The 461,373-nt window shown below is 40.6% G+C and carries 433 protein-coding genes, 2 tRNA genes and 5 pseudogenes (2 of these 440 only partly in view); 156 read left to right on the forward strand and 284 right to left on the reverse strand.

Annotated elements, in window-relative coordinates:
* From AACH28_RS04285 to AACH28_RS04295, 3 genes are all read right to left on the reverse strand, one after another.
* On the reverse strand, positions 1–1,182 hold the 5' portion of the coding sequence (locus AACH28_RS04285; RefSeq protein ID WP_341832327.1) for a Gfo/Idh/MocA family oxidoreductase. It extends 165 nt beyond the left edge of the window; 1,182 of the gene's 1,347 nt are visible here — the first part of the coding sequence; its start codon is at positions 1,180–1,182; its stop codon lies off the left edge, out of view.
* A gap of 228 nt (positions 1,183–1,410) precedes the next feature.
* Complete coding sequence (locus AACH28_RS04290) at positions 1,411–1,998, reverse strand: hypothetical protein (RefSeq protein WP_070560823.1); 588 nt, start codon at positions 1,996–1,998, stop codon at positions 1,411–1,413.
* 950 nt (positions 1,999–2,948) lie between these two features.
* Positions 2,949–3,461, reverse strand: a complete 513-nt coding sequence (locus tag AACH28_RS04295; protein ID WP_341832328.1) for a VOC family protein — start codon at positions 3,459–3,461, stop codon at positions 2,949–2,951.
* A 143-nt stretch (positions 3,462–3,604) separates the two neighbouring features.
* Here AACH28_RS04295 and AACH28_RS04300 point away from each other — a divergent pair, with 143 nt between their 5' ends.
* Positions 3,605–4,801, forward strand: a complete 1,197-nt coding sequence (locus tag AACH28_RS04300; RefSeq protein ID WP_341831097.1) for an IS110 family transposase — start codon at positions 3,605–3,607, stop codon at positions 4,799–4,801.
* Positions 4,802–5,106: 305 nt separating this feature from the next.
* Positions 5,107–6,303, forward strand: a complete 1,197-nt coding sequence (locus AACH28_RS04305; RefSeq protein ID WP_341832231.1) for an IS110 family transposase — start codon at positions 5,107–5,109, stop codon at positions 6,301–6,303.
* 240 nt (positions 6,304–6,543) lie between these two features.
* On the opposite strand, the gene AACH28_RS04310 is transcribed toward AACH28_RS04305, so the two are convergent.
* From AACH28_RS04310 to AACH28_RS04320, 3 genes are all read right to left on the reverse strand, one after another.
* A complete protein-coding gene (locus AACH28_RS04310) occupies positions 6,544–8,778 on the reverse strand; it encodes a TonB-dependent receptor plug domain-containing protein (protein WP_341832329.1) in 2,235 nt (744 codons plus the stop codon).
* Between the two features lie 15 nt (positions 8,779–8,793).
* Entirely contained in the window at positions 8,794–9,504 is a 711-nt protein-coding gene (locus AACH28_RS04315; protein WP_046676263.1) for a membrane protein, read from the reverse strand.
* A 920-nt stretch (positions 9,505–10,424) separates the two neighbouring features.
* Positions 10,425–10,796 (reverse strand): DoxX family protein, encoded by a 372-nt coding sequence (locus AACH28_RS04320; protein WP_341832330.1) that lies wholly within the window; start codon positions 10,794–10,796, stop codon positions 10,425–10,427.
* A 91-nt stretch (positions 10,797–10,887) separates the two neighbouring features.
* Between AACH28_RS04320 and AACH28_RS04325 the strand changes: the two genes are divergently transcribed.
* On the forward strand, positions 10,888–11,253 hold the full coding sequence (locus tag AACH28_RS04325; protein WP_112374699.1) for a helix-turn-helix domain-containing protein: 366 nt from the start codon (positions 10,888–10,890) through the stop codon (positions 11,251–11,253).
* Here AACH28_RS04325 and AACH28_RS04330 read toward each other — a convergent pair.
* From AACH28_RS04330 to AACH28_RS04345, 4 genes are all read right to left on the reverse strand, one after another.
* Positions 11,242–12,339 carry a DUF2891 domain-containing protein gene (locus AACH28_RS04330; protein ID WP_070560832.1) on the reverse strand — a complete coding sequence of 366 codons (1,098 nt, stop codon included), beginning with the start codon at positions 12,337–12,339 and terminating at the stop codon, positions 11,242–11,244. The two genes, AACH28_RS04325 and AACH28_RS04330, sit on opposite strands and share 12 nt — an antisense overlap.
* 32 nt (positions 12,340–12,371) lie before the next feature.
* Complete coding sequence (locus tag AACH28_RS04335; protein WP_115048537.1) at positions 12,372–13,061, reverse strand: Sir2 family NAD-dependent protein deacetylase; 690 nt, start codon at positions 13,059–13,061, stop codon at positions 12,372–12,374.
* 82 nt (positions 13,062–13,143) lie between these two features.
* Positions 13,144–13,599 carry a hypothetical protein gene (locus tag AACH28_RS04340; RefSeq protein WP_070560836.1) on the reverse strand — a complete coding sequence of 152 codons (456 nt, stop codon included), beginning with the start codon at positions 13,597–13,599 and terminating at the stop codon, positions 13,144–13,146.
* Positions 13,600–13,773: 174 nt separating this feature from the next.
* Positions 13,774–15,612 (reverse strand): alpha-L-fucosidase, encoded by a 1,839-nt coding sequence (locus AACH28_RS04345; protein WP_070560838.1) that lies wholly within the window; start codon positions 15,610–15,612, stop codon positions 13,774–13,776.
* Positions 15,613–16,040: 428 nt separating this feature from the next.
* Between AACH28_RS04345 and rnhA the strand changes: the two genes are divergently transcribed.
* Complete coding sequence (rnhA, locus tag AACH28_RS04350) at positions 16,041–16,535, forward strand: ribonuclease HI (protein ID WP_115049557.1); 495 nt, start codon at positions 16,041–16,043, stop codon at positions 16,533–16,535.
* Between the two features lie 45 nt (positions 16,536–16,580).
* On the opposite strand, the gene trxB is transcribed toward rnhA, so the two are convergent.
* The 7 genes from trxB to AACH28_RS04385 form a co-directional block, all read right to left on the reverse strand.
* Positions 16,581–17,537 (reverse strand): thioredoxin-disulfide reductase, encoded by a 957-nt coding sequence (gene trxB / locus AACH28_RS04355; RefSeq protein WP_070560840.1) that lies wholly within the window; start codon positions 17,535–17,537, stop codon positions 16,581–16,583.
* Positions 17,538–17,565: 28 nt separating this feature from the next.
* Positions 17,566–18,522: an exonuclease domain-containing protein gene (locus tag AACH28_RS04360; RefSeq protein WP_341832331.1), complete on the reverse strand. Its 957-nt coding sequence runs from the start codon at positions 18,520–18,522 to the stop codon at positions 17,566–17,568.
* A 71-nt stretch (positions 18,523–18,593) separates the two neighbouring features.
* Positions 18,594–19,916 (reverse strand): pitrilysin family protein, encoded by a 1,323-nt coding sequence (locus AACH28_RS04365; protein WP_115048531.1) that lies wholly within the window; start codon positions 19,914–19,916, stop codon positions 18,594–18,596.
* Positions 19,906–21,165, reverse strand: a complete 1,260-nt coding sequence (locus AACH28_RS04370; protein WP_115048529.1) for a pitrilysin family protein — start codon at positions 21,163–21,165, stop codon at positions 19,906–19,908. The genes AACH28_RS04365 and AACH28_RS04370 overlap by 11 nt, the downstream gene beginning before the upstream one ends.
* Before the next feature lie 20 nt (positions 21,166–21,185).
* On the reverse strand, positions 21,186–22,082 hold the full coding sequence (gene hemF, locus AACH28_RS04375; RefSeq protein WP_070560847.1) for an oxygen-dependent coproporphyrinogen oxidase: 897 nt from the start codon (positions 22,080–22,082) through the stop codon (positions 21,186–21,188).
* A gap of 19 nt (positions 22,083–22,101) precedes the next feature.
* Complete coding sequence (locus AACH28_RS04380; RefSeq protein WP_341832332.1) at positions 22,102–23,106, reverse strand: NAD(P)H-dependent glycerol-3-phosphate dehydrogenase; 1,005 nt, start codon at positions 23,104–23,106, stop codon at positions 22,102–22,104.
* An 88-nt stretch (positions 23,107–23,194) separates the two neighbouring features.
* The gene (locus AACH28_RS04385; RefSeq protein WP_341832333.1) at positions 23,195–23,530 is read right to left on the reverse strand and encodes a Rieske (2Fe-2S) protein; all 336 of its coding nucleotides are present in this window, start codon (positions 23,528–23,530) and stop codon (positions 23,195–23,197) included.
* A gap of 68 nt (positions 23,531–23,598) precedes the next feature.
* Here AACH28_RS04385 and ychF point away from each other — a divergent pair, with 68 nt between their 5' ends.
* On the forward strand, positions 23,599–24,699 hold the full coding sequence (gene ychF, locus AACH28_RS04390; RefSeq protein ID WP_070560853.1) for a redox-regulated ATPase YchF: 1,101 nt from the start codon (positions 23,599–23,601) through the stop codon (positions 24,697–24,699).
* A 76-nt stretch (positions 24,700–24,775) separates the two neighbouring features.
* On the opposite strand, the gene AACH28_RS04395 is transcribed toward ychF, so the two are convergent.
* Positions 24,776–25,072: a DUF2892 domain-containing protein gene (locus AACH28_RS04395; RefSeq protein WP_046676248.1), complete on the reverse strand. Its 297-nt coding sequence runs from the start codon at positions 25,070–25,072 to the stop codon at positions 24,776–24,778.
* Positions 25,073–25,207: 135 nt separating this feature from the next.
* Between AACH28_RS04395 and AACH28_RS04400 the strand changes: the two genes are divergently transcribed.
* A complete protein-coding gene (locus tag AACH28_RS04400) occupies positions 25,208–26,053 on the forward strand; it encodes an ATP cone domain-containing protein (protein ID WP_341832334.1) in 846 nt (281 codons plus the stop codon).
* Positions 26,054–26,127: 74 nt separating this feature from the next.
* Here AACH28_RS04400 and ispE read toward each other — a convergent pair whose 3' ends face one another.
* From ispE to AACH28_RS04425, 5 genes are all read right to left on the reverse strand, one after another.
* A complete protein-coding gene (ispE, locus tag AACH28_RS04405; protein ID WP_341832335.1) occupies positions 26,128–26,943 on the reverse strand; it encodes a 4-(cytidine 5'-diphospho)-2-C-methyl-D-erythritol kinase in 816 nt (271 codons plus the stop codon).
* 30 nt (positions 26,944–26,973) lie between these two features.
* Positions 26,974–27,501: an adenine phosphoribosyltransferase gene (locus tag AACH28_RS04410; RefSeq protein ID WP_046676245.1), complete on the reverse strand. Its 528-nt coding sequence runs from the start codon at positions 27,499–27,501 to the stop codon at positions 26,974–26,976.
* Positions 27,488–28,450 carry a helix-hairpin-helix domain-containing protein gene (locus AACH28_RS04415; protein ID WP_341832336.1) on the reverse strand — a complete coding sequence of 321 codons (963 nt, stop codon included), beginning with the start codon at positions 28,448–28,450 and terminating at the stop codon, positions 27,488–27,490. Before AACH28_RS04415 ends, AACH28_RS04410 begins: the two co-directional genes overlap by 14 nt.
* Before the next feature lie 106 nt (positions 28,451–28,556).
* Entirely contained in the window at positions 28,557–29,861 is a 1,305-nt protein-coding gene (locus AACH28_RS04420; protein WP_341832337.1) for an efflux RND transporter periplasmic adaptor subunit, read from the reverse strand.
* Between the two features lie 22 nt (positions 29,862–29,883).
* A complete protein-coding gene (locus AACH28_RS04425; protein WP_341832338.1) occupies positions 29,884–31,263 on the reverse strand; it encodes a TolC family protein in 1,380 nt (459 codons plus the stop codon).
* Positions 31,264–31,377: 114 nt separating this feature from the next.
* Here AACH28_RS04425 and AACH28_RS04430 point away from each other — a divergent pair, with 114 nt between their 5' ends.
* Positions 31,378–31,929, forward strand: coding sequence for a polysaccharide deacetylase family protein (locus AACH28_RS04430; protein WP_407073633.1), 552 nt, complete (start codon positions 31,378–31,380; stop codon positions 31,927–31,929).
* On the opposite strand, the gene AACH28_RS04435 is transcribed toward AACH28_RS04430, so the two are convergent.
* The 4 genes from AACH28_RS04435 to AACH28_RS04450 all read right to left on the reverse strand — a co-directional run bounded on the left by AACH28_RS04435 (position 31,926) and on the right by AACH28_RS04450 (position 37,003).
* The gene (locus AACH28_RS04435) at positions 31,926–32,723 is read right to left on the reverse strand and encodes a DUF4249 family protein (RefSeq protein ID WP_070560865.1); all 798 of its coding nucleotides are present in this window, start codon (positions 32,721–32,723) and stop codon (positions 31,926–31,928) included. The genes AACH28_RS04430 and AACH28_RS04435 overlap by 4 nt on opposite strands.
* Before the next feature lie 6 nt (positions 32,724–32,729).
* Entirely contained in the window at positions 32,730–35,054 is a 2,325-nt protein-coding gene (locus AACH28_RS04440; RefSeq protein ID WP_070560867.1) for a TonB-dependent receptor domain-containing protein, read from the reverse strand.
* A gap of 136 nt (positions 35,055–35,190) precedes the next feature.
* Positions 35,191–36,117, reverse strand: a complete 927-nt coding sequence (locus tag AACH28_RS04445; protein WP_312194605.1) for an alpha/beta hydrolase family protein — start codon at positions 36,115–36,117, stop codon at positions 35,191–35,193.
* On the reverse strand, positions 36,104–37,003 hold the full coding sequence (locus AACH28_RS04450; RefSeq protein ID WP_341832340.1) for a hypothetical protein: 900 nt from the start codon (positions 37,001–37,003) through the stop codon (positions 36,104–36,106). Before AACH28_RS04450 ends, AACH28_RS04445 begins: the two co-directional genes overlap by 14 nt.
* Before the next feature lie 95 nt (positions 37,004–37,098).
* Here AACH28_RS04450 and AACH28_RS04455 point away from each other — a divergent pair, with 95 nt between their 5' ends.
* Both AACH28_RS04455 and AACH28_RS04460 read left to right on the forward strand, forming a co-directional pair.
* Positions 37,099–37,935 carry a DUF4377 domain-containing protein gene (locus AACH28_RS04455; protein WP_341832341.1) on the forward strand — a complete coding sequence of 279 codons (837 nt, stop codon included), beginning with the start codon at positions 37,099–37,101 and terminating at the stop codon, positions 37,933–37,935.
* Positions 37,936–38,188: 253 nt separating this feature from the next.
* On the forward strand, positions 38,189–39,142 hold the full coding sequence (locus AACH28_RS04460; RefSeq protein ID WP_341832342.1) for a glycoside hydrolase family 43 protein: 954 nt from the start codon (positions 38,189–38,191) through the stop codon (positions 39,140–39,142).
* An 80-nt stretch (positions 39,143–39,222) separates the two neighbouring features.
* Here the strand turns inward: AACH28_RS04460 and AACH28_RS04465 are convergent, their stop codons facing one another.
* Positions 39,223–41,442 (reverse strand): NADP-dependent isocitrate dehydrogenase, encoded by a 2,220-nt coding sequence (locus tag AACH28_RS04465; RefSeq protein ID WP_341832343.1) that lies wholly within the window; start codon positions 41,440–41,442, stop codon positions 39,223–39,225.
* Between the two features lie 273 nt (positions 41,443–41,715).
* Here AACH28_RS04465 and AACH28_RS04470 point away from each other — a divergent pair, with 273 nt between their 5' ends.
* From AACH28_RS04470 to AACH28_RS04485, 4 genes are all read left to right on the forward strand, one after another.
* Positions 41,716–42,555: an aldo/keto reductase gene (locus AACH28_RS04470; RefSeq protein ID WP_312352701.1), complete on the forward strand. Its 840-nt coding sequence runs from the start codon at positions 41,716–41,718 to the stop codon at positions 42,553–42,555.
* A gap of 192 nt (positions 42,556–42,747) precedes the next feature.
* A complete protein-coding gene (locus AACH28_RS04475; RefSeq protein WP_312352702.1) occupies positions 42,748–43,596 on the forward strand; it encodes an AraC family transcriptional regulator in 849 nt (282 codons plus the stop codon).
* 84 nt (positions 43,597–43,680) lie between these two features.
* Positions 43,681–45,021: a TolC family protein gene (locus tag AACH28_RS04480; protein ID WP_088161432.1), complete on the forward strand. Its 1,341-nt coding sequence runs from the start codon at positions 43,681–43,683 to the stop codon at positions 45,019–45,021.
* A gap of 99 nt (positions 45,022–45,120) precedes the next feature.
* Entirely contained in the window at positions 45,121–45,756 is a 636-nt protein-coding gene (locus tag AACH28_RS04485) for an HdeD family acid-resistance protein (protein WP_075992464.1), read from the forward strand.
* Between the two features lie 52 nt (positions 45,757–45,808).
* Here AACH28_RS04485 and AACH28_RS04490 read toward each other — a convergent pair whose 3' ends face one another.
* Positions 45,809–46,450 carry a peptidylprolyl isomerase gene (locus AACH28_RS04490; RefSeq protein WP_341832344.1) on the reverse strand — a complete coding sequence of 214 codons (642 nt, stop codon included), beginning with the start codon at positions 46,448–46,450 and terminating at the stop codon, positions 45,809–45,811.
* A gap of 219 nt (positions 46,451–46,669) precedes the next feature.
* Between AACH28_RS04490 and mgrA the strand changes: the two genes are divergently transcribed.
* On the forward strand, positions 46,670–47,701 hold the full coding sequence (gene mgrA / locus AACH28_RS04495) for an L-glyceraldehyde 3-phosphate reductase (protein ID WP_341832345.1): 1,032 nt from the start codon (positions 46,670–46,672) through the stop codon (positions 47,699–47,701).
* A 101-nt stretch (positions 47,702–47,802) separates the two neighbouring features.
* On the opposite strand, the gene AACH28_RS04500 is transcribed toward mgrA, so the two are convergent.
* The 6 genes from AACH28_RS04500 to AACH28_RS04525 form a co-directional block, all read right to left on the reverse strand.
* The gene (locus AACH28_RS04500; protein WP_286851394.1) at positions 47,803–48,330 is read right to left on the reverse strand and encodes a DUF1697 domain-containing protein; all 528 of its coding nucleotides are present in this window, start codon (positions 48,328–48,330) and stop codon (positions 47,803–47,805) included.
* 9 nt (positions 48,331–48,339) lie between these two features.
* Complete coding sequence (locus AACH28_RS04505; RefSeq protein ID WP_088161428.1) at positions 48,340–48,642, reverse strand: MGMT family protein; 303 nt, start codon at positions 48,640–48,642, stop codon at positions 48,340–48,342.
* 134 nt (positions 48,643–48,776) lie between these two features.
* Positions 48,777–49,322, reverse strand: coding sequence for a hypothetical protein (locus AACH28_RS04510; protein WP_341832346.1), 546 nt, complete (start codon positions 49,320–49,322; stop codon positions 48,777–48,779).
* Positions 49,323–50,083: 761 nt separating this feature from the next.
* Positions 50,084–50,335, reverse strand: a complete 252-nt coding sequence (locus AACH28_RS04515) for an Arm DNA-binding domain-containing protein (protein ID WP_341832347.1) — start codon at positions 50,333–50,335, stop codon at positions 50,084–50,086.
* A gap of 267 nt (positions 50,336–50,602) precedes the next feature.
* A tRNA-Ser gene (locus AACH28_RS04520) sits at positions 50,603–50,690 on the reverse strand.
* Between the two features lie 55 nt (positions 50,691–50,745).
* Positions 50,746–51,264 (reverse strand): YceI family protein, encoded by a 519-nt coding sequence (locus tag AACH28_RS04525; protein ID WP_341832348.1) that lies wholly within the window; start codon positions 51,262–51,264, stop codon positions 50,746–50,748.
* 185 nt (positions 51,265–51,449) lie between these two features.
* On the opposite strand from AACH28_RS04525, the gene AACH28_RS04530 reads away from it, so the two are divergent.
* Both AACH28_RS04530 and AACH28_RS04535 read left to right on the forward strand, forming a co-directional pair.
* Positions 51,450–51,526: transfer RNA gene (locus tag AACH28_RS04530), tRNA-Arg, on the forward strand.
* 144 nt (positions 51,527–51,670) lie between these two features.
* Complete coding sequence (locus tag AACH28_RS04535; RefSeq protein WP_313236157.1) at positions 51,671–52,870, forward strand: tyrosine-type recombinase/integrase; 1,200 nt, start codon at positions 51,671–51,673, stop codon at positions 52,868–52,870.
* A 98-nt stretch (positions 52,871–52,968) separates the two neighbouring features.
* Here the strand turns inward: AACH28_RS04535 and AACH28_RS04540 are convergent, their stop codons facing one another.
* The 44 genes from AACH28_RS04540 to AACH28_RS04755 all read right to left on the reverse strand — a co-directional run bounded on the left by AACH28_RS04540 (position 52,969) and on the right by AACH28_RS04755 (position 91,704).
* Positions 52,969–53,385, reverse strand: coding sequence for a hypothetical protein (locus tag AACH28_RS04540; RefSeq protein ID WP_313236154.1), 417 nt, complete (start codon positions 53,383–53,385; stop codon positions 52,969–52,971).
* Between the two features lie 2 nt (positions 53,386–53,387).
* On the reverse strand, positions 53,388–56,843 hold the full coding sequence (locus AACH28_RS04545) for a phage tail tape measure protein (protein WP_313236152.1): 3,456 nt from the start codon (positions 56,841–56,843) through the stop codon (positions 53,388–53,390).
* An 82-nt stretch (positions 56,844–56,925) separates the two neighbouring features.
* A complete protein-coding gene (locus tag AACH28_RS04550; protein ID WP_341832349.1) occupies positions 56,926–58,998 on the reverse strand; it encodes a hypothetical protein in 2,073 nt (690 codons plus the stop codon).
* Position 58,999: 1 nt separating this feature from the next.
* The gene (locus AACH28_RS04555) at positions 59,000–59,488 is read right to left on the reverse strand and encodes an N-acetylmuramoyl-L-alanine amidase (RefSeq protein ID WP_341832350.1); all 489 of its coding nucleotides are present in this window, start codon (positions 59,486–59,488) and stop codon (positions 59,000–59,002) included.
* Between the two features lie 153 nt (positions 59,489–59,641).
* Positions 59,642–62,965, reverse strand: coding sequence for a hypothetical protein (locus tag AACH28_RS04560; protein WP_313236147.1), 3,324 nt, complete (start codon positions 62,963–62,965; stop codon positions 59,642–59,644).
* 2 nt (positions 62,966–62,967) lie between these two features.
* The gene (locus tag AACH28_RS04565) at positions 62,968–63,336 is read right to left on the reverse strand and encodes a hypothetical protein (RefSeq protein WP_286801856.1); all 369 of its coding nucleotides are present in this window, start codon (positions 63,334–63,336) and stop codon (positions 62,968–62,970) included.
* A gap of 8 nt (positions 63,337–63,344) precedes the next feature.
* Positions 63,345–64,931: a hypothetical protein gene (locus tag AACH28_RS04570; RefSeq protein ID WP_286801858.1), complete on the reverse strand. Its 1,587-nt coding sequence runs from the start codon at positions 64,929–64,931 to the stop codon at positions 63,345–63,347.
* Between the two features lie 137 nt (positions 64,932–65,068).
* Positions 65,069–65,539 (reverse strand): hypothetical protein, encoded by a 471-nt coding sequence (locus AACH28_RS04575; protein ID WP_313236143.1) that lies wholly within the window; start codon positions 65,537–65,539, stop codon positions 65,069–65,071.
* The gene (locus tag AACH28_RS04580) at positions 65,536–66,366 is read right to left on the reverse strand and encodes a hypothetical protein (protein ID WP_313236140.1); all 831 of its coding nucleotides are present in this window, start codon (positions 66,364–66,366) and stop codon (positions 65,536–65,538) included. Before AACH28_RS04580 ends, AACH28_RS04575 begins: the two co-directional genes overlap by 4 nt.
* Positions 66,338–66,871: a hypothetical protein gene (locus AACH28_RS04585; protein WP_313236138.1), complete on the reverse strand. Its 534-nt coding sequence runs from the start codon at positions 66,869–66,871 to the stop codon at positions 66,338–66,340. Before AACH28_RS04585 ends, AACH28_RS04580 begins: the two co-directional genes overlap by 29 nt.
* Complete coding sequence (locus AACH28_RS04590) at positions 66,861–67,580, reverse strand: hypothetical protein (RefSeq protein WP_313236136.1); 720 nt, start codon at positions 67,578–67,580, stop codon at positions 66,861–66,863. The genes AACH28_RS04585 and AACH28_RS04590 overlap by 11 nt, the downstream gene beginning before the upstream one ends.
* A 132-nt stretch (positions 67,581–67,712) precedes the next feature.
* Entirely contained in the window at positions 67,713–68,234 is a 522-nt protein-coding gene (locus tag AACH28_RS04595; protein ID WP_313236134.1) for a hypothetical protein, read from the reverse strand.
* 148 nt (positions 68,235–68,382) lie between these two features.
* Positions 68,383–68,844 carry a lysozyme gene (locus AACH28_RS04600; RefSeq protein WP_288637214.1) on the reverse strand — a complete coding sequence of 154 codons (462 nt, stop codon included), beginning with the start codon at positions 68,842–68,844 and terminating at the stop codon, positions 68,383–68,385.
* The gene (locus tag AACH28_RS04605) at positions 68,801–69,211 is read right to left on the reverse strand and encodes a hypothetical protein (protein WP_288637216.1); all 411 of its coding nucleotides are present in this window, start codon (positions 69,209–69,211) and stop codon (positions 68,801–68,803) included. Before AACH28_RS04605 ends, AACH28_RS04600 begins: the two co-directional genes overlap by 44 nt.
* Before the next feature lies 1 nt (position 69,212).
* The gene (locus AACH28_RS04610; RefSeq protein WP_313236131.1) at positions 69,213–70,256 is read right to left on the reverse strand and encodes a DUF6712 family protein; all 1,044 of its coding nucleotides are present in this window, start codon (positions 70,254–70,256) and stop codon (positions 69,213–69,215) included.
* An 11-nt stretch (positions 70,257–70,267) separates the two neighbouring features.
* Positions 70,268–71,632, reverse strand: a complete 1,365-nt coding sequence (locus tag AACH28_RS04615) for a hypothetical protein (protein WP_313236129.1) — start codon at positions 71,630–71,632, stop codon at positions 70,268–70,270.
* Positions 71,629–71,904: a hypothetical protein gene (locus AACH28_RS04620; protein ID WP_286801870.1), complete on the reverse strand. Its 276-nt coding sequence runs from the start codon at positions 71,902–71,904 to the stop codon at positions 71,629–71,631. Before AACH28_RS04620 ends, AACH28_RS04615 begins: the two co-directional genes overlap by 4 nt.
* 282 nt (positions 71,905–72,186) lie before the next feature.
* Positions 72,187–73,020: a DNA adenine methylase gene (locus AACH28_RS04625; protein WP_286709569.1), complete on the reverse strand. Its 834-nt coding sequence runs from the start codon at positions 73,018–73,020 to the stop codon at positions 72,187–72,189.
* Between the two features lie 151 nt (positions 73,021–73,171).
* Positions 73,172–74,686 (reverse strand): hypothetical protein, encoded by a 1,515-nt coding sequence (locus AACH28_RS04630; RefSeq protein WP_341832351.1) that lies wholly within the window; start codon positions 74,684–74,686, stop codon positions 73,172–73,174.
* A complete protein-coding gene (locus AACH28_RS04635; protein ID WP_313236124.1) occupies positions 74,679–75,263 on the reverse strand; it encodes a hypothetical protein in 585 nt (194 codons plus the stop codon). The genes AACH28_RS04630 and AACH28_RS04635 overlap by 8 nt, the downstream gene beginning before the upstream one ends.
* Positions 75,256–75,963: a hypothetical protein gene (locus AACH28_RS04640; protein WP_313236122.1), complete on the reverse strand. Its 708-nt coding sequence runs from the start codon at positions 75,961–75,963 to the stop codon at positions 75,256–75,258. The genes AACH28_RS04635 and AACH28_RS04640 overlap by 8 nt, the downstream gene beginning before the upstream one ends.
* 28 nt (positions 75,964–75,991) lie before the next feature.
* Positions 75,992–76,240 carry a hypothetical protein gene (locus AACH28_RS04645; RefSeq protein ID WP_313236120.1) on the reverse strand — a complete coding sequence of 83 codons (249 nt, stop codon included), beginning with the start codon at positions 76,238–76,240 and terminating at the stop codon, positions 75,992–75,994.
* Positions 76,241–76,308: 68 nt separating this feature from the next.
* Positions 76,309–77,016, reverse strand: a complete 708-nt coding sequence (locus tag AACH28_RS04650; protein ID WP_313236118.1) for a hypothetical protein — start codon at positions 77,014–77,016, stop codon at positions 76,309–76,311.
* A 33-nt stretch (positions 77,017–77,049) separates the two neighbouring features.
* On the reverse strand, positions 77,050–77,538 hold the full coding sequence (locus AACH28_RS04655) for a hypothetical protein (RefSeq protein WP_313236116.1): 489 nt from the start codon (positions 77,536–77,538) through the stop codon (positions 77,050–77,052).
* Between the two features lie 84 nt (positions 77,539–77,622).
* A complete protein-coding gene (locus tag AACH28_RS04660; RefSeq protein WP_313236113.1) occupies positions 77,623–78,591 on the reverse strand; it encodes a hypothetical protein in 969 nt (322 codons plus the stop codon).
* Positions 78,592–78,624: 33 nt separating this feature from the next.
* Positions 78,625–79,908, reverse strand: a complete 1,284-nt coding sequence (locus tag AACH28_RS04665) for a S49 family peptidase (protein WP_313236111.1) — start codon at positions 79,906–79,908, stop codon at positions 78,625–78,627.
* Positions 79,909–79,968: 60 nt separating this feature from the next.
* Positions 79,969–80,445, reverse strand: coding sequence for a hypothetical protein (locus AACH28_RS04670; RefSeq protein WP_286709560.1), 477 nt, complete (start codon positions 80,443–80,445; stop codon positions 79,969–79,971).
* 107 nt (positions 80,446–80,552) lie between these two features.
* Positions 80,553–81,041, reverse strand: coding sequence for a hypothetical protein (locus tag AACH28_RS04675; protein ID WP_153848611.1), 489 nt, complete (start codon positions 81,039–81,041; stop codon positions 80,553–80,555).
* A gap of 433 nt (positions 81,042–81,474) precedes the next feature.
* Positions 81,475–82,050, reverse strand: coding sequence for a hypothetical protein (locus tag AACH28_RS04680; RefSeq protein ID WP_286709559.1), 576 nt, complete (start codon positions 82,048–82,050; stop codon positions 81,475–81,477).
* A gap of 6 nt (positions 82,051–82,056) precedes the next feature.
* Positions 82,057–82,515 (reverse strand): RNA polymerase sigma factor, encoded by a 459-nt coding sequence (locus AACH28_RS04685; protein ID WP_288637237.1) that lies wholly within the window; start codon positions 82,513–82,515, stop codon positions 82,057–82,059.
* Positions 82,516–82,698: 183 nt separating this feature from the next.
* Positions 82,699–82,914 carry a hypothetical protein gene (locus AACH28_RS04690; protein WP_286709557.1) on the reverse strand — a complete coding sequence of 72 codons (216 nt, stop codon included), beginning with the start codon at positions 82,912–82,914 and terminating at the stop codon, positions 82,699–82,701.
* 97 nt (positions 82,915–83,011) lie between these two features.
* Complete coding sequence (locus AACH28_RS04695; RefSeq protein ID WP_313236107.1) at positions 83,012–83,317, reverse strand: hypothetical protein; 306 nt, start codon at positions 83,315–83,317, stop codon at positions 83,012–83,014.
* Between the two features lie 11 nt (positions 83,318–83,328).
* Positions 83,329–86,895 (reverse strand): DNA primase, encoded by a 3,567-nt coding sequence (gene dnaG, locus AACH28_RS04700; RefSeq protein WP_313236105.1) that lies wholly within the window; start codon positions 86,893–86,895, stop codon positions 83,329–83,331.
* A gap of 53 nt (positions 86,896–86,948) precedes the next feature.
* Positions 86,949–87,266 (reverse strand): hypothetical protein, encoded by a 318-nt coding sequence (locus AACH28_RS04705; RefSeq protein ID WP_153847528.1) that lies wholly within the window; start codon positions 87,264–87,266, stop codon positions 86,949–86,951.
* 8 nt (positions 87,267–87,274) lie between these two features.
* Positions 87,275–87,529 (reverse strand): hypothetical protein, encoded by a 255-nt coding sequence (locus AACH28_RS04710; protein ID WP_313236101.1) that lies wholly within the window; start codon positions 87,527–87,529, stop codon positions 87,275–87,277.
* Positions 87,530–87,558: 29 nt separating this feature from the next.
* Positions 87,559–88,437 (reverse strand): hypothetical protein, encoded by an 879-nt coding sequence (locus AACH28_RS04715; RefSeq protein WP_313236098.1) that lies wholly within the window; start codon positions 88,435–88,437, stop codon positions 87,559–87,561.
* 15 nt (positions 88,438–88,452) lie between these two features.
* On the reverse strand, positions 88,453–88,881 hold the full coding sequence (locus AACH28_RS04720) for a hypothetical protein (protein WP_313236097.1): 429 nt from the start codon (positions 88,879–88,881) through the stop codon (positions 88,453–88,455).
* Between the two features lie 92 nt (positions 88,882–88,973).
* Positions 88,974–89,321 carry a hypothetical protein gene (locus AACH28_RS04725; RefSeq protein WP_313236095.1) on the reverse strand — a complete coding sequence of 116 codons (348 nt, stop codon included), beginning with the start codon at positions 89,319–89,321 and terminating at the stop codon, positions 88,974–88,976.
* Positions 89,322–89,323: 2 nt separating this feature from the next.
* Complete coding sequence (locus AACH28_RS04730; protein ID WP_286709551.1) at positions 89,324–89,665, reverse strand: hypothetical protein; 342 nt, start codon at positions 89,663–89,665, stop codon at positions 89,324–89,326.
* Positions 89,662–89,994 carry a hypothetical protein gene (locus tag AACH28_RS04735; protein WP_286709550.1) on the reverse strand — a complete coding sequence of 111 codons (333 nt, stop codon included), beginning with the start codon at positions 89,992–89,994 and terminating at the stop codon, positions 89,662–89,664. The genes AACH28_RS04730 and AACH28_RS04735 overlap by 4 nt, the downstream gene beginning before the upstream one ends.
* 107 nt (positions 89,995–90,101) lie before the next feature.
* Entirely contained in the window at positions 90,102–90,518 is a 417-nt protein-coding gene (locus tag AACH28_RS04740) for a hypothetical protein (RefSeq protein ID WP_313236093.1), read from the reverse strand.
* A gap of 18 nt (positions 90,519–90,536) precedes the next feature.
* Positions 90,537–90,863, reverse strand: coding sequence for a hypothetical protein (locus tag AACH28_RS04745; RefSeq protein WP_313236090.1), 327 nt, complete (start codon positions 90,861–90,863; stop codon positions 90,537–90,539).
* A gap of 5 nt (positions 90,864–90,868) precedes the next feature.
* A complete protein-coding gene (locus AACH28_RS04750) occupies positions 90,869–91,450 on the reverse strand; it encodes a helix-turn-helix transcriptional regulator (RefSeq protein ID WP_313236088.1) in 582 nt (193 codons plus the stop codon).
* An 11-nt stretch (positions 91,451–91,461) separates the two neighbouring features.
* Positions 91,462–91,704 (reverse strand): hypothetical protein, encoded by a 243-nt coding sequence (locus tag AACH28_RS04755; protein WP_313236086.1) that lies wholly within the window; start codon positions 91,702–91,704, stop codon positions 91,462–91,464.
* A 104-nt stretch (positions 91,705–91,808) separates the two neighbouring features.
* On the opposite strand from AACH28_RS04755, the gene AACH28_RS04760 reads away from it, so the two are divergent.
* Genes AACH28_RS04760 through AACH28_RS04770 form a run of 3 tightly spaced genes read left to right on the forward strand, consistent with a single transcriptional unit; the run spans position 91,809 to position 93,410 of the window.
* Positions 91,809–92,165, forward strand: a complete 357-nt coding sequence (locus AACH28_RS04760) for a hypothetical protein (protein ID WP_313236084.1) — start codon at positions 91,809–91,811, stop codon at positions 92,163–92,165.
* 8 nt (positions 92,166–92,173) lie between these two features.
* Positions 92,174–92,587 (forward strand): hypothetical protein, encoded by a 414-nt coding sequence (locus AACH28_RS04765; RefSeq protein ID WP_313236081.1) that lies wholly within the window; start codon positions 92,174–92,176, stop codon positions 92,585–92,587.
* Positions 92,588–92,591: 4 nt separating this feature from the next.
* A complete protein-coding gene (locus AACH28_RS04770) occupies positions 92,592–93,410 on the forward strand; it encodes an exonuclease domain-containing protein (RefSeq protein WP_313236079.1) in 819 nt (272 codons plus the stop codon).
* A gap of 22 nt (positions 93,411–93,432) precedes the next feature.
* Here the strand turns inward: AACH28_RS04770 and AACH28_RS04775 are convergent, their stop codons facing one another.
* Positions 93,433–93,789, reverse strand: coding sequence for a hypothetical protein (locus AACH28_RS04775; protein ID WP_313236078.1), 357 nt, complete (start codon positions 93,787–93,789; stop codon positions 93,433–93,435).
* 52 nt (positions 93,790–93,841) lie between these two features.
* On the opposite strand from AACH28_RS04775, the gene AACH28_RS04780 reads away from it, so the two are divergent.
* The 3 genes from AACH28_RS04780 to AACH28_RS04790 all read left to right on the forward strand — a co-directional run bounded on the left by AACH28_RS04780 (position 93,842) and on the right by AACH28_RS04790 (position 95,535).
* Positions 93,842–94,015, forward strand: a complete 174-nt coding sequence (locus AACH28_RS04780; protein ID WP_313236076.1) for a hypothetical protein — start codon at positions 93,842–93,844, stop codon at positions 94,013–94,015.
* Positions 94,016–94,205: 190 nt separating this feature from the next.
* On the forward strand, positions 94,206–94,559 hold the full coding sequence (locus AACH28_RS04785) for a transposase (protein ID WP_286767917.1): 354 nt from the start codon (positions 94,206–94,208) through the stop codon (positions 94,557–94,559).
* Complete coding sequence (locus AACH28_RS04790) at positions 94,552–95,535, forward strand: transposase (RefSeq protein WP_286767918.1); 984 nt, start codon at positions 94,552–94,554, stop codon at positions 95,533–95,535. The genes AACH28_RS04785 and AACH28_RS04790 overlap by 8 nt, the downstream gene beginning before the upstream one ends.
* A gap of 338 nt (positions 95,536–95,873) precedes the next feature.
* On the opposite strand, the gene AACH28_RS04795 is transcribed toward AACH28_RS04790, so the two are convergent.
* Positions 95,874–98,186: a glycoside hydrolase family 3 N-terminal domain-containing protein gene (locus tag AACH28_RS04795; protein WP_341832352.1), complete on the reverse strand. Its 2,313-nt coding sequence runs from the start codon at positions 98,184–98,186 to the stop codon at positions 95,874–95,876.
* 312 nt (positions 98,187–98,498) lie between these two features.
* Between AACH28_RS04795 and AACH28_RS04800 the strand changes: the two genes are divergently transcribed.
* Positions 98,499–99,248, forward strand: a complete 750-nt coding sequence (locus AACH28_RS04800; protein WP_248933716.1) for an NrtR DNA-binding winged helix domain-containing protein — start codon at positions 98,499–98,501, stop codon at positions 99,246–99,248.
* Positions 99,249–99,391: 143 nt separating this feature from the next.
* Here the strand turns inward: AACH28_RS04800 and AACH28_RS04805 are convergent, their stop codons facing one another.
* From AACH28_RS04805 to AACH28_RS04825, 5 genes are all read right to left on the reverse strand, one after another.
* The gene (locus tag AACH28_RS04805; RefSeq protein WP_153847546.1) at positions 99,392–99,757 is read right to left on the reverse strand and encodes a response regulator; all 366 of its coding nucleotides are present in this window, start codon (positions 99,755–99,757) and stop codon (positions 99,392–99,394) included.
* Positions 99,758–99,829: 72 nt separating this feature from the next.
* The gene (locus AACH28_RS04810) at positions 99,830–100,660 is read right to left on the reverse strand and encodes a protein-glutamate O-methyltransferase CheR (protein ID WP_075992440.1); all 831 of its coding nucleotides are present in this window, start codon (positions 100,658–100,660) and stop codon (positions 99,830–99,832) included.
* The gene (locus AACH28_RS04815) at positions 100,661–101,032 is read right to left on the reverse strand and encodes a response regulator (RefSeq protein WP_341832353.1); all 372 of its coding nucleotides are present in this window, start codon (positions 101,030–101,032) and stop codon (positions 100,661–100,663) included.
* Between the two features lie 13 nt (positions 101,033–101,045).
* Positions 101,046–104,648: a response regulator gene (locus AACH28_RS04820; protein WP_341832354.1), complete on the reverse strand. Its 3,603-nt coding sequence runs from the start codon at positions 104,646–104,648 to the stop codon at positions 101,046–101,048.
* On the reverse strand, positions 104,638–106,122 hold the full coding sequence (locus AACH28_RS04825) for an ATP-binding protein (RefSeq protein WP_341832355.1): 1,485 nt from the start codon (positions 106,120–106,122) through the stop codon (positions 104,638–104,640). The genes AACH28_RS04820 and AACH28_RS04825 overlap by 11 nt, the downstream gene beginning before the upstream one ends.
* 142 nt (positions 106,123–106,264) lie before the next feature.
* On the opposite strand from AACH28_RS04825, the gene AACH28_RS04830 reads away from it, so the two are divergent.
* The 4 genes from AACH28_RS04830 to pdeM are packed head-to-tail and all read left to right on the forward strand — an operon-like array spanning position 106,265 to position 112,002.
* Complete coding sequence (locus AACH28_RS04830) at positions 106,265–107,263, forward strand: ligase-associated DNA damage response exonuclease (protein ID WP_336835105.1); 999 nt, start codon at positions 106,265–106,267, stop codon at positions 107,261–107,263.
* An 8-nt stretch (positions 107,264–107,271) separates the two neighbouring features.
* A complete protein-coding gene (locus AACH28_RS04835) occupies positions 107,272–108,852 on the forward strand; it encodes an ATP-dependent DNA ligase (RefSeq protein WP_341832356.1) in 1,581 nt (526 codons plus the stop codon).
* Between the two features lie 22 nt (positions 108,853–108,874).
* Positions 108,875–111,337, forward strand: a complete 2,463-nt coding sequence (locus AACH28_RS04840; RefSeq protein WP_341832357.1) for a ligase-associated DNA damage response DEXH box helicase — start codon at positions 108,875–108,877, stop codon at positions 111,335–111,337.
* Positions 111,334–112,002: a ligase-associated DNA damage response endonuclease PdeM gene (pdeM, locus tag AACH28_RS04845; RefSeq protein ID WP_075992434.1), complete on the forward strand. Its 669-nt coding sequence runs from the start codon at positions 111,334–111,336 to the stop codon at positions 112,000–112,002. The genes AACH28_RS04840 and pdeM overlap by 4 nt, the downstream gene beginning before the upstream one ends.
* A 29-nt stretch (positions 112,003–112,031) precedes the next feature.
* On the opposite strand, the gene AACH28_RS04850 is transcribed toward pdeM, so the two are convergent.
* From AACH28_RS04850 to AACH28_RS04865, 4 genes are all read right to left on the reverse strand, one after another.
* Complete coding sequence (locus AACH28_RS04850; RefSeq protein ID WP_075992433.1) at positions 112,032–112,994, reverse strand: AraC family transcriptional regulator; 963 nt, start codon at positions 112,992–112,994, stop codon at positions 112,032–112,034.
* Between the two features lie 91 nt (positions 112,995–113,085).
* Positions 113,086–113,877 carry a heme ABC transporter ATP-binding protein gene (locus tag AACH28_RS04855; protein WP_088161410.1) on the reverse strand — a complete coding sequence of 264 codons (792 nt, stop codon included), beginning with the start codon at positions 113,875–113,877 and terminating at the stop codon, positions 113,086–113,088.
* Positions 113,878–113,910: 33 nt separating this feature from the next.
* Positions 113,911–114,942 (reverse strand): iron ABC transporter permease, encoded by a 1,032-nt coding sequence (locus tag AACH28_RS04860; protein ID WP_341832358.1) that lies wholly within the window; start codon positions 114,940–114,942, stop codon positions 113,911–113,913.
* A gap of 5 nt (positions 114,943–114,947) precedes the next feature.
* Positions 114,948–115,805, reverse strand: coding sequence for a hemin ABC transporter substrate-binding protein (locus tag AACH28_RS04865; RefSeq protein ID WP_075992430.1), 858 nt, complete (start codon positions 115,803–115,805; stop codon positions 114,948–114,950).
* Positions 115,806–116,117: 312 nt separating this feature from the next.
* On the opposite strand from AACH28_RS04865, the gene AACH28_RS04870 reads away from it, so the two are divergent.
* From AACH28_RS04870 to AACH28_RS04920, 11 genes are all read left to right on the forward strand, one after another.
* On the forward strand, positions 116,118–118,496 hold the full coding sequence (locus AACH28_RS04870) for a TonB-dependent receptor (RefSeq protein ID WP_341832359.1): 2,379 nt from the start codon (positions 116,118–116,120) through the stop codon (positions 118,494–118,496).
* A 47-nt stretch (positions 118,497–118,543) separates the two neighbouring features.
* Positions 118,544–119,299 carry an HmuY family protein gene (locus AACH28_RS04875; RefSeq protein WP_341832360.1) on the forward strand — a complete coding sequence of 252 codons (756 nt, stop codon included), beginning with the start codon at positions 118,544–118,546 and terminating at the stop codon, positions 119,297–119,299.
* A 29-nt stretch (positions 119,300–119,328) separates the two neighbouring features.
* Positions 119,329–119,952 carry a hypothetical protein gene (locus AACH28_RS04880; RefSeq protein WP_075992429.1) on the forward strand — a complete coding sequence of 208 codons (624 nt, stop codon included), beginning with the start codon at positions 119,329–119,331 and terminating at the stop codon, positions 119,950–119,952.
* A gap of 273 nt (positions 119,953–120,225) precedes the next feature.
* Complete coding sequence (locus tag AACH28_RS04885) at positions 120,226–120,966, forward strand: HmuY family protein (RefSeq protein WP_088161409.1); 741 nt, start codon at positions 120,226–120,228, stop codon at positions 120,964–120,966.
* A 39-nt stretch (positions 120,967–121,005) separates the two neighbouring features.
* On the forward strand, positions 121,006–121,992 hold the full coding sequence (locus AACH28_RS04890; protein ID WP_075992427.1) for a hypothetical protein: 987 nt from the start codon (positions 121,006–121,008) through the stop codon (positions 121,990–121,992).
* Positions 121,993–122,059: 67 nt separating this feature from the next.
* Entirely contained in the window at positions 122,060–122,629 is a 570-nt protein-coding gene (locus tag AACH28_RS04895) for a hypothetical protein (RefSeq protein WP_075992426.1), read from the forward strand.
* Between the two features lie 162 nt (positions 122,630–122,791).
* Positions 122,792–123,706 (forward strand): hypothetical protein, encoded by a 915-nt coding sequence (locus AACH28_RS04900; RefSeq protein WP_341832361.1) that lies wholly within the window; start codon positions 122,792–122,794, stop codon positions 123,704–123,706.
* A gap of 8 nt (positions 123,707–123,714) precedes the next feature.
* Positions 123,715–124,857, forward strand: a complete 1,143-nt coding sequence (locus AACH28_RS04905; RefSeq protein WP_341832362.1) for a cytochrome c peroxidase — start codon at positions 123,715–123,717, stop codon at positions 124,855–124,857.
* A gap of 326 nt (positions 124,858–125,183) precedes the next feature.
* Positions 125,184–126,302 carry a S41 family peptidase gene (locus AACH28_RS04910; RefSeq protein ID WP_341832363.1) on the forward strand — a complete coding sequence of 373 codons (1,119 nt, stop codon included), beginning with the start codon at positions 125,184–125,186 and terminating at the stop codon, positions 126,300–126,302.
* Positions 126,303–126,443: 141 nt separating this feature from the next.
* The gene (locus tag AACH28_RS04915; protein WP_088161405.1) at positions 126,444–127,007 is read left to right on the forward strand and encodes a biliverdin-producing heme oxygenase; all 564 of its coding nucleotides are present in this window, start codon (positions 126,444–126,446) and stop codon (positions 127,005–127,007) included.
* 29 nt (positions 127,008–127,036) lie between these two features.
* Positions 127,037–127,171 carry a hypothetical protein gene (locus AACH28_RS04920; RefSeq protein WP_257786987.1) on the forward strand — a complete coding sequence of 45 codons (135 nt, stop codon included), beginning with the start codon at positions 127,037–127,039 and terminating at the stop codon, positions 127,169–127,171.
* A gap of 332 nt (positions 127,172–127,503) precedes the next feature.
* On the opposite strand, the gene AACH28_RS04925 is transcribed toward AACH28_RS04920, so the two are convergent.
* From AACH28_RS04925 to AACH28_RS04945, 5 genes are all read right to left on the reverse strand, one after another.
* Positions 127,504–128,508 carry a metallophosphoesterase gene (locus tag AACH28_RS04925; protein WP_341832364.1) on the reverse strand — a complete coding sequence of 335 codons (1,005 nt, stop codon included), beginning with the start codon at positions 128,506–128,508 and terminating at the stop codon, positions 127,504–127,506.
* A 9-nt stretch (positions 128,509–128,517) separates the two neighbouring features.
* Positions 128,518–130,167, reverse strand: a complete 1,650-nt coding sequence (locus AACH28_RS04930) for a RagB/SusD family nutrient uptake outer membrane protein (protein ID WP_341832365.1) — start codon at positions 130,165–130,167, stop codon at positions 128,518–128,520.
* A gap of 94 nt (positions 130,168–130,261) precedes the next feature.
* On the reverse strand, positions 130,262–133,300 hold the full coding sequence (locus AACH28_RS04935; RefSeq protein ID WP_341832366.1) for a SusC/RagA family TonB-linked outer membrane protein: 3,039 nt from the start codon (positions 133,298–133,300) through the stop codon (positions 130,262–130,264).
* 5 nt (positions 133,301–133,305) lie between these two features.
* Positions 133,306–134,364, reverse strand: coding sequence for a FecR domain-containing protein (locus AACH28_RS04940; protein WP_341832367.1), 1,059 nt, complete (start codon positions 134,362–134,364; stop codon positions 133,306–133,308).
* Between the two features lie 83 nt (positions 134,365–134,447).
* Positions 134,448–134,972: a sigma-70 family RNA polymerase sigma factor gene (locus AACH28_RS04945; protein WP_341832368.1), complete on the reverse strand. Its 525-nt coding sequence runs from the start codon at positions 134,970–134,972 to the stop codon at positions 134,448–134,450.
* A gap of 271 nt (positions 134,973–135,243) precedes the next feature.
* On the opposite strand from AACH28_RS04945, the gene AACH28_RS04950 reads away from it, so the two are divergent.
* The 3 genes from AACH28_RS04950 (at position 135,244) to AACH28_RS04960 (ending at position 138,134) form a co-directional block, all read left to right on the forward strand.
* Positions 135,244–136,386, forward strand: a complete 1,143-nt coding sequence (locus tag AACH28_RS04950) for a DUF4932 domain-containing protein (RefSeq protein WP_341832369.1) — start codon at positions 135,244–135,246, stop codon at positions 136,384–136,386.
* 147 nt (positions 136,387–136,533) lie between these two features.
* Positions 136,534–137,589 carry a ketoacyl-ACP synthase III gene (locus AACH28_RS04955; protein WP_341832370.1) on the forward strand — a complete coding sequence of 352 codons (1,056 nt, stop codon included), beginning with the start codon at positions 136,534–136,536 and terminating at the stop codon, positions 137,587–137,589.
* Between the two features lie 353 nt (positions 137,590–137,942).
* Entirely contained in the window at positions 137,943–138,134 is a 192-nt protein-coding gene (locus tag AACH28_RS04960) for a cold-shock protein (protein WP_070566486.1), read from the forward strand.
* 141 nt (positions 138,135–138,275) lie between these two features.
* Here the strand turns inward: AACH28_RS04960 and AACH28_RS04965 are convergent, their stop codons facing one another.
* The 14 genes from AACH28_RS04965 to AACH28_RS05030 all read right to left on the reverse strand — a co-directional run bounded on the left by AACH28_RS04965 (position 138,276) and on the right by AACH28_RS05030 (position 155,721).
* Entirely contained in the window at positions 138,276–138,869 is a 594-nt protein-coding gene (locus tag AACH28_RS04965; RefSeq protein WP_075992416.1) for a TlpA disulfide reductase family protein, read from the reverse strand.
* A 603-nt stretch (positions 138,870–139,472) separates the two neighbouring features.
* Positions 139,473–139,631, reverse strand: a complete 159-nt coding sequence (locus tag AACH28_RS04970; protein ID WP_175442002.1) for a hypothetical protein — start codon at positions 139,629–139,631, stop codon at positions 139,473–139,475.
* Between the two features lie 500 nt (positions 139,632–140,131).
* Complete coding sequence (locus AACH28_RS04975) at positions 140,132–141,559, reverse strand: NAD(P)/FAD-dependent oxidoreductase (protein WP_341832371.1); 1,428 nt, start codon at positions 141,557–141,559, stop codon at positions 140,132–140,134.
* Positions 141,560–141,934: 375 nt separating this feature from the next.
* A complete protein-coding gene (locus AACH28_RS04980; protein ID WP_341832372.1) occupies positions 141,935–142,606 on the reverse strand; it encodes a hypothetical protein in 672 nt (223 codons plus the stop codon).
* 32 nt (positions 142,607–142,638) lie between these two features.
* Complete coding sequence (locus AACH28_RS04985) at positions 142,639–144,090, reverse strand: MBL fold metallo-hydrolase (protein WP_341832373.1); 1,452 nt, start codon at positions 144,088–144,090, stop codon at positions 142,639–142,641.
* Between the two features lie 21 nt (positions 144,091–144,111).
* A complete protein-coding gene (locus AACH28_RS04990; protein ID WP_341832374.1) occupies positions 144,112–145,581 on the reverse strand; it encodes a hypothetical protein in 1,470 nt (489 codons plus the stop codon).
* 23 nt (positions 145,582–145,604) lie between these two features.
* Complete coding sequence (locus AACH28_RS04995) at positions 145,605–146,954, reverse strand: beta-carotene 15,15'-monooxygenase (RefSeq protein ID WP_341832375.1); 1,350 nt, start codon at positions 146,952–146,954, stop codon at positions 145,605–145,607.
* Between the two features lie 38 nt (positions 146,955–146,992).
* Complete coding sequence (locus AACH28_RS05000; RefSeq protein WP_341832376.1) at positions 146,993–147,421, reverse strand: RagB/SusD family nutrient uptake outer membrane protein; 429 nt, start codon at positions 147,419–147,421, stop codon at positions 146,993–146,995.
* Between the two features lie 32 nt (positions 147,422–147,453).
* Positions 147,454–148,359 (reverse strand): RagB/SusD family nutrient uptake outer membrane protein, encoded by a 906-nt coding sequence (locus AACH28_RS05005; protein WP_341832377.1) that lies wholly within the window; start codon positions 148,357–148,359, stop codon positions 147,454–147,456.
* Positions 148,360–148,384: 25 nt separating this feature from the next.
* Positions 148,385–150,259, reverse strand: a complete 1,875-nt coding sequence (locus AACH28_RS05010; RefSeq protein WP_341832378.1) for a SusC/RagA family TonB-linked outer membrane protein — start codon at positions 150,257–150,259, stop codon at positions 148,385–148,387.
* Entirely contained in the window at positions 150,256–151,428 is a 1,173-nt protein-coding gene (locus AACH28_RS05015) for a TonB-dependent receptor plug domain-containing protein (RefSeq protein WP_341832379.1), read from the reverse strand. Before AACH28_RS05015 ends, AACH28_RS05010 begins: the two co-directional genes overlap by 4 nt.
* A 645-nt stretch (positions 151,429–152,073) precedes the next feature.
* Entirely contained in the window at positions 152,074–152,922 is an 849-nt protein-coding gene (locus AACH28_RS05020; protein WP_341832380.1) for a mechanosensitive ion channel family protein, read from the reverse strand.
* A 215-nt stretch (positions 152,923–153,137) separates the two neighbouring features.
* On the reverse strand, positions 153,138–154,331 hold the full coding sequence (locus AACH28_RS05025; RefSeq protein WP_115048434.1) for a DUF1501 domain-containing protein: 1,194 nt from the start codon (positions 154,329–154,331) through the stop codon (positions 153,138–153,140).
* 16 nt (positions 154,332–154,347) lie between these two features.
* On the reverse strand, positions 154,348–155,721 hold the full coding sequence (locus AACH28_RS05030; protein ID WP_341832381.1) for a DUF1800 domain-containing protein: 1,374 nt from the start codon (positions 155,719–155,721) through the stop codon (positions 154,348–154,350).
* 274 nt (positions 155,722–155,995) lie between these two features.
* Here AACH28_RS05030 and AACH28_RS05035 point away from each other — a divergent pair, with 274 nt between their 5' ends.
* Complete coding sequence (locus tag AACH28_RS05035) at positions 155,996–156,427, forward strand: hypothetical protein (RefSeq protein ID WP_115049542.1); 432 nt, start codon at positions 155,996–155,998, stop codon at positions 156,425–156,427.
* Positions 156,428–156,519: 92 nt separating this feature from the next.
* Here AACH28_RS05035 and AACH28_RS25485 read toward each other — a convergent pair whose 3' ends face one another.
* Genes AACH28_RS25485 through AACH28_RS05045 form a run of 3 tightly spaced genes read right to left on the reverse strand, consistent with a single transcriptional unit; the run spans position 156,520 to position 157,596 of the window.
* Entirely contained in the window at positions 156,520–156,726 is a 207-nt protein-coding gene (locus AACH28_RS25485) for a LytTR family transcriptional regulator DNA-binding domain-containing protein (protein ID WP_407073641.1), read from the reverse strand.
* Positions 156,638–157,126, reverse strand: a complete 489-nt coding sequence (locus AACH28_RS05040; protein ID WP_341832382.1) for a hypothetical protein — start codon at positions 157,124–157,126, stop codon at positions 156,638–156,640. Before AACH28_RS05040 ends, AACH28_RS25485 begins: the two co-directional genes overlap by 89 nt.
* Positions 157,123–157,596 (reverse strand): DinB family protein, encoded by a 474-nt coding sequence (locus AACH28_RS05045; protein ID WP_341832383.1) that lies wholly within the window; start codon positions 157,594–157,596, stop codon positions 157,123–157,125. The genes AACH28_RS05040 and AACH28_RS05045 overlap by 4 nt, the downstream gene beginning before the upstream one ends.
* Positions 157,597–157,796: 200 nt before the next feature.
* On the opposite strand from AACH28_RS05045, the gene AACH28_RS05050 reads away from it, so the two are divergent.
* The 4 genes from AACH28_RS05050 (at position 157,797) to AACH28_RS05065 (ending at position 160,308) form a co-directional block, all read left to right on the forward strand.
* Positions 157,797–158,093, forward strand: coding sequence for a hypothetical protein (locus tag AACH28_RS05050; protein ID WP_341832384.1), 297 nt, complete (start codon positions 157,797–157,799; stop codon positions 158,091–158,093).
* Positions 158,094–158,387: 294 nt separating this feature from the next.
* Positions 158,388–159,695: a PAS domain S-box protein gene (locus tag AACH28_RS05055; RefSeq protein ID WP_341832385.1), complete on the forward strand. Its 1,308-nt coding sequence runs from the start codon at positions 158,388–158,390 to the stop codon at positions 159,693–159,695.
* Between the two features lie 35 nt (positions 159,696–159,730).
* Positions 159,731–159,937: an ATP-binding protein gene (locus tag AACH28_RS05060; RefSeq protein ID WP_341832386.1), complete on the forward strand. Its 207-nt coding sequence runs from the start codon at positions 159,731–159,733 to the stop codon at positions 159,935–159,937.
* A 5-nt stretch (positions 159,938–159,942) separates the two neighbouring features.
* Positions 159,943–160,308: a response regulator gene (locus AACH28_RS05065; RefSeq protein ID WP_341832387.1), complete on the forward strand. Its 366-nt coding sequence runs from the start codon at positions 159,943–159,945 to the stop codon at positions 160,306–160,308.
* A gap of 93 nt (positions 160,309–160,401) precedes the next feature.
* Here the strand turns inward: AACH28_RS05065 and AACH28_RS05070 are convergent, their stop codons facing one another.
* From AACH28_RS05070 to AACH28_RS05085, 4 genes are all read right to left on the reverse strand, one after another.
* Positions 160,402–160,764 (reverse strand): response regulator, encoded by a 363-nt coding sequence (locus AACH28_RS05070; protein WP_341832388.1) that lies wholly within the window; start codon positions 160,762–160,764, stop codon positions 160,402–160,404.
* Positions 160,765–160,934: 170 nt separating this feature from the next.
* Positions 160,935–163,136 carry an ATP-binding protein gene (locus AACH28_RS05075; protein ID WP_341832389.1) on the reverse strand — a complete coding sequence of 734 codons (2,202 nt, stop codon included), beginning with the start codon at positions 163,134–163,136 and terminating at the stop codon, positions 160,935–160,937.
* A 399-nt stretch (positions 163,137–163,535) separates the two neighbouring features.
* The gene (locus AACH28_RS05080) at positions 163,536–165,542 is read right to left on the reverse strand and encodes a BCCT family transporter (protein WP_341832390.1); all 2,007 of its coding nucleotides are present in this window, start codon (positions 165,540–165,542) and stop codon (positions 163,536–163,538) included.
* Positions 165,543–165,616: 74 nt separating this feature from the next.
* Complete coding sequence (locus AACH28_RS05085; RefSeq protein WP_070566538.1) at positions 165,617–166,465, reverse strand: mechanosensitive ion channel family protein; 849 nt, start codon at positions 166,463–166,465, stop codon at positions 165,617–165,619.
* 259 nt (positions 166,466–166,724) lie between these two features.
* Between AACH28_RS05085 and AACH28_RS05090 the strand changes: the two genes are divergently transcribed.
* Positions 166,725–168,017, forward strand: coding sequence for a TIGR00341 family protein (locus tag AACH28_RS05090; protein ID WP_341832391.1), 1,293 nt, complete (start codon positions 166,725–166,727; stop codon positions 168,015–168,017).
* Positions 168,018–168,019: 2 nt separating this feature from the next.
* Here AACH28_RS05090 and AACH28_RS05095 read toward each other — a convergent pair whose 3' ends face one another.
* Both AACH28_RS05095 and AACH28_RS05100 read right to left on the reverse strand, forming a co-directional pair.
* Positions 168,020–168,697, reverse strand: coding sequence for a TrkA family potassium uptake protein (locus tag AACH28_RS05095; protein ID WP_286769406.1), 678 nt, complete (start codon positions 168,695–168,697; stop codon positions 168,020–168,022).
* 72 nt (positions 168,698–168,769) lie between these two features.
* Positions 168,770–170,152 (reverse strand): potassium transporter TrkG, encoded by a 1,383-nt coding sequence (locus AACH28_RS05100; RefSeq protein ID WP_341832392.1) that lies wholly within the window; start codon positions 170,150–170,152, stop codon positions 168,770–168,772.
* Positions 170,153–170,383: 231 nt separating this feature from the next.
* On the opposite strand from AACH28_RS05100, the gene AACH28_RS05105 reads away from it, so the two are divergent.
* From AACH28_RS05105 to AACH28_RS05125, 5 genes are all read left to right on the forward strand, one after another.
* On the forward strand, positions 170,384–171,841 hold the full coding sequence (locus AACH28_RS05105; protein WP_313239819.1) for an alanine/glycine:cation symporter family protein: 1,458 nt from the start codon (positions 170,384–170,386) through the stop codon (positions 171,839–171,841).
* Complete coding sequence (gene nhaA / locus AACH28_RS05110; protein ID WP_341832393.1) at positions 171,825–173,000, forward strand: Na+/H+ antiporter NhaA; 1,176 nt, start codon at positions 171,825–171,827, stop codon at positions 172,998–173,000. The genes AACH28_RS05105 and nhaA overlap by 17 nt, the downstream gene beginning before the upstream one ends.
* 132 nt (positions 173,001–173,132) lie before the next feature.
* The gene (locus AACH28_RS05115; protein WP_145328370.1) at positions 173,133–174,932 is read left to right on the forward strand and encodes a chloride channel protein; all 1,800 of its coding nucleotides are present in this window, start codon (positions 173,133–173,135) and stop codon (positions 174,930–174,932) included.
* Between the two features lie 378 nt (positions 174,933–175,310).
* Positions 175,311–175,808, forward strand: coding sequence for a peptide-methionine (R)-S-oxide reductase MsrB (gene msrB, locus AACH28_RS05120; RefSeq protein WP_407073642.1), 498 nt, complete (start codon positions 175,311–175,313; stop codon positions 175,806–175,808).
* A 179-nt stretch (positions 175,809–175,987) separates the two neighbouring features.
* Positions 175,988–176,455, forward strand: coding sequence for a DUF6265 family protein (locus AACH28_RS05125; protein WP_341832395.1), 468 nt, complete (start codon positions 175,988–175,990; stop codon positions 176,453–176,455).
* Between the two features lie 29 nt (positions 176,456–176,484).
* On the opposite strand, the gene AACH28_RS05130 is transcribed toward AACH28_RS05125, so the two are convergent.
* From AACH28_RS05130 to AACH28_RS05140, 3 genes are all read right to left on the reverse strand, one after another.
* A complete protein-coding gene (locus AACH28_RS05130; RefSeq protein ID WP_145328372.1) occupies positions 176,485–177,594 on the reverse strand; it encodes a glycoside hydrolase family 105 protein in 1,110 nt (369 codons plus the stop codon).
* A 114-nt stretch (positions 177,595–177,708) separates the two neighbouring features.
* Entirely contained in the window at positions 177,709–179,466 is a 1,758-nt protein-coding gene (locus AACH28_RS05135) for a RagB/SusD family nutrient uptake outer membrane protein (protein ID WP_341832396.1), read from the reverse strand.
* Between the two features lie 281 nt (positions 179,467–179,747).
* On the reverse strand, positions 179,748–183,104 hold the full coding sequence (locus AACH28_RS05140) for a SusC/RagA family TonB-linked outer membrane protein (RefSeq protein ID WP_341832397.1): 3,357 nt from the start codon (positions 183,102–183,104) through the stop codon (positions 179,748–179,750).
* A gap of 621 nt (positions 183,105–183,725) precedes the next feature.
* Here AACH28_RS05140 and AACH28_RS05145 point away from each other — a divergent pair.
* Together AACH28_RS05145 and AACH28_RS05150 are read left to right on the forward strand one after the other, a co-directional pair.
* The gene (locus AACH28_RS05145) at positions 183,726–183,905 is read left to right on the forward strand and encodes a hypothetical protein (protein ID WP_145328375.1); all 180 of its coding nucleotides are present in this window, start codon (positions 183,726–183,728) and stop codon (positions 183,903–183,905) included.
* A gap of 158 nt (positions 183,906–184,063) precedes the next feature.
* Positions 184,064–184,360, forward strand: a complete 297-nt coding sequence (locus AACH28_RS05150; protein ID WP_112374623.1) for a hypothetical protein — start codon at positions 184,064–184,066, stop codon at positions 184,358–184,360.
* A 386-nt stretch (positions 184,361–184,746) separates the two neighbouring features.
* Here AACH28_RS05150 and AACH28_RS05155 read toward each other — a convergent pair whose 3' ends face one another.
* Complete coding sequence (locus tag AACH28_RS05155) at positions 184,747–185,166, reverse strand: DinB family protein (RefSeq protein ID WP_341832398.1); 420 nt, start codon at positions 185,164–185,166, stop codon at positions 184,747–184,749.
* Between the two features lie 314 nt (positions 185,167–185,480).
* Between AACH28_RS05155 and AACH28_RS05160 the strand changes: the two genes are divergently transcribed.
* From AACH28_RS05160 to AACH28_RS05180, 5 genes are all read left to right on the forward strand, one after another.
* Positions 185,481–186,581 (forward strand): S41 family peptidase, encoded by a 1,101-nt coding sequence (locus AACH28_RS05160; RefSeq protein WP_341832399.1) that lies wholly within the window; start codon positions 185,481–185,483, stop codon positions 186,579–186,581.
* 201 nt (positions 186,582–186,782) lie between these two features.
* Positions 186,783–187,034 (forward strand): hypothetical protein, encoded by a 252-nt coding sequence (locus AACH28_RS05165; RefSeq protein ID WP_075992363.1) that lies wholly within the window; start codon positions 186,783–186,785, stop codon positions 187,032–187,034.
* 663 nt (positions 187,035–187,697) lie between these two features.
* A complete protein-coding gene (locus AACH28_RS05170; RefSeq protein WP_070566563.1) occupies positions 187,698–187,889 on the forward strand; it encodes a cold-shock protein in 192 nt (63 codons plus the stop codon).
* 239 nt (positions 187,890–188,128) lie between these two features.
* Positions 188,129–188,488, forward strand: a complete 360-nt coding sequence (locus tag AACH28_RS05175) for a response regulator (protein ID WP_341832400.1) — start codon at positions 188,129–188,131, stop codon at positions 188,486–188,488.
* A 168-nt stretch (positions 188,489–188,656) separates the two neighbouring features.
* Positions 188,657–190,798 (forward strand): excinuclease ABC subunit UvrA, encoded by a 2,142-nt coding sequence (locus AACH28_RS05180; RefSeq protein WP_341832401.1) that lies wholly within the window; start codon positions 188,657–188,659, stop codon positions 190,796–190,798.
* A 123-nt stretch (positions 190,799–190,921) separates the two neighbouring features.
* Here the strand turns inward: AACH28_RS05180 and AACH28_RS05185 are convergent, their stop codons facing one another.
* The 13 genes from AACH28_RS05185 to AACH28_RS05245 form a co-directional block, all read right to left on the reverse strand.
* On the reverse strand, positions 190,922–192,463 hold the full coding sequence (locus AACH28_RS05185) for a carbohydrate-binding domain-containing protein (protein ID WP_341832402.1): 1,542 nt from the start codon (positions 192,461–192,463) through the stop codon (positions 190,922–190,924).
* Between the two features lie 131 nt (positions 192,464–192,594).
* Positions 192,595–193,710 (reverse strand): glycosyl hydrolase, encoded by a 1,116-nt coding sequence (locus AACH28_RS05190; protein WP_341832403.1) that lies wholly within the window; start codon positions 193,708–193,710, stop codon positions 192,595–192,597.
* Positions 193,707–194,843: a glycosyl hydrolase gene (locus AACH28_RS05195; protein WP_341832404.1), complete on the reverse strand. Its 1,137-nt coding sequence runs from the start codon at positions 194,841–194,843 to the stop codon at positions 193,707–193,709. The genes AACH28_RS05190 and AACH28_RS05195 overlap by 4 nt, the downstream gene beginning before the upstream one ends.
* Positions 194,840–196,006, reverse strand: coding sequence for an AGE family epimerase/isomerase (locus AACH28_RS05200; protein WP_341832405.1), 1,167 nt, complete (start codon positions 196,004–196,006; stop codon positions 194,840–194,842). The genes AACH28_RS05195 and AACH28_RS05200 overlap by 4 nt, the downstream gene beginning before the upstream one ends.
* A 24-nt stretch (positions 196,007–196,030) precedes the next feature.
* Positions 196,031–197,428: an MFS transporter gene (locus tag AACH28_RS05205; protein ID WP_341832406.1), complete on the reverse strand. Its 1,398-nt coding sequence runs from the start codon at positions 197,426–197,428 to the stop codon at positions 196,031–196,033.
* A gap of 27 nt (positions 197,429–197,455) precedes the next feature.
* Positions 197,456–198,625 (reverse strand): glycosidase, encoded by a 1,170-nt coding sequence (locus AACH28_RS05210; protein WP_341832407.1) that lies wholly within the window; start codon positions 198,623–198,625, stop codon positions 197,456–197,458.
* Positions 198,626–198,667: 42 nt separating this feature from the next.
* Entirely contained in the window at positions 198,668–200,452 is a 1,785-nt protein-coding gene (locus AACH28_RS05215) for an acetylxylan esterase (protein ID WP_341832408.1), read from the reverse strand.
* Complete coding sequence (locus tag AACH28_RS05220; protein ID WP_341832409.1) at positions 200,449–201,435, reverse strand: glycoside hydrolase family 5 protein; 987 nt, start codon at positions 201,433–201,435, stop codon at positions 200,449–200,451. Before AACH28_RS05220 ends, AACH28_RS05215 begins: the two co-directional genes overlap by 4 nt.
* Before the next feature lie 8 nt (positions 201,436–201,443).
* On the reverse strand, positions 201,444–202,598 hold the full coding sequence (locus AACH28_RS05225; protein WP_341832410.1) for a glycan-binding surface protein: 1,155 nt from the start codon (positions 202,596–202,598) through the stop codon (positions 201,444–201,446).
* A gap of 23 nt (positions 202,599–202,621) precedes the next feature.
* Positions 202,622–204,394 (reverse strand): RagB/SusD family nutrient uptake outer membrane protein, encoded by a 1,773-nt coding sequence (locus tag AACH28_RS05230; RefSeq protein WP_341832411.1) that lies wholly within the window; start codon positions 204,392–204,394, stop codon positions 202,622–202,624.
* Between the two features lie 16 nt (positions 204,395–204,410).
* Complete coding sequence (locus tag AACH28_RS05235; RefSeq protein WP_341832412.1) at positions 204,411–207,608, reverse strand: TonB-dependent receptor; 3,198 nt, start codon at positions 207,606–207,608, stop codon at positions 204,411–204,413.
* Positions 207,609–207,793: 185 nt separating this feature from the next.
* Complete coding sequence (locus AACH28_RS05240; protein WP_341832413.1) at positions 207,794–208,666, reverse strand: AraC family transcriptional regulator; 873 nt, start codon at positions 208,664–208,666, stop codon at positions 207,794–207,796.
* A 255-nt stretch (positions 208,667–208,921) separates the two neighbouring features.
* A complete protein-coding gene (locus tag AACH28_RS05245; protein ID WP_341832414.1) occupies positions 208,922–211,270 on the reverse strand; it encodes a TonB-dependent receptor in 2,349 nt (782 codons plus the stop codon).
* Positions 211,271–211,418: 148 nt separating this feature from the next.
* On the opposite strand from AACH28_RS05245, the gene AACH28_RS05250 reads away from it, so the two are divergent.
* The 3 genes from AACH28_RS05250 to AACH28_RS05260 all read left to right on the forward strand — a co-directional run bounded on the left by AACH28_RS05250 (position 211,419) and on the right by AACH28_RS05260 (position 213,928).
* Positions 211,419–212,513 (forward strand): hypothetical protein, encoded by a 1,095-nt coding sequence (locus AACH28_RS05250; RefSeq protein ID WP_341832415.1) that lies wholly within the window; start codon positions 211,419–211,421, stop codon positions 212,511–212,513.
* A gap of 398 nt (positions 212,514–212,911) precedes the next feature.
* A complete protein-coding gene (locus AACH28_RS05255) occupies positions 212,912–213,472 on the forward strand; it encodes a Crp/Fnr family transcriptional regulator (protein WP_153847791.1) in 561 nt (186 codons plus the stop codon).
* A gap of 66 nt (positions 213,473–213,538) precedes the next feature.
* Positions 213,539–213,928 carry a RidA family protein gene (locus tag AACH28_RS05260; protein WP_341832416.1) on the forward strand — a complete coding sequence of 130 codons (390 nt, stop codon included), beginning with the start codon at positions 213,539–213,541 and terminating at the stop codon, positions 213,926–213,928.
* Positions 213,929–214,331: 403 nt separating this feature from the next.
* Here the strand turns inward: AACH28_RS05260 and AACH28_RS05265 are convergent, their stop codons facing one another.
* The 5 genes from AACH28_RS05265 to AACH28_RS05285 form a co-directional block, all read right to left on the reverse strand.
* A complete protein-coding gene (locus tag AACH28_RS05265; RefSeq protein ID WP_341832417.1) occupies positions 214,332–214,547 on the reverse strand; it encodes a hypothetical protein in 216 nt (71 codons plus the stop codon).
* Positions 214,548–214,952: a DUF5675 family protein gene (locus AACH28_RS05270; protein WP_341832418.1), complete on the reverse strand. Its 405-nt coding sequence runs from the start codon at positions 214,950–214,952 to the stop codon at positions 214,548–214,550.
* 2 nt (positions 214,953–214,954) lie between these two features.
* The gene (locus tag AACH28_RS05275) at positions 214,955–215,599 is read right to left on the reverse strand and encodes a DUF6266 family protein (protein WP_088161345.1); all 645 of its coding nucleotides are present in this window, start codon (positions 215,597–215,599) and stop codon (positions 214,955–214,957) included.
* A gap of 490 nt (positions 215,600–216,089) precedes the next feature.
* Positions 216,090–216,497 (reverse strand): helix-turn-helix domain-containing protein, encoded by a 408-nt coding sequence (locus AACH28_RS05280; protein ID WP_341832419.1) that lies wholly within the window; start codon positions 216,495–216,497, stop codon positions 216,090–216,092.
* A gap of 1 nt (position 216,498) precedes the next feature.
* Positions 216,499–217,563: a hypothetical protein gene (locus AACH28_RS05285; protein ID WP_232475763.1), complete on the reverse strand. Its 1,065-nt coding sequence runs from the start codon at positions 217,561–217,563 to the stop codon at positions 216,499–216,501.
* 318 nt (positions 217,564–217,881) lie between these two features.
* Between AACH28_RS05285 and AACH28_RS05290 the strand changes: the two genes are divergently transcribed.
* From AACH28_RS05290 to AACH28_RS05300, 3 genes are all read left to right on the forward strand, one after another.
* Positions 217,882–218,283 carry a hypothetical protein gene (locus AACH28_RS05290; RefSeq protein ID WP_088161342.1) on the forward strand — a complete coding sequence of 134 codons (402 nt, stop codon included), beginning with the start codon at positions 217,882–217,884 and terminating at the stop codon, positions 218,281–218,283.
* A gap of 51 nt (positions 218,284–218,334) precedes the next feature.
* Entirely contained in the window at positions 218,335–219,345 is a 1,011-nt protein-coding gene (locus AACH28_RS05295) for a helix-turn-helix domain-containing protein (protein WP_341832420.1), read from the forward strand.
* A 496-nt stretch (positions 219,346–219,841) separates the two neighbouring features.
* Positions 219,842–220,054, forward strand: a complete 213-nt coding sequence (locus AACH28_RS05300; RefSeq protein ID WP_341832421.1) for a hypothetical protein — start codon at positions 219,842–219,844, stop codon at positions 220,052–220,054.
* 48 nt (positions 220,055–220,102) lie between these two features.
* On the opposite strand, the gene AACH28_RS05305 is transcribed toward AACH28_RS05300, so the two are convergent.
* From AACH28_RS05305 to AACH28_RS05320, 4 genes are read right to left on the reverse strand one after another with little or no spacing between them, the layout of a single operon-like run.
* On the reverse strand, positions 220,103–221,323 hold the full coding sequence (locus AACH28_RS05305; protein ID WP_341832422.1) for a thioredoxin family protein: 1,221 nt from the start codon (positions 221,321–221,323) through the stop codon (positions 220,103–220,105).
* 1 nt (position 221,324) lies between these two features.
* Positions 221,325–222,674: a RagB/SusD family nutrient uptake outer membrane protein gene (locus AACH28_RS05310; RefSeq protein ID WP_341832423.1), complete on the reverse strand. Its 1,350-nt coding sequence runs from the start codon at positions 222,672–222,674 to the stop codon at positions 221,325–221,327.
* Positions 222,675–222,703: 29 nt separating this feature from the next.
* Positions 222,704–226,213, reverse strand: coding sequence for a SusC/RagA family TonB-linked outer membrane protein (locus AACH28_RS05315; RefSeq protein ID WP_341832424.1), 3,510 nt, complete (start codon positions 226,211–226,213; stop codon positions 222,704–222,706).
* 16 nt (positions 226,214–226,229) lie between these two features.
* Entirely contained in the window at positions 226,230–226,604 is a 375-nt protein-coding gene (locus AACH28_RS05320; protein ID WP_341832425.1) for a hypothetical protein, read from the reverse strand.
* A 965-nt stretch (positions 226,605–227,569) separates the two neighbouring features.
* On the opposite strand from AACH28_RS05320, the gene AACH28_RS05325 reads away from it, so the two are divergent.
* From AACH28_RS05325 to AACH28_RS05340, 4 genes are all read left to right on the forward strand, one after another.
* On the forward strand, positions 227,570–228,199 hold the full coding sequence (locus AACH28_RS05325; RefSeq protein ID WP_341832426.1) for a helix-turn-helix transcriptional regulator: 630 nt from the start codon (positions 227,570–227,572) through the stop codon (positions 228,197–228,199).
* A 95-nt stretch (positions 228,200–228,294) separates the two neighbouring features.
* A complete protein-coding gene (locus AACH28_RS05330; RefSeq protein ID WP_341832427.1) occupies positions 228,295–228,714 on the forward strand; it encodes a nuclear transport factor 2 family protein in 420 nt (139 codons plus the stop codon).
* A gap of 32 nt (positions 228,715–228,746) precedes the next feature.
* On the forward strand, positions 228,747–229,940 hold the full coding sequence (locus tag AACH28_RS05335; RefSeq protein ID WP_341832428.1) for a PDDEXK nuclease domain-containing protein: 1,194 nt from the start codon (positions 228,747–228,749) through the stop codon (positions 229,938–229,940).
* Positions 229,941–230,068: 128 nt separating this feature from the next.
* On the forward strand, positions 230,069–230,428 hold the full coding sequence (locus AACH28_RS05340; protein WP_341832429.1) for a n-acetylglutamate synthase: 360 nt from the start codon (positions 230,069–230,071) through the stop codon (positions 230,426–230,428).
* A gap of 196 nt (positions 230,429–230,624) precedes the next feature.
* Here the strand turns inward: AACH28_RS05340 and AACH28_RS05345 are convergent, their stop codons facing one another.
* The 8 genes from AACH28_RS05345 to AACH28_RS05380 form a co-directional block, all read right to left on the reverse strand.
* The gene (locus AACH28_RS05345) at positions 230,625–232,397 is read right to left on the reverse strand and encodes an AIPR family protein (protein WP_341832430.1); all 1,773 of its coding nucleotides are present in this window, start codon (positions 232,395–232,397) and stop codon (positions 230,625–230,627) included.
* 3 nt (positions 232,398–232,400) lie between these two features.
* Complete coding sequence (locus tag AACH28_RS05350; protein ID WP_341832431.1) at positions 232,401–234,290, reverse strand: AAA family ATPase; 1,890 nt, start codon at positions 234,288–234,290, stop codon at positions 232,401–232,403.
* Positions 234,265–237,933: a Z1 domain-containing protein gene (locus AACH28_RS05355; protein ID WP_341832432.1), complete on the reverse strand. Its 3,669-nt coding sequence runs from the start codon at positions 237,931–237,933 to the stop codon at positions 234,265–234,267. The genes AACH28_RS05350 and AACH28_RS05355 overlap by 26 nt, the downstream gene beginning before the upstream one ends.
* Positions 237,930–239,387 (reverse strand): ATP-binding protein, encoded by a 1,458-nt coding sequence (locus tag AACH28_RS05360; protein WP_341832433.1) that lies wholly within the window; start codon positions 239,385–239,387, stop codon positions 237,930–237,932. The genes AACH28_RS05355 and AACH28_RS05360 overlap by 4 nt, the downstream gene beginning before the upstream one ends.
* A 189-nt stretch (positions 239,388–239,576) precedes the next feature.
* A complete protein-coding gene (locus AACH28_RS05365; protein WP_341832434.1) occupies positions 239,577–241,037 on the reverse strand; it encodes a hypothetical protein in 1,461 nt (486 codons plus the stop codon).
* Positions 241,012–242,658, reverse strand: coding sequence for a DNA cytosine methyltransferase (locus tag AACH28_RS05370; RefSeq protein WP_341832435.1), 1,647 nt, complete (start codon positions 242,656–242,658; stop codon positions 241,012–241,014). Before AACH28_RS05370 ends, AACH28_RS05365 begins: the two co-directional genes overlap by 26 nt.
* Positions 242,658–242,876: a helix-turn-helix transcriptional regulator gene (locus AACH28_RS05375; RefSeq protein ID WP_341832436.1), complete on the reverse strand. Its 219-nt coding sequence runs from the start codon at positions 242,874–242,876 to the stop codon at positions 242,658–242,660. The genes AACH28_RS05370 and AACH28_RS05375 overlap by 1 nt, the downstream gene beginning before the upstream one ends.
* Before the next feature lie 205 nt (positions 242,877–243,081).
* Entirely contained in the window at positions 243,082–244,257 is a 1,176-nt protein-coding gene (locus tag AACH28_RS05380) for an IS4 family transposase (protein ID WP_341832226.1), read from the reverse strand.
* Positions 244,258–244,569: 312 nt separating this feature from the next.
* Here AACH28_RS05380 and AACH28_RS05385 point away from each other — a divergent pair, with 312 nt between their 5' ends.
* Positions 244,570–245,052: a very short patch repair endonuclease gene (locus AACH28_RS05385; protein ID WP_341832437.1), complete on the forward strand. Its 483-nt coding sequence runs from the start codon at positions 244,570–244,572 to the stop codon at positions 245,050–245,052.
* A gap of 5 nt (positions 245,053–245,057) precedes the next feature.
* Here the strand turns inward: AACH28_RS05385 and AACH28_RS05390 are convergent, their stop codons facing one another.
* Positions 245,058–246,017 carry an HNH endonuclease gene (locus AACH28_RS05390; RefSeq protein WP_341832438.1) on the reverse strand — a complete coding sequence of 320 codons (960 nt, stop codon included), beginning with the start codon at positions 246,015–246,017 and terminating at the stop codon, positions 245,058–245,060.
* A gap of 366 nt (positions 246,018–246,383) precedes the next feature.
* On the opposite strand from AACH28_RS05390, the gene AACH28_RS05395 reads away from it, so the two are divergent.
* Positions 246,384–246,713, forward strand: a complete 330-nt coding sequence (locus tag AACH28_RS05395) for an NUDIX domain-containing protein (RefSeq protein WP_341832439.1) — start codon at positions 246,384–246,386, stop codon at positions 246,711–246,713.
* Here the strand turns inward: AACH28_RS05395 and AACH28_RS05400 are convergent.
* Both AACH28_RS05400 and AACH28_RS05405 read right to left on the reverse strand, forming a co-directional pair.
* Positions 246,647–247,135 carry a helix-turn-helix domain-containing protein gene (locus tag AACH28_RS05400; protein WP_341832440.1) on the reverse strand — a complete coding sequence of 163 codons (489 nt, stop codon included), beginning with the start codon at positions 247,133–247,135 and terminating at the stop codon, positions 246,647–246,649. The genes AACH28_RS05395 and AACH28_RS05400 overlap by 67 nt on opposite strands.
* A gap of 329 nt (positions 247,136–247,464) precedes the next feature.
* Positions 247,465–247,662, reverse strand: a complete 198-nt coding sequence (locus tag AACH28_RS05405) for a hypothetical protein (protein ID WP_341832441.1) — start codon at positions 247,660–247,662, stop codon at positions 247,465–247,467.
* Positions 247,663–247,836: 174 nt separating this feature from the next.
* Here AACH28_RS05405 and AACH28_RS05410 point away from each other — a divergent pair, with 174 nt between their 5' ends.
* Both AACH28_RS05410 and AACH28_RS05415 read left to right on the forward strand, forming a co-directional pair.
* Positions 247,837–248,241: a hypothetical protein gene (locus tag AACH28_RS05410; protein ID WP_341832442.1), complete on the forward strand. Its 405-nt coding sequence runs from the start codon at positions 247,837–247,839 to the stop codon at positions 248,239–248,241.
* A 2-nt stretch (positions 248,242–248,243) separates the two neighbouring features.
* Positions 248,244–248,429, forward strand: a complete 186-nt coding sequence (locus AACH28_RS05415) for an NUDIX domain-containing protein (RefSeq protein WP_341832443.1) — start codon at positions 248,244–248,246, stop codon at positions 248,427–248,429.
* A 31-nt stretch (positions 248,430–248,460) separates the two neighbouring features.
* Here AACH28_RS05415 and AACH28_RS05420 read toward each other — a convergent pair whose 3' ends face one another.
* The 7 genes and pseudogenes from AACH28_RS05420 to AACH28_RS05450 all read right to left on the reverse strand — a co-directional run bounded on the left by AACH28_RS05420 (position 248,461) and on the right by AACH28_RS05450 (position 254,317).
* On the reverse strand, positions 248,461–249,366 hold the full coding sequence (locus AACH28_RS05420) for a hypothetical protein (protein WP_341832444.1): 906 nt from the start codon (positions 249,364–249,366) through the stop codon (positions 248,461–248,463).
* Positions 249,367–249,399: 33 nt separating this feature from the next.
* Positions 249,400–249,912 (reverse strand): hypothetical protein, encoded by a 513-nt coding sequence (locus AACH28_RS05425; protein WP_341832445.1) that lies wholly within the window; start codon positions 249,910–249,912, stop codon positions 249,400–249,402.
* 315 nt (positions 249,913–250,227) lie between these two features.
* Positions 250,228–250,968 (reverse strand): annotated as a pseudogene (locus AACH28_RS05430) (IS4 family transposase); the annotation flags it as partial.
* A gap of 35 nt (positions 250,969–251,003) precedes the next feature.
* On the reverse strand, positions 251,004–251,852 hold the full coding sequence (locus AACH28_RS05435) for a transposase (protein WP_341831486.1): 849 nt from the start codon (positions 251,850–251,852) through the stop codon (positions 251,004–251,006).
* A 115-nt stretch (positions 251,853–251,967) separates the two neighbouring features.
* A complete protein-coding gene (locus AACH28_RS05440; protein WP_149525777.1) occupies positions 251,968–252,333 on the reverse strand; it encodes a transposase in 366 nt (121 codons plus the stop codon).
* Between the two features lie 37 nt (positions 252,334–252,370).
* Positions 252,371–252,832, reverse strand: a complete 462-nt coding sequence (locus AACH28_RS05445) for a DUF4372 domain-containing protein (protein WP_341832446.1) — start codon at positions 252,830–252,832, stop codon at positions 252,371–252,373.
* A gap of 309 nt (positions 252,833–253,141) precedes the next feature.
* Positions 253,142–254,317 (reverse strand): IS4 family transposase, encoded by a 1,176-nt coding sequence (locus AACH28_RS05450; protein WP_341832213.1) that lies wholly within the window; start codon positions 254,315–254,317, stop codon positions 253,142–253,144.
* Between the two features lie 94 nt (positions 254,318–254,411).
* Between AACH28_RS05450 and AACH28_RS05455 the strand changes: the two genes are divergently transcribed.
* Positions 254,412–255,284, forward strand: coding sequence for a M57 family metalloprotease (locus AACH28_RS05455; RefSeq protein ID WP_341832447.1), 873 nt, complete (start codon positions 254,412–254,414; stop codon positions 255,282–255,284).
* A gap of 352 nt (positions 255,285–255,636) precedes the next feature.
* Here AACH28_RS05455 and AACH28_RS05460 read toward each other — a convergent pair whose 3' ends face one another.
* From AACH28_RS05460 to dinB, 6 genes are all read right to left on the reverse strand, one after another.
* On the reverse strand, positions 255,637–256,374 hold the full coding sequence (locus AACH28_RS05460) for an SOS response-associated peptidase family protein (RefSeq protein ID WP_341832448.1): 738 nt from the start codon (positions 256,372–256,374) through the stop codon (positions 255,637–255,639).
* A 168-nt stretch (positions 256,375–256,542) separates the two neighbouring features.
* Positions 256,543–257,016 carry a hypothetical protein gene (locus AACH28_RS05465; RefSeq protein ID WP_341832449.1) on the reverse strand — a complete coding sequence of 158 codons (474 nt, stop codon included), beginning with the start codon at positions 257,014–257,016 and terminating at the stop codon, positions 256,543–256,545.
* Between the two features lie 352 nt (positions 257,017–257,368).
* Entirely contained in the window at positions 257,369–257,782 is a 414-nt protein-coding gene (locus tag AACH28_RS05470) for a PD-(D/E)XK nuclease family transposase (protein ID WP_341832450.1), read from the reverse strand.
* Between the two features lie 7 nt (positions 257,783–257,789).
* Complete coding sequence (locus AACH28_RS05475) at positions 257,790–258,332, reverse strand: Rpn family recombination-promoting nuclease/putative transposase (protein ID WP_286779492.1); 543 nt, start codon at positions 258,330–258,332, stop codon at positions 257,790–257,792.
* A gap of 132 nt (positions 258,333–258,464) precedes the next feature.
* A complete protein-coding gene (locus tag AACH28_RS05480) occupies positions 258,465–261,401 on the reverse strand; it encodes a DNA polymerase III subunit alpha (RefSeq protein WP_341832451.1) in 2,937 nt (978 codons plus the stop codon).
* Positions 261,382–262,563 carry a DNA polymerase IV gene (gene dinB / locus AACH28_RS05485; RefSeq protein WP_341832452.1) on the reverse strand — a complete coding sequence of 394 codons (1,182 nt, stop codon included), beginning with the start codon at positions 262,561–262,563 and terminating at the stop codon, positions 261,382–261,384. Before dinB ends, AACH28_RS05480 begins: the two co-directional genes overlap by 20 nt.
* 212 nt (positions 262,564–262,775) lie before the next feature.
* Between dinB and AACH28_RS05490 the strand changes: the two genes are divergently transcribed.
* The 9 genes from AACH28_RS05490 to AACH28_RS05530 all read left to right on the forward strand — a co-directional run bounded on the left by AACH28_RS05490 (position 262,776) and on the right by AACH28_RS05530 (position 273,313).
* The gene (locus tag AACH28_RS05490; RefSeq protein WP_341832453.1) at positions 262,776–262,931 is read left to right on the forward strand and encodes a hypothetical protein; all 156 of its coding nucleotides are present in this window, start codon (positions 262,776–262,778) and stop codon (positions 262,929–262,931) included.
* Positions 262,932–263,428: 497 nt separating this feature from the next.
* Positions 263,429–264,586 carry a zinc-dependent alcohol dehydrogenase gene (locus tag AACH28_RS05495; protein ID WP_088161295.1) on the forward strand — a complete coding sequence of 386 codons (1,158 nt, stop codon included), beginning with the start codon at positions 263,429–263,431 and terminating at the stop codon, positions 264,584–264,586.
* Positions 264,587–265,276: 690 nt separating this feature from the next.
* Positions 265,277–266,746 carry an ATP-binding protein gene (locus tag AACH28_RS05500; protein WP_286774936.1) on the forward strand — a complete coding sequence of 490 codons (1,470 nt, stop codon included), beginning with the start codon at positions 265,277–265,279 and terminating at the stop codon, positions 266,744–266,746.
* An 8-nt stretch (positions 266,747–266,754) separates the two neighbouring features.
* The gene (locus AACH28_RS05505) at positions 266,755–270,339 is read left to right on the forward strand and encodes a response regulator (protein WP_341832454.1); all 3,585 of its coding nucleotides are present in this window, start codon (positions 266,755–266,757) and stop codon (positions 270,337–270,339) included.
* Between the two features lie 7 nt (positions 270,340–270,346).
* Positions 270,347–270,718 (forward strand): response regulator, encoded by a 372-nt coding sequence (locus tag AACH28_RS05510; protein ID WP_341832455.1) that lies wholly within the window; start codon positions 270,347–270,349, stop codon positions 270,716–270,718.
* A gap of 2 nt (positions 270,719–270,720) precedes the next feature.
* A complete protein-coding gene (locus tag AACH28_RS05515) occupies positions 270,721–271,092 on the forward strand; it encodes a PleD family two-component system response regulator (protein WP_070568401.1) in 372 nt (123 codons plus the stop codon).
* 210 nt (positions 271,093–271,302) lie between these two features.
* Complete coding sequence (locus tag AACH28_RS05520) at positions 271,303–271,632, forward strand: hypothetical protein (protein ID WP_286734976.1); 330 nt, start codon at positions 271,303–271,305, stop codon at positions 271,630–271,632.
* 433 nt (positions 271,633–272,065) lie between these two features.
* Positions 272,066–272,947 (forward strand): DJ-1/PfpI family protein, encoded by an 882-nt coding sequence (locus AACH28_RS05525; RefSeq protein WP_313240582.1) that lies wholly within the window; start codon positions 272,066–272,068, stop codon positions 272,945–272,947.
* Positions 272,948–273,055: 108 nt separating this feature from the next.
* On the forward strand, positions 273,056–273,313 hold the full coding sequence (locus tag AACH28_RS05530; RefSeq protein ID WP_341832456.1) for a hypothetical protein: 258 nt from the start codon (positions 273,056–273,058) through the stop codon (positions 273,311–273,313).
* Positions 273,314–273,911: 598 nt separating this feature from the next.
* Here AACH28_RS05530 and AACH28_RS05535 read toward each other — a convergent pair.
* From AACH28_RS05535 to dnaE, 3 genes are all read right to left on the reverse strand, one after another.
* A complete protein-coding gene (locus AACH28_RS05535; RefSeq protein WP_341832457.1) occupies positions 273,912–274,397 on the reverse strand; it encodes a PD-(D/E)XK nuclease family transposase in 486 nt (161 codons plus the stop codon).
* A gap of 7 nt (positions 274,398–274,404) precedes the next feature.
* Positions 274,405–274,947: an Rpn family recombination-promoting nuclease/putative transposase gene (locus tag AACH28_RS05540; protein WP_286779492.1), complete on the reverse strand. Its 543-nt coding sequence runs from the start codon at positions 274,945–274,947 to the stop codon at positions 274,405–274,407.
* Between the two features lie 263 nt (positions 274,948–275,210).
* The gene (gene dnaE / locus AACH28_RS05545; RefSeq protein ID WP_341832458.1) at positions 275,211–277,685 is read right to left on the reverse strand and encodes a DNA polymerase III subunit alpha; all 2,475 of its coding nucleotides are present in this window, start codon (positions 277,683–277,685) and stop codon (positions 275,211–275,213) included.
* A gap of 550 nt (positions 277,686–278,235) precedes the next feature.
* Here dnaE and istA point away from each other — a divergent pair.
* Positions 278,236–279,780, forward strand: a complete 1,545-nt coding sequence (gene istA / locus AACH28_RS05550; protein ID WP_034737327.1) for an IS21 family transposase — start codon at positions 278,236–278,238, stop codon at positions 279,778–279,780.
* 23 nt (positions 279,781–279,803) lie between these two features.
* A complete protein-coding gene (gene istB / locus AACH28_RS05555) occupies positions 279,804–280,541 on the forward strand; it encodes an IS21-like element helper ATPase IstB (protein WP_034737329.1) in 738 nt (245 codons plus the stop codon).
* Positions 280,542–280,654: 113 nt separating this feature from the next.
* Here istB and AACH28_RS05560 read toward each other — a convergent pair whose 3' ends face one another.
* On the reverse strand, positions 280,655–282,277 hold the full coding sequence (locus AACH28_RS05560) for an ISL3 family transposase (RefSeq protein WP_341831313.1): 1,623 nt from the start codon (positions 282,275–282,277) through the stop codon (positions 280,655–280,657).
* Positions 282,278–282,346: 69 nt separating this feature from the next.
* Here AACH28_RS05560 and AACH28_RS05565 point away from each other — a divergent pair, with 69 nt between their 5' ends.
* Positions 282,347–282,814: a helix-turn-helix domain-containing protein gene (locus AACH28_RS05565; RefSeq protein WP_341831312.1), complete on the forward strand. Its 468-nt coding sequence runs from the start codon at positions 282,347–282,349 to the stop codon at positions 282,812–282,814.
* A gap of 234 nt (positions 282,815–283,048) precedes the next feature.
* Here AACH28_RS05565 and AACH28_RS05570 read toward each other — a convergent pair whose 3' ends face one another.
* The 5 genes from AACH28_RS05570 to AACH28_RS05590 form a co-directional block, all read right to left on the reverse strand.
* Complete coding sequence (locus AACH28_RS05570) at positions 283,049–284,167, reverse strand: TlpA disulfide reductase family protein (protein ID WP_341832459.1); 1,119 nt, start codon at positions 284,165–284,167, stop codon at positions 283,049–283,051.
* 132 nt (positions 284,168–284,299) lie between these two features.
* Positions 284,300–285,010 carry a 6-phosphogluconolactonase gene (gene pgl, locus AACH28_RS05575; RefSeq protein WP_341832460.1) on the reverse strand — a complete coding sequence of 237 codons (711 nt, stop codon included), beginning with the start codon at positions 285,008–285,010 and terminating at the stop codon, positions 284,300–284,302.
* A gap of 17 nt (positions 285,011–285,027) precedes the next feature.
* Positions 285,028–286,509, reverse strand: coding sequence for a glucose-6-phosphate dehydrogenase (gene zwf / locus AACH28_RS05580; RefSeq protein WP_088161221.1), 1,482 nt, complete (start codon positions 286,507–286,509; stop codon positions 285,028–285,030).
* Between the two features lie 8 nt (positions 286,510–286,517).
* The gene (gndA, locus tag AACH28_RS05585; RefSeq protein ID WP_341832461.1) at positions 286,518–287,936 is read right to left on the reverse strand and encodes an NADP-dependent phosphogluconate dehydrogenase; all 1,419 of its coding nucleotides are present in this window, start codon (positions 287,934–287,936) and stop codon (positions 286,518–286,520) included.
* Positions 287,937–288,433: 497 nt separating this feature from the next.
* Entirely contained in the window at positions 288,434–288,817 is a 384-nt protein-coding gene (locus AACH28_RS05590) for a hypothetical protein (protein WP_341832462.1), read from the reverse strand.
* Positions 288,818–289,027: 210 nt separating this feature from the next.
* On the opposite strand from AACH28_RS05590, the gene AACH28_RS05595 reads away from it, so the two are divergent.
* Positions 289,028–289,957: a hypothetical protein gene (locus AACH28_RS05595; protein ID WP_341832463.1), complete on the forward strand. Its 930-nt coding sequence runs from the start codon at positions 289,028–289,030 to the stop codon at positions 289,955–289,957.
* A gap of 259 nt (positions 289,958–290,216) precedes the next feature.
* On the opposite strand, the gene AACH28_RS05600 is transcribed toward AACH28_RS05595, so the two are convergent.
* From AACH28_RS05600 to AACH28_RS05615, 4 genes are all read right to left on the reverse strand, one after another.
* Positions 290,217–290,603: a hypothetical protein gene (locus AACH28_RS05600; RefSeq protein ID WP_341832464.1), complete on the reverse strand. Its 387-nt coding sequence runs from the start codon at positions 290,601–290,603 to the stop codon at positions 290,217–290,219.
* A 482-nt stretch (positions 290,604–291,085) separates the two neighbouring features.
* Positions 291,086–291,463: a PD-(D/E)XK nuclease family transposase gene (locus AACH28_RS05605; protein WP_333889064.1), complete on the reverse strand. Its 378-nt coding sequence runs from the start codon at positions 291,461–291,463 to the stop codon at positions 291,086–291,088.
* Positions 291,464–291,856: 393 nt separating this feature from the next.
* Entirely contained in the window at positions 291,857–292,924 is a 1,068-nt protein-coding gene (locus AACH28_RS05610; RefSeq protein WP_341832465.1) for a DNA polymerase beta superfamily protein, read from the reverse strand.
* On the reverse strand, positions 292,921–293,667 hold the full coding sequence (locus AACH28_RS05615; protein ID WP_341832466.1) for a DNA polymerase beta superfamily protein: 747 nt from the start codon (positions 293,665–293,667) through the stop codon (positions 292,921–292,923). The genes AACH28_RS05610 and AACH28_RS05615 overlap by 4 nt, the downstream gene beginning before the upstream one ends.
* Before the next feature lie 273 nt (positions 293,668–293,940).
* Here AACH28_RS05615 and AACH28_RS05620 point away from each other — a divergent pair, with 273 nt between their 5' ends.
* Complete coding sequence (locus AACH28_RS05620; RefSeq protein ID WP_341832467.1) at positions 293,941–294,420, forward strand: hypothetical protein; 480 nt, start codon at positions 293,941–293,943, stop codon at positions 294,418–294,420.
* A gap of 9 nt (positions 294,421–294,429) precedes the next feature.
* A complete protein-coding gene (locus tag AACH28_RS05625) occupies positions 294,430–295,371 on the forward strand; it encodes a hypothetical protein (RefSeq protein ID WP_341832468.1) in 942 nt (313 codons plus the stop codon).
* 187 nt (positions 295,372–295,558) lie between these two features.
* On the opposite strand, the gene AACH28_RS05630 is transcribed toward AACH28_RS05625, so the two are convergent.
* On the reverse strand, positions 295,559–297,199 hold the full coding sequence (locus AACH28_RS05630; protein WP_341832469.1) for a hypothetical protein: 1,641 nt from the start codon (positions 297,197–297,199) through the stop codon (positions 295,559–295,561).
* Between the two features lie 124 nt (positions 297,200–297,323).
* Between AACH28_RS05630 and AACH28_RS05635 the strand changes: the two genes are divergently transcribed.
* Positions 297,324–297,794 carry a DinB family protein gene (locus AACH28_RS05635; protein WP_341832470.1) on the forward strand — a complete coding sequence of 157 codons (471 nt, stop codon included), beginning with the start codon at positions 297,324–297,326 and terminating at the stop codon, positions 297,792–297,794.
* A 90-nt stretch (positions 297,795–297,884) separates the two neighbouring features.
* Here the strand turns inward: AACH28_RS05635 and AACH28_RS05640 are convergent, their stop codons facing one another.
* Genes AACH28_RS05640 through AACH28_RS05650 form a run of 3 tightly spaced genes read right to left on the reverse strand, consistent with a single transcriptional unit; the run spans position 297,885 to position 299,221 of the window.
* Entirely contained in the window at positions 297,885–298,322 is a 438-nt protein-coding gene (locus AACH28_RS05640) for an MBL fold metallo-hydrolase (protein ID WP_341832471.1), read from the reverse strand.
* The gene (locus tag AACH28_RS05645; protein WP_341832472.1) at positions 298,316–298,591 is read right to left on the reverse strand and encodes an MBL fold metallo-hydrolase; all 276 of its coding nucleotides are present in this window, start codon (positions 298,589–298,591) and stop codon (positions 298,316–298,318) included. Before AACH28_RS05645 ends, AACH28_RS05640 begins: the two co-directional genes overlap by 7 nt.
* A 54-nt stretch (positions 298,592–298,645) precedes the next feature.
* Entirely contained in the window at positions 298,646–299,221 is a 576-nt protein-coding gene (locus AACH28_RS05650) for a Crp/Fnr family transcriptional regulator (protein ID WP_341832473.1), read from the reverse strand.
* An 84-nt stretch (positions 299,222–299,305) separates the two neighbouring features.
* On the opposite strand from AACH28_RS05650, the gene AACH28_RS05655 reads away from it, so the two are divergent.
* Positions 299,306–300,481: an IS4 family transposase gene (locus AACH28_RS05655; RefSeq protein WP_341832474.1), complete on the forward strand. Its 1,176-nt coding sequence runs from the start codon at positions 299,306–299,308 to the stop codon at positions 300,479–300,481.
* 384 nt (positions 300,482–300,865) lie between these two features.
* Here AACH28_RS05655 and AACH28_RS05660 read toward each other — a convergent pair whose 3' ends face one another.
* From AACH28_RS05660 to AACH28_RS05675, 4 genes are read right to left on the reverse strand one after another with little or no spacing between them, the layout of a single operon-like run.
* Positions 300,866–302,455, reverse strand: coding sequence for an MFS transporter (locus AACH28_RS05660; RefSeq protein WP_341832475.1), 1,590 nt, complete (start codon positions 302,453–302,455; stop codon positions 300,866–300,868).
* A gap of 2 nt (positions 302,456–302,457) precedes the next feature.
* Positions 302,458–303,504, reverse strand: coding sequence for an HlyD family secretion protein (locus tag AACH28_RS05665; protein ID WP_075992146.1), 1,047 nt, complete (start codon positions 303,502–303,504; stop codon positions 302,458–302,460).
* 10 nt (positions 303,505–303,514) lie between these two features.
* On the reverse strand, positions 303,515–304,849 hold the full coding sequence (locus tag AACH28_RS05670) for a TolC family protein (RefSeq protein WP_088161192.1): 1,335 nt from the start codon (positions 304,847–304,849) through the stop codon (positions 303,515–303,517).
* Positions 304,836–305,087 carry a hypothetical protein gene (locus AACH28_RS05675; protein ID WP_075992144.1) on the reverse strand — a complete coding sequence of 84 codons (252 nt, stop codon included), beginning with the start codon at positions 305,085–305,087 and terminating at the stop codon, positions 304,836–304,838. The genes AACH28_RS05670 and AACH28_RS05675 overlap by 14 nt, the downstream gene beginning before the upstream one ends.
* A 92-nt stretch (positions 305,088–305,179) precedes the next feature.
* Here AACH28_RS05675 and AACH28_RS05680 point away from each other — a divergent pair, with 92 nt between their 5' ends.
* Together AACH28_RS05680 and AACH28_RS05685 are read left to right on the forward strand one after the other, a co-directional pair.
* Positions 305,180–305,959 carry an AraC family transcriptional regulator gene (locus AACH28_RS05680; protein WP_341832476.1) on the forward strand — a complete coding sequence of 260 codons (780 nt, stop codon included), beginning with the start codon at positions 305,180–305,182 and terminating at the stop codon, positions 305,957–305,959.
* A 69-nt stretch (positions 305,960–306,028) separates the two neighbouring features.
* Positions 306,029–306,601: a hypothetical protein gene (locus AACH28_RS05685; RefSeq protein WP_341832477.1), complete on the forward strand. Its 573-nt coding sequence runs from the start codon at positions 306,029–306,031 to the stop codon at positions 306,599–306,601.
* A 437-nt stretch (positions 306,602–307,038) separates the two neighbouring features.
* Here the strand turns inward: AACH28_RS05685 and AACH28_RS05690 are convergent, their stop codons facing one another.
* Positions 307,039–308,190: an iron-containing alcohol dehydrogenase gene (locus tag AACH28_RS05690; RefSeq protein ID WP_341832478.1), complete on the reverse strand. Its 1,152-nt coding sequence runs from the start codon at positions 308,188–308,190 to the stop codon at positions 307,039–307,041.
* Between the two features lie 132 nt (positions 308,191–308,322).
* Complete coding sequence (locus tag AACH28_RS05695) at positions 308,323–309,207, reverse strand: helix-turn-helix transcriptional regulator (protein WP_341832479.1); 885 nt, start codon at positions 309,205–309,207, stop codon at positions 308,323–308,325.
* A 476-nt stretch (positions 309,208–309,683) separates the two neighbouring features.
* On the opposite strand from AACH28_RS05695, the gene AACH28_RS05700 reads away from it, so the two are divergent.
* The 5 genes and pseudogenes from AACH28_RS05700 to AACH28_RS25490 all read left to right on the forward strand — a co-directional run.
* Positions 309,684–310,562, forward strand: coding sequence for a helix-turn-helix transcriptional regulator (locus AACH28_RS05700; protein WP_341832480.1), 879 nt, complete (start codon positions 309,684–309,686; stop codon positions 310,560–310,562).
* Between the two features lie 88 nt (positions 310,563–310,650).
* On the forward strand, positions 310,651–311,706 hold the full coding sequence (locus tag AACH28_RS05705) for an alpha/beta hydrolase (protein ID WP_341832481.1): 1,056 nt from the start codon (positions 310,651–310,653) through the stop codon (positions 311,704–311,706).
* Positions 311,707–311,752: 46 nt separating this feature from the next.
* A complete protein-coding gene (locus tag AACH28_RS05710) occupies positions 311,753–312,331 on the forward strand; it encodes a sugar O-acetyltransferase (RefSeq protein WP_201664570.1) in 579 nt (192 codons plus the stop codon).
* A 132-nt stretch (positions 312,332–312,463) separates the two neighbouring features.
* The gene (locus AACH28_RS05715; RefSeq protein WP_120334554.1) at positions 312,464–312,865 is read left to right on the forward strand and encodes a cupin domain-containing protein; all 402 of its coding nucleotides are present in this window, start codon (positions 312,464–312,466) and stop codon (positions 312,863–312,865) included.
* 36 nt (positions 312,866–312,901) lie between these two features.
* Positions 312,902–313,048, forward strand: a pseudogene (locus tag AACH28_RS25490) (helix-turn-helix domain-containing protein); the annotation flags it as partial.
* 9 nt (positions 313,049–313,057) lie between these two features.
* Here the strand turns inward: AACH28_RS25490 and AACH28_RS05720 are convergent.
* The 12 genes from AACH28_RS05720 to AACH28_RS05775 all read right to left on the reverse strand — a co-directional run bounded on the left by AACH28_RS05720 (position 313,058) and on the right by AACH28_RS05775 (position 328,461).
* Positions 313,058–314,584 (reverse strand): glycosyltransferase family 39 protein, encoded by a 1,527-nt coding sequence (locus AACH28_RS05720; protein WP_341832482.1) that lies wholly within the window; start codon positions 314,582–314,584, stop codon positions 313,058–313,060.
* A 124-nt stretch (positions 314,585–314,708) separates the two neighbouring features.
* Positions 314,709–315,461 carry a LytTR family DNA-binding domain-containing protein gene (locus AACH28_RS05725; RefSeq protein WP_232475755.1) on the reverse strand — a complete coding sequence of 251 codons (753 nt, stop codon included), beginning with the start codon at positions 315,459–315,461 and terminating at the stop codon, positions 314,709–314,711.
* A complete protein-coding gene (locus AACH28_RS05730) occupies positions 315,458–317,062 on the reverse strand; it encodes a histidine kinase (protein WP_341832483.1) in 1,605 nt (534 codons plus the stop codon). The genes AACH28_RS05725 and AACH28_RS05730 overlap by 4 nt, the downstream gene beginning before the upstream one ends.
* 253 nt (positions 317,063–317,315) lie before the next feature.
* A complete protein-coding gene (locus AACH28_RS05735; protein WP_341832484.1) occupies positions 317,316–318,077 on the reverse strand; it encodes a DUF6882 domain-containing protein in 762 nt (253 codons plus the stop codon).
* A gap of 221 nt (positions 318,078–318,298) precedes the next feature.
* Positions 318,299–319,474, reverse strand: coding sequence for an IS4 family transposase (locus AACH28_RS05740; RefSeq protein WP_341832485.1), 1,176 nt, complete (start codon positions 319,472–319,474; stop codon positions 318,299–318,301).
* 73 nt (positions 319,475–319,547) lie between these two features.
* Positions 319,548–320,393 carry an endonuclease/exonuclease/phosphatase family protein gene (locus AACH28_RS05745; protein WP_341832486.1) on the reverse strand — a complete coding sequence of 282 codons (846 nt, stop codon included), beginning with the start codon at positions 320,391–320,393 and terminating at the stop codon, positions 319,548–319,550.
* Between the two features lie 185 nt (positions 320,394–320,578).
* On the reverse strand, positions 320,579–323,074 hold the full coding sequence (locus AACH28_RS05750) for a TonB-dependent receptor (RefSeq protein WP_341832487.1): 2,496 nt from the start codon (positions 323,072–323,074) through the stop codon (positions 320,579–320,581).
* 75 nt (positions 323,075–323,149) lie between these two features.
* Positions 323,150–324,703 (reverse strand): serine hydrolase, encoded by a 1,554-nt coding sequence (locus AACH28_RS05755; RefSeq protein ID WP_341832488.1) that lies wholly within the window; start codon positions 324,701–324,703, stop codon positions 323,150–323,152.
* A 457-nt stretch (positions 324,704–325,160) separates the two neighbouring features.
* Positions 325,161–325,883 carry a DUF2625 domain-containing protein gene (locus AACH28_RS05760; protein WP_341832489.1) on the reverse strand — a complete coding sequence of 241 codons (723 nt, stop codon included), beginning with the start codon at positions 325,881–325,883 and terminating at the stop codon, positions 325,161–325,163.
* 34 nt (positions 325,884–325,917) lie between these two features.
* Entirely contained in the window at positions 325,918–326,517 is a 600-nt protein-coding gene (locus AACH28_RS05765; protein WP_341832490.1) for a hypothetical protein, read from the reverse strand.
* Between the two features lie 89 nt (positions 326,518–326,606).
* Positions 326,607–327,266: an ElyC/SanA/YdcF family protein gene (locus AACH28_RS05770; RefSeq protein WP_341832491.1), complete on the reverse strand. Its 660-nt coding sequence runs from the start codon at positions 327,264–327,266 to the stop codon at positions 326,607–326,609.
* 154 nt (positions 327,267–327,420) lie between these two features.
* The gene (locus AACH28_RS05775; RefSeq protein WP_088161178.1) at positions 327,421–328,461 is read right to left on the reverse strand and encodes an endonuclease/exonuclease/phosphatase family protein; all 1,041 of its coding nucleotides are present in this window, start codon (positions 328,459–328,461) and stop codon (positions 327,421–327,423) included.
* A 583-nt stretch (positions 328,462–329,044) separates the two neighbouring features.
* On the opposite strand from AACH28_RS05775, the gene AACH28_RS05780 reads away from it, so the two are divergent.
* The 4 genes from AACH28_RS05780 to AACH28_RS05795 all read left to right on the forward strand — a co-directional run bounded on the left by AACH28_RS05780 (position 329,045) and on the right by AACH28_RS05795 (position 332,126).
* Entirely contained in the window at positions 329,045–329,971 is a 927-nt protein-coding gene (locus AACH28_RS05780) for a hypothetical protein (protein ID WP_341832492.1), read from the forward strand.
* Positions 329,972–329,986: 15 nt separating this feature from the next.
* On the forward strand, positions 329,987–330,412 hold the full coding sequence (locus AACH28_RS05785; protein WP_341832493.1) for a luciferase family protein: 426 nt from the start codon (positions 329,987–329,989) through the stop codon (positions 330,410–330,412).
* A gap of 170 nt (positions 330,413–330,582) precedes the next feature.
* A complete protein-coding gene (locus AACH28_RS05790) occupies positions 330,583–331,338 on the forward strand; it encodes a protein adenylyltransferase SelO family protein (protein ID WP_341832494.1) in 756 nt (251 codons plus the stop codon).
* Complete coding sequence (locus AACH28_RS05795; RefSeq protein WP_341833105.1) at positions 331,269–332,126, forward strand: protein adenylyltransferase SelO family protein; 858 nt, start codon at positions 331,269–331,271, stop codon at positions 332,124–332,126. The genes AACH28_RS05790 and AACH28_RS05795 overlap by 70 nt, the downstream gene beginning before the upstream one ends.
* Positions 332,127–332,703: 577 nt before the next feature.
* On the opposite strand, the gene AACH28_RS05800 is transcribed toward AACH28_RS05795, so the two are convergent.
* Complete coding sequence (locus tag AACH28_RS05800; RefSeq protein WP_075992126.1) at positions 332,704–333,072, reverse strand: MerR family DNA-binding protein; 369 nt, start codon at positions 333,070–333,072, stop codon at positions 332,704–332,706.
* A gap of 123 nt (positions 333,073–333,195) precedes the next feature.
* On the opposite strand from AACH28_RS05800, the gene AACH28_RS05805 reads away from it, so the two are divergent.
* The gene (locus tag AACH28_RS05805) at positions 333,196–334,083 is read left to right on the forward strand and encodes an alpha/beta hydrolase (protein ID WP_341832495.1); all 888 of its coding nucleotides are present in this window, start codon (positions 333,196–333,198) and stop codon (positions 334,081–334,083) included.
* Between the two features lie 105 nt (positions 334,084–334,188).
* On the opposite strand, the gene AACH28_RS05810 is transcribed toward AACH28_RS05805, so the two are convergent.
* The 4 genes from AACH28_RS05810 to AACH28_RS05825 all read right to left on the reverse strand — a co-directional run bounded on the left by AACH28_RS05810 (position 334,189) and on the right by AACH28_RS05825 (position 340,039).
* Entirely contained in the window at positions 334,189–336,879 is a 2,691-nt protein-coding gene (locus tag AACH28_RS05810) for a hypothetical protein (protein ID WP_341832496.1), read from the reverse strand.
* On the reverse strand, positions 336,860–337,636 hold the full coding sequence (locus tag AACH28_RS05815) for a GLPGLI family protein (protein ID WP_341832497.1): 777 nt from the start codon (positions 337,634–337,636) through the stop codon (positions 336,860–336,862). The genes AACH28_RS05810 and AACH28_RS05815 overlap by 20 nt, the downstream gene beginning before the upstream one ends.
* Positions 337,637–337,703: 67 nt before the next feature.
* Positions 337,704–338,018: a hypothetical protein gene (locus tag AACH28_RS05820; RefSeq protein WP_147420919.1), complete on the reverse strand. Its 315-nt coding sequence runs from the start codon at positions 338,016–338,018 to the stop codon at positions 337,704–337,706.
* Positions 338,019–339,106: 1,088 nt separating this feature from the next.
* Positions 339,107–340,039: an SPFH domain-containing protein gene (locus tag AACH28_RS05825; protein WP_341832498.1), complete on the reverse strand. Its 933-nt coding sequence runs from the start codon at positions 340,037–340,039 to the stop codon at positions 339,107–339,109.
* 285 nt (positions 340,040–340,324) lie between these two features.
* Between AACH28_RS05825 and AACH28_RS05830 the strand changes: the two genes are divergently transcribed.
* Both AACH28_RS05830 and AACH28_RS05835 read left to right on the forward strand, forming a co-directional pair.
* Entirely contained in the window at positions 340,325–341,476 is a 1,152-nt protein-coding gene (locus AACH28_RS05830; protein WP_341832499.1) for a PAS domain-containing sensor histidine kinase, read from the forward strand.
* Between the two features lie 69 nt (positions 341,477–341,545).
* Positions 341,546–342,439 (forward strand): IS1595 family transposase, encoded by an 894-nt coding sequence (locus tag AACH28_RS05835; protein ID WP_286736520.1) that lies wholly within the window; start codon positions 341,546–341,548, stop codon positions 342,437–342,439.
* Positions 342,440–342,510: 71 nt separating this feature from the next.
* Here AACH28_RS05835 and AACH28_RS05840 read toward each other — a convergent pair whose 3' ends face one another.
* Both AACH28_RS05840 and AACH28_RS05845 read right to left on the reverse strand, forming a co-directional pair.
* On the reverse strand, positions 342,511–343,311 hold the full coding sequence (locus tag AACH28_RS05840) for an inorganic diphosphatase (RefSeq protein ID WP_341832500.1): 801 nt from the start codon (positions 343,309–343,311) through the stop codon (positions 342,511–342,513).
* Positions 343,312–343,425: 114 nt separating this feature from the next.
* A complete protein-coding gene (locus tag AACH28_RS05845; RefSeq protein ID WP_341832501.1) occupies positions 343,426–343,881 on the reverse strand; it encodes a hypothetical protein in 456 nt (151 codons plus the stop codon).
* 269 nt (positions 343,882–344,150) lie between these two features.
* On the opposite strand from AACH28_RS05845, the gene AACH28_RS05850 reads away from it, so the two are divergent.
* From AACH28_RS05850 to AACH28_RS05865, 4 genes are all read left to right on the forward strand, one after another.
* On the forward strand, positions 344,151–344,648 hold the full coding sequence (locus tag AACH28_RS05850) for a DinB family protein (RefSeq protein WP_341832502.1): 498 nt from the start codon (positions 344,151–344,153) through the stop codon (positions 344,646–344,648).
* A gap of 88 nt (positions 344,649–344,736) precedes the next feature.
* Positions 344,737–345,333 carry a DUF4142 domain-containing protein gene (locus AACH28_RS05855; RefSeq protein WP_046675942.1) on the forward strand — a complete coding sequence of 199 codons (597 nt, stop codon included), beginning with the start codon at positions 344,737–344,739 and terminating at the stop codon, positions 345,331–345,333.
* A gap of 233 nt (positions 345,334–345,566) precedes the next feature.
* Positions 345,567–346,436 carry an alpha/beta hydrolase gene (locus AACH28_RS05860; RefSeq protein WP_341832503.1) on the forward strand — a complete coding sequence of 290 codons (870 nt, stop codon included), beginning with the start codon at positions 345,567–345,569 and terminating at the stop codon, positions 346,434–346,436.
* A 225-nt stretch (positions 346,437–346,661) separates the two neighbouring features.
* Positions 346,662–347,261 (forward strand): DNA-3-methyladenine glycosylase, encoded by a 600-nt coding sequence (locus AACH28_RS05865; protein WP_341832504.1) that lies wholly within the window; start codon positions 346,662–346,664, stop codon positions 347,259–347,261.
* Positions 347,262–347,278: 17 nt separating this feature from the next.
* Here the strand turns inward: AACH28_RS05865 and AACH28_RS05870 are convergent, their stop codons facing one another.
* Positions 347,279–347,734 (reverse strand): hypothetical protein, encoded by a 456-nt coding sequence (locus AACH28_RS05870; RefSeq protein WP_115048137.1) that lies wholly within the window; start codon positions 347,732–347,734, stop codon positions 347,279–347,281.
* Between the two features lie 495 nt (positions 347,735–348,229).
* Between AACH28_RS05870 and AACH28_RS05875 the strand changes: the two genes are divergently transcribed.
* Positions 348,230–350,902 (forward strand): DEAD/DEAH box helicase family protein, encoded by a 2,673-nt coding sequence (locus AACH28_RS05875; RefSeq protein WP_341832505.1) that lies wholly within the window; start codon positions 348,230–348,232, stop codon positions 350,900–350,902.
* A 94-nt stretch (positions 350,903–350,996) separates the two neighbouring features.
* Here AACH28_RS05875 and AACH28_RS05880 read toward each other — a convergent pair whose 3' ends face one another.
* Positions 350,997–351,569 (reverse strand): glutathione peroxidase, encoded by a 573-nt coding sequence (locus tag AACH28_RS05880; RefSeq protein WP_286754494.1) that lies wholly within the window; start codon positions 351,567–351,569, stop codon positions 350,997–350,999.
* A gap of 342 nt (positions 351,570–351,911) precedes the next feature.
* Positions 351,912–353,201 (reverse strand): glycoside hydrolase family 71/99-like protein, encoded by a 1,290-nt coding sequence (locus AACH28_RS05885; protein ID WP_341832506.1) that lies wholly within the window; start codon positions 353,199–353,201, stop codon positions 351,912–351,914.
* Between the two features lie 483 nt (positions 353,202–353,684).
* Here AACH28_RS05885 and AACH28_RS05890 point away from each other — a divergent pair, with 483 nt between their 5' ends.
* From AACH28_RS05890 to AACH28_RS05915, 6 genes and pseudogenes are all read left to right on the forward strand, one after another.
* Positions 353,685–354,506, forward strand: coding sequence for an ATP-binding protein (locus AACH28_RS05890; protein WP_341832507.1), 822 nt, complete (start codon positions 353,685–353,687; stop codon positions 354,504–354,506).
* 24 nt (positions 354,507–354,530) lie between these two features.
* A complete protein-coding gene (locus tag AACH28_RS05895; RefSeq protein WP_341832508.1) occupies positions 354,531–356,273 on the forward strand; it encodes an ABC transporter ATP-binding protein in 1,743 nt (580 codons plus the stop codon).
* Positions 356,274–356,407: 134 nt separating this feature from the next.
* A pseudogene (locus tag AACH28_RS05900) lies at positions 356,408–357,165 on the forward strand (ABC transporter ATP-binding protein); the annotation flags it as partial.
* A gap of 171 nt (positions 357,166–357,336) precedes the next feature.
* On the forward strand, positions 357,337–358,077 hold the full coding sequence (locus AACH28_RS05905; protein ID WP_333621557.1) for an ATP-binding cassette domain-containing protein: 741 nt from the start codon (positions 357,337–357,339) through the stop codon (positions 358,075–358,077).
* Between the two features lie 196 nt (positions 358,078–358,273).
* Positions 358,274–359,170: an SDR family oxidoreductase gene (locus AACH28_RS05910; RefSeq protein WP_341832509.1), complete on the forward strand. Its 897-nt coding sequence runs from the start codon at positions 358,274–358,276 to the stop codon at positions 359,168–359,170.
* A gap of 9 nt (positions 359,171–359,179) precedes the next feature.
* Entirely contained in the window at positions 359,180–360,103 is a 924-nt protein-coding gene (locus AACH28_RS05915; protein WP_341832510.1) for a helix-turn-helix transcriptional regulator, read from the forward strand.
* 145 nt (positions 360,104–360,248) lie between these two features.
* On the opposite strand, the gene AACH28_RS05920 is transcribed toward AACH28_RS05915, so the two are convergent.
* The 9 genes from AACH28_RS05920 to AACH28_RS05960 form a co-directional block, all read right to left on the reverse strand.
* Complete coding sequence (locus AACH28_RS05920) at positions 360,249–360,602, reverse strand: YtxH domain-containing protein (protein ID WP_286769662.1); 354 nt, start codon at positions 360,600–360,602, stop codon at positions 360,249–360,251.
* Between the two features lie 201 nt (positions 360,603–360,803).
* Positions 360,804–361,316: a hypothetical protein gene (locus tag AACH28_RS05925; protein ID WP_341832511.1), complete on the reverse strand. Its 513-nt coding sequence runs from the start codon at positions 361,314–361,316 to the stop codon at positions 360,804–360,806.
* A 258-nt stretch (positions 361,317–361,574) separates the two neighbouring features.
* Positions 361,575–362,441, reverse strand: coding sequence for an AraC family transcriptional regulator (locus AACH28_RS05930; RefSeq protein ID WP_341832512.1), 867 nt, complete (start codon positions 362,439–362,441; stop codon positions 361,575–361,577).
* 132 nt (positions 362,442–362,573) lie between these two features.
* Positions 362,574–362,753, reverse strand: a complete 180-nt coding sequence (locus tag AACH28_RS05935) for a hypothetical protein (RefSeq protein ID WP_341832513.1) — start codon at positions 362,751–362,753, stop codon at positions 362,574–362,576.
* 52 nt (positions 362,754–362,805) lie between these two features.
* Positions 362,806–364,455, reverse strand: coding sequence for an MGH1-like glycoside hydrolase domain-containing protein (locus AACH28_RS05940; protein WP_341832514.1), 1,650 nt, complete (start codon positions 364,453–364,455; stop codon positions 362,806–362,808).
* Positions 364,456–364,897: 442 nt separating this feature from the next.
* Entirely contained in the window at positions 364,898–366,838 is a 1,941-nt protein-coding gene (locus AACH28_RS05945; RefSeq protein WP_341832515.1) for a family 43 glycosylhydrolase, read from the reverse strand.
* A gap of 252 nt (positions 366,839–367,090) precedes the next feature.
* Positions 367,091–367,516 (reverse strand): DUF1330 domain-containing protein, encoded by a 426-nt coding sequence (locus tag AACH28_RS05950; RefSeq protein WP_070568634.1) that lies wholly within the window; start codon positions 367,514–367,516, stop codon positions 367,091–367,093.
* A 1-nt stretch (position 367,517) separates the two neighbouring features.
* A complete protein-coding gene (locus tag AACH28_RS05955; protein ID WP_115048116.1) occupies positions 367,518–367,862 on the reverse strand; it encodes a GIY-YIG nuclease family protein in 345 nt (114 codons plus the stop codon).
* Positions 367,863–367,879: 17 nt separating this feature from the next.
* Positions 367,880–368,296: a MarR family winged helix-turn-helix transcriptional regulator gene (locus AACH28_RS05960; protein WP_115048114.1), complete on the reverse strand. Its 417-nt coding sequence runs from the start codon at positions 368,294–368,296 to the stop codon at positions 367,880–367,882.
* A 319-nt stretch (positions 368,297–368,615) separates the two neighbouring features.
* Between AACH28_RS05960 and AACH28_RS05965 the strand changes: the two genes are divergently transcribed.
* Positions 368,616–369,338, forward strand: coding sequence for a DUF3667 domain-containing protein (locus tag AACH28_RS05965; RefSeq protein WP_115048112.1), 723 nt, complete (start codon positions 368,616–368,618; stop codon positions 369,336–369,338).
* Between the two features lie 95 nt (positions 369,339–369,433).
* Here AACH28_RS05965 and AACH28_RS05970 read toward each other — a convergent pair whose 3' ends face one another.
* The 3 genes from AACH28_RS05970 to AACH28_RS05980 all read right to left on the reverse strand — a co-directional run bounded on the left by AACH28_RS05970 (position 369,434) and on the right by AACH28_RS05980 (position 374,426).
* Entirely contained in the window at positions 369,434–370,900 is a 1,467-nt protein-coding gene (locus tag AACH28_RS05970) for a sigma 54-interacting transcriptional regulator (protein WP_070568647.1), read from the reverse strand.
* Between the two features lie 6 nt (positions 370,901–370,906).
* Entirely contained in the window at positions 370,907–372,028 is a 1,122-nt protein-coding gene (locus AACH28_RS05975) for a VWA domain-containing protein (protein WP_286709500.1), read from the reverse strand.
* Positions 372,029–372,338: 310 nt separating this feature from the next.
* Complete coding sequence (locus tag AACH28_RS05980; protein WP_341832516.1) at positions 372,339–374,426, reverse strand: DNRLRE domain-containing protein; 2,088 nt, start codon at positions 374,424–374,426, stop codon at positions 372,339–372,341.
* A 276-nt stretch (positions 374,427–374,702) separates the two neighbouring features.
* Here AACH28_RS05980 and AACH28_RS05985 point away from each other — a divergent pair, with 276 nt between their 5' ends.
* The gene (locus AACH28_RS05985) at positions 374,703–375,101 is read left to right on the forward strand and encodes a DUF1801 domain-containing protein (protein WP_046675924.1); all 399 of its coding nucleotides are present in this window, start codon (positions 374,703–374,705) and stop codon (positions 375,099–375,101) included.
* A 27-nt stretch (positions 375,102–375,128) separates the two neighbouring features.
* On the opposite strand, the gene AACH28_RS05990 is transcribed toward AACH28_RS05985, so the two are convergent.
* Positions 375,129–375,314 (reverse strand): hypothetical protein, encoded by a 186-nt coding sequence (locus AACH28_RS05990; protein ID WP_341832517.1) that lies wholly within the window; start codon positions 375,312–375,314, stop codon positions 375,129–375,131.
* A gap of 292 nt (positions 375,315–375,606) precedes the next feature.
* Between AACH28_RS05990 and AACH28_RS05995 the strand changes: the two genes are divergently transcribed.
* Positions 375,607–376,782 carry an IS4 family transposase gene (locus AACH28_RS05995; RefSeq protein WP_341832518.1) on the forward strand — a complete coding sequence of 392 codons (1,176 nt, stop codon included), beginning with the start codon at positions 375,607–375,609 and terminating at the stop codon, positions 376,780–376,782.
* Positions 376,783–376,843: 61 nt separating this feature from the next.
* Here the strand turns inward: AACH28_RS05995 and AACH28_RS06000 are convergent, their stop codons facing one another.
* Entirely contained in the window at positions 376,844–377,299 is a 456-nt protein-coding gene (locus AACH28_RS06000; RefSeq protein ID WP_341832519.1) for a class I SAM-dependent methyltransferase, read from the reverse strand.
* A gap of 213 nt (positions 377,300–377,512) precedes the next feature.
* Between AACH28_RS06000 and AACH28_RS06005 the strand changes: the two genes are divergently transcribed.
* Together AACH28_RS06005 and AACH28_RS06010 are read left to right on the forward strand one after the other, a co-directional pair.
* Positions 377,513–378,337, forward strand: coding sequence for an AraC family transcriptional regulator (locus tag AACH28_RS06005; protein WP_341832520.1), 825 nt, complete (start codon positions 377,513–377,515; stop codon positions 378,335–378,337).
* Positions 378,338–378,453: 116 nt separating this feature from the next.
* Positions 378,454–379,716 carry a serine hydrolase domain-containing protein gene (locus AACH28_RS06010; RefSeq protein WP_341832521.1) on the forward strand — a complete coding sequence of 421 codons (1,263 nt, stop codon included), beginning with the start codon at positions 378,454–378,456 and terminating at the stop codon, positions 379,714–379,716.
* Between the two features lie 354 nt (positions 379,717–380,070).
* On the opposite strand, the gene AACH28_RS06015 is transcribed toward AACH28_RS06010, so the two are convergent.
* Together AACH28_RS06015 and AACH28_RS06020 are read right to left on the reverse strand one after the other, a co-directional pair.
* Positions 380,071–381,246: an IS4 family transposase gene (locus tag AACH28_RS06015; protein WP_115046003.1), complete on the reverse strand. Its 1,176-nt coding sequence runs from the start codon at positions 381,244–381,246 to the stop codon at positions 380,071–380,073.
* 351 nt (positions 381,247–381,597) lie between these two features.
* Positions 381,598–382,773 (reverse strand): IS4 family transposase, encoded by a 1,176-nt coding sequence (locus AACH28_RS06020; RefSeq protein WP_341832474.1) that lies wholly within the window; start codon positions 382,771–382,773, stop codon positions 381,598–381,600.
* 176 nt (positions 382,774–382,949) lie between these two features.
* Between AACH28_RS06020 and AACH28_RS06025 the strand changes: the two genes are divergently transcribed.
* On the forward strand, positions 382,950–384,038 hold the full coding sequence (locus tag AACH28_RS06025; protein WP_341832522.1) for a hypothetical protein: 1,089 nt from the start codon (positions 382,950–382,952) through the stop codon (positions 384,036–384,038).
* Between the two features lie 173 nt (positions 384,039–384,211).
* On the forward strand, positions 384,212–385,270 hold the full coding sequence (locus AACH28_RS06030) for an alpha/beta hydrolase (RefSeq protein ID WP_070568666.1): 1,059 nt from the start codon (positions 384,212–384,214) through the stop codon (positions 385,268–385,270).
* A gap of 17 nt (positions 385,271–385,287) precedes the next feature.
* On the opposite strand, the gene AACH28_RS06035 is transcribed toward AACH28_RS06030, so the two are convergent.
* The 9 genes from AACH28_RS06035 to AACH28_RS06075 all read right to left on the reverse strand — a co-directional run bounded on the left by AACH28_RS06035 (position 385,288) and on the right by AACH28_RS06075 (position 393,345).
* Positions 385,288–385,800 (reverse strand): 4'-phosphopantetheinyl transferase superfamily protein, encoded by a 513-nt coding sequence (locus tag AACH28_RS06035; protein ID WP_112374522.1) that lies wholly within the window; start codon positions 385,798–385,800, stop codon positions 385,288–385,290.
* Entirely contained in the window at positions 385,797–386,051 is a 255-nt protein-coding gene (locus AACH28_RS06040; RefSeq protein WP_112374521.1) for an acyl carrier protein, read from the reverse strand. Before AACH28_RS06040 ends, AACH28_RS06035 begins: the two co-directional genes overlap by 4 nt.
* 4 nt (positions 386,052–386,055) lie before the next feature.
* A complete protein-coding gene (locus AACH28_RS06045) occupies positions 386,056–387,327 on the reverse strand; it encodes a beta-ketoacyl-[acyl-carrier-protein] synthase family protein (protein ID WP_341832523.1) in 1,272 nt (423 codons plus the stop codon).
* Positions 387,324–387,761: a 3-hydroxyacyl-ACP dehydratase FabZ family protein gene (locus AACH28_RS06050; RefSeq protein ID WP_070568678.1), complete on the reverse strand. Its 438-nt coding sequence runs from the start codon at positions 387,759–387,761 to the stop codon at positions 387,324–387,326. The genes AACH28_RS06045 and AACH28_RS06050 overlap by 4 nt, the downstream gene beginning before the upstream one ends.
* 17 nt (positions 387,762–387,778) lie before the next feature.
* Complete coding sequence (locus AACH28_RS06055) at positions 387,779–388,867, reverse strand: 3-oxoacyl-[acyl-carrier-protein] synthase III C-terminal domain-containing protein (protein ID WP_341832524.1); 1,089 nt, start codon at positions 388,865–388,867, stop codon at positions 387,779–387,781.
* Positions 388,828–389,541 (reverse strand): methyltransferase domain-containing protein, encoded by a 714-nt coding sequence (locus tag AACH28_RS06060; protein WP_341832525.1) that lies wholly within the window; start codon positions 389,539–389,541, stop codon positions 388,828–388,830. Before AACH28_RS06060 ends, AACH28_RS06055 begins: the two co-directional genes overlap by 40 nt.
* Positions 389,538–390,665, reverse strand: a complete 1,128-nt coding sequence (locus tag AACH28_RS06065) for an NAD(P)/FAD-dependent oxidoreductase (RefSeq protein WP_341832526.1) — start codon at positions 390,663–390,665, stop codon at positions 389,538–389,540. The genes AACH28_RS06060 and AACH28_RS06065 overlap by 4 nt, the downstream gene beginning before the upstream one ends.
* Positions 390,666–390,901: 236 nt before the next feature.
* The gene (locus AACH28_RS06070; RefSeq protein ID WP_341832527.1) at positions 390,902–392,548 is read right to left on the reverse strand and encodes a carboxylesterase family protein; all 1,647 of its coding nucleotides are present in this window, start codon (positions 392,546–392,548) and stop codon (positions 390,902–390,904) included.
* Positions 392,549–392,712: 164 nt separating this feature from the next.
* A complete protein-coding gene (locus tag AACH28_RS06075) occupies positions 392,713–393,345 on the reverse strand; it encodes a hypothetical protein (RefSeq protein ID WP_341832528.1) in 633 nt (210 codons plus the stop codon).
* A 208-nt stretch (positions 393,346–393,553) separates the two neighbouring features.
* On the opposite strand from AACH28_RS06075, the gene AACH28_RS06080 reads away from it, so the two are divergent.
* The 5 genes from AACH28_RS06080 (at position 393,554) to AACH28_RS06100 (ending at position 396,900) form a co-directional block, all read left to right on the forward strand.
* Positions 393,554–393,874: a helix-turn-helix transcriptional regulator gene (locus tag AACH28_RS06080; RefSeq protein ID WP_112374516.1), complete on the forward strand. Its 321-nt coding sequence runs from the start codon at positions 393,554–393,556 to the stop codon at positions 393,872–393,874.
* Between the two features lies 1 nt (position 393,875).
* Entirely contained in the window at positions 393,876–394,340 is a 465-nt protein-coding gene (locus tag AACH28_RS06085; protein ID WP_341832529.1) for an SRPBCC domain-containing protein, read from the forward strand.
* An 8-nt stretch (positions 394,341–394,348) separates the two neighbouring features.
* The gene (locus AACH28_RS06090; RefSeq protein WP_341832530.1) at positions 394,349–394,933 is read left to right on the forward strand and encodes a DUF1801 domain-containing protein; all 585 of its coding nucleotides are present in this window, start codon (positions 394,349–394,351) and stop codon (positions 394,931–394,933) included.
* 151 nt (positions 394,934–395,084) lie between these two features.
* Positions 395,085–396,644 carry a sulfatase gene (locus AACH28_RS06095; protein WP_341832531.1) on the forward strand — a complete coding sequence of 520 codons (1,560 nt, stop codon included), beginning with the start codon at positions 395,085–395,087 and terminating at the stop codon, positions 396,642–396,644.
* Positions 396,645–396,657: 13 nt separating this feature from the next.
* Positions 396,658–396,900: a hypothetical protein gene (locus AACH28_RS06100; RefSeq protein ID WP_341832532.1), complete on the forward strand. Its 243-nt coding sequence runs from the start codon at positions 396,658–396,660 to the stop codon at positions 396,898–396,900.
* Here the strand turns inward: AACH28_RS06100 and AACH28_RS06105 are convergent.
* The 4 genes from AACH28_RS06105 to AACH28_RS06120 all read right to left on the reverse strand — a co-directional run bounded on the left by AACH28_RS06105 (position 396,871) and on the right by AACH28_RS06120 (position 399,348).
* A complete protein-coding gene (locus AACH28_RS06105) occupies positions 396,871–397,620 on the reverse strand; it encodes an SDR family NAD(P)-dependent oxidoreductase (RefSeq protein ID WP_075992070.1) in 750 nt (249 codons plus the stop codon). The genes AACH28_RS06100 and AACH28_RS06105 overlap by 30 nt on opposite strands.
* A 109-nt stretch (positions 397,621–397,729) precedes the next feature.
* On the reverse strand, positions 397,730–398,413 hold the full coding sequence (locus tag AACH28_RS06110; protein ID WP_341832533.1) for a hypothetical protein: 684 nt from the start codon (positions 398,411–398,413) through the stop codon (positions 397,730–397,732).
* Positions 398,414–398,519: 106 nt separating this feature from the next.
* Positions 398,520–399,029, reverse strand: coding sequence for a hypothetical protein (locus AACH28_RS06115; protein ID WP_341832534.1), 510 nt, complete (start codon positions 399,027–399,029; stop codon positions 398,520–398,522).
* A 19-nt stretch (positions 399,030–399,048) separates the two neighbouring features.
* Positions 399,049–399,348, reverse strand: coding sequence for a hypothetical protein (locus AACH28_RS06120; protein ID WP_201664696.1), 300 nt, complete (start codon positions 399,346–399,348; stop codon positions 399,049–399,051).
* Positions 399,349–399,484: 136 nt separating this feature from the next.
* Here AACH28_RS06120 and mazG point away from each other — a divergent pair, with 136 nt between their 5' ends.
* The 4 genes from mazG (at position 399,485) to kdsB (ending at position 402,833) form a co-directional block, all read left to right on the forward strand.
* The gene (mazG, locus tag AACH28_RS06125) at positions 399,485–400,297 is read left to right on the forward strand and encodes a nucleoside triphosphate pyrophosphohydrolase (RefSeq protein WP_341832535.1); all 813 of its coding nucleotides are present in this window, start codon (positions 399,485–399,487) and stop codon (positions 400,295–400,297) included.
* A gap of 75 nt (positions 400,298–400,372) precedes the next feature.
* Entirely contained in the window at positions 400,373–401,371 is a 999-nt protein-coding gene (gene trpS, locus AACH28_RS06130) for a tryptophan--tRNA ligase (RefSeq protein ID WP_145327417.1), read from the forward strand.
* A gap of 12 nt (positions 401,372–401,383) precedes the next feature.
* On the forward strand, positions 401,384–402,001 hold the full coding sequence (locus tag AACH28_RS06135; protein ID WP_145327418.1) for a deoxynucleoside kinase: 618 nt from the start codon (positions 401,384–401,386) through the stop codon (positions 401,999–402,001).
* Positions 402,002–402,089: 88 nt separating this feature from the next.
* Positions 402,090–402,833, forward strand: coding sequence for a 3-deoxy-manno-octulosonate cytidylyltransferase (gene kdsB, locus AACH28_RS06140; RefSeq protein WP_341832536.1), 744 nt, complete (start codon positions 402,090–402,092; stop codon positions 402,831–402,833).
* 6 nt (positions 402,834–402,839) lie between these two features.
* Here kdsB and AACH28_RS06145 read toward each other — a convergent pair whose 3' ends face one another.
* Genes AACH28_RS06145 through AACH28_RS06155 form a run of 3 tightly spaced genes read right to left on the reverse strand, consistent with a single transcriptional unit; the run spans position 402,840 to position 405,456 of the window.
* Positions 402,840–403,745, reverse strand: coding sequence for an aldo/keto reductase (locus AACH28_RS06145; protein WP_145327420.1), 906 nt, complete (start codon positions 403,743–403,745; stop codon positions 402,840–402,842).
* Positions 403,732–404,463 carry an FKBP-type peptidyl-prolyl cis-trans isomerase gene (locus AACH28_RS06150; RefSeq protein WP_341832537.1) on the reverse strand — a complete coding sequence of 244 codons (732 nt, stop codon included), beginning with the start codon at positions 404,461–404,463 and terminating at the stop codon, positions 403,732–403,734. Before AACH28_RS06150 ends, AACH28_RS06145 begins: the two co-directional genes overlap by 14 nt.
* 6 nt (positions 404,464–404,469) lie before the next feature.
* Positions 404,470–405,456 carry a glycosyltransferase family protein gene (locus AACH28_RS06155; protein WP_120334628.1) on the reverse strand — a complete coding sequence of 329 codons (987 nt, stop codon included), beginning with the start codon at positions 405,454–405,456 and terminating at the stop codon, positions 404,470–404,472.
* Between the two features lie 219 nt (positions 405,457–405,675).
* Between AACH28_RS06155 and AACH28_RS06160 the strand changes: the two genes are divergently transcribed.
* Together AACH28_RS06160 and AACH28_RS06165 are read left to right on the forward strand one after the other, a co-directional pair.
* Entirely contained in the window at positions 405,676–406,587 is a 912-nt protein-coding gene (locus AACH28_RS06160) for a zinc dependent phospholipase C family protein (protein WP_286768066.1), read from the forward strand.
* A gap of 101 nt (positions 406,588–406,688) precedes the next feature.
* Positions 406,689–408,575, forward strand: a complete 1,887-nt coding sequence (locus AACH28_RS06165) for a TonB-dependent receptor domain-containing protein (protein ID WP_341832538.1) — start codon at positions 406,689–406,691, stop codon at positions 408,573–408,575.
* A 155-nt stretch (positions 408,576–408,730) separates the two neighbouring features.
* Here AACH28_RS06165 and AACH28_RS06170 read toward each other — a convergent pair whose 3' ends face one another.
* From AACH28_RS06170 to AACH28_RS06180, 3 genes are all read right to left on the reverse strand, one after another.
* Complete coding sequence (locus AACH28_RS06170) at positions 408,731–409,447, reverse strand: ThuA domain-containing protein (protein WP_313154236.1); 717 nt, start codon at positions 409,445–409,447, stop codon at positions 408,731–408,733.
* 121 nt (positions 409,448–409,568) lie between these two features.
* A complete protein-coding gene (gene aroB, locus AACH28_RS06175) occupies positions 409,569–410,636 on the reverse strand; it encodes a 3-dehydroquinate synthase (protein WP_341832539.1) in 1,068 nt (355 codons plus the stop codon).
* 50 nt (positions 410,637–410,686) lie between these two features.
* Entirely contained in the window at positions 410,687–410,893 is a 207-nt protein-coding gene (locus AACH28_RS06180; RefSeq protein WP_286831971.1) for an RNA-binding S4 domain-containing protein, read from the reverse strand.
* 95 nt (positions 410,894–410,988) lie between these two features.
* On the opposite strand from AACH28_RS06180, the gene AACH28_RS06185 reads away from it, so the two are divergent.
* From AACH28_RS06185 to xpt, 3 genes are all read left to right on the forward strand, one after another.
* Positions 410,989–412,182 (forward strand): proline dehydrogenase family protein, encoded by a 1,194-nt coding sequence (locus AACH28_RS06185; protein WP_182332650.1) that lies wholly within the window; start codon positions 410,989–410,991, stop codon positions 412,180–412,182.
* A gap of 265 nt (positions 412,183–412,447) precedes the next feature.
* Complete coding sequence (locus AACH28_RS06190) at positions 412,448–414,226, forward strand: AMP-dependent synthetase/ligase (protein ID WP_341832540.1); 1,779 nt, start codon at positions 412,448–412,450, stop codon at positions 414,224–414,226.
* A 53-nt stretch (positions 414,227–414,279) separates the two neighbouring features.
* Positions 414,280–414,855 carry a xanthine phosphoribosyltransferase gene (xpt, locus tag AACH28_RS06195; RefSeq protein WP_317667231.1) on the forward strand — a complete coding sequence of 192 codons (576 nt, stop codon included), beginning with the start codon at positions 414,280–414,282 and terminating at the stop codon, positions 414,853–414,855.
* A gap of 67 nt (positions 414,856–414,922) precedes the next feature.
* Here xpt and AACH28_RS06200 read toward each other — a convergent pair whose 3' ends face one another.
* Positions 414,923–415,408 (reverse strand): hypothetical protein, encoded by a 486-nt coding sequence (locus AACH28_RS06200; RefSeq protein ID WP_341832541.1) that lies wholly within the window; start codon positions 415,406–415,408, stop codon positions 414,923–414,925.
* Between the two features lie 177 nt (positions 415,409–415,585).
* Between AACH28_RS06200 and mnmE the strand changes: the two genes are divergently transcribed.
* Positions 415,586–416,965, forward strand: a complete 1,380-nt coding sequence (mnmE, locus tag AACH28_RS06205; protein ID WP_120334635.1) for a tRNA uridine-5-carboxymethylaminomethyl(34) synthesis GTPase MnmE — start codon at positions 415,586–415,588, stop codon at positions 416,963–416,965.
* A 285-nt stretch (positions 416,966–417,250) separates the two neighbouring features.
* Positions 417,251–417,739, forward strand: coding sequence for a type II CAAX prenyl endopeptidase Rce1 family protein (locus tag AACH28_RS25495; protein WP_407073643.1), 489 nt, complete (start codon positions 417,251–417,253; stop codon positions 417,737–417,739).
* Here the strand turns inward: AACH28_RS25495 and AACH28_RS06210 are convergent.
* The 6 genes from AACH28_RS06210 to AACH28_RS06235 all read right to left on the reverse strand — a co-directional run bounded on the left by AACH28_RS06210 (position 417,651) and on the right by AACH28_RS06235 (position 423,774).
* Entirely contained in the window at positions 417,651–418,406 is a 756-nt protein-coding gene (locus tag AACH28_RS06210) for a hypothetical protein (RefSeq protein WP_341832542.1), read from the reverse strand. The genes AACH28_RS25495 and AACH28_RS06210 overlap by 89 nt on opposite strands.
* A 556-nt stretch (positions 418,407–418,962) precedes the next feature.
* Positions 418,963–419,229 carry a hypothetical protein gene (locus AACH28_RS06215; protein WP_286766862.1) on the reverse strand — a complete coding sequence of 89 codons (267 nt, stop codon included), beginning with the start codon at positions 419,227–419,229 and terminating at the stop codon, positions 418,963–418,965.
* Positions 419,186–420,316: a RagB/SusD family nutrient uptake outer membrane protein gene (locus tag AACH28_RS06220; protein WP_341832543.1), complete on the reverse strand. Its 1,131-nt coding sequence runs from the start codon at positions 420,314–420,316 to the stop codon at positions 419,186–419,188. The genes AACH28_RS06215 and AACH28_RS06220 overlap by 44 nt, the downstream gene beginning before the upstream one ends.
* A gap of 12 nt (positions 420,317–420,328) precedes the next feature.
* A complete protein-coding gene (locus AACH28_RS06225; protein ID WP_286766860.1) occupies positions 420,329–420,880 on the reverse strand; it encodes a hypothetical protein in 552 nt (183 codons plus the stop codon).
* Positions 420,858–422,822 (reverse strand): two-component regulator propeller domain-containing protein, encoded by a 1,965-nt coding sequence (locus AACH28_RS06230; RefSeq protein WP_341832544.1) that lies wholly within the window; start codon positions 422,820–422,822, stop codon positions 420,858–420,860. Before AACH28_RS06230 ends, AACH28_RS06225 begins: the two co-directional genes overlap by 23 nt.
* A 541-nt stretch (positions 422,823–423,363) precedes the next feature.
* Positions 423,364–423,774: a YdeI/OmpD-associated family protein gene (locus AACH28_RS06235; RefSeq protein WP_341832545.1), complete on the reverse strand. Its 411-nt coding sequence runs from the start codon at positions 423,772–423,774 to the stop codon at positions 423,364–423,366.
* A gap of 820 nt (positions 423,775–424,594) precedes the next feature.
* Between AACH28_RS06235 and AACH28_RS06240 the strand changes: the two genes are divergently transcribed.
* Positions 424,595–425,524: a metallophosphoesterase gene (locus AACH28_RS06240; protein ID WP_286766855.1), complete on the forward strand. Its 930-nt coding sequence runs from the start codon at positions 424,595–424,597 to the stop codon at positions 425,522–425,524.
* Between the two features lie 110 nt (positions 425,525–425,634).
* Here AACH28_RS06240 and AACH28_RS06245 read toward each other — a convergent pair whose 3' ends face one another.
* From AACH28_RS06245 to AACH28_RS06265, 5 genes are all read right to left on the reverse strand, one after another.
* Positions 425,635–427,404 carry a RagB/SusD family nutrient uptake outer membrane protein gene (locus tag AACH28_RS06245; RefSeq protein WP_341832546.1) on the reverse strand — a complete coding sequence of 590 codons (1,770 nt, stop codon included), beginning with the start codon at positions 427,402–427,404 and terminating at the stop codon, positions 425,635–425,637.
* Positions 427,405–427,416: 12 nt separating this feature from the next.
* On the reverse strand, positions 427,417–430,662 hold the full coding sequence (locus tag AACH28_RS06250) for a TonB-dependent receptor (protein ID WP_341832547.1): 3,246 nt from the start codon (positions 430,660–430,662) through the stop codon (positions 427,417–427,419).
* A 377-nt stretch (positions 430,663–431,039) separates the two neighbouring features.
* Positions 431,040–431,405, reverse strand: coding sequence for a phosphatase PAP2 family protein (locus tag AACH28_RS06255; RefSeq protein WP_341832548.1), 366 nt, complete (start codon positions 431,403–431,405; stop codon positions 431,040–431,042).
* A 114-nt stretch (positions 431,406–431,519) separates the two neighbouring features.
* Positions 431,520–431,846 carry a hypothetical protein gene (locus AACH28_RS06260; RefSeq protein WP_341832549.1) on the reverse strand — a complete coding sequence of 109 codons (327 nt, stop codon included), beginning with the start codon at positions 431,844–431,846 and terminating at the stop codon, positions 431,520–431,522.
* Positions 431,847–432,009: 163 nt separating this feature from the next.
* Complete coding sequence (locus AACH28_RS06265) at positions 432,010–433,281, reverse strand: glucose-1-phosphate adenylyltransferase (protein WP_341832550.1); 1,272 nt, start codon at positions 433,279–433,281, stop codon at positions 432,010–432,012.
* A 424-nt stretch (positions 433,282–433,705) separates the two neighbouring features.
* On the opposite strand from AACH28_RS06265, the gene AACH28_RS06270 reads away from it, so the two are divergent.
* From AACH28_RS06270 to AACH28_RS06320, 11 genes are all read left to right on the forward strand, one after another.
* A complete protein-coding gene (locus tag AACH28_RS06270) occupies positions 433,706–434,956 on the forward strand; it encodes a site-specific integrase (RefSeq protein WP_113660668.1) in 1,251 nt (416 codons plus the stop codon).
* A gap of 654 nt (positions 434,957–435,610) precedes the next feature.
* Entirely contained in the window at positions 435,611–436,003 is a 393-nt protein-coding gene (locus AACH28_RS06275; protein WP_113660667.1) for a single-stranded DNA-binding protein, read from the forward strand.
* 43 nt (positions 436,004–436,046) lie between these two features.
* Positions 436,047–437,120, forward strand: coding sequence for a DUF932 domain-containing protein (locus AACH28_RS06280; RefSeq protein ID WP_113660666.1), 1,074 nt, complete (start codon positions 436,047–436,049; stop codon positions 437,118–437,120).
* A gap of 51 nt (positions 437,121–437,171) precedes the next feature.
* Positions 437,172–437,378 carry a DNA-binding protein gene (locus AACH28_RS06285; RefSeq protein ID WP_113660665.1) on the forward strand — a complete coding sequence of 69 codons (207 nt, stop codon included), beginning with the start codon at positions 437,172–437,174 and terminating at the stop codon, positions 437,376–437,378.
* 4 nt (positions 437,379–437,382) lie between these two features.
* Positions 437,383–437,583, forward strand: a complete 201-nt coding sequence (locus tag AACH28_RS06290) for a hypothetical protein (RefSeq protein WP_113661070.1) — start codon at positions 437,383–437,385, stop codon at positions 437,581–437,583.
* A gap of 4 nt (positions 437,584–437,587) precedes the next feature.
* The gene (locus AACH28_RS06295; protein ID WP_113660664.1) at positions 437,588–438,196 is read left to right on the forward strand and encodes a PRTRC system protein E; all 609 of its coding nucleotides are present in this window, start codon (positions 437,588–437,590) and stop codon (positions 438,194–438,196) included.
* 18 nt (positions 438,197–438,214) lie between these two features.
* Entirely contained in the window at positions 438,215–438,433 is a 219-nt protein-coding gene (locus AACH28_RS06300) for a PRTRC system protein C (protein ID WP_055133022.1), read from the forward strand.
* A 17-nt stretch (positions 438,434–438,450) separates the two neighbouring features.
* Positions 438,451–439,617: a hypothetical protein gene (locus tag AACH28_RS06305; RefSeq protein WP_113660663.1), complete on the forward strand. Its 1,167-nt coding sequence runs from the start codon at positions 438,451–438,453 to the stop codon at positions 439,615–439,617.
* Positions 439,614–440,366 (forward strand): PRTRC system protein B, encoded by a 753-nt coding sequence (locus tag AACH28_RS06310; protein WP_341832551.1) that lies wholly within the window; start codon positions 439,614–439,616, stop codon positions 440,364–440,366. The genes AACH28_RS06305 and AACH28_RS06310 overlap by 4 nt, the downstream gene beginning before the upstream one ends.
* Complete coding sequence (locus AACH28_RS06315; RefSeq protein ID WP_157698597.1) at positions 440,327–441,349, forward strand: IS5 family transposase; 1,023 nt, start codon at positions 440,327–440,329, stop codon at positions 441,347–441,349. Before AACH28_RS06310 ends, AACH28_RS06315 begins: the two co-directional genes overlap by 40 nt.
* Before the next feature lie 286 nt (positions 441,350–441,635).
* Positions 441,636–442,442: a PRTRC system ThiF family protein gene (locus tag AACH28_RS06320; RefSeq protein WP_113660661.1), complete on the forward strand. Its 807-nt coding sequence runs from the start codon at positions 441,636–441,638 to the stop codon at positions 442,440–442,442.
* A gap of 283 nt (positions 442,443–442,725) precedes the next feature.
* Here AACH28_RS06320 and AACH28_RS06325 read toward each other — a convergent pair whose 3' ends face one another.
* From AACH28_RS06325 to AACH28_RS06335, 3 genes are all read right to left on the reverse strand, one after another.
* A complete protein-coding gene (locus AACH28_RS06325; protein WP_113660659.1) occupies positions 442,726–443,175 on the reverse strand; it encodes a response regulator transcription factor in 450 nt (149 codons plus the stop codon).
* A 268-nt stretch (positions 443,176–443,443) separates the two neighbouring features.
* Positions 443,444–443,743 carry a helix-turn-helix domain-containing protein gene (locus AACH28_RS06330; protein WP_113660658.1) on the reverse strand — a complete coding sequence of 100 codons (300 nt, stop codon included), beginning with the start codon at positions 443,741–443,743 and terminating at the stop codon, positions 443,444–443,446.
* The gene (locus AACH28_RS06335; protein ID WP_249090923.1) at positions 443,724–444,035 is read right to left on the reverse strand and encodes a helix-turn-helix domain-containing protein; all 312 of its coding nucleotides are present in this window, start codon (positions 444,033–444,035) and stop codon (positions 443,724–443,726) included. Before AACH28_RS06335 ends, AACH28_RS06330 begins: the two co-directional genes overlap by 20 nt.
* 227 nt (positions 444,036–444,262) lie before the next feature.
* Between AACH28_RS06335 and AACH28_RS06340 the strand changes: the two genes are divergently transcribed.
* The gene (locus AACH28_RS06340; RefSeq protein ID WP_249090922.1) at positions 444,263–444,997 is read left to right on the forward strand and encodes a helix-turn-helix transcriptional regulator; all 735 of its coding nucleotides are present in this window, start codon (positions 444,263–444,265) and stop codon (positions 444,995–444,997) included.
* A 72-nt stretch (positions 444,998–445,069) separates the two neighbouring features.
* A complete protein-coding gene (locus AACH28_RS06345) occupies positions 445,070–445,603 on the forward strand; it encodes a dihydrofolate reductase family protein (RefSeq protein ID WP_249090921.1) in 534 nt (177 codons plus the stop codon).
* Between the two features lie 100 nt (positions 445,604–445,703).
* Here AACH28_RS06345 and AACH28_RS06350 read toward each other — a convergent pair whose 3' ends face one another.
* The 21 genes and pseudogenes from AACH28_RS06350 to AACH28_RS06450 form a co-directional block, all read right to left on the reverse strand.
* Entirely contained in the window at positions 445,704–445,985 is a 282-nt protein-coding gene (locus AACH28_RS06350) for a hypothetical protein (RefSeq protein ID WP_050378381.1), read from the reverse strand.
* 139 nt (positions 445,986–446,124) lie between these two features.
* Positions 446,125–446,574: a DUF3872 domain-containing protein gene (locus AACH28_RS06355; protein ID WP_249090920.1), complete on the reverse strand. Its 450-nt coding sequence runs from the start codon at positions 446,572–446,574 to the stop codon at positions 446,125–446,127.
* A gap of 12 nt (positions 446,575–446,586) precedes the next feature.
* The gene (locus tag AACH28_RS06360) at positions 446,587–447,147 is read right to left on the reverse strand and encodes a conjugal transfer protein TraO (RefSeq protein WP_034867755.1); all 561 of its coding nucleotides are present in this window, start codon (positions 447,145–447,147) and stop codon (positions 446,587–446,589) included.
* 21 nt (positions 447,148–447,168) lie between these two features.
* Positions 447,169–448,068 carry a conjugative transposon protein TraN gene (gene traN / locus AACH28_RS06365; RefSeq protein WP_249090919.1) on the reverse strand — a complete coding sequence of 300 codons (900 nt, stop codon included), beginning with the start codon at positions 448,066–448,068 and terminating at the stop codon, positions 447,169–447,171.
* 24 nt (positions 448,069–448,092) lie between these two features.
* Positions 448,093–449,442: a conjugative transposon protein TraM gene (traM, locus tag AACH28_RS06370; RefSeq protein WP_078781150.1), complete on the reverse strand. Its 1,350-nt coding sequence runs from the start codon at positions 449,440–449,442 to the stop codon at positions 448,093–448,095.
* Positions 449,429–449,716 carry a hypothetical protein gene (locus AACH28_RS06375; RefSeq protein WP_034867760.1) on the reverse strand — a complete coding sequence of 96 codons (288 nt, stop codon included), beginning with the start codon at positions 449,714–449,716 and terminating at the stop codon, positions 449,429–449,431. The genes traM and AACH28_RS06375 overlap by 14 nt, the downstream gene beginning before the upstream one ends.
* 19 nt (positions 449,717–449,735) lie before the next feature.
* Positions 449,736–450,164 carry a hypothetical protein gene (locus AACH28_RS06380; protein WP_034867762.1) on the reverse strand — a complete coding sequence of 143 codons (429 nt, stop codon included), beginning with the start codon at positions 450,162–450,164 and terminating at the stop codon, positions 449,736–449,738.
* A gap of 12 nt (positions 450,165–450,176) precedes the next feature.
* Complete coding sequence (gene traK, locus AACH28_RS06385) at positions 450,177–450,800, reverse strand: conjugative transposon protein TraK (RefSeq protein WP_034867764.1); 624 nt, start codon at positions 450,798–450,800, stop codon at positions 450,177–450,179.
* A gap of 20 nt (positions 450,801–450,820) precedes the next feature.
* The gene (gene traJ, locus AACH28_RS06390) at positions 450,821–451,816 is read right to left on the reverse strand and encodes a conjugative transposon protein TraJ (protein WP_078764753.1); all 996 of its coding nucleotides are present in this window, start codon (positions 451,814–451,816) and stop codon (positions 450,821–450,823) included.
* Between the two features lie 2 nt (positions 451,817–451,818).
* A complete protein-coding gene (locus tag AACH28_RS06395) occupies positions 451,819–452,451 on the reverse strand; it encodes a DUF4141 domain-containing protein (RefSeq protein ID WP_078764754.1) in 633 nt (210 codons plus the stop codon).
* A 27-nt stretch (positions 452,452–452,478) separates the two neighbouring features.
* Positions 452,479–453,621 (reverse strand): annotated as a pseudogene (locus AACH28_RS06400) (TraG family conjugative transposon ATPase); the annotation flags it as partial.
* A 133-nt stretch (positions 453,622–453,754) separates the two neighbouring features.
* Positions 453,755–454,777, reverse strand: coding sequence for an IS5 family transposase (locus tag AACH28_RS06405; protein ID WP_112374319.1), 1,023 nt, complete (start codon positions 454,775–454,777; stop codon positions 453,755–453,757).
* 142 nt (positions 454,778–454,919) lie between these two features.
* Positions 454,920–456,287 (reverse strand): annotated as a pseudogene (locus AACH28_RS06410) (TraG family conjugative transposon ATPase); the annotation flags it as partial.
* Complete coding sequence (locus AACH28_RS06415; protein ID WP_249090917.1) at positions 456,284–456,616, reverse strand: DUF4133 domain-containing protein; 333 nt, start codon at positions 456,614–456,616, stop codon at positions 456,284–456,286. The gene AACH28_RS06415 and the pseudogene AACH28_RS06410, both read right to left, overlap by 4 nt.
* Positions 456,617–456,627: 11 nt before the next feature.
* Entirely contained in the window at positions 456,628–456,933 is a 306-nt protein-coding gene (locus AACH28_RS06420; protein ID WP_034867769.1) for a DUF4134 domain-containing protein, read from the reverse strand.
* Between the two features lie 199 nt (positions 456,934–457,132).
* Positions 457,133–457,663, reverse strand: a complete 531-nt coding sequence (locus AACH28_RS06425; protein ID WP_052114626.1) for a hypothetical protein — start codon at positions 457,661–457,663, stop codon at positions 457,133–457,135.
* A 34-nt stretch (positions 457,664–457,697) separates the two neighbouring features.
* Positions 457,698–458,333, reverse strand: a complete 636-nt coding sequence (locus tag AACH28_RS06430; RefSeq protein WP_249090916.1) for a conjugal transfer protein TraD — start codon at positions 458,331–458,333, stop codon at positions 457,698–457,700.
* A 2-nt stretch (positions 458,334–458,335) separates the two neighbouring features.
* Positions 458,336–458,608, reverse strand: coding sequence for a DUF3408 domain-containing protein (locus AACH28_RS06435; protein WP_113660644.1), 273 nt, complete (start codon positions 458,606–458,608; stop codon positions 458,336–458,338).
* A gap of 11 nt (positions 458,609–458,619) precedes the next feature.
* Positions 458,620–458,892, reverse strand: coding sequence for a DUF3408 domain-containing protein (locus AACH28_RS06440; RefSeq protein ID WP_052114627.1), 273 nt, complete (start codon positions 458,890–458,892; stop codon positions 458,620–458,622).
* An 11-nt stretch (positions 458,893–458,903) separates the two neighbouring features.
* A complete protein-coding gene (locus tag AACH28_RS06445) occupies positions 458,904–459,347 on the reverse strand; it encodes a DUF3408 domain-containing protein (RefSeq protein ID WP_341832552.1) in 444 nt (147 codons plus the stop codon).
* Positions 459,348–459,352: 5 nt separating this feature from the next.
* A complete protein-coding gene (locus AACH28_RS06450) occupies positions 459,353–460,120 on the reverse strand; it encodes a ParA family protein (protein ID WP_034867773.1) in 768 nt (255 codons plus the stop codon).
* A 507-nt stretch (positions 460,121–460,627) separates the two neighbouring features.
* On the opposite strand from AACH28_RS06450, the gene AACH28_RS06455 reads away from it, so the two are divergent.
* The 3 genes in view from AACH28_RS06455 to mobB are tightly spaced (at most 8 nt apart) and all read left to right on the forward strand, a layout consistent with a single transcriptional unit that may run on beyond the window.
* Positions 460,628–460,867 carry a hypothetical protein gene (locus tag AACH28_RS06455; RefSeq protein ID WP_281046991.1) on the forward strand — a complete coding sequence of 80 codons (240 nt, stop codon included), beginning with the start codon at positions 460,628–460,630 and terminating at the stop codon, positions 460,865–460,867.
* Between the two features lie 2 nt (positions 460,868–460,869).
* Entirely contained in the window at positions 460,870–461,301 is a 432-nt protein-coding gene (gene mobA / locus AACH28_RS06460) for a conjugal transfer protein MobA (protein WP_002978215.1), read from the forward strand.
* An 8-nt stretch (positions 461,302–461,309) separates the two neighbouring features.
* Positions 461,310–461,373, forward strand: partial view of a conjugal transfer protein MobB gene (gene mobB / locus AACH28_RS06465; protein ID WP_281046992.1) — the start only. The gene runs 1,223 nt beyond the window's last position; only the first 64 of its 1,287 coding nucleotides appear in the window; its start codon is at positions 461,310–461,312; the stop codon falls past the right edge of the window.

Here is a 461,373-nt window from a genome sequence, read left to right on the forward strand (position 1 = left end):
ATCGGTTACAGGTAGGTGATTATTTTCAATTGCTGATAAAAGATCGAGCATGTGTCGTCGCGTTGCCGGAGCTGTATGCAGTTCTATTCGATGCTCTTCCAGATCTTTAGGAAACGTCTCTTTTTCTAAGATAACATCCTTTCGGATAGTCTCACCTTCTCCGATGGGAATGAACTCATATTTCATCACACTTCCCTTTAAAGTACCTTTGTCACCGTATATAACAAATGCCCAAGGATATTCAGGGTCTGTTGCTGCTCCCCATGTCCTATGCTGCCAGACACAGTTAAGATCTTCGTATTCAAATAGAGCGGTCTGCGTATCTGCAATCGTCGATTTGCCTTCTTTTTGGACATAAATACCACCTTTGGCACTCACGCTTTTGGGCCATTTAAGTTGCAAAAGCCAACGTACCGTATCAAACATATGCATTCCCATATCGCCGGTTATCCCATTTCCATAAGCCATAAAGGTTCGCCACCAGCTGCCATGCGGTAAACCATCATAAGCTCGTAAAGGTGCCGGTCCTGTCCATAACTCATAATCTAAGAACTCTGGAACTTGTTGTGTAGGCGGGTTACCATTTTTCCGCATATGATAGTAGCAGCACATCTCCACATGCGAAACCTTACCAAGCAGGCCGCTATCGACCACCCGCTTCTTAGCGTCGATGAGATGCGCCGTACTCCGCCGTTGGGTCCCTACCTGCACTTTCCGGTTATATTTTCTAGCCGCGCGCCATATGGCATCGCCCTCAAGTACATCCACACTGATGGGTTTCTGCAAATAAAGGTGAGCCCCCGCACGCATCGCGTCTATAGCCTGTCTTGCATGCCAGTGATCCGGTGTGCCAATAAGGATAAGATCGAATTTATGGTTAGCGAGCATCTCCCTATAATCTCTATAAAGCTTTGGAACCTTTTTTGAAACCTGGCGCTCAGCAGTTAATCGCCCCGCCTCCTGCAAATGGTTGTCGTCAACATCACATATGGCGATAACATCAACATCCCGAACCTGCATTAAACGGAACAAATCACTCTTCCCATACCAACCCGCACCGATCAATCCGACCCGAAAATTTTTAATCGCATCTTTAAACGACAGACCTTTAACTTGCAAAGCGGATAAAGTTAAGACTGCTCCCGCTCCTTGAATAAATTTTCTCCGATTTAGATTGAACATAGACACAATTTGCTGGTTTATTACCTAATATAAGAAAAATAAGCAATAAACAATAAAATATTGCATCAACAAGCGCAGCTATAGAGCGGATAATCTGGGAAATTACGGAAAGAAAGGCTCGGAAGATATAGATATTTAACGACTATTAGCAGTCGGGGAATGGATTAAATCGGTTTGATGGACTGAGTCCCGGCTTTGATTAAAGGTTCCGGGACTTTGCCAATTTTCTTATAGACTAAAACTATTCAAAAAACTCTCTAATTCTTCAATTGCTACATTATTTGCTGAAGAGACAGTTGCAAATCGATTTGATTCGAGATATTGAATGCTAGTCAAACCATCGTTTTCAAACATGCTCCAGTCAAAAGACGCCAGCCAACCTTTGTAAGGCTTAACCTGCATTTTGGTTCCTAGGTCTTCAATTGATTTTAGGTCGATATAGTTCATCAAATTTAACTTTACCTGATCCGAACCTGGACCGGCTCCGTCGGTAACCATCAAATAAATATTTTGCTCTCCCTTCACATAGTTTGCCGTTGCGTAAGATCCTGACTCCGCATCCTCGAAAGCCGTCACCTCTGTGAGCTTAAATCCGTTGATTTCCGGTTTGAACTTTGCCTTAAAATCTGCCGAACTGATAGGCTTCATCTTTCTCAGCGCTGTTGCTAATTGTTCAACCTTCAATGAGTCTGAATTTACCTGCACATATTCAATGTGTTGAACAGCTAATTGCTCTCCGGCAAATACAGCCTTTGAATTGGCCATGCTCGCTAGGGCCGCACATACCATACTAATTCCTAAATAAGGATACTTCATATTATTATTTCTCTAATCTTTCTCCCCTATAAACAAAAAGCACACCACTCTTTCAGATAACCTTCACTATTTCTTCAAAAATAGTGTAAATTCACGTTTACCAAACAGTTAGAAAATGAAAAGAGAGACCATATACCTAAAAGTAATATTATTTTACGTGGCTTCGCTGGTGTTGTTTGCTTTCGCTGCCGCTGTGACCAAACAGACAGCGTTGTGTTGCAAAGGGTAGCGAACATCAGTCTGAAAACATCGCGTTTATTGCCTATACGATTGTAATGCTTTTGGGTATTCTCATCGTCTATAGACTATCAAAAAAAACATCGTTTCAAACGAACAATAGGAACCAGATCCATTAATTCCACAATCGATGCACAAGACATCGGCAAAAGCCTTTTCAAACATATCATTTCCTTATTCATATCGACGCCTTGTAGACACGAAGCTACAACAACCAGACTTACTGCAAGTTCTAAAAATAAAGGCACGGCTTTTGTAAACTACTAAGTAAAAAAAAGTATTATGAGAAGAACGCCTTACACCACATCTGTTATTATATTACTCGTCTTATGTGTGATTATACTAATGACCACATGTTCAAAAATTGCCTAATTTATATCCAGTTTGGGCAAAATTGCAAAACCAGTGATAACGACGAGTTCATCGCTGAAAACAGCATCTAAAAAATAGATTCTTAGGCCCTCCTCATGGCTTTCATCAAGTAGCTAAATTTCGCTTTATTGATCAGGAAAGAACGCGATCCAGACAGATTGTACAAAATTTCGTTTTTCCCGGACGTATAATTACAAAAAAGCCCTAGAGCGGGGAACTCTAGGGTCTTAGCCATATATTAACCTATTTTATGAAAAGTATTTGTATCAATAACGTCTTAGTTTCCTATTTATTTTGTAAAACATAGAAATTTCTTAAATTTTCTTTTTTCGTACAAAGATTCAATTCCTATCACTTGCCTTGTAATTATTCCTATAGCTGTCTTTTACCGCTTCATATCGATTACCGTACAGCGGTTGTGCTAAACCAATCAATAATCCCTCTACTCCCCTTAGATAACAGAGACGATACGCATTTTCATATTGTACCACCTCCCCGACCAGCACAGCTCCATGATTGTCAGTTAGCCGCCGCAGCACATCATCGATATCTTCAACGGTAAACATTGCCCGCAAATACCCCAAGGCATTGACCGGAGCGTTTCTATGATCTGCAATTATCGCTGGATCAATAAATCTTGAAAGCTCCAATCGGCTATGCCCATCTGGTGTCACCATCATGGCGATCTCCACATGCTGAGCACCGAGACCTGTTATTCGACCTGCCCATTCCCCTTTAATCTGTGCCCTTCCCTCCAAATGTAAACCAAGTTCTGAAAAAAACGAAATCGCGTTGTCCAACGACTCCACCACGATACCCATATTATCCATTCGAAGTAACTTACTCTTTTCCATAATACATCATTTATAAGGACTTATAATTCCTATTAAATTTACATTTAATTTTCCGATTACACACAAGCGGATAAAAATTGGCGAGAGCTATCGCAATCAAAGCAAGTCCCGCTGCTTATCTTTATGTTGAAAAAAAAAGTTATATGAAAACAGCAGGACTTGACGTGCATAAAGATAGTATTTTTTGTGCGGTATTTAATGGGAAGCATTATTCGGATGTGGAGGTTTTCGAAACCTTCAGTACGGGCATTCGACAGTTGGGAGCCTACTTGAAGGCTGCGGGTGTTCTCCGAGTAGCGATGGAGAGTACCAGTATTTACTGGATCCCGGTCTGGAATATTCTCTCTGAAATGGGCTTTGATCTGATGCTGGTGAATCCCTTTTTAATCAAACAGCTGCCCGGCCGCAAAAGCGATGTAAAGGATGCACAGTGGATTGCCCAGCTACTTCACAAAGATATGCTTCGCGGGAGTTTTGTGCCCGGTGAGCGAATACAGGAACTCAGGAGCTACACCCGTTCCTATAGCAAGTTGCAGCAGCGGATAGTCCGTATGCTTACCAAAATGGACAATATCCTCGTACAGGCCGGAATCCGTTTGGGTAGTCTTGTGACCGATATCGGAGGGAAAAGTATGCTGAGTGTCATTGATGCCCTGATAGCCGGGGAGCGTGATGCCGTACGTTTAAGCAAACTGGTCTATGCCAGTAAGAAGAACAAAGAAAACGGAAAGCTGGCAGCAGCACTAACCGGCTGCATGAAGGAGCACCACCGCTTCAACCTGCAGATGGCAAAAGCTGAATACGACCTGTTGATCAAGCAGTCTGCTGAGTATATAGAAAAGATTGAAGCTATCTGCCTGCGTGATTTTCCACGGCAGAGTGCCTTGCTAAAGACGATTCCCGGCGTTAGCCGTATCAGTTCCGCTGTGATCATCGCCGAGACCGGCGCAGACATGAAAGTTTTTGAAAACAGCGGTAAACTGAGCGGATGGGTCGGATTACGACCAAAGAATGATGAAAGCGCAGGGAAATATAAAAGTACAGCGATCACTAAAGGAAACAGATATCTCAAGCCAATACTGGTACAGGTTGCCTGGGCAGCAAGCCGCTGTAAAGGCTCCTATTTTAAAGACAAATTCAACCGTCTAAGTATAAGAAAATCCTCGAAAAAGGCCCTGATCGCTATCGCACGAAAAATATCCGTTGTTGTATGGAATATCCTAAAAGACTTAACCCCTTATAATCCGGCACTACAGGTGATCTACGAACCAGCCAAACTAGATGCCAGAATACGGTATCACCAAAAAGAAATGGAACGCATAGCGAAACTTAAACCATAACAATTTTTTGCGTAAAGGCCGGGTATCTTTATGGTGGCTAAAAGACCCCGTTTTTAAATTGGCCAATGCAAATGCCTGAAAAGGCTATAAGTACACAAGCATGAGTTAATGCCAGCCTTACGGCTGACCAAACTCGAAGAGGAAAATCGCAAAACCCAATGCGCAAGGGGACTGTATTATAGTTAATTTATAGAGGAAATTTACATTTAATTTTCCGATTACACACAAGCGGATAAAAATTGGCGAGAGCTATCGCAATCAAATCAAGTCCCGCTGCTTATCTTTATGTTGAAAAAAAAAGTTATATGAAAACAGCAGGACTTGACGTGCATAAAGATAGTATTTTTTGTGCGGTATTTAATGGGAAGCATTATTCGGATGTGGAGGTTTTCGAAACCTTCAGTACGGGCATTCGACAGTTGGGAGCCTACTTGAAGGCTGCGGGTGTTCTCCGAGTAGCGATGGAGAGTACCAGTATTTACTGGATCCCGGTCTGGAATATTCTCTCTGAAATGGGCTTTGATCTGATGCTGGTGAATCCCTTTTTAATCAAACAGCTGCCCGGCCGCAAAAGCGATGTAAAGGATGCACAGTGGATTGCCCAGCTACTTCACAAAGATATGCTTCGCGGGAGTTTTGTGCCCGGTGAGCGAATACAGGAACTCAGGAGCTACACCCGTTCCTATAGCAAGTTGCAGCAGCGGATAGTCCGTATGCTTACCAAAATGGACAATATCCTCGTACAGGCCGGAATCCGTTTGGGTAGTCTTGTGAGTGATATCGGAGGGAAAAGTATGCTGAGTGTCATTGATGCCCTGATAGCCGGGGAGCGTGATGCCGTACGTTTAAGCAAACTGGTCTATGCCAGTAAGAAGAACAAAGAAAACGGAAAGCTGGCAGCAGCACTAACCGGCTGCATGAAGGAGCACCACCGCTTCAACCTGCAGATGGCAAAAGCTGAATACGACCTGTTGATCAAGCAGTCTGCTGAGTATATAGAAAAGATTGAAGCTATCTGCCTGCGTGATTTTCCACGGCAGAGTGCCTTGCTAAAGACGATTCCCGGCGTTAGCCGTATCAGTTCCGCTGTGATCATCGCCGAGACCGGCGCAGACATGAAAGTTTTTGAAAACAGCGGTAAACTGAGCGGATGGGTCGGATTACGACCAAAGAATGATGAAAGCGCAGGGAAATATAAAAGTACAGCGATCACTAAAGGAAACAGATATCTCAAGCCAATACTGGTACAGGTTGCCTGGGCGGCAAGCCGCTGTAAAGGCTCCTATTTTAAAGACAAATTCAACCGTCTAAGTATAAGAAAATCCTCGAAAAAGGCCCTGATCGCTATCGCACGAAAAATATCCGTTGTTGTATGGAATATCCTAAAAGACTTAACCCCTTATAATCCGGCACTACAGGTGATCTACGAACCAGCCAAACTAGATGCCAGGATACGGTATCACCAAAAAGAAATGGAACGCATAGCGAAACTTAAACCATAACAATTTTTTGCGTAAAGGCCGGGTATCTTTATGGTGGCTAAAAGACCCCGTTTTTAAATTGGCCAATGCAAATGCCTGAAAAGGCTATAAGTACACAAGCATGAGTTAATGCCAGCCTTACGGCTGACCAAACTCGAAGAGGAAAATCGCAAAACCCAATGCGCAAGGGGACTGTATTATAGTTAATTTATAGAGGAAAGATACAAAGGAAAATTTTAAGGCGACCACTTTACCCAGTCTTTAGAATTTATAGGACAGGCCAGCTTTTACCATAAAAGGTGTTCCAGGGGTGAAATGCAATTCAGAAACGGGCTGTTGTTCATTTCTTAATCGAGTCTCGGTCTCAAACTGTGCTTCATTCCATTTGGTGTCAAATACGTTTTGGGCCTGCAACAAAAAATTCCATTTTCCCACGCCATAGTTAAGCAGGAGATCGTTGACCAAATAACCTTTAGCACGTACCGAATTATCTTCTTTCGCTGGTTTTGTATTCATATAACGATAGCGCAAATTGGCCGAAATGCCGAGCGGTAGCTTCACAGATACTCCCCCTGTACTTGTTAAAGAAGGTACCAGCGGGATATAGTTTTCGCCTTTAGGTTGGTCAATTGCCCGCGCGTACGCATAATTGATGTCGCCATCAAAATATAACCATGGAGTAGCTTGATAGCGTAGACTCAAATCAGCCCCCAGACGTTTCGTTTTGCCTGAAGGCTCTACAACAGCTTCATCCCCGACGTACACAAATTCTTGCTGCAGGTATAACCCCCATAAAGCAGGCTGAATAAAAAGGTTATCAGTTGGCTTCCAGATCAAGCCAAGATCTGCACCAAAGGAAATGGGCATAATATCTTTTCCCTGTTGTTCCATCACCACCCTGATATCGTTGGAATGAAATCCCATACCCGTTTTCAAATAGATTTGGGCGCTATGATTGAACGTATATCCAAAGTTCAGCTTTGGGCTGATTCTTGTTGCAGAAGCCTCTTGCCCTGCAGGATCACTTTTCAGCTTATCATGCAAGTTGAAAATCAAGTGATCGACACGTAATGCAGGATTAATCGTCCATTTTCCAATACGCCAATCCAGATTGCTATAGGCATGAAGATTCATTTCTACACCCGAAATATGCGAAAGCCGATCCAATAATTCGTCGCGCTGATAGACATGGTTCAGTTGAAGATCTTTGATATCATCCACTCGGAGCCCAAACCCCGATGTCCAAGAAAGCTGACTATGATCAAAATGAAATTGGCGATTGTATTTGTTTTCGATACCGTACAAGTATCGATTATCAACCTGCTCTATTTCATCGCCATGAATGGGGTCTTTCAGAAAGAAAGTAAAATCCGAAAACAACTGAAATTTATAGCGCGAGAAGTAAACATTGCTTTCCCAGCTTTCTTGATCACTGATCAGCGCACGGTACTGCATCGCCAAATTCATGCGGGATGTATTCCCGCCTTCTGTAGAATCAATCGAACCCCAACGGCTAATCAGTCCCTGACGAACAGCCCGCTCCGGAATCTGACCCGATGCATTCCAACCCGAACTGAATATGGACCCCTGGAGATTGATATAATGTTTCTCATCGATCCACTGATTATATTTCGCAAATAGATTGACACGACTAAAATTTTGCTTGATGTCAAAAGGACCATTCGAATAATTGAACTCTCCTGCGGCATAGGCATATTTATTCTGCTCATGGTTATTCAGCAGATTAAGCATGGCCTCGGTACGCCAGGAATCAAAAGAACCGCCTTCAACCTTAAAAAGATTATGATCCAAATGATCCAAGGTCGTAAAATTAACATAACCCGATGTGTTCAAATCGCCTTTGTCTGCATAATAAGCACCCTTGCCAAAATCAATGTCTTTTACCGTTTCTGGAATAATAAAATGGAGATCTGCGTATCCTTGACCGTGCGCATGAGAGACCATATTAACGGGAATGCCATCTGCAGTAATGGCAATATCTGTACCGTGATCATTATCAAATCCACGCAAAAATATTTGCTCAGCCTTTCCACCACCGCCATGCTGTGCTATAAAGAGCCCAGGAACTTTTCGTAACAGATCTTGCGCCGAATTAACCGGAATCTTACTTAAATCAACTTTGCTCAATGTTTTACTGCTATTGAATGCATCCACCTGAATTTGACTCAACTGCACTTCATTTTTTTGCATCTCGATTTCAATCGGAAACTTCGCTTCTTTTAGGATGTATACCTGATCGAGATAGCCAATCCGGCTCAACAATAAAGTATCCGGAAATATTCCCGGCTGTACGGAAAAAGTACCATTCGATGCTGTATGACTATGTTTTATTCCACGTTGGTAACGTATATTGACTTCTTCTAATCTCTGTTTACTATCCTTATCTTTCACAGTTCCCTGAATTACATGTTGCTGGGCATAACTGTGTGTAGTAGCCATTAGGCTTATAAAAAAGGTGATTTGATGTTTGTTCATATCCTATTTAAAAAATTACCATCCCAGAAATAACATCCCCGCACCGCAAATTGAGAGGACAGCACCACTAATAGCGTGTACATATCGATCAAGTTTTTCGGTGTTGAGCAAATTATAACCATAAATTCCCAACAAGACCATCCCAACCATGGTTGCCACTGTTGTGATGGTAAAGGTGCTAATCAGTGTAATCACCTCTGGCATTGAGCGGTGAGCACCTGAAAAAAATAAAAGTGGAATCAATGGTTCCGATGGTCCCATGACGAAAATTGCAAATAATACCAAAGGCGTTACCTTCGTTTTTTGATGATGGTGATGATGCCCTGATGTGCTTTTCCCATGCGTGTGTTCATGCACATACACCTCATCACCCATCACATCAAAATGCTTATGAGAATGCTTCTTTGACATTTTCCAGATCCCGTAAATCAAATATCCAAGTCCAAAAATAAATAGTGCCCAACTCGAAACATTGCCGCGCACGTCCTGCAACCAGCTGATCTTATTGAGCTGCCATCCAAGATAAACGCCAATAATCCCCAGTATGACCGAACTGAAAACATGCCCAAGCCCACATATAATGGTCCATAATATGGTTTTCCCCAACGACCATTTTTTCGATTTGGACAATACAATAAATGGCAGATAATGATCTGGGCCCGATGCAGTATGAAAAAAACTGATCGTAATAGCTGTAATAGCTAATGCGTAAAGTGTTGTGTTCATATAAATGATTTAATAGCAAAGCAGCTGATTAAGCCGCTTTCTTCAAGCAATGATTTATTAAATCGGTTTTATAGCCGTCTGTCGACCCAACCGATGATATTCACGAAAAGGAAAAGGGATTTAACCGAAAATTTTAAAGGAATGGTATAGGATACACCTGTCTGGCAGCCTGTTCGATAGATATTTATTTTGGAGTTCATAAAAACTATGCCATGACTTCTTATCCGCAAATAGCAAGAAAATTGGTAGAATCAGTCCCAAGGTACAGAGCCGAACGGCATATGCTAAATGTTGATCATAATGCCATTCGAACGAGCATTCTTCGATCGATCCGACATAAAAATCGAAATGGGATTGTGAAGAAGTTATTGCCGTTTTTGAGGTGTTTTTATAGGCAGTATGTGAAAAGACATCCTTGTTTATTTTACCTGTAAAAAACAGACAGAAAAAAACAATGGACAAAACCATTAAAAGTTGTCTTAAATACCTATACATAGCATGTAACATCCCTATGGGATTGATAGATCAAATGTATTATAAGTTTGATCGTGTAGAGTAGCACAAATCTTGAATTTTATAGTCTTTTTCTAACTTGCTAAAAAATGTATATCTAAAAAAAACAGCGCGAAAACTTTACTTATACCAATAACAACGCAATAAAACGGTAGAAAAACAAAATATCCCAGCATAAATCAACAGAGTTAAATTAGCACAAATCACGATTTACAACCGATCAAGTCGCTCCTATATTTTCGGCTATCGACCGGCTTGCCATACCGCTTATAATTGTAGTCTATCACATTATTTTCCCTCTTGCATCTCCAGCACCACTTGCTTCCGGATAAACATAGGATCATTAGAAAATTAAGCTATAAAATAATCCTAATTTTCTAATGATCATGCTAAAGCTGACGCAGGATTTAAAGTATAATTTTAAAGGTTTTGTCTGTGGCCAACAGCACAATACTAAGTACACACATCAGCAAGGAGTTGTAGAAATGATGATACTCTTGATGCGCCATATGTGCCGTAAACGCAGCAACCGCAAATGGAAACAACAGCAGCACTGCAGCATTCTTAAATTGCGGGTTATACAAACCTATTAAGAGCAATACTACCCCCATTAGTTCCCCTATTCCGATAATGATCGTCCAAGTCTTATTAAAACCCAGGGACTGCATGCTTTGCATCATGGCGCTCTTTTGAAAAACTTTGAATAATGATGCATATCCAAATACATAAAGGTAGTACGCATTGCTCAACCAATGAGCGACTGATTTAATCGTTTCCATGTTATACTTTTTGTTTTCCTACAAATTTCTTTATTAATTTGCAGGAATAACAGTACATACAAGATTGTATGATACCAACAAAAAAGTTTGTATGAACCCGCGAAAAGAGAATTCAACCAATCACATTAATGAGCTATACTGGAAAGACCGTTGTGGTATTGCATTTACCTTGGCCACCATAGGTGGCAGATGGAAAATCAATATCCTTTCCTATTTGCTAAATGAAGGTAAACTCCGCTATAGTGAGTTGCGGAAAAGACTCGTGGGAATATCTGAACGTATGCTGATCGCCAAATTAAAGGAACTGGAGCATGACAAGCTGATTAATAGAATTGTATACCAGCAAGTTCCCCCAAAGGTAGAATATGAATTAACCGAGCTCGGCCGTTCGCTCGAGGAAATATTAAACCTAATGGATAAATGGGGAGAAGATAATCTCCCCGAATCAATGCTTTGATAGTGCATAGAGTGCAAAAGTACCTAACCAATGTGACCCCATGTAATCATCCTTGGTTGTAATATTGGGCAAAGAATACTTTAAATGTTTATTCGCCAACCTATGCAAATAACTTAATTCAGGCAGCGCTTTGGCGATACCGTTTAAACAGTTGGCGCGACTAAAATTAAGTCCATCCAGATGGACCAAATGTCCGTCGGTTCGATCTTTCACGATTCCTGGTTCTAAATTGAAATCGGGATTAAACAGATCTGGCATAAAATCCTTTAACCATTTACGGTAATCCTCCTGTTGCAGCACCATACTCATACAAAGGGCTTCTTCAAGACAAGGAGAAAGAAAATCGCTTCCACTTGGCTCAAAAGAAATGTTGCAGCTCTTATCCTGACTGTATAAACGAGAAGCATTCGTCATTAATGATTTTTCAAACGTCACATTTCCCGTGCTTCTTGCATAGTCCAGGGACAGCGAAAGGCCAAAGGCCGAATTATCATGATAGCCTGTCCTGATCGGATAGACCAATTTGGGCAAATATTCCTGATACGATTTTACCACATGTTTCACCAACGGTTCAAGATTCGATGCCCAGCGTTTTGCATCGGCATCTTCCCAAGTTAATAATTCCTTCTGCAGCTGCAACAACCAAGCCCAGCCATACGTACGCTCAAAGTTCTTATTGTTCTTATCTTGAAAGAAATCTAATTCAACAGCCACATTTTCTGCTGTAATATTTCGGTTCAATTGGCGTCGAATTTCACCTGAGCTATCCAAATTTGGAAATTCCTTCAAAATATGCACAATTGACCAATACCCGTGTACAGAAGAATGCCAGTCAAAACAACCGTAAAAAATTGGATGCAATGTACGCGGTGCTTTTAGATCACCATCACTACCGAGTACCTGTCCCAGCTTATTGGGATATTCCACTTCGATGCAATGCAGTGGCAAACTGAGCAGATGCTTGGCCTGAACGCTATCCAAGGTTAAAGGCTGATCATTTGAACTCGTATTTACTTTGATCGCTGAATTATTTTGACATGCAACAAAAGCAACGGACATGCAAAGAAGCCCTATTATTTTCTTCATAAACCCTTATTTTATAAACGACTATATAACATTTAATTAAGTAATTGTTCTACCAGTTCAGGAACAGCTATGGTCGCCGATTCTCCAATACACTGTATATTACGTAAAGCGTTGTCATGAGGAATCTTTTTGTCAATTAAAAACGATTTACAGTGACTAGGCGCAAATTCTTTAAGTCCCGCAGCGGGATAAACCTGTAGGGAGGTCCCCACAATAATCAAAATATCGGCCTTCGAAACCAGGCTTATCGCTTCCTCAATGGCCGGCACAGCCTCTCCAAACCAGACTATATTTGGCCTCAGCTGACTACCCTTCTCACAAAGATCACCCATTTTGATCTCATCACCAACAATGGGATACACCAAACGGTCATCGACAGATGACTTCGACTGATCCAGGCGTCCGTGCAAATGAACGATATGGGATGAACCTGCCTGTTCATGTAGTAGATCTACATTCTGCGTCACAATACTCACCCGGTATGCTGATTCCAATTTTACCAGCGCATGATGAGCCGCATTTGCCTGTGCGACCAAAGCGGCTTTCCGTCTCAGATTATAAAACTCCTGCACCAAGGCTGGATTTTTATGCCAACCTTCAATGGAAGCAACTTCCATGACGTCATGTCCTTCCCACAATCCATTGGCATCCCTAAAGGTAGGTATACCGCTTTCAGCCGAAATACCGGCCCCCGTCAATACAACGATATTTTTCTTTTCCATCTTAAATCTATTTGTTGCACCATTGTATAGTTAAGATTGACTTTTGATATGACCTTCATCATGTCTGTAGGCCTGATCTAGATCATTCATTTATCAACAAAGATGCATAATTATCCGGCAGCTCGAGTCGGATCGAATCTTTACTCAAGGCTGCCTTACGGTTCATATCATCAAAAGAACGTTGGTAATACACAAAAGCGCTATTTGGTATATGCAGTTCACTGGCTTTCTGCACGTTGAACACATAGCGATTATTTTTTAATTTGACATGCTGATAAATCCGATAAGTAACAACTTGAATCTGTACCTTATCAAATTTCGGAATGACCTTTAAATCCGCCGGTTCATGAAAGTATTTATCATTGAAATACATAAATTCATTTGACTCTGCTAATGTTGCTAGAGCTAACCTTCCATTGACCACTTCATTCACTAACGAATCTGCCCGCAATCGCTCGGATTTACTTCCGTCACCGGAAGAACAACAAACACAAAGAAGAACAAAAATTGGGATCAAAACAGCTTTGATTGGATTCATAGGCCTAAGTTATAATAAAAAATGCTTTTGCGCCACAATTCAGGAGAAAATGCACCGAATACCGAAAGAAAATGGATCAGAATTAATAAATCAGCATAGTTTATATCTCGCAAAAAAGCCCAGGATATTTTGTTATCCCAGGCTTTTTTTCAACGCTAATTGCTATTCGACCTCTTAAAGGTTATTTTCGATAGCGCCCACTTTCTCGCGATATAGTTGTATTGGCGCATCCAACAAAACAGCAATAACTGTCATATTTTTATCCAAGCGCTCTGCTGGTGCCTGAATGTAGATAATACCCGGGATGCTACTCCAATAAAGCTTATTGAAAATCTCATGATTTATCATGGAGCCCTCACCGACCACGCGGATCCTGGCGACTCCATTTTTAACACCTTTTAGTGCAATAGGACCCGTAGGTTTTCCCTCGACAAACAGATACAATGTCTGGCGATCTTTAGAGAGCGCGCTTAGTCCTTCATAATGTCCTTCAGGTAAGCCTTTTCCAGTCTCATAAAGTGCTTCGGCATGATCCTTAATCCACTTTAATACCGTTGGATTAGTCGCATTACTACTCGGCAATTTGGTCTCTAAGCCATCCACGGTCAATCCGGAATTATCAAAGATATTTTTTCCGGCATGCAGTGTTGAAGCGATCTGACCTAAAGCACGACCTGTCAACTTATTATCCAGTACAGATTTCAACGTAACTTCAGTATCTTGCGGTGCAGTCCAACGAAGCACCTCCGCAAAGGTTAGTGCAATCACAGTCACATCCTGATCAAAGTTTACTTTCGTCAAATCGACTTGAACGGTTCCGTTTTCAGACTTAACGTTCACTTTCGCGGATGCATCACCAACAACTGAGACTTCTTTAATGGCTGTATGATTGACCAAACCTCTGAGCTGCAATTCGGGTTTCTGTTCGTATACATACAGGTAAAGTGTCTTTCCGTCCTTTGATAAAGCAGATTTCCCGCCGTAGTTCACAAATGGAATACCGGCTCTTGTACCGTAGATCGCAGCTGCATGCTTATGTGTCCATCGCCCCAGCTGTTTCAAAATATTTAATTGTTCCTCAGGGATCGTTCCATCTGCCTTTGGACCGATATCCAACAATAGGTTTCCACCCATGGAAATACAATCTACCAACGTTCGAATGATCATATTCGGTGATTTGTACTTTTTATCAAAGGGTTGATAGCCCCAAGAATCATTCATGGTATAACAGAGTTCCCAAAATTTAGCATCAGGACGGGTTACTGGAATCCCTTGCTCAGGTGTATCGTAATCTCCATGATGATTCAATCGCGAGTTTATAATAATATTCGGATTATACTTCCGCAAAAGATTCAAGGTCTCTTTAGCTTTCCACTCCTCGGCACTATGCTCCCAATCCCCGTCAAACCAAAGTAATTCGGGCTTATACTGTTCGGATAGCTCAGTCAATTGCTTCTGGTAATATTTTACATAATTATCCCAACGAGAAGGCTCACTTTTCAATTCATAACGTTTTCGATTGCGCGTAAAAACATCGTAATAGGGATGGCTCCAATCGGGCAAAGAATAATACAGTCCAGTATGCAAGCCTTCTTCTTGTATGGCTTTCACAAATGGTGTGATTACATCCTGTTTGGCAGCTGCGTCTTGTAATGTCGTGATCGCTTTATCAGCCTTCGTATTCCACATCGAGATCCCGTCATGGTGTTTGGTCGTAATCACCGTGTATTTCGCACCGGCTTCTTTGATCAATTTGGCCCATTCCTTCGGTCTATAATCCTTTGCTGTAAAACCATTCAGTTGCTTGATATAATTGTCATGGTTGATGTAATTATTGAAGAATGACCAAGATTCTGATATTCCATCGACAGAATAAATCCCCCAGTGAATAAAAATACCCAGTTTGGCATCCTCAAACCAATCCATTTTTTGCGGTGATACATTGTTCTGCGCTGAAACGTTTAAGCACGCGGACGCCAAAAGAACAAAAAGAGAAATCTTTCGAAACTTCATAAGCTATTTTATCGATTACATAACGAGTTTAAGCCGGCAAAATACACATAAATCAGCACAATCCAACTATGTAAGGGATAAATTACGTTGGAGAGCAATTGAAATCTAACATTGTATTTTCTCTCGCTCAAACTAAAAACACGCAGGGAATATTCCTATTATTTAAACGGACCTCATAGGGACTTTATAGGGACCTCATTCGGACCTCATTCGGATAAAGCCGTGTAAAGTCCCTTTTAAACACCTATAAAGTCAGTCTTAAATACCTATGAATTTTGATGCTTGTCGCACTATGCCCTATCGTTGAATTGATTGAACATGTCGCAGTGTTAAAATTCTTCTACTTCGAGCATCAAAATATGGACTAGTCTTGATCATTTTTACCTGTTTGTATGTGCTTACAAAAACTTCATGTATATTTGGCCGGTATGATCGAATTATATACAGATGGGGCTTCAAGTGGAAATCCGGGCCCTGGAGGTTACGGAACCATCTTAAGAACTATTTATACAGGCGATAATGAAGCCTTTAAAGGTAAACTGATCGAAAAAGAGTTTTCGGGCGGTTACCGCAAAACGACTAACAACAGGATGGAATTGATGGCTGTGATCGTCGGCCTCGAGGCACTGAAAAATCTACAACAACATGTTACCGTGTATTCTGACTCCAAATACGTCATTGACGCCATTGATAAGAAATGGGTATATGGTTGGATACAAAAAGGTTTTGCGGGAAAAAAGAACAAAGATCTTTGGTTGCGCTTAATGAGCGCCTATAAGCTCCATACCGTACGCCTTGTATGGGTAAAAGGCCATGCTGGGCATCCGTTAAATGAGCGCTGTGATCGTTTAGCTGTCGCAGCATCCAAAGATAAGGCAAATTGGAAAATCGATAGTGTTTTTGAAATGGAAGAAGGTAAATAAAAACGGGGCATTGTACAATGCCCCGTTTTTATTATTTCCATGCGATTATTCGCCGCTTTCCTTAGCTGCTAAGTATCTTTCAGCTTCCAAAGCTGCCATACAACCTGTACCTGCAGCAGTGATTGCCTGACGGAAGATGTTATCCTGAACATCACCACAAGCAAAAACACCCGGGATATTTGTTGCAGTACTATCTGGTTTTGTAATTAAATAACCTGTTTCATCCATATCCAATACACCTGTGAAAAGCTCGGTATTAGGCTTATGCCCAATAGCAACGAAGAAACCTGTTACTTCGATATCATTTTCAGACTGGTCTTTATTGTTTACAACACGTATTCCGGTCACCACCTGACCATCTCCTAGGACTTCTTTTGCCTCAGAATTGTAGTGAACTTCGATATTTGGTGTATTCATAACGCGATGTACCATTGCTTTAGAAGCACGAAACTCGTCACGGCGAACCAACATATGTACTTTTGAGCATAATTTTGCAAGATACGTTGCTTCTTCTGCCGCTGTATCCCCAGCACCTACAATAGCAACCTCTTGGTTTTTAAAGAAGAACCCATCACATACAGCACATGCTGAAACACCAAAACCATTGTATTTTTGTTCAGATTCCAAGCCTAACCATTTTGCTGTGGCTCCTGTCGCAATAATCACAGTATCTGCGGTAACTTGTACCGTTCCATCGATCTCAACACGGTGTACCTCACCTGTAAAATCCACTTTAGTCACATATCCAAAACGCACTGAAGTTCCGAAACGTTCAGCTTGCTCACGCAAATCTTCCATCATCACTGGTCCAGTGATACCTTTTGGATAACCAGGGAAATTGTCCACCTCAGTTGTTTGAGTCAACTGTCCCCCTGGCACAATACCGGTATAAACGACTGGTTTCATATCCGCACGGGCTGCATAAATCGCGGCAGTATAACCTGCTGGTCCCGAACCAATAATCAAACACTGTACATGTTCCACTTCTTGTTTGAATTCCATAATCCTTTTTCTAAGCTATTAATTAACGTTATTTTTTAAATTTATCTTGCAATCCTTTCAACATATCCAAAGAAATGTTCTGCGGCGCTTCTTCTTTTTGTTGATTGAATTCCTTTTTCGCAAGTTTTTTATCTTGTACAGAATGGGTGGCTGCAGCTGCTTTTGCCTTTTGCTCACTCTTTTCCTTTTTATACCGATTCCAGATATTCTCCAAGACCTTCTTGGTATACAATGGAAAATCACCATTCTGCATCCAAGCGTAGTAACTGGGCTCTTGCTCAAATACTTCTATAACAGGTCTTCCTTTATGTTTACCAAAATTGATCGTTTCCAATCCCTCCGCATTATAGACGAGCCGTCCGGCAAAATCTACAGGTTTACTTAGGTTGGTAAACGTATGTAGCGCCTCAACATCGTTTACGACAGGATAAGATACTGTCCCATGTTTATCTTCGAATGCAGCGCCTTCATATTTTGTCAGCTGCGCTTTCAAGACCTCATATGTGGCACGAACATCCGCTTCCGCTGTATGCGCATTTTCAAGATCTTCGTTGCAATAAAACTTGTATGCAGCTTTCAGCGTACGTTGTTCCATCTGATGGAAGATATTTTGAACATCCACAAATGCTCTACCCTCCAATGAAAAATCAACACCTGCCCGTAAAAACTCTTCCATAAGCATTGGGACATCGAATTTATTGGAATTATAGCCCGCGAGATCTCCATCGGCAATAAAAGCCGCAAGTTCCACTGCGATTGCTTTAAAATTAGGAGCATCCTTCACATCTTCATCATAAATGCCGTGAAAAAAAGAGGATTCCGCAGGGATAGGCACTTCTGGATTGATCTTCTTTGTATAGACTGTTTCTTCACCACTGGGCATCACTTTCAGAAATGATACTTCCACAATACGATCGGTCGCTACATTAACACCTGTAGTTTCCAAATCGAAAAATACCAATGGTCTTTTTAATTTTAATTCCATGCTGGATAATACACTTTTTTATCAAAAACCAAAAATACAAAGTAGTATTCGATTTTTGTAGTCTAAGAAATTTAATTTACAACCGCTTGATGAACTGGTTCTACTTGACTGATTTTCCCAACAACAACCTTCACCATGGCATCGTAGTCCAAGTATTTATTGGCAAGATGCTGCACCTTCTCGGGCGACATATTTCTGATCTGTTCCATATAATAAGAATAATAGTTCAATGTCATCCCATTTAACAAAACACTTTTGAACTTGTCGGCATGCGAAAAGATACTTTCCAACGAACCCAACATAGAACCTTCCATATAGGTCTTCACAAGATTGACCTCATCCTCGGAGGCCAAAGTTGTTTTCAACAAATTGATCTCCTTTTCTATTTCAGTCAACGTGGCCTGTGTTACATCTACCCCAACTTCAGTTACAATGGTCATAAAACCAGTATGTTTCAAGGTAGCAACAGCCGAACCAATGCTATAGGTATACCCTTTTTCTTCTCGGATATTGCGCATTAGGCGGGAACCGAAAAAACCACCTAATAATGTGTTGACAAATTGTAATGCCGGATAATCGGGATGTTCCCTTCCGATTGTCTGACAGCCTAACCGAATGGCAGACTGCAAGGCATTATCTTTTTCCTCATAAGCCAGGTTATTTGAACCTTGCACCAAAACTGGGACTTCCGAAGGAGATACAGCAGCTGCTCCTTGCCAATCGACACCGAAGATTTGCTCCAACTCCTGCAAAAGCTCTTCAGAAACATTACCTGAAACAATTAATGTACAATTGGTAGGAACAATTTCCCTACGGTACAATTCGATCAGCTGCGCACGCGTAATTGCATCGTAATCTGTTAGTTTTGGTGTACGCCCATAACGATTGTTCTCACCAAAGATCAAATTGTAAAATTTGCGTCTCGCCAGATAATCATTTTTCTGAATAGAAACTTGAAACTTTTGCTTGTTATTACGCAAATAGGTATCTAACTCCTGTTGCGGAATCGATGCTTCCGTCAGAATATCTTTTACAAGCGGCAAGAGTACTTGACTATGTCTATTCAATGTATAAAGCGACAGAGACGTTACGTCAAAAGAATATTCAGGAACAAGAAATGCTCCGTAGAAATCCACTTTATCTGCAATCTCTGCACTCGACATGGTCTTTGTCCCCTCCTTAAGCAATGCACTTAAAGTACTATTTAACAACGGATTTTCAGCCGCACCGTCAAGATAGGTATTCTCAAAGATCCATTCTATCCGTACCAGCTCCTGCTCGGGCGACTGGAATACATAGACAGGCAATCCGTTTGCAAACTGCTTCTTGATTGGTTCTTTCAAACTTATATTTCCAATTTCACGGAACTCGGGTGCTTTTGTTCTATCCAACATGTACAGCCTCCTCTTGTTTTGATTTATACATTAATATAGAAGCATTCTCCGGTCTAAAAATAACCTGAGCTTGCTGTTGAACTTCCTCAGCACTCACCGACAAATATTTTGAGACCTCTGTGTTGATGCCGTTTGCATCACCCAGCAACTCATGGAAAGCCAAGTTCATGGCTTTATCCAAAATAGATAGTTCTGCAAAAACATTGGTCGATTCGATCTTATTCTTTACTTTTTCCAATTCAGCTGCAGGTACTAACTCGGATTTTATGACCTCCAATTCTGCCCACACCGCACGTTCAGCTTCCTCTAGCGAGATGCCTTCCGATGGTTTTCCTTCAATAACAAAGAGGTTATTGTCGATACTTCCCATCACATAAGCATTTATTTCACTAAATAACTGCCCCTCTTTTACCAATCGACGATACAAACGTGAAGAAGAGCCCCTCGATAAAATGTCCGACAGAAGATCCATTGCAAAATACCCCTCTTCCAATCGAGCAGGGCCATGAAATGCCATATAAAGCGCATCCAAAGGCACCTCTGCCCAAGTCGTTTCACGCCTAATCTTATCTTGCGCGGGTTCTTTAGGCAATTGGCGATTGTATTTTTCGCCCGCCTCGATATCGCCAAACCATTTTTCAGTCAAAGCTTTTACTTCCTCAAAATGAACATCTCCAGAAACAACCATAATTGCACTCTGCGGATTATAATGTAATTTGAAAAATGCTTTAACATCTTCCATTGTAGCCTCTTCAATATGGCTCAGTTCTTTTCCGATGGTTGCCCAACGATACGGATGTACCTGATAGGCTAATGGACGTAATTTTAGCCAAGCGTCACCATAAGGCTGATTCAAATAACGCTGTTTGAATTCTTCACTCACGACATTCCGCTGCACTTCGAGGCTTTGTTCGGAAAAAGCCAAACTTAACATCCGGTCCGACTCCAACCACAATGCCGTTTCTAGATTTGAAGAGGGTAAAGTGATGTAATAATTTGTAATATCGTTGCTGGTGAATGCATTATTCTCGCCACCCACTTTTTGTAATTCGGTATCGAAATTAGGAATATTGATACTTCCACCAAACATCAGGTGTTCAAATAAGTGCGCAAATCCGGTCTGTTCCGGCGATTCATCCCTTGCTCCCACATCGTACAAGATATTGACGCAGGCCATGGCTGTATTATGATCCTCGTGTACCAATACACGTAGGCCGTTTTCCAACGTAAATTTTTGATAAGAAACCATCTATTTTTTCTTCGATGTTTTTAAATCCAGTTAATACCTTTTCGCAATAAAGATAAGGTTTTGGCTTCTTCGGAGCCTTCTTCAGGACGATAGTCATATACCCAATTGGCTTGGGCTGGTAGACTCATCAATATGGACTCAATCCGACCATTCGTTTCAAGTCCAAATTTAGTCCCCGAATCCCATACGAGGTTAAATTCGACATAGCGTCCGCGACGGATCAATTGCCAATTTTTCTGTTGATCTGTAAAGGTTTTATGTCGATTTTTCTCCACCAATGCAGTGTAGGTTGGTGCAAACGTGCGTCCAAGGTCACAGGAAAAAGCAAAAATATCTTCCATGCTCACCCCCGTTTTTTCAGTATTCAACTTATCGTAAAATACACCTCCTATGCCACGTGTTTCCTGGCGATGTCTGATATAAAAATAATCATCCGCCCAATTTTTAAACTTTTCATAGTAGGTAGAATCATGTCTATCACAGACATCTTTCAGCTGCTGATGAAAATAACGCGCATCCTCTTCATCGATATAATGCGGAGTTAAATCAATACCGCCGCCAAACCAACGAATCTGATCGTTCAGTTCAAAATAGCGGATATTCATGTGTATAATAGGTACGAAGGGATTGTTTGGATGGATTACAATGGAAACTCCTGTCGCAAAAAAATCATCTTCTTCCACCGCAAATGACTTTTTGATCGCTTCAGGTAATTTGCCATATACAGACGAAAAGTTAACGCCTCCTTTTTCAAAAATTTGACCATTTTGAATGATCCTGGTGCGACCGCCACCGCCGCCTTCACGCTCCCACAATTCTTCTTCAAAGCGTGCCGATCCGTCTAATTTCTCCAGCGCCTGACATATTTCGTCCTGAATTTCTTTATAAGCTAAAGCAATCGCTTCTTTTGTTATCATCTACTCTATTGCTACTTTATTATGTTAATTTTTCGCTCAATGCTTGAATAATTTTAGATGCAGGGAGGTGTTCATACAAAATTTGATGCACGGCATCGCATATTGGCAATTCCACCGCATATTTTTTCGCATACTCTTGAATACATGCCGATGCGTAATACCCTTCAGCCACCATATTCATTTCCAACTGCGCAGATTGTACACTGTAGCCCTTTCCGATCATATTACCAAAGGTTCTATTTCGGCTAAATTGGGAATAGGCTGTTACCAAAAGATCCCCTAAATAAGCCGAAGTATTCACATCCCTTGACGTATCACCATCTACTTTACCTACAAAACGACGCATTTCGCGAATTGCATTGGAGACCAGCACAGCCTGAAAATTATCACCGTAACCTAAGCCGTGACAGATACCTCCAGATAACGCATAGATGTTTTTCAATACTGCACCAAATTCTATTCCGAGTACATCTTCCGAAAGAATCGTCTTGATAACCCTTGACGACAGAAAGGAAGCAACCAATGCTGCACTATCCAGGTTCTTACAGCCGAAAGTTAAATACGACAATTTGCCTAAGGCAACTTCCTCCGCATGGCAGGGACCACCAACCACACAAATCTGTTCAATATCGACCTCATAGCGTTGCTCCAAAAACTCACCGATAATCAAATTATCTTTGGGAATAATCCCCTTGATGGCTGAAACAACAATTTTATTTCTAAAATCTTCCTTCGTCACATTGGCCAGTGCATCCTTCAAATAGGCCGCAGGCGTATTTAAAATGACAATATCTGAATTAGTAATTACATTTTTAGCATCGGTATCAATCGTCGTAATACTAAGATCAACCGAAACACTGCTCAGGTAAGTCGGGTTATGTTTGAATTTTTGAATATATTCTGCATCCTCTTCCTTTCTTACCCACCAAAAAATATGCTTGTCTTGGTCATTTTCACATAGCATCTTGATCATAGCAGTAGCCCAACTTCCGCTACCAATTATACCAATCTTTTTCCCCTGCATGTCTTTAATTTGTTTTCGACAGCAAATATACTTATTTACTAACGAGATATACGATTCACGCGGTGAGATATGATACTTTCGTTACTTTTTAAGCAAATAAACGCTCCCAGAAGCCTAATTCCAAGCCAACATAATAATCGTTGTTTTCGAATTTTATGGGGTAAACGCGAATAAAATCATGCTGTTCGGGATTACCTCTTCCCGACAACAGATCGAATTCATGGCGATGAAAAGGACAGATTACTTTGCCACGTTCACACCAGCCATTTTTCAATGGTGCCCCAGCATGTGGACATTTAGGCGAGAAAGCATAGAGTTGGTCTTCGTACCAGGTAATACAAATAATTTTTCCACCGAATTTATGTTCGCTGATGCCCTGATTTTTAAGAAAATCGGCATGTTCAATTTTGTACCAATGAACCATTCGACAAGATAGCTAAAAATTACAGTGAATTTTCTATCTTTGTGCAATTTCAAAAATTTGCACTATATATGGCTTTACAATGCGGTATCGTAGGTTTACCAAACGTCGGTAAATCAACATTATTTAACTGTTTGTCGAACGCGAAAGCGCAAGCGGCTAACTTTCCATTTTGTACAATTGAACCAAATGTTGGGGTAATTACCGTACCGGATGCCCGTCTCAATAAATTAGCTGAATTAGTCAACCCGCAACGAATTGTTCCAAACACCATCGAGATTGTCGACATCGCCGGTCTTGTGAAAGGAGCTTCAAAAGGTGAAGGCTTAGGCAATCAATTCTTAGGAAATATTCGTACGACAAATGCTATTATTCACGTTTTAAGATGTTTTGACGATGGGAACGTGATCCACGTAGATGGTTCGGTAGACCCAATCAGAGATAAAGAAATCATTGACACCGAATTGCAGCTTAAAGATTTGGACACTGTAGTAAAACGTATCCAGAAGGTAGAAAAAATGGCTAAAACAGGCGGCGATAAAGATGCAAAAAGAACGTTTGACATCCTATCAATCGTCAAAGATCATCTTGAAGCTGGAAAATCCGCCCGTACAGCAGCGATTGAAGCTGAAGATTTTGAGTTTATCCAGGATTTAGCCTTGTTAACAGCTAAACCTGTACTTTATGTATGTAATGTAGATGAAGGTTCTGTTAACACAGGCAACGCCTACGTAGAGCGTGTTAAGGAAGCCGTGAAGGATGAAAAAGCGGAAGTATTGATTATCTCAGCACAGATCGAATCTGAAATTGCCCAACTGGAAAGCTACGAAGAACGCAAGATGTTTTTAGACGACTTGGGTCTTGAAGAATCTGGCGTACATAAGCTCATCCGCGCTGCATATTCGCTTTTAAATTTGGCGACTTATTTTACCGCTGGTGTACAGGAAGTTCGCGCTTGGACGATTGAGAACGGATTTACAGCCCCTCAGGCTGCAGGTGTAATCCACACAGATTTCGAAAAAGGGTTTATCCGCGCTGAAGTAATCAAGTATGACGATTTTGTCTCACTTGGCTCCGAAAATGCAGTAAAAGAAGCTGGAAAATTATCAGTGGAAGGAAAAACATACATTGTCCAAGATGGCGATATCATGCACTTCCGTTTTAATGTATAATCATTCCCACCTGTTCAAACAGATAAATACAAAAAAGAGGCCAGTACATTTCATGTACTGGTCTCTTTTTTTTGTGTTATTTAACAAAATAGCGGTGTTCAATCACCTCTACTTTTTTGATATCCTTATCTTCCAGCACTTTCTTAACATCACAATGACCAGTTACGCCGCGATAGATCAGCGCTCCGCCAAGGGTCAATCCTGATAATCCAGTCAGTGGTGATTTAAAAAGTTTTTTAACACCCAAGCCCAATATGAATCCGCCGGCAATCACCGACAGAACACGCTCAGAGGTGCCAATATTTTCTTCGATACAATCGTCTTCGATCTTTGTTTTTATCTTATCAAATGCAAAGTTTAGTAGGTTACTCATAATTATCTCCATTTTATTTATCGTACATGTTATAAACAAATGGTGTCCTAAAAAAGTTTAGGAATAGAATAATAGTTTTTTATGTTGTTTCTCCGACGACATCTCTTATATTCGTATTTAACAAATTAGAAATACATGCAAATCAAAAAATATTCTGGTGAATTGGTACCCTTTAATGGTGAATCGCTACGTCATTCGCTTTCTCGTTCCGGTGCCAATGCTGACCAGGTCAATCAGGTCTACGATAAGGTACTCAACGAAATATATGATGGGATTTCAACAAGAGAACTCTATCAGCTGGCCTTTGATACGTTAAAAACTGTGCGAAATTCTTACGCCGCTCGCTACAGCCTTAAGAAAGCCCTGCGTGAACTTGGCCCCGAAGGTTTCTACTTCGAAAAATACATTGCCCACCTTCTGCGATCCATCGGATATGAAAGCACCACCGGACAGACCGTACAGGGACATGCCGTTTCCCATGAATTGGATGTTGTAGCCTATAAGGACGGTAAACTGATCACCGCCGAATGCAAATTTCGAAACGATATTGACGAAAAAATATCCGTAACGACGCCCATGTATTATCTTTCAAGATTCAAAGATATCAGCAATATCAATTATCAGTTTTTTGGAAAACAGCTGCAGTTTCAAGAAGGCTGGCTGATTACCAATGCATACTTCACCTCCGACTCGATTGATTTTGCCAAATACTATCATATCAACTTGCTTTCTTGGGATTATCCAAAAGAAAATAGCATCAAAAAGAGAGTAGACAAAGCTGTTTTCTATCCGGTCACTTGTCTCACAACTCTTTCCGACCTTGAGGAACAGCAACTGCTCAAAAATCAACTTATTTTGGTAAAAGATATCGTCAGTAATCCCGAAAAATTGGATCTCCTAAACTTAACAAAAGAACGGAAAGAAAAGGTCTTAAACGAGGCTCGCGAACTCATCAACTATCAGGTGGAAGAAGAGTATTAATTATAAAAAAAGGTGTTATGTATACCTGTTTGGACAGCTATACATAACACCTTTTTCAGTAGTTGATATTACTTCTAAAGCTTGGTCGGATAATAGATCTTGCCATATTTCGCAAGTTCGCTTAAATCTGTCTTTTTCCAAAATATACCATAAATGGCTGCTCCGGATCCTGACATAGAAGCGTAAATTGCTCCTTTTTGATATAAAGTTTCTTTGATTTCTTTCAACAAGGGGTAACTTTCGAAAATACCATCCTCAAAATCATTTCGAATATGAAACTTCCACTCTTGGATGGGCAAACGAATCGCTTCTTCCAAATTAACTTCGGGTGCCTTAGGTTGCACAGCAGCAAAAGCCTCAGCCGTAGAAATATGAATATTAGGCATAATTACCACAAGATGGTAGCCATCCAGATTTAGATTTAAGTCTTTAAAATCTGTCCCAATACCTGTTGCAAAAACAGGATTATTTGCGATAAAAAAAGGACAATCGGCACCTAGCTTTGCGGCGTATCCCGCCAGCTGCTCTTCAGTAAGATTCAATTGAAAGAGCGTATTGAGTCCCTTCAAAACAAAAGACGCGTCCGCAGAACCGCCGCCTAATCCTGCTCCAATCGGAATTTGTTTGATCAAATCAATGGAAACGGGTGGAATGCCATAATCTTTTTTCAACAATTCAAAAGCTCTTATACAAAGGTTATCATGGAGATTCCCTGGGATACGTTCCCCTTGAATGTTTAGTGTTGTCTCCGCAGCAGTCGTTTCCAATAATTCGATAATATCGTAAATCGGAAGTGGATAGAAAACGCTATTCAGTTCATGATAACCATCCGTACGCTTGGCAATGACTTGCAGCCCAATATTTAGTTTAGCGTTTGCAAAAAGTATCATGTGAATTGATCTAAATCGTATATTTCAAAATTAATAACTTACCAATGAAAAGATATTATCACTGAACCTAGATAACCGTCCTTTCGCTTTAAGGAAATCCAAAGAGATAATAAAACTGTAGGCGACAATCTCCCCACCAAGTCGTTCAATAAGTTTACTGGCGGCAACGACGGTACCCCCTGTCGCTAAAAGGTCGTCGTGAACCAATATACGGCTTCCTTTTTCAAAAGCATCTTCATGGATTTCAATGGTTGCCTGGCCGTATTCCAGTGCATAGGATTCAGATACGGTTTTAAAAGGCAATTTACCTTGTTTTCGGATTGGAATAAAAGGCAAGCCCAGCCTATTGGCAAGTAAAAATCCAAATAGAAAACCCCGACTCTCAATTCCAGCAATAGCATCTATCTCTATGCCTTGCAATTGATCAATAATCGCATCAACCATTTCGCTACACAATGCCGCATCTTTCAACAAAGGAGTAATATCTTTAAAGACAATACCAGGTTTAGGAAAATCCACAATATCCCGGATTTCCAGTTTCAATTTATCTTGAATCATTCTCAAATATTAAATAAGGCGCAATCTTCGCAATCGCAAGATCTGAAAGTGTTCCTATTTTTGTCAAGTCCTCAATATTGACATAACTTCCATGCTGATCCCTATAATTGACGATTAGTTTCGCATCTTTAGGGCTAAGATACGGATGTTTGGCCAATGAATTTGCATCAAGCTTATTAATATTGATTTTTTTGATTCCATCTAAATTGGCTACAACAATATAGTCTTTAATCTGGTCATAGGTCTCGGCTGTAACTCCATAAACCTCCTTTAATTGTTCTATGCGGTAGAACCCACCAAGAACCTCCTTATATTTCAAAATGCGTTTGGATAGAACCGAACCTATCCCTTTAAGACTGATTAATGCTGTCGTATCACAGGTATTAATATCGATAAGCTCGGCTTTATTTCTTTCAAACTTATCGTAAAGCAAAGGCGCTTTATTTTGTTGTTTTGTTCGCGCTGAATCAGGCATTGTTTTGATTTGAATGTAGGGCTCTAATCTGTTGTAAAGTCGGCCATTGATCGAGTAAATTTTCTTCAGATCGGTTTTTACTCTAAACCTTCCACCTTTTTTTTCATAGTTTTTCACGACCGCAATCTGTTTATCAGAAAGCCCCAACTTATGCCAATCAGCGTGTGGTAAATTGTTTGGATCAAAATAGAATAGTTTGGTCTCTTCCAAAACCGAATGTTCAGATATTGCCCCCGCGCTTTTGTCTTTAGTCGAATAGGTTGCCTCGACCTCCTGTTTGTTTACTGGACGAGAGACCTCAAGAGAGTCATGAAAGGATTCTTCAAATAATTTGGCCTGATTGGGAATTGGATCGCGCGTATTGCTTTTAATCAAAGCATAGATCGTCACAAACAGCACAATGATTACCAAAATAATGAAAAACCCATTTTGTTCTGTTTTATTAAATTTAAAATAAGCCAATAGCCTCTTCATAAGCCGCTAAAAATTGGGATATCTAAATTTAATAAATTATAAGGAAAATAAAAAGGGAATTATTAAAAACAATTCCCTTTTTATTAATTATTATCTACAAAGAGATTTATAACTTTGACTTATCCACTTTTTCAACTTGGCTACCATCCTTTAAAGTTTTTGAAATAGCATCAAATGGCCGAGAGACCACTTCATCCCCTTTTTTCAGCCCTGAGGTAACGATGATATTTTTATCATCCTGAATACCGGTCTTTACCAACACCTGCTTAACAGTTTTATCTTTTAGGACAAATACATACTCCTCCACTTTCATATTTGTATTGGTAGAATCTTTATCATCAGAACGCACAGTTACCGATTGAATCGGAACAACCAGCCCTTTATCATGTTTTGTAAATATCTGAACGGTTGCTGAAAGCCCTGGCTTAAATGGCGATGCAACGTTCTCTTTCATCAAGTCCTGATACGATTCTGCACTGATGCGCACTTTTACATTAAAATTTGTTACCTGATCTGTCGATGATGTCGTCGTCGTTGTTGTTGCTATATTTTTAGACGAGCTAGCAATTTCCGTCACAACACCTTTAAACTTCCTATCCTTAAAAGCATCGACTTCGATCTCAGCTTGATTCCCTACTCTTACATTATTAATATCATTTTCATTTACATCGACATTAACCTCCATCGAGCTCATATTGGCTATACGCATAATTTCTGTACCTGCCATCTGCGCCGTTCCAACAACACGCTCTCCTTTTTCGATAGACAAGAGCGAGATGATACCATCTGAGGGTGCGTAGATTGTCGTCCGATTCAAATTATCCTGTGCTTCTTTTACTGACGCTTGTGATTGGTCAATGCCATATTTTGCCGAACGTACCGTTTCCCTTTGTGCTTGGATAGAAGCCTGTGCAGCAAAATATTCGGCAGAACTTTTATCCATTTCTGAAGCAGAAATAACACGTTTTTCGAAAAGCTCCTGATTCCGTTTATAGGTAGCGGCAACATTTTTGAAGTTTTCTTCTTGTTGTTTTAATTGCTGTTGTGCAGCTGCGAGATTGGCCCGCTGTGAATTCATTGCCGCAACCGAACGATCATAACCAGACTGCAAAATATCAGGTTTGATGCGACAGAGCACCTGTCCTTTTTTAACAAAATCACCTTCTTTAATGTTAAGCTCAACAACCTCTCCAGATACCTCCGAACTCAACTTAACCTCCACCTCAGGCTGAATCTTCCCACTCGCAGAAACTAATTCATCGACATCGGCCTCCTTTACGACATCCACAGCGACTTTAGTAATCTCTCCCTTTCCAAACCAGCCAGCTTTAAAACCTATGAAGCCAAGGACCACCAAGAGCACTACGATGATCAGTATAATTTTTCCAATGCTACGTTTTTTCTTTGCCATTTCTTTTGTTAGTTCAAATAGATTAATTGTTATCGAATTGAATTGGATTTCCAAGGTAATAATCGATGATCTTCGATCTGAATATTACGTTATATTTTGCTTGAATAAGGTCAAATTCGGCCTTATTTCGTTCTGTTTGAGCTGTAAACAATTCCAGTGAATTCGCCATACCAATATCATAACGCTCCTTTGTTGCCTTGAATGCTGTTTCAGCACTTTCAAATGCTACAGTAGCCGAGCTATAGCGTTGTTTGGCCGCATTCACATCCAATACAGCCTGATTAACGGCCTTGTTTAAGTTATTTTTTGCCAACTGCTCGGATGCTTCCGCCTGTTTCAACCCAATCTTTGCCTTGGCCACATTCACTTTATTCTGATTTCTCGAAAAAATAGGAATAGCAAGAGATAAACCTGTGAAAAATGACTTATTATCCGATACTTGCTGGCCAAAGGGCACTCTAAAAAGAGTTGCAGGATCTAAGGGATCGGTTTGTCTTGTCGTTGCAGAGGAGTAATTCGTTCCATAACTCACATTCAGATTGAGTGTAGGATAATAGCCTCCCTTCGCGATATCGATTTGTTTCAATGCCACCTCTTTATCCAATGCAGATTTGTGAATATCGGGCTGTAAGGTGAGCGCTTTTTGGTAAACATCCACGGCATTCTTATCCACTGCATGAACCAATATGGCTTCCAGACTCGGGCGTTCCAAAGAAATAACGGTTTCAGGAGGCATTTCCATCAACTGCTTCAAGGTCAACAAAGACATTTCGTATGAATTTTTTAGATTAACTTTGTTCAGTTCATTTGTGGCAACCTGATTTTTTGACTTAGCAAGATCGGCAATTGTTTTATTACCAACTGCAAATTGGATGGAGTCCAAAGAAAATTGTTGCTTTGATAAAGCAATCTGATCTTCACTGGCAACCATCATCTCATGATTGGTTATTGCTTCCAAATAATTCACCAACACATTGAGCACGAGATCATTCTTGATCTTATCTACCTGAGTCGCTGTAGACTCCAGTTGCAATTTATTCGCTTTGATCTGATTGACCTGCTGAAAACCCTGAAATAAGTTGACACTAGATCCCACGGAGCCACTGGTTCCTTTTGTCCAAGTGTTATTAACGATTCGTCCAGAAGTTAAATCGAAACCAAAACCATAACGGAAACTTTGATCCACAGTAGCACTCAGGTTTGGCAACAAATTACTTTTTGCCTGAAACAGGTCCTGCTCAGCAAGATCTTTGTTCAGGGCCGCTTGCTTTATCTGTACGTTCCGTTCCAATGTCATACGAATGGCCTCGGCCACCCCCACAATCTGTTGGGCTTGAACCAAAACATTAGTTCCAAGAAATAACCCAGTAAATACTACTGCAGAATAATAAAATCTTTTCATGTCCATATGTAGAACCATACATTTTTTTTTAGATTTGAACTTCATTTATCGGTTATGTATTTTGTCAAATCTCCATTTTTCCTTAGATGGCTATATCCCAAATCAATATGGAACATGCCACGTCATGAAAAAAAAGTCTATCTTACTTTTGACGATGGTCCAATTCCTGAAATTACACCTTTTATACTCGATATCCTAAAAAAATATCAGGTGAAGGCAACATTTTTTTGTGTTGGTGAAAATATTAAAAAAAATCCACATTTGTTTCAACGAATTTTAGCGGAAGGACATCAGATGGGCAACCATACTTACAATCACCTCAAAGGCTGGGAGACAAATGATGAGCAGTATTTGGCAAATGTTGCAAAATGCCAGGAACTGACCCAAACCGATCTTTTTCGCCCGCCTTATGCCCGAGCAACAAAATCCCAACTCCGTCAACTCTATAAAAAATACCGTGTGATCATGTGGGATATTATGTCGGGTGATTTTGATCCGAATTTAAGTCCCCAGAAATGCCTCGAAAACGTTTTGCCCAACATTAAAAATGGCTCTGTTATTATTTTTCATGATAATATCAAAGCCATTCCCCGTGTCGAATATGTTCTCCCTAAAACAATAGAATTTCTATTAAAAAATAACTATCAGCTTTCGAGAATAGATTAAGGTTTACTTCTAGCAAACGTCACCTCAGATTCATAATATTTACCTACACTGACACTGAAATACCCCAATGCATTGTTGCTTAAATTTGAAATCGGATTAGATGGCGAAGCCGAACCAGGATTAATCATTTGAAAACTATTCCAGTAATTGTAGGCGCCTACATCGATACATTGACGTAGGATACGCACACGATCACCAACTTTCAAATCTCTATCGCGGTCGACAATATCATGCTGCACCTCTAAGCCATTGTTATACTTATCGTTAAAGACATCAATAAAACGTAGTTTACCTCCATTCACCGACATCTTATACTTATAATAATTCCCTTTTTCCGGGGGGTCAACAAATACGAGAGTTGGATAATAAATGGTATCAGTAAAAATAATGCGCTGTGAAAGCCCTATAGAATCCACATCCACATAGCTGGGAACCTTTGATACCCCTTGGATCTCCCTTCCATCAGCGGTCTTTACCTGCAACTGGTAAGTGACCTTCTCCTGTAACCGTAATGTCTTATTGGTATACAGCCCGTCAGCCCCCGCTTGAAACGTATAAGTGCGATTATTTTGCATATTCTTAACGATCACTTCTGCATCTGTTATCGGAGAAAACAGCGAGTCTTTAATACTTACAACCTGCTGTATACTAATCTCATGCTGTTGATCCGAAACCATCAAATCTGCGGTGATAACCAATTGACCTGTATTTTCGGGCAGTTCCAATTCTATTTTGTCTTCGCAGCTCCCTAAAGTAAATAATGCAACAGCTATAACTCCTAATATCTTCTTCATACTTTGCTAAAATTTAAAATTCCACGTAATCGATGGTATCGCTCCAAATAATGCTATCCGATAAATCTCGGTGACATTGGATTGTCCTTCTTTTTCTCTAAAGTCGATCAAATAGGCATTTTTTCGGTTATAGGCATTGTAGAGACCAAACGACAAGCTCGAGTAGCTATTCTTTGTTCGCTTAATATCATAAGTTGCTGCCAAATCCAGGCGGTGATAAGCTGGCATCCGCTGCCCATTTCTTTTATCGTAATAGAAGATCGTACGATCGTCAACAAAATATTTCCCCGCGGGCATCGTTACGGCGTCACCTGTATAGTAGACAAAATTGGCGCTCAAATTCCACTTCGGATTTAACTGATACTGCGCCACAATGGCTATATTATGGGTTTTATCCTGCCGCGCACTAAACCACGCACCATCATTGATCTGTTCAAATTGGCGCTCACTTTTGGATAAAGTATAACTCAGCCAGCCGCTAAATCGCCCCAGTCTCTTTTTCAGAAACCATTCAATGCCGTACGCTCTACCTTTTCCAAACAGCAATTCCCCTTCCAGCAATTCATTTGCCTGTAGATCGGCGCCATTCCTATAGTCAATCTGGTTCTTTAAATCTCGATAATAACCTTCAACAGAGAATTCATATCTGTTGGATGCAAAATTCCGAAAGTAACCCAGCGAATACTGATTGGATAACTGCGGCTTAATTGTATTATTGCTCAGTACATATTGATCGGTAGGAAGGCTGCTGGTCGTATTACTCAGTTGATGCAAATACTGAACATTGGTATTAAACGAAGCCTTTACCGTTGTCAAATCATTGATCGCGTAGTTTAAGGAAATGCGAGGCTCCAGATAGACGTACTTTTTACCCAACTTGCCATTTCCTACATAGGTAGAATCCACGGCCTCGCCAGCAGGATCGAAAGTATAAAATGTTCCCGGTCCCAATGCTGCGTAAGCGGATGCTCTCAGTCCAAAGTTTAATTTTAAACGGTCGGTAACTGACCAGTCATCGGTTAGATATGCAGCAACATCAACACCCTTACGATGTTGAATTTGCAATGAATTCACCTTCGAATCTTCCCCCGCTTCGATACTTGCCGGTCGGATTTCCTGCAGGGCTGCCTGCAATCCAAATTTTAGATTGTGACGGTCCGAAAGATTGTACTGAAAATCTTGCTTAAAATTGTAATTAAAGATATCTGAGCGGATCTTAAAGTTATTATCATCCTCAATCTTAACCTGATAATTGAATTTACTAAAAATTAACGTTGTATTGCTAAACAACCTATTGCTCCAGACATGGTTCCAACGCATGGTTCCAGTCGCATTTCCCCAATTGAAATCAAACAAATCATGATAAGCCATTGCATCCTTACCGAAATATCCAGACAAGTAAAGTGTATTCTTATCATTGATGCGATAATTAAACTTTGCATTGAGGTCATAAAAAAAGAGCGCACTCTTCTTAATATTCTCATCACTTGAAAGTTTTAAGAAAAGATCCGCATAAGTACGTCTGCCGGAGATCATAAATGAGCTCTTGCCTTTTTGAATAGGTCCTTCCAATTTAAGACGCGAGGCGATAAGTCCCAAGCCACCTTCTACGTTGAAGTGCTGATTGTTTCCATCCAAGGTGGTTATTTCCATAACCGACGAAATTTTACCCCCATATTGAGCCGGAACCCCACCCTTGTAGAAATTAACGTCTTTGATCGCATCGGAATTAAAGGTCGAGAAAAAACCGAACAGATGGGAACTGTTATAGACAGGAGCCTCATCCAGCAAAATCAGGTTTTGGTCGCCACCACCACCACGCACATAAAAATTGCTGCTTCCTTCCCCACCACTGGTTACTCCTGGAAATAGCTGTATGGTCTTGAGAATATCTTTTTCTCCAAATAGTACAGGGACTTTTTCGATTTCTTTAGGGCTAAACTGCGTAAGCCCAGGCGTTAGATCCTTTATTGATTTGCGCCTATTTCCGGTCACGGTAACCTCGGCGAGCTGATTTTCCTCAGGTACCAACTGAATAATATAAGTGGAGTCCTTATCCAGATAAACAGAAAATCCTTTTGTTCGATAGCCTACCGACGATACTTCTATCCCTTTGCTGCCATCACGGACAGACAAGCTAAAAAAACCATATTTATTTGACGCAGTGGATTTTTCCTCCGCATCGTTTCGTATCACGGCACCAATAATATTCTCACCGCTGATACTGTCCCTAACAAACCCCGAAATAGATTTAGACTGTTGACTATACGCTTGCTGCGCGCAGAACAAAATGGAAGAAAGACAAAAAACAACCTTTATAGGTTTAAACATAATCAAGTGAAGTCAAAATTTTGCTGAAAATAATAAAAAAGCCTTACAATTTGTAAGGCTTAATAATAAGTTTATAATTTGTTAGTTAAGGTCTCTGTTTAACAAAAATAGCATTTTATTCATTTATGCCAAATATTTATCCATTTTTCTTTTCACTTTTCTTCGCTTGATCAAAATATCCCTTAAAAAAAGCCATTTGATAAACAATTGACCGAGACCAGTACTCCCAATTGTGTCCACCTTCACTTGTAACAAAGGTATGATTTATATTATGGTACATCAATTTATCATGCAGCGCAACATTCACCGTGTAGAAAAAATCTTCCTTACCGCAATCGATGATTAAGCGAAGTTTATTATTGATTAATTTGGGAACCATATTCATAACAACACGATTATCCCATTCTTGCGATACATCAGCATAATTCCCTATGCGATCTTTAATTTCCCAATTTAGGGGGAAAGGTCTAAAATCTACCCCACCGGCCGTACTTCCTGCAGCGCCATAACTATCCTGATGTTTTATGGCCAGCGAGAGCGCGCCATGCCCGCCCATACTTAAACCCGTAATAGCCCTTCCGCTCCGATCTTTGATCGTTGAATAATGCTGATCTACATAATCGATCAGCTCTTTGGACACAAAGGTTTCATATTGGTAGTTTTTATCGTTAGCGATGTCCCAATACCAGCTTCCAAAACCGCCATCGGGACAAACCACCATATAACCATACTGATCTGCCAATGCGCTTACACTTGAATTTTTAACCCAATTGCTATAATTACCGGAATAACCATGCAATAGGTAAAGGACGGGATAATTGATTTTGCTCGAGTAATTTTGCGGAAGAATTACAACTGTCTTAATTGCTTTACCCATAGACGGGCTCTGAATGGACAGGGTATCAACTTTGGCAGCATAGGAGTTCGTGAGTGTGCATAAAAATAAAGTGAATGCAATTAACAGCTGTCTAATACCGGCCAGACAAAATAGGCCGCTTTTGATAGGATCGGTTTGATGAAAATTATGCATCGAATAACTGAAAATAGGTCTAGTGTTTATCATAAATGTATTGATTTCTTTCAAAGAAATAAAGATAGGATTTTAAACCAAATGGACGCTCGCTAATTGTATAAAATCCAGTTCCATTGCTATCGAAAGCTATTGCTTCCCCCTGCGGCTCTACCTGATAAGGCAGAATAGCTGGCTTTCGTTGCAATACCTGCTTCCAGGATTCACTTCGGTTTCTCTGCCAATAGAAAATATGGGTAATATTCTTTACAAGCAGTTGTGTACCTGTCTGATCTATAGCAGAAGCCGTAGCAAAAGTAAATGGCAGCTCTGCTATCCTATTTAAGGTAAAATATTGCTGTTTAACATTTGTAAATACTTCGGCGCTATAAACAGTCGATCGAAATTCACGTTTAGATATAACATACAACATGTTGTCAATTGGATCAATCATAATCGATTCGGCATCTAACCGTCGCTGGCCGGGAAATTTAAGAAAGATAGCCCGAATGGACTTCTTCGGAATAAGCCCAGGATCATCGGCCTGAGGCTCAGGAAATACATACAGGCATGTCCAGGTTCTTTTCCCGGCGTTGTTTCCGATGTCCGCGAGGACGAGAAAATAGGTATCTCCAATTTTCATCCGATCGATATCCTCACAGTCGACGACAGAGACTCCTTCAAGTGAAAATTTTTTCAGTAGTTTGGCCTGACGATCAATTAAATAAATAGTTGCACCGTCACCACTATCATTGTGTACCCAAAAATTACCCTCCCGATATGCCGGTGTAATACCCGACACTTCCTTCAATTGTGGATCAGTCAGTTCCCCAAGAGCAATTTGCGTTTTAAAATAATCCTTCCTATTTTGGCTGTACACCTGCAAACTTAACAGCGAAAATGTAAACAGCAGGCACAGATTCAATCGTGCAATATTCATGTTTAAAGATACGTTTTTATTGATATTTACATTCCAATTATGAAGAAGCTTTCCACATACAGTTCATTACTCCTTCTTTTAACACTCTTATTTCCTTGTCACAGCCTACTCGCGCAGAATTCTTCATTTCGTGTAAAAGTAAAATCAGGTCTTCGACACACCCCCCCTATCTTGTCAAGTACTACAACAGTAAAGATTGGGAGAAATTCAATACCGAGATACGCCAATTTGATTATGATCCCAAATTTGAATATGACATCAAGATCCTCAAACGTCAAAACGGTTCACGTCCAACATACAGCTTAGCCAAAACGATCACAAAATCATTATCGGAAGAAACGGCTGTGGACACATGGGAAGTTGGAGAAAACTACGTAAATGCTCAGAACCTTGGTAAATTGAAGTGTCTGCAGATAAAATCTGATAAAAAAAATAAATGGGAATACCTCGCTGCAACCATTCAAGGTTTCGATTACCAAGAGGGCTACCGTTACCGCATTCGGGTAAAACAAACGAAACAAAAAGATACAGACACCATCAGATACAGCTTAATTGAAGTTGTCTCAAAAGAACGTACAAATGAACTGCCCAGTGTGGCCGCATTTCTGGCTCGTTTTAAATGGAATTTACTTCAGTTAAATGGAAAGGATGTCACCGACAGCAAAGCAAGCATCGGGTTCGATGCCCGAAATGGCACGATTACCGGAACAACGGGATGCAACAATTTTTGGGGAAATTTCACTATTAAAAGGGACAAAATCAGCTTTATACACCTAGCAAGCACCATGCGTGCCTGCAATGGCCAAAATATCGAAAATGACTTTTTCCAAATTTTTGAACAAAAACAAATTCAATTTGACATAGCCGAACAAACCTTAAATTTATACAACGACAGAAAACTAGTAATGATTTTTGGGTTGCAGCGAGAATAAAAAAACACCCAAAGTCTGGGAGACTTTGGGTATCTTAGCCATATTATTAACCTATTTTATGAAAAGTATTTATGCCATTTGGAAATGACATAAACAAATATGTGAAATAAATCGGAAACAATCGAAAGCATAATAAGATTTTAACAAAATTTTAACATTTCAAAAAACAATGAGACAAATGGTCATATAAATGATTCATTTAGTCATATCCAAATCAAATCTATCCCGTACCTTACAAGTTTAAACCGACATAATGATTAAAACATTTTTAACATCAACAACTTTACTTTTAACCGCGACACTTTTTGCCCAGAAGAATCCTGTTATCACGGGAAACTACGCTGATCCTGAAGGCATTATCTATGGCAATAAATATTGGATATTCCCAACATATTCGGCGCCTTATGAAGAGCAGATATTCTTTGACGCGTTTTCATCTTCCGATTTGGCCACCTGGACAAAACATAGCCGTATCTTGGAGAACAGCAACGTTAAATGGGCGAAAAAAGCGATGTGGGCACCTGCAGTATTGGAAAATAAGGGCAAATATTATCTGTTTTTCGGAGCCAATGATGTGCATCAGGGAGAGATCGGAGGCATTGGGGTCGCTGTCGCTGACAAGCCAGAAGGCCCTTATACTGACCTATTGGGCAAACCCTTAATCAACGATATTATCAATGGCGCTCAGCCGATAGATCAGTTTGTTTTCAAAGATAAAGACGACACTTTCTACATGTATTACGGTGGTTGGAAGCACTGCAATATGGTCAAACTCAAACCAGATTTCACAGGCTTGCTCCCTTTTGATGATGGTACCTTTTACAAGGAAATCACCCCCAAGGATTACGTCGAAGGACCATTTATGTTTATAAAAGATGGAAAATATTATTTCATGTGGTCGGAAGGTGGCTGGACAGGCCCCGACTACAAAGTCGCTTATGCCATCGCCGACTCGCCCTTTGGCCCTTTTGAGCGCATCGGGACAATATTGGAACGGGATCCTGAAGTCGCTGTTGGCGCCGGACATCATTCAGTCATCAAGGTACCCAACGAGGACAAATATTTTATTGTCTATCACCGTAGACCGCTTGGCAAAGATGGAGCCAATGAGCGGGTAACCTGCATCGAAGAAATGAAATTTGACAAAAATGGACATATCATACCTGTTAAGATGACCTTTACAGGTGTCAAACATCCATTAAAATAGCAGAATTACTTCTTTTTGCAAACAACAAAGAAGCCCAGATCAATCGAACTGGGCTTCTTTGTTATGAAAGCAATTACCGCTTAAATGCTGGAAATTGCATTATTCAATGTTTCAGATGGGCGCATTGCCTTAGCTGCCAATTCATCATTCGGGAAATAATAACCACCGATGTTTTGTGCATGGCCCTGAGCCGCGATCAATTCTGCATTGATTTTCGCTTCATTTTCTGTTAACACATTTGCAACGGTCGCAAATTTCTCAGCTAATTCAGCATCTTTTGTTTGCGCTGCCAAAGCCTGAGCCCAGTATAATGTCAAGTAGAAATGCGACCCACGGTTATCGATCTGACCAACTCTACGTGCCGGAGATTTGTCATTAGCCAAGAATTTCTCCGTTGCTTCATCCAATGTCTCCGCCAATACCAGCGCTTTTGGATTATTTTGTGTTTGAGACAAGTGTTCCAAAGAAGCACCAAGTGCCAAGAATTCACCTAATGAATCCCAACGCAAGTAACCTTCTTGAAGGAATTGTTCTACGTGTTTCGGAGCCGAACCACCAGCACCTGTTTCAAATAAACCACCACCATTCATCAATGGAACGATCGACAACATCTTAGCTGATGTACCCACTTCTAAGATCGGGAATAAATCCGTCAAATAATCACGTAATACGTTACCAGTCACGGAAATAGTATCTTCGCCTTTACGAATACGTTCCAAAGAGAATTTCGTCGCATCAATCGGAGATAAAATACGAATATCCAGACCAGTTGTATCAAAGTTTGGCAAGTATTTTTCTACTTTTTTGATGATTTCTCTATCATGTGCGCGGTTTTCATCCAACCAGAATACAGCTGGTGTCTCAGATAGACGGGCACGATTTACAGCCAATTTCACCCAGTCTTGAATCGGAGCATCTTTCGTTTGACACATACGGAAGATATCTCCTGTCTCTACTTTTTGCTCCATGAAAACATTTCCTTCCGCATCAACCACACGAATAACTCCGTTTCCTGCAGCTTGAAAAGTTTTATCATGGGATCCGTATTCCTCAGCTTTTTGCGCCATCAAACCTACGTTTGGCACAGAACCCATTGTTTTTGGATCTAAAGCACCATGCTCCTTACAGTCTTCAATTGTCGCTTCGTAAACACCAGCATAACAACGATCAGGAACCATAGCAATCGTATCTTCTTCTTGACCGTCTTTATTCCACATCTTACCACCGATACGGATCATTGCTGGCATAGAAGCGTCAATAATTACATCAGAAGGTACGTGGAAATTTGTAATACCTTTATCCGAATTTACCATCGCTAAAGCAGGACCATTTGCGATAGCAGCGTCGATAGCAGCTTTCACTTCAGCCTCTTTTGCATGACCTGCGATTTTAGCATAAACCTCGCCTAAACCGTTATTTTTATTGATACCCAACTCTTTGAACAAATCGCCATATTGCGCAAAAACATCTGCAAAATAAGTTTCAACAACAGCACCAAATATAATCGGATCAGAAACTTTCATCATTGTTGCCTTTAAATGTGCAGACAACAATACTCCTGCGGCTTTCGCTTCAGCGATAGCATCAGCTACAAAAGCTTTCAATGCAGTTAAGCTCAACGTTGAAGAATCAATAACTTCACCCGCTTTCAATGCAGAAAGTCCTTTTAATTCTGTCACTGCACCTTGCTCATCAACAAACTCAATTTTGAATTGGCCTTCATTTTCAACGGTTACCGACTGTTCTGAACCGTAGAAATCACCTGAAGTCATGGATGACACCTTTGTTTTGGAATCTTTCGCCCAAGCACCCATTTTATGTGGATTTGCTTTTGCATAATTCTTAACCGCTTTAGGTGCACGGCGATCTGAGTTTCCTTCACGCAATACAGGATTTACAGCAGAACCCAATACCTTTGCATACTTAGCTTTGGCTGATTTTTCTTCATCTGTGGTCGCTTCATCAGGATAGTTCGGAACAGCGTATCCTGCTTGCTGTAATTCAGCGATAGCACCTTTTAACTGCGGAATTGACGCGGAGATATTCGGTAATTTAATGATGTTTGCTTCAGGAGTTGTCGCCAACTGTCCCAACTCAGCCAATGCATCAGCAATTTTTTGATCTTCTTTTAAAAATTCTGGAAAGCTAGCAAGAATACGGCCTGCTAAAGAGATATCTCTCAATTCAACATCGATACCAGCTGTAGCTGTAATCGCTTGAACGATAGGCAAAAACGAATAAGTCGCTAATAAAGGAGCTTCATCTGTTTTTGTCCAAACAATTTTTGATTTGTTTGACATAGTAATCTATTAGAAATATGTTTAATTTTTAATGCTATGTGAAATCATTGAAAAATCTGAATTTCTCAAAAATTCGCTTAAAGATAAGAATTAATGCCATAATTAACGAGGAATTGCACCCCTTTTGACAATAAAATTGTGAAAATAAATATATTTTGGCAATACAGAATAAGTCGCTTCAGCTCCGCCCAAAAGTATCCCTCTTGACATTTCAGTGACCGGATACTACAGGCGAAATCCTATTTTAGCTCAAATTAAAAAACGCAACTGACAATGAAAACATTCAAATTGAACAATGGAGTTGAAATTCCGGCAATTGGATTTGGAACTTGGCAAATTCCCGAGGGAGAAGAAGCTTATCAGGCAGTTAAAGAAGCTCTTGCCGCTGGATACACACATATTGACACTGCAGCTATATATGGAAACGAAAAGAGTGTTGGAAAGGCTATAAAAGACAGTGGTATAGATCGTAATTCACTGTTTATTACAACAAAACTCTGGAATACCGAACGTGGATACGATAAGACAATTGCTGCATTTGAAAAATCACTCAGCGATCTACAATTGGACTATCTCGATCTTTACCTGATTCACTGGCCAGCCAATGAAACACAATTTGCAAACTGGGCAGACATCAATGCGGACACCTGGCGAGCTTTTGAGCATCTGTATCAACAGGGAAAAATAAAAGCGATCGGTGTGAGTAATTTCCCAAAAGACTACCTCGCCAAATTATTGGAGTCAGCGACAATCGTACCTGCCGTGAACCAAATTGAATTTCATCCGGGTTATCTTCAGAAAGATACCGTGGCGCTCTCCCAATCCAATGACATCCTTGTTCAGGCTTGGTCACCCCTGGGTTCGGGCAGAATATTAAAGGATGAAACACTCGTTGCACTGGCTGAGGAAAAGAATACAAGTGTTGGACAAATCTGTATCAAATTTGCCTTATCTCAGGGCATCTTGCCGCTGCCAAAATCAACCAATCCCGATAATATAAAACGAAATTTAGCTATCGACGATTTTGAGCTGACAGCAAGCGATATCAAAACTATCCTCGATTTACCTGAAATGGGGTTTTCCGGATCGGACCCTAAAAAAGTCGCTTTTTAAGAGCGGTAATACAAAATTTATGGAGTCGCTCTAAGGCTGCTCCATAAATTCTATATTGCAGCAAATTCTATATTGCAGCGCTTCCAGCGCAAAAGAAACTGATTGTCCCTTTTTCTTAAACAGTATATAACAATTTTTTGCTATTATAGCGGTAAAGTTGCCTACGCTATTCCTAACTTTTTTATTGAAAAGATGAATGAAATAGAACTTATAGATCAATCGGAACTTCCTGCGCAGGGAGAAGACTACTACTATCACCTCTTATGGACGACTTGTATCCTGCTGTATAGAGGCTCTATTCAGGTCAATAGCAATGGTACCGCCACCGATCTTCAAGCTGGCAATATCCTCTTTATCGGATACAATAAGTACTACAGCTTTACAGCAATTAGTAACGATGCTGTTTTTAAAATACTCCATTATGACCGGAATTTTTCCAACCGAATACGATTGTCGATCAGTCGATACGATGCGTATCGGTTAATCAATGCCAATCGCTCAACACCCTTTACTCCTGCCGCCAACGATTTTGAAGCGATCTGGACATTGTTATGCACTTTACATAACAACCGTAAAAAACCGATCGATCCGAAGAAGGATTTTCTCCAAAAAGCCAATATCAATATTTTTATGGCGATTATTTACCTTTTGGCCGATGTGATCTATACTGCCGGCGAAAGCTCCGGAAAGACACACAACAAAAGAAAGGAAGAAATTACCGTGCATTTTTTACAGCTTATAGCCGATCACTACAAAGAACAGCGCGATCTAGCATTCTACGCCGACCGCCTCAATATTTCCATCAAGTACCTGTCGATCAGCGTCAAGGAGATTACAAAAGAATCGCCCTCTGAAATTATTAGCAACTGGCTAGTCACAGAAGCTAGAGCGCAGCTCACCATTTCTACCAAAACAATCAATCAGATCTCACAAGAATTTAATTTTTCAGATCAATATGCTTTTAGCAAGTTTTTCAAAAAACATGTCGGCATAACACCCAAGCTATTTCGTGAACAGCAAGCCAATCTTGTTACCAATTGAACATCATAAAGCAGGTATCAAACATTTCTTGTCCCCCCAAGGCATCGTAACTTTGTATCACATATATAAACAAAGTTAAATACCATGAATACGAAGTCAAGAGCCCGAAAAATAGGTTTTTACTTGACGTTATGCTTCTTTACATTCTTTTGCAATCAAACATACGGTCAAGACAGCATAAACAGCCGGAAAATAACAATTGAAAAACTGTTCGAACTTGCTATCCATAACCACCCAAATCTTATCGTTTCGGCATCAGCTGTTAGTATCGCCCAACAAAAAACTGAAGTTGCAAAATTAAGAAGGCTTCCCGAAATCAGCGCTTCGGCATCTGCCTTTTACCTCGGCAATGCTGAGTTGATCGACAAAGACCTCTCGGGGTCGGAAAAGGTACCTCTACCCCATTTCGGCAATAATTATGCTTTGGAGGCGAAAGAACTTATCTGGAAAGGAGGTGTGGTAAAAAATAGCATCAAAGCCTCTACCTTGGGTGAGGAGCTGGCTGAATTAGATCATAAGAATGAAGAACAGAACATTAAAATTTTGGTTTTAGGCTATTACCTTGATCTATTCAAACTGAAAAATCAAGAAGCTGTCTATAATCAAAATATTGAGCTTGCCCACAAAAGGCTAGACCTGACGGAAAAATTATATAAACAGGGCATGATCACCAAAAATGATGTCATCCGAAACCAATTGCAAATATCTGAATTGGAACTAGCGAAAGAGGTCATTCAAAACAATCGGAAAATCCTGAATGACGAGCTTATCGTCGCTTTAGGACTACAGGAGGGCACAGTAATTGAGCCGGATGATAAACTATTAGATAGCAGGTTTCAGCTGGCAGACCTCGCGAGCTTGAAACAAGATGCTTATGTGTCCAGCCCGGGCCTTCAACTTGCGGCCAAAGAGACCGAGCTTCTACAGACAGAAAAGGCGATTACAAAATCAGAACGATCCCCTGCCCTTAGCGTATTCGCGGGAAACAGTCTTGTGAAACCTATCACCAATGTGATGCCGGTGATCGACAAATACATGAATACCTGGAATACGGGTATCTCGTTAAGCTATACGATTTCATCAGTCTACACCACTGGAAAAAAGCTTAAGCTAAATGATCTACAAATTGAAAAAAACGAGAAATACGCAAGCGCCCTGAAACAAAAAACCAGCGTAGCTGTTAATACTGCATACATTAAATACAATGAGGCCTACTCACAACGCAAGACTTTGGAGTACAATAAAGCGCTTGCAGATGAGAACTATCGTATTATTGAGAAAAAGTATTTGAACCAATTGGCGTTGATCGTCGATATCATGGATGCATCAAACTCAAAACTTGAAGCGGAATTGAAATACACAAATGCTGAAATCAATATCGTGTATGCATATTACAAACTTTTAAAAGAGACTGGAAAGATCTAGTACATTTTCCTTTTGCCTAATTTAATCAGTTTTATATATGTAAGGCCTCGTTAAGAAATTAATGGGGCTTTTTTATCTGCAATATTTTAACTCATTATTATGGCAAATTCATTTTTTAAAACGATCCGGACATCCATCAAGCACTGGTATATCCCATTGATTATCGGTATTCTATTAATTCTTTTGGGTTTCTATACCATTTCCACACCTGTTGCTGCATTTCTCACATTAGCAATTCTATTTTCATGGTCATTTATTATTTCCGGTATTTTGGAAATCATTTTTGCCGTGCAGAATAAAGATGAAGTGGATGGTTGGGGCTGGTACCTCACCGGGGGCATCCTCTATACCCTATTCGGCATATTGCTGATTGCCAATCCGCTGTTATCAGCGAGCACCTTGGCATTTATCGTAGGTTTTTATGCACTTTTTAAATCCTTCCAACTGCTGTCCTTTTCTTTTGATCTCAAAAATTACGGTAGTAAATCTTGGGGATGGAATTTGTTATTCGCCATTTTAGGCATTATTTTCAGCTTTATCTTGCTTTGGAATCCACTATTTGCAGGTTTCTCACTGGTGATCTGGACAGGAATGGCTATTAGTACGGTTGGTTTCGCAGCCTGTGTATTTGCATTTCAGCTGAAAAGTCTCAAAGATATCCCGAAAAAGCTACCAGACGAGTGGAAAGAGCGTTATCAGAAGCTTAAAGAAGAATTTGATCAACATCGTAAATAGAAAAAGGGCAATTAAGCCCTTTTTTTTATCAATATTAATTTGGTGGTCAAGGTTATTTATTTATTTCAACAATCTTAAAAGGCACTTTATGAAGTGGATAATCTTGTTTATCCGTTTTTACACGACTTATTTTCATGATCACATCAAAGCCTTCATAAATTTCACCAAAAACGGTAAAATCGTGATCGAGTCTTGGCTGTCCTCCGCGAGCTAAGTACTCCTTACGTTGTGCTGCAGTATATTTTATGCCTTTCTTTAATTCCAGACTATCAAGTTCAGCTGCCGTGATTTTCTTTCCAACCACGAAATAGATCTGATTCAAGAAAGATGCTTTCGCGGGATTTCCGTCCCGTCCTGCGCCCAGAGCACCCATTTTATGAAAAGCCCGGTCATCGAACTCTGCTGCCAATCGTGGCTTTTTATGATGGGGATCTGCCGCCTCACGTTTTTCAATATCAATATCATGCTCTCCACCCTGCACGACAAAATTTTCAATAATGCGATTAAACAATGCACCCTGATAGACAGTATCCCGAATAGATCGCAACATCAAATCGCGATGATTGGGCGTATAGTCATAAAGTACAACTTTAAAATCGCCAAAATCAGTCTTGAAAAGCAAATGTTTTGATTGTGCATAACAATTCCCCAATACAATAAAAACAAAGCATAGGATGGTCAGAATTTTCCTCATAGTACGAATTAATCAGTTTCTTAGATTTCATATAAAAATACATTAAATTTCGATTTATAAAAGACAGTACCCTGCAGTTTTCCAAATGCGCTTGAAGGACAACTGCATAAGATCCTTTCGAAAGTTGCCCTGCAGTAAAAGATTACATATAAAGTGTCTAGTTAAAACTTGCAAATAAGCATAAATTTATCTTAGTTTGGATTAAAACTATTCAAGACTATGCAGTATACAGCAAATCCAGACCGATATCAAGATATGATCTATAATCGTTGTGGTCAATCCGGTCTTCTATTGCCTGCCATCTCATTGGGAATGTGGCATAATTTCGGTGACGACACGCCCCATCAAACCAAAGTTGATATTTGCACAACCGCGTTTGACTTGGGAATTACCCATTTTGACCTCGCAAACAATTACGGCCCTCCTGCTGGGAGCGCCGAAAAGGCCTTCGGACAAATATTAAAAGAACAATTTTACGGTTTACGCGATGAAATGATTATTTCATCGAAAGCAGGATATCACATGTGGAATGGGCCTTATGGAGAATGGGGAAGCCGTAAATATCTGATATCAAGCTGCGAGCAATCACTCAAGCGCCTGGGTATCGATTACGTCGATATTTTCTATTCACACCGCTTCGACCCCAATACCCCCTTGGAGGAAACCATGTTGGCGCTGGATCAGCTAGTCCGCAGCGGAAAAGCACTTTATGTCGGTATTTCATCCTATAACTCGCAACGCACAAAAGAGGCCTATGCGATCCTGAAATCATTGGGTACACCTTTTATTATTCACCAGCCCAGCTATTCCATGTTAAACAGATGGATAGAAACCGATGGCTTGCTTGACACCTTGGATGAGATAGGCATTGGCTCTATCGTGTTCTCTCCCCTGGCACAGGGCATGCTCACCGATAAATATTTACAGCATATCCCGGAGAATAGTCGTGCTTCGCAATCCAAATCACTTCAGACGAAATTTCTGAACGAAGAAAATCAAAAGAACATCCAGGCGTTACATGCAATTGCACAGCTTAGAGGACAGTCGCTCGCACAGATGGCGATTGCCTGGGTATTACGTAAGAAGCAGGTTACATCGGCGCTCATTGGTGCCTCAAGACCACAACAGGTTGTTGATTGCGTTGGCGCACTGAAAAATCTGTCGTTTAGTCCGGAAGAAATTCACGAAATTGATCTTTATGCAAAAGATGGGCATATTAATATTTGGGCTAAATCGGCTGAAATCGATTAAGATCAATGCCACAGAAGTTTTCATACGGGGAACCACTGCGCGCCCGGTTGAAATCCATAAAACAAAAAAGAGCCCGGCAGTATCCGGGCTTTTTTCGTTGATTAACCCATTTTTTTCAATATCCTTTCAAAGGTGTTGATATTACGGCTTGTCATCTTATCTTTAAGATTCTTTTTTCCTAATACCTTTCCAAAACTGGAATCTAAAGTATTTCCCTTGGGCACACGCCAATAAAAGACCGTATTGACAATTTCAGCCTTCTCCCCTGGCACCTGCGTCGAATTACTGAATTCATCCATCAGTATTGTTTCGACACCTTCTGCCCCTACAAAAGCATATACATGGAAGTCCGTATGCATTTCAAACGGAATGTTTGCCTGCATCAATTCCACTTCTTCCTGCGACCGGATGAATAAAAAAGCTTCATAAGAAAAATATGCCGACATGGACTCCTCCAATAGCCGCTTGAGCGGGTCGGCCGCTTTGTCCGACGAAAAAACAATATTTCCAGAAGCCAGTACCGAAGTAACGTCAGTTACACCGGCGTCCTTAAAAACTTGACAGACATCTACCATCTTCATATTGGTTCCCTTCACATTGACACCGCGTAGAAAAGCACAGTATTTCATGTTATTAAATTAATCGATTAATTCGTCCATCGGATTCCAAAACAACTTCCTAAAATCCTTGATCCGTAAATTATTCACAACAAGCCCCTCAGCTTCAAGCCGTTCTTGAAATCCAGGCACCGCAAGTGTACCGCTACTTGATATAACACGATGAGCAGGAACATCTTTCGGGCATCCTCCCATCGCTTTCCCTACGTGCCTTGAGTGGTTAGGAAAACCTAAAGCTTTTGCTATGGCTCCATAAGTCGTTACTCGACCTTTGGGAATCAGCTTTGCAACCTCATATACTTGTTGTTTGAATTGCTCATCCATGTTAATTTATATTTTATTTGCGCTGTTTAGCATGTCAAAAAATCTTCTTTCCTATTTCCGCGGCGAAAAATGAAGAGCAACCTAAGTTACGAAAAGCTCTTGTAAGCAATACAGTCTTTAATTGATTCACTTGTCTAATTTTCGTTTCCATATGATTTTGGGGGAAACGATTCCTCCAATTGTCTATATACACGATTCCAGCTAGGGCTATCGTAAGCATTCATTTTTACATATTGCCCCTTTTTTGTTGCAATGCTTATTTTTATATCTATTCCGTCGTATGGCTGACGCGACTCCTCCTCTTTAGCGGCAATAAATTTCTCCAAATCAATTTTATCCAATAGGAAGTTCCATTTGTCTTCCGTATTGCCATATGATTTTAGGGTACTCTGGGCTGTATCAATTGCAGAAAACAGACAATAAACACTATCTCTTGTTATCTTAATCGTATAACCTTTTGAAGGTGTTGCTGTAAATCCGCCAACCGTAGAAAATGACACTGCTGTAATCTCATTTTTAGTATTATCCGTTGTTGTCTGCTGTGATTTGTACAAACAGCCCTGTACTAGAAGCGTCTGTGCAACCAGAAGCGAGAGATTTATAATCAATTTTCCGCCCATATCTTGTTCCTTTAGAAGCTGGTAAATAATCAAACAAAAAAAAGCGTTGTCTGTTGTCAACAGACAACGCTTTTTACTACTTTCCTAATTTACAAAAGTTATTCAGATTTCGTGACCCCAATCTCTGTATTCGTTACATATCAAACCGATCAGTTGCCTTGGATCAGCTCGAAAGCTGTTCCTCGTAGTACCATACTCACTCGTGACTGGAAATTTTATTCCCTAACAAAAAGTTGTTCATTCCGTTTCCTATCAAAACACATTGATACAGGGCAAAAAAACAAGTGTTTTTCTATAACTATAGGTTAATATTCACTTTCCTTTTAGTGCCTTTTCGAAGGAAAAAAACGGAATCTTCACAGCCCCAGTAGGGATAAAGCACATGCTAAGCACAGATAAAGCACTGTTCATGTATAAAGCAAAATGCGCTTTAAAAGTACTTCAAGCATGCGTGAAGGCTTCACAAAGCGACCAAAAATGAGGGCAAGTAGAGCTAGATTTAGTTAATTAATAACTATTTAAATTCATTCGATGAATATACGTAAATGCTCGTTGTTTTATCATTTAATCACTTGAAAATAAAATAGAAATAGGTGTTAATATAAATAATAGGAGTCCACGATTTTGTTTATAATGGTTGTTTTTCATGAATAGATTAAATAAAAAAAGAACTAGTAAGGTGCTTGCTATTCTTTCTGATTTTTCAGAAAAAATTTGAGCGGAGCTAACATGCTATAGCTCTGCCCGCTTTTCATATTTTACAATTATGTATATTAAAAAGAACATTTCCTACCCATTACAGCATTAAGAAAGGAAAACCATTATTCTGTCCTATGGCTATTAATCTTTGTCTTAAAAGAATCTAAAAAGAAATTTAGTTCCTTGGCGTCTTCTTTGGTACCAATAGCCTTTTCTTCCTTTTGGTTCCATCTATTAACATCCCACTTTCTTTTGGTGGAGGTTTCTTTTGGAACTCCATCAACTGTAATCCGTACATAAATAAAGCGGATTGATTTGTCTTTCACATTTGAGCTCTTTAAAAAGAAAGAAAGTCCATAGCTTTGCTCTAACATAATAAAACTTTTTAATTGTTATAAATGTCGAACCTAGACTTAAAGTAATCAAGACGTTAAAGTACTTTAAAAGTTGAAAATCAATCACTTAAACTACATTCTGTGGCACCTTTTTCAAAATGCAAAAAGTGCTACATATGTGCCACAGACTTTTAGGGTGTTTTTGAAGATTTTGCGAATCGCCATAAACAAAAAAATCCTGCAAATCATTGATTATGCAGGATTTATCTATTTTTTAGCGCTTTTTAAAAACTTTAAATTTGCACCTGGCGGAGAGTGAGGGATTCGAACCCCCGAACCTGTGACAGTTAACGGTTTTCAAGACCGCCGCATTCGACCACTCTGCCAACTCTCCGCGACAAAAGTACGAATTTCCACTCTCCTACCAAATTTTATTTTATATATTGTGCTTATTGAGCTTTTATAAACTGAATATCAGCACTAAATTTTACATCGTCGCTCACCATTACCCCTCCTGTTTCCAATGCCGCATTCCAATTAAGGCCAAATTCTGAACGTTTGATTTTGCCCTCTACAATAAAACCAGCTTTGGTATTTCCCCAAGGATCTTTTTGGATACCTGCAAATTCCAAATCGAATACGACCGGTCTAGTGACATCACGAATAGTCAGATTTCCCTTAATTTGTTCATTTTCTAAACTCGTTGCCTCAAAAGTAATGGTGGGATATTTTTCCACATCAAAAAAGTCTGGACTTTTTAGATGTCCATCCCGTTGTTCATTACGCGTATTGATGGACGCAGTGTCAATAACAACTTTCGCTAGGGCATTTTTAAAATCTTCGCCTTCGGCATCAACATCTATTTTAAAACCGTCAAAGTTTCCTTTAACGTTCGTAATCATCATGTGTTTTACTTTGAATTCTATCTCGCTATGTGCAGCGTCTAGTTGCCATTTTCCTTGTGCCATAATTTTATGTTTTTTCTATTTGTTTAATAACACAAAGGTAACAGCAGTTTTATTCATTTTGTTTGACCTAGATCAATAAAATAATCTTGTTGAAAAGCAATCAGTTATTGAAAAACCACAAAAAAAAGTTGGCGATATTTTGGAAATATAACACAAATGTCTACTTTTGCATTACCGAAAGCGACGCGCCAATAGCTCAGCTGGATAGAGCATCGGTTTTCTAAACCGACGGTCTCAGGTTCGAATCCTGATTGGCGTACCAAAAGTGTTAAAAATCGGCCTTAATGATACCATTAGGGCCGATTTTTCATTTTACTAGTTTTGTAACTAGTCAGATCGGGGCCCGTGTTAACGATTTAAAGGCATTTTCTGCCACACCCAAAAACAAATTTAAAACGCGTTTAACATGAGAACCACCAACCAAAAAGTAAAAGTTTCAATAAGACAGCGGACACAAGGAAAAAATCCTGCAAGAGGTTCTGTCCACATACACGTATCTATCGACGGCGTTGCCGATATGATCCCACTCAAGATTTCATGGCCAGTTGACAAGTTCGACAATGGAGTACTCCTCCCACGTGACGGATTTGATGATGACACCCTTTGCACCCAAAACAATTTCCGGATACAAAATGAGCGATCACGCGTCGATGCACTTGTCTTTAGATATTATGCCCTTGATCGAGCCATTACCCATGAGCTGATCAGGCGCGAGGTATCGCTTAAAATATCAAAAGATGATATCGTCGCATTTATAAAAGGCGAAGGCAGGCAATTGCTCCGCGAGCATTTGATCGAGCACGGAACCTACAAACATTACGTGACTGTGATCGCCCGGATAGAAAAATACTTTAAAGAGACCGGATCTTACTGGAAATTTAATACGATCGATGATCACGAACTCCGAATTCATCAGCGCTGGCTTCTGGACAATTTTACACACAATACAACAGCCGGCCATATGCGCGTGATCAAGAAGTTTCTGACTATGGGTGTATCAAAAGGACTCATCCCGGAAAGTCCTGCAGATAAATTGAAGACTTTAAAATATCAGGATGGAATCCGCGAAGTTCTGACAAAAGATGAAATCAACAAACTGTACAATTTCTATATCGAAGATGGCACGGAACTTCTGACCGAACTGGAGCATACCGCATTGCGTCGATATCTGGTGGCCTGCTTTACCGGACTAAGAAAATCAGATATCGAGCAGCTAGACCCACGGCTCCATATCCGCAACAACAATATTCTTCGGTTAAGTATGTTCAAAACACGGAAATATGGTAAAGTCATTGAATTCACCCTCCCAAAAATTGCTGTGGAGCTGATCGGCAAAAAGAGAGGAATTATATTTCCAACGATTGAATCCTATTCGCTGGGTAAAGCATTACGTAGAGCACTGACGAAAGCTGGTATAGACAAATACATGAAATTTCACTCCAGCAGGGATACATTTGCGACCACGTTCATCTTATTAGGTGGTAATCCTGTCGATCTCATGGAAATTTTAGGACACTCCGATCTAAAAACAACCATGATTTACGTTAAGATGGCCAGCGACTCAAAAAGTAAAACAATGCAGTTCTTCGACGACCTCGTAAAATAACTGCAAAAACGTTCCAATTGTTCCAATCGCCTTTTTCGCCAACGAAAAGGGCTTTTTTATGGCAATTTCCTTTTTGGAACACTTGGAACGGTCATAGATTATTGAAGCTGCAGCGCTTTCATTGCCCCATCCCATTTCTCCTCGAGCAGTTGATCGGCTAGTTTGGGAACCGCACGATCCAGTTGAGGATTTAACCACTCTTTGGCTTTTCGTTTCCCAGTCCCCAGCTTGCCTAATGATTTTGGATTGGTACTTTTCTTTTGTCCGGACTTTGTTGTCCAGGTCGAACCTTTTGAACCGGCCACACCTTTTCCTGCCCCCTTGTGCAGGAAAGCTAGGTATCGATGAAATTTAAATGTTATCGTTTCAATCTGACCATAATTCTGCTTATATCTAATTTTGATCGAGTTCTCACCCTCTCCTGTTTGCTGAGTACTGGTGACCATAGCTGCATAGCTGCCTTTAATGGAGGTGATAGTTTCTCCTCCCCAGGCTTTTATTCGATTATTCCACATTTTTAAGAATTTACAGTGTTTTCAATTTTAACTTTCGTATCCTGGGCATTTTCAAATTCAGAAAACAACATGATGACCTTTTTATCACCCATGGCGATCATAGCCTGATAAAGTAGATCCATCTTACTCTCCAGGACTGAAGTATCAGAATTGTTCTGAACAATCACTGGTGACTGAGCTGTCAGACTCCCAATTTGATTAATTCTCCCGGCCTCCATCATATCGACGAAATTGGCAATTCGAGGATCACGCAATTGTTCTGAGGAAACCACATATTCCGGCATATGGTTTTCACCTGCAGTAAATTGATTGCCCATCGAATTTGTAAACAAAGTCGGCTCGTTGACTTTCCCCTGAGCTTTCTTTCCAGGAGTAAAACCACCATGGAAAAATTGTGGTGGTTTTGTAGCTGCAATTACCGCGATCTGTGCAGCTCCGGCAGCAGCAGCTGCAGCCGCAAGAAATATATTTGGCAATGCCTTTGTTACCGCCAAAGCTGTGTTGATACCAGCCTGAAGCAATGACGCATTTTTATCAGCCTTCCACGCTTTCAGCTTTTCAGCACGTGCCTGCTTATCATATTTATCATTGATAGCCTTTTTTTGAGCTTCAGACAGATTCTTATTTGAAAGCTCCTTTTCTCGTTGCTTTTCAATATTGGAAAGCGCTGCATCGAGTTCAGCCTGCCGATTGTTGGCCCCAATTTGAAACAAAGCACCTGATAGATCCTCTGCAGCTTGGATGGCAGTGTCCTTTATTTTCTTTGCACGATCCTTATCGGCCTTACCATTCTCCTCATCCTTTTTCTGCTGGTACTTGGCATCAATGGCATCCATAGCTTGCTTGAATAGCTCAGTGTCCTTTAATTGTTCACCATACTTTTCTCGGAGCTTATCTATCTCGAGCTGATGTTGAGCTTCGATTTCAGCAATCCTTCTCGCATGCTCATTTGCAACAAATCCTGTGGTACCTGTTTCTAAGACTTTGATCTCTTTCTCTAGCCGTTCACGCTCCCGAATTTTGGCCTGCGCAAGTTCTCTTTCCCAGGCCTCCTGAATTTGTGCTTTTTGGGCTTCATTGGTACCTGCATCTTTCAGCAACTTCTTATAATGCTCATCGATCCGAATCTGTTCCCGATCCAGCTCCGTAAGCATCTTTTGCCCCATGTCGGAGCGGATTTTGGTGATTGCTTCAGAGATTTCCTTCTCTTGTTTTTCCCGTAAATGAGCAATTGCTGATTCTTTATCAGCCTGAAGGAAAAGAACCCGGCCCTCGGCTTCCAAACGTTCCTGTTCACTCGCTCCTTTCTTGTCCCGGAAACCTTCCCAGGCTTCGATCAGCTTATCGTATTTAGCTTCCTCAAGGGCAATTTCCTTGTCATTTTCCGCAAGCTGCTCCTGGTAGCGTTGCGCATTAAAAAGTTTTTCCTCGTCTACAAGTTTTTCATAGAGCTTTTGCGCAGCTTCCCGGTCTTTTTCCGCTTGAGACTTCTTCTCTTTTTTTGGATCAGGCGCATTAATAATAGCATCATCTTTCTTCGGGAGACTTACATCCAATACGGGTGTGTTTTTTGCTTTAAGATATTCCGCCAAAGCTTCAGGAGAAAGTGCGTTATCTGTACCATTTACTAAATCCAAAGCTCGTTGATCAACATCGATCTTCATGCTCTGCAGCATTTTCGTGTTATCGTAGATAGTAGCTTTCCATTTTTTCGCAAATTCTTCTTTAGATTTTTTATCGTATTCCCATATGGAATTTTTGTCCAAGCCAAACCAAGAAAGAAATCCTCCCTTTTTTCCGATATTATCAGTTTGCCGTTTTTGAATATTATTGATTTCTTTTGTACTTCGATCAACAACATCTAAACCGGTTGCGATATCTGATTTTAGCTTATCTATATAATCTTTGTTCTTCGCCTCAAAAAGCTCTTTTTGTGCTTTATTGAATAAATTTATTTTTCCCCGATTTATATCAAGTGCCTGACCATATTTATCCCATTCCGTTACCGCTTCTGGAATAACCAGGGCTAGTTGCTGAACAGTTTCCTTAAGCTTTATTTGCTCATCTTTATTAAGCGTACCTTTACTTTTAAGTTGATCATAGGTTGATAATAAAGGATGCAGTTGTTTATCGAGATTTTCATTCCTGGCACCAAGCTGTTCAAGTTCATCTTTAAGTTTTTGCGATTCTGATCGATTATCAACTAAAGCAGCCGTTATACTTGTTAGTACAGCCCGTGTCCCACTGTTCTCCCACATTGTGGCGAACTTGTTAGCCAATTTATCAATATTGGCAGCGAGGTTGGTATTTGCTGTATTGAATTCATTGGTGATCGATGTTCCATCTTTGAAACTTTGCGCAACCTCTTCTTGCTTCTTTCTAAGCATATCGATATTGTTGGCCAATGCCCCGATAGCAGCACGCCCCTCCGAGCCTGTAACATCGAGCTCTTTCATATTTTTTGCGAGCTCTGCGATACCTCCTCCAGTATTTTTGGAAGCGTCTAAAACCAGTTTCATTGCGCTATTCGCATCATCCCGCAAAAGATTAGCAAAATCTTGAACTTCCATTCCGGCGATTTTCGCATACTTTGGCACGTCATTTCCCATACCGACTATAAACTGTCCGATAGCAGTTGATGAAGTTTGCATAGATTGACCGAGCTCATCCATGACTGCCGCCATGCCTAGCACATTTGGAAGAGATATTTTTGCAGCCGGGGCGATTCCTGCTAATCGTGTAGAAAAATCAATTAGATTTTTTTCATTGGCGGTACCGCTTGCTCCTAAATCATTAATGGCTGATCCAACTTTCAAGAGCGCATCCTCAATTCCAAACTGTTGTTTTACTTTAAAAATGTCAAGAAGTTTACCCAGTTCATTTACGGCTTGTTCCGTTCCGCCCAAATCTTCGCCGAGAGCCACACCAATTTTATCTGCAGATCGGACAAAGCCCTCTACATCTTCAACTGATGACAATCCCAGTTTTCCGGCGACTTGAGCTAATCCTAACAATTCGCTTTTGGCCGTTCTGGTGTCAATTTTTTGGAGAGATTTGTTGACTGCTTCAACCTGTACTTCTGTTAGGCCGGTAGTTTTCATTACTCCAGCGTAGCTATCACTGAGTTCTTTATTTTGAGAAATAATATTTTTTGCAACATCAAGAAGAGAACCTCCGATAGTTGCACCGATAGCTAGCTTCGCTAAATCCTTAATTTCTTCTTTGAGATTGAAAAAACTTTCACGTGTACCCTCGGCCTCATCACGCAGGCTCTTCAGGCGTTCCTTGACCTGATCAAGGATCTTACTCTTTTCAGCAAATTCCTCTGATCCCCTTGGAAGCAATGCCAATTCATTCCGCAACCTCGTGGCCGAGGCTTTGAGCTGCTTTAACGTGTCATCAGCTGCATTTGCATTTAGGTAAATATTTACCCCTCTATTTTCATTATTCGAAGCCATGCAACGAAATTCCTTCCGGAATTTTTGCATGAAACGACAACGGCCCCTAGAAGGAGCCGTCAATCAAAACTATAAAACATGGTTAGTAAGAAACATACTGTCCATCGAGTTGAAGAACCCAGTGGCCAATGATTTCAAATTTATCATGCAACAAAGAAGGATCGCTCACCATATAATACATCAGCGCATCCCTTCCGTTATATCTCCACCAATATCGATCGACATTTGAAGCCAGGACAACTACATTCTCAGATACCACATAATCATTATACGGCCCCTCTTCCCGGATGGACTGATCATCAACGTTGACAATCCTTCTGTCAACATGTACGTTTAGGTTATTCACTGAGATTGCACGTATGGACATCTGACTATCCTGATAAAATTCTAAAACAAGATCTGCATATGTTCGATAACTATTGCCGTTAGGCTTATTTTTCAACAATACCCTGGCATAAAGTTTCCCTTCCGGCGTAACAGTCTCAGGAGAGTTGACAACCACCCTAAATCCGGATGCAATTGCATTCAGATCATAATGCGGATAACAGATCACTTTCGCATCGATGCGCTCTGAATTATTCGCCGGTTCGAATGTAACCTTATCGATCAGTGCCTCCACTTTCGCTTTATTTACATCTGCAACCAGCAATTTTTGCAGCGGATTAATCGCCATAAATTGAATTACATCAAACTTCGCTGAGATTTCCACCTGCTCAGAGATGCAGTAATAAGCATACCATGCCAAAGAAAAGCGATTGATCACCCCCTTTTCACCGCCCAGAGTTAGCGAATTATTAAATGTTCTGTTCAGATTGCCGATATCATCCGCTGTAGCTTCAGCGATCCATACTGGACCGCCAAATCCGACCGAACCCTTATAGGAAAGCAGCCGGAAAGCGAAAGAATTTTTGCCATAAGTATTATCGGCATTGTATGCCGGCATCTCATTTAGGGCGACACCATAGCAATTGCCCATCTGTGTCTTCCGGGGCAACCGAACATTTTCAATATTCCAAAGTTTCTCAGCCCACATAAACGGCTGGCCGATGGCCATCTCCACCTCTTTAAATGAATCCGTATATCCCACAATAACCGATCCTTCATATGGCAGCGCCTTGTACATTTCATCTGCGTCATCTACTTTAGCAAGCAATTTATAGGCACTAATTGACTGCCTTTTAATCGACACAGAGTCTTTGATCTGCATACCTGATATATCCAACCGGTTAGGTTCGGACAATATCTTGGTCGCTTTCTCAAAGTAGGCCTTTTTGGTCTGTGAGTCAAAATAGATCATCACACGATGATCATTCCGGATCGCTTTGAAAAAATCTGCAATTGACAATTTGGGCAAGTGCTGCGCAGGGTTTATCATACCATTTGCCAAAATATCATCGCCAGTCCTGGTGCCGGTATTGTCTATGATCAGTGATTTTATAAAACTGTCATCCAAATAAGATCCTTCAGCCTGAAAACCCAGAAAACCACAAACTTCTTTGATCACCCAGGTCAAGTAGAAAAATGCACCATACAACCTAGTTCCCCCTTTTATAGTATACCCCTCCGAAAAATCATTAATTACAGACTGTTCGAAATCAATATTGTTCGACCCATCATTTTTAATCTTGAGTTTGCCATCGGCCATAGGATTAAAATAGGTCGGCATACAAAATGGATAGATGCCTATCGAGCTGTTTATAGCGACAATTTTATCATTGATCCCTGCCCCTGGCCCATCGATCCGGATCGATTTATGCGAAACAAACTTTGAATTTACCGTCGTGGTGAATACTTCAGCAATTGTCTTATCCCTCATCAGGTCAGCTACGATTGAATTGTCAATCGTCAAATAACCCTCGTACTTGCTTCGCGCAGAAATATCGTACTCCAGTTTCGCTCGCTTCCAGGACATACCCAGCAGCGAAATATTCACGTCGATGGACTTTCGGCCTAGTCGGTTCTCAAGGAACCGGCCATAGCCCAAAGCCATATCATTTTTCTCGGTCGGCGGAAAAGTCACCGGATAAGTGTATGAGCCCTTCAGAACAGTCTCCTCATTAAATGTCGTCGCAACGAATTCCACGGTCAATTTACTGTCCGGCGAAACATCCAGCACGACGCCATCATCCGTAATAATTGCAAAAGGTAGAGTCATTCTATTTAATTAGCGGTTTGAACTTTGCCCAAGGGAATTGTGGCCCTGGATCAGGCTTTCTTCCTGGAGCGATATCCGAGTGGCCAATGATTTCCTTGATTGGATAATTGGCAATAATCGCCTTGCATGCTTCGATGGCAGCATTGATCTGCACATCCGTGTATTGTTGAGAACCGGTGTTCTGCAGCTCGATTCCGATACTATAGGAATTTAACCCGGTTAAACCTCTCCACTTACTCACTCCAGCATGCCAGGCTTTTAAATTGAACGGCACCAGTTGGGTAACTACCCCCTCCCGGCTAATGTGCAGGTGTGCCGACACCTGGCTCTTCGGATCTGTCATCCAGTTGATCGCACTGGTTGAATTAGGTGCTGCATCGTAATGCATCACGATGTAAATTGGAGTGATTACGCTCCCTTTGTTTAGAGTCGGACGGAACCCAACTGGAGTTCCGTCGTTATTGTATAGTAGATTGCTTTTTACTTGCATAAATTTATATTTTTAATTACAAAGTATCCAATGAGCATCTCTCCCCGACTCTTTGGATATATTGTATTGATTCTTTCCCGGTCTTCATCCCTCTTTTGTTTTTATGCCCCCGAAGGGGCTTTTATTATTGTTTACTTAAGGATTTAATCCATATCATTGTAAAGTCCAATAAATCCATGCTTGCAACTGATAAGCAATCGAGCGCATTGCTGTCGCAGAAAAATGGGTAATATCTATTCCTGCTATCGCTTTTTTTGTGCCACTTATCGTATCGTCTAAGTCGTACGCATAGCGCTCGTCTTTTGTTGATAATGGAGATTGAGTGAAGAATGTTGGTATATAATTAATCCGCCTTGATAAATTCAAATCTCCTAAGTACTCTTTAAAAAAATTATCTTTTGCGAATTTACCTGTCGGGAATCTATCATTCATAAATCCGTAATCGGCCCATTCACCTGGAGAGTAAACTCCTGAATGTCGGCTATAACTAAATCCAATTTGAATTGTGTTATTATGTGATTTTATTATATTCAATAAATTAACACCTATTTGATTAGTATATGTATAACCTTCACTATCGTTAGTACCTAGAGCATCTACAACGTGTGTAGGAGTCGCTACATCAAACTCATTAACGTTACTAACCTTGCTGCCAATCTTGTAGGATTTACCATCAGAACCTACAACAGTTTGGTTAGCATTACCTGTCAACCTCACTCCAAGATCATCCATAGTTCTATATCTATCCAGCCAAGCCTGTAAGCTAAAAGCTGTTGGATATTTCCAAATATGAGCGCCCGAATAAGCCTGTGCAGCCTTGATGTCAAAAAAAGGATTGTCTGGGTTCAAACTTACTCCTCCTGTTGGATTTTGAATATTACCATTAAGACCAAAAAGAAACTCGTTTATCTCATTGTAAATTGCAGATTGATTGCCTTCGTAGCTCGTGTAATTAGATTTATACCCCCATCTTAATTTCAAAACTTTCCAAAGATGTTCGTCAATATCAGGCTTAAATCGACCAAAAGGAGTACTTAATATCTCATTGTTATTTTCAAAAGTGTTTTCCCACTCTCTATTTATAGTAGAACTTTCACTATCAAAAGGAGTTTTAGTTTTTAAACCCAGAAGTGAAAATAGTGCCTGTGATGTAAGAATATTATGTTCTGAGACTAAATCATCTATCATCAGATTACCAAGTTTTGGCAGCATAGCATAAGTGAATGCCGCCCATGCTCCACGTCCTTCGGATTTGGTTTTAACTCGTATATCTTCGCCTTTATAATTAATAGTTCTATCGGATGGAGATTTTGTGCCTAATGATTTAAAAGTAATATTACCGACATCTTTATTGTCCATCTCAAAAAATTGACCAACAAAATTTGAAATTGTCCCTCCTCCTGATTTATCAAAAAAATCAACATCTTGGTCAGTTATAGAATCTCCTAGCATTAGCATCAAAATAGGTTTGTTTTGTGCGTTTTTTCGATTTGCTCGAATATAATCTAACTTGATAAATTGCTCAATTGCCTTATCATTTGAACTTGTTATTTCGATTTGTGTAGGAATCGTTTCAATAGGCACATCATTACGAACATGAGTTTGAAGAGATGCTTTTAGCCCGCCATTCAATTTTACAGACAATTTCTTTCTGACGATTGACTCGGCATAGATGTTAGTGAAATATTCACGAGGTTCTCCACTACCAGAATTAACACCAAAAACATAATTAGGCACATACAAATCATAATTGTAAGGTCTTGATTTCTCAAAGATGTCTTCTGAGGTGGATATATTGACAAAAGTTCTTTCTAAGTCTTGGTTTGTAGATGTCTGACAAACCAACCATGAGTCTTTAGCGACATATACTTTACCTCTATAGAGTTCATTATCGGCGGAAGCTCCATGACTCTCATAAGAAGTTTCAGCGGTTTCAGAATCGTAAAGATGGACAGTCCTTTGTCCCCAAGTATCCGTACCGATTTGAAAATCAATTATTGAGCCTTTAGGAACAAAAAACCGATCTGTTATCCGTCTGTTGGTGTTGTACATCTCATAGAATTGTCCATAGGAATTTAGATTTCCGTTTTTATCTTTGAAGTCTATTGAAGTTAAATTCTTAACAACTGACGTTGAGTTGTGTAAAAGATCCTCATTCAATTTATGCACCTCAGACAAATCATCAGGAGTTGCATAAATTGGCTCAACATCATCTCTATGAACAAAAGCATCGTTTAAAAATTCTTTTTCACATTGGAAAATTACCCATGAGTCCTGCCATGTAGTGTACTCTATAACTTCTAATTGATTAACTTTTTGTGGTTTAGCAACATGATAAGAATCAATTCCTTCAATGTTTTCTCGATTAAAAAAGTGTGCAACTCCTTGTGATATGTTGTCAACTGCTAAGTATATTGTAAGTTTTGTATCTCTCGGTACAAAGATCAAGTCTGATATACACCTAGTAGAATTAACATTCGTGTAACCTTCGCCATAGTAGTTGTATATAAATTTTCTTTCAAAAAAATCCGCTCCAGTTAAGTTTTTAACAGATAGATTTCTACTGTTTTTCAAAAGTTTCTCAATATCTCTTTTATAATCTAAGGCAGGTATAAGGACTTCAACAAATGGTTGTTGAGCTTCGGTTTCAGTATAATAGTGATATGAAACATTGATATATCCATCTTCTTCTACATTAATATAGAATGTTTTTAAACCTGATAAACCCGTATTATTTTCCCCCCTTAAAAAGACTTTGTTTTTATTAAATAAGGCGTACAACAACGCTCCTGTTGAATTTCCAAAAGTTGTCACAACGACTAAATCTCCTTTCTTAACAGGCTGATTTAAAAGGCTTCTGAAATTTACATTTTCAGATAGACTTCCATCGGAATTTGTTAGTCCATGAAATAAAAACTTGTCTTTTTTTATCGATGTGTAAAAAACATCAACAAATTTATCAAAACCTAAAGTCCCATGCACTTTATTTAAGTGCAAAATATTAACCCAGTCTTCACTTTCATCACTTGGCTCTTGATCAGTCTGTTTGTTTGCAAACCAACCATTATTGTTGTGCCAAACAAAAGAATTTTTTTCAACTGGTTTTTCTAATTCTGACCAAAGGTTTATTTTGTTTCCATCAGCTCCCTTTGGCAAAGGCACACTGCTTCCTAAGCTCCAGGTAGTACCGTCCCACCAGTTAGTATTTTTCTTTCCTGCAGGTGCTTCCCATGCCGTACCCGTAGAAACAGGGGGTTCAGCAGATGTTCCATTTACAAACCATCCTTCCACATCTTCCATTTTTCGGTTTGCTCCAGCAGGGCCAGGAGGCAAAATTGTAGCTGTGGCAGAGGTCGCTCCCCCTTTAATTGTTTTGACCTGAATCGATGCCTCAATCGTTGCATTCTTTACCTGCTGAGCCATATCCGCGACAACTTTTGTTCCTGCGAATACGGAAACTTTATATGATTTTGCCATTATTATTTAGTTACAATTCCGGTTAATATTAATTTTCCCTTGACAAATGTTGTCCGCTCGGTACCGTCGATTACAAGGATATCATAGAAATACACATCCTTTTTAAGTTCGATCGTATTTAATCCAAAATTCATAGTCAATTTTGTCGGCTCGATCGTTAGGCCTCCATTTGCTTTAGTAAGTTCAAGAGCTATTTCCGAAGCGTTTAAATCGTCTTTGAACTGTACACGAATTTCTTTTCCGGCCAAGCTAAAAGGCACGATTTCACCAGTGTCTTTCTCGATCACTTCCCATCCCCAAAATTGATATTCTTCAGTAGTCCCCCGGACGAGAGTAATATCAAACTCATTTAGATCTATATTATAATCCATATCAATATTTAGTTATCAAAAAATTGCTCTTGAGAATGTTGGCTACTAATTTCAAATGACACAGCAAATAGACCGTTTCCATCTTGAGACTCATCGATGGATGATGATGAAATATTCACTGGCCACCATTCCTTCTTGAACAGCTCCAGTTTCCAACGACTTAAAATAAAATCACGAAAGCCAACGATTTCAGAATATGATTTATATCCAGAACTGATTTTCTCCTTATTCTCAAGAACAATATCCAGGTCAATATTCTCGCCTTTCTTCAGATCAAACGTTCCGGCTTGAGATATAATAGCATTACTCTTTTCAATTTCGTAGGAAATAGCTTTTTTCCCTGAAGTGAAAAGCGTCTCAGGGGATCCAAGAGAATTTTGAAAAAGAAAGACACGCTGATATTGATGTAATGTATCATCAACAAAAAATCGAATTATATTTGAAATCTTTTTACCCTCCGCATGCAGCCAAACCTTATATGAGACGATATCCAATTCTGGATAATAGGTATTTGCATTTATTTGAACGAGTCCAACCGGAATAATTACCTTCTCAAATTGTTTAATTTCAACAATTGAATAAGCTGTAAATGAGAACGGCATCCCATCACTGTAAACCACTTCAACCTCCACTTTGACTTCCGTATATGTTTCATTTAGATTGAACCAGGACAACCAATTCGGTTGGTCAGGAATTACTTTTTTGTCTTGAGTTGTACAGAGAAAACGAACTGATTCATTTACTGAAATTGATTCTCCAAAACTTAAATTTTGCAAGTTTTTTGGAAGCCCTCCATAAACGGCGAAAAACAGATCCGTAACGACTGAAGTCCTGGGACCTTGGGGCTCTCCGGATAATTCTGTTGCTCTCAAATAGAATTGCTTGATACATTTGCTTTTTACAATACCCACATCCTCTACCGATAAGATATCTGGTCCGTCACTTAGACACAACGAGGATAGAGGTTTTGAGAAATCCCAAGAGGCATTGCCATTGATATCAGGAACTAAAGCCGCAGAAACAACAGAGCGTTCAGCCAACGAAAGATCGATCGCAATAAGCTCTACAAAAATTTTAAGATTAGGTGTATAATTTTTTGACACTGGCGTTTGAGGTGTCTCAATAGCCACAGCAAGATCATTAGTAACATCTTGAATTTGCACATCTAAAGAAACATCATTCTCAATTGAGCTAAACTTGATTTTCTGACCGTCGACCTCTCCAACAAATAAAGATGACAGGTTAAATGCATTCAGTATTGCATTCTTAACTTTTACCAACCAATCTTGCTTTGTCTCAGTTGGACCAATTCGATGAGGAATTTTAAACTTGTTAATAGGACTCGCATATTCACATGAGAACAGAAATTTCGTTTGTTTTACAATTAAAGTGAACGACCAATCAAGATAATAATAATAAGTTTTTTCAGGAGTATGGAGTTCACTATCTACGACATTATCAACCTGGCTAAAGTCCAAAGTAAATATCAAAGGACGACCAGCCTCTAAAATTACTTGATCAGTATGGAATTCAAATACTATTGGATTTCTCGACCAGGAGACTTTATTGGGTTGCTTAACGATTGAAATTGCCATATCACAAAGATGGCTCTCAAAATAAATTTTGAAACGACAATTAATTGGTAAACTGGGATACAACAATATGAGAAATACGGTAAATAAAAAAGCCGGTGATATCTCATCAGCGGCCTAACTAAACAAATTAAAAAAAATTACAACTTGATACTATCCCTAATTCCCAACTCAGCATAATAACCGAAATGATTTTCACCGATCGGGCCGATCGAATCTCCATTCCAAATTTGCGGATCGAACATAAATGGTTCCTGTCCTGGTACCGGAGGAGCAGATCTTAATCGATTAAGGTAAAAATATAGCCGATCCAAAACGCGCTCCGCTTTATCAGTAATCTCTGTTTTGCGTTCACGATTATCCACTGGAACAAATTGTACACATACAACAAGGCCCTCCTTCAGCCAAATATTACCATTGGCATTATTCTTTTTCGGACTTTTTGCATAAGGAGGAACCAGTAAAACCATACGGTCACTAATATCCTGTAAAATTGCTGCAGCTTCATCTGCACTACAATCAAAAATAGCTGGAGCTTCTTCAGTGTGCAGAAGATCAGGATCCGCTATTGCGAATGCTGTAATGAGCTCCATGTACCGTGTTAAAGTCATTTTCTATTCTTCTTGATTTCTTTAAATTTAATCTGACCCCGTTCTAAACTCATTAGTGTCGTATGTACAAACTCATTTTCCAAAGTTTCTGCTGTACGCCCTTTTTCACCTACGAGGTCATCAAAAGTTCCTAACCAACCGTAACGAGGCGCTTTCTGTTTTGGCGTGTCAATTTTCTGATTCTTCTTTTTTGGGAAAATATGAGGATAACTGTCAAAAGCTTTCCACCTGGAAGCTAAATAGTACAAATAAATACCGTCTTTAATAGACAGATCAAGATCCTTAAGTTCTTCAGCCCGGAATTCAGTTAAATTAGAATTGAACTTTTCACGCAGATCACCGCAATATTCTACATTTCCAATCTCATGCGCTGCGCCCTTACCCTCTGGTCTATACAAAACCGAAATCAACTTATTCAATGTTTCCGGATTTTTATGTTCCCAGTACTGGATAAAATATGTTTCGGCCATAACAAATTCGCCAAAACGCATATTACCCAATAGCGGATCAGGCCCCAAATAACGGATGCCATTATGTGTAAATTCCGGAAGTATGTTGATTTTGATCTCTACTTTACTAAATACCCATTCAACCAATTTAAAAGCTTGCTGAAGGTGTGGCAGATCAAACCGGTCAATTCCATCTTTTGCACTCCAGGCTAACAAATACAATACTCTTACCAACTTATCACTGATCGTCATTCGAGGCAGTTCTTTGAGATATAATTGAGCAAGATTCGGATATAGATTCAACGGGACTTCATCCCAGCTCTGAGGTACATCGGCCACCCATTCCTGATCAGCGCCGGTTATTGTTAGTTTTTCCATTTTTATCATTTAATGTTTCAGGTTCTTCAGGCAGAGGACTAGATAAATACTCTCTCTCAAATTCTTTTTGACTTTTAAGTGAAGTCTCAGCAAACGTTGATTCAAGGTTTGGATGATCATTCAGAAAAAGCCGACGCTTAAATTTTGGCACTTCTTCAGCAAATTCCAACCATCTGAGTGTTCTGAAAGATTCCGCACTAAGAGCGTCAGATAAATGTGGTTGAATAAAATCCCCCATAGATGGCTTCTCACTCATGTCGATTCCAGGGATAACAAGAACTCTATGATCGAAGTCAGGGAAAAAGACTCCTGCTTTCAGCCGATCATTTATAATCAACCTCCCAAAAATTAAGGTTATTCCCGGATTCGCCGGATCAAATGAGACTATGATCCTCATTTCATAACAACGAAGCTCCCTGGCTTTTTCAACATATTTCAAAAGGTCCTGCAAACGTACCGCTATAGGAACATTTTCCCTAAATACTTCGACAAACCTATGCGCCATTATCAACTCCTTTCACGGCTAATATAGCCATCTCTTTAACCCAAAAGGTTGTCATAAATTCACAATACTTTACTCCCTTCTCCTTCAACCAATCTGAATAAGTTTTACCAACACCTCGTTCCAGGGTTAATTCAGCAATCATCTTGTCGACATCATATTGCGTTTTACCTTCGTATCCTATTTTCTCAATAAAAAAATCAGTGAAAGATCTACTTGCAATTTCTTCGGATTGTAGCCACGCATCCAACACTTTTCCACACGCTATGGTATCGGCCAGTACTGGACCACACATGGCCATTGCCTTAGAAAATTTCATCATAGATTCTCCAGCCAATGAAGCTGATCCTCCTAGTAATGAAATTGCCCGGACACTTTTTTCGGAAGATTCAGCCATTCTTTCTTTAAGAAGCCCCATATGTTCCCAGAGATAAAATGGTGTTGCTTCCAATTCTGCTAAACTCAAGGAATTAACCAAAGAATTATGGTGCTTCGCACGCTCATAAGCTTTTTGATCTTTTTCTGAAAAGAAGCAATAGCCCTCTTCCCAACCTGTAGACCTCCAGGAAAAAAATTCCTCGAGGGAACACTTTACACCATCTTCCAAGAGAATTTCCCCATCCTGAATCGTCATCCATTCGTGAGGCTGAAAGTATTCATGGCTGATTTTAGAGCCATCTTTCATAAACTGCAAAGCTTCCTCCTTATTCATAACCAAGGTTAAATCCTTTACCTAAATAATACTCTTTTGATAAATGAGCCGGCACAACGTTAATTTTGGAAATCTCCAATTCAATGAATTTTTCGTAGACCGGACAAAAACTAAAAAACAAGAAATAATATCTCATGCTTTTGCTTTAAACATTCCCCTTATTCTGTTCCAAATGGCTGGCCAACCTACATTTGAAAAAACTAAAATCAAAACTATGGCCACGATAATTCCCCCAACCACGAACCACCACGAAAACCATTTATCGACTTTAGCTCCAGCATCCACATGTACCTGCTCATTGAGATTAATAGAATCCTGGATATGTCCTGAATTACTGGAGGTGTTATTTATATAACTTGCTCCAGTGGCCGAGGAATCTTTTGTGGTTCCGGTGTAAATCAATACACCGTTTTTGCCTTTAGCATCAATATTCCCATCTTTATTGATATTGAACTCATCAAAGCCTCTAGCTTCAAGCGCTACTGATCCGGAGCTATTTTTAACAGTGTAATTTCCCTGCAGTGTTGAAACACTAGTGATACGCCAAGAGCTATCCCTGCCAGCAGAAAAAAGGGTGCTCTCCGTTTTCTTACGAAACAGATTGCACCCAGTCAGGGATAGTAATAGAAGAATGAAAGAATATAGCCTTACCATAACTTGATCAAAAGAGGGTGGCCAACCAAAAACCGCCCTCACGCATATATACCAGGAACCATTATTTAACATTGAGAACCAGGAGCAAAATTTGTCCTTAATTTCACTCCCGGATCAGATTTGCAATAAATCACCAACAATAACAAACCTATATTGTTAGAAACAACTCACGCTCCCTCAAGCGTCTACGTTTCAAATGTCCTAATTCCCTATTAAATCTCATGCGACACTTTTCGGCTGGAATTTCGAGAATTGCATCAGCTGCTTTGAAATACTCTTCATTGTTTAAAAGTCCTAGCAATTTCGACCGGTTGAAAGCTAAACCACGTATACTATAAACAATTGATACTAAAGTATCAAACTGATTTTGGGTTAACCTTACATCCACATGAGAGTTTACTATTCTGGACGGAGAAATAAGCGAATATCTAAGGAGATCGCTCGCCTCAGCCTCATCCTTGATACGATCCCCCTGGCGTACCTTTTGGCCGTCTGGCCATCTTACTGTACCATAGCCCAAAGTCCAAACACCGAAGTTATCTAAATAGGCGTTAAGCCTAAGCTCCTCAAACCCCTTGACGAGTCTCAGCGCGTTTTGCGATATCTTCATAAGAGGCTAATTTTTGTTCGTACTTCAATTTTGTTGCTTCCAAATTTTTAATAGACAACTGACAAGCCGCAAGTTCTGCAGAGAGCGAATTTGTTAGACTATTAGCTTTATTTAAAAGCGCGATATACTCCTGCTCCCTTTTGAGAGCCGTTTCTATCTGATCCTGAAGAAACCCGATCTGCGTGCGTTGATCTTTGATCATTTCTCCATAAGTTGTCCGCACCTGTTCATCAACAGTGGCATTCGTCTGCTCAATCACAGCATTTGTCTGCTTTTTGCTCGTCCAATAGGTTACGATTGTTGATAAAACTCCAGAGCTAATTACAGCCATGACAAGCTGCATAAGTGAGAATTGCTCGTTTTCCATATTACATTCCAAAAATTCCGCTTTCAGGTTTATTAATTACTCTATAACTCATTTCCGTTTCAACATCCCTCGCATCCGGAAAATCCGCCTCATTCGCGTCGATGTAATTTCTTGCTTCATCTAAATATTTATTACCATCATTCGTGAGCTGCTCAATCATTTTTTCGCGCTCACTGTCTCCGCCTTTTTTACGGGCATCCTTCAAGGTCACATAATAGGTATACAGATTGATCTGAACGCCAAGATCAGTGACTTCTATTGCGCGCTCGACAATACCTTTCGCTACGGTCAGCAATACAATTCCTGGTATAAGAAAGCGCTCCAGCAGAATCTTTTCTTTGGTGGTGTATCCGGATAATTGTTTCTCCTTCAGTTTCAAAAAAAGCGGTTCGCTGATTTTTGTCCGGACATCATTCCATTCAACACGCTTCATAATGTATCGAAGTGTCAAATAGGTCATCCGGTTAGCATTGATCTGATAGTTTTCAGAAAAAATCTCAGCAGTTTCAACAAAGAATTTCTTTTGTTCAAAGTACGCCTCACTAGCTGCCCATACCGGAAAATCAGTCAAGTTTGCTTCCAGATAAAGTAGCAGCTCATTGAGCGCATTAAAACCGTCACTGGCAAATTGGTACTTCAGATTATCAATCTGCCACTGGAAAGCAGTCTTTTTCGTATCATTGACAGAAATGGAGACTCCGGTGGCTCCGATACTCACCTGAACCTGATCAATCGCATTCATGAAAGTTATGTTAGCGATCGCATCTTGCACGATTTCCATTACAGGCCAATACTTTTCGGTCATCAACAAGTACTGGGTACCGGAATCTTTAATTTTCTTTTTTTCAGCTTCAGGCTTTGTCTCCAAAATCGCTAAAGCTGCTGCGTAAGCTTCAGCCAATTCATTATAGAACTCATTGCCGAGTAAAGGCTGTATCTGGGAGCGTTCGGTCCTGCTTATCTGAGGACGAATTTCTTGTAGCTTTATAGTATCATTTAAGGTTACTTTTTGCTTGATCTCATTGATATCTGAAAATAGTCTCATAAATCACCTCCTTAACTAACAATTTTACTTCCCTTACCTGTATCCGTAGTAGTCAACACTTTATCCAAAGTTAAAAGCGTCATGTCAGGATTCCAACCGTTGTAATCCCGGACAAATTCAAACATTTGATAAATGATTGCACGATCAGCAGCATTAATGGCATTCATCACTAACCAGGACTCCCGGATATCGGACCCTCCCTGGTTGGCTCCACCATACGATCCGCCCGGCATACCTAGACCAAATATTGCCGGATTAACCAACATTGAAAAAAGAATCTCGGCATTGGCAGCTGCGCCATCAGGCAGATAAGCGTCAGACTTCAACTTATCATCAATCGCAACGATTTCGATACCAGGAATGCTTGTACCATTCAGTTTGTTAATATCGAAGAATGAAACAAATGTTTTCATCGCATTTTCGGTACCGGTTAAATACTTGTCCATTTCATCGTACTGATCATTTACGGCCTTTGTCCTTTCAGCTTCACCCATTGATGCCCATTTAGGATATTTGGTTAGCCAGTAAGACATGGAAATCTTTACGTGATACTTAATAGCTGCTTGATTTCTAAAGATTGCTCGTTTATAAGATGGAATAGAATTGGATATCTCCAGCCAGCCATTAGAGCGAACGCCATCCCAATGAGCCAAGGAATAGTAATCAAACTCCGGATCAGGATAATACGTAGGGAAAACATAATTATGACCTTTCTCAACATATTTGATGCGATCAACTTCCGAAAACCAGTCTCGCGAATCAATCACATCAAACTCGTCATAGTCATCTGCAGGTGAAGGAAAGTTTGCCGATCGCATAGCTTTTTCAATTCGTCCACTTTTTTCATTGTAGGGACGATATCGGAATTTTCTAGCCTTATCATGCCCGATCCGGACAATCTTTGAGCGGTCCTCATTCAGCATCAACAATGGAAATGAGTTTGCCAATGCATTATAATCCTGGATAATTGCCAGCCGTGTAACATCGAAATTGGAGCGCTTAAAGAAATCGCGCACATCCTGATCCTTTACAAGGTCATATTTCATCTGATTGTTATCGTCTAATTCTCTAGGAATAGCCGGAACAACCATTTGACCGAACAATTTTAGATTCAAAAGCCTTAGCGCGCTCATGGCTACGCCACTTTTGCGCACCATAGCCCACATTTCATCAGGAAACTTATCACTTTTCCCCCATGGTACCCAATCACGTCCCCCGGAAAACTCATTTTTATTTGGAAGGACAGTAGAAAAATTTGCTATGCCTGATTCCCCGGATTTACCAGCTGAAGCATTTGTTAGAACTACAGAACTTCCTTCTCTGAAAGAATATAGCGGAAAACCATCACTGGAAAATTGTGTATGCCTAGTACTCATTTGAAAACGCGTTTGCCATTTATTTCGAAAACTAACTGGATATGAAAAGCTGACTTGATACCTGATTCCAGGTTAACAATACCACGCATTTCATTTTCTCTAACTGAATATGGCAGGCCGCAAATCTGCGCCTTTTCAATCGTTTGCCATTGCCCTCCAGTTCCACGCTTGCGATCGCATTTCAAAAAAGTTATTGATAGCGTTTCGTCTGAAGACTGATATCGGCAGCGATCCAGTATCTTGAGCATTTCCGTGTAAGAAATTTTATCCATGCTCAAAAATCTATTTAATAAGTCCATTAGAAACGACAAGAACATATTTCAACTGATTTTCAACCTGTTAGTATTAATGTTTCAAAAAACTTCATTAAAAACATATCAAAACACTATAAATCAATTATTTAAACAATTTATTTTTTCCAAAAACCATTAAAAGTATCTACTTGAAGCCCGCCGTGCCCTGTCCTAAAAGGGCAATTGCCATTTACACCCCCACGGAATATGATTTCGATCCAGGAGAATCACTAAACAAAAGAGCCGCATAAAGCGGCTCTTTTATCGTTTAACAAGCATTATGTCGGTGAACTTTGAATTATAGCTAGGATTATTTGCATGGGAAATAGCTATAGCATGTTCGAAAGGGTTAGCCCCAGGAACCTTCTTAGATATCCATTCACATAGCTCTACAACATTAGACTTATTGGATGTAAAATAAAAGTATTGCTCAACGTCAAGCACATCCAATACATCTAAGTAATCAGATAACTTCCAATGTGATGATTTGTAGCTTGAAACATCTGTAGATAAGTAAGGCGGATCAACGAGAAATATAACATTAGCCTGATCGCGATAAAGTTCAAATAACTCTTTGTAATCCATGGAGACCCTTTGAACACCATCTAAATAACCAATCGCATTATAAGGTGTTTCTCTGAGCGTATTGTAAAATACCTGTCTTGTTAATTCATCATAGCTCAGGGCGTAATTCATTGCAAAGAGTAAATTAGATGATAAGGTGATATAATCAACGTATCCTAAACGCTTTTCTTCTGAATATACTCTATCTAATATGGACTGCCTTCTTTCAAAGGGTATTGCTTTATCTTTAGGAAGGTCACAGATTAGATTGCGTATATCCTGTATGAGTTTATTAGTATTAGTAATCCACTCAATCCTTTTTGCGAAATTATCATAATCATTGTATATGACTTGCGCATCCGGACAATGCTGTTTAACTGTATGGCTCAACAAACCACTTCCCCCAAACAAATCCACATAAGTGGCATTAGGATCACAGCTCTCGAGCTCAATTTTAAATTTTGTAAGGAATCTTCTTTTTTGTCCCATAAACGGCAACGGCGACGAATTGTAATTTTTACTTGCTTTCATATATATTTTATTAAATTTGTGCTCTCACAATCAAAAACTTTATTGCATAACTCTAACATCGCGTCAGGTTATACCCCTCGACACGTCGGTGTGTTATGCACTGTATGGTTTTTGATTGTGAGAATTTCGAAGGCAAGTCGAGGGGCTTCTTTTAACTTGAAGACCTAGATGGCAGCCATAATCCCTGGCTACTCTCTATAAGATGTGAATATTTAAAGTACCCTATCATATCCATTGCATCCCCTTGATGTGTTGTATACCGTTGATCGACGTGCGTCTTACGTTCATCTGTCTTGACTTTCTCCGGACCAAACTTACCCTCCTTAGCTGCTGAGTTATTGATCGACTCAATGAGATACTTACATTTTGTCCGGTTCCATTTGAATATAGGTAGCAATGGATGATCATTTCGCATGGCAATAGACCAGAACTTATACTTATCCGAGTGCTCAGGTGCTGCACCATAATATTGCTGATCCACATCCCACCCATTCTTGATGAGCACCTCAACTACGATATCGGCATAAGTCTTAGGCGAACGGCCGTCTTTACCGATCGCTGTCTGATCATACCAATACGAAACGCGCTTAGTGGGATGAGGCTGATAGTAATCGCACCAGCGCTGGACAAGTATCTCCAGCATTTCCCCAGCTTCTTCAGGCGTAATCGAGGAAAGGAAATTGCATTCGTTCAGGAATGTCTCCTGAGCCGTGACTATACAACAGAACTTTCCATAGTCCAGGGCTATATCCAGTGGTGTGCTGCGTATGATATCAGTTACCTCACGGCAATCCAGTTTCTCAAACTTAGTGCGATCATAACCAACACCCTCATCTACTAACCCCCTCAGATAATCATTGTCAAAAGAATCATAACAAAGATTCCTTTCATTGAATGCCGGATAGAATCCCCCACCAACAGCCCTGGGCCGAATATTCTCTATCTCGATATCGTATTCATATTTGGACATGATACGACGCTGCATCTTAAAATAATTATCAGGAAGATTCTCAGCATTGATCCGGGTGGGAGCTCGTAAATAAAATACCTCGTCCGGATTTGTTAAAGCGGCCTGCTCATAGGTATAGATATGTTTACCCTCCTGAGTTCTGGGAATAGAACTTACATATACCTGAGACAACCATCTCTTCTTATGCTCAAAATGAGATTTACCACCGCGCAGAGTTGCATAGGTCTCAGCCTGGAATTTAACTGGATCAAGCTCACAGTATTCATCGGCCAAACCAGAACACGTATTGATACCACGAGATGAAACATCTTGGCTTAACATCACCCATACAGCTCCGGTCCACCAAGCAATAGTTTTCCCCCAATCCAACGGTGGCTCATAAGGAAGATTGTACTTCTTCCAGATAGGCTTTTGCCCGATCGTGAAATGTATACCATTCTTATAACCCAAAGTCTCCAGAGAAAGAATGGTGGACGGCAATGTCCTGGTTAAAATCTGTTGATATGTTCTACCTTGGAGGAAATTGGTAGACCGGGGCATATCACAAGCTGTTTCGGACATTTCATCCGCTAAAACCGTCGACTTACCTACTGCTCTAGCCCCTTCTAATACCTTAATTTTTTGCGGCGCAGTCCGAATCAGGATCTGCGCTAGATTGCGATTTACCTGGAGTTTAGGCTTCGAGATCTCAACCATTATTACTTTCCTCCCCAATCACCTGAGCTTCTTCAGACATACTATTTAAGATATCACCGAGATCAATCACTCCACCGGCGTGTATTTTTTGCAATGCACGTTGAGCTGTCTGATCAAGTGAAATGATAACTTGATGTTGCTCGATCTGATCAGCTATCAAAGCGCCTGCTTCATCGTTGACTCCAGCAGCTCTCAGCTCTTTGGCAATTTCCTTTAAGGCCATCGCATTGTTTTGCTTTTTGGCCATGATCCGGGCATCGAGAAGAGTCTCAATCACAATGTGGTTGATGACATCGGCCTTCATACGGCCAACCGATCCAAAAATCTCCAGGGCATCATTGATATATCGCCGAGCTGTTGAATTGGATATCGGGTTATCCCGAAGACTTCCTAACTTTTTGAGAACGGTTATAGTTTCGGTCATCGAGCTGTAATTCCTGAATAATGTATAAGCATCCACATACCACTCAAGCAATTTGGTTTGCTTAACAGTGAGATCGGACTCTTTTGAATCGGGATCTTTAAGATAGCTTAGGATATCATCCTTATTGGAATCTATTGAAATTGGTTTAGCCATTTAGGACCTCCAATCTTTTTTTGACTAGATCCAGTTTAATTTGGTTAAGCTGAAAGCGAGAAAGCACCTTTGCTTTTTGGTGTCCATCGGCTAAGGTTTCAAGCTTCTTTTTATCCTTCGAGATATTGGGAGGAATATTCTTGAGATGAGCAAGCAATTTATCAAGCGGTAAATCATTGATTTCCTCCTGAATAGACTTCGCTTTCTCTACAAAAATTTTACCTGATTGCTTGTATTCGTCAATGACAGCCCAACAAGCGTTCACCTGCTCATGATCATTCAGCAGTGTCTCCGCCATTGCAAGCCTCTTGTCAGGATCATCCGTAAAACCAATTTCAATAAACAATTGCTGTGAACGTCGGTAATGCATATTTTTTCTCCGGACTACTTCTTTGATTTTTTCCGGAAATAAGAAATAATCGTCATTCAAAGCAGCTTTGGCAGGGATATCAAAAGACTCCAATGGAGCAATGATCGATTTCTCTACTGTGTTAGAGGCAACCTTGACATCAGATGGGCGATCCTCCTGGGCGAGCTTCTTCAGCTCCTCAAGTAAACGATTATAATGAAGCGGTGATGATCCGCTTCGAAAAAAAGAGATCAGAACTTTGCTCGAGGCAAATTTTTCGAACAACACGCGACCTTCCTCATAGCTGCGATGCGAGTTTTCTAAATACCTTTGAATAACGGAAATTGCCATAAATCAAAGGTATTTGAGCCAATTTTAGCTAAAACGACACTTTCGGCTTATAGATATAAACCATTACATTTGAGTCATTTAAAAAAGCAGGTATCTGCAAGTAATCAAGCGCCTCAATAACATCTATACTTTCCCAATTACTATCTTTTTGCCAATAGATATTCACTTGAGCTTCGATCTCATCACGCTCCATCAAAATATTCTCACCGTCAGTTCGTACCGGCACATAAAACTTCTCCTCCAAGATATTGATAATCTTTACAATCTTATCGTTCATATTATATGTATTTACAAAAAAGGCTCTTCAACAAGAGCCTTTTTATTTCACGCATTAAAAATATACTATTATGGACCAACCGGTTCCAATAGGATTGGCGGTTCATAAATCGCTGGTGGAATTGGTGATTTTGAGATATAGGTCTGCACCAAAGTATTCGGATCCTCGATCAACTTACCAGTACCGCCTTCCGCTGTATCCAGCTGAGCCGGGAACTGTTTTGTACCCAAAACCTTTGCAGTACCATTCTGCTCAATGGCAATAAATACCATCCGGCGATTGGCTGTTGATGCAACAAACCCGGAAATTGTAGCATCATTTTTTGGATAGGATACTTCCATCGAGTTCTGGAACGACTTTCCATCACGGGCACCGATCAGCGAATACTTCAGTTCACCAGTTTCCAAAGTAACGTACAGCTTCTTGAAGGACTTCCCGGTCTTAAATTTGAAATCATCGGCAGCCTTTACCGTAACTAAATCTTCAAAGTCAGTAGCGGTTTCAGTCACAATTTTTGAAAGCGCAACGGGCCACGTTTCTATATCTTCAGTAAAAGCGTAATAGACCTCTCCTGCTACTCCACCAGGATTGAAAACACCCTGTTGAAAGACAATATCTTTCGCGTTCAACCCCATTAGTAAAACACCAGCGCTTTTTAACGGGACAAAAGACCCGATAAAGATTGCTGAAGCAAACGCCAATCCAACAGAATTACTCCCAGTAGCTGAAGCAATGGTATTGCCAATAAAAAGGGAAACCATGATCAAGCATAGCATCCCAGCAAAAAATTTAATTGCACTGTACATCAATTAGTCCTCCTTTACTTCTTTTAAAAATCCTACACCAAGTTTCAACAAGCGTCCAACCAAATCAGAATCTTCCAAAAGATTCTCAGTGGTGAATTCCTTTCCTTCGAAAAAGAACGTTTTACCATGGATAGAATATGTTTTACCTTTATGCTCCAGCGTTTGAAATCCATCTTTCGCGGCTTTTTGAACCTTTTCAAGTGATTTTGACATGGTAGTCATCAGCTCCATTGCTTCGTCACGCTCTGTTGTTAGGGCATCCACCGAGTCGCTCAATGACTTATTATCTGCTTTCAAATTACTGTTCTCGGTATTTGTTATGGCAAGATCCTTCTCAAGACTTGAATTCTTGGTAGTGAGCTCGTCGTTTTTGGATTTCAGTACATCACGCTCTTTTGTTAGAGCAGCAATTTCTTTATCCTTTCCAGCGATAATCTTTGCTGTCGCCGTATCCAACTCTTGCTGAGTTGATTTGTTTTCATTTTCAGCCATTGCTTTAAATCTTTTAATTTTTAAAAATTTGATTGTGGGACTAGCCCACAACCAAAACAACTATATACTTAACTATGAAAAAGCCTATGCTACTAAATCCTGGTCATTGTGGTACACATAAGGCAAGTACCAGAATCCTAATCCGATCCACCAGTCAGAAAGCAACTTAACATCACGATCTTGCTTTTGAACATCGAATCTTCCCTGATTTTCTCCAGCCTTCATTGGATTTGCCTTGTTGAATTTTGGAGTGGTAAAGATCAGATCACTACCATCCATTGCCGGATATCCTTTGACTGTGATCTGTGGATCATCGATCAGAGTAGATAAGTTTGTTTTTTGCTCGTAATTCAGATTGTATTTTTTTCGAACACCCTCACGATACAAGCGCTCGACTTTTAGGCTAACCGAAACTTCTGATAATTCCGTACGGATCAAATCAGGAATATTCTTCACAAAATTCTCAATATAATCAGCTACCTGAACTGGATCGGTAGGCATAGCCCCGAGTACAATCTGCTTTGTCTTACCAGCAGCAAATCCATCTCGGATTTTTTTCCGGATGCCATTTAAAGAAGCACCAGCTGCTGTAGCTGTTCCATCTACAATAGCGCCCTTAACACCTTTAAAAGCTTCCAAGAGCTCTAAGTCAGCATAGTACTGCTTAATAATAAGTTGCTCTGAAATGTAACGGACAATAGGCCAATCCTTACGCTCCAGTTTATTTTCAGCCAAAAACCCTAGCCATGACGGCATAATTTCGTCTGGAGAGATCAATTCATCGATCTTAACATGATCAAGCTCAATTTTCTCCAACTCAAATTTGACCTCATTACCAGCAATCGGCGTAAATTTGCGCTGAAATGCCTGTAACACCCGTTTGATCGATGCTGTTGCTTTATAAACAACAGTACTATCCGTAGGCAATAAGGGAAAAGATTGTGTAAAAACAGATCTCTGCATCAAAACCGTCTGAAGGTTCTGCATCCCTTGCCCACCATCTACATAATAGCTGCCAAATTCGGCTACTACTTCATCAATATTAATTCTCATTATACACGGTTAAATTATAAACACTTAATTCTACTAACCAAAAATTCCGCGATCGGCGATCTGATTGTGAGCAGCAACAGTAGTAGGTTCCTCCTCTTCTATTTCAGGATCCTCTGTTGATTTCTTTGCAGATTTAGATTTCGTTCCAGGATCACTAGCAGCACGCTTAGCAATCACACCTTCCAAAGTTTGAATGCGGGTCTGATTCGCCTGAATTGTTGCTTCCTGGTTGGCGATCGTCGTGTTCGCCGTAGCTAACGAAGCATTAGCAGTCGCAAGTTCAGCTGTCACGCGCGCCCCCTCATCGATAACTGATTGCTCGACGATTGTAAAGTCCGTAATACCAGCTGCTGTCAGATCAGCGTTAGCCAGGTCTAAAGCGGCCTCAGCTCCTTCAGCTTCAACAGAAGCCAATGCAGCCACATTGTTAAAATTATTCATATTAAAATTTTTAGTTTTCTTGCTTGAAGTGAGTGTGCGGAGATGCCTTATAGCATCATCCATTGTCCCAATACCGTCGATGAGGCCCATTGTCAAAGCTTCATCAGCGAAATACATTTTGCCGGTTGCCCAGCTGTCATTTTTTAATCGATCACCACGGCCCAACCTTACAGCGTCTAGAAGTTCGCCAGTAACCAGGGAAATACGATCCTCCAGTTCAGCGAGCGCATTCTTATCTCCAGCCTTCGCAAGTTCATAGACGGTATTTTTGTCCTTAGACTGCTTGGCCTTAATAACAATTCGCTTAACCCCCTCTCTCTGTTCACGTTCAGTAGCGTCAAGTAAAGTGGAATAACCACCAAAACTTCCTATCTCACATAATTTGGAAGAAGCAAATACAGCATCTGCAGCAGCAGCAATAAAGCCACCACCACTCGCTGCCATACCTCCATTGATATAACTCAAGCTAGGTTTTACAGAAGCCATAATTGCCTGCATAAATTCAAGCACACCATCAGCTTGTCCCCCAGGAGAATCGATAAGTAAGAAATGGGAAGTTATATTGGACGCATTTTCAGCTTCATTAAATGCGCTATGGAGCTCATGCGTTCCATCGCCACAAAAGCCATAATGCATGATTGGCCCACGTAAATCGTAAAGTGCTATTGAATCCTTACCTGCTTTAGTCCAGCCATCCCGATAATTGTATCTAGCCAAACTTGGATCAAGAATAAGGTTTGAAGGAGCCGAGGAATTGAAAGAGACGGATTCTCCATTAAGGAGCATCTGGATCAAACTCCAGTTTGCGTCGATCCAGGATTCATCCAGAAGCCACGATGATCTAAGAATTGAAGAAATTACATTGAAACCATTCATTAAAAAAGCCGATCAATTTGTTAAGCACAAAGATTGATCGGCTTTTTTACTTGGAAACGACTATAAATTGATGGTATAAGGGTATATCGGGGCGCTTTCGAGGCATTTACCTTCAAAAGAATATGAATAGCGTTTGTCTTTTGCTGAATAACTGTACGTAAAAAATAAATCCCCATCAAGCCCGGCAATACGCTGTTTACCCAGCAGATCTACAAATACAATGACATAGCGAACCGTAAAATTTCCCATGCTCTTAAACAAGTCCTGAATTTCGGAAGAGTCACCAGGAAAAGCACCGTCTATATTTGTATCGAAATACCCTCCATTGTCAGAGGTCTGATATTTCTCGCCAAAATCCAATGAATCAGAGCTTGCATAACCAGTGTACCAAAAAGACGAATTCTTAAACACCACCTGCTGTTGAGCCAGTCCTCTATGAACTCTCGGAATTTTCTCTATTTCATGTTTTGGAACGAAGTAGAATGATCCTAATCCTCCAGGATTTAAGATCGGACGCTTTGGGAAATTCTTTATCATAATACAAACTTGATTTATTGACCAGGATAAGAAACGACATTCAAAAAGTGTTAAATTTTGCGACACTTTCGTCCCCTAGTTTTTTGTCATTTTAAAGTCAGAAAGAATTAGGCGATTGATTTTTTGAAGAATTGTCCTAAAATTTCATTTTGACGATCCCGATATCGCTCGTAATCTTTCTCCAATGTCCTTATGCCGATGATATCCTCATGCAAATTGCACTTCTTCATAAAATCAATAATGCACTGCCTGATCTGAGACCGATTGTAAGTAACATGGAAATCCATGTACGAATGGAACTCATCCAGGAACATGAACCTAACCATATTATTGAAATCAACAAGCGTCTTACTGGGTACACAATAACCACTGTTTTTAAAAGCACGCTCCGTTATCTGAACCGTTAGCTCCTGATCATATTTACTCAGGTCAATACGATTATTGTTGATCGGTAGATTCTTTTTTTTACACAATGAATTCAAAAGGAAAATACCGAAGATATTTTTCTTTGATAAAATGAAAGGATCAGTATCAAACTTGGAAGAAAGATATAGCTTGTTAACCTCGGTTACTAAAATTGGTATGTCTACGACCATAGCGCAAAAATATCCTCTTTTGCATTCAGATCACATCAAAACCGTTGAAAGTGTTCCAATGTTCCAATGCGTTCCTACTGTTCCAATCTGTTCCAATTGACTTTTTTAATAAAATATAGCTTTAAATATATTTAAATAAACTTTTGGAACAATTGGAACGATTGGAACACTTTTTCATGCATTTGAAACGTTTGTTATCTTTTTCTTAATTAACTCACAAAATCAGCCCCCACAGCTGAGAAACGCACCTTGGAAAAAATGGCCGGAAATAATCAGAAAATTGGAACAGTTGGAAATTATTAGGAAAATAGGCCCTTAGTGACCTTTTTTAATTGGAACGATTGGAACACCATCTTTAAATTGCTTCATATGCTTAGCAATTTCCTCATTATCTACAAACAAAAAAGCCAATCATGTCGATTGGCTTCTTACTTTAAAGTACATTGGGTTTCTGTTCAATGTTGTAATCCGAATCTATTTCGAAACATTCATTTTCAGAATTAATTACTAGTGGTAGCTTAAAATCCATATAATTACATATATGATAAAGTCCTTGCCTGACATGCGTAAAATCAAATTTCACACCACGCAGTTCTTTATCGACCAATTCTTTCTCGTTAACAGCATGGAAATGGACTGTGATAAGCTCTAACATTTTCTCTTTAGCGATCATTACATCTCCCTGAATTAGGTCTACTATACCACTATAAGATACATCCATACCAATCCCACAATAATAGTTGACATTCTGGTCAAAATTCAACCTGTCAATTTCAGCAGCTATGAAAGCAGCTGCCTCAGCTAACCTTTCAACTTCAGACATGTTCACAAATTTGTTCAAAACTTCATCCGGCCAACCTAATGGCCAAAGATTCGGATCACCTGTAAGCAAGGTAACTGCAACTTTGGTTAAGCTTCCATCTCCATACTTTAGGTCGTCTACAGGTCTATGATCATGATGAAAATGACCATCTCTTTTTTCTTTGATTAAATCTATTCCTGATTTCATAATATATTAGGCATGTTCAAGTAATTTGGTTTTAATTTTAATTCTTATATATCGCATCGATCCAACAGCAGTTCCTTCAGGGATATCCAACATCTCGGCAATCTCACGGAATTTGTAACCGGCCATATTAAGCCGAAAAACATCCCTGTGTAAGGGGTTTGCTGTATCGACGATCTGATCTAGCTCCTTAAGATAAAACTTGGTCAGTGCATCGTTATGGCTGATCGGCTCACTATCCAACAGCAGCTGCATATTTTTCTTTTGTTTCCTGATCAAGCTCACAAACTTTTGCTTAAGGACATATTTAAAATAGCCGTCGGATAGGTCATTTGTACGATCGCGAGATCGCCATATTGAGATGATCGCTTCTTGTATAATGTCATTAGCATCATCGATATCTTTGGTAAGGCCCATAGCATAACTAAGAAAGCGTTTTGGTGCCTTTGCTAAATATTGTTCAATCATTTTTTTCTTTGGTTGTAAATTTTCGACTTTTCAAATGAGCAGTAATCAACAAGCTAATGCTGCTCTCACTGACTCGGTATTTTTGCGCTAACTCTTTCAATAAAAAACTGCCGGTATAAAATAACTCTATAACCTCTTTCTTTTGCCTTCTTGATAGCTTTCTATATACCATCTTCATTCAGTTTACCTTATCTTCATCTGGACATTAAATCCAGCTTTCATTAATTGCCCCACGTAATATCGAGGGCCAACAGGAATTTCGTTAAAAGATTGGTAAGGAAATACGTCAATCTCCCTGAGTCCAGGATCGATCGTAAAGTCTGCCTCTCTCACTTTTCGGTATAGGTAGTTTAACCTCGATTGTTTTAAACCACCTTTTTTTAATCCATCTTTTTTCATGTAATAAATTAGATCTTTGTTAGCTGTTAGCTTTGGTAAATACCGGTGCGTAAAAGCGCATATACCCCGTTGTTTTACCAGTCGTTCTATCCTTTTTTTACAATAATTCCTCAGTAAAAATCTCACTACCGGTTGTACCATAAAGAAGATAGATATCTTCATCATCTATTTTTTTTGGTAGTAAAAAAGCAAACATCTTTTCAGGTTTATCAAACTGGCAAATTATAGAACCAACGTATTTAATCGGAAATTCAAATCGATCTGTTCTAATGGTACCATTTTCTTTTCCATTTCCGATTTGAATTATTGATTCTTCCGGCTTTAAACCAAAGAAATCTTCCTTTTTAAATGACAAGTTTTGACCAACCATACCTAGCGATTTTCCAACAATCCTTATCTGCATCTTTTTGAAATTTAATTGAACAATTCGGCCTGATCCTGTACTGGCACGGAAGGCCCTTCGGTAAATTCAATATTTTCGACTAACATATTTCCTCTCCGTTTGTCTCCAGCTGTATACTCATTGTATAATCCTTCAACCTTTATTGGAGTCCCTACAGTCAAACGGCGAACCTCGTCCAATTTTCGGGAGAAACAAGAAACAGTTATTATTTTTTCGACTTTGAAGCCTTCCTTTTCGTAAGATTCATCAATTTCCATTGTCCATGAAACTTTAGTCTCACCCAAAGCCTCGACAACAGCAGCGTCTTTGTACCGGACCGATCCGACGATGGTACGTTGCGATCCTACTGGAGCAACTTCACGTTCCAAATTCAAGTTCATCATATCATAATCGAATACGAATGCGCTAGATGGAGTGGATGATCCATTTTTCTTTTTAAAAACTGTTGATTTTATGGTACCGATAAAAGATTCCTGTTCTCTCATGAAATTTGTAATAGTCTCGCTGTTTAGACCAGTTTTTCCGGTTTGCTGCCTAGTAGCATTCATGTACAAAGGGTGAATATTGGTCATTCTTACATACAGGAGTTTTTTAGGCTCTTCAAATGTTTTTACACGAGTATTTTTACCATCTTCACCGACATCAGCGCGCGAAATAATTAACGGTACAGAGTCCCGAACGTCAATTTTAAAATCCCAACCGTCGGTGATCATATCCTGCTCGAGTAAAAATTCTAAGGTTTTCCAGAAAGTTGCCAAAGAATCAGATTCGGTAATCCGCTGAGACAATGAAATAATGGATCGCTTAACATGATCAAAGAATTCATCGTAAGAAAATGGAAAGTCAATCATCCCATCGAGCAATTTTCGAAAAGTCAACATCGTACAGAAGTTTTGTTGGATCCGACTTTTTACGCGAACACCTATCTTTTCAAAGGCTTGAGATAGTTTCTTGAATTCTTGGGCATAAAACTCAGCATATTTAGTTTCCACCAAAGAACGATACTGAAGAAGCTCCACTAAAATCCCACTTAATCCTTTTTTCTCCCATGCTTTCAAGCGATTAAAATTGTCGATCTGTGCTTGCGTCCGGTTCGTTGCGGATATTTGCTCCGGAATAGACCTAGATAAAACAGACGCATCATCCTTGGTAGATAGGAATTGACCAATAAGAATTAGCGTACAATAAATTTCCTGAACCTCTGTTTTCTTCTTCTTAGTCATCGAACCTTTCTCCCGACCTTCACCGTCAAAACCAGCTTTGATACCTCCAAACCACTCTGGTTTTATGGTATTTTCGTCGAATTCATTGAATCCAACCGGACAATTGCGGAAACGTTCCATTCTCGAGAAGAATGCAAAGTCGGTACCGTGATTCAAATTAAAGAAAGGCATTTCCTTAAAAAACAGATTAGATATTGATTCTGCAAAAACTGATTTACCTGAACCTACAGAACCATAAACGTAAAAGTGAGGGCATGAAGAATTGAGTGCATAAACGATATCGCGAAAAATGGAGACAAAAACAAACATTAGCCCAGTCCATGCATTAAGGCCATACGCACCGACAAACATCTCTGCCCACTCAGAAAATGTGAAAGGTGCTGGTGACCAGGACAAATAACGGTCATTTTTATAAATGTCGTCTTCAGCCCGAACTTCATTAGCCAAGGAACTGGCTGCCATTGATAAGTAATTGGTTCCATTAACATCAGTAAAACCATACTCATTAAATGCGCTAAGAGAATCATTATGATAAACCCGGTTATAAAATGACCAAAACCCTTCTGGTTGCCAGCCCAGTGTTTTCAGCTCAAAACATTTTGGGTACTCCCTTAGTAAAACTGATTTAAGTTTATTTAACTGGGATTTTGCAAAACCATCCATCAGAAAGTATACACCCTCATTCATCAATATCGATTCGAACTGATCAACGGACGTAAAAGCTTTGGAGGGTAGTTCCAAAACTGTTTTTGATATACCATTATCCACTTCAGTCAAACGCCTATTAGCATTTTCATCTTTCGAATAAACGTGGATCAAAGGTTTGATAATAAAATTAGTTAGCTGCTTTGCTCCTTTGTCGCCCATATGAAAATAGATACCAGTATGCTGAATGCCGTCTTTTTTAGAATCAAAACCTAGTGTATAGAATTTTTCCTTATTTATCCATGATGGCAATATAGACTCCTGATCCTGTTTTCTTTCTTCAAGTATTACTCTTTCTTCAATCAAACCTTCGACACGTTTTGTCAACGTTCCAAGCTTCATTTTCTTAGCTTTGGAAATTCGCTCTATATAGCTCTCACGCAGATAGTCCGACTGCTCTAGCGAAACCATCATGGCAATATCGGCCAATGCCTGATCCTTCAAATGGATATCGTCCTTCGCATGATCCAAAAGATACATAGCTTTCCACATCACCCCATCTTGAGTATGGTTTTCCAGCCACTCCTCAATAGGATTCTTACGGCCTTCCAATCCTTTTAAAGGCATTTCACCATTTTTCGGAAGCAGCTCACTACCTAAAACTTTACACAAAGTATCCGGATCGTCCTCTTTGTCCGGACGGGCAACATTGACACGAAGGCCCGCCGATATCAGGATGTCAATTGATTTTAAAGTAGCCTTATGACCTGCATCATCACCGTCAAAGAATATCGTCACGCTCTGACAGTGCCGGGCAAGCTTTTGAGCATGGCTTTCCGTTAAAGCCGTACCACAGGAAGCGACAGTATTGCGGATGCCCATCTGGTGCATCATGATCACATCTAAGTTTCCTTCGACCAATATGGCATTTTTCTTTTTCCGGATCTCCTGCTTGGCAAACCATAGTCCAAATAAGACTTCCTCTTTTCTATAGAGTAATGAAGTCTTAGAGTTTATATATTTCGGACCATCCCTCTTTTCTTCATCGTTTCTTCTTCCGGAAAAAGCAATAATATCGCCTCGATCACTATGAATGGGAAATATTAATTTGTTGATAAAAGTGTCATACACGTTACCATTATCATTCTTCTTCACCAAACCAAGTTCTTCAGCAATTGCATATTGGCCATTGTTTAACACGTGCGGAGTGATCGATTTCATGGCATCTGGAGAGTACCCGATCTGCCATTCCACTATTGTATCCATTGAAAGCCTTCTATTTTCCAAAAGGTAATTTACCGACCAATGATTGATCGGCAAACCCAGAATATTATTCGTCCAAGACTTTTGAACGAACCTGTTAAGGTCAATCATCGTCGCACGTTTTTCCTTGACCTCCTTATCCTCTTCATTGGAAAGCGTTTCCTCAACTGTCATTGAATATTTAGCAGCTAGTTTGTGTATCGCATCCGGAAACTCCAGTCGGCCGTTCTCCATCAAGAAAGTAACCACATTCCCTCCAGCACCACAGCCAAAGCATTTATACATCTGTTTAGATGGGCTTACTACAAATGATGCTGTCTTTTCATCATGAAAAGGACAACACCCTTGCAGATTAGATCCCTTCTTCTTCAATTTCACTACTTCGCCAATTACATCTTCTATTCTAGTGGCATCTAATATTCTATCTATACTTTCTTGAGTTATCATGGATTTTTAATTGAATTATAATTGCAAGTATTTTAATGAGGAAAATGAGCATGTTATCGATGGTCGTAAAGGTATTTTTGAAACTCGGAAAAAAGTATGGCCAAAGCTTGCTTGCGAGATTCAACGAGCTTATTTCCCGTTTCGTTGAAGTAATTAATCTCCAGCTTTTTCACAAAATAATCCTCGCTGATCTGCAGTAAAAAATTGACAAAAGTTTCCTCACCCCAACCTCTCCACCTGTGGCCATAAAAACCCCAGTCTGAGTCTATAAATAAGCTCCCTTCAGGAGTAAATGAAAAAATGGCAAAGGACTTTTCCGGATGGATCACAGTCACTGTTCGGGTGATTGATTCAAATATTCTCAAATCCATATAAAAGATTACTTAAAATGTTTTTTCCACTGAGTTGGAATCAATCTCAATTCTGTTACTTCCCTTCCATATCCTGCGACCTGCTGCATTAGATCAGCAACTTTATATTCGGTATTCGGCATGATGACCATGTATCCACCTGTGGGCTTATTGGTTCCCTCAATCGCTCTAATGTCTCCTTTGGAAATTTCGACAAGGACTAATACAGACAGAATCTGTCCTGATTTGTCAAACTTGATATTTGACTCTAAAATATTATACATGATTACCCTTTTAAGATTAAATAATTCGGTTAATTCTCAGATTTTACAGCCTCAGTTTTATTCTCAACTGTGATCTTAGTTGCTCCAGCTCTTTGAGACATCACTTGTTTTCCCAGATCAGTCAATCCTTTGGATTCATAGATTTTCATTGCTGTGGATACGTCAATAGCTTGGCGTGTTTGTTCATCCAGGTCAAATGAAAGTGTAATAAAGTTCAGGTGAACGCCCAGTTGTTCCAACACTTTATTGCTTTCGGCCAAAAGATGATTCTCAATTTCCGACTGGTCGAGCTCTACTATATCCTCATCAACAAATATCCTTTTGGCCACATCTTTTATTCTTTTATCGATCACCATATTTTCAGCCATTTCAAATGATTTACCAATTGCTTCCTCGTTATCTGCATCGACATTGGCCTTTCCTAGAAATTTAGCTTGTTTGATAAATGAGAGCGCATCAATAATTGAATAATCATAGTCAATATGTACATTGGCGCGAACTTTATCTTTTAGATTGGATATGAAAGTGGCTTCGCCCTGCATAGGAAAATTAGGAACAACAACTTTCATGTAGCACATATTCAAACCACCTTTTGGCACAGCTTCACCAACATTAATTTTTTTCCAGGTCATACCACAATCCTCCGAGACAACAACCTGTTGATTTGATTTTGAATAATTACAGGATTGAAAAGTTATCATAACTCCAATAATTAATAGTGTCCAGATACGCTTTGTTGCTACGTATGCGCCAGCGACCAGTATGATATAAGCCATCAATATAAAACCGAAGGTAAACGGATCATTCAAAGCGTAGTTTCCTAGCACCATTTTGTAAATCCCATAAGTTCCGCCTAAAACGCCTATGATGATCATGAGCGTAAAACAAGTTTTTGCTAAATTTTTCATAATGATTTAATTGATTTATTTATTTAGATTTTTATTTTTAACAAGCTTTCCATCAAGCAATTCAATAAACTGCTCTTTAATGTATTCATAAGGTTGACCGGTGATAGTTGCCACTGCCCGGAAAATCTTCTTTTTCTTACTGTTGCTTAGAGTAATCGTTGAGGTTCGATCGAGAAGGGTCTCCATTTTTTGGATATCCAGCTTTTGTCCCAAGCATTTCTGTTCAAGTCCGTCTATCTTCTTCTTCAGATCACGGATCACCTGGGCTTTGTTCTCCTCGATCTGGACATAATTTCCAAACTCGTGAACCATTGCAACACTCAATAACTTGGTTGCATGTTCGAAGCCTTTGGCATATTCCTCATTAAAATCCTTTGGAATATCAGTTGATCCGATGTGCTTGATCTTCCTGTATATCCTCGAAAGTGTAGCTTTGATATCCATTATTTATTTCCCTTTGTTATATTGTCCATCAATCCATAGCATATAGCCGAGACCGATACAAATGATTATAAAAATTGTTAACGCTGCCATAGTTATTCCTCCGTCATTTGAACGTCCAAACAATATTCAGCGAACTCGTACCTCTCAAATTCCTTCAGTTGAATTCCATAAGTTTTCCCAAGTGGAACAAAGCCTTCATGATCATTGAAACTTCGGATAATTCCTTTTAATGAATAGTTTGCTGAGGCGGATATCTGGAAAATGCGCAACGCATACTTTTTTATAATTTCAGAAATGATATCGGCTTCTTTATCCCAATCCCAATCAAAGAATGTCAATGCCTGCATAGCTATATCTTCATTAAAAATCTTGGTGTCTACCTCAATAATGCAACTGGCATCACCGCACTGGTAGTCAAATTCATAGGTTCTTTTTGCCATGATTAACTTTCAAAATATGTTAGACCTGGACGCCATTGGCTATAACCAACAGAGCATTTTGGATATTTTTTGCGCAAGCGTCTAAACTCTGCAGTTTGCTCGTCGAATGTATTATGGGAAACTTTTACCCTTGCCAACAGAGCCATTTCAGGGTAGTTGTGACATTCAATTACTTGTTTTGCCTCGTCTTCGATCGTATAGCGGTATCGGTTCTTTTCGAAGCTATCGGGGTACTTATTTTGACTTTCAGTTACCCAAGCAGACAAAATTGACATGGAGCTATTCACTACTTGTATAAAGCTCTCAAGCTTTCCATCCCTTTCTACTAAACACCACTTCTTCATATCACCTCCTCAAAATAGTCCAACTTAACACCCTCTTCCTGATAGTGGCAATAATGAGCGAGCGAACAATTGTTCTGAAACTTCTCAGACAGCCGTTTCTTTTCTTGCTCTATTTGAAGTGTGTCCATATGGCGTACATCAACACGAGCCAAGACATTGTGCCGAACGTAGACCTCAATAAAAGATACCTCTACCATTTCCGGGTACTTCCTTTCTAGACTATCTGACTTCGCATGGTTCAAACCCATGTCGTAGGCCATTTTTATTCCTTCGAAATATCCGACGGACAGATCACCATTTAGCGACCAATTAATAAATTTTGTTTCCATTCTATTCTTCTATTACTAATATTTTACTATATCCCCTGACCTGATCAGGACACCGAAAACTAAGGGCGGATCAAAGAACGATTCAGGTCGTCAAGCCCGTGTTAATTTTAAAATTGTTTTGAATACCATTTGCACCAGTTGAACAGACAGACGATGACAGTCACATAATGCTCGTAGAACCTCGATCTAGGACTCGGAGCGATTTCCAAGATATCCGACTCCAACATAATTACTTTCTTGACCAATAATTTGAGGGAATCCTTTTCGTAGTAACTTCGCAGCACAAAGTCGATCCGACGTAATGCAATATCTTGACGTGAAGTCATGTGCATTGCAAGCGCATATTGGCGCTGTTTCATAAACTTGGCCAACACATCTTTAATAAATACTCGTTGGCGAATGGACCAGATATTAAAAGCCTGCTGATTCGAGTAGAACTTGACAACCTCATCCTTTCTACGGCAGAGAACCGGATATTTTAATATCATTTCTCCCTTCGATCTATCAATTGTTGTGTTGATCATGGCTATTAAGGCTAATGGTTAGATAAAATTTACAGCTGGAGCCGGTGAAACGAATGCCGTAAATTTTCCGATCACACATCCCGGATGAAACTTTCGAAGATTGTCCAGAGCTCTCTTCTTTCTGCCTCTAGAAATACCGGTGATATCAACACGAGCGACAACAGTTTCATTTTTCCAGCAAGTGATGTAGGACAAAGTCTCTTCTTTTGGAGTTACTTGTAAACCTGCCTGAGTAGTATTTTTCACTAGCTCATGCATTTCACTGAGACATTTTGAAAAATCCTTGTGCGATTGACCATAATCTATTCTCATAGCATAGCGGTCAGTTAAAAGTTCTATTTTCATAGGTTTTATATTAAGTTCTTGTCTTTGGCAAACAGGATCATTTCATATTTTTTGAAGAAATTCCCCTTCTGCTGTATATTGGTTATATGAGAGTTTACGGTGTGCTCGGAAATATCCATAATGTCCGCAATCTCTTTGTTCAACTTACCCTTGGCCACCAGTTTTAATGTCTCCAGTTCACGCTTTGTCAATTCCCCGTTTTCTACCTTGAGCGTCGTGCAGATCCTACCTTCATATTTACAGGTACCACGCTTTCCGCAGTCAAAATATTCAGCGTAACCTATAGTCCCATTAGCGTGGATATCGGGTTCCGTGTCGTACTTTCCAAATCTGCAGAAGATATAAAGAGCAATCATTTCATCTTTGTCAGTCACATTCCAGTCTCTGATATCAAGAATAACTTCCGGATGCGCAGCCATGTCTTCACAAACGATATCGATAGCCTCCTGAGGGAAATCTCCCCAGATCCAAACTCTCCCTGCATGCGTACACTTCAGAACCTGATCTCGATTCGACCAAAAGAATTCATAACCGTTATCTTCGATACCAGCAGGGAGTTCTTGATTTATGACCTTTAATCGTATCATATTACTGCTAACTACACTAACAGATCAATCTTTGTCGCCAGCGCATCAATTCTGTTGCGTTTGTCTATTGCGAGTTTTAATGCAAACTCGATTACTTCAATATTTTCAATCTTTCCATCAAGAATTCTTGATACAGTGCTTTTACTAATATTAAATTCCTTAGCAATAAGCTCATACGCACCTTTCGGTAGACATTTTTTTAGTATCGATAAGCTACTAGTACTTAATTGCGATTTTTCAACTTGAAGATTCATATTACTTTTGTGTTGCTATTACGCAACAAATATGCAACACAAATATTGATTTTGCAACACTTTTCGTAAAATAAATGCAACAAAACATGTTGCAAATTTGCAACATGATTAAAAGTAGAGGTGAAATATTAAAGAAGGTCTTTGAATCTGAGGGTATTAACGTATCCAAGACAGCAAAGAAAATGAATATAGATCGTGCTACAATTTATCGGCACTTTTCCGATTCTGATCTATCATTAGATTACATTATCAAATATGGTAGAGCAATAGACTTTGATTTTTCTAAGTATTTTCCAGAATTATTGCAAATTGTTCAAGAACCCGAAACTCAAAAGAAATCTCCTAAAACATATGCTGACTTAGAGCACGAGGTAGAATATTGGAAAGATAAGTATATTCAGCTTCTAGAACAGTATAACCAGATAATCAGCAGTAAGCTTTTCGAACTAACAAACAAATAACCATATAAATGAATATAAAAAATAAGTTCATCCTTATAATACTCATTCTAAGTGGATGTGGAAAAAATGAGCCTAAGCCAGATAACGAAGAGAAACTATATTCTAAGAGTATAACATTTACAACCAATATATCTTCTTCAGAGTTTGAAGTTGTAAATACCGAAACACAACGAAAAGTTATCAAAAAAACTGATCTAAAACCAACATCACAAGTTTCAGAAATTGGTGGGATAAGGTTTATTTACAATGAAACTTTAAAGGTCAAAGCTGCAGAGAACTTAAGGATTATTTTACCCTATCACCAATCGAGGAAATATATAACCGTATCCGTTGTTGGCGGGGATTTTTCAGGCATGCAAACCCTAACAACTGATAAAATTCAATATCTCGATTTTAAAATGGCTACTAAACTTTACGATTAATTGCATGGAATTTTTATACATAATTATTGCCATCGTTTTTCTTGGATTATTATGGGCATATAGCGCAGGAGCTTTTGATAAAATCCCAAAAAAAGGATCATTTTCTACATTATCAAAAGAGGTTTATGATAAAGGCCAGCATTTGAAGGACGAAAAAGATTTAGCAGCCTTAACATTAAATGCGAATATTGAAGCATACATTAAAAATGAAATAGATCCAGGTTCGTTTGATATTAAATTTCATACGCGATTCCCAGTCCCAATTGATTTTCATGAACTAGAATTTACAGTCATCGATTTCGAGACAGCCAATAAAAATCCTCTAAGCGCAGTCAGTTTAGGAATTGCTCATTTTAAAGGACAAAAGCTTTTAGATGTAAAAGAATTCCGATTAGAGCCAATTATCAAACATCCTTGGGAATTCGAACATATCCATGGAATTTCGATTAATCAATCTAGAGAGTATTCAACATTCGAAAAGCAATGGGAGTATATTAAACCTCATTTGGACAATAGGCTTTTAGTCGCTCATAATGCTGAATTTGATATAAATGTTTTGAAGGAAACCGTTTCTTTTATAAAACAAAAGCTTACCAACATAAGGGTTGTATGCACTTACAAACTTGCAAAAAGATTTATGAAATATGAATCTAGCTATAAACTGGAAAACCTTTGTAAAGATAACGGAATCCCGTATTGGAACCATAAAGCAGCCTACGATGCTGTATCTGCTGGCATATTGTTTATGCATGCAATTTCTCAGGCTCCGGGTGGAGCGATATCTGATTCTGCAATGAATGGAAAAAGGGTTGCAATAAAATAGATTTTAAAGATTAGGCTTTCGCCTAATCTTTATTTACGTCAATTAGAGATTGAGCTTTCTCTATTAGATCAATCTCCGAAAGTAGTTTTTTTTGTATGTGATCTCGATGTTCACAAGTAGGAATTTTTTGTAACTGACTCATCATAAAAATTAAAGCTTTTAAAGCTTTAACTCTTTTTTCACTACATGAATAAGGATTTCTTTCAATAAAAGTCCTTGGTGGCGGAGGTGGATTAGGAGAAGTAGGTATTTGACTGGGTAATCTAACTTCACTACGAAGTTCTTCATACTCATTCTTCCAGTAACAACTGGTATAAATAAGTAAGCCGATTATAGCTACTAACGCAGCTATAATCATGATAATTTCTTGTTTTTCCATAATTAAAATTAGATAGCATGACAAAATTAAAAAACGACAAAAATTCAATTATATGAACGAAGAGAAACAATACGACGGAAATAAGGTAAGAATTACGTTTGAGCTGGCTGCTCCCTATTCTACCATTCAAGAAGAGCTTGATGATTACATCAGTGATATCCGAGAATTGGCAGAAGTAAGGGGATTCAAAGTGTTGCCGTGCACAAATGGCACTACCGACCTATAACTATTTGATTACATGGGCCTAGGTACAGAACTGATTGGCGTACTTAAAAGCCTCTTTGTTTAAAGCAAAGAGGCTTTTTTTATACACTATATGGTTTCAAAAGTTAAAATTTATTAAAATCGGATCAAGCTGAATTCTTGGGGGGAATGTCAAAAATTTCTTAGTTTAGCATCCTTAATACAGATATCCCTTGCAAGAAGCCGAACGTAAATTACTGTCCCTATTGATGCCCGAAGGGCTATTGGAATACTTTCAGATTTTAGAAGTCGATCAGGTTGACAATCAGCTCCACATTTATTTAGATGAGCTTAATATTGCTCCGACAGGCTATCAGAACAGCAAGTTGGAGTCAAAGGGCTTCATGCCTTCCACTGAGATTTCAGACTTTCCCATTCGAGGCCAGAAAGTTACGCTACATATCCGCCGTCGTCGCTGGACGGTCCTGGATACCGGAGAGATCATCACAAGAGATTGGAATCTGGTGCGTGAGGGTGCTCGAATGACTACGGAATTCGGGCTTTTTTTAAAGAAGATATTTGGATAATCATCCTGTAAGCGCCCAATTGGTAGGTCTGTTCTTCCAAATGGACGGTAAGCAACTACAGGATCAATACAAGAACCATCTCAGTGACTTCCAGGACTGGGACCAAAAGCCACACGCAGAGCAATGGACCCTTTTTCCTGATAACATATCGGAACACCTGAGCATCGATGAGACCAGCTTTAGCAACGGTGAACTTTACACGATCGTAAGCAGTAAATCAGCAAAGGGCAGGAAGGGAACCATATTGGCTACCATAAGAGGGACAAAGGCGGAAGATATTATTGCTGTATTAGAGCGCATTCCACTTAAACTAAGGAACAAAGTTAGGGAAGTAACGATGGATATGGCCCCCAATATGGCAAAGGCTATCCGTAGGTGTTTCAGAAATGCCAGAAGGGTTATCGATCGGTTTCATGTACAAAAACTTGCTTATGATGCTGTTCAGGAACTCCGTATCAAATACCGATGGGAAGTCTTAGATGCAGAAAGCAAAAAAATAATGGAATCGCGAAAACGGGGTATCCCATATGACCCCGAGTTGTTGCCTAATGGTGATACGCTCAAACAGCTATTAGCTAGGTCGAGACACCTCCTGTTCAAGCATCCAAGTCGATGGTCGGAAAGCCAAAAACGCCGTGCAGAACTGCTGTTCATCAGGTTTCCCAAGCTAAAACAGGCTTATGATCTTGGAGTTGCCTTAGGTGACATCTTCAATAAATGCAGGGATAAAAAAGTTGCTTTCACAAAGTTAGGACTGTGGCACAACCAGGTTGAGAACGCGGGTATTGCTTCATTCGAGAGTGTCGCAAGATCCATTGCAGCACATCATCAATACATTCTCCACTACTTCGACAATAGAAGCACCAATGCATCCGCAGAGTCCTTCAATGCAAAACTCAAAGCTTTCAGGAGCGTCTTCCGTGGAGTAAGGGATACAACATTCTTCCTGTACAGAGTGATGAAATTGTATGCTTAAAAATGATTACCCCCCAAGAATTCAGCTTGATCCTTAAAATCTCGTCGATATGGCAGTCGAGCTTGAAGATGAAAATAAGCTAGGGCTTTTCCCCTTTCTCATTTTTAAATTGACCATACAGAAAAAAAGCAACGAAGGCGAGTATGGCAATTAAAACAACATTCATATGGTTATATTTTAGGTTAATAATAATTTAAATATATAAAAATAGATAAGGCCGAGCAAATGCTTCGACCTTATCAAAAGTAATTGCTAATTATCTGGCGCTGATTGACCCCAGGACCATCTAAATGAACTGAAACTATGATGGTGACTTACATAGTATTTATGGATTAAACCTATTTCTTTACAAACTCGCGCACGCGCTCATCTTTAATTACACCCGACCAGTTCAAACCATAACCAAAATCGTAAGCATGTCCGGCTTGATCAACATATACCTCCATATCAAAGGGCACATCCTCTGCTTGCTTCTCTACTGTAGCCATATTCGCTGGCATTTGAACCGGTAAAAGACCAGATGGTTCATACTTTCCAAACATAACATCCAATACAGCCTGTGTCGATACACCAAAATTCAAGACAATACCAGAGACTTCCTTCTCAAACTCGGCAAATACCATCGGCTTGTTGGCAGTTACAGCAACCAGAACTGGTTTATCTTTCATCATATCCTTCGTATCCAATATCGTCTGAAGATCCATCACATTAGCAGCAGTCACCATTTTATTCTTATAAGATCTATTCTTAATCGATGGATCGATTACTGGATCACCCGCAGCGATGCTCTCCGCTCGTGCGTTTGAGGCGGTATAACTGCCATATTGCAAGGAAATGGGAACATATCCATTTCCACCATTCTTGCGATCCCTTTCGCTATACCCACCTTCGGCACTGATCGGGCTCTGTACAAACACGACTGCAAGATCAGCTTCATTGGGGTTATCGGTTACATCAGCATATTTCCGCAAGAGATCGATGTTGACGGGGTATTCCAATCGCGCCTGTGTATAGTTTCCCCACCAATCTTTCATTGCTGCCTTATACATCTTCGGAACATAAACTTTTTTCCGTCCACGAATAGGCAATTGCTGATTACTATTCTTTAGTAAAACAACGGACTTTACCTGTGCGTCGTAGCCCTCCTTCATATAGAGCGGATTTCCGACAGTGACACGACTCTCCTCGACATCCAAATATGGATTTTCAAAGAGTCCTACCCGGAAAATATTCAACAGAAGCCTTCTAGCGGAAGCTTCAAACCGTTGTCTCATAAATTTCTGTCCGTGCTCTTTGACACCCAGTTCATAGGCCGACAAAACAGGAGCCTTATCGTTATTGCCTCCAAATTGATCTACACCTGCCATTAATGCTTTATAATGACGCTCTGCCACCGACAGCTGTTCTACCCCCCAGGGTTTACCTGCAAATCCATCTGGCTTAGGCGCTTCATCTCCCGTAATCAGCCAGTCCGAACAGATCACACCATCATAACCGTAGGTGCCGCGCAATAAGTCGGTAAGCAAATATTTGCTATAACCATTTCCCACATTTTCACCATTCTTCTTGTCCTGACCAAAAGAAATCGTATAATAGGGCATAACCGCGGCAGCTTTGCTCGTCTTTCCAGTCAACTGGAAAGCTCCATTGACAAATGGAATAATATGTTGCTTCAGATTATCACCTGGATATACCGCAAACTTTCCAATAGCCCAATGGCCGTCCCGACCACCTTCCTCAGGCCCTCCACTGGGCCAATGTTTCACCATAGCATTGACACTCTTATACCCCCAGCCTAAGGCAATTTCGTCATTTCCACTCGATGTCTGAAAGCCATCAATATAAGCTCTAGCCATGGCTGTGGTCAACTCGGGGCTCTCTCCGAAAGTCATACCAATGCGGTACCAACGCGGCTCGGTACCCAAATCTATCTGTGGCGATAATGCCGTCGTGATGCCCAATGATCGATATTCCGAAGCCGCCACTTGCCCAAAACGTTTAACGATAGCTGGATCGAATGTCGCCGCCATCGCAAGTCCATCCGGCCACATCGAAATTTGCCCCCCTGCCCCTGCATTGAACTCCGCATTGACAACAGCATTATGACGTGGATCGGAGCTATTATTCGCCGGGATACCCCATCCCAACCCTTCCACAAAACGCTGCAACTCATTATTCCAGCGGGCAGCGGTTTCCGGATCTTTTACTGCCGTTAACAGGACATGCCTAAGCCCATCCTTCTCCAGAAATTCGCGCTGCTGATCGGTCAGGGCCCAAGGTGAAACAAGACCTTCCTGGTAATTTTTTCCTTGATAGGTGCCAGCCATAAATCCAAGGGCCGGTGCTGGTAAAGCTTGATGTCTGCTGTATAACATAAGTCCAGCAATCTGATCAATAGATAATTTTGAGGCGAGATCTTTGGCACGTTCCTCTGGTATCAAACGCCAGTCTTCATAACGATCTAATTTCCCATTTCGATTGAGATCCTTAAATTTATTTCCAGCAATGCTTAGGATCTGCACTCCTGAAGTTGTCGAATAACCCAAGACAGGGCCGTATTTATTCTCAATCTTTTGATAAACCTGGCCTTGTGCCGAAAACGTTAAAAATAGACTGAAAGATGAAGCGAATAGTAGTTTCCTTGCATTCATATAATCTGTTATTTTAATAAATGAGTTCGTAGTCAAAACGTCCGCCTTATCGGCAATAAAAACATTTGGCTTGATACGTTATAATCAGTTACTTATATTGCTTCTTTATGAAGCAATACAATTGTACAACCTTTTTGTTCAAATACAAAATAAAATCAACGAAATAACACAAAAAGCTAACTATCAATCTATTGATTTAACAAAAAAGCCCCTAATGTAATTTTTGACACAAGGAATTGTTCGACTTTTATCGGCCAACTTGCCTCCCATTGAGATATTTTTTTGTAATATTAACCCAAAGACAGAAAGTACATGGATTTCAGAACACAGATTATTAACGCATCGGCAGAGAGTTATGAAAAATTTCTACCTCACATTTCTGTAGACACCGTCGTCTTTGGCTTCGACCAAGGTTCTTTGAGAATCCTTTTACTAAAAATGAACTACAATAAAGAGTGGTTTCTTCCTGGAGGCTATGTGGGGAAAGAGGAGGATACTGACGAAGCGGTCAAACGTGTACTTTATGAACGCTCGGGTGTAAAGGATATCTTCTTGGAAGAATTTGCTGTATTTGGAAACCCACAGCGCAGCCAGCAATCCTTTGCAGATTACCCCGACACACTGTGGAACAAACAGCGTTTTATTTCAATTGGTTACTACGCGCTGGTAAATTACAAACATGTTGTTCCTCAACCTGATTCCTTAAGTGAGACCTGCCAGTGGATCGACTTTAAGGACATCACTGAACTTAATATCACCATGGACCACCGCAAAATCATCAGCAAGGCTCTTCGGACTCTTCGCGAACGGCTTTCTTACAAACCAATAGGATACAATTTACTACCAGACAAGTTTACACTGTCCGACTTGCAAGGGCTCTATGAAACAGTACTTGGTAAAAAACTTAATCGAGGCAATTTTTATCGTAAAATGAAAAACATGGGCATCCTTCAAAAACTTGACGAACAACGGAAAGGCGGAGCCCACAAAGCTCCCGACCTCTATAAGTTCAACGTGGAAACCTACAAGAATATCTTACAGGAAGGTTTAAATACCTGGTAGTACAATCACCAACACTTTGACACCAAATTTATAATACACTACAGCCTAGTCACCGCTGACACAGGCCAACATTCTACCATCGGCTAAACTAACCCGCAAGAAACTGAGATGCGCAGTACAGAAGTCCAACCTTTACAATTGATCTATACAATATATTTATTGACAATATTTTCCAAATCTTCCAAATCAAAAGGTTTAGATAAAAAATCATCCGCTCCGGCACGATCTGCTAGGGATTGAATATCGTTGTTTGCCGATACGTATATTACGGGAATATGGCTAAAACGCTTATCTGATTTAAGCAATCTAGTCGCTTCAACACCACCTATGTTTGGAATCCAGTTATCCATTAAGATAAGGTTGGGCTCTGCAGATTCCACCTTTTGGATAATATCATGTGAAGTTTCGGAAACTTCAACATGGAACCCTAAATCTGTCAAAACAACCGTTATAACCTCCAAAATAATGGTATCGTCCTCAAATATCAATACCGTTTTTGCTTTACTCATATAAAATAGTTTATGTATACCCTCATTGTTTTACATCAGACACAAAATGATTCACGTCTGCCTGCCCCCCCCCTATAAGGTATAAAGTTTTTTCCAAATTTTTTGATCCCCTACAGGTGTAAAGTTATGTTGAATACCTGAAAATCGTATGGTTTCTTTACTACCTAATGCCAAATATCCTAAATTTTCTAGACTCGCATCAAATAATTTAAAGACACGCTCTTGCAAGTCCTTATTAAAATAGATCAAGACATTACGACAAAGGATTAATTGAAAGCTATTAAATGAGGTATCAGATACCAGATTATGGGTAGATAAAATCATTTTTTGCTTTAGATCGGCATTGAATTTCGCCCATTCATAATTTGCTGTATAATATTTCGAAAAATCCTGTTTTCCTCCAGATTCTATGTAATTCTCAGAGAAAGATTTTATCTGGCTCAATGGATATACACCATTCCGGGCAATATCAAGTACCCGTGGATTAATATCCGTTGCATATATCAATGACTTGTGATACAAATTGGCCTCTTTTAGCAAAATGGACATCGAGTAAGCTTCCTCTCCTGTGGAGCAACCAGCAATCCACACACGGATCAACGGGTATGTGCCCAATTGTGGTAGAATTTCCTCCCGTAGCTGACGAAAGAATAAAGGATCCCGAAACATCTCAGTTAAGTTAACGGTAATCTCTTCTACAAAGTGTTGCAAAAATGCAGGATTGTCCTTTAATACAAAGCGAAGTTCGGCAAAGCTTGCCAAACGGTCATTCGTCATAAGCCGATTAATCCGCCTCTTCATCGAGGCACGGCTATACTGCAAAAAATCATACCCGTAGTCTCGATAGATATCTTCAAGCAAAATATCTATTTCATGGTCTTTTATGATACTATAGCCCAACATTTAGATTAACCGTTCAATTTCACCCATCAATTTATCCACATCAATCGGCTTCGAGACATACGACTGGGCTCCAGCTTCCAAGCATTTCTCCCGATCTCCACTCATCGCTTGAGCCGTCACGGCAATAACCGGAATTTTGCCTATAAAACTCGAATTGCGAATTAGCTGAATCGTCTCATAGCCATCAATTTCAGGCATCATCATATCCATCAATATCAACGCCACACCTTTATTCGCCTCCAAGATCTCAATAGCCTCGCTCGCACTTGTGCTGCTCAACACCTGATATCCCTTAGCTTTTAACGTCAAACGCAATGCAAAAATATTGCGTTGATCGTCGTCCACAATTAATATTACCTTATGTTGATCCATATATCAGTTGTCCTCAATTTTCATATAACCACACACGCAATAAAGACAAGAGTTGGTCGATGTCCACCGGCTTCGAGATATAATCCGAAGCTCCTGCCTGAATACACTTTTCACGATCCCCGATCATCGACTTTGCCGTAACAGCGATAATTGGTAATCTTGCATAGTCAGCATGTTGTCTGATATTCTTAATCGTCTCATAACCATCCATCTCAGGCATCATCATATCCATCAGTACAATATCAATGGGTTCTCCGGACATTAATACTTCCAACGCTTCTTTACCATCCATCGCGGGAATTACCTTCACTTGAAATTTCTCCAATGCTTTGGTCATCGAGAAGATATTCCTAACGTCATCATCAGCGACAAGAACCTTCTTGCCCTTTAATACGTCGGTCAAAGCTCCAAGCCCATTGTTCTTCCTCCTAGCGTCGTCTGAATTATTAACCTCAATCAAATGAAGAAACAGCCCTACCTCATCCAGAATCCGTTGATAAGAATGAGCCGTCTTTACAACAACTGAGTCTGCATATTTTTTAATTTTCAACTCTTCAGCCTTGGACAAATTCTTGCCTGTAAAGATAATGATCGGCAAGTTCTCCAGTCCTTCATGTTGTTTGATTGCTTCCAACGTATGGTAGCCCATTTCATCAGGTACTCCCATGTCCAAAATCACACAGTCCACATCCGCTGTACGTAAAGCTGTAATGCTATCCTCTACATTATCTTTTACTTCAAGTGATATATTAAAACTACTTAAGAAATAAGACAATGCACTTGCATGCTTTGGATTTTCTTCAACAATAAGCACCTTCTTCGGCGAACGACTTAACGCCGATTCAATTCTTTGGAATACCGAAGTCATTTGTTCTAACGCAACAGGCTTATTAATAAAATCGATCGCTCCTTTTAACAAACTTTCTTTCTTCACCTCAAGCGAAGACATAATATGAACCGGAATATGCCGCGTAGCCTTATTGCCCTTCAATTGATCCATGACAGCCCATCCATCCATAATTGGCAATTGAATATCGAGCAAAACAGCAACGGGGTGATATTTTTCAGCGGCTGGGAGTGCATGGTCACCACGCACAACAACTACACCTTTATAGTTTTGCGTATGGGTATACTTCAAGAGTGCCTTGGCAAAATTAATATCATCCTCCACAATCAAAATCACCTTATCCCCTTCTACAACCGTATCCCGATCATCTGGAACCTCCTCCGGTATCTTAATCGTGACCGGATTATAACTATCTTCTTTAACAATCTCAATGACCTCTTCTACTTCCGAAGATATCTCCTCAACCAATTGCTGCTCCTTGGTCAATATCTCTTTGACTTCAACTTTCGACTTCGGAATAATAAACAAAAACGTACTGCCTTTGCCTACTTCGCTTTCCAACCGGATCTCTCCACCGAGTAAGCGCGCGATCTCGCGGCTAATGGAAAGCCCCAATCCAGTACCACCAAACTTCCTTCTGGTTGAGCCATCAGCTTGTTGAAAGGCTTCAAAAATAATTTTCTGCTTTTCAAATGGTATACCAATACCCGAATCGACTACAGCGAACACCAATCGATCACTATCGCTTGGATCTTCATAGATTTCCAGACGTACTTCGCCTTCTTTGGTAAATTTAATGGCATTAGAAATTAGATTCCGTAGTACTTGATCTATCCGCAAACGATCACCTTGAAAGCTCAGATTGACCGAATCACTGATACTCGTTTTGAAAATCAAACCCTTTTCCTGTACAAGAGGCGAAAACAGACTATTCAAATCCAACAAAATATCATTCAGATCCAACGACGCATAATCCAAAGTCATCTTACCGGATTCAATTTTGGAAAGATCCAGAATCTCATCAATCAATGTGAGCAAACTTGTTCCCGAACTTTGTATAACTTTGGCTGACTCAATCTGATCTGAATTCAGATTTTCCTCCACATTCTCGGACAATAAGCGCGACAATAATAAGATCGAGTTGAGTGGCGTACGAAGTTCATGGGACATATTAGCCAAAAATTCCGACTTATATTTGGTACTTAGCGCCAGCTCCTCAGCTTTTTGTTGGATCTCCTGATTCCTTTCCGCAATCATCAGATTCTTATCCTCAAGCAAACGCGAGCGCTCCTCCAGCTCTTGATTGGACTGCATCAGTTCCTCATGCTGCACTTTAAGTTCTTCCTCCGAAGATTGCAAACGCAATGTTTGCGCCTCCAATTCAGTATTTAAGCTTTCAAGCTCGGCATGTTGGGTTAATAGCTCTTCAGATTGCACCTGTGTTTCCTCCAATAAGGTCTGGATTTTCGCCCTTCCTTTTGCTGAAACTAGTGCAATCCCAATCTGTCGGGAACATTCAGTCAAAAATGTCTTTTCCACTGCAGTAAAACTCTCCATTTGACCAACCTCCAATACACCCAGCACCTGATCATCAACCAGCATTGGTAAAAGCTGAATATGAGGTACATTGATTTTTCCGTTGGCAAAACTCACGAGATAGTCTGCCGTATTTAAATTATTCAAGGTCTTTGGTTCACGATCCGTAAATACCTGACCGATATATCCTTCGCCAGGTAAAAAATATTTTTGTACCTGTTTATCCAGTCCATACGTTCCTGCCAGCTCCAACCTTTCATTATTAAAGATATAGATTGCACCACTAACAGCCCCCATATATCCGATCAGGGTTTTGATAGAATCGACCGCAATCGTTTCTTCACTCTTATTCCCCACCAACCCAGTATAGAGTTTTGCATAACCGGCATGCAACCAGTCGTTATCTTTAAGTTGGTCAAAAGATTTCTTCAACGATTTGGACATTCGGTTGACCGATTTGGCTATTGCTCCCAAATCATCATCCTCTACCTCTTCTGCTTTGACGTCATATTCCCCCAATGCGATGCGATTGGTTATTTTTTGAACGAGATTTAATCGTCTTGAAATCGCTTCATCCTTGTCACGAAGTGATTTTTCTAGCAAAGCGCGCTTTTTGAAATCTGCCCGTAACCTGAAATAAAAATAGCTGGTAATAATGAGAGAAAGCAATGCACTGATAACGATAAAAAGTGTCGTGATAAACGACGAATTGTCCAGATTGGTAGATTTCTGATTGATTGTATCGTCTTCATTTTGGATAATGTCATTAATAATCGTGCGACATTTATCCATAGCCGATTTACTAACATCCAACTGAGCCAAGCTAACCACACCACCGTTTCTTTTAGTATCGACGGCCTCCTTTAAGACTTCTATTCGCCATTGCGCAGCAGTTAACAGACTATCAACACGAACTTTTTGCACCGGATCCATCCTGGTCAGCGTCTCTATAGCCTTTAATTCTGTGGGCAAGCTTTCTAATGCTTTATTAAAAGGTTCTAAATAGCTTTCCTTTCCGGTCAGAAGAAAACCCCGGTTTCCTGTCTCAGCTCCTTGTAATGCATTGAGTAAATTATTGGATGTACTGATAATCTTCCTTGTCACACCAAGCTCCTCACGGTATTTATTTTGTTCCTGAATACCAACATAAGATGCAGTAGAACTTATCAGCAATATGACTAAGGAAAAACCTATTCCGACCGTTAGATTATTGAGTGTCTTACTATTTGGCATTTAGAGGTAAATTTAAAGGTAAGGTAAAATAAAATGTCGCCCCTTGTCCACCCGAACTTTCCACAGCAATGGTTCCATGATGGGCGCGAATAATTTCAGCACAGATATAAAGTCCTATCCCAAGCCCCTGAAAATCGAACGACGTTTCTTCCACACGATAAAATTTCTCAAACACATCACCTTGCTTCTCTTCTGGAATGCCGATCCCAAAATCTATTACACTTATTTTCACGTTGCTGTCTTCAATAGAGCAGTCAACAATTACTTTTTCAGTTCCAGCAGCATATTTATATGCATTCGTCAAAAAATTAACCAACACCTGCTCTAGACGGATCTCATCACCATAAATCTGTACGTCCGTAATATCCCCTTGCCGGAGAAGCTTCATACTGCTTTGGTCATGCGTTTGAACAATGGAGTCCACGGCACTCTTGACCATATGCTCGAGAGAAAATACCTTTTTATTGATCAGCAGCTTCCCATTATCGATCTTTGACAGATCCAAAAGATCAGAAATAAGACTGTTGAGTTTGTCAACTTGGCCCTGAACCCGGGTAACATACTTTGCCTCAGCACTTTCCTCCTCCAACTTAAGTTTACGGTCGAGCAATTGCATATACGCTTTAATACTTGTTAAAGGTGTTTTCAACTCGTGACTCGCGATACTCAGGAACTCATCTTTTTCCTTTTCCGCTTTTTTTTGTGCATCGATATCTGTAAAAGTCCCGACCCACTTACTCGCTCCATTCTCCAAAATTGGCCACACACGCAAAAGCTGATATAGGTATTCCCCACATGGCCTCCTTTGGATACGTACTTCCATTTCCAAGGGTTCTCCAGAACGAAGACTCGCTTGAAGCTCTTTTTCGATTGATTGATCGCCAGGATAGATCTGTGGGAATTTTGAGGCATCATCAGAAAACTGAAACCAGCGACCATTCACAAAATCAATATTTCCTGCACTGTCACAGGTAAAAGCAATTTGAGGCAAAGACTCCAAAAGCGTATGCAAATAGTCCACCTTAGACCGCAGTTCCTGCTGTGCCTGCTTGCGCCGTTCTACCTCAAGTTCTAAAGTTTGTTGAATATCTTTAAGCGCTTGGGTCTGTTCATACAGCCGATAAAATGTCTTAACTTTCAACATCAGGATGTCGGGATCCACAGGCTTGGTCACATAATCCAATCCACCCGAATCATAACCCTTGGTGATAAAGCGTTTATCCGTATTTACAGCAGACAAAAATATGATCGGAGTTTCCTTTGTTTTGCTAAATCCCGCTATATTTTCAGCGACTTCAAAGCCATCCATATCTGGCATCTGAACATCCAATATGATTAATGCATAATTATATTTTAAGATCTTTTTTAAAGCTTCTTCCCCTGATTGAGCGGTATCAACTTTAAAATTTTTGGATTCCAGTAATTTTTGCAAAGAGTAAATATTATCCGGATTATCATCAACAATTAATATCATAGTGTATTAAAACTTAGCATCAAGGTTAACAAATCTAAAAAAATTAACTGAATACCACCAATCGAATTGCGGAAAACCGCTGGCAAAAAAAAGCGCATGAAATAAGTAAAACTTTAGTCTGTCAAAGCCTGTTTTAACAAATATGATACGTTTTACATCAAAAGGCATATACTGCATTCCTGGTAAGTTTTATCTCGACCCATGGAAGCCTGTTGATTTGGCTGTTATTTCTCATGGCCATGCAGATCATGCCCACTGGGGAATGAAGAAGTACCTCTGTCATCATTTCACAGTCAATATACTTCGGAGCCGGATCGGTCCAGATATTCAAATCCAGGGAATCGCTTACAATGAACCTGTCCACATCAATGGTGTCAGAGTTTCCCTGCACCCCGCCGGACATATCATTGGTTCTGCCCAGATTCGCCTGGAGTATAAAGGTAAAGTCGTCGTATTTACTGGCGATTACAAAATTCAGGAGGATGGCTTATGTACACCATTTGAGCCGATGAAATGCCATGAGCTCATTACAGAAAGTACTTTCGGTCTTCCTATTTATCGATGGGAGTCTGTAGCGGTACAAAATGAACGACTGCAATCTTGGATTAAGAACAACCAAAGCAATCATAAGACATCCGTATTTATAGGGTATTCGCTTGGAAAATCGCAGCGTATTCTAAATGCTGTACATGAAATGGGTCCAGTATATGTACATTACAGTATTGCTAAATTAAATGAGGCCTACAGCCAGGCAGGTGTAAAACTACCACCCTATCAGATTGCGGACGTAAAATCAGCTCCAAAAGAACTAGACAAGCAGATTGTATTGCTTCCGCCAGCACTGCTGGACAGCCAGCTCCTTCAAAAAATACCCAATGTTGCCTATGCCATCTGTTCGGGCTGGATGCAAATCCGTGGGGCGCGACGATGGCGCAGCGCAGATGCTGGTTTTGCGATCAGTGACCACGCCGACTGGTCAGGTTTATTGCAAGCAGTACGTAGCAGTTCGGCCGAAAAAGTATATGTGACCCATGGGCAAACAGCTACCTTTGCCAAATATCTCAATGAAATCGGCATTGAAGCGGAAGAGGTCACCACACAGTATGGTGATGAAGAAGATCCCCAAGTCCAAACGACTTAAGATAGCTTATGAAAGAATTTGCAACATTGATACATGCTCTCGACAGCAGCAACAAGACCAATTTGAAAAAAGAGGCTGTTTTGCATTTTTTCAGGGAAGCCTCTGACAAAGATAAACTTTGGTTCCTCGCTTTGATGACGGGGAAAAGACCGAAACGGAGTATAGCGGTTAAAGACCTCAAAACCTGGACTTTAGAAACAACAGAAATTCCCGAATGGTTATTTATTGAATCCTATGCTGCCGTAGGTGATCTATCCGAAACCTTGGCTCTACTTTTGCCATCGGCATCGCAACTGATAGAAAAAAGCCTTAGCGACTGGATGGATGAAATCATTGCCTTACAAAATGCATCCATTGCAGAGAAAAAAGCTTTCGTTCTTCGATCCTGGAACGGGCTAAGCACCGTCGAGCGCTTTATTTTTAACAAACTTCTGGGCGGAAGCTTCCGTTTGGGCATTTCAGCAAAAGGCTTAATCAATGCCCTTGCTCAATATACAGGTACTGAGGCGAGTGCGGTAGCGCACAGCATCATGGGCGATTGGAATCCACATGAAGTCGAATTTGAAAAACTTATTCATGGAACGTATAGTGATACCAATCTTTCCAAACCTTATCCTTTCTGCCTCGCCTATCCTATTGAAAAAGAACCGGAAGAACTAGGGTCAATTAAAACATGGCAAGTCGAATATAAATGGGATGGAATACGCGGCCAGCTTATCAAGCGCAGCGGAGACATACACATCTGGTCACGCGGGGAAGAACTTGTTACAGCCCAGTTTCCCGAAATTACTGCAGCCCTCAGTCAATGGAGCGGAAGCTTTGTGCTCGATGGAGAGATTCTCGCGGTTAAAGACGGCCGTGTACTTAACTTTTCCGAACTACAAAAACGGATCAATCGCAAAACAATCCCAAAAGCTTTGCGTGAGGAAGTACCTATTGCAATCTACCTTTATGATCTCTTGGAACTGAATGGAATAGATCTCCGCCAGGAGCCACTTGCATACAGGCGTGTACAGCTGGAAGAACTTTATGCAGCCAATCCGGGTACCGTATTAAAACTATCACCGTTGATACATGCCGAGGACTGGACAGCCCTTCAACAAATCCAAACTGCAGCACGCGAGCTTAACAGTGAGGGCATCATGCTCAAGAAAATGGACTCACCTTATTACGCCGGTCGCAAAAAAGGAGGCTGGTGGAAGTGGAAAGTCAATCCGATGAGTATAGATGCTGTACTCATCTACGCACAAAAAGGTAGCGGTCGCCGGAGTGCACATTACACAGATTATACCTTTGCCGTAAAAGATGGCGATCAGTTGGTCACGATCGCTAAAGCCTATTCGGGACTTACAGACAAAGAAATCCTTGAAGTAAGCCGGTTTGTCAAACAAAATTCACTGGAAAAATTTGGCCCCGTCCGCACGGTTAGACCCGAACTTGTCTTTGAGATTGCCTTTGAAGGGATAGGATACAGCAAAAGACACAAATCTGGCGTAGCATTACGCTTCCCAAGGATTTTACGCTGGCGAAAGGACAAAACAGCGGCAGAGATCGACACCCTTGACGATATAAAACAATTGATTCAATAAAAATTTGAGACGATAAAACAGCGTGAACGAGAAGATAGCACATAGTGAAGGATTTCGAATTGTCAACAATTATTTCGAATCCCAGGGAAATGTTCCCTTTAGCTTTCAGACCAAGGCCTGGGAGAAATACGCGCAGGGATATAGCGGACTAGTTATTGCACCAACAGGATTTGGAAAAACCTTTTCGTTATTTATGGCGGTACTGATAGACTTTCTTAATAACCCGGATCAGCACCAAAAGGGTTTGAAGCTACTTTGGGTAACACCCTTACGCTCATTGGCTAAAGATCTTGCACGAGCAATGCAAAAGGCCATAGACGATATTGGGCTGGACTGGGTCGTTCAGGTTCGCAATGGCGACACCAATCCGAAAGTAAAAGCGCAACAGACGCGATCGATGCCCGATATTCTGCTCGTCACTCCCGAAAGTCTTCATTTGCTGCTCGCACAAAAACAACGGGATAAGTATTTCAAAAATCTCCGGTGTATCACGGTAGACGAATGGCATGAACTGATGGGCAACAAACGTGGTGTTATGGTCGAACTGGCGCTCGCCTTCCTCAAATCGCACTATAAAAAGATGCGCGTTTGGGGGATCACTGCCACCATAGGCAATCTCGAGGAAGCTATGGAGGTTCTGTTGCCAACAGAAAAAAAACGTATCCAAATTGTCGCTAAAGAGAAAAAGAAGATAGCGATCAAACCAATTTACCCCAGCAAAGTGGAACTATTGCCCTGGGCAGGACACCTCGGTGGCAACCTAGCGGACCAGGTCGTCCCCATTATACTCCAGAGCAAAAGCACAATCCTATTTACCAACACACGCAGCCAAAGCGAAATGTGGTATCAGCTCCTTTTACAGGCACATCCAGATTTTGCCGGACAAATTGCCTTACACCACAGCTCTATTGATGCCAATATCCGCGAATGGATCGAAGATAATCTCAGCAGCGGCAAACTTAAAGCAGTCGTGTCGACCTCTTCCTTGGACTTAGGGGTAGATTTCAAACCCGTTGATACAGTCATCCAGATTGGCTCGAGTAAAGGTGTAGCCCGGTTTATGCAACGCGCTGGAAGAAGCGGCCATAGCCCTTTCGAAACCTCTACGATTTATTTCGTCCCTACGCACTCCCTGGAGCTCATCGAGGTCGCCGCACTGAAGGAGGCTGTAAAAACGCAGACGATCGAAAACCGGGACCCTATGGTTCAAACTTTCGATGTGCTTGTTCAATTCATGGTAACCATCGCCCTGGGTGGGGGATTTCGTTCGGAAGAACTGCATGCGATCGTCGCCAATACCCATGCCTTTCGCTATATGGATCAGGAAGAATGGCAATGGTGCATGTATTTTATTACCGCAGGGGGAAAAATTGGCAAACGCTACGAAGAATTTCACAAGGTTATCCAAGATGAAGAAGGTAAATGGATCATCAAAAATCGTCGCCTGGCACTTCTGCATCGACTCAATATAGGCGCTATTGTAGGGGACGCCATGATGCGCGTGAAGTTCCTCTCCGGTGGTTATATCGGCATGATCGAAGAATATTTTATCAGTAAACTCAAAAAAGGCGAGCGATTTATTCTTGCGGGACGCGTCCTGGAACTTGTGATGGTCAAGGAAATGACCGTATTCGTAAGAAACTCGTCGGGTAAAGCCATTACTCCAAGCTGGCTCGGGGGTAGACTTCCCTTATCGTCCAATTTAAGCCATTTCCTTCGTAAAAAATTGGCTGCAGCAACAGGAGCTCCTTCCAGTGAAAAAGAGCTTCATTTCCTGGCACCATTGATCGAAAAACAGACCGAACTTTCGGCCGTGCCTAGCGAAGCGGAATTTCTTGTCGAACATATCAAAACAAGAGAAGGACATCATCTCTTTTTCTACCCTTTGGAGGGTAGACTGATCCATGAGGTCATGGCAGCGCTCGTCGCCTATCGCATCAGCAAATTGTACCCCATCAGTTTTTCTATGGCCATGAATGATTATGGTTTTGAACTCTATTCCGACAAGGACATCCAACTGAGCCAATCACAGCTCGAAGAGGTCTTGAGCCGTAAAAATCTGATGGAAGATGTTATCAGCAGCATCAACTCCGCAGAAATGGCCAGCCGTAAATTTAGAGATATTGCTGTCATTTCGGGGTTGGTGGTTCAAAATTATCCGGGTACACAGCAAAACAATAAATCCCTACAGGCTTCATCCGGAATTATTTTCAAGGTATTAATGGAGCACGACCCGAGCAACCTACTCCTCAAACAAGCTTTTAGCGAAGTGTTCAACCAACAATTGGAAGAATATCGTTTAATAAAAGCATTCGACAGGATAAACAACAGTAAAATACGTTATACCTTTGTCGAAGAGTACACGCCACTGAGCTTTCCGATCAAGGTCGATAGCCTGCGGCAGTCGCTGTCGAGTGAAGCACTGATCGAGCGTATCCAACGGATGGAAAAGGCCAACATGCAAAAAAAGAAACGTAGAAAATGAAGATCAAAGAGCAAACAATTACCTTTAATAAGCAGCAATTAATCCTTAACAATCAACGCTCTATATTTTGGAAATCAGAAAAAACATTGATTCTGTCCGATCTGCATCTTGGCAAAGCAGCACATTTCAGAAAGCACGGTATTGCAATCCCCATGGATACCACAATAGCCGATCTCAATCGACTCGAGCGCCTAGTGGATTATTATCAGCCCGTTCAGGTTATTGTTGTTGGAGATTTGGTTCATGCAGGTATCAATCAAGAAGTGCTACTATTGGAACAATTCAAAACGAGATATCCAACGCTTCTCCTCCACTTGGTCAAAGGAAACCATGATCGCCTGTCGAAACAAATGACCGATCGATTTAACATTCACCAACATGACGAAATCTTTGAACTGCAGCAGATACAATTTAAACACCACCCCATCGATGCGGAAGATCAATCTTCCTTCAGGATTAGCGGCCATCTGCATCCAGGAGTCAGTATTGTCATACCACCGAGACGGCAGTTACGCTTACCCTGTTTTATGGTTTCTGATCATCAAATTATCCTGCCTGCATTTAGTAAGTTTACAGGGCTAGACAGTAAGGAATTATCTACAGCGTATCAATGTTATGCAATCACAGATGACCTGATCTTTCCCATCCAAAAAAACAGATTATAAAAACGTTTTATGACATTTTGAATTCACCATTACATTTTGAGTTCACCTGGCGAGATCCCATAATATTTTTTAAATGCACTGCTAAAATTATTCTGATGACCATAGCCCGTCAACAGGGCCACCTCATAAACCGTCATTTTATCTTCGAGTAGATAACTTTTGGCTTTTTCCATACGCACCCGTGTGAGGTAGTCGTGAATGGTCACTGAAAAATATTCCTTAAAGTCCTTACGTAGTTTACTTTCACTCGTCAGCACCTCTGCTGCCAGTTCTTTTTGCGTTGGTGGATTGGCAATACGCTGTTCAAGAATCTGTCGCGCCATCTCCAGTCGCTGCACATCCTCCTCATGAAAGAGCGAATCACTGCTTTCCGTTTTCTCATTGTATTGCTCAAACTGATACATCAGCAGCTCAACAACACGTGACTCCGTATGTAATCGACGGATCTCCCCTTTCTTTTTAGATTCAATCAGCTCAGTTATGGTATGCTGCATCTCGTAGGTTGCCATCAGATCCTCCTCCGAAAATGACACATACTCTCCCTTTTCGATCTCATGCACAAATTGCTGATGCAATAACGAATCGCGTTTGATCAGATTGAGGTAATACTCTTTGGAAATAACGGCTATAAAATATGTGTATTCAATACCAGGTTCCACTTCATGAATGGATTTGACCGAAGGAATGTAGCGTATATTATGCCGGCTCATGCCGTAAGGCAATTTGCTATCTGTCGGCTTAAAAAAGATAAACTGGCTGGTTATGGTCTCGCCCTCGATCTCCGTAAGCACCTGCACTGGCCGATCAAACTGCATTTTCGAATGCAAGATAAACAATCCTGAAGTCGATAGCTGAAAATTCTCCATATGGACAGGATCTTTGGATATGGATATCCTATTTTCGACCAAAGGTTTGTCGGGAACATAGCCATCCGGAATTTCTTCTTCAAAAAGCCAATCTGCCAACTCTACTATTTTACTTTTCACCAACATGATTACAAATCCTAAATAAGCCTGAAGCAGTTAAAATTAACGAAATAAGATGGTATTCTAAAATTATTTATAACCTTTCTAAATAACACAGTTAATCCAAGTCAATATCCATTTCCTCCAACTGAACATAGGGTTTCAATGTTCTTGGATTCATAATGACATTGGACTCGACCGAAAAGATGGTATAGATCTCCTTTTGGGCCAATACCTCCACCGGGGTACCATGAAAGAGCTTTCGGCCATTTTTGAGCATCAGAATACGATCGGCATACATGGCGGCAAAATTGACGTCGTGCACAATCAGCACCACCATAAATCCTTTTCGGGCAAGTGCCCGTGCAATGGCCAGTACTTTCTGCTGATAGTGCAGATCCAATGCTGAAATCGGTTCATCCAATAACAACAACGCATCCGGATTATCCCATACCTGCGCTAGGATCCGTGCAAGATGAACACGCTGCTGTTCACCACCAGAAAGGCTCAAAAAATCCCGTTCAGCAAAAGCAGATACCCCACAAAGTTCCATGGTTTCGGCCACGATCTTATAGTCCTGTTGCTTCGGACTATTCTTATAATGCGGATACCGTCCCATCAGCACAATCTCTTCTACACTAAAACTCAATGTCATCTGTTGCTGCTGGCTCAGTAGAGCTCTGCATTTGGCCAAAGCCGCAGGCTCGTATGCCGACAGTGCCTTGCCATTGAGATGAACAGCTCCAGAATCCGGCTTTTTTTCACCACAAAGCACTCCCATCAGCGTCGATTTACCCGCGCCATTGGCTCCTAGGATTGCCAGGATTTCCCCTTTGCGCACCTGAAAGGTAATATCCTTCAGGAGCTTTCGTCCGTTCACTTCGTAGTTGATCTTCTCTACACGTAGCATAATGCGATTATTTTTTAAGCCTCTGCCAAAAGACTATTTATCTTTGATTAAAATATACAAGAATACCGGTGTACCCAGTAAAGCCGTAATCACGCCAATGGGCAATTCGATGGGTGCCACGGCGACCCGGGCAATCACGTCTGCCAATGTCAACACCAGTGCCCCTAATAGTAATGAACCAGGAAGCACAAATCGGTGATCCGCCCCACCCATCAGGCGAACTGTATGTGGAACAATCAATCCCACAAAACCAATAATGCCCGACACCGCAACGGATGCTCCCACAGCAAGCGTGGATAAGACAACCACCCAGCGTTTGACGCGATCGGTACGCATACCCAAAAGATCTGCCTGCAACTCCCCGAGTGAAAAAGCGTTCAATGACTTTCCAAAAAAAGGCAAGATCAGCACCGGGATCAAAATAAAGGGAGCCAACGCCCTTAGGTTATCCCAAGTAGCCCCGCCAAGACTGCCCAGCATCCAAAAAGTGATGGTACGTAACTGTTGCTCCGTCGACATATAAGTCATCAAACCCGTCAGCGCACCAGCAAAGGCATTGATGGCAATACCCGCCAACAACATCGTCGTCACATTTGGACGACCATTTTTACTGGCGATACGGTAAACCAAAAAAGTGGTTAAACCAGCGCCCACAAAAGCACCAAAAGCCAATATATAATATCCAATCCAGGCCGCTAAAGAGGTGAAAAGAAAAGTCTCAAAGGCAATAATCAGTACCGCAAAAAGGGACGCTCCAGAAGAAATCCCGATCAACCCTGGCTCTGCCAATGGGTTGCGGAATATACCCTGGATCGCAGCACCCGATATACCAAGTGCTGCACCCACCAAAAGTCCGAGCAAAAGACGCGGCATACGAATCTCAAAAAGAACATCTCCTTGCATATTGTGCACAGCTTCGGCACTCCCAAAGTGCAATTTTTGCATCAACATCGTTAAGATATCAGCGGACGGAATATGGTAGGCCCCCATCCCCAAGGCAACAATACTTACAACACCCAATACCAGGCCCAAAGCCAATAGGATAAATTTCTGTTTCTTTTGCACCGGCTTTATTTTGAATCCATCACTTTTCCAAATCCACGGTGCAATTCTAAGATTGCGTCTGGCAGCCGGTTACTGAAATTTACCAGTAGTGAGGCATTCATCACCAAGATACGGCCGTTTTTACCCGCATTCGTAATACGCATGCCCGGCAATTTGAGGATAGCATCCTCACCGCCAAGACTACTCGCGCCAAAATCAAATAGCAACACAATATCTGGATTGGCCTGCACCAGCGCTTCCGTCGTATAGGGTTTGAAATCCGAAAATTCCTGGACCGCATTTTTACCACCAGCCAGATTAATCATCGCATCCAAGCTACTGCCCTTACCTGCCACACTCATGGTACCTGTACCACGGGCATATAAAAACAATACTTTGGGTGCTGCTTTACCCTGATTTTCCTTCTTTACTAATTCCATAGTATGATCCAAGCTTACTTTCGTGCGGGAAACCAGATTTTTACCGGCAGCAGATTCACCGACGGCATCTGCGACCTCCTGGATGTAACGAAGTGCACCCGGAACAGAATAGTTTGGTTTAATGGAGACAAACTTCACACCAGCCGCACGAATCTGCTGAATGACCGATTTGGATACGTCGCCTTCATTCGCAATAACAATGCTTGGTTTAAAAGATAACAGACCTTCGGCCGATACCGACCGATTCTTGCTTACCCTCGGCAAGGCTGCAGCCGCTTTGGGCGATATACTTGTCACATCGGTAGCGACCATGCGCTCGCCCACTCCCAGTCCGTATATCGTTTCGGTCAACGAACTGTTTAACGTAATGATTCTCTGCTGTGCCGTCGCCCATCCACCGATTTGCATCACAAAACACAGTATAACAACATAAAATCTACTCATCGTAATTCTTTATCTCCATGATGGCGATAGCGGATTTCCAGGAATGGTTTTCGCATCTCGCCGTTCAACTTGAGTACAAAAAAAATCAATAATCAGTCTAAATACAAATTATATCGAATCTTTTAGAATAGCACACCACAACGTAAAAAAGACTATAAAACACTACTAAACAACAATATACATCTTAAAATAAACTACTTTTCAGTCCACAAAAAACGGATTAAATAGAATTTATGACATTTTGCATAGAGAAAAATTCACACGGATTACCGTTTTTTGTAACATTATTTAGAATTAGTAAAAATAAAAATAGTGTTTAGAAGCATCTCATCTATTCTAACAAGCACCCTGATCGCCTTATGTGCCTGCCAGGTTTATACCCTGCAAGCACAGGAAAAATGGAAAATCTCCGGTGTATTGAAAAACGAATCCAATAAAGGCGTAGCCAATGCGACCGTATATCTTTATCCGGACAAATATGCTTTTAAAACAGATACCGCAGGGAGATTTCAATTCACCCAGCTCTATGCGGGGCGCTACGAATTACAGGTACAGGCCATGGGTTATCAGCAGTACCGCCAAGTTATCGATTTGGAAGACAAAAATCAGCAGCTCAACATTGTGTTAAAAGCTGAAGAAAGGCAGATGGATGTAGTTGATGTGCAGGGTAAAGTGCAGGCTGTAGACAATCTCGTTAAGGCCGAAAATGCAGCTATGCCCGTAAAAGTCATCACCAAACGTGAAATTGAGCTTATGGGCAGCCGCCGTCTGGATGAAGTTTTAAAAGAACAGACGGGTATCGCCATCGTCAACGATATTGCCGGAGGCTCCAGAGCCGTCGGTGTACAGATCCAGGGATTCAGCAGCAACTACGTGATGGTCCTTGTAGACGGGCAACCTATGCTGGGACGCAACAGTGGCAACTTTGACCTATCCCGTATCTCGGTGACCAACATCGAACGTATCGAAATTATCAAAGGCGCATCCTCCTGCTTATACGGCAGTGACGCATTGGGTGGTGCGATCAATATCATTACTCGCCATGGTGCAATCACACCACAGGCACAGGCATCGCTTCTTTATGGCAGTCTCAATACCGTTGATGCAACGCTGGAAGCAGAAACACCTTTTGCTAATCAACGCGGGAGTGCCGTGTTTTCGGGCAATTACTACCGCACGGATGGTTTTAATACCGACAAGCACTATCTGGACTCCAAGAGCACCACATTTCCACCCTATACCAACTATAGTTTCCAGGGGCGAGTGCGTTATCGTACAAGCAAAAATGGCACTTTGGGCGTTACAGGGCGTTATGCAGCCCGAGAATCTGAAATGATCAATGCATGGTCCGAATCGGCCGCACTACAGGATAAACAAAAAGATCAGGACATCAACATTTCGGCGAGTTACGACCATAATTTCGAGTCGGGACTGCGCAGTATGACGCGTTACTATTTCTCGCGTTTCCACTCCCAGATTGCCGCACAATGGTTGCAACAAGGTATTGTTGCCAGTGCCGAGCAATTCGGTCAGAATGTACACCGCATTGAACAGCAATTTGCGTATAGCCCCGCACAACAGGTCAAACTTACCGGTGGTATAGGCGGCAGTCTTGAACTGATGGACAACCAGGATCTGGATGCCAAACGCTCATTGAACAGCGCATTCGCCTATTTGCAGACCGAATGGAAACCTGTAGACCGCTTATTGACGACGCTGGGTCTACGCTACGATCAGACCAATGTCTACAACGGCCATCTGAGTCCAAGTTTAGGCCTGCAGTATCATCTCAGCCCTAAGCTTTTGATCAAAGGTGGTATCGGAGCAGGATTTAAGGCACCCGACTATAAGATGCGCTATCAGGTCTTTTTCAATCCAGCAGCCAACTATTTGGTCGTGGGCTCAGAGCGCGTAGCCGATGTGATTGCAGCCATGGATCAAGCCGGAGAACTGAGTTATAAAAACAGCTATATGCTCAATTTGGTGGCGGGTAACCTCAAAGCCGAAACCAGCATTTCAAACAATATTGGACTTACCTGGAGTCCGTCCAATAGATTTCAGGCCGATTTCTCGGTCTTCTACCATCGGATCAACAATCAGATCAACACAGTCAGTGTGGGTAACGGGACCAAAGTAGCACAGATCTATAGCTACCGGAACCTGCCCAAAGCCATGAATAAAGGTTTTGAAGTTTCATTGACCTATCAGGCGACCAAAGATCTGCAATTGTCGATGGGCTATCAATACCTGATTGCCAAAGACCTGAGTGTTTTGGATAGTATTGCCAAGGGAAGTTATCCCTATAACCAGATCAACGATCCCGCTACAGGCGAATATCGCCAGAGCAAAAAATCGGATTATTGGGGTATTGAAGACCGTTCGAGACACATGTTCAACGCAAAAGCCCAATACGAATATAAACCCTGGGGCGTCAATGTCAATGCGCGTGTCAATTTCAGAAGTGCCACACCTTTTCAGGAATACAATGGCAACCAGTTTATCGACAAATATGACATCTTTATCCCCTATCATACACTGGTGAATATGACGGTAGAAAAGAGTCTGATGAACCGCAGATTGACACTGCGTCTGATCGGTGACAATCTATTCAATTTTACAAGCCGTTATTTACTTGGGCAACCTGGACGCGTTATTATGGGCGGCGTGAGCTACCGTTGGATAAAAGAATAATAAGGACTAATGAACAAGAATTTAGCACACAAAGTACAAGATAAAAGATGAGAACGATTCGCATGATTATTGGAGAATGTAGCATCTGGCTTTCCTTTCACAAGATTGGCCGTTGTATTTTTTCAGCACTATTGCTATTGACAGTGGTATCCTGTGGGAAAGACAAAGACTATACGATCGGATTAGAAGATGGCAAAAGTACCTTGATCAAAGATCTTGCTGGCGATACCGATGCAGCCATGGGTGAAGGTACTGAAGGAAAAGAGCAAAGACCATTTTTTATATTTCTTTTTCGTTTTAAAGACCAAAAGCAAATATGGGTTAAAACCAAAGCCGATTCTGCGCAGTGGCTTAAAACAAAAGATTGGGATATTGCCTTTACAGGTCCTTACAATTCGGAGATCTATGTGAATAATTCCCAGCATGAATACAATCCGGGATATGGCGGCCAGGCAAATAATACCGCTGTGGTTTTACTGCGACAAGCCTATCAGAGTGTCACTGTAGCCCCTTCGGATGAAGAGTTTAATAAAAGTGAAGTAAACAAAATTGGCTGGGCAGCAACAGATGGTTCGGATGGCTGGTTTCGTTATAGTTTGAGCACCCATATTATGCAGGCGCTCCCCAATCGTACCTATGCGATTCGCTTACCTAATGGCAAATATGCCAAATTACAGCTGATCAATGCCTATAAGGGAAACCCAGCAGCGGTAACCAACCTCAATTGGCCTGCCCCATACTATACATTTAGATATTATGTACAGCAGGATGGCAGCAAAGATTTAAATACAAACACATTATAATAAGGAAAAATTACACAATTAAATTAAAGATGAATAGATTATTTACAACAGCAGCACTACTATGTGCATTGAGTTTAGGTTTTACTTCTTGTAGCAAGGACGAGGCAGTGGTAGAGGAGCCAACGGAGCAACCAGAAGAAAAGCCTGAGGACCCAAAACTTAGTGATGAGACAGCTGTTTCATCAACTGCAACAATCGCAGTTCCTTCTGGCGTAAAGACTTTTTATGATTTTAAAACAAATACTGTTCAGGAAGAAACTAAGAGTATGATCAATCTTTCGGGGATGTATGGTTCAACTTTACAAAACACTTCATCAGATAATTATAAAATGGGCTATTTTGATCAGGCAAACACGAGTATTGAAAAGCTGACACTAACATCGGTATTAGCAGCCAACATCACTTTGACTGACAAACTCGGCATTGATGCGTCAAGTGCCGGAGCACCAGTGACAGGCCCAACATGGATTATCTATGATTTTGCAAACAATCATGCTGTCTACCCTACTGCCAATCGGTACATCGTAATGTACAAAGGTGAGAAATTGAATAACGAAGCAGATGAGCTTTATGTAATTCAAGCAGGCGGCATTACTGCAGCTAATGGAAATGCAACCTATAACATCAATTTTAAAAAGTTTGTTAAACAGTAGTAAACTGAAATATAAGTTTGAGAAGGTCTATTGAGAAGGCCTAAAGAAACATACTAGCAAATCAGCTGGTTAAAATTCCAGCTGCTTTTGTTAACCAAAAATCAAAAACCGAAAAAAATATATTAAATACCAATTTTCATACACACTTTATCAGCAAAAGATTTTATCTTTACTATTATTTAGAATCAATTTAAATAAAAATAACATACTAACAACCCTACTACATGTATAGAAAAGGGACAAAGTATCGACTAACACAAAAAACTAGTAACAATGAAAATAAAGAAACGCAGCAACCTATTAAAATTCATACCGGTATTGGCATTTTTAATTGTGTTGGGGGCCTGTAGCAAAAGCGAGCCCACAGTAGTAGAGCCTGAACCAGATCCTGTTGCACCAGAAGCTATGTTTAACCGCTTGATTACGGTTAAGAACTTTGGCGAAGACTTACCTGCTGGGAGTGCACCAACCACGGCGCAATCACCAATATATTACAGCCTGGAACAGAACAAAGCTGTGACACCGGATTATAAACTAACCGCACGATGGGACATCTCTTGCTCAGAAATATACCGCAGTTTTATCAATTGCAACAATACAGCAAATGGATTTGGTAAAGGTGGCCCAGGGAAAGGCGGTATACTCATTGTGAAGAAAAAATTTGAAGATGTAATCGATATCCCTTCAGACGCCGAGTTTCGCAAAGGTGAAAAAGCATATGGTACAGATGATTCAGGAGCATTTGGTGAAGGTCTAGGTTGGTATTTATATGATTTTGATGGCGTAATCAAAGGTGGTGGAGCCGAAAACAAAAAACACGTTTGCTATCCTATCGAAAACAATACATTGATCGTCCGTACAGCCCAGGGGAATTATGCCAAGATCAAGATACAAAGTATCTATAAAGACCTCTTGGATCCAAAAGATTGGTTTAAAGATTCACCAACACCCTACTTTTCTTTCCAATATGTACTTGCCAAAGCTGGCAGTACCAAATTTACAATCACTAACTAAAAAAATAAGCATAGCTTACTTATTAGACACTAAACTAACATGAAAAGAATATACAGCATTTTAAGCTTCCTTTTTGTAGGATTGCTGCTAACCCGCTGCACCAAAACGGAAGAACTAGCCTTACTTCCAGCAGATAAAATACTGGAATACAAAGTCACCAATCTTCCAAATGACGAAGTTATTTATGGAGCCATCGACAATGAGGCCAATACCATTACGGTTTATGTCCCCTACTACTACGGTCTATTGGTGATAGATCCGAACATTAAACTCTCCAATGGAGCCAGTATAGCCGAAGAAATTTTGCCTGTTAAAACAGATGAAAAGAACCAGACGTATACTGTAAAGTCCGCTACAGGTACCACAAGAACCTATAGCTTAAAGATTGAATTACAAAGTACACCATCTTTTGAAGCGACTTTTGCATCGACATCTTCTATTTCGCTTACAAAAGGCCCTGGAGGTGCTTTTCCAGCCATTAATGGAACCTTTATGCATACCAATCCTTCATTGGTGAGTATTGCATTGATTAATCAAGAAACCAAGGAGCGATTTAAGATGGCTACGCCCAATAGCTTGAAAGTTTCGGTGATTGGATACCAATTAAGCTATACGGGTACCGAACGGGAAAACCGCATTCCATCCGATATTAAAGCAGGCACTTATGATGTAGAGGTGACCAACATCAACCATACCATTACATTAGCCAATCCGCTCAAAATTACATATCGTCAACCGGATGTAATTGTTAGCTTATCGGGTCTAAATTTGGCAAAAAATAAAGACTGGACCATTAAAGCCAACTTAGATAAAGTGATTTTAGATCCGACAGCTGTTATTATGACACTCAATGGAAAGGATTATCCATTGACCATTAAATCTTATAACCGTACCGAAATGACGGTTTCCTTACCAACAAATCTTCCAATCGGAACCTTTGATAACTTACAGATCAAATTCCAATTTAAAGACTGGGCCGATGTTGTAAAGACACAGTTGTCTCCAAGTACAATAACGGAATCATAAACAAGCATCCACAGTATGCCATGGTGGCATCAAAATTAAATAAATTAAAACAAGAGGAGATCTCAACATGAACTCAAACATCAAAACTATCTTAAAATCAGCGATGGCCGTGACTGTGCTATCGGCAGCAGTATGGGCAGCAGCCCCAACGACAGAATCAGCAACAGCTCCTTTAGCGCTGAACCAAGCTAAGGCAAATAGTAACTACACTGTTGTAGGTCAATGGTGGAGCCCAGCAGCTGCAGCAACTTGGCCTGCAGTATATGTCGACCTTGCTACAGGTGCACAAAGCTTAAGTAGCTCTGGCCAAGTTGCATTCTTTAGCCATGTAAATGGTTCGATCAAGGCTAATGGATCTTATTCGATCAGAACGGTAGCAAAAGACATCGCTTCCGTTACAGCATCAGATTGGGCAACAGCGACTCCAGTATCATCACAGGGTAGTGGCGAATGGTATGAATATGATTTAGATAGCCATGCAAACCAAGCAATCCAACCTTTGACAGTGTTGGTCGGAAATTCTTCCGGAGCTTCGTATGCTGTTAAGTTAATTAATTTTACAAATGTTGGCCAACAAGTAGTGGCAGGTCAATTACAAGTAAAAGCAGATACCAATATCGAAGTTAAGGCATTATAGTCCTTCCTATTTAATGAATGAAAGATTCCGCAACCTGGTGGATGGGTTGCGGATCTTTATAACCTAATCATCATCCGCATAACGATTTTTTAACCAAAAAAAATTATGCAACACTCATTTTTGAAAAAACAAATACATATCATTCAATTCCTAGCTATTTTTATGCTAGCATTAACATGCTGGTCCTGTAAAACCGAATACCCCAGCCTACCCTACAACGACATCGAATCCTTTAGCATTCAGGATGCTGATGGCAAAACCTTGTCAGCCAGTATTGTGAATGACCAGATTATCTTATATTGGCCACCCTTGGTGGAGCAGCCCGAAAGCATTACGCCCACTATTAAAATTTCGGAATTAGCGACAATTACTCCTGCATCTGGGACAGCAATACAGTTACAATTCGACAAACCAATTACCTATACTGTGCGGGCACAAGATGGTTCCAGCAAAAATTATACATTGGTATTCCAGTACAACCAGCCGCTGGTACAGGCAGAAATGAATCTGCTTGAAGGCAAATATTACCTTAGTTACCCAAAAAACGAGGATTTGGTAGTACGAGGAGAAAATATTTTGCCAGACGAGGCGCAAACCAAGGGCTATCTGGTCGATAAGGATGGAAAAGAGACCTTACTTTCTTTTTCTCAACCTCCAACATCTTTTATTGCACAATTTAATACTCCAGAAGATCTCAAACCAGGCAAATACCACATCAAACTGATCTCCGGACGTTACACGAAACTCACCGATGTTTTTGAGGTATTCTTACCAACATTATACAATGTCATAAAATGGCAGGATTATACTGGCAAAAAGGGCGGCGACCTGGTGCTGAACATAAACAGTAAAGAGACTTATGAACTTTATTTCAAGGCAGATTTTGACCATTTTATAGCGATTGATAACCTCAATAACGAATATACTATCAACAATGTAATCTTTGATGCTGCAACGATGACGATAAAGCTATCCATTCCCGTATCTGTACAGGGAAACGCAATTAAATCCTTGAAGATGATGGATAAAAACGGGAACTTATTATCAGAAGGTAATTTTAACATCTCTTTAAATTAATTAACACCTTGCCTAAGATATTTTTGACCGCATATTTTCGCTATCGTACAAAACCTTTAATCACAGCATGTTTCGCGGCACTAGCAGTATGCAGTTGCAGCAAGAGCGCTTCTGTCCCAGGAGAGCCTACAGCTCCTACTTTGCCTGAAGAAACCTTACGCCAACAATATAGTAAATCGGTAACGCAATGGCCAGCTGCCGCTTGGTACAACAATATTAAGGTACGTGAACTGGCCGCTTTACCCGAAAACCCATCGAAAGATAAGGCCGAGCTAATAGCACTTGGCAAAGCCTTATTTTTCGACCCCCGCACCGGTAATGGCATGAAAACTTGCGCTTCATGTCATAATCCGGACACCTACTGGATCGACCAAAAAACAACGGCAGATGGTATCGCACTGCATCACCGCAATACACCTTCCATGGAAAATGTCTGGTACCTGGAAGGCAAACTCTTCCACGATGGCCGCGCAATGACTTATCGAGAGCAGATTGCTGAAGCCATCAACTCCCCCATCGAAATGGGCGGAAATACGACTGCTTTACCCGCTAAGCTGCAAGCTATACCAGGCTACCTTCGTTTATATGAGGCGGCTTACTCGAGCCAGACGATGAGCGTCGAAGGATTGCTAGATGCCATAGCAGCGTATTCAAGATCAATTAGCAGTGGTGAAATAGCCTTTGACCGTTTTATCAAAGGAGATTACCAGGCATTAAACGACGCACAGCTTGAAGGCCTCCATCTGTTTCGGACCAAAGGGAAATGCATCAACTGCCATAATGGTGCCTTCTTTACCGATCTCGATTTTCATAACCTGGGCTATGCTGTTACCAGCAAAGGTGCCTTGGACAATGGTCGCTTTGAGGCAACAGGACTGGAAACAGACAAAGGTAAATTTCGCACGCCGGGTCTGCGCAATGTGATCCATACTGCACCCTACCTGCACAATGGTAGTATTTCGAGCTTAGGTGAACTGATCAACCTGCTGAGTCAGGGCATGCCCCAAAAGACAGGACAACAGATCAATGGGACCTTATCGCCGCATATTCAAAATGTCCGATTAAGCAGTAAAGAACAGGAAAATATCTTGGCTTTTTTGGAGAGTTTATCCAGTGTGCCAAGCAAAACAGAACGACCTGTATTGCCCTAAAATAAAAAATCCCAAAGGGGATACCTTTGGGACATTTTGAGTACTCCACAGTAGCGGAGGCATCAAAAATTAAATAAATTGGCACAAAATTAGGCTTTTATATTAAATAAAAAAGTAAAAAAGTATTAAATTTCAGATAATTATCCATTTTGTAGCGAATCAACTACAAGAATAAGGAACAAAATGCGCATTATATAATGAGTCGAATCCGCCAAATAGTTGGTCTATTAGTTACAATAACTGCTATAATAGCTTGTCAGAACGGCAGTAAAACAACAACTCTGCCCGATGAATTTATTAGTCCAAAAACAGGAACAAAAAAAGAAATGACTCTCGACTCAATCTACCTGTATGCCAAACAGCTATATCGCTGGCAGGAATCTCTCCCTTCATATACTACTTTTGATCCGCGGACGAAATATGCACAGATAGACCCCGAACAAACGGCTTATGAGCGGGCACTTTTTGCCCTCAGCCAATACGCTTTGAACAAGAAAGATAGACCTTACGAATTGTCGACCATCCCCAATAAACCCAAATATTCATATTTGGAGCGTCGTCGTAACGACAAGAAAAGTAGTGGTCACATGGCCAGCATAGAAACACCCTACAGGTACGCTACACACCTGTCCTACTGGTCTGTGGGAAACAAACGGATTGCTTATGTTTACATTCCCTCCTTTCCCCAGCTCCAGACAGTGAAGGCCGAATTGGATCAACTTGCAGCCGAACTGGCTCAAAAGCAAGTTACACATCTCATCCTCGATCTACGTCATAACGGTGGCGGTTATGTGGAGACCGCAGAATATTTAGCCAACCTCATTAGTCCAGCCAAACTGGATAAAAAAGTTATGTTCAGCGAGCAATTTCATCCGAATGTACAGCAAGGCAAAGCAAAACTACTCCTTAAACAACCCTATCTGGATGCCAATGGCAAAGTGGTCCAATACAAAGGACACCCTGCCACCCTCGCCGATGTGGATTATAGTGAAAAAGCCAATACGCATTACTTTATCAAAAAGGGACATTTCAATTCACTACAGCAGCTGTCATGCATTGTATCAGAACGCACGGCTTCGGCAAGTGAATTACTGATCAGCAGCTTCAAACCTTATATTCCGATACGCCTCATCGGTCAGCGGACATTTGGCAAACCCGTAGGTTTTTTTTCAGTCCACATTGGAGATTTCGATGTATACCTGGCCTCATTTCTCATACGGAATGCCAATGGCTGGTGTGATTATTTTGGTGGCATACCCGTCGACCTGGCCTTGGCTCCGGTAGAAACCTCCCGCCATCCCGGGGATCCAAAAGAAGCCTGGCTTGCAGCAGCGCTAAAAGACATTACAAAAGACGAAAATCTCACAGCAATTTCGTCGGTTACTTATTTTTCGATGCCAGCAGACGAAAATTTGCTACTTAAAACAAATTTTAGGTTAAAGTAAGAAATTTATTGCAACTGGATTTTGTCATAATTATGTTTAAATTAAAACCATTTTTCATAGATGATAAAGCAGAAAACAGCATAAATTTGTGGAAATAAATACGAATCTTTGTATAGAATCGTTATAAATAAAAATAAGAACATGTTAAGTCAACATATCAAAGAGCAAACGCACGCAGCTCACCAAAACGTAGAAGGAACGATCGTGCGCCAATTGAAAAATATTCGTTCAGAAGCAGATTACGCAGAAGTATTGAAAGGCTTTTATGCTTATTTCCGCGCCGTAGAAGATAGTATCGCTCCTTTTGTTACCGCAGAAGTATTGCCAGATTTGGCCGAACGCCGCAACTCATCTTACATCAAAAGCGATATCGAAGCTTTAGGTGGAAACGTAGATAACCTGCCAGAAGCAAATGCTCCAGCTGTAGCAAATGTACAGGAAGCACTTGCATCATTATATGTCCTAGAAGGTTCAATCATGGGTGGTCCGTATATCGTGCAGATGCTCAACAAATATGGCGTTACCAAAGGAACTTCTTTTTTTGAAGGTTATGGCGAAAATAGCCGTGACATGTGGGCTGGATTTACAGCGGTATTGAACAAATATTCCGAAGATCCGGCAACTTATGATCGCGCAGTAGAGATTGCTAACCAAACTTTTTATAACTTTGGCGAAGTATTCACTCCTATTGCCAGTGCAAACTAAAATTGGAGTGTTCGTGTTTAATCCCATAAATGGAGCAAAAAGACAACAAATCTAAATGGCTTAAGCGTGCCGGAATTGGAGCATTTCTCTTCTTTCTGGCCAAAGGACTCGTATGGCTCGCTGTATTCTTTTTCGCAGCGAAGTCCTGCAGCATATCTATTTAACACAACGTATGAAGCATTCATCTGACGCGCAAAAAATGCGTCAGATGAATGCTTCTATCCAATCAGACTTTTTTCAATCCAATCCGCTTTTTTAGCCCAGACTAGTCTGTTTTTTTACCTTGAGCGCCAATGTATTCGGGTTGTGTTCGTATTGTGTTCGGACCACCTTCGGAGCTCGACAATCTGGTAACCACTATTGACCAAATTCCGACCAGGTAATTCCTGTTCAGGGTCTGTACGATAGCTGTTCAGCAGCTGTACAATATCTGTATCGCATCCGAATAAGGTACGAAGCAGGTACGAATCTGCTCCACACCTCCTGCCCTATTACCTTATACTTTTGTAAGCACTGTCCGATACAGCTCTATACCCTCATGGCTGATCACCTGACAAGCTATTTCTTCGCTACTGATCGAGAAAGAGAAAAACCCGTATTGATCTTTCGCAAAACGACTATACGGCAGATTGGTTTTTACAGGCGTTACCTCTGATCCTGCCCCGGAGATAAACTGATGAAACTTCTTGCCTTCCACTTTTAAGTGCTGCAGCGAATGTTCATGTCCTGAAAGGTAAATATCTACTCCCCGCTTTTCAAAGATAGACTCCAAGACTTTTCGAACCGCCAGGGTGTCGTAATTCGTCGTCCGCGGCCCCGCCGTATACAGGGGATGATGACCGACGACAATTTTCCAATGGGCATCCGAATTTTCCAGTAGCTGATCTAGCCAGGCCAGCTGTTTCTCGGGTTGCTGTCCCGCAACATGTGGCCCATACTCGCTGTTACTGTAAAATTCAGGAATCATCGGATTAGTATCGATAAAGGCCATCAGTACGTTTTTTCCATCCTTAAGTGCAAATGTCTTGCTGTAATAACGCGCAGGCATCTTCCAACGTCTGCTGATCGTACTATAACGTACCTGTGCATCGGGATCTGATTTATAATCGTGGTTTCCCAAAATGGGATACCAGTCCCATTGCAGCGAAAATGCGGTATAGATATTTTCAAACGAATAATGCCAAAGGGGATCATGTTCACTGACCACCCCGGAAGGGTAAAAATTATCACCGGTAGAAATGATAAAGTCATTGGGATGCTGATCGGCCCATTGGCCCATCTGCCCCGCTACAGCCAACTGATGGTCGGCACCATTGCGACCCCAGTCGCCTACAGCCATAAAATGGAGATCATAGGCATCTTTGGGTTTCAAAAGCTGTTGTATATCTTCGCTTTCAAGTTGCGTAGGTTTTGTCAGACCGAAACTACTGAGCGTAATTCCCCCCAGGCCGGCTGTAATCGCCGTGCCCAGGGAATTTTTCATAAAAGTTCTGCGTTTCATCAATAGATTTTAATAACCAGGATTCTGTTGCCAGTGGGTGTTTACGTTTAATACAGTTGTTGGTACAGGGAAAATACGACGGAACTTCTCGCTCATGCCGGCAGGATACAGCGATCGGAACCCCCAGTTATCTTCAAATTTTCCGTAACGGATCAGGTCATTTCTACGCCAGGATTCATCAGCAAACTCACGTGCCCGCTCATCCAACACATCCTGCAGACTTGGGGCAGCCGTGAGCACAGGTGCATTAACATAGGCTCGGATCTGATTAACCAAAGATTGTGCGGTCTGACCATTGGTCGCGGTAGCCCCACGGAGTATAGCCTCCGCTTTCATCAACAGGATATCGGCATAGCGAAATACAGGTACATCATTGCTCTGATTACGCTGATTGGCTGATGTAACGGCTACGTCCATATAAAACTTAATGGATCTGTACCCCATTGAGCGTCCCTTTTGGTCGTTACCTACATTCAGCGTGGCCGCACCATCCGAACGCAAAGTAATTTCTTTAGTGGTCTCCAGTTGCCAATCAAACTGCGCATCTGCATCCGCAGCATTATAATCCTGATCTATGCCGCGTTTGGAAGTTCTGATCAGAAAAGGACGAGTCTTATCTTCTGTATAATTTGACCAATAATATTGCTTACCGCCGATGTATGAGGCATTTCTTTCGTCGCCTGCCAGATTAAATTTCTCCAAATAGCTTGGTAATACACGAAAAGTCCCCCCAACACTTTGAGGCAATGTTGCAAACTGATTTTGGGCACTTCGATGTATCCAGAAGCGCGAATAAGTCATACCCTGCTGTTTTTCACGATCATAGGGTATGGCAAATATAAAATCCTTTACCTGATAACCATTATCGGGGCGAAACTTGGCCATAAACTTGTGGCTTGTCAGGTTAAACTGTCCTGAGGAAATAATCTGGTCGCACATCGCAACCACATCATTTAACTTTTCATTTTGTGCACTTGGATTGTAATTGGCTACGTCCGTAGCCGTATAAACAGCCCAGTTGAGATACAACTTAGCCAGCAATGCTTCGGCCATATATTTCGTCGCTTTTCCATAGGTTGCTACAGAAACTGTGGTCGGTAACAAATCCTTCACCGCAAGCAATTCGGCCTCAATAAAACGGCAAATTTCAGCACGGCTTGAACGTGCGGGGACAGCATCAACAGGCCCTGTGATCAACGGTGCGGCGCCAAAATTATCCATCAGTATAAAATAATAATAAGCACGGATTGCGCGGGCAGGTGCCGTCAACTTTTCTTTATCTTCCCCGAATAATGCGATGGCATTATTGGCTAAGGTGATTCCAGTGGAAGCATCGTTCCAGATACTTGGCAAGAGGCCATTGTCTGCGTTCCAATTGTGCAGATGGAATTCGCGGTATCGACCGCCATCAAACCAGTCTGTTCCCATGGAAACACTCACTGATTCATCTGCCGAGAGTGTTTGCACCATCCAATGATCGCGCCCCATTGCGCCTCGATAAGCGGCATATACATCGGCAAGAATCGCCTCGGCCGCACGTTCCGAATCCGGAAATTCCGTCAGCTGTGATTTTATATCAACATCCAGATCGGTACAAGATCCCAGCGAAAAACTCAATGCTGATAAGGTTAATAAACGAATTAATAGTGTTGGTTTCATATAAATTATTTCTTGTTCTATAGGCCATGTGGCATGCTCCATTTATGTCAACAGGATTGTTTCGATAAAAAGTTTTCCATCCCACAGGTCTGTCTTATAAATTAAAGTTAAGGCCAAACATAAACGTTCGCGTCCGTGGGTAGGTCTGGCGGTTATCAATTCCCGGAGTCAGGCCACCCAAGCCCACCTCGGGATCAATACCTTTATATTTCGTCAGCACAAATACGTTGTTCATCGTTGCATATACTCTTAGGTTTTTAATCGGTATATTTTTCATCGGTATCGTATAGGCCAACGTAACATAAGCCAAACGCAGATAGCTCCCATTCTCCAGGTAACGATCCGATAGGTAATGTGCATTGATATCCGTTATGCGCTCGGTTTCCACAACGCTGGCAAGCACGTTTTTCTGCCCAGCATTACCAACAACGTTTGAATGGCGCGCACGTGTAGCGTTCATAATTTTCTGTCCAAAAGCACCTTGGAACATTCCGTTTAAAGAAAAATTCTTATACGAAAAGCTATTGTTCCAACCCAGTGTCAACTTGGGCTGTGGACTTCCCGTCACAGCCTGATCTTTCTTCTGTGGCGTTGTGGTTGTTTCGCCGGTACGCTCGCCCGTTTTCTCATCTCGGGTATAGAATACCGACACTCCTTCATCGTTGTAGCCTGCCCATTCCCAGGTATAAAACTGACCTATAGGTGCTCCCGGTGTCAGCCTCTGCTGAAATACATTGGTCTGCCCAGCGCCACCGAGATCCGACAATTCGATATAATCCTGCGTAAACTGCTCGTTGGCAATGCTCACCACCTTATTGGTGTTGTGTGATAGCACCAATCCGGTATTCCATTTGAAATCCTCTTTATCAATGGCCTTTGCATTCAGACTCAGTTCAATCCCCTTATTCTCTATTTCACCAACATTCGCAGTCAGCGTTGGATAAATATATTTCGATTTGCTTACCTGATAATCATAAATCAGGTCACTCGTTTTCTTTTTATAGACCTCCAAAGACCCTGTCAGGCGATTTTTTAGAAATCCGAAATCCAGGCCTAGATTAATCATACTGGTTGTTTCCCATTTGAGGTTCGGATTGCTATTGCGCAGCACCATCAAAGTACGTAATGGGCTTACCTGACCATCGGCACTTACATAATCGAAAAACTTGGATGAGGCGCCACGTACAGACTGCGCGGTAAATGCGTCAAAGCCCAATGAGTTGCCACTCACCCCGAAACCTGCACGCAGCTTTAAGTCATCAAAAATTCCGGTTTCACGGATGAATGATTCCTCCGAAAGGCGCCACGCCGCAGACACCGAAGGGAATGTTGCCCAACGATTGTTGCTTCCGAAAGCCGAGGAACCGTCGCGTCTTACCGTTGCCTGTAGGAGATACTTGTTATTGTAGGCATAATTCACACGGCCATAAACAGATATCATACGCAAAGTGGAAAGATAATAGTTCCCAAAGCCCAACAAATCAACTACATTGGCCATACCCGGATTATAATAACTCAAATCGTCACTGTAATAATCGGAAGTCGTCAATTGAAAGCCATCGTTATTGTTGTTCTCCTCCCATGAATAACCTGCCAGTGCAGCTACCTTATGTTTTCCGGCGAATGTCTTTTCATAACTCAGGTTCATTTCCATCACTTTCCGTTCATCTTCTACCGCGGCACGGATAGATTTGCCATTCTGACCACGTGCTGCCATCGAAAACATCGAGTAGTACTGTGCATTGTTAAACTGCCTGTTTTGCAGCGAAAGATCAATAGTATAGGTTAACCCGGGCAAGATCTCATAGCCCAGTTTTGCATGCGCCTGGAGCACCTTAGTTTTAGAAAAATTTGTATTCTCTTCAATTAAGGAAAGTGGATTGGCATATTGCGAACGATCGGGTTTTTCAAACCAGGCACCATCGGTATTTCGTAATGGCGATACAGGTAGGTAATAATACATCGCATCATACACGCTGAGTCCCTGATCCAAAGCGAGCACATCATTCTGCTTGGTGATACTTGCGTTGATATTGAAAGAAGCCGTCAGCCGGTCATTCAGCGCCTTGGTCTGCAAAAACGCTCGAGCAATCTGCCGCCCCATATCAGTCCCTTTGATAACCCCATTGTTTTTGATGGTATTGAGACTGATGCTATACTGTGTTTTTTCTGCTCCTCCAAGAATGGATATATTATGGTTGTTTGATATCCCTGTCCGCTCCACAGCTCTTTGCCAATCGGTATCTGCTCCCAAGTCGTCCGTTGGTTCCATCGAAAATCCATTATCATTGACATAAGACCGGTATTGCGCCGCATTCATCATCTCATAGTGCTTAGCCACTTTGTCGATCGCCAGATAGCCGTTGTAATTGATATTGGTCTGCCCTGATTTCCCACGCTTCGTTGTAACGATAATAACGCCATTGGCCGCTTTTGAACCATAAATTGCGGTCGCTGAGGCATCACGAAGCACGTCAATTGAGGCAATATCATCGGGCGCTACCAAAGCCAGCGATGCGCCCGGAACCCCATCGATCACATAGTAGGGTTCCATCGCTTCTCCACTACGTAACGTTGACGCTCCCCGGAGACTAACCGAAGGCGTCGCATTGGGATTACTGTTGTTGCTCGAAATCGTCAGGCCGGCAACTTTCCCCTGCAGCATCTGTGCTGGCGAAGTAAATACGCCGACGTTCGCATCTTCCGCTTTGATGGTGCTGATGGAGCTCGTCAGATCCTTTCTGGATACACGGCCATAACCAATGACGACCTCATCCAGTTTAACCGCACTCTGCTGAAGTTTCACACTCAACGACAAAGGCTTTCTTGCTTCAATAACATAACCCGATAATGTATCGGACTGAAATCCTACAGCCGAAAACACAAATCGATAGCCTGCATGTTCTACTAAATTCTGAAAATGGAATAGCCCCTGGCTATTCGTACTGGTGGTCACACTTGGACCTCCATTGACCTGAATAGCCTTAACACTGACTCCAGGGAGAAACTCGCCCTTTTCATTTTGTACAGCTCCTTTCACTTGTTGCTGCTGCGCATGTACATGGGTAAGTCCAGCGGAAAGCAACGCAAAAATAAGCAGGTTCTTTTTTTGTGGATTTTTCTTGTTGAGCATATCTGTTAGTTGTTTAGATGTTCAGTAATTGTATTTTCCTGTTTGTATAGCGTATAACTTCCATCCGCATTGGCGACAAAGCGCAATTCATTGATCAGGCAGATTGTTGTCAAGATATCCTTCAATGAATCGTGATGTACATCAATCTCACCTGTATAATGGATAGTGGCAATACCCTTGTCACCCAAATGGATCTGTTTTTTAAATGCAGTTTCTAACGCCTTTAGCACAGCAGGCATTGGTGTATTTTTCAGATTTAACAAATTCGGGGCAGACAGATCAGGCATGTTCAATGGCTGTTTTTTATTGACGGCTTCAATTCTTGTCGCACCCCGTGAATCAACTGTCAGCTTTTGGCCCGGGTCAGCTAAAAAAATCTGTTTGAAACCGTTTGTAAGCGAGGATACAAGCACTTTACCTGTATGTAATGCCACAGTCACAGCCTGACGCTTTAATTTGGTATTAATGGTAAAGGATGTACCAAGCGCCGTTGTTTTAGTCCCGCTGGCAAACACCGAAAATGGGCGTTTCGGATCCGATGCGACATCAAAGTAGGCTTTACCGTTAAGTTCAATATCACGGGCATTGGCAACAAAATTTTTCACATAGCGAATATGGCTTTGTGCGAACAACCGCACATGCGATCCATCGGGTAGATCCAGCGTTATACTATAGGGATTTTTATTTTCTATTGAAGTCCAGACTGTATCTTGATGCGCTATAACTGGTTTAGCAACGGACCGCTGAGCATCTGGCTGTACAACTGAATCTTTTGTCCACCAGGTAGCAAAATGGAAGGAAAAGAAAAAGAGAACTGCAGCTGCGGCACTGTATCGCAGTAGCTTTACCAACCGATACCGATGTAATGCCTTTCGATCCTGCGCTTTTTCCTGATTTTGAATGGCAGTCTGTATAAACGTTTTCATCGTTTCAGTAGGCACAGGCTCCTCCATTGCTGTGCTATCAAATTTCTCCCAATCTTCGTCCTTGAAAAGTTCGTTCACGAGGAAGGGCATTTTCCAGATCTTCTTTTTGATCTGATGCTGCTTTTTATCATGCTTCATACTCCTATTACGCAGGCCAGCACGACATCCCTTAGTTCTTAACAATTATTTAATAAAGGGCGCCGATACTTAACATAAAGGACTTATAGCATAATGGAATAGAGATGTTGTTTGAGTTGAAGAAGTGCTTTACTGATATGCTGTTCCACGGTTTTTGTGGAAATTGAAAACTGAGCGGCAATCTCTTTATGGGAAAGACATTCTTTACGGCTCAGTTCAAAGACCTTCCGACGCATCGTCGGCATATTCTGGATATCTTTTTCCATCATACGCAAAAGGTCTTTATTTTCAATTGCCCGGATCAGACTATCGGTAAAAGGTGTCACTGCTGTCTGCCCTTCATATTTGAAACGTGTAGCCTCCTTGCGCAGCAGATCGATCATGACTTGCCGCGCCATACCGAAAAGCTGCAACAGAATACTGAGCTGCTCGTCGAGCTTCTCCCTTTGGTTCCAGAGTTTGATAAAGGTCAGCTGCGTCACCTCCTCTGCAATATAATCCGATTGCGTACGCTTGAGTACAAAACCGTAAATCTGTCGATGGTACTTTTCGTATACGAGATTGAAACTTTTCTGATTGGAAGATTTGATAGGCTGAATGTGTTCCATTGCGCTGTCAAAAATAAAAGCACAAAGTTTCCTCAGTATTAAGTTAAGATCAATATTAAATTAAACAAATTGAATATATTACCTTTTCAATTAGCAGAATTCATTTCTAATTGTACAAATTTTATTATAAAACAAGCAGAAATCTCCCTATAATTGCAGTCGGGAATATTTCATTTCATAGTGAAATCCCCAATCAGACATGACCATAACCGGTAAAACGTTACGTTGTCAGCAACATGTCTTATCAATAATTATATGAAATAACGATACGATGAAAAGGAATATCTTTTTTATTTTAATATGCTTTGTGTTACTGGCTAACCTGGCCATCTGCCAAGAAAAAGACGTCGATTTTAGCAAAGCCTACATTGCCCAAAACGACGGCAAGACAACTGTTGAAATCAATGAAGCACAGGAACTCATCTATATTATCTTTGCGATAACTGACTTTGGTAAGGAAAATCCAAACATGACCAAGCAGAATACGGCGTATTTTGAAGAGGTCAAAGCGCATTTTACCCCATTTTCCAATCTGCCTATCGTAAAGAAATTTGACCAGCAACTGCGAGCGAATCTAACCAACTATTTCCTCTTAGCAGCCAATGTATATGGCTTTAAGTTCAAAAACGACCAATTAGTACCTACAAACATCTATATTTTTCCAGCGAGAGGAGTTGGAAATTATCAAGTGAAATCAAATCCTATCCCTGCTTATAAAAACGACCTGGAAGAATTCGCCAGAAAGAGCGGATACCGGGCATTCTACAAAGATCATCAAGGCTATTACGACAGCCTTCGTACAGCATATCAGGAGTATGCTTCCATTGCCGAGCAAAAAGAATGGTTAGAAAAGAAGTTCGATTATACAATCAATAGCTATCGTGTATTGACTTCCCCCCTGATTGCCGGAATGAATGCTACCCACACCTTCAAGTACAAAGGTTTCAAAGAAATTTTGCTTTTTTTACCCACCCTCCGCGAAGACGAATCCTGGAGCCCCAAATTCAAAAAAGCATTCAATACACGCATTATTTTTACGGAGATAGACCACAACTACGTAGGTCCATTGAGCGAAAAAAACAAAAAACAGATTTATACCATATTCAATAATAGAGACTTATGGGTAGATATAGAAAACAAAAGTACAGTTCATTATCCAAGTCCGGTAAAAGTATTTGATGAGTATTTAACCTGGGGACTTTTCATCTTATATTGTTACGATAAGTTTGGAGATGATCATGATCTTTTTGGCCAGATTGTTGAAAACGTCAACGATATGATGGTCAATAAAAAAGGATTTCCCAAAGCAGATGAATTTAACGCCGAATTGTTCCGCCTGTATAAAGACAATAACCCGAAAGATATTCAGAGCTTATACAAGCCACTGCTGGACTGGTGTGAGAAAGAAAATTAGCGTCATCCCGATAATATTTAGTAAATTAAGGCTGAGAAGGAAATAAGCCGCTAGAAATGTGAATGTATACGACCATAAGGAATCAGCATAGCATAAGGGGATGATCGTCGAAATATATTTAAACACAATACGTACGGAGAAACAATTATGAACATTAGATTTATCGGTTCTGGCAGTTATATTCCACCCCACAAAATAGCCAATGCAGACTTCGCCAACCATCTTTTTTTGGATGAAAATGGGCTGCCGTTCAAGGAGCCGGCTTCTGTCATTGAAAAATTTAAGGCAATCACCGGCATTGAGGAACGCCGCTACGCCGATCCTGACCAAGTGGCTTCAGACCTTGCTTTCCTAGCTGGTCAACGTGCCATTGAAGACGCCGGTATAGCTGCTGAAACATTGGACTATATTATTGTTGCACATAATTATGGCGATGTGCAATCTGGCAAAATCCAATCGGATACTGTACCCAGTTTAGCAAGCAGGGTGAAGAAAAAGCTCGGGATCAGCAATCCAAAATGTGTGGCTTATGATCTACTATTTGGCTGTCCTGGTTGGAACGAAGGCGTATTGCATGCCAACGCTTTCATAAAATCAGGTATGGCAAAGCGCTGTATGGTCATTGGCGCAGAGACGCTTTCCCGTGTTATAGATCCTTTTGACAGAGATTCGATGATCTATGCGGACGGCGCTGGCGCCGTAATCATCGAAGCCACTACGACAGAGCAAGGGCTCCTATCACATGAAAGTGCAACTTATGCGCTTGAGGAAGCGAACTACCTCAATTTTGGGAGCTCTTATCAACAAGAGCACAACCCCGATATACGGTATATTAAAATGAAAGGACGTAAAATCTATGAGTTTGCACTCAGCAAAGTCCCTTTAGCCATGCAGGCTTGCCTCCAAAAAGCGGATATCGATATCACGGCAATCAAAAAAATACTGATCCACCAGGCTAACGAGAAGATGGACGAAGCCATTCTGATGAGATTCTATGCACTATACGATACAGTACCCCCGCCCGATATTATGCCAATGACCATCCATACATTAGGAAATAGCAGTGTGGCAACCATTCCTACGCTCTATGATCTCATTGCCCGTGGTCAGTTAGACAATCAATCCCTGCAAGAAGGCGATGTCATCCTATTTGCATCTGTTGGCGCAGGTATGAATATCAATGCTTTTACTTATCGGGTTTAATGTAATTTTGCGACTACATCGTGTAGCTATTATGCTAACACAGAGCCTGCATAGGATTTATTTCATAAAAAATAACAAAACACTGTATATATCAATATTTTATACTTAAATTTGTATTATAATCGGCTCCGCCTTTGCTTATCTGAAATCGTCAAGTTATACTTAACACTCAGTTTTCGCATTTTCAGAAGCTTTTTTGTTAGCAAAACGGAGGTAAAGACCTTTTTCGACTTGAGTCAATCCAAGATCATTAAAATCAGATCCTATTTCTTGCAAAAAATCGATTAACTATTGTTCATATTCATTTATAACAATAGTGCAGTACAGATTACTTTAATATAATTTATAAAACAATGCAAGAAGGAACTATTAAATTCTTCAACCAAACAAAAGGTTTTGGTTTTATCACGCCTGCTGGTGGTGGAGACGACATTTTCGTACACGTATCTGGTTTAATCAACGAAGTACGCGAAAATGACAGTGTAACATTTGATGTAGAAAACGGTAAAAAAGGCGTTAATGCTGTTAACGTACGTATCGCATAATTAAGTAAACACACAAGAAGATAATTTATTTATCTTCTTGCGAAGTGTAACGGGCAACCGTTACACTTTTTTTTTATCTATTCCATACCCAAGTACGGCAAAAAATCGGACGATTGATCGGTCTGACATATGGAAGACTTTTTACAATCCAGCCAACATCACTTCTTCCTGTCGCAGAAAGTATGGACTGCTATCTTTGAATCTCCCGCGCTTCCTGGAATACTTTCTGATGATATCAGCAACAACATCATCGGTGAGCTCATGCCCCTCTAACGTCGGAAAACCCTCCCATCGTACAATGCCGTCCGGATCTACTAAAATACAGTGGGGGATTCCCTGTACTTCGAGCTGTTTCTTCAACTTCGCTTTCGTATCGATCGCTGAGAAATAATCTATTTTAATCTCCTTCGCCTTTTTAATGACCTCTGCTTTTTCATCCGAAAGGCCAATGATCACGAGTTTATCACCATACTTCTTATGCCATTCATTGAGTTCAGGAATTACTTTCCGGCAGGGACCACACCAAGTAGCCCAAAAATCAATAAGGATAAACTTACCCTTTGTATCAGGCGCATCTGTAAGCCACTGCTCGACCTCAAGTTTTGGCGCCTTTTGATTCAAAATTGATTTTGCCCACAATTTCTTATTGTTGTTGCTTTCCTGCGTATGACCGATTACATGGATCAGGCAAAGCGCAAATAATAAGAAAGCTTTTAGGATAAATTTTACATTCATAAAACAGCTTGTTTAGTTCCCCTAACTTATGGATTTTTTTCCACAATCATTTCATCCTTTCATCCCACACATCGTCTTTTCATAGACACCATTGCGGCCTTTATAAGGCAAAATAACACCTATACTTTTAATCCATATAAAATATACAAAACACTGTATATAAATAATTAGCATATTTATTAAAAACAAAAAAACTCCAACTTATTTGCTGTATGGCTCATGATTTTCCGAATGGAGCCAGGCCGACATCTGTATAAAATAACAGCGCACCATCGACATTTCCACGGCAAAAACCAGATCCTAATCCATCCTCACAAAAGCTAAATTGAGGCGTTCAGCACACAAAAACGACGAAGTGAGCCGGCCCTTTATCCCATTCTTCAAGATAATGCACAAGTTGACCGCATTCTCCTGTAGCAAAGTGTAGGATAGCCCTATTTACAAACACTGCTTTCGGAAATCAAGACACTTCTTTAAAGCCTATTGAGTACCTATGTATACGGCTGACAAACTGGCACAATATCAAAAATAAAAAATAATAAATCTATATTAATAAGACATTTGACCTAGTTAATATAAATAGATAGTTACACATTGTTCTCTTTATAACACATCAACTTTACCCACCGGATACCATCCATCTGTAGTACGCCGTGCGATGGCAAGATGAACTTTTGCCTGACCTGTGTTAAAGTTTCCTTTTTCGGCATCATAGCTTGGTAGGCATTTTATTGCGTCAGGAGCCCAGCTTACCCCGGCCAAAGTGCCTTTCCTAAGTTTATACTTGCCGTACGCCCCGATTTTTTTCTTCTTATCGATTTATTTCTTCTTATTTAGTATTTAGCGATAGAAAAAGCAACATCGAAACCGATATTGCCATCAGAAGTATCAACCTGGGATATTGTCTACATACGAAAGGGGGAATTACATACAAAAGGCCAAGAAATTATCTTGGCCTAATGCAACATATTATTTGGGGTGTTTTCGTAGCCCTATATTGCAAAAATACTGCCGAAATTAGAAACTCACAGCCATTAGCTTATTTTTTCTAAAGACTTTATGCTGCGGAAAAATAAAAAAACGGCTAAAATCACTTATTCCGTGGCAACTGGGCAAGTACAGCTTGCAATTCAGCAGAATTTGTAGCTCCCTGGAATAACAGACTGTCCTTTGTCCTAAAATCCAAGTAGGTATTCTCTTCCAACCTGTAGCCACAAGGGCCACAAACAGAGGCAGATAAGGAAATGCTTATTCGGCGTGGTTTACAACAGCAAACCGAAATGTTCCTTGAGCGCTGTCCGTGCAGCATGATAACCACACATGCCATGCACCCCACCACCCGGAGGCGTCGATAATGAACAGAGATAAATCGTGTCGACCGAGGTTCGGTACGGATTTAGAGCCAAAATGGGCCTACTGTACAGCTGCGAAATATCCATAATACCGCCATTGATATCACCACCGATGTAATTTGGGTTATACTTTTCGAGCTCCATAGGAGAAAAGCTATGCTTGGCCAGAATGGTTTCTTTAAAACCCGGCGCAAAGCGCTCAATCTGATTTTCGATCGCTTCGGTATAATCGACCTTACTCCCATTAGGAACATGGCAGTACGCCCATCCCGTATGCTTGCCTTCAGGAGCACGACTGGAATCAAACGCACTCTGTTGCGCAAACAGCACAAAAGGCTTATCCACTTGCTTCCCAAGATGGCTCCGCTGCTCGCTTTCGGCAATTTCGGCGTAGGTGTTTCCCAAATGCACCGTAGCCGCACGCTGACAGCGCAGATCTTTAAAAGGCGTCTTTTCTGATAACGCCCAATCGACTTTAAATACCCCCATTCCCTGTCTAAAGCCTTCGAGGCGCCTGCGGTAGCCGCTAGCAAGACCTATCCCTTTGAGCTGCAACAACTGCCGGGGTGTGATATCACAGAGTAGAACTTTATGGGACGGCAGATCGCGAACATCCTCTACCCAAAAACCTGTTTGGATCTCCCCGCCCAACGATTGATAATAGCCTAACAGCGCATTGGCAATGGATTGTGAGCCGCCAATCGGTATCTGCCAGCCATATTTGTTGCCTACCGCCGCAAGTACAATGGCAATTGCAGAAGTTGTCCAGTTGTCTAGGGGCTGAATTCCATGAGCCGCCATCCCTGCCCATAAAGCCTGTGCCTGCACGGAAGTAAAGCGCTTTGCGGTCCAGCTTGCCGGCTGAAGTGCATCCAGCCCAAACGAGGCTAAAGACAAAGGATGCTTCGGAAAGGATAATGGTCCCATAATATCGGCCGCAAGGCCCTCCCAATGTGTCACGACCTTTTCAACCAGCTTACGATAACTTTCGCCATCCACCCCCAACCCCTCTACCGTTTCGGCAAGACTATGGTAAAGAATTCCCGTTTCCCCTTCGTCCAATGGGTGTGCTGCCGCATACTCAGGCTTAACAAAAGATAGCCCAAATGCTTCCAAAGGTAAACTCCTGAAAAATGGCGATGCCATAGCCATGGGATGAATCGCCGAACAGACATCATGTTTGAAACCCGGAAGAGTAAGTTCCTTGGTTCGCATTCCCCCACCGATTGTAGCGGCACCCTCAATCAGCAGCGTGCTCAGCCCCTGCTGCTGAAAGGTAATCGCTGCTGCCAGTCCATTTGGTCCCGAACCAATAATAATTGCATCAAATTTTCGCATAAGCTAGTTTTTAATCACTCCTAGTCGCAGCCTGTATTGGGTTGTTCCTTTTTTGAGCGCTTTGACGAAGTAGAATCGGATAACGATTTGCTAGTATCCTTTTTTTTACCTGCAGATCCGCAGGAGACTGTAAATGTCGTTAAAACAAACGCTAAAAGTCCAAGATTGATTATTTTTTTCATATGTTATCCATTTAATTTACGATAATGTTGACACCATGTATCCTTATGGCTTTTTCAGCTACTGATTCCCTTACTATAACTTATGCCCTTGGATACAAATTTTTACCTGCATTGAAAGTATTTATTTTCCGGGCCGCACCCATCTTTAGAACTTATATACAATCCTATCAAACAACTTTATAAGAAATATCATTTATATAATATGTTCATCCAAAAAATAGGCGCGATACCGTTGTTTTAGCTCCTTTCGCTGTGTACTATCGAGCTTGATCTTCGGATCGGTCTGTGATACGACCGTAGAAACAACCTTATGCACGCCTTTACCTTTTTTAATAAATAATACCGTCGGCGAAGAAATCCGTTTAATGGAATCAATCCCCACAGCTGTATAAGGATTTAGGACATCGTGAAATTTGGCCAAAATAGCTTCATAACCTGGGCTCCCGGCCTTGGTCGTGATCACTTTACCGTCCTTATCTTTCTCCTTAAGATCCCGGATATCGTGAATATTGAGGTAATAAATAGCCGCCTTTTCCTCCTGGGCAAATTCCAGCAGCGGCGTTATGGCATTCCGAAACCATGGACAGCTGGGCCATCCAAAAAGGACAATACCATTTTCCAGCTCCAACACATCCTGTTCGGTTGCATAGACGATCCGTGGATTGTCTGGAATTTGTACAGGCACTTTGTTCGTTTTATTCAAGCTTTCAAGTTCCTGCTTAAAGCGAACTCCTTCTTGCTTTTTAAACGAAACCTGACTATTTTTTACGGCTTCCTTCGTATCCTGCCTGGATTGGCAGTTGGTCACATTGAGCAACACCACCACTGCTAATAACATGCTAGCCAATAATTTTAAATCTTTCATATCATGTATGCATTTAAGTGTAATTCCTCTCGTTAATTCACCGATTGCTTATAGCTTTTAATATGTTCACCGATATCCCAGACCTGCGCTTTTGGCACCCATTCATTGATGAGGCTGCTTGCAATGGCCGAGCGATAACCCGAAGCGCAATGCACCACGATAGGTTTATCCACGGGTAGCTCGGCAATATGTGCCTTCAATTCGGCCAGCGGAATGTTATGTGCCCCTTTGAATACTGGTCCAATCTTAGCTTCCTCGGCCGTACGTACATCCACTATAAAATATTGATCTTGTGCCCTGTTAAAAGCGCTCTGATCAAAAGCGGTCGAAGGTTGCCCCGCGAAATCCCCATACAACACAATACCTTTAACAAACTGCTCATAGCCAATTTTGGCCAGCTTTTCGAGCTGCACCTGACCTTGTTCTTTCGTATCGACAACAAGATAAAAGCCGTCTTTCGGTTCAATAAAAGTCCCTACCCAAGATTCTGACTTGCTACGTTCGGGAATATTAATGGCCTCCGGAAAATGTGACGCCTTAAATTCTGAAGCGGGGCGGGTATCGAGGACAGTGCTCAATGCATGGGGCACCACTGCTGCCGAAACCACTGAAATACCCGACAAAGAAGCCAATAATGGCTTTGCTCCCCGACGATTCAATTCTACATTATAAGGGAAGTAAATCGGTACAGGCGGACGGTCTGCCAGAATCTGCTGGACAAACGCTTCTTCCGATTTTTGCTGAAAAGCCAAATTATGGGTTCTTTCAGCACCAATGGTACTTTGCTTAGCACCCTTTATCGCATTTCCGCACAGTGATCCAGCGCCATGAGCTGGATACAAAAGCACCTGATCGCCTAACCTTGCATAGATATCATGGACGGTGTGGTAGAGCTGCCGCGCCAGTTTTTCACGCTGCGTAGCCTGTTCTCCCGAGTACTCACGCAGATCGGGCCTTCCAACTCCACCAATCAATACCGCATCCCCCGAAAAGATCCCCACATCGCGACCATTTTCTTTTAGCAAAACAGAGATGCTATCTGGTGAATGTCCGGCTGTATTGATGGCATGCAACGCGATTTGGTCCGAAATCTTTAAGGTATCACCATCGTCAAAAGTATGGTGGGGATAGGTCGCACGGACAAGCTTGCTGACATAAACCGGAACTTTCAGATCCTGATGAATCTCCAGATGGGAACTCACAAAATCAGCATGCGGATGTGTTTCCACAACCGCGATAATTTTCGCTCCCTGCTCCTTTGCATAAGCGTAATAGGGCCTTGGATCACGGGCCGGGTCCACAAGCACAATTTTCTTATCGGCCAAGATCGCATAGGAAAACTGTGCCAGGCCTTCATCTTCAAACTGCCTGATGCTATAGCCATTCGCTAAATTATTGGTATTTCCAAAACAGGATACCCCCTGACCTGCCGAAGCAAGGGTAAAAAGGACAGCTGAACGGTGGATAAATGATCTTCTATTCATAATATTCTTTTTTTTAGACAATTAGTAGGTAAATAGTGTATTTTTCATATACCATTCTTTACCGGTGAGATAGGATTCTTTGACGCGATTGAGGGTAATTTCGAGGTTATTGCCACCGGCATCCAGCCCTTTGAGTTTGATCTGTTCTGCTGTTGGTCGTTCGTAAGCCCATTTCAGCACATGCAGGCTATCACCCTGCGCTTTTCCATACAGGGCCTTCAGCCCCACATCCAGTTTTTCATCGAGTTTTTTTCGTTGCTCCTTACTAAATTTCTGATTTTTGTCGATCAGGTACAGCGCATGTTCTGCCGAGTCTATTTCATAATACAGGTAATTCTTTCCTCCGGCCCGGCCCGTAAATTCATACGTTTTGAGCACATCATTTAAAGCCGGGGTACCATTGCCAAGGTCGATCGAATTGGCTTTATTGACCTTATAGACCAAGGTTGAGTATCGTTCGAAAAAGGCCTCATGCCAACGTACTGAATCGGCAGGTGAATAAGCCTGAGACTTTCCATTCAGCAGAAAACTCGAAACCTCATAATGTCCCGCAGCTTTTGCCAGTCCAGGAAGTACCGGCTCCTTTAGACGCCCTTCATCATAGAATCGTTCATAGCGATAAAAGCCATAAACGAAAATAAACAGGACCACAATGGTCGCCTTTAGGCCAAAATAAAATGGCTTATTCCACTTCCTGACAAACTTGGGCACATAGTAATAGGTGCTTACTGGTTCGCGCAGGATAAAAAGCTTCCAGATTGCAGGCAGATACTGCAGCAATAGAAAAAGGGAAAGCAATACAAAATATGAACTGTATACATGAACTGCGCCATCGTAGGCAATATTGGCGTGGGCAATGTTAAAGAGGACCCCAGCATTGATAATGGCTCCTATTACGACCGTGGGCCGAAAGAAGAGCAGGCTTCCCGCCGCTATCTCCAAAAAGCCTAAAAAGATCTCATATTTATAGGATACACCGACGATTTGCCAATACAACTTAAAGGGGGCATATTCACCGATATCGGTATTCAGATTGGCAAGGGATGGAAATGGCATCTGCATGGGAAAGAACTTGATAAATCCGAAGGCGATCAGCCCCAGTGCAATGCGGTAGCGTACCAATACCCGCAACCAATAGTACAGCGCATCATAGCGCTGCACCTTACTATTTCGGGCCAATATCGTCCAGATGGAAGCACCCAGCACCGCTATCAGGCCATTGAGCCACCAAGACGTATACGATGCGAAACCCCATTTGCCACTTTCGCTGTCTATTTCTATCCAACCCGTGCGCGACCCACCGGCGATCGTTGCCATCCAATCATATAATGATTCGGGTTTAAAAACTTTTTCGTACCATTCCCAATCCAGGGGTACCACCATCAGGATAAAGAAAATAAACGTAAATCTAAATCCTACTTTCTCCCAGTACTTCCAGCTCCGCTCCTGCTGGCTGGTTGGAATGCTTTCCAAATATTGAATCGTTGCCATAAACTTAGTCTAAATTTGAATCGTTAATAAATACGGATTGGTTTTCTGCGGCCTTCATGCAACAGATATTTCTTGTTCACTTTCTCCAGCCGTACATGCAATGAGTCGCCCAACTGGTTGACTCCATCAAGTAAAATTGTCCGTTTGTCGGGTCTTTCGACAATAAAGGCAAACGTGTGGCCTTTACTCACTTTTCCGGTAAGTTTGATCGTGGTTGTGCGCTTATCAGTTCCCTGCTTGCTCGTATAGCCAAAGAATTCACGCCCACCATTGCCCAGGTATTCGTAGTTACGCTCGCGATTGAAGGCGATACGCGGTTTGAGGCTATCGACCTTTGCAGAACGGTTTCCACGAATACTGAGCGTATTCCATTTTTCAAAAACCACATCTTTCCATCGCAATGTATCGCTCAACGAATACGGAATAGTATCGCCTTTCCAGACGAAGTCTTTTACATCGTATACGCCTGCTGCTCCTTCCAATCCCTTTTCATCGGGGAATGGGTAATCGGAATTCTTCTGGCTCAGGTAAGCCTGCACGCTAAATACAGCGATCAGCAGCAGGAACAAGGCCTGCAAATAAGGGCGAATCCCCGCAACGCTGCGGCCATAGACAGGCCAAAACCCATCGGGAATAGTTGCTGCCTTTTTAATCAAAAGCTGATAAAAACGGGGCCAGTCGTACGAGAAGATAACGACCGCAAGCAATAGTAAAAACGAACTATAAACCTGTTCACCGATCTCGTATACATAATTAACGATCACGACATTAAGCAATACGGCGATAAGTAATCCTGAACCGATGATTGCTGTACGGCGGTTCAGTAAAAAGAGTCCACCCACAATCTCTAGCGCACCAATTACCGGTAAATATCCCGCGGTTGCAATGCCGTTGGTCAGGTAATAGAGCTTCCAGAGCAGGAAATCACCGTATTCGGTATGCAGCTCGCTAATGGTCGGCTCGGGAAGTTGTATAGGGATGATTTTGACAAGACCTATAAAAGTAATGGCCAATGCTAAACGATAGCGCAGTAGCACGCGGAGCCAGTAAAACACACGATCGTCATCGGCCTGAAAAGTCTGCCTGATTTTACGGCCAAAGGCCCAAAATAGCAATAGCGCGAGAGCCAGAGCAATTGCCCAGTTGTAGTATCCGCGCACATCGCTACCTACGAAAGGGCTTTCGGCGATAAAAGAAGTGCGGTAAGTAGCCAATCCAAACCAGTTCTCCAATGAAAACAAGTCAGCAAATGAACTCCCCGTAAAAAGATTGGGGTCATACGGGATGCTGAGTATCAAAAAGAAGATCAGGCCGATGTATAAAATAGCTGAGCGATAGCGCTTAAAAAAATGAGAGTCTGCAAATGTTGTCATTTCAATCCGATTAAATAAAAAACAAATGATTCATCCGATCAATCCAAACCTGGATTTTGTTGTAGATTCGGGTCTATCGAAACCTGAGCGTACGGTATCGGCAGCAGTAGTCTATTCACGGAGGAAATATTGAGCACCTGTTGCGCGCGTCCTGTCCGCAGCAGATCATACCAGCGATGGTTTTCCAGGGCAAATTCAACGCGATTTTCATCTTCTACGGCCTGCAGGAGCGCTGCCGCTTCGAGACTTTGCAAGGGTTTGATGTTGGCGCGTGAGCGTATGGCATTTAAGTCGGCCAATGCAGCTGTCAGGTCGCCCGAGCCATTACGTTGCGCCAATGCTTCGGCGCGGATGAGGTAAAGCTCGGCCGTACGGATCAAAAAGACGGGGTCTGTTCGGTCTGTTCGGTAATAGAGATTGCCGATCAGGATATTTGGATCTGTGGATGAAGTGGTTTTGGATACCAATGCCGTCCGATCCCCACCAACAGTAGGATCTATCAGCAGGTCGTAGATGGCCTGCGAAGGTCTGATCCAGGCAGTTCCCCATTATTGCCCGACAACCATTGACTAGCCTGACCACTGGTATTGTTGATATCATAGACCAATTCGAAGACCGATTCTTTGGTATTGGAGGTATTGTTGGCATAAAACGAGCGGTATGGATTGACCAAGCTATAATTGGCGTTGTCGTCAATAATATAGGATGCATATTTTATGGCTTCGCTCCAGTTTTTCTGGTAGAGGTGAAATCTTGCCAGGAGCGCGCGGGCTGTTTTCTTGGTAGCGCGAATGCGATTGGTGTCATTAGGCAAGAGCTGTTCTGCTTTTTGCAGGTCCTGCAGCACCTGCGCATAGGTGTCGGCCAGGGAGCTTCTTTTAACCTGCGGCAGACTACTGGCCGAAGTTGTCGGCTGCAACACGATCTGTACACCACCCCAAGTTCTGGCCAGATCAAAATACGCCAGTGCGCGCACAAAATAAGCCTCCCCCACAAGCTGGTTGCGGTAGGCTTCGGTGAAAGTCGTCGTCAGCGCGAGGTTGGGTACTTTGCTGATCACATGGTTGGTCCTGTTGATGGTGGCATAGATCTGGTTCCAAGCCGTAGCCAACACAGCGAGGTCGGATTTGACCGTATGATTGGTCAGCGTCTGATGAACAGTCTGACTGCCGCGATACACGATGTTGTCTGCCGAAAAGAATCCCAGCAGCTGAAAGCTATAGCCATAATAATCGTTGGACCGAAGTGCAGAGTAGATACCGCGTACTGCTGTTGCGGCAGAACTCGCATCGACGATAGTCACTTCATCAGATACTGAACTCCTGGGCTCCACTTCCAAAAAAGAACTGCAGCCACTGAGCTGAAAGACAAGAAGCGGATAAAGGAAATATATAATTTTTTTCATGAGCTTTACGGATTAAGGTTAACGTTTAAAGGGTTACATTGAGCCCAAGCTGAAACGTACGGGGCTGCGGTGGCGTTCCAAATGTGCCTATCCCTTGCGCATTTGGGTTGCTGGTGACATTCGATTCGGGATCGCCTGTATATTTGCTCCAGACAAAGAGGTTCGAGCCAACAAAATAGATCCGCGCAGCAGACAGTTTCGCCCGTTCAACCAACTCTTTCGGCAGTTTATATCCAAAAGAAAGCTGTCTGAGTTTCAAAAACGAGGCATCTTCGAGATAACGGCTATTGGCATCGATGGTATAGTTGAGCCCTTCCGATGTCAGTCGGGGAACATCGGTGATGTCCCCGGGCTGCTGCCACCTGTTCAGCACATTTTGAGACACCCCACCACTGCTGGGATTACGCTCCCTGAAATAGCGGTTGAGGTTCACCGCGTAGTTGCCATATTGGAAACTAAAGTCTACACCCAGATCGAAGTTTTTATAGGTAAAGGTATTACCTATACCACCGTAAAACTTGGGATAGGCATTGCGAAACACCTTCCGCGCCGAAGTCGACAAAGAACCATCGCTCAGCTGTCCGTCAAATACCACCTTTCCGGTCTGCGGATCGACATACAACTGTTCATACAGCCAGAATGAGTTGAGCGAATAATCTTCTTTCAGAATCACCCAATCGCGGGTATACTGGGTGATTTGCGTGGGTAGTTTCTCAATTTTATTTTTATTGCCCGAGATGTTGAAGCTTGTATTCCAGGCAAAGTCTTTTGTTTTCACGTTGAGTGAATTGATCAACACTTCATAGCCTTTGTTGCTGATTTCGCCCACATTGGCCCAATACTTTGAAAAACCGGAACTGCCGACAATAGGCCGCTCGAGCAGGAGATCGGAGGTATATTTATGGTAAAGATCTACGGTAATGGACAGGCGATTTTTGAATAGCGCCACATCCAGTCCAAGATCGGCCTGTGCCGTTTTCTCCCAGCGCAGATTTTCGTTACCCAACTGGAAAGGACCTGTACTTGGCAACACCTTGCCATAGCTGTCCGCATATTTTTCATTGCCCGACCAGAGACCTCTGGCGGCGAAATTGCTGATTCCGGCCTGATTGCCCGTCAATCCATAGGAAGCCCTTACTTTCAGGTCGTTTAACCAGGTTTGATCTGCCAGAAAGGCTTCTTGACTGATCCGCCAGCCCGCCGAAAAAGCGGGGAAATACCCCCATCGGTTGTTGGCACCAAACTTGGACGAGCCATCTGCCCGCAGGGTTGCCTCTGCAAAATAACGGTCGGCATAGCTATAGCCTACCCTTCCAAAATAGGAAGCAATGGTATATTTAGTCCAGTTGTCGGCGGCAATGATATTGGCTGCCGAGGAAATCTGTTTAAAGGAATCGTTGGCAAAACCATTCCCCTCCAAATATTTGTAATCAAGTACATTGCTCTGCAAGGTATTTCCCAAAATAGCATTGAGGCTATGCTTGCCGAACGTATGCTGGTAGGTCAGGGTTTGCTCATTGATCCAGGTTGCATTTCGCGATATTCCCGACGTCGCCTGATTGTTATTTGCGATACCGATACTGGTTTTGCTGTTCCAGTATTGCGATTCATCGTAGAGGTTATAGTCGGCACTAAAGCTGGATTTGAATTTCAGTTCCTTCAGTAGATCGATTTCCGCAAAGGCACTTCCTATATAACGTAGGCTTGTGGTATTGACATCGTAGTTGTCTACCAGGGTATAGGTGTTATCGGTACCATTGATTGATCCATCGGTATTAAATATCGGCACACTCGTTGCCGAAGATACGGCCGAATTGAACAGGCTTACCTGTGGGCCATCGCCTGTACGTGCCTGATTGCGGTAGGTTCTGGAAAAATTATTGGTCAGGCCGATCTTCACACGGCTGCTGAGCTGATGGTCAAAATTAAACTTGAGATTAGTTCGATCACCTTGATAAAAGCTTCCTGGCCCGTGTAGCCCGCACCAATATAAAAACGCGATTTGTCTCCGCCCCCTTGGATGCCGATGTTATAATCCTGCAGCTTCCCGTGGCGCAAGAGGAAACCAAGGCGATCGTAAGTAGGCTGATCTTCGGGATTTCCTTTCCCGCCTTCCGAGACAGGACGGTAAGGCCTGTTGGCGAAAGTCTGTTTCAATGCCGGATTGTCCAGTCCGGAGTTTATCCACCACTCGTTGGCGAGGGTTGCCGTTTCGGGACCTGTAGCCAGTTTGGGCAACAAAGATTTATTGGCTTCAGCCCAGCCCCCCTGCAGGTTGAGGTCAATTTTGGTCCGGCTACCATAGCTCCCCTTTTTGGTGGTAATGATAATTACACCATTGGCACCCCGGGAGCCATAGATTGCCGTTGCCGAAGCATCCTTCAACACTTCAATCGACTCGATATCTGCCGGGTTGATATCTGTGAGCGGTGAACTGGTCCGTCCACCGAGCCCGATATTCTGAAGCGAGGTATTGTTTAAGAATACCCCATCAATAATATATAAGGGATCGCTACTGGAGTTGATCGATGTCGTTCCGCGAACCCGCAGGAAGATACTTTCGCCGGGGACACCCGAGTTGGTGGAAACCTGTACCCCGGATAGCTTGCCCTGCAACTGGGCATCAAAACTTGCTACGGGAATTTTGTTGACTTCGGCAGCGTCGATCTTGGCAACTGCTCCCGTTAGATTTCTTCGCTTTTGTACACCGTAGCCTACGACGACCACTTCATCCAGATCAGAAACGCTCGGTTGAAGCAAGATCTGAATCTGCGCCTCCCGTGCGGTTATCTTTCGGCCTTTGTATCCCAAAAATGAAGTTGAGAATGTCAACGGAAGTCGTTGCCCCGTGACAAACTGAAATCTTCCCGACGCATCGGTCTTTACTTGATGGGTAACACCTTCGAGCTTTATGGTAACGCCTTCAATAGGTCGATTGGTAATCGAATCCAATACAATACCTTTTAAGGTCGCGTTAATAAGTGGCTCAGATTGCTGCGAAAATGCAGGCAATAGCAAACCATGTGACAAAAAAATCGCCACGGCGTACTTCCATACGCTATTTTTCATAGGTAAAATTTTAACAGTGAATATTTACAAGTGCCAACGCCAATTGATTACTTGTCAGAAAAGCTGCTTTTATGGAAAGAAATACTTTCCCCTAGACTTAGCTACACATTCGCCTATTGAAATCAGAACAAAAGGATTTACAGTTGCGCAGATTTGCGCTCGATTTGGAAGGGTTAAAATAAAAGTTGTAGTTCATAAATAATGAATTAAGTAAAACATTGTGATCATTACGTGCGGAAGATGTTGCCTTATTCAAGCTTGTCTCCTAGGTTGATAAAACAAATATAGTAAACATAAAATAAATTCTATAATATTAGTAGACTTTATTTTTAACTATATTTTCTTCCATAAAAAAATCGCAAGTAAATCGGCTCAGAAAAGTTGGTGGAAATATGTACATTGAATACCTACTTTTGGTTAGTAAAAGTATCAGCCCTATAGCGCCCTCCATAACCGGATAATAAACCGATAAAAAAGGACATAAGGACAATCACCAATCTTCTACCGGGTAACATTCATTTACGTTTCAATAAACAAAGCCGTCTGAGTTCGCTCAAACGGCTTTGTGCTGCACTATATTCAGCATGGAGAAAAAAGTTAACATAGCGCGGATTTCTTCTACCAGTCGATAGCCTCTCTCCTCAATTAGGAATTATTTCGGATATGTACATCGCGCTGCGGAAATGGAATTTCAATCCCGGACTTATCCAAAGCTTCCTTACAGTCAATGATCAGCTGTTCCTGCATGGTCCAAAAGTTTTCGTTGGAAGTCGTGACGCGCACAGAAAGATTGATTGCACTGTCGCCAAGTTCTGTCACCACCACCTGCGGCGCAGGCTCTTTAAAGGCAAATTCATTGCTTCTAACGATATTGAGGAGTATTTCTTTTGCCTGTTTCAGATCAGCATCGTAGGCAACGCCAATGTCAAACCATGTGCGACGTGTTCCAAGTTTTGTATAATTGGTGATGCTACTATTTGACAACACCCCATTTGGAACAACCACCTGTTGATTTTGTGGTGTATTTAACTTGGTATTGAAGATATCAATTTCTGTCACCGTACCCGCGATATTTGTAGTGGAAGTTATGTAATCGCACACGCGGAAAGGCTTGAGGAGTAAAATCAGTATACCGCCGGCAAAATTGGACAAGGATCCCTGCAGGGCCAGACCTATGGCCAGACCTGCTGCACCGATAATGGCCACAAATGCCGAGGTTTGCACCCCCAATTGTGTAACGACAACGATAAATAATAAGATATTTAAAATCCAACTGATGAGATTGCTTAAAAATCGCTGCAAGGAGACATCCATTTGTCGCCGCTCAAATGCCTTGTCTATCATCCGTTTTATTAGGCGGATGATCCAGGATCCGATCAGATAAATAAGTAAAGCAGAAATTACGGCAGTAATAATACGGGGCGCCCAGGCAATGGCAGAGGAAATAAAATTATTCCAATGTTGCTGGACATCGTTCACTTCTAAATTGTTCATAGCAGTATTTATTTTATTAAAAATGTAAGGTTTAGAAACAAAAAGAGTGTTATGTTGCTTTTATTCTAATATAAAGCACATTAAATTACATTTTCTCTAATTTAAACAACCAAACAGTAGAATTGTTCGTATGAAAATGAAACAATATGGTTTTGTATCATTCCTTATATGGAATCTGTGACAAGAAAAATAAACAAGAAAGACGTCGCAGTTGGCTAGATAAAATCATAAATCCCATTTTTCCAGCCCAATATTTTGGTGGAATCCGCATCAAGCCAGTTTTTCAGCAGTGTTGCGTATACTTTTCGAAAATCTTCCGTATACTGGAGATCCCCTTCATTGAGCTGGGTTAGGTCAGGCAAAGCATTGAGCAGGCCTTGTTTTTTTAGGCCTCCGGATAGAAAGAAAAGCTGGTTGGCCGTACCATGATCAGTGCCATTGCTGGCATTCTGGGCCACCCTACGACCAAACTCCGAAAAGGTCATCAGCATGACATGCTGAAAAAGACCATTTTTCTTGAGGTCGTCCACAAACGCCTCCACGGCATCGTTGATGGTGTGGAATAGACTCTCCTGCCGCTGCTGCTGATTGATATGCGTATCAAAACTACCGATCTGCAGATAGTATACCTGTGTATTGATATCCGATTTAATCAACGACGATACCGTCTTCAGATCCTTTCCAAGCACCGAATCGGGGTACGCTGCTGCGGTCTTCCTGGCTTTACTCTGTTCAAAAATATAGTCGGCATTGTTGATCGTATCACCCAGGGTCTGATACAGATAGGCTACTGTCTCCTCTTCATGCTGATGTTTATGTTCCTGATAGAGTGTATTAAAGTACTCTTCACGGCTGGTCTGATAAAGCTTCTTGGGGTCTTTAAACGCGAACGCTTTTTTCTGTTTTCCTTTGAGGGCAAGGCTCAGCATATCATTCACTTCCAGAGCTTGCGTCGGATGACCGCAGTCGTAACAGGCCTGATCGAGGTAGCGGCCTATCCAGCCGCTCTCCAGGTATTCGTCGCTTCGGCTCGCACTATGCCATATATCCATGCTGCGGAAATGCGATTTATTGGGCTCGGGATAACCGACATTGTTGAGTACAGCCAGTTCGCCACGATCATAAAGTGTCTTGAAAAAAGGTAAAGCCGGATGAATACCTGCTTCTTCTGTGAGCGTTAGTGCATTATCGACCGCAATCGTCTGCCTTTCCCGAAAATAGATATCATTGCGCATCGGAACAATGGTATTTAGCCCATCATTGCCGCCACTGAGCTGCAAGATGACCAACACCTTATGTCCCCTTTCCAGTGCTTCAGGCAAGGACATGGCTTTTAAGAAATTGGGCAGCAGCAGCGATGCTGTTGCAAGTGAACCTGCTTTGAGAAATTGGCGTCTTTTGATGATCATGGCTTTCTTATTACGATTAACAGAGTTGATATTCGGGGATACTCATTACTTCAATAATAGTCCTACGGCGGCTTCCGCCAGCGTAGCTATCGCGCAGTGCCTTACCAAAGGAAGGTTGCTGCTGCAGCAGGAGCTCAAAGGGATCCCGATCGGCAAATACAGCCTCGACCCCAGCCCAGTCAATGGAAATTTTTGGGTTTTTATAGGCTTTAGCCATGGCCCGCGACTGCTTCATCCCCATATCAAGGTCGTCGTCATTCTGCGCGTCAAGATCCAGCGGCCGCAGGCCGGTCCATATCTGCGGTAGTTGCATCCGGAGCAATAAGGTAGAGCTGTCGATCCAGGCTTTTCCCGATGGCCATCCCGCCACATTCGGCGGATACAGGAGCATCTGTCCCAACAGCTTTTGATAAACAATCAGGTTTTCAGGAATCGCGATCTCCATGGGCAGCATACGCATAATACCAGCCATGAGTTCCACCGGTGACTTTATTTTGTTGCCCACATTTTTGGAGTCGTAAAACCAGGCTGCCGTAAATACACGGTCTAGCAACCGCCTAATATCATATCCTGAATCGAAGAAATCTTTACTCAGCGTGTCGACGATGTCCTGATCCACTTGTTCGTTGACCAGAAAACGGTAGAGCTTTTCGGTGATAAAACGGGCCGTAGCGGGCCGCTCCAAGATAATATCCAGGATAGCATTGCCGTCGAAACTTCCGGTTTTCCCCAAAAATGTTTTGCTTCCCGAATCATGATACTTTTTACGCACCAAGAACTGGCCATCCTTATCGTATGACCAGCCCGTAAATGCACGCGCAGCTTCCTTCACATCCGATTCCGTATAGCTGCCACGCCCCATCGTAAAGAGCTCCATCACTTCCCGGGCAAAGTTTTCATTGGGGTGGTCTTTTTTATTCTGCTGGTTGTTGAGGAAATTGAGCATAGCCGGAGCTTTGGAAACGGCGAACAGCAGATCCCGGAAATTTCCAAGCGCATTTTTCCTGATTTCGTTGAGGATATGGGCGCTAAAATTGGCGTTGATAACCCGGCTAGCAAAATGTCCGTGCCAAAAAAAGGCCATCTTCTCCCTGAGCTGATCTTCGCTATGCACCATTTCATTCAGGAAATTAAGGTTGATCTCAATATTACGCTTTCGATTGAGCTGTTGTACCTGCTTTTTGTCTGCGGCATTCAACTTGGAAAGCGCCGTGTAGTCGACGTTGGTCTGCTCCGTATTGAAACTGATGGGATGAAATTCATGTTCCTGGGCATATTGCTTCCAGAGGACTGCGGTAGACTGCTGTTCAAAAACGGTAATCTGCTGTAGGCCCATCCCAAATCCGGCGCGATTTGCCAGGTGTATATTTTTTTTAAAATCGGACATCATCCTGTTTCCTTTTATACCTAAATAACGAATTATTTAACTATGTTAGCTTACAGGAAGATTCGATTTAACAAAAATTAAGCTAAATTAACAAAGTGACTACCAAGATAATACTTTTCAAACTCCGATTTTTTTTCATTAAATTTATTCACATAGGGACAACAAAACCCCTTGTTTATGTTGCATACCTGTTTCACAAGTTACAATCATCAGTTGATAAACCTTTAAAACGAAATATAAGATGGCAAAATTAATCAACGTTTAGATTTCAGTATTCATGCTGCTCGTTTTTGTCCAATGCCTAGGAATTCAAAATGAGCCATCCGAAAACTTCGACTGGTTATTGGGAAAATGGCAGCGTACCAACGAAGCCAAAGATAAACGGACTTTTGAATATTGGCAGAAAATCAAAGACACTGAATATGCAGGTTTTGCTTTTACCCTGCAAAACCTGGATACCATCCATCAGGAAAAAATGCAATTATTAAAATACGATGGCGACTGGAATTTATTGGTTAAAACGCCCGATGAGAAAGATTTTATCGCATTTGAGATAACCATGCTAAAAGACGGCCTGTTCGAGTGTAATAATGATTCGCTGCCCTTTCCTAAAAAAATCACCTACTGGCGTGAAGGTGAAAAGTTGAAGGCCAATGTTGCTGGCGACAGTCTCCAGATTCCCTTCGAATTTAGTAGGATTTCAAAATAAATAGACCTCATTTTTCCCGGTCAATCACAACAAAAGATGCCTGCGCCAGCGTAAAGTCAAAATTCGGCAGCATAAAGTCAAAATATAATTAATCATCGGTCGAGCCATTTCTTAAATTCCGCCACTTTGTTTTTGCTGATCAGGATAGGCGTTGTACTTTGCGGTTTTGTTTGAATACGAAGCTGATTGCGACCGTATATCCATATACTTTCAATGGCATTGACATTGATAACATACTGCCGGTTGGCCCTGTAAAAGATCCGGTTGTCCAGCTCTTTTATCAAGTCGTCCAAAATCACTGTTTCCAACTATTCGGAGATATCCTACTTTATGATCAATCACCTCACTAAACGTACTCTTCTCCGTGTTAAGCCTATTTTTCAGATAAACATTGGTCATCACATTAGGATTATTCCATCCGTAGGTTTTTCCTTTGTATTTAAGACCGCCATGATAATCGTTGAGCTGCCTAAATACGGCTTCATATAATGTTGCGGCTTCATCAATCGCGTTTAAATTTTGGGCTTTATTGTATAGTTCACGTTTAATAACCTCAAGGTTTTCTTTATGAATTGAATTGGCCGATATAAGTTCAATGGATTTATCAACAAATGATTTTACACTGTCATTTTTAAACGTTTGCGAAAACGCATATCTCGAAGAAAATAAAAGTATTAACAATAAAAACAATCTGGTCATCTTGGAATTTTTGTAGCAATAAACTTCCTTATACTCATCATATAACCCAAATGCAGGCCTTCATGAAAGTTGTTCCATTCGAAGGCATCCGTTATTGAAGTGAGATGGAAGCCCGTACCCGTAGTGCGTTGCCGATAGGTCACAAACTTTTTGTTGTTAAAATCACGGATGGTCGGTTCAATCTGTTCGAGGAGCAATCTTTTCAGCAGATCAGCTTCCTGCTGCGATACCGCTGCTGAAGGCTTTGTTCCGGATTGGTAGCTGTTGAAGATTTTCTCAGGGATATGTCCTTCTACCTCAGATCCGATATAGATTAATTTATGCTGTGTGGCAATGATGTGCCCGATATTCCAGATCAGGTTGTTGCTGAAGCCATCAGGAATGCGATTGAGCTGTTCCAAAGAATAGTTTTCAAAGAATTTGAGGTAAGCCATTCGGCTCGTTTTCCATGCGCGAAAAAGTGATTCCATGTCCTGTTAACTGTCCGTGTTTTGTACACAAAAATAAGCTGAATCTTTAAAACTGTCAAAGCTTATTTACGGCAATCGGATCCTTTACATAAATTTCTTCCGAGTGCACCCGTAGACGCTGATTCTTTTTTTATTGAACTTTTTGATTTGAGTATTGTTCATTTTAAAATGAATATGGTTCAATTTTTAAAGAAAAAACTATGAAAGCACAAATCGGACTCGTTATCACGGCAGTTGCCGGAGCGGCACTGCTCGTATACAGACGCTGGAAACAACGTTCTGTACAGGAATCAACAGAAAAAACAGATCGCAAAGAGACGGGCAATCTCACAAACCCACCTTCTTGGTACCGCCCGCTTAGAATGCCCGAAATCGACAGCATGGACATTGTATCATTGCAATATGCCCCCGTCAGGGTATCGCCCGACAGAAATGATGCGGCGCAAGGGATCAACAAACACATTTCTTATTACCATAAAGGCAATAGACATCAATAAGGCAGTGATACGAAAACAGTTGCAGTTTAAGCGATTTCTACAGCTGAAAAAGTGCCCAAGCTCAGTATACAGTGCTGAACCGCGACAATAAATGCGCGCAGTTCCGCGTTCCAGTTACATCGGTTCAGTCAGATCAAAAATAGGTGTCCTGATATCATTTGCATTGATTATATTTTCTTATCTTTTCAACAGGAATTTATACGGTTTTTTAATTTAGACATCCCAAAATCCGCTTCAATTTCAAAATTATCGACTAAATTGGGACACCTTAATTAACATGGGAGTTTAAAATATATGAAAAAAAATGCTTCCGGCATCAACAATTCAAAGCAACGTATTGAAAACAAGAACAATGATTTAGATCTTTATCTAAAAGCATTGAATTCTGCCTATTCGGGTATTATAATTACAGACAATCTGCAGTATGATAATCCCATCATTTATTGCAATAAAGCTTTCTATACCATCAGTGGTTATGCCCACGATGAAATTATTGGCCACAACTGCCGATTTTTACAGGCTCAGGACCGTTCGCAAGCCGATCGTAAGATTATCAAAGAAGCAATTGAACGCGGCGAAGAATGTAAGATTGAAATTCGAAATTATCGTAAGGATGGAACGCTTTTCTGGAACGAACTTTTTATTTCACCAGTGAAGAATGAAGAAGGTCAGGTAACTCATTTTATTGGTGTTCAAAATGATATCAGTGATCGAAAAAAAGCGGAGCATGATCTTCGGGAAGAGAAGTCCCATGTGGAGCTCAAAATACAGCAAAGAACCAAAGAACTTCAAGATAAAGAAAGCTTTCTGTCCAGTATTATTGAAACAGTACGAGAAAGTCTCTTGGTACTCGATGCCAATTACATCGTCCTGAGCGCCAATAGACATTTTTTAAACTCGTTTAAAGTCACCACAGAAGAAACGGTAGGAAAACTATTATTTGACCTTGGTAATCAGCAGTGGGATATTTCTTCGTTAAAAGAGATGCTCACTCAGATATTGCCCACCAATAACCCGGTTATCGATTATGAGGTAGACCATATCTTTCCTCATATTGGTCGAAAAGTCATGCTGCTAAACGCTTATCGTGTTGAATTCGAGGGCCAGTACAAAGACCGGATCCTGATTGCCATCGAAGATATCACAGAAAAGAAAGAGCAGGATCGGCGTAAAGATGATTTCCTGTCGATTGCGAGCCACGAACTTAAGACACCGCTCACAACAATTAAAGGTCTCTTCCAGATCTTGCAGCGATTGAGTGCTGAAAACACCGATCCAAAGTATGTCTCAACTTTAGATAAAATCACAGCTTATATCGATCGCTTGAATCTGTTGATTTCAAAACTCTTAGATACGTCTAAGATTCAATCTGGCAATCTTGAATTGCACATGGACCCTTTTGAGATCGATAAGACCATTCAAGATGCCGTTGAAAGCATGCGATTGGCGGCACCTGATTCTGACATCCTCCTTATAGGAAATACAGGTAGTATCGTCGAGGGCGACGAGCTTCAGATTATCCAAGTGCAGAACAATCTGCTATCGAATGCAATTAAATATTCACCCGAGTCGAAAAAAGTTGAAGTTAGTATCACAGGGTAGCCAACTTTGTTAAAATCTCGGTACGTGATTATGGTATGGGCATAAACTATCAGGATAGACTAAAAATTTTCGAACGATTTTTTCGCGTCAGCCATATACAGAAAAAGTTTCCGGGTTTAGGCATCGGGCTCTATGTTTCGCATGAGATTATCTTACACCACAAAGGAACACTTTGGGTCGAAAGCGAGCCAGGAGAAGGATCCACATTTAATTTCACATTACCCATTGTAATCAACAAATAAAAAATATGCAGCCTAAAAAGATAATGATCTGTGATGACGACCGAGGAATACTCGAGATGCTGGAGCTATTTTTAGAACTAGAAGGATATAATGTCATATGTGAAATAAATAGCACACACCTGACAAAGCAATTAATTTCGCATAAGCCGGACCTCTTGCTGCTAGACCTCTGGATGCCCATAATTTCTGGTGACCAGCTGATTAAAATTATCCGCAGTACACCCGAAATTAAAGAAACACCTATCATTGTGCTATCGGCAAGCGTCGATGGACCTGAAATCGCCGGGAGCTTAGGCGCAAATGCCTTTATCGCCAAACCCTTTGATTTAACCGATATCACGGATAAAATTAATAGCATACTGAAAAACTAGCCGGCAAGTACACGCTGGCTAGTCATACATAAAAGCACTTTGTGAAGAAAAAGTGCTTTTATGCAGCTGATGTGATCATCTCAAGACAAACGCTTACGCTTGGCCCAATTTATCCACGAGAAGTAATATATCGTCCAGTTCAAATGGTTTGGCCAAAAAAGCGTCGGCTCCACATGCAGAAGCAAGCTGCTTCCCACGCGAACTCGCAGACATCATGATCACCGGAATATTTTGATGTTTTTCTGAACTCCGGAGTTCACGAAGGATATCGCCACCTGACAACCATGGCATTTCAATATCCAATAGTATAATATCAGGGTCAATTTCTTCGACAGAAGCAATTAGTTCTCTGCTTTTTGACACTAAATAAACCTCTCTAAATTCATTCTTTAGAGCCAGCTCCAAAACGTGAAGGATGGTGGCATCATCATCACAAACAACAATTTTCTTTTTCATTTTTTGATTGTTTAAAAACACCGCAATGATTGAAAAATATGGTCTTGTGAGGGGATTAAAAATATAGACCTAAGCTGGGCAGATTGTTGGTTACCAAACCGTTTATATAATCTTTCTTTGAGATTTTACAAGATAGACAATTTATTGGATAAAAGTCTACGCTCCTTTGTTTAAGATACTAAATGCATACGATCTGCTTCAGGTATATCTTTGAAGACGACTGAAAATGTAGTACCGACATCTAATTCGCTTTCTACATGAATAGCTGCGTTGAGCTTACTTGCAATTTGTTTAACAATGGAAAGGCCCACCCCCGAACCTTCAAAACCTTCTGAGTTGGCCATTCGGGCAAAGATTTCAAAAATTTTGTCGCCCTCCTTCAAATCAATTCCGATTCCATTATCCTTGATATCATACCGGACCGTATTTCCTTGCCGCATGCTCTTAACGGAAACTTGCGGGTTTTGCCTTTTGCTGCTGTATTTTATGGCATTGCCAACAAGATTCAGAAATAATTGATAGATCAGTGTTCTCTCTCCCAAAACAGGTAGTGTTTCGCCCATTGTAAATTCTAAATGAGGAACCTTGTATTGCTGTTTGCAATTTTCAACGATATTGACAATCTTGGACTGTGGATTAATTGGTTCAAACACAAAGTCTACATGATTTACCTTCGACATTTGATAGACTTTATCCATCATATCCCGCATCAGCTGCGTCCCCTCCAAGATATTTTTCATTGACTTTGCAAGCAGTTCGTCAGAGATGTCTTTTTTATGGAGCAACATTTGTGCAGTGAGCTGTATCGTCGTCAGCGGATTTTTAAGATCATGTGTCAATGTGTAGCCAAAAGTATCAAGCGCATTATTAGAGCGCACCAGTTTCTTGTTCAATTCATCAATCTCTCCACCACGTTGTGCTACTGCTTGCTGAATAATGTGTGTTATATCTTCAATAAAAGCGAGTTCAGAAGATTGCCATTTTTCGGCTTTTCCCTTCGTAATCTTTTTCCAAGCCTCGAAAGATGAACGTGGCGAAGGAAAGGTGATCTTTCGATCTTCGTCAACCTGCATCACTTTTTCCGGCTTCCCTGCCCAGGTCTCTTCGATCAGACGTTCTTTTCTAAAGACATATAAGTACCAGTTATTTGCGGGCAGAATACTGATGCGCAATACACCAGCATACATCTCAACATCTTTGGAAGAACCATCACACTTAAATCTATCTGTCGCAAAAAACTCTGCATTGGCTATTTGTTTATCAATTTCTCGGAACATTTGTTTATCAGGCACCTCACCAACCATCATGATTGCGCGATCACGTTTAATGATTAGCCCCTGCCCGTTCATTACCTCCATAATACGCACGGCATACTTTTCCAACACGTCATACAAGTCGCGCTTGACCAACAAATCACTTTTTAGATCATGCTTCAGCTGTGATAGATTTTTCTGAACTTTCACCTGTTTCTTCTGAAAATCTGCCAGATAATTGTTCACAGCGTATTGTGTAAGAAAGGTACATAGATGGCGCTGTGAAAGATCGACATGCATTGGCTCCCGGTTCTGACATGCTACAAGCCCCCAAAGCTCATCGTCCACGATAATGCTAAAACTTGCACTCGCCTTTACGCCGGCATTTTTAAGGTATTGCAAATGCATGGGTGAAAGTGCCCGAAGGCTGCAGCGTGTAAGATCGAGAGCATGGGCGCTCCGCCCCATTAGCGGGATCGCTTCCGCATTGACATCCGCCGTATGGCGGGCTTGAAAAATACGGTAAAGCTCGCGCGCCTGTGCCGGAATATCGAATTCCGGATAACGGTAATTCATCAACGATTCCAGATCCGCCGTCTTGCTCTCTGCAATAACTTGTCCACTATTATCTTCCAAAAAGCGATACACCATCACTCTATCATAGTGGATGATGTCCTTAATCAATTCAGTCAATGCCTGCCAGCAAGAGTTGCCCCCGCTACGGTCATCTAAATGCTTGGCATAATAATATAATTTAGTGGTTTTGACAGCAAGCGGATTGCAGGCCTCTATTTCAAGATAAATTTTGCCATCATACCTATAGAGACTTAAAAAATAATCGTTAGCATGGATAGCTACACGATCGGCATACCTGGCAAACATGCTGTCTGAAATAGCATGTTCTATGCTCTCTCCACGAAGTTCAAAAGATGGAACAATCCGATGAAGAACATCGTCCACTGTCATGCCGAGCATTTCGGAGTATTCTTCACCTGCAATAGCTGCACAGTTTTCACTTACCGCAATACACTTATCGTCTTCAAAGATAAATAAATACCCAAAAGACTGTATATTTCCACACAGGTGAATTTTTTCCTCATGACAATTGATTTCACGCATAAAGTTACTGATCTATTAAATAAAAATATGGTAAAATCAACAGTACTATACTCCATCAATACTATCATATGTCACTAAATTAGTAAAATATTTTGACCTATCGAAATGTGCATCTTTCACTTTAAACCTGAAGAAAAACGAACTAAATAGCTACTGCCGGCCCGATTTTCGAGCTCATTCACAAAATCCTTCTCCAATAATGGATATCATAATGCGGAATAAAAACGGCATTCCCAACAGATAACAATTCTATACGATGTATCAACGAAAAGATGTGTGGTGTTAACAGGAAATCGAATTCGGCCAATGCTAAACTATTGTGTCGGTGGTAATCAGCTTTGATAGGTTAAGCACAAGCTATCCCGCATATTGAGCAATGCCAACAAAAATGTCAGCTGATCATCTCAGATTTTTGTTGGCATTGCTACTAATAAACATTTCATTTTTTTCTTCTGAAATTATTTCTAAAAAGCGCTCATAGTGCTTCAAAACATCACTTATCAGCTCATTTTTTGTAAAGTACTGAATATCATAACCCTCACGAGCATCTCCAAAATAAGATTTCGGAAAATAAGTTTTCTTATCGGCTATATCAGGGAGATTTTCTTCTTCGACGACATAATCGGACACCACTTTAAACTGATTTTTGACCCCATATATAAAATTGTTGATTAGGTCGTGTCGGATTTCAATCGCTATCCGATTTGGTTTATCCGACTCATGAATCTTTGATTCAATACCATTCTCCTTAAACTCAGCCTGCAAATCTTCGAACGCTGCCTTCACTGTACTCCTCATAAATTCATCGACCGACTCACGGCTTTTAAAAGAAACAATCTGTTGCAGGCGATCTTTCCAAAATTCGCCCGACCAGGGCACAGTACTCACCGACAAATCACGCTCATAATAACTTCGGTCAATCGTCAATGCTTTTACCAAACTGACGCAAAAAAGCAACATGATAATTGAAAATGGCAATGCTGTTATAAGTGTCATAGTTTGTAATGCCTGCAGTCCACCCGTGTTCAATAACATGAGCGCTAAGATGGCCAACAAAGCGCCCCAAAAAACCATTTGCCATTTTGGGGACTTTGGAGCATTCTTGGTAGCAATACTATTCATAACAAATATGCCCGAATCAGCCGAGGTTACAAAAAAGATAATAATAATAAGGATAACCAGATAACTGACAATTTCCGATAAAGGCAAGTAGTCTAAAAATCGAAACATCAAGGCATCTGGATTATCTGCTAAAGAACTCAAAGCGCCTTTAGCGATATTAATATCAAACCACATGGCACTATTTCCAAAAACAGACATCCAGATAAAATTAAATATGGTCGGAATAATAAGTACCGCAGCAATAAATTCACGAATGGTCCGCCCTTTGGAGATTTTAGCAATAAACAGCCCCACATAGGGAGACCATGATATCCACCAGGCCCAGTATAGAATTGTCCAGTTATAAAACCAGGGTAATGTTGCCTCGTCATAAACATGTGTATCAAAAGTCAAACTAAAGAAATTGTTTACATAATTGCCTATTCCTTCTGTAAAACTGCCAATAAGGTAAACTGTAGGTCCAAGGAAAAGAACAAATAGCAACAGAATAATAACAGTTAGTATATTGATATTACTTAATATCTTTACACCTTTATCGACCCCTGAAGTGGCAGATAAAACAGCCAACAGCGTTAACACGCCAACAATCATGATCTGATAGGTAAAATTATTATCGGGTACTAGCCCCAGGGTCTGCAAGCCAGCATTTACTTGAACCACTCCGAACCCCAACGTAGTCGTGATACCGAAAAATGTACTGCAAAGTGCAAATACATCAATCGCATTACCCCATTTTCCATTGATTTTGTTTTTCAATAAAGGATAGAAGCAACTACGAAGTGAAAGCGGAAGCCGATAGCGGTATGCAAAATATGATAATGCCAAACCGACCACACCATAAATTGCCCAAGCATGTATACCCCAATGAAAAAAAGTATACAGCTGCGCATTTTTGGCTCGGTTAATATAGTGATTACCGGCAAAAGCCTCGGTCGAAAAATGTTGCATCGGCTCTGCGACACTGAAATACATCAATCCGATTCCCATACCTGCAGCAAATAACATAGAAATCCAAGAAAAGAAAGAATACTCGGGCTTACTGTCGTTACTTCCGAGCTTGATATTACCAAACTTGCTAAACATGAGGTAAACCAGGAAAATGACAAAAAGTGTCACAGCCCAGACATATACCCAATTGAGGTTCACAAAGATAAACTGTTTTATTGTATCTAGAATATTTACTGTCAACGTTGGAAAAAACACCGCTAGCAGGCAAACCCCTATTATGAAGAGCAGGCTTGGAATAATGATTCCTTTATTAAATGTCGATTTTGACAAGATCACTTGAATTAAATTTGGTTTACATTATGGTCTTTCGACCAATTATTACGTTAATCGTATGCATTATTACGCACAAATCATGCATTGCTGCGAATATGGATATCCCTTTGTGGAAATGGTATTTCAATACCAGCTTGATCCAATGCCTCTTTACAATTAATAATCAACTGTTCCTGCATGGTCCAAAAGTTTTCGTTTGACGTGGTGACACGCACCGAAAGATTAATTGCGCTGTCGCCAAGTTCGGTTACCACAACCTGCGGAGCTGGCTCCTTAAAAGCATAATCATTATTTCGAACCACTTCCATCAGAATTTCTTTCGCCTGTTTTAAGTCAGCGTTGTAGGCGACACCAATATCGAACCAAGTGCGGCGTGTGCCCAACTGGGTATAATTTGTAATGCTGCTATTAGACAATACCCCATTGGGAACTACCACTTGCTGATTTTGAGGCGTATTTAATTTGGTATTGAAAATATCAATTTCGGTGACCGTACCCGAAACATTTGAACTGGACGTGATATAATCCCCTACCCGAAAAGGTTTCAATAACAAGATCAGTATTCCACCGGCAAAATTGGATAAGGATCCCTGCAAGGCTAAACCTATGGCTAAACCTGCAGCTCCAATAATGGCAACAAATGCTGAGGTTTGAACGCCCAACTGTGTGACTACAACGATAAATAATAATATATTTAAAATCCAGCTGATCAGATTACTTAAAAAACGCTGCAAGGAGACATCCATCTGCCGGCGTTCGAAAGCCTTATCAATCATGCGCTTGACCAGTCGAATGATCCATGATCCAATTAAATATATCAGTAAAGCTGAAATTACGGCAGTAATAATTCGTGGTGCCCAGGCAATGGCTGAGGAAATAAAATTATTCCAATGTTCCTGGACGTCGTTCAATGCTAAATTGTTCATAGTTATATTTTATTAAAAATGTAAGGCGTAGGGCTTAATATATTTATTTATTGTTATAATCACAAATTAATATACCAATGATTATAATTTCAACAATTAGTTTGCCTAATTGTTTGTTAAAAACCAAAAAACGAAATTTATCTTTTTCAGGTTTGAAAACCTGTAGCTATTATACCACGCTTTTCCAAATAATTTGGTCGTATGCTCTATAAGATAAAGGATGTTTACTATATTCGTTTAAATCTAAGGTGAAAAGTGTATGAATAAAATTTTGAGCTTTTTTGATCTGCATCAAGGTGAAGAAAAAAAGGAGACGGTATTAGAAAACGTCGTTGCAAACATTTCCTTTCGGGGTTCCAATGCTTGGATCTTGGCCTGTGCTATTGTCATAGCTTCTGTGGGCTTAAATGTCAACTCAACAGCAGTAATTATTGGAGCTATGTTGATTTCTCCACTTATGGGCCCTATCGTCGGAGCAGGATTCGCATTAGGAACATTTGATTTTCCTTTGCTTAAAAAATCCATTAAAAATCTACTGATTGCGACAGTCATCAGTCTTGTTGTATCTTTTATCTATTTCCTGCTTAGTCCATTCAAAGAAGCCCAATCCGAATTGCTCGCGCGCACATCTCCAAATATTTATGATGTAATGATTGCCATATTTGGTGGCCTCGTGGGCGTTATAGCCATTACTCGGGTTGACAAAGGCAATCCAATCCCTGGGGTAGCCATCGCAACAGCCCTTATGCCTCCCCTATGTACAGCGGGCTATGGTCTTGCAATTGGCAATTTTGCCTATTTTGCAGGGGCATTGTTTTTGTATATTATCAACTGTGTATTTATCTGTATAGCGACTTTTATTATTGTTAAATATTTGCGTTATCCAAAAACTCATTATGTAGATCAGCAACGAGAAAAAAGGATTACGCAAAGCATAACAATTATCACGCTAACGCTCGTCATACCAAGTATATATTTTGCTTACAATCTGCTGCAGGAAAAAAAATACACCAATAAAGTGAAGCAATTTGTACAGCAGGAACTAAGCAACAAAGGGTATACTGTCATTTATGAAAAAATACAGCTCAACAGTAAACCGAAAAAACTAGAATTAGCCTTTTTGGCAAAAAAGTTCAGTAGTCAAGAGATAAAATCATTGGAACAAACAATGCATACATTCGGAATTGAAAACACCAAACTTATTATTCACCAAGATAGCCTGGATTTAAAGTCTAGTATTCTTAGCGAAATAGACAAACGTACCGCAGCTGTCAGTGAGAAAGATCTAACGATTCGCGCGTTAAACAACGAACTTACAAAATACCAGGTCGTAAGTCCGGAGCTCGATCGGGATATTAAGGTTCTTTTCCCTGAATTAAATTCATATAGCATGGGAATGCAACAGCATTACGCAAAAACCGATAGCGTGGCAAATCTCATTGCATTTATTTATACTTCCCCCGCCGCGTTAACACAAATCCAACAAGATAAATTGCAAAAATGGCTAAAAAACCACTTTCCAAAAGACAGTGTCGAAATCATTAAAAGATAGCATTAGAGGAACGATTTGATATGATCGTTGTAGCCATAAATCACCAAAATATCTCCTTCCCGCAATCGCGTATCCGGACGAGGAATACCATGGAGTACTGTGGTTACAACACTTTTTCCAAATGAAGTCTTTTTTTCCGTATTTTTTAATATCGTAAGCACTAATAGTTCATACTTTTCTCGGAAACCGATCTCCTGAATCGTTTGTCCTACATATTTTTTAGGGACGATGGCTTCTACAATCGAATAATTACTATTAAGTTCAAAAGAATCTACAAACCCGGTCATACACAAGCGCTTGGACCACCGTTCTGCAGACTCTTCTTCCGGATGAGCTATCTCTGACACCCCTAGCGCACCTAGTACTTTTTCATGCAGTCTGTTTACGGCCCTACTGATCAGGCGTTTCACGTTAGCCTCTTTACACAAAGCACTGACCATAATATTGGCACCTTCATCCTCACCGATCGCGACGACCACAACATCCGTATTTTTTAACGGTAAAGAGTGAAAAGCCGTTTCGTCGGTTGCGTCCAAACAAATCGTATGTGTAATCTTTTCCTTCAATGCCGTCACTTTAGCGATCTGACGATCAACACCTATTACTTCATTGCCTTGTGCAGTGAGCTTTTCTGCCAGAGAAGCTCCAAAATTCCCCAATCCTAAAATGATAAATTTCATTCTTGTATGTTCTTTACAAATTATACGTACATCCCTTCCTATAGTTATTAAAACTAATACGGGAACCTTTACCTAATATATTGTCAATTCTTCTTCAGCATATCGATAGTGCGTATAGCGCGCCTTTTTGATAAAAGCGATTAATACCGATAGCATGGTTACTCGTCCAATAAACATCAAAAGAATTAATATGACTTTGCTTCCTTCCGCCAGATCACCTGTAACTCCCAAAGAAAGGCCAACGGTACTGTATGCCGAAAAACATTCAAATGCGATCTCTAACAAAGGCCGATTGCGCTCAAAAAATGAAATTGCGTATACTCCCATCCCTATAATTATAAGCGAGAGAAACATCGTAGCAAAAGCACGCTGAATTGAGATCCCTGCTATTTCGCGTCTAAATATTTCAGTTCGGTCTTTCCCTTTTGCCAAGCTGATCGCATTCAGTATGGCGAGCGCAAATGTACTCGTTTTTATCCCCCCGCCTGTGGAGTTTGGCGATGCTCCTATCCACATTAATAGCATAATAAACAAAATGCTTGAAAAATGCAGCTGTGCAAAATCAATACTGTTGAAGCCTGCCGTTCGCGGTGTTGTCGCCGTTGCGAAAGCTACTACCCATTTTCCTATACCACTATGATCAGCAAAAACATGATTATATTCGGAGATAAAGAGCACCAAAGTCGCAAACGCAGTGATACAAGACGTCGTGATCAGGTTGAGCTTGCTGTTAATGGTCATTACCCAAGGACGGTAATAATTTTCCTTCGTTGTCCATTTATGGAACAACCTATTTATCAAGTGTTTGATATATTTAAGTACATTTATAACAATTGGAAATCCTAAACCGCCAAATATATATATACTGGCTACCGCCAGTTGGAACCCATAATTATAATAAACCTGTTGATGCATCAGGCCATTTGACAACGTCGAAAAACCAGCGTTGCAGAACGAAGACACCGAATGAAATACAGCAATAAAAATGCGTTCGGCAGTACCTGCCCCGTTAAAATCATCCATAGTCCAAAAGATGACGGCAGCACCGACAGCTTCTATTCCGAATGTAATTGCGATCGTGCGCTTGAGTAAAGTAAATACTTCACCCAGTCGTTGCGTGTTCGAGAAATCCCGTATGGCAAGCTGATTTTCATAACTGCTTCCCCCTTTTAAAAAATAGGCGAAAAGACCAGCAAAAGATAGTATTCCTATTCCACCAGCTTGAATCAGCAATAAAATAAAAACTTGGCCCCAGCCAGTGAAATGGGTAGCTGTGTCAACAACAACAAGCCCTGTAACACAAACTGCACTCGTTGCAGTGAAAAGCGAATCAGTCCAGGAGATTGGTTTATTAAGGGCAATGGGAAGTTTCAACAACATAGTTCCCATAACAATCAATGCCAAGAAACTAAAGATGAACAATTGCGCCGGATTATAGAATCGTTTTTTGATCAAAATATTTTAAGGTATACCGGTAAAATTAAAAAAAATAAATTATCCGGCGCAAGCCGGAAACGATATAAAAATTTTCAATAGCAAAAATATTCCTTGTAGATGCGGCAAAGGACACATATAAATTATACGTATTAGATATTTAAAATACATAAACAAAATCTATTCGATATTTAAAGCAGCCTTGGCTGGTTTTCCCTACTTTTAGCCAGCCTACGAATTCAATGATACAACATGGACGTAATAATCAATAAAATTTATGATATCATCTGGAGTGATGCACTTGTCTACCTCTGTCTGCTGACGGGCATCTACTTTACGGTACGATTTCGCTGCCCGCAGCTTATGCAGATAAGAGAAATGGTGCGATTGCTTTTTAATGGAAACAGTTCCGACAAAGGCATCTCTTCGTTTCAGGCCTTTTCACTTGCTATTTCGGGGCGTGTTGGCACAGGCAATATCGCTGGCGTCGCTACAGCGATTGCTATGGGCGGCCCAGGAGCTATTTTTTGGATGTGGGTAATTGCGTTTTTAGGCAGTGCGTCGGCCATTGTCGAAGCTACCCTTGGTCAGATGTATAAAGAGGTCAATGATGGCGAATACCGCGGCGGACCTGCATTCTATATCCTAAAAGGATTGCGATCCAAGACTTTTGCCTGGACCTTTGCAATCGTGACGATCATCAGCACCGGATTTTTATTGCCCGGTGTGCAGAGCAACAGTATCAGCGCAGCGGTCGAGTCCGCTTTCCATGTGTCGCCGAGTATCACCGGATTGGCTATTGCCGGGCTACTGGCGATTATTATCATCGGTGGAGTAAAGCGGATCAGCACCGTTGCCGAATATGTTGTACCGTTTATGGCTGGCGCCTATATTCTTATGGCTCTAGTTATTATTGCCCTCAATTTTACGGAGATCCCTGGCGTTATCGCCCTGATAGTAAAATCTGCCTTGAACATGGAAGCTACTTTCGGCGCTATCGCCGGCATGGCAATTTCATGGGGTGTTAAACGGGGTATCTATAGCAACGAGGCCGGACAGGGCACAGCACCACATGCGGCGGCAGCAGCCGAGGTATCCCATCCGATCAAGCAAGGCCTGGTACAGGGGTTTTCTGTTTACGTCGACACCATGTTTGTGTGCACCGCAACAGCTTTGATGATTCTCTTTACAGGGCAATATAATGTTGAAAATCCAGCCGGAGGATTTCTCGTCCAACATCTTCCGGCGACGGAAATGGGACCCGCCTTTACCCAACAGGCCGTTTCACATCATTTCCCCAGCATTGGAAATGCTTTCGTAGCATTGGCGCTGGCCTTTTTTGCGTTCACGACCATTATGGCTTATTACTATATCGCCGAAACCAACATCAGCTTTGTTAGCCGAAAAAAACAACATAAAACCGTGCTTATCTGGATTCTGCGACTGCTCATATTAGTATCTACCTATGTCGGATGTATCAGTACAGCCAAATCTGCCTGGACCCTGGGGGACATTGGTGTCGGGCTTATGGCTTGGCTCAACCTGATTGCAATACTCCTGCTTCACAAAAAAGTTGTCGCTATTTATGCAGACTATCGCGAGCAGCAGAAGTCCAAGAAAGACCCTGTATTCGACAATTCCAAATTTCAGTTTCCGAACATGGACCTATGGTCCAAAAACAACATGCAACACGATGAGCCAATTGATTAATCTTACCGTATTTAAAAATTTTTTCAAGTCAAGTAACGCTGGCGGCATTTTATTATTTATCTGCGTCATTTTATCCCTCATCGTCGCCAATACTGCTGCTGGTCCTGGGCTGCAGTCATTTTTAGATACACCTATTGGTTTCGATACTGACACCGTACATTTAAAATATAGCATACTGCTTTGGATCAATGATGGATTAATGGCTATCTTTTTTCTGCTCGTGGGACTGGAGATCAAGCGCGAGATCGTGGAAGGGGAACTCTCCTCGCCCAAACAGGCATCCCTCCCAATCCTCTGCGCTATTGGCGGAGCCATTGTTCCGGCGCTCATCTTTTTAAGCTTCAATTCAGGGCAGGCGACAGCAGGTGGCTGGGGTATACCCATGGCGACAGATATCGCCTTTGCATTAGCCGTAATCGGTATGCTAGGTAACCGGATTCCAGCAAGTTTAAAGGTATTTTTGGCCGCTTTGGCTATCGTGGACGATCTGATCGCCATTTTGGTGATTGCTTTTTTCTATTCTTCAGGTATTGAAACCACCTACTTACTGTATGCAGGTATCGGTATGGTTATTCTGTTTGTCATGAACCGCATGAATATACAAAACCCCTATCTGTATCTGATACCAGGTGTATTTATCTGGTATTTTATTCATCATTCGGGTATACATGCTACTATTGCTGGTGTGATGGTGGCGATGACTATCCCGACCAATGACACAGATGTTGAGTCGCCCTTAGAACGTCTGGAGCATGCGCTTGTCAAGCCTGTCAATTTTTTTATTATACCCTTATTTGCATTTGCCAATACCAATATCAGCATTGAAAGCGAGATGCTTACAGGATTGGTCGCTCCGATGGGCCTGGGTATTAGCCTTGGCTTATTACTGGGCAAGCCGTTGGGCATTTTAATCATGACTTTTGTCTGCTCTAAACTGGGGATTAGTAGTCTCCCGGAAGGAAGCTCATTTAAACATATCCTGGGTGTAGGCTTATTGGCTGGAATTGGCTTTACGATGTCTATATTTATTTCCATCCTGTCCTTCAGCGACGCGCTGCATATCAAAGAAGCGAAGTTATCGATTCTGCTGACCTCACTGCTGGCGGGAATTTTAGGTTATTTGGTATTGTCGGTGTTCGGCAAAAAAAGTCGTATATAAGCCTTTTTATGTAACAATACGTTAGTATTAATACCTACTATAAGACGATACAAATTATTTGCTTGCAATAATGACTATATTGGCGCACGCTACTTCATCTGTCCGTAAGTTAGTGTGCTGAATAGTTCAAAAATGGCAAATTTTAAAAAGACTTTTTATAAAAAAATTGACCATATCAACCAATGGCGTATGAGAAAAGTTTCGAATCGGAACTTTATCATCATCTTGGCCTTTTTGGTCGGTATTGTTGGCGGGCTCATGGCATCCGTTTTAAAAAGACTGACTCATTTTATTGCGACAAGTATCCAGAACGATATTGACTGGAAATTAAAGTATTCTTTGTATCTGGTTTTTCCGTTGATCGGTATTCTGCTGAGTGTATTATTTGTCCGAAAATTTATCAAAGGCAAAAAAATAGAACATGGTATAACGCCGATTATTTATGCGATCAGCCGAAAAGGAAGCCGACTGGATCCCAGTAATATTTATTCACAGGTGGTGACTTCAGCCATCACCGTTGGCTTTGGAGGTTCCTGTGGTTTGGAGGCTCCCGTTGCCTTGGGCGGATCTTCTATTGGTTCAAATATTGCGCGTTTTTTTGGATTACAATATAAAGAAGTGACCATGCTACTGGCCTGCGGTGCAGCTGCAGGTATTGCTGGTGCATTTAATAGTCCTTTGGCAGGAATGATCTTTGCCATTGAAATTCTGCTACCCGAATTTTCCATTCCTGTTTTTATTCCACTGCTAATTTCCTCTGCAATGGCATCGGTGGTTTCGCGGCTGCTCTACAGTGAACCCCTATTTACGAACTTTAATTCCTACTGGCAGGTATCCGCCTTATTCTTCTACCTGCTAATGGCTGTACTGATAGGCTTATACACCGTATATTTTGCGCGCGTATCTGTTGTTGTAAACCAATGGTTTCGGAAAATCAAAAATCCTTATAACAAGGTATGGGTGAGCGGTGTTGCTTTGGGTCTTATGATCCTAATATTTCCTGCGCTATACGGCGAGGGCTATCTGACCATACAGCAAATTTTGAATGGGCAGTTCAACGCAATTGTCAAAAATAGTTTATTCTCCGAATACCATAATATCGGCTTCGTTGTTTTTGGATACACGCTATTGACGCTCTTCGGAAAATCATTTGCCGCACTCTTTACTCTTAATGGAGGTGGCAATGGTGGCGTTTTTGGTCCAAGCTTGGTGATGGGAGGACTCTTGGGGTTTGCATTTTCTTATGGGATCAATCTGACAGGGCTTGCAGAGCTAAACGTTCCTAATTTTGTTGTAGCTGGTATGGCCGGCGCCCTGAGCGGCATTATGCATGCGCCTTTGACCGGTATGTTCCTTATTGCGGAGGTGACCGGTGGCTATACATTGATGGTCCCTTTGATGCTTGTCTGCTCGATATCTTACCTCATCAATAGAACAATGCTCAAGCATTCGATCTATACCAAAGTGCTCGCAGAATCAGGTGATTTGATCTCTTATGAAGATAAAGATCGTTCCGTATTAAGCATGATGCGCATCAAATACGTTTTGGAAACGAACTTTGTGATTTTGCGTCCTGATGAAACCCCTAAATCTAGACAGCACGATATTATTCATAGCAAAAGAAATATATTTCCCATTGTGAGCCACGATGGCAAATTCATCGGAATAGTCAACAGCGAATATTTATTCTCGATTCTACTTGGTGAATTGGATGGTCTGGATACAACATTTGAAAAATTGGCTCAAAAGCCCAATGATATCGTTGTTATTCATGAAAGTATGGAATCTGTGATGTCAAAAATGAACAAAGAAGACACCTGGATCCTTCCGGTGCTTGGACCTGAGCAAAAATATCTGGGCTTTGTATCCAAATCTAGTGTATTCAATAAATACCGAGCACTGCTAATCCGCCAAGGGCATTACCTCGAATAGGAAACAATAACCGTCCAATTAAGTTTAACAATAGATTTCTTTCGGTAACTTTATTGTATTGTCTGCTTCAGGTAAAAAAGTACCGCTGTCTAAAAATTCTCCATGGATGTTTATGGAATTCCATCTCTAGACATATCTTACCAATAACGAAGCAAAGATCCTCAATTTTAAATTGATCAAAAACCAATTCGGACCTTTACATCGTATATTAAAAAACAAGAATGGAGAAACGCTATGAAACAGGTATTTTTATTATTATTACTAGGATTAGGCTTATTTATGCTCAGCAAATTTGGCTTTTCACAGAAAACTGGTGATTCCAAAATAATTAAAAAACAAGCTATGAACCCTACTGGCGAGAAAGATCAGGTTATTTATATGGCACGCAAAGCCAATCCTTCCCCCACCAAAGATACAGTTGTGTCAGCAACTTACAAAAGAAAGTACCAGAGCACACTCAAAAAAGAACTTACACCCCTGCAATATGATGTAACGCAACATCAGGCAACCGAGCGTGCCTTTGATAACGCATATAATGATGAGTTCAGAGATGGCATTTATGTGGATATTACTACAGGAGAGCCACTATTTGTCTCGACCGACAAGTTTGAATCAGGCTGTGGATGGCCCAGCTTTTCCAAACCGATTAATCCAGACTTAGTCGACGAATTAGTTGATAACTCCCACGGCATGCGTCGCACGGAAGTGCGTAGTAAAACCGGAGACGCTCATCTGGGACATGTCTTTGATGATGGCCCTGCCGACAAAGGCGGTCTACGCTATTGCATCAACAGTGCATCTCTTGAATTTGTGCCTAAAGAAGAAATGAAGGCCAAGGGGTATGAAAAATATCTGGCCTTACTTGACAAGAAATAAAAATAATCGCTTAAACGAACCTTAGCAAAAAACTGATGCAGGTCTGCATCAGTTTTTTTGTGCGCTGCGAGTGCAAATTTTTTATTAAATTTAGTTAATTATCGCCGCATGGTAACCTTTTTAAAGCTTTCACCCAGCGGTAACAGCAATCATTTTTAAGCCTTTTGATATAACTCCAGATGATAAAATTATGTAAAGTGCTAGTCCTCTTATCCATTTTCCTTGTTTTTGTACAATGTATGGGCAGTGAACATGACCCTTCGGAGAACTTCGACTGGTTACTGGGCAAATGGCAGCGTACCAACGAAACGCCAGGTAAAAAGACCTTTGAATATTGGGTCAAAATTAACGATGCTGAATATGCAGGCTTGGCCTTTACGCTACACAACAACGATACGGTCAATCAGGAAAAAATGGCGCTACTGAAATCCGATGGAAACTGGCAATTAAAAGTGAAAACAACCGATGAAAAGGATTTCATCGCCTTTGAAATGACCATGCAGAAAGACGGGCTATTCGAATGCAATAATGACTCCCTACCCTTCCCAAAAAAGATTACCTACTGGCGGGATGGCGAAAAGCTAAAGGCAAATGTAGCCGGCGACAGCCTGCAGATTCCTTTTGAATTCAGCAAAATCAAAAAATAATCTGTTCAAACTGCCAGCCGGTCAAAAACCTAAGGGGTGCTTCCCTCCAGCAATGCATTGATACACCACATATAGGCCGCCTGCCCATGATAATCACCAGTATGGCGAGGGCGGTCATAATAATACTGTTTATCGTTCTTTTTATTGGTACCTACGCAGATTTCCGACACTGCCCCCTGATCGTCCACATATTTTGCAAGCGCCAGCCAAGCCCTGCGGGCAACGGGACCATACTGATTATCACTTAGCCAGCCCTGCTTTACACCCGATATGATCGCATAGGCAAACATCGCCGAACCGGAGGTTTCTGCCCAGCAGTCTGCCTCGTCTATCAACTGATTCCACATACCGCTCTTGCGCTGCTGTTTTTTCAGGCTCTTCATCATCGTCAGGTAGCCCTTTAATATACGGGGTCGACTGGGATGATCCTTCGGAAGCATACGCAGCAATTCAGTCATACCCGCGGCCATCCAACCATTGCCTCGCCCCCAGTAGTAAGGGACATCGGGTGCATGGTAGAACAGTCCGTTTGGACGCTGCAGCTCATCCAGATAAAGTACCATCTCCCGGGCTGCACGGTCCAGGTATTCGGCTTTGCCCGTTGCTTTAAAAGCAGCGGCCTGCACGATCGTGATCATGTACATATCGTCGATCCAGAGACGGGTCTGCCAGGAGTATCCTTTTTCCGCCCAGGCCTTCCCTTCCTGACTGGCATTTTGCGGAAGTTCCCATTGCGTATCGGCATAGGGCAAGCCCAGGTCGAGATAGCTTTTCTCTTTGGTCAGCTGGTAAAGCCGCAAAGGCAGGCTGCCAAACATATTCAAATCGACATGGTTTTTAATAGGCAGCAGCTGCGGCTCACTTACTGTTAATTTGGTGAATCGCTCTTTCATAGCCTGCATCAACTGCTGATCGCCCATTAAATGGGCGTAATTAATGGCTCCCGTCCAATAGAAGGTCTCGGGATAACTGATCCATTTCCCTGCATGCAGCATATGTTTGCCCGCGATAAAGCGGTGTGCAATGCGATGGCCGACCTCCTTGGGATCCGCCCCAGCAGGAAAATTTGCCAGGTCTGTCTGTGCACTTAAAAATTGAACCGGGAGAAACAATAAAAACAAAAAGATTTTCTTGATCATACAAACTGGTTTTTATGTAATTACGAACTGGTTTTATCTTATAAAATACGATGTTCAAAGAAATCCCGAACCGATCTTCTCTATTAAATATCGGTTGGGGACCTATTAAACGGATTATTCTGCTTTGGCTTCATCCGCTACGGCATCCTCCCATTTATCCCATACTGGAGTAGCAGGATTATAACCGTCGTAGCCGTAATTTTGCTTTAGCTGCCCTTTAATATTGGAGGTAATCGCGACATTGGGAATCGGCCAATACATATTCTTTTTATCCATCGTGTATTTGATATCACTTAGCCCAGTGGCATTGACATGAATAATACCTTTATTGTAAAGGCTATAATGCATGATGCGCTGGTACCAGTAACTTCCGCCATTGGCATCTGTACCGCTCTGCTTATCAAAATTGTCCAGATTGTACGCATTCCCCCATTCATCCGGTTTACCACTACGGGCCAAGCAGAGGGACACCCGTTTCAATTCCACATTGCGCCACTCCTCCCAGTAGAGCTCACGGGCCCTCTCGTTCATAATATCCCCAATGCTTACCGCTCCCTGGTAGAGCTCGGTACATTTTGCGCGCTGGCGGACGGCATTTAAATCATCTTTTATCGTTCCATCGGCCGGATTAATATAATATTTCGCTTCGGCGCGCAAAAGGTAAGCCTCTGCCAGGCGATAGAGGTACCAGTCGGCGATTCCCCCATTGGTAGCACCCCGTGAACCGTCTGAACCGCTGATATTGGCTTCACTTACAGGATCATCCAAGAAAAATTTATAATGCGGCACATCGTACCAGCGACGAATGGTATCGCTGCAAAGGAGTTTGCCCGTTGCGGGATCTTTCAGTGTGACCGGTTTCCCAAAATCTTTGGAAGCTTTGTTGTTCACTTTGTAATCTTCCATCCGTACCCAGTTACCCATCTTTGAACTGTGGCGCAGGTCGCCTTCATCCGGCTTGCCATTGACAGACCATACGCCCTGCGTCTGGAATGATGTAGGGCGGAACGTTGCGATCCCGCGGCCAAAGGCGCGCATATAGTCATATTTTGCATTGTAATCCCCGCTGTTCCGTTTGATGTTCAACAAAGCCTGTTTACCATCGGCAGTCTGTATGCGGCTGTCAAAGACAAAGGGATATAAGATTCTCATGGTCAGCATTTTAACGAAAGACTCCGCATCGGCACCACGGTTGGGCATCCCCATGATCACCTCACGGTTGCTGGCGATCAGCTTGTTTTCGGGGCGGTGCATATCCCAGATCACGTTACGTGTGATGGGCCAGGTCTGCGCCTCCCCTCCATCGTTAAAGGTTCCGAAGCTTTCGGTCATCAGAGCATAGCCTGACTGGTCAATCAGGATATCCGTCTGCTCTTTGGCTTTCTGATACTCCCCTATGGCGAGGTAACATTTTGCCAAAAGCATGCGGCAGGCCCCCTTGTTGATCAGGCCGATCAGGTTCATATTTTTCTGATCAGGCACCCATTGTACAGCAAACTCCATATCCTTAGTAATCATCTGCAGAATGGCATCACGCTTGGTGCTCCGGTAATTTTGTTTGGGTACGTCGATGATGGTCGTCACCAAAGGTACATCGCCGTATTCAAAGACCAAGGCCATATAGCGGAAAGCCCGATGGAAATACGCCCGCCCTTTGTAGGCATTCCTATCCTGCTCGCTCAAGGTCTGTACCTGGTCTACATATTTGATAATGGTATTGGCATAACTGATCCCCTTGTAGGTTTCGTCCCACAGATACCAGAGGCTGTTGGAGCGGTCGAGGTTTTGATGCGTAGAGTTGTCACTTGTCGGGGTCAGCATGTTGGCGACATCCGCCAGCATGCTGCGTTTGTCGGTATTACTAGCCACCATCAGTTCGGAAAAGACATACTCTGTGCCTAGCGTCAGCATCTCGTTATGATCTGTGGCCCAATACCCCTTGAGATGGCGGTCACAGATGGCCATGGCCGACAGCAGGCCCGATTCGGTGTTAAAAGTTTCGTTAGGGATATAGATCGACAGCGGATCGGGCTGCAGAAATTCCTTCGAGCAGCTGCTTATCGCTAGCGTACCGGCGAGCAAAAAAGCGATGCTTCTGCCTGCGGATCTGGATTTTTTTAGTGTATTATTCATATACATCACAATTAATCAGGTTATAAAGATAAATTCACACCGAAAGTAAAGACCCTTGAGGCCCATCCGCTCGGGTTGTTGTCAGGATGGAAAGTCTCCGGATCGCCGTATTCCCATTCTTTGGTCCAGGTGGCCACATTCCGCACCGTCCCATACAGCTTCACCCGATTGAGGTTATACTTGGAGGTCAAGGCCGTTGGTAATGTATAGCCTACCGAGATATTGTCGAGCCGGATAAACGAGCGGTCATACAGCCGCGCAGCGCCCTCCGCGCCGATCGGTCCCTTAGCCTCGATACGGCCGTAGCGGTCCGTTGGGTTGTCCGGCGTCCAATATTCCTTTGCTGGCAGATTGGCCAGCCCATAAGCCATGCGCCCGCCATCATCGTCGTTATTCAGGTAATTGCCCGACAAGCTTTTGTGCCCCATGTATGAATAAATATTAAACGAAAAGCTGAGGTCCTTCCATAGCGTAAACTCATTGCGCATCGACCAGCGGAAACGCGGATCCGTCTGCCCCAGAAAGACCTTATCGTTATTATTATACACAGGCTTTCTGCTATCCCCATTCACGGCATCATCTGCTGTATATACATTGGCCACTTTCGGGTCACCTGGAGCCTGCCCATATTTAGCGGCTTCTGCAGCTTCATTGGCCTGCCAGATGCCCGTAACCTGATAATTCCAGATCGTGCCGATGGGCTGCCCGATAAACCAGCCATTCGAAATTTCGTCCATTTCTTTGCGGCCAACCACATTTCCATCGGCATCCAGTACATCCTGGTAGTTCTTATAGAGATGTACAATCTGATTCTTATTGTACGAAAAATTAAAGGTGGTAGACCATTGCAGATTTTCCTTTTTCAAGTTGACGGTATTTAAGGTCAATTCAATCCCCTTGTTGTCCACTTGCCCCAGATTGGTGGTGATGCTGCTGAATCCTGTAAAATTGGGCAGTTTTTGCTCCATGATCATGTCGTGGGTCTGCATCAGGTAATATTCCAGGGTACCCGAAATGCGATTTTTTAAGAATCCAAAGTCCAGTCCAAAATTCCATGCCGTGGTTTTTTCCCATTGCAGGTTCGGATTGGCCAGGCGGTCTACCATCAGGTAGCGGTATTGGACCAGTTCACCAGCCGAGTTGAGGTAGCCATGCATCTTGCCGCTGCCCGAATACAAGTTGGCGAGCGCCAGATTGGGATCTGCCAGCTGCCGGTTCCCATTTTTACCGTAGGAAACACGCAGTTTACCATAATCCATTACATCGGTCCATTTAAAGAATTTCTCTTTGGTAAAATTCCAGGCCAGGGCCACAGAAGGGAAAGTCGCGTAGGGATTGGGGGTACCAAAAGCCGAATAGCCATCCCGCCGAATCGAGGTCGTGAGCATATAGCGGTCATCGTAGGAATAAAATAAACGGGCGAGCAAAGCATCCGCCGTTTGGTGCGTATCGTAGCTATCAAAGCTGCTATTCTCCTTTGATCCATTTTTGGTATTGTGAAATCCCAGTGCATCCGAAGGCAAAATATTGCGCGCTTCAATACGATCTTTCCAGGACTGCTGTTCCTCCGCCTCCTGTACCAAGGTTACCATCAGGCGGTGCTTATCCGCAAAGCTCTGTTCCCAGCTGATGGTGTTGTTGAGCGACCAGTCAAAACGTTTGGTCTGCTCGCGGTTTGCACCGCGATCGGCCGGATTAGAACCCGGCAGCTCGGCCGACATAAAATAACGGTCATGAAAATATTGTAGCCGCGGCGAAGCGTTAAAGGAATAGGTAATGTTAAAGGGCAGCTTGACTTTCGCATTAAAAATGGAATTGAAGACCGAATAGCCCTTGTCCAGCTCCAGGTATTTCCGTTGAAAATCATAATTATACCCGCGCTGGCTAAACTGCTCACTGAGCGGATATTGTAAAGGATTGCCACTGGCATCGGCATAATCGGCGTAAGGGCTGTTGCGCAATGTCTGGTCGATATCAATATCAATATTGCCGTCGGAGCGATCCTGAAAATTCACATTGGCGCCCAATTCTAGCCAGTTGGTCACATGCGCATTGATTTTCATGTTTGCCCGCACAGCCTTGTAGGTATCGCTGACAACGGTTCCCTCATTTTTCAGGTATCCCATGGACAAGTAATAATTGACGCGGTCGCGCGCGCCACTGATGCTCGCGTTGTAATCCTGGTTAAAGCCCGTTCGGAAGGTATGATCGGCCCAATCGACCGTTTTCCCATCCAAAAAATTCTGCAGGGCATTTCCCTGCAGGCCCAGGCGGCGGCCCCAGATACTTCGGTCGGACTCCCCGTCCTCGTTGGTCGACTGCGCGCGCCAGGAATCCAGCGATAATGACGAAGGCAGCTGCCCCGGATTGAGGTAAAAACCGTAAGGCACAGTAAGGTTCCCATTATCATCCCGTATCTGATAAGCCTCATATAGACCCGTTGTCGGATTGATGCCGTAGGTATTCTTGGTATACCAATCCTCGCGGTGTTGCAGGTAAGCTTCCGGGCTGAATCTTTTGCGATATTCACTCAATTGTGTTGCTCCGGCGTTCATGGTCATATTGATCGTCGGTTTGCCCTGCTTCCCTTTTTTTGTACTGATAATAATCACACCACTTGCTGCTTTCGAGCCGTAAACAGCGGCGGCCGAAGCATCTTTCAGCACATCGATCTGCTCAATATCATCCGGATTGATTTCAGAAAGCTCGCCGTAGAAAATCATGCCATCGAGTACCAGCAAGGGGTTGTTGTGCCCGCTGTTGCTATCGTAGACCGAGCGTTTACCCCGCACTTCAATGGAGCCGCCCCCTTTTGCCGAGGCATCGTAACCGATATTCAGTCCTGCCGATCCGCGGAGGATATCCTGTACGGTTTTTGGGTTTTCATTGGCAATGCGGTCTGGATGGATCTGGGTCACGGAACCTGTCAGATCCTTTTTGCGCATGGTACCATAGCCCACCACCACTACCTCGTCCAGCTCATCGGCGGACGAACTAAGGACCACATTAACGACCTTGGATGGTGTAAGGTCGACTTCCTGGCTCTTGTAGCCCAACAGTTTGAACACCAGCTTTTTTGCTTCGAGCGGCACCGAAATGGTATACGTACCATCAGCTTTTGAGGCTGTGCTGACCTTGCTGCCCAGCACACTGACTGTCACGGAGGCCAGCGGTTGCCCATTGCCGTCCGATATTTTACCTGTGATTTCGCGGTTCTGTACCGTCCCGTTTGCCGTCGAAATCAGGGGTACATTGGCTTTTAATGCAGCGGCAGGACTAGCTAGAGCGACCAGACAAAGCAGGCAGGAACAGGGTATCCATTTGCCTGCGCCGAAGCCATAAAAGCGACTTTGTTTTAGTTTACAATTGTTTCTCATAAAGAAATATTCACTATGGGTGATTTAGTAATTTTATAATTGGCTTCCTTTGATAAAGGAATTTTAACTGTAAAAGTGAATATTAGCAATTAGAAAAACAGAACTAGATCGTATCAAAAAAGTGCTATTTTGTCTCAATAACACGATTTTCGATATAAAAAAATAAACAATTGAATGATGATGGCGACAGAGTTGCTAAAAAACGCCTAAAAAGCACAGGAGCCAAAATTTAACTACAACGTTTTCGTAATTTAACTATAACGTTTTCGTATTTTTTATATTACAGAAATACATCTGCTTTAGCCCACCTTTTTTCTCCCGCATGAGTACGCTGTAAGAAACTCTCTACCGCTCATCATATACCCCAGCTGCAAACCTAAAACTTGAGTTTAGCCTTTCTATTCGTTTTCTCTAAGCTAAGGAGTGATTCCCTTTATTGAAGTTTCTACACCGCTCAATTTAACAGCCAGTTCCAAAAACCTTGTTTTTGCCAATAGCACTACGAAGTCCTTGTGGCCAACTCAGTTTCATTTTTCTTAATGACACAAGCACAGACTCCTTAACGAAGAAGAACCCAATATCTCCACGACAAGATGGCGCTCGGTAGCCAATCACAAAGATTTGGTTTACTATTTTGAAACAGTGACTAGTCCGGGAACTTTCTGGATCAATCTAAAAGATTTGGATCTGAGCGAGAAAGGTAAGGTTCTCAAACTTGATGTCGAGCAAAACAAAACTTACACTGGACTGAGCAATGGACACCTTAAAAAAGCAGAACCCTTTAAATTCATGGGACTGTGATCAAGCGGTCGTAGTCATTGCCGAAGTTGCTGTCATCACTTTGCCTGATGACGATGATTTATAAAAAGCTATTTCTGGCACCTACGCCAGAAATAACTGATTTGTTTTTTGTTGAACTTTTTTGAAGGGAACTTTGTTCAATTCTTAAAAAAGAAGAAATGAAAGCACAAATCGGACTCGTTATCACTGCAGTTGCTGGAGCAGCACTGCTCGTATATAGACGCTGGAAACAACGTTCTGTACAGGAATCAACCGAACAGACAGATCACAAAAACACGGGTAACCTCACGAACCCACCTTCCTGGTATCGCCCGCTTAAAATGCCCGAAATGGACAGCACTGATATTGTATCATTGCAATATGCTCCCGCAATGGCATCACCGGATAAAAACGATGCGGCGCAAGGGATTAACAAAAATATCGCTTATTACCATAAAGGCAATAGACATCAATAAGGTAGTCTTACAACTACCTCATTGATACCTCACAATCATAAATAACTACCAGGACGGCATACAACTGCGCTACTTTTGGACACGAATCCAATCCCCAAACTACATCCGTGGGGGTAGATAAAGTCCTACGAAACTTTTGCCCGAAATTGTCCGCTTTCGAACAAAGACCGTTCGAGTTCGAACATGCAACTCATTAGAAAAAAACTTTAACACCTTATTTTCAACACTTTATTTTATTGGCAATGAATTAGTAAAGGTCAATCCATAAAAACTTCATATGCTTGCGAATTATTTTAAAATAGCCTTTCGTCATCTATCGAAGAATAAAGGTTTTACAGCGATAAATAGTGTAGGGTTAGCTTCTGGAATGACAGCTGCCATATTGATCATGCTATGGGTAAAAAGCGAATCATATAGCCTAGATGAAGTCCTTCATGAAAATTGTTCCATTCGAAGGTGTCGCATATTGAAGTGAGATGAAATCCTGTCCCGGTTGTCCGTTCCTGATAGGTGACAAATTTTTTGCTATTAAAATCACGGATAGTTGGCTCAATTTGTTCAAGGAGCAGTCTTTTCAGTAAGTCTGCCTCCTGTTGGGATACGGGGACTGTCGGCTTTGTTCCCGACTCATAATTGTTAAAAATTTCTTCGGGAATATGCCCTTTTACATCAGATCCGATATGAATCAATTTATGCTGTGTGGCAATGATGTGCCCAATATTCCATATCAGGTTGTTACTGAATCCTTCCGGAATGTGATTGAGCTGTTCCAATGAATAGTTTTCAAAAAACTTGAGGTAAGCCATTCTGCTCGTTTTCTATGCGTTAAAGAGTGATTCCATATCGTGCATTACATTTGGCTGAGTTATTATTACTCCCCTATTTTTGAGTTGTTTTAAGCTTATTGCTGCCCTTTTTATCGCTAGGACCTGCAGCAGGAATTGCCTTGTATTTTTCAATAATTCTTGCAGCTTTTTTCTAATGGCAAAGCTTCGATCTGGTGCAAATATACCTAAAAAATGGGCCCTTGACATCCTGAATAATCTTTTGTTCGGTTACGAGGGTATTTTCCATTTTTAGTCTATATTTGTGCAATCGACAATTATTAACAATTTTGATTATGCACCTGAACACACGCGTCCTATTTTTATGGCTATTGCTAAGTTTGCCTATTTTAAATTACGCCCAAAACTGCAATTGTGAATCCAATTTTTTGTGGGTAAAAAAAACTTTTGAAGAAAATGATGCCGGTTTTCAATATACCATCAGCAAGAAGGGCAAGGATGCCTATGAATTGCACAATAAAATGTATCTCGAAAAAGTTAAACACTTGTCCAACAATCAGGAATGTGCTACATTACTCAATCAATGGATCCGTTTCTTTCGTAATGGACATATCGGCGTAAATTATATTGGAAAAACAAAGAAAGGCGAAAAGGTTACCGAACAAAATAAGCAGCCTATTGAAAAGGACCTAAATCCATTAAACGCCACAAAGCCATTATTCGAAAAAATAAATGAAAACACGGTTTACCTCCGAATTCCTGATTTTGAAATAACAGAAAAAAAAGCAATTGACAGCATTGTATTAGCCAACCGAGCAACCATCTTATCGACCGAAAATTTTATTATTGATGTCAGAAATAATCCAGGCGGAAGTGATGCGAGTTATGGTAGCCTTATCCCCTTCTTATACACGCAGCCGATTAGAACCGTAGGTGCATTATTTTATTCGACAGATTTAAATAATCAACGCATGTTGGAGCTGAGTCAAAACCCCGATTTTGACGAGGAGTCTAAAAAGACGTTCAAAAACTACTACGAAAAATTGCAGGCCAATAAAGGTGAGTATGTCGATTTATTCAATAAAAAAGTAAACATAACCAAGATGGATACCATTCAGCCTTATCCCAAAAACATAGGGATCGTTATCAATGAAAATAACGGGAGCACGACAGAGCAATTTCTATTGACCGCCATGCAAAGTAAAAAGGTGAAATTATACGGTAGAACAACCAAAGGGATGCTTGATATCTCGAATGTAAATATCGTTACATCACCCTGTGGCGATATTGAACTGTACTATGGATTATCTAAAAGTTATCGTATTCCAGACTTCCCTGTAGACGACATCGGATTACAACCTGACGTATATATTGATAAAACCATTGATCCTTCGAATTGGCTAGATTTTGTGCGCGACCATCTCAATGGAAAATAAGATTAAGATAAAAAGTTTAGTTACATTTATTTTTTTTTGCAATCTGCATCACAGCGGATATTCCCGGCTCTAAACTTTTCAATTTTAGCGCCGGATCCATAAAAGAAGCTACATTTCTATTAAAATTGTCCGCAAGTGGACCAGGTTATCATTTAAACTTAGTACATCCTCTTTCGTATTTTTTTCGTATATTATCTCACTATGAAAATAGTAGACATCACAAAAGACACTTTAATCAGTGCTCAGAAAGAAGGATTTACCGTATTAATCACCAAATTTAGTTCAGATCCGTTAAACCCAACCTGGATTGTCGATAAAGTTGAAAACGACAAAATAGAAGCTAGCAAAAAAGCGCTGAGCGAAAGCTACCAGCTATGCTATTCCATTAAAGAAGCTATTCTGACGATTGATAATCGCCCTTTCATCGGAAAGTTACAGCTAAGCCATTCATAGCGCTTGATCAATACATCATCCCATGCACAATCAGCAGCATGTATTGTTTCATAAAGTAGGTGAGCTAATGCATAACAAAGAGGATTACTGTGAAACATGCGTAAGAATTATTAAAGCATGATATTTTTTTAACCTAGCGGACCAAACTATCCTTAAGTTTGGTCCGCTTCCTATTTCTGCTTTTCCAACTCATTCAATCACTTAGTGGCCTGAACCAACCTTAAATTCTAAAACTACGCTTACCTAACTTTCTCTACTAAATCATAGCGATCATCAAGTTCAAATGGCTTTGCCAGCAAAACATCTGCTCCGCATCGGCGGCAACTCTTTCTCCTCTAGCGCTTGCTGACATTGGCAGAAGAAAATAAAAAACTTTGTTTTTCAATAATTTATAACTACATTTGAATAATAATCAGGCTTCTGCCATTACTTCTTCTGACACTTTCGAGTTTACTCTTTCTTCTCAGTCTTCGTTTTTCCAGCTGCTATTTTGTTATCAACATATGAAGTTAATTGCCTTTCAGATTGATAGTGTCAATACGAAAAATTACAAACTTCATTTTTTGTTGACAGATCGATTTATCCTTTACCAACGCGTATGGTTAAAGGAGAGGTATGCTGCAAAAGCGTTCTAATAAATACATAATTTAATACATATATACAATGCAACAAGGAACAGTAAAATTCTTTAATGACACCAAAGGTTTTGGTTTTATTACACCAACAGATGGCGGTCAAGATGTTTTCGTACACTCGTCAGGTTTAATCAATCATGTACGTGAAAACGATACTGTAACATTCGATCTAGAGAACGGTAAAAAGGGCATTAACGCAGTTAATGTGCGAATAGCATAATTAAGTAGGAAGTTTAAAAACTTCTTTAAGTTAAGTTCAGCAGATAACATTCATGTTATCTGTTTTTTTTTGTTAAAAAATCAGGCAAAAACAACCGCCTAAGCCCCCTACTAGCCTACATTGCTATCAGCTCACTGATAGCATTACTTTTGTTCTGTTTCTCCTAACTGAAAATTGCGCGTTCCCCTGTTTTTTGTATCCGCTTTTTTCCTATATTTACGCGATAAATTTCAATAGAAATGACGAAAAAGAAGGCTATAGTTATTCAAGATAATGAAGATATCTTGAATATCATGGATGAGGTCTTAGTTGATGAGGGTTTTGATGTGATCCCATCGCTTACAACTGAACCAATAGAAGAGCTTGCAGATATTGATCCCGACATTCTTATTGTGGATGACCATATTAAAGGAAGTAAAAAAGGATCCGAAGTGATCAAAGAACTCAAAACTGATCCAGATACCGAAGAGCTTCCATCTGTCCTGACATCGACAGCCAACGATATTGCGAAAGTTGCAGCGGACTGTAAAGCCGACGATTTTATTCAAAAACCCTTTGATTTAGATCATATGGTCGATGTGGTTAAAAGAAATAGTTAAAACAGCATAAAATATACCTGACCTACGGAGCGCTATAAAAGGGACTATACTTGAAACGCAAGTCACATTATACATGCCCGACAAAATAATCTCAAGAATATTTCTCTCCAGATCGCCAAGAAAAAGATTACTGTTTTTACAGGTGTCTCAGGCTAGGGCAAGTCATCTTTGGTCTTTGAAACGATAGGTGCTGAAGCCCAAAGGCAGTTCAGCGAAACACAGGGCAGTTTTATCAGAAACCGGCTGCAGCACATCGGTGTTCCGGATGTGGACAAAATCGACAACCTGAATGTCCCTATTATTATCAATCAAAAAAGATTGGGCGGTAATGCACGCTCGACTGTAGGAACGGCTACCGACATATATGCTTCCTTGCGCTTGCTTTTCTCGCGCATGGGGATACCCTTTGTAGGCTATTCAAGCGCTTTTTCATTCAATAATCCTTTGGGCATGTGCAAGGCATGTGAAGGCCTTGGCATTGTGCAGACCATTGATGTAGATAGCCTGATCGACAAACAAAAATCGTTGAACGAGGGGGCTATCCGATTTCCGACCTTTCAACCAGGTGGCTGGCGCCTGACACGCTACACCCAATCAGGCTATTTTGACAACGACAAAAAACTGAACGATTACACGCCGCGGGAATGGGAGCTCCTTCTGTATGCAGCCGAACACAAACCCAAACAGCCTGATCCCGAATGGGGAAAAACGGTCCAATATGAAGGTATTATCCCCCGCATTGAAAAAGCATTCCTCAAAAAGCAGTCTAAGGAAATCGTGAGCCGAAAAGAGGCTTTAAATACCATTATCGTTACCAAAACTTGTCCTGTATGCCAGGGAAAACGGTTGAATGATACGATTCTGTCTTGTAAAATAGCGGGCAAAAACATTGCCGACTGTACGGCTCTTTCGATCGATGAGCTGTTGGCATTTGTTGCTTCTTTACCATCCAACGCTTTTGATGTTATTCTTACCGAACTGAAAAAGAAACTGCAACATATCGTCAACATCGGCTTACAGTATTTGACCTTGAATAGAAGAACAGATACGCTGTCGGGCGGAGAAAGTCAGCGCATCAAAATGGTCCGAAACCTGGGGAGCAGCCTGACGGATTTACTCTATATTTTTGACGAGCCGAGCATCGGACTACATCCGATGGATTTACAAAATATCGCCGCAATAATTAAACAGCTGCGAGATAAAGGCAATACCGTTTTACTCGTTGAGCACGACCCCGATTTGATCCGCATAGCCGACCATGTAATCGATATGGGGCCAGAATCGGGAAAAAACGGTGGCGAGATTGTCTATAACGGTACGGTTGCGGGACTGAAAACATCAACAGGAAAAACAGGGCTGTACTTTGCTAAAGTGCCCGAAATTAATCATAAACCACGATCAGCAAAGGGCTACCTCGAAATCGAGCATGCCAATCTGCATAATCTGAAAGACAACGATGTAAGCATTCCCCAAAAGGTGATGACCGTAGTTACTGGCGTGGCGGGTTCGGGCAAGAGTACGCTGATCAACAAAGCGCTGCCCCAATTTTATCCCGAAGCCACCATTATCGACCAGTCGTTATTTTCAACGGGTGCACGCTCCAATCTATTGACCTACCTGGGCTTATCTGACGCGATACGTACCCTGTTTTCAAAAGCAAATCAGGTATCCGATAAGGTTTTTAGTCGAAATAGCCTCGGCGCCTGTGAAAACTGCAAAGGTATCGGTATCGAAAAAATTGATCTGGCCTTTATGGATGATATTGAACAGACCTGCGAGGTCTGCGGTGGCTCTGGCTTTAAGCCAGCAGTCTTAAAATATCATTACCATGATAAAAATATTGTTGCGGTGATGGATATGACTGTAGCAGAAGCCTATGATTTTTTCCCGGACAAACTCTACCGTCAGTCGTTTGATATGTTACTCCAACTGGGACTGGGCTATCTTACTTTGGGGCAACGGTCAGACAGTTTTTCGGGTGGGGAAAGACAACGGCTCAAACTGACCAAAGAACTCAAGAACTCCAACAAGATTATCGTCCTCGATGAACCCAGCACCGGCTTACATCCAAACGATACCGAAAAGCTATTAAACTTTATCAATAACCTGGTGGATAACCGCAATACATTGATCGTTATCGAGCATAACCTCGATGTTATCGCCCAAGCGGACTGGATTATCGATATTGGGCCCGGAGCGGGCAAGTATGGCGGAAATGTGGTGTTTACAGGTACGGTTGCTGATTTGCTAAACGATACGGTCTCGCTAACGGCAGCCTATTTAAGGCAACATATCCATTCCGAAAAATGATTATATACGTAAAAGCCGGGTAAAATAGGAATAAGTTCGTCGCTTCTGAGACCATAAAAATATGGATCAGCTCCATGGACGTTTTGCCCGTTTCCTGCTTGAGCAGGTCACTTTAATTCTTTTCTATCTTCCTCCACCCGGTCCTAGGTGTCCTCCTAAATTACTGACCATAGCTGATAATGTAAACGATGAAGTAACCGTTGGATTGCTAAATGTTCCACTTAAGTATAGTCCGTTAAACGCATTGGCTTCCGCAACTGAAGATACATTTACGAGCTTGTAGGATGCACCTACTGAAAAGCTAGCATTGGAGATCAGTAATGTTGAAAAAGAAACAGGCGATTTAAATGTCAGGACCTCATTGTTGTCCTTGTCAAGAACACTATAGATCTGACTAGCTTGACCGCCACTTAAAATTGCCGAGGGCTGTGTAGAAACACTTGCAGTTGGAGAACTTGTGGCTCCTCCCACGCCGACCATAAGCCCTCCGGTAATCTTAAAGGTGTTGTTATCACAATCGAACCCTTCTTCCGGACTCTTTGCCCCGATAGCAAAAATATGTCCACCTGTAATTGTCATCGTTCCATTGGAATCTATACCATCGTTTGTGGTACTATAGGCTACGATTGTTCCTCCATTAATATAAATTGCTTTCCCGGCGTTGATCGCATCATCGATAGCTTTGATGTAAATTTCACCATTATTGATGCTAAGGGTCGCCTTGCTCTCAATTCCCTCCCCACCTGATCCAGTGGTTTCGATATTTATTTTTCCGCCATTTATAATCACATCGGGTATTATAGTTTCGTCTCCATCCTCATAGGACGCAACAATACCATCGTCAGCAACTTTTAAGGTGATTTCTCCTCCATTGACAATAATCCGACCTTTTTCAGCTTCAATACCATCAGAACTTGCCACGATATTTAATTTCCCGCCATCAATATAAATACCGTCGTTACTGTGTAAGCCATCCGAAATAGCATCGGAAACTTGGATCGTACCCTCCACAACGCGTATATAATCATCACTGGCTATGGCGTGCTTCGTTTTGCCAGAAATAGTTAATGTGCCGGTCCCAGAAAATATCAATTGCCCTTCACTAAAAATTGTGCCTTTTTGATCTTCAGCAGATGTTGCATAGCTAGCTGCATCTGTAAGTTTGTTTTCCGTCCCGTCGGCAAGTATGATAAATGCGCTTTTTCCAGACTGAATATTGATTGCAGGGCCGTCGTTATTTGTAATAGAGACCGCATTTAAGATAACCTTGAATTTCTTATCCGAATAGATCTTGAATGATCCACTTGTTGTTGAGCCTGTTAACTCATAGGCAACACCGCTTGCAGAAGAGTTTACAACGACATCAGCTCCAGTTTGAGTGACTGTAACCCCGGAAGCTGGATTTTCAATAGTGACCGAATTGCCATCGTAGTTTATTTTTACGGTACTGTTGAAAGTGGAGTTTGCTATAAGATCATCGTCGTCCGCTCCAGTCTCCTGGCTACCTTCAACCGCGCCACTTTTTGAAATCGAGCTAATGTTTATCGCAGTACCGGTTTCGATAACCTCCCCTGACTCTGATTCTGTTTTTTCATCTTTTGAACATGAAGCTATGGAGACTCCCACAATCAGTACCATTCCATAAAATATGACTTTCCTTAACATAAGTTTACCTTTTATTGTTTCAAAGCTAACAACAACAAGTGTTAATGAATATTAAGGAGTGTAAATTAGATTAAAATTATGTTAATTAAATACTAAATTAACATATACAACTGAATGTACACCTCTTGGCATTAAAACAATACTGCGGATTTCTTGGTAAATTTCTTTAAATCCCCCGCAGCAGGGTGACCTTTGAAGGGCACATAATAGTGATTTGGTTTATCCTTTTCATAAGCATTCCGCCAGAATAATATCCAGGCCAAGCCTTTATCTTTGACTAAAGGGTAAACCACCTGGGTAAAATAAGTCGGATCTTTGACACCTTCGAGCCCCGTTTCTCCGATTGTCGGAATTTTCCCGGATCTGGCGGCATAGTCCGTTACAATGGCAATATTTTTTGCCATAGCAATTTTGTATTTTTCAATATCTTTGGGCTTACCATCTCCGGGTACATAACAGTCAAATGCGACCAGGTCCACATAAGCATCGCCGGGATAACGTGTTAAGAACTCAGCTTCATTTTCGGTTTCAGATGGCGAATAACAGTAAAGAAGGTGATGGATACCGTGTTTCTGCTGAAAGTAATCGACGGTCATTTTCCAGAGCGCCTTATATTCCTCAGGTGTACACTGTTTAGCCCCCCACCAAAACCAAGATCCAGTATGTTCGTGATAAGGTCTCAGCACGACCGGTATTAAAGCCCCTTGATTATCCTTTAGACTCAACAAAAACTCCGCGGTCCGGTCTAACCATTTTAAGTATTTTATGTGGTTGCTTCCTGCTGGAAGAATGGAGCGAACGACAGTGTCCTGCGCACAATCCCAGGCGTTTTTGCCTGACACGATGTTATTGGCATGCCAGCTCAAGGTCGTTATACCGCCACGTTTTTGCGTATCCACGATGTAGCGGCGCATGTCGTCAAAATACACGGAATCTAAATTGTACGGTTTGCCAAGTTCAATATCCCCTATTTCCCAGCCAATGACAGTGGGGTGCTTACCAGCCACATCCTTCAGATCACTGCGTCCTTTCACTTTATACCAGCCATGGCCATAGGCCAGCGCATCCTGATGTCCTACAGAAATCCCTTTTGCACGCCTTGAATTGATTATTTGACAAAGATCTTTAGTTTCTTCGGTCGCATGAAGGTCTGCCGGCTGTTGTGCCCGGAGGCTGAATACAGCTACGGTAAATGTACCACATAGGATTAGCTGTCCAAGATATCTTTTTATTTTAGTCTTTCTCATTTTGCTGCTGCATTATAAATAAGTTTATTGTTGTTTAAAAGAATGATATCCGCTGACTGGCAAAATTTCTTAAAATCTGCTGCTGCCGGATGATCTTTGGTAGGTACATAATAATGAGTCGAAATATCGTCTGCGTTTCGCCAGAGCATGCAATAAGCCAGTGGCCATTTTGCCAGTATCGGTTGTAAAATCTGTGTAAACCAGTTTGGATCGGTAATCCGTTCGAGCCCCGTTTCGGTCAATGCCGCAATCTTACTTTTTTCCTGGGCTATAGCCGAAACAATTCCCATCTTGAACGCTGCTGCTGCTGGATCATTTGCACCATCGGGGCGAAAATCCCAATAATTGTCCATACCTAGAATATCGACATAATCATCGCCCGGAAATTGCGCAAGATATTCCGTCCGGTCCCGAAACTTACAGTCCGGAGAGAATGCAAAGAGCAACTGGTGTATGCCCAGATCTTGCCGAAGATAACTAACTGTATAGCGCCATAAATGAATAAATTCCGCCGGAGTGGCATGCCCCTTCCCCCACCAGAACCAATCGCCATCGAACTCATGAAAAGGTCTGAAAATAATCGGAATAGCCTCGCCCTTCGATCCTTTACATTGCGCTAAGAAAGCACCTATTCGACGTAGGTAAGACTGATAGGCAGCATTAGACCTGCCTCCGGGTAAAATTTCGCTCACCGCGAGCTGTGGGTTATTTTTCCATTCATAGGAGCCACCGTTTACAGGATTTGACATGTGCCAGGAGAACGTAATAATCCCCCCCCTACGATACATGTCCTTGACCACATTGACCAGTCTTTTGGTTTCACTTTCCCGATAGGCCTTGTCCTCATGAGTCAGCGGCTGAAAATCGAGGCCCAGCAATACGGGGTGACTTCCTGTCACTTCTTTTATATCACTACGGTCTGGCTCTCCCTTCCAATGCCGTCCATAGCAAAGCGCATCCTGCTGGCCTAGAAGGACCTTTCCTTGCGATTGGACTGATTTTAAGTATTTGTACAATGCGACAGTTTCGCTAGTGGCCATACGGTCAATAGGGCCATTGGTCTGCGCCGAAAGACTATAGTTCACGAGCATTGCTACCAAGACCAAGTAGAAAACAACGTTATTGTTCATCATTTTATTCCAAAATTTTCGATCATTTCCAGACACATGCGTCCATTATGATAAGGGCACTTCCAGAAGCCTGCCTTATCTTCAGCTCTATTTACTTCCCCGTTTTCAAGCCTACTCCAATACCACTCGCCCTCCTCGCTATCAATTAGATTCGACTGGATATAGGCCCATATACCTTCTGCCTTTTCCTGATAGAGCTTGTCATTCAGCAGCTTCCCTAGGTATGAAAATCCGAGCACAGCTTCGGCCTGTACCCACCAATGGCGATCGCGGTCCCAATGTGCATTGTTTCTTTCATAAGCGAGACTACCATCGGGCAAGATCCCTTCCAATGCTGCATGAGCAATATGAGGAATGACAGTTTTCACTTTTTCCTCCAGATCCAGATCACCCAGTACTTTGGCCGCCTCCAAGAGTAGCCAGGCAGCTTCAATATCATGTCCAAAGGATTGCATCTGACCTTTTACCTGCCATTTTGCATCAAAGAAAAGCTGCAGGTGTCCGGTAGCCTTACTATATATCCGTTCCAGGAATAAGGATATCAAATCAGTATGTGCCTTTACCAAATCTGCATCGATCCATACCCGAAGTAGGTTGGTATAAGGTTCTAAAATATGCAGGTGCGTATTCATGGTCTTAGCTTCGTTTTCATCTTTCTCGCTGAGACGCATATCGGCAATAGGCTGCCAATCCTCGGTAAATGCCTCCCAGTAACCACCCAATTCATCGTCTTTACAGCGTTCGATCTGATAAAATTGTTTCTTTGCATAGTCCAGGGCTTCAGTACAGCCCGTTGCACGGTAATATTCCGAAAACGCATAGAGCGCAAACCCTTGTGCATAAGTCTGTTTTTTGCGGTTTACGGGGCGGCCTCGGAAATCAAGTTCCCAAAATACTCCGCCATATTCTTTATCCATAAAGTAGTCCCTGAGGTACAGGTATGCGCGTTCTGCGATCTGCCGGTAGGTACTGTGGCCCAGCACACGGTAGGACGCAGCAAATGTCCACAGGATCCGGGCATGCATGACGACGCCTTTGTTGGCCATCCTATCCAGTACATTGTCACCGTCGATGCGGCCATAAAAACCGCCATGCTCCGTATCAACCATTTTATCCATCCAATACGGAATGATATTATTTTCAATTTCTTCTTTAAATCCTTTCATTGCTTTTCTTCATTACACTTTAGATTAATTGCGACGCTCCTCAAGCTCCGCAGTAATCTTTTGCATCCTCTTTTCTGTCAGCGGATAAAAGCTGATAAACAGGATTGATAAGAGTGTTCCTATTGCCGGAAATAGGCTCAAAAACATTTTTATACCACTAAGCGTCTCCTCGGACTGTAGTTGATTGGCCTGGAAACCAAAATAAGCCAGGAGCCAGCCCGTTACCGCTGTTCCAAGTGCCCAGCCCAATTTTTGGCTCATGGAAGAGGAGCTAAAAATTAGACCTGTTGCCCTATTGCCTGTCTTCAGCTCTGAATAATCCACGCAGTCGGCATACATCGACCAGAGTAATGGGAATACCGCTCCAGCGCAGATACTGATGATGACCTGCAATGCAAAAATTTCCCATACCTGGCTTTTGTCGAGCCAGTAAAACAGTATGCTGCCAACAGTTGCCAAGAGCATGGTTAAGATAAATGTATTTTTCTTTCCAATTTTGTTGCTTACTGGAGCCGCCAAAATAACACCTAGAATATTGGCGGCCTGCCCCAATGCAAGGTAGAGTCCACTCAATACAAATGGAATGTTCAGAAGTACGATCTGGCCATAATTTTCTTCGTGTACGTAATATTTGAAATAGTACAGTGCTGCGCCATCCCTTACCGAATTGAATACCAACGTGGAGACTCCCGCTCCCAATAAGATCCACCAAGGACTATTATTCAGCAGATCCCTGACATCCTGCTTTAAACTACTTTTACTATCCGTTACTGGTTGGACCCGTTCGCGTGTCCAAGCAAAACAGAGCAGAAATAGAACGACGGAGCAGAGCGCTATAACAGCCACTGCCATCACCCAGCCCTGCTGCTGGGCCTGAATATCCTGCCTGTGGCCACTGAAAAAATTGACCATTGGATTGAAGAGCAATAACGTTACGAAACTACCAAGATATGCAAAGCTCATTCGGAAGGTGGCCAGCACACTCCTGGTTTTGGGCGACGAACTTATTACCCCCAATAAAGACGCATAGGGCACATTAATAGCCGAATAAACCATCATCATGACCGAATAAGTAAGATAAGCATACACAACTTTTCCACTTTCAGCGAGTGCAGGGGTATAAAACGTGAACACACCAATTACACCAAATGGTACCGCAACGTACAGTAGGTAAGGTCTGAATTTACCCCATTTCGATCGTGTACGATCGGCCAGTACACCAATAATAGGATCAAACAAAGAATCCCAGACGCGCGTGACCAGAAACATGGTACCGACCACTTTTGCTTCCATCCCGAATATATCTGTATAGAAGAACATGAGATACATGCCAAACAATTTCCAGAACATGGACGAAGCAGCGTCCCCTAGTCCACAACCGATTTTTTCCTTTAATGTAATACGTTCCGTTTTACTCATCATTCTCGTTTTGCAATAAATTTAAACATTTTATTGTGCTAAGTTCTTTGAAATAATCCCGACAAGTGTTTCAACCGATGTTTTTGATCGCATGCCATCTCCAGTTGTAGACAGGCAGTAGTCCAACAGTTTTTCAACCGAAGACACGGCCACATGCATACGGGTATCACTCGAGGCATAATAAAGATAAACTGTACCATCATCATCTGCAATCCAGCCGTTACTAAAAAGCACGTTTGAGACATCACCAACGCGTTCCTCACCCATTGGAGCCATCAGATGACCTGCCGGTTCGGCAATCAGTTTTTCCGGCGCAGCAAGATCAGTCAGATAGACATACAGGACATAGCGCAGTCCAGCAGCACATGCGCGCACGCCGTGCGCGAGGTGCAACCAGCCTTTGTCTGTTTTGATAGGTGCTGGCCCTTCTCCATTTTTCAGCTCTTTGATCGTGTGGTAATACCGATGGTTTATGATTCTTTCCTCGTATACTATTGCATTCTCCATGCTATCTACCAAGCCCCAGCCAATACCGCCGCCACTTCCGGTATCGATAAATCCATCCTGCGGGCGGGTATATAAGGTATATTTACCGTCGACAAATTCGGGGTGCAGAACCACATTTCGCTGTTGGCTCTTGGATCTCAGATCCGGTAGCCTTTCCCAGTGTTTTAGATCTTTTGTCCGCACGATTCCTGCTGCGGCCACTGCCGAAGAAAGGTCTCCGGAAGCCGCTGCCGGATCTTTCCGTTCGGTACAGAAAATACCATAAATCCAGCCATCTTCATGGGCCGTCAGGCGCATATCATAGACATTTGTATCAGGATCATTCGTCTCGGGAAGATCGACCGGAAAATCCCAGAACTTAAAATTGTCAATTCCGTTTGCGCTTTCAGCTATTGCAAAGAAGGACTTACGGTCATTTCCTTCGACCCGTACGACCAATACGTATTTATCGTTCCACTTGATAGCACCGGCATTAAAAGTTCCGTTAATACCAAATCGTTCCATCAAAAATGGATTGCTTTTCTCATTTAAATCATACCGCCAGAAAAGCGGGGTATGAGCTGCTGTCAAGACAGGATGTTCATAGCGCTGGTAAATACCGTTGTGCTCCTTCACAGGATGGTTTTTTCTTTCTAATAGGGCAAAGTGATCTGCTTCAACATCTTTTAGACGTTGTTCAAATAGTGTACTCATGATTCGAATTAAATATAAAGTAAGTTCTTTTTTATGTTTTATTTATCTTGATTGTTCAACATGGAGGACACGTTTAAAGAGGTCCAATCCAGCGACATGAAATGCATTTCCGGTGCTATGGCCATGCAATGGAAAAGCCATCCAGGATTTTTCACTTTTCACCTGATTATACGCTGCAAAATTGATATGTGGCGGGCAAACATTATCCTGCACCCCGATTCCCATGACCAATGGCACCCGGATACGGGAAGCCAGATTTTTAATATCAAAATAAGAAAGGGTCTTGTACACCTGTTTCCAGCTCAGTTCCGGGTGTTGAGCCCTGTAGTGATCTACATCCGATTTTGGCCAGGGTGCAATGTTGAAATAATCCTGAAAATCCGATAGAAAAGGAATACCAATTGCCAGTGCTTTTACACGTGAATCCAGCGATGCCGCAACAACCGACAATGCACCACCCTGACTCGATCCACGCACAGCAATACGTTCACCATCAATTTCATCTCTTGAGCTGACAAAATCCAGTGCACGCAGCACATCCATAAACGCCCCGCGATAGTAATACGTTTCTTTACTGTCTATGCCATAGGTAAACCAAGTACCGAAATGATTTGATTTTTCATTCAATGCCTGTCCCCGGATGGAAAGTACAAAATAGGCGAATCCATCCCAGCTCTGATTCGGAAAATAAGGTTTTGATCCATAGCCCATATATTCGACAATGACCGGGTGCTTTCCTGCCTTTTTAGGTTTAGCGTAGTAGCCCATAATAAGCTCATTATCCAGCGAACGCATGGACACATGGTACATTTCATAATCCAGCTTGGACTGCTCCGGAATCAACATCAACTGATAATCAGGCTTTATGTTAGCGAGCTGGGCTTTATTTGCTTTCCAGAATTTGTCAAAATCTGCTGCCTCATCGTTTGGCGAAGAAATCTTTTCAGGCTCATAGCCCACATTGACCTGTTCTTCCAGTTTGTGTCCACCGTCGATCTCCACAGACACCTTATAGCGGTAAAATCCCGGTTCGACATTCTTTAATCCAAAGGTACCCAAAGGAGCTGTTGCATGCGCAGGAATATCGACCTTCAATTCCTGTGATTTGATCGGTTTGTACGCATCCGTCGTCAACGAAATTTTCAAGGTTGCCTTCAGTGATTTTTTACCTCTATTTTCTATCGTTGGCGCTATAGCGATACTATCTTTGCCCAGGAAAATATAATCGTCATCCTGGACATTGACTTTCAGCTTCAGTTTATCCACTGTTGAGGCCGGTTGTACCTGCATAACCGCTGCATTTAAGAAGCCGCCATTGGCACTCCAACCATCAAAAAATTTGATAGCAATCACATTTTCACCGGTAAGGTCAAGCACTTCCAAGGGGACGAAATACCGGCGTTCATGATCAAAGTAGCCAGCGAAATTATGTGGAAATGCTCCCGTTTTACCAACTAAATGACCATTGACATACACTTCCTCACAGGCGGCAAATTTACCGAGATCAATTTGGACACCTTCAGCCTCGACAATTTTTTGCTGCATTTGGGCAGGAAAAGCCAGTTGCTTGCGATACCAGCCAAAGCCCTGTTCCAACAATTTCCCCTGTTCTTTGAGCGGTTTGTTGGATACGACCGTTGCCCAGTGTTTATCCCGGTAATCTTTCGTGTTCCAGCTGCTGTCCCTTCCCTCACCGGCATGAAACCTCCAATCGGTATCAAAATCATGTGTTGCGCTATTTTTAGGCTGCATCTGTGCGTGACATTCTAGTAGGAATGCTGCTCCGCACAGCGACATTAACAGGGCAGTTTTTATAAAGTTGCTCATTTATTGATCGTTTTTAAATCTTGTCTCACCATTTTTCCCCAAGGCTTGAGCTGCTTGTCAGACCAGCCATTTGCCGGCACCTGCTGATCCGCAATCATGGAGCAGCTTTCATTTTTATCAGCGATAGACCAGGCTATCCAGCTGATTTGATGCTGAGCCATCCATTCCTTCCAGATTGTCCATTCCTTTTGATCTATCGGTCCGTCACCATCGGCATTCATCCCTGCACATTCCGACACAAAAATCGGAATACCTTTGGCCAGGGCATAATCAGCACGGTCACGTAGAAACTGCTTATGTGTACCTGCATAGAAGTGTACTGTATACATCAGGTTGCTGAATCCTTCGATAGGGTTATCAGCGACCAAGTGTATATCCTGATCCCAATTGGGGCATCCGACCAAAATGATATTATCTGGGTCTATGGCCCTAATAACGGGGATCACTTCCTTTGCATAGGCTTGAATTTCCTCCCAGCTTGTCTCCATGGGTTCATTGAATATCTCATAGATGACATTTGGATAACGCCCGTACTTGTTCGCTACAGTGCGAAAGAATTCCTTTGCCTGCTGCGTATGCAGATGGTGTGCATGCCAATCCACAATCACATATACGCCCGCTGCTATTGCCGCATCGACCACGGCATATAATTGCTTGAGCGCTGCCTCAGGATTTTGTAAGTAAGCCTGGTCAGGCTCTACACCGATAGCAGCACGGACCACCTGAACATTCCAGTCTTTTTTAAGCCAATTGATGGTCTCGGCAGTATAAAAGCGCGGCCACCAGTTGTGCCAGCCCAGGCTGACACCATGAAGAGCCAGCGTATCGGCGTGCGCATCGACAAGCGCTGTACCCGATACACGGAGCTGACCGTGCCTGGCGACAACTGTTTTGGAATTAGGCTTGGGGTTGATCCATGCAGATCGACAGGCCACCGTCAGCAACATAGTTACCATCAGTATGCAGTATACATATCTTTTCAACTGAGCTCCTATTTTTTAACGATCCTGAAATTGCACACGCTGAAGTCGTCATTGACATCGACCGTAGGTTGGTAAGAGAAAACAAAGGTATTCCAACCCGTTTTCAGATAGGTCCCATTACCCTGGGAGGCATCTTTATAAAACTCTGTCAAATCAACGCGCATCGTCTTCCATTGGCCATACGTATTCAGGGCACCATTCTCGGCAGGATTGTAACGTGTCTCCTGTCTGTCGCCGCCCAATATAAAATTCCCCTGGCTAATCGAAGCCGTACTTTTGGTGTTGATTTCAAATTTGACATAGTAATCTTTGGGATTGGCCAATACCGCAGCTTCATTCAAATCAAAACCTGACCAGAAAATACCGTTCCAGGACCAGGCACCAAAAGATTGACGGATCCGCAAAAAGCGATCAAAGCCGGGCAAAATGGCGGGGTCACCGCTTGCTTTTCCATCGGTTACGTAGGCGGACAAAGATTTGATATCCAGCATGGAAATTCCTTTCTCTCTAAATTTTACTTGTCTCGGTACCTCAATCAGTGGGCTGGAAAACGATAGCGTTGCACCATCGGCCGTGCTGGAAGGAAAAATAAAATAGACAGAGTCAGCGACACTGCGAAGAGGTTTGATTTCAGTGTTATTAAGTAAGAATTTTCCCTCCAATGCATCCAATTTATAGAGATCCAAATATTTCCCCACGAGAATGGCCGTATCTCCAGCAGCAACAAACTCATTGTATAGCCCTTCAATCACCAAATTGGGAATTTTCACTTCAAAAGGAAATTCCGTAATTCCTTTTGCTGTCTCCACAGTGATTTTATTATTTACTTCAGTCGGAACGATACGCGGTATAGGTAATGTAATACGGGATCTGACAGCATAGACCGTCGCTAGGTCCACCGCTACATCGTTTAATTTTATAGACTTAAGCTCAGCAAGATTATTACCCTGTAAGACGATCATATCTGTAAGCGCTGCATTGGTAATTGTCGCATTGAGATCTGCTGCTGTTGAGACTTTTTCGATAACAGGTGGGCCATCTGAGCTCAACTGATCGTCGTAGCCGTCGTTGTAGTTAACAATATCCTTCTGGCAGGAGATCATTCCTATGGAAAGGCAACCTGACAATATGCTAAATAATATGGATTGATTTAATAATTTCATGGTTATTCAAATTTAGGTTTACGTTAGTTCCAACCGGGATTATTTGAAGTGATTGTGGTATTGACGCCCACTTCAGAATTGGGGATTGGGTAAAGCAAATGCTTTTCAGTGCGTATTTTCACAACCCCCACCTCATCGGTTCCACCAATTTTATTCATCACATCAAGGTAAATCCCCCAACGGATCAAATCCCAGCGGCGGTCGCCTTCCAGTGCAAATTCCATTGCTCTCTCCTCCAGCACTGCAGAGCGGAATCCGCTTTGATTATCGATATTTCCATCTCCAGTGAGTCTACGGGGTGTCGCATTGCTTCTTTCGCGTACCTGATTGAGCTTTGCCAATGCCAATGTACGTGCTGCAGTACTGTTGTCTGCCTCATTGGCTGCCTCTGCATAGATGAGTAACACATCCGCAAATCGAAGGAAATACCACGGGGCATCTGTACGTTCCAGCTTATTGTTGCTCACATCACTATATTTTGTGAGATAAGCCAAAAAGGCCGGTGATTTTTCACTTCGGTATTGTGCGCCGTCATTAAACGGTGCTACCGGCGGTACCCAATTACCCTTATCATCGGTATAACCCTTTGCTTTATTCGTATACTCTTCGTTATTCGGGTAATACGATCCGCCACCCCAGCTGGAATCATCTCCTTGTCTGATCCAGCGGTGAATCACCCCTTTTACCACGCGCAAATCTTTGCTTTCAAACAATTTATACCAGTGATCGCGCATGCCCCACCATAGCCCGGTCTGTATGTTGCCTTGATCATTGAAGGTTCCATTATAACCTTGTGAAAAAGTGACCCCATATTTTTCATCAGCAGACATAGACTGTAAAGTCCATATATGTTCGGTTTTATTTTTATTGGCGCGCGACCAGAGATTATCATAGCTCAGCAAACTATAATTGCCATACTCTCCATTAATGACCTGCAGCGCCTTGTCACGTGCTTTACCAAAATACTCTTTTGCATTAAATCCTTCATAACCGGCAACGACCTTTTTAGAGACCACAAAAGATACAGGATTGGTGTACACCTTTTCACTGCCATTCATGCTGTAAGGCTGCCCTCCTCTTACGGTAACGTTGCCCGATGCCAAAGATCCTGAAGCCATAGTGACATAAACTTTTGCCAATAAGGATGCGGCTGCTCCTGCTGAAGCTCGCCCTTCCTGAAATTTGCTATCCGTGTTTTTATAAAGCAATCCTTCAGCCTTGGTAAGCAATTCTATGATATGCTCATACACCTTACTGACCGGCTGGCGTGGCTGATTGAGATCGGCACCCGAGTTGACGGAAGCATTACGGATGGGCACTTCGCCAAAGGCACGTACCAAAAGAAAGTAAGAATAAGCCTTTAGGAAATAGAGCTCACCGATCCCGTTGTTTTTGGCTGCTTCCGAAGCTTTGGTCATGGGTTCGATATTTTCTAGCGCTAAGTTTGCCCGATGAATAATCGCATAAGGCTTTTCCCACATAGCAGAAGTATATTCATTGTTCTGAAAATTTCCTGCCCCCAAAGTTCCGAATGACCAATCCGGTCCAGTCATGTAATCACAGTCAAATTCCAGTGCTGGAGGAAAAAGGTTCCAGCGAAACATATCGTCAAGCAGTTTGCTATAAGTTCCTACAACCCATTGGTTGACCCCTTCATCCGAATCCGGAATATCTTGCGGATCTATAAAATCAAACTTTTTTTCTTCCAGCATTTTCTCACATGAACTTAATCCCGCAAGACTGATCGATGCCAATAAGGCATATTTTATATATTGTTTGTAATTTTTAGTAGTCATGATCATCATAATTAGGTTAAAAATCGGCTTTAATTCCCAGTGAGAAAGTTCTGCTACTTGGATAAGAATAAATATCCACGCCTTTTCGCGAAGCGTCACCACCAAATGCATTTACATCCGGGTCAAACCAGCTATAGTCTGTGATAGTTAAAAGATTGGTCGCACTTGCATAGAGATAAAGCGAATTAAGTCCTTTAAACGGTGCCTTAAATGTATAACCCAGATTGACGTTCTTTAGCCGAACATAAGAGCCATTTTCAACATAACGATCCGAGGTTAACATGGTACGGTTGTACGTGGAGACCGCTTTAGGCCATAAAGCATTTTCCTTGTTTTCTTCCGTCCAGCGCGTGCTATAAATATCCTGTGTGATATTACCCAAATTGGCCATTTTCATATCGATCAGGTTGCCATTGAAAATATCGTTACCGATAGATCCCTGCCAGAAGAAACCGAGCGTGAACTCCTTATATTTAAAATTATTGGTCAGACCAAAAACGAAATCTGGATTTGTATTTCCGATTATTGTACGGTCACTAGCTGTAATTTGACCATCACCATTCAAGTCGCGGTATTTAATTTCGCCAAGTTTGGACCGCACAAGGGCATCGCTGGCATTAGCATAGGTCTGATCTGCACGAACTTCGGCTTCATTATCGTAAAAGCCATCTTCGATATAACCGAACATAGAACCTATCGGCATGCCATTTCGCTGGATAAAGATATTATCGGCATTGTACCATAACCGTTCGGCAAAACGATCTGCTGCAAGACCGCCGATTGCATTCCTATTGAATGAGATATTAGCATCGATATTCCATTTAAAGGCATCGCGGTCAACAGCAACGAATTTACCTGTTAACTCAAGCCCCTTATTGGTGACATAGCCCGAATTGACCCACTGTGTTCTCATTCCGTTGCTTGAAGCAATATTTACATTCTGTAACAGGTCATTAGTCTTTTTGTAATAGGCATCGATCGTAAATTGGATACGGTTATTTAGAAAGGCCATGTCCAATCCTAGGTTATACTGGTCTGTGGTCTCCCATTTGAGATTTTTATTTAATGCACCGCGCCAGTCTACCTCCGCAAAACCACTGCTAAGCGCTCCGCCCAAAGGATAGTTGGCTACGGCCAGATAAGCTCTTGTCTGATACGCATTGACGCCCTGATTACCCGTACGCCCGTAGCTTGCCCGCAATTTTAGATCATTGAAAACACCAAGATTTTTCACGAATTGCTCCTCAGAGATTCTCCAGGCCAGTGCTCCGGAGAGAAAATTGGCAAATTTCTGTCCTTCGGTCAATCGGCTCGAACCGTCACGGCGAAAAGACGCTGTAGCGATGTACTTACCTTTGTATGAATAATTTGCCCTAGCTAACACGGAAGCCAGCTGCGTCCGCCCACGGCTACTCACCAAAGGGCCCGGATTTAAGCCCGCAGCCATATCAAACTCGCCTGTAATATCATTCGGAAAATTGGTGGCTGTCATGGATTTGGCCGAGTAATTTGCCTGCTCATAGGTAAAACCTGCTACCGCATTTAGGCTATGAACTTGCTGAAAAGTTTTGTCAAAAGTTAGCAAGGATTCACTCGTTAGACTCTGGTACCAATTGTCGCTCTGTCCGGCACTTCCATTTTTTGGTGTTCTTCCCTCCTGCGTATTGCGGTTATAATACGTATTTCGGTTATTATTGGAGTACGAAAATCCCAAGTTCTGGCGGAAGGTTAAGAATGGTAATAGCTTGACACTTGCGTACGACGAACTGAAAACATTGTTAGCCCGCAGCTGATCCTTCGCTGTATTGACATAAACCCCCGGGTTGGAAGCCAACCAGTTCAGCTGATCGGACTCTATGGTACTCATGTCAGGGCCATAAGTCACAGGAAATATCAATGCCGAACGAATAATCCCGTAATCGTATGCATTTGATTTCGCAAAATTCGTGAGTCCATTTGTATAGTTGATATTGGCACCCAGTTCAAGCCAAGACCTCACTTTTCGACCGATATTAGTACGTAGGGCAACGCGTTGGTAATCTGAGTTTTTTATAGTTCCACCCTGATTCAGAAAATTTCCTGAAAACATGTGCCAACCTTTTTCACTGCCACCTGATACACTAAGATTATATTCTTGGGAAAATCCATTTTGATAAATTTCATCCTGCCAGTCAGCCCCTTGCACCAATGTCTGATTACCATACTGATCGGTACGCAGCCCCTGATTTAAAAAATCTTCCGGCGAGGGCTGATATTTTCCCGATGTCGTTACCGGCTGACCGTTTATTGTCGGATAGGACCAGGTGCCCGGATAAGGTAATAGCTGATAATCCACTCCTTCATAATTTTTACTATTGACAGCCTGTTCGTTAATATAAGATGCATAATCGAAAGGTCCGAGCATTTTGACTTTCCGTCCAAGTGTGGCCATTCCAAAATTAGCATTTAGCTCAACCTTTTCGTTTCCATTTTCACCTCGCTTTGTTGTAATCAATACCACCCCATTTGCGCCCCTTGAGCCATAAATAGCTGTAGCGGAAGCGTCTTTTAGCACTTCGATCGATTCAATATCATTGGGATTGATCGATGCAAGCGCATTGGCGGTTTGGTTATTATTTTCATTGGCACTGCTCGCTGGTGTAGAAGCCATGTCAAAGGGAATTCCATCAACAATATAGAGGGGCTGTGAATTTGTTGAGAAGGAGTTCGTTCCCCGTATGGTAATAGAAACACCTGCGCCAGGAGCGCCATCATTCTGGTTGACTGTAACGCCTGCCATACGCCCCTGTAGTGCCTGATTGATACTGGGAGCGGGATTTCCCGCCAAAATATCAGCAGCCTTCACTTGGCTTACGGCTCCGGATAGATCTCTTTTTTTCACTTTGCCGTAACCTACTACGACGACCTCGTCCAAGACATCCGATTTCGGATTTAGAAAAACTTTGATTGACTCCCGAGTGGTGACTTTTAAAGTACGAGTCTCCATACCTAGAAACGATACATAGAGATTATCCCCTACACTGACCTCAAGTTGGTAATTTCCCTTCTCGTCTGTCAGCGCAGTTTTTCCTGCGCCACTGCGCACTGTCGCACCGGCTATTGGTAAATTGGTTTGTTGATTAATTACCTGTCCCGATAGCTGCAGTTTCTGGGCAAAAGTAAGCATCGGAGTAAGGCCAGCAACCATACAGGCATAAAAGATTTTCTTGATCATTTTTGAGTTCCCTTAAAATTGGTTATTTAAATTGCTTTAACTTATTCCAAAACTAAGGAGAATGCATATTCAAGGATAATACTTTTTTATCTTCTTCTCATGCTATTTCAACCAAAAATGGCTTTCATAACTTTTTAAAGTGAGGTATGGCCTATATTTTTTTAACAGCATGTATGGCTTGCTGTTCACAAATAGAATTTTGAATTTCGATATTTATTCCGGAAGTCCGTTGGAGTTGCCCCCTTTTTCTTCATAAAGATCCGATTAAAATTGGACAGATTGTTAAACCCCGACAATAATGCGATTTCGGCAATACTGTGTGTTGTATCGACAAGCATGCGGCTGGCGTGTCCCAAGCGAATATCATTTAGGGTATCGACAAAAGTTCTGCCCGTACGTTGTTTAAGGAATCGACTTAAAGACACATCCGTCATCCCAATCAGATCTGCCGCTTCACCGAGAGACACTTCTTTCTGATAATTTTTAGAAAGGTAACGCAATACTTTTTCGACACGACGGCTATCGTGTTTTCCGGTACTACTATGGAAAGAACGGCTGCAGAGTTCCCTCATATTTTCATCCTGCGACAACTTAAATAGGATATCGTACAAACCAACGACAGAATAAAAGCCGTCTTTTTCATGGGAGAGCTTTTTTATGGCTTCCTGTACAACCAAAATTGTTTGCATACTGAACGTCACGCCGTACACCGCTTTTTCGAACAATTGTTTAATCGAACGAAATTGATTTTTATTGAGCAGCGTTTCACCAAATAAATCTGGCTGGAACTGTATGGTGATCTCCGAAATATTGGTAGACTGACATTTGTGATCAAACCACCCGTGCTCCAGATTCGCATTTGCGATCAGTGTTAATTCAAGTTCTTCGATTTCCTCTATACTGTCCCCTACGATGCGTTGTGCGCCAGCAGCATTTTCAATGAAATTGAGCTCAAATTCTGAATGCACATGAATTGGAAAATCAAAACGTGACTTCTTTCTGGCAAATACCATGAAACAATCTTTATCGGATAGTGGTGTGACTTCTCTTAATATCATAGACAGAATTGAAAGGCGAATTGGACTTAAATAATAAATGTCCAAATGTCGTTTATTTTTTTTGAATAAAAAAATAGCTGGTGGCGGACAGTGCCATCTACCGATCATGCGGCTTGTCAGAAAACTGACGAGGATACCCGGCGCAACTGTCCATACCGTCTGCAGCAAATCGCCCAGCAAGCTACTGCCCCAGCTGGAACAGATCGTGCTCCCGAGGGAAGAGATGTCATACGCTTGACGATTAAACCAAATTCTTCAGAGTACTAGCTTCAATCCAATGGAAATATTCCGTCCCGGAAGGGGGGCGAGATATTTGAGTATGGAATTTTGCGGACGTGCTTCTACATTCAATAGATTATTTCCTGAAATAAAATAGACAAACTCATATCTTTTTACATTTACCTTATAACCTAATTGTCCTGTTAACAAAGAATAAGCTGGCATCGGCGGCTCAATATTGATATTTTTACCCAAATAACGTTGTTTCAGATACCGATCAAAATTGGCGTTCCCAAAAAACTTTTTATAGTGAAGTGCAACCGACATTCCATACCTACTGGTTGGTAGGTTGGGCATAAAGTCACCTTCTGCCCATTTGCGCATGTTGTCATCCGAAGTATTTATATTTTTGACAAGATCAGCGAAAACATTTAACGCTACATGACAATCTGAGGTCCATGCATAGGTATAGCCTCCCTCGAGCTCCCAGCCCTGAATTTCGGTATCTGAAGCACGCCATTCCTTAACCAAAAATCCTCCAGAACGAGAAATGCCTGTATGGGCCAAATACAGGTAATCTTTAAAAAAACTGCGGTAATGCGTCGCCGACCATTTGAATCCTCCATATTTTACTCCTGCGGATAACTCATAAGAATTTGAGCTTTCCTTGTTCAGTCGATCATCTCCACTTTCTTCTACCAGGATTGCAAAATGATCATTGCCGGCATAAAGTTCATTCACCCCTGGTGCGCGTTCTGCGTGTGAAAATGTAGCTTGTACATAGGCAATATCAAAAATTGAATACTTGATATCTCCCGAAAAATGGTTTAAGTTAAAATCTCGGGCTGAAAGATTACCTCCGGCCATCCCCCTGCTGCGCTGATAAGTGGGATCGCTCAATGTACGCCGCGCAACCCAGTCATGCCGATAGCCTAAATGAGCGGTAATTGGATTAAGTTCTATTGTCTGCAAGGTAAAGATCCCTCCTTCCCGACTCAGATTATTGGGGATATAACGCCGATCGCCTTCTCCCCTTAAGGTCACAACTGAAAAATCAACCCCACTCGTCCCAGACCAAAAAGGATTAAACTGTTGCGTTATCTCCGATCGAAATGCATGACGCTCACTATCGAACTTATTGACACGATACCTGCCCAGGAGCTCCCGGTCGTCTGATACCTCACCGCGGTAGTTAAATTTAACCGCCGAGATCAACTGTGTTTTTGGCTTAAAAGCAGCTTCTACCTGCCAGGCATACGAATAAGTGCGCGTATTGATCGGTTCATATATCGGGGTCCAAACTGTCGTGTGACTATGGACAGGCTTATTGCGCTGCGCAAAACCGGGAATACCATAATAGCTTTCAAGCGCGTAAAGCCCCAGACCTAGTTGAAAGTTGTCTCTGATATAGCTGGCACCTGCATTGACAGCATTTCTCGCGGCATGGCTATTGGGCATCACGCCACGCTTGACCGGTGCGTAATCGGTAATCCCATGAACGACTTCAGTGTAAAGTGGCGTGTTGGGATCCTGCCCAGCGACATATTTGTCATTTTGAGGGTTTAGGACCTTTGATCCATTGATAAATGAATAATCTTCAAAGGTATACAGATCGGCTTCCGATAAGCCCCACTTTGGATCGCCCATATGCTCGATCACGAACTGGCTCAAATAGGGATATAGCGTCAGATTTCGAATCGTCTCCCGATCGACATTGACCTGTGCCATTGCGGCGGTCAAATGATCGATCTTTGGATCATAAGCAATGGCTGCTTTTGTATTGCCCGGGATCTTGAGATTTCCGTGCGTGAGCCTCATTGCGCCAATATGTCCCACCCAGTACTTTCCAATGTTTGCATTGAAAGCCAGCGATTGGCTATTGCCATTATTCGTTCCTAACTCCGCACTGGCCTGACCTGTAATCTGCTTGGGCAGACGATTCATCGGAATGGTGTTGTCTTTAACATTGACCGCTCCACCAATGGCCTTTCCTCCGAATAATACAGTCGCAGCACCCTTGTATAATTCTATTTCGCGTAGGTTGTCCATATCGAAATTGGGGTTTATGTTTGGACTGATTCCCGATAAATCATTGATCGAAAGTCCATTGGACAGCACACTTACCCTGCTACCACTTAGACTCCGGATCATAGGCATACCCGAATTGGGGCCAAAAGAAGCATTTTGTATCCCAGGGATATGGCTCAATGTTTCACCAAGCGTTTGTGCCTGTATACGATCGAGCTGCTTTCGATCCAGCCTCGTCTTTTGCCCATGGCCCGGTACAAAGCCAGTGGTCTCCGCGGTCGGAAGCCTATAGCTTCGCAATGTATCCACTGCTGGTTTACGCTGTGATCGCACTGTTTGTGCGATAGATAATAGCATTAGAGATGCTAAAAAAACTTCTTTCTGATACCGTAACATCGTGTAGCCTATTCCTGTTTGAGCTGCAAAATTAAAAAAAAAAATTGCAAATGCAATATAGTTGCATTAATAATTTACAATCATTACCTTCGTCAAAAATTTACAGCACATGAAATACATCAACACAAAAATCGCCGTTGCGGGGGCACTGATTCTGATGCTCGGAGCTGCATCATCCTGTAAAAAGGAAACAGCGCCTACGCCCACTGAGATCTCGCTTTCGTTACCATCGCAGGTCAGCCTTCGCTACGGCGAAACACAGGAAATTAATCTACCGAAAGACCTATCTACAAACGCAGGACTTACGTTCAGCTTTGACTTTTCCCAGATTGCAGACATCAATTTGGGCAACGGGATTAAGCTCAGTGATAAATTGAACCAGGCCATCAAATTTGATAAAGAGAAACAAAGCATACTGATTAACAGCTCCCTACTCTATCCAAACGGAGCTCAATCGAGCAGCGCACGGATTCCCGATGATTATAAAGTCACTGTCATAGCCAAAGAATCTCAGGACAAAGTTGTAGGGAAAGAAAGTTTTTCGCTCAAGATAACGGCTGGATCTATTGCCATCAAAGGTTTAAAAAATGGCAACGAGTTGCCTTATTCATATGTACTTTATGGCGACCAATCTACTGATTTTGAAATCGATCCGCTGGGCCTACCAATTGATGGTGCTAGCTTTAATTTGGTTAAAAAGGATGGACAAGAAAACATTGCTTCAATAACAGGTACGCATATCAAATTAGCAAAGGATGCTGGAGATCCGGAAAAAAAAGCTGAAAAGTCTTTCGAGTTGACTCCCGAGCTTAAAAAAGATGGTTTTCCTGTCGCCGCCACGACTTTCAGGGTCATTCTGATTCCACAGATTAAATTTTTGTTTGGGCAATATTATCCCGATCTAAACTTGACCATAGACTTTAGTCTGATACATATCGGCCTCTCAAATGGTTATGTCTCTGCAGCGCCAACACTGTATCCCGAAAAATATAAATCTGCTTTTGAACTGGTTTCAATACAAAAAGATGGACTCGTATTTACAGATAGCGAAAAGCTGTTTAGTGTAAATGCCCAAACAGGCGTCGTTTCCGTGAAAAAGAGCGACAGTTTGAAAGCTGGCAACTATAAGGTGACCATAAAGGCCGTGACAACGACAGGGCTAGAATTTACGGCTAGTCTCACTTTAGCCATGTCTGAAGGATAATCGTACTATCCTGGTTTCATCCCCAAGCCATACTACTTATAAAAGCGCACTCCTGCAGTGCGCTTTTATCGTTCATGCCATCACGTATCATCTTCGCCCCCTATTGTTCCAAAATCAACCCTTTTTTACACCGGCACTTTTGATTGATAGAACAAACATAAAACACTTTAAATCAACAACAAATATATAAACCACATTAAAACAACAGCTGAACGAAAGGCATCGGAAGACTGACCGATTACAGACCTGATTTGATTTCACTTGAAGTTTTTTTTGACCACAAAATTGGCTACATTTGATTACTTAAATAAAAGCAGTATACAGCAGCAATTAACTGGAAATTTTATAACATTTCTTTATCTGGATCGATAAAAACACCCGGTTAAACTTCATTGATTATGGATCATAATATCAGCCTTGAAAACGATATTTTTAAGCATATTCCGCTAGAGCAGCACGTAGCGATTCAACAATACTTTAAATACAAAACCTACAAAAAAGCCGCTTTTATTATTAAACCGAATGATCTGGTAAAAGATCTGTATTGGATACAATCCGGATTGGTCAAACTCTCCTACGAAGATGAAAATTGCAGGGAGCATATCTTATCATTTGCCTTCGAAGATTGGTGGGAAACGGACTTTTCGGCATTTTATCATCAAACCCGGTCAAAGCTTTATTTACAATGCTTAGAGCCTACAGCCTTATATGCCTTATCTTATGCGGATTACCAGCGTATTGTGCAGCAGTATAGTCTGTCGAACTACTTTTTACAAAAATCGATCAATGGGCATATCGCCAATCAGCATAGAATACTGTCCTTGTTGACAGACAGCCCAAAATCCCGTTATGAACTTTTTATAAGCTCTTATCCTGCTTTGGTACAGCGCATGTCCAAAACGGTTCTTGCGCAGTATTTGGGCGTTTCAAGAGAAACGCTCAGCCGAATTTACAAATAGTGATTTCAGTCACAGGTTTATTTCTCGGGATCTCTCGAACTTTGTAGGCATTAAAAAACAGTGACTATGCAAAAGAGAACAATCAATCCCTGGAAGTGGCAAGAACAACGGAATTATGTACAAGCGGTAGAGGTAAAAGATGTAAGTAGAACCCTATATGTTTCAGGACAAACAGCAATTGACGAAAACGGCATCTCAAGTAATGCTGATATGCGTACGCAGCTATCGCTCGCTATCGCCAATGTGGAGCGCGTCATTTTAGAAGCAGGATATGAAATTTGCCATATCGTACGCTTGAACATCTACACGACATCTTCTGCCGAATTATTTCAAAATTTTGATCTATTTCAAACATGGGCTCAAAAGAACCAGCTACAACAAGCCTCCACTGTGATGGAAGTAAAACACCTTTTCGAAACACTTTTGGTTGAACTAGAGGTTACCGCGGTCAAATAAAATCATTCACTTGATTACCTACAACTGGCTATTTGTTACGGCCAAATACCTGCCTTCGATCGTATTTTCATCGGGTTTTCATCGGGTACTGACCGGATTATCCCGATGAAATCCCGATGCCATCCCGATGAGATCTACTGGAAACGCAGGAGCTGATCAGCAGAAGGACCGAAGAAGATCGGGATTTGACTAAAAAACGTCTCCCCGTTAAGGAAGACGTCTTCAATAAGCTGGCTAAGGTTTCCTATGGCCTGCCTTTTTATTCATACGCCCTAAGAGCCTGCTCGTCGCAAAGCTAACAACCGTGCCCAGCGCAGCCGTTAATACCGTCTGCAGCAAATCGCCCAGGGAGATACTGGCCCAGATGGAACAGATGGTGCCCCCGAGGGCAGAGATACGGATATCATTGATTTTCATCAGCTTCACTCCTTTCCTTGGGCAACATCAGCAGGTCGGAATTATTTTCAGGTGGAGACTTTTCCTCTTCCATAACTGTTTCCAAGATGCCCAGGCCCACAGCGATATATTTCAAAATGTTACCCGCCTTTCCGGGCCATTTAACGGGAGCCGCAAGAACCACCTGCAGCACTTTTCCTATTTTATTTAAGATTTTTTTCATTTATCGAATATTCAAATACACTTCATCCCCCATATCCCAAAGACTGTACACCAGTGCCTTAAGTTTTGCCAAGGCCTTGCCGCTGTAATCTCCTCTCCCTTCACCCGTTAGTACCGTTACCGGGGCAATGCAGCCCTGCAGCTCTTTCAAAGCATTGTTGGCGGCATGGATCAGAATTGCTTCACGGCCGAGCACCATCGGGATGCCGATCTGTTCGCCATGCTTGGGGTAACGCCGTTTCTCCAGCTTGTACCGACCTAATGGAATACAGCTTATCCGCGGAATGTTATTTCTGTCGGGCAGCTCGATGGTATGACAGATTTCTTCACCCTGATACGTAATGGTACCGTTGGTTCCCTGTGCTCCATATTTGCGTTGGAGCAGCAGAGTGTGTTGAATAGCCATATTTAGCTAATGGATAGTTTGCCCAGATAGAAACTCGGAGAGGTCTTGACACCATCCTCATGACCGGTAAATACCCAACCTTCCAGCGTGTCACCCGAGTAGCTGGCAGGTAGCTTGAAACTCAGGCTTGCTTCTTCGCGAGTCGCAGACTCTAGGATACTGAAGAAATTCTTGTTGCTGTTGTACATCAACAGAATAACCGAATCACCAGCGAAAGCGTTAAACTTATTGAGCTCCGCCTCCCATGTCAACGTGATCTCCTGCGGAAAAGCTTCTGACCATTCGGCACCCATCAGATTTGCTAATGAGCCCTTGGAAATAAGCACCTTCCCATAATCTATTTCCCATGCTGGGTAAGTGCCTTTGATGCCCCCATAGTTCATGAGATATTGCAGCGCCTTGTTGTATCCTGTAGCTTTGCCCTGCAATTTGTCCGAATAGCCCAGGTTGAGTAAATCCTTGATCGGAGAAAGAAAAGCTACTGCCGTTGCGAATTTTGTACGCTGTGCGACCTGTCCTTCACTCGCTTTTTTGTTTGTAATCTTGGAGAGCGAGCGGACATAATCCACACCTCTCCAACTGCTTCCTATTACACTTCCCACTTTCCCAGAGTAGGCCCCGTGTATACCTTTTAAGAATCTTGCCATGTTTATACATGTTTGATTAATAAATAATTAAGACTGTCATGAGCAGTCTTTGTTTTGCTAGCGAGAGCTAAATTAAGGCGACTTTTTTTTGTAGGCGAACAAGTACAGGGAATGATATTATACGGCAGGCAGTGCTGTCATTGCCTGTCAACTTTAACAAATAGGCAGATGCTCGGCTGTCCTTTGGGTAGTTATGGGATTGCCTTCGGGAGGTATTCGGCACAGATTGCAGACAGCTTCGACACAGCCTCGGCTGCTGTTCGGGTATTGTTCGGGTGCTGCTCGGCTGGGAGTCGAAGCCAAGTCGAAGAGTTGCCGAAGCTCGCCCGAAGGAGCGTCGAACATGTCCCCTAGCTGTGTCGGAGCAGAGCCGAAGGAAAGCCACAAAGTTCCCGAACCTCTGCCGAACCATACCGACGTGAAAGACCTTGTGTTTGCCGGCTCTCTGAAAATTAAAAAGGAGCCGAAAAGGCCCCTCTTTGACAACTCGCTATATCCGCCCCTTCCGCCTGCTTTCTTCCAGTTGCTGGTGTAAATCCGACAGGTAATAATAGTGCCGCTTGCCCAGCTTCCTCGGCCTGAGCTTTCCTTCACGGACCAGCCGGTAATACTTCGATTCTGAAATACCCAATTTATCGAGTACATGAGCGATATCGAGCATATTATCCAGTCCGTCGGCTGTATCCAATGTTTCAGCCGGAATCTTATTCATTTCTTCCGTTATATGCTTCAATATCGCTTTCAGTAAGGAGGTTATGACCTCCAAAAGGTCACATATGCGATTCAGTAAATTTAACATAACCATGCAATTAGACATGCTGGTCGCCGAAACAAGCCGCTTTGCACAATGGGCATTGTGCAGGGGCTCCATCACCACAGCGTTAAACAATACATCCATTTTAAGCCAGATTAAATTCCTCTTCCAATTTGTTTTCATCTAGCGTATCTATTATTCCCCAAAAATTATTGATGTTGTTGCGTAGTTCACGCGAAGGCGTAACCAGAATTTTGAGTTTTTCCTCCGGCAACAATCTATGTAGTTTCTGTTTTATTTCAGCGTTGAGCTCCAACATGGTGGGCCGATTTACGGGCACGCGAAAAAAGAGCATATTAACATACACTTTTGCCCGTATTTTGACCAACCAGGGATTTTCACGCAGCACTTTGGTCGTTACGTCTATCCGACAAAACTTGCCATCATGCAGATAGACATCTGCCGTACGTTGTTCTTTATAGATGATCACCGCGTTTAGGCATTTTATCGTTTTACCTCCTATCGGTTCTTCACCCTCCCATTTGCGCAAGAGATATACCATCAGTGCCAGCCGATCCCGATTGCGTTGCCATAGGCTGAGCAGCACAGCCTGTGATTCTGCTTTTGTCAAAGACGAGAGATCCATCGTTGCTGTCTGGGCGTTATTCCAGGAGAGTTGCCGTGAACTCCTTTCCAGCTGGTCAGTCGTATTTTCACGGACAGCTAGATTTTCACGCATTCCGGATCCGATGTCTAACAGAAGTGGTGATGGACGTCTATCGAGACGAGTTTTAGACTCGGGTAAATGAACCGTCAGCAGACCAAGGGATTGCCAATCCAGCAATACCCATTTCGGAAAACGGTACACAAAAAGTATATATGCGATCACTATCGGAAAGAAAAACAAAAAATCGGTTGTCAGATACCATCTCGAAAGCACGATTAATCCCGGCCTATCCGGTAGCAATACTTCGAGTACAACTCCATGAAGAGCCAGTACAACGCAAATTGAGCACAGCAGATAAATCATAAAATTAAGCTTACCGTTCCTACCAAACCGTTTCCGAAGGACCAGAACTGTATGCATATAGCTGATCAGCAAGGCGTAGACCAGCAGCAGCAAAACCGTACCTATCCATACAGCCATAAAGCGTTTGTTATGGACACGTTCAACCACTTTACTACCAGCAGAACCCAGATTTATGATCAAAGCAATGATAAAGCAAAAGAAAATGTAAAGCGGATAATAGAATATTCGGATCCATCGGACGCTCACAATTTTTAATAAATACGAAAACAACCTTTTATTTTTATTTAATTTACCCGACGGCATACTGGTTACAAATTAGTTAGGCGATTGGCTTAAAAAAAATACTTATCTCAAATTTACAAAATTTCTTTTAAATAACACTTATTTTCCCCCTGAAACATTCCGTCAAAATTTACGGAAAGCTGTCATATCTGTTCCAAACACTTGCTTTCCGTGGTTTTAGCCGATTTATTTGTGGTTTTACGAAATAGCAAAAATATGAAAAGAACATTTGACCAAGCGGGTGTTAACGACCTGCAACAGTTTGTATTGGCCACACTCCATGCCGATCGTCTTGCGATGATCAACTTTGTCATGAGTGACCTCGCTGGCTTTATGCTGACCTATTTTGATCTGCGCCCCAGCCAGATCCAATATCTGAACAATATGTCTACGGCACTCAAAACCGAGCTTAGCATTGGGATTGCCGACAGCTGGAACAACGGACTGGCCGTTGACTTCCAAAAGAACAGCAGTTCGGTCGATGAAGAAGAAGACACACCAAAGGATATCATCCTTTCACGATACAATTCATCCAGTGATTTACCTGTTGCGAACAGCTTGTTGCCGACAGGTTATTTTTCTATCCGCATTGTTTATCGGAATGCAGCACGTAGCTGATCCACGTTTCCCCGAAACAGACGTGGCATATTCCCCAAAATTAACAGCTATATGCAGACCGAATCATTCAGGTTGATAGAAGCAGAAATGGATTTTGTGAGCAAGAGTACGCTCACAAAATCCTTTCATCAGCGGCTACCCGATAGCCGAACCAGACTGCTTTGCAATCAACAAATTAGCATCTTTGAGGAGTATCTAGAGACAGGAAATCTGGAGAGCTATTGCTATCAGCTCGAGGTGAGCAGTGCAACAACAATTCGCTTTGACATACGCAGCCCGCAGACACACCTGCTCTACCATCTCGCTGGGCGTACGCCGATCCAATACAGCCAGCCGCAAGTCAATGCCGAATTTATTTTTCGTCCCAAACATGGCGCATTTTTTTATGCTCCGGAGACAATAATTGCGCTAAAATTCGAACCTGGAAAGTATCATATTCAAGGATTTACCCTCCCCCTAGATCTGCTGCACATCGGTGGTGTGCCTGGCTTTGAGTATCTAGCCAGCCTTATCGCTGCACACAAAGGCAAACTCGCACAGTACCGTGTCAGTCTTGATTTTGCGGCGATGGAGCAAACACGACGGACATTCTCCGAACTTACGGAAGAGCTCAATAAAAAGCCCCTGATCCCTAAAAGCATCATCCTCCATACGATTCAGGATCTGCTCCTTTTGAGCAAAAATAAGCTATTGAAAGCCGCAGGGCTGCTGAGCCACCAGGATCTTTTGGTCGAACAGGCGCGGGAACTGATCAGTAAGCGCATTGCTGAAACCGAGGAAATGACATGGATAAAAGATATCGCTGACAGCCTGCATATACAAGAAGATCAGCTCAATAGATACCATATGCAACGCTATGGAGAAACCCTACTGCACCACCGTAATCGAGAATTGCTAAAAAAGGCAAAACACTTACTGTGTCAGGATTTACGCGTACATCTTGTGTCAGACTTATGTGGCTTTGGCCAAATTTCAAGTTTCAGCCGGTTTTTCAAAAGTGAGAGCGGACTGTCTCCAAAAAAGTTCCAATATCAAATGCGCCTTCCAAAAGACAGCAGTTAGCAAGTAGATTCACGGATTTTGTCAAATGCTGATACGGTTTGTGTCAAATTATGCGCCCCAGCTGTATCTAGCTTTGAATCAGTGAACCAAATACCCCTAGGACTGGGTGAATTTATAAACAGAAAAGTATGATCAAGCAAGAGCATATACAACGTACAGAACGAGTCAGGATGCATTTTTTAAACGAGCAACCATTTGCCGCGGATTTGAGAACCCCGCATCGGCAATGGCCTTCACAACTGGTGCAGCGAACGTATACTGGTCTGGCCAAGATAAAGCTTTTGCGTCAAGCAACCTGCTGCTGTGCCGGCCCTGTACGTGACCGGCACGGACGCAGGTTTACGACATTCCCGTGTGGCGGTACGATACAGCATTTACCCGAAAAGGGCTGGCCTAATGCGGCGTTTCGGTCAGCTCCAGCAGAATCTGTGAAACCGGATATATTGACGATTTATCTGATTAATTAACAAGATTTGTCTAATTAAAATTTTGCACTATGGCACTATTTCAATTAAATGATCCAAGTAACCCTGGTAATCCAGACAGTTATTCAGCAGGATCACCTGGTTGTTCGGGCAATAATCAAATCTGTACTATCGACGCTCCTAATGTTGGGGGAAAACCAGATATTACAGAAGATTTGAGAAACGAAATGCTCGAAGCTTTAAATACCAGGTCGAATACATCGCATGTAACATTAAAGTCGTAAACATGCTGTTTTAATAATAGGGTGCATACATCATGCACCCTAATTTTGTTAATCTACCAATACAAAAACCTCTGTTGCTCTTTTTGCCTTCACTAGATCATAACCTGCGTCACGCAGTAAAGATCTTAGTTCATCAAAAGATTGATGTGGTCTCGTAGGAATTTTGTTATTCAATGTACTTTCATCCAAGATGACTGGATATGCCATATTGAGATCTGCCATAAATACAAAATCTCTTTTGGACTGGCCGACCTCATGCATATTTTTACTTTTGCCCTTGCCATCAATAATAACCCAACAATCAATCATTCTTTTTTCAATCGATGTCTTTACATGTAACCTATTGTCGAGATCCTGAATAATATTCCGCATCCGTTTATCTTTTGAGTTTCTCTCTGTAAATTCAAATTCGTACGAGATCGCATTTTTTAATAACCAATCTTCCTCGTAGCCATCCCGATCGGAGGCATAACTATATTTTTCCGGATGGGCCGACTCTATTATGATCCGATCAGCTTTCATATATGGCAATCGCGTAATTTTTCCATAAGCATGCATATAGGCCGAAATTATCGGCACATTGATCATGTACTCCCGTATAATGCTCGAATCAGACGAAATATCCGTACCAAACTTGGTATCGGCATCTGGAATATAGCCAGTCAGAGCAGCATAAGATCTGAGAGGATAATGCATATCCTTCAGTGATTTCGAATAGTCAAAAGTTTTAAAATCATTTTTCTGAGGAACATCAAGTCTACCCTCTTTGAGCATGGTGTTTACCATCTTTTCATCCAAGTATTCAACATGAGTAATTCCTTTCACTAGACCATCGAGAATCCATACAACATGAGAAACGGTCTGATGCGGAAAAAGCGTCTTTAGATTCTTATCTTCAACGATAAATTTCAAATCTGTGGCAGCTATAACATCATTTAACTCCCTCATTTTAGCCATCCGGCCGCGATTTTCATAGGTCACAGGATAAATCTGAATATCTTTTCCAAATCTCTTGGCAACCTTAGACAGCCTAGGCAGCGCGGCAATACAACTTGAACAAGACGAATTCATAAAGTCAAGAATGACGAGGCGCGCAGCCTGTTGTGAAAACTTTCCTAACGGAACACCATCTTCAAGAGTCCCCATATCCACATTGGGCATTTTCATTCCAATAGTCAATGTATCTGTCTGAGAAGTGCTACAATAAGCAGTCTGTATTGTATGCAATAACAAAGCTATAACACACATATTTTTAATCAATTTTTTCATTTTATCGTTCAGTTTGAGTAAGCATAGAATTGTTGAGTACAGCAAATGGTATCAAAAAAGTATATTGAGGAGCATTCGGCTGTAATTCTGCCAGTTTTTCTGGCCACGATCTTTTTAAAGTCACAGCCGTTTCGGCCTTTAAGTTCAATCTTTTTAGATCTGGCCAGCGCCGCTGGCGCATAATCAGTTCTTTTCTCCTTTCCTGTAAGATAAAATCCAATAGTGTAACCGGATCAGTATCTGTACGATCTGTATACGTACCAGATTTCCAACGCGACCTTAACAGATCGTTGATATCCTTTCGTGCCAAAGCAATCTTGCCTAGCCGAGCATTTGATTCAGCCCTGATCAGATACATCTCGTCTACAGCCAAGCCACTGAAGGGAGCCTGATTCAAAACACCGTCATAATTTCCTTTGAAAGAATAGGTACCGTCGTTATTATTAATAAAAAACACTGTCCTGCGCAGATCGTTAGCCTGATAGACTTCCATTAGTTCTGCCGACACTTTCCAACGTGTGCGGGTATAAGTCGCACTCCCGCTTGAAATAGCCTGAAATAACACCTCCGTATTAAATCTCGAAATCGGCGTATTACTCGACTGGTTCAGCACATTAAAGTCCAATAAAGAAGCATTTCGTTGCAGACATTTATCTGCATAATACGCAGCCTGCTCATAATCTTGGAGATAAAGATATACTCTTGCCAATAAAGCCAAACTGGCTGTGTATGAAGGTCTGGAGGTCTTATCATTGTTATCTTTCAGTAGCTCGGTAGCCGACCGTAAATCGGCTAGCAACTGCTCATAGAATTCCCCAATGGTCACTCTCGGACTATGCTCCTCAATATTCGGCGTTTTACGGTAAGGAATAGCTATTTTTGCAGCATTGCTTTTATCCGCTCTGGGCAAATCCACAAATAGCTCACCCAAGGCTAGATGCGCATAAGCCCTAAAAAATAAGGCTTTACCTTTTAGTTGTTCCGAGCGATCATTGCTGGGCAATTTATCAATCATTGCAAGTACTTGATTAGCATTATAAACCACCCGATAAGAGGCGGACCATTGCGTGGCAGGTGGGGCTGCCTGTATGTTCCATACAAACAGGTCCCTATCCTCGTCAATCGTGATCGCAGACCAGTCTGCATAGCTCATCTGAAAATTGTCGCTACACAATTCACCGATATAAGGATAACCCTGATTTAACATGCTATAATTATCCATCAAGGCCTCTCCATCTTCAATAGATTCTGGAATAGCCATTTTTAGATCAGCTTTTTTGTCTAAAAATTTATCACAGCCAACTAAGGCAAACAGTAGGGCTGTGATAAAGAAAATAGGATATCTTTTCATTCTCAATTCGTGTTAAATGACAGTTCGATTTATAAGTTCAGTGTTGCGCCCAGCGTGTACGTACGTGGGATTGGTATGGAGCGGTAATAATCGGAATCCACATTATATCCTGTCTTCTTCCAGATGATCAAGTTCATATTATCCATATTAAAAAATACCTGACCACGGATTTTCCCTTTGCCCAGTCCATTAAAATTATAATTCACATTAATGTCCTTTATGCGGATGGCATCTCCCCGCTCAACGACCGCGTCCGAGAATGTATAAAAATTGTCCCGGGCATTATTTAACGGATATATAAAAGCAGGTACATTGGTATTCAGCTCATCCCCTGGCTGACGCCAGCGATTGTCAAAATCCTCATGCATAGTCCAGTAATTTGCTAAAGCCGAATAATTTATTGTCGGTCTTCTAAATACGAACTTAAACTTGTATTGAATATTTGTACTCAAAGACCAAGGGCCGTAGTTAAAGGTGTTACGTACAAAACCCGAATATAGCGGAATCGTTGATCCCATAAATTTTAGCGTCTCCAGAGGTGAAGAAGCAAATTTTGTATACTCTTTACTCTTCTCGCCATTCATCCAACCTAAGGGCTCACCAGTCTGTGGATCCAGTCCTGCAAATGGGTAGGCATACAGTCCGTATAGATCGCGGCCTTCCACCGGATTCGGTGAGGTAGCTGCATCAAGGTATGAATCTGCCCGTGCAGGCCTATAGTTGTATTTTTTAGTAATATTCCGCTGATAATTGAATATCAGATTGGAAATCCACGAGAATTTGTTTCCTTTTATATTCAAGGTTTGTAGATTAGCTTCAATGCCGCGTCCGGCAAAATGGGCCACATTCAAGATCTGTGAATCAAATCCTGTTGTTGGATCGACCATCCCCCGGGCAACGATATCCCGCCCATCTTTCTTATAAAAATCAACAGTTCCCGAAATACGATTGCCGAGAGCAGCAAAATCAAGCCCGAGATTAAAAACACCAACCTTTTCAGACCTGTAATCCGGATTGGAAGGATTGACCATATAGGCATAAGTATACGAAGTGATACTATGTGTTCCGCTATATTCCATAATCGGATTGGCCGAGTAAGAATTATTGGCATTGCCATTATAGCCATAGGTACCCCTGATTTTCAATCGAGATAGCGCATCGAAATGATAAAAAGACTCCTTTGTTATGTCCCATGCTAAGCCAGCAGACCAAAGCGGTTGCCACCTGTTGTTTGTTGACACGCCAAATAGATTAGAGGCATCCCTGCGTATGCTTCCACTCAGAAAATACCGATCCAAAAAGGTATAGGTCGCATTACCAAAGAAAGAAGTGAACCGTTGATTCAGCTCGTCAAATCTGACGCCATCAATGATCTGTCCTGATCCCATGATCCCATTCAGCAAAGGGAAATTGGTCAGGTAATTCACACGTGCATAACTCAATGTATTGCGAGCATAACCATAGAGGTTGTGCCCGTCCATCCGATTGTTCAAATCCTTCATTTCAGCTCCAACGATGGCATTGATTTTATGTCGATCCCGATCGAATGATTGATCCCAAGCCAGATTTCCCCTTAGGTAATGTGAATTTATGATACCATTGTTTTGGTAAAAGATATCACCGATTGGCACATTTCGTGTTATCGTAGTCGGCGTCCATTGCGTAAACATATTGATGTAATGCTGTGTAAAATAAGAATCAATCCCCTGCCAGTTGGTTATTTTATTTGCTGACTTCTGAAATTGATAGGCTACATTTGCGCTTATGAAAGGTGTCAATTTCCAGTTCGCACTTAAATTGAGCGTGACATCTTCGGTACTATTTTTATTTTCGCTGCTGGCAATTTCATTGAAGATATTGTAGTGGGCCGGCATGAGCCTTCCCCCTGCAAGCGTATCGATGTACGATTTACGGATCGTAACCGTCTCCAGATCAACAGCCTTTCCATTGTCGTCGACCAACCTGAGATAAGGATAAAAACTACGTCCCGCGCCAGAATACAGGGAGCCAAAAGCAAGCTGAGAATCAGTACCCATCCCTTTGATGGCAGAGTTTCCATACATCAGCTGCATGCCGATCTCCAACTGTTTGACGGGGCGGATGTTTGTCACTAACCGGGCCGTAACTCTTTCCAGCCCCCCATTTTGAATATTATTACGGTTTTTATCGTACCCCACACTCGCCTGAAAATCATAGTTAGCACTGCCTCCAGTTATATTGGTTGCATATTGCTGGTTATAGCTGTTTCTATAGATGTACTTTAAGTAGTCTTTTCGCACATCCTCTTTACTCCATTCAGCTTTCTGACGATCATAGGCTATTTGATCGATCTCGCCTTTGCGTAGCCTGTCCATTAACACAACCATTGGGGTAATGCTCCGATCCAAAGAAGTGATCTGCCAGTCGAAAAACTTGTTTTTAAATAACAGCTCTTCCATCTCCATAAAAGATGAACTGGACATGTAAGGTTTTTTATAGATATCCGGCTTTTCACCCAACTGGCTTGCTACCTGGACTGACAGTTTTAGTTTACCGTCCTTAGTCCCTCTTTTAGAAGTCAATACGATAACTCCATTCGCTGCTCGGGTTCCCCAGATGGACGCCGCCGCAGCATCTTTAAGGATGGTTACCGACTCAATATCGTTGGGGTTTATATTTGCGATATCACCCTCGTAAGGAAAGTTATCCAATATAACCAGTGGATTATAATAACCATAGTAGGTTGAAGTTGTACGGACAGATAATTGCTGCAAGGGGGACAGTCCTTCCACCCTTTTCTCAAAACGGAGCGCAGGCGATAAGCCTTCCAGCCGATTTATAATGTTAGTACTTTTGCTGATATTAAGTTGCTGTTTTCCGATTACTTCAAAACTCCCCGTCGCCCGTTCCTTCGGAATCTTTTGATATCCTGTAGAGACTACGTCCACCTCTTCCAATTGATTCTCCAGTGGTATCAATTTTATAGCCAATGATACTCCGGCAGTATATGAAGTTTCTAAGCGCTTGAATCCCACATGGGAGAACGAAACTATACCTTTAGGATTGGAAACTGGTAATGAAAATGAACCATCATTTTTAGAAGAGGTCCTACCCTTTTCACCTTCGACACGGATGGAAACACCTTGGATCGGCTTACCGTCGACAGACGATACCACAGTACCGCTAATAGCTAACAGCCCTTCCGCCCCGCTGTCCTTGCGGGGCGTCTGAGCCGATAAACTAAACATATGAAACAAACATGCCAGAATAAGCAGGGCATGTTTGTTCTTCAATGCCTTTGAAAGACAAATAATAGCATTGAAAACTAAAAAGTATAGATTCAGCGGTAACTGTATCACACCCTTTACGCCCATTGTCGTCGGCACAGGAGTACATGCCGACATGATCTGCCTCAGACTATATACCATACAATCGAGGGAGTACTTTTTACCCCATTCGAATTGAACTTTTTTTAATTTATTTTTTCCAGCGCCATTTAAGGTCGCCAGATATGCTACCTTATCCAATAAGGCAGACATCAGATTTGATCTGTTTGTCATCTGCTTATTGGTAAGGTTAGTCTACTATTCGTCCAAAGAATTCGTGGATCCGCTTGGTGATCTCCAGTTCATCCAAACTCAGCGTTGTTGATTCGGCGTCGGAAAAATCCAATTTGCTCATGTCTACATAGTCGTTATGCACGTGGAAATAAGCGATCAGTACAGCCAATAGGTCGAAGCCGAACACCTGCTTTTGGCAGAGTTCTATTAGATTTTCATTAGGCCAGCGGTCTGCTGATTTTTTAAGTAGTAAAGAGATGGTATTCTGGATGGTACGGATATCATACTTTTTCCAAAAATCAACAATCTTATCCGTGGGATCATAATCTTGATCGTGTACTTGGTATATGGCTAGTTCTAGCGCTAGAACATTTGAATATTTTTGATTCATTTTTAAGGTTCATAAAGATGACTTTGGCAATGCCCTATCGTTTGAATCGGACATACCTTCCCCTATTGCAAAAATTTTGCATTCCAAAGAGGTGTCATTGCAGGGACTAATCAGCCCTTACAGGTGTCACAAATTAAGAATAAACAAAATCCCGAAAAGCGCCCCAAGACGATTGCAAAGCATTGATTAGGGGAATATTATGGCGCTTCCTGCCGGGACAGGTAAAAAACCGATCTGCACTTTATAGAAAAACTATACAATAATTCCTTTATTTATTTGGCAGAATAAAAATTAAATGCTAATTTTAAGTTGTTCAGGCTCGATAGAGCAATTAACTTTATTATTAACCAGATCAAAAAGGGATGTTGTATTACAGACAGATCGGAAAACCTCGGACAAGGGAGTACTTATTTGTATCCTATCGGCACATTACAAATTGGCGATAGCAGCCCTCTCCTGTTTCGGTTTTTAATGATTTAAATAATCTATCCAGGCGAACGAATTAAGTTCTTTATGGGAATAGTGTGTGAAAACCGATGGCTTACCTCCTGGAGGTAAACTGTGTTTTTTTTGGGGGTGTTTTCTGTTCGTTTCATAATCATTCATTTTGGTTATCAAACGATGAAACTCAGAAAGCTTGAGGAAGGGCGTATTGGTTGAAATAACCAATAGGGCGAATTCCAAAGCTCTGACAGAGGTACCGCTAGGACCACCATAACCGAAATTATGGTTCCACAGAGTCTGACATGGAATCCGCCCTATTGGACTAATATCTACAAAGATAAAAAAATCCAATAGAAAGCGAACCCACGATCAACTCATATGGAAAATTAGCGGTTTTCTGTTATGAGTAACATCGTAATTAGAGAGTGACAGCACCCTCTTCTTGTAGTCGCTTAAATAACTAACACAAATATACAAATAAAAATATAAAATACAATTAAAAAGAAATTTATATAAATATAATGAATAGCTATGACATCAAGCTAGAATTCGGTAAACAAGCAAAAAAATATAGATTACACTTTGGTTTAAGCCAAATAGAAGCAGCCGATTTAAGCGAAATGAGCCCTTCTGAATACAGTGATTTGGAAAACGGAACAACAAATTATAATGTTGAGAAGCTACAAAGTGTCTCTTCTATTTACGGCTTATTTTATTATCAAATGGGAAACCCTGCATGTAAATTCCCTGCCTTTTCCAAGTTGCCCGAAGTAACAAAGACGAAAATTAATTCCCGTGAGAAACCATTAACAGTTTATAATGAAAGATTTATAATTGAACATCTAACAATCATATTTAGTAACATGTCGGAGAAGTCCGAATTTCTAATCAAAGATATTAACAGCAAAATTGTAGAACAATTTGCTGTATCCTATGATAATGAAGAGATATCGGGTACAATTAGTAAAAACTTTGCCGGTTCTATCGTAAAAACAGATAAAAAGCAAATTGATAAAAAAGGACGTGGAGCGAAACCATTTTATTTTATGATAATAAAATCTCTGTCCAATGATATCGTGCAAGAAGCAATCCAATCGATTGAGAACGAAAAACTGAAGGATTCAAATGGAAAAAAGCTTAATCCGAAATGACAACGCGATGAGCTTATTCTCGCACCGCAACTATATTTTTCAGATTTAAAAAGAAACCTCACACAGAAAAAGCATTTTTACCAACTAGCATGTAAATGGAAAATAAAGTACCAAAACTTACGAGCGCATCCGTCTTAAATGAAAGAACGGAAAAGATTTTCCAATATGTTGAAGCATATAACAAGATGGATGTTGAAAATATGGTACCAGATTTTGATGGTGGAATCGTTTTTCAGAACATAATGAATGGTGAGAAAACGATGGAATTGCGAGGCATTGAAGAATTTAAACAACAGGCGATTGCCGCCCTATCATATTTCAGTGAGCGAGAGCAGTCCATCGAGACAATCACTCATACCCGTAGTTCGACAGAAATCGTGATCAACTATAGTGCTATTTCGGCAATGGATTTTTCGAATGGCTTGAAAAAAGGCGATGAAATAAACATACAGGGGAAGTCGATTTTTGAGTTTTCGGCTGATGGGAAGATTAGAAAGTTGACGGATATAGCGTAGTGATTAAAAAGAATAAAAGAGATCAGTAAGAAATGGAATTTGAAAAATTAGTCAGCAGTATCCAAAATACCCATGAAGAGTTACAGCTTTCAGCGATAAAAGCTGTGAACCAATCGCTCACTTTGCGCAACTGGCTAATAGGCCTATACATCATAGAATTTGAACAAAAGGGTAAAGAAAGAGCAAAGTATGGTGAACAGCTACTCGCCGAACTCGCCGCATCTATTAAAATAAAAGGATTATCTGTTACGAATCTAAGGTTATGCAGACAATTTTATATTGCATACCCTCATCTAATATCTGCTGTAAAAGATGCTCTGATCAACAGTAACTTAAAAGGAGTTCAAATTGGTCAGTCGTTGACTGACCAATTACAAAGTACTGACTACAAGACAAATTCAATTCATCAGTCGACGACTGATGAATTGAACCAAGCGTTTCAACACCCTATAAAAAACGGTCCCCTAACAGATCCTTTCGAAATTTTATCGAAGATTTCTTTTACTCACCTCGTACAACTCCTCCCAATTCAAAATTTAGAGAAGCGCACATTTTATGAGTTAGAATGTATTAGGCAAGCATGGAGCGTCGGCGAATTGAAAAGACAAATCAACACGCTATATTATGAGAGAAGTGGGATAAGCAAGAAACCCGATAAATTATCCAAGATTATCAACCAAAAAGCAGAACAGCTAACAGCCGATGATTTCATCAAATCACCTTTTACCTTTGAATTCCTTGGGCTAAAGGCCAAAGATGTCGTTTATGAAAATGATCTTGAAAAATCACTCCTAGAACACTTGGAGGGCTTTCTGCTTGAAATGGGCCAAGGCTTTTGCTTCGAAGCCAAACAGAAACGCATATTGATAGGTGGAGAATACTTCTTCATTGATCTTGTCTTTTACCACAGGATATTAAAATGTCATGTCCTAGTAGAGCTCAAAATTGATGAGGCCAAGCATGAACATATCGGGCAATTAAAAACCTACGTCAATTACTACAAAAAGGAAATGATGCAAAAGGACGACAATCCTCCGGTGGGGTTATTGCTCGTGACCAACCAAAACAAAGCGTTGGTAGAATACGCCATTGCCGACAGCGATCAACAATTGTTTGTCAGTAAGTATTTGCTCGAATTGCCTTCAAAAGAAGAGCTAATCGCGGAGATAGAAAGGGAAAAGAATATATTACGTGAGCAAGGAATCGTATATGGTAGAGAAAATTAAGAATCCCCTAACCTTGGTTTTGGTGATGTCGGTTCAAAAACTAGAAAGATGGGGTTATGAAGATTCCAATGAAAAAAACGTAATCGACCATGATAGCGAAACACATTATTTATTAGCAAAATTTAAAAATGAACTATCACAGCCGAATATTCCAAGTTGTCACCAATTCAGATAATGGCGACACTTCAAGTGAAACGACTTTTCACTACAAGCAAGAGGGAAATATCCTCACATCTATTTATTCGGGGGGCAGCATTGTCTCCGGACATTTGCTCGGAATCGTAGACGATGATGGAAATATAGATATGCAATATCACCACATTAATAGTAATGGGGAAATAATGACGGGACTCTGTAAATCTACTCCTGAGATTCTTAAAGATGGAAGAATTAGACTGCACGAAGAATGGAAATGGACAAATGGGGACCAATCAAGTGGAAAATCTACACTTGAAGAAATTTTATTTGATGCCAATTCAATCAGTTGACCGGAGAAATTCTAGAAACGAAGAAAAAAGTACTTATCCTACGCGCTTAAAACAATTTGATAGAATTATTTAATAATAATACAATATATATCCCGGTTTTCAATAAGCTCATTCTGGAAAATACAGTCGATGAAGTGCTTACGTTCTTCGATCAGAAAAGCAAATAGGTGGAAATTTTCGAGCCATCAATAGGAGGTCAAAGCTTAAAATCATTCCTTAAAATAACCCAACATTCCTCTTTCTTCGCCCACTCACCATATAAAGCTCCCGGTGCGTTCTTCTTTATAAATTGTTCTACCTGAACCATCAAATCATAAATTATAGTTTGCAACTCGTCAGATACACCTTGCTTCTTCCATATTTCGGACAGATTTATTTCTGTTCCTTTCTTATAGGATAATAAAGCAAGAGTGTAAGGAACCGTTATATATCTCATATCGCCGATAGAATTGGGTTTTATTCCGTACAACTTTTCAGCGGTCCTGAATAAAATAGCCTTTGCGATTGCATCTTCGAAATATTTATTATCAGAATTTTCAGGAATATTATGTGCAATAAACTGTGCATAATTTTTTTGGCTTCCTCTTACAACTATATGAGGTCCGATAATGAGCTTGTCATCCACATAGACTTCACTCCATGTATTTATAAATTTCGCCAGCTCCTCTTTTGTAAAGAACTGTTTTTTAGGATTTTTAAAGTCAAATGCTTTGAGTTTTGCTTTTGTAGTTCCTTCCCTTGACCTTGCGTTTCTGTATTGACCTCTGGCCCTTTCATAAAACCATCTGGTTTGATAAGATTGACCATTAACAGGCGGAGCCCATATATTTCTTGATAATTTTTCAAGTTCAATGTGAAATGGAGTATTAGAACTCAAGTCAGAAATAGAAATTTTATTCTGAGTATTGGCATATTCAGCAATACGGCTAACGATTTCCGCAAAATTATTCTTATCTTTTATGATACTCAGTTTGACCTGAACTACAATGTCTTTTATTTCAGCCTTATCTTTCTTCCAAGTATGATATATAGATGCTGTTGTTTGTCCTCCATTTACAATCTGAAGATCTTTTACAGATTCTATCAGATATCCCTTTTCTGTTTTTTTGAGTTTTAAATCATCGGCGGTAGCTGCTATACCATTATTAAAAGCCAGAAACATATGTGGTTCTTTCAATATTGTTCTCCTGATCCCTTGATTTATTTTTCCAGTGAACTGTAGAAATGATCGCACATTCTGTTCTAATAGTCTGGCTCCATATTGCTCATAAACTGAAACAAGTGCATGTCCGGGGATTAATGCTAGGTAAGACTGATATTCAGGATTATCTATATCCGCCTTAATACATGGCACCTCAAAACCGTCCTGTTCGAAATCGATTTCAATAGGGATGTATTCTTTCTCTGAAATATTGAACAGATAATTCAGATCAACCACTCGGAAAAAAACAGGAATCTCATTTAATTCTTTTTGTGAAGGAATTTCCCCATTATAAATACCGTCGGTTAAAATAAATATATTTATTCTTACAAGGTTTTCTCTCAGTTCCACTGAGGCATTTAAAGTATGGGCAAAGTCAAATATCTCTGATGATTCTTCCAAGCTATCTGCATATTCTCTGTTATCAGCTTTTTTCAAAAACGAGAGTAATAATTTTGCGGCATTATCAATATCGGATTTCTGAACACGTATAGGTTCTTCTGTACATTTAAATACTGTAACAAAAAGATCGAGGGTTTCATAATTATCAGCAATAGCATAAGCATTGATCTTATGGCGGTTTCTTGCTACAATACTTTCATGGAAAGAAATTCTAGCATCTGCAGTTTCTCCCCCTCCAGAGAGAAGGTCAATAGCCTGCTTAGTAAATAGTTGCTCTAAAGAACCACCTTCTTGATTTGAAAGCTGCTCTGAACGAATATCCTGTAATAAATCTGTATAAAACCGATTGAGTTCCTGTTGTGCCATAAATTAAATCAGTTCAGATATTTTCTTTCCATCAGCGGTGTAAATTTCATCAAACATAAAATTTTCATAAAATCTATAAGAGACTCCAGGTTCTGACGAAGCAAAAAATATGGCTTTCGATAATTTTTCAATTGAAGTGTAATCAAATTCCATAATCTCAAAATTTGAAAAATTATATCCTCTTGTTCGATATTGAGTATGAAAAACTGCATTCAAAAATGTTCTATAAGCACCATATTGAAAATATGTTAGATTACTCCTTAATTCAAATCTATAATAATAACTATCATTCTTATAATCAGTTTTTATACTGTACATCTGAATTGCATTACTGTCTTTGACACATACTATGACTTTTGAAACTATTTTCTGAAGCTCATCTAATATTTTAAATCCAGTGATGAGTTCTGCCTTAAATATTGAAGATTTCAGATCATCATGAGAAAGAGGATTGAGTAAACGGTCTTTGATTCCGATAAGTTCATCAATGAGTAAGAATGGAACTTCATATCGATTGACTAACTTCTTAAACTGATCTATCATTTGTTGTAAAGAGATAAATCTGAAAGTATCAACATCTGTATCTTCTTCCTCTTTTAATTTATAAAACCAGGAATTATCATTTTCCGAAATTGAAAGATTCCTTTTTGATAAAGTAATTACACTATTGTCTCCCGATGTGCCATTAAAACCCGGATAAAGTACATTTTCAGGCAAGATTCTCTTTAGTTCTTTTTCAAATGCCTTTCGCAGATAATTAGCACAGGCAGGATAATCTCCTTTTGTCAAATGGTATTCTGCTCTTTCTCTATATGTTTCAGATTTACGGATAAAAGGACGTTCAATATTATGACTATGGTTATCTACATAAAATTCTGTTTTTTCCCAGCCTTTAAGATATGGCTTTGCTACATTAAACCATTCTCTGTCATAAGTAGTCAGAAATATCTGGAAATCTCTGAATGAAGTCCCATCGTCGAATTCATCCTTTGTGAGGATCTCCAATAACGGAATTCTATTAGTCATATCGAGACCTATAAAGATATCATCCAGAAATAAAATCCTTAAATCCGTTGACGGTAAACCGAGAATATAAGCTAAATAGACAGATATGGCCAGTGCCGTGAGGCGGGCTTCATTTAGAACTTCCTCATGCTCGGGTAATTCCTTCTCAAAAAGTTTTATTTTAAGTGAAATAGAAGGAGGTACTAAATCTTCGCCTTGCAATTCCATTTCTTGATATTCTATTTTCAAATCACATTCTTTCTGAAAATACTTAAGAAGCATATTTGCTCTATCTTCTAATTCCAAGAACTGAGCATACACATTAGTGTTATAGTCCGATATATCATTCTGTATTTTGGTGTGCTGAATCTTTTCCCATAAGTCTTTATATGAAATTCTATTTGCAGCTTGTACAGAAAGAATTGCAATCATATCTGAAAATAATCCTGTTTCTCCAAGAAAAAACGAAAACAGATCCGGCTGACTGTTATGTTGCCTGAAATGAAGTTGCAGTAAGTCTCTATATCCAACAAACCCCTTTACAATACTTGCTTTTGCAATTATAGGAATGGTATGCGTATTTGTCCTTGTTGTTTCAGCAGAGAAAGAACATTCGCTTTCATCTTCAAGTGTTATATTTATAAAAGGCTGTTCCTTATTATGCTTAGGAATATAAAATAGATTTTTCTGAAATGGAAATCCTGTATTCAAAGCAGAATTAAAAAAGTCCTTCAAAGCACGGAAAAGAGATGATTTCCCACTTCCATTTTCTCCATAAATCAACAGGTTTTCCCCCTTTGGCAAATCTATTGTATAACGGGCTGATTCCTGGTCGTTATTTACCAGAAATGCTCTGTAATTGCTAATTTGAATGCGTTTGATTTTCATTCGTCAGAGTTTGATAAATAAGTTTGAATTCAGGAATTGTAGTTATATCATAAATTGCTTTTTTTACATGACTTTGAGGTTTGTTCAATAATTGATAATAGCGTTTTATATTTTCCGCATCATTATCAAATGGAATAAGACTTTGTAATTCAGAAAGAACATTCAGACGATTTGCTGCAAAAATTTCCGGAAAATAAACCTCAAAAATTACTGCGTCAAGAACACTTATAAAAAATGAACTCATCACATGACTTTCTCTGGAAGATTGTTCTTTTTGCAATACCAAAATACATCTTACCAAAATAGAAATTCCATGACTGTACTGCTCTGAATAAATAAATGGAAACGTTTCTATTACCTGCTCTGTAGCAAGTCCGATTTTACTTCTGTTATAATATGTAAAAAATACAGAGTTCAGAATAGCTGATAAATATTCGGAAGGGATTTCCGGAATCCATATTGCAAGGCATTCACCGTCTAAAACCAATGATGTTTCTGAAATAGAAAAATTCTGAGCCTGAAATTTCACTGTAGATATAACAAGTCCTTTATTTATTAATAAGTGCTCCGGGTTTTCAATCCATGAATCAACATACGGATTTATATAATAACGTTGAACATCTTTAGCCTTTATAACAGGAACAGCTTCAGGTTTCTTCTCAGTATAATTCAGTTTATTGGTTCCATATAAGAAAGTAGGGTTCCACTTTTGTGTTTTCCCCTCCAGTTCTTTAAATTTATTTTCAATCCTATTTTCAAGAACTTCAAGTTGCTCCAGTTCATTATCTTTTTCAACTGCTATTAATGGTTCTTCAAGTTCCTGATCATCCAATTCATCAGAATAATCCAATTCTTTCAGGAATTGTTCATTTACTGCATATTCAATAGGTCTCGCATTTTTCATCCAGGGAAAACTAACTGCCAATCCTACTATAGGAATTGATGAGAGGGGAGCTTTGTCTTCTTTAGGTTGTGGATCCAATAAATAAATCAATAGAAGTGCTTGTTCATCCGGTCTGATCTCTTTGACCCGTACCGGACTGGGCTTGTCGATCTTTGACAAATTTTTTCCATTTTTCTTTGCGTCTTCTATAGTTCTTTTAAAGGCTATTTCTATTTCTTCATCAGTTAGATCAATAAATTCGTGTCGCGGATCAATAATATGAGATTTGTTAATCGTATAATAGTTGGAGTCAGGAGTAAAGTCACTTCTTTTTGTAAGTCCTACCGTAATATCAGTATTGATTTTAACTGTTTTATCCGTAGTTGTATTATTAATAAGCACTATCGTCCAGTTCGTTATTAACCCATATTTTTGTTGTTCACTGATAAATCTGTTTATCAGGTTTACATTAAAAGTAGGTTGCATTGAGGCATATCCATATAGGTAGTCAATTATTCTGTCCGCATTATTTCTGCCTCTCCATACAAAATGATTCCGCAGAATAGATTCAGTATTTATAGTTCCATTAGGTAATCCTAAATCGTTAATAAGTTTTAGTGTGTTGTTGTAATTTACCAGATGCTTTGGATCATTCTTTTTGAATGAATATGTTTCTTCCAATACACCGGAAAGGCTTAACGTCATTATTTTTTTATAACGAAACTTATTAGCCGCTGTAATAACAAGTGAATCAGGATGAGTTCTGACTTTCAACCCGTAATCTGCCGGAGTTTTATCCAGATCGCCCATTCTGTCAAACTCAGCACGCATTTCTTCAGTTGCGACTGTTATGTGCTGATACCATTTTACCAGTTCTTCACTTGTATATAATCTGCATAAATCAAGGTATCCCGGACGGTATCCAAACCATCTTCCCATTTGCATTAAAGTATCATACATCTTCGATGCACGAAGAAAATAGCTGATGGTCAATCCTTCCAGTGTTAATCCACGGGAAAGCTTATTACCACCAACAGCAATTACAGAAAGTCCTGTCTTACGATGATCATAATAATCCAGCGGTCGAATGTTTTTATGTTTCAACCTGTTAATATTTGTATCACCATGCACTGCTCTGATTTCGATTTTAGCAACCGCTGCATACAAATGAGGCTCTATATCAGCCCACGACATTTCAACTATCGATGGATCATTCACTGAAGGACTATCAATTACTTGTTTTGTCACCTTTACAAACCTGTCTTTCCAAAGCTGTTCAAGTTCACCAAGAAATTTTCTGTTGGGAAACTCTATTAATCTTGCATAAGCTCTCACTTGATTTTCAACAAGTGTTGCTATTCTATCCTGCCAGTCTATAAATCGGGTTACGTGTACCAACATAGAGTTGTGTTCATTCGCCTGACCACGGGCTCTCCTTGCAGCACAGGACAAAAAGAAACATTTAATAGCCTCATGAAGGGTTAGGGGAAGCTCCGTTAAGGTTTCAGGTTTAGGCTCGTCTTTTTTATGTCCTTCAGGAATATATATTGCATAATCATCTACAACTCTGATAAGTTCTAAGGGTTCTATTTCTTTATCAATATTTTCGAGTGATTCAATTCCAAATAATTTCTCAGGACCTATATAATTTGAAGGTGCAGGTATATTGACAATAAAATTCTTCGGAAATATATCTTTACCCAATGATAATGGGATATTGTGTACATTAAAATCAAGTCCTTTTACATCATCATCTGTATATTGTTTAATAAAAATATTGGCATAAGGTGTTGCTGTATAGCCAATATAAGCACTCTGCTCAAACAATTTCAACATCGAACGGATACACGCATTGATTCCGGAAACATAATTTTTACTGATATTGATGGATGCATTATCTGCTTCATCGTCAATAACCAGTAAAGGTAGATTTTTGATCTGCTTTTTACCATCCTCCATTGTTTTCCCACGACTTGCCAGCCATCCTAAAAGATTCTTCATTACGGAAGCATTTTTCTTGATGACCAATATAATGGGATCCTTACCTCCAATACTTATACCTGAGGTTTCTGAAGCCTTCCTGTTAAAATCGCCATTAATCTCATTTGTTGTCAATGAATGGGCAATCAGTGTTGGATTTATTCGTCCAACTCCAATACGATCTGAAGTTTGGGTGATGCTTCTGGCCAATTGGGTATCAAATCCAAGAAAACCTTCATCAATACGAAGCTGGGTTTGAGAACGTAAACTGTTGTGAATTCCGGCTAAAACAATAATCAATCTATAGCCGGCATCCGCAGCTTTACACATAAGACCTATATAGTTTCCGGTTTTCCCGGATTGTACATGACCTACGATTAATCCTCGTTTATCAGAAGGAATATTACTGTCTGGTCGAATCAATCTATCAAGAATATCATCCGTCAGGTTATCCATTTTGTTTAGCGTATCTGGTGCATAATTTTTTTGCTCCAAATACATTCTGTAACGATTCCAGAAATCCCAGTTTATTTCAGATTTGGCATTTTTTACCCAAGGATCCGGTTTTACATCATCCAGTATCCGATAGTGATCAGATAAGATTGAATATAAGACTTCTAATTCTTCGATCAATTTAACTTTTTCGGATTCCGGTAGATTAAAAAGAGTATTAACCTGACCGACCTTTTCCTTAATAAGTACAGCATTTACACTTTCAGTTTTAGCAATTTCTGAAAGCCATGCATTACATAATGTTTTTGCCTGTTGATAATTACTCATAGACATTCAATTAATTCCGGATATTCATTAAATGGTTCAATCAGCAATAATCTGCTTTTTGCCTGTTCCGGTGTGTTAGTATTCAATAATGAATTATATACTGTTTTCAGCAATTCTTTTAGTTCATTGAAAGCTGCTACTTTTTCAAATGGTCTGAAAAATGAATCCGGGGTTTCAGACTCATTAATAACAATCAATGGAACCGGTAACGTCTCTTCCAGTAATCTGATAAGCGGTTTTATGGCTTTCAGGTCCATTGAAGCAATGAAAGGATGTTCCTGATTTATCTCGTAATAACGTTTTCCTTCCTTCTGTTTCTCTATCCATACAGGCTGAAAATGCTGAGTTGTGGAATTCCGTTGAACAACCTTACCTCTGTGCCTATAAACCTCAACAGCCTGAGCTCTTACCAAGGACGCATAAGCTTTCAGATTGTCTTTTAGCCCGAAAGGGGCTCTTGCGACTGATTTTTTAATATCAATCTGCCATTCTCCATCCAGACTATTTGGCAAGTCAATCATTATTCTTGCCAGTTTGAAGTGTTCTTCTTTTCGGAATAATCCAAGCCATTCTCCGCTAACCAGCATCCGTTCATTTCGGTATACATAAAATCCCTGCTGGGCATTCCACCCTCTTACACCTTCTGCATTCCGGAATTCTTCCGATGTAAGTTTGGATTTGTGAGGTAACACAAAGCCCCGTACTTTAATCTTTCCATTGTGTAGTGGTTCTTTAGGAAAACTCTGTGTTGCTGTATGCTGTATAAGAAAAGGATTCCATGCTTCAACTTCTCTGCCACTGAAAAATATTTTTATTTTATTACCTTCGATGTAACGATGAAAAACAGTTGCAATATGTTTTTTGACACGTTCCATCATTTGCAAAAATTTATCGTAAGCTCTTTCATCGTCTTTACGAACACCCTTTAACAAATGATCTATATCCTGCCAGATAACAATCGTTCCGGAAGACAAATTCTGAATTTGTTCGTTCCAGTTCCCATCCGGTAATGATGCTATCAGTTTCCACTCTTTTGCATAATGATACACATAATCCAGATCCCATGTCCAGAAAACAGATTCTTCTGATTGTTTTTTGGAAATAACTGTATACTTTCTGCACTGTGAGAATGAGGCCGTTTTCAATCCCAGACCAAAACGACCAAGATCATTTACATCCCGTTCTTCATTCGGATCTCTGGATCCTGGACGCATTGCGTTGATCAATTCATCATTCTTCATACCACAACCATCATCTTTCAATGAAAATGTTGTATTTGCTCCATTCCAATCAAAATCTATCCATATATTTTTTGCTCCTGCCGATATTGAATTATCCAGTATGTCCGCAACAGCTGCTTCCATACTATACCCCACAGCTCTGAACGACTCAAGCATATTAACTGCAACGGGTGCAGCGTCAGCGGTTTGATATTTTGAATAGTCTGTAATCATGATAAATTATATTTAAGCCGTCGGATTTCTGTAGATAACACTGTTCGCTTTACTGATGGATTTAATTCCTTAAAGTTGAACTGATATCTCGAAAGCTTCCATATCCAAGATTTTCAATATCTCTTCTATTAAATCGTGACAAATAATATGCAACGATATGTGCACGTTTTCTATTGCTGTCCAATATAACTAAGTAAAATATCTATTTTTTAATTGCGGGAAGCTTGCAAGATCTCTTTCTATTTCATATTTTGAATTAAAAACGACATCTAAATTACGTCTTTTGGCAATCGCATCGACCTTATCGAAAAGTGTAGCGTCAATTACTCCAGTTGTAAAAACTCCATACCCATCTGCATCATATTGGTCTATTGTATCAGAAACATCTAAAACTTTAGAAGCTGAAAGCGAGCTACCATTTTTAATAAACTTACATTGAAAAATAAACTTCTTTGGTGCATTTCCTAAACGTGATGCGGTATATACAACTATATCACGTCCTCCATCTCGACTTCGAGATTTACCCATTTTCCGAATAGTTTTTCGATCAAATTTGGGGTCATAATAAACTAAATCATAACAAAGCTCTTCAAATAATTCATCATTAATTTTCGACCAATCGCATGTTACGCTTTCAATTAGGCCAATTAAATTGCTGGTGGTATGGAAAACAGCCGCTGCATTTCTGTTCAAAATATTGATGTCGTGGAAATTCAATCTTGGCTGATCCCAGAGAATAATTTGATAACCATTTAAGGTGAACAACACGAAGCCTGCGAAATCGGATAAACTTACCTCATTAATGATATTGAAATTATAGAGCCAGTTATGTTGGTCATAAAATGTTCTTTCTTCATTAAATACTTTGCTAATGCACTGAAATGCTTTCGCTAATGCCGGAAATGAAATTTCGAGCACATAATCGCCAGTGATTACATAATAACCTCCGTTTAGAGAAAACATGTTCCCTAAAGTCAAACTAACGTCGTGAAATGAAGAGTACTTACTTAGAATTTCAGAAAGACTACTTTGCGGTGGTATTATCCAAGATTCACTTGAGACATAAAATTCTTGCTGTATAGTATCGGAATGCATACATTTCCAGAAACCAAATATATGTTCGGGATCTTGCTTTGAAAGGTTCTGGACAAATTCTTCGGGATCGTCATAATTAGACTCATATTCACCATATGCACCGTTGATAAGATTTGCAAAATAATCGTCAGCTAATTCAGGAAATTTTAGTTTTATCTTACCAATGAGTTCTCTGTATTCTTCGATTCTATCCAGCCACAACATTTGTTCGTCGTCATCCTCATAGTCTCCCGACAAGTGATAGCACAAATCAGCTATTAATTTGTTTAATTCTTCTAACTGTTGTGGTACTATAATAAATTGCGCAACTGGATGATATCCGCTTTTCCAATCAACTTTAAAAGATTTTGTTTGTCCTAAAGCAGAAATTTTCTCGCAGATATAAGAGGCTTCCAGATAATAAATCGCCAGGTCTGAATAATGATGAGCCCTTTCAATAACTTTCTGAAATATAAATCCATTAGTGTTCTGGCTGAGAAACAATACGATTTCTTCTGATGATATCCCCTCAGAAGCAGCCTCATCTATATTAAACTTCTCCAATTGGTTCATCATTTACTACTGGTATTAAAGCGAATACTTGAGCCACCACCTCTGCTATCTGAAAAGCCAAATATGGCGGTACTGCGTTTCCAACCTGATGGTATTGTTGCGTCCTTCCACCATAGAAATAATAATTATCTGGGAATGACTGTATACGCGCGGCTTCCCGTACTGTCAGGCTGCGAGCCTGAAATGGATCATAGTGAATAAAATAATGCCCATCCTTAGATATATGGCTGGTAACTGTAGTCGCAGCATCATCAGGTTGCTGGACTCTAAACCGATCATTAAACTTTCCTGAGGTTGCATTCTCGTGATCTGGCAATAAGTCATTGCCTGCTGCCGCATAATCACGCATTTTCGGAAATGTACCTCTTTCTTGTGTAAATTTTGCAGCAAAGTAATAACGGTAAATATCCTGCAATAAATGACTTCTAGATACGTGATGTGAAATACCGCCTAAATTTGAATCATAAAACCATTCGTATACTGGTGATTCCGTATCTAAATCATAAGTGTTAGAATTAATGAACTCTTTACCTAATGATTGGGCAAACCTCGTTCTTAAAGCTTGGCTTTCTAAATTCCCATTCAAGTTACCATCAAATGCTAAGATAGAGTCAGACCAAGTCTCAAACGTATCTGCTACTTTTGCGTATTTTCTTTTCTTTTTGCGTTTGCCTTCCTCATCTACAATCCATTCCGTAGATTCAAATGATCTGGTAATGCCACTTCTTAATTTAGGTAACCCACCAATAACATCCTTTAATGTTACTAGATCCCGCTGAACAAGTACGTCGGGCTCAATATTTATATCACTACGTATGCCCAATAAAATGACACGATGTCTCTTTTGAGGAATACCATAGTTCTCCGACTTAATTAAAAAATCTTGAGGATTAAATACAGGTTCCCCATTAAGCAAATCTCTTTGCCTCGGCATTGTGGATAAAGAATACACAATGTAACGCACTCTATTTTCATCAATTACTTCTGCAAATGGAACAGTAGGATCCCTTAGATCGGTAAGAATTTTAGAAAAGATACTGTTATTTTCTGTCGTTCTAGCTGAAAGTAGGCCTTTGACATTTTCCATTACAAACACTGCTGGACTATGCTCGGCTATGATGCGAAGATACTCTTTGTACAGCCCTACCCTTTTATCCTTGTCTTCATCAAGTACAGTCTCTTGCCGACGTGATCTTCCAACCAAAGAATAAGCTTGGCAGGGAGGCCCACCAATAAGGACCCAATCGGTACGTCCATTCAATGCTCCAGCGATTCGTCTGTCAATTTCTTCATTTGTAGTAGCATAAGGGTCTCCTTCTTCAGCTTTACCCAATGTTGCACACCATGCTTCTTCATCTGCTTCTGTAAATTGTTCCGGGTATCTTCTATAAAGCTCATTAATATCAATTTCTCCTCTTACGAATTCATAATAATCTTCGGGAGCTTGGCCTCTAGGAAATTGTCTAAAAAAACTTCTCAGTCTTAATGTTTGATGAGCATAAGGATCCTTTTCAATCGAAAGTTTAATTTGGAAAACTCTATCCCCCTCTTCATTATATATTGATGAAAACCCTTCACCAAGCCCACCAGGACCTGCAAATAAATCTATTATTGGAATTGACATTATGCAAAATCATTGTGGTTAAAAAAATCTTTTACAGTACTCCCCATTGTAGTAATCAATTTTTCGAGATTGATGACAGAAATGTTTCTTTTGCCATTTTCAACCTCACTGATATAAGTCTTATCCACTTCAGACTCATAGGATAACTTCTCCTGTGTCAACCCTTTATTGGTTCTTAGTTTTTTAAGATGCTTACCAATCTTCTCTTTAATATCCATATTGCAAACTCGGTAATTTTAGACTATAAGTCAATCGGATATAAGTGAACTTTTACCACATTTTCGTTATCATTTAACTTAAATTATAATTCGAACAATCTTTTTTCATTAAGAAAACACATATGTGTCCTAAATAAATTTTAGGATTCGATTTCTGTGGTACAAGCATAGCTTTTTTCATCATTTCGATATTGACCCCTATTTTTCAATCTGCGAAGATCTTTAGCTGTCCCTTTTTTCCTTTTATAGGCGGCCTGAAAAAGGGATCATCTATCCATTGCCAGATGTTTATTTTCACGAAGATATTCATTCTGATGAATGCGACCAGATTGGACAGGTTCCAGTCATATTTGGCCTTTTTTTGTAAGTATTTTAACAGTAATATGCCAATGAGTGAAGTCCAGATCTGGATCATCACTGCATTTTCAGAAGTCCCTATGAATGTCGATACTTTTAAGCGCTGCTTTAGATGCTTGAAGAAGACTTCGATATGCCAGCGTTGTTTATAGATGTTTGCCACCAAAGAAGCCTTCCACTTCGTATTATTGGTCAAAAAGTGGTACTCATTGCCAGTGGTGCTGTCCCAAAAGTGGACTAGGCGTAGCGGCTTGCCGTTGTATTTATTGCAGGCAGCACCGGATAGCTCAATGAGCTCATCCTTAAGGATCCCCTTTTCCATGAGTGCTTCACTCTGATAGGACTTGATAACCTTGTACTTCATATTAACTTTACTCCTGGTAACGAAGTAACACCCCCTGCTGTCCAAATCCCCAAGCCAGCTGTAATCCACGTAGCCACGGTCCACTACCACCACGCTTCCCTTGGAAAAACTGTAACTACCGGCTCGCTGGCTCTCATGTACTTTTCCATCGGTAATCTGCATAAAAACAGGTAGGCAGCCATCATAATCCAAGACAGTGTGCAGCTTTACGGCACCTTTGGTGCTGCGAAACTTTGCCCAGTCAAATACAGATAGACATAAGGGGATGATGCTTGCATCCATCAGATATACTTTACGCTTTAGCTGAACAAGATCTTTGCGAAAATGGGTGTCCTTTTGCCAAAGCCTATCCAAAACAGAATAGTAAAGATCTTTGAAAAGTTCATGGGTACGGTGTGTGTTGATATAGGATATATTAGACTTACTTGGAGCTCTTACTACACCTAAGTGGTTCAGATTACCAGTGGTACTGCGTAGACCGTTACTAATATCACGAACCGAATCTGCCGAGGAAAAATGACAGAAAAGCATACTGACTAGATGCGTCCAGCTGTTGATCCCTTTCTGATGTTTGTCACTTTTGTGCTTTGAAACCAAATCTTTGAATAATTCGCGGTCGATAAGAGATAAAATCTGACTAAAAACATTTAAATTTATCATGGCGGTGTGTTATAATTTTGCAATTTAAATATAGCAACTTTGCTATATCCAAACACCGCCACTTTTTAAACGTTTAGGACGCAAGTGAAGAAAACAACAATGTAAATTAAAGACTTTCAAGAAATATGAAAAAATGATAACTAACTAAAAGACACTTTATAAAAGATAACAATAGCGTCTAGGAAAAGTAATTATCATTACCCATTTTGATCGAATTAAAATATGCTATCATAGAATTGGGAACAGAATCTTGATAGTAACGTCTACTTAAAATTATCAAAGAATATGCATCATTATCTCTAACTTTGAATAATGGAAAACTATGATGACGAAAAAGAAAGGATTCATGTACCGCGTTTTGAGGAATCTGCTGGTTTCTATACCACTTCAAAGCGTAGCTTCAACATGTCAAAAATCAGGAGTCACAACTCCAAGCCCGAACTCGTTCTTAGAAAAGCTTTATGGTCAAAAAATATCCGTTTTCGACTTCATGACAAATCCCTCCCTGGCACTCCCGACATTGTAATTAAAAAATACAAGCTTGCGATATTTGTAGACGGTGAATTCTGGCATGGATTCGATTGGAAAAATAACAAGGAACGCATTAAATCCAACCGCCTCTTTTGGATTCCCAAGATCGAACGTAATATGCAAAAAGATATACGCGTCAATAGAGCCCTGCGGGACATGGATTATGTCGTATTCAGGTTATGGACGCAGGATATTCTGAAAAACCTACCTAAAGTACTGAATCAGATTGAGCTTTTCTTAGAAACCAGAAAACTTTGGAGATAGTTATATCACCCTTTAAAAACATTTTCACGATGCCAAGCTAAGTTTTCCTGCGATGGATAATAGCGCTGTAACTGAGGAAGCAAAATCGACAGACCATTTAATTTTGATAGACTGTAGGGATGATCTGCCAGCTCATCAATATGAGCGGAAACAATAATGGTATAATCCTCTCCAACACTGACCAGTCCCCTATCAAATGCACGGTGCAGGTTTGGGCATAGTGCTATCCCATTCGTCACCTTGTCATCATGCGTCACCGCAAAAGGCACAATATGGCACGCATCAATAAAATTGTATTTGAAAGTAGACCGCATCCGCATGCCTGTCATGGCGCAGGTATCCTGATAGAGCTGCGGGATATAGCGTTTGAACAGTCCGGATCTGACAAACACATCTTCCTCGGTCTGAATAGAAATATGTTTGTACTGAGCCTCAGGCTCATTCAGCACCAAAGACTGCACCCCATGGTAAAAGCCGTCATTTAATTCCTTATGACGATAGTATGCTGGCCGCTCCTCCGGAAAGTAAATAGAAAGCAGCTGATCCCGAACTGTAGCACGACTTAGGGAATCACTGAGCAAAATAGCCAGCTTATCGTCGAACGCACCATAGGCTACTACCTCCGAAAGGATCCTTACACTTTTTATATGCGCATTGATCTGAAAGCCGGGATTTGGATAAAGAGCCCAGAAGCCCTGCCCTGCTGCTTTGTCCGACTGCAAATAATAAAAGGGCTGCGTGAAGTCGGGTTGATTTGATGTACGTACCAGCAGGCGCCAGTTTTCCTGAAAGAGCCCGACAAGATCGACATTGACTTCAAAGCGGTTGTTAAGTACAATACCTTTGTCGATCAGTTCGACCAGGGTCAAAAGCAAGATCGGCTTATGTGGTGCCAATCCATATTTGGTATTGGCCCTTTTCACACGGGCGAAAGCATTAAGATAAACTTGCAGATCCTCGTTCATAAGGAGACAAAATAGAAAATCATTTTTAAATCATCAACACATCAGGATCGATGAAACCTAATTTCTAAAGCCGGATAACGACGTTTCATAGTTACAATAGCAAATTCCCTATTCTCAAATTTACCTTCGTCCCATTTCCAATAAACTGGATACAGCTTCTCCTTAGGATCAATGAGCACTCGCCAGGCTTCAAACCGTGTACCGTAAGTTTCTCTAATAATTTCGATATGCTCTTTATATCCTGTCATCACAATATGGTGTGTCCAAACTTACATAAAAACAACTAATTACACAGATGTAATTAAAACGGGGCAATTCTTTACGACCGATTGCTTCAAACAAGATAATCATTAACTTTAAACCACTATGCTGCAAGTAACCTGTGCGATTATAGAGCACGCCAATAAAATACTGATCTGCCAACGGTCGGCTTCGATGAAGCTTCCATTGAAATGGGAGTTTCCGGGAGGAAAGATCGAAACCGGAGAATCTAAAGAAGAATGCCTACGCAGAGAAATCAAAGAGGAACTCCAGATTGATATTAGCATTCATAGTGCACTTACGATGGTAGAGTGTAGATTTCGGATAAACTGGTTCTTCATCAATTTTGGTGAAAGTACAATAAATAATTACACTTTAGATATTAGGCCAAGTTTCTTTTCAAAGATAATTCCAACCTTGGCTAGCAAGTTATAAATTTGCGCCTTTTGATATACTAAACCATATTCTCTTTTAATCCACTGTATCAAAAGAGGTCCGGTCCACTTTTCTGATTGATATCCATGATTCAATGGCGTTTCTTTTATTACCAGCTCTTTGATTCTTTCCAGCTGTTCTTCCGACAACCCGCTACGCCTCCCTCGTCCTTTCTTATCTTTTAATCCTTCTATACCTTCCTTTTCAAATCGGTGCACCCAATTTGTTATCTGCTTGAAACTGATACTGTGGAGTTCCGATAGCCGTCTGCTTGAATGTCCCAAGGCAACCAGATATACCAAATACAGTCTTACGCCGACAACGTAAGCATCATTTGTATTTAATAATTTTTTTATTTCTCCTGCCTCTGATCTTTGAATTTTTAAGACTGATTTTCCCACGATATTTCTTTTTGAAAACAAACAAATATATGGATAATAATGTGTAATTTATTATTATACTTTTATGTCATGATTCCACATTTTATCCTTCCTTCTAATTTACAGCTAAAAGCTCACACAATATATTCCTCTCCAGGAGAACTTTGTATTAATACATGTGCTTATCAAAAATATTCAGTTTGTCCTATTTGCAAAAAGAAGAGTATTAGGATCCACGGTAATGTAATGACTATCATCCAGCCTATATATAGACCTTGACTGATCAAACCCTACAAGCAACAGAGCGATAATGCCAATGATTTTAATAATTGTTTTCATTTATTTACTTATCATACATAAAAGTTCTTTGTCTAAAAAGACTTATTCCTGATGGATGCCCAAGAGATACCCTTTCTGCCTGCAATAAATCCCGCCGAGTAATTTCCAACATCTCCCGCACTAACATTCTTCCCTAAAAAACTTACGCCACGATAAAGATATGTAATTGGCAACTCATCACTGACTCCATCATATCGTTTAAAGCCATATTTTTTTCCCTCTTGTCCCATTTACCATGGAAGAAAGGATGTTAGGAGCTTCATTCTTTATATATTGATCACACAATGCCCAAAGATCAAATCGGAGATGAGATAAAATCACTCAAACATCTTTTCAGCTTGAAAATAAAACCAGAATAGATACGTATTAATTATTACTTTTGACGACATTACTCCTACTGCACCATGATGAGCTATCTGCAAAAAGTTAAACCAGTCGATCAAAGATTTCACGAATGGGTGGATAACATCAACAAAACTGAAGGGATTGATAACTCAATAATTGCTTTCAATTTCGGGCTTTTCGAGTCAGAAGAGGGTTTCACCATGTATCTCACTGGCTCCAAAGTTTTCGATAAAAATGATGACGATTGGGCTACCAATATCGACTTTGAGCCTAAACAGAAATATTTTTCATTCGGTAATGAGTTTTTAAAAGATAAAGACTGGCAGGATATTTTAAAATATGCTGAAAGTTTAGTTCAAACATATGTAAAATCTGAAGATTTCAAAACTTCAATTTTTGCCCAAGCGATAGCAATAACGGTGGGATTTGATGATGGTGAGTTAACGATAATAAAATCTCAATAACTATGGATCTTATCAAAGTTGTTTGCGGGATTATATTTAAAGATGATCTTGTTCTGATTTGTCGACGGAAACCTGAAAAGTCTTTAGGGGGCTATTGGGAGTTCCCTGGCGGTAAGGTTGAGGATGGTGAATCTCATGAAGAATCATTGCTTCGGGAATTGATCGAAACAGGTAAGTCTACCAGATGATTAATCCTTGAGATAATTTTATTCCTTTCCGCTAATTCAAATAAAACTTACAGCCCAAAGCTATGTTGAAAGCAGTAAGATTTGCTCCATTAAATTGAGTAATATCAATTGCACCGCTTTTATAAAAAAGCTGATCTACTCCTTTTCTTGTGTTGTCAATTCTTAATCCTGTGAGTAAAAAGAGGTCAAAATAAGAATATATGCTTTTGGAAAACTCCAGTACGTTATGAAATGAATATCCGTTGGCAGAATGTGAGAAACTTCTTGGATGCTGGTAGTTTTCGAACAAGTTCCAATCAGCATCGGCACTGTAGTTCAACATACTAAAGGAAATTACATAAATTAAACGTAAATTTTTTGAAGGAGTATAGCCAAAATGAACAGACGGACCATAAGAATTTAAATTTATTTTATATTTGCTATTTAAGTCTGTAAGTTCATCAGAATGAAGCGTATACTGTTCCATTCTGTAAGAATAACTACCTCCTATCGCAATATAAGTATGGTTTGTGGTGAAAGTTTTATAAGCTGCTTGAATACCTAGGTTTCCAGAATGCCCGAAATTACTTTTAAAATCAAGGCTGTAGCTCTGAATTTGCCTGTCATCCTCTTTATAATCAATATCAGTACCATTCCCGTATAGCGTCTTATAAAAGCTTATTGCAGCCCCTAATTTTAATTTTCTTATTTCTATTTCGCCTGCTAACTGAGACCCAAATCTTGTTAAATTTTTAAATTTCAGTTCAGATAAAACGTTAGGGCTTTTTCCATCAACATTTCCGGCAATCGACCAGCTAAGACTATTTCTTTCAACACCACTATTTAAAGATAAAGATGTAGTTGCCTGTGCCAATAAATTTAATGGTAAAATTATGGTTCCTATTAAGTATTTAAATGCTTTCGCAATTCTTATATGCCAAAATAAACTTAACGACATTTATATACTATTTATCAATTACTGTAATGACATCTATAACGGTCTGTGGGGAATACCTGTTCGTTGTATTTTTATGGAACGTTCTTTATCTGTGTTTATATCCCATGCCTTTATTCCGTTGAGGTATATAGTATTATATATAATTTTACCATTTTTATTGATCAAATCAGCAGTTAATGTATCGGGCGAAAGATCGTTATTATAGACTATTTCCAGAATAGACTCGGAATAAACGGGATCGAAATTCAATTGCAAATATTTTCTACCCCTTTCCTCTTTGATAATAAAATAATTAGGTGAGATAATATCCGGAGTTAATTTACCCGCAGCGGGCGACGGATTTTTATTATTATTCCCGGAAGGTATGATCTTTAATTTGGAGGCGTCAATCGTATTAGAGTTATCAGAATTGTAATTTAAAAGATCCTCATTCTTTTCATTTGAAATAAAGACTTTCAGGGTTGTATCAGATTTAAAATATTCATCATTCTTCTTGCATGAAACATTAAACAACAGAATGGCCGTAAATAAAAAAAATAGTCTCATAATTTTAAAATTAGTTTTACTCCAATAGTTTTTATATGTTATTAAACGTTATAACATAACAACTTGCTACAATGGATTGCTGTTTTTTTTAACAGACCGTATTTTTTTATATTCATTTAGTTTTAATTATTAATATTACTGAAATTATAAGCCTTAAGCCCTATTTAAACCGCTCTATTTTTGTTATAATTACACTCATTAAACTATTACACATAAATAAAGAAAAAACCATATGTGTCCTAAATAAATTTTAGGATTGGATTTCTGTGGTACAGGCATAGCTTTTTTCATCATTTCGATATTGACCCCTATTTTTCAATCTGCGAAGATCTTTAGCTGTCCCTTTTTTCCTTTTATAGGCGGCCTGAGAAAGGGATCATCTATCCATTGCCAGATGTTTATTTTCACGAAGATATTCATTCTGATGAATGCGACCAGATTGGACAGGTTCCAGTCATATTTGGCCTTTTTTTGTAAGTATTTTAACAGTAATATGCCAATGAGTGAAGTCCAGATCTGGATCATCACTGCATTTTCAGAAGTCCCTATGAATGTCGATACTTTTAAGCGCTGCTTTAGATGCTTGAAGAAGACTTCGATATGCCAGCGTTGTTTATAGATGTTTGCCACCAAAGAAGCCTTCCACTTCGTATTATTGGTCAAAAAGTGGTACTCATTGCCAGTGGTGCTGTCCCAAAAGTGGACTAGGCGTAGCGGCTTGCCGTTGTATTTATTGCAGGCAGCACCGGATAGCTCAATGAGCTCATCCTTAAGGATCCCCTTTTCCATGAGTGCTTCACTCTGATAGGACTTGATAACCTTGTACTTCATATTAACTTTACTCCTGGTAACGAAGTAACACCCCCTGCTGTCCAAATCCCCAAGCCAGCTGTAATCCACGTAGCCACGGTCCACTACCACCACGCTTCCCTTGGAAAAACTGTAACTACCGGCTCGCTGGCTCTCATGTACTTTTCCATCGGTAATCTGCATAAAAACAGGTAGACAGCCATCATAATCCAAGACAGTGTGCAGCTTTACGGCACCTTTGGTGCTGCGAAACTTTGCGGATCAGTTTCAAAACCTGTGGACTACGCAAATAATTTGGTCAATCTGAACAGGAAGAAATTGATGTCACCTACACCTCTAAACTGACTTCTGAAAGCTTTTATCTTTGCATTGAAAGATTCTGCTGAAGCATTTGTACTCTTGTTGTCGAAGTAGTTCAATATTTTTTTGTGATGGATATTTATGGTTCTGGAGACGGTGTTGAATGACTTGAAGCCGGCCTGTTCCACTTTATCCGCCCATTTTGCCAACCTTGTAAAGGCGTAGATCTTATCTATGGTGGTGTTGAATATCCAAGAGAGTTCTTGGGATAGCCTGTACGCCTTTTCAATATCGGGATATCGCTCAAAGAGTACAGCAGCCCTTTCTCTTTGCTCGTAAGTCCATTTATGTTCACTTTTATAAAGCAGGTATCGGCTTCTTGCAAGTAACTGTTTGATGGTTTCACTGTTGGATAGGACTTCCGGAAAATAGGTTTCCTTATTCTTTCGTGCTTGGTCAATTGCTTGATTTTCATCGTCAATGGCCTGCCAGCGGTGCTTTATCCTTATTTCCTGAAGCGCTTCGTTAGCAAGTTGCTGAACATGGAAACGGTCTATTACCTGAACAGCATTGGGAAAGCATCTTTTGGCTATCAATCCCATATTACCGGCTAAATCAAGCGTTATCTCTTGAACTTTATTTCGTAATCTCTGTGGGATCTTTTGAAGGATCGGGATAATGTTCTCTGATTTTGTCCCGTTCAGTATGGCTACAATGGTCCCTTTTTTGCCCCGTGCTTCTTTATTGGTGACAACGGTATAGAGCTCGCCATGGGATAGGCAGGTCTCGTCAATAGAAAGATGGCCGCTGACATTCTGTGGGAAGGTCAATCCATCTCGCGCATTTTCGCGATGCTCCCAATCCTGGAAACCGCTCAGTTTATTGCGGTAGTATCTCCTTAGTTTACTGGCTGATATCCCATAGAATGAACTGATGGTCTGAATGCTATGAGCCTGGTTGTCCGCTGATACCTTTTAAAAAAGCTGCGAAATCCTGTGTGATGCGCGTCCCTTTGGCTACTAGTTCCCAATTTCTGTAGACTACTTTATCGGTATCCTGGTTGAGCCACCTGCGGCGCTTGACATGAAGATAGACCTGCATGCCACGGATAGGAAAATCTTGAAGGGTAACGGGTTCGAAAAACCCCTTGGAAATCAACTTCTGGCCTTGATATTCTTCAGGTGTATTATTGAGTTCCTCCAGAAAGATATCCAGTCTTTTTTCTTCTTTGGAATAGTGGGTCATCTCAAAATAATCGGAAACTCCTTCGGGAATAATTAAGGGCATTAACGCGTTAAAAGATTCGTGCATCTGTATAAATATCAAAGCACAAATATCTAATTATTTTTTATCCCCTCCACAACTTTTGTACATGATCCAACTTTGCCCAGTCAAATACAGATAGACATAAGGGGATGATGCTTGCATCCATCAGATATACTTTACGCTTTAGCTGAACAAGATCTTTGCGAAAATGGGTGTCCTTTTGCCAAAGCCTATCCAAAACAGAATAGTAAAGATCTTTGAAAAGTTCATGGGTACGGTGTGTGTTGATATAGGATATATTAGACTTACTTGGAGCTCTTACTACACCTAAGTGGTTCAGATTACCAGTGGTACTGCGTAGACCGTTACTAATATCACGGACCGAATCTGCCGAGGAAAAATGACAGAAAAGCATACTGACTAGATGCGTCCAGCTGTTGATCCCTTTCTGATGTTTGTCACTTTTGTGCTTTGAAACGAAATCTTTGAATAATTCGCGGTCGATAAGAGATAAAATCTGACTAAAAACATTTAAATTTATCATGGTGGTGTGTTATAATTTTGCAATTTAAATATAGCAACTTTGCTATATCCAAACACCGCCACTTTTTAAACGTTTAGGACGCAAGTGAGAAAAAACCATCAATAATACTAAAATATATAGTATACAACAAGTAAATTTATTTAGAATAAAAATGTTATCTCAATTTAAAACAATATTTTCGAAAGTTTGTTTTCAAACTAAGTAAAAGAAATAATCAAATTATCACATCTGTCCTAAATAAATTTTAGGATTGGATTTCTGTGGTACAGGCATAGCTTTTTTCATCATTTCGATATTGACCCCTATTTTTCAATCTGCGAAGATCTTTAGCTGTCCCTTTTTTCCTTTTATAGGCGGCCTGAGAAAGGGATCATCTATCCATTGCCAGATGTTTATTTTCACGAAGATATTCATTCTGATGAATGCGACCAGATTGGACAGGTTCCAGTCATATTTGGCCTTTTTTTGTAAGTATTTTAACAGTAATATGCCAATGAGTGAAGTCCAGATCTGGATCATCACTGCATTTTCAGAAGTCCCTATGAATGTCGATACTTTTAAGCGCTGCTTTAGATGCTTGAAGAAGACTTCGATATGCCAGCGTTGTTTATAGATGTTTGCCACCAAAGAAGCCTTCCACTTCGTATTATTGGTCAAAAAGTGGTACTCATTGCCAGTGGTGCTGTCCCAAAAGTGGATCAGGCGTAACGGCTTGCCGTTGTATTTATTGCAGGCAGCACCGGATAGCTCAATGAGCTCATCCTTAAGGATCCCCTTTTCCATGAGTGCTTCACTCTGATAGGACTTGATAACCTTGTACTTCATATTAACTTTACTCCTGGTAACGAAGTAACACCCCCTGCTGTCCAAATCCCCAAGCCAGCTGTAATCCACGTAGCCACGGTCCACTACCACCACGCTTCCCTTGGAAAAACTGTAACTACCGGCTCGCTGGCTCTCATGTACTTTTCCATCGGTAATCTGCATAAAAACAGGTAGGCAGCCATCATAATCCAAGACAGTGTGCAGCTTTACGGCACCTTTGGTGCTGCGAAACTTTGCCCAGTCAAATACAGATAGACATAAGGGGATGATGCTTGCATCCATCAGATATACTTTACGCTTTAGCTGAACAAGATCTTTGCGAAAATGCGTATCCTTTTGCCAAAGCCTTTCCAAAACAGAGAAATAAAGATCTTTGAAAAGTTCATGGGTACGGTGTGTGTTGATATAGGATATATTAGACTTACTTGGAGCTCTTACTACACCTAAGTGGTTCAGATTACCAGTGGTACTGCGTAGACCGTTACTAATATCACGGACCGAATCTGCCGAGGAAAAATGACAGAAAAGCATACTGACTAGATGCGTCCAGCTGTTGATCCCTTTCTGATGTTTGTCACTTTTGTGCTTTGAAACCAAATCTTTGAATAATTCGCGGTCGATAAGAGATAAAATCTGACTAAAAACATTTAAATTTATCATGGCGGTGTGTTATAATTTTGTGATTTAAATATAGCGATCTCGCTATATCAAAACACCGCCATTTTTTAAACGTTTAGGACGCAAGTGTCAAATTATGAAAAAAATCAATTCTATTCTCCTACTATGTGTGGGAGCGATGTTTATTGCAGGTTGTAGCAAAGAAGATTCAAGAGTTAAATCATCATCCGAAATCGCGAAAAAAGATACTGCTCAATTGGTATTGGATGGACTCAAAGCTTTGGGATTTCAAACAGAAGGTCTTATTACACGAGGGGATACACTCATTGTAGAAGGCGATATCCTAATGTTCAAATCTAAACTACTTGATTCTAAAGCTACCAAGGCACGTCAAGCGACCACCAGCAATTTCCCTTATATCCGTAATGCTAACATGAATTTAAGAGTTTACATTCAGGACGCCACCAGCTCGACAATTCCAACCGGTTTTAGCTATGCAGAAAGAGAGATAATAAAATCAGCATTAAATTTATATCTGAGCTCCAACCTCACCTCTGGTGGGTTTAATTCAATAACTTACACGACCAATCCAAACGAGGGGGTGCATATTCGTATTATTCAAGGAAATATGGACGAATACACCTGTGGATATGCCCAGTTTCCAACTACTGTGTATGAAAACGGTTCAGCATATCAAAATATAAGTGGCTTTATGAATATCCACCTAAGTATTTTTAGATTCCAACTTAACGATTCTCAAAAGACTTTTCTAATAGCTCATGAATTTGGACATATGATGGGTTTTAGACATACAAACTGGAGAAGAAGTGAAGCAGAGTCAAGTGATGGTGTAGGAGCATACACTGTTCCCCTCACTAATAATAACAGTACAAATCCTGATCCTTCATCAGTATTCAATGGTGGCACATGCACCTACCATTGGAACGGCTTTTCAAATGGAGATCTTCAGGCTATTAAGTACGTAACCAGAGGAACAACGTCTAGCTAATTTTACTTTAAGAATATCGTGATAAAATAGCATTAGCTTAGCAAAAAAACTATTAGCAATGGTAATTCCGTTATTTTGCTATGACGGATTTACTATTGCTTTATGTTCATACACGAAAAAGCCGACTATTTTTCAGCATTCGGCCCCTTATAGGCAAACATTTGACACCATCTTTTTTTATCAGATCAGCAGGGAAGAAAAATGTTCACTCTTCTTCACAATGAATATTCGTATCAGCAGATAGTATTATAAACTCTTCAAGACATTAATGATAAGTTATAGAAAGTATACCTAACGACGTCTTGAAAACTAAAACCACTCCGCATAATAAACTTCCCATTGGACACCGATTTTAAAACAACGAAGTCTGCGCCGTATCACTTCCCAATGGCGGCAATCCCTCCCAATCAAAAGCTTCATAACGGTGCTTTCCATCGGGACGGTTTGGATATCCTCTCAAGGTATACACTGGATAATGCTTCAACTTTTCATTGGGCATTTCAAACAGGAAAATCGGTGGCATATCGTCTTCGTTAATATCCTCGATCCATTGACGCTCAAGATCCTCAGGCAAGAACAAAGGCATACGATGTTTATTTGGCCCATCATTATGGATATTGGCCATCACTTCATTGGCTGCACGCGTAAGCATCCCAAAAGATCCTACACGTTCAACCACGCCATCTTCATCCACCGTCTCATGCCACTGGTACAAACCTGGTAAATAGAATAGCTCTCTCCCCGCTTCACCGATGAAATAAGGCACTTTCTTTTTCAATCCCTTTACCGCACGATGCTCAAAGGTGCCACTCACCGGGGTAAGGCAACGTTGCTTGCGCAAGCGATACCAATAGGATTTTTTATCCTCCAGGATACGCTCGCTACGCACATTGATCATATTGCGCCGGCGATCGGCCTGCAGCTTGGGATCGTCAATATAGGTAGGTAATACCCCCCACTCCATCTCGGTCAAGGCCAGCTGGCTTGAGTCCTTGTCCTTATACAGGATCGGATATTTGGGAAAGGTAATAGCTTGAACGTTTTCTAGATAGTCATAATTGTAATCCAATTGACGGCGCTCGTCCCGCAATTGCGGAAAGGTCTTTTTGATAATCTCAATATGGTATAGAGGCTAATATCCCAGCACTTAATGGTATCCGTTTTGTTTGGCTTTGATACGCATATACGCAATTTGTGTTGTAAACAAGGATTACCCTAAGCTAATAAAATAGTTCTTTGCAGTACGGAAAGGATCTGATTACCGAAGGATCTCGATAGCAAATACTTTCTTTTTGGTCTGCCCATCGGTAATGGTAGCCACTACCCGACCATATTCTAGGGAGAATAAAATATCAATGGGATTTTTGCGCTGAAACCTGGTCTTGGTACGCAGGTAATTGACAATATTTTTCTCGTAGAGCTTAAGCATACGCTTATCCCAATTCTCCTCCTTGATGCGATTGAGGAAGATCCGATAGCCTGATCCTGTTTCCAACAAGCTTTCGATCTTATCGGTATCCTGCGGCAGCTGCAAAGCTCTTCCCTCCTTTGCCCCCAGTTGATGGGCATGCTGATCGGCGGCTTCCTTATCATCATAAGGCGTGAGCAGAAAGCCTGTCTTTTCCTTGACATCGGGCCACTCAAAGCGCTGCAGCACAAAGTCGGCATAGCCCGACTCGACGAGCTCGCGAAACGAACTTTTGGTGACTTGTTCAAAGGGATTGTACAGCATAGGACTAAGATAGGATTTATATCACAAAAAAGGCCGGAATAAACCAGCCCTGATATATATAGTTATGATCCCAATAATGGGATAGTCGGTTTCAAAAAAAGCTGGCCTAACAAGTGCAAATCAAGCCAGCAAAAGCAATCTTCTCATTTTTCGAATAAAGGACAACAGAAATATAAAATTCGTTTGATCTTTTTATAAAAAGGTTGAGTTCGTCTCTTCGACCTTACAATTATTTTATTTAAATGAGAGCTTATTCAAAATGGTATTGTCTAAGACCAACTTAACCTATAAAAAGAAAAAGGCTACTTAGACAGTATCCAAGTGACCTTAAAATCTTATATTGTAATCTGTTTTATTTTCCTTTAGCCTTCTCTGCCTCGATCTGCTTTACAAACTCTACAGTGACGTTCGTTAATTCGGCTATCTCCGATATCGAAAATTTATTCGAAGACAAAAGATTTTTTATTACTTCCGCCTTTCCTTCGGCTTTTCCCTCAGCCATTGCTTTTTCGCGCGCTCGTTTCAATTGCTCCTCCTGACTACTTCGGATACTCTCGGCATCCCATTTATTCCTTAAACTTACGTTGTACATCTCTCGTTCCTCCGGTTTTAGTTTGCTATACTCTGCTAACTGAAATAACTTCTCAAAAATAGGCTTACGCAAATAAGTGGAAAGTCCATTTAGCGAAGACATATTTTTGAGTACATAAAGCCAACGATCTAAATCATTAACTAACTCTGCCTCAGCTTTAACAAAGTTAACCAATTTATCATTAATTTATTTCTCTATTTAGGAATGATAGAGCCCTTCGGGGTTCCACATATATAAAGCCTAGATCGTCATAAAATATTTTACCATGATCTCGATAACATAAACAAATATCGTGCAGAAAATACTTCTCATCCCCCGCATCAGGCATTGCAAATCCATCCATCAGTACAATGATATAAACTTCACTAATTGCATAATTCCAAGCCCTTCGGTTGCCTTTGGGTGCCTGATCCGCTATCAATTTACTGCTGTAATAAAGCATGCGCTTTTTCAAATTATCCTGCGCCGTGCGCTGCACTTCAATAATAAAACGTTCGCCATTGTCTGCCGTACAGGTCAGATCAAAAATAACGGTACCGATATCCTCTGTATCCCCGACATGCTCATTTTTGTTATAATACAGGTCGGCAATAATCTTGCGTCCTCTAAACAGTTCGTTTAAGAAAGCGATCAGAAGATCTTTATTGGTATCTGATCCGAAAACTTTTTTAAATCCATAATCTGTTGTAATATCGATATATTTCGACTGTTTCAACTCACTCATAATACATTGTTTTTAAATTGGTTAACAATGCAAATATAAGTAAAAAAGCATTTTAATACTAATATTTTTAGCATAAAAATATTAGTATGTATATGAATTAAAACAAGTTCCCCGATGAAGATCATTTCCGTCCTATTCACTCCTCGGATCAGGCTTTAGCGGCATCTTGGCACAGCGGATCACCTCAACGGAAGGGCATCCGTATTCAAGGATAACTTTGCCTTCAACCAAATAGACTCCTGCCCCACGGAGCGGATATTTGGCTAGGCTCTGCGGGAAATGGACGGTATCAAAAAATTGCCCCTCGGCATCGAGGAAAGTTCCGAATTTCATCAGGTCGCCACGCTTGGTCTTCACAAATTTCTCACAGACAAAATCCCCCACCACACGTACTATCTTCCCTTCATGCAGATGGAGTTCCCGAGCGGGCATATCGCCCCGGTAATCGCTTTTGGTAAGATCGAATAGCGTACCCGTTACGCAAAAGCCAATCAGCTCCATCTCGTCGTAATAATCCTCCAAGATATCTTCTTCCAAAGGGGGAAGAATAGGCTTGCGACTTTCGGTCTCAAAGAGCGCCATACCTGCTGCGACGGGCTTATGCTTACTCATCATCAGGTGAGCTGCCCACAGCAATTGCTTTTTCCCCGTCCCTGTAAAGCGCAAGGCACCCACACGAATTAGGATAACGACCTGCTCAATACCCGTCTGTGTCCGTTTGATAAAGTTTTCCAGACTGATGTACTTGCCATTGGCTTCGCGTTCCTCAATAATGCGATGGGCCAGTTTACACTCCAAATTGAGCAGGCAGTCAAAACCCAGATAAATATCTTTACCCTGAATGGAGGTGTTAAAGACCGACTGGTTGACACAGGGTAAGCAGATATTACCACCTGAAATTCGCGCTTCATTGACATAGACCTTACGGCTGTAAAACCCACCATAATTGTTGAGGACCGCAACCATAAACTCCAAAGGATAGTAGGTCTTGAGGAAAAGACTCTGATAACTCTCTACGGCAAAGGATGCTGAATGCGCCTTGTTAAAGGAATAACCGGCAAAGCTTTCCATCTGCCGCCATATCTCGCGGCTAGTCTTCTCGTCATAGCCTTTGGCCTTACAGTTGGAAAAGAACTTATCCTCAATTTCGATCAGGTGGTCTTTGCTGCGATATTTGCCAGACATCATCCGTCGGAGCACATCGGCATCGGCCATATCGAGCCCGCCATAGGCATTGGCGATCTTCATCACATCTTCCTGATAAACCATCACGCCGTAGGTCTCTTCAAGCTGCTCCTTAAATACGGGATGTGGATAGACGACTGTCGTGGGGTCGTGATGCCGACGGATGTACTCGCCCATCATGCCCGAACTGGCCACACCGGGCCGAATAATGGATGAGGCAGCCACTAAAGTCAGGTAATCATCGCAACGTAACTTGGTGAGCAACTGCCGCATCGCCGGACTCTCGATATAGAAGCAACCGATGGTATTGGCCGATTTGAGCTGGGCGGCAATATGGGCATCCTGAAAAAAACGCTTGGGATTGTCGGTATCAATGACCACGCCCAAGTTTTCGCGCACAATGGTACGGCAATCTTTGATATGGCCGATACCGCGCTGCGAAAGGATATCGAACTTTTCAAAACCGATATCTTCGGCCACGTACATATCAAACTGCATGGTCGGCAATCCCTTGGGCGGATTGTCCATTGCTGAATAACAGGTCAATGGTTCCTCCGAGATCAGCACGCCGCTGGCGTGTATGGTGCGCTGATTGGGAAAATCGGCCATGCGGTTGTAAACGCTCAGAATAGTATTGGTCACCTCATTCTTGTTGAGCATATGCTCGGGCTCATGCACGAGACGGTCGATCTCGGCCTTGGGCAGTCCGTACACCTTACCCAGCTCGCGCAAGATACTCCGGGAGCGAAAGGTGCTCATAGCGCCCATCAAGGCTGTATGACCGGTCTGATAACGGTTAAAGATATAATCGTACATTTCGTCACGCTCATTCCAGCTAAAGTCCACATCGAAATCAGGCGGACTCTTGCGCTTGGGATTGAGAAAACGCTCAAAGGGAAGTTTGAGTGCTATGGGGTCAACATCGGTGATCCCTAAGCAGTAAGCAACAGCAGAATTGGCCCCCGACCCGCGGCCTACGTAGTGAAAATTGCGGCCACGCGCGTAGCGGCAGATATCGTCCGTAATCAGGAAATAACTGGAGAAACGCAGGTTTTCGATAATCTCAAGCTCGCGCTGGATGCGTTCGGTCGCGCCCCGGTCGTTACGACCATAGCGCCTGGTAAAGCCATCCGTGCAGTACTTGTGCAGCAGCTGCTTATCGTTGTAGCGATTACCGGTAAAGGTTGCCTTGTTCTTGACACTGGAAAAATCAAAACTGAAAGAACACTGGCCCAGTATGCGGTTGGTATTGGCCAGCAATTGAGGCAAGTCGGAAAATAAGCGCATGAGCTTGACCCGAGGGATAAACACCTCGTCCTCGGCAGCTATCTGCTCATCGCCGAGCTGCGAAATCAGCAGATTGTTGTCAATGGCCCTTAATTGGCGATGTAAGGTATAGTCGGCCTTTCGGAAACTGACTGGTGCGAGTATTACACAGCGATCGAGAACCTTACGATCCATCAGCTGGGCGCGGGTACGCTCACTAGGTCGAACGCCGATGTATTCGAAGTCCCGCAATGGAAAGGCATTGAGCCTGCTAAAGGGATAGATGACAAAGACCTCCTCAAATTCGGGCGCACGCTCCGGTATAGCGCGGTTTTCCATATTGAGCTTAGTTCGATACTCATTGATCTCACGGAAGCCCTGTTCGTTTTTGGCAATAGCGACAAAACAAATCTGTTCGCCAGCGCGGAATTCCATTCCCGCGAGTAAATTCAGTCCGGCAGCGCGGCCCAGTTTAATGAAGTCCAGCGATCCCGAGCTGTTATTAATATCGGTAAGCACGGCGGTATCATAACCGCCAGCAAGCATGCCCGAGACAAGATCCTGCAGGCTGAGGGTACCAAAACGCAGGCTATAATAGCTATGTAGATTTAAGAGCATGCTCCCCTCCTTTCTCTGGCAGCGGTGCACAGATGGCCTTCATCAGAAATTCAGCCCCATAGCGTTTTCGGATCTTGTCCATGGCCTGCATGAGGTTGACCTCCTCGGCACTGTCGTCAAAGAGATCGGTCTGATAGGAACCATAGATCAGACCAGAGAATTTGATCCCGATAAGCCTTATCAGCATCCTGCGGCTATAGAGTTTCTTGAAGAGTGCAATTACCACATCGGTAAGCTTTCGATCCGAATTGGTATAGCCAATCTGTAGCTGTTGGGTATGGGTATCGAAGTTGCTATAACGAATCTTGAGGGTAACGCAGCTGGTCAGCTTCTGCTCTTTGCGCAGATCGAAAGCGAGTGTATCGACCATGCTGATCAGCGTGCGACGGAGGACATCCATATCGATAGTATCCTGCTGAAAGGTATTTTCTTTGGACATGGACTTTTGCTCCCGAAAAGGCAACACGAGGGAATCATCGAGCCCATTGGCTTTACGCCAGATGTTGATCCCGTTTTCCCCGAGGACCTTTTGCATGGTGAATACCTCCATCTGCTGTAAGGTTCCGATTTTGGAAATTCCCATATTTCGGAGCAAGGTAAAGGACTTCTCGCCTACCATGGGAATTTTGCGGATGGATAGCGGTGCGAGGAAACCTTTTTCGGTGCCATTCTGTACCTGCTTTTCACCACAGGGTTTGGCGGTACCGGTGGCAATCTTGGAGACGGTCTTGTTGACCGACAGGCCAAAGCTAATGGGCAATCCAGTCTCTCGGATAATACGCTGGCGGAGTTCCTGTGTCCATTTCCAACAGCCAAAAAAGCGGTCCATACCGGAGACATCAAGGTAATGTTCGTCTATACTGGCTTTTTCGACAATAGGCGTTTCTTCCTCGATAATTTGTGTAACTATACCCGAATAATGACTGTACCGATCGTGATCGCCCCGTACGACCACCGCCTCTGGACACATGCGCAGCGCAAGCCGCATTGGCATAGCGGAATGCACCCCAAACTTGCGGGCCTCATAGGAACAAGATGCAACTACCCCACGGTCACTACTTCCTCCTATGAGCACAGGTACTCCGATGAGTTTGCTGTTCTGCAAACGCTCTACAGATACAAAAAATGTATCGAGATCACAATGTACTATACTCCTCGCCATGTTTTTTCAATTGTATCAAAAGCCCTGTATTGTCGCCTTTGATTTTTGGTAATTGCTGCATTCAAAATTACTAATATTATTAGCAAACAATCAACAGCGAGAAATGATTTAATTTTTATCACATTCATTGTCAGCGATATAATTTATAGTAAAGGATTGGCTTAAACTTCACTTACTTATGGCGGAAATGCGGTGCGCATGCCTATAAACCCATGAAAGGAAATCTGGAGCAACTGCTCGCTCAAACCTGCACAACTCCACTTTGGGAGGACGATTTATTGTCAATAGACGATGCACGATTATTGGTGGGTACAAAAAGCGTACAAGATGATTGGATCGTGCTGGTAAAGCAGAAAAGGGAAAAATAAAAAGCCTCCCTTGTTAATCGTTAAGGGAGGTAATGCTTATTAGATGCCCGCCTTGGTTACATGTTAAGAGGCTTCGGCGGCTTTGAGCTAAAGCAAAAGACCTTACCTAATTACCTTATCATTGCTGTTATTGATTAGCCTTAGTATTGTTGCGAGCGGAAAGAACTCAAAAAAACAATAGAGCAATTCGAAGACTCTTCGACAGAGATTGATTCTAGTGAATTTAAAAATAATATCACTCCGCCATACAACCTATTCTATTTAATCTTCATCACCTTCATTTAATGAATTATTCTTTCACCGTGAACATCACCGAACACCTAATGGTTTGACACATATTGATGTTGCATATACGTTATCTTTTGAGAAAAATACCCTTCATTGAGATGTGAATAGTTGTGTGCTATTATTTTTTGAACCAAAGTTGTTTTGGATGTGTTCCTTTAAAACACAGATTAATAATTGGTTAAATGTACACACATTCTAAAATATAAATTATGAAAGCAGCAGTATTCCATAAGCCCGGCGATATCAGGGTCGATAATGTACCTGACCCAGCTATACTTGACCCAAGAGACGTCATTCTAAAAGTAACCGCGACCGCAATATGTGGCTCCGATCTACATATTCTAAGCGGTGCAGTCCCGCAGAAGGAAAACCTGATCATGGGACACGAATTTATGGGCATCGTGGAGGAAGTGGGCTCAGAAATCACCAATCTAAAAAAAGGCGACCGTGTAGTAGTCCCCTTTCCGATCGCTTGCGGAAAATGTTTTTTCTGTACGCATGAAGCATCTCCTGCCTGCGAGAATTCAAACTTTAAACACTATGGTCCCAACGGGGATTTGATGGATCAAAAAGGTGGTGCACTCTTTGGCTATACTGATCTTTACGGAGGATATTCTGGCGGTCAGGCTGAATATGTACGCGTTCCTTATGCCGATATCAGTCCTCGGATTATTCCCGAACACCTGACTGATGAACAGGCTTTGTTTTTAACAGACATTTTTCCTACCGGATGGTCTGCGATTGATTGGGCAAATCTGAAAGGCGGTGAAACTGTTGCAATCTTTGGTTCGGGTCCTGTCGGCCTGATGGCTCAAAAAGCAGCATGGCTTAATGGTGCTGGTCGAGTTATCGCTATAGACCCACTGGACTATCGATTGGAGAAAGCGAAAGCAGTCAATAACGTTGAAATCCTAAACCCACATAAAGTAGATGTTATTCAGGCAATTCGTGAAATGACTGACGGAAGAGGAGCCGACGTGTGCGTAGATGCAGTAGGCTTTGAGCCTGAACGAAATTTTATGGATAAAGTAAAAGCAACGATAAATTTTGAAAAAGGGTCGATAAAAGTATTGGAAATGTGCTTTGAAGCGGTCAGACGAATGGGAACAGTATCGATCATGGGCGTATATGGTTCACCATACGATAATTTCCCACTATTCAGGATTTTTGATAAAGGTATCACCATTAAGCAGGGTCAAGCCCCTGTTCTTAACTATATTGACAAGCTTGTGAACCTCGTCAGCGAAAATAAAGTAGTTCTCGATGATATTATCACCCACACCATTCCGCTTACTGAAGCGGAGCATGGCTATAAAATCTTCAATGAGAAAGAAGACGATTGCGTTAAAGTAGTTTTGAAACCCTAAGATAAATTTACGAGGAAAAATCACGAAAAATGAGCAGGCTTGCTGTAAACATTAAATGATTTTTCCTCGCGGTTTATCGTTCGGTTAATGTGGATAGGCCTTTTCGCAAATCGCTAAAATAGCTTCGCAAGTATTCCTTCAAAAGTTACCAAAATATTTTCTCCATATTTTTGCTGTGCTTTGGTCTACTTTCTCTTCAAGCGTGTAAGCTGTAATCCCCCCTTTAAAATTAGCTGCAGCACTTTCGATCTGGGACCACCCCATCTGCAAATATTTTTTGTAAATCAATCATACGCTTTAAGACGATAGTAAATACTATATCAGATAATTAGAGTTTATTTCTATGCATTATTGAAGCTACAATAGTTCATTTATTTTTAAGTATCCTTACCCAACCATTTGCCCTCCAAAAATGTTTTAAAACCGAGTCGAATAAATAATCAAAATATGAACTAATGAGGAAAACATGATCAACAAAAATACCGCAAAGCTAGTTTTGGTAGACTTGTATCGATTTTCTATATTACCCCAATTTATAAACGGCTAAATCTATATTTGCTGCCGGCTTTTATAATTTATCAAAAATTTTCCCTTTACGACAGAGTTGAATTCGTTGATACAAATAAACTGTGTATATTTAACATTTACTTATACAATCTCAAACTACCGTTAAACATAAATGCAGAAACCATGATTTTAATTGTAGATGACCAAGAAGAAAACATATTTTCGTTAAAGAAGCTCTTAGAATCAAAAAATTTTTTAGTGGATACTGCCCTCTCTGGTGAGGAAGCGCTAAAAAAATCCCTGAAAACCGACTACGTACTCATTATTCTGGATGTCCAGATGCCGGATATGGATGGATTTGAAGTTGCAGCAACCCTACGTGGCCTCAATAAAACAAAAAATATCCCGATAATATTCCTATCGGCAGTCAGCAAGGACAAAAAATTCATTACGCAGGGATATGCTTCCGGTGGTCATGATTACGTCACTAAACCTGTCGATCCGGATATCCTGAATCTGAAAGTCAAAACTTTCTATGATCTCCATGAAAAGACAGTCGCTCTCAATAAAATGCAGGAACAGCTTCTATCTGAAATCGAAGAACGCAAAAAAGCCCAGCGTGCCCTTGAAAAACAGGTTGACCAGCTCCACCTGACACTCGAATCCTTACCGCAGCTGGCTTTCACTGCAAATTTTGATGGGGGCATAAAATTTGTCAATTCCCAATGGTACCGATTTGCTCGGTCCGCTGAATCTTTTCCGCCCACACATCCCGATGACGAGGAGATCAAAATGCTATGGACTGACGCTGTGTCACACAGAACGGTTTATGAAAAAGAAGTCCGCATCAAAGAGCTTAGCGCAGAAAATTACAAATATTTTCTTCTTCGCATAGCACCGATACGCGAGCAGGAATCGGGCCCAATTTGGGTGGGAACCCTGACGGACATTGACCACAGAAAACAATTGGAAAAAAAGAAAGACGAATTCTTGAGCATTGCCAGCCACGAACTAAAGACACCTCTGACCAGTATTAAGGGTTATGTGCAATTTATGATGCGCCTGATCGGCTTAAACGACATTTCTTCTATCCAAAAACATCTCCTTACCCTAGATGGACATGTAGATAAATTACAGGAGCTGATAAAAGACCTGCTCGATATTTCTAAAATTGATAGCGGCCAGCTAAATTTAAGAAAAGAGGATTTTGTAATTGAAAACCTGATTGAAGAGACTATATCCTCAATGAGACAGATGAATGCCGATGTTGATTTTTATTTTCATTACGATCCCAATCTTATCAACCACATGATAAAAGGTGATAAGAGGCGTATAGAGCAAGTCTTGATCAATTTTCTCAGTAATGCGATAAAATATTCAGTCAATAGGCCCTGTATAACAATAGACATACAATATAAATCTGACTCAGTTAGTGTATTTGTCACCGATTGCGGTATAGGTATCCCGGAAAACAGGCAAAAACACGTGTTTGATAAGTTTTACCGTGTGGAAGAATCGTCCGTAAACTTTCAGGGTCTGGGGATTGGTCTTTATATCTGCGCTGAAATAATTAAGCAGCACAATGGAACTATCGGTGTACGCAGTGCCCCCACAGGAGGAACTACTTTTTATTTTTCTTTACCTTTAAATTGAACCAGGCAATGCCAAAACGTTTTTTAAGAGATCTGCAGATCGGCTTTGGATTTTCACTGGCCCTGTTATTGACCAGTTCGACAGCATCATATCTAAGTATCCGTAATCAGATCCATAATAGTCAAATGGTTGATCACAGTAGACGTGTTATTGCACGCTCGAACAGAATTTTGATCGACCTGCAAAATGCCGAGACTGGACAGCGGGGGTTTCTGCTCACCGGAAGAGAACATTTTCTGGAACCCTATTATAGCAGTTCCCGCTCCCTCCCTCAGTCAATTGCCACCGCCCGTGACCTGGTATCGGACAATCTCCCGCAGCAAAAAATAATAGATAGCATCGGCCAGCTGGTCGAGTCCCGATTGAATAAACTGGCCGGACTGGTTAACATAAAAAAGGCCCGGGGTACGGTGACCTTAGCGGACATGGAGGAGGGCAAGAAATATATGGACAGATGCCGTGCGCTTCTCGCCAGACTTGTAGACAATGAGGAGAAATTGCTCGACAGTAGGTCCGGAAGGCTCAATACGGCATCAACATTGACTTCACTTTTTGTGATCATCGCTGCGATTTTTTCGCTGTTCATTACCATATTTTCTTATATAAGGCTTAGAAGGGACCTGGCGAAACGGGTACAGCTCGAACAAGACCTTAAGAAAAAAGATAGGGAGATCACCCAAAGACTCGTCGCAACACAACGTATTGCGGGACAGATTGCTGCCGGAAACTATTCGGTTAAAATCAATGACCAGGAGCATGATGAACTAGGAAGTTTAGCCGGTTCACTAAACAATATGGCAGATTCGTTAAAACAATCTTTCGATGAACTTAGCGACAATGAATGGCGCCAGACCGGGCTCGCCTTGCTAAACGAAGTTTTAGTCGGCAACAAAGTGAAAGAAGATCTAGTTTCCGATGCATTGCAAATCTTAGTCACTTATGGGGAATGTGCCAACGGCTCCCTTTATATCCTTGAGCATACGCAGCTAGCACTGATAGGAGCCTACGGCCATGAAGATTCGATGCGGCAATTTATCGCACCCGGAGAAGGCGCTGTCGGTCAGGCGTTTGTGGACGGCAAAGTACGGATCATAGAAAATCCATATCCTTCGAAAAATGTGGTCAGTTTTACTGCAGGATATTTACCCCTGCATTCGATCTTATTACTTCCAATTTTTGATGGTCACACCTGCATTGGTGTTATTGAACTTGGTTCTTTCAGGAAATTCGAGGAACCCCAGATGCCCTTTTATAGAGAAGCGGGCCGTCATATTGGTGCAGCGATTGTTGCAGCTCAGGCGCGGCTGAAAGTACAGCAGCTGCTTGAAGAAACGCAATCGCAGACAGAGGAACTTCAGGCACAGCATGCCGAGCTGGAAAATCTCAATGCAAATCTTGAAATCCATACCCAAAAACTCCAGACGTCCGAAGAAGAACTACGCGTACAACAGGAAGAACTGCTGCAAGCCAATAAAGAACTGGAGCAACGCTCTGCAATGCTAGAAGAAAAAAATATACTGATAGCAGACCGAAATCAGGAAATTCAGAAAAAAGCGGAAGAACTGGCGCGGAGCACGAAATATAAGTCAGAATTTTTGGCAAATATGTCACATGAGCTGCGTACACCGCTCAATTCAATTTTGCTTCTATCACGCCTAATGTCGGATAATCCCGAAAAGAACCTGACAACCGAACAGATTGAATCGGCCGAGGTGATCCAATTATCGGGAAAAAACCTATTGACCCTTATCGACGAAATTCTCGATCTTTCAAAAATTGAGTCCGGTAAAATGGAACTCGATTATCAGCAGGTTGCAATTTCGGATCTCACAAAAGACCTGGACAATCTATTTTCTCCGATTATAAGGGAAAAAGCACTCTCATTTACAATAAAATTGGCAGATAACCTGCCAAAGACAATACGGACTGACCGCCAGCGACTGGACCAGATCCTACGGAATCTATTATCAAATGCCATCAAGTTTACGAAAGAGGGACAAGTCACACTTTCCGTCTTCCCAAACGAGGCAAAAGATGGACAGATTGCTTTTGCCGTAACTGACACCGGTATAGGAATTGCACCGGACAAACAGGACGTCATTTTTGAAGCTTTTCAGCAGGCTGACGGATCCACACGCCGCAAATTTGGCGGGACAGGTCTTGGGCTTTCGATCAGCCGTGAACTCTCGCGTCTGTTGGGCGGAGAGATCCGTTTAAGTAGCCAGGAAAAAAAAGGAAGTACCTTTACCCTTTTACTTCCCGAAAATCAGGAAGAAAATACTGTTCCGACAACGGAAGAGCTTATACAGTCCATTGCGGAAAACATCGAAGAAACACAGGACATCATAATGTCCAGTAATCCGCATACCGTTGACATTATCCCGCCGGATGTTGATGATGACCGGAATGATATAAAAGAGGACGATAAAGTGATATTGATCGTGGAAGATGATGTTAATTTTGCTAAAGCGCTGCTTAGGTATACCCGGCAGCAAAAGTATAAAGGGGTAGTTATCGTGCGTGGAGACCAGGCAGCTGATGCAGCGATAAGGTATAAGCCTACGGCGATTTTATTGGATATTCAATTACCTGTAAAAGATGGGTGGCAGGTTATGGCAGAGATTAAAAACAATCCAATTACACGTCCGATTCCAGTCCATGTTATGTCATCTTTTGAAGTTAAACGGGAAAGTCTGCTCCAAGGGGCTATCGATTTTATTGATAAACCTATTGCGCTGGAACAAATGGCGCAGATGTTTATAAAAATTGAGGAAGCACTTGCCCGGAATCCGAAAAAGGTGCTTATTGTAGAGGAAAATTCAAAACATGCAGCAGCACTTGCTAACTTTTTGGAAAGCTATGATATCATTTCTGAAATAAAGACTACCGTTACAGAAAGCGTCGACAGTCTCTATTCTGATAAAGCAGATTGCGTTATACTGGACATGGGCGTTCCGGGCAATATGGGATATGACACATTAGACTCGATACGACAAAAACCCGGTTTAGAAAATATACCTATCATTGTATTCACAGGGAAGAATCTTTCGAAATCTGAAGAGCTAAAATTGAAGCAATATGCCGATTCGATTGTCATCAAAACGGCAAATTCCTACCAGCGAATACTGGACGAAGTTGGACTGTTTTTGCATTTAGTAGGAAACCATCCTGGTGAAGAATGGTCAAAAAAATCGTCTTTAGGAACCATCAGAGAAGTACTGCAAAATAAAAAAGTTCTTATCGTCGATGACGATATACGCACTATTTATTATCTCTCTCAAGCGCTTGAAAGGTATCAGATTAATGTTGTTTCTGCAATGGACGGAAAGGAAGGTCTAGACAAAATTGAAGAACACGATGATATTTCTGTTATTCTTATGGATATGGTGATGCCCGAAATGGATGGGTATGAAACGATTAAAATGATTCGTCAAAATCCCCATTATAGTGAAATACCGATAATTGCCATAACAGCAAAAAACATGATCGGTGACAGGGAAAGGTGTATCATAGCCGGGGCCTCTGATTATATTTCAAAGCCCGTGGACACCGATCAATTGCTTTCATTATTACGTGTATGGTTATACAACTGATTAAAATATGGACAATAAAAGATTGATTCTGATCATCGATGATGAACCTTATAATATTTTTGCCCTAAAATTGGTTCTTAAGTCAAAAGGTTATGCTGTACTAAGCAGTGCTTCCTTAGCAGAAGGGCTTGAAATACTCCATCAGCATAAAAATATCAATATCGTGCTGATGGATATGATGATGCCTGAAATAGATGGATATGAAGGCATTGCCAGGATCAGGGGAGCCAGCGAAATATTTAACGATGTTACCATAATTGCGGTTACTGCTCAGGCCATGTCCGGTGACCGGGAAAAATGCCTAAGTGCTGGCGCAGATGGTTATATTTCTAAACCTATAGATATCGACGAACTTATTCCGCTGATCGAAAAATTTTAAGAATGGAAAAGAAGAAAATATTATTGTTTGACGATGACAAACAATTGCTGGAGATGATTTCTATGATATTGGAGAGCTTCGGATATTCAGTAGCTGTGTCCTCTACCTCCCACGACGTGATAGAAAAGGTTACTGAGACAAAGCCTGACTTAATTTTAATGGATAACTGGATACCATCCATTGGAGGAATTGAAGCGACTCAGTTACTCAAAAACCATCAGGAATTCAAGAGAATACCGGTAATTTATCTTTCCGCGAACAAAGATATAGAAAGCTTGGCTAAACTGGCAGGAGCTGATGACTACCTGGAAAAACCATTCGACATCGTCGATCTGGAGAAGGTGATCAATAAAATGCTAAATTTAAATTATTAAGATCTTTTACTCCCCAAAAATTTATCAATCTGGGGCACCAATTTTATTATTTTAGGGATTAACGACATACTTGATATTTGCACTAATGCTTTACCTGGTATAGACACTATGCTATCACAGCGATTTCAAGTATTAAACGATCTATATTGCGTAGTTTATCAGTTAACGAAACCGATCCCAAGAAGGTTCACTTTATATATTTATTAAAAGATGAATAAAAACCAAATTACGCAGGATCGGTATCAAGGTATACTTATCGTTGCATTCGCAATTGTTGCACAACAGGGGCCCGAGGATCTTCCGAACGATGTGCCGGACAATCCTGAAGAGGAAATATTTGAAAATGAACCCGATGAAACTCCAGAAATGCCCGATCAGGATGATTTAGGCATCGACGAAGAACTGGGAAACGAAGAAGAAAATGAATTTCCTGAAATTGACGAACAGGAAGACGACGAAAGAGAGATTGATGAACGAGAGATTGATGACCGTGAGGAAGCCAACGACGGAGAGTTAGCTAACGATGGAAGAACCATTTAAGATCAAACTGTCTTTTCATTTTATGAAATAACCAACGCGTTAAAGCTATATTTGACCGTTGGTTATTAAATGGATACAACATAGGTATCTGCCATCCCCTCTCCTATAGGCATCAAAGCAACCTTTCAAATTGAACTCAGAGGCTCGAACTGCATCAAAATGTGCTCCAGTAATGGAACTTTTATTTTGGACATCTGCTCCATGATAATTTTTGAGATCTGCTGACAACTCATTTTACCCTGCGAGACTACCTTTTTTTCTTCAGCCATGACCGTTTGACGACTTTGTTTGGGTGCTGTTTTTTTACAAATATTTTTTAGGCGAAACAGCACGGGTTTGGATATTGTTATCTCTTAAAGATTTATAAAATGTGGAAAGTTTGACATTCGAAGCTTTTCAATAGCACGAATTACAAACAATAAAAAATAGTACTATGTCATTATTTTCAAACGATTTGAGCAAAGAGCCTGTATTTGACGGCATTGGTTACGAACCTTCTTTTTTTTCAAGAAAGACGATGGTTACGACCAAGACAAATTACAGTAAAAAAAAGTACAGTGATATCAACAAGGACACCCGAAAAAAGATTCTTGTGCTCTGCACAGAAGAACGGTATATGACCATGAAAAATGGAAAGAAGTTTTCAACGGGCAATCATCCGGTCGAAACACTGGTGCCCATTCTTCATTTCGAACAGGCTGGATTTGAGGTTGACTTCTACACACCAACAGGTGCGCCTGTAAAATTTGAGATGTGGGCTATGCCGTATGAAGATGAAAACATCGGTAAAATCCTCGACAAGTATAATACGCAATTTTCAAACCCGCACAACCTGAGAGATTTTATAGCTGACACGAATAAAGGATATGTTGATTACGTTGCCGTTTTTATCCCGGGCGGGCATGGCGCAATGCTCGGACTACCTGAAAATAATGATGTCAAAGAACTTATCAAATGGGTAATAGCGGAAGATAAATATCTCTTGGCAATCTGCCATGGCCCCGCAGCGCTCTTAAGCGTAGCAGATTGCGGAGACGCTGAGTTTCCTTTTAAGGGATATAAGATTAATTCGTTTCCTGATGAAATGGATAAGGCTTTGCCAGAAAGTGGATACCAGCCCGGCGAGATGCCCTGGTTTTATGGCGAAAAACTCAAACAGCTTGGGATCGAAATTTTGAATAAAAAAATTGCCGGCGATTGTCACGTTGACAGAAAATTAATTACCGCAGATAGTCCGTTAGCGGCTGATAAATTCGGGAAAATCTGCGCAGATGAACTTCTCGCCTGTGAAAAATCAGAACTGGAGCATGAATAGGCATCGGAAGCCATATGGATCATTGCAAAGTCTTTGCCAACGTTTTTAAAATTTGAGCTATTATTTTAAGAACTATTTTCTATCAAGAAATAAAGAATATTTTAATCTATGACAAAAACTAAAATATATAAAGATATACCGGTTATTTTAACAACGGAAACAGAACAGTTATTTGATTTTGAGTTAGTTGAAAGTGGTCAGGTAGGCCAATATGCCAAAATATCTTCTGAAGGATACGAGCTAATTATAGGTGAAGATCTCAGTTACCTGGACGGAGATATGCCCGAAAAATGGAGGCAACCTGCTGTTCAGAAACTACTGGCTTTAGTACGGGATGATAACAAAACAATCGGTGATTTAAATTAATTTTTTTCAAATACAAGGCTCCCTTATTAACCGACAAGGGAGCCTTTCTGACTATATATCCATTTAGTTACTGGACCACAGCCTAATATGGAGATGGTTAACCGTGTTGCCGGAATTGCAGACGAACTCAGAAGGTCTATGATGCTGATTGTGTGGGCACAAAAAAGGCCGGAATAAACCCAGCCCTGATATATATAGTTATGATCCCAATAATGGGATAGTCGGTTTCAAAAAATGCTGGCCTAATAAGCGCAAATCAAGCCAGCAAAAGCAATCGTCTCATTTTTCGTATAAAGGACAACAGAAATATAATATTCGTTTGAAAAAATAAAAAAAACCTTGAGGAGGGGGATCTCAAGGTTTTTTACTACCTGTTATTAACTAATTTATGAAAGTATAGGTATAACAATGGTTGATTTGCTTTCGTTTGATCTTTTTATAAAAAAGTTGAGTTCGTCGCTTCGGCCTTACAATTACTTTTATTTAAATGAGAGCTTATTCAAAATGGTATTGTCTAAGACCAACTTAACTTATAAAAAAGAAAAAGGCCACTTAGACAGTATCCAAGTGGCCTTAAAATCTTATATTATAATCTGTTTTATTTTGCTTTAGCCTTCTCTGCCTCGATCTGCTTTACAAACTCTACAGTGACGTTCGCTAATTCGGCTATCTCCGATATTGAAAATTTATTCGAAGACAAAAGATTTTTTATTACTTCCGCCTTTCCTTCGGCTTTTCCGATAACTTCTCCTTCGGCTTTTCCTTCTGCTTTTCCCTCTGCTTTTCCTTCTGCTTTTCCCTCTGCTTTTCCCTCTGCCATTGCTTTTTCGCGCGCTCGTTTCAATTGCTCCTCCTGACTACTTCGGATACTCTCGGCATCCCATTTATTCCTTAAACTTACGTTGTACATCTCTCGTTCCTCCGGTTTTAGTTTGCTATACTCTGCTAACTGAAATAACTTCTCAAAAATAGGCTTACGCAAATAAGTGGAAAGTCCATTTAGCGAAGACATATTTTTGAGTACATAAAGCCAACGATCTAAATCATTAACTAACTCTGCCTCAGCTTTAACAAAGTTAACCAATTTATCATTAATTTATTTCTCTATTTAGGAATGATAGAGCCCTTCGGGGTTCCACATATATAAAGCCTAGATCGTCATAAAATATTTTACCATGATCTCGATAACATAAACAAATATCGTGCAGAAAATACTTCTCATCCCCCGCATCAGGCATTGCAAATCCATCCATCAGTACAATGATATAAACTTCACTAATTGCATAATTCCAAGCCCTTCGGTTGCCTTTGGGTGCCTGATCCGCTATCAATTTACTGCTGTAATAAAGCATGCGCTTTTTCAAATTATCCTGCGCCGTGCGCTGCACTTCAATAATAAAACGTTCGCCATTGTCTGCCGTACAGGTCAGATCAAAAATAACGGTACCGATATCCTCTGTATCCCCGACATGCTCATTTTTGTTATAATACAGGTCAGCAATAATCTTGCGTCCTCTAAACAGTTCGTTTAAGAAAGCGATCAGAAGATCTTTATTGGTATCTGATCCGAAAACTTTTTTAAATCCATAATCTGTTGTAATATCGATATATTTCGACTGTTTCAACTCACTCATAATACATTGTTTTTAAATTGGTTAACAATGCAAATATAAGTAAAAAAACATTTTAATACTAATATTTTTAGCATAAAAATATTAGTATGTATATGAATTAAAACAAGTTCCCCGATGAAGATCATTTCCGTCCTATTCACTCCTCGGATCGGGTTTTAGCGGCATCTTGCCACAGCGGATCACCTCAACGGAAGGGCAACCGTATTCCAGAACAACTTTGCCTTCAACCAAATAGACTCCTGCCCCACGGAGTGGATATTTGGCTAAGCTCTGCGGGAAATGGAGGGTATCAAAAAATCGCCCCTCAGCAATTGCTTTTTCCCCGTAAAACGCAAGGCACCTACACGAATTAGGATAACAACCTGCTCAATACCCGTCTGTGTCCGTTTGACAAAGTTTTCTAGGCTCGTGTACTTGCCATTGGCTTCGCGTTCCTCAATAATGCGATGGGCCAGTTTACCTTCCAAATTGAGCAGGCAGTCAAAACCCAGGTAAATGTCCTTACCCTGAATGGAGGTATTAAAGACCGACTGATTAACACAGGGCAGGCAGATATTGCCCCCTGAAATTCGTGTTTCATTGACATAGACCTTACGATTGTAAAACCCACCATAATTGTTGAGGACCGCAACCATAAACTCCAAAGGATAGTAGGTCTTGAGGAAAAGACTCTGATAACTCTCTACGGCAAAGGATGCTGAATGCGCCTTGTTAAAGGAATAACCGGCAAAGCTTTCCATCTGCCGCCATATCTCGCGGCTAGTCTTCTCGTCATAGCCTTTGGCCTTACAGTTGGAAAAGAACTTATCCTCAATTTCGATCAGGTGGTCTTTGCTGCGATATTTGCCAGACATCATCCGTCGGAGCACATCGGCATCGGCCATATCGAGCCCGCCATAGGCATTGGCGATCTTCATCACATCTTCCTGATAAACCATCACGCCGTAGGTCTCTTCAAGCTGCTCCTTAAATACGGGATGTGGATAGACGACTGTCGTGGGGTCGTGATGCCGACGGATGTACTCGCCCATCATGCCCGAACTGGCCACACCAGGCCGAATAATGGATGAGGCAGCCACCAAAGTCAGGTAATCATCGCAGCGCAACTTGGTGAGCAACTGCCGCATAGCCGGGCTCTCGATATAGAAACAGCCGATGGTATTGGCCGATTTGAGCTGGGCGGCAATATGGGCATCCTGAAAAAAACGCTTTGGATTGTCGGTATCAATGACCACGCCCAAGTTTTCCCGCACAATGGTACGGCAATCTTTGATATGGCCGATACCGCGCTGCGAAAGAATATCGAATTTTTCAAAACCGATATCTTCGGCCACGTACATATCAAACTGCATGGTAGGCAATCCCTTGGGCGGATTGTCCATTGCTGAATAACAGGTCAATGGTTCCTCCGAGATCAGCACGCCACTGGCATGGATGGTACGCTGATTGGGAAAATCGGCCATACGGTTGTAGACGCTCAGAATAGTATTGGTCACCTCATTCTTGTTGAGCATATGCTCGGGTTCATGCACGAGTCGGTCGATCTCGGCCTTGGGCAGTCCGTACACCTTACCCAGCTCGCGCTGGATACTCCGGGAGCGAAAGGTGCTCATAGCGCCCATCAAGGCTGTATGTCCGGTCTGATAACGGTTAAAGATATAATCGTACATCTCGTCGCGCTCATTCCAGCTAAAGTCCACATCGAAATCAGGAGGACTCTTGCACTTGGGATTGAGAAAACGCTCAAAGGGAAGCTTGAGCGCAATCGGGTCAACATCGGTGATTCCCAAGCAATAAGCAACAGCAGAATTGGCTCCTGAGCCACGGCCTACATAGTGAAAATTGCGGCCCCGTGCATAGCGACAGATATCGTCTGTAATGAGGAAATAACTGGAAAAACGCAGGTTTTCGATAATCTCAAGCTCGCGCTGAATGCGTTCGGTTGCGACCCGATCATTGCGGCCATAGCGCCTGGTAAAGCCATCCATGCAGTACTTGTGCAGGAGCTGCTTATCGTTGTAGCGGTTACCGGTAAAGGTTGCTTTATTTTTGACGCTGGTAAAATCAAAGCTGAAAGAACACTGGCCTAGTATACGGTTGGTGTTGGCCAGCAATTGGGGCAAGTCGGAAAATAAGCGCATCAGCTTAACCCGAGGGATAAATACCTCGTCCTCGGCAGCGATCTGCTCATCGCCGAGCTGCGAGATCAGCAGATTGTTGTCAATGGCCCTTAATTGGCGATGTAAGGTATAGTCGGCCTTTCGGAAACTGACTGGTGCGAGTATTACACAGCGATCGAGCACCTTGCGGTCCATCAGCTGGGCGCGGGTACGCTCGCTGGGCCGGATGCCGATGTATTCGAAATCCCGCAATGGAAAACCATTAAGCTTGCTAAAGGGATAGATGACAAAGACCTGCTCAAATTCGGGCGCACGCTCCGGTGTAGAGCGATTTTCCATGTTGAGCTTGGTGCGGTATTCATTGATCTCACGAAAGCCCTGTTCGTTTTTGGCAATGGCGACAAAACAAAGCTGATCGCCAGCGCGGAATTCCATTCCCGCCAGTAAATTCAGTCCGGCAGCGCGGCCCAGTTTAATGAAGTCCAGCGATCCCGAGCTGTTATTAATATCGGTAAGCACGGCAGTGTCATAACCGCCGGCCAGCATGCCCGAAATAAGATCCTGCAGGCTGAGGGTACCAAAACGCAGGCTATAATAACTATGTAGATTTAAGAGCATGCTCCCCTCCTTTCTCTGGCAGCGGTGCACAGATGGCCTTCATCAGAAATTCGGCCCCATAGCGTTTTCGAAGCTCATCGTCTCCAAGCGAGTATTCTTTTAGGAGGGGTAAACGGTGATTTTAGAAACTTACTTCCGCTCAAATTAAGAATATCTTGGTTAGAGGCGTTTTCACAGAGTAATTTTATTATGATATTTCGGAGCCTTTATGGAAAATTTTTGAATGAATCATTTTGTTCTACTGATATTTTTTTTCAGAAATTGTCATCTTTGACTAGTAATAAGTTTGTTATGTTTCCACCAATTTCTCGTTTTAACCAGGATAATATCAAATATAAATATGAAGATGCAAGCTTGCAGCTCTTTTTGAGGAACTCCCTTGAGAGTTCGATTGTGTCTATAACGGAGGTCAATGGGCCAGTTGATTCGGTTTGATTTGCCAATTATTTCGGAGGTCAATGGGCCAAATAATCTTCTTAAATTCGGAGGTCGTTGGGCCACTTTCCATTAAACTGCTTAAGTTGCTGTTGTATAATCATATGATCACAGCATGGCAGGACAACGGAAAGACAAAATGGAACTCAGAACACTTATCCTTCTAAAGAAAAAAGGACTTAGTAACCGTAAGGTTGCCCAGATAATGAACATCAACCGTAAAACGGTGGACAGCTATATTAAGCGGTTTAAAGTACTAGAATTAGATCATGCTGAACTTCTAGCTATGGATGATGCAAATCTTCATGATCTTTTTACCCAGGATGACCAAACCGAAAAGATGCGATATGAACACCTGTCATCTCAGTTCAGTAAGATACAGCAAGAGCTTAAGCGCCCTGGGGCCACCTTGCAGACGTTATGGCAAAATTACCTACTTGAATATCCTGATGGTTACCGCTATACCCAATTTACCACCCATTACAGAAAGTGGAGAGGCAAGATCAAAGCTTCGGGGAAACTGGATCATAAAGCGGGTGAAAAACTTTTCGTAGACTTTACAGGCAAAAAGATGTCCTATGTTGATAGAGGTACAGGAGAGGTTATCCCTGTCGAAATCTTCGTTGCCGTCTATCCCTGCAGTCAATATACGTTTGTAAAAGCCGTTGCAAGCCAAAAACGTGAAGATTTTATCGATTGCCTTAATAGCTGTTTGCAGTGGTCTGGTGGCGTGCCGCAGGCTATTGTATCTGACAATCTTAAATCAGCCGTGAGTAAAGGCTCCAAATATGCCCCAGAAATCAATAAAACACTTGCCGACTTTGCACTCTTTCATAGTTGTGTAGTAGATCCTGCCCGCCCATATCACCCACAAGATAAAGCTCTTGTAGAACGTAGTGTAACATTGGTCTACCAGCGTATCTTTTACCCACTGGACAAACAGACCTTCTTTAGTTTGAAAGAACTTAATGTAGCCATAGCAGAACAGTTGGTGTTATATAATGATTATTTGTTCTCACATGGAGGCTCCACTAGGAGGAGCCAATTTATTGATATGGAAAAAGAACACCTAACCCCGTTACCTTTATCAACCTATAACTTGCGGTACTTTAGACGAGCAAAAGTGCAGAAGATATCGCATATATATCTCAATGCTGATAGAAACTACTATAGTGTACCTCACCGTTATATTGGCCATCATGTAGAAGTTCAATATAACAATGACACTGTTGAGGTCTTTTATAACTTTCAGCGTATAGCAAAGCATCAGCGGTGCTTTCGACCGGGTAACTATGCCACCATCGCAGATCATATGCCTTCTTCACATCAGGTTTATAACCACTGGAGTCCGATGTACTTTGAACAGCGGGCCGAAGCTGTTGGACCATCTGCACAACAATATATCCGCCAACTAATTGCACAGTATAGCTACCCTGAACTAGGGTATAAACAGGCACAGGGAATACTTGCTCTTGTGAAAACCCATAGCGTTTCCCGCGTTGAAAACGCCTGTAAGAGAGGTCTTTTCCATCATAAATCATCTTACCAAACGATAGTCAATATCCTTAAAAATAAACTTGACACTCTAGAAGAGGAAGTACAACAGACCTTCCATATCCCTGAGCATGAAAATCTACGGGACACCTCGATTTACAGATAGTAAACAACATTAAAAATGATAATATGAATGAGAACACAACAATCGAAAAAATGCGCAAGATGCGTATGATCACCATGGCCGAGCTTTATCGAAGTAGTCTGAGTGATAATCTTTATCGTGAAATGAGCCTGGATGACTTCCTAGCGACCATTATCGATGCAGAATGGGAAGCTAGACAGAATAAGAATATTGATAATCTGATCTACAGGGCTTCATTCAAGGAAAAAGCTGCTGCCACTGACATTGATTACAACCCTTCCAGAAACCTTGACAGAAATATGTTTGAGAGACTCCTTTCTCTGGGGTTTATAAACCGTAAAGAAAACATAATATTAACAGGCTCTGCCGGTTCAGGAAAAAGCTTCCTTGCGCAGTGTATCGGAGTTAAAGCCTGTCAGATGTTGTATAAGACGCTCTATCTCAATACAGGCAGGTTCTTTGATATGGTGAAAATCGCCAGATTGGATGGCACATACCATAAGTTACTCAAAAAGATCGAAAGAGCAGAATTACTAATACTCGATGACTTTGGACTTACTTCCATAGATCAGCACGCAAGGACAGCACTTTTGGATATCATAGAAGATCGTTATAATAGCGCCTCATTAATAATAGCTACTCAGATCCCCGTAGAAAAATGGCATGGACTAATCGGTGAAAGTACGATTGCTGATGCTATACTTGACAGGGTAACATTCTCCTCACATAGAGTAGAATTGACAGGTGAATCCTATCGTAGAAAAAAGAAATTGGAATCTTAATCAAATTGTATATTATTGTAATCGGAAAGTGCCCCAATGACTAGCGAAATAATTGGCCCAATGACTCCGAAATCCCTGCCCCAGCATCTCGGTTCTTCGTCAATTTTGGTGAATTATGCTGATTTTGCAAGTATCATTTTCCTCAATAGCTGAAATCCTGCCCTTCCGTACATTTTTCTTTTTATATTTTTTATTCGATTCACTTGTCCCTCAACCTGGCCGTTACTTACTGTTCTTACTACTGCATTATTCACTGCTTCATAGTCCCTTAAAAGGTTTTTAGCGAAATTTTTAAGCCCGCACTCTGATGTTGATGCCTCCTGAATCCATTTTTGTAACATTCCGTCTTTCTTGATAAGAAACAATTGTTTAAAGTCCTTTATCAACTGCTCCAGTTGTTTTATTTGAGGAAGCTTTTCAAATAATAATTCTAAAAATTCTTTATCATCTTCCTTAAGGTGTTTTGACTCCCTATAGAGCATTAAGGATAATTTGGTTGGCGACCAAGTTTTTGCTACCACCACCTGCGGCTTATATTTCATTCTACTAAGCCCCGGCATATTATAAACTTCATTCATCTTGTGGCAAAACTGGGTATACTTACCATTGAATCCCATCTGAACAATAGTGTTATGTAGTTCTCTATATGTTTTTCCGTGGTTCTCTTCGCTCAAAAGATAATTAATGAAGGATTCCAGGTTGGTGGAGTTTCTGGACTGTCTTTTCTCAAGTTTTTCCACGGATACATACCTTGCGACTGTTTTTCGATCCAGGTTTGTAATTCTGGCAATTTGTCTCAGCGTAATACCATTGGCATATAGCTCTTTAACCTTGTCGAATAGATATTGTTTATGTGCACCAATGTTTGCTGTAGAAATCGTTGCTAGAACTTCTAAATTTGCTTCAACAGGCCCGGTAACTTCCGTTAATGTAGGTTCTTTCCTTTTGGGATCATTATAAAGCTTAAATATTTCCTTCAATTCTTTTGCTTTTGATTGTAAGACTTTTTTAGCTGCTTCCCCTAAGTTCATAATTAGGTGAAAGCGGTCGGCTACCTGAATGGCATCAGGGGCCCCTGTTTTTATACCCAAAGCATATGGGCCATAGCGATCTCTGGATACTACTTTTATTTCTGGATGATTCTTCAGCCACTCTGCCAGCGTATCCGATTCACGATCCGGAAGTAAATCTATCACTTCTTTCCGTTCTAAATCCACAATAACGGTTCCGTAGGTACTTCCTTTTTTGAATGCCCAATCATCTACGCCAATTACCCCAGATGTCAAAGCCTTAGGTTGTATATCTACTCCTTGAATCACTCTTAACATAGTGGAGGAGCTAACCGGCAGTCCAACATAGCGACTAATTGCTGAACCTCTAATTCCTCCCAATTCAAGCCCCATTTTAAAAAGAAGTTCATTTGAACGAATCATTCTTCTATAATATGGCCTGATTTCACAATCGAAGCGTTCAGTAAAAACCTTTCGATGACAGACTGAATTATCACAAAAATACTTCCTAGCCCTGAGCTTGATTTTTACTAAATATCCGGAAACAGGAAGGTCTAAAAGAGTTCGGAAATATCTACTATGAACCCTATCACTCGTAATGCCACAAATAGGGCATGTTGAGTGTTTTTGATAAGCGTACGTACTAATATAAAGCTCTCCTAGAGAGGTGTACGTTGTTTCAGCTTTTAACTGTAAATTGGGAGGAAGTACAAATTCTGGAATCATAACTAAAAGTATAATATTAAATTACACATAATAATTTATATATTTGTTGTTTAGAAAAAATAAATTACAGTGGGAAAATCAGTCTTACAAATTCAGCGATCAGACGCAACAGAGATAAAGAAATTATTAAATGCAAATGATGCTTATACCGTTGGTATAAGGCTATACATGGTATATCTTGTTGCATTAGGCTATTCGAGCAGACGGTTGTCTGAACTACATAATATCAGCTTCAAGCAGATAACAAATTGGGTTCATAGATTTGAAAAAGAAGGTATTGAAGGATTAAAAGATAAGAAAGGGCGCGGTAGACGGAGCAATTTATCAAACGAACAACTCGAAAGAATCAAAAACTTGGTCATAAACGAAAAACCCTCGGATCATGGATATCAATCAGTAAAGTGGACAGGCCCTCTTTTGGCTCAATGGATTGATAAAGAATATGGCTTAGCATATCAAAAGGCACAAGTCTATAACTTGCTCGAAAAGGTTGGAATTGTGTTTGAAAAGAAAAAAGGTTTAGTTTATAAAGTGTAATTATTTAACATACTTTCACCAAAATTGACGAAGAACCAGCATCTCCGAAATAGACAGATTGCTAGAATAAATAAAATTCATGAAATTTATCACAATATTTGTTTTAATGGCGGTAAAAATAGCAGTTGATCTTTCAAATTGTATAAGAGTTGAAAGCTTTTTTTCTATTATGATAAAATAGAGTTCTTGAGTTGTTGGGCTCAATTCAAAAGGATATGCTAAATATTGAGTGATTTAGTATTTGAAAATTCGTTCTAATTCTTTGCTCAAGTCATCACCCCTAAGTCCTTTAGCAAGAATTACTCCATTTGGATCAATTAGAAAATTATCAGGGACAGCTTGAATAGAGAGCTGTTGAGCGACTGAATTTTTAAAAGATTTAAGATCTGATAACTGCGTCCATGTTAATCCGTCATTGCGAATAGCTTTTAGCCATTCTTCTTTATTTTCATCTAATGATATTCCTATAATCTCAAATCCTTTACCTCTGTATTTTTGATAGGCTTTAACCAAATTAGGATTTTCTCTTCGACAAGGCGCACACCAGGATGCCCAAAAGTCAACCAACACATATTTACCTCTAAATTGCGATAATTTAACGACTTTCGATATCGTATCTGTTTGTTCTAACTCAGGCATCATTTCACCAATTTCAAATATTTTACTAATTTTTATTTTTTGGAGAATTGATTCTCCAAGATATGTTTTCTGTAAATCATTCGAAATCTTTTTGAACATGTTATTTCTATCATTTAGTTGTTTATTTGTATTATCTGGGAAATTACTTATCAAATAAAGTCCATAATAATTATTCGGATGATTAGATATAAATGAATCGGAAAGTTCGCGAATTACTTCAATCAACTCATTGTTTGCCAGGTTAGGGCCGAGTTGTTCTTTTTTTGCTTTAATTGCTGTTAACTTATTTTTGTTGAATAATCTCCCAATACTGTCTAAAGAGGAATTTTTAATATCAAATTTATTAGAAATAGGAATTAAACCCTTCGCGCCATTAATCAGCCAGCCTTTATAGCCATTAAATTCAATCGTTTTTTCTGGTTCTATCCAGAATGAATAAATTACAAAATCACCGATATAATTTTTATTATAAATATTTTTAATAGATATGTTGAAAATTGTCGGCTCTGAGATTATAGCTGTATATTTAAAATTGCTTTTATCATCTAATGCTACCGTATCAGAGATCGTATTTCCTTGATTTTTATATTTAACAAAATAGATTGCGTGAGGAATAGTATCTATCACTCCCTTAATAACTGATTTATTGTTTGATTGACCTTTTGCAGAGCATAAGATTGAAAAGAAAATCGAAATTAAAATCAAAAATCTCATTGTAAATTTATTAGCAATAATGTTCCAATATTTCCCCAAGGGGTTATAACTGTATTGACAAGAGTACTTAAGCACCCTTGTCAATCGTTAAGGGAGCCTTTTTGGCTAGACGTCCCCTCTGGTTAAATGAAATTAAACTCCAGCTTCTTTATCGGTAAAAATCTGGACTCCTGCTTTCTTTTCAATTAATTGTAGTGGATATAGTTCAGGATTATATACCCCATGAAGAACTTCATTCAAAGCGTTTCTCTTGGATTTACCAAATGTAACAATCAGAATATTTTCAGCTTTATTGATGATAGGTTCAGTCAAAGTAATTCTGAACATTACCTGTGGCTTTAGATAGTAGGCATCAACCCATTTTTCTTTTTCTTGTAAGATCTTTTCACCTGGAAACAGAGAGGCTGTGTGTCCATCATCACCCATTCCCAACAGGATGAAATCAAAAATACCGTCAGCTCCCAAAACATTTCTGATTTGAGCTTCGTATGCTTTAGCATAATTTTCAGGCTCAATTCCCTCTTTATACATGGGGAAAATCTGATTTTTATTGACCGGAACCTTATTCAAAAGTACTTCTAAAGTCATCTTAAAATTACTTTTCTCATCTTCAAGAGAAACCCATCTTTCATCTACCCAGAAAAAATGGATTTTGTTCCAAATTATTTTATCTGCATATTCGGGAGTAGCTAATAAACTAAAAATAGCTTTCGGTGAAGAGCCTCCACTCAACGCGACCACAAATTTATCATGCTTCTGGATCGCTTTTTTCGAAAGATCAACAAATGTATCTGCTGCTTCTTTATATAAAGCATCTAGATTATTAAATATCGTAATATTCATTCTCTTTTCATTAGATTTTAAACCCACTGATGTCCCTGCCGCTCGACCAGTGCATCACTGTCATCAGGTCCCCAGTTTCCTGAAGCATAATTTGGGAACGATGGGTCTTTGGTTTTTTCCCAGGTTTCCTGAATCGTTTTTATCACATCCCAAGCTTCTTCTACCTGATCAGAGCGCATAAACAGTGTAAGGTCTCCCACAAGTGCTTCCAATAAAAGAGTTTCATAAGCTTCGGGCGTATCGGTCTGACAGGCAAAATTATCGAAAATCATTTCCACTGGTTTAAGCGCTAAAGACAAGCCTGGCTTTTTAGACATAAACTGCAATCTGATGTCCATTTGTGGCTGGATATTAATAACCAATCGGTTTGCCGACAGAAGCGAGCTGCTTTCTGAAAACGTAGAATTTGGAAGTGGCTTAAACTGAATCGTTATATAAGAATGCTTTTCTTTCATCTTCTTACCGGTACGAACATAAAAAGGAACATCCTCCCATCTTTCATTATCCAGATAAAACTTGATAGCGACAAATGTTTCCGTATTGGAATCATGAGCAATTCCCTCTTCCTGACGATAGCCATTTACTTTTACCCCATTTACTTTGCCTCGTCCGTACTGTCCTCTTACCGCATAATGATCTACTTTTTCGGGAGAAATCCTACGGATGGATTTTAAAACATCAACTTTACGATCCCTGATCTCACCCGATTCAAGTGAAGCCGGCGGTTCCATAGCAACCATACAAAGAATTTGCAAAAGATGGTTCTGAATCATATCGCGCAAAGCTCCTGTCTGCTCATAAAAACTGGCTCTTGTTTCCACACCTACTTCTTCGGCAACCGTAATCTGTACCGATTCTATATGTCTGTGATTCCAAAGAGGTTCAAAAATTGAATTTCCGAACCTGAAAGCCAAAATATTCTGGACGGTTTCTTTACCTAAATAATGATCGATACGATAAATCTGTTCTTCCTGGAAAGTTTGTGAAAGAAGATTATTTAGCTCAATGGCAGATTCTTTATTGTGACCAAAAGGTTTTTCGATAATAATTCGATCTGTTGCAGGATCAGATGCTATTGACGTATTTTTAAGATGATTTGAAATTACAGATACAAAGTTTGGTGCAATGGACAAATAGAAAAGTCTGTTGCCTCTCATTGCGTACACCTTATCAAAATTTTCCAGTTTCTGATATAAATCCTGATAAGAGCTTTCTTCATCAAGCTGATGCTGAAAATAGCTGATGTGAGCCTGAAAACCAGCCCAGTCTTCCTTGATTACAGCCTTCCGGGAAAAACTCTCCAGATTTTCTTTAATATAAGCCCTGAATTTTTCATCCGTATTTTCGGCTCTTCCTAAAGCTAAAATATTAAACCCCTTTGGCATTCTGCCATCGATATATAAATTATAGAAGGCAGGAAAAAGCTTTCTTTTTGCCAAATCCCCTGTTGCACCAAAAATAACGATCGTTGTTGGATGCAGGATTGTATTGTCACTCATTGTTAGATTCAGTTATTTGGGTTTTGCCATGAGGTATGAAAGACTCCTGCTCTGTCAGTTCTTTGGTAAGTGTGTGCACCAAAATAATCACGCTGAGCCTGAAGCAGGTTTACAGGTAAAGATGCTGTGGTATAAGCTTCGAAATACCCTAGAGCCGACTGAATTCCTAAGCTTGGAATTCCGTTTGATACAGCAAAAGCAGCTGTTTTTCTTAATGAAGAAATTTTATCTTTTACAATTTCTGAAATTTCCTGATCCAATAAAATATTAGATAAGTTCTCGTATTTTGAATAAGCCAGATAAAATTTCTCCAATAAAACCGAACGGATGATACATCCACCCCTCCAGATTTTAACAACATCTTTTAACGGAATTTCAAACTGATATTCTTCAGAAGCTTTTACCAATAATGCCAAACCTTGCGCATAACTGATTAAAGTAGACAAATACAAAGCTTCCCCCACCTCTTTGATGAACAATTCTGTATTTTCAGGAGTTTTTACTTCTCCTTTGGCATATAATTGAGAAGCTTTCACGCGCTCATCTTTGTAAGCGGATAAAATTCTTGATGTTACTGCAATATCGATGGTTGGAATAGACACCCCAACTTCCATAGCCTCCTGGGAGGTCCATTTTCCGGTTCCTTTTGCTCCTGCTTTATCCAAAATCTTGTCGACAAGAAAATCGTCTGTTACATCATCTTTTTGCTGAAAAATATCTCTTGTTATTTCAATAAGGAAAGAATTCATCTCGCCTTCATTCCATCTTTTGAAAACTTCATACAATTGGTTATTGTTAAGATTAGCTCCTTTTCTCAGTAAATCGTATGCTTCACTGATTAATTGCATGATGGCATATTCAATACCGTTGTGAACCATTTTAACGTAATTCCCTGCAGCTCCTTTTCCCATATAAGCGGTGCAGGGCTCCCCTTTTACTTTTGCTGAAATAACTTCCAGCATAGGCTTCACCAAATTGAAAACTTCCAAATCTCCACCCGGCATAATACTCGGCCCTCTTCTTGCCCCCTGCTCTCCTCCAGAAACTCCCATTCCCATAAAATGAAGGTTTTTAGAAGCTAAATCAGCTATACGTCTCTCGGTATCTTTGAAATAAGAATTTCCCGCATCAACGACAATATCTTTTGGACTCAGAAGCGGTGTTATGCTTTCAAGAACAGCATCAACCGGTTTACCTGCAGGAACCATCAAAATAACTTTTCGCGGACTGTCTAAACTCAACACAAATTCATCTAGAGAAACAGTTCCAACAACCTTTGTACCTGAAGCCACTCCTTTACGAAGTTCGATTACCTTTTCTTCATCTAAATCGAATCCTACGACAGAAAAACCATTATCGGCAATATTGTAAAGCAGATTTCTTCCCATTACACCCAGACCAATGACCCCGTAATTATACTTTTCCATTCTTACTTAAAGTTTAGTTTATGCATCAAATTTACTGAAATGCATGCCAGCAAAAAAATTATCTAAAATTTTCTTTCAATTCTGACTTAGTTATCATCAACTGGAAAATATCATTAGTTATTTGGTTACGAGCTTCCAATATAAAAGAAGAGTGCCTTAAACAAGGCTAGTCAATACAAGTCTTAACATATCCGAATTCAAGATTATTTTAGTACCAGCATACGCTAACTTAACCAAACAGTTATCCATATCCTTCTTCTGCAAGATTCGGCAAAATATAAAAACCCACGCATCTTCGACAAGCTAATTAAAACAGTCGCCCTTATTGACCGTCAAGGGAGGCTATGTTAGCTAGATGTCCGCTTTGGTTAAGTGTAATAATGCTTAGCGAATACGGATTTCATTTAGTTTTTTAAGATTCTTATCCGTCCGCGGCACTAATGTCACCATATATAAATCTTCTAAGCCACCAAAAAACTTAATGGGAGAAATAGAAATTAGCATAATATTGCTTTCATCGACAAGAACTTCATTTGGATCGCGCTGTACAAAGTGATCTTCAATCTAGAATATTGCATGTTCAGATTTGTATATTTTTTTTTAATATCAGACAAGCTCATTAAAACAGGGTGGTATCCAGGCTTTAATTCAACGAGCATTACCTGCCTTGTCTTGTCAACATCTATTGATTGAACCTCTTCAGGTTTTAATGATCGCATAGCATCGCCTAAGTAGGTTCTACCTTGCATCTCTATCTTAGGCAAAGGTCTTTCATCAAGATCTTTGTAAACAACCTTAGGCAAAGTATCCGTTTTACTATACAAAGGCTTCAATTGCTGCCATGGGTTAAACTTAAACCGAAAAATGACAAAAGAGCGCATAAAAGTATTTTTTTCATTTTTACCAGTTATAATTTCTTTTAATATATCGTTGGTTATGAGGTTATTTATTAAACAGCATCGCATTGTTCATTTATAGCTATTCTGTTTCCTCGTATATTTGACTGAATATATTTTTCTCTTTAATAAAAAACATCGATCTAAATATTTCCCCAAACGTAAATTAACAAATATATTTAGTATATTAGATTGTTGAACCAATTAATTTATAGTATGCGCTATTACCTTATTTTAATTTCCGCCCTATTGCTAACAGGCTGTAAGAAAGAGATCGATCCTACCCAAGGTAAGGAGGTATTGAAAGCGGGGTTTGTATATGTAAATCCAGAAGGCAAACAGCTAAAAGACCCTACTATTATTGTCCCTCCCAAGCTCTCTGCTATGCCTGCCAACATAGATTATATCCCTTATGAAGGAGCAACTTTCAAAAGTGATATAAAAGTAGTAAGAAATAAAATAGAACAGGATTACTCGGGAACTCCTGTTGTAAAATGGGTATTATATGATTTGGATAATAAAAGGGTTGTAAAAACGGAATCGGAGTCGGATATTAATCTCGATATTGCAAGTGTGGGTAAATACCGACTAACGCAATATATTTTCAAAAATGAAATAGAAAGTGAAACACTGAATATGGCCGTGGATTCGGCGTCCAAGATCGTGGAGATTTCAGCCATAAAATCCATTGATTCAATTGTGATTGATAAGCTATCATCGCATAGTCCATATCTGACTTTTTCTTTTAAAGAAGACGAAGTCTTTGATGCCGTTGTCTCGTTATACAACTCTTTGGAAGACGCTGAGAACAGCAAACCACCAATCGCAGAAACAGAGGTAAATAAAGCGTTGAAATTGGGCGCATCTCAAATAGCATTCACCAATACCGATCCTATTTTTATCCCAACATTTGATTTTCCAGAAAAGGATGATTTTTACCTACAATTAACCTACATGCAGCATGGCAAAAAATTCAGGATACTCGATAATCGCTTTGGCTCAATTTTCAAGTATTATAAAACAGGCTATCTGACAGCGGATAAATCCGCCCTTCAGGAAGAAAGAAAATTAAAATTTGGGGATATGACACTTACAATTAGCTCTTCATTTACTTTTCAACGATAACTAGGCGTTAAAACGATCACTGAGTGTTAATTAGTGCAAATTAATTATCCATTCCTTTTCTATTCACCTTGCGACCCGGTATTTAACAACACATTGACGTAAGGGATAACCTCAAAAGAAGGGATCACCTGTAGCCATTAAATTATTGAAGTCTTTTTGTTCAAGCTTTATTTGGGCTTTTGTAAAAATCACTGCTGCCAAAAAGATAAGACTTAAAAAGTATTTCATCATTATTCGTCCAATTCGTTTCACGAAAATGTTACATCTTCTGCGCCAAAGGCCCATCTTTAGTGACCAGACTAGACCAACCGGGAAAAGACCCTACGGTTAGCTTTGCGATCAATCTGGACGCTAGAAATATATTGGCCACCGTTTCTTTCCCAAAATCCCAGGTCACCACAACAGGTGAAATCGCATCAAATGGTTGAAGGTTTTCTTTGACAAACTTCGCAGGATTTAAAAACGGTAGATTCTCCTTTTTATGCCATTCAGATTCTCTCGGAGTAGGAACGCTATTGTATAACCAAATATCTCCAACTATTCTTTCCTCATTCAATAAGTATGCATAACAAACCTTATCGTCATCTTCGATAAGTACGGCGAATTCTGGACGATCGGTTGATACATATTTTGTTAAACTTCCCATAAAATAGCTAATTTAAAACAACGAAGTCTGTGCCGTATTACTCCGCAATGGTGGCAATCCTTCCCTATCGAAAGCTTCATAACCGTGACTTGTTCAAAGAGATTGTTCAGCATAGCGCTAAGATAACGTTTATATCAGAAAAAAGGCTGGATGGATCCAGCCCTAATATATAGTTATGATCCCAATAATGGGATAGTCAGTTTTTAAAAAAATAAAAAACCTTGAGGAGGGGGATCTCAAGGTTTTTACTACCTGTTATTAACCTAATTTATGAAAGTATTGGTATAACAATGGTTGATTCGATTTCGTTTGATCTTTTTATAAAAAAGTTGAGTTCGTCTCTTCGGCCTTACAAATATTTTCATTTAAATGAGAGCCTATTCAAAATGGTATTGATTAAGAAACCAACTTAACCTATAAAAAGAAAAAAGGCCGCTTAGACAGTATCCAAGTGGCCGTAAAACCATATATGGTTATATTCTCTATTTTCCTTTAGCCTTCTCTTCCTCGATCTGCTTTACAAAATCTACAGTGACGTCCGCTAATTCGGCTATCTCCCATATCGAAAACTTATTCGAAGACAAAAGGTTTTTTATTGCTTTTTCGCGCCCTCGTTTCAGGAGCTCCTCCTGACTACTTCGGATGCTCTCCGCATCCCATTTATTCCTTAAACTTGCGTTGTACATCTCTCGTTCCTCCAATTTTAGTTTGCTATACTCTGCTAACTGAAATAAATTCTCAAAAATAGGCTTACGCAAATAAATGGAAAGTCCATTTAGCGAAGACATATTTTTGAGTACATACAGCCAACGATGTAAATCATTAACTAACTCTGCCTCAGCTTTAACAAAGTTAACCAATTTATCATTAATTTATTTCTCTATTTAGGAACGATAGAGCCCTTCGGGATTCTATATAGATAAAGCCTAGATCGTCGTAAAAAGTGATCATCTAAAATCAATGGCACATTTTTTAAGGATAAATTATTATTTTCGTTTTTCGGCCGTTAAAGAGGTTGAACATTATTTCGCCAGGAAGCTATATGTCAAATTGACTGTCCACACAGACCATAAGCTGCTTATAGGCAAAGAAAAGACCGCCCAGTTCCTCAGTTGGCTGTAAGATCGTTAAGATACAAATGTCCGCTTTATGCTTGAATATGTCCACTTAAAAGTTAACATGTTTTGGTCTTCGATCTAATTTAAAGTTCGTAAGATCATTTGGAATAACAGATTAGATCCTTGCATTAGGAATTATAGCTTGATCTGATAAAGCTGCTTACGCATGTCAACCAATTGCTGCATTAGCTTATCCTGATCTGGCACTGCCGGAAGTAAACTGTGCAAGCAGAGTTCCTGCACTTCCTGAAAGAGCTCTTGCGACCAGACAAAAAGTTCATCATAGCTATAAGCACCATTTTTGATGCGCAGGAGCTCTTCCCTATTGAAACGTTGTACCTGTAGTTCACTTTTAGACAAAATCTCTTTTGCCTGTTGCAATAGACGTATGGTATGCATCATATTTTTGGCATCATAGCCCTGCCCGTGATTCATTGTCCCTCGAAAGCGCGCTTCATTGCGTTCTGAAACCCAACTAAAATATTCATTATAGGACTTACAATACGAAGAGTAAGCTTCGTGATTAACAAAGAGGTACGCACAAAGTGTTTCTTCCTTACGGATAGAACTGCAGGAAACCTCAGTGCTCTCTGATGTAGCAACGATGCCTTTGTAACCCAAAGTCTGAGTCTCATCATAATACAGGGCATACATCCCCTTTGCATGTTCGATCTTCGCTAAACCACAGTTTTCCTGTTTCCACAACTGCTTGCTTAACCAGGCTCTTAACGATAAACTACCATTACCAGCTATGATAAAGCAGAAATCCAGTAAACTTTTACGTTCTCGATCCATCGGATTGTTGATTTTCTTGTTCAATCCTTTTGCCTTCCGCACCTGTTCCATGGCGTATTGCGCAAAGGTCATTGCGGCCTCTCGGGTGATAAAATCCTGCATTTTAAATTGATCAAACAGAGGATCTTTGTATAGTATGCAATCGGTAGGACTAGCCAAAAGCTCCAATACAGTAGGATTACTCTTTGAAAGAAGCTCCAAAAAGCGCCCAAGCTCATAGTAAACTTCATCATTGCTTGCATTTGCAACCTGCGCAATATATTGACCGCCCAAGTAATATTCCAGGGGCAGATAAAATACCCCCCTGATGTCGGTATCGGAAGATGATGTGGCCAATCCATATGCCCCGCTACCGACAACGGCCTCAAACAGGATCAGCCCGCTATCTCGAAGTTCGTCTATAGTCATCTTAATACGGTTTTAAAGTAATTCTCCAGTCCTTCCTTATCCGATACGGATACGGGAGCCTGTTTTACTTGATACTCTAAATCTATTAACCTTGTTTCAATATAATTCCTTATGGGCGCTGAACAGTTGTATTTAAACCCCTCATCTACTTGACTCTTCAACAGCTGCAATTCCAACACTTCCATTTTTACAACATCAGGCAATAATACGAATAGTTCTGCCAATGTCATAGGCGCATAACTGCGATAGGTGATATTCCAGTCTGCTGAAAGTAAAGATCTTAGGATATAAAATAAGCTCTTGAGCTTCATCGTTTCTCGTTGGAGATCTTCAATTTTGCTACGAACAATCCCTAAATAATGATGGGCGTGCCTACGTGCGTCAAAATAATTTCCGATCATTGTCCTAAAACTTGTTTTGAATCCGTTAAACTCGTAATAGACGACTGGCGACTGTATCCATTCAAATGGACTCACATTACTCTTATACAATAATGTGAGTACTTTAAAGAGGTCCCAACCTACCATATCGAGGTCATCGATTATTGGAAATCGCATTTCGGTCGCCAGCGGAAACAAGCGGGTGTAGTCCTCCGCTTTTCGCACATAAAAAAAACGTACGTCGTAATCACTGTCGATTGATGGGAAACCCCAACCCCGACTTCCTGATTCACAGGCGAAAAGTATACGTATTCCTTCGCTCGCTTCTATTTCCATTAGCTTTTTGATGATATGTGCTTTCATTTCTTCGTGTTTTTTAATTTTTCATTAACACAAAGATCGATTGCGATACTGAAGCCTTTTTGCGCATAAAAAAAGAGCATAAAAACAACAGGAGATCACTCAATATCAGGCATATAATTTTCCATGAAAAATCGAACCTTACATAGGAATATAAAAGTACGCAGAGAGATTGCGTAACATAATGTAGCAACTCTTCCATTCGTCAAACCTAAAACACCGACTTGCATTAATACTCAATAATATATAGATTTGAGATTCCCAATAAAACCATATATGAAATTTTTATTTCCAGTCATCTTTATAGTCTCTTTTTTTATCGGATGTAAAAAAAACGAAGAAAAAGAAAACGGCATAGGTACAATTACAGTAAACAAAGCTATTTATGCCTTTGATAAGGGATCTAAACAAACATCGATCGGAAATCTAATTGTTGATGGTAAGCTAGTAGACGGAATAAATCATCTGTACACTTTTAGCTCTGCGACTAGTAAAAATAGCATAAAATTACTGTTTTTTACCCGTAACAATCAACTTTCTTTTGGCAGCTATTTTATCAATTCTGTCTCAACGATTGTGAAAAATAATGCTATAGATGTATCCTATAAATTAGAGGAAGATTACGGACAAACCGACAGAATCAACGTTACCAAGGGAACATTGGTAACCAAAAAATATGGAAATAGAGAAATTTTAGAATTCGAGACCAATGCAGGGAACAGAATCACTTTAAAATGGGATGGTGAATTCAAATAAAAGTCAAAAATGAACATTGTTAAGCTTAGAACAAAGTGCCTTAAAATTTGGTTGATCGTTATCTACCTATTATTCTATACTGAAGGATTTAGTCAGACCAAATATTTCCTTTTTGAAGAAGATAGCAAGGAGTTCGTAACGTCATCCTTTAGGTTAAATACCTATCCGTTATATAAGATCAAGCGTGAAGTGCATCTTTTTAATGTAATGAGTAGGGTACAGACGTTTATCGGTAATAAGGGTATATATAATGGACAACATGATTATAATATCATGCTATTTTCCATTCTACCTGATTTAGATGGTTCAGAAGATTGGTATGAAATCAACCCTGATACTGTACGTTCTTCGATGATTAACTTTAAAGATCTGGAAGAGCTTCATAAAAAAAATACGTTATCGTACTTCAACACCACTGTGAAGCAAACAACAAAGTATTTTAATGCGTATAAGCTAATTATAAAAAAAGGAGATACTTATTATGCACCAAAGTATTGTTTGTTACAGTTTTATGCAGTCCGCAATCGTCCGCAAGCTTTTACGAATGTCTATGGGACTATCAATACCCAAGATTCAGCCTATAGTGTACTTCAATTCGAAAAAATATTTAAAGGAGCTTACCCTAGTTTACAATTCCCTTTATATCGAACAGGTGAAGACCCGCTCTCCTTTTTAGATTGGTCCCGGGATAGAAGAGAATATCTATCCAAAAAAATCACCTTAGCACAGCATGCAACGGGATATCAGTTTTGGACCTATGTGGATTGGACACAACATGAGTATAATTATGATTTTGAGCGAGGAATTGATCGATTTGTATATACTCCGGAAAAGGGAATCATCGGGGGCTCATTTGACTTCTATTTTTATTACCACAGAAAAAAGCTACCCATAAAATACACGGATTTTCTAAATAATATCAGGGAGGAAAAGGTGATGATCGCTGAGTAATTTAATTTTAATGCCTAAATTTAAAAGCGGACTCCTAAGTTTAACTATTGGTTATCTATTCGAATTACCCTTCAAGATTGATATGATTTAAATGAAGAAGTATTTCAAGAAAAAATTCACAGTGCTCCCAAAATACACCGATAAGTTGCGGCTTCCAGTTCTTCTGACCAAAACTCATATCAGTTTATCATTCCACTTCAATAATTTCTTGATGAATTATAGCCCCATAGTAATCTCTCTTGAGATATCTATATATTCCCTTTGGAAGCTCTATCTGTACCGAATCCTTTTGGGAAAGTGACAAGTAAACTGGGATCGCTGTTTTATCCAATTGATATTCCTTTTCATGATAGATGTAAATGGCAGATTTGCCTGATTTGGTCGAATCAGTACTTAATAGACGATATCTTCGATTTAAATCATTGGATCCAATCACTATTTTATCGCTATTCAGATTATTTGATAAATACAAGTCATTACCATTCAACACCTTGTTATCCATAACGTATATTGAATCGTTAATTTCTTGCATAGCTAAAAATTTAACTTGATTAATCGTATAGGGATCAATTTTAGTCAGTTTCTTAAAATACTGAGCCATACTTTTATTTTCTCCGGTATCCCCCTCTTCAATATGTCCTCCTCCGGCTAATACAATAACTTTAACTTGATTTTTTGTAGCGATTTCACTTTTTTGAATAAGATTCTTAGCTTGTTGGAGATCTCTTTGACTTGCATTGCCAAAATCTTCATAGCCAATCACTTTTAAGCCATAAATTCTTGCCGTTCTAATGAGATTCGCCATATTAGGGTCCCTAGTGTAAAATCCACTCTCAACATTTGGGAATCCCAATCTATTAATCCGGTCTTCATCTTCGGATAGACTTTCTAAAGCCAGGACATTAAAACCCTCTTTGGAAAGTTTTGGTAGCAAAAGATTGATTAACAAACGGCAGCGTGGTTGTAAATGATTCTCGTTAAACATAAGCACTCGATGTGCCTTAATTTTTTCGACTATCTCGTCGATTGTAACAGCCGTTTTTTCGACTGCTTGTTGTTCTTGTTTAGTCGCGCTATCATATTGAACACTTTCACCAAGAAACGAACTATATGATTTAAATAATTCGTTCGCAAATTGGCTGTTTTCGTTTTGCAGAACAATCTTTTCTAAGGTATCTCTTGGATATACATAGTTAACATATCCCCTATCTTTAAAAGCTGACTCAGCTATACTAAAATAATCGGGTTCTTCATCCGGTTTTTGCTCGACAAATTTTGCTCCGTAAGCCAAAGAATTGTATGAACTTTTTATGCTGTTTAAAACATCCTTAGCACTTTCTTGCATATCGGTGATTTCCGTCCTAACCTCGCTAATCAAAAGAAATGAATCTTTTTTATATGGGATCGCTACACTACTTATTATATTATCTCTATTTTTCTGAATACTTCGATAATAAATACAATGATACATAGAAGTATCTGCAGTGAACTTTGAGACATCTAAAAAAGTTTCCAAACTACCCACAAAATACATCGGGTTTCTTGTCACATCATATGTACCCCACAAAACAATATTCTTTGATGGAAACTTTATTTTTCTCTTTCGAAAAACAGACCTGACATCTTTTAAATCTATATACTTAGATCCGAGGTTTGCGTTCCCATAGAAATCAATCTTTAGTCCTAATGAATCATTTGTCAATTGATTCATTCCCCCTTGAGTAAACTTATTTAATTTAGCTATTGGTCTATTTACAGGTGTACAGCTAGAAAGAAAAAAAATAAATACCAAAATCTTATAGTGTATATTTAGCTTGAGATGGATCATAATTACAAGATTTTGGTTTAGAATATTTATTAACTGGACTTTGAATATTTACTTGTTAATATATGTATATTAGACTAAATTCACAATGAGTTTATTAAATTAATTTAAAATATTAGCCAATACTATGACGAATGAATTATTTGAATTCGAAATTTTAAAAGCCAGCAGAACCAGATTATTACAATTAATAGAAACAGTTGATAATAACATATTATTTAAGATTCCAGAAAGCTTTAACAATAATATCGTTTGGCAAATTGGTCACTGTATCACTTCCCAACAGCGACATATGTATATGCGTAGTGGACTTCCAATGCATATATCACAGGATTTTATGGAAACGTTCAAAATTGGAACTGCACCGCATACTTGGAAAAATACGCCAAACCTTGATGAAATAAAACATCTATTGCTTTATACAGTAAACCAACTTAGTAAAGATTTAGCATCGGGTATATTTGTTGAATACCAACCATTCAGCTTACCAATTGGCTTCTCCATTAATAATCACATCCAAGCACTTAAAGCGGCTAACTTTCACGAAGCCGAGCACAGCGGAATAATATTAACTTACTTAAAACTTCTTAGGCAATAAGATGTTCCCAGTTTTCATAAAAGTCCTGAATTTGAAAAATTCACTAGAGCATCGCAAGAAATAAGGAACTTCTTATTTTTTTTTTTACTTTCATACAGGGGCCGTGGTTCGCGAATTGAACAACGATACGCATTCCGCTACAAATTGCTCAAACTTTCGGTCCGTATTTCGCATCACCAGGCCATGACCGAAACATATGATGGAGGGATTCAGTCCTGCCAACTTCTGAAGCGATCTAATATTGTGCTGTTGATCCGACGTGAATATTTTTGGAGGGAGCCCTAGGCCAGTCACTGTTGTGAGCAGGTTCATATTTGTAGCGGCATCCCCGATTATCAATACACCATCTCGCTCACGAAATAAAGAAATATGACCGCTTGAATGGCCTGGCGTTTCTATGACCCGAAAGTTTCCGATGCTACCATTTTCAACGAGTGTACCGTCGACTTTGTGGCCCTGTCCTGCCCAGTATTTTTGTTGAAGTTTTGCGATCCAATGTTTGGGATTTGGATAATCATTGGTTACCATACCTGTTCCGTCCTAGACACTTCATTTCCATGGCAAAGTAAAGGTATTCCAAACTCATCACAGAGCTGATCACTACAGCCCTGATGGTCTGCATGCGCATGCGTAAGTACATGTTGGTGGACAGGTATTTTCTGAAGGGCATCCTTCAGCACATTGTATGAACTTCGTATCCCACAATCAACCAATACACCCTCTACAATATAGCAGTTGATACTGTTTCGTGGCATCAATGGAACATGGAACACTTCTTGGGCAATTTGATGTAACATAGCTTTTTTGTGCAAATCTATATCACTGAACAGAAATACATAAGGACATTTGTCCTATAATACTTTGGGGCTGTGTATTTGTCCCTTCGCCCGTGTAAGAGATCTCTGTGTAATGCCCAAATAGGATGCCAGGTCCTGTGTCGCTATGCGCTGAACAAGCTTGGGTTCATTCGAAAGAACATAGTGATATTTATCCAGAGCTGACTTATTATTGTAATTCAGGAGATATTGTTCCTTTTGGCTATATTCCCGTTCCATCACAGCTTGTATAACCTTGTGCCAAGAATTCACTTGACCAAGCAGGTATTGATAATCAGTATAGCTTATCCTATGGATTATACTATCTTCCACAGCCCTGATGCTCCTTCTGGATTTTTCCTGAGCGACAAACTCAGGGAATGAGGTTACAAATTCATTTTCAAATTTAAAGCAGGTTATATTTTCTTTACCTTCCTTGTCAATAGCATATGCTTTTACCGCACCACAGGATATGAATCCAATATGACGACAAGGTTCGTCCATATGAATAAAAAAATCACCCTTCTTCAAACCAAGTGATTTGAAGAACTGAACAGAAAAATTTATTTCGTCAGCAGACAACATCCCTATCGAGAATAGATATTTTTCCACTTGCGTCCTAAACGTTTAAAAAGTGGCGGTGTTTGGATATAGCAAAGTTGCTATATTTAAATTGCAAAATTATAACACACCGCCATGATAAATTTAAATGTTTTTAGTCAGATTTTATCTCTTATCGACCGCGAATTATTCAAAGATTTGGTTTCAAAGCACAAAAGTGATAAACACCAGAAAGGGATCAACAGCTGGACGCATCTAGTCAGTATGCTTTTCTGTCATTTTTCCTCGGCAGATTCGGTCCGTGATATTAGTAACGGTCTACGCAGTACCACTGGTAATCTGAACCACTTAGGTGTAGTAAGAGCTCCAAGTAAGTCTAATATATCCTATATCAACACACACCGTACCCATGAACTTTTCAAAGATCTTTACTATTCTGTTTTGGATAGGCTTTGGCAAAAGGACACCCATTTTCGCAAAGATCTTGGTCAGCTAAAGCGTAAAGTATATCTGATGGATGCAAGCATCATCCCCTTATGTCTATCTGTATTTGACTGGGCAAAGTTTCGCAGCACCAAAGGTGCCGTAAAGCTGCACACTGTCTTGGATTATGATGGCTGCCTACCTGTTTTTATGCAGATTACCGATGGAAAAGTACATGAGAGCCAGCGTGCCGGTAGTTACAGTTTTTCCAAGGGAAGCGTGGTGGTAGTGGACCGTGGCTACGTGGATTACAGCTGGCTTGGGGATTTGGACAGCAGGGGGTGTTATTTCGTTACCAGGAGTAAAGTTAATATGAAGTACAAGGTTATCAAGTCCTATCAGAGTGAAGCACTCATGGAAAAGGGGATCCTTAAGGATGAGCTCATTGAGCTATCCGGTGCTGCCTGCAATAAATACAATTCCACACCGTTACGCCTGATCCACTTTTGGGACAGCACCACTGGCAATGAGTACCACTTTTTGACCAATAATACGAAGTGGAAGGCTTCTTTGGTGGCAAACATCTATAAACAACGCTGGCATATCGAAGTCTTCTTCAAGCATCTAAAGCAGCGCTTAAAAGTATCGACATTCATAGGGACTTCTGAAAATGCAGTGATGATCCAGATCTGGACTTCACTCATTGGCATATTACTGTTAAAATATTTACAAAAAAAGGCCAAATATGACTGGAACCTGTCCAATCTGGTCGCATTCATCAGAATGAATATCTTCGTGAAGATAAACATCTGGCAATGGATAGATGATCCCTTTCTCAGGCCGCCTATAAAAGGAAAAAAGGGACAGCTAAAGATCTTCGCAGATTGAAAAATAGGGGTCAATATCGAAATGATGAAAAAAGCTATGCCTGTACCACAGAAATCCAATCCTAAAATTTATTTAGGACAGATGTGATATTTTTCAAGCACATCCGTCATATCATCTTATTTTGTCCTCTATTGCTGATCTTAAAAAATTTGGAGCCTATACCAAATCCGGCATACAAAATTAAGAATAATTGCATTAACACATTTGACTGCTAAAAAAGGCGTCATTACGACAAATTATTTATAAAATTTGGGATCAGAAAATTTCCTTCAAACGAAATCGGTTGCGTAATCTTGTAGCCTATAGGCTCATGCGCCAAGTGTTCGATCCCGGCCTTGGAATTACATAATACTTTGCTTTGATAATTTCTGAAATAACAATACCTTAATAAGGAACATTTCCTTTTCTTAATCTCAAAACAACATGTTGAATTTGAGGCAAAAGCAGCAGAATAATGATGACAAAAATCAAACCTGTCAACATCAGATCATAATAGTCCCTGATAGCGCGAGCCAATATTTGCTGACCGATCATTTGATTAAAATAGCCGGAAGATACTGTTTTTGACGTATACATATCACTGCCTGCATTTATGTACTGGTTTTGAATATGCAGTAAGGTAACAGGCAATTGAGGGCTGGTTTCGGTGAGCGATTCCCGCACCTTTTCCCTTACGGATGATTTTGCAAATAATTGAAGCTCATTATTAAGTGCCAGACTAGCTGTAAAGCCTATGAACCTTGAAAATATACCAATCAGAGAGGCATGGACGGCGATTTTGGAAGGCGCCGACGATGCCGCAAATGAAACAATCGGAACAAACAATACACCTGTTGCCACACCATAAATAAACATGGGCAGAAGGAAATCGGCTGTTTCGCCCTGTACAGAAACAAATAGTATCATATAGGCATAATATACTGCCATCAACCCAAAACCAACAATAATCATCCGGATCAGGTTATAGCCCATCAAGACAAATCGGGAAATGATAAACATACTCAAAACAGTTCCAACAATTACGGCAATCCATATCGGAATGGTACTCAGTGGATGGTTTCCTAAAATCGCTTCAAGATAACCATAGGCAAGCCCAGTACTTCCTTTAAAGATATAAAAGGTAAAAAGAAGCAAAAGCCCAATAACGAAATTCTTTGTTCTAAAGATCTGTAAATTGATTAATGGTCGCTTAAGTTTCAATTCTCTGCTAATAAAAAGAGAAAGAATAATTAAATTAACTAAACAAAGTGTACTGATTAATGAACTATCAAACCATCCCAATTGTCGTCCGTACACAAGGATGTATCCAACTATCAAGATAAAAGACACATAAAATAAATAGCCTATCCAGTCCACCTGATACAGAGGTATTTTTCTAGTAAACCGGGCCTTACTGTTCATGGTAAGTAAAACAACACCTGTCAGCATAATGACTACAATAATAAATCCGTAGAATATCCAGTTGAAATCAAAGAAATGAATGACGACACTGATATAGATGGAGTAAAATGGTACAGCGATTTGTATACTGCCATAAAGGAGACTATAAGCAATCACACGGGCACGTACAGACTGTAACCGTGGAAAAATAAGCTGTAACACAATTCCCGACATCAATGCACAGGTAATACCCTGCAAAAACTGACAGAAAACAAATAATGCCCAATCTCTGAAATAAAAACAGACCACAGCACATAGTGCATTTACCGCAAGTGCCAGCAGTAGATATTCCCTTGGTGCGAAATATTTTACGATTCTAAAATCCAGAGCCAGAAAGGCTACGGTAGAACCATAAATAACGACCATACCATATTGTACATCGGTAGCTTGTGTTCCGTAAAAGCCCATCGCAGCAACCGGACTTCCGTAAAAGGCAAAACTAAACAGACTGCTCATGAGAATAGCAAATATGACGGACCTTGCCATCCATTCTGATACCCAGGATTTAAAAATTGGTATTTTATGTGCTTGCATCGTTAGTTTTTTAAAACGTAAACATTCGCATTCATTCCGGCAGAAAGCTTAGTTAATTTTTCGGACATATCGGTCAGTTTAATCCGAACAGGAATACGTTGGATGATTTTAACAAAATTACCGGTAGCATTATCTGGCGGAAGCAACGAATAACGGGAGCCTGTGGTTGGCGAAAGGGATTCGATTGTACCTGTGAATTTTTCATTTGGAAAAGCATCGACTTCAACAGATACCGCTTGACCGATTTTGAATTTCCCAATCTGTGTTTCCTTAAAATTTGCCATTACCCACTTTTCCTCGGCTCTGTTCACCAAGAATGCCAAAGTCTGTCCGGGCTGTATCAGTTGTCCTGCCTGAATGGTCTTCTTCCCAATTTGTCCATCAAAAGGTGCTGTGATAACGGTATATCTAATGTCCAATTCTTGTCTTTCGAGAAGTGCTTCTTTTATCTTTATCTCTGCCTCTATGGCATTGCGCTGTACCCTGAAATCGTTTAGTTTAGATTCGGCGACCTGTAAAGAAGCTTTTGTCTGGTCATAATCTGATTGGGTGATGGATAAAGTAGCACTGATGTTGTCGAATTTTTGTTGTGTGGTCGATTCGTCCGCCAGTAGATTTTTATACCGGTCAAATTCTTTTTGCTGCTGATTCAATCGCGCTCTAGCACCTCCCAATTGGGCTTTGATGACTGCAATACTTTTAACCTGCGTTCCTTCGCTTGCCGCCAAGATCGGTAATTTTGCCTGTGAGCTCATGAGTTCTGCGGACGCAGCATCTCTTTTCAGCCCGTACTCATCCAATTCAATCACCACAAGTGTATCGCCCTTTTTAATCTGCTGATTGTCCTTATAATATATTTTACGGATATAGCCCCCTACTTTTGCGTTTATCGGGGAAAGATAGGCATCAATCTGAGCGTCGTTGGTCTGTTCATAGCGATATCCCTCAAAAAAATAAGCTACTGCCCAAATAATGATTCCTACGAATAATGTGATACCAAACCATTTGGTTAAGCTTACAACAATTTTATCTGTTTTATTTTTGTTCATGATATTTGTATTAAAGAATTCCGATAATTGCCAATAGCCTGATATGCGTAAGTTTGACGTTTGTTTGTGCCGTTGTCAGATTAAACTTAGCTTCCAGTAAAGCATTTTCGGCTTCTAGAAGATCGGTAAGAAGTGATTCCTGGTTTATGTAGCTACTTCTGATAACACGAACAGTTTCGGCGGTTTTAATGATATTTTGCTCCGCTGTTTCCATACTCTCCAAAGCCTGTTGCCGCTGCAAATAAGCTTCTTTTACCTGAAGATAGATTTCATCTTTTTTAATGTTCGCTTTTTCTCTTGCCTCATTACTGACCACTTGGGCATGAGCGATGGAATGCTTGCTTTTGTATAGATTATCGATAGAAAACTGGACTTTAACCCCTGTCTGACCAAATCCCCATAAATCATTAGAATACGGATAGAATGAAATCTGCGGATAGGTGTAATTGTAAGTTGAATACAAGGAGACTTTAGGTAACAGCATCGCTTTTACCTGCTTGATGTTCATTTCGCTCAATTTGACAGTGCTATAGGCGATCTTGTATGCCGGCGATTTGTTAAAAGCGATGTCTACATAATCCTCATAGTCACCTTCAGTGATAGCGCTTAACTCGATTGTATCTTGGTATTTTATTGCCAGCTCAGCATCATTTTCACGCCCCATCAGGATATTGACCTGTTGTTTAGCGATTTCAATCTTCTTCGTAACATCAGAAAGGCTGAGCTCCAGTTGAGCTAATTTTACGGAGGTTCTCAATACATCGCTCTTTAGCACAGTGCCGTTTTTATGCAGGCTTTCTACGAGTGCCAGTTGTTTTTTTTCTGCGCCGATTTCTGCATCAAGAAAATCATGGAAATGCAGAAACTTGTATAGATCAAAGTAAGCCGCTGCAACATTATATTTTACACTGTGCTTTTGCAGATCAACTTCATATTGTATGCGTACCGCTTCTTCCTTTTTCATGACAATGTTTCTTTTGTCTTTACCACCATTGTAAAGATTGACGTTCAGGTTGTAACCCACGCCATAACCATAACCTTTTACAGGCACATCCTGTGGAGAAGAAAATAATCCATTGTCATAGATCAGGAATTTGGAATTGAGTTTTGCATCTCCACCAACCGAAAGTTCCGGCAACAAACGGTCTTTCGCTTCCAATATTTCTAAATTGCTCTGCTGGAGATGTAGGTCGGATAGTTTCAGTTGACGGTTATTTGTTTCGGCTACTTTCCAAATTTCTTCCAAACTTAATACCCGCGCATTTTCTATATGCTGGGCATAGAGTGATTGTACAAATAGGGCTAACAATATGCCCAAAATAGGGACTGTTCTATATTGTTTCATCGGTTTTCTTTATATATTTCTTTCCTTTTACTAGCCATGGTTTTACGATCTTTTTCAATTCATCAAAGGCAAAAGTTAAATCTACCATTGGCATAAAAGCATAGTTATACCCATAAGCAAACCAGAAGATATATGCACTGTCAATTTCTTCATCTGAATGATGTGATTTATTATCAGATTTTTGAGCTTGTGTTTCAAGTTTAAAATCTTTGTGAGATGTTATAATTTTATATTTCATAATGACTTTACTATTATTTACACGGCAAAATTATCCAGCATGGCGAAGTATGGTTTCATATAATTAGCCTAATATTTATTAAATTTGGCCACATGGAAATTCTTAGTCAAATAATACATATTGTTGATCAAAACCCTGATTCAATCCTCGTGATGCGACAGCAAACGGAGCAGCGTTTGCCTGCTCACCAGCACAATAAAGCTCAGTTGTTATTAGTTTATGGCGGGATTGCTTACTTGCAGACTGACGAAAAGGACTTCTATATTCCCTCAAATCATTATATTTGGATACCAAAAAATTATCGGCACAACCTGATGTTCAATACGCAGGACCTGTTTATTATCAATATCTATTTTCCGGAAGAAAGTGCTGGTAATTTTTATGAGGAATTGGGCATTTATCCAGTGAGTAAGCTCCTGGCAGAAATGCTCTCATTTAGTGAGAAGTGGCAAGGTGATTATTACAAAGGTTCGTGGGAGTATGAATTTTTAAATACGCTGAAAGGCGTATTATCAAAAGAAAATCTCAAAAAATTCTCCATACAACTTCCTACAACAGACGATCAAAGGCTCAATACCATAATCGACAGTTTTAGAAATCGGTTAAATGAAAATCTAAGTTTAGCGATGATTGCTCAGCAATCGGGAATGAGTGTTCGCAGCCTCACCAGATTATTCCAAAATAAATTGCATATTACATTTGTTCAGTACTTAAAAATGCTACGAATTATTAAGGCAATGGAATTAATCAACGATACAGATTTCAATATGACTGAGATTGCCTACGAGATTGGCTATTCAAATATAGCGGCTTTTAGTAATAACTTTTATCTGCTTACCAACATGAGACCTACTGAATTTAAAACGAAATAGCCTCTTTCCATTATGCAAAGCAACAATTGGTTCAACAAGTTTAAAAACATTCAGCGAAAAAGAATATTTTTGTTAATTACATTATTAACTATTTTCCACCATATAAGCTCTGCTCAAAAAGATCCGCTGCTTAGGGAAGCACTTTCCATGACAAGAGCGTCTATTTCCGGAGATATTGAAGGTATTCTAAGTCAAACATCGCCCCGCATAATCGAAAGCATGGGCGGGATTGAGCCAGTAACAAAGGTGACCAAAGAACTCTATTTTTCTCTTATAAAATACGGGGTTAAAATTGATTCCATGATCAATTATGTTGATATGGATATCTCAAAAATTGATGGGATAGCGTATTGCTTTATTCCCCAAGTACTGGTCATGTCCATGCCTGAAAAAGACAAAATGGCGATCACTTCAGCTAACTTATTAGCGCTAAAAGAAGACGATACCAAAAAATGGACTTTTTTTAATTTCAATAAAATGAATCAGGAAATGATCAATATGTTTCTTCCTGAATTTAATGGCAAGATTTCCCTTCCTCCAGATCTAGAAAAAAAGACATTAGTTGTGCGGAAAGAAGAAGTAGCTAAAACTGTCAATCAGCTAATGAAACTTATAGATGAATCTGTCAAAAAGCATCATTAGTTTTTAAGTTATTTGATCTATCTGCTTTACTTTTTATTTAATACCGTTTTCCGCAGGTCCTTTACTCTTGGTGCATCAGTCTTATTATCTGCCATAATACTAAATTAAGTTTACCCCATTTTCCGCTATAACACAATTGCAAGGTGAAAAGGTTCAAAATACAATAACTTATTAGTGCAGCTCTATAGAATTTACCGCTGCATGCTATAAAGAATGAAGCTAATCTTCATGAATTGAATTAACGTTGCAAACGACAGAAATTTACCGATACCCTCAATCGACAGCATCTTTATCGATACAGCATCTTTTATTTTAAACGATTGAAACTTAGTTTGGTTTATAAGACATTGGTTGCGATTGCAGCTGGAGCAGTGCTTTTTATTCAGAAGAAAGCGATTGCGCACCTTCGCTACAACCGCTTTCTGTGGTCTGTTCGATTAATTCTCGTAAATCACACCTTCGTAGCAAGCGTTATAAAGATCTTTTAAGTCCTGTAGGCTAGGCTTACGCGGGTTAAAGCCAGTACATGGATCTTGTAAAGCATTTTGAGCCATATAATCCAGATTTTTTTGCCAATCTTCCTTGGAAATACCAAATGCCTTGAGGGAGCCAATATTGTTGACCGCAGCTCTTAGTTTTTCAATTTCCTGTGCCAATCCTTCGGCCGAATCTCTACCGACAAGTTTAGCCAAATCAGGATATCTTGTTGTAGCTGTCTGATTAAAACGGATCACATTAGGCAAGAATATCGCATTGGAAGCTCCGTGAGGGACGCCGTAGAGTGCACCTACCTGATGCGAGAGAGAGTGGACAATACCCAACCAGGCATTGTTGAAAGCCAGTCCGCCCATAAAAGATGCATCGTGCATATTTTGGCGAGCATTAATGTTTGTCGGGTTATTGACCGCCTCTTCCAGATTTTCGAAAACAATTTCCAGTCCCCCTTTCGACAAGGCATCGGCATAGTTATTTTCGATGTTGGACACATAGGCTTCCACACAGTGTGTAAGAGCATCTAGACCAGTATTGGAGGTAATATGTGCAGGCATCGTGGCACAAATTTCTCCATCGACAATAGCGATATCCGGCGTCAATTCATACGATACGATTGGATACTTCACCCCTTTTTCCCGATCGGTGATCACAGCCAATCCTGTGGTTTCCGTACCTGTACCGCTTGTTGATGGAATGGCAATGAATTTAGCCTTTTGACGCAATGTTGGCACGTTAAACGGTTGCGTCATCGCTTCAAAATTTGCATCGGGATATTCATAAAACACCCACATCATCTTTGCCGCATCAATTGCCGAGCAACCTCCTAGACCAATGATCCAATCAGGCTGAAAATCAGTCATCACTGCAGCACCTCGAAGGCTTGTCGCTGATGATGGATCTTCTTCGACACCGTCAAAAACAGCAGTTTCCAATCCTGCTTCGGTCAAATAACTTATGGCACGGTCCAAAGTTCCGCTTTTTTTCATGGATTGACCACCAGTTACGATGATGGCTTTTTTTCCAGTTAGATTTTTCAATTCCGACAATGTACCAGCCCCGTGGAATACTTCGCTGGCAACAAATAACTTGCTCATATATTTTATATTAAATTTCTGATGCAAAGTTACTGTGCCCGGGAAGGCAAATGTTATACTTTACTTACGATATGATATACATTTGATCCAATACAACCATAGGATAGAAACGCATCAAATCACATAATAGACTTAAGTCTTATACATTTGCGCCAATTGGTGCTGCAGATTGGTTGGCGTTTCATCCAGTTTGGCGCGCACAAACTTGTTCAGTGCCGCAGGTGAATTGAATCCGAGTTCAAAAGCAATCTCCTTATGCGAGTAGTTGGATAACAGCAGTAATTGTTTGATTTCATTCATAATCCGCGCATGAATGGTCTCTATGGAGGTCAATCCTGCAATCTTCCGGGTAATTTCATTTAACTTTTTTGGAGACAGCTGTAATTTTTCTGCATACCAGCCCACGGTACGCTCCGTTTTATAATGCCTTTCCAGCAATTCCAAAAATTTACCATAGATCTTCGCGTTTTCATTGCTGAGCTGGCTGTTTCCCCATTTGGTATGGACAAATTCAACCAATTTGAGTAAGATGATTTTGATGTAGAAACGCGCTTGCTCCTTCTTGATCGATGTTAAATCCTGATATGATTTTTCGACCTGCTCCAGTAGCATCTCTATTTCTGAGGTTTCTGCCTCGGGCAATTCAATATGATTGAGCTTTACGGAGATATTGTAGTTGTAAATACTCAATTCGTTTTTCAGGATATCCGAACAGAATAGTACTTCGTCAAACAGGATCAATTTGCCTTCAAAGTCGTCGCTTAACAACTCTTTGGAGGAGAGCTGACCGGGAAAGATGACACATATATGAGGTGCATTGACGGTATAACGGCGGTCTTCCACCTGCAGATTGAGCCGACCTTTTTTAACAAACAAAAGGCAAAAATGGTCTTTTGTATGAGGTTCTCTATAAGCTGCGAGAGCTTCCCTGTCCAAATCAAAAATATGAAAAGGGGTGATCGCCCTTTCAGCTTTATATTGTATATCTTTTAGATGATAAACTATCATAGAGGCCATGATAAGCATTTATTCTGAATTCGTCAAATTTACTTTTTCGTCAAGCTAGCGTGAATAGAAAGCCTATTTTCTCTTTCACATCAGAACATCCGAAGCTCTCCAATGAACGTTATCCAGTGAGAATTGTTCCTTAATTTTAAAAAAAAGGACTAATCTTTCGACTAGCCCTTAACTAAATTATAAACGAATCCTTTATGGATCGGAGTATACTTTCTAAAAGCCCAGTCCCTAAACCTAAGCTTAAAAATGGCCAGGCATTAAACCTGACCATACAATTAAATCAACCGAAACTAAACTTCCTAAATTGAATCGATCGTCAATAAATAGACAAATGCTTGAAGTGATTGGTTTGATAAAAATAAAAAAAGGTCGAGTTTAGCACTGTGATAATACAGCCGTTGAGATAATACAGCCGTTTATTTAGGTTGTTTTTGCACTAAATACAACGTTATATTTGAATTTCTTAACTTTGTTCTATGGAAACAAAAATAGTCCGAAGTGTCTCTGAATTCAATAGTGAACTGAGATTGCAGGGATTTAAAGCATTTCAGATTGAGGATGACAGTAATGCTACACGTGTTTATAGTCGTAAAGATTTCTTTAAAATATGCCTTACAACTGGTAAAAGTAAGATTCATTACGCAGATAAAAGCTTTGAACAGGAAGGCACGATACTATTTTTTGGGAACCCGCATATCCCCTATTCCTGGGAAACCATTTCTACGACCTATGCAGGTTATACATGCTTGTTTTCGGAAGACTTTTTAAAACAGGCCGACCGCGCGGAAAGCTTGCAGCAATCGCCGTTCTTTAAAATCGGAGGTACACCTGTCTTAAAAATCACTGAGGATCAACGCTTGTTCCTTAACACACTTTTCGAGAAGATGATCGAAGAGCAAGAAAGTGATTATACGTTTAAAGATGAACTCATACGCAATTACATCAACTTGATCATTCACGAAGCCCTTAAACTTCAGCCGTCAGAAGTGTATACCCCTACCAAGAATGGTACAGCACGTATCGCATCGGTGTTTTTGGAACTATTAGAACGTCAATTTCCAATCGAAACACCTGCAAGTCCGCTCAAAATGAGAACAGCGCAAGATTATGCGCAAAACCTCAACATCCATGTCAACTATCTGAATCGTGCTGTAAAAGAAATTACGGGCAAATCTACAACGACGCTGATTTCAAAAAGAATCTTGACAGAAGCAAAAGCCCTACTGCAACATACAGACTGGAATATTTCAGAGATAGCCAGCGCACTGGGATTTGAATATCCTACTTATTTCAATAACTTCTTTAAAAAACTGACGGGAACAAACCCGAAATCGCTCCGGGAATCTGAGGTTTGAAATTCTTAAGTTTTAGTTTGATAATCGTTAACACCTCCCCTTTATACTGATCTACCTTTGTATCTGTAATAATTAATGTAATACAGATATGAAAATAGCAGCAACATTATTGGTCTTGTCTTTCCTGTTTTCTGATAGGACTTCCGCGCAGCATGTACAATCAAACCAAAATTTAAAACCGATGAATAGTTCGTCAGATCATTATACTTTTCAATTAAGCGATAAGGTAACCCGCAAAAAAGTAAGTTTTAAAAACCGTTATGGCATCACACTTTCTGGCGATTTATACATCCCTAAAAACACAGACAACACAGTGCTACCGGCACTTGCCATCAGTGGCCCTTTTGGTGCAGTGAAAGAACAATCTTCTGGATTGTATGCCAACCAAATGGCGGAAAGAGGATTTATTGCCTTGGCGTTCGACCCTTCCTACACTGGTGAAAGCAGCGGTTCACCTCGTAACGTAGCATCGCCAGATATCAACACCGAAGATTTCAGCGCAGCTGCAGACTTTCTAGGGCTGCAGAAAAACATTGACAGGAGCAAAATCGGAATCATTGGCATCTGTGGATTTGCTGGTTTTGCATTAAATGCAACGGCAGTAGACAAACGTATTAAAGCAGTAGCAACGACCAGTATGTACGATATGACGCGCGTCATGTCAAAAGGCTATAACGATGTGATAACTGCTGCGCAACGTACGCAAACATTGGAACAATTAGGCCTGCAGCGCTGGAAAGATGCCGAAAGCGGATCTTACGCATCTTCAACAAACAATTTACCGGAAAAATTGACTGGCAGTGAGCCTCAGTTTGTCAAGGAATATTTTGATTATTATAAAACAGCTCGTGGATTTCATCCTCGTTCTATCAATTCAAATGCTTCATGGACGGCAACTTCCCCCTTGTCGTTTATGAATATGCCGATTCTCTCTTATATCAAGGAAATTGAACCTCGCCCCATGTTAATCATTGCAGGTGAAAATGCTCATTCAAGATATTTCAGTGAAGACGCTTATAAAGCTGCTACCGAACCAAAGGAGCTAATGATTATCCCCAATGCAGTTCATGTTGACTTATATGATCAATTCGACAAAATTCCATTCGATAAACTGACAGCATTCTTTATTGCTAATTTAAAATAACGTACTTATTTCATTAAATTACATATAAGATTTAACTAGCTATTCTATGAAAACATCAGATAATAGTTATCAGGAAGATATTTTTGAACGATTGAAAAAGAATAAAAATATTTCTTCCGATGATCCCCAGGGATACCGTTTACAGCAAGCTTCTTTTGCTACAAAAGCATTATTGGTGCCTATGAACAATTCAGCTGATCCCAAAGAGATAAGAAATCTATTAAGTCAGATTACCGGTTCAGCTATAGATGAAAGTACGACTGTATTTACACCATTATATATCAACTATGGCAAGAATACAACGATAGGAAAAAATGTCTTCATAAACTTCGACTGTGTTTTTTTGGATTTAGGTGGTATAATTATAGAAGATGATGTGTTAATAGCTCCCAAAGTGAGTTTATTAACAGAAGGCCATCCAATTGAGGCTGAAAAGAGACAATCGTTAACTGTGGCTCCGATCCATATAAAAAAGAATGCTTGGATTGGGGCAAATGCAACAATCCTGCCCGGCGTTACGATTGGAGAAAATGCGGTGGTAGCAGCTGGTTCCGTAGTCAGCAAGGACGTACCGGATAATACAGTTGTTGGTGGAATTCCGGCAAAAATTATTAAAAACATATAATAAAGAATTCGAATCATCTTTATATCGGATCGTCTTTATAAAGACCAAATTGCAAACTATATGAACGGGTTATTCGTTATCCCAATTATGGCGATAAGTTTATTCGCCTGCAACACTAAAACAGATCATACAATGAACACAGCAGAAATATTTCCCAAAGGGGAACCATTGCCTAAGGAATGGTTTACTGGAGATGCATTTTTAACCCCTTTGGTAGCAAAGGATAAAAACAATGATTTCTCCGCAGGTAGCGTAACTTTTGCACCTGGTGCGAGAACAAACTGGCATACTCATCCTAAAGGCCAGGTTTTACTGGTAATCGAAGGAAATGGACTCTATCAGGAGAAAGGGAAACCGGCACAAGCAATCAAAAAAGGTGATGTTGTCAATATTCCTGAGAATATAGAACACTGGCACGGCGCAACTACTGCTACTAAAATGGTGCATGTTGCCATCACTAATTTTAAAGAAGATGTTCAGGTTACTTGGCTAAATCCCGTAACAGAAGAAGAATTCAGTTTAGCCAATAAATAATGAAGCTTTCCCACTATTTAATTTTACCATCAATCGGTTCTGACGAAAGCCTTTGAAGAACTGCAACAAAATGATGTCGATTCGATCAGCAATATTGCGTTAAAATACGGATATGGTAGTACGCAAGCTTTTTCAACGGCTTTTCAAAAACAATTTGGAATGCGCCCCAGTCAAATAAAGTAAGTAGTATGTTTATTCAAATATTCTGCTTTTAAACAAATCTTTCATTTTGTTAAAGTCCTGTTTAGGCTTTTTACAGATATAAATCGTCTGCAGCACCCAACCTTCGCTACTTGCATAGGGGCTATACAACTTTCGTACAGGAACAACTTCTTCAAAAAAAGGATAAAAGAAGTCATCACTGGTATCGTTATAACAAATGGCAATCACCGTTTGGGGCATTTGCCCCAATGGTGACCAGCTATAGAAACTACCATGATAACAAAAAGCATTCGGGAGCCCAAATGTACTCTTCATCAGTTCAACCGCACCGGCCTGCGAGTAATGTTTGCCCCAAATAAGACAACTTGTTTTTTCATTAAGGGGTAAACTGTCGTATACTGAGTGTAGTTCATGCATGCTCGTTTCCCATTTTTGCTTGGTAATATACTCTTGCATAGGAAGAATCTCCTTACCATTTTTTACATTTTTAGGAAAATATTTATGAATCCGATCCATATAATGTGCATAAGAATATATAGGTAGACCAAATGGTATCAAAACAGTTCCAAGTAATAAAATGACACTCAGTGGAATTAACAACCATTTTCTCTTTGGCAGAATGATATGTTCAAACAAAATACCACAAAAGGGCAATAACGTAAGAACAATCGGGAAAAAGTAATAAGCTTTACCCTTTGAATAGGCCAAAAATACAATAGACAGTAGAATTGAACTCGCTATAGGCCTATAATAGTGCTTTGTTTTTTGACCACCCCAGATAAAAATCAATGTAGGGATAAGCATAATGGCTGTAATAGGATTGACATCTAAAAAAAGTCCAAAAACAACTTTGCTGAAAGTTAGTTCATCCAATTGCGTCTCATAAAGCCTAGCAAACATCTGCAACGCTGGAAAATTGTTCGCATATTGCCATGCAATATTTGGCAATAAAATAAGAAGAGCAACGACCATACATTGCCAGTACCTGGCAGCTACTAAAGCCTTTCGAATTCTCCGAAAGAACAGTAGCGCGGCAATGCCCACCAAAAAAAACAGTGCATCATATTTCGTAAGAAAAGCAAGGGAAATAAAGACCGTTAAATACCAGAGGTATTTTCTGTCTTCATATTTTACAAACCTCACCAACTGATAAAATGAGATCAGCCAAAAACATTGGCTAAATACAACCGGCTGAAACGACTGCTGTGACCCTCCGAAGCCCGGCGATATCAATAGGCAGGATAATGCGATAGCGGTGGCTATACTCCCCCCTCCAAGTTCAAATACGGTCTTACCAAGGTAGATGACGATGAGTATTGTCGCGATATGTGGAAAAAGATGATGAATGAAGACCGATTGAGCGTGAAACAAATTTTGGATAAATGCCAAAACTCCTATGACAGGCGGAAATTCCATATAGCCAAAGGCCAGATGGTTTCCAGTTTCTATATGTAGCAGTTCGTCGCCCTGAAAACCTGAATGGAAATCGGCTATAATGTGAAGTGTCAGTTTAACGAGACAGAAAATGATAATAATAATCCGGGTGCTTTTAGTCATCAATTGGTATGAGGGTTAGCTTTATGATTGTTTTTACTTTATTTTAAATATTGTCTTGAGTCATTCCTAATTTATAGATTTTAAATTTAGAAGATTCATCAATGTATTGCAGAGCCAAGTGTTTTCACAACTGAGCCAAAGTATTCTTTACACGCTCACGGTTTGGTTTAGATACTGGTATTTTCTCACGGTTTGTCAATAGTAAAGTCCCGCCATCTTCCTTAAGCCAACTTTGAATATACCTGGGATTGATAAGGTGACTTTGGTGTGTCCGAATAAAGCTATGCGGGATTAATATATCGCTGTATTCTCTTAGTGATTTTGAAGAAGTTATTGTCTCTTCATTTAGTAAGTGGAAAACGGTATAGGTATCGTCTGCTTCACAACGTACAATATCGCTAATGAGTAAGTATCGAGTTTCGTTTTGAAAAGCAAGTGCTATCTTTTTAGGCAACCTTTGTTTTGATGTCAGCTGTTGAACCAAAAATTCTACCTGTAAATTTTGTGCTATTGTACTTACTTTTTTGCGAGCCTTTTCAACGGCCAATTTGAGTTCGTCGATATCAATAGGCTTTAGAAGATAATCCAATGCTGCATGTTTTATGGCCTGTATACCATAGTGATTATATGCTGTAACAAAAATCACCTGAAAGTCTATCGTTTCAAAATTCTTAAGCAGGTCAAAACTTGTTTGACGTCCCATTTCTATATCAAGAAATACCAAATTGGGTCTATTATTTTTAATTGAGCTCGCTGCTTCATTAATCGTATTTGCGATTGCCACAACTTCAACATCGGGGCAATACTTAGCCAATAATGCCTTTAAATTTTTGGTGTTTGAAATTTCATCATCCACTAAAATAGCACGTATCATCATAACCAATTTTTAAAAATTAAAGATACGCATGTTCCAGTATTCTTAGATTCTGTATTTATGAAAATATTTGTCTCCGGATGCAATTCATTCCAAAGCTGTATACGCTCATTCGTCAACTTGATTCCTAATCCGAATGGTGCATGTGCGACATCATAGCCCCGACCATTATCTATTATAGCTATCATCATATCACTCTCCCTCCTCTCAAAATATAAGCCGATCTTTCCTCCTCCCTTCAATTCTGATATTCCATGTTTTATGGCATTTTCAACCAGCGGCTGTAGGAGCATTGTCGGTATTTCGATATTATTGGGATCAAGATCGTTAACATTTATCCCATATTCGAAGCCAAATCGTAGCTGTTCCATCTGAAGATAATCAGTTAAGAGATCTCGCTCGTCCGCGAGTATATTCACCAATTCACTGTCCAGCACATTTCGGGTGAGACGGGCAAATTTGCTTAAATACCTATTTGCATTGTCCACATCATTGTTATTTATAAAACTCTGAATACTAGCAAGTGAATTAAAAAGAAAATGAGGATTGAGTTGCGCCTGAATCGAGATCAGTTTTGTTTCCGATATTTTTTTATTTAAACTCTGTTCTCGGATTTTTTTTCTATTTCTTCTACGCAGTACATAAATTAGAAGAAAGCTTATAATGCTAAAGATAATAATTAATGAAAGAGACCACATGATCATATCTTTCATAGAGAAAATTCTATCAATTTGTATTTTGACATTTTGTCTGAAACTAGACGATTCCATCTCTTTCTCCGTCATCTTCTCTAATTCTGGTCGAATAATGATTTCATACTCTCCCGAATTTTTGAAATTCTCCCGGCCTATTGAAATATTCGGTTGCTCTATTCCATCTACAGTGTAAAAACTGTAATTCCAGGAGTTACTCTTAAATACAACCTTACCAGTTTTCTTTTCTTTTACCAATAATGAGTAAATGGAACTGTAATCATTTTTTTTAACAGCAACCATCAAACCCTTAACATCCTTGTCGAAGATAATTTTCGACGCATCTGTTTTCATTTCGACCGCTGATCTATTTGATCTATCAATTACCTCTCTTCCAAGAAAGATAATTTCAGTTTTTGGGATCAACGTGTTATAGATAATAGCGGTTCCCTGTTGTGAAGGATTTTTTTCGTTATATAAGGTTACAGAAATGTTCTTATTTCGAATCTCCGTTATTGGCAATTCTGCTATATATCCAAATATGCCATGCTTTTTGAAGGTCAGATCTTCTAAGCGTCCGGATAACAACGTATTTTTTAAATCATCGACAATAGCAAAACGATAGTTCTTTATGCCTGTAAGTAGTTTAGTTCGAATTTTAAATTGTACCCTATTTCCATTGTTGACATAAGTCAGCGCTTTGTTACTGATATTGGGAAAACTGTTTGCATAGCTCCTAATTTTACTCCAGGTATCGAAGGAGGCTCCGACGCTTATTCCTCCAATATCGATACTTCCTAAATAATATTCTACCTTTTTATCTATAGGATACTGCTCGTCCTTGCTGCTGACCTGAGCAAAAATTGGTATCCAAAAGAATATAGCGATTAGTAAAAACGTGTTTTTTTTCATGATTTTTAGTTTACACTTACAAAACTCCCTAATTATTAAATTAAAAAAAATGCAAAAACAGTATTGCGCTCCGCTCACTTGGTAAACTATACTCTAGGGTCAGGATTCAATCTTTTTTTAGTCGATATTTTAAACGTTTTGTTGGTTTGTCCCATTGGATATGGAAAGTTGCAAATCTGTTATCTTCCAAGTTGAGGCAGTTTCTTCCCCCGGATCGGTAACGACATATGCAATTCAAAGACGGATAATATAATTACTCGGCCTTATTAAAGTCTTTCAGCTCAAAGTAACAATCTTCACAAACAAGTTTGATCTTCGCAAATTCTTCTGAGTCTTCGTTCCAACCATTATATTTCATTCTGACCCTTTCACATTCATCGCACCAAGCTGCAAAATCATCTTCTTCATCAAGTTCCATCCCTTTATAGGTATCGAAACTTTCTTCAAAACCTTTAGGATTTTTCAGATCAAGATGCTGGCATATAAATGCTGGTCTCGACAAGCCATGGATTTTGCATGTTACTTTTGCCTGGTTGAAATGGACAACTTCCCGAGAATTTTCATCCAGAACAGCAGTGATCAGGAAATAACTTTGGAGCTTTTCTGTGCTTACCCTATAAAGCCCCATGCCATCCAACATATCCAAAGAAATCGCCGCAAACTCCCAACAATCGAATTCATCTGCAGGGAAAGTTCCTTCTGTCAATTTGGTATAATTGTTTTTGATTCCAAAATCTTTAACAGCAAGTATATTCCCCTTATTGGGTTCGACACTTTGCTCATTGAACCAGCTCCACATCCATGTTTCTGATGTAAACGAAAAAGTACCTATCGGAATATATTTTAGATAAATCTGATCTTCATCGTTATTGTATAACCTCAGAAGCGCAAGTTCAGCGTCATAATACCATTGCTGATAGTTGCTTAGCTCAAACTGCGCTCTAAATCTTTCCTGGATCTGTATAAGTTCCTGACATTTTTTACCAGCAAACTGTTCATAATCTGTTTTTTTCAACCTTTTACATTTTAAATTTATAGCAGTTAAGAAAATATTTCTATCACATTATTTAGGAATCGATATAAAAATGATAAAAATAGATAAGCGCAGCAATACTTATATGATATATTTAAGATCGTTTTTACCTTATCTCATATGTGTCCTAAATAAATTTTAGGATTGGATTTCTGTGGTACAGGCATAGCTTTTTTCATCATTTCGATATTGACCCCTATTTTTCAATCTGCGAAGATCTTTAGCTGTCCCTTTTTTCCTTTTATAGGCGGCCTGAGAAAGGGATCATCTATCCATTGCCAGATGTTTATTTTCACGAAGATATTCATTCTGATGAATGCGACCAGATTGGACAGGTTCCAGTCATATTTGGCTTTTTTTTGTAAGTATTTTAACAGTAATATGCCAATGAGTGAAGTCCAGATCTGGATCATCACTGCATTTTCAGAAGTCCCTATGAATGTCGATACTTTTAAGCGCTGCTTTAGATGCTTGAAGAAGACTTCGATATGCCAGCGTTGTTTATAGATGTTTGCCACCAAAGAAGCCTTCCACTTCGTATTATTGGTCAAAAAGTGGTACTCATTGCCAGTGGTGCTGTCCCAAAAGTGGACTAGGCGTAGCGGCTTGCCGTTGTATTTATTGCAGGCAGCACCGGATAGCTCAATGAGCTCATCCTTAAGGATCCCCTTTTCCATGAGTGCTTCACTCTGATAGGACTTGATAACCTTGTACTTCATATTAACTTTACTCCTGGTAACGAAATAACACCCCCTGCTGTCCAAATCCCCAAGCCAGCTGTAATCCACGTAGCCACGGTCCACTACCACCACGCTTCCCTTGGAAAAACTGTAACTACCGGCTCGCTGGCTCTCATGTACTTTTCCATCGGTAATCTGCATAAAAACAGGTAGGCAGCCATCATAATCCAAGACAGTGTGCAGCTTTACGGCACCTTTGGTGCTGCGAAACTTTGCCCAGTCAAATACAGATAGACATAAGGGGATGATGCTTGCATCCATCAGATATACTTTACGCTTTAGCTGAACAAGATCTTTGCGAAAATGGGTGTCCTTTTGCCAAAGCCTATCCAAAACAAAATAGTAAAGATCTTTGAAAAGTTCATGGGTACGGTGTGTGTTGATATAGGATATATTAGACTTACTTGGAGCTCTTACTACACCTAAGTGGTTCAGGTTACCAGTGGTACTGGGTAGGCCGTTACTAATATCACGAACCGAATCTGCCGAGGAAAAATGACAGAAAAGCATACTGACTAGATGCGTCCAGCTGTTGATCCCTTTCTGATGTTTGTCACTTTTGTGCTTTGAAACCAAATCTTTGAATAATTCGCGGTCGATAAGAGATAAAATCTGACTAAAAACATTTAAATTTATCATGGCGGTGTGTTATAATTTTGCAATTTAAATATAGCAACTTTGCTATATCCAAACACCGCCACTTTTTAAACGTTTAGGACGCAAGTGACCTTATCTTAAATGTTGTCACTACAAAACCGTGATCAGAAGGGTATAAAATTTCTTTACCGTTCAGTTTGATTGGCTCATTAAAGAACACCTTATAAGACTCAGATTTTAACGCTTTTAACTTTGGGCTTTTGTAAAATATATAATCTATCCGATGGTCATCATTTTCCCCTTTCGTATGCCATGTAATACCTGGATGTGTGATGGGATCGGGGTTCAAGGCTCTATAAGTATCCACCAGTCCGATATCGGCCAATACTTTTGTTGAATACCAGGGAACCACCAGATTATTATGTATTTTCTTAGTATCCTTGCCCCAATCCAAATGAGACGGCGTATTGAGGTCTCCACCAAGAATCATAGGAATTGAATCCGCTTGTGCAGCATATTTTTTTAGATAGGGCAATACCTTTTGTATCATTTCATATTTAGCTCCCGATCTTTCCCAAATAAGAAGTTCGGCGGCTGTTTTACCCAAATTTTCGGGTTCGTTTTCCCATGGTAAATAATGAAACCAATTCGAGAATAATCTAATTTTCTGCTTGTGGATGATAACTTCTCTTCCACCTAGATAAAATGGAAATTCAGTGTCAATCCGTTCACCAAAAGGACACCTAGATATGATGGACAAATTAACACTCTTATCATTTAAAGCTGTTCCTTCGGGAGCAATTAAATGAAAATTGTACCCTAAGGAATCGGCTATTTCTTTACTGGAACCGTAAGTTTCCACCATCAATATGATGTCCGGATTTATTTCTCTTATAATCTGTACCGCATGGGCTTTGCCATCCTCACTATCATTTGCTCCGTGCAATATATTCCATGACATCACCTTGAAGATTTCAGCTTGCTTTTGGGCTTCGCAGTTAAAGCAAAGAAATGTTAATGTTAAAAAGAAAATAGTAAACTTCATGTTGTGTCTTTATTAAATTATAGATTTCAAATTTAGAAGATTCATCAATGTATTGCAGGGTCAATATTAAAAAATAAATATGTACAAACGGTGCCGATATCTTATTGTATCCGGCCGCTTTCGCTTTCGAGAGCCGATTTGCGATTACGTTGATCCTTAGTCGCTCCACTGCTGAACCTATAGTTGAAACTCAGACGTACCTGTCTTGATTCGTAGTAGCCATAACTTGATGAAAGCAGTCCTAGTAAATTTTGCGTGTATTTAACTTGGTTACCTTTATAGATGTCGGTGATAGCCAGTCGTATTGTTGCTTTGTCTTTTAATACAGATTTTTGGAACGCGATGTCCGCTTGACTAACCGCTCTACTGATGGTATTGGCCCCACCGAGTCGTTTTGAATTGTAGACCACCGAAACTTCTGCCCGCATCTGAAAGGGGAGTTTGAAGGTCTGAAGGAGACCGGCTCGTCCCGCAGTCTGCCTCAAGTTGAGATTTTGGTACTGGTCAAAGGAAACGTCATTATGGATATAATACAACAGGCCATTGAAAGTCATGTCCCACCAGGGCCTAGGCGAATAAGTCTGCGTCAGGGACAGGGACCAATGTTGCTGTGTCCCCACATTTTTACTGATCATCATGATTTTATCCTGTTCCAGTGTATCTGTTACTTTTGCGTTCAATTGGTCTGTATAGGCATAGTTTATGCCTATTATTGTCGAATTTTTCACGGAATAAAGTAACGAAAACCTTTGGGTCAATGAAGGTACCAGGAAGGGGTTCCCTTTCCAGAATGAAAGCTCGTCAAGCATATATACAAAAGGATTGAGATCCTGATATGCTGGTCTTTCTATACGTTTGGCATAAGACAAAGACAGTGTCTGTTTAGCAGTCAATTGTGTGGCAATGGAAAAAAAGGGAAAAAAGTTAGTAAACTTTCTATTGATATGCTCGTTGAGACCTGCCCCATACTCCTGATAAAGTAGGGTACCATTGGAGCTAGCATATTCTAGTCGCAGCCCGCCCTGTAGAGACCAAGCACCAATGGACTGTTTGTAGTCAACATACGCACTGCTGATATGCTCATCGAAGTGAAAATCATTTGAACGTCTGTTGTCTAGGCTATCTTCCGATTGTTTAACATGATAAAAGTTTGCGTTATTTTTCGAGCCTACTGCGGAGTATTTGGCACCTGTTTCCAACTTCCCGCCCCACAACCGCGTCGCATAGTCTATTTTTAATCCTTTTAGATCAATATCGATATCATTAAGAGTACGGTAAAGATTTTCGTCAGTAACGACATACTGATTGTCACGGTAAATATTTGACTGCAGGTTTTTGTTCCATTTATCGAAGAGACCGTAATCGGCATCAATATTTAGACTATGCCCTATTGTATCTTCGTATTTGTAGTTCAGGTTAAAATTGTAGCGTTTCGTATTCTGCCCGTAATAATCGTTAATGGCATCCAGCGTTTCCTCAGCCGTGGTGGAAGGCGGTGTCGTAATGGCTGTAGCGGTATTGGTGAGACCTCCTCCAAAGATAAAATTGCCATTTGCCAAAAAACCGACCGTATTCTTTTCGTCAATAAAATAGTCGACCCCGACTTGAGCCGCCATTTTCTGACGTTTGTCCACGTCGATCGTATGGCTGTCATACGACTTTCCATTTTGCTGGCGATCCGTACCATAAAGGTAATTGTAATACCCCAATGTATGATTGTAAGTTCCATAGACATTAATCCTATTAACCCGATAGTTAAATGCAAGGTTTTCCAATTGTTTGGGACTGACACCATAGGCAAAGGCCGTGGAAATGTTTCCATTTAAGCCTTTTGTCTGATTTTTTTTGGTTTTGATATTGATTATACCTGCAGCTCCAGTGGCATCGTATCTGGCACTTGGATTATTGATAAGTTCGATGGATTTGAGGTTATTGGATGACATCGATTTCAATATATCACTAAGTTCTTTTCCTGAAAGAAAAATTTGTTTTCCGTCCAGGAGGATCTGTACCCCACTTTTCCCATTGAGTGTAATGTCTGTATCGTTTTCTATCTGCACACCAGGGGATCTCTTCAAAGCATCGAAAGCTGATATATCCTGTGAGCCTATGCTATTCTCTACATGATAGACGACTGTACCTCCATCTACAGAAAACAACTTCTTTTTACCTTCGACTTCTGCCGCTTCCAGTGTATTCTCCTGTCGGAGAAGATGTAGTGTCCCAACGTTGCCATTGGACGGGTTAAAAAAACTGCTCCTCAACTCTTTATAACCAAGGTGCTTAATCAACAAATAATAGTTACCCGTTAGTCTATGCGCAATCCGAAAACAGCCCGTGCTATCTGTCATTGAACTAGCTATCAGTTTGCTATCAATACTATATAAGCTTATTGTAGCCAGGAAAACAGGTACGTGATCAGGATTGACCTTACCCTGCAAGATATTTTCCGTAGCCTGCCCATAAAGGGCTCCGCTCCATAAGAAGAATATCCCAATTAATAAGAATTTTGGTAAAGAAGTCATTCGAAAGTTGCCAATTCTAAAATCCATCCAATCTTCTGCTTTCGTATATTCAATTACAGTTTGACACCTCATCCTTTCTGTGGCAACTGGCTTAAGCGTGTCATCGGCACCTTCCTTTTCATCTTATTGGTCCATACGATTGTTCTGTTACCGCGATGCAGCAACAGAACTGGGTTTACGATCAAACATAACTGGTTTTTCACTACCGTCCAATAGAATTCCTATACCTTGAATCTGACCGTCCACATCGCTAAAGAAGTTAAAGAGAAGATTACTTGGTTCAGTATCTGCTACCCCATTTTTATCGACAGACCGTGGGTCAAAAACATCATAATGTCGGTGGATAAGAACAACCCTCTCATAACCGAGTTCACTGTATAACTTGTTATCCTTAAGCCTTACCTCAATAATTCCATATGCAGGATTTTCAAAAGAACCAGTATACTGTTTTAAGGAATGGGAAGGTTTCGTCGCTGTAACGGGCAACTTTTCTTCTTCTTCTTTTTTAATATGACGCAGTGAGTCGATTTCAGCCTTTTTTTCACCATTCCAGTCGATTGGATTCAAACCAAGAAGTATATCCGCTATAGAATTTCTGACCACCGTAGGAACTTTAGATACGTTTTGATTGGTTAATACGACAATTCCGAGTGTATCTGTTGGAAAAAATGCCACATTCGCAGAAAATCCGTTAATATTTCCACCATGTTCTACTTGATAATGTCCTCTATAGGAGCCAATCATCCAGCCTAAACCATAATTGGAAAGGAAGACATCTTTATGTTTGTCTGGTAAAGCTGCATCCATCACCATTTGGGAGCTCGCAGCCTCATTTATATAATTTGCAGGAAGTATTTCTTTCCCATTGAAATAACCTCGGTTGAGCCAAACCTTGAGCCAATTAGACATGTCATTAGCACTGCTATTTATGCTTCCTGCTGGCCCCATACCACTAATATTATAATAATCAATCAGTTTTATCGTTTTATCTTTGGAAAGTGTATAGGGCAAAGAAGCATCGCTGTCCCGTTGAAATGCTAAGAGATCGGTATTAGAACGGGTCATTTGTAGGGGGGCAAAAAACTTTTCTTGTATATTTTGTTCCCATGTCTTACCACTCAATCGCTCCACAATCATTCCTTGTGCAAGGTACATGAAGTTATTATAGAACCATTTCATTCGCAGGCCTGAGCTGGGTTTCATAAATCTGACCCGCGAAATCAGACTATCTCTATTTTTGCTATTGAACAGAAACCAAGATAAATCATAGCGGGACAAGCCTGTCCTATGCGCCATTAGGTCTTTAACAACGATTTGATTATCCATCTCATCATTGTAAAACCGCAACGTTGGCAGTAAAGATACCGCTCGGTCCTCAAATGTTAGTTTGCCATCTGCTCTCAACAAACCTAACAATGAAGCAGTAAAAGCTTTGGAGCTTGAACCAATTGCAAAAAGCGTATTGGGTGTGACGGGTTTTTTATTCGCGAAATCACGATAACCAAATCCCTTATTATAAATTATTTTATCGCCTTTCACAACCGCAACGGCAAAACCCGCCACATGATGATCTTTTAAAACTTGGCCGAGAACAGAATCAATTACTTCAAATTGATCTTTCTGCCTGCCTACTTTCCCAACCTGAGAAAATAGTGAAAAAGAAAAGCAGGAGCAAAAAATAAAGGTTAAAAGGAATTTCATATCAAGTTGGAATTTGTACGAAAATACTTATTCAACTTGATTCCCGCAAACTCCTGAAGACATTAGCTTTAGCTATTTTATCCCCGAATGCTCCTAGTAAAAGAAAGAAGAATACTGGCGCTGCAGAAGATTAAACTTCGTTTATTCTAGCGCTCACTCTTATCCCGCGATCTTACCAGTCAATCAATTCAGAAGTTTTAAAATGATTTTAAACTTCTGAATGACGATTTTTGTTTATTGAAGGAATTATAAATGGTTAAGGTACCAAAGAGTAACTCTTCGGTTGATGATAAGATGGGGTAATCAACTATTCCGTCGTATAAGTTATTTTAAAAGAGCTTTAACTCGATTACTGCTTACTTATTAAATATACAGTGGTTTATATGAAAAAGGTGACTCATTTCTGCTTAAAAAGTAGTTTGGATATCTTAAGCGGAGGATACAATCTTTGTCGTATTTATAGTTGCCGTGTTCTCAATGTATAGATTTCTTCTATACTTGCTTTATTTTTTTCCACTTTATTGATGTCCCTTCCTTCTTTAGTCCATAAATAGGGATAAAAGATAAAAGCTTCATTGGCACTTAGTTTCTTGAAGTCATCTTCCCAATTTTTCCAACGTAAATCCCTATAAAACACATCAATATTTCCACTAAAGCAGAAATTAATAAATTCTGTATAAGTTAGATCGAGCTGTTCATATTCATTATTATCTGGAGACAGATAGTATATTTTGCCTAAATCGTTTCCTAAATCACCTCCATTTAATAAGAAAAATCCACCTACAGCATCATCTGCAATAATTAAATAACCGGGTTTGTCGCCAAAATTCTGAAAAGTTTTCCCTTTATTCCAATTTGGTAGATTTCGATTTAATTTCTTGCTTCCAGAACCGTAAATCCTGATCCATCCATTATCAATCAAAATACCACCCGTATGAAAAACTATTGCACCCATTGGTGAACGTGTTGATATTTGGGTATTAAATAATGCTTCATTGGACCTTAATGAGTCATTCGCTAAAATTTGAATCTTATTTTTTGCAGCATTTTTCCAAGCCATGATTAACTTTATGGCGTCTTCATCCTTATTAATAAGTTCTTTTAATTCTCTCATTTTGGCTTGCCCAAAAGCAAAATGAGAAAGCATGACAAATAGTAAGATTTTAATAGTCAATTTCATACGGCCTGTTCTTTTTAGCGATTAAGCTTTCTACCTATTCTAAATTATAAAAGCATTGACTTCCAATCGCGCCACCACCATATTCCAGCACAAGCCTGTCATTTACCATAATGTAAGTACAACCGTCATTATAAGCCGTTTTTAAGCTATCGGCAATTGGTTTATCAAACAAATTAAAGGAATACATTCCCATTCCGCTTCGTTGAAAGCTAATATTACAAGGTTCTCCGCTTGTAATACCGATACAATTTGCTTTATCTAACTTTTCTTTAAGTGTTTTTAAAGTCCCTGTTGTCCAACCAAGTTTTTGCAATAAAGAGTCTGCTTTATTCGAATTAATTTTCACATCCCAGTTACTTTCAAACTTGCCGTCCACCTCCAAATGAAAGATACCTACCATATTGTTATTCTCAAATTCTATATGAACTAATTTGTTAGGTAGAATTATTTTGTTTATATAATTTTTGACTTCATAAATCTCGGCTCTTTTTTCCTCAAAGTTTTCTTTAAGTTCCGTTACGGAATAATCTTTGTCAACACCGCCAAAACCAGCCATAAACAAACCGATACCAGCAAAAAGAATTAAAAACCCAATCCCGAATAAAAATAAAAATATGTTTAGAATAACTCTCATTTGTCTGTGGCGCACTATTAAGCTAACAGCTAGATTATCAAACAATTATGGCACAATAAATGGTCTGTCGGTCTACAAAATCTAATAACCTATTCTTTCGTATAATTCGACTTTCCGTTTACATCCACCTGCTTACCTAAATACTTTGGTTTTCTATTTCTCATTATATCCAAAACAGCTTTCGTAACTGATAGTTTTTCTCTAAATGCATAATATTTATACCCCGGGTAAGCGCCCCGATCTGCACTATAGCCGAATGATTTTATGGCCAATTTATCGCCCAGATAAACACATCTATTTAGATGATATTTCTGAGATACCAAGATTGCCGTATCAACATTAAATATATATTTTGCCCGGTACATGGTCGAATAGCTATCGAACCCAGCATAGTCAATGTAAATTTTTGCGGTATCGATGCCATTTTTCTGACAGTACAACTTCATTACGCTAAGCTCATCGTACTCGTCTCTTCCGTTGTCTCCCGACAACAATATTTTATCCACTTTGTGGTTTTTGTACAACGAAATCCCGGCATCGAGTCTATCTTTCAAATATCTACTTGGCTGATCACCATTGATACCAGCGCCAAAAATTATGGCGACCTTGGTTCTTGGCACATCTTTAAGTTCCGTGAAAATCGCCGAATCTGTTTTAGCCCTTACATTGTTATTGGTTATCACCACAACAACCAGGGCTACTACACAGAGAACGACAACCACTAAAAAGAACCTTTTAATCTTTTTCATTAGCTTAATTTGTTCATCATAAACTTATCATTTTAAACACAAATTTAACAGTACAACCTATTAAAAATCGAACCAATTATAATTCGCTGAAGATAAATTATCATTCGTAGGCACTTACGGGCTTTTCGGTATATTTCATATGGCTATTAATGCACTAGAATTTAAACATAACCAACATCGCTTTATGATCGGTTGGCCACACGCCTTCGGGCAGCAGGAAGTTATCTTCACTATCTTTTTCCTGCTTCTGCCCATACTTTACGGTTTCCACAGGACCGACAATGTTAGCTTTTACTGGCTTCAACGGCTTTTTGCTGCGGTAATAAACGTAATCGATCCGATCCCGATCATCCGCTGTGGGTGCCCATGCCAATTTCTCAATGGGAACATCCTTGTTAAAAGCAGGGTAAGTAAAACCAGGATGACTGACCGGATTGGGATATAATTGACGGAAGCTATCTATAAATCCGGCTTTTTCTAATAAAACCGAACAGTCCCAGGGAACCACTGCCCCACGATGGTCAAAAAGATCTTTTGTTGCCAATGTCCAATCCAAATGCGAAGGCTCATTAAAATCACCTGCAATAATAAACGATTGTGATTGATCCTCTTTTTCTACATCGCTCAGGATATCCTGGATAGCTTCATCACGTTTGCTTTTCCGATTAGCCTCAATAATGGTACCTACGTCTGAAACAGGGCGATCTAACTTCTTCCAGGTCACACCATCATAACCACGTGGCAAATAGCAGGCATAATTCGTGTAGTCCAAGTGTAAAGAATAACATACAAAAGAACGCTTTCCAATCTTGATCTTACTTTTTAAAACCCCGCCCATAGTACTGTCTTTTTCATAAAGCGCATGCTGTGATTCAATCGGATATTTGGAAATAAAACCGACATCCAGTTTTGCGTCACTGGACTGGCCAAAATATATAGCCCCCTTAGCTTTGAGTTCCGTTAGTATACGCTGAATAAAGTCTGTTCCCTTGTAATTGCGGACTTCACTAAAGAGAACCACATCTGCATGCTTGGCAATAATTTCGTCTGCAATCGCAGGAAACCCATTCGGCACGACAGTCCCCTCCTGCCAGATATTGATTTGCAGTACCTTTACCTCATTTTTTGCCTGAGCGAAGAGCGTATGCCCTAAAAGGGTTATCACCAAAAGCAATATAATTTTCCTTAATTTCATTGGAGTTGTCTATTTCTATGAACAAGCATTACCACAACGTTCTTATCGAAATGCGGTTTCTACCATTATCTTATAAGCGAGTTTCTTACTTATTTCTGTAATAACCAAATAATTTTATCCACATTATCAACTCCACCACATTGTCGTAGACTTGCTTCATCAACTTTTTCGCGATTTGTATCGAATTCAGAAGTAGGATACATCCAACGCAAAGGCATTTCCGTATTTGTAACATTTTGATCAGCTTCAATTGAATAGCATTATATTTAGCAGCATTCCAAAATTTATTAAATAGCGAATTATTTAATATCTTAGCCATACAAAGTTTTAGCATAACGGATAGCAAGCCAAAAGTGGGTGGCATATTCATAAATGGTCGCCCGAATGATAAATGGAACTATTATGCCGGTCCCTGGGTAAAGGCACAAAATACCGAAATAAATATTGAGATACCACTGGTCATTAACAATTAAAAAAGCATTAGCTCCGATATCGCCTTTTCACTTAAACGCCTTTAAGCAGTGTGTGAATATGCTGCTAAAATCAGATCAGCCTGAGTCGGGAAGCATAGCAATCAAATACGATGAGTTTGAAACAAACGTTTTATAAAGTACGAAGTTCTAAAATAGTTCAGGGCATTCTAATAGCCAACATTTTTGCATTTCTAATTATTGGTATGCAATCTTCATTGCTGCCCAAGGATGTGGGTGTACTTGTCTTTTCTGAGTTTGTGATTATTCCACTGTTGATGGGTATTATTATGGCTTGGTGTTGGAAAGATACCAACATGAGAGGAACACAAATAACGGCATGCTCTATCTTGGGTAGTCTCATGGCTATCTTACTGAGCTCTATATTCTTAGGTGAAGGCATTATTTGCCTCTTAATTGTTTCCCCTCTTATTTTTGGTTTTGTTATCGCAGGCGCCTTTATTGGAAGGTCAATGTTTAAAAAGAGCAATCAAAAATTGAATATAAGCATTGTTAGCCTGTTACTTGGAATTTTTATTGTTGACTCCCTGAGTGATCATCATCACGAAAATATGGTCTCCGATGAGATCTTGATTCATGCGAGTCCAGCACAAGTATGGCAGCACGTGGTCGCCTTCGATCCGATATCTCAGAAGGAAAGCTATTGGCTCTTTAATATAGGAATGCCGAGCCCAATGGCCACAACGGTAAGTGAGCATAAATTGGGCGCAAACCGAAAATGCATTTTCAGCAACGGATATATTTTCGATGAGAAGATTGTAAAATTTGACGTCAATGAAAACTTAGTTTTTGATATCATTGATCAACCCAAAGATCCTGAAATTATGGGACATATAGATATCAAAAGAGGTCAATTTATGTTGAAAGACAATGGAAATGGTACCACTACCCTTGTCGGGAACAGTTGGTATAATCTCCATGTCTTCCCTACTTGGTATTATGACCTTTGGGCAGAAAGTATCACTAGGAATGTCCATTTCCGAGTAATGGAGCATATCAAATTATTAAGCGAGCGATAACCTATGTTTTCTTTTGTGGTAAGAAAACTTGGCTTTTTAAAGGATATCCCTTTATTAGCCATCCTATTTGATAGTCTTATGAGACTTTGGATGTTCATTGCGAAGCCCGAACTGCTACATTGGATCGATGACCTGGAAGAAAATGTCGAACGTATGCCCGGGACGACGGTTGGGATACATAAATATGGCGGGACTGCGTTCAATTATTCGGGAAAGGAATTCGCACATGTACATAGCAATGGTTTAGTGGACATTTTATTAAATAAAGAGCTAAAAAAATCATTAATGATGGAGGGAAAAATCAAGGACCATCATCTATTTAAAAATTCAGGATGGATCAGTTTTTACCTTTACAATAAGCAAGATGTTGCCTATGCCTGTTACCTCTTGCAAAAGGCTTACGACCGTGCTAGAGAAAAACAGAATTCTGTATTCTGTTAGACAGGCTTTGATCTTCATGAATTGTTCAGTCACTGCAATAATTAGCGAGCCTAGTTCGACAGCAACTGATTTTTCTCTCAACATGGTCATTCTGAAAACGCTTTGACCATATGCAGGACCTTTCCATAATTTGGAAAGTCTTTATCTTTTATAATTAATATCTTTGCCGTATGAATATTGAACAGATCAAACAACCTTTCCTCAAAAAATTCCCTGGGGATTTTTCCAATAATCCTACACAGCGAGGCACGCCAAAAGTGTTATTTGCTACTATCGAACCTACTGGGTTTGAACAGCCTCAACTGATTGCTTTCAACGAGGCTCTTTCTGAGGAAATAGGGCTGGGTAAATTTGAAGAAAAGGACCTTAACTTTTTGGTAGGATCTCACCTACCCGACAATATTCAGACCTACGCTACAGCTTATGCGGGACATCAATTTGGTAACTGGGCCGGACAACTGGGCGATGGTAGGGCTATTCTTGCAGGCGAAATTACCAATGCCGTAGGTAAGAAGACCGAAATTCAATGGAAAGGAGCTGGTGCAACGCCCTATTCAAGACGTGCAGACGGAAGAGCCGTATTGCGGTCTTCTGTACGTGAATACCTGATGAGTGAAGCCATGTATCACTTGGGCATACCTACTACCAGAGCCTTAAGCCTGGCCTTTACGGGAGAAGATGTTCTTCGGGATATCATGTACAACGGCAACCCACAATACGAAAAAGGAGCTGTGGTAATCAGAACCGCCGAAAGCTTCCTTCGCTTTGGACATTTTGAACTGATGTTTGCTCAGGGGGGGCGCACAGCTTATTACAGGATCTGCTTGATTTTACGATTGAAAATTACTTCCCTGAAATTGTTTCATCCGATCAGCAGAAATATAAAGATTTTTTTGAAAATGTATGTAACCGCACGGCAGACTTAATGGTAGAATGGTTTAGAGTAGGTTTTGTGCATGGGGTAATGAATACAGACAATATGTCGATCTTAGGCCTAACGATCGATTATGGCCCCTATTCAATGATGGATGAATATAATTTAAATTTCACGCCCAATACGACGGATCTACCAGGAAGGAGATATGCATTTGGAAAGCAGGCACAGATTGCAAACTGGAATTTATGGAAACTTGCGAATGCCCTCCAACCTATCATCAACGATGAAAAATTCCTTGAAAACACCCTAAATAATTTTGGCGTTTATTTTTGGGAAGCTCATGACAAAATGCTTTGCAAAAAATTCGGATTTGATGGGCTAAAAAAGGAAGATGAGGTTTTTTTTAGCAACTGGCAGGGTTTAATGCAAGAACTCGCATTGGATCATACCTTATTCTTCAATCAATTGGAAAGAATAACTCCAGAAACTGATTTACATGAACATTTTAGCCCAGTAGCTTACGCTGTGTTAAATGAAGAAAAGCTTAGCCGACTTAAAGAATTCATGGAACATTATCAATCCCGCTTGCATTCAAATTCAATTTCAAAAGCTGAGTCCCTGGATTTAATGAAAAAAACAAACCCCAAATTTATACTGCGGAACTATCTGCTTTACCAATGCATTGAAGAAATTAATGCTGGAAAAACAGCAATGTTAATGAAACTAACGCAAGCATTAGAAAATCCATACCAAGAATTATTTCCGGAATTTTCCGTCAAACGTCCTTCTAGCTATGACAACACCGCAGGATGTTCTACACTCTCATGCAGTTCATAGTACGAGATCCCCCTCTCGTTAAGCATTCAGGGGGGGAATTAAAGTTTAGGATTTGTAGATTTTCTAAAAATAATAATACTTAGTAGCCAGCCAACAAGTAAGCCTACTAAGAGATAAGACTCTAGATGCATATCTTGAAACCGAACGCTGGGTATATCACCATCCGAAGTAAACTCGGCCCTTCTTAACAGGTCTCGTATCTGAGCAACTTTAAATTTTAAATAAACCAAGCGCACCCAACACAATATAAGTCCCGAAGTACTGATAATTAGAAGGGAAAGCCGTTGATTTCTTAACGAAGATACTTTACAATAATTTTTGACTGACAGATACAGAAAAGGGAGAATTCCAAAAGAGAAAATAAAAATCAGTGTTGGTAAAACCTGGCCAGGTAGACACCAGCTATCCTTAAACAAGGGGCTTTCACCTATAATTTCGGTTGTAAAAAACATTAAAAACCGATCTCTAATAAAAAAGGCAATTAGACACAATACGGTTGACAATCCAATAGCAATTTTGTATTCTTTCATCTTTTTCATTTCAATGAGCTAGAAGTAGGTAAAGCCGGAAACATAGGTTATCGACTTAAACCATTTTGGATATTGCTTTTACATTGTTCGATTTGCTTTTTCATTACTTTAAGTTCCCTTATCTTAGCATCTATCTGTTCCAATTTAAGATCGAGCACTTCCATTTTACTTGTCTGAGTTAGCTCTTTTTGATACCATGCATCAATAACCTGCTTAATTTCAGCTAACGTAAAACCTACAGCTTTTGCCATCTTTATGAACCTCAGTTTTTCGGTTACTTCATCATCGTAATAAACGTAGTTATTGGAAGTTATATCCTTTTTTGTCTTGCCAGAAATGAGTCCACTCTTTTCATAAAAACGTATAGTTCCAATAGGAATGTTCGCTTCCCTCGCTAGTTGACTAATTAATTTCACTTGATAATCAATAGTTTAAAAAAATATCACAAGTATAAAGTATACTTCATACTTGTTGGTTGTAAAAATACAGTTTAAATTTGTCTATAGAAAATCAATGGTCGCTATAAATATCTTTTTATCATGAAAACAGCATATTCCGACAAAGAACTTATTAAACTTGTACCCGGCTTCACAAGCAATTTTATCGTAATAAATGACATTTCAATCCATTATGTTCACGGAGGCAAAGGAGACCCCATAATTCTTATTCCGGGTTATCCAGAAACATGGTGGGCGTATCATCATGTAATGCCTATATTAGCAGAAAGCAACCAAGTATTTGTAGTTGAAATTAGAGGAATGGGTAGCTCGGATAAACCGGAAAATGGTTACGACAAAAAGAACATCGCCAAGGATATCTACAAATTAGTAAAGCATTTAGACTTGGACAGCGTTTTTATTGCAGGTCACGATATCGGTGCACATGTTGCTTTTAGTTTTGCTTGTAATTATCCTCAAGCAACTAGCAAATTGATACTGCTGGATACACCACATCCAGACCCAAGCATGTATCAGCTTCCTATGTTACCTGTTTTGGGGGGAACTTATCTATATCCATGGTGGCTAGCTTTTAATCAAGTAAAAGAATTACCAGAAAGGTTACTTGAGGGACGCATGTCAATCGTCATCTCTTGGTTATTTGACAACCTGCTGATTAATAAAGATAGCATAAGCCAATTTGATAAATCTGTTTATAGTGAAGCTTATGATAATAAAGATGCTATTCGTTGTTCCAATGCATGGTATCAAGCCTTTCCACAGGATATTAAAGATTACGCGAGCTACAGTAAATTAGAAATGCCAGTCCTGGCGATTGGTGCAAGTGGCTATGACCTACTGCTTCATTCATTACCGGAAATCACCCGTAATCTAACACTTAAAAAAATTGAAAACTGTGGCCATTTTATTCTTGCGGAAAAACCTATTGAAACCGCCGAATTGATCAAAGCGTTTTTATTGACAATCTAATTTCGGATGAAATCAACTTGTAATAAAAAGCAACGGTTGCAGGCCTATCCTGAAAGAATTTTTCATCTTCGAGGATATGTTCTGTCCTGGTTTCAAGATAAAAACTTAAAAGCTATAATCTACCCCAAAACTGATATAACCCGGCAAAAGTTTATATTCGGTGCTGGTATTATAAAGGTCTGTCAATTCAGCATTTCTGAAAAAGCGAGTATTAAAAATATTTTTTGCTGTCATGGTAAATCTTGTCCTATGTTGCCGCAATTCATAAGATAGGGAGAAATCCGAAAAATAATAGGTCTTGGAATCCTGCCCAAGGAAACTGCCAAAGCGATAGGATTCATTCTTTAGATTACACTGTATATTTTTTCCCATATTCAAAAATACATTCAGAAATCCGCGGCTATTATTGAGTGTAGTTTTGCTATCTGAGCGATAAGTAACCGACTGCAGGGCATAACCTGTGTAAATATTCAACCTGGATTTCCATGCACTTCTAAACGATAGTCCATAATCATATGTCTCTGTATGAATTTGACGATTGCCCAGGCCCACCACCAATGTTTCGTAATCTGCCGTGTTTGCACCTAAATCCAGACGGAAATTTCCACCTACAACTTTCAGGTAATAATTGAGATCTGCCTTGTAATTGCTGCTCTTTTTGTTTTTAAGCAATACTTGTTGCACAAGGCTAAAATTGGGGTCTAAACTGCTTTCTGTACCCACATAATCAAACAAAATCTGATGTCCGGCCGAAAGGTTCGCAAAAAAACGATCTGTCATACTGCCATAGGTGTACATCAGCGTGCCACCGGAACTACTTAAGGTCGCTAGATTATCCGTTCCTCGAATAAAGTTTCGAACCCCTGTCGTATAATAATGGGGAATTAGCTCGGTGAGTGAGGTATTCTGTTGCTGAAAATAGAGATCTGTTTCCAGTCGCCCTTTTGGGTGGATAACCCATTTCCCCGATAGTCCTGGAGAAAGCAACAGGTTATTTTTATGTTTGGGTTTCCCAAAATCTGTCAACCTATTCTGTACAAGACCTGCCTGCAAGCGGGGTGTCAATTCCCATTTATTTCGTTTAATGGTATACTTGGAAATAAGGTTCGTCTGAAACACGTTTAAGTCCATCGCATTGGAAAATCCCAAAGGAGATACTGCTGTCCCACCCAACTCGTCTGGATTTGATAACAACTTCAATTCGGTGTTGAGCTGTTGCTGCTGGTAGGCCATATTGAAGGCCAACTCAAAAAAATCACCATTTTTCTTTCGGCTTACATAGTGTGTAGTAGCCCCCAGATACTGCAGATTATTCTCGATATGTTGTTTTACCGCATGGATATCTTTACCTCCAAACAAGTCTTCATAATAGTATTGATTGATACTGTAGTCCGATGGCGACTGCTGCTTTATCCAACGTAGTGAGCTGACCAGTACATCCCGCTCCGAAAATTTGTAGCTATAACTCAGACTATGGTTGGTCAAATATCCTTTACTTTTGGTCAGTTCCTCACTTTGAACACCATTAAACAGTAATGCACCCAAATCATTTTTTCTCAGAGAACCTAGTGTACCTGAATAGCTCAACAGTGTACGCTTATTGGGCTCCAACTGCAGTTCCAGTTTCGTGAAGTAGTTATCGATGTTTCTGGTAAACTGATAATCTTCGGTATTGGTAAATTGAATATCCTCCAAATGATAGTTCTGCACGGTATTTCGATAAAATGATTTTTTAGTAGGATTTGCAAAACCCAGCCATTTGATCTTTAACTGTGGAGTCGGATTTAAAATGGTATTCAAGGACAACAGCTTATCGTTATTGAAATTCGTTCTTCTATAATCAAAACTGGGCAAATTTGGCGTATTATCTATCAAAGTAGGTGTTGTTATTCCGACACCAATCTGACCTGGTTCATCAGGAGAACCAGACTGGATCAGGTGGTTAATACTGCTTACGGCATCGACTCCATTATTGTTAGCAGCACCTAATAGGTAATATTTGTTCTTTTTTCCAAAATTCATCAAGTTCGCATTGGCCTGATAATATTTTGGACCTATGGGAACCACCTGCGCATCCACCGAGCCAAGCCACTGTGCCCTGCTTTCCTCCTTAAGTTGCAGATTTAGTGCAATTTTGTCCGAATTTTCGATACCTTTCAGCTGTTTATTATTAGAATACCGCTGCAATATCTGAATTTTTTCCAAGGGACGAACGGACATACTTTGTGTCAGCAGGCGATAGCCCTTTTCAAAAAAATCGTCCCCTTCCACCATCACTTTTTCTACTTCTTTATTGCCTATTTTGATACTCCCATCGGTCCCCACCTGAATGCCGGGAATCTTTCGAAGAAGATCCTCTACCGTACGCTCGTCACCCTGCAAAAAGGATTTCACAGCAAGCTCAATGGTATCTCTGCCCCGGCGGTAGGGGCCTTTGGAATGGACAATCACTTCCTGCAATTGCTCCACCCCTCCAGCTGACAACTGTACATCAATTAGCGTGTCGGCCTGCGTAGGTGTAATCGAAAGGGAAACTGGCTTAAAGCTAAGCGCCTTGAATAGCAACGTAAATGGTCCACTTTGGGCCGTTTGCACATGATATTTGCCTTGGCCGTCGCTAAACGTATAAGCCAACATTTTGTTATCGCCATCACGCCGTAAATCAATACGTACCCCTCCTAACGCTTTTCCCTCAGTACTAACGCTTCCATGGATAGCAACCTGTCCATGTACGACCATAAACAACAGACAAAAGCTGAATAAGGCCGCTATCCGCTTATTGATGTTCCCATTCATACACTTGCTCTACACTGCCTCTAACTTTTTGCTTATCAACGCTTACACCTTCCATCATTGGCATTTTGCTGTACATAATACGCATTTGTTCTTCATTGATTTGGTCGTCTTTCTTGACAAATTCTTCCAGGCTCAATTTGGGTAAAGACTGGATATATTTATCATTTACGGGAATATTTCCCCCATAGGGATAATTCACCTCCTTCAGGTACCAATAGTTCGGATTGGCACTTTCGTTATACAGCATCACAATAAGGCCCGGCAAGCCACCAAATTTCGATGGTCCCACAGGTACGGGAATATCATTGGTATAATAAGCGACCAAAGTAGTTCCACGATAAGAGGCCGTTGCTTTGTGGCATACATGTTTGCCTAACGTATCCACATCGGTGTAATCGGTATTCCAGACCAATGCCGGAAATTTGTCCGTCACCAAATAGTTAACACCTTGAATGGAACGGGTTTCTAGCTGTTGGTCAGCCTTATTTTGATGGATCACGACCCTGTTATACCTCTTGCCAGATCCGATTGTTATCGAAAATGAGGAAGCTACTTCATCATCGCCATCTTTGTTGAGCTCCTGCTTGCGTATTGGCATCGAATCACGAACTGCAATCTTCACTGTTCCATCATAATAGACATCTTCTTTAAAAGTAGCCATGGCTGATGGGATGTATTCATATATCGCATGAAGCCGCTGTGCAAAAGATAATCTGGAAAGGAATAGAAATAAAAAGAATATATAATATTTACGCATGATAATTTAGTTTAGAAAGACGGGGTCAAAGCCCCGCTTTTGTTTTTGTGTAAGAATGAATAAAAGTTTAGTTGTTTGCAACCCAGTCATGCATTGCTGCAAAGAAATTAGCACAGCCGCCAGCTGAAGAAGCATAATCTGTGTAGACAGCGCTGCCTAATAAAACACCATCACAGCTATAAATACTTACTTTAAAATTACAGCGTACGAATGCCGCATTCGTTTCCGTGGTTGCCTCGGTAACCCTAACCGTATTGTTGGCCAGGCGCTGGGAAGTTGTTTTCACAGATGCATTTCCGTTGACTGTTGTTGCGGCTGTCTTGGCCGAAGCAACAGATGATAGCATCACCATTGCTACCAAACTCATCATTAATCTTTTCATTGTCTTTAAATTTACTTGTTAAACCATGGTATGTTTTGAAGACATACCCTTGTATATGGCAGTAAAAATAAAGACACATTTAATTATTTAAATGATGATTAAATATCTGTAAATGGTCACTTAGAATTCGTAGCTTATTAGTTACTATTCGCAATGGGCTTATCACTGAATAACTCGAATTATGGAGCAAATCGTTTTGAGGTAACGAAGTAAAAAGCTCTCCTAAATACCTGTTGAGGGAAGCTAAATAAAATTTTCTCGATAATAACCAATGCTTGGAGCATCTGTCGTTATAATATTCTCATTTTGGTCAAAAGCATATAGCGAGGAATTCCTGTCACTAAAATACTTGCCTTAAGGCAAGTATTTTAGGCCTTTTATGCTTTAGTTTTATAAGATATATGCTTTTTAATCATGCAGAATCTATTTATAGCTATTACAATAAGTTGTTTTGTATTATTTTGGTTCGCTGTACGCCACAAACTTTCTACGCGAGTTTATATCATTTGGTCGCTCTTCATATCATTTGCCGCTGTTGCAGGGTTCTTTATACAATTTCCCCTATCTTTCGCCTTAACGCTATTGGGTACAGTTATAACAATCGTCTGTTGTTCGATACTATTGGTTAATACAAAAATAAATATGTATTTGCTTTTGGCGATCCATATCTCGCGTATTCCTGTAGAATTTATTCTCTATGCTTTATTCAAAGCTAAAATGCTGCCGCGAGAAATGACTTTTATTGGCTGCAATTATGATATAGTTTTCGGAATTACTGCCTTAATATTTTTGATAACGGGCATATTCTTTCGTAAAATTTTCAATTTCCAGATTTTCAGATTATGGAACATATTCGGTATTTGCTCAGTTCTCATTGTTGTTCTTCTAGGAATACTGTCATCCCCAATTCCTATACAATTGATCGCTTATGATCAGCCAAATATTGCTATGTTACAATTTCCATATGCTTTATTGCCCAACCTGGTGGTACCCTTGGTAATCTTATCCCATATCCTGCTTTTGAGGAATTCAGTTACATCAACATTTAGATAATACGTCTATGGAAGAGCTTCTTTGGATTTCTATCCCTAAAGACCGCCATCTTTAGGAAGATCAGGCAATTGCGCACTATTATGTCCATCAATCTTCTGTGCCGCGGCCATTGAAACTACCAAATCATTCAGCATAGTGCTTGCTGCAGTTGGCGAATTTGGAAGCAAGACCAAATTGCTTCTGCTATTGGCGCCGATAGCATTCAGTGTATCATAATGTTGCGTAACCACGATTAACGCAGAGGCTTCCTGTGCATTGATATTTGCAGCATTCAGCATTTTTACAGATTCTTCCAGTCCCTTCGCAATCTCTCTTCGCTGATCTGCGATACCCTGTCCCTGTAGTTTTTTAGATTCTGCCTCAGCTTTTGCTACTGCAACAATTCGTATTCTCTGAGCCTCAGACTCATATTCTGCGGCTGTTTTTTCGCGTTCAGCAGCGTTGATTCTGTTCATGGCATGTTTGACCTGTTCATCAGGATCAATATCTGTCACTAATGCTTTAATAATATCGTAACCGTAGCTTTGCATCGCATCCTGCAATTCACTTTTTACGGCAATGGCAATATCATCTTTTCTTACGAAAACGTCATCTAATTTTGTTTTTGGAACTTCAGCACGCACAACATCAAAAACATACGATGTGATCTGATTTTCGGGATTCTCCAAACGATAATAAGCATCTTTTACGTTGTCTCTGATTACCTGGTACTGGACAGAAACTTTCATCTTAATGAAAACATTATCCAGTGTTTTGGTATCAATTATGACATCCAATTGCTTTATTCTAAGATTCAGACGTTTAGATATTTGATCCAAAAACGGAATTTTTAAATGCAAACCAGCATGACTTACTTTTAAAAATTTACCCAGCCTTTCTATCACAGCAGCAGATTCTTGTTTTACGGTATAAAATGAAGCAAATAATGTAATAAGTCCAAAAAAGACCAGAATTCCTAAATATAGCATAACCTTAAATTTAATATTGGTGATATACAAACTTACACGTTTACATTGTCATTCTTCTACTTCTTACATAATTTTTCGATAAAGTTCCGAAACTCGGTTATCCATCCTAAAGATAGCCCAACACTACATTTTACTGTGCTAGCCAAGGCTGTGTTCTTTGCAATCTTGGCATAAGCCCACGCGATGTCCTTGCAAAAGCTCACTTGCAAAACGAAGCCGCTGCTATTAAAATAGCTATCAAGGTTAATTGGCGTTTAATATTTACTCTGGTTGGATAATGACATAATGGATAAATTGAAATTCGGTTTTAATGCGTGTACGGATGCGGGCAATTGCTTCGGTAATATCCTCTGTATCAAGATCATCCTAAAAATCAATGATAAGCATCAATATAACGTCTTCAGGAGACTTGCAGTCATTGTTAACTCATCCTATGACGCGATTATCGGAAAAACACTAGAAGGTATCATAACCAGCTGGAACGACGCTGCGACGAATCTTTTTGGCTATTCAACCGCGGAAATGATTGGTCAGTCCATCCTAAAATTAATTCCACGAGATAGGCATTCTGAAGAAGATTATATCCTGGGGCGAATGCGCATGGGACATTCCATCAAGCATTTTGAAACTGTTCGGCAGACAAAATCAGGCAAATTGGTCGATTTGTCGCTGACGATATCCCCCATAAAAAACGATCTCGGCGAGATCATTGGTGTATCAAAAATTGCACGGGATATCAGCGAAAAAAAGCAGGAAGAGAAGCGAAAAAATACGTTTATATCCGTAGCAAGCCACGAACTCAAAACACCGCTCACCACAGTCTTGATGAGTGCGCAGATGATGCAACAGCATGCAACTATATTTGGTGAAAAAAGTGCCCAGATAGGAACTAAGATCGAATCCCAAGTAAGAAAAATGATGCTCATGATTGCGGATTTTCTAAGTATAACGGAGGTAGACGAAGGAAAATTGCAACTTCACCAAACCATTTTTCAGCTTGACAAATTAATGCGGGACTGTATTAATGATTTGGAAACGAATCGGCACAGCATTGAACTGCGTTGCGATCCCACCGTTCATATTTTAGCCGACTGGCCCAAAATGGATCAGGTTTTTGCCAACTTACTTAACAATGCCATAAAATACTCTCCCCACGGCGGAACGATTATTATTGGCACGCAGATAATAGGCGAAAAAGTACGTATATATGTTCAGGATGAAGGGATTGGAATCGAGTCCAAACATCAAAAAAATATTTTTAAATCATTCTATCGGGTAGATAACCTAAATACTTCTAACATATCTGGATTTGGCATCGGCCTATATTTGGTCGCAGAAATCCTGCGAAAACATGGTTCACAGATACACGTTCAAAGCGCCAAGGATAAGGGATCTATTTTCTATTTTGATTTTCCGTTCACCTACGCTTCAAACTAAATAAATCTATTGACCTATCCTTTTGCTAAATAATTTAGTTTTCTTATCTTTAGGTGATTAAATTTAGGTATGGTAGGCAATAAAGAAAAAGAGTTGAGTTTGTTCGATTTTCAGTCGCAATTTAGCAGTGATGCTGATTGTTTAGCTTATTTATCGGCTTTGAAATGGCAAGATGGTTACAAATGTAAGAAATGTGGTTACGGGAGTTTTTGCAAGGGAATAAAAGAGCATGACCGTCAGTGCAATCGCTGCCGTTATTTGGAATCTCCTACAGCAGGCACCCTATTCCATAAGGTTAAGTTTCCTTTAGTTAAAGCCTTTTACGCAGTATACTTCATAAGTACAAACAAAAAGGGTATTGCCAGTACCGAGCTTGGCAGGAAGTTAGGGATCAAGCAAAAAGTAGCATGGTTATTCAAACGCAAAGTGATGAAAGCGATGGAGAGCAGCGGTAAATTTCCTTTGCGTGGAGTTGTGGAAGTTGACGAAACATTTGTTGGCGGTCAGGATGAAAATTCCAAAGGACGTAAAAAAGGAAAAAAGAAGCTTGTGGTGGTTGCTATAGAAAAGAAAGGCAACGGAGTTTCGCGCTTTTACGCCAAGGTGATAGACAAAGCCGATGCGATCAACTTAGGTAGCTTCATGAAGCAAAACATAGAGCCACAGGCTAAGGTGACCACCGACAAATGGACAGGTTATAAGCCGATATTGAAAGATTTCGAAAATATGGAGCGTGTCAAATCTGGTAAGAAAGGTGAGAACTTCCCAGAACTACACAGGGTTATCATGACCTTTAAAAGCTGGTTGAGAGGAATGTACCATCACGTTGGAGATCTACAGGAATATATTAATGAATATACCTATCGATTCAACAGAAGTTTTATGAAAGGGAATATTTTTGACAACCTAGTATATCGGATGATCTGCCATAAACCAGAACAATATAATATGATTATTGCTTAAAGGAATAGGTCAATAAATCTATAATCCTACTAGGTCTACATTCCAGCAGATCTACAGTATTAATATACCGACTAGAGCAGCCCGACCTCACTTTGTCTAATAACTAACTCTTTCTGGGCAAATTGTAATTCAAGTTTTTTCTTGAATTGTTTCCAGTAGGCATGGTCGATTTCAGCAACCATGATTTCATAAACCACATTCTCGTCTTTAATTGGCTGTTTTTTAGGATCGATCCATATACCAATGGCAGGGGCACGCGTATAAGCTGTTATCCCGCCAAAGTCTTTAATGAGCTGCTTACTAATATCCTGAAATAGTTGAGCGGAGAAGGGTGTTCCCGACGCATCGTAGAGTGGAAGAAAAAGTTCAATTTTTTTGATGGGCTGACTGTTACTTTTTGCTTTTTCTATTGCCTTACATGCATCTTTAGCACTTAGAATTTTCAAAGGCTGGAAATTTTTGCCTTCCTGTTTATTATAATTTATGAAGAACTGTTGCAGTTCATCGAGCACGGTTTCAGGCAATTGGGCGACACGATGAATGTGACCAAAGACGGCTGAAGCCTCTGGCACAACCAAAAACCGGTCATTTTCTACAGTGTCGCCATCTTTATTTTGCTGTATCGCCTTTATTGCACCAATTATTCTGCATTTCAATATACAGCCAGGAAACGTCCCTTGTTCCGAAATAACGATAATATCCAAAGGGTCACCATCCTCTCCTACCGTGCCCGGGATAAAACCGAAATCATAGGGAAAAACTGAGCCCAAAGGAAGGTATTTTGCTAGAACAAATCCGCCACATTTTGGCTCATAGTTGTATTTAGCATTTGAATTTTTGTGTGTTTCAACCGTGCAGAATATGTATTTCATCGTCATTTCTAAAATGGGTTTCGGCTCAATATCGACTTATTAAAACTAATGAGTTTTATAGTGAACAGTAGCATCTACAATTTCGTTTACGATTTTATAACAAATTTAAAGCGTCTAGGTCTTTACACCTTTTGCCTTTTTGATAGATTGCTCTATCCTTCCCAAACGCTTTCTCCAGGCCATGACTTGCAGTTCTTGATATCTTGGAAGGCCATCCTCCTGCATTAATCCCAGTACTTTGGCCAAACGCTGACTTAAGTCCGCTGACCCACCGTTCAGCTTCTTCCATTTGCGCTGATCTTTCAACAGATCATTTTCATAGGCAGCGAGCGCCTTCTTTATGGTACTTAGCTCTTTCTTGTACATTTTCTGCCTATGATATACAATCATGAGCCGATTATATGCAGCGGTATACAGCTTATCCTGTGCGATAACTGTATGATAGTTTTTGACAGCATCCTCCAATTTGCCTTCGGATTCTAACAATTTAGCCTGTTTCATTAATTCGTTGATAGACAGACGTGCTGTGGATCTTTGATCAGCCATTTCAATACGATTGTTCGAGACCATAAAACGCGGGTATGAGCCCGGATCATAAAGCGATTGCCTTTCCTAGGGAATCTCGATAGAAGGACAAGATTCAGCAAATTATAGTTTGTCTACTGATTACATCCTCCATAGAACCTTTTCACTCCGCAACTATTCCAGCGTTGCTAGCTGGAATTCTTCAGTACGATGTTAGCATTTTAAACGAATACACAATTGGTTAAAACTAATTCCTGTATAGTTCGGTTTACTTTCTAAAATCTCAAACTTAATCATTTTAAAACTAAGTCATTATGAGCACTATTCTGATAAAAGATATCATTCAGCAATTAAAGGATGTGGAGCGCGCCGATCTATGGATCGATGAAAATTTTGAAAAAAAATTAGCTACGGTGAGCGAATCATCTGTTTATGAGCGTCCTATCCCAGAAATGCACAGTGTAGCGGAACTGATGTCGCATCTCATTGAATGGCGTAAGCAGGTTCTAAGCCGTTTGAAGGGAAATCCACGGGGACTCGAAATGAACGAAGCTAGGAATTGGCGAACGAATGACGAACTGAAGACAACAGGCTGGAAAAAGCTGTTGGAAGATTTCTGGGATAGTCAGCGACACGTTATTCACTTTCTCAACGGCAAAGACGATTCCTTCCTCGAACAACCCTATAAACATGCGAATCCTGATTTCCCGCATAACCTCAAATACCTCCTGACAGGCCTTATCCATCACTATTTTTACCACCTGGGTCAACTGGGTATCACTATTAAATTTTTGAAGCTAAAAAACACGTGAATGTAATATGAGATAGTTGCGTTGGTCATTTTTTTGAAACGATACTGTTTTGACCACTGTTTATCTAGAAATCAAAACTCATAAGATCATGAAAAGAATATTTTTGACCTTAGCAATTGCATTTTCTATTGTTGCTGTCCAAAGTTGCGGCAATGCAAATAACGACAGCAAAAAAACAGCAGACAGTATCAACGAAACAAAAGCACCAGAAAACATAGACGATAATAATACGGCAACGACGCCTGTTGCTGTCAGTGAAGACGATGCAAAATTCGTTACTGAAGCAGCGAACGGTGGCATGGCTGAGGTAGAACTTGGAAAACTGGCAAAGGAAAAAGGCCAGCATCTTGATGTAAAAGCCTTCGGCGAAATGATGGTTAAAGATCATTCCAAAGCAAATGATGAACTTGCAACACTTGCACAAGCAAAAAATATCACGCTACCAGCCACCTTGGGTACAGATGAGCAAAATTTGAAGGATGAATTGTCCAAAAAATCGCCCGGAGACTTCGATAAATCGTATATCGAAGATATGGTTAAAGACCATGAAAAGGATATCAAGCTGTTTGAGGACGCTAGTAAAAATCTTAAAGATACCGAGCTGAAAGCGTTTGTAGATAAAACTCTACCAACACTTAGAAACCACTTAGATCATGCTAAAAGTGTAAAAGATAAGTTGAAATAATAGCAAAACACAGGGGCTGGTATAGGATATTGGTCCCTGTCTTTTTTAATTACACCTCAACTGCCCCAGCGATACGAAATCCTCTCCTCGGGTATTATCGCGCTCCGATCTTCTTTTAACGAACTGTCTGCTTGCGTTTCTGACGCAATCGCCCCTATATTTGTCGTATTTCCACAGGATCTTCCTGGGAAATCGTAATGATATTTGTCATGTACATTTTAAATAAATTCGTTATGAACACACGTATCACAACCAATACTATTTTTAAATCATTACTTTATATCATTATGATGATTACTGTTATGCAATCTTATGCCCAAATTAAACCCTCGGCTCAAGGTTTAGTACACCTCAAGGACAGCAAGGTATATTATGAAGTTTATGGTACTGGAAAACCGATTGTATTATTACACGGCGCTTTTATGACCATCAGCACAAACTGGAGTCAGCTCATACCCGAACTGTCAAAAAACAGGAAAGTCATCGCCATTGAGTTGCAGGGCCATGGCCATTCACCCTATTCTGATAGAAAATTTGACCACGCCATACTTGCAGCTGATGTTGCCAAAGTGATGGATTATCTGAAAATTGAACATGCTGCAGTGCTTGGCTACAGCTTTGGAGGGGCAGTAGCCTACCAATTTGCCATTCAGTATCCGAAGCGCTTAGATGAATTAGTCATTATTTCTGCTACCTATAAAAGTAAGGGATGGATGCCGGAAATTAACAAAGCCTTCCAGAAAATGAAACCAGCACTATTTGAAAATAGTCCGATGCAGCAAGCCTATGAAGCCGTTGCTCCCGACAAAACAAAGTGGACAAAATTTTTAGAACAGATGATCTCTTTGGCACAGCAACCATTTGATCTGGGAGACGCAAATATTGCCAAAATATCTTCACCTGTACTCTTGATTGCTGGAGACAACGACGGTCTAGACGAGATCGAGCTGGTAAAAACATATCAATTATTGGGCGGTGCAGTAGTTGGTGACTTTGGACAAATGCCGAAATCCCAATTAGCTATTATCCCAGGACAAAGCCACGTCAGCCTGATAGGCCAAACTGGTAGCATTTTAGGTTATCTGAATAGTTTTTTAAAATAATCCACACAGCATACACTGTACTTATTGTTTGTCAAACTGTGCCGTCTTACCAATAACATCTGCTAAGGAAACACGAAAATTAAGATAAACAGGCTTTTCATCTGCTCCTGAATATAAGCCCTGAAATCATTTGATTGGCTAATGAATAGCGAATCAAATGATTTTCTCTATATTTAATCACCGTCATGCGACGAACATAATCGTTGACAGTTAGAAGGATAAAAAATGGTTAAACTACCTCAATCTTATTACACTAATACAAATACCATATTCCTGGCGGAAGATCTGTTAGGAAAAGTTCTCTATACGCAAAAAGATGGCCTGGTAACAGCGGGTAGAATTGTCGAGACCGAAGCTTACTTTGGCATTATGGATAAAGCATCCCATGCATTTAACGGAAAGAGAACATCGAGAACCGAGCCGATGTACAAGGAAGGTGGCGTCGCCTATGTATACCTCTGTTATGGTATTCACCATCTGTTGAATATTGTGACTTCTGGAGCAGACGATCCCCAATGCGTTCTAATTAGAGGGATTGAACCGTTGGTTGGCATTGACGTAATGGCATTGCGGAGACCTGTGCGGCCCGAAAAACCCTCTTTCTCCAACGGACCGGGATCTACGGCTAAAGCTTTGGGAATTGACGCCTCATTTAATGGCGTATTATTGACCGGTGATAGCATATGGATTGAAGATCAGGGAATAAAATACAGTTCAGCACAAATCGGAAAAGCAGCACGAATCGGTATCGCTTATGCTCAGGAGCAAGCAGTCCTACCCCTGCGTTTTTTTGTAAAGGACAGTAGATACGCCAGGAACGGATAACATAACAATGCGGTTTATTACTGAACTTTTGGGTCAGCCTGCTGTTTTTTGATTATTTTCCGGAACAAGATAAATTCTAAGATGGTGCTGGCTAGATAAATAACGGAGAACAGAAGCAGCATTTTTAACGGGTCAAGAACCATATGATATTTATAAAATCCAACCAAAATATAAATGATCAGTAAGATCAGGCAAACAGCCGGTATTCCCGAAAATGTCAAAAACGATAATCCTTTATTACGGCGAATTTTTTCGATATGATTTAGAAAAAATAGTAAGGAACATAAAATCACCGCGAAAAGATAAATTGTTGAAAAACCCAAATTGACAATAATATCCAGAATAACGATGATTGTCTCGAGAAATCCCGTAGCAGCCGTATCCGTCTCTGCGATAACAAGTCGGTACAGTACAAATAGCGCGACACTTATCAATACATTAACCAACCAAAATCTGAATATAATTTTTCCCATATTACTTCGTATTTTACAATTGCTGTTGCTGATTTCTTGGTTTTATGAATAATATAACCGAGATAACGTTTTGTTTATGCATTGACAACTCCTTCAAGTAAGCTTACAAAGATATCAAGTTATTTCCTGGGACTGATACACGAATATAAAGTCAATTTCGGCGAATAGTAATTATTATGCCATCCAATAAGCCTAACAGCAGACAAAACGGCGCCAAAATCCACCCTGCTTATTTTTAACTTTTAATTAACCACCTGCTGAAATTCAGGGCTTAAAAAGAGCCCATTTTTGGAGGCTGTACAGATCAAGCACAGATGAAGCACATGCTAAGCACAGATAAAGCACGGATATAGCACTGTTCGGGTACAAGAGGTGAGTCGCTTACATTCGAGGTCAATAGAGTTAATTTCACAAGCCTTTCCGGCAAATCGTATTTGCAACTAAATTGGTATATTGCGCTGCAATATGGTGTAAATTTTAAATTATCCGAATCTATTGACTGAGTACCCTAAAGCAATTAAATTCAAATATCCATGGCGTAAGTACCAATTACGGGTACTTGACGAATTACAGGAGCATCTTAAAGATGGTCATTTACATGTCGTGGCGCCTCCCGGCTCAGGTAAGACGGTCCTGGGGCTTGAAGTTGCTATACGCATCAATAAACCAACGCTAATTCTCGCACCGACACGTGCAATCCGTAACCAATGGATACAACGGTTTTGTGAACTTTTTCTTCAATCGGATACCGTGCCTGACTGGATCTCCAGGGATATCCGAAATCCTAAATTTATCACTGTAGCGACTTATCAGGGAATGCATGCTGCCTGCAGTGATCAAGATCCAAAGGGAGCAGATTCAAACCTTGACTTTATCCTAAAAGGATTGAAATCCCAAAAAATTGGTACAATTGTCGTCGACGAAGCACACCATCTTAAAAATGAGTGGTGGCATACATTAATTAATATCAAGAAAAAGCTGAACCCGACGATCGTTGGCCTAACAGCGACTCCCCCTTACGATGTCTCTCCAACAGAATGGCAGCGCTATATGGACCTCAACGGCCCCATAGATGCGGAAATTTCGGTCCCCGAACTTGTCATTGAAGGTGATCTATGTCCGCATCAGGATTATATCTATTTCACCAATCCCAGCGAAAGGGAAAGACAGTTTATTGCCGATTACAGGGATAGTATGCTTAAGCTATTTAAGGAATTAGGCACGGACGAAATCGTACTTCAGGGGATCCAAAATCATCCGATATGGCTAAACCCGATGGATGATCTCGACTGGGTCTATAATAACTTGAAATATTACTCGGCATGCTTAATTTTTCTCCATGCCAACCAAATCCCAATTCCCGAGCTCCATATGGAAATCATCGGTGGCAAAGATTTTAAAATACCTCACCTGGATTATGAATGGCTCGAAATTCTACTTGAATTTTACCTACATCAGGAAAAAGTGCATTTCAATGCATTTGCAGAACATCGAAGCGCGCTGGAAAATAAATTACAACGACACGGTGCCATGGAAAGAAAACAGGTAAACTTTTCCCAAAATAGCCGTGTCCGACAATATTTAACATCCAGTATCAGTAAAATGGACGCTATTACCGCGATTGTGGATTTTGAATATGAAAAATTGGGGAAAGACCTGCGGCTGGTCGTCCTCTCGGATTTCATCCGAAAAGAATTCTATGTAAACACCGACCACAATACGCTTGAATTGAACAAAATAGGTGTCATCCCTATTTTCGAAAAATTAAGACGGGAAAATAAGAATAATAAGAAAATCGCTGTGCTTACAGGATCCATGATCATTATTCCGGCCAGTGCTTACTCAGCATTTCAAACTACTGCTGCTAGATATGGTATATTTGACAGCTCTACGAGCCCTGTTCCTTTTGATGCAAATTACCTTTTAATAAACCAGACGGTGGGTCTTAAACACGATATTGTTCACATTGTCACACAGCTATTCCAGGTTGGAGAAATTGAAGTCCTACTGGGGACCAAATCATTGCTAGGTGAAGGCTGGGATACTCCGGCAATCAATGCGTTGATTTTAGCGAGTTTTGTCGGCTCATTTGTACTTTCCAATCAGATGCGCGGTCGGGCTATTAGAGCGCAACAGGGCAATAAGGATAAAACGGCAAATATCTGGCATTTGGTATGTGCTGACTCTACCTCGGCAACGGGTGGTGATGACCTTAAATTACTAAAACGACGGTTCAAAAGTTTTGTCGGCGTCTCGCTGCGACAAGAACCTGAAATTGAAAATGGTATAGGCCGTTTTGATCTACCTGAAAACATAAACAACGTTGGGGAAATTTCACGGAAAAATGCGGAAATGCTACTATTTGCCGCCAATCGGGTAAACCTCAGGCAGCGGTGGAATGATGCGCTTACCAAAGGAGTGAATCTCGTCGAGGAGATCAAGATACCTTTTGCGGAAGAACAAGATTATCAACGGGTAAAATCGTTGTATCTCAACAAAACAATTAGAAATGTACTGGCGACAGTGGGCGCTGCCTGGCTAAGTTTTGGACTTGACAACGTTCAAGGATTTTTTAGGGCATTAAAAAATATGCAAAGCCTAAAAGATTTTTATATTTACATCGCCAGCTTGAGTGCAGTAGGAATGCTGCTTTTCGGAAGAAATACGATCAAGTCACTCAGACTATATTTGAAATATCGCGATATTTCCAAAGATCTGAACCAAGTGAGTTCTGCGCTCTTAAATAGCTTGTTAAAAGCACATATCATACGGGCTGATCAAAACGAAGTGCGCGTGGAAACGCAAGTTGACCGCTCCGGTGCCGTTTATTGCCATTTAGAAGGGGGTACAACATTCGACAAATCCATATTTATCAATGCATTACAAGAGATTATTGCACCGATCAATAATCCGCGTTATGTGATTGTCAGGAAGAATAAATTTGCTTTTTTTGTCAAGCAGGAAGATTATCATGCTGTTCCGGAACTGCTGGCACGCAAAAAAGAATTCGCCGAATATTTTAGCAATCAGTGGGAAGCACATGTAGGGAATTGTGAATTAATTTTTACCCGAACAATTGCTGGTAGAAAATTGATCTTAAAAGCGCGGGTGAAATCATTGGCTGCGCAGCTGGATGAAAAAGTACTGCAGGTAAGCAAGTGGCGGTGAAGAAATAAGTTAAAAAAGAATTTCTCCCATTGTGCAGCCAGCCACTACCGCGGACTTTCAACTGTTTAAAGAAAGTTGAATGAACGCTGTCTAACTAATCGATCAACGCTACAATTGCTGGATCTTCGGGATCTGTTTTTGGAGGAAAATGCTTGATAAGCCTGCCGTTTTCATCGATCAGATATTTCTGAAAATTCCACAGGACAGCAGAACTTTCTACGCCGTTCAAGCTTCTATTTGTTAACCACTGATAAATAGGCGCTTGCCGCTTTCCTTTAACATCAATCTTTGCTGCCATCGGAAAAGTTACGCCGTAATTCCGTTGACAAAAAGCAGCTATTTCGGCATCTTTACCAGGTTCTTGGTCTAAAAAATCATTTGATGGAAAACCTACAATGACCAACTTATCACTAAATCTTTTATACAAGCGTTCGAGTCCCTCGTACTGTGGTGTAAATCCACATTTAGAAGCGGTGTTTACAACAAGTATCTTTTTACCTTTAAACTGCGCAAAATCGATGGACGAGCCATCCAACCCCTTCACTTTAAAATCATATAGCGTAGCTGACTTCAAGGCCATATCTACTTTAACATTACCATTGGTGAATAAATAATAGGCTACACCTGCGGCGACTACCGCCACGATGAATAAAATTATAAAGAGCATTTTTTTTATTTTTTTTTGAAACATGACAATCTATAGCTACACGAAACCACCCCAACATCGTCTGAATTTAGGTAGATGAATACCCTTGGACCTAGGACCAAGGATGGTACATGACAACCTTGCCGACCAACGCTGTACAAGACAAAACGTATGCTGCGAAGTTTTATAAACGGTAAGCGCAACGTTCATCATAGATTAAAGTTACTAAAGAAAGTCTGAATTGAAAATGAAAAGTGCTTTTCTGATCGGATAATAAAACGCTATAAAAAACCGAATCTTCATAACGAAGATTCGGCCGCACTATTAAACTATATAAACCAATTGTGTTCGTTAAAAGTTGACTTATTGTGGGGAGGTTGGTCTATTTGGGTTCAGCGGTATCTGTCCCTTTAGCATCTTTCCACCGTCCATTGTGATCCGGAGATAGTAATCCGAAGAACAAGCAGTCCCATCTTCATCCATGGATTTAATCCCCAGCCCAACCGGAACATCCTGTTGGGTTGCAGCAGTCTTCGCGATCTGATTGGATTCGTTGTACTCATCAAACATAGACACATACATACTCTTGACACCGAGCGAAGTCAGATTATAGAATTGTCGCCACATAAAATCACCATGTTTTCTTTGCCCCTCCTGCAGTGAGCCCGGCAATACACAGGGCTGATAGTCTATATTATTTAAATTACAAAACTGTAGATCAGCATTTTGGATATGCTGTGCATAATGATCCACGTCTGCAATGGTTCCGATACGTCCTACCATCCAAGGCGACAACATATCAAATGCTTTGTAAACGTCGATGTAGCCCTGCCTCGAATCTCCCCCTGCTTGTGCCAGCCTCCAATGTGTTGGCGTGCCGCCCATGACATAACAGCCTTGGTCGCGAAACCACTGGATCACATCCAGACAGACGGTCGCCGACCAGGGGTGGTTGTTGTCATTAAAACCAAATCCCCAAATACCGACCACAGGCTTGCCGTTCTGTTTGGCATAGGCTGGAGACTGGGTATATTGTTTCATTAGATTTAGCCAATCATTTTTTATCTCAGCCTGCATATTAACCCAGGCCGACACATCATACATGATATAAAATTTGACACCGTGTTGCTCGGCGGCAGTTTTAACTTTAGCCGTAATGGCGTTACGAATGGGACCTTCTATCCCTGTGGGATTAAATCGCTGCAATGCCGCCGTGTGGATACCATAATCTTTCATCCATTTAACCTGGACATTGACTGTCTGATCGTCAAATGAAGAAAACAAAGACGCAGGTGAACCATTGCCCAACGCCGGTAAATTGCTGTTGTATTTTTTTTGGTATTCACTGTTGTCGGGCCAAGAAGGAATATGGGAATTACCCTGGGACGGCGTCTGTTGCCAGGCCTCAGTCCAGTGCCACCAATGTGTTCCCATGGGAGAATTGTCGCCAGCGCAGGAAAACCAGCCCTGGTATCCCACAGTAATCTGGCCAACAACATCGCCTGTCGCGGAAACTGCATTATTGCCATTTGCCTTTTTGGCCTCCTCTTTCGGGAGCGGTTGTTCCATCATCTTTTCGCTCTTCGAACAGGACGCCAGCAAAGTTGCCAACAAGAAGACCATACATAATTTTGTTTGCTTTTTAATACTCATAATCAAGAGATTTTTTTTATAAATGGTTGAAACTGGTTTATACATATTGGTTTATTTCAATGCTGGTGCCCATACTGCTCCGCTGTTTTGAAAGGCCAAAAATTTATTGGGCTTATTCTCGAAATCAAAGTTATGAGGTACCATTAATGAACTATTAACAAGAAATTAATAGCTTCTATAAATCGGTATGAAACAAAAAATTATTTATAAATATATTGGTGGGCCTAAAGCAATTTTGCCGTATATTGAAAAGAAATATTACAGCAATTTATCTATAAGGAAGTATTGATCTAAGCGATCTGATGGGGTTTTCTTTCGAAAAAAGAAAACAATACGATCTAAATGCTGTATATTAAAGGAGCTCAATGGTCGGTTTTTTTGACTACAACTATTTATTCTTTAACAGAAGACCAAAAGTTCATTTGAGTAGTCGTTTTTTAACTCGAATAAATTAAACTAATATAAACACCAATCCGATTTTCTATGAAAATTACGTTAACATTAACCCTTATCATGTTTGTACAAGTCCTGTTTGGACAGAAGTCTTTAACGCCTCAATGGCAATCGGACACTACCCTAAGATCTCCAGAGTCCGTTTGGGTAGATGCCAAGAACAAAGTACTCTATGTTTCAAATACGATCGCCTTCGAACCTAATACTACAGCATTCATCAGTAAACTGGATATGGACGGAAAATTTATCAAAAGAGATTGGGTTACAGGACTCAATGCTGTTTTGGGTATAGGAATCCACAAAAACCGGCTCTATGCGGCTGAAGCATTCTCTAAATCCATTGCCGTCATCGATACGGATAAAGCAAGCATCGTCAAAAGAATTACCATTGATGGCGCTGAGCTACTCAACGACATTACCGTTGACTCAAAGGGTATCGTTTATGTAAGTGATACGCGACTTGGAAAAGTCTATCGCATTGAAAACGACTCTCCTATGCTTTATGCAGAAAACCTAAAAGGTGCAAATGGGTTGCTGGCTGTCGGCAAAGACTTGTATGTGCTATCGGATGGCGCGCTTGTTAAGATAGATCAGGATAAAAAAACTACCGTAATATCGAAAGGTATGGAAGGCGGATTGGACGGTGTCGTACAAATTAAACCCAACGAATTTGTAGTTTCTGGCTGGCAAGGACTGATCTACCATGTCAAACCTGACGGCTTCAATGCTGTATTACTTAACACACGTGACAAAAAGATAAACGCTGCCGATATCGGATACGACAAATCTTCAGGTATGCTGTATGTGCCTACCGTTAGGAGTAACAGCGTTCAGGCTTACAAATTGGACTAGATGATTTAATGGATATACAGGCAGATGAAGCTTTCCACGTTTACCCCTTATACCAAGTCATTTAGAAAGGCTTTTTTGATTATTCCTTTTTTCGTTGTGATCGATGTATTTTGCGAGATTGTACAACCCCGTCTGATGTCTATCATTGTCGACAACGGAATCTTGCATAAAGATATCAACTACATTTTGAAAATTGGATTGGCCATGATCGGATTAGCCATCGTTGCTATCGTTGCCAATTTATGCAACATCTATTACTCTGCACACGCGTCGGTGGGTTTTGCGACGAATCTCCGGACGGCCTTGTTTCGAAAAATACAATCCTTTGCTTTTGCGGATACCGATTATTTCAATTCGGCCTCGCTTACAACACGGCTCACCAACGACACCAATATGATGCAGCAAGTCATGATGATGTGCTTGCGTATGCTTCTAAGAGCACCCCTTATGATGGTTTTTGCCATTATCTTTGCAGTTTCTATTAATAAGGATCTGTCCATCGTGATGGCCATTGCATTACCTATATTGGCCTTAAGTATTTTTATTTTATTACGCAAAGGACTCCCCTTTTTTATCAAGATGCAGCAGGCAGTTGACCGTGTCAATAGTGTTGTGCAGGAAAATCTACTCAATGTGCGGGTAGTAAAAGCTTTTGTACGACAGGATTTTGAGAAAAAGAAATTCGACAAATTGAATTTCGATCTGATGGATGTTGCCACCAAAGCTTCGAGCATCGTTGTCCTTATCATGCCTGTCATGCAATTGGTGATGGGTTTGTCGCTTGTTGCCGTGACCTGGTTTGGCGGACAGAAAGTAATGACCGGAACGCTTGCGCTGGGTGGATTGATGTCATTTCTAAGTTATATCACGCAAATCCTTATTTCTTTGATGCTGCTTTCATTGACTTTCATGATGATTTCAAGGGCAATCGCTTCTGGCGATAGAATTGAAGAAGTTTTAGAGAAACAACCCTCCTTAACGGATACTGCGGAAGGCCTCCAAAATAGATACGCCATCACAGCGGGACGGATCGCATTTAAGCAAGTCACTTTCCGTTATAACTTACAAAGTGAAAAACCCAACCTTGACAATATTAGCTTCGAAGTAAAGCCTGCGACTACCCTTGCAATCATAGGTGGCACAGGTTCGGGAAAGAGCACTTTGGTACAATTAATTCCACGACTATATGATGTGTCTGAAGATGCCGTTTTAGTAGATGGCGTCGATGTCAGAAATTACCAACTACAGGAACTGCGCAGCCAGATTGCGATTGTGTTGCAGCAGAACCAACTTTTTTCAGGAACTATTTTAGAAAATCTCAAATGGGGAAATGAGCAGGCAACAGAAGAGGATATTTATGCCGCAGCTAGGATTGCCTGTGCAGACGATTTTATACGCTCCTTCCCCGCCGGATATCAGACGCTACTGGGACAAGGGGGCGTCAATGTTTCGGGAGGACAAAAACAACGCATATGTATTGCCAGGGCTTTATTGAAGAAACCTAAAATCTTGATTATGGACGACAGCACAAGTGCTGTGGACATCGACACCGACCGAAAAATACTTGAAGGTTTAAAAAATTATCTGCAGGATACCACACAATTGATTATTGCACAGCGCATTTCAAGCGTCATGCACGCCGACCAGATATTGGTCATGGAAGAAGGCCGCATTGTCGGCTCCGGATCACACGAGGTACTTCTGCAAACAAATACCATCTATCAGGAAATTTATCAGTCCCAACACCTGCAAAAAGAAGAAGCCTAATGAGTACCTCAAACAAATCTATCCCCGTGAGTTTACCCGGTCCCGGAAGTTCAAGACGCATTAAAAATGAAAAGCCTCAACAGGGATTTAGGGCTCTATGGCGATTGATGCGCTACCTGTCTTCGCAGCGGCTGATGCTCCTGCTGATTTTAATTTCACTTTTGCTGGGAACTGCGGGAACACTAGCGGGCAACTACCTTTTACGGCCTGCAATCAACAATTATGTACTTAAAAAAGATATTGTTGGTCTAGGACATATCGCCCTCGTCATGATCGGAATTTATATCGCTACAGGAATTTTCAACATGTTGCAATACCGGCTGACCATAAAAGTTGCGCAGAAAACGATTTCCAACCTCCGAAATGAGCTGTTCGACCGCATGCAGTACCTACCTTTGCAGTTTTATGATACCCATCAACATGGTGATCTGATGAGTCGCTTCACCAATGACATGGATACCGTAAGCGACGCCCTAAATAATAGCATTACACAACTTTTAATCAGCTCAATTACCTTGCTGGGAACACTCGCGCTCATGGTATATATCAGCCCTATCCTATCTATTATTGCATTGATCATGATCCCCCTGATGTATATCTGGCGAAACTGATCATCAACAAAAGCAAGCGTTTTTTTGCCGCCAACCAAGCTGCACTCGGCAATGCCAATGGCTATGTAGAGGAAATGATCAGCGGACAAAAAGTGGTGAAGGTCTTCGGGCACGAAAACGCCGCCATCGAACAATTTGAACAGCTTAATCAAGTGCTCCGGGAAAAAGCAACAAAGGCACAGTTTTATTCTGGCATGATGATGCCTTTGATGGCGAATATGAGCACCATTAACTACGCGCTGACTACCATCGCAGGTGGTATTCTAGTGATCACACGTGGATTCGATTTAGGGGGATTAACTGCATTTTTACAGTATGCACGGCAATTTGGACGGCCTGTCAATGAGATTTCTAGCCAATACAATAGCCTACAGGCAGCGTTGGCGGGCGCAGAACGTATTTTTGCCGTTATTGACACGGCTCCTGAAAGTGAAACCGTCGATCCGCAGCCAATGCCGGCACCGGTGCAGGGCCAAGTGACACTATCGCATGTAAATTTTGGTTATGTACCGGAAAAACAGGTTTTATTTGATATCGACATCGACGTAAAACCAGGTCAAAAGATCGCTTTTGTGGGTGAAACTGGTGCTGGCAAGTCGACAATTATCAATTTGCTGCCTCGCTTCTACCCTTTGCTATCCGGGGATATTCTGTTAGATAAGACATCGATTTTTAAGCTGGACCGCAATGAACTGCGTAAAAAACTATCTATTGTATTTCAGGACACCCATTTGTTTACCGATACGGTTATGGAAAACATCCGGTATGGCCGGCTCAGCGCAACAGATGATGAAGTGATAGCGGCAGCGAAGCTTGCCGCAGCGGATAGCTTTATCATGCAATTGCCACAAGGGTATAAAACCGAATTGACCAATGATGGAGCCAATCTGAGTCAGGGACAACGGCAGTTAATTAACATCGCCCGGGCAACTATTGCCAATACGCCAATCTTAATATTGGATGAAGCGACCAGCTCGATCGATACACGAACTGAAATCGCTATTCAGGAAGGTATTGACCGGTTAATGCAAAACAAAACAAGCTTCGTCATTGCCCATAGACTCTCGACCATCAAGAATGCCGACGTCATCTGTCTGATCGAAAAAGGGAGAATCGCCGAGTTCGGTTCACATACAGAATTGCTAAAGCAAAAAGGTAAATACTATCGTTTGTATATGGGACAGTTTGACTGATCATCCCGAAGCTTTAACACCCTGCTTATTTCGTGAATACTGTATTTATTTCGTGGCAGAGGATCTTTTTTGAAAAGTACCGCGGCTTGCAAAATACGAGATCATCGATTTTCTGAAAGATGGCTACAACATTCTGACATTTGGATACATCTGCCGTCAACTTTACACAGAACTTTGTCTCAAGAAAAAAAAGATTATGAAAGAATTTATAACTGGAGCTTCGGGCTTCATAGGTTCAGCAGTTGTTCAAGAAATGATCGATGCGGGGCATCAAGTATCTGGTTTAGCACGCTCAGAAAAATCAGCAGAAATAATCACCAATTTAGGTGCTCAGGTAATCCGTGGCGATCTTCAACACTTGGATATATTAAAACAAGCCGCTTCAAACGCCGAGGCCGTCATCCATACGGGATTTTCCCACGATCTAATGTTTGCAAATGAATATGCAAAAGCTGCCGAAATTGATATCAATGCGATCAATGCCATGGGCGAAGAGCTGCTTGGTACACAAAAACCGCTTGTCGTTACAGCTGGAACTTTGGGTCTACCCCTTATCAATGGGTTCGTCACCGAAGAAAGTACCCTCCTAAATTCACCAAGAGGTTCAGAACCTGCGGCAATGTCCCTGGCAGCAAAAGGTGTCCATGCTTCAGTGATTCGCTTACCACCCTCTGTTCATGGCAGCAGTGATCTTGGCTTTATGGCAGGCTTCACATCAAGCCTGATCCAATTTGCGCGCAATCATGGTGTTTCGGCATATCCCTTAGATGGAAACAATCGTTGGCCAGCGGTTCATCGCTTGGACGCCGCAAAAGTTTTTTGCCAGGCGGCCGAGAAGGCCGAAATTGGTGCATTGTACAACGCTATTGGTGAAACCGGCATTAAAATCAGCGCAATTGCTGAACTGATCGGCACGAAATTAAATCTGCCTGTTACTTCATTACATGGTGAAGATATGGTTAAACATTTCCAATGGCTGAGCCATTTCATCACCTTCGATAGCCCGGCGACAAGTTTTGAGACACAGCAGCAATTAAATTGGTCGCCTAAGCAGATCGGTTTATTGGACGATGTTCAGCAAAATTATTTATAAATTTGTTATATGCCACAAAGTCGAACACAGCGTATAAAAACGATCAGTGAATTTCATCAATTAAGAGGTTTGCCACAGCCAGAGCATCCATTGCTTAGTGTTGTGGACTATTCAAAGATGAAACGTTCTCCTTTGGATGATGCTTCGGCCTTATTGTTTGATTTTTATGTCATTTCCAATAAAAGAGGCATCACAGGCAAAATGCGCTATGGGCAGCAGCTCTTTGATTTTGACAATGGTGTGCTCGGCTTTATGTCGCCCAATCAATTGCTGAAACTGGAAGAAAATGACGCTGCTGCCAACGTCAACCGAAGCGGGTGGATGTTGCTTATTCATCCGGACTTTTTATGGAATACCACATTAGCGAAAACTATTAAAGAGCATGAATTCTTCGATTATTCGGCAAATGAAGCTTTATTTCTTTCAGACAGTGAAGAGAAAACACTAAATGATATTATTGAAAATATCCAACGGGAATATCGAGCAAATATGGACAAATTCAGCAAGAACATCATTGTATCAAACCTTGAAACATTACTGAATTATTCGGAGCGTTTTTACAACCGACAATTCCTAACGCGCGAGAAAGCCAATCATCAGGTTTTAAATCGCTTGGAAGAACTGCTGAATGCTTATTTTTCGACAGAGAGCCTGATCGCACAGGGGCTTTCATCCGTTCAATATATTGCAGATAGCTTAAATATTTCCTCTAAGTATCTGAGCAGTTTGCTTAAGGTACTGACGGGACAAAGCACCCAACAGCATATTCACGAAAAACTAATTGAAAAAGCAAAGGAGAAATTGTCAACAACGGCACTTTCTGTTAGCCAGATCGCTTATGAATTAGGCTTTGAACATTCACAGTCATTCAGCAAATTGTTTAAAACAAAAACCAAACTATCGCCCCTGGAATTTCGAGCGGGCTTTCACTAAGTTAGTGAAAGCTAACCGTGACCATTGAATTCAGTAAAACGGTCCATCTGGGCATGGACATTATAATTTTAGGGGCGGAGATCAAAAAATAAACAGCAGACCAAGCAATAGCTATTATCCGGTCTGCTGTTTGAATCAACAAAGATTATTTTTCTTTTTGATCTTTAATTGTATCTTTAATCGCCTTAGTTTCTTCGGCGGTCTTTTCACTTATTTGATCTTTATACTTATCAAATTCATTTGAGACCTTATCGGCCACATGACCTGCTGTTTCGCTAATCGAGGATGACACATGATCATACTCTTCTTTCACTTTATCGGCTACTTCTTCGTATGTGTGTTTTGCCTGTTCTTTGAGGTCCCTTGTTTTTTCCTTGATTTTTTTCCGCGTTTTTTTTCCACTATTCGGTGCCACTAATAGACCGACCAATGTACCTACTGCTGCTCCCGCCACCATTGCGAGAAGTAATCCCGTTGAATTATTTTTTCCATTGCACATCTTTAAATTCTTTAGACAATCGTAATTAAGCATATATTTCAAAATGATTATGTTGTTAAACTTCTACAAGAGCAAACAATAAAAGCAAAACATTAGTTTGTCATATTTTAAATAATGTACAACAGACTAGATTGCGGCACCATATGAATCGAAAGGCGCTAAAGATGAGCGTTCAGAAATGGTCTGGATCAAATAGCTCTACTACACTCGACTTTTCAGTTCTGACCCCAATCCAGTGTTGATTTTCTTTTGTTTAAAGTATTGAAAAATGACTGCAATAATAAAAAGCACAAAAAGGACAAGAAGGGTCTGTCCAATAATTGGATCATTTATATCCTTTGCCAAGGGATGTCCGACCGGAACTCTGGTAAAGGTCTCATTAACAGTAGGCACCAGCGACAAGAAGAAACTAAATGACCATAGAAAATTTTCAAAATACCGAGCCTTCGTACTACTATTCTTCGTTGCGTGCAGCCAATAGGCCACCGTTACAAGAACCAAGATGAAGAGTGAAAAAACATGTCCAGCATTGAAGCCGCCCTGTTTCGAAATCCCTAATGCCGTAAGAGAAGTGATGGCTGTCGCATAAAAATATAGCTTCCCCGATAATACTTTAAGATTGATCTTACCATAGCTGATAAATCCTAATACAGCGCCTAAAAGTGCTGTTACTCCAATAACTGTGTGGAAAACTCCCAAACCTGATAAATTCATTTTTTCTATTTTTAACGTTGATAATTTCAAAAAAATGTTCCTGTAATTTAAGGTCGTTGTCACGCTTTCACGGTACAGTCCATGGAATAACTACCCTTTAATGGAACACTACAAAGTTGCAATAGAATAAGGAAAATGGTTTTTTGATTTCGTTCAAAGATTTGATGTTTTAGTTCAAAAAACAGGACTACAATCTTATTGGAGAAAACTTGGTCCCCTCGATAAAATGGAATACCATATACAAATCACCATTGGTTTTTAGTTGCTTTTAAGCTGTCGACGATAATTTGTTGGCGATATGTGGTATTTGTCACTAAAACTCTTTGTAAATGTTGCGAGGTCGTTAAATCCACAGTTAAAGGCAATTTCGGAAACACGCTGATCGGAAACCAAAAGGAGCTCTGCCGCCTTTTCGAGCTTCTTATTTTTGATGTAGCTGGCAGGTGTATCCTGATATAATTTGGCAAACTCTCTTTTAAATGAAGAAACACTCAGATTATTCTGTTCCGCAAGCTGCTTAATGGTTAATTGGGAAAACAGATTGGCTTCAATAATCTGTTTAAACGAATAGGTATTTGAAGAAAAAAGCTGTGATAATATCACTCGTATGACCGACGCGTTTCGCGTTTGGGACAGGAGCAATATAATTTCTTTTAATTTGAGCACCAGTATATCTTCATTGATCAATGAAGGATTTTCAAAATAGAACAGCAAGCCTTCCACATATTTCTGGATCAGGAAATCATTGTCAATTTTTTCTTTTGATTGGTTTGAAATGATATTTTCAGGTTCAAGCAGCAACGAGGGCAACTCTCTATCGTAAACTTTCTTCAAGGTATCTGGATAAAAAGTGACGATTAACAGCTGACAATCACGCGTTGGATTCACATCGTGGATTCGCTTTCCAGAATTAATACAATTCAGCAATAAGGAATAATGTTTCGCAATAGTTAGCTCTTCGTCATTTGCCTGGTATTGCATCTCCCCTTCCAGCACATAGAGGAAGCAAGCCTGTTCCGCTACTGGAAATTCAAACGTAAATGGTGCCTTCAATGCGATTTTCTGCATCATCGGTCTTCCAAATAGCTCATATTTTTTGTAATCATTTACCATTGTACCGCTCAATTTCTCAAATTTAACGATTGAGTTCCGTATACCTAAAATGACGGTTGTGCAATCGAGTCTTATTTTTTAAAATTCCGTTAAAATAGATTCTTCCAATCGATGTATTTTAAATTCGTTAAACACCTGTTAATATTAGTCTAAATTTACGTCTATTTTAACACCAAGATCTTTGCTGCTTGCCTTTAAAACATGATCTACCCAAATACATAACATAGACTGTTTTCCAGGTTTGTTTTGATCCCAGTCTTCTTTCCAGACAATGTCTATTGTTTTCCCGTGATAGGCTAAGTTTCCGAGGTAAAAATAATCCATTTTGCCAGCAGGTATCAGCGGCTGAACCTGAAAGCTGTTGTGATGGGATGCCTCAAATCCAATGAGATTCTGCTATGATTATGTCTGGATAGGTTGAATGAAAATAATCATTCTGCCCACCAAATTGCTCACCGTCACTTGGTATATACCATTCACCGATATTTGGGTGGGCATAACCGTGAAGCCGTGTAAGCTTCATAATTTGTTCGTACAGGGTCTCTTTGTCCTGCGCAGTGATTTGATTTTTATAATTTCTTAAATAGTTGCTGTATGCTTTATAGACGACTGAGTTTTGAAAAGGCCATCCTCTGCCGTTCCAGGCATAAGCCTGCTCATTATAATAGGGATGTTGTCTTTCGGCCGTGGTCATTCCTTTATGGTTATTGAAACCTTTTTCGGAAGTAAACATCGCCCAAGCTACCTCATACTTTTTATTATCCTCACGCGGTATCATATTGAAATACCACGGGGTGTAACCAACGGATTCCCGCACCCGCGCTTCGTAATCCCGTACACCATAGGCATTGTCTCCGGCTGTCAAGGTATAAAAAAAACCATCATCTGCATTCCAAAGTGTCCTGAGAAATTTCCGCTGTATTTCCTGGCTTCTGAATTTATAGTAATCTGCTTTCGCCTTATTCTTAATCGAAGGATGATGTTGCTCTTCCTGTCTATAGAGATTGTACAATGCGTTGGTATTCCCAAAGGAATAGCTTCCAATGGATGGGCGCACCAGATAAAAATCGGGATAGCCTTTGGTAAAGGCCAATGGAAAGTCTTTCGCCGCAGTCGTATTTGCAGCCTTGTCTGTCGTCCCCCAACCTAAATAAAGATCTCTCCATGTACTATCGGTATAAATAGCATAGGGCCCTTTACTCTCAATCAAGCCAAGCACCGCCGAAAGGCTGAATTCCATACCATCGTACAGATCCAGAATTTTGTACATGCCGTCGGTCTTCGCATCGGGATTTTTCACAGTGAATAGGCTATCCAAAAGGTGCTGGTGGGTCTCCATCGCTGGAAGCATCTTTTGTGTCCAGGCCTGATCGGGATGAATTTTTAAAAATGATTCAATGCCATCGACCATCCAGCTGGAAAAATGAACACTTTCGGGTCGGCTCAAATGGGTTAAGAAATTACCGTTTTCACGTTGATTTATTTTGGAAGCTGATCCAAGCATAAAATATTCGGCATAAGATCTAAGGTATTTTGGATCACGAAGCCAACGTACATCGTAAAACTGATGCGCTGTTGGGCAGGTAATCGCTCCACTCAGGGATCCCCAGGCGGGATACCCGAAAAATTCCGTTATAACCCAATATTTCTTTGAATCATGTGGATCATAATAATCCCGAAGATGCTTGCTGATCATCCACCAACGATAATTATACACGCGACTTAGGGTATCGTTGGAACTCTCAAAATACGGAATGTTATTGACCAAAAAGTCTTTGTTGTTGGATTCGTCAAAAGCTCCGTCCGATTTTGGCCGGTGCTCGAAAGCATTGAACTCCTTTATATTATCTGTTAGATTATTTTTCGCCACTTCCTTTAAACGATCAAGTTCAAGCTGATATATCGACTCCTGCTTCCCAGAAAATCCCCGGTTACTCGAACAGGAAAAAAGAGCACCTAGAACCAAAAAGGCTGTGCTGCTTAAAACAATAGAATTTAAAAAAACGGAACGATGTTGTCTTTTCATACGGTTGTATGGAATAGAACTGGAACAAAGACCTAATCAACAGAATTTTTATGACAATTAAGCATGGTGGAACAAATCGACGTAAAATTGATACAATGTATCATATTGCAACAACCGTATTTATATAAAACTCAAATATTCCCATTTTCACATAAAAAAGTATCTTTTTCATATTCTTTCTACTGCTGTTCTAAGCTACATTTGTTCCATAAGTAAACTTGACTCAAGAGAAGTAATTGCCGAAATGAATGGAGATGCCTATCTCATCATTTTAAATTTCTGAATTGATTCGATAAGAATACTGTAAAAAGAATCCTACAATACTACACTGAAAAACATTTTGTGGAACGATGCTGTCGTTCCACATTTTTAATTTATTAAACCGGTCTTTACCCCACCTTCTACGGCAGCCACTTTAGCTTGCTCGCCGGCTTTTTCATGCTTAGTCTCCGGTAGTTCCTTCCGTTGTCATTTTAATTTTATGGATTGTACCATCTGGACGGTAATTTAGGGTGTCTATGCATATCGAACGGCTAAAACTGCCTCCATCTGGATTAATTCCCCCATTATGATAAATGAAATACCATTGGTTTTTAAAAGGGACAATTGCTTGATGGTTCGTATTGCTGTTGCCTGCTATTTCATTCAGAATTCCTTTATAGACATAGGGGCCTTCGATCTTATCGGCCATGGCATAAGCGATCTTCTCCGGAAATTCCGTGGCATAACTCAAATAGTATTTTCCATTGCGCTTGTGAACCCATGGTGCTTCCGTAAAAGCTAGTCCTTCAAAATTCACCTGTTTTATTTCGCCATCAATCTCAACCATATTTTCTTTGAGCTTTGCATAGTAACACTCGCGGTTGCCCCAGAAAATCCAGGCTTGACCATCATCATCAATAAAAACAGCTGGATCGATACAGGCCCAGGAATGGGAAGAAGCAAAACAGTCCTTGTTGGTCAATAAGGGTTTTCCCAATGCATCGCTAAAGGGACCTTCGGGTCTGTCTGCGACAGCAACCCCTATTCCGGACCAATTGGAACTGATGTACCAGTAATATTTTCCATTACGTTCGGTAACATGTCCCGCAAATGCATCGCCGCTTTTTGCCCAGGTAAAATCACTTATGCGCAAAGACACGGGATATTCCGTCCAATTTTTTAAATCCGTTGTAGAATAAACGATCCAGTCTTTCATCTTATAGCCTTTCTGACCTCCTGCAAAGTCATGACCTGCATACAACCAAAGTGTATCCCCCTTAACTAATGCTGCCGGATCGGCCGTAAAATGATGCTTAATAATCGGATTTCCCTTTGCGGTAAAATGATACCGGTCATCCGCAGCCACAGGAGCTAGCAATTCACCAGGTACACCGCCCCATTTATTGTTCAGAAGACGAGACTCTTCCTTGCTGATTGAAATCACACTTCCATGTCGCGGATTAAAATTCTTATGAAAAGGTTCAGGTTTTGAAGAGAAATTAAAGAGATCATCTGTGCGCTGAAATTCGTATCTTCCATTCGCATACAAATCGTACATCAAGATATAATCGTTTGTTCCATTCAACTTAAAAAGGCTAGATCCTTCGACAACAACAGACGTGTCTGCGTAGGCATCGAGATACCGGAAGTCTTCTCTCCATGGTCCTTTTAAGGATTTACTTGTCGCCTGCTGAATTCCATTTTTTACTTCTTTTCCGGCAGCATCTTTTGTATTACCCTTAAAGAAAAAATGATATAGCCCATCTTTATAGACAATGTCGCCATCAATACCGCCAAATTTTGGACTGAACAATAAAGTAGGTTCCTTTTCAAAGCCACTAAAATCTTTATTCGCATAGGCCGCATAAAAATCAAGTTTATCATTCTCATGCGATTTCACCGTAAAATACACCAGGTATTTTTTTTCAGCCCGATCGTAGATCGTCTGTGGTGCCCATACCCATTTTACGTTCTTAAATTTTTTAGGGTATAACTTTGCCAGGTCAACAGTATTGTGTTTCCAGTCCGTCAGATTATCAGATCGCATCAAAATAATACCCGGATTACTTCCCCACCCATTCTTTACCGTAAACATATCAGTTGCGACCATATAAAATGACTTTTTGTCCTCTCCCCTAAGGATGTGCGGATCACGAATCCCTCCCGTTTGGGATATATCCGCCGATGACAAAATAGGTTTATTGTTATTTAATGCAACCCAGTTTTGCGCATCCTGACTGACTGCAAATCGCAATTGCTCTTGTGTATTTTTATCCCCCGAACCTTCAAAATATGCAAAAAGATAACCCGCCGCCTTATCTGCATTGTATATTTTTTGCGCTATGACATTGGTAAAACTCATTAATGCAATACTCAATACCCCTATTTGTTTTAGTTTCATGTTTGATCAATTTTTAGGTTTTTCTAAATGCTCATTTGCCGGGTAAACCTTCTTTATTACACCTTAACAATGGATTATTTAATGCACAAATTCCAAATTATCTTGATCGAAGGGATATTCAACACAAATTTAAATTTGCTCAAAAACACTTTTCCACGAAGCTGTAGAAGAATACGATACGAGGTTTACTTTTATTAATGTCAAATATACATTTATTATTTAAATAGTCGATATTTTTATGGTAAGTACCGTTTAAAACGGGACATTTTCCAGGGGTAAAAGTCTTGAATCCAAGATTGCTGCAGTACGATGCCCTATAATCTTCATATACGCTGGATTTTGTTCAAATGAAAAAAAATCGGACACACTTCGCTGTTTGATCAGCAGACAAATATCCCACTGCTCCTGATCGGGGCCTATCAGAAACTGGTCACCATGCCCAACAAAAAGTAGCTCACCGCCGCTTTCTTCCACAAAAGGTTTGGCTAGCTTTATATAATTCATGAAAGCATCGTATCCCGAAATTTCTTTGATTGGCGCAATCTCCGGAAAATTAGTATAGTCCGCGATTTTCCTCAACTGAATTAAATTGAGATTGACAATGGGGCCTTGGATATTTTTCAATGCCAGATTCCTTCCGGCTTCATAACTCGGATACAAATACGTCTTTCTTGCCATATCAATAGATACTTGTTGTTTCACTCACTTTACTCTTCAACTCAGTTGCAGCATGATGTACGACTCTTTTATAATCAATGATTTTGTCGTTTTCAAATGGAATAATAACTGCATTTTCAAACAGGAAATTTCCCTCGCCCAATTGGTTCCAATCCGCCTGTAAGTTTTTATTGTCAAATTGCCCCATGTTTAACATAAATCTGATTCTGTTGGAAAGAGCCGTTAAATTCAGGCTATCTGCGATATATGTTTTATTTTCGGCCCTATTGTAAATTGTTAACACTCCCATCAATGGTTTACTGTCCAAGAATTCGGCTTTCAATTGCTTTTTATCTATTTTGTTCATGTGTTTTTAAATTAAAATTATAAATCTCCGCCCAATGACTTCAATTGCGCAGCAAAAATAAGGAGATCTGTTACGGCCATTCCGTCCAATAGCTTATTGGCGATGTGCTCAGCTGTAACAGTCGCCTCCTTTAAAATTCGATCACCAGCCGCCGTAAGCTTCACATAACTGACCCGGGCATCTCTATCATTGTGCTCTTTTACAACAAGCCCCATCTTTTCCATGGGGGAAATAATCCGTGTAATTCCTGAGGCTGTTAAACCGGTACTTTCAGCCAGATCAATTCGCCGTAGCCGGTTACCGGGAACCTGGCTTAAAATATGTAGGATCATAAAGTCTGTCAGACTTAGTCCATGCAAGCTCAACCCATCAAACTTTTTGGTGATGACAGATTGAACTTTTACAATGTTCAGAATCGTATTAATCGCGTTCATAGTATTATTGTTCTTGTTATTTGCATAATACTTGACAACTCAAGTATTATGCAAATATAATAGTTTTATTTAAATGGCCGAATAGAATAAAAGATTCTTCCAACAGCGCGGTTACACGACAGCGCAATAAATCTATTTACCTTACGAGAGAAGTGGGTTGGTATAAAACTACACTTAGGTGTAGCCTTGATTGACATAATCTATAATATTTTTGGACAAATTCTAATCGATAGGAGGCTAAAGCCAAAGATTTTCAGAATATGGAAAGGAAAGAATCCTCAAATATTAACAAATTTATTACCTATAACATAGTATAAACATGACAAATTGCAAAAACTGTGGGACAGATATAACGCTGAATTTCTGTCCGAAATGCGGACAGCCAGCGGTCCTTAAAAGAATTGATGCGCATTATATCGTCCACGAGATTGAACATGTCCTTCATTTCGAGCGCGGCATCTTGTACACGATTCGTGAACTCATTACCACACCCGGAAAAAATGTAAAAAAATATATTGCCGAGAACAGGAGTCGCCTGGTAAAACCCATTATTTTTATCATTATCACCTCGCTGATATACTCTGTAGTAAGCCATTTTTTTCATGTAAACGACAAATATGTGAGCTATTACGAATCCCAACATTCTACTACGGGTTCGATATACCTCTGGATCCAGGATCACTATGGTTACGCCAATATCATGATAGGATTGTTTATCGCTTTTTGGGCGAAACTATTTTTTAATAAATACGGTTTTAATTTTTTTGAAATTGTCATCCTGCTGTGTTTTATTTTGGGAATCACGATGTTGATCTATACTATTTTTGCATTAGTTGAAGGTGTAACACATACAGGTGTTATGGTACAGGCTAGCATCGTCGCTATGGTATATAGCGTTTGGGCTATTGGACAATTTTTCGACCCCTACAAAATACCCAGTTATTTAAAAGCGCTCGCTGTTTATATTTTAGGTTATCTGTCATTTACTGTTGTCGTCGTTATTATTGGTCTATCGATAGACTTAATTTTAATGAAAAGATAGGTTATCCTCCTTTTTCCGTCCTTGTGAAACCTTTTAAAATAACATGATGGGTAAGTTTGCGCTGTAAACTTACCCATCCTATTACTCGTTGCCTGTTACAGATTATTTCTCAGATATCCCTGAAAATTATCTTGAAACTGAAGGCCGGACCCCAGTCTATATTTACTTAATTTATTGTTGAGGGTAAGTCCCCATAAAACGAATTCAGTCAGAAAATGGAGATCTTCGGGTTTAGTTTCCGGTTGGTATTGCTGAATTAAAGCATGGATAGGCTTCACTTGATCCAAAACCTGCCCGTACGCCAAATCGTTGAGTTCATCAGATAATTCGATTCCTTCTGACTCCGAAAACCAACGAACAATATCATCGTAGGGATAACGCTCGTTTTCTCTTTCCAGTTTCTCAATTTTTGGGAATAAAATCGGGAAAAGGCTTTTAATCGCGTTTTCTATCAGCTGCACTGCAACGACACCCGCTCCTTCTTGCTCGCCTTCATAAACGAGCTCAACTTTGCCGGTTATCGCAGGCACAATACCCATAAAATCACTCAGCCGTACTGCAGTTGCTTGTTCCCCACTTCGGAGCATGCGTAATTCAGCGGTACTTAATAAGTTTTGAAATGCTGTAATGCTCATACGCGCACTCACGCCGCTCTTTTCATCAACATATTCACTATTTCGTGCTTCAAAGCTTATCTGCTCAATCAATTCCCTAGCCAGCTCCGGGACATATATCTGCTCCTTCTGGGCCGCTTCCAAGTTCGCCTCCTGCGCAGTAATTGCCTTTGCTATCTCAACCGATGCGGGGTAATGTGTAAGTATCTGCGATCCAATGCGATCTTTCAGCGGCGTCACAATACTTCCTCTATTGGTATAATCCTCCGGATTCGCTGTGAATATAAATTGTACATCTAACGGCAAGCGTAACTTAAAACCGCGGATCTGAATATCTCCCTCCTGTAATATATTGAAGAGGGCTACCTGGATTCTAGCTTGAAGATCAGGTAGCTCATTAATGACAAATATAGAACGGTTTGCCCGAGGAATCATACCAAAATGAATCACCCGATCGTCTGCATAGCTCAGTTTTAAATTTGCGGCTTTGATGGGATCTACATCACCGATCAAATCAGCTACTGTCACATCAGGCGTAGCCAGTTTCTCCGCAAAACGATCACCTCTACCAAGCCAGCTTATCGGTGTATCGTCGCCTTTCTCCTTCAGCAACTCTATCGCATAACGCGATATGGGGTTAAACGGATCATCATTAATCTCTGAACCTTGAACCACAGGCACATATTCATCCAATAAGTTGACCATGAGCCTAGCGAGACGTGTTTTCGCCTGACCGCGAAGGCCCAAGAAATTAATGTTGTGTTTGGAAAGTATTGCTCTTTCAAGTTCTGGAATTACGGTATCTTCATAACCATGTACCCCATTGAACACGGTTTCACCCGTCTTTATTTTTGTAATCAGATTCTGACGCAATTCTTCTTTTATTGTTTTAGGTTTATAACCCGAAGTTTTTAATGCACCAAATGTTGTAATCTTCGTGTAATCCATATATTCTTATCGTATTCTTTTTTTTCGATTTTCTTCGTAATCCTCAAAGATCATTTCACCTAGATCCCCAAGTCCCGTGTAATAAGCCTTCCCTTGATTTGAAGCTGTAAACTCGTCGACAAATTGCTGTAGATAAGGATCCGAAGCAATCATAAAGGTTGTAATTGGTATTCCCAACTTTCGAGCCTGCGCAGCCATACTATAGCATTTGCTGGTGATAAAAGGATCCAAACCCATAGGATTCTTATAGTAAGTGCCGTCCGGCATATTTAAACAGCTCGGTTTCCCGTCGGTTATCATAAAAATTTGCTTATTCGCATGCCGTTTTCGCCTTAGCAAGTCCATCGCTAGCTTTAAGCCCGCGACGGTATTGGTATGAAATGGTCCAACTTGCAAATAAGGCAGGTCTTTTATCGCGATAGGCCATGCATCGTTTCCGAAAACAATGACGTCAAGTGAGTCTTTCGGGTAACGGGTCAAAATAAGTTCTGATAAAGCCATCGCCACTTTTTTTGCAGGTGTGATCCGATCCTCGCCGTATAAAATCATACTGTGGCTGATATCGATCATCAACACTGTACTCATCTGTGACTTAAACTGTGTATCTTCTACGACGAGATCATTTTCGGATAAGGCAAACTCACCTATCCCATGATTGATCTGTGCGTTTTTCAAGCTCTCCGTCAAAACTATTTTCTCCAGGCTATCTCCGTACTGATAGTTTCTGAAATCGCCCATATTTTCGTCACTCCGTCCCTGGTGATTGGTTTTATGATTGCCTGATTTCCCTTTCCTCATTTTCCCAAATATCTGGTCCAAGGCATGCTGACGCAAAGCTTTCTCCAGCTTTGAGGTAATATCTACGCCACCTTCACCACCAAACTCCACTTTTTCCCTGATATAACCTTTATTCTTCAGATCCGCAATGAAATCGTCTATCGTATAGGCTGGCGTCGTCAGTTTGAACTCTTTATCCAATTGCCTAAGCCAGTCAATGGCTTCATCAAAATCACCAGAGGTATGGGTAATCAGTTCTTTGAAAATGTCAAATAATTTATCAAAGGGCGTTTGAAACGGCTCTTCATATTGTTTGAAAAGAAAACCTTTCCTTCGTTTCGTGCTTTTCATGCATTCCTCTTATTAGTATGAAGAAGCTATCCAACTCCTGTATCGGATGCTTCATAGTATGAATTTACGAAATAATAATTTTTGTGAGCACCGTACATCCATTTAACTTCAAAAACTGGCTATAGTATGACGCATCAAAAATAAGGTACACTAAAATTAATAGCAGTCTTGTTTACTTAGCCCGATTTTTTTGGGTGATAGCATAAAGCGCTATTGGAAAAGCGTAAAAAGCCACAGAGAATTGGCATTCTCTGCGGCTTCTTGATTTGGTTATTCCAAATAGGATAGAATTACCTGAATAAGTACCAGCTTAATAGAGCAGTTCCAAAGTCGGTTTATTGGCGGCAGCTTCCCTACTACTAAAAGACATATCATTTGTAGAAGAGGCCGCAGCTGTATTTAAAAATAGAAAGGATGCTTTACGATCAGTGCCGGTCAGCAATCTATTAATGGCCGAAGTGACGTCGATGGTCTGTAAACCTATCCCAGAAATAGGAATTTTACCGACAAGTACAGTATCCATTGGTGCATTGTTCCAATTAATGCTATTTTCCAACCAAGATGTCTTGGAGGTTGTATAAATATTAATAGTACGTTGTGGTGCTGTATTCACTCCTGCAACATACATTTTTAATTTTGCCGAACTCACTTTAGGTTTAGTAATCATCGAAATATCAAATTTAGTATATGCTTTACGTGCGTAAGATGTAGCGTCGGATTTGATGACAAGATCAGTTGTAGTTCCATAATTTGTACTTGCATAGGTACCGTTGCGGACATAGGCATCGGCAAGAGAGCTTCCGGCATTGGCTACAACAGCATGCTGAAACGCTCCAACGTCTGGATTACCCAATGGCAGCGCATTTCCAGCGAAATCCTCGCCTCCATTGTTACTTATAAATACACCGGCATTAAGGGCGGCCGAACTGGAACCGACATCATAACCTTTTGCAGCGTCAAGGCCGTTTCCACCGATTGGATTGACAAATACCGGATCTTCATAGAAATTGTTGTTCCGCACGGTAGTTCCCCAGTTCAATGACGTAAATGTACTCGACGGGAATAAACAATTATTGTTAAATTTCAGTCCGTTATCGGCTTGGGTAGACAAACTACTAATGGTCGAGGTCGTGTAAAAAATATTATTTGAAAATGTTGCATAAGGCTTTCCTGAACTTACGCCATTCATGACGTTAAACAGGCTGGCGGTTGGATTTTTGATATAGAATACATTATTATAAATCTCACGGGAATCGTATGTCGTTTTTTCGATCAAAAAGAGCTTTTTTAACCGTGTTGTACCGATATCGTTAACAGAAACGTTATAGCGAACTTTAATATTCTTAGACTGGTTCATAAAAAGCATAAATCCGCCGTTGTTATCATGCGAATAATTGTATTCGAAAATATCTCCATCGGTTACTGAATTGGTATCGTAGCCATCGGCATCGAACGCGACTCCATCGTTAGCGCCCCCGCCTGTCATACCGTAAACTTCATTATAAGCCACCAGCGTATTCAAGCTACCAATTGTCCAAATACCCGCATAATTTTCAGAGCCTGTGTTCATACATGCCTTATAGACCGTATTGTGTGTGATTTTACTTCCTCCCGTCACGCCGGACATAACGATTCCGTCGCCGTAGATATATTCAATCAAATTGTTATCGATAATAATATCTTTTGATCTTGCTGCCATAGCCCTATCGCCAGTGGTCCTTATCCCTTCAACGGAACAATTGGCTACGTGGCAACTTTGTACCAAAGCACCGTATATTTTACCGTCTAAGATAATCCCGCCAGAGCTTTTGTTATAATTGGTCTGTCCATCGATCGCACCATTGACGTCGTGAACATAACAATTTCTAACGGAGACATTGCTAATTGCTGTTCCTGCAGAACTGCCTCCAACCACGCGGATCCCCGTAGCAGCATAACTTGTTCCGCTTGGGATTGTATTTGTCAGTTCGAGGTTATTTACCTCAAAATAAGACACCCTATTGAGGTATAGTGCATTTGATCCGTTTCTCTTTCCACCACCGTTGATAATCGGACGAACATCGCCGCCATATTTATCTATAATAATAGGAGCTTCAGCCGTTCCCGAATTTTTCATATGCAACGTGTCATTCCATACGCCACCACTCTTGAACAAAATACGATCACCAGGGCCAAAAACCGAGGCATTAATTTTGGCCAGCGTTCTCCATGCTGCAGTTGTGCTCGTTCCTGTGCTATCATCGTTTCCGCTGGGATCTATATAGTAAGTATTACCTATACTTGCTAGATTTACCTTCGCTTTTGTTTTTAGTGATGTCGGAGAATCTAGTTGAACAGACTTGTGGCAGCTCAATAGCCCAATGATTCCAATAGAAATCACCATCATAAATTTTCTCATAATGCTGTTTTTAGTTTATAAATGTTATAATTCTTGCAGACGTATTCCTTATTCCAACGAATACGAATTGTATAATTTGATTAATAACATTAAATTATAAATAACTTGCCAACCACAGGGGGTAAAATCTGAAATAAAGAGGGGTAAAATTTTAAAGGCAGGTCAACATGTAACCAAAATAAATCAATGCATCTTTTTATGCTGACCTACATCGATATAGAAGAAAATTTGATACTTTTAGCTAATAACTACAGCCCTTAAGAACAATACGATATTATGGAAATAGATCAGTATATCAATACACTTTCGGAAACGGAGCAAGAGGTCATCCGTCAATTCCGGAAAGCGATAACAGAAAATGACAATACCGTCTCTGAGAGCTTCGGAAAATTCATGTCAAACCCTAATGCAATTAGCTTTAATGAACAGGGCGTATTTAAATACGGGCTAACAGTCGCAAAGAATTACATTTCATTCCATTCCTTGGTTATCTATACTAACCCCGAATTAATGGAAGAACTAAAATTAAAATTACCCAAGGCTAAATTTCAAAAAGGCTGTATTAATTTCAAAACATTGGATGAATTTCCCGCATCCGTATTGGCAGAACATATTCAGGCTTCATCCAAAATAGATTTTAGCCCCATGATAAATCGTTATTTGAAAAAGAAATAAGTACCTGGTCAATTCCCAGCATTCTATTTATTCACTTTTACGCGTAACAATAGCATAGACCATCGGAATTTTATTTCCCAAATGGGCTATTCTGAATTTTTTAGGATCTAGTTCTGTCATGTTTTTAAAAATGGGATAAGGTGAATAGTCAAATTCGTTCAGGTCTTGAATGTTTAGCCCATGATGAAGTAAAGCTCCAACGACCTCACTCATACTATGATTCCAGGTAACATAGGACTGCGAAATAGCTGCATCTTTATCGGCATAGGTTCCCTGCTAGGTTTCAACAATTGGAGCAACATTAAAATAATTATAGCCAATTTTGTCAAAATTATCATCGAACATCCAAACAACTGGATGAAACTCGACAAAAACAAACTTCCCTTTCGGTTTCAAGAAACGTGAAATTATTTTCCCCCACTTGCGTCCTAAACGTTTAAAAAATGGCGGTGTTTTGATATAGCGAGATCGCTATATTTAAATCACAAAATTATAACACACCGCCATGATAAATTTAAATGTTTTTAGTCAGATTTTATCTCTTATCGACCGCGAATTATTCAAAGATTTGGTTTCAAAGCACAAAAGTGACAAACATCAGAAAGGGATCAACAGCTGGACGCATCTAGTCAGTATGCTTTTCTGTCATTTTTCCTCGGCAGATTCGGTTCGTGATATTAGTAACGGTCTGCGCAGTACAACTGGTAACCTGAACCACTTAGGAGTAATAAGAGCTCCAAGTAAGTCCAATATATCCTATATCAACATACACCGTACGCATGAACTTTTCAAAGATCTTTATTTCTCTGTTTTGGAAAGGCTTTGGCAAAAGGATACGCATTTTCGCAAAGAGCTTGTTCAGCTAAAGCGTAAAGTATATCTGATGGATGCAAGCATCATCCCCTTATGTCTATCTGTATTTGACTGGGCAAAGTTTCGCAGCACCAAAGGTGCCGTAAAGCTGCACACTGTCTTGGATTATGATGGCTGCCTACCTGTTTTTATGCAGATTACCGATGGAAAAGTACATGAGAGCCAGCGAGCCGGTAGTTACAGTTTTTCCAAGGGAAGCGTGGTGGTAGTGGACCGTGGCTACGTGGATTACAGCTGGCTTGGGGATTTGGACAGCAGGGGGTGTTACTTCGTTACCAGGAGTAAAGTTAATATGAAGTACAAGGTTATCAAGTCCTACCAGAGTGAAGCACTCATGGAAAAGGGGATCCTTAAGGATGAGCTCATTGAGCTATCCGGTGCTGCCCGCAATAAATACAACGGCAAGCCGCTACGCCTAGTCCACTTTTGGGACAGCACCACTGGCAATGAGTACCACTTTTTGACCAATAATACGAAGTGGAAGGCTTCTTTGGTGGCAAACATCTATAAACAACGCTGGCATATCGAAGTCTTCTTCAAGCATCTAAAGCAGCGCTTAAAAGTATCGACATTCATAGGGACTTCTGAAAATGCAGTGATGATCCAGATCTGGACTTCACTCATTGGCATATTACTGTTAAAATACTTACAAAAAAAGGCCAAATATGACTGGAACCTGTCCAATCTGGTCGCATTCATCAGAATGAATATCTTCGTGAAAATAAACATCTGGCAATGGATAGATGATCCCTTTCTCAGGCCGCCTATAAAAGGAAAAAAGGGACAGCTAAAGATTTTTGCAGATTGAAAAATAGGGGTCAATATCGAAATGATGAAAAAAGCTATGCCTGTACAACAGAAATCCAATCCTAAAATTTATTTAGGACACATATGATTTTCCCCCATTTATCTAAATCCGGTAACCAAGTAATCGTTCCATAGCTGGTAAAGACCAGATCAAATTGTCCGTCAAGATGATTCTCAAGCTCATACAAATCACAACAGATAAACTGTACATCTGCATTCGTTTCTTTCGCAATTTCTCGGGCACTTTCAATAGCCTTGTCGGATAGATCAACACCAGTAATTTTGGCACCAAGTCTACTCAAAGAAATTGTATCCTGTCCGAAATGACATTGTAGGTGTAATATTTTTTTTCCGCTGATATCACCCAATAACGCCAATTCGATTGAATTTAGCGAAGTCTCCCCTTTTAAAAATCCTGCTAGATTGTAAAAGTCTGATTTTAGATGTGTATCTGTTCTATTATTCCACGAGTGTTTATTTATTGCGATGTAATTTTCTTCTGGATTCAAATCGTTCATTTGGTTTTTTATTAAACGGTTAATTAACGACTAAAGTACACTAAAAATTGAATGCTATCGGATTCATCTTTTCCCCAATTTAAAAATAAGTGTTTTAAGAAATTAAGCTCGGTAAAAATTATCATAAAGGTTCTCTATATTTAAATCGATTATCCAATACATCCAAGTTTAAAAAGATGATGTATGAATAACACCTATTTACATGAAGAATAAATGACGATAAAAATATATAGACCAAAGAGCTTACTTCTAAAAAAATATATTGAATGCTTCTATGTACTTGAGAAAACTCACGAAGAAAAAGCGACGGCATATTTTACGTTTCCGAGCATTTACACCATAGTGACGATAAGTGAGCAGACCAAAACTAAGGTAAGCCCAAATGAGGTCATTACGAAGCATTGTCCGTCCAATTCGATAGAAACAAACCTTGTATGCAATTTTAATGAACCTGTTTTAGTGAGTTATGAGGGAAAAATAAATGAAATTACCACTTACTTCAAACCTCTTGGGATAAATGCTTTTATACCCAATGATTTAAGCTATTATAACAGCGGAACATTTCCCGATTTTAATCCGCACTTGGATTATAAAAACGCGATGACATCTATCCTTTCCATTGATAAACAAGACGAGCGAATCAGGGCCTTAGAAGAGTATTGGATATCAAAATTTTGGCTATTTGAAAATGCATTGCTCGAAAACATAATCACCGAAATGCTAGATACAAGTAACCTCAATCAATCGATGTCAGAATTTTCGCTAAAAACAGGAAGATCGAGAACAACCATAAATAAGCAATTCGATCAACATATCTGTAAAACACCTTCCCAATTCAAAAAAATCATTAGATTTCGAGCTGCGATTCAAAGTCACCTCGAAGATGGCAACAAAATAGGTCTGTCTTATAACCTGGATTATTTCGATCAGTCCCACATGATCAGAGATTTTAAAAAATTAACAGGGTTTACACCAAAAATTTTCTTTTCCAAAATAGCTGATCTTGAACGGGACCAAATAAAATGGATTTTTATTTAGCAGGTTTACAAAAATACAATCACACTATTTTATTAAACAGTAACATTGCTCCATAATTATTTATACCATACGCTATGAAGCTTTTAATGTTACTTATGTTTTGTCCAATTTTTCTTGTGGCACAAGAAAAAACATCAGCCAAGCTTGCCACCTATATGCAGGCACAAGCCGATGTAAATAATTTTAGTGGAACAGTTCTTGTCACGAAAAACGGCGCGATTTTATTAAAAAAAGCCTACGGTTTAGCAGATTATGAATGGAAGATCAAAAATACGATCGATACGAAGTTTCAGTTGGCATCGGTCACAAAACAATTTACCGCGGCTGCTATTTTACAGCTCGTAGACAGCGGAAGATTATCGCTAAACGATAAACTCAGTAAGTTTTTCCCCGATTATCCAAAAGCCGATAGTATAAGTATCCACATGTTGCTGTCACACACCTCAGGACTTGCTATGGGTTTCAAAGAAATCGCATTAAGTAGTATAAGTAGCGATTCTGCTTATGCCGCCATCAAGAAAATTCCTTTCGAATGCTCACCGGGAACGAAAAGCGCCTATAGTAATATCGGTTATTATTTGTTAGCAAAGATTATTGAAAAGGTTTCAGGTGAGCATTACGCTTCTTTCTTAAAGAAAAACATATTTGATAAAGCTGGCATGAGTAACACCGGAGTCAGTAATAATGATTCCATCGTCACGAAAAAAGCAAAAGTATATTATCATAATGCAGAAGGTTTTATCCATAATCCCCATATCAACTGGGAGATCAACCTGGGCCACGATGGCATTTATTCAACCGTTGAAGATTTAGCCATTTGGGACAAAGCACTCTATGGAACAACGATTCTATCGGCAGCGATGAAAGAAAAAATGTTTACACCATATAGCGCTGAAAATTGGGGCTATGGATTTATCATCAATCCATTTTACAATCATGGACATTATTTGATTGCACATGATGGCGGATTCTTTGGTACAATGACTTCTTTTAATCGATTTACTGAGGACAAACTCTTTGTCACTGTCCTTTCCAACAACGGCTACCCCGCCCATATCATCGGGTATGGACTGTCTGCGATTGCGCTGGGTAAAGAAGTAGAGCTTCCCTATAAACATTATCCCACCAAAATAGATACGACGCTGTACGATAACTATGCAGGTGAATATGGGAAAATACATATATTAAAAATTACAGGCAAACTCTACTATAACGATGCGGATACTGAACTCATTCCCGAGTCTAAAACAAAATTTTTCAGGGCAGACGACAACGACAGAACAATCGAGTTTGTTAGAGACAAAACAGGAATTTACAATTCCCTTATTTTAACAAAAGGTGGCGTTAAGGAAGTTTTCCCAAGGACCAATAAAAATTAATGAACCCATATGCATGCTTTTAGCATCAAATGTGTAATCGACTCTTTGAAACCTTAAAGAAAAAAATTAAATTACGCCCTTATCAGTCCAGTGTTAAATAGTATACAAACTATCCTAAATTATAACATCGTGCAACAGACAGATCAAAATCCGGAGAAAGCTAAAAAGAGTCCTTTATTAAAGTCTTTTTTCGGATGCCTAGTGTTTATGGCAGCCTATCTCATCAGTTTTTTTATTTTTGATGCAGGCAACAATGTGAAGCTGAATTCACATCTGTCCTAAATAAATTTTAGGATTGGATTTCTGTGGTACAGGCATAGCTTTTTTCATCATTTCGATATTGACCCCTATTTTTCAATCTGCAAAAATCTTTAGCTGTCCCTTTTTTCCTTTTATAGGCGGCCTGAGAAAGGGATCATCTATCCATTGCCAGATGTTTATTTTCACGAAGATATTCATTCTGATGAATGCGACCAGATTGGACAGGTTCCAGTCATATTTGGCCTTTTTTTGTAAGTATTTTAACAGTAATATGCCAATGAGTGAAGTCCAGATCTGGATCATCACTGCATTTTCAGAAGTCCCTATGAATGTCGATACTTTTAAGCGCTGCTTTAGATGCTTGAAGAAGACTTCGATATGCCAGCGTTGTTTATAGATGTTTGCCACCAAAGAAGCCTTCCACTTCGTATTATTGGTCAAAAAGTGGTACTCATTGCCAGTGGTGCTGTCCCAAAAGTGGATCAGGCGTAACGGTGTGGAATTGTATTTATTGCGGGCAGCACCGGATAGCTCAATGAGCTCATCCTTAAGGATGCCCTTTTCCTTAAGGGCATCGCTCTGGTAGGACTTGATAACGTTGTACTTCATGTTCACTTTACTCCTGGTAACAAAATAACAACCCCTGCTGTCCAAATCCCCAAGCCAGCTGTAATCCACGTAGCCACGGTCCACTACCACCACGCTTCCCTTGGAAAAACTGTAACTACCGGCTCGCTGGCTCTCATGTACTTTTCCATCGGTAATCTGCATAAAAACAGGTAGGCAGCCATCATAATCCAAGACAGTGTGCAGCTTTACGGCACCTTTGGTGCTGCGAAACTTTGCCCAGTCAAATACAGATAGACATAAGGGGATGATGCTTGCATCCATCAGATATACTTTACGCTTTAGCTGACCAAGATCTTTGCGAAAATGGGTGTCCTTTTGCCAAAGCCTATCCAAAACAGAATAGTAAAGATCTTTGAAAAGTTCATGGGTACGGTGTGTGTTGATATAGGATATATTAGACTTACTTGGAGCTCTTACTACACCTAAGTGGTTCAGATTACCAGTGGTACTGCGCAGACCGTTACTAATATCACGGACCGAATCTGCCGAGGAAAAATGACAGAAAAGCATACTGACTAGATGCGTCCAGCTGTTGATCCCTTTCTGATGTTTGTCACTTTTGTGCTTTGAAACCAAATCTTTGAATAATTCGCGGTCGATAAGAGATAAAATCTGACTAAAAACATTTAAATTTATCATGGCGGTGTGTTATAATTTTGTGATTTAAATATAGCGATCTCGCTATATCAAAACACCGCCATTTTTTAAACGTTTAGGACGCAAGTGAATATTTACAGTCATAGTTTTTTTGTAGATACAACTATTTCTTCGCTATTAATAAAGCCGTTTTTGGCCCCATTATTTGTAGGTACATAGTTGTTTAGAAAAAATCAATTATAGATCTAATTATATAGGATAAATATGCGTATTAATATTTGAAAAATTGATAATATAGTTTCTAAATCACATCTGTCCTAAATAAATTTTAGGATTGGATTTCTGTGGTACAGGCATAGCTTTTTTCATCATTTCGATATTGACCCCTATTTTTCAATCTGCGAAGATCTTTAGCTGTCCCTTTTTTCCTTTTATAGGCGGCCTGAGAAAGGGATCATCTATCCATTGCCAGATGTTTATCTTCACGAAGATATTCATTCTGATGAATGCGACCAGATTGGACAGGTTCCAGTCATATTTGGCCTTTTTTTGTAAATATTTTAACAGTAATATGCCAATGAGTGAAGTCCAGATCTGGATCATCACTGCATTTTCAGAAGTCCCTATGAATGTCGATACTTTTAAGCGCTGCTTTAGATGCTTGAAGAAGACTTCGATATGCCAGCGTTGTTTATAGATGTTTGCCACCAAAGAAGCCTTCCACTTCGTATTATTGGTCAAAAAGTGGTACTCATTGCCAGTGGTGCTGTCCCAAAAGTGGATCAGGCGTAACGGTGTGGAATTGTATTTATTGCAGGCAGCACCGGATAGCTCAATGAGCTCATCCTTAAGGATCCCCTTTTCCATGAGTGCTTCACTCTGATAGGACTTGATAACCTTGTACTTCATATTAACTTTACTCCTGGTAACGAAATAACACCCCCTGCTGTCCAAATCCCCAAGCCAGCTGTAATCCACGTAGCCACGGTCCACTACCACCACGCTTCCCTTGGAAAAACTGTAACTACCGGCACGCTGGCTCTCATGTACTTTTCCATCGGTAATCTGCATAAAAACAGGTAGGCAGCCATCATAATCCAAGACAGTGTGCAGCTTTACGGCACCTTTGGTGCTGCGAAACTTTGCCCAGTCAAATACAGATAGACATAAGGGGATGATGCTTGCATCCATCAGATATACTTTACGCTTTAGCTGACCAAGATCTTTGCGAAAATGGGTGTCCTTTTGCCAAAGCCTATCCAAAACAGAATAGTAAAGATCTTTGAAAAGTTCATGGGTACGGTGTGTGTTGATATAGGATATATTAGACTTACTTGGAGCTCTTACTACACCTAAGTGGTTCAGATTACCAGTGGTACTGCGTAGACCGTTACTAATATCACGGACCGAATCTGCCGAGGAAAAATGACAGAAAAGCATACTGACTAGATGCGTCCAGCTGTTGATCCCTTTCTGGTGTTTATCACTTTTGTGCTTTGAAACCAAATCTTTGAATAATTCGCGGTCGATAAGAGATAAAATCTGACTAAAAACATTTAAATTTATCATGGCGGTGTGTTATAATTTTGCAATTTAAATATAGCAACTTTGCTATATCCAAACACCGCCACTTTTTAAACGTTTAGGACGCAAGTGAGCTGAATTATATTATTTTTTCGCCGCTTGCATTTATACTGAGCTGGGTATTTTGCTATTTCTATCTGCTGTTAAAAGATACCAGTACTTTGAAATATTATCTACTGGGATGTATGCTGATAGCAGGTACAATTATATATACAAATGGTATTTTTGATATCGATATTAGGATTCAAAACTTCTTTCACTCGTCGACACTCCCGAAAAAATACGGGCAATATCTCGATATCAATAACACCAAAAATAGATTTGGACGACATGAAATCATTCTTTTCAAGGCGAGTAGTAATCCTATTGATCAGTTTTTGACAAAGAACAACGAATTAATCATCCATAGTTTGAGCAAGGCTAAAAACGCTAACGATACAGAACCAACCATCCATATGTTTTATAAATTGGACAAAAACGGCAAGCAGATCGATCAATATTCTTACACACAGGATGAAGATAAGGATACAGAGATTCTTTTCGAGGGCTATCTGATCAACATAGGAAAACATTACTTTCGTACCTGGCCATTAGATGGTGATACCACAAAAAACAGCACTGAAATACGCAATGCCGATCTCAACTGGACTGCGGATCAACAACGCCAACAACTAGATGATATCGATCGTATAGCACAGTATTTTCTTTCTGAACGAATCTATGATTTCGAACACAGCAATTCGAAAAGCTACTCAAAAAAAACGTATTTCATGGACGGTAAATGGCATATATTCTGTGAAAATATATCGGATGATGGTAATTTAAATCTGCAAACTGTGTCTAGAGGGCGTACAGTAAATGACCTTTTCGGACACTGGGACAAGAATGAATGGGTCACGAATCATTCCCCCGCCAATATTCAATCGGTTTATTACCAAAAAATCAGGCGTATTCGCAATCGACAGGATGTGAACAGCGGAAAATATGAGCAAGGCGATCGTTGGCAAGGTTGCCTTTTCTCACACCTTGTTGTCGAAAACGACACCTTAAAATTTAAAGATCATTTATATCTTGATGAGGAGTGGCATTGGTCTCAGATTGAAATCAATGGTAAGAATATTGGAGCGCTGACTTTTGAGGATACGGAACAATTTCATAACTATGGTTACTACTCAAATGCGGCTTTAAATTACAAGCTTTTCACCAGTCGACGCAATAGGCTTTATTTGATTAAAAGAATAGATCCTTAGCTTCATCCAGATAAATTAGGAAAAATAATAAGCAGACGAAATGCGGACTTGCTTTTTGCTATCCAAAATAATGACTATATTACATGAAATGAATTTTTGTAGAAATACATCCAATTTGATAGCCATTGGATCCTAGTGAAAATAAAATTCTGATATAGAAGGAAATAAAGCATATGAACAAAAGATATTTTTTCTACTTCATCCTCATTATCACCTTGTTCGCCTCGTGTGGTCTTATTCATAACCTTCCTGATTCGGCATCTCCCAATACTGGTGTAGATCCCAATTTATGGTATTCATTTGTGGATCAGAATGGAAATTTCTACCCCGATAATTGGAAGAAAAGTTATGGCATCCCCTCGAATAAAGCTGCTAGAGACCCTTATTCACTGATGAAGATTGCCACCGACAGAGGCGACCGCGAACAGTTACTTGCTTTTGAACGCGGTAACATGCTGCGTCTGTCAAAACGCATTGCACCAAAAAAACGTGTGTTCATTTTAGTTCATGGCTTTAATGCCGATGAAGAATCCGTTGTAAAACAATATAAATATATTGCCGATCATATCGTTACAAATCCCAAAACCGACGAAATTATTCGCTTTTATTGGGATGGTTTACGATCAACCTCTCCGTTTCGATCTGCAAAAAACTGGTTTTCCGCAGCCTCCTTTAGCCAGATGGCCGGTGAATTTGGATTGAGACGTATACTGAATAATATGGCCGATAAAGATGTCTTCATTATCTCTCACAGTCGTGGAGCATCTGTGGTGATGAGTGCTATTTCGAATCCGGAATACAACAGTTCTTTTTCCGCTCAGGCCAAAGACATTCATAAGGTCGATATCGAGCGGGCAAAACCTTTATTGGAAAACAAAAACAGGATTACCTGTATTATGTTGGCGCCAGCCATAGGGCTTTCCGAATTTCAGTATACCGATACAACAACTAACACCAAAAAATTTGTGGAACTGAGCTCCCAGGTTAAGAAAATACATATCACCATAAATGGTACGGATAAGATGTTGAAGAAGTTTTTTGGATTCTTATCGAATAAACTTAATCCAACAGATCTGGGATATAAAGAGGAAAGTTTTAACGCACTTAAGAAAAATTATACCATCTTTTCGATGACTGATTTCACAGGAATGTCAAGCCATGACTTTAGTCGTTATATCCGAGATCCCAAATTCAAACAGATGCTTCGGGAGGAATCCATCCAAGTACAATAAGATGGTCGCTCGTCTAATTAAGTCAATAGGCTATGAATCGAAACTATTCGCTCAAAACGGCCATGGTTACTTACGGAAACAGGCAAGCGCCTCTTCCCATCCCTCAGAACGAGGCTTGGAACTCCGAGAGAATCTTTAATAATTCCATCTCTTTTGATTTCAACAATATCGTCCAAATGAACTAATTCGCCAGCTGCTACGCTATGTATAAAATCAGGGGAAACGATGGTCTTCGTATAATACCTTTTTCCTTCGCAGATGACTTCTCCCCTCGCCTTGCAAGCAGTTCGTTCAATAACTGAACACCGCAATTTTAAAGGAATGTACTTTCTGATTCCTGTCTGTCTATTCCATATTTTATAGGCAGCCTCTTTCATACTCCATAAGAGCCAAACAACAATTTCGGGGTCTGGACTGTTCACAATCAACAGTTGTTCCTGCTCATTAAATAGTTTTGAAAGAAAACCTCTACGTCTCCAATTACTCTCTTTTCTGGACTGAACCAGATCGATAATGTCATTACCAATCATTTTTCTTGTAACTTGCTTTCGATTATTTCGACTGCGGCTCCTATATTAAGCATACGCTCCATATCAGAATTTTCAATAACGATCCCAAATTGATCTTCGATATCCAGTACAATATCGACCAAATTGGCTGAATTAATTTGTAGATCACGCATAAAATCAGTCTCTTCAGTAAGCTTTCCGAAAGCTTCTTCGTTTGTTGTGTAGGGTGCTATAATTGGTTTTAAAGCACCGATCAATTCTTCTCTCTTCATAAATTTAGTTATCAAATTTTTTAAATATTAAACAGGCATTTACATCTCCAAACCCGAAACTTGCCTTGGCTATAATTTGGGGTTTGACATCAATTTGATGTATTGATACTCTTGATGGATCTATCAGTGCTGCGATCTCGGGATGTAAATCAGTACAATTACTGTTTCCGAATAAAAATCCATGAAATAACTGCAAAACTGTGGCCACGCATTCTATGCTACCTGCCGCGCTGAGACAATGCCCAGTCATTCCTTTTAGCGAATTTATCCATGGAAAATCTTTCCCTTTACGCCCAAGTGCCTCGGTCCAGTTTTCTATTTCAAAAGCATCTTTGGCTGTTGCCGTTAGATGACCGTTTATAGCATCGACATCCCATTTGGAGACGCCCGAATTGTTTAGGGCCTCTTGAATGCAACGGCGTACAGCATCAGCGTTTGGAGCTGTCATACTGCCTGTTCCCCGTTGTCCTCCAGAGTTTACTTGGCCGCCCAATAACTCGCCATATATAACGGCATTGCGTGCTAAGGCACTTTCCAAATCTTCCAGTAATAGGGCTCCAGCCCCACTACCCGGGACGAACCCTGCGGCTGTTGCACTCATTGGGCGCGACCCTTCCGCAGGGCGGTCATTATATTGCGAACTACAGACACGTAGTGCATCAAAACCGCCCCAAATATAAGGCCCATTATCTCCAGTACTGCCTGCCAGCATGCGTTTTGCTCTTCCGGACCGAATCCGGTCATATGCCATTAGAATTGCTTCAGTCCCAGTAGCACAGGCCGAGGAATTGGTGGTCACCTGATTTCCGAGGCCTAGTTTCCCGCCTAAATATGCACTGACACCACTGTTCATTGTTTGCGCCACAACTGTACTACCTAGTCTGCGGGTTTGTAGCTCATCAATTTTATAAATACTCTCGCGAAACTTATCAATACCTGATGTACCTGAACCAAAGACTGTTCCGCTATCCCAATCGGGGGCCGAATTTACGGCAATAGGAAGACCTGCATTTGTCCAGGCCTCCATTCCAGCAATGACTCCGTACAAGATGCCTGTACTATTAAAACCTCTAAGCTCAAGTTCAGTGAAATATTGCCTTTTAAGATCATCTGATATTTGCGGCATTCCAGCAATCTGGCAGGAAAACTGTAGTTTTTCCAGCTGTTCATCATGTCTAATACCCGAAACGCCATCTTTGATGGCCTGAGTAAAGGCAGGCACCCCCACTCCATTGGGCGCAACGACTCCTAGTCCAGTAATCACAACTCTCTTCATAACTCCTCCGTCATCATGCCTGCCAATATCCCTTTACAAACTTCCTGTCCGGCTTCATTCTTCATCGTAACGGCACACTTTAGTTTGCCAAACCTAAAATATATTTTTTTTGAAAACACGGTGACTTTCTCCTTTGGATATACTGGTTTTAAAAACTGTATTTCAGTAGAAGTCAACGCAATAGACGAGCCTTGCATTAAGTCTTTATTGAGCAGAAAGATTCCCAAACAGGCCAGACCTATTTGAGCCATCGTTTCGATCAGAATAACTCCCGGGGTAATCGCTCTATCATAAAAATGGCCGCGATAAAAGTCCAGATCTTCATCAAAAGTATAGGTACCTGCAACACCTTCGTCATCGACATGAATCAACTCATCGACAAATAAAAATGGGGCCCTGTAGGGCAATTTCGCTAGTATAGCATTCAATTCCATGGTTCAAAATGAGTAAGTTACCACTGTAATAAAACCCGCTGTGCTGAAAATCCCGGACCGAAACTCAGCATCAACCCCAATTCACCGGCTTGAGGCTTACGTTTCATAATACGTTCAAGGACGTAGAGTACCGTGGCGCTCGACATATTACCATAGTCCGCTAGTATAGCCTTAGTATCTTCAATATCTTTATCAAATTCAGCAAAAATCTCCTCGATTGTGGCTACGATCTTTTTCCCGCCCGGATGAAAAATCATGTAATTAATATCTTTAATTTCCAGCTGGTTCTTTTTCAGGAATGGATGTATAACTGCATCAAAATGGGACGCAATCACATTGGGCACATCCACATCCAGTATCATCTGCATACCAGTGTTGGTCAATTTAAACCCCATAATGTCCTCCGCATCATAAAAATGATACATCTCCTGATCAAGAATTACAGGTCCGCAATCTTCCTCACAGGATGAAAGCAGACAGCAAGCTGCACCATCGCCGAAAATGGCGGCACTGACCATATTCGACATCGAGAAATTTTCCAGCTGAAAAGTCGCTGTTGGCGCTTCGACGGCAATAACCGCAGCACGTTTACCTGGGTTTGCCTGAAGAAAATTTTTAGCATAAATAATACCTGAAACACCGGCAACGCAACCCATTTCGGTAACTGGTAACCGCACAATATCCTGTCGGAGTTTCATCCTATTAATAAGATACGCGTCTAGAGAGGGGATCATAATTCCAGTGCAACTGACTGTAATGATATAATCCAGAGACTGGGGATCCCAGCCCGTTTGTTCAAGGGCCTGACGAAGTGCTTGCTCCCCTAGGGCTATCGCCTCCCGGCAATACACATTGTTTTTTTCTTCAAAAGATGTCGCCGTGAAGACTTCGATCGGATCCATAATCGCATAGCGCCTGTCCACGGCGGCACCTTCGAAAAGTTTCTTGATTTTCTTAATAAAACGAGGTTCCTGTCCATGAAGCCAAATATCCAATAGCGGAAGAATATCAACGGTAGTACAAGAGTATTTAGGGAGTTGCTTGGCAACATTTATTATTTTAACATTCATATATTGAAAATTATCCACTGGTAACGAAAGGCCCATTTCCATTGGATGGTGTAATGTTCTAACCGTAATCCCTTTGCGAATTGTACAAGCTCAATCTTTTTAAACCCGCGCAGTATGGAAACAAGTCCATCCACTTTTGTCATTCTATTTAACCTAAAAACAACAGCAATAGTTTGAAAAAGCCGGTAAGCCATTTTACTCCTTTGTAAATCGTTTATGACGACCCCCAATTTTGATACGTTGACCAGGCTATCTAGCAGACGAAAAATCGCTTCATCGTCGAAATGATGTAAAGTAAGCGTACACAGAACAATGTCATACTTGACATCTTCAAAATTCGCTTCAAAGATATCTGCACACAAATAGGATATATTGGTATAATCTTTCGACAGATCCCTTGCACAATTTATTGTATACGGATTAGCATCAATCCCGAGCAATGAAAGCTTAATATGATGTCTATTGCCATAATCGCTTAACATGCGAAGCATGTCCCCATTACCACAACCGATATCCACAATGGTTATTGTTTCATTCTTGTAGCCGGTTGAAAGCAATGTTTTCACACCATTCAACGTAATGCTATTTCCGCCTAGATAACGATTAATCTTTGCAATTCGATCCAGCGTGACGCGAAGTTCGTCGCCCTCCAGCCGAAAATCGTCCATGATCTCATTCTGCGATGTTCTATATCTTGTGTCTATCCTCATTTTATTGAGCTTGCATTTCCATGAGTTTGTTTTATAATCCAACTTAAGATTTTTGGAAAAAATATCGTAGCCTTCATTAGAACCGCGGTACCTATTTTATAACGCAGTACACCCGACAGAAGTCGTCCGAATAAGAGCCGTCTTTTAAAGGTTCGATTCCATTGATTCATATAGGACTGTTCCAATTGCTGGCGCGAATCGATATGACCATGGTAATAGTCCACAATAAGCTCGGAAGCCATTTTTGCACTATGTATCGCCATCGCCATCCCATTTCCACAGAATGGATGAATAAGACCGGCCGTATCACCAATCATAAGCATATGGTTTTCTACCGCTGATTTCTGATCAAATGAAAATTGACTTATTGCAAGCGGCTTGTCAAAAAGTAGTCTACTCTTTTCAAAAAAACACTGAAGATGCCTATTTTTAGACAACACATACTTTTGATAATCACCTATATTTTTATACCTCTTGAACGTTTTTACATCGGCCAGATAACATAAATTTATCTGGTCATCTTCGACCTTAGAAATACCACAATAACCGCCTTCAAAATGATGCAAGGCAATAAGGTCATTCGGAAAATCGCCCGAATAGTGTGCTTTAACAGCCATCCACGGAGAGGTTTTTGTTATAAAATCGCGGGATAAGAGCTGATCCACATTGCTGCGTTTTCCATATGCGCCCAGTACAATTTTTGATCTTAATACCTGATCTTGAAATGAAACAGCAAATGTATCATTGCTAAAGGATACGCCTGTGACGGTCGCAATAACAATTGTACAACCCGCCCCTTTTGCTCGCTGATATAACAGATCATCCAACGCGTAACGACTGATGCCAATTCCACCCAAGGGTAACCTGACCCTATTCATCTGCCCACCTTCTGTCGAGAACTCAAGCTCCCGAATATGTGTTGGACAGAGCGATTCGACATCCACTTGTAGCCAATGCAGATAGGGCAAGACTTCGTTCGAAACATATTCGCCACAAACCTTATGACGAGGAAAATCATGTTTTTCGATTAACGTCACGTTGAATCCTTGTTTAGACAGATGCAATGCACTTGTAAGTCCAGCCAAGCCGCCACCTATAATAATCACATCAGGGTGTATTACCATATATCCAAGTTTGTTCTATATGAGTTTCATCTACAAAAAATCAACGTTACAAATCATGCTTCGGTCCCCTACATTGGTTGCCCCCGCTATTCAACAGACGATTCTTAATAAATCTGTTCGCGACCTAGGATTTTCCTGCACAGGACAATATCATCCATCCGCTTTTATAAAAAGTCTCTCTGATAACAGCCCTTAGCGATAAATGGTTTTTATTTGACCGTAAATAAAGAAGGCAACTATCTGGATTTATATTCACGGTCGACAAACATTTTATCCAGAAAAAGATACCTGTTCCGAAATTCTTCAGCAGAAGCTTTCACCTCGGTATTCAAATTCAAGATATTCATTCGCTGATCTTTTGCTGTTGTTTTCGGCCAGGCTGGAAGTCCTTTTCCATTTGGATCACCCGTCTTGATAAAATTAACAAAGTACTGCTGACCAAGTTTCGAAACCTTGTAATCATCTTCTGTCCAGGCAAAAACATCATTACTCTGCAGATTTCCCAATAAATATTCGATATCACTGGCATGGAAAGCTCCCGGTAGGGGCTGTGGGCTTTTTTCCTTGTCTTCTTGTGTAGATTTCTTGCTAATTCCTCCGGCAAGCCCGGTTTGTGCATCACGATATGCCGGTTGCATGGGTGGCCGCGGTTTACCGAATATATAAACGAAGACTGGGTTACCGCTATTCTTTCGTTGCAGGTCAAGCCATTTCCAAGTACTATACGCAATAAAATTATCGCTAGCTAATGCAGTTGCCGATTCAATGACTTCTGCCTCGGTCTTCCCTGGATACTCCTTGAGCACTTCTTCAGCTTTAACACCAAACTGTACTCTTACCAACTTCTCATAATTCTCCGGAGATGGGTAAGATTTACCCATGTAAGCCATATAGGGAACTTCCGTGGAAGTCCAACCGGCAAGCAAGGGAACCTTAGATTGCTCCCCGGCTTCAAAAATAGCCAATGGAGATCGCGGCAAAAAATAGCCATCAACAATCAAACGGGTAGTGAAGGCTCCTGGCTCGCTGGCTTTATCTAGAAGTTCGGCCGCAGGAATTTCACGCAGTTGATCAAGACCTGTTGCATTTACCCGCGATGCAAATGCAACACCCTGTTGTTCCTGCTCAGTAATAGAGGCTGTACCATACCGTAAGTTAAAGACACTTCCGCTCTGACCGATAGCACGCGTAAACAACCCCTTGGATAGCGGACTAGTCATTTGAGCGGAAACAGACATACTTCCTGCCGACTCGCCACCGATGGTGACCGCATCGGGATCACCGCCGAATGCAGCTATATTTTTTTTGACCCAAACCAAAGCTGCATGCTGATCCAGCAGTCCATAATTTCCTGAAGCATGTTTCGGTGATTCCTCCGTTAATGCTGGATGCGCGAAGAAACCAAAGATACCAAGACGATAGTTGACAGTAACGACAATAAGACCTTCTTTAGCAAAACTTTCACCATCATAACGATTTTCAGATCCATCACCAGCATTGAAACCCCCGCCGTAAAAATAAACTAAAACAGGAAGTTTGCCTGAATGAAGACTCTTTGGACGCCATACATTCAGGTATAGACAGTCCTCACTGATCCCCGGCGACCGAAATCGCATATCCCCATAGATCGGTTTCTGCATCGGAGAATAACCAAAATGATCTGCTTTACGGATACCAGACCAGTGTTCAGCAGCTTGCGGTTCTTTCCATCTTAGATCGCCTAATGGGGGTTTTGCAAAGGGGATCCCTCGGAAGGACTCGACCCCGCTTGACAAGATAATCCCTTCTAGCACCCCCTCTTCAACCTTTACCTGTGGCATTTGGGCGAAAACAAACGATGCAACCAAAAACCCAACAACTGTAAAAAAAATCTTTTTCATCATAACATTCATTTATAACTCCATGGTTTTATTCTTAAAGTTAAAATACAAAATAAAATCTATACCGTCGTGATAATCTGACATTTCAGCACAAAGACTTAAAGAAAACTTAACCAATAGACAAATACCTGCAGCAGCCGGATGCTTGCTTGCAGTGATCAACGCATTTAGTTGGTCAGCCAAACAAAAAGTAGGATAAGCCATTGGACAAGAATACATGTCCAAAATGGCTTACTACTTGCTGTGGTCAATATTTCGAGTACACCAATAAACTTTGACCTTATAATAGTATAGAAGCTGGTGTTATTGTCCAAATCCAAGGAATCAAACTTCACTTTGTTCAGACCAAAAATGACAATGCGTCGCACCCAAGGGCTCTCAATTTTGGTATTTTTTACGTCATTAATCAGTTTAAGTTTCGCAAACGAATAATCAGCGACATTTTGTACTACATCGGGCTGATTTGATTGAAAAATTAAAAGTACTTTGTCAAATGCTGGAAGAATGAGATCATCCTGCCTTTCCTCCACGACAAGACTTGCAATCTTCGAAAACACATATTTGTTGCTGAAAATAAAAAGTAATACTGGTAGCAGGATCAATCCAATCAGCCAAAGGAATTTAGCCGCGGCTTGTACGGGACTGACTGTCGAAAAGAAAGCTTCATGACTAGCATTAAATTGTAAACTACCAACCACCAAATAAAGTAAAGTCGAAACAATAGCCAGCAAATAATATTTGACTAAAGTTTTCGTCCCCAATACGCTCAATTTTTTTAAGTACGATAACTGTGTTTTCATCTTGTTATAATTAATTACCCTAATTTAGCATTATTCGCCAAACATTGATCCGTCGGTTTAATTCTCGATCGTTTTCATTTTAAATCCGCCAGGAAAGAATTTTTATTCGTCATCTCCATTTCTGCCCACCGATTTTCTCCACAGAAATGTAAAAAATATTTGCGTAGCTAAATAACTACACGTATATTCGTAGTCAAATGACTTCAAAATGAACTTAAGACGAGATGTTTTCCAAGCTATAGCAGATCCAACAAGAAGAGCGATCTTACTTCTTTTGGCCTCACAAGCCATGACTGCAGGTGCAATTGCAGCCAACTTCAATACAGCAAGACCGACAGTTTCAAAACATTTACAAATATTGACGACATGTGAGTTATTAAAGTCTCAACAAAATGGACGTGAGATATACTATCAACTCAACCCAACGAAGATGAAAGAAATTGCAGATTTCATCGAACCTTTTCGTCAAATGTGGGATGACAGATTCAATAGATTGGAAGCTATTATGCAAAACTACAAGAACAAATAATATGGAGGTAAAAACCAACGTCCAGGCTGAGGATAATAAACAGGAGATTGTCATTACAAGAGAGTTCGATTTACCTGTTGAACTGCTCTTCAAAGCATACGAGGATCCCGAAATTTTTGAACAGTGGATGGGAACCAAAGTCCTGAAATTAGAAAATAAAACGCATGGCTCCTATGCGTTTGAAACTTCCCATAATGGCCAGGTCATGTTCAAAGCAAATGGAACGATACACGAATTCCTGCCCAATCAACGTATCACACGGACGTTTGAAATGGAAAACAGTACATTTCCCGTACAATTGGAATATTTAACATTTGAAAAAATAAGTGCAGAACGTAGCAGGCTTCACATCCATATTATATTTCAGTCGGTCGCGTTTAGAAACCAGCTGCTACACATGCCTTTTGCGCAAGGAATCAATATGGCGCACAACAAATTACAAGAAATTCTTTCCAAACTTACCTAAAGCACTACATGATGAATCCAAAAATTGAACATTTTTTTGAAAATGCGACAAGATGGAATGAAGAATTCAATCTGTTGAGAGAAATTGTCCGTGGCAATAAAACACTGCAAGAGGATTATAAATGGATGCATCCTTGTTATACATTTGAAGGTAAAAATGTCGTATTGATACACGGGTTTAAAGAATATTGCGCGCTGCTATTCCACAAAGGTGTATTATTAAAAGATCCCAAAAATATATTGATCCAGCAAACCGAAAATGTTCAATCGGCCAGACAGCTTAGATTCACCACTGTTGAACAGATTGAATCATTACAAGAGGTGATATCGGCATATATTCAGGAAGCCATCGAAATTGAAAAATCAGGTAAGAAAGTGGACATGCGAAAAGCTACTGATTACCCTGTACCAGAAGAATTTAAGCGCGCCTTACTGGAAGACCCTTTGCTCCAAAAAGCCTTTCAATCACTTACGCCTGGTCGGCAAAAAGGGTATCTATTCTACTTTAACCAGGCAAAACAAGTGAAAACTCGCGAGGCAAGAATCGAAAAATACTACCAACATATTCTCGATGGAAAAGGTGTCGATGACTAACATATTTATTACAGTTTATTCTCGATATAGTAGTCTATAAAGAGTAGATTTGTCTACAATCAAATAGACAGAACTAGACCAAGACGAACGATTATAGCAATTATCGTAATCCGGTATCTCAATTCGTCGACTCATATATCGCTGAATTCACATGAATAAAAAATTAGTATTGCTCCTCTGCGGCCTCTTGCCCATTTTTTCACAAGCACAGAAAAAGAACAACGCAACACAACGCCCCAATATCGTCTTTATCCTGACGGACGATTTCACGGCCCAGGCATGGGGCGTATACGGTGGTATTTTAAAAGATTTTGTCAAAAATCCGAATATTGAAAAATTAGCCAGTCAAGGGGCGGTGCTCAATAATACCTTCTGTACAAATTCCATTTGCACCCCTAGCCGCGCAACCATACTGAAAGGACAGTACAGTAATAAAAACCAAGTTTACACACTTGAAGATGCTTTGGATCCCGATAAGGAAAACATCGCTAAGGATCTGCACCATGCAGGCTACCAAACTGCTGTTTTTGGAAAATGGCACCTAAAAAAGAGGCCAAGTGGATTTGACGATTTTAAAGTTCTACCTGGACACGGTGTTTATCATAACCCGACTTACCTCTCTAAAGACAATTGGAATGATAAGGAAGAGGCTGGCACACCTTACGAAGGCTATGTAGATGATATCACCACAACGATGAGTCTGGACTGGTTAAAATCACGCGACCCAGACAAACCCTTCTTTTTAATGTGTCATTACAAGGCGACTCATGAACCCTTTGATTTTGCTGAGCGATTCAAAGATTACTACAAAGATGTGGAGTTTCCTTATCCTCCTACATTTTTGGACTCAGGAGCAATCACGACTGGACGCTCTTTTGAAGGCCAACCCTTGGAAGAGCTTGGCCGCCGTTATGAGCAAGCTTCGGTTGGCCCCTTTTGGACATCTTATCCCGAGCTTCCGTTTTCAACAAAAGGAATGGCCCCTTTGGAAGCCCGCAAAAAGATCTACCAAAAGTTCATCAAAGATTATCTGCGTTGCGTCGCTGGGATTGATGATAATCTGGGAAAAATTATGCATTACCTTAAAACCGCAAATTTGGACGAAAATACCGTTGTGATCCTAGCTTCCGATCAAGGTTACTTCTTGGGAGAACACAATTTCATGGATAAACGTCTCATGTACGAAGAATCACTGCGCATGCCTTTTGTAATCAGCTACCCCAAAGAAATCAAAGCGGGTAGTCGATTAAACGATATGATTCTAAATATCGATTTCGCTGCGCTATTTGCAGACTATGCCGGCATCAAAAAACCCGCTTACATCCAAGGCGAAAGCTTCCGGAATAACCTCAAAGGAAATACATCCAAAGCATGGCGGTCTGCCCTATATTACCGTTACTGGCAACATGCACCAATACGCCCTGCCCACCTGGGAGTCCGTGATGAACGTTACAAACTGATTTATTTTTACGGACAGCCCTTAGAAATGACAGGTAGTGATTCCAAAACAACAGCACCAGCCTGGGAATTCTACGATCTACAACAGGACCCCATAGAAACACACAACGCCATTCTAGACAAAAAATATGTCAAAGAAATTGCCCGGTTGAAGAAAAAGCTGACTAAACTAAAAGCCGAAGCAGGCGATGATGATGCAACAAGACCCGCTTTTCAGCAGGTCCTCAAGCAAGAACACTTAACCGTTAAATAATTAAATACAAGCGATGGATTTAAAGCATCTATTTTCGTTTATACCATTCTTATTTACCCTTGACGCTTCTGCAGCTTCCATTACAGATGGGAATAAACCGGCTCCACCCCCAAACACCGTTATTATTTTAATGGATGATATGGACCTGCTGCCAACCATCGTCAACTCAATTATAATAAAAACGGGGATCCAGCTTTGGATCCCCGTTTTTATTAAACGACCTCTGTTAAACAGCAGTATAACCACCATCAACTAAGTAATACCCTCCGGTCATAAAAGACGATTTATCCGAACTTAGGAAAAGAACCAGCTCAGCGACTTCCTCTGCCTTTCCCAAACGTCCAATAGGGTGTTTACTGATTAACGCATTGATATGCTCTTTATCCAACTTAGCCAATAACGGTGTATCAATATAACCAGGTCCAACCGCATTACAACGAATATTTTTTTGACCATATTCTGCGCCGATGTTCTTTGTCAGTCCCACTACAGCATGTTTGGCTGAAGTATAAGCACTTGACATAGGCGCAGCCACGGTACCATGAATAGAAGCCATATTGACAATAACACCACCTCCGTTCCGCTCCATGGCCTCTATCTGATATTTACATCCATAAAATACGCCATTGAAATTAATATCAATTACTTTTTTCCATCCATCGAGACTGTAATCTCCCGTTAGTGCAGCCTCTCCACCAATACCAGCATTATTGCATGCAATATCAAGGCGGCCAAATGTCTTGACGGCGTAACCAACCAAGGCTTCATTGTCAGCGGGAGATGAGCTATCTGCTTTGAAAAACACAGCTTCGCCTCCTAGAGATTCAATTTGTTTTACGGTTTCATTCCCCGCTTGCTCGTTGATATCCGAGACAACGACCTTTGCACCTTCTTTACCATAAGCCAATGCAACTGCCAGTCCGATCCCCGAACCCGCACCTGTTACTAAAGCTACTTTATCTGCTAAAATTTTCATATGATATAAATTTTATGATAGATACAATTTACTAAAAGCAACGTGGAATCAAGCGAAAAGGGCGATTTACTTCAATTAAAACGAAACTAAAATGACATTACTTGAAAAGTTAACCCTGCAGCTGTGGATATTTTTTATATAATCTGTCCAAAAACAAACGCCCCATCAACTGAAGCCTCGCCTGTGTTTCAAACATACCTGAACCTGGAGAAATAATACCATGTGGCATACGCTGAACAGTACCATAATAAATAATATCGAGCCCATTTCCATTGACGTCGAGATGCATTTTCTTAGGTTTCAAGCCCATGACAGAGCCCATGCGTGTTACTTTTTCAGAATTAGTAATCTGCGCAGTTCGCGCATCGAGCAAGGTTTCATGATCAAAAACCAAATGGTCTCTCACCTCCCCATCATCGAAAAATACGTAATGCAATTCGTTGTTGCTCAGCACCAGATAAGAAGCGTTATCCCGCTCATTATAACGAGCCTTTACACCTACAGCCGCCCAGGCAACAGTCTTGGCTGCCGTAGCTGCAGCTGAAGCAACTTTGTCCCCCACCGTTGCTATATACGCACATTGCGTAAAGGCATCAATTGGAGCACCGTTCAATTGTTTTCTTAATTCACTAAATTCATCATTCAACAATTCATCCTTTACGGCAGGAGCTAAGGCAATCCCGGATTCACCTTCATACTTTTTGGCCGTCTCCTTTTGCTTTTTCATCATCATAAGAGAAATGAATACGCAAGCCACAACGATAACGGCAAAAATACCAATGTACAACATCATAAAATAAAATTTAGAATGGGTTTATAATTCAATAAAAAGTCCAAAAAGTGAACAACCTATTCAGTTTCCTCTTTCTGGTACGATCGACTACAAAAATTTTGCCAGACTAAAGAATTTTATCCGGGTAGTGAATATTATTTAAAGCAGTCTGGTGCATATCAACCCAAATATCATTGTTTGACTGCTGTATAAGCCAATTTGGAGAGCTTCGCATGTCGGCATCCGCATCATTATTGTAAATGGATGGAAAATCAGACTCTTTGGCCCTAAGCAAAACAACGATCGTACCAGCCATGAGCAAAGGGATATCGCCTAAAACGAGATTATAAAAACCATCTTCAAGCAATCCCGGACTAAAACGCTTCAAACTGTCATAACTACGTTCCAATTTGCCAATCAATTTTTCCAGTTCATGTGGATAATGAACCTCAACATAAGACTCAAACAAAGCCGAACCTTTATTGTAGAACCCCGCTTTCATGAGGTTTAATGCTTCATTTCTATAAACCTGCAACCAACGATCCGAAGCTAGATCATGATATTCCGTCTCTACCTCTTTACCATCACGTTTCAAGGCCCAAAGCTTAAGCTGCTCAAGCCGTTCTGTTGTTTCCATTCCATTTTTTTCCATAAGACTATCGCTCCCGCTCTTTGAGTTCCAATTGCAATAGAATATCCCGTTTCTTACCTTCGATTAAAGACAAATTGCCCGCAACAAAAACACCTTTCTGTCCCGAATTTTTGCTAATACCATACACTGATGATTCATCATCAGGATCTGATGCACCTTCGTAGCGAAATAAATAGTCAATTCTGTACTGATCTGCATCAGCCAACAAATCGTCAAATTCAATATTATAGTCTATTGTATAGCCTAAGTCGTTTAACTTTTCCAAAGCAACACTTGCAGAGGAGTACCCATGCATTCTTTCCATAGTTGATTGTTCTAAATCCGATCTAAATTCTAATTTTTATTATAAAACGATTGACAAAAGGGTTTTGTTTTCCGCAATTTGAAATAGTTTATTCAAAATCATATTTCTACTTTTGTGCTACCAAACACGATGAAATATGGCAAATCTAGCAGCACCAGCGTATCAGCATACAGCTCAACTCGCTTTTCAACGATTACTCGATGTCTTATATACCTTACGGGTTGAATGTCCCTGGGATAAAAAACAGACTATGGAATCCCTTCGACATTTGACTATGGAGGAAATGTATGAATTAACCGACGCCATTTTGGAAAAAGATTATCCAGAAATCAAAAAAGAACTTGGTGACGTCTTGATGCATCTGGTATTCTATGCCCGCATTGCCGAAGAAGAAGGACATTTCAACATCGTCGACGTACTTAATGCAATCTGTGATAAATTGATTACGCGCCATCCCCACATCTATGGCGACGCCAATGCTGATACAGAAGATAAGGTCAAGTCCAATTGGGAAACAATTAAGCTCAAAGAAGGCAATACATCTGTTCTTGCTGGTGTCCCAAAAGGCCTACCCGCTTTGGTAAAGGCCTATCGTATCCAAGATAAAGTTCGCGGTGTCGGCTTTGACTGGGAAGATAAGAAACAAGTATGGGAAAAAGTAGAGGAAGAGCTTGCCGAATTTAAAGCCGAATTTAATCTGGAGACAGCGCTTCCAATGGATCAGGAAAAAGCAGAAGGCGAATTTGGCGACCTTTTATTCTCCTTAATAAATTATGCACGGCATATTGGCATAAACCCTGAAAATGCACTTGAACGCACCAACAAAAAATTCATTGAACGGTTTACCTATTTAGAACAAAAAGCCGCTGAAAATAAGCAACAACTGCAGGAAATGAGTTTAGCAGAAATGGACGTTTATTGGAATGAAGCTAAAAAATTAAAAAAATAACGCAATCCCTAAAAAGGGAGTCACGGACCGAATTTAATTCGACTTTGTCAAATTTATGCGTAAATTCGCAGGAATATGGAAACAGTTGTTAGCGGTATCAGAAGTACCGGAAAATTACATTTAGGAAATTACTACGGCGCATTAAGCAATTTTGTGAAAATGCAAAACGAATATAATTGCTTTTTTTTCATTGCGGATTTACATTCACTAACGACCCACCCCACTCCTCATGGACTTCAGGGAACGGTTCGTCAAGTTATTGTTGAATATTTAGCTGCAGGAATAGACCCCGAAAAATCGACTATTTACGTTCAATCAGATGTTCCAGAAGTTGCGGAACTCTATCTATATATGAATATGAACGCCTATCTCGGCGAGCTAGAACGCGCTACAGCATTTAAAGATAAAGTTAGAAGCAGTCCAGATAATGTTAACGCAGGTTTATTGACCTATCCGGTCTTGATGGCCTCTGATATATTGATTCACCATGGCACAAAAGTGCCCGTAGGAAAAGATCAGGAACAGCATTTGGAGATGACGCGGACTTTTGGCAATCGCTTCAATCGCTTATACAACGTAGATTATTTTAAAGAAGCGTTTGCGTTCTCCTACGCTGACAAATTGGTGAAAGTTCCCGGACTTTCAGGCCAGGGAAAAATGGGTAAATCCAATGGTGAAGCAGATTGTATTTATCTATCGGACAGTGAAACCGTAATTCGTAAAAAAGTGATGCGCGCTGTATCCGATTCTGGTCCGACGGAAATGAACCAGCCTAAGCCTGAAGCTATCCAAAATCTTTTTGATTTAATGAAGGTCGTATCTACTGCAGATACGTTACAGCATTTTGATGAACTCTATAACAAATGCGAAATTCGTTATGGTGATTTCAAAAAACAATTGGCAGAAGATATGGTCCTTGCAACCAACGATGTACGCTCCCGTATAGAGGATATATCAAACGATGATGCATACATTGCTAAAGTTGCAAAAATGGGCGCTGAAAAAGCAAGCGAATCCGCGCACAAGACGCTGAAAGAAGTTCGTGAGATTATTGGTATTAAAAGATTTTATTAAGCTAGAAATAATATGCACATCGCTATCGTTGGAAATATAGGTGCCGGCAAAACAACATTGACCGAAATGTTGGCCAGTCACTTTAAATTTGAACCTCAGTTTGAAGCTGTAGACAACAATCCTTATCTGGAAGATTTTTATTCGGACATGAAACGCTGGGCATTCAATCTTCAGATTTTTTTCCTCAACAGTCGCTTTAGACATATTGTAAAATTGCAGGAAACTGGCATTGATATGATTCAGGATCGTACCATTTATGAAGATGCTTATATCTTTGCCGAAAACTTGTATGATATGGGTTTAATGAGCGCACGTGATTTTGAAAACTATAGTAATATTTTTCAAAGCATTATCCATTATATCAAACCGCCAGATTTATTGATTTACCTCAAAGCCTCTGTCCCTACCCTGGTGAATAATATCCAAAAAAGGGGGCGTGACTATGAATCCGCAATTCGCTTGGATTATCTGTCGAAGCTGAACGATAAATATGATAAATGGATCAATAATTACAAAGAAGGTAAGGTCATGATTCTGGACAAGGACAACCTGGATTTCACCACAAACCCAGAGGACCTCGGCAATATCATTCAAAAAATCGAAGCCGAATTATACGGATTATTCGAATAATTGCGATATCAAAAAGCCTGTAAGACACTTAATTTTACAGGCTTTTTGATAAACTCGCATTTCCTCAGCCAACGATAAATAGTAAAAAATGAAATTTTTAGGTATTATTCCTGCCCGATATGCATCGAGCAGATTCCCTGGAAAACCGCTGATCAACATCGAAGGAAAAACGATGATTCAGCGGGTCTACGAACAGGTCAAAAAATCAACAAAATTAAACGATGTTGTTGTAGCAACTGACGACCAGCGCATCGCCGAAACTGTACGTTCTTTTGGTGGCGAAGTTGTCATGACCGCAGAGCACCATCAATCGGGAACTGATCGTTGTGCTGAAGTCATCACCAATATAGAAGGTTATGATGTTGCCATCAATATACAGGGTGACGAACCCTTTATAGACCCCACACAAATTGATCTTTTAGCACATTGTTTTGAAGATACCACTACGCAGATAGCGACCCTAATCAAGGAAATTACTGCGGAGGAGGAACTATTCAATGTAAACATCCCTAAAGTTGTCCGAAACAGCAAAGGAGAAGCCATCTACTTTAGTAGGCAGACCATTCCTTTTTTAAGAGCTGTGGAAAAAGATCAATGGTTACAAAGGCAAACATTCTATAAACATATCGGAATATATGCTTACCAGGTAGATACATTAAAAGCCCTGACACAACTTCCTATTTCTATGCTAGAAGAAGCAGAGGCTCTGGAACAGCTACGCTGGTTAGAAAATGGCTACGCCATTCAAACGGCAATTACAACGCATGAAACTGTCGCCGTAGATACAAAAGAAGACCTCGCTAAAATATTAAGACTATTTTTTAATAAATAGTAAAGCTTACCGGTGTTCGGTATAGTATAACGACCGGACACCTTCCAATAGTACCTGCTTATCCGAATCACTTAATTTGATCATCTGCGCTTTTGCTTTGATCAATTCATCCAATTGCAATTTGGTACTCACACCAACGAGTGCTGTACCAACAGCTGCGTTAGAAAGCACATAAGATAGTGCAACAATCATATTGTCTTTTCCGATACGTTTGGAAAGATTTGCCAAGTTTCTCACGATATGGGCCACCTCTCCTGAACTATACTGAAGAAAAGGTTCAATAGGTTTGTTGATGAGAACACCTTTGGCTAATACACCGCGTACGACGATACTTACACCCCGCTCTTCCAACAAGCCACTGATTTCTTCTTCTGGTCTTCTATCCAATAGACTGTATTGCATCATTACTGAGGCAATATCAGATTTGGACAAAAATGCCTTGATAACGTTTGGGCGAATTGATGAAAGGCCGTAAGCACGGATTTTCCCTTGTTTCTTCAACAACTCAAACGCTTCAACAATCTCCTCTATCGGATCTTCTATTGTACCACCATGTAACTGATAGAGGTCGATGTAATCCGTTTTTAAACGTGACAACGAACCTTCTACAGCCTTGATAATATAGTCCTTCGAAGCCTTCCAATCCCAGCCGGATCCATCTGCACGCCAAAGGTTACCAACTTTCGACGCCAAAACAATATGCTTGCGAAAGCTTTGCACACTCTCCCCGACGATCATCTCGTTTAGGCCTTTATCGTAGAGATCAGCGGTATCGAAGAAAGTGATCCCTTTCTCGTAAGCTTTTTGGATAATATCTTTGGATTGTTTGGACTGATTGCTTTTTAAAGACATACAGCCCAAACCTATTTCCGAAACGATTAAGCTTGTATTACCTAATTTACGTTGTTCCATCTGCACCAATATCAAGCAATTCTACCTCAAATACCAATGTGCTGTTTGCAGGAATTTCACCTGTTGCCCGTTCGCCATAGGCTAATCTACTAGGTATAAAAAATTTATACTTTGCACCTTTCGACATTAACGGGATTCCAATCTGCCAACCCTTGATCACCTGACCCAAGGATAGTTTCAATGGCTCCTTACGATCGTATGAGCTATCAAATTGCTTTCCATTGAGTAAGGTACCTTTATAATGCACTGTTACCTCATCGTCACTTTTTGGTTTTGGACCTGCCGCCTCATTTAGAACAAGATATTGAATTCCTTCAGCTGTAGATTTCATCCCAACAACCTTTGCATTTTCGGCAAAAAATTTATCTTCTTCAGCACGGCTAGCAGCCTCTTTTTTAGCACGAACATCCATGATCGCCTGCTGGATAACAGCTCTTCCTTGGCCTTCTTCCAATAGCGATTTCTCCCCTTTCAAGACATCCGAAATTGCTTTTGCAATAACATCTGACTTCAAGTAATCGATCTCAATAGATTTTAATGAATTTCCGATATCGGCACCAAACGCATAAGACACAGAATCGGCCTTCGTTTTCAGTTGATTTGTTGTACTTGATTTAGTTGTGACGACCTTCTTCTTCGCCGTCGTGTTCGTTTTTTTTTGTTGGGCAAATCCTGTGACTGTTGTCAAGGATAATAGGGCTAATGCAATATACTTCATGTTTGTTTAACGGTGCTTCTGCACGATTTCATTTATAATTTCCTGCGTGATATTAGGGTAATCAACTTCAACCCTAGATTTACTGTTGAGCCAGGCTTCTATCGCCAGCATGTTTTTCTGTTTTAAGCTCGAAATTACAGGCACCCCCATCTCTTCCAATGACGCTGCATTCAAATGCTGCTCATATTGGTTTTTCATCGGGATAACTAACAGTTTCTTTTTCAAATATAACGCTTCTGCCGGTGTTTCAAAACCTGCCCCACATAAAACTCCAGAAGAAGATGCCATACTATCAATAAAAGATTGGTTATTGATCGGTCTTATCGTTACATTTTTCATGTCAAATGCCTTCGAATTATGTTTGCTAAAAACATCCCACTTCACATCTGGAAACTTCATCAAATGCTTTAAAAGATGCGCATCGTCATATGCCGGGAGGTAAACCGTATAATGTCCCTGATCTGTCACATTCAATTCACGAACAGCATTACGGATAACCGGTTGGTAAATATTCTTGGCGTACCGCTTAAAATGGAAACCATAGGAATGGGTAGACGGGGCATAATTTTTCATAATAAATTTGCCCAACATATCACTATCTTCTGGCTTAGGACTCGATGGATCTAAGGCAGCAATCTGATGGCTCAACCCAATGCATTCCAAATCTTTTGAATGACAAGCCCAAGCAGAAATTGGTTCAAAATCATTGATCACCAAATCATAGTTTTCTATGGGCAAGCTCTTAATTTCATTCGTAAATTTACGAATCGTCGAACTCATAAATGTTTTCCACAGATCTACTCCGCCGGATTTTCCAAAGATAAAACTCAACCCGTGAAAACGGTATTTCACTTCGAAAGGTAATGATAGATCTGCTTGAATTCCACTAACCAAAACATCGACTTCCCCTAACTCCCTCAAACAGGGGACAATATCCATTGCCCGGCTCAGATGTCCATTTCCTGTCCCTTGTACGGCATACAATATCTTCATAACGACTGTATTTTGTGTCGGCAAATTAATCAATTTTAACGAGTATCAATATTATTTTATTGTTTAGTTATGTTAAGAAAATATAAATTAACATCAATAAAAAAAGTTGTTAATCCATTTTTAATTTTCCTTTACGTATATTTAATATCAACAATTAATTAATAGCCAGTTTGATACCCCATGAAGTCTCTATTTTATAGAATGCTTTGCATAGTCGCCATGCTAATTTTAACATCGTGGGGATTTTTTGCTCATAAAAAAATTAATCATTATGCCGTCTTTGCTCTCCCCGCTCAGTTGGCTAAGTTTTATAAATCCAATATTGACCTTATTACCGAAAAAGCTGTTGATCCAGATAAACGCTGCTTCACAGACAGCGCTGAAGGCCCAAGACATTTTATAGATTTAGAGGACTACCGCAAGGAAAGTACAGTTGACTCCATACCGATACATTGGTCACAAGCCAAAGAGAAATTTCAAGAAAAGCAATTGTTAAAAAATGGCATTGTGCCCTGGCAAATCAATCTTACCTACCAAAAGCTTGTTAAGGCCTTTCAAGCAAAAGATTATAAGCGGATCATCAAACACTCAGCAGAAATCGGCCATTATATTGCTGATGCCCATGTTCCATTACACACGACTAAAAATTATAATGGACAGCTGACTAATCAACTCGGTATACACGCATTCTGGGAGAGCCGCTTACCGGAAATGTTTTCAGAAAAATACAACCTTCGCGTTGGAAAAGCCAACTATATCAAAGATCCCTTAGCGGAGGCCTGGAGTATCGTCCGTGAAAGCAATCGCCTTGTGGATTCTGTATTGAGCATTGAAGCCCAGCTCAATCGTCAATTTAAGGCATCTCAAAAAAAATCTTTTATTGAGCGAAACAATCAATTGGTATGGACCTATTCCGACAGTTATGCTAGAGCTTATCATGAAGCCATGAACGGTATGGTTGAAAGGAGAATGCAAAAAACCATTTTACGCGTTGCTTCCTATTGGTATTCAGCCTGGCTCGAATCCGGCCAACCCGACTTGACTAACATCGAAAAAATAAAAAGCACCGACAAGCAAGATCACATCGATATAACGGGAAAAAAACGTATCGGTCGAGAGGAATGGATGTAAGAAGGCTATAAAATATCACCCGGACTACCAGTATTATTCACGCCGGACTATTTATTTTTTAGTCAGCTAAGCTACTTTTGCAGCGTAAAATCTAGGAAAGCATGTTGAATAAAAATATTACGTTAACAAACCTTGCATTAGTACTGAGTATTGGAACTGCGACCGCTCAGATTAAAGACACAACCGCTTTGGGCGAAGTCATCATTAATCAAAATCGCTTACAGATCCCTTTTTCAAAACAAAGCAAAAATATCCAAATATTGACGCAGGAAGATATACAGAGATTACCAAATCGATCAATAAACGAATTGCTGAGCAATATCCCAGGTGTTGATATTCGCCAACGTGGACCATTCGGTTCGCAGGCAGATATAAGTATCGACGGTGGGTCTTTTGAACAGACGGCGATCCTACTCAATGGTGTTAAAATCACCGATCCACAGAGTGCCCATCACAACATGAACCTTCCGGTTCCTCTGGAGGCCATCGAGCGTATCGAAATCATTCGGGGGCCAGCTTCACGGATTTTCGGTATTAATGCACTAACCGGTGCCATTAACATCGTAACAAAGAAAATTGAATCAAATCAAATTAGTGCCCAGCTGTATAGTGGTTCTTCATTCAAAGATAATGAGCAGACAAGTGCAGGCAAGTATTATGGTAAAGGTGTTCAGCTTGGCTCACAGTTCTTAACCAAACAAACAAGCCACGGTTTATATTTTGGCCACGAAGATTCGAATGGACAACGCTATAATACAGCCTCTAATAATAATAAACTCTATTATGACGGGACATATCAACCGAATACAGCCAATATGATAAAAGCCAATGTTGGCTATATCAACAATCAATTTGGAGCCAATGGTTACTATGCTGCACCGAATGACAAGGAAGCGTATGAACAGGTTAAGACAGCTTTCGCTTCCCTGCAGTCCAAGCATCAATTAACACAGGCATTTTCCATCAGTCCACGCCTCAGTAATCGCTACAACGAAGATGAATATTGGTATTTAGGCAGAGAAACAACCAAAGGTAGGTCCAAACATTACAGCAACGTCTTTGGAGCTGAAATCAATGCTACATTGGAGCAAAGTTATGGTACATTTGGCTTAGGACTGGAAAGTCGATTTGAACGTATCAATAGCACCAGTATTGGCGACCATAACCGGGAGAATTACGGCGGCTACCTGGAATTCAAAACAGAGGCGATCGAAAAACTGATGATCAACTCGGGTGCCTACATCAATTATAACTCAAAATTTGGCTGGCAGGTATTCCCGGGTCTAGATTTGGGCTATGATATTACCGAACATTGGAAGATTGTAGTCAACGCAGGTTCTAGCCAACGCATCCCTTCCTTTACGGATCTTTACACCAATCAGACAGCCAACGTCGGAAACCCCACACTGAGCTCTGAAAATGCCTATCAGATAGAAAGTGGTATAAAATACTTATCCAATCGAGTTATTGCGCAAGTGGGCTATTTCCATCGAAGGATAAGCGATTTCATCGACTGGCAAAAAGAGGATGCCACTACAGGAAGCGGAACGGTCATTCCGTGGAAACCAATAAATATTGGAAAAAATAAAATTGATGGATTCAATGCTTCATTCCGATATAATATCAATGATCCCAGCGCAACGACACGATACTTTACAACGCTAAGTTATAATTATCTCAACCCAAGCATAACACTAGCAGATGGGATACTATCCAAATATGCTATTGAAAGCTTAAGGCATCAAGTTATTGCCAACTTTACCATAAACCACAAGAACTGGATGTTCACTTCTGCAAACCGCTTTAATGAGCGTATCAGTTACAAATCTTATTTCATCGCTGACGTAAGAGGATCGTACCAACTCCAAGACTTAAACATCTTTGTGGATGTTCAGAATATATTTGACAAGAGCTATATAGAAGCTGCCGCCGTTCCAATGCCCGGTCGTTGGTTTAGTATCGGCGCAAAATATAAACTGAACTATTAAACCCGATTAAATGGCAAAATCGGTTCTCTTCCCATTTCGCCATCAATTATAAAAAAGTCCCAAATGGAATGACCATTTGGGACTTTTCATTGTGTTATTGCCACATAGAAGCATGTACCATGCCCTATTTAAGAAAACGCCAACTATAAAATAAGTTACTTTTTCTTGGGAAGAACAGATAAAATTCCTCCAATTAAATGTTTTTGGAACTCAGGTTCGTCATAGGACTCATCGGTATGTCCAAGCCCGGTATAGAAGACTTTCCCTCCATCGTAGCTCTGGGTCCAGGAGATTGGATGGTGATCCCCCATTTTTCCTCCTTGGTAGCTTTTTTCATCCAAATTCATCAACACATGCAATCCGTCCTTCACATCCTTGAAATTATACCATTCATCTTTGTGCCACCAGATCGGATCGAGGTGCTTGGTGGCCGGATGTTTTCTGTCCAGCACATCAATTTTGGCTTTTTGTACAGCAGGATGAGACGCAAAATACGCGCCTACAAGGCCGTTATACCATGGCCAATCAAACTCAGTATCCGTCGCTGCATGGATACCCACAAACCCTTTTCCTGATTGGATATACCGCACAAAAGCTTCCTGTTGCGCATTATCGAGAATATCGCCGGTTGTGCTCAGAAAGATAACGGCGTCATATTTGTTCAATCCCTGATCGGTAAACAGAGCTGCATCCTCCGAATGATCAGATTTTATTTTTTCTTTATCAAGCAATTGCTTAAGTACCTCTGCACCCTTTTCGATGCTTCCGTGTCTAAACCCTTTTGTCTTGCTAAAGATCAATACTTGCCTTTGTGCCTGAACAGCAGCTGACATCCCCAACAGGAGAAACAGAAAAATGAAGATTCTATTCATGATATAAATGGTTATTATGATGATTTAAGTTTAGGTTTACTAATTTCCGCAACGAAATTGCGATAAAAATAGCTGTAAAGAAAAGCCGTGCATTCTCCCGATACACGGCTTTTCTGTTTTATTATGGTGTGATTAGCTCACGGTAAAAATCAAGACTTTCAATAATATCTTCCTCAGAAACGTAGATATCATATTGACAACTGCCAATTTGGTCAAGCAATGCGAAACCGATCTGATTGGACAAGTTTTTCTTATCGTTTCGCATCAGATCCAACAGGGCTGTATCAATGGAAGAATCAAATGTGTAGTCGTTGAAATATTTTCTAAAAGTTTGGATCAAATCGTTTAATTCATCCAAAGGCAAACCATTCAATTTATGCGATAGGTACCCCTCACAAATCATTCCTACTGCAATAGCTTCTCCATGTAATAAAGGTGAAGCATCGTTCAACAACGAGTAGCCCTCAATAGCATGACCAATTGTATGGCCAAAGTTTAAAATTTTACGCAGTCCTTTTTCTTTCGGATCCTCAAGGATAACACGGTTTTTGATTGAAACAGAATGTTTGACTAAAGAATTATCGATTTGATCGATCTCCAACGTTTTCACTCGCTCATAATAAGCCCGATCGAAGATCAGTCCATGTTTAATTACTTCAGCAAAACCTGAGATTAACTGACGTTGATCTAAGGTTTTCAAAAACTGGCTTGAAATAAATACAGCTTGGGGTTGTGCAAAAGTGCCAATAATATTTTTCACACTTCCCATATCAATACCGGTTTTACCTCCTACTGATGCATCTACCTGGGAAAGTAAAGTCGTCGGAATTTGAATAAAATCCATCCCTCTTTTGAAAGTCGATGCGGCAAATCCTCCCATATCAGTCACCACACCACCGCCAAGATTGATCATCAATGAATGTCTATCGGCTCCGAAATCGAGCATATTATGCCATACACCAATACAGAAATCAATATTTTTATTTTCCTCGCCCGGATCTACTTCTATCACATCATAATTCGCTAAATTGGGTAAAGCTTGCTGAAATAGCGGCAAACAATTATCCAAGGTATTGGTATCCACCAATACGATGATCTTTGAGTAATTGCGCTCAGCTAAAAATGCCTCTAAAGAGGCCAACGTATCATCAAAATATACCTGATAGCCCAAACTTTCTATGACTTCCATTCTACGATTCTTTAAGGTTTAAGTTTTCTATTTACCAATATTGTTTAATATTACACCAATTTTATTTGCATCCCATCAAATTCAACAACATCTCCCGGTCTTAATTTGAGTCTTTTACGGTAATCAACCTGCCCATTATACTTCACACACCCTTCCGCCACAACCCATTGAGCCATAGCACCATGCTCTACCCAATTTAAAGCTTTAAGTAACTGTATAAGCTGGATATATTCGCCCTCGATTTTAAATTCTTGCATTTCACAAAAATAGTGGTTTCACTGAGGAATACAAGAATTATCATCGTTTTAATGCTTACTAAATTGCTACATTTGCCTTATTGCAAATAAAGATTATGATTGAGAATTCTGAGCCCAAGACATTATCCTTTGATAATACAGAGATTGCTTTTAAAAGTAAAAGCGATAAGGATTTGGAAAGAGCGTATTGGTTATTCAAAATAATAGCGAATAACTTCTTGACAAAAGTAGGTCCGTCAATGACCAACTTTGCCCTGAACATAGGACTGCCTATCCAAGGTATCATCCGTAAAACAATTTTCAAACATTTTTGTGGTGGAGAAACCATCGCGGGTTGCGAAGCAGCAATCAACGAATTGGGAGAAAATGGTGTAGGGACAATCCTGGATTATTCTGTTGAAGGAGAGGAAACAGAAAGTGCATTTGACGCCTGTTGCGAAGAGGTATTACGTACCGTAGTTGCGGCAAGTAAAAACAAGTACATTCCATTTTCGGTATTTAAACCAACTGGATTAGGACGTTTTGAGTTATTTGAAAAGGTCAATGCCAAAGAAACTTTAACAGCGGCAGAACAAGGAGAATACCAACGCATGTTGGATCGTACTGACCGTATCTGTAAAGCATGTCATGCCGCAGGTGTAAAAGTTTTGGTGGATGCTGAACATTCATGGATTCAAGATGCGATCGATGATATTGCACGTGAAATGATGGAAAAATACAATATGGAGAAACCAATTGTATATAATACTTATCAATTGTACCGTAGTGATAAGTTGGCATCGTTGAAAGCTGACTTTGAATATGCAAAAGTTAGAGGGTTTCATATGGGTGCTAAGATCGTTCGTGGTGCCTACATGGAAATCGAACGTGCCCGTGCTGCACAAAAAGGTTATTCCGATCCCATCCAGCCAAATAAAGAAGCTTCAGATAGAGATTATAATGAAGCTATTGAATTTATCTTGGACCACCTGGACAACTTTGGGCTAATGGCGGGTACACACAATGAGGACAGTAGCATGTTATTGGCGAAGGAAATTGACAGACGTGGTATCGATAGATCCACCGATCGCATCTTCTTTGCGCAATTATTGGGTATGTCTGACAACCTTAGCTTTAACTTGGCGGCACATGGCTATAATGTTGCTAAATACATGCCTTATGGACCGGTTAAAGCGGTGATGCCATATCTTTTCCGTAGAGCACAAGAAAATACTTCCGTCGCAGGAGCGACAGGTCGGGAGCTCGGGCTTTTGATCAAAGAAAAACAAAGAAGAAAAGCTAGTCGATAACGACTAGCTTTTTTTATAATTGGCGGGCATCAAGTCCATCTACTCAAGGAACTATGCTCAAATGATTTCCAGGAAACACCCTACTTTTGAAAAGCACAAAAGCACTTTACCTATCACCCAACTCCCCTTCGTCCTTTTGAAACAAGCTAATTACAAAATCATTCCATATTCTTGAAACTATTATTTATGTTTGCAAACTTTTCCCTTAAAACAAAGTTCATACAGGAAGGGTGCTCCCCCGGAGCTTAAAAGAATACGATTTGAAATGGAAGAAAAACTTAGATTATTTGATCTTGCACGTCAACAGATGGGCAAATACCCCGATCTTGATATGTTTGCCCACAAAGTGGACGGCAAGTGGAATTATATCAAAACAGCAGATTTTCTTGAACAAGTAGACAGCCTCTCCAAAGGGCTGATTGAACTTGGCGTGAAACCCAACGAGAAAGTTGGTCTCATTGCCGGCAGCAGTATGGAATGGCATTTGATTGACTTTGCAATCCAGCAAATTGGTGCAGTGGTGGTCGCCATCTATCCAAATATTACGGATACAGACTATCAATATATCTTTAATGATGCCGAAATCAGGGTTTGCATCGTCAGCAACAAAAGCCTGTACGATCGACTGATGAATCTAACCGACTCAATCTATACGTTGAAGTATATTTTTTGTATCGCAGATCAGGAAGGAACACGTAGCTGGAAAGAACTGAATGATATAGGCTCCAATTGCTCCTTAGAAAAACTAGCAGCACTACGTGACCAGGTTAAACCTGAAGATCTCGCTACCCTGATTTACACTTCCGGTACAACGGGCAAACCAAAAGGCGTAATGTTGTCACACAATAATATCTTTTCCAATGTATTGGGCGCAGCAGAAATTACCCCTTGTAAAGCTTATGACCGCGGACTGACCTTCCTCCCTCCTTGTCACGCCTACGAGCGTATGGTTTTATATACCTATATGTATCTTGGCTTTACGGTCTATATCGCAGAATCTTTTGACAAGATTGGTGATAATCTGAAGGAAGTAAAACCTCATATCATGACCGTTGTCCCACGTATTCTTGAAAAAGTCTATGAGAAAATTATGAAAACAGGTCATGATCTCAGTGGTTTCAAACGAAAAGTATTTGATTGGGCTGTTTCAGTTGCAGAAGAATATGATCCAAATCCTGAGAAAAGAAGTCTATCCTATAATCTCAAACTAAAGCTTGCCAAGAAACTTGTCCTTAACAAATGGTATGAAGCATTGGGTGGCGAATTACTTACCGTTGCCTCTGGATCAGCCTCTCTTCACAGCAAGTTAACACGTGCCTTCTTAGCTGCAGGAATTCCATTATATGAGGGATACGGCATGACCGAAGCCTCCCCACTCATTTCGGTCAATCATTATATCAAAGGAATACGCATAGGTACTGTTGGCCTTCCTGTCCGTTTTGTTGAAATAAAACTTGCTGAAGACGGAGAAATATTAGTAAAAGGCCCTAATGTCATGATGGGATACTATAAGAACAAGGCCGAAACGGATAAAACGATCATTGATGGATGGCTGCATACCGGAGATATTGGAAAGTGGGAAGATGAAAAATTCTTGAAAATCATTGACCGAAAAAAAGAGATGTTCAAAATTTCAGGTGGGAAGTACGTCATACCACAACCTATCGAAACCAAGCTTGTTGAATCTAAATTTATTGAACAGGCAATGGTTATCGGTGACGGGATGAAGTTTGCTTCTGCCTTTATTGTACCAAACTATGCCCATTTGTTGGATTGGGCCAGAACAGATGCTCCTGAACTTGCAAGCATGACAAAGGATGATTTTCTGACTGACCCTGCCATAGTAAAAAAAGTTAATCAAGAGGTACGTCGTGCAAACCAGCACTTTGGTAACTGGGAGCAGATTAAGAAACCAATTATTTTAACAGATGAATTTACTATTGAAAATGGAGAGTTAACACCAACCTTGAAAATGAAACGAAAGGTAATTCTCGAACATCATCAAGAAGAGTTCAATAACCTCTATCAGATGGAGATGGATTAAGGTTTAATAAATCAAAATTTTGACATAGCGCGCTATATTTATACGAGTAAAACATGAAATTATTAAAGGATAGAATCCTTCATGACGGTAAAAGTCTTGCAGGAGGCATACTTAAAGTAGACAACTTCATCAATCACCAGATGGACCCCGTGTTGATGAAATCTATTGCGGTGGAATTTGTCCGCCGTTTTGCAGACCTCCCGATCAATAAAATCATTACAATTGAAGCAAGCGGAATAGCCCCAGCGATCATGCTTGGCTACCTTTTGGAATTACCGGTTGTATTTGTAAAAAAAGCAAAACCGACCACCATGGCCGATATGTATGTAAGCCAGGTACATTCATTTACCAAGAATAGAACCTACGACATCTGTGTCAGCAAAGAGTTTCTTACGCCGAGCGACAATGTTCTTTTTATAGACGATTTTTTGGCCAATGGGAATGCTGCTTTTGGTATGCTCGATCTCGTCAAACAATCGGGGGCTTCTGTCTTGGGCATGGGATTTATTATCGAAAAATCCTTCCAGGAAGGTGGCAAAAGATTACGAGAATTGCCCGATTTAAGAATAGAATCGCTAGCGCGGATAAGGTCGCTTGAAGTGAATAAAGTCAGTTTCGAAGAAGATTAGCAAAAAGAAAAGCCTCATCTCCCTAAGGAGTGAGGCTTTTTTATTCAAACAACAAGATAAATTCTTTCTAATCCCAACGGTAGTCGTTGTAAAAATCTTCCGGATGTCTGCTAATTGCAACATCTTTTACAATCCGGATATTGGCTGCTCCCAAGTTGACATTCAGCATAAATGAAGGCACGTTTGATGAAAAATTCCAACGACCATTGCGCATATACACGTAACCTCCTCTGTAAGGATCGTAGAATGTTTTGTAATCTCTAAAGTATACATGGTGTCTACTATCGTAACGATGTGCGCTTGCCCAGGCCGGTGCTCTATGACGGTATGACTTTCGGTATGACTTAGCTACTTCTTTATGATACTTACGGTCTTCTTTTTCGCGTTTTTCTAAATATTTTCGATATTCCTTATCCCTTTTCTCTTCATATTTTCTACGCTCTTTGTCCTGTTTCCATTCACGTTCATGTCCACGATGTTGAGCCGAAGATTGTTGAGGAGCGATTAAAACCAGCCCTCCAATTGCCAACGCGAAGTATATCATCTTTCTCATAACAGTATAATTTAAATTTAAAAATCAATTCCACTCTGCCTGTGTTCCATTCTTTTTTACAAGCGTTTCTATGGGTATGACTTCAATGTTTGAACAAAGGTTTAATCGATCAAGATGAATTTAATTTGTGCTGCAATATATAGAATCCATTACTTCAATTTAACGTATCTTTGTACCATGTCAAATACGGGATATATCACTGAAGATACCATTGTTGCATTAGCGACATCTTCCGGAACAAATGGCGCTATTGCTGTCATACGCGTTTCGGGCCAAAATGCCATAAAAATTACGAACGAAATATTTAAAGGAAAGAACCTACTTCAACAAGCATCACATACCATCCATTTTGGAACCATACGCGATGGCGAAGAGATCATTGACGAAGTATTGGTCTCCTTATTTGTAGCTCCGAACTCCTATACGAGAGAAAATTCGGTGGAAATATCAACGCATAACTCCAAATATATTATCGAGCGCGTTGTAAATTTACTCATCAAAAAAGGAGCACGTGCCGCCCGTCCGGGAGAATTTACCCTACGTGCATTTCTCAATGGCGGAATGGATTTATCCCAAGCAGAAGCAGTTGCCGATTTAATTGCATCTAATTCTGCAGCCTCACATCAAGTGGCGATGCAGCAGATGCGTGGCGGCTTTTCCAATCAGCTTAAATCCCTTCGTGAAGATCTCATTCACTTTGCTTCACTGATTGAATTAGAGCTTGATTTTTCGGAAGAAGATGTGGAATTTGCCAACAGAGATCAGCTAAAAAATCTAATCAATAAAATACAGGTTATTGTTCAAAAATTAGTGCAGTCTTTTGAACAGGGTAACGTCCTAAAAAATGGTGTTCCTGTTGTTATTGCCGGGAAACCTAATGTAGGAAAATCAACCCTATTGAACGCTTTTTTAAACGAAGAACGTGCCATTGTTTCAGATATTGCAGGAACAACGCGCGATACCATTGAAGATGAAATTAATATTCATGGCGTCACGTTCCGATTTATTGACACAGCAGGTATACGTGAGACGGCAGATGTTATTGAAGCAAAAGGTGTTGAGCGTACCCGTGAAAAGATGAAACAGGCGAGATTGATCATTTACCTATTTGACCCTACACAGGACAAAGTCGAGGAAGTACAAGCGCAATTACCTGAAATCGAGCGCCTACAAATTCCATTTGTCACCATTATCAATAAATCAGATTTGCTTTCTGAGGCGCAAAAAGAGGTTTACAATGTCCTTAATCCGCTTTACATTTCAGCGAAAGAACAAATCGGTGTCGAGGAACTGAAAGACGAATTGATCAATCGTGTACATTTAGGAAATTTAAATACCGACGATGTCATGGTCACCAACATCCGTCACGTAGAGGCGCTACAAAAAACAGCAGATTCACTGGAACGCGTAATCTATGGTATTGACAATCCTGTCACTTCTGATTTCCTAGCGATGGATATACGCCAAGCCTTATATCATCTTGGTGAAATCACCGGAAGTGTTTCTACAGACGATTTATTGGATAATATCTTTTCCAAGTTCTGTATCGGAAAGTAAATCTTAATTAACGATAATAAACAATAACCACCATTGATTATAAATCACTTAAAATAAACATTTTAAGTGATTTTTTTTATTATTAATGTTTATCTTTAAAATGTATTACCGCTCAAATAAAACTGAATAGTCCTGGTTTTCTTCAAAATTAAACCCACCTACTTTCCAGCTATACTGTCCATTAGAATTTCTCACAGCTACATGGACTGGACTTGCCGTAGTGCTATGATTATAAAAAACAACTATTGAAGATTCACTTTTTTCGATATTAATTTTTATTACGGTATCGCATACTCTAAAAATCAGGATGCATTAAATAAATTTTGGACATATAATCAACGTAGAATATTCATTTTGTCTGCGATAATCTTTGCAATACTTCACTATAAGCGCTACAATATGACTTTTGAAAACCTATTATTAATCCCATTTTTATTGGCTTTCTATTTTTCAAGGGGTTGGATCCTAGAATATGCTAGAGCTCCATATGGATTTATTTACAGTTGCTTACTGCATATACTATATAACTTCCTTTTATCGGTCAAATATACTTTAAATAACTTCTCTAGTTATAGATTCAATTACAATAATGCATTTAGTGGTTTTTATGTACCTAAAATGGATAAATTAAAGCACGGGAGTGATTTTGACAACCTTACTGGTTACTTACATTTATTCTTACAGACTAATTTAAACGCTCGAAAGGAGACAAAGAGAAAATTCCACTGGAGATCTTTCCATTCCATTCATAGTAGTAGGCTTGCCTCCTTTTGATAATAACCTTCTTGCTCCTAGGCATCCGCTCTTTGTCCACGGGTTGTATAACAGTGATCTCGTAATGGTTGGCCTGGGTATTATTGACTTTAATTTCGATAGCTTTTTCAAAGCCGTACGAATATACACCTAACTTGTAAACGTCCTGTCTCGGAAAATTAAATGTTTTCGTTGAATCAATAACGATTTGTTTTCTTAGTCTGGAAGAAAACATGCAATGTCTATATTGCGGAACATGGACAATATTTCGATAATTTTTCTTTTTGTTAATATATATGGAAAGTAATTCGAAGTAAAACGGAGTTCTACTGCTCATCTCGTTTTTCTCATAAGTTTCCAAATAATAGTTGATCGTTACTGAAATAGAATCGTTATCTTTTTGGACTGACTTTTCCCGTACCGATACCCTGGGTAATCTTTTTTCCAGGTGTGGATTTAAAATTACTGTATCTCCCTTTACTTCCCAATCTCCTCTATTCGTATAGGATTCAAATGTATAGGGGAAAATAGGATCTGCTTCAATAAGCTCAAATGTGCTGTCTAGATTTAGAGTCAGACGGGTCGAATATTCCCCATACGTACCGAAGATCGGTTTAGAAGCTTTTTGAGCAAATACGGAGAATACTAGTGAAAAATAAAGAAGTGCTGACAACAATACTTTGATCATAATCCATTTTTCCTTTGCTTTGTTAGGGATAGAATACAAATATATCACAAAATGTTCACCTAATTTACTCTTTGTTCTTCTTAAACAGGAAAAGTTATTTTTTCACAATACTATAAACCACAACCGGAAGGCACAATACGGTTAATATTACAGAGAACCTTTTGAAGATCAGCAAATCTTTCCGTTTTTTTAATAATTCTTGGTCCGATAGTTCGCTTAATTCTTTTTCTTTCATGCTATTTTTAATTAAGATCCTATGATAAAATACTTAATAATACCTTGTAAGTTTTCTTGTTGTGTCAGCGATACAGGTATCATTTGCTAATAATGGCTTCTGATCAAATATAAATATCTTCACGAACATTTATCAAATTATTTCCTTTTTAGGATATATTGTACTTACCACAGTCTTTTATCGGTAATAATGGAGAAACAACGTCTTTAACAAATTGCCGATAGCACGATACAACAAAAAGACAAGGTCCTACCATGGTAAAACCTTGCTCTTATTAGTGAACAAACAATATACAGATCCGGCGCAGAACGGGGGCAATAGCTAGTTGGCTTCAAGCTGAATAACCCCCGAAATTAGTCCTTCACCTTTTGCCCTTACCCGTATTTCACCTTTGTTTTTGCTCGTGACAATCGCCAAGGCTTTACCATGAAAAGCATTGCGAGAAGCTGATTGGAAGCTTGTCAGATCCGTCGTATTGCCATTGTCTGTCGCCACAATTTTTGCACCGTCTCCCTTCACCTCAAATTCGATTTTATCGTCTGCATCAGGAACGATCGTACCAAACTCGTCCACGATATAGGCATGCACAAAGGAAAGTTTTGCGTGTATCCATGTTGTCAAACTCATTGAAGAACTTTTTGCTTACCGTACATGCCCCCCATCCTTGGCCATAAGGCGACCAATTTTTACCGCGCAAGCCCAGAAAGACGACCCAGCGGTTGCCATCAACATAACCGTTGTAGTTCGACGTATTGTTGAATTTCTGTGCAAATACAACCTCAGGATTTCCCTTACCGGCATATTTGGAAATATCTAGCGTATTATTGCTTGCATTGGGGATATAACTCGCTGCCGGCCACAGATTTTTGAAATCTGCCACCAGCGCAAACTGGCCGCTGCTGATAACTTCTTCGAGTCCCGCTAGGGCTTCAGCCTTGGAGACACCGATATCTTCGCCGCCATAATAGCCTGCATAAAATAGATAAACACGGGCCAGTAGCGCTTTAGCAGCAAATGGAGTTGCCCGACCATCATTGGTTGCCGCAGCTGACTTGGGGTAAGCTGTTGCTGGGATATTGGCAGCCGCAAATTTAAGGTCTGAAACAATCAGTTGATAAATCGCTTTGGGGTCCGACTGTGGAATATTCTCATTGGTCGGGCTCGTTAGCAAAGGGATGTTTTCGAATAGACGGACGAGATCAAAGTACATGGTGGCCCGCAGGAATTTCGTTTCCCCTTCGATACGTGCCCGCGCTGTAGTGTTGCCTGAAAAATCAGTGCCGTCCAATTTTTCCAAAAGTGTATTGCAGCGAAAAATTCCCGCGTAGTAATCAGACCAGGTACCATCAAAGATATTATTGTCCGATTGGGACTGCGCAATATCAAAACGGTCTATTGCCTGAAATGAGCGACCGTCTGTTGTACCTGTTCCGCCAAAACAATTGTCGGCAGCCACCTCTGCTGTCAGATAGAAAGACTGGCTCCCATTGGAGGTCGTCCGTTGATAACCATCATAGCAGCCGACCAGAGCCATGTCGGCATCGGCTACGGTTTTATAAAAATTGCTTTCCAAAACGCTTGTCATCGGTTCGACATCCAAAAAACTGGATGAACATGATCCTAAGATTAAGGATCCAAATAACATGGAATGATAGATATAGCTCGTTTTTTTCATGATTTCTTGTGTTTAGAATTTAACATTTAGGCCAAATAATACAGTCCTTGGTCTTGGATAGTAACCGAGGTCGATACCCGATACCCAACCATCTGTTCCATAGCCGATCTCGGGATCCATCCCATCATATTTGGTGAACGTAAACAGGTTTTGACCTTGTACGTAGAAGCGGATCTGATTAGCATACTTCCATTTGATCAGTTTCGACAGATCATAACCTAAGGTCACATTGCTGATCCGAAGAAAGTCTCCATCCTGAATATAAAGGTCTGAAAACTGCCAATTGACATTAGTTTCCGTAACACGGGGGATCGTACTGGAAGTACCTTCCCCGGTCCATCGGTCTAATATTCGTGTAGTATAGTTTGCTTGTTTATTGGCATGATTGCGGTAAGACTGTACAATTTTGTTTCCAAGGGAACCATAGGCATTCACCGAGAAATCAAATCCTTTATAATCCAGTCCAATATTAAATCCATAGGTAAAATTAGGCATGCCCACGCCCAAATTTGTCTTATCCGAGGCATTGATAATACCATCGTTATTCTGATCTACATATTTCACATCGCCCGGTTTTACATCCGCTTGAAGGATACCTTTTCCGGCTGTTTTCCAATTCCTGCTTAAAATTGCGGATGATAAACTTCTCTGCCTGTCCTGTACCGACAATCGCCGACAGGCCTTTGTTTGTGGAAGCCCAAACATCACCTTGATCATCGACCAAGAGTGCCAGGATTGCATCGTCGCTAAGCCCATCTTGCTGTGTAAGATAGCTTATTTTGGTACCATCTATTACATGCAGTCCCTCTTGTGTCGCTACCCAAATACGACCGGCTTTGTCCTCTTTGATATCATAAATTAGATCATTCATGAGTTTCATAGGCGAACTGGATGTATTGATATAAGTAATCTTCTCGTCGGGGGCCAACAATGCCAATCCTGTAGCTGTGCCGATCCAGAGACGTTTTTTTGAATCCTCAAATAAAACAGAGATATAATTGCTGTTGATGGTTTGGCCCTGCCGTGTATATGTTTTCGAAAACTGTGCTGTTTTTTTATCAAACAGGTACAGGCCGGTACTTAGCTTTCCTATCCATAGCCGATGTTGACTATCTTCATAGATCTCCCATACACTATCATCATTCAATTTCCCGGGGGCCGAGTCACGGTGGAAAACCTTAAAACTTTTGCCGTCAAATCGACACATACCACCTCGATAAGTTCCTATCCACAGCCTGTCTTCCGCATCCAGCAATAAGGAAACAATCACGTTGCTGCTCAAACTATTGGGATCCTGAGGATCATGCAGGTATTGCGTAAAGGTTTTCTGACTGAGATCATAATAGAGCAATCCCCCACCATTTGTCCCAATCCAGAGATTACCCTTTCGATCCTGTACAAACTTATTGACGTCGTCAAAGGGAAGTGATTTGGGAAGTCCAGGATAGTTCTTGACTAAGGAGAATAATAACAAGTTGGGATGATAATAACTGATGCCGCCTTTGTATGTTCCCGTCCAGATAATACCTGACTTATCCCGATATAAAGCCGTTATGCTATTGTAAGGTAGGCTTCGTAAATCATATTTATCGTTACCGATGATTTGTACACTTTTTGTTTTTTTATCATAAACATTGATCCCACCATGGTCAGTTCCTAGCCAGAGATGCCCTTTATCATCTTGCACGATATTGCCTACAAAAGGATTGGATAGTTCTTTTTGGAGATGTTGAATTGATCCATCTTTCGGGTCAAACCAGTATACACCGATTGGAATATCCTTTGAGAAGATCCATATCGCCCCATCCTGATCGGCAAATAGATTATAATTTACCAGCTTATTGCTGATCGGCAATAAGCTGGTTTTGGTACTTTGAAGTGATTTCGTATCAATATGGCCCAGCAGGCCATTTTCGTAGATTACCCAGATCGTGTGGTCTTGCCCAGCTATCACATCGGCGATTCGGTTGTTTTTGGTCAACGGCGGTACAGTACGATAGGTTTTCTTTAGGCTATCGTACAAGATCAGCGAACGATCGCTATACAATAGTGCAAAGATCTGCCCTTCCAGCTGTCTTATCGTATGTACGTCTTTGACGGGCAACTTTAAGCGGGTCAGTATGGAATCAAGCTGCTGGATGATAATACCTGAGCGCTGATCATACACATTCATCCGGTTGCTGGTACGAATCCATACATTGCCTTCTGGTCCCTCAAAGATTGCGGAAATCGAATTTCCACTCAGCCCGGTTCGTTTATTGGCAGAATAGCGAAAATTTGTGAATTGCGCCCCATCAAATCGGCTCAGGCCAGATTCGGTACCAAACCAAAGGTAATTGTACTTATCCCGGAGTGCGCAATTGACATGATTATGGACCAGGCCCTGATCAGAAGTTAAGGTTTTAAACGCATACGTATTGACCTGGCTCCAAACTGAAGATTGCCCTAAGAAAAGGAAAAGAAAGAGTTGGAGATACGCGTATAAAAAAGACTTAAGCTGCTGCATTGGTTATCATCTCCCCAATGATACAAAAATTGAGCAAATACAGCAAATCAAGTTGCTATTCATATAAGCTTTAACATAGTCTTTTGATCGTTTCATCATTATATAACACGCACTATCACCGCTTATCATATTCCCAATATAAAAAATGGCATTATTGAGACAACTATTCTTTATCCCCTAACCATGTTACCACATTGCGATCATGTTCGTAAGTTAAATCGGAATAGTACCATTTTTACAGGGATATAGCTAGGGGTTAACAAGGGTTTACCCCTGTTATACCCCTGTTAACCCCCTGTTATCCCCCTGTTAAACCCCTACTAATAGTAGAACTGGTATAAATTAATTAATACGTTTTGTAGGAAAAATTGAAGATCAGTTTTACAATGAAGCGCTTCCAAAAGATTGCTATTAAATAGCCATGAAAATAGCACTATTTAAACAGCCCTATCAGGCAATAGAATTGGTAAAACCAGATGTTTAGATCTGACTAAAAATTCTTTATTTACCACTCGAAATAGCAGTTCAAAATACTGGAAACTTACTGAAATTGCTTAGGCCTGTCTTTTTCAGCCGCCCTTGCCACGATCTCATCAATGCGTTTTTTGCGGGTATCTGGTCTTTTGGCAAGAACAATCCATTGCAACATCATTTTTTTGACGGATTTACTCAATCCAAGAAAATAATCTTTTGAACCAGCGTAATGTTGAAATGCTTCATCCAAATCCTGGGGAATAATTAATTCTTCCACACTGTCCAAAATTGACCAAGAACCATTTTCTTGTGCTATTTTTATAACCTCATGCCCCGCTGGAGTCATCAGATTCGCATCGATTAGTTTTTTAACTTTTTCTTTTAATTTTAGACCAGGTACTATTGGGTTTTCTTCGGCTAAATAACTGCATGAATGAATAGGCATCAATCGGTCTCCGTGTGCTATCAATCCAGCCAAAACACAATGCTTCATCCACAAGTTCAGTCCAGTTGACCACCGGTAAATTTGATTTTTTAGTATTACAGATCACCCAAATTGATTGTGCTATGTGATGATTGTTCTCAAGCCAAAATCGCCATTCTTCTTTTGTATTCAGGTAAATAATGGCTCTCTCTGCCGAATTCTGTTTGATCATTGATATCGTTTTTTAGTCCTTACTGGTATGGATAAAATTTGTCTATTGTGAAAATACGTTTTTTTTGAATACTAGTCATCCATGTTTTGCAGAACAACGACCAGCTTGTCCTATTGACAATATCAGCCCGCTGCTCTATTTTCCATTTTTCCTCACTTGCTAAATGATTATTTTTCGTAGGCGCCAAGTCGATAGCGTCGAATAGCGTAAAAAAAAACCAGCAACAGCCAATAATGGTAATTAAAGTCAAGCTAATCAGGATTTTCTTTATCATACGTATTTATTTTTGCTCTTCGTTTCAAATAATAAGCCCTTAAAAAATTATAATCAACACAAAAGTTAAAACCTTTTATTCGTTAAACATCACAATCGCCAATTTACAGTATTACAATAGCTAAAAAATCGATAGTTTATATGTGTTGGCAATCATTTATAATTCGTTAGTGATCCATCAATTTACACAAACGTTTGTGTATTCAATTTACTTGAATCTCTAATTTATTCTCAGTATACTCGTGATAACATTATAATCAATTACCCAGAACGGCGGTTCAAAAAAATAGACTAAACAGACCGTAAAGCAACATTACCGGAATACGGACTAATATATTCTTATAGCAAAATATTTTAAAACGCTAAAAAATGAAACAGATTGGCTTAAAAATCAAACGGGAATGGAAGTTTCTTTCCATATTCGTCATCTGCTCTTTACCCAGCTTATTCAGCATGGCACAATCCAACCCACCGGTCCTCCGTATCGGTATCATGGCCGATATGCAATACGCAGACAAAGCAGACCACGGTAGCCGTTTCTACCACAATTCATTGATGAAGGTCGATACCGCTGTAGACTTCTTCAATCGCAATAAGGTCGATTTTTCCTTGATTCTTGGCGATCTTGTCGACGAAGGTCCAAAAGATCTTCCAGTACTGTTAGAACATCTCTCCCCCTTAAAAAAAACGACTTATTGTCTACTTGGAAACCACGACTATGTCAACGTATCTAAACCAGATCTTTTGCACACTACTTTTGGGATGCCAGCTAAATACTACGCATTTACAAAAGGAAAATGGCGATTTGTTTTCTTAAATACGAATGCGCTCAGTAAATATGCCACAACGCCAAATTCAGCAGATCAACATGAATGGAAAACCCTGGTGGATAGCCTACAGACAAGCGGAAGGAAAAATACGCAACCCTGGAATGGCGGGGTTGACCGTAAACAACTCAAATGGTTACAAAACGAACTTGCCCAAGCGCGGAAAAACAAAGCGCATGTGATTGTATTGACACATCATCCTTTATTGCCAGAAAACGGCTATGAAACACTCAATAACCGGGAGGTTCTTGATATACTATACCAATTCTCCGAAGTTAAGCTGGTACTTTCTGGTCATCATCATAAAGGCAATTATGTAATGGCAAATAATATTCCTTTTGTAACCATGGAAGGTATGATCGAAACAGCTACCAGCAACGCCTATGGACTTTTGGAACTCTATCCGAAAGAAATCAAAATCAAAGGCCGAGGTAGACTCAGTTCAAGAGTTTTTAAATTATCATCCAAATAGGGCTCAATCGGGTGATTAATAAACTCACCATAAATAAGATTTAAATAAAACACCCGCAACGGCTTTAGCTGTTGCGGGTGTTTTTTATTGAATGGGTTTAGACAAAAATGCTATTCCATGGTTGGATTAAATGTACCGCCCCAATCTTTATTCTGCTTGATATTTGGGTTCTTGTCAATGACCGACTGCGCGACTGGAAAGAAATAATAGGTATCGGGTACCAAATTCACTTTATTTCCTGTGCTTGGCACCTGCAAGACGCTATATTTGAACTGATTTTCTTTCAATGTGTATGTTTTGGCCAATGCATTGGCATCATCCAGATTCATCTCGGTTCCATTTGAATTTATTGCTATCGCTTCAACTCCATGTTTGGTTGTATTGTTCAGTATATTGAGCTTACGTAACCTTCTTAAATCCCAAAAACGATGTCCCTCAAAACAGAACTCAATATTACGCTCTGCCAAAATAGCTTCACGCATTTGTTCCTTCGTGGTTGCTGTTATGCCATATTTATTGTCTGCGCCCGGCTCGATTCCCGCTCTTTTCCTAATCTGTGTAACCAGGTCTAAGGCTGTCGCAAAATCTCCTGTTTCATTTGCCGTCTCAGCATAATTCAATAGGACCTCGGCATAGCGCATCAACACAAAGTCGACATCATACTGAGTTTCCACTTCGGTTTGCTTTAATGACAGTTTGGAATTTTTTAAGATAAAAACCCCGCTATATCGATCCAAATTAGACGACGGAGTTTTTGCCTTCGGGTTAATGCCAAAGTCATCTAAAGCCGGAGCAATACCGACAGAAGTGTATTGTCTTTTGCCGGTCTTGCCGGAAACTTCATAGATTTTGGCATTCCACACAATAGACTTGTCAAAACGCGGATCGCGGTTTTCCCAATAGGATTGTAAAAATTGATCTTCTGTTTTATGGTATTTACCCGTTTGATCGGAATATAACTTTCCATCTTTCATTGGAAAAGCTTTTACAAATTCCCAGGATGGAACAGAACCTGCCGGCCCTCTACTTTCGGATCCCGGACGTACACCATTATCCCAATTGGCAACTTTATTTGGATAGGTATTAATCACAGCAAAAACAACCTCTGGACCCTTTTCTACCAGCGCAATATTGGAATAATCTGAAGTCAAACTATAGCCATCCGCCTTCAGCTGATCATAAGCTAATTTATTTGCGGTATTGGCCTCCTGCCAATAGGCATTTCCATAGGGATTGGAAGGGTTAAACTGTGGAGAAGCCTTATATAACAATACCTTTGCTTTAAAAGCGGCTGCAAAATCACCATCAATTTTCCCATAATCTGCCGTTCCTTTTGCAATTGTTTTTGGCAATTGTGAAATAGCCTGATCCAGATCTTTAACGATCAGCTCAAAACATTCTTTTGTCGAATTGCGGGGCACATTAAGATCATCATTTTTTAGGTCTTGCGGTACAGTAATATAAGGAACACCGCCGTGGATCCTGACCATGTTAAAATACATAAAGGCACGCATAAACAACGCTTGGCCAATCACCGTTTTTTTAAAGTCGTCTTTTAATGAAGTACTTTCATTGACTTTCTGTATGGCCGTATTGATTTTCCGGATGGTTGTATAATCCCATGATTTGTAAGAACCATTGTTGACGGTAACCGCATCCAATGGAAAAGCGATGCCGATTAGTTGTTCCGAATTTCCGTCCGCACCAGAATTCCAGTTACCAAATAGTGGATATAAATTGGCAAGATAGCCGTTCACTAGATTTGGATCAGCCCATACCTTAGCCTCATCCAGCGAATTGAGGTCCTCAATGTCCAATACATTTTTACAGGAGGACATGCACAAGGCCAATGCAATTAAAGGATAATATATTTTTTTCATCTTTTTTTCATTTTAAAATTTAACATCAAGTCCAAACGTAAAGGTTTTCATGACTGGATAAGAATCATACAGCTTTTGTTCGGGATCATGAAACTCTTTCATTGGCGAAAAAACAAACAAATTGGTCCCATTAAAAAACAGATTGACATCTTTCACACGCAATTTCTCTGTCATGCTTTTCGGCAATCGATAAGAAACATTAATGTCACGTAAGCGCAAATAGGCTCCATTTCTTATCCAGAATGACGATGGGGCTGCACCGGATTCGGCCCAGCCAGAGTATCCTGTTGGTCGCGGATATTTGGCGTCGGTATTATCCGGTGTCCAGACATCGGAAGCCCAAATTGGATAATATGGACGGAAAGTATCGCCGTGCTGGCGCATTCCACCGCCTTCTTGATTGCTGATCATGCGATCGTAAGCAAGAACTCCCTGAAATAAAGCCGAGACATAAAAGCCCTTCCAGCTCGCATTGAATCCAAACCCATAATTGATGCGCGGAGAATTATTGTCCGACAATAACTGCAAATCGTTATCATCAATTTTCCCATCCGGGCCACCTGAATAGTTCGCCCCCTGAATGTCTTTATATAAGATCATCCCAGGAAAAGGATCCCTTCCGTAGGTCTTAAATCCTTTTGCTTTCAACGCATCAGCTTCAGCCTGTGTCCTAACCAAACCAAGGGATTCTAAGCCGATTATTCTATTCTCAGGTCGTCCAATTCTGGAGCGAAAGTTCTGCGGTTGGCCCGATGCATAAGAAGGTTCTTCGTCAATGATGTCCCAACGGTCTTTGGCATACCCCAGATTGGCATTGAGACCATAAGCCACTTCACCAACCTTGTCATTCCAATTAAAAGAAATCTCGCCGCCTTTATAACTTCTCGCCGCATAGTTTTCAGGAGCAAGTGCACGACCGTAATTGTCAGGAACCTTCAGCGATCTTGGACCAAGAATATTGGTTTCCTTGCGTGAAAACAGATCAAGGCTACCGGTCAGCTTATTATTAACAAATCCAAAATCTAAACCCAAGTTGACACTCTTAGAAGTTGTCCAGGTTAGATTTTGTGTTGGGGTTGCACCATATGCAATACCATTATAATAGCGGTCACCAAACATATAGCCGCCCGAGGTGGTATACTTTTCTAAATAACCAAATTGCCCGATTCGATTGGCATTGACATCCAAATCGTTACCCGTTGTACCATAAGAAGCTCTGAACTTCAAATCCGATATCGTATTTTTTATATCCGTAAAGAAGTTTTCGTCCGATACACGCCAGGCTGCTGATACTGAAGGAAAAAATCCCCAGCGCTTATCCGTCGGAAATAATGGTGAACCATCATAACGAAAAGAAAACTCCGCAATATATTTATCCGCATAATTGTAGTTGGCACGCCCGATGATACCACGTCTCGAATCGATCGTTTCATTGGCCGTTGTCGACCTAAAGTTGCGATCTGTAGGATAAATAAACATTTGATCTAGGGCTGTAATTGGATTTTCTGCCCGTGAAGTGACATAAGTCCCTCCTTTTTTGGACTGTTCATAAACCAATGTTCCGTCGACGGAATGTTTACCAAACTTGCGGTTATAGTTTAAAAACCAGTTTACCTGATATTCCCACAATCGTTGTGGGCTGTAATCCATGAAAGGCTGGCTCTGACTAAAAGTAAAAATATTAATATTCGCTTCTGATGGCGGAGCTGGTATAAAGCGGTTGTCATTCGGGTTTAAAGAAGTAAAGGTATAGTTCTTTTGAAAACTCATATAACGCTTGCGCATATAGTCTTGAGCAATGTAACTTCCGACAACTTTTGTCGAAAGGCCCTGTACCAATTTATCCAGCTTCAAGTTTAGGGTCATAATAGGATTGACCTGCCGCACTTTACGGTCTATATAGCGATCCCCGATGACCTGATCGATCACATTCCACGCCTGCCAGCTTCCCATAGGCGTCTGTACAGGATAAGCCGTAGGTGTATTGCTCGGTGTTCCGTCTGCATTCAGGTAAAACGGATACATCTTTGGCCAGTTGAATGTAACACGGTAGAAATCGGATACATCAAAATCATCATCGTTCGAAGATGTGCTGAATGGCCAAAAAAAGCGCTTCGAATTCGTCTGGTTGGCTGAAATATTTAAATCCATGCTAAAATCTTCGGTAATCTGTGCGGAAATATTGCTCCTTAGATTAAATTTCTCATGATCCAAAGATTTATAAGATCCATTTTCTTTACGGTAGCTCAGCAAGCTATAATAAGTAATTTTGTCGCCACCCCCATTAACCGATATGGATTGTCGATGTGTAAACGGATTGCGCCAGATAACGTCATTAGCATTGTAATTTTTGTCCTTGAAATAATCAAACTCTTTTTGTCCATTGGGGATAGAAAGACCACGAAATTCGGCGACCCGGTTTTGATAAGTGAGTTCATCTTGCGCAGTCGTTAAATTAGCAAGGAGCTCCTGTGTTGGCGTATTGAAAGTATAATTACTTTGTACATTAAAAACAGGGGCTTGCGCCGTTCCTTTTTTTGTCGTTACCACCACTACGCCATTACCGGCCCGGGTGCCATACACTGCGGCTGTTGCAGCATCTTTTAAGAAGGTCATTTGGTCAACCTCGTTCGCTTCAAGCACATCGAATGCAGCTTTATCGCGAACCACGCCATCAATTACATAGAGTGGCTCGGCAAAACTCCCCCGTATACGCAAGCTCGACGATGCTCCGGCCATCCCCGAAGTATTGGTGACATTGACACCTGCAGCTCTACCGGCGAGTGAATTGGAAAGATTTGAACTGGGGATGTTTTTTAACTGTTCTGCATTGACGGTAGCGACCGAACCGGTAATATTCCCTTTCCGCTGCTTACCATAGCCAATGATCACGACTTCTTCAAGTGCTTGATCACTCGATACCATGACCACGTTCACATTACCTGCGGAAACGGCCACCTCCTGTTTTGTAAACCCTTGGTAGTTCACGACCAAAACATCACCGCGCTTTGCGCGAATAGAAAAAACACCTTGTTGATTGGAGGACGTTTGAACGGATGTTCCTTTGACGGTGATGGTAGCACCGGCTAATACCTGACCTTTCTCATCTTTGATGATCCCTGTAACCTGATCCTGATCGACAATAGCATTGATCGGATCCAGATTCAGCGCGTAAGAATCAGGCTGACTAAACAGCAGGCAGAGCCCCAAAAGGCTAATGGGTCTCGCCTTTCCATGAAGAAAAAAATTTCTCATCATAATTACAAATTGGTTTAAAATAATAAAGAACCGTAGGGTTCAACTTTGGTTTATTGACTTTGCATGTCTTTCTTTTTATAAAAAACAGCAAAAGTGGATTAGATTGTCTATTAAATTTAAAAAACAAAATCTTATTAACGAAACTAATATGATTTTTTAATCCAAAATTCACAGAAACGTTACATGCTTAAAACAGGGAATGGAAATGCCGGACACAGCAGTCCCGATCTTCAGGTAGGACACCTAAAAACGGTAGTGAACACAGGGATTTAAAGTGGATTTATATCCCTGTACGAATAATATCTAGGAAATTTTATTTTCAGGCGAGCCGAGTACGATCAATGTAGAGGCTCCGAATGGGACTTAAAAAAAAGAGCCTAAAACTGTAAGCTGGCATTTAGGCAAAATTGCCGTCCATTATAGGTTGGTAATACCACATAACTCTTTTTTGAATTCTGCAATCGACTGTCTACCAGCGGTAGCAACCAATAGGCGATTTTAGTACTTAAGATCCCGACCCCAGCTCCCATAGCGATATCCGAGAACCAGTGCTTATCATTGTGCATCCGCAGATAACCGGTACCCGCGGCAACAGCATACCCCGCTATTCCGTACCAAATTGACTCCTGTCTGTATTCCTGCCAAAGTAATTCCGCACCAACAAATGCAGTGGCAGCATGCCCTGAAGGAAAGGAATTGTTCGCTGAACTATCGGGTCGCCAAACAGGTATAGTAGATTTCATAATTCTCACGGTTGAAGTCATGATAATATTGGAAACCGCCGTTGTGAACAGGCGTTGTTTAAGGTTATGTTTCGCAGGTACCCCGACCGCATCCAGCACAAAAACTCCGGCAGTTCAAGCAAAACGTGTGAAATCGTCCAACTTAATTTTTTGATTGTTCCTTCTCGAAACGCCGTCTCTAATGTCTTCATCTATCCCTTTTAAAAAGGGATTCCCTTTGGCAACGATACCATAGGTGATCAATCCTACAGGAACAGCCAGTTCTTTGTAAGGAATTTTCTTAAAAAAATGAGATCTGCTGCTCGAATCCGAAGGTTGTTCCGACAAGATCTGCGCAAATGAGGTAACCGGCATTACAAAAAGTAAAACCAGTAGCCAATAAAAAACAATCTGTTTCCAGTAATCGATCATTTTAGCCTTAAAAAATTTTATAATGCGCAAAGATAATATTTATAAACTACCTCTTTGACAGTATTAATCCATACAGCACGGCAATATTGGGCATCAATCTCCATTTTATCATTAAACAAAGGAAAAGTAACGAAAGTCCGCTGTTTTAGCTTTTAAATAGACGGCGGACTTTCGCTTCAACATATATAAATGATCAAAATCCTATCGTAACACCATTGGCAATGATAGCATCTTTTTTCACAACAACGATGCCGTCACAGATCATATGCGTATCAAAATCGCCATCATTCAAGCCCGGTCCACCAATGATACGAACGTCATCTCCAATACGGCAGTTCTTATCCAAAATAGCATTTTCAATATAACAACGTTTACCCACGCCTACCGGTGGTGGCTTTTGTGTATTTCCCAATTCCAATACTTCTTCCAATTGCTCATAGTAATCTGTTCCCATCATGTAGGTCGATTTAATAACCGTCCCTTCACCAATACGGGAACGTATCCCAATAACAGACCTCTCCAGTTTATCTCCATTTAAAATACATCCATCGGCAATTACCGTATTATTCAAGGTTGTCCCCGAAATTTTCGAAGGTGGAAGCATCCGCGCACGTGTATACACGGTTTCATTAAACAGGTTGAAATCCGGAATGTCATCCGTTAATCTGATATTGGCATCAAAAAAGGATTTGATGGTTCCGATATCGGTCCAATAACCATCAAATTGATAACTTAACACGCGAAGTGCTTCAATGGCATCCGGTATAATTTCCTTGCCAAAATCCATCCCGGGGTTGGCAATTAAAAGGTTGCGCAAGATGTTTTTTGAGAAAACATAAATCCCCATGGATGCCAGATAATGTCTTCCCTGCTTATGCAAAACCTCGGAGACCTCTGAGGTCCAATTTAATACTTCATCCTTATCGGGCTTTTCAACAAAAGCGGTAATTTCATTTGCTTCATTCGCTTTTAAAATACCAAATCCTGTAGCATCCTTACCATTGACTGGTATAGTCGCAATGGTAACATCCCCCCCATTTTCAACATGGAAGTCAATCAGCTTCGAATAATCCATTTGGTATAACTGATCACCAGACAAGACAAGAATGTAGTCGTAATCTACATTCAGGAGATGTTTCTGCGTTCGCCTAACGGCATCAGCCGTACCCTCAAACCAACGATCGCCCTCATTGGTCTGCTCAGCAGCCAAGATGTCAACAAAGCCCTTACTGAAAATGCTGAAATTGTAAGAATTTTTGATGTGTGTGTTCAAAGAGGCTGAATTGAACTGCGTCAGTACGAAGATCTTATTATAGCCAGAATTCAAACAGTTCGAAATCGGAATATCGACCAAACGATATTTTCCAGCTATTGGAACCGCTGGTTTCGACCGTTGCTGTGTCAATGGGAAAAGGCGCGACCCTCGACCTCCTCCCAATACAAGGGAAACTACTTTGTGTATCATACCTCAATCCATTAATTGGTTATAAAATTGTTATCTTCAAGAACAAGGACCTGATCAGGTTTAGTCTCGAGATTCTTTAAATTCAGGTTTAAGAATCCTTATTAAATTAGCAATTTTCCGGATAAGAAGCAAACAACAATTTTAATCAATGATTCTTTTCACAAAAAAAGATTAGTAAAAAGCAAAAATAAGCAAAACGATTAAAACCGTTGCTATACAATGCTTTATAAAACAGTAGTCTTAGTTTGGAACTCGGTGTCTGATAGGTATTGGGCTTGAAAATACAAGGTTAGGTTACTAATTCGTTACCGATTAATAAAGGTAACAATATAGCTTAACTGATTATATTTCAGTCTTTTGCACCCATTTTTACATTCCCTTGTAACTCAATGTAATTTAATTTTAAACATTAAACATTTGAGTTATGGAACAGACAAAAAAGTCCACGTTTAAACTACTTTTCTATTTGAAAAAGAACGAACTGAAAAAGAATGGTAATGCCCCGATTATGGCACGTATTACCATTGATGGAACAGCTAAAACTTTCGGGACAAAGTTAGAAATAAACCCCAATAATTGGGATTTAAAGTACGGAAGAGTTGAGGGTAAAAGTGCGCAAGCATTGGGCATTAATAAAAAACTCGATAATATACGTGGGCGTATCGACAAGATTTATGAAGATATGCTCAAGCATGAGGGCTTTGCTACCGCCCAAAAAGTAAAGCTCTCATTCTTAGGTGTTGGTGTAATGGATGATGCAATACTAAAAGTCTTCAACGACCAAAATGAGGATTTTAAAAAATTGGTCGAAAAGGAAGAACGTTCGCAAAGTACCTATAACAAGTATATCACAGTTTACAATCATCTTACTACCTTTATAAAGGAACGCTATCATCGTGATGATATGGCTTTTCGGGAATTGACTGCCGATTTTATCCGTGAATTTGATTTTTACCTCCGGTACGATTTACAGTCTTCCCATAATACGGTTTGGGTTTACACTATGCCTGTATTAAGTCTGGTAGAGCTGGCTATTAAGAAAGGCTTGATACGTGATAATCCGTTTCAGGATTATGAAATCAATATGGAAGAAACCGACAGGGGTTATATACTTAAAGAAGACGTAGAAAAACTGATGATGTGCGTACCATCGCACCCACGGTATGAACTTGTAAAAGACCTGTTTATTTTCAGTTGTTTTACCGGACTTGCTTATGCGGATATAAAAAAACTAACAAGGAACAACATTCAATCTTTCTTTGACGGTCATCAGTGGATTATCAGCAGAAGAAAGAAATCCGATATTGCTTCCAATGTTCGGTTAATGGAAATCCCTAAACGCATCATTGAGAAATATCAAGGTACAACAAGGAATGAATTTATCTTCCCGGTTCCGACCAATGTAACCTGCAATACTCACGTAGGTAAATTGATTGTCGAAGCGGAAATCATTACGGAGCAAAAGGTAACTTTTCACACAGCAAGGCATACTTTCGGAACAATGTTTTTGACCGAGGGCGTACCGCTTGAAAGCCTTAGCAAAATGATGGGACATAAAAACATTTCAACCACACAGATTTATGCTAAAATCACAAGCCAAAAAATCAGTAAGGATATGGATTTAGTTGCCCCAAAATTTCAGGCTATGGAAGAAGCATTTTTAGCGGCAATCTGATTAGCTTTTATTACTCCACAACAGAGCAGAACTTAACGGTTCTGCTTTTTTTATGCCCATACTTTTTGTAGCCAAAGCACATTTACTTTCCTAACGCAATCCCACCGCAGTAAAAGAGCTTTTGGTTACTTCCGAAACAGAAAATTGAAAAATGCCCTCTTCCGCTACTCCTTTTTGCCCGCATTTTTCAAATCCCTGTTATGGTGGCTTACACAGCCACACTACTAAAAAAACATTTATAAATCCAGCGAATTGGAAGTGTTATTTCAATTCACTGGGAACCATTTATCAATGCCATTTTCTTAGACTTCCACAATTTTTTTTATCCAAAGAACCGTATGCTTTTTTGTCCCATTTCAAGAGCAAAGGTATTTCCGTGTTCTTAACGCCGACAAAAGGTCAAGCAAGTTTGTAAAAAAATCTCCACCCGTTGGGTAGTATTTGTTTTCCAAAACCTTGTGTCGCCTAAACACGAACCTTTTATGCTCGTGAAACGAAACATAGCATACTCCGGCTCTTTACACGAATAAAAAAAATGTCAGATACGAAAATTAAAAGCATTGAAAATGGTAATGAAACGAAACAGCACCTCCTCTCATTGCCGAATAAATCAAAAAAAATCAAATCAAAATCAATCACTAAAAATCAAAGGATATGAACATCACAGGCAGACTGACAAGAGATGCGGAAGTACGCACATTGTCGAACGAAAAACAGGTAGTAAACTTTTCAGTAGCGACCAACGACAGCTACCGTAACAAGCAGGGCGAACGAGTAGAGCAAACAACCTACTTCGATTGTGCCTATTGGATTTCTGCAAAGGTGGCAAGGCTACTGACCAAAGGCACTTTGGTAGAACTCACAGGACGAGTAAGTACAAGGGCGTGGGTAAGCAAAGACGGAGAAGCAAGAGCAGGTCTGAATTTCCATACCTCAAACATCAAACTGCACGGAGGTAGCAGGAGAACCGAAACCATACAGGCTACTGCACAAGCCGATAATAACAAGGTTACAGTACAGGGAACAGATGACGACCTCCCATTTTAATCAAGAACATTCAATCATTTTTTAACATCAAAATTTTATCAAAATGGCACATAATATCAATTTCAACGAGAGAACAGGACGTTATTCATTTTTCAGCGTTCAGCAAAAAGCGTGGCACGGATTAGGGCAAATCGTGGAACAATACCCGACAAGCGAGGAAGCTATCAAATACGCAGGGTTAGATTACGAAGTCGTAAAATCCCCACTATTTACAAAAGGTTCGGGCATTATTGAAACTGCCAACGGCATAGAGATAGGCAGTAGCGAATTGGAAGTACCTAACTATTTCGCCAACATACGCACCGATAACAATGCAGTATTGGGCGTAGTCGGTAAGGATTACCATATCGTACAAAACCGTGAAGCCTTTAATTTCTTTGATGCTATTGTAGGCGGTGGCGAGGGCATTCTGTACGAAACCGCAGGAGCGTTAGGCAACGGAGAACGTATTTTTATCACAGCCAAATTGCCCGACTATATCCGTGTAGGGAATGGCGATGATGTAACGGAAAAGTACATTTTCCTGACCACTTCTCACGATGGTAGCGGAAGTATCACAGCCGCATTTACTCCTATCCGTATCGTTTGCCAAAACACGCTGAACGCTTCGCTACGCAGTATGACCAATGTAGTCCGTATCAAACATACTTCGGGAGCAAAACAGCGTATCGAGAACGCTCACAAGATTATGGGACTTGCCAACACATTGAGCAACCAATTAGAGGGCATTTTCAATAATTGGGCAAAAGTAAAAGTAACAGACCGAGAGGTAAGAAAGTTAATCCAATTGGCACTTTGCCCGAATAAAGAAACTTTGGATTTAATCAAAAAGGGGGCGGAAGATGAAATTTCCACCGTGTTCAAAAATGTCGTTGAGGATGCTTTTGCGTATGCAATGATAAGCGATACACAGCAAATGGACACTACCAAAGGCACATTGTTCGGAGCGTACAACGCTGTTACAGGCTACTATCAGAACGTAAGAAATTATAAGAACGATGAAGCCAAGTTGCAAAGTATTGTATTGGGTGGTACTGCCCAACTCAAATCACAAAAAGCATTTGAATTGTGTAGTGATTTTGCCTTAGATGGTGCGGAAATCCTAAACCTTAATTAAATAACAACAGGCTACCGCCTTAATCGGTGGTAGCCTTATAAAACAACGGATATGAAAGCAAAAACAATAGAGGAAGCAAAAAGTATGGCTAAAGACAAGAGCCGTGAAACACAATACAAAGACGAAGCTATTTACATCATCTATTGCAGTAGAACCGAGTATTTCTATGTAGATACCAATAGCCTAATACGACTTTGGGAACAGCTATTTGGCTATTATGAAAATGGAGTTTATACCGCTGAAAAATCACACTCATAAAGCTATGCAAGTAACAGATTTGAACGGTTGCCCTATTGAGATAACAAACCTTAAAGAAGCCATTAAAATGGCAAGGCAATATAAAGAATACCGACACGAGGACAAAAGTTTTTCAGAGTTCGACAAAAAGCTAAAAGCCTATTGGACGGATATGTTTGAGAAACTGACAACAATAAAACGATTAGACGAAACTTTAAAATTTTAGAACAATGAACACAAATTTTTTCAATCAGATACAGCAGTTGGACTTTACAGGAGTTTTACAACTGAACATTTCAAAAGGAATAGAAAGCAACTTAATCGTAACAGTATTGCTCAACAACGAACAATGCGGAGATAGTGCCAAAAACCTTATTCCCCCATTGACATTTAACGCCACACCCCAAGAGTTTGACGAGGGATTTTTTGAGCAGATAACCACACCTATACAAAAGGTATCGGGCTTAATGGTGGATATGGAGAAATTCTTAAAGCAATTGGAAGAAGTTAAAAAGCAATCGGCAATCGAGAAAGAAAAAGCCGAAAAGGAGAAAAAGGAAAAAGAAGCCAAAGACAAGAAGTTTAAAGATGCTATGGCAAAGGCTGACGAGTTGGAGAAAGAGGGCAAGTTCCGTGATGCGTGGATGAAAGTACCCGATATAACGGAGTTCCCCGAAAAAGCGGACGAGATACGCAAGCGTAAAACATCATTGTCCGACAAGTTTGCCACACCAAGCCTTTTCGGGGCAATGGAAGAAGCAAAACCCGAACCGCAAAAAGAGGAAGAAGTTACTGCCGATTATCCTATTGATGAAGCGGACGAAGAAGAACAGTATTAACACTTAAAAACGACCATTATGTTATTAGCAACCCAATTAGAGCGAGTATTTATCCTCAATGATAAAGGACAGGACATCAGACTGACCGACCCAGAACCACGTTGGAGCGTGGAAGCCGTAATGAATTTTTACGCCAATATGTACCCGATTTTGACAACAGCAAAAGCATCCGCACCGCAAATCAAAGATGATGCGGTAGAGTACAAATTTGAAAGCGTAATGGGTACGAAAGGTTAAACAAAAATTATAAAACGATGAATTATGCAACGCAATATCATATCGGGAACAATCAGCATACCCGAACAGAAACGACAACAGCAGTTACACCGACAGTTGGGCGAGTTCGCAAATTGGCTACAAAGACCAAAGGACGCAAACCAAGTGCAGAAAGACAAGCAGAAATCCGTACCAATAGCAATGCTACCAATGGTATTCTAAAGTGTACGTTTCTGCCTAAACTGAAAATAGCACAATCCGTACAGGCTTGTCAGAAAACGGAGAGGGATTTTTACAAGTCCCTTTCCCGACTTGCTGAACATTACAGCATTGAGCCAATGCAGACCAAAGATTTTGATTTTCCATACAATATAACATTGTCTATGTGGGATATGGAAACCAAAGTAAAACGTACCAACATAAATTGGGATAGTTTCAAATTGGTACAGGATAGTAAGAAAACCTTTTTTGTGAGCGAGGAAAGGTATAATGTAGGTACAACCTTGTATTATATTCCTATTGCACCGCTTTTTAAAATGCTCAAAGACCCGAAGCGTAAAAAGACCGCACAGCTACTTGTATCGGTATGCAGTTATCTGTACCATATTGCCGATGTGCCGTATTACAGACAGGAAGACAGCTATTTGTATTGGCTATATGAAACGCATAAAGATTGGGTAGAACAGGACGATGAAACGGACGAAACCGAAACGTATAAAAGTGAGTTGAAAAATGCCGAATATATTGGCGACAATATAGAACAGAAGTTATTTAACCGTATCAATTTAAAGGTATTTGAACAGCGTTTGAGCCGATTTAAAAGCCTTGATACATTCGACAGGGAATGTTGGCAAGTTGCTTGTAATGCCTTTGCCCTTTATACGGAATATCCGAACGCAACCATTTTCAGAAATGCACCATTGTCCGAACAAGACCCCTATAATGATGATTATGAAAACGAAACAATCGGAATGGAAAAGTACATTTCATTTATCGCAGATACCAAAGGATGGCTATATGAAAGTCTTTCCGATAGCATCAACAATGAGTTCAACGAATACGGAAAAATGGAAGAACCGACTATTTGCAAAGTATTTGACAGCAGTAAAATAACACAAGGCAACCTTGATTTTGAAAATCGCCTGTTTGAATTGTTGGACTACCTTTCTTACTTATTGTATAACTATAAAACAACAGAAAAATGAACACCGTAAACGACTTAACCCAAGATTTTGGCACATTGTACTATCCAAAATCCGCTTTGGTTTTCTATGAAACCAAAGGAACAGACACAGCAATGTACGTGGAGCATTTCGATATGGATAGCAACGGAACGCCTACCAATGCCCACCCATTGACAGTAAAGGAAGCCAACGTATTGGCAAAGGCTTTACAGACCGATGAAGAAAAGAACACAGCTTTTTTAAAGCCAAATGGCATTTTGCCGACCAATATTCTGCATATCAGTCCGAGCGAAAAAGGTACGGTGCTATGGTACACCAAAGCACAGCAAAGGCAACTGTATTTTGTTGATAGTTTGGGCATACCCAACGGAATGGCACAAGTACCGCCAATGCTTTGGTTAGCGAGCAAAAGCAGTCTTACTGTATTTGCTTTGGCAAACAACAGAAGACCCACAGAGAAGACGCCATTGCATTACGCACCTTTTTTCAATATCTACGAAAAGGGCAATGTATGTATGGGTACTGTTAGTATTGACATTAAAAATTCGGCTTCGGTTGAGGAATTTATACAAGCGTGGGAACATTATTTAAGACCGTTGCAAAAGTGTTTGGTTTTTATTTTATTGATATTCAAGTTTTTAATTTGTTTCTTGTTGATTTTCGTTATATTTAAGGTATGGAAAAGACAGAAAAAGTTAGCTTTGTTGATTACATGGTTCAAAGACGGAAAATCAAGCAGGAATTCTTCGATCAGATCAATACATTGGTAAATTGGCATCCGATTTCAAATATTATCAACAAGCATTACCACAAAGGGGAAAGCAAAATGGGACGCCCTAGTTATTCTGGTCTTGTCCTCTTCAAAATGACACTTCTACAGACCTGGTATGGTCTGAGTGACTACGAAGTAGAAGACCGTATAAACGACAGTATCTCCTTTAGTCGCTTTGTTGGCATCAGTTTGGACGATTCGGTTCCCGATCACAGTGTTATTAGCCGTTTTCGCAGCTCGCTGACAGAAAAGGGTGTTTATGAGAATCTATTCAAGGAGCTGAACAAGCAGTTGAATAAACATAAAATATTGGTAAAACGTGGAGCTATCGTTGATGCCAGTATTGTTGATTCTCCGCTAAAACCAAAAGGCAAAGTTATTTACGAGATCGAAAGTGACCGTAGTGAACATCCTCGCGAAGATTCTGAGCTGGATAAAGAGAATAGTGAACAGTTATTGATCCAACAAGAGAGCCCGGGTGTTGACCATGAAGCTCGTTGGATAAAGAAGGCTGGGAAAACACGTTATGGCTATAAAAAGCATTATGTCACCGATACAGAAGGCCTGGTTCTGGGCGTGGTAACCACTCCAGCAAATGTAAATGAAATTGCCAATCTTCAACAGGTAATATCTTCGGCTGACCTTCCAAAGGGCATCCATATCTATGCTGACAAGGGATATCGTTCCTCTAAAAATGAGGAATTGATCAAATCAGGAAAGCTAAAAAGCAGGATCTTGCATAAGGCAAAGAAAGGAACAGCGTTAACCGAAAGAGAGAAGTTAAGAAACAAACTGATCGGCAAGATCAGGTTCAAAGTTGAACGGACCTTCGGGAGCATCCGGCGATGGTTCAACTCAAGCTGTGCAAGGTATAAGGGGATCGCCAAAATGCATACACAAAATCTAATGGAAGCCATGGCGTACAATCTTTACAGATCACCTGGGATACTTGTGTCCAATGCAATAAAAAACACAAATTAAGCAGTTGAAAAGGCCTCAAAAAGAGGATTTTTCAAGAAAACGCAACTAGATTTCCGAATCCAAATCGGAAAAAACTGCAAAAAAAAGCAAAAATAACCGATCAGAAAATATCAACATTATTTTGCAACGGTCTTTATTTTTTCAATTCCTATTTCAGCCATTCATTATGCGAAAACTTGACGAAAAAAAACATTGTAAACCTTTGGAAAGACCTTATCAGCACCGATAAACCCTTTCCGAAAGAAGTATTAAAAAAAAATAACAAAACCCTTAAAAATCTATTGTGATGAATACAGCAAAAACAGCAATCCATTTTACGGACAATTATCTGCTCAATCCGACAAACCCGATTTCGGTAAACCTTATCGGAGCAGGTGGCACAGGCTCAAAAGTATTGACCGCTTTAATGGAAATAAACGAAAGTTTGATAGCCTTAGGACACGCAGGGTTGCAAGTTCGCCTTTGGGATGATGATGTTATCACGAGTGCCAATTTAGGCAGACAGCGTTTTGCAGAAAGTGAAACAGGATTATACAAATCCGTTGCTTTAATCAATCGTTGCAACCGTTGGGCAGGAACAAATTGGAAAGCCGAAACGGTAAAATTTGAAAAGGACAAGTTTGGGAGAATGCCCGAAAAAGCAAGGGCAATCATTACCATTACTTGTGTGGATAATGTACAGGCAAGGTTTGGTGTTGCTGAAATTCTTAAAGAAATAAGTTACCGCAGACACTACCACGATGAACCAAAATATTGGTTGGATTTTGGCAACAGCCAAGATACAGGACAAGTGCTACTATCTACTATCGGAGAGATAAAGCAACCCAATTCCGAGAAATACCAAACGGTGGCAAGCCTGCCATTTGTTACCGATGAATTTGGCGAATTGCTGAAGCAATCCGAGCAAAAGGACAACACGCCAAGTTGCTCACTTGCCGAAGCATTGGAACACCAGGACTTGTTTATCAATTCATCATTGACACAAATGGGTTGCTCCTTATTGTGGAACTTGTTCCGCAGGGGAATGACCGAATACAAAGGATTTTTTCACAATCTGAAAGATTTCCGCACCCACCCGATAAAAGTCGCCTGACCTAAAAAATCGGGCGGCAAAAAGACAGATCCTCCCGATGGTCGGGACAGTCTTTTTGCATTAAACAGGTGCAACCACTTTGTCAAAATGCACCGCTCCACACATTCCCTTTCCTTACATTTTACCAAACAGATTGCGACATTATTGCGTGGGATATTCATTATCCCAAAGATTGGTTTTGGTAAAATTGACTTCTTTTCTTTTCACACAGCGACCAAAGAAAAGAAGCAAAAGAACGTCGCTTTATTAGAACAGATATTTTTACGCTGTTGGGATTGGACGGTTACTTATTGCTGAAATATTCCTGTGCAATTTCCGCTACTCCCATACTAAAATATCTTCCGCCATTGATAACAGTTTCAATGGCTTTTTTAAAATCGTCCCCATCGCTACCAATGAGCAGATAACCTGCAAAACCAATTTCCAAAAGAGGTTTCACGGCTTTTTCGCTATCCTTATCGCTGAAAGCAATCAATTTTATGGTTGGATATTGTGTTCTCAATTCTTGAAGCTGTGCAAGCACATTCCTGTCGTAAAAATCAAGGTCTATAAAACAAACTTTGGGAAGTTTTTTTAATGCGGATATTTGAGATAATCCGTCTTTAATGTTTTCCGAACGGAACAATATATCAATTCCAAAATTAAGGAGGTCATTGTAAATAATATCTACAATTGGGCTTTTATCGTTGATAAATGCAATGCTGATTTCTTGGAGGGAGTTTACAGTGTTCATAATACCAGTTTTAATATTAGTGAAGCCCTGCACAAAAAAAAGACGCAGGCAACTACACTCATCGATACTACGGCACTGGTACGCCTAACCCCGAATAAGCGAGCGCCCACGCCATAACGTGAGCGTTCTTACTTATTGCCTCGGGGTTACAAAAATTACCAGTTTTTAGTACCAAGACCTAAAGCAAAAACACTTTAAGTATTTTCTATATTTTACATAGCAAATATACTAAACCCATTTCGATAGAACCATACTCACACAAAATTTATTACAGCCAATGTTTGTTATTGGATATATAATTCTGCTCCAGTATTGTCAGAATATCCGTTTCCTTATAGATAATCTTACCTCCAATCTGTATATATGGTAGGATATTATCATCACGGTATTGCTGTAAAGTCCGTTTGCTGATATGTAACAGTTTGCACAAATCTTCGCCCGACAGGTATATTTCTCCATTCATTACAGGACGGTAGTTTTTCAATATACTTTCGATACGGGTTCTTAGCTGCGTTATCATTTCCTTATGGGCAATGATTTCGTCATTATCATTCGTGAATAAATCCATTTTCAAGAGTATTGTACGGCTGTCCGGCTTCGAGTAAAGCCTGTACGTCCGAGCGTTTGTAATAATTCTTCCGGTTCAGTTTGGAATAAGGAAGTAAGCCTTTGTCCTTGTAGGTCTGCAAAGTCCGCTTGGTAATGTTCATCATCAGGCAAACTTCCTGGTTATCGAGCCATTTTTCTTCTTTGAAAATCGGTGTATATCTCCGTATGGCATTTTCGGTCATTTCCAAAAGTTCCCTCAGTTCATTCTGCATTCCGTCCAATGCGGATTTTTGTATTGCGATAACTTCCATAATCTGCTCAATTTTTCTGTGGAAGTCGAATTTATAAAGGCTTATTGCAGGGTTGGGAAATGTTGTAGGGTTTGGCGTTGAAAGGCAGTGTTTGACGTTTGAATAATAATTCCGAAGTAATTTATTTTGTAAATTTGAAAAAATTAAATCCTCCTGATGGATATAAAATACTCATTGCTATACTTATAATTCGGTGGTCATTGTAGCGAACGACACCACAGAAACCGATGAAATATAAAAAAATAAAGCCTTACAAAGAATTAGAACCCTTTATTCATTTCTATTGGGAACTGAAAGGAAACGAGCTTGAAAGACAATGGGAACGAGTTTTTCCAGATGGCTGTGCGGGTATAGTAATGAATTTGGGAAATACTTGTTTGACAGACAACGGGGCGGTTTCTATGGCGTTTGGAAAAACCTATGTAGTTGGTGCAATGAATTCATTCAAAGACAGTTTTATTGACAACGATACACATTTGTTAGGTGTGTGCCTAAAACCTGCAACTTTTGCAAATTTCTATAGTTATGCTTCGCAAAATGATCTTACCAACGACACTATTGAATTTGAAAAATCCAATTCCTTTAATGTTGATAAAACATTAGTCAACCCGTTCAATTATTTTGACTGTTTCTTTTCAGAAAGAATAAAAAGCAAAAACAATCAGTTACAATCAGTTGTCAATGATATACATTCAACAAACGGACAAATTAGTGTTTTTGAACTTTCAAAAAGAAACTTCACAACTGTAAGACAACTGGAGCGAAATTTTAAAAAGTACATTGGATTATCGCCAAAAGAATATTCAAATATTATTCGCTTTCAAAATGCTTTGAGTATAATCAAAAATTCAAATCAAAACCGGAGCTTATTAGATATTGCTTTTGAATGTGGCTATTATGACCATTCTCATCTTAGCAATGAAATCAAGCGAAATACTGGGCTTTCGCCATCATTACTTTAATTTGTCGCATTTTTACAAAGCGTGATTGTTGGTCTAAAAGTAAATTTGCATAAACATTAAAATTTAAAACAGATGCGAAAAATATCACTTTTCATTGCAATGAGTTTAGACGGTTACATTGCAAAACCAAATGATGACCTAAGCTTTTTGAAGCTTGTAGAAAAAGAAGGAGAAGATTATGGCTATGCGGAATTTACGTCCAAAATTGACACCATAATTATTGGTAGAAAAACCTATGACTATGTACTTAATGAAATCGGTGCATCTCATTACGACAATGGGCAACGAGATATTTATGTCATAACAAGAACTGAAAGACCGCAAGTAGGCAGAACGACTTTCTATACAGGAAACATAACCGAATTAATCAAACAATTAAAGTCTGAAAACGGTAAGAATATCTATTGTGATGGTGGTGCTGAAGTAATAAATGAACTATTGAAGAATAACTTATTAGACGAGTTTATAATTTCGGTTATCCCGGTTTTTTTAGGTAACGGAACAAGGCTTTTTAAAGACGGAAGACCCGAGCAAATACTTGAATTTATAACAGTAAAAACATTTGAAACTGGACTGGCACAACTACATTACAAACGGAAAGATTAAACAAACAAACCGCCAACAAGTGTTTGAATTAGCCGTATAAGAAAAAATCAGATAGCCTTTTGGGCTATCTGATTTGCTTTAGGTCTGTATGCTATAATAACTATCTACGTTGAGCAGGCTGTTCCATTTTTACTTCCTGTTGTTGTTTTTCTTTTTTCTCACGGGAATAGACCCACAATGACAATAGCCCGAATATAATCAGGGCGTAAGCTATCCATTTGCCAACCTTTTCAATCAATTTAATGAAAACCGAACTTTCATAAGAAGAAAAGCCCTCTGCTCCCATAGGGCTGCGTCTGTAAAACTTTCTGCGGTTAATCCAATAACGAAGTCCCAAGCCTGCAACCAAAAATATTATCCCTATAACCAATGATGCAACCATATCCTCACATTTTTAATTTCACAAGTCTAAATTTATGAAATATTGATGAACCATTAAAATTCACCTAAGCAAATACGCTGTAAATAGAAAACGGCTTACCAATCAGATAAGCCGTTTTTTATAAAATGAAATACTGCTCTTAATCGCTACTGTTAAATTGAAAAGTTATCTGCTTTTCATTCCCGAAGCTGTCCGAAATCCAAACCACAAAGGATTGTGATACGGCAGACGTTGACGTATAGTACAATCGAAACTGCTCTGTCGGTAACGGATACAAATCGTTTGGTAAATACGGTGGCTCATCATAATACCGCAATGTGCCTTGCCCGTCAAATTGGAAGTATCGGAGAAAATACTGTGTGTTGCTGTAATTTCCTGTACGCTGTATGGTAATGCGTATTTCTACCGTCTGTCCGTTGGCAACATCTTTGGGAACTGGCATTACATTGACCTCGAAAGGAAAATCGTTCTGTATTTCGAGTTCATCATCTTTGTTGCAAGATACCAAAGAAACCGAAGCTGTGAGGATTGCCAGCATTACATATATCGGCAGTAATCCTGTTCTGAATTTATTGAATATTGCTATCATCGTTTTTACGTTTTAAAAGTTAAACCTTAATCCCACACCTGCGGATGGTCGGAACTGTTCCAGATCCGTACCCCATAAAACCTTTGTACGTCCTTGCAGGACTAATACAAATCGGTCGGACAGGTACGTTTCAAATGTGAGCCGTCCACCAGCTCCGTAGATAAAATTGTCCTCGCTCAGTATCTTCGCTCCGTCATACAACATCGCTTCGCCACGATTGATGCTTTCATAACCGACTACGCCTGTTATTCCTAAATTCAGCGTAATGTTCTTACGGGCATCGCCCAATAAGTAGAAACTGTAACCGCCTTCGGCACTATAAGTTTCCTGCGGTATGCGCAGGGCTTTATAATCGTGGTATTGGTGCGTGTATTCCAACGCCCAAAGCTGGTAGTTGCCATTTTTGCCATTTACGGTCATTGCGGCACTGATATAATAATCATAGCCAATCTTGTCATCGGATAATACACCTGCACTTATTTCCAATCCTTTCTGTTTTGGAAGCATTCTTTGTGCCTGTGTAACCGTGATGGCCATCAAGATGAGCATCACGGTATAGATATACTTTTTCATATAATTACTTTAAAAGGGTTATTAAAATTTCAGGTGCATATCGTCAATCAAACGAGCCTTGATTAAGTCTGAATTTTCGATTTGCAGGGTTTGATGTCTGCCACCATTTTTCTCGAAAATCTCAATCAGCAGTATCTTATCATCGGCAATGGTAAACTGGTCTAACAGGAACACGTTTTGTTCGGTCGATTTACCGCCAATCTCGTTCAATGGCTTGTAAGTGCGTAATGGTATCATCGGGCGTTCCTGTACAACTGTACGTTTAGCTACCTTTTTATCCACTACTTTGAAATTGATAAAATCAATCTGAAACGGCACATTGGTACGGTTTCTTAATTCCGTATGGAAATAGTATTTGCCATTGTGGATGTAAATGCCTTTTAGGATAAACTGAATACCAAAACTCTTAGCCCCGATATGCTTTACAATGCGTTTGTCCTTTTTGTAAATGGTTTCCAATAACAAGCCTGCCAGCGATGGCGAATTGTTGCCCAATTCCTCAAAAAGCACATCGTTACCGTTGGCTTTATCCACCGCCTTTTGCATTGTGAGCAAGTCATAGCTCAATGCTTCGGGATAGGAACTGTAATACACATTGAAACTGTAAAAACGCCCGTCATTGGTAATGACTGAAAAATTGGTTTCGGGTTCAAAATCCCTTACCGTTGCTTTTACACGCAACACGTTTTCCGCATCTTCCGCTTTCCCTGCAATCAGGTATTCGCTTCCCAAATCCACGTAACGGATAGCGGTCGGGAAAATGAGGTGTGAAGTCTTATCGTATGTCACTTCCATTTTGTAAGGTTCTATCTTGCCCAACGCAAGCGGAGTTTTTGCATTTGCACTGTCCTGTGCATAAGATTGTACGGCAAAGCCGAGTATCAGGGCGATTTCCCAAAAGGTTTTAAAATGATTTTTCATTTGTTTAAAAATTTGAGTTCAACATTATTTTTTAGATACAAGGAAGACTTGATGTCCTGCTTTCAGCGTAACCTTTGGGGTTCTTACCTTTTTGGCGAAATAGCCCGAAATTCCCTGTACCACTCCTTTGCTTAAGTCTGCGGCAACCTGTTGTCCGGCATTCTGTGTGAGCATTACGCTCGTTCCACCTGTCTGGCTCATATTGCCTGCCATTTCGGTAAGAGCATTCATTTCGGGAGAATACGGAACGTACAAGCCTTGCTGCCCGTCTAAATCGTAAATGGTAATATCTACCGGGATGATATTGCCCTCCAGTTCTATCGAGGTAATCTTTAATTGTAGCCTGCCATTCTGAAATTTGGCATTTGCCGTTACAATCGTTCCTTTTGGAATGGTACGTTGTGGCGTTTGCGCAGGTTCTAATAATCGTAAACGCACACCCGTTTCGCCAATAACAGTTTGAGCATCGTGTACGCAGGCTTTTATACTGTTTTTAGGTTGTACCACCTGCTCCACAGAACCGGCGGTATAAAAACCACGGTTCTTTGTTTCGCTCCAATCGGCTAAAAAAGCACTGTCCGTAGGCTCCCGATACAGGGCTGATACGGTGTTCTTTCTTGCAGGCGTAAACGATACAAAATGCTCCTTTTGGTTAGCACCCGCTGCACCAACTGTACCCGGAGCAGCACCATTTGCAGGGACGGCAGTTCCGGTATTAGCATTCTGTGGAAGATACTTTGCCGCCATTTCGTAGGACTTCTCCATTAGTTTAAGTTGGTCATCTACGGTGGCAACAGGTGGCACATCTTTTTCAGCCAGCTTTTCTTTCATTTCGTCCAGTTGCCTGCGGAGTTCCATTGTTTCCGAATTATTATCCTGATAGAATGAACCCAATGTGCTTTGCATATTTCGGTAGCTGTTCAACCCAGGATTGCCGTTTCTTCCAGAATTTCTGCCACCTCCGCCAAAGCCATTGCTTTCCTCATCTTCAGGAAACTGCTCATCGGTCGGTTCTTCCTTATCTTCCGTATTCCAGTAGTCGGAAAGCGTTGCAAGCGCATTGCGTTTTTCCTGCTCTTTGCGCTCGAGCATTTCCTGCTCATACGCTTTGCCTTTGTCGGCAGGCATTCCCGCTCCGGTAGCCTGTGGTACGGCATCGTTTAGCCCCACATTTTCGATTGCCTTTTTATCTTCGGACGGTTTAAATATGAGGTACATACAACCCACGAAGACAATCGCCATTAAACCAAAGATTAAGGGCTTTTTAAGCTTCTCCTTATTATTCTGCGTGCCGTTTTGAAGCACATCAGCGGTTGCTGTCGGGCTTCCCTCGGTTACCCGAACAACCGATTTTTTGTTCTCATTTTCTTTCATAAATCCTATTTTTTAAAATTGTTGATACTGTGTCCTGCAATCTTGCAGGACTTTCATTCTTTTTAAGAATAGGGTTCTCGATATGCCTGATGTTGATGGCATCATTGGGCTTACCCGTATCGTACATTACTTTGCCGATAACCCCTGCGGTCAGCAAGAGATAACCCACAAAAAAGTACAGGGTATATTGGTGCTGTTTGCGCACTGGCAATGCCTGCCAACGTTCGTCGAGCTTATCAAAATACCTATCCATATTTGCTCTAAATTTTTTCATAGCCTTACTATTTCTGATGTTATAGCTTGAAACGCTTAGGGCTTTTCCCTGCCTTTTGTTTCGGTGCATCGTTGACCAATGCCACCGCTTCCACCGCTTTGGGTGCGGATATTACAGATAGGTTTGCCAGTTCCGATTTTTTGAGCAGTTGCCCAAATTGGTCTTTTCTTGCAACCTCTATTCTGTTGAGAGAAAATTTGCCGTTCAGGTATTTTACCCACATACTGCATTCTACACGTGGCTTGTCTTCGCCCGACCATTGCAGGTAGCCTGTCAACAACAAGTCTTGTTTAGGCAAAGTATCTGCACCTTTTTGGCAGCTTTCGAGGTAATCGCTGATGCTTTCTTTCAGCTTTCCGGCATACGCACCCTGCGTATGGAAATAACCGTTATATCCTTTGTCTGTAAGGATTTTTGCGAAAGTGTTTAAATCTGATAATGCTTCCATAAGATTGTTTTTTTAGCGTTCGATAACTTCTATGTCCCTGTTTTCAACCACTGCAAACTTTTCAATGTTGAAGCCCTGCGGGTTATTGTCGGAACGAACAGAGTTCACGAGATAGCAGGAAGTAATCAGGTTACGTCTGGTTACATTGCTCGAACGGATGATGAATTGTTTGGCATAGGTGCGTACTGCATACGGGTAGGTATCGAAATTGCAGACGACACTATCAACTTCAATGCGTTGCTGTACGTTTCCTGATATGATACGACTGTAATAACCCTTTTCCGACAAGTCCTTGTAGTAATCAAAAGCACTTTTGTCGGCAAGGTTGAACGCTCTGCTCATATTGCTTTCGATAGCATTTTTATCGGGAGCAAGCGTAAAGAAAAGCTCGTGAAAACGTCTGACGTGTTCCCTTGCTTCCACAGGTCGGTTGATACTTGCATCTTGCGATAAGGCGAGCATCAATGATTTGCCATTATCCAATACATAGATTTTTTGGCGTTGTTCTTCTGCAAAGCGGTAGGACTGCCATACGGCATATCCTACCACGCCAATGCAGAGAACCGCAAACACAATGGCATATAATCTTATCTGCCTAAAGCTGTTTTCGATATTTCTTAGCGTTTTAAATTCCATTTTTTAGAATGATTAATTGTTTATTTATTCATCAGTTTACCACCGATGTTTCCAACTGTTGAACCTGCCCCGGCTCCGGCAATGTTTCCTGTTTTCATTGCAGCTTGGTTTACGTTTCGGGTAAAGTTTCCTGCGCCTCCGGCTTGAATTACCCAACCTGTTACTGTCGGTATTGTGAAGTACCCGATGATGCCGATAATCATAAAGATGATGTACACCGTATTGCTCGTATCAGGTATATAGGTCGGGTCGGCAAGCATTGCTATATCCCTTTCCAGTATGAGGGATTGTATTCTTGCCAGCATCGAGCTGAACAAATCGGAAACAGGTAGCCAGAGATATACGCTGACATACCTCGTGATCCACTGTGTGAGCGTGGACTGAAATCCGTCCCACACGGAAATAGCAAAAGCTATTGGTCCGAGTATGGAAAGGACTATCAGGAAAAACGTCCGTATAGTGTCAATAACCAAAGCCGCCGCCTGAAAGAGTATTTCCAGTAAATTGCGAAACCAATCCTTTATGGCTTTCTCTATCTTGTAGGCTTGTCTGTCCATATACATACCCGCCATTGTACCAACGTCTGATGGCGACCATCCTAATTCATCCAGCTTTTTATCAAACTCTTCGTCTGATACCATATAGGCGGTTTCGGGATTTCGTACCATTGCTTCATATTCCAATTGGTCTTTCTGCTGTTGCAGCTTGTTCAGGTCAAGCACCTGGTCTTCGAGTATTTGGTGGGTTCCTGTAACCACCGGACTTAGTACCGCATTGATGGTTCCCAACACGATGGTCGGGAAGAACATTATACAAAGCCCCAAAGCGAACGGACGCAACAACGGGAACACATCAATAGGTTCAGCACGGCTTAAAGCCTGCCAAACCTTTAATGCCACATAGAACAACGCACCCAATCCCGCCAATCCCTTAGCCACCGCTGCCATATCGCCTGCAAGTGGCATCATATCGTCATAAAGCGAACGCAGGAGTTCGTGAAGATTATCCCATTCCATTTTTACCAGTATTTTTGGTTAGCAGTTCCGTAGAGTTCAAGCACTCTTTGGGCATCGTTTTTCTTTTTCGCTCTCAGGTAGCTTACAGAGATATTCTTATTGGTGTAGTAGCGAACAAGGCTGTGGTAATCCTTTACCTCTTTGTACACACGGTCAATAATATCCATACGCTCTTTGTCGTTTAACGAAAGGCTTGAAGAGGTTATAATCTGCTTCAATTCTTTTAGCAGTTCGGTACTTTCATTGAGCAGTGCCGAATAACCATTGCCAATAGCAACCAATTCCTGTGGTGTAAAATTTGGGTCGTTCATCATCTTGCCAAAATTCTGCACGTATATTTCGGACACATCGCCTACTAACAGCACGGTTTGTTGCACTTTTCGGGCATCTTTCACAAGGTTGTTGATAGCTTTCAGCTTGTCGTAATATTCTTTGCCCTGGTCGTACACTTTCTTCACTTCGTTGAAGTTCTTTACTACATTGCTTACGGTGGAAGAAGTCTGTATGATTTCGTTCGCACTGTTGATAATCCCTGAAGCCAAGTTTGCAGGGTCAGTTACTACAAATTGGGCTTTCGCTGACGGTGCTACGGCGAGCATCAGTGCCGTACACACCAGATACAATACTTTTTTCATTGTTTCTGAATTTTAAAATGTTAATGACTATTGATTTACTTTGTCCCGCCTTTGCATTGCGATATGCTTGATGGCGAGTTCTACATTGCCGTCCAGTTCAGCAGCAAGCTGCATCACTTCCATTTTTTCGGTTTCTTCGGTCGTGTATGCGAGGTATTCCTCCAAACTAACTTCGGTGGCATAGACTGCCGAGTGCGTACCACCTAAGCCAATCCAAACCTCTTTGTAAAGTCGGCTTGCATCGTTGTTCATATTGATAGAAAGCACTTGTCCTTTCTCTTTATCCGTAAGCCCCAACATCGCCTGTATGTCATCGAATTTGTTCATATACTTGCGTTGGTCTAAGAGGATTTTACAGTCGGAGTTATTGATGATACTTTCTTTCACGATGGGCGATTGAATGATGTCATCGACCTCTTGCGTTACGACAATTGCTTCTCCGAAGAATTTGCGGACGGTCTTAAACAAATACTTGATGTATTCTGCCATTCCTTCTTTGGCAATCGCTTTCCACGCTTCTTCAATCAGGATGAGCTTGCGAATACCTTTGAGCCTACGCATCTTGTTGATAAAAACCTCCATAATGATGATGGTAACTATGGGAAAGAGGATTTTGTGGTCTTTAATCGCATCAATTTCAAACACGATAAAGCGTTTGGAAAGCAGGTCTAACTGCTTATCGGAGTTCAGCAAATAATCATACTCGCCACCTTTGTAGTAAGGTTCGAGTACGTTGAGAAAATTGGCAATGTCAAAGTCCTTTTCCCTTACCTGCTTTTCCTCCAATACCTTACGGTAGTCGCCTTTTACATACTCATAGAAACCGTTGAAAGATGAGTAAACATCTTCCTGTTTGATGCGTTCGATATAACCGCTTACAGCATTGGAAAGGGCAACTTCTTCTGAACGGGTTGGCGGTTCATCGTCCCGTTTCCAAAGCGTAAGTATCAAAGTCTTGATACTTTCCCGTTTTTCAATGTCGAACACGCCATCATCGGTATAGAAAGGGTTAAAGGCAATCGGGTTATCTTCGGTATAAGTGAAGTAAACACCGTCTTCACCTTTGGTCTTTCCTTTGATGAGTTCGCATAAGCCCTGATAAGAATTACCCGTATCTACCAACAGTACGTGTGCGCCCTGTTCGTAGTATTGCCTTACCATATGATTTAAGACCGTTGCAAAATAATGTTGATATTTTCTGATCGGTTATTTTTGCTTTTTTTTTGCAGTTTTTTCCGATTTGGATTCGGAAATCTAGTTGCGTTTTCTTGAAAAATCCTCTTTTTGAGGCCTTTTCAACTGCTTAATTTGTGTTTTTTATTGCATTGGACACAAGTATCCCAGGTGATCTGTAAAGATTGTACGCCATGGCTTCCATTAGATTTTGTGTATGCATTTTGGCGATCCCCTTATACCTTGCACAGCTTGAGTTGAACCATCGCCGGATGCTCCCGAAGGTCCGTTCAACTTTGAACCTGATCTTGCCGATCAGTTTGTTTCTTAACTTCTCTCTTTCGGTTAACGCTGTTCCTTTCTTTGCCTTATGCAAGATCCTGCTTTTTAGCTTTCCTGATTTGATCAATTCCTCATTTTTAGAGGAACGATATCCCTTGTCAGCATAGATATGGATGCCCTTTGGAAGGTCAGCCGAAGATATTACCTGTTGAAGATTGGCAATTTCATTTACATTTGCTGGAGTGGTTACCACGCCCAGAACCAGGCCTTCTGTATCGGTGACATAATGCTTTTTATAGCCATAACGTGTTTTCCCAGCCTTCTTTATCCAACGAGCTTCATGGTCAACACCCGGGCTCTCTTGTTGGATCAATAACTGTTCACTATTCTCTTTATCCAGCTCAGAATCTTCGCGAGGATGTTCACTACGGTCACTTTCGATCTCGTAAATAACTTTGCCTTTTGGTTTTAGCGGAGAATCAACAATACTGGCATCAACGATAGCTCCACGTTTTACCAATATTTTATGTTTATTCAACTGCTTGTTCAGCTCCTTGAATAGATTCTCATAAACACCCTTTTCTGTCAGCGAGCTGCGAAAACGGCTAATAACACTGTGATCGGGAACCGAATCGTCCAAACTGATGCCAACAAAGCGACTAAAGGAGATACTGTCGTTTATACGGTCTTCTACTTCGTAGTCACTCAGACCATACCAGGTCTGTAGAAGTGTCATTTTGAAGAGGACAAGACCAGAATAACTAGGGCGTCCCATTTTGCTTTCCCCTTTGTGGTAATGCTTGTTGATAATATTTGAAATCGGACGCCAATTTACCAATGTATTGATCTGATCGAAGAATTCCTGCTTGATTTTCCGTCTTTGAACCATGTAATCAACAAAGCTAACTTTTTCTGTCTTTTCCATACCTTAAATATAACGAAAATCAACAAGAAACAAATTAAAAACTTGAATATCAATAAAATAAAAACCAAACACTTTTGCAACGGTCTTGATTTGTGAAGAACGATTTTCCCGAACCTGACGGACCAAGTATAAACTTGTTCCGGTTCGTGATAATGCCACGCTTCATAGGCAGGTCGGAAATATCCAAATGGATAGGTTTTCCTGTAAGCCTGTCAGCCATCTTGATACCGAACGGCGAGGGCGAATTGTGGTAGTTGGTTTCTTCCGTGAAGAAGCACAACGCAGGCTCAATGAACGTATAAAAACTTTCCTCACTCGGAAAATCACCTGCATTACCGGGCATTCCTGCCCAATACAAAGTAGCCACGTCCGTCGTGTTGTGCCTTGGCTTGCATTCCATCAATGCCAACGCACTACCGCAATCGTTCTTTAGCTGTTTGAGTTCGGCAGGGTCTTCCGACCACGCCATAATGTTGAAGTGTGCCCTTACGGAAGAAAGACCGAACGAATGTGCTTCGTTCAGGTACTTTTCTATCCACTCTTTGTTGATTTGATTGGCACGGCTGTAACGAGCCAGTGAGTGCATATTCCTTGCGGATTTCTCAAACTTTTGCAGGTTGTCTTCGCTGTTGTCTATAAACAAATATTGATTGTAGATATGGTTACAGCTTAACAGCAAGCCCACTGGTGCGGCGAATGACAAACGGCAGTCGCTACGGTCGGTGGATAGTTTTTCAAAACGGGTATCTGCCGATACCGTTCCGGGTAAGTCGTCCGTGTCCGAAAGCGTGTGCAGGCTTAACCTTTTGTTCCCGATACGGACTTCTTCTGTTCCGAGTGCGATGTCCTGCATCGGTGTTCCCGCATCCCTCGATAGCGTAAGGTATTGTTCCAGTAATCCCTGCTTTTCGTCCGTTCCGATAATATCGTCTTCGGTAAGGCGTTGCAGGGTTATAAAACCGCTATCGTTTACGATACGTTCAAACTGTGCCACCGCTTCCATAAAACGATGTATCGTTTCCTTGTTCCTGATTTCCTTTGGTATCAGCGAACCTTTGCAAAGCGATGAAAAATTACTTTGCATACGCATACGCTCTTTGGTTGTCTTGGTTAAAAAGAGGTAGCAGTAATGGTTTAAGAACGGTCGCTCATTGAAATGGCGTTGATAGGATTTTGCCAAAAAACTCTGGTCTTCTTTTGCCAAATCGGGCGCATAGCTTTCCTTAATGTACCAGTCCTGTTTGTGAATGACCGTAAAATCCGGCAAAGTCTTAATTGCCTTATGCCAGGCGGAGTGAATGGCTTCATATTCCGCAGAAGCTACGGTAAACAGTTCCGGCAAACGCACTTCAAAGCAGGCGGTAATGTCTGCATCTTTGGAAAGAATGCAGTTGTTTTCTACTGCCAACAATGGAAATTTGTTTTCCAGCGTTGTAGTTTTTGCAACGTTTCTCATAGGGCATTCGATTTAGGAGTGAATTTTAAATAGCGGTGTACAGGCTTGCGACAGATGATATGGCGGGGATGCCTTTTATTAGCCGCTATCTTCATCAATCCGTGTTCGCCGTACTTCCTGTTGAGTGAAAAGGTCTGCCACACAATGAGCGAAGCACCGCTTGCTCCGAGGAACAGGCAGATGTAAGAGTTTACGCCTGCCGTATACAGTATCATCACGAAAATGAGCGTACCGAGCAGTCCGCCTGCAAAAATGAACAGGTATTGTGCTTTCAGCCCTTTAAATTCCACCGTCCTGCCAATGCCTTTGTTTATGTTGTAACTGTTCATAAGGCAAAGGATTAAAGGAAGAATGAACGCAGGATGGTAGCCGCTACGATTAAGAAGATACACGCACCGAACCAGCTTGCCGCAGTCTTCGAGGTGTCGGGGTCGCCCGAACTGAATTTGTTGTACACCTTAACACCTCCGATTAGCCCGACCACCGCACCGATGGCGTAGATTAATTGGGTTGCGGGGTCGAAATAAGATGTTACCATTTGGGTAGCCTCGTTGATACCTGCCGAACCGTTTCCCTGTGCGAACGCACCAATTCCTGACAGCATAGCCACGGCTGCCAGCAAAACTTTTTTTCTCTGTTTTTTCATAATTGAAACACATTAATTTGTTACTGTTATCCCGCACCTTGCGGTCTTTCGGGACAAAGGTGTTTCAGAAAATGAGCCGGTCTAACAAAGTGGCAGTCAGAGGAAGTGTTTGGCTTTGAGTGGCTTTGTAACAGATATTTGAGCCTAAAAAAACGCCAAACTTTTTACTGTTTGGCGTTTACTGACCGGGCTGTTTATTTTACATTTTTCGTCCTTTTGGTTTGCTTTTATTTGTTTGGGTTGGCTGTTGTTTTTCGGCAGTCTTTTGTTGCTTCTTTTCAGTTTTCAGATTGCTTTTTATCAAACCAACAAGAAAGGTTTTCTCCCACGGTATTTGCTTCGCTTCAAACTGCAATTTCAAACCCTGCTTTGCCAGTCCGTGTGTCAATTCAAATCCATAATGTCTGTTCCATCCAATCCTGTCAAGCAATCTTTCAGAGGGAAAACTCACAGCGATTAAATCTTTAGGAAGCTCTTTTATATTCCGATAGTCAGGCTCCTGAAATTCGTGTGTCTTCGGATTGTATGGAATGGTATAGGTTCTTTTGTCTTCATCATAATAGTTTCCTATATCCGAGAACACAATCCCTTTAGAAAGAAAGTCATCTTTAGGTCGTAGCATATCCATACGGATATCCACATAAAAAGTATGCCCTGCAATATCTATGGTAGGCAGCATTCCTTTGTTTACACGCAAATCATAGGCTTCCTGATTAAATCCATTTTCCATATTTCCTTGTTTTTAAAAAATGACAAAGGGAAGTCTACAAAAACTCCCCAATGTCAAAATCACTCAAATCATTTTTCCGCAAAGTGGAAGAACTGTCTTCCGTTTCAGATGAAAGGGTACTATCCAAAAGCTCGGCTATTCTTCGGGAAGCATCTTCCATAGAATTTTCCAATAGGCTGAATAATTCGGTTCCCTGTATTTTTTGAACTATCGCTATCGCTGTTTCCTTTTGGGCTGGTTCCAATTCTTCTTTTTGGAGCAACACCCCCACGGAGCTTAGTTCTTCAAAGGTAACCCCTTGGGCAAAACCGTCATCGCCACCGGATATTCCGTACCTGTTCCATTCTTCTTCCTCTTCTTCCAAATCAGGTATATTTCTGAAAACTTCGTCCAGCTCTTCCTGCGGAATTTGAATACCTACGCTTTCATTTTCGTCGTATTCAATGTCTAAATTAGCAGGGTTTATCTCCGGTTCCTGAATTTGGCGTTCATTGGCAGTGTTTGGCACTGAAAGGCGTTCTATGGGTTTTGGTTGCCCCATAATATCGGGCAGGTTCGGATTGGCTTTCTTCTGCGGAGGTTCTTGTTTCGACCTTTTATGAATGACAATCTTATCCTGCAATAGCAGGACAATGACTATCAACAGGCATATCACAATTACTATTTCCATAGCTACAAAATGGGTTTAAAATGGTCGTTGAAATAATCTGTAATATCTTCCCCGAACTCCTTGAAGTGGTGTTCAAGAATATTGTCAATGTATGAGTAGAGCGTTGTTTTTTCCTCCCTTGTTACTTGTACAATACGGAGCAATCTTTCGTGGTATTCAGGGCGTATGTAAACCACCTTGCCGTTACGCCCCGATGGAAACCGATTGGCTAAAAACCGGGCACTATATTGTGCGGTGCTTTTAGGTTGTGTCTTTTTCTTAAATAAATTTTTCATAATCAAATACTTTATAGAATAGGTTTATTATTCTTGTTATAATCTTCGAGAATTTCTTCGGAATGCAACTCAAAATGGTGCTTTAAGATATTATCCAAATAGGCGTACAATGGGATTTCTCCCGCACCGATAATCTTCACTATCCGGGTAAGCCTTTCGTGGTATTCGGGACGGACATAAATAGATTTATCGCCTCTTCCTTTCAGTGTGTTCCTTTTAAGGAATTTAGAAGAATACGATTTGTTTGTCTTCTTTGCTCTGGTCGCTTTATTGCTCTTTTCCATATCTCCAATTATTAAATGGGTTTATACTTGTCGTTATAGCTCTTGGTAATCTGTTCGCCAAATTCCTGAAAATGGTAGTCCAGCAGATTGTCCAGATAAGCGTATATACTAATCTTATCTTCGCCAATCACCTGAATAATGCGTGTCAGCTTTTCATGAAATTCCGGTCGTATATAGACCGTTTTTCCGTCACGGGCATTGGTGTCGGTTTTTTTGAAAAAGATATTTTCGTAATCGGTTTCAGCGTTTCGCCTTGTTCTGTTCTTTTCTCTAACCGTGACTTTGTTTCGGTCAGCCTGTTGTTTTGTTTCCTCAACTTCACTTTCCTTTTTGGGTTCTTTTACGGGCTCAGGAGGTAGTTTTATGCCATACTTTTTGATACCATCCACCATAAGGCTCATCATAAGTTCTTCGTTTATATCGGGAGTAACCCTTTTCTTGTTTCCTTTTTCCATAGGGCTTATAATTGAATGATTTTTAAAAATTCGTTCATAAACAGGTTTAACTGACAGGTTTTCATCAACCGTTCGTCGGGAGGCAATAGCGTGGAGCGGAAAACGGTTTTGCTGTTCACTTCGCTTTCTTTACGAAAGCGTGTACTGCTCTTGATTTGGCTCTGCATCAGGCTTAATCCTAATTGGCGGATAAGGCTGTTATATACCTCATATAATGGTGTACTTTCCCTGCCGTCCACTTGGTTCCAAAACAGGTTAATTGTTTTAATGGAAGTTTCACCTTGTTTCATAATCACGTCCTTTAAAAGTTGTGTAAAAACAAGCGTACTTTCCATTACCACACGGTCTGCCGTGATGGGAGTAAAAATGTGGTGCATTCCTGCCAACGCTTTAAGAATGCCGGGTGTGTTCACGGTTCCGGGTAAATCGAAGAATATAACATCAATCGGAACAGGAGAAGCGTTTACATATTCCTGGGCTTTTTCTAATACACTATCAGCCCCGTGCTGTATAATCTCATACGCCTTTTTGTTTATGGTCATAAATTGATTATACGCCTGTTTCTTCAGGGCTTCGTTTCCCATTACCATTTTAAGGTCACGTTCTTTCATTTTCATCAGGCTGTGCTGTGGAAAATCCGTATCAAATACGGCTACATTATAACCTAAACGATAATGCAGGGTACTTGCAGCAAGTGTGGTGAATGTACTTTTGCCGACACCGCCTTTTTGAGAAGAAAAGGCGATAAATACTGTTTTGTGTTTTGTACTCATATCTCTATTTATTTAATTATTTATATACTCCATTACCTATTATGCGTAAATGCTTATGTCCGCAGATAGACACCTCTGTATTTAAGTATGTTGCTATGCACCGATTTATTTACGTACGTAATTATTTACCCATAGACCAACCTATCTATGTACTTGAATACACGCCTACATCGGTAGGCAGATAAGTAGATTTGTACAAGCAGACCTACTTACCTGAATACTTGCACTTGTGCATACAGAACAACATAACCAGGTATCTGAACAGGTACTTTTCTATGTACCTGTTTGCTTGATTACTTACTTCGGTAGTTAGGTACTTATGTTGTTACCTACATAACTATCTATACACTTACTTCCTTTTGTTGGTACAAATAAAAAGAGATAAACAAAGGAGTTTATTAATGTGGCAGTGTTTGGCGTTCAAAGGCAGTGTTTGGCACTGCTATACAGCACAATGCTTTCGTAAACAGGGCTTTACTTTGTACAATAATTTTTATTAACGGATTTATGCAAAAGACTTTTGACAAATCGGAGGGTAACGGGAACGGCATCGAGCCGTTTTTCCCTGTTACATTTAATCCGGTTCCGCCTTTTTTGGCGGACGGATTTTTGTGTTCAACAGAACACGGCAAGTTGTGTTTTGTGCATCTCGGAATGATTTCCGATGCTCAAAACAACTTGCCCTTTGCAGGGGGCAGAAAACACCTTCCGAAGTCAGGGTTTTGTATGGATTTTAAAATGGATTAGTGATGAACGATAACAACAAAAAACAATTGAAAAAGACCGGACGCCGCCCCAAAGAAGACCCGGCGACAATCCGCTATACGATTTCCTTTAACGAGCAGGAACACGCCCGATTTCTTGCCCTTTTTGATAAATCAGGTATGCAGGTAAAGGCGCATTTTATAACGTCCTGCATCTTTGACAAGACCATAAAGACCATTCAGATTGACAAGGGAACGGTTGATTTTTATATGCGGCTGACCTCTTTTCACAGCCAGTTCCGTTCCATCGGCGTGAACTATAATCAGATTGTAAAGCTATTGTACAAGAATTTTTCCGAGAAAAAAGCCGCAGCGTTCCTGTACAAACTGGAAAAACAGACGGCTGAAATGGCGATGCTATGCCAAAAAATTATCCAAATAAGCGAGGAATTTGAAGCCAAATACCTGAAAAAATAGCGGTAGAAATGATAGCAAAAATTGGAAGAAGCGCAAATTTATACGGTGCATTGGCGTACAATCAGCTTAAAG

This window comes from Sphingobacterium thalpophilum (assembly GCF_038396785.1).
In the GTDB taxonomy this organism is placed as follows: domain Bacteria; phylum Bacteroidota; class Bacteroidia; order Sphingobacteriales; family Sphingobacteriaceae; genus Sphingobacterium; species Sphingobacterium thalpophilum_A.

Excerpts from the sequence above, each read along its gene's own strand:
- AACH28_RS04290 (WP_070560823.1), bottom strand. The coding sequence starts at position 1,998 with ATGAAGTATCCTTATTTAGGAATTAGTATGGTATGTGCGGCCCTAGCG.
- AACH28_RS04295 (WP_341832328.1), bottom strand. The coding sequence starts at position 3,461 with ATGGAAAAGAGTAAGTTACTTCGAATGGATAATATGGGTATCGTGGTG.
- AACH28_RS04300 (WP_341831097.1), top strand. The coding sequence starts at position 3,605 with ATGAAAACAGCAGGACTTGACGTGCATAAAGATAGTATTTTTTGTGCG.
- AACH28_RS04305 (WP_341832231.1), top strand. The coding sequence starts at position 5,107 with ATGAAAACAGCAGGACTTGACGTGCATAAAGATAGTATTTTTTGTGCG.
- AACH28_RS04310 (WP_341832329.1), bottom strand. The coding sequence starts at position 8,778 with ATGAACAAACATCAAATCACCTTTTTTATAAGCCTAATGGCTACTACA.
- AACH28_RS04315 (WP_046676263.1), bottom strand. The coding sequence starts at position 9,504 with ATGAACACAACACTTTACGCATTAGCTATTACAGCTATTACGATCAGT.
- AACH28_RS04320 (WP_341832330.1), bottom strand. The coding sequence starts at position 10,796 with ATGGAAACGATTAAATCAGTCGCTCATTGGTTGAGCAATGCGTACTAC.
- AACH28_RS04325 (WP_112374699.1), top strand. The coding sequence starts at position 10,888 with ATGAACCCGCGAAAAGAGAATTCAACCAATCACATTAATGAGCTATAC.
- AACH28_RS04330 (WP_070560832.1), bottom strand. The coding sequence starts at position 12,339 with ATGAAGAAAATAATAGGGCTTCTTTGCATGTCCGTTGCTTTTGTTGCA.
- AACH28_RS04335 (WP_115048537.1), bottom strand. The coding sequence starts at position 13,061 with ATGGAAAAGAAAAATATCGTTGTATTGACGGGGGCCGGTATTTCGGCT.
- AACH28_RS04340 (WP_070560836.1), bottom strand. The coding sequence starts at position 13,599 with ATGAATCCAATCAAAGCTGTTTTGATCCCAATTTTTGTTCTTCTTTGT.
- AACH28_RS04345 (WP_070560838.1), bottom strand. The coding sequence starts at position 15,612 with ATGAAGTTTCGAAAGATTTCTCTTTTTGTTCTTTTGGCGTCCGCGTGC.
- rnhA (WP_115049557.1), top strand. The coding sequence starts at position 16,041 with ATGATCGAATTATATACAGATGGGGCTTCAAGTGGAAATCCGGGCCCT.
- trxB (WP_070560840.1), bottom strand. The coding sequence starts at position 17,537 with ATGGAATTCAAACAAGAAGTGGAACATGTACAGTGTTTGATTATTGGT.
- AACH28_RS04360 (WP_341832331.1), bottom strand. The coding sequence starts at position 18,522 with ATGGAATTAAAATTAAAAAGACCATTGGTATTTTTCGATTTGGAAACT.
- AACH28_RS04365 (WP_115048531.1), bottom strand. The coding sequence starts at position 19,916 with ATGTTGGATAGAACAAAAGCACCCGAGTTCCGTGAAATTGGAAATATA.
- AACH28_RS04370 (WP_115048529.1), bottom strand. The coding sequence starts at position 21,165 with ATGGTTTCTTATCAAAAATTTACGTTGGAAAACGGCCTACGTGTATTG.
- hemF (WP_070560847.1), bottom strand. The coding sequence starts at position 22,082 with ATGATAACAAAAGAAGCGATTGCTTTAGCTTATAAAGAAATTCAGGAC.
- AACH28_RS04380 (WP_341832332.1), bottom strand. The coding sequence starts at position 23,106 with ATGCAGGGGAAAAAGATTGGTATAATTGGTAGCGGAAGTTGGGCTACT.
- AACH28_RS04385 (WP_341832333.1), bottom strand. The coding sequence starts at position 23,530 with ATGGTTCATTGGTACAAAATTGAACATGCCGATTTTCTTAAAAATCAG.
- ychF (WP_070560853.1), top strand. The coding sequence starts at position 23,599 with ATGGCTTTACAATGCGGTATCGTAGGTTTACCAAACGTCGGTAAATCA.
- AACH28_RS04395 (WP_046676248.1), bottom strand. The coding sequence starts at position 25,072 with ATGAGTAACCTACTAAACTTTGCATTTGATAAGATAAAAACAAAGATC.
- AACH28_RS04400 (WP_341832334.1), top strand. The coding sequence starts at position 25,208 with ATGCAAATCAAAAAATATTCTGGTGAATTGGTACCCTTTAATGGTGAA.
- ispE (WP_341832335.1), bottom strand. The coding sequence starts at position 26,943 with ATGATACTTTTTGCAAACGCTAAACTAAATATTGGGCTGCAAGTCATT.
- AACH28_RS04410 (WP_046676245.1), bottom strand. The coding sequence starts at position 27,501 with ATGATTCAAGATAAATTGAAACTGGAAATCCGGGATATTGTGGATTTT.
- AACH28_RS04415 (WP_341832336.1), bottom strand. The coding sequence starts at position 28,450 with ATGAAGAGGCTATTGGCTTATTTTAAATTTAATAAAACAGAACAAAAT.
- AACH28_RS04420 (WP_341832337.1), bottom strand. The coding sequence starts at position 29,861 with ATGGCAAAGAAAAAACGTAGCATTGGAAAAATTATACTGATCATCGTA.
- AACH28_RS04425 (WP_341832338.1), bottom strand. The coding sequence starts at position 31,263 with ATGAAAAGATTTTATTATTCTGCAGTAGTATTTACTGGGTTATTTCTT.
- AACH28_RS04430 (WP_407073633.1), top strand. The coding sequence starts at position 31,378 with ATGCCACGTCATGAAAAAAAAGTCTATCTTACTTTTGACGATGGTCCA.
- AACH28_RS04435 (WP_070560865.1), bottom strand. The coding sequence starts at position 32,723 with ATGAAGAAGATATTAGGAGTTATAGCTGTTGCATTATTTACTTTAGGG.
- AACH28_RS04440 (WP_070560867.1), bottom strand. The coding sequence starts at position 35,054 with ATGTTTAAACCTATAAAGGTTGTTTTTTGTCTTTCTTCCATTTTGTTC.
- AACH28_RS04445 (WP_312194605.1), bottom strand. The coding sequence starts at position 36,117 with ATGATAAACACTAGACCTATTTTCAGTTATTCGATGCATAATTTTCAT.
- AACH28_RS04450 (WP_341832340.1), bottom strand. The coding sequence starts at position 37,003 with ATGAATATTGCACGATTGAATCTGTGCCTGCTGTTTACATTTTCGCTG.
- AACH28_RS04460 (WP_341832342.1), top strand. The coding sequence starts at position 38,189 with ATGATTAAAACATTTTTAACATCAACAACTTTACTTTTAACCGCGACA.
- AACH28_RS04465 (WP_341832343.1), bottom strand. The coding sequence starts at position 41,442 with ATGTCAAACAAATCAAAAATTGTTTGGACAAAAACAGATGAAGCTCCT.
- AACH28_RS04470 (WP_312352701.1), top strand. The coding sequence starts at position 41,716 with ATGAAAACATTCAAATTGAACAATGGAGTTGAAATTCCGGCAATTGGA.
- AACH28_RS04475 (WP_312352702.1), top strand. The coding sequence starts at position 42,748 with ATGAATGAAATAGAACTTATAGATCAATCGGAACTTCCTGCGCAGGGA.
- AACH28_RS04480 (WP_088161432.1), top strand. The coding sequence starts at position 43,681 with ATGAATACGAAGTCAAGAGCCCGAAAAATAGGTTTTTACTTGACGTTA.
- AACH28_RS04485 (WP_075992464.1), top strand. The coding sequence starts at position 45,121 with ATGGCAAATTCATTTTTTAAAACGATCCGGACATCCATCAAGCACTGG.
- AACH28_RS04490 (WP_341832344.1), bottom strand. The coding sequence starts at position 46,450 with ATGAGGAAAATTCTGACCATCCTATGCTTTGTTTTTATTGTATTGGGG.
- mgrA (WP_341832345.1), top strand. The coding sequence starts at position 46,670 with ATGCAGTATACAGCAAATCCAGACCGATATCAAGATATGATCTATAAT.
- AACH28_RS04500 (WP_286851394.1), bottom strand. The coding sequence starts at position 48,330 with ATGAAATACTGTGCTTTTCTACGCGGTGTCAATGTGAAGGGAACCAAT.
- AACH28_RS04505 (WP_088161428.1), bottom strand. The coding sequence starts at position 48,642 with ATGGATGAGCAATTCAAACAACAAGTATATGAGGTTGCAAAGCTGATT.
- AACH28_RS04515 (WP_341832347.1), bottom strand. The coding sequence starts at position 50,335 with ATGTTAGAGCAAAGCTATGGACTTTCTTTCTTTTTAAAGAGCTCAAAT.
- AACH28_RS04525 (WP_341832348.1), bottom strand. The coding sequence starts at position 51,264 with ATGGCACAAGGAAAATGGCAACTAGACGCTGCACATAGCGAGATAGAA.
- AACH28_RS04535 (WP_313236157.1), top strand. The coding sequence starts at position 51,671 with ATGAGAACCACCAACCAAAAAGTAAAAGTTTCAATAAGACAGCGGACA.
- AACH28_RS04540 (WP_313236154.1), bottom strand. The coding sequence starts at position 53,385 with ATGTGGAATAATCGAATAAAAGCCTGGGGAGGAGAAACTATCACCTCC.
- AACH28_RS04545 (WP_313236152.1), bottom strand. The coding sequence starts at position 56,843 with ATGGCTTCGAATAATGAAAATAGAGGGGTAAATATTTACCTAAATGCA.
- AACH28_RS04550 (WP_341832349.1), bottom strand. The coding sequence starts at position 58,998 with ATGACTCTACCTTTTGCAATTATTACGGATGATGGCGTCGTGCTGGAT.
- AACH28_RS04555 (WP_341832350.1), bottom strand. The coding sequence starts at position 59,488 with ATGCAAGTAAAAAGCAATCTACTATACAATAACGACGGAACTCCAGTT.
- AACH28_RS04560 (WP_313236147.1), bottom strand. The coding sequence starts at position 62,965 with ATGGCAAAATCATATAAAGTTTCCGTATTCGCAGGAACAAAAGTTGTC.
- AACH28_RS04565 (WP_286801856.1), bottom strand. The coding sequence starts at position 63,336 with ATGGATTATAATATAGATCTAAATGAGTTTGATATTACTCTCGTCCGG.
- AACH28_RS04570 (WP_286801858.1), bottom strand. The coding sequence starts at position 64,931 with ATGGCAATTTCAATCGTTAAGCAACCCAATAAAGTCTCCTGGTCGAGA.
- AACH28_RS04575 (WP_313236143.1), bottom strand. The coding sequence starts at position 65,539 with ATGACTTTAACACGGTACATGGAGCTCATTACAGCATTCGCAATAGCG.
- AACH28_RS04580 (WP_313236140.1), bottom strand. The coding sequence starts at position 66,366 with ATGGAAAAACTAACAATAACCGGCGCTGATCAGGAATGGGTGGCCGAT.
- AACH28_RS04585 (WP_313236138.1), bottom strand. The coding sequence starts at position 66,871 with ATGGCGCATAGGTTTGTCGAAGTATTTAGGGAAAATGTTCCTATAGCG.
- AACH28_RS04590 (WP_313236136.1), bottom strand. The coding sequence starts at position 67,580 with ATGAATAAGGAGGAAGCTTTGCAGTTTATGAAAGATGGCTCTAAAATC.
- AACH28_RS04595 (WP_313236134.1), bottom strand. The coding sequence starts at position 68,234 with ATGGTAAGGCTATATTCTTTCATTCTTCTATTACTATCCCTGACTGGG.
- AACH28_RS04600 (WP_288637214.1), bottom strand. The coding sequence starts at position 68,844 with ATGAAGATATCGCAAAACGCGCTGAGACTCGTCAAGGGGTTTGAGGAG.
- AACH28_RS04605 (WP_288637216.1), bottom strand. The coding sequence starts at position 69,211 with ATGGAAAACGAGCAATTCTCACTTATGCAGCTTGTCATGGCTGTAATT.
- AACH28_RS04610 (WP_313236131.1), bottom strand. The coding sequence starts at position 70,256 with ATGAGACTATTTTCAGATATCAATGAGATCAAGCAAAAAGTAACCTTA.
- AACH28_RS04615 (WP_313236129.1), bottom strand. The coding sequence starts at position 71,632 with ATGAGTACTAGGCATACACAATTTTCCAGTGATGGTTTTCCGCTATAT.
- AACH28_RS04620 (WP_286801870.1), bottom strand. The coding sequence starts at position 71,904 with ATGGATAAAATTTCTTACACGGAAATGCTCAAGATACTGGATCGCTGC.
- AACH28_RS04625 (WP_286709569.1), bottom strand. The coding sequence starts at position 73,020 with ATGAAAGCAAGTAAAAATTACAATTCGTCGCCGTTGCCGTTTATGGGA.
- AACH28_RS04630 (WP_341832351.1), bottom strand. The coding sequence starts at position 74,686 with ATGGTTGAGATCTCGAAGCCTAAACTCCAGGTAAATCGCAATCTAGCG.
- AACH28_RS04635 (WP_313236124.1), bottom strand. The coding sequence starts at position 75,263 with ATGGCTAAACCAATTTCAATAGATTCCAATAAGGATGATATCCTAAGC.
- AACH28_RS04640 (WP_313236122.1), bottom strand. The coding sequence starts at position 75,963 with ATGGCAATTTCCGTTATTCAAAGGTATTTAGAAAACTCGCATCGCAGC.
- AACH28_RS04645 (WP_313236120.1), bottom strand. The coding sequence starts at position 76,240 with ATGAACGATAAGATTGTAAAGATTATCAATATCTTGGAGGAGAAGTTT.
- AACH28_RS04650 (WP_313236118.1), bottom strand. The coding sequence starts at position 77,016 with ATGCTATGCTTGATCATGGTTTCCCTTTTTATTGGCAATACCATTGCT.
- AACH28_RS04655 (WP_313236116.1), bottom strand. The coding sequence starts at position 77,538 with ATGGCTGAAAATGAAAACAAATCAACTCAGCAAGAGTTGGATACGGCG.
- AACH28_RS04660 (WP_313236113.1), bottom strand. The coding sequence starts at position 78,591 with ATGAGAATTAATATTGATGAAGTAGTAGCCGAATTTGGCAGCTATTAT.
- AACH28_RS04665 (WP_313236111.1), bottom strand. The coding sequence starts at position 79,908 with ATGAATGGTTTCAATGTAATTTCTTCAATTCTTAGATCATCGTGGCTT.
- AACH28_RS04670 (WP_286709560.1), bottom strand. The coding sequence starts at position 80,445 with ATGATAAAGAATTTCCCAAAGCGTCCGATCTTAAATCCTGGAGGATTA.
- AACH28_RS04675 (WP_153848611.1), bottom strand. The coding sequence starts at position 81,041 with ATGGTCGTAGACATACCAATTTTAGTAACCGAGGTTAACAAGCTATAT.
- AACH28_RS04680 (WP_286709559.1), bottom strand. The coding sequence starts at position 82,050 with ATGAAATCAGGAATAGATTTAATCAAAGAAAAAAGAGATGGTCATTTT.
- AACH28_RS04685 (WP_288637237.1), bottom strand. The coding sequence starts at position 82,515 with ATGATTGAACAATATTTAGCAAAGGCACCAAAACGCTTTCTTAGTTAT.
- AACH28_RS04690 (WP_286709557.1), bottom strand. The coding sequence starts at position 82,914 with ATGAAAAAAGATGGATTAAAAAAAGGTGGTTTAAAACAATCGAGGTTA.
- AACH28_RS04695 (WP_313236107.1), bottom strand. The coding sequence starts at position 83,317 with ATGCAGATAAGGATTGTTGGAAAATCGCTAGGTATGGTTGGTCAAAAC.
- dnaG (WP_313236105.1), bottom strand. The coding sequence starts at position 86,895 with ATGATAACTCAAGAAAGTATAGATAGAATATTAGATGCCACTAGAATA.
- AACH28_RS04705 (WP_153847528.1), bottom strand. The coding sequence starts at position 87,266 with ATGGATTTGAGAATATTTGAATCAATCACCCGAACAGTGACTGTGATC.
- AACH28_RS04710 (WP_313236101.1), bottom strand. The coding sequence starts at position 87,529 with ATGTATAATATTTTAGAGTCAAATATCAAGTTTGACAAATCAGGACAG.
- AACH28_RS04715 (WP_313236098.1), bottom strand. The coding sequence starts at position 88,437 with ATGAAAAATTTAGCAAAAACTTGTTTTACGCTCATGATCATCATAGGC.
- AACH28_RS04720 (WP_313236097.1), bottom strand. The coding sequence starts at position 88,881 with ATGGATATCAAAGCTACACTTTCGAGGATATACAGGAAGATCAAGCAC.
- AACH28_RS04725 (WP_313236095.1), bottom strand. The coding sequence starts at position 89,321 with ATGGCAAAAAGAACCTATGAATTTGACTACCAGTGCGGTGATGCCAGT.
- AACH28_RS04730 (WP_286709551.1), bottom strand. The coding sequence starts at position 89,665 with ATGAAGAAGTGGTGTTTAGTAGAAAGGGATGGAAAGCTTGAGAGCTTT.
- AACH28_RS04735 (WP_286709550.1), bottom strand. The coding sequence starts at position 89,994 with ATGGAAACAAAATTTATTAATTGGTCGCTAAATGGTGATCTGTCCGTC.
- AACH28_RS04740 (WP_313236093.1), bottom strand. The coding sequence starts at position 90,518 with ATGATCAACACAACAATTGATAGATCGAAGGGAGAAATGATATTAAAA.
- AACH28_RS04745 (WP_313236090.1), bottom strand. The coding sequence starts at position 90,863 with ATGAAAATAGAACTTTTAACTGACCGCTATGCTATGAGAATAGATTAT.
- AACH28_RS04750 (WP_313236088.1), bottom strand. The coding sequence starts at position 91,450 with ATGATACGATTAAAGGTCATAAATCAAGAACTCCCTGCTGGTATCGAA.
- AACH28_RS04755 (WP_313236086.1), bottom strand. The coding sequence starts at position 91,704 with ATGAATCTTCAAGTTGAAAAATCGCAATTAAGTACTAGTAGCTTATCG.
- AACH28_RS04760 (WP_313236084.1), top strand. The coding sequence starts at position 91,809 with ATGATTAAAAGTAGAGGTGAAATATTAAAGAAGGTCTTTGAATCTGAG.
- AACH28_RS04765 (WP_313236081.1), top strand. The coding sequence starts at position 92,174 with ATGAATATAAAAAATAAGTTCATCCTTATAATACTCATTCTAAGTGGA.
- AACH28_RS04770 (WP_313236079.1), top strand. The coding sequence starts at position 92,592 with ATGGAATTTTTATACATAATTATTGCCATCGTTTTTCTTGGATTATTA.
- AACH28_RS04775 (WP_313236078.1), bottom strand. The coding sequence starts at position 93,789 with ATGGAAAAACAAGAAATTATCATGATTATAGCTGCGTTAGTAGCTATA.
- AACH28_RS04780 (WP_313236076.1), top strand. The coding sequence starts at position 93,842 with ATGAACGAAGAGAAACAATACGACGGAAATAAGGTAAGAATTACGTTT.
- AACH28_RS04795 (WP_341832352.1), bottom strand. The coding sequence starts at position 98,186 with ATGAATGCAAGGAAACTACTATTCGCTTCATCTTTCAGTCTATTTTTA.
- AACH28_RS04800 (WP_248933716.1), top strand. The coding sequence starts at position 98,499 with ATGGATTTCAGAACACAGATTATTAACGCATCGGCAGAGAGTTATGAA.
- AACH28_RS04805 (WP_153847546.1), bottom strand. The coding sequence starts at position 99,757 with ATGAGTAAAGCAAAAACGGTATTGATATTTGAGGACGATACCATTATT.
- AACH28_RS04810 (WP_075992440.1), bottom strand. The coding sequence starts at position 100,660 with ATGTTGGGCTATAGTATCATAAAAGACCATGAAATAGATATTTTGCTT.
- AACH28_RS04815 (WP_341832353.1), bottom strand. The coding sequence starts at position 101,032 with ATGGATCAACATAAGGTAATATTAATTGTGGACGACGATCAACGCAAT.
- AACH28_RS04820 (WP_341832354.1), bottom strand. The coding sequence starts at position 104,648 with ATGCCAAATAGTAAGACACTCAATAATCTAACGGTCGGAATAGGTTTT.
- AACH28_RS04825 (WP_341832355.1), bottom strand. The coding sequence starts at position 106,122 with ATGATATTAATTGTTGATGATAATCCGGATAATATTTACTCTTTGCAA.
- AACH28_RS04830 (WP_336835105.1), top strand. The coding sequence starts at position 106,265 with ATGATACGTTTTACATCAAAAGGCATATACTGCATTCCTGGTAAGTTT.
- AACH28_RS04835 (WP_341832356.1), top strand. The coding sequence starts at position 107,272 with ATGAAAGAATTTGCAACATTGATACATGCTCTCGACAGCAGCAACAAG.
- pdeM (WP_075992434.1), top strand. The coding sequence starts at position 111,334 with ATGAAGATCAAAGAGCAAACAATTACCTTTAATAAGCAGCAATTAATC.
- AACH28_RS04850 (WP_075992433.1), bottom strand. The coding sequence starts at position 112,994 with ATGTTGGTGAAAAGTAAAATAGTAGAGTTGGCAGATTGGCTTTTTGAA.
- AACH28_RS04855 (WP_088161410.1), bottom strand. The coding sequence starts at position 113,877 with ATGCTACGTGTAGAGAAGATCAACTACGAAGTGAACGGACGAAAGCTC.
- AACH28_RS04865 (WP_075992430.1), bottom strand. The coding sequence starts at position 115,805 with ATGAGTAGATTTTATGTTGTTATACTGTGTTTTGTGATGCAAATCGGT.
- AACH28_RS04875 (WP_341832360.1), top strand. The coding sequence starts at position 118,544 with ATGAGAACGATTCGCATGATTATTGGAGAATGTAGCATCTGGCTTTCC.
- AACH28_RS04880 (WP_075992429.1), top strand. The coding sequence starts at position 119,329 with ATGAATAGATTATTTACAACAGCAGCACTACTATGTGCATTGAGTTTA.
- AACH28_RS04885 (WP_088161409.1), top strand. The coding sequence starts at position 120,226 with ATGAAAATAAAGAAACGCAGCAACCTATTAAAATTCATACCGGTATTG.
- AACH28_RS04890 (WP_075992427.1), top strand. The coding sequence starts at position 121,006 with ATGAAAAGAATATACAGCATTTTAAGCTTCCTTTTTGTAGGATTGCTG.
- AACH28_RS04895 (WP_075992426.1), top strand. The coding sequence starts at position 122,060 with ATGAACTCAAACATCAAAACTATCTTAAAATCAGCGATGGCCGTGACT.
- AACH28_RS04900 (WP_341832361.1), top strand. The coding sequence starts at position 122,792 with ATGCTAGCATTAACATGCTGGTCCTGTAAAACCGAATACCCCAGCCTA.
- AACH28_RS04910 (WP_341832363.1), top strand. The coding sequence starts at position 125,184 with ATGACTCTCGACTCAATCTACCTGTATGCCAAACAGCTATATCGCTGG.
- AACH28_RS04915 (WP_088161405.1), top strand. The coding sequence starts at position 126,444 with ATGTTAAGTCAACATATCAAAGAGCAAACGCACGCAGCTCACCAAAAC.
- AACH28_RS04920 (WP_257786987.1), top strand. The coding sequence starts at position 127,037 with ATGGAGCAAAAAGACAACAAATCTAAATGGCTTAAGCGTGCCGGAATT.
- AACH28_RS04925 (WP_341832364.1), bottom strand. The coding sequence starts at position 128,508 with ATGAAACGCAGAACTTTTATGAAAAATTCCCTGGGCACGGCGATTACA.
- AACH28_RS04930 (WP_341832365.1), bottom strand. The coding sequence starts at position 130,167 with ATGAAACCAACACTATTAATTCGTTTATTAACCTTATCAGCATTGAGT.
- AACH28_RS04935 (WP_341832366.1), bottom strand. The coding sequence starts at position 133,300 with ATGCTCAACAAGAAAAATCCACAAAAAAAGAACCTGCTTATTTTTGCG.
- AACH28_RS04940 (WP_341832367.1), bottom strand. The coding sequence starts at position 134,364 with ATGAAGCATGATAAAAAGCAGCATCAGATCAAAAAGAAGATCTGGAAA.
- AACH28_RS04945 (WP_341832368.1), bottom strand. The coding sequence starts at position 134,972 with ATGGAACACATTCAGCCTATCAAATCTTCCAATCAGAAAAGTTTCAAT.
- AACH28_RS04950 (WP_341832369.1), top strand. The coding sequence starts at position 135,244 with ATGAAAAGGAATATCTTTTTTATTTTAATATGCTTTGTGTTACTGGCT.
- AACH28_RS04955 (WP_341832370.1), top strand. The coding sequence starts at position 136,534 with ATGAACATTAGATTTATCGGTTCTGGCAGTTATATTCCACCCCACAAA.
- AACH28_RS04960 (WP_070566486.1), top strand. The coding sequence starts at position 137,943 with ATGCAAGAAGGAACTATTAAATTCTTCAACCAAACAAAAGGTTTTGGT.
- AACH28_RS04965 (WP_075992416.1), bottom strand. The coding sequence starts at position 138,869 with ATGAATGTAAAATTTATCCTAAAAGCTTTCTTATTATTTGCGCTTTGC.
- AACH28_RS04975 (WP_341832371.1), bottom strand. The coding sequence starts at position 141,559 with ATGCGAAAATTTGATGCAATTATTATTGGTTCGGGACCAAATGGACTG.
- AACH28_RS04980 (WP_341832372.1), bottom strand. The coding sequence starts at position 142,606 with ATGAAAGATTTAAAATTATTGGCTAGCATGTTATTAGCAGTGGTGGTG.
- AACH28_RS04985 (WP_341832373.1), bottom strand. The coding sequence starts at position 144,090 with ATGAATAGAAGATCATTTATCCACCGTTCAGCTGTCCTTTTTACCCTT.
- AACH28_RS04990 (WP_341832374.1), bottom strand. The coding sequence starts at position 145,581 with ATGGCAACGATTCAATATTTGGAAAGCATTCCAACCAGCCAGCAGGAG.
- AACH28_RS04995 (WP_341832375.1), bottom strand. The coding sequence starts at position 146,954 with ATGACAACATTTGCAGACTCTCATTTTTTTAAGCGCTATCGCTCAGCT.
- AACH28_RS05005 (WP_341832377.1), bottom strand. The coding sequence starts at position 148,359 with ATGAAAAAAATTATATATTTCCTTTATCCGCTTCTTGTCTTTCAGCTC.
- AACH28_RS05015 (WP_341832379.1), bottom strand. The coding sequence starts at position 151,428 with ATGAAAAATAGCGTATGGAAGTACGCCGTGGCGATTTTTTTGTCACAT.
- AACH28_RS05020 (WP_341832380.1), bottom strand. The coding sequence starts at position 152,922 with ATGAACAATTTAGAAGTGAACGATGTCCAGCAACATTGGAATAATTTT.
- AACH28_RS05025 (WP_115048434.1), bottom strand. The coding sequence starts at position 154,331 with ATGATCATCAAAAGACGCCAATTTCTCAAAGCAGGTTCACTTGCAACA.
- AACH28_RS05030 (WP_341832381.1), bottom strand. The coding sequence starts at position 155,721 with ATGATGTCCGATTTTAAAAAAAATATACACCTGGCAAATCGCGCCGGA.
- AACH28_RS05035 (WP_115049542.1), top strand. The coding sequence starts at position 155,996 with ATGCTGCTCGTTTTTGTCCAATGCCTAGGAATTCAAAATGAGCCATCC.
- AACH28_RS05040 (WP_341832382.1), bottom strand. The coding sequence starts at position 157,126 with ATGACCAGATTGTTTTTATTGTTAATACTTTTATTTTCTTCGAGATAT.
- AACH28_RS05045 (WP_341832383.1), bottom strand. The coding sequence starts at position 157,596 with ATGGAATCACTTTTTCGCGCATGGAAAACGAGCCGAATGGCTTACCTC.
- AACH28_RS05050 (WP_341832384.1), top strand. The coding sequence starts at position 157,797 with ATGAAAGCACAAATCGGACTCGTTATCACGGCAGTTGCCGGAGCGGCA.
- AACH28_RS05055 (WP_341832385.1), top strand. The coding sequence starts at position 158,388 with ATGAAAAAAAATGCTTCCGGCATCAACAATTCAAAGCAACGTATTGAA.
- AACH28_RS05060 (WP_341832386.1), top strand. The coding sequence starts at position 159,731 with ATGGGCATAAACTATCAGGATAGACTAAAAATTTTCGAACGATTTTTT.
- AACH28_RS05065 (WP_341832387.1), top strand. The coding sequence starts at position 159,943 with ATGCAGCCTAAAAAGATAATGATCTGTGATGACGACCGAGGAATACTC.
- AACH28_RS05070 (WP_341832388.1), bottom strand. The coding sequence starts at position 160,764 with ATGAAAAAGAAAATTGTTGTTTGTGATGATGATGCCACCATCCTTCAC.
- AACH28_RS05075 (WP_341832389.1), bottom strand. The coding sequence starts at position 163,136 with ATGCGTGAAATCAATTGTCATGAGGAAAAAATTCACCTGTGTGGAAAT.
- AACH28_RS05085 (WP_070566538.1), bottom strand. The coding sequence starts at position 166,465 with ATGAACAATTTAGCATTGAACGACGTCCAGGAACATTGGAATAATTTT.
- AACH28_RS05090 (WP_341832391.1), top strand. The coding sequence starts at position 166,725 with ATGAATAAAATTTTGAGCTTTTTTGATCTGCATCAAGGTGAAGAAAAA.
- AACH28_RS05095 (WP_286769406.1), bottom strand. The coding sequence starts at position 168,697 with ATGAAATTTATCATTTTAGGATTGGGGAATTTTGGAGCTTCTCTGGCA.
- AACH28_RS05105 (WP_313239819.1), top strand. The coding sequence starts at position 170,384 with ATGGACGTAATAATCAATAAAATTTATGATATCATCTGGAGTGATGCA.
- nhaA (WP_341832393.1), top strand. The coding sequence starts at position 171,825 with ATGAGCCAATTGATTAATCTTACCGTATTTAAAAATTTTTTCAAGTCA.
- AACH28_RS05115 (WP_145328370.1), top strand. The coding sequence starts at position 173,133 with ATGGCAAATTTTAAAAAGACTTTTTATAAAAAAATTGACCATATCAAC.
- msrB (WP_407073642.1), top strand. The coding sequence starts at position 175,311 with ATGGCACGCAAAGCCAATCCTTCCCCCACCAAAGATACAGTTGTGTCA.
- AACH28_RS05125 (WP_341832395.1), top strand. The coding sequence starts at position 175,988 with ATGATAAAATTATGTAAAGTGCTAGTCCTCTTATCCATTTTCCTTGTT.
- AACH28_RS05130 (WP_145328372.1), bottom strand. The coding sequence starts at position 177,594 with ATGATCAAGAAAATCTTTTTGTTTTTATTGTTTCTCCCGGTTCAATTT.
- AACH28_RS05135 (WP_341832396.1), bottom strand. The coding sequence starts at position 179,466 with ATGGTGGCTAGTAATACCGACAAACGCAGCATGCTGGCGGATGTCGCC.
- AACH28_RS05140 (WP_341832397.1), bottom strand. The coding sequence starts at position 183,104 with ATGAGAAACAATTGTAAACTAAAACAAAGTCGCTTTTATGGCTTCGGC.
- AACH28_RS05150 (WP_112374623.1), top strand. The coding sequence starts at position 184,064 with ATGAAAGCACAAATCGGACTCGTTATCACTGCAGTTGCTGGAGCAGCA.
- AACH28_RS05155 (WP_341832398.1), bottom strand. The coding sequence starts at position 185,166 with ATGGCTTACCTCAAGTTTTTTGAAAACTATTCATTGGAACAGCTCAAT.
- AACH28_RS05160 (WP_341832399.1), top strand. The coding sequence starts at position 185,481 with ATGCACCTGAACACACGCGTCCTATTTTTATGGCTATTGCTAAGTTTG.
- AACH28_RS05165 (WP_075992363.1), top strand. The coding sequence starts at position 186,783 with ATGAAAATAGTAGACATCACAAAAGACACTTTAATCAGTGCTCAGAAA.
- AACH28_RS05170 (WP_070566563.1), top strand. The coding sequence starts at position 187,698 with ATGCAACAAGGAACAGTAAAATTCTTTAATGACACCAAAGGTTTTGGT.
- AACH28_RS05175 (WP_341832400.1), top strand. The coding sequence starts at position 188,129 with ATGACGAAAAAGAAGGCTATAGTTATTCAAGATAATGAAGATATCTTG.
- AACH28_RS05185 (WP_341832402.1), bottom strand. The coding sequence starts at position 192,463 with ATGTTAAGGAAAGTCATATTTTATGGAATGGTACTGATTGTGGGAGTC.
- AACH28_RS05190 (WP_341832403.1), bottom strand. The coding sequence starts at position 193,710 with ATGAGAAAGACTAAAATAAAAAGATATCTTGGACAGCTAATCCTATGT.
- AACH28_RS05195 (WP_341832404.1), bottom strand. The coding sequence starts at position 194,843 with ATGATGAACAATAACGTTGTTTTCTACTTGGTCTTGGTAGCAATGCTC.
- AACH28_RS05200 (WP_341832405.1), bottom strand. The coding sequence starts at position 196,006 with ATGAAAGGATTTAAAGAAGAAATTGAAAATAATATCATTCCGTATTGG.
- AACH28_RS05205 (WP_341832406.1), bottom strand. The coding sequence starts at position 197,428 with ATGATGAGTAAAACGGAACGTATTACATTAAAGGAAAAAATCGGTTGT.
- AACH28_RS05210 (WP_341832407.1), bottom strand. The coding sequence starts at position 198,625 with ATGAGTACACTATTTGAACAACGTCTAAAAGATGTTGAAGCAGATCAC.
- AACH28_RS05215 (WP_341832408.1), bottom strand. The coding sequence starts at position 200,452 with ATGAGCAACTTTATAAAAACTGCCCTGTTAATGTCGCTGTGCGGAGCA.
- AACH28_RS05225 (WP_341832410.1), bottom strand. The coding sequence starts at position 202,598 with ATGAAATTATTAAATCAATCCATATTATTTAGCATATTGTCAGGTTGC.
- AACH28_RS05230 (WP_341832411.1), bottom strand. The coding sequence starts at position 204,394 with ATGACTACTAAAAATTACAAACAATATATAAAATATGCCTTATTGGCA.
- AACH28_RS05235 (WP_341832412.1), bottom strand. The coding sequence starts at position 207,608 with ATGATCAAGAAAATCTTTTATGCCTGTATGGTTGCTGGCCTTACTCCG.
- AACH28_RS05240 (WP_341832413.1), bottom strand. The coding sequence starts at position 208,666 with ATGATATTAAGAGAAGTCACACCACTATCCGATAAAGATTGTTTCATG.
- AACH28_RS05245 (WP_341832414.1), bottom strand. The coding sequence starts at position 211,270 with ATGCTATTATCTATCGCACAAACAGTGCGATCACAGCGTAAACCAGCA.
- AACH28_RS05250 (WP_341832415.1), top strand. The coding sequence starts at position 211,419 with ATGAAATACATCAACACAAAAATCGCCGTTGCGGGGGCACTGATTCTG.
- AACH28_RS05255 (WP_153847791.1), top strand. The coding sequence starts at position 212,912 with ATGGATCATAATATCAGCCTTGAAAACGATATTTTTAAGCATATTCCG.
- AACH28_RS05260 (WP_341832416.1), top strand. The coding sequence starts at position 213,539 with ATGCAAAAGAGAACAATCAATCCCTGGAAGTGGCAAGAACAACGGAAT.
- AACH28_RS05265 (WP_341832417.1), bottom strand. The coding sequence starts at position 214,547 with ATGAAAAAAATCTTAAATAAAATAGGAAAAGTGCTGCAGGTGGTTCTT.
- AACH28_RS05270 (WP_341832418.1), bottom strand. The coding sequence starts at position 214,952 with ATGGCTATTCAACACACTCTGCTGCTCCAACGCAAATATGGAGCACAG.
- AACH28_RS05275 (WP_088161345.1), bottom strand. The coding sequence starts at position 215,599 with ATGGCAAGATTCTTAAAAGGTATACACGGGGCCTACTCTGGGAAAGTG.
- AACH28_RS05280 (WP_341832419.1), bottom strand. The coding sequence starts at position 216,497 with ATGGATGTATTGTTTAACGCTGTGGTGATGGAGCCCCTGCACAATGCC.
- AACH28_RS05290 (WP_088161342.1), top strand. The coding sequence starts at position 217,882 with ATGAAAAGAACATTTGACCAAGCGGGTGTTAACGACCTGCAACAGTTT.
- AACH28_RS05295 (WP_341832420.1), top strand. The coding sequence starts at position 218,335 with ATGCAGACCGAATCATTCAGGTTGATAGAAGCAGAAATGGATTTTGTG.
- AACH28_RS05300 (WP_341832421.1), top strand. The coding sequence starts at position 219,842 with ATGGCACTATTTCAATTAAATGATCCAAGTAACCCTGGTAATCCAGAC.
- AACH28_RS05305 (WP_341832422.1), bottom strand. The coding sequence starts at position 221,323 with ATGAAAAAATTGATTAAAAATATGTGTGTTATAGCTTTGTTATTGCAT.
- AACH28_RS05310 (WP_341832423.1), bottom strand. The coding sequence starts at position 222,674 with ATGAAAAGATATCCTATTTTCTTTATCACAGCCCTACTGTTTGCCTTA.
- AACH28_RS05315 (WP_341832424.1), bottom strand. The coding sequence starts at position 226,213 with ATGACAAACAGATCAAATCTGATGTCTGCCTTATTGGATAAGGTAGCA.
- AACH28_RS05320 (WP_341832425.1), bottom strand. The coding sequence starts at position 226,604 with ATGAATCAAAAATATTCAAATGTTCTAGCGCTAGAACTAGCCATATAC.
- AACH28_RS05325 (WP_341832426.1), top strand. The coding sequence starts at position 227,570 with ATGAATAGCTATGACATCAAGCTAGAATTCGGTAAACAAGCAAAAAAA.
- AACH28_RS05330 (WP_341832427.1), top strand. The coding sequence starts at position 228,295 with ATGGAAAATAAAGTACCAAAACTTACGAGCGCATCCGTCTTAAATGAA.
- AACH28_RS05335 (WP_341832428.1), top strand. The coding sequence starts at position 228,747 with ATGGAATTTGAAAAATTAGTCAGCAGTATCCAAAATACCCATGAAGAG.
- AACH28_RS05340 (WP_341832429.1), top strand. The coding sequence starts at position 230,069 with ATGAACTATCACAGCCGAATATTCCAAGTTGTCACCAATTCAGATAAT.
- AACH28_RS05345 (WP_341832430.1), bottom strand. The coding sequence starts at position 232,397 with ATGGCACAACAGGAACTCAATCGGTTTTATACAGATTTATTACAGGAT.
- AACH28_RS05350 (WP_341832431.1), bottom strand. The coding sequence starts at position 234,290 with ATGAAAATCAAACGCATTCAAATTAGCAATTACAGAGCATTTCTGGTA.
- AACH28_RS05355 (WP_341832432.1), bottom strand. The coding sequence starts at position 237,933 with ATGAGTAATTATCAACAGGCAAAAACATTATGTAATGCATGGCTTTCA.
- AACH28_RS05360 (WP_341832433.1), bottom strand. The coding sequence starts at position 239,387 with ATGATTACAGACTATTCAAAATATCAAACCGCTGACGCTGCACCCGTT.
- AACH28_RS05365 (WP_341832434.1), bottom strand. The coding sequence starts at position 241,037 with ATGATGAACCAATTGGAGAAGTTTAATATAGATGAGGCTGCTTCTGAG.
- AACH28_RS05370 (WP_341832435.1), bottom strand. The coding sequence starts at position 242,658 with ATGTCAATTCCAATAATAGATTTATTTGCAGGTCCTGGTGGGCTTGGT.
- AACH28_RS05375 (WP_341832436.1), bottom strand. The coding sequence starts at position 242,876 with ATGGATATTAAAGAGAAGATTGGTAAGCATCTTAAAAAACTAAGAACC.
- AACH28_RS05380 (WP_341832226.1), bottom strand. The coding sequence starts at position 244,257 with ATGATAAATTTAAATGTTTTTAGTCAGATTTTATCTCTTATCGACCGC.
- AACH28_RS05385 (WP_341832437.1), top strand. The coding sequence starts at position 244,570 with ATGGAAAACTATGATGACGAAAAAGAAAGGATTCATGTACCGCGTTTT.
- AACH28_RS05390 (WP_341832438.1), bottom strand. The coding sequence starts at position 246,017 with ATGAACGAGGATCTGCAAGTTTATCTTAATGCTTTCGCCCGTGTGAAA.
- AACH28_RS05395 (WP_341832439.1), top strand. The coding sequence starts at position 246,384 with ATGCTGCAAGTAACCTGTGCGATTATAGAGCACGCCAATAAAATACTG.
- AACH28_RS05405 (WP_341832441.1), bottom strand. The coding sequence starts at position 247,662 with ATGGGACAAGAGGGAAAAAAATATGGCTTTAAACGATATGATGGAGTC.
- AACH28_RS05410 (WP_341832442.1), top strand. The coding sequence starts at position 247,837 with ATGATGAGCTATCTGCAAAAAGTTAAACCAGTCGATCAAAGATTTCAC.
- AACH28_RS05415 (WP_341832443.1), top strand. The coding sequence starts at position 248,244 with ATGGATCTTATCAAAGTTGTTTGCGGGATTATATTTAAAGATGATCTT.
- AACH28_RS05420 (WP_341832444.1), bottom strand. The coding sequence starts at position 249,366 with ATGTCGTTAAGTTTATTTTGGCATATAAGAATTGCGAAAGCATTTAAA.
- AACH28_RS05425 (WP_341832445.1), bottom strand. The coding sequence starts at position 249,912 with ATGAGACTATTTTTTTTATTTACGGCCATTCTGTTGTTTAATGTTTCA.
- AACH28_RS05440 (WP_149525777.1), bottom strand. The coding sequence starts at position 252,333 with ATGCACGAATCTTTTAACGCGTTAATGCCCTTAATTATTCCCGAAGGA.
- AACH28_RS05445 (WP_341832446.1), bottom strand. The coding sequence starts at position 252,832 with ATGATAAATTTAAATGTTTTTAGTCAGATTTTATCTCTTATCGACCGC.
- AACH28_RS05450 (WP_341832213.1), bottom strand. The coding sequence starts at position 254,317 with ATGATAAATTTAAATGTTTTTAGTCAGATTTTATCTCTTATCGACCGC.
- AACH28_RS05455 (WP_341832447.1), top strand. The coding sequence starts at position 254,412 with ATGAAAAAAATCAATTCTATTCTCCTACTATGTGTGGGAGCGATGTTT.
- AACH28_RS05465 (WP_341832449.1), bottom strand. The coding sequence starts at position 257,016 with ATGCTGTACAATCCCTTTGAACAAGTCACCAAAAGTTCGTTTCGCGAG.
- AACH28_RS05475 (WP_286779492.1), bottom strand. The coding sequence starts at position 258,332 with ATGAGTGAGTTGAAACAGTCGAAATATATCGATATTACAACAGATTAT.
- AACH28_RS05480 (WP_341832451.1), bottom strand. The coding sequence starts at position 261,401 with ATGCTCTTAAATCTACATAGCTATTATAGCCTGCGTTTTGGTACCCTC.
- dinB (WP_341832452.1), bottom strand. The coding sequence starts at position 262,563 with ATGGCGAGGAGTATAGTACATTGTGATCTCGATACATTTTTTGTATCT.
- AACH28_RS05490 (WP_341832453.1), top strand. The coding sequence starts at position 262,776 with ATGAAAGGAAATCTGGAGCAACTGCTCGCTCAAACCTGCACAACTCCA.
- AACH28_RS05495 (WP_088161295.1), top strand. The coding sequence starts at position 263,429 with ATGAAAGCAGCAGTATTCCATAAGCCCGGCGATATCAGGGTCGATAAT.
- AACH28_RS05500 (WP_286774936.1), top strand. The coding sequence starts at position 265,277 with ATGATTTTAATTGTAGATGACCAAGAAGAAAACATATTTTCGTTAAAG.
- AACH28_RS05505 (WP_341832454.1), top strand. The coding sequence starts at position 266,755 with ATGCCAAAACGTTTTTTAAGAGATCTGCAGATCGGCTTTGGATTTTCA.
- AACH28_RS05510 (WP_341832455.1), top strand. The coding sequence starts at position 270,347 with ATGGACAATAAAAGATTGATTCTGATCATCGATGATGAACCTTATAAT.
- AACH28_RS05515 (WP_070568401.1), top strand. The coding sequence starts at position 270,721 with ATGGAAAAGAAGAAAATATTATTGTTTGACGATGACAAACAATTGCTG.
- AACH28_RS05520 (WP_286734976.1), top strand. The coding sequence starts at position 271,303 with ATGAATAAAAACCAAATTACGCAGGATCGGTATCAAGGTATACTTATC.
- AACH28_RS05525 (WP_313240582.1), top strand. The coding sequence starts at position 272,066 with ATGTCATTATTTTCAAACGATTTGAGCAAAGAGCCTGTATTTGACGGC.
- AACH28_RS05530 (WP_341832456.1), top strand. The coding sequence starts at position 273,056 with ATGACAAAAACTAAAATATATAAAGATATACCGGTTATTTTAACAACG.
- AACH28_RS05540 (WP_286779492.1), bottom strand. The coding sequence starts at position 274,947 with ATGAGTGAGTTGAAACAGTCGAAATATATCGATATTACAACAGATTAT.
- dnaE (WP_341832458.1), bottom strand. The coding sequence starts at position 277,685 with ATGCTCTTAAATCTACATAGTTATTATAGCCTGCGTTTTGGTACCCTC.
- istA (WP_034737327.1), top strand. The coding sequence starts at position 278,236 with ATGGCAGGACAACGGAAAGACAAAATGGAACTCAGAACACTTATCCTT.
- istB (WP_034737329.1), top strand. The coding sequence starts at position 279,804 with ATGAATGAGAACACAACAATCGAAAAAATGCGCAAGATGCGTATGATC.
- AACH28_RS05560 (WP_341831313.1), bottom strand. The coding sequence starts at position 282,277 with ATGATTCCAGAATTTGTACTTCCTCCCAATTTACAGTTAAAAGCTGAA.
- AACH28_RS05570 (WP_341832459.1), bottom strand. The coding sequence starts at position 284,167 with ATGAGATTTTTGATTTTAATTTCGATTTTCTTTTCAATCTTATGCTCT.
- pgl (WP_341832460.1), bottom strand. The coding sequence starts at position 285,010 with ATGAATATTACGATATTTAATAATCTAGATGCTTTATATAAAGAAGCA.
- zwf (WP_088161221.1), bottom strand. The coding sequence starts at position 286,509 with ATGAGTGACAATACAATCCTGCATCCAACAACGATCGTTATTTTTGGT.
- gndA (WP_341832461.1), bottom strand. The coding sequence starts at position 287,936 with ATGGAAAAGTATAATTACGGGGTCATTGGTCTGGGTGTAATGGGAAGA.
- AACH28_RS05590 (WP_341832462.1), bottom strand. The coding sequence starts at position 288,817 with ATGCGCTCTTTTGTCATTTTTCGGTTTAAGTTTAACCCATGGCAGCAA.
- AACH28_RS05600 (WP_341832464.1), bottom strand. The coding sequence starts at position 290,603 with ATGGGAAGTTTAACAAAATATGTATCAACCGATCGTCCAGAATTCGCC.
- AACH28_RS05610 (WP_341832465.1), bottom strand. The coding sequence starts at position 292,924 with ATGACTATAGACGAACTTCGAGATAGCGGGCTGATCCTGTTTGAGGCC.
- AACH28_RS05615 (WP_341832466.1), bottom strand. The coding sequence starts at position 293,667 with ATGAAAGCACATATCATCAAAAAGCTAATGGAAATAGAAGCGAGCGAA.
- AACH28_RS05620 (WP_341832467.1), top strand. The coding sequence starts at position 293,941 with ATGAAATTTTTATTTCCAGTCATCTTTATAGTCTCTTTTTTTATCGGA.
- AACH28_RS05625 (WP_341832468.1), top strand. The coding sequence starts at position 294,430 with ATGAACATTGTTAAGCTTAGAACAAAGTGCCTTAAAATTTGGTTGATC.
- AACH28_RS05630 (WP_341832469.1), bottom strand. The coding sequence starts at position 297,199 with ATGATCCATCTCAAGCTAAATATACACTATAAGATTTTGGTATTTATT.
- AACH28_RS05635 (WP_341832470.1), top strand. The coding sequence starts at position 297,324 with ATGACGAATGAATTATTTGAATTCGAAATTTTAAAAGCCAGCAGAACC.
- AACH28_RS05640 (WP_341832471.1), bottom strand. The coding sequence starts at position 298,322 with ATGGTAACCAATGATTATCCAAATCCCAAACATTGGATCGCAAAACTT.
- AACH28_RS05645 (WP_341832472.1), bottom strand. The coding sequence starts at position 298,591 with ATGTTACATCAAATTGCCCAAGAAGTGTTCCATGTTCCATTGATGCCA.
- AACH28_RS05655 (WP_341832474.1), top strand. The coding sequence starts at position 299,306 with ATGATAAATTTAAATGTTTTTAGTCAGATTTTATCTCTTATCGACCGC.
- AACH28_RS05660 (WP_341832475.1), bottom strand. The coding sequence starts at position 302,455 with ATGCAAGCACATAAAATACCAATTTTTAAATCCTGGGTATCAGAATGG.
- AACH28_RS05665 (WP_075992146.1), bottom strand. The coding sequence starts at position 303,504 with ATGAACAAAAATAAAACAGATAAAATTGTTGTAAGCTTAACCAAATGG.
- AACH28_RS05670 (WP_088161192.1), bottom strand. The coding sequence starts at position 304,849 with ATGAAACAATATAGAACAGTCCCTATTTTGGGCATATTGTTAGCCCTA.
- AACH28_RS05675 (WP_075992144.1), bottom strand. The coding sequence starts at position 305,087 with ATGAAATATAAAATTATAACATCTCACAAAGATTTTAAACTTGAAACA.
- AACH28_RS05680 (WP_341832476.1), top strand. The coding sequence starts at position 305,180 with ATGGAAATTCTTAGTCAAATAATACATATTGTTGATCAAAACCCTGAT.
- AACH28_RS05690 (WP_341832478.1), bottom strand. The coding sequence starts at position 308,190 with ATGAGCAAGTTATTTGTTGCCAGCGAAGTATTCCACGGGGCTGGTACA.
- AACH28_RS05695 (WP_341832479.1), bottom strand. The coding sequence starts at position 309,207 with ATGGCCTCTATGATAGTTTATCATCTAAAAGATATACAATATAAAGCT.
- AACH28_RS05700 (WP_341832480.1), top strand. The coding sequence starts at position 309,684 with ATGGAAACAAAAATAGTCCGAAGTGTCTCTGAATTCAATAGTGAACTG.
- AACH28_RS05705 (WP_341832481.1), top strand. The coding sequence starts at position 310,651 with ATGAAAATAGCAGCAACATTATTGGTCTTGTCTTTCCTGTTTTCTGAT.
- AACH28_RS05710 (WP_201664570.1), top strand. The coding sequence starts at position 311,753 with ATGAAAACATCAGATAATAGTTATCAGGAAGATATTTTTGAACGATTG.
- AACH28_RS05715 (WP_120334554.1), top strand. The coding sequence starts at position 312,464 with ATGAACACAGCAGAAATATTTCCCAAAGGGGAACCATTGCCTAAGGAA.
- AACH28_RS05720 (WP_341832482.1), bottom strand. The coding sequence starts at position 314,584 with ATGACTAAAAGCACCCGGATTATTATTATCATTTTCTGTCTCGTTAAA.
- AACH28_RS05725 (WP_232475755.1), bottom strand. The coding sequence starts at position 315,461 with ATGATGATACGTGCTATTTTAGTGGATGATGAAATTTCAAACACCAAA.
- AACH28_RS05730 (WP_341832483.1), bottom strand. The coding sequence starts at position 317,062 with ATGAAAAAAAACACGTTTTTACTAATCGCTATATTCTTTTGGATACCA.
- AACH28_RS05740 (WP_341832485.1), bottom strand. The coding sequence starts at position 319,474 with ATGATAAATTTAAATGTTTTTAGTCAGATTTTATCTCTTATCGACCGC.
- AACH28_RS05745 (WP_341832486.1), bottom strand. The coding sequence starts at position 320,393 with ATGTCATGGAATATATTGCACGGAGCAAATGATAGTGAGGATGGCAAA.
- AACH28_RS05750 (WP_341832487.1), bottom strand. The coding sequence starts at position 323,074 with ATGAGGTGTCAAACTGTAATTGAATATACGAAAGCAGAAGATTGGATG.
- AACH28_RS05755 (WP_341832488.1), bottom strand. The coding sequence starts at position 324,703 with ATGAAATTCCTTTTAACCTTTATTTTTTGCTCCTGCTTTTCTTTTTCA.
- AACH28_RS05760 (WP_341832489.1), bottom strand. The coding sequence starts at position 325,883 with ATGAAATTGACTATTAAAATCTTACTATTTGTCATGCTTTCTCATTTT.
- AACH28_RS05765 (WP_341832490.1), bottom strand. The coding sequence starts at position 326,517 with ATGAGAGTTATTCTAAACATATTTTTATTTTTATTCGGGATTGGGTTT.
- AACH28_RS05770 (WP_341832491.1), bottom strand. The coding sequence starts at position 327,266 with ATGAAAAAGATTAAAAGGTTCTTTTTAGTGGTTGTCGTTCTCTGTGTA.
- AACH28_RS05775 (WP_088161178.1), bottom strand. The coding sequence starts at position 328,461 with ATGAAATTAAGGAAAATTATATTGCTTTTGGTGATAACCCTTTTAGGG.
- AACH28_RS05780 (WP_341832492.1), top strand. The coding sequence starts at position 329,045 with ATGAGTTTGAAACAAACGTTTTATAAAGTACGAAGTTCTAAAATAGTT.
- AACH28_RS05790 (WP_341832494.1), top strand. The coding sequence starts at position 330,583 with ATGAATATTGAACAGATCAAACAACCTTTCCTCAAAAAATTCCCTGGG.
- AACH28_RS05805 (WP_341832495.1), top strand. The coding sequence starts at position 333,196 with ATGAAAACAGCATATTCCGACAAAGAACTTATTAAACTTGTACCCGGC.
- AACH28_RS05810 (WP_341832496.1), bottom strand. The coding sequence starts at position 336,879 with ATGAATGGGAACATCAATAAGCGGATAGCGGCCTTATTCAGCTTTTGT.
- AACH28_RS05815 (WP_341832497.1), bottom strand. The coding sequence starts at position 337,636 with ATGCGTAAATATTATATATTCTTTTTATTTCTATTCCTTTCCAGATTA.
- AACH28_RS05820 (WP_147420919.1), bottom strand. The coding sequence starts at position 338,018 with ATGAAAAGATTAATGATGAGTTTGGTAGCAATGGTGATGCTATCATCT.
- AACH28_RS05825 (WP_341832498.1), bottom strand. The coding sequence starts at position 340,039 with ATGCTATATTTAGGAATTCTGGTCTTTTTTGGACTTATTACATTATTT.
- AACH28_RS05830 (WP_341832499.1), top strand. The coding sequence starts at position 340,325 with ATGGATAAATTGAAATTCGGTTTTAATGCGTGTACGGATGCGGGCAAT.
- AACH28_RS05835 (WP_286736520.1), top strand. The coding sequence starts at position 341,546 with ATGGTAGGCAATAAAGAAAAAGAGTTGAGTTTGTTCGATTTTCAGTCG.
- AACH28_RS05840 (WP_341832500.1), bottom strand. The coding sequence starts at position 343,311 with ATGAAATACATATTCTGCACGGTTGAAACACACAAAAATTCAAATGCT.
- AACH28_RS05845 (WP_341832501.1), bottom strand. The coding sequence starts at position 343,881 with ATGGTCTCGAACAATCGTATTGAAATGGCTGATCAAAGATCCACAGCA.
- AACH28_RS05850 (WP_341832502.1), top strand. The coding sequence starts at position 344,151 with ATGAGCACTATTCTGATAAAAGATATCATTCAGCAATTAAAGGATGTG.
- AACH28_RS05855 (WP_046675942.1), top strand. The coding sequence starts at position 344,737 with ATGAAAAGAATATTTTTGACCTTAGCAATTGCATTTTCTATTGTTGCT.
- AACH28_RS05860 (WP_341832503.1), top strand. The coding sequence starts at position 345,567 with ATGAACACACGTATCACAACCAATACTATTTTTAAATCATTACTTTAT.
- AACH28_RS05865 (WP_341832504.1), top strand. The coding sequence starts at position 346,662 with ATGGTTAAACTACCTCAATCTTATTACACTAATACAAATACCATATTC.
- AACH28_RS05870 (WP_115048137.1), bottom strand. The coding sequence starts at position 347,734 with ATGGGAAAAATTATATTCAGATTTTGGTTGGTTAATGTATTGATAAGT.
- AACH28_RS05880 (WP_286754494.1), bottom strand. The coding sequence starts at position 351,569 with ATGCTCTTTATAATTTTATTCATCGTGGCGGTAGTCGCCGCAGGTGTA.
- AACH28_RS05885 (WP_341832506.1), bottom strand. The coding sequence starts at position 353,201 with ATGAGTATTAAAAAGCAAACAAAATTATGTATGGTCTTCTTGTTGGCA.
- AACH28_RS05890 (WP_341832507.1), top strand. The coding sequence starts at position 353,685 with ATGAAAATTACGTTAACATTAACCCTTATCATGTTTGTACAAGTCCTG.
- AACH28_RS05895 (WP_341832508.1), top strand. The coding sequence starts at position 354,531 with ATGAAGCTTTCCACGTTTACCCCTTATACCAAGTCATTTAGAAAGGCT.
- AACH28_RS05905 (WP_333621557.1), top strand. The coding sequence starts at position 357,337 with ATGCCGGCACCGGTGCAGGGCCAAGTGACACTATCGCATGTAAATTTT.
- AACH28_RS05910 (WP_341832509.1), top strand. The coding sequence starts at position 358,274 with ATGAAAGAATTTATAACTGGAGCTTCGGGCTTCATAGGTTCAGCAGTT.
- AACH28_RS05915 (WP_341832510.1), top strand. The coding sequence starts at position 359,180 with ATGCCACAAAGTCGAACACAGCGTATAAAAACGATCAGTGAATTTCAT.
- AACH28_RS05920 (WP_286769662.1), bottom strand. The coding sequence starts at position 360,602 with ATGTGCAATGGAAAAAATAATTCAACGGGATTACTTCTCGCAATGGTG.
- AACH28_RS05925 (WP_341832511.1), bottom strand. The coding sequence starts at position 361,316 with ATGAATTTATCAGGTTTGGGAGTTTTCCACACAGTTATTGGAGTAACA.
- AACH28_RS05935 (WP_341832513.1), bottom strand. The coding sequence starts at position 362,753 with ATGGATTATTTTTACCTCGGAAACTTAGCCTATCACGGGAAAACAATA.
- AACH28_RS05940 (WP_341832514.1), bottom strand. The coding sequence starts at position 364,455 with ATGAAAAGACAACATCGTTCCGTTTTTTTAAATTCTATTGTTTTAAGC.
- AACH28_RS05945 (WP_341832515.1), bottom strand. The coding sequence starts at position 366,838 with ATGAAACTAAAACAAATAGGGGTATTGAGTATTGCATTAATGAGTTTT.
- AACH28_RS05950 (WP_070568634.1), bottom strand. The coding sequence starts at position 367,516 with ATGGCAAGAAAGACGTATTTGTATCCGAGTTATGAAGCCGGAAGGAAT.
- AACH28_RS05955 (WP_115048116.1), bottom strand. The coding sequence starts at position 367,862 with ATGAACAAAATAGATAAAAAGCAATTGAAAGCCGAATTCTTGGACAGT.
- AACH28_RS05960 (WP_115048114.1), bottom strand. The coding sequence starts at position 368,296 with ATGAACGCGATTAATACGATTCTGAACATTGTAAAAGTTCAATCTGTC.
- AACH28_RS05965 (WP_115048112.1), top strand. The coding sequence starts at position 368,616 with ATGACAAATTGCAAAAACTGTGGGACAGATATAACGCTGAATTTCTGT.
- AACH28_RS05970 (WP_070568647.1), bottom strand. The coding sequence starts at position 370,900 with ATGGATTACACGAAGATTACAACATTTGGTGCATTAAAAACTTCGGGT.
- AACH28_RS05975 (WP_286709500.1), bottom strand. The coding sequence starts at position 372,028 with ATGAAAAGCACGAAACGAAGGAAAGGTTTTCTTTTCAAACAATATGAA.
- AACH28_RS05980 (WP_341832516.1), bottom strand. The coding sequence starts at position 374,426 with ATGAGAAAATTTATGATGGTGATTTCTATTGGAATCATTGGGCTATTG.
- AACH28_RS05985 (WP_046675924.1), top strand. The coding sequence starts at position 374,703 with ATGGAAATAGATCAGTATATCAATACACTTTCGGAAACGGAGCAAGAG.
- AACH28_RS05990 (WP_341832517.1), bottom strand. The coding sequence starts at position 375,314 with ATGAGTGAGGTCGTTGGAGCTTTACTTCATCATGGGCTAAACATTCAA.
- AACH28_RS05995 (WP_341832518.1), top strand. The coding sequence starts at position 375,607 with ATGATAAATTTAAATGTTTTTAGTCAGATTTTATCTCTTATCGACCGC.
- AACH28_RS06000 (WP_341832519.1), bottom strand. The coding sequence starts at position 377,299 with ATGAACGATTTGAATCCAGAAGAAAATTACATCGCAATAAATAAACAC.
- AACH28_RS06005 (WP_341832520.1), top strand. The coding sequence starts at position 377,513 with ATGACGATAAAAATATATAGACCAAAGAGCTTACTTCTAAAAAAATAT.
- AACH28_RS06015 (WP_115046003.1), bottom strand. The coding sequence starts at position 381,246 with ATGATAAATTTAAATGTTTTTAGTCAGATTTTATCTCTTATCGACCGC.
- AACH28_RS06020 (WP_341832474.1), bottom strand. The coding sequence starts at position 382,773 with ATGATAAATTTAAATGTTTTTAGTCAGATTTTATCTCTTATCGACCGC.
- AACH28_RS06030 (WP_070568666.1), top strand. The coding sequence starts at position 384,212 with ATGAACAAAAGATATTTTTTCTACTTCATCCTCATTATCACCTTGTTC.
- AACH28_RS06035 (WP_112374522.1), bottom strand. The coding sequence starts at position 385,800 with ATGATTGGTAATGACATTATCGATCTGGTTCAGTCCAGAAAAGAGAGT.
- AACH28_RS06040 (WP_112374521.1), bottom strand. The coding sequence starts at position 386,051 with ATGAAGAGAGAAGAATTGATCGGTGCTTTAAAACCAATTATAGCACCC.
- AACH28_RS06045 (WP_341832523.1), bottom strand. The coding sequence starts at position 387,327 with ATGAAGAGAGTTGTGATTACTGGACTAGGAGTCGTTGCGCCCAATGGA.
- AACH28_RS06050 (WP_070568678.1), bottom strand. The coding sequence starts at position 387,761 with ATGGAATTGAATGCTATACTAGCGAAATTGCCCTACAGGGCCCCATTT.
- AACH28_RS06055 (WP_341832524.1), bottom strand. The coding sequence starts at position 388,867 with ATGGGCCTTTCGTTACCAGTGGATAATTTTCAATATATGAATGTTAAA.
- AACH28_RS06060 (WP_341832525.1), bottom strand. The coding sequence starts at position 389,541 with ATGAGGATAGACACAAGATATAGAACATCGCAGAATGAGATCATGGAC.
- AACH28_RS06065 (WP_341832526.1), bottom strand. The coding sequence starts at position 390,665 with ATGGTAATACACCCTGATGTGATTATTATAGGTGGCGGCTTGGCTGGA.
- AACH28_RS06070 (WP_341832527.1), bottom strand. The coding sequence starts at position 392,548 with ATGATGAAAAAGATTTTTTTTACAGTTGTTGGGTTTTTGGTTGCATCG.
- AACH28_RS06075 (WP_341832528.1), bottom strand. The coding sequence starts at position 393,345 with ATGAAAACACAGTTATCGTACTTAAAAAAATTGAGCGTATTGGGGACG.
- AACH28_RS06080 (WP_112374516.1), top strand. The coding sequence starts at position 393,554 with ATGAACTTAAGACGAGATGTTTTCCAAGCTATAGCAGATCCAACAAGA.
- AACH28_RS06085 (WP_341832529.1), top strand. The coding sequence starts at position 393,876 with ATGGAGGTAAAAACCAACGTCCAGGCTGAGGATAATAAACAGGAGATT.
- AACH28_RS06090 (WP_341832530.1), top strand. The coding sequence starts at position 394,349 with ATGATGAATCCAAAAATTGAACATTTTTTTGAAAATGCGACAAGATGG.
- AACH28_RS06095 (WP_341832531.1), top strand. The coding sequence starts at position 395,085 with ATGAATAAAAAATTAGTATTGCTCCTCTGCGGCCTCTTGCCCATTTTT.
- AACH28_RS06100 (WP_341832532.1), top strand. The coding sequence starts at position 396,658 with ATGGATTTAAAGCATCTATTTTCGTTTATACCATTCTTATTTACCCTT.
- AACH28_RS06105 (WP_075992070.1), bottom strand. The coding sequence starts at position 397,620 with ATGAAAATTTTAGCAGATAAAGTAGCTTTAGTAACAGGTGCGGGTTCG.
- AACH28_RS06110 (WP_341832533.1), bottom strand. The coding sequence starts at position 398,413 with ATGATGTTGTACATTGGTATTTTTGCCGTTATCGTTGTGGCTTGCGTA.
- AACH28_RS06115 (WP_341832534.1), bottom strand. The coding sequence starts at position 399,029 with ATGGAAACAACAGAACGGCTTGAGCAGCTTAAGCTTTGGGCCTTGAAA.
- AACH28_RS06120 (WP_201664696.1), bottom strand. The coding sequence starts at position 399,348 with ATGGAAAGAATGCATGGGTACTCCTCTGCAAGTGTTGCTTTGGAAAAG.
- mazG (WP_341832535.1), top strand. The coding sequence starts at position 399,485 with ATGGCAAATCTAGCAGCACCAGCGTATCAGCATACAGCTCAACTCGCT.
- trpS (WP_145327417.1), top strand. The coding sequence starts at position 400,373 with ATGGAAACAGTTGTTAGCGGTATCAGAAGTACCGGAAAATTACATTTA.
- AACH28_RS06135 (WP_145327418.1), top strand. The coding sequence starts at position 401,384 with ATGCACATCGCTATCGTTGGAAATATAGGTGCCGGCAAAACAACATTG.
- kdsB (WP_341832536.1), top strand. The coding sequence starts at position 402,090 with ATGAAATTTTTAGGTATTATTCCTGCCCGATATGCATCGAGCAGATTC.
- AACH28_RS06145 (WP_145327420.1), bottom strand. The coding sequence starts at position 403,745 with ATGGAACAACGTAAATTAGGTAATACAAGCTTAATCGTTTCGGAAATA.
- AACH28_RS06150 (WP_341832537.1), bottom strand. The coding sequence starts at position 404,463 with ATGAAGTATATTGCATTAGCCCTATTATCCTTGACAACAGTCACAGGA.
- AACH28_RS06155 (WP_120334628.1), bottom strand. The coding sequence starts at position 405,456 with ATGAAGATATTGTATGCCGTACAAGGGACAGGAAATGGACATCTGAGC.
- AACH28_RS06160 (WP_286768066.1), top strand. The coding sequence starts at position 405,676 with ATGCTAATTTTAACATCGTGGGGATTTTTTGCTCATAAAAAAATTAAT.
- AACH28_RS06165 (WP_341832538.1), top strand. The coding sequence starts at position 406,689 with ATGTTGAATAAAAATATTACGTTAACAAACCTTGCATTAGTACTGAGT.
- AACH28_RS06170 (WP_313154236.1), bottom strand. The coding sequence starts at position 409,447 with ATGAATAGAATCTTCATTTTTCTGTTTCTCCTGTTGGGGATGTCAGCT.
- aroB (WP_341832539.1), bottom strand. The coding sequence starts at position 410,636 with ATGGAAGTCATAGAAAGTTTGGGCTATCAGGTATATTTTGATGATACG.
- AACH28_RS06180 (WP_286831971.1), bottom strand. The coding sequence starts at position 410,893 with ATGCAAGAATTTAAAATCGAGGGCGAATATATCCAGCTTATACAGTTA.
- AACH28_RS06185 (WP_182332650.1), top strand. The coding sequence starts at position 410,989 with ATGATTGAGAATTCTGAGCCCAAGACATTATCCTTTGATAATACAGAG.
- AACH28_RS06190 (WP_341832540.1), top strand. The coding sequence starts at position 412,448 with ATGGAAGAAAAACTTAGATTATTTGATCTTGCACGTCAACAGATGGGC.
- xpt (WP_317667231.1), top strand. The coding sequence starts at position 414,280 with ATGAAATTATTAAAGGATAGAATCCTTCATGACGGTAAAAGTCTTGCA.
- AACH28_RS06200 (WP_341832541.1), bottom strand. The coding sequence starts at position 415,408 with ATGAGAAAGATGATATACTTCGCGTTGGCAATTGGAGGGCTGGTTTTA.
- mnmE (WP_120334635.1), top strand. The coding sequence starts at position 415,586 with ATGTCAAATACGGGATATATCACTGAAGATACCATTGTTGCATTAGCG.
- AACH28_RS06210 (WP_341832542.1), bottom strand. The coding sequence starts at position 418,406 with ATGATCAAAGTATTGTTGTCAGCACTTCTTTATTTTTCACTAGTATTC.
- AACH28_RS06220 (WP_341832543.1), bottom strand. The coding sequence starts at position 420,316 with ATGAAAAAAACGAGCTATATCTATCATTCCATGTTATTTGGATCCTTA.
- AACH28_RS06230 (WP_341832544.1), bottom strand. The coding sequence starts at position 422,822 with ATGCAGCAGCTTAAGTCTTTTTTATACGCGTATCTCCAACTCTTTCTT.
- AACH28_RS06240 (WP_286766855.1), top strand. The coding sequence starts at position 424,595 with ATGAAACAGATTGGCTTAAAAATCAAACGGGAATGGAAGTTTCTTTCC.
- AACH28_RS06245 (WP_341832546.1), bottom strand. The coding sequence starts at position 427,404 with ATGAAAAAAATATATTATCCTTTAATTGCATTGGCCTTGTGCATGTCC.
- AACH28_RS06250 (WP_341832547.1), bottom strand. The coding sequence starts at position 430,662 with ATGATGAGAAATTTTTTTCTTCATGGAAAGGCGAGACCCATTAGCCTT.
- AACH28_RS06255 (WP_341832548.1), bottom strand. The coding sequence starts at position 431,405 with ATGAAATCTACTATACCTGTTTGGCGACCCGATAGTTCAGCGAACAAT.
- AACH28_RS06265 (WP_341832550.1), bottom strand. The coding sequence starts at position 433,281 with ATGATACACAAAGTAGTTTCCCTTGTATTGGGAGGAGGTCGAGGGTCG.
- AACH28_RS06270 (WP_113660668.1), top strand. The coding sequence starts at position 433,706 with ATGGAACAGACAAAAAAGTCCACGTTTAAACTACTTTTCTATTTGAAA.
- AACH28_RS06275 (WP_113660667.1), top strand. The coding sequence starts at position 435,611 with ATGAACATCACAGGCAGACTGACAAGAGATGCGGAAGTACGCACATTG.
- AACH28_RS06280 (WP_113660666.1), top strand. The coding sequence starts at position 436,047 with ATGGCACATAATATCAATTTCAACGAGAGAACAGGACGTTATTCATTT.
- AACH28_RS06285 (WP_113660665.1), top strand. The coding sequence starts at position 437,172 with ATGAAAGCAAAAACAATAGAGGAAGCAAAAAGTATGGCTAAAGACAAG.
- AACH28_RS06290 (WP_113661070.1), top strand. The coding sequence starts at position 437,383 with ATGCAAGTAACAGATTTGAACGGTTGCCCTATTGAGATAACAAACCTT.
- AACH28_RS06295 (WP_113660664.1), top strand. The coding sequence starts at position 437,588 with ATGAACACAAATTTTTTCAATCAGATACAGCAGTTGGACTTTACAGGA.
- AACH28_RS06300 (WP_055133022.1), top strand. The coding sequence starts at position 438,215 with ATGTTATTAGCAACCCAATTAGAGCGAGTATTTATCCTCAATGATAAA.
- AACH28_RS06305 (WP_113660663.1), top strand. The coding sequence starts at position 438,451 with ATGAATTATGCAACGCAATATCATATCGGGAACAATCAGCATACCCGA.
- AACH28_RS06310 (WP_341832551.1), top strand. The coding sequence starts at position 439,614 with ATGAACACCGTAAACGACTTAACCCAAGATTTTGGCACATTGTACTAT.
- AACH28_RS06320 (WP_113660661.1), top strand. The coding sequence starts at position 441,636 with ATGAATACAGCAAAAACAGCAATCCATTTTACGGACAATTATCTGCTC.
- AACH28_RS06325 (WP_113660659.1), bottom strand. The coding sequence starts at position 443,175 with ATGAACACTGTAAACTCCCTCCAAGAAATCAGCATTGCATTTATCAAC.
- AACH28_RS06330 (WP_113660658.1), bottom strand. The coding sequence starts at position 443,743 with ATGGATTTATTCACGAATGATAATGACGAAATCATTGCCCATAAGGAA.
- AACH28_RS06335 (WP_249090923.1), bottom strand. The coding sequence starts at position 444,035 with ATGGAAGTTATCGCAATACAAAAATCCGCATTGGACGGAATGCAGAAT.
- AACH28_RS06340 (WP_249090922.1), top strand. The coding sequence starts at position 444,263 with ATGAAATATAAAAAAATAAAGCCTTACAAAGAATTAGAACCCTTTATT.
- AACH28_RS06345 (WP_249090921.1), top strand. The coding sequence starts at position 445,070 with ATGCGAAAAATATCACTTTTCATTGCAATGAGTTTAGACGGTTACATT.
- AACH28_RS06350 (WP_050378381.1), bottom strand. The coding sequence starts at position 445,985 with ATGGTTGCATCATTGGTTATAGGGATAATATTTTTGGTTGCAGGCTTG.
- AACH28_RS06355 (WP_249090920.1), bottom strand. The coding sequence starts at position 446,574 with ATGATAGCAATATTCAATAAATTCAGAACAGGATTACTGCCGATATAT.
- AACH28_RS06360 (WP_034867755.1), bottom strand. The coding sequence starts at position 447,147 with ATGAAAAAGTATATCTATACCGTGATGCTCATCTTGATGGCCATCACG.
- traN (WP_249090919.1), bottom strand. The coding sequence starts at position 448,068 with ATGAAAAATCATTTTAAAACCTTTTGGGAAATCGCCCTGATACTCGGC.
- traM (WP_078781150.1), bottom strand. The coding sequence starts at position 449,442 with ATGAAAGAAAATGAGAACAAAAAATCGGTTGTTCGGGTAACCGAGGGA.
- AACH28_RS06375 (WP_034867760.1), bottom strand. The coding sequence starts at position 449,716 with ATGAAAAAATTTAGAGCAAATATGGATAGGTATTTTGATAAGCTCGAC.
- AACH28_RS06380 (WP_034867762.1), bottom strand. The coding sequence starts at position 450,164 with ATGGAAGCATTATCAGATTTAAACACTTTCGCAAAAATCCTTACAGAC.
- traK (WP_034867764.1), bottom strand. The coding sequence starts at position 450,800 with ATGGAATTTAAAACGCTAAGAAATATCGAAAACAGCTTTAGGCAGATA.
- traJ (WP_078764753.1), bottom strand. The coding sequence starts at position 451,816 with ATGGAATGGGATAATCTTCACGAACTCCTGCGTTCGCTTTATGACGAT.
- AACH28_RS06395 (WP_078764754.1), bottom strand. The coding sequence starts at position 452,451 with ATGAAAAAAGTATTGTATCTGGTGTGTACGGCACTGATGCTCGCCGTA.
- AACH28_RS06415 (WP_249090917.1), bottom strand. The coding sequence starts at position 456,616 with ATGAACAGTTACAACATAAACAAAGGCATTGGCAGGACGGTGGAATTT.
- AACH28_RS06420 (WP_034867769.1), bottom strand. The coding sequence starts at position 456,933 with ATGAAAAAACAGAGAAAAAAAGTTTTGCTGGCAGCCGTGGCTATGCTG.
- AACH28_RS06425 (WP_052114626.1), bottom strand. The coding sequence starts at position 457,663 with ATGGAAAATGGATTTAATCAGGAAGCCTATGATTTGCGTGTAAACAAA.
- AACH28_RS06430 (WP_249090916.1), bottom strand. The coding sequence starts at position 458,333 with ATGGAAATAGTAATTGTGATATGCCTGTTGATAGTCATTGTCCTGCTA.
- AACH28_RS06435 (WP_113660644.1), bottom strand. The coding sequence starts at position 458,608 with ATGAAAAATTTATTTAAGAAAAAGACACAACCTAAAAGCACCGCACAA.
- AACH28_RS06440 (WP_052114627.1), bottom strand. The coding sequence starts at position 458,892 with ATGGAAAAGAGCAATAAAGCGACCAGAGCAAAGAAGACAAACAAATCG.
- AACH28_RS06445 (WP_341832552.1), bottom strand. The coding sequence starts at position 459,347 with ATGGAAAAAGGAAACAAGAAAAGGGTTACTCCCGATATAAACGAAGAA.
- AACH28_RS06450 (WP_034867773.1), bottom strand. The coding sequence starts at position 460,120 with ATGAGTACAAAACACAAAACAGTATTTATCGCCTTTTCTTCTCAAAAA.
- AACH28_RS06455 (WP_281046991.1), top strand. The coding sequence starts at position 460,628 with ATGCAAAAGACTTTTGACAAATCGGAGGGTAACGGGAACGGCATCGAG.
- mobA (WP_002978215.1), top strand. The coding sequence starts at position 460,870 with ATGAACGATAACAACAAAAAACAATTGAAAAAGACCGGACGCCGCCCC.